Annotated in this window: 292 protein-coding genes, 2 tRNA genes, 1 rRNA gene and 1 pseudogene; 149 read left to right on the forward strand and 147 right to left on the reverse strand. The window is 73.2% G+C overall.

Annotation, left to right across the window (positions count from 1 at the left end):
• Nucleotides 1-308: 308 nt before the first annotated feature.
• The 3 genes from KLI87_RS32310 to KLI87_RS32320 all read left to right on the forward strand — a co-directional run bounded on the left by KLI87_RS32310 (nucleotide 309) and on the right by KLI87_RS32320 (nucleotide 5667).
• On the forward strand, nucleotides 309-2663 hold the full coding sequence (locus KLI87_RS32310; RefSeq protein WP_250904491.1) for a phosphoketolase family protein: 2355 nt from the start codon (nucleotides 309-311) through the stop codon (nucleotides 2661-2663).
• Nucleotides 2664-2693: 30 nt separating this feature from the next.
• A complete protein-coding gene (locus tag KLI87_RS32315; RefSeq protein WP_214620088.1) occupies nucleotides 2694-3761 on the forward strand; it encodes an acetate/propionate family kinase in 1068 nt (355 codons plus the stop codon).
• Nucleotides 3762-4167: 406 nt separating this feature from the next.
• Entirely contained in the window at nucleotides 4168-5667 is a 1500-nt protein-coding gene (locus tag KLI87_RS32320) for an HNH endonuclease signature motif containing protein (RefSeq protein WP_214620089.1), read from the forward strand.
• Between the two features lie 578 nt (nucleotides 5668-6245).
• Here the strand turns inward: KLI87_RS32320 and KLI87_RS32325 are convergent.
• On the reverse strand, nucleotides 6246-6755 hold the full coding sequence (locus tag KLI87_RS32325) for an Lrp/AsnC family transcriptional regulator (protein ID WP_308166357.1): 510 nt from the start codon (nucleotides 6753-6755) through the stop codon (nucleotides 6246-6248).
• A 94-nt stretch (nucleotides 6756-6849) separates the two neighbouring features.
• On the opposite strand from KLI87_RS32325, the gene KLI87_RS32330 reads away from it, so the two are divergent.
• On the forward strand, nucleotides 6850-10359 hold the full coding sequence (locus KLI87_RS32330) for an indolepyruvate ferredoxin oxidoreductase family protein (protein WP_214620090.1): 3510 nt from the start codon (nucleotides 6850-6852) through the stop codon (nucleotides 10357-10359).
• Here KLI87_RS32330 and KLI87_RS32335 read toward each other — a convergent pair.
• Nucleotides 10338-11168 (reverse strand): transporter substrate-binding domain-containing protein, encoded by an 831-nt coding sequence (locus tag KLI87_RS32335; RefSeq protein ID WP_214620091.1) that lies wholly within the window; start codon nucleotides 11166-11168, stop codon nucleotides 10338-10340. The genes KLI87_RS32330 and KLI87_RS32335 overlap by 22 nt on opposite strands.
• A gap of 176 nt (nucleotides 11169-11344) precedes the next feature.
• On the opposite strand from KLI87_RS32335, the gene KLI87_RS32340 reads away from it, so the two are divergent.
• A complete protein-coding gene (locus tag KLI87_RS32340) occupies nucleotides 11345-11878 on the forward strand; it encodes a peptidoglycan-binding protein (protein WP_156222886.1) in 534 nt (177 codons plus the stop codon).
• Between the two features lie 105 nt (nucleotides 11879-11983).
• Entirely contained in the window at nucleotides 11984-13060 is a 1077-nt protein-coding gene (locus tag KLI87_RS32345; RefSeq protein ID WP_214620092.1) for a hypothetical protein, read from the forward strand.
• A gap of 374 nt (nucleotides 13061-13434) precedes the next feature.
• On the opposite strand, the gene KLI87_RS32350 is transcribed toward KLI87_RS32345, so the two are convergent.
• Nucleotides 13435-14403, reverse strand: a complete 969-nt coding sequence (locus KLI87_RS32350) for an NADP-dependent oxidoreductase (protein ID WP_214620093.1) — start codon at nucleotides 14401-14403, stop codon at nucleotides 13435-13437.
• Nucleotides 14404-14506: 103 nt separating this feature from the next.
• On the opposite strand from KLI87_RS32350, the gene KLI87_RS32355 reads away from it, so the two are divergent.
• Nucleotides 14507-15112 carry a TetR/AcrR family transcriptional regulator gene (locus KLI87_RS32355; protein ID WP_214620094.1) on the forward strand — a complete coding sequence of 202 codons (606 nt, stop codon included), beginning with the start codon at nucleotides 14507-14509 and terminating at the stop codon, nucleotides 15110-15112.
• A gap of 75 nt (nucleotides 15113-15187) precedes the next feature.
• Here KLI87_RS32355 and KLI87_RS32360 read toward each other — a convergent pair whose 3' ends face one another.
• Nucleotides 15188-16024 carry a hypothetical protein gene (locus KLI87_RS32360; protein WP_214620095.1) on the reverse strand — a complete coding sequence of 279 codons (837 nt, stop codon included), beginning with the start codon at nucleotides 16022-16024 and terminating at the stop codon, nucleotides 15188-15190.
• A gap of 295 nt (nucleotides 16025-16319) precedes the next feature.
• Here KLI87_RS32360 and KLI87_RS32365 point away from each other — a divergent pair, with 295 nt between their 5' ends.
• On the forward strand, nucleotides 16320-17714 hold the full coding sequence (locus tag KLI87_RS32365) for an NAD(P)/FAD-dependent oxidoreductase (RefSeq protein WP_156222894.1): 1395 nt from the start codon (nucleotides 16320-16322) through the stop codon (nucleotides 17712-17714).
• A gap of 72 nt (nucleotides 17715-17786) precedes the next feature.
• Here KLI87_RS32365 and KLI87_RS32370 read toward each other — a convergent pair whose 3' ends face one another.
• The 6 genes from KLI87_RS32370 to KLI87_RS32395 all read right to left on the reverse strand — a co-directional run bounded on the left by KLI87_RS32370 (nucleotide 17787) and on the right by KLI87_RS32395 (nucleotide 24156).
• Nucleotides 17787-19391, reverse strand: coding sequence for an MFS transporter (locus KLI87_RS32370; RefSeq protein ID WP_308166358.1), 1605 nt, complete (start codon nucleotides 19389-19391; stop codon nucleotides 17787-17789).
• Between the two features lie 34 nt (nucleotides 19392-19425).
• Nucleotides 19426-20061, reverse strand: a complete 636-nt coding sequence (locus tag KLI87_RS32375; RefSeq protein WP_308166359.1) for an NUDIX hydrolase — start codon at nucleotides 20059-20061, stop codon at nucleotides 19426-19428.
• A complete protein-coding gene (locus tag KLI87_RS32380) occupies nucleotides 20058-21206 on the reverse strand; it encodes a glucose-1-phosphate thymidylyltransferase (RefSeq protein WP_284734253.1) in 1149 nt (382 codons plus the stop codon). The genes KLI87_RS32375 and KLI87_RS32380 overlap by 4 nt, the downstream gene beginning before the upstream one ends.
• A gap of 113 nt (nucleotides 21207-21319) precedes the next feature.
• Nucleotides 21320-21871: a dihydrofolate reductase family protein gene (locus tag KLI87_RS32385; RefSeq protein WP_214620098.1), complete on the reverse strand. Its 552-nt coding sequence runs from the start codon at nucleotides 21869-21871 to the stop codon at nucleotides 21320-21322.
• Nucleotides 21868-22890 (reverse strand): sigma-70 family RNA polymerase sigma factor, encoded by a 1023-nt coding sequence (locus tag KLI87_RS32390; RefSeq protein ID WP_156222900.1) that lies wholly within the window; start codon nucleotides 22888-22890, stop codon nucleotides 21868-21870. The genes KLI87_RS32385 and KLI87_RS32390 overlap by 4 nt, the downstream gene beginning before the upstream one ends.
• Nucleotides 22891-22983: 93 nt before the next feature.
• Nucleotides 22984-24156 (reverse strand): acyl-CoA dehydrogenase family protein, encoded by a 1173-nt coding sequence (locus tag KLI87_RS32395; RefSeq protein WP_214620099.1) that lies wholly within the window; start codon nucleotides 24154-24156, stop codon nucleotides 22984-22986.
• Between the two features lie 189 nt (nucleotides 24157-24345).
• Between KLI87_RS32395 and KLI87_RS32400 the strand changes: the two genes are divergently transcribed.
• The 3 genes from KLI87_RS32400 (at nucleotide 24346) to KLI87_RS32410 (ending at nucleotide 28088) form a co-directional block, all read left to right on the forward strand.
• Complete coding sequence (locus KLI87_RS32400) at nucleotides 24346-25725, forward strand: aspartate aminotransferase family protein (RefSeq protein WP_214620100.1); 1380 nt, start codon at nucleotides 24346-24348, stop codon at nucleotides 25723-25725.
• Nucleotides 25726-25822: 97 nt separating this feature from the next.
• The gene (locus KLI87_RS32405) at nucleotides 25823-26845 is read left to right on the forward strand and encodes an alcohol dehydrogenase catalytic domain-containing protein (RefSeq protein ID WP_156220130.1); all 1023 of its coding nucleotides are present in this window, start codon (nucleotides 25823-25825) and stop codon (nucleotides 26843-26845) included.
• A 22-nt stretch (nucleotides 26846-26867) separates the two neighbouring features.
• A complete protein-coding gene (locus tag KLI87_RS32410; protein ID WP_214620101.1) occupies nucleotides 26868-28088 on the forward strand; it encodes a class I SAM-dependent methyltransferase in 1221 nt (406 codons plus the stop codon).
• A gap of 53 nt (nucleotides 28089-28141) precedes the next feature.
• On the opposite strand, the gene KLI87_RS32415 is transcribed toward KLI87_RS32410, so the two are convergent.
• Nucleotides 28142-29407 carry an aminotransferase class V-fold PLP-dependent enzyme gene (locus tag KLI87_RS32415; protein ID WP_214620102.1) on the reverse strand — a complete coding sequence of 422 codons (1266 nt, stop codon included), beginning with the start codon at nucleotides 29405-29407 and terminating at the stop codon, nucleotides 28142-28144.
• 230 nt (nucleotides 29408-29637) lie between these two features.
• Here KLI87_RS32415 and KLI87_RS32420 point away from each other — a divergent pair, with 230 nt between their 5' ends.
• The 7 genes from KLI87_RS32420 (at nucleotide 29638) to KLI87_RS32445 (ending at nucleotide 40183) form a co-directional block, all read left to right on the forward strand.
• Nucleotides 29638-30456 (forward strand): alpha/beta fold hydrolase, encoded by an 819-nt coding sequence (locus KLI87_RS32420; protein WP_156220128.1) that lies wholly within the window; start codon nucleotides 29638-29640, stop codon nucleotides 30454-30456.
• 169 nt (nucleotides 30457-30625) lie between these two features.
• Nucleotides 30626-30760: a hypothetical protein gene (locus tag KLI87_RS41230; RefSeq protein WP_272499698.1), complete on the forward strand. Its 135-nt coding sequence runs from the start codon at nucleotides 30626-30628 to the stop codon at nucleotides 30758-30760.
• Nucleotides 30761-31011: 251 nt separating this feature from the next.
• On the forward strand, nucleotides 31012-31995 hold the full coding sequence (locus KLI87_RS32425) for a DUF1702 family protein (protein ID WP_156220127.1): 984 nt from the start codon (nucleotides 31012-31014) through the stop codon (nucleotides 31993-31995).
• Nucleotides 31992-37826, forward strand: coding sequence for a type I polyketide synthase (locus KLI87_RS32430; RefSeq protein ID WP_214620104.1), 5835 nt, complete (start codon nucleotides 31992-31994; stop codon nucleotides 37824-37826). Before KLI87_RS32425 ends, KLI87_RS32430 begins: the two co-directional genes overlap by 4 nt.
• A gap of 1 nt (nucleotide 37827) precedes the next feature.
• Nucleotides 37828-38280 (forward strand): thioesterase family protein, encoded by a 453-nt coding sequence (locus tag KLI87_RS32435; protein ID WP_156220126.1) that lies wholly within the window; start codon nucleotides 37828-37830, stop codon nucleotides 38278-38280.
• Entirely contained in the window at nucleotides 38277-38807 is a 531-nt protein-coding gene (locus KLI87_RS32440; protein ID WP_156220125.1) for a flavin reductase family protein, read from the forward strand. The genes KLI87_RS32435 and KLI87_RS32440 overlap by 4 nt, the downstream gene beginning before the upstream one ends.
• Entirely contained in the window at nucleotides 38804-40183 is a 1380-nt protein-coding gene (locus KLI87_RS32445; RefSeq protein ID WP_214620105.1) for a cytochrome P450, read from the forward strand. The genes KLI87_RS32440 and KLI87_RS32445 overlap by 4 nt, the downstream gene beginning before the upstream one ends.
• A 134-nt stretch (nucleotides 40184-40317) precedes the next feature.
• Here the strand turns inward: KLI87_RS32445 and KLI87_RS32450 are convergent, their stop codons facing one another.
• Nucleotides 40318-41253: an AraC family transcriptional regulator gene (locus tag KLI87_RS32450; protein ID WP_308166361.1), complete on the reverse strand. Its 936-nt coding sequence runs from the start codon at nucleotides 41251-41253 to the stop codon at nucleotides 40318-40320.
• A gap of 880 nt (nucleotides 41254-42133) precedes the next feature.
• Between KLI87_RS32450 and KLI87_RS32455 the strand changes: the two genes are divergently transcribed.
• On the forward strand, nucleotides 42134-42400 hold the full coding sequence (locus tag KLI87_RS32455; protein ID WP_156220124.1) for a MoaD/ThiS family protein: 267 nt from the start codon (nucleotides 42134-42136) through the stop codon (nucleotides 42398-42400).
• A gap of 3 nt (nucleotides 42401-42403) precedes the next feature.
• Complete coding sequence (locus KLI87_RS32460; protein WP_214620106.1) at nucleotides 42404-43366, forward strand: quinone oxidoreductase; 963 nt, start codon at nucleotides 42404-42406, stop codon at nucleotides 43364-43366.
• Between the two features lie 49 nt (nucleotides 43367-43415).
• Here KLI87_RS32460 and KLI87_RS32465 read toward each other — a convergent pair whose 3' ends face one another.
• Entirely contained in the window at nucleotides 43416-44966 is a 1551-nt protein-coding gene (locus KLI87_RS32465; protein ID WP_214620107.1) for an FAD-dependent monooxygenase, read from the reverse strand.
• Nucleotides 44967-45107: 141 nt separating this feature from the next.
• Between KLI87_RS32465 and KLI87_RS32470 the strand changes: the two genes are divergently transcribed.
• Together KLI87_RS32470 and KLI87_RS32475 are read left to right on the forward strand one after the other, a co-directional pair.
• Nucleotides 45108-50258, forward strand: a complete 5151-nt coding sequence (locus KLI87_RS32470) for a type I polyketide synthase (RefSeq protein ID WP_214620108.1) — start codon at nucleotides 45108-45110, stop codon at nucleotides 50256-50258.
• Nucleotides 50255-51931, forward strand: coding sequence for a (2,3-dihydroxybenzoyl)adenylate synthase (locus KLI87_RS32475; protein ID WP_250904493.1), 1677 nt, complete (start codon nucleotides 50255-50257; stop codon nucleotides 51929-51931). The genes KLI87_RS32470 and KLI87_RS32475 overlap by 4 nt, the downstream gene beginning before the upstream one ends.
• Before the next feature lie 58 nt (nucleotides 51932-51989).
• Here the strand turns inward: KLI87_RS32475 and KLI87_RS32480 are convergent, their stop codons facing one another.
• From KLI87_RS32480 to KLI87_RS32490, 3 genes are read right to left on the reverse strand one after another with little or no spacing between them, the layout of a single operon-like run.
• Nucleotides 51990-53240 carry a cation:proton antiporter gene (locus tag KLI87_RS32480; RefSeq protein ID WP_214620109.1) on the reverse strand — a complete coding sequence of 417 codons (1251 nt, stop codon included), beginning with the start codon at nucleotides 53238-53240 and terminating at the stop codon, nucleotides 51990-51992.
• A gap of 57 nt (nucleotides 53241-53297) precedes the next feature.
• A complete protein-coding gene (locus KLI87_RS32485; protein ID WP_214620110.1) occupies nucleotides 53298-54605 on the reverse strand; it encodes an RCC1 domain-containing protein in 1308 nt (435 codons plus the stop codon).
• Nucleotides 54602-55354: a hypothetical protein gene (locus KLI87_RS32490; RefSeq protein ID WP_214620111.1), complete on the reverse strand. Its 753-nt coding sequence runs from the start codon at nucleotides 55352-55354 to the stop codon at nucleotides 54602-54604. Before KLI87_RS32490 ends, KLI87_RS32485 begins: the two co-directional genes overlap by 4 nt.
• Nucleotides 55355-55716: 362 nt before the next feature.
• On the opposite strand from KLI87_RS32490, the gene KLI87_RS32495 reads away from it, so the two are divergent.
• Nucleotides 55717-56103 carry a VOC family protein gene (locus KLI87_RS32495; RefSeq protein WP_156220118.1) on the forward strand — a complete coding sequence of 129 codons (387 nt, stop codon included), beginning with the start codon at nucleotides 55717-55719 and terminating at the stop codon, nucleotides 56101-56103.
• An 84-nt stretch (nucleotides 56104-56187) separates the two neighbouring features.
• Here the strand turns inward: KLI87_RS32495 and KLI87_RS32500 are convergent, their stop codons facing one another.
• On the reverse strand, nucleotides 56188-56970 hold the full coding sequence (locus KLI87_RS32500; RefSeq protein ID WP_214620112.1) for an SDR family NAD(P)-dependent oxidoreductase: 783 nt from the start codon (nucleotides 56968-56970) through the stop codon (nucleotides 56188-56190).
• Between the two features lie 174 nt (nucleotides 56971-57144).
• On the opposite strand from KLI87_RS32500, the gene KLI87_RS32505 reads away from it, so the two are divergent.
• Both KLI87_RS32505 and KLI87_RS32510 read left to right on the forward strand, forming a co-directional pair.
• Nucleotides 57145-59265 carry an MMPL family transporter gene (locus KLI87_RS32505; protein WP_214620113.1) on the forward strand — a complete coding sequence of 707 codons (2121 nt, stop codon included), beginning with the start codon at nucleotides 57145-57147 and terminating at the stop codon, nucleotides 59263-59265.
• A 153-nt stretch (nucleotides 59266-59418) separates the two neighbouring features.
• Complete coding sequence (locus KLI87_RS32510; RefSeq protein ID WP_156220115.1) at nucleotides 59419-60837, forward strand: nucleotide disphospho-sugar-binding domain-containing protein; 1419 nt, start codon at nucleotides 59419-59421, stop codon at nucleotides 60835-60837.
• Nucleotides 60838-60865: 28 nt separating this feature from the next.
• Here KLI87_RS32510 and KLI87_RS32515 read toward each other — a convergent pair whose 3' ends face one another.
• From KLI87_RS32515 to KLI87_RS32530, 4 genes are all read right to left on the reverse strand, one after another.
• Nucleotides 60866-61543, reverse strand: a complete 678-nt coding sequence (locus tag KLI87_RS32515; RefSeq protein ID WP_156220114.1) for a DUF6084 family protein — start codon at nucleotides 61541-61543, stop codon at nucleotides 60866-60868.
• Nucleotides 61540-62004 (reverse strand): hypothetical protein, encoded by a 465-nt coding sequence (locus KLI87_RS32520; protein ID WP_214620114.1) that lies wholly within the window; start codon nucleotides 62002-62004, stop codon nucleotides 61540-61542. The genes KLI87_RS32515 and KLI87_RS32520 overlap by 4 nt, the downstream gene beginning before the upstream one ends.
• Complete coding sequence (locus KLI87_RS32525) at nucleotides 62001-62204, reverse strand: hypothetical protein (RefSeq protein ID WP_214620115.1); 204 nt, start codon at nucleotides 62202-62204, stop codon at nucleotides 62001-62003. Before KLI87_RS32525 ends, KLI87_RS32520 begins: the two co-directional genes overlap by 4 nt.
• 93 nt (nucleotides 62205-62297) lie before the next feature.
• Nucleotides 62298-63236 (reverse strand): SDR family NAD(P)-dependent oxidoreductase, encoded by a 939-nt coding sequence (locus KLI87_RS32530; RefSeq protein WP_214620116.1) that lies wholly within the window; start codon nucleotides 63234-63236, stop codon nucleotides 62298-62300.
• Nucleotides 63237-63338: 102 nt separating this feature from the next.
• On the opposite strand from KLI87_RS32530, the gene KLI87_RS32535 reads away from it, so the two are divergent.
• Entirely contained in the window at nucleotides 63339-64187 is an 849-nt protein-coding gene (locus KLI87_RS32535; protein ID WP_214620117.1) for a helix-turn-helix domain-containing protein, read from the forward strand.
• On the opposite strand, the gene KLI87_RS32540 is transcribed toward KLI87_RS32535, so the two are convergent.
• On the reverse strand, nucleotides 64184-64633 hold the full coding sequence (locus KLI87_RS32540; RefSeq protein ID WP_308166365.1) for a lamin tail domain-containing protein: 450 nt from the start codon (nucleotides 64631-64633) through the stop codon (nucleotides 64184-64186). The genes KLI87_RS32535 and KLI87_RS32540 overlap by 4 nt on opposite strands.
• A 251-nt stretch (nucleotides 64634-64884) precedes the next feature.
• Between KLI87_RS32540 and KLI87_RS32545 the strand changes: the two genes are divergently transcribed.
• The 5 genes from KLI87_RS32545 to KLI87_RS32565 all read left to right on the forward strand — a co-directional run bounded on the left by KLI87_RS32545 (nucleotide 64885) and on the right by KLI87_RS32565 (nucleotide 69527).
• Nucleotides 64885-65418, forward strand: a complete 534-nt coding sequence (locus KLI87_RS32545; protein ID WP_156220110.1) for a 2,4'-dihydroxyacetophenone dioxygenase family protein — start codon at nucleotides 64885-64887, stop codon at nucleotides 65416-65418.
• Nucleotides 65419-65491: 73 nt separating this feature from the next.
• Nucleotides 65492-66763: an MFS transporter gene (locus KLI87_RS32550; protein WP_214620118.1), complete on the forward strand. Its 1272-nt coding sequence runs from the start codon at nucleotides 65492-65494 to the stop codon at nucleotides 66761-66763.
• Nucleotides 66760-67782, forward strand: a complete 1023-nt coding sequence (locus tag KLI87_RS41690) for a 2,3-butanediol dehydrogenase (protein WP_173390916.1) — start codon at nucleotides 66760-66762, stop codon at nucleotides 67780-67782. The genes KLI87_RS32550 and KLI87_RS41690 overlap by 4 nt, the downstream gene beginning before the upstream one ends.
• Nucleotides 67779-68528, forward strand: coding sequence for an SDR family NAD(P)-dependent oxidoreductase (locus KLI87_RS32560; RefSeq protein WP_214620119.1), 750 nt, complete (start codon nucleotides 67779-67781; stop codon nucleotides 68526-68528). The genes KLI87_RS41690 and KLI87_RS32560 overlap by 4 nt, the downstream gene beginning before the upstream one ends.
• 57 nt (nucleotides 68529-68585) lie before the next feature.
• Complete coding sequence (locus KLI87_RS32565; RefSeq protein ID WP_214620120.1) at nucleotides 68586-69527, forward strand: helix-turn-helix domain-containing protein; 942 nt, start codon at nucleotides 68586-68588, stop codon at nucleotides 69525-69527.
• On the opposite strand, the gene KLI87_RS32570 is transcribed toward KLI87_RS32565, so the two are convergent.
• The 5 genes from KLI87_RS32570 to KLI87_RS32590 all read right to left on the reverse strand — a co-directional run bounded on the left by KLI87_RS32570 (nucleotide 69524) and on the right by KLI87_RS32590 (nucleotide 76056).
• Nucleotides 69524-71179: a sulfatase-like hydrolase/transferase gene (locus tag KLI87_RS32570; protein WP_214620121.1), complete on the reverse strand. Its 1656-nt coding sequence runs from the start codon at nucleotides 71177-71179 to the stop codon at nucleotides 69524-69526. The two genes, KLI87_RS32565 and KLI87_RS32570, sit on opposite strands and share 4 nt — an antisense overlap.
• 88 nt (nucleotides 71180-71267) lie before the next feature.
• The gene (locus tag KLI87_RS32575; RefSeq protein ID WP_214620122.1) at nucleotides 71268-72872 is read right to left on the reverse strand and encodes an ABC transporter permease; all 1605 of its coding nucleotides are present in this window, start codon (nucleotides 72870-72872) and stop codon (nucleotides 71268-71270) included.
• Nucleotides 72869-73822, reverse strand: a complete 954-nt coding sequence (locus KLI87_RS32580; RefSeq protein WP_214620123.1) for an ABC transporter ATP-binding protein — start codon at nucleotides 73820-73822, stop codon at nucleotides 72869-72871. The genes KLI87_RS32575 and KLI87_RS32580 overlap by 4 nt, the downstream gene beginning before the upstream one ends.
• Before the next feature lie 190 nt (nucleotides 73823-74012).
• The gene (locus KLI87_RS32585) at nucleotides 74013-74669 is read right to left on the reverse strand and encodes a TetR/AcrR family transcriptional regulator (RefSeq protein WP_214620124.1); all 657 of its coding nucleotides are present in this window, start codon (nucleotides 74667-74669) and stop codon (nucleotides 74013-74015) included.
• Between the two features lie 106 nt (nucleotides 74670-74775).
• A complete protein-coding gene (locus tag KLI87_RS32590) occupies nucleotides 74776-76056 on the reverse strand; it encodes an ArsB/NhaD family transporter (RefSeq protein WP_156220106.1) in 1281 nt (426 codons plus the stop codon).
• 146 nt (nucleotides 76057-76202) lie between these two features.
• Here KLI87_RS32590 and KLI87_RS41695 point away from each other — a divergent pair, with 146 nt between their 5' ends.
• The 3 genes from KLI87_RS41695 to KLI87_RS32605 all read left to right on the forward strand — a co-directional run bounded on the left by KLI87_RS41695 (nucleotide 76203) and on the right by KLI87_RS32605 (nucleotide 78792).
• A complete protein-coding gene (locus tag KLI87_RS41695) occupies nucleotides 76203-76664 on the forward strand; it encodes a CBS domain-containing protein (RefSeq protein WP_214620125.1) in 462 nt (153 codons plus the stop codon).
• 100 nt (nucleotides 76665-76764) lie between these two features.
• Entirely contained in the window at nucleotides 76765-77832 is a 1068-nt protein-coding gene (locus tag KLI87_RS32600; RefSeq protein WP_214620126.1) for an amidohydrolase family protein, read from the forward strand.
• A gap of 24 nt (nucleotides 77833-77856) precedes the next feature.
• Nucleotides 77857-78792 carry a hypothetical protein gene (locus KLI87_RS32605; protein ID WP_214620127.1) on the forward strand — a complete coding sequence of 312 codons (936 nt, stop codon included), beginning with the start codon at nucleotides 77857-77859 and terminating at the stop codon, nucleotides 78790-78792.
• An 83-nt stretch (nucleotides 78793-78875) separates the two neighbouring features.
• On the opposite strand, the gene KLI87_RS32610 is transcribed toward KLI87_RS32605, so the two are convergent.
• From KLI87_RS32610 to KLI87_RS32620, 3 genes are all read right to left on the reverse strand, one after another.
• Nucleotides 78876-79862, reverse strand: a complete 987-nt coding sequence (locus KLI87_RS32610) for an enediyne biosynthesis protein (RefSeq protein ID WP_156220103.1) — start codon at nucleotides 79860-79862, stop codon at nucleotides 78876-78878.
• The gene (locus KLI87_RS32615; protein WP_214620128.1) at nucleotides 79859-81841 is read right to left on the reverse strand and encodes an FG-GAP-like repeat-containing protein; all 1983 of its coding nucleotides are present in this window, start codon (nucleotides 81839-81841) and stop codon (nucleotides 79859-79861) included. Before KLI87_RS32615 ends, KLI87_RS32610 begins: the two co-directional genes overlap by 4 nt.
• Before the next feature lie 240 nt (nucleotides 81842-82081).
• Nucleotides 82082-83074 (reverse strand): DUF1702 family protein, encoded by a 993-nt coding sequence (locus KLI87_RS32620; RefSeq protein WP_214620129.1) that lies wholly within the window; start codon nucleotides 83072-83074, stop codon nucleotides 82082-82084.
• Between the two features lie 248 nt (nucleotides 83075-83322).
• Between KLI87_RS32620 and KLI87_RS32625 the strand changes: the two genes are divergently transcribed.
• The 5 genes from KLI87_RS32625 to KLI87_RS32645 all read left to right on the forward strand — a co-directional run bounded on the left by KLI87_RS32625 (nucleotide 83323) and on the right by KLI87_RS32645 (nucleotide 88175).
• Nucleotides 83323-83895: a DUF5987 family protein gene (locus tag KLI87_RS32625; protein ID WP_214620130.1), complete on the forward strand. Its 573-nt coding sequence runs from the start codon at nucleotides 83323-83325 to the stop codon at nucleotides 83893-83895.
• Nucleotides 83892-85547, forward strand: a complete 1656-nt coding sequence (locus KLI87_RS32630; RefSeq protein ID WP_214620131.1) for an FAD-dependent oxidoreductase — start codon at nucleotides 83892-83894, stop codon at nucleotides 85545-85547. Before KLI87_RS32625 ends, KLI87_RS32630 begins: the two co-directional genes overlap by 4 nt.
• A 2-nt stretch (nucleotides 85548-85549) precedes the next feature.
• A complete protein-coding gene (locus KLI87_RS32635) occupies nucleotides 85550-86554 on the forward strand; it encodes a carboxymuconolactone decarboxylase family protein (RefSeq protein ID WP_214620132.1) in 1005 nt (334 codons plus the stop codon).
• The gene (locus tag KLI87_RS32640; protein WP_214620133.1) at nucleotides 86551-87333 is read left to right on the forward strand and encodes a TIGR03084 family metal-binding protein; all 783 of its coding nucleotides are present in this window, start codon (nucleotides 86551-86553) and stop codon (nucleotides 87331-87333) included. Before KLI87_RS32635 ends, KLI87_RS32640 begins: the two co-directional genes overlap by 4 nt.
• Before the next feature lie 329 nt (nucleotides 87334-87662).
• Entirely contained in the window at nucleotides 87663-88175 is a 513-nt protein-coding gene (locus KLI87_RS32645) for a GNAT family N-acetyltransferase (protein WP_214620134.1), read from the forward strand.
• Between the two features lie 27 nt (nucleotides 88176-88202).
• Here KLI87_RS32645 and KLI87_RS32650 read toward each other — a convergent pair whose 3' ends face one another.
• Both KLI87_RS32650 and KLI87_RS32655 read right to left on the reverse strand, forming a co-directional pair.
• Nucleotides 88203-89078, reverse strand: coding sequence for an SDR family oxidoreductase (locus tag KLI87_RS32650; RefSeq protein WP_156220096.1), 876 nt, complete (start codon nucleotides 89076-89078; stop codon nucleotides 88203-88205).
• A complete protein-coding gene (locus tag KLI87_RS32655) occupies nucleotides 88981-90273 on the reverse strand; it encodes an MFS transporter (RefSeq protein WP_214620135.1) in 1293 nt (430 codons plus the stop codon). The genes KLI87_RS32650 and KLI87_RS32655 overlap by 98 nt, the downstream gene beginning before the upstream one ends.
• A gap of 79 nt (nucleotides 90274-90352) precedes the next feature.
• Between KLI87_RS32655 and KLI87_RS32660 the strand changes: the two genes are divergently transcribed.
• Nucleotides 90353-91234, forward strand: a complete 882-nt coding sequence (locus tag KLI87_RS32660; protein ID WP_214620136.1) for a LysR family transcriptional regulator — start codon at nucleotides 90353-90355, stop codon at nucleotides 91232-91234.
• Nucleotides 91235-91248: 14 nt separating this feature from the next.
• On the opposite strand, the gene KLI87_RS32665 is transcribed toward KLI87_RS32660, so the two are convergent.
• From KLI87_RS32665 to KLI87_RS32730, 14 genes are all read right to left on the reverse strand, one after another.
• Complete coding sequence (locus tag KLI87_RS32665) at nucleotides 91249-91674, reverse strand: VOC family protein (RefSeq protein ID WP_156220094.1); 426 nt, start codon at nucleotides 91672-91674, stop codon at nucleotides 91249-91251.
• Nucleotides 91675-91730: 56 nt separating this feature from the next.
• Nucleotides 91731-92573 (reverse strand): sugar phosphate isomerase/epimerase, encoded by an 843-nt coding sequence (locus KLI87_RS32670; RefSeq protein ID WP_214620137.1) that lies wholly within the window; start codon nucleotides 92571-92573, stop codon nucleotides 91731-91733.
• The gene (locus tag KLI87_RS32675) at nucleotides 92564-93247 is read right to left on the reverse strand and encodes a hypothetical protein (protein ID WP_214620138.1); all 684 of its coding nucleotides are present in this window, start codon (nucleotides 93245-93247) and stop codon (nucleotides 92564-92566) included. The genes KLI87_RS32670 and KLI87_RS32675 overlap by 10 nt, the downstream gene beginning before the upstream one ends.
• On the reverse strand, nucleotides 93241-94128 hold the full coding sequence (locus KLI87_RS32680) for a Gfo/Idh/MocA family protein (protein ID WP_214620139.1): 888 nt from the start codon (nucleotides 94126-94128) through the stop codon (nucleotides 93241-93243). The genes KLI87_RS32675 and KLI87_RS32680 overlap by 7 nt, the downstream gene beginning before the upstream one ends.
• Nucleotides 94125-94964 carry a sulfotransferase gene (locus KLI87_RS32685; RefSeq protein WP_214620140.1) on the reverse strand — a complete coding sequence of 280 codons (840 nt, stop codon included), beginning with the start codon at nucleotides 94962-94964 and terminating at the stop codon, nucleotides 94125-94127. The genes KLI87_RS32680 and KLI87_RS32685 overlap by 4 nt, the downstream gene beginning before the upstream one ends.
• The gene (locus KLI87_RS32690; protein WP_173390928.1) at nucleotides 94961-95827 is read right to left on the reverse strand and encodes a glycosyltransferase family 2 protein; all 867 of its coding nucleotides are present in this window, start codon (nucleotides 95825-95827) and stop codon (nucleotides 94961-94963) included. Before KLI87_RS32690 ends, KLI87_RS32685 begins: the two co-directional genes overlap by 4 nt.
• A complete protein-coding gene (locus KLI87_RS32695) occupies nucleotides 95803-96513 on the reverse strand; it encodes a polysaccharide deacetylase family protein (protein WP_214620141.1) in 711 nt (236 codons plus the stop codon). The genes KLI87_RS32690 and KLI87_RS32695 overlap by 25 nt, the downstream gene beginning before the upstream one ends.
• A 77-nt stretch (nucleotides 96514-96590) precedes the next feature.
• Nucleotides 96591-97742, reverse strand: a complete 1152-nt coding sequence (locus tag KLI87_RS32700; protein ID WP_214620142.1) for an alpha-hydroxy acid oxidase — start codon at nucleotides 97740-97742, stop codon at nucleotides 96591-96593.
• A 2-nt stretch (nucleotides 97743-97744) separates the two neighbouring features.
• Nucleotides 97745-98797: a cytochrome P450 gene (locus KLI87_RS32705; protein ID WP_214620143.1), complete on the reverse strand. Its 1053-nt coding sequence runs from the start codon at nucleotides 98795-98797 to the stop codon at nucleotides 97745-97747.
• Nucleotides 98797-99600 (reverse strand): ABC transporter permease, encoded by an 804-nt coding sequence (locus tag KLI87_RS32710; RefSeq protein WP_214620144.1) that lies wholly within the window; start codon nucleotides 99598-99600, stop codon nucleotides 98797-98799. Before KLI87_RS32710 ends, KLI87_RS32705 begins: the two co-directional genes overlap by 1 nt.
• On the reverse strand, nucleotides 99597-100604 hold the full coding sequence (locus KLI87_RS32715) for an ABC transporter ATP-binding protein (RefSeq protein WP_214620145.1): 1008 nt from the start codon (nucleotides 100602-100604) through the stop codon (nucleotides 99597-99599). Before KLI87_RS32715 ends, KLI87_RS32710 begins: the two co-directional genes overlap by 4 nt.
• Complete coding sequence (locus tag KLI87_RS32720; protein ID WP_214620146.1) at nucleotides 100594-100887, reverse strand: acyl carrier protein; 294 nt, start codon at nucleotides 100885-100887, stop codon at nucleotides 100594-100596. The genes KLI87_RS32715 and KLI87_RS32720 overlap by 11 nt, the downstream gene beginning before the upstream one ends.
• Nucleotides 100888-100907: 20 nt before the next feature.
• Complete coding sequence (locus KLI87_RS32725; protein WP_214620147.1) at nucleotides 100908-101828, reverse strand: hypothetical protein; 921 nt, start codon at nucleotides 101826-101828, stop codon at nucleotides 100908-100910.
• Entirely contained in the window at nucleotides 101825-103399 is a 1575-nt protein-coding gene (locus tag KLI87_RS32730; RefSeq protein ID WP_308166366.1) for an AMP-binding protein, read from the reverse strand. Before KLI87_RS32730 ends, KLI87_RS32725 begins: the two co-directional genes overlap by 4 nt.
• Nucleotides 103400-104905: 1506 nt before the next feature.
• Here KLI87_RS32730 and KLI87_RS32735 point away from each other — a divergent pair.
• From KLI87_RS32735 to KLI87_RS32745, 3 genes are all read left to right on the forward strand, one after another.
• Nucleotides 104906-106477, forward strand: a complete 1572-nt coding sequence (locus KLI87_RS32735; protein ID WP_214620149.1) for an ABC transporter substrate-binding protein — start codon at nucleotides 104906-104908, stop codon at nucleotides 106475-106477.
• Between the two features lie 128 nt (nucleotides 106478-106605).
• On the forward strand, nucleotides 106606-106995 hold the full coding sequence (locus KLI87_RS32740) for a hypothetical protein (protein ID WP_214620150.1): 390 nt from the start codon (nucleotides 106606-106608) through the stop codon (nucleotides 106993-106995).
• On the forward strand, nucleotides 106992-107162 hold the full coding sequence (locus tag KLI87_RS32745) for a hypothetical protein (RefSeq protein WP_214620151.1): 171 nt from the start codon (nucleotides 106992-106994) through the stop codon (nucleotides 107160-107162). The genes KLI87_RS32740 and KLI87_RS32745 overlap by 4 nt, the downstream gene beginning before the upstream one ends.
• Nucleotides 107163-107327: 165 nt before the next feature.
• Here KLI87_RS32745 and KLI87_RS32750 read toward each other — a convergent pair whose 3' ends face one another.
• Nucleotides 107328-108092 (reverse strand): DUF4286 family protein, encoded by a 765-nt coding sequence (locus tag KLI87_RS32750; protein WP_214620152.1) that lies wholly within the window; start codon nucleotides 108090-108092, stop codon nucleotides 107328-107330.
• A gap of 610 nt (nucleotides 108093-108702) precedes the next feature.
• On the opposite strand from KLI87_RS32750, the gene KLI87_RS32755 reads away from it, so the two are divergent.
• The 4 genes from KLI87_RS32755 to KLI87_RS41705 all read left to right on the forward strand — a co-directional run bounded on the left by KLI87_RS32755 (nucleotide 108703) and on the right by KLI87_RS41705 (nucleotide 113380).
• A complete protein-coding gene (locus KLI87_RS32755; protein WP_214620153.1) occupies nucleotides 108703-110247 on the forward strand; it encodes an ABC transporter substrate-binding protein in 1545 nt (514 codons plus the stop codon).
• A 288-nt stretch (nucleotides 110248-110535) separates the two neighbouring features.
• Nucleotides 110536-111972: a pentapeptide repeat-containing protein gene (locus KLI87_RS41700; protein ID WP_214620154.1), complete on the forward strand. Its 1437-nt coding sequence runs from the start codon at nucleotides 110536-110538 to the stop codon at nucleotides 111970-111972.
• A gap of 357 nt (nucleotides 111973-112329) precedes the next feature.
• Nucleotides 112330-112644 carry a hypothetical protein gene (locus KLI87_RS32765; protein WP_214620155.1) on the forward strand — a complete coding sequence of 105 codons (315 nt, stop codon included), beginning with the start codon at nucleotides 112330-112332 and terminating at the stop codon, nucleotides 112642-112644.
• A gap of 340 nt (nucleotides 112645-112984) precedes the next feature.
• A complete protein-coding gene (locus KLI87_RS41705; RefSeq protein ID WP_308166367.1) occupies nucleotides 112985-113380 on the forward strand; it encodes a hypothetical protein in 396 nt (131 codons plus the stop codon).
• Between the two features lie 907 nt (nucleotides 113381-114287).
• Here KLI87_RS41705 and KLI87_RS32775 read toward each other — a convergent pair.
• From KLI87_RS32775 to KLI87_RS32805, 7 genes are all read right to left on the reverse strand, one after another.
• A tRNA-Ala gene (locus tag KLI87_RS32775) sits at nucleotides 114288-114361 on the reverse strand.
• A 47-nt stretch (nucleotides 114362-114408) separates the two neighbouring features.
• Nucleotides 114409-114957 (reverse strand): hypothetical protein, encoded by a 549-nt coding sequence (locus tag KLI87_RS32780; protein ID WP_214620157.1) that lies wholly within the window; start codon nucleotides 114955-114957, stop codon nucleotides 114409-114411.
• A gap of 218 nt (nucleotides 114958-115175) precedes the next feature.
• On the reverse strand, nucleotides 115176-115817 hold the full coding sequence (locus KLI87_RS32785; RefSeq protein WP_156220059.1) for a GNAT family N-acetyltransferase: 642 nt from the start codon (nucleotides 115815-115817) through the stop codon (nucleotides 115176-115178).
• 28 nt (nucleotides 115818-115845) lie between these two features.
• Nucleotides 115846-116685 (reverse strand): class II fructose-bisphosphate aldolase, encoded by an 840-nt coding sequence (locus KLI87_RS32790; RefSeq protein ID WP_214620158.1) that lies wholly within the window; start codon nucleotides 116683-116685, stop codon nucleotides 115846-115848.
• Nucleotides 116673-117584 carry a 1-phosphofructokinase family hexose kinase gene (locus KLI87_RS32795; protein WP_214620159.1) on the reverse strand — a complete coding sequence of 304 codons (912 nt, stop codon included), beginning with the start codon at nucleotides 117582-117584 and terminating at the stop codon, nucleotides 116673-116675. The genes KLI87_RS32790 and KLI87_RS32795 overlap by 13 nt, the downstream gene beginning before the upstream one ends.
• A complete protein-coding gene (gene nagA, locus KLI87_RS32800) occupies nucleotides 117581-118726 on the reverse strand; it encodes an N-acetylglucosamine-6-phosphate deacetylase (protein WP_308166368.1) in 1146 nt (381 codons plus the stop codon). Before nagA ends, KLI87_RS32795 begins: the two co-directional genes overlap by 4 nt.
• Nucleotides 118723-119634 carry an SIS domain-containing protein gene (locus tag KLI87_RS32805; protein WP_250904496.1) on the reverse strand — a complete coding sequence of 304 codons (912 nt, stop codon included), beginning with the start codon at nucleotides 119632-119634 and terminating at the stop codon, nucleotides 118723-118725. The genes nagA and KLI87_RS32805 overlap by 4 nt, the downstream gene beginning before the upstream one ends.
• 137 nt (nucleotides 119635-119771) lie before the next feature.
• Between KLI87_RS32805 and KLI87_RS32810 the strand changes: the two genes are divergently transcribed.
• A complete protein-coding gene (locus KLI87_RS32810) occupies nucleotides 119772-120557 on the forward strand; it encodes a DeoR/GlpR family DNA-binding transcription regulator (RefSeq protein WP_214620160.1) in 786 nt (261 codons plus the stop codon).
• On the opposite strand, the gene KLI87_RS32815 is transcribed toward KLI87_RS32810, so the two are convergent.
• From KLI87_RS32815 to galU, 4 genes are all read right to left on the reverse strand, one after another.
• Entirely contained in the window at nucleotides 120554-121024 is a 471-nt protein-coding gene (locus tag KLI87_RS32815) for a molybdenum cofactor biosynthesis protein B (protein WP_214620161.1), read from the reverse strand. The genes KLI87_RS32810 and KLI87_RS32815 overlap by 4 nt on opposite strands.
• Before the next feature lie 23 nt (nucleotides 121025-121047).
• Entirely contained in the window at nucleotides 121048-121533 is a 486-nt protein-coding gene (moaC, locus tag KLI87_RS32820; protein ID WP_156220178.1) for a cyclic pyranopterin monophosphate synthase MoaC, read from the reverse strand.
• Between the two features lie 5 nt (nucleotides 121534-121538).
• Entirely contained in the window at nucleotides 121539-122747 is a 1209-nt protein-coding gene (gene glp / locus KLI87_RS32825; RefSeq protein ID WP_214620162.1) for a gephyrin-like molybdotransferase Glp, read from the reverse strand.
• An 84-nt stretch (nucleotides 122748-122831) separates the two neighbouring features.
• A complete protein-coding gene (gene galU, locus KLI87_RS32830) occupies nucleotides 122832-123737 on the reverse strand; it encodes a UTP--glucose-1-phosphate uridylyltransferase GalU (protein WP_214620163.1) in 906 nt (301 codons plus the stop codon).
• A 15-nt stretch (nucleotides 123738-123752) separates the two neighbouring features.
• Here galU and KLI87_RS32835 point away from each other — a divergent pair, with 15 nt between their 5' ends.
• From KLI87_RS32835 to KLI87_RS41965, 7 genes are all read left to right on the forward strand, one after another.
• Complete coding sequence (locus KLI87_RS32835; RefSeq protein ID WP_156220054.1) at nucleotides 123753-124352, forward strand: 5-formyltetrahydrofolate cyclo-ligase; 600 nt, start codon at nucleotides 123753-123755, stop codon at nucleotides 124350-124352.
• Between the two features lie 207 nt (nucleotides 124353-124559).
• Nucleotides 124560-125552 carry a 2-hydroxyacid dehydrogenase gene (locus KLI87_RS32840; RefSeq protein ID WP_214620164.1) on the forward strand — a complete coding sequence of 331 codons (993 nt, stop codon included), beginning with the start codon at nucleotides 124560-124562 and terminating at the stop codon, nucleotides 125550-125552.
• 103 nt (nucleotides 125553-125655) lie between these two features.
• Nucleotides 125656-127140, forward strand: coding sequence for a potassium/proton antiporter (locus tag KLI87_RS32845; protein WP_214620165.1), 1485 nt, complete (start codon nucleotides 125656-125658; stop codon nucleotides 127138-127140).
• Between the two features lie 153 nt (nucleotides 127141-127293).
• Nucleotides 127294-127668 carry an FmdB family zinc ribbon protein gene (locus tag KLI87_RS32850; protein WP_214620166.1) on the forward strand — a complete coding sequence of 125 codons (375 nt, stop codon included), beginning with the start codon at nucleotides 127294-127296 and terminating at the stop codon, nucleotides 127666-127668.
• A 677-nt stretch (nucleotides 127669-128345) separates the two neighbouring features.
• Nucleotides 128346-130475 (forward strand): MMPL family transporter, encoded by a 2130-nt coding sequence (locus KLI87_RS32855; protein WP_214620167.1) that lies wholly within the window; start codon nucleotides 128346-128348, stop codon nucleotides 130473-130475.
• Nucleotides 130476-130627: 152 nt separating this feature from the next.
• Nucleotides 130628-131452, forward strand: coding sequence for an S-methyl-5'-thioadenosine phosphorylase (locus tag KLI87_RS32860; RefSeq protein WP_214620168.1), 825 nt, complete (start codon nucleotides 130628-130630; stop codon nucleotides 131450-131452).
• Nucleotides 131453-131523: 71 nt separating this feature from the next.
• Nucleotides 131524-132336, forward strand: coding sequence for an SAF domain-containing protein (locus KLI87_RS41965; protein WP_374225494.1), 813 nt, complete (start codon nucleotides 131524-131526; stop codon nucleotides 132334-132336).
• A gap of 556 nt (nucleotides 132337-132892) precedes the next feature.
• On the opposite strand, the gene KLI87_RS32870 is transcribed toward KLI87_RS41965, so the two are convergent.
• From KLI87_RS32870 to KLI87_RS32880, 3 genes are all read right to left on the reverse strand, one after another.
• The gene (locus KLI87_RS32870; RefSeq protein WP_214620170.1) at nucleotides 132893-133567 is read right to left on the reverse strand and encodes a cysteine hydrolase family protein; all 675 of its coding nucleotides are present in this window, start codon (nucleotides 133565-133567) and stop codon (nucleotides 132893-132895) included.
• 153 nt (nucleotides 133568-133720) lie between these two features.
• A complete protein-coding gene (locus tag KLI87_RS32875) occupies nucleotides 133721-134149 on the reverse strand; it encodes a nuclear transport factor 2 family protein (protein WP_156220048.1) in 429 nt (142 codons plus the stop codon).
• A gap of 58 nt (nucleotides 134150-134207) precedes the next feature.
• Nucleotides 134208-134648, reverse strand: coding sequence for a MarR family winged helix-turn-helix transcriptional regulator (locus KLI87_RS32880; RefSeq protein WP_214620171.1), 441 nt, complete (start codon nucleotides 134646-134648; stop codon nucleotides 134208-134210).
• Nucleotides 134649-134740: 92 nt separating this feature from the next.
• On the opposite strand from KLI87_RS32880, the gene KLI87_RS32885 reads away from it, so the two are divergent.
• Both KLI87_RS32885 and KLI87_RS32890 read left to right on the forward strand, forming a co-directional pair.
• Nucleotides 134741-135238, forward strand: a complete 498-nt coding sequence (locus KLI87_RS32885) for a MarR family winged helix-turn-helix transcriptional regulator (protein ID WP_250904498.1) — start codon at nucleotides 134741-134743, stop codon at nucleotides 135236-135238.
• A gap of 707 nt (nucleotides 135239-135945) precedes the next feature.
• Complete coding sequence (locus KLI87_RS32890) at nucleotides 135946-136359, forward strand: MscL family protein (protein ID WP_156220045.1); 414 nt, start codon at nucleotides 135946-135948, stop codon at nucleotides 136357-136359.
• A gap of 1 nt (nucleotide 136360) precedes the next feature.
• On the opposite strand, the gene KLI87_RS32895 is transcribed toward KLI87_RS32890, so the two are convergent.
• A complete protein-coding gene (locus KLI87_RS32895; RefSeq protein WP_214620172.1) occupies nucleotides 136361-137395 on the reverse strand; it encodes a D-alanyl-D-alanine carboxypeptidase family protein in 1035 nt (344 codons plus the stop codon).
• 82 nt (nucleotides 137396-137477) lie between these two features.
• Nucleotides 137478-137927, reverse strand: a complete 450-nt coding sequence (locus KLI87_RS32900) for a hypothetical protein (RefSeq protein WP_156220044.1) — start codon at nucleotides 137925-137927, stop codon at nucleotides 137478-137480.
• A gap of 135 nt (nucleotides 137928-138062) precedes the next feature.
• Between KLI87_RS32900 and KLI87_RS32905 the strand changes: the two genes are divergently transcribed.
• Nucleotides 138063-138138 (forward strand) — tRNA-Arg (locus KLI87_RS32905).
• Nucleotides 138139-138909: 771 nt separating this feature from the next.
• On the opposite strand, the gene KLI87_RS32910 is transcribed toward KLI87_RS32905, so the two are convergent.
• From KLI87_RS32910 to KLI87_RS32930, 5 genes are all read right to left on the reverse strand, one after another.
• Nucleotides 138910-140076: a hypothetical protein gene (locus tag KLI87_RS32910; RefSeq protein WP_214620173.1), complete on the reverse strand. Its 1167-nt coding sequence runs from the start codon at nucleotides 140074-140076 to the stop codon at nucleotides 138910-138912.
• Nucleotides 140077-140960: 884 nt separating this feature from the next.
• A complete protein-coding gene (locus tag KLI87_RS32915) occupies nucleotides 140961-141134 on the reverse strand; it encodes a hypothetical protein (protein WP_156220034.1) in 174 nt (57 codons plus the stop codon).
• A gap of 3 nt (nucleotides 141135-141137) precedes the next feature.
• The gene (locus tag KLI87_RS32920) at nucleotides 141138-142292 is read right to left on the reverse strand and encodes a glycosyltransferase family 2 protein (protein ID WP_214620174.1); all 1155 of its coding nucleotides are present in this window, start codon (nucleotides 142290-142292) and stop codon (nucleotides 141138-141140) included.
• Between the two features lie 91 nt (nucleotides 142293-142383).
• A complete protein-coding gene (locus KLI87_RS32925; RefSeq protein ID WP_214620175.1) occupies nucleotides 142384-142905 on the reverse strand; it encodes a class F sortase in 522 nt (173 codons plus the stop codon).
• Nucleotides 142906-143818: 913 nt separating this feature from the next.
• Nucleotides 143819-144013: a CsbD family protein gene (locus KLI87_RS32930; protein WP_156220031.1), complete on the reverse strand. Its 195-nt coding sequence runs from the start codon at nucleotides 144011-144013 to the stop codon at nucleotides 143819-143821.
• Nucleotides 144014-144545: 532 nt separating this feature from the next.
• On the opposite strand from KLI87_RS32930, the gene KLI87_RS32940 reads away from it, so the two are divergent.
• Complete coding sequence (locus KLI87_RS32940; RefSeq protein WP_214620176.1) at nucleotides 144546-146879, forward strand: tetratricopeptide repeat protein; 2334 nt, start codon at nucleotides 144546-144548, stop codon at nucleotides 146877-146879.
• Between the two features lie 126 nt (nucleotides 146880-147005).
• On the opposite strand, the gene KLI87_RS32945 is transcribed toward KLI87_RS32940, so the two are convergent.
• Nucleotides 147006-147446, reverse strand: coding sequence for a nuclear transport factor 2 family protein (locus KLI87_RS32945; protein ID WP_214620177.1), 441 nt, complete (start codon nucleotides 147444-147446; stop codon nucleotides 147006-147008).
• Nucleotides 147447-147506: 60 nt separating this feature from the next.
• Here KLI87_RS32945 and KLI87_RS32950 point away from each other — a divergent pair, with 60 nt between their 5' ends.
• The 12 genes from KLI87_RS32950 to KLI87_RS33005 all read left to right on the forward strand — a co-directional run bounded on the left by KLI87_RS32950 (nucleotide 147507) and on the right by KLI87_RS33005 (nucleotide 160420).
• The gene (locus KLI87_RS32950; RefSeq protein ID WP_250904499.1) at nucleotides 147507-148370 is read left to right on the forward strand and encodes a hypothetical protein; all 864 of its coding nucleotides are present in this window, start codon (nucleotides 147507-147509) and stop codon (nucleotides 148368-148370) included.
• A 116-nt stretch (nucleotides 148371-148486) separates the two neighbouring features.
• Nucleotides 148487-148912: a ChaB family protein gene (locus KLI87_RS32955; protein ID WP_156220028.1), complete on the forward strand. Its 426-nt coding sequence runs from the start codon at nucleotides 148487-148489 to the stop codon at nucleotides 148910-148912.
• Between the two features lie 469 nt (nucleotides 148913-149381).
• Complete coding sequence (locus tag KLI87_RS32960) at nucleotides 149382-151022, forward strand: carbamoyltransferase C-terminal domain-containing protein (protein WP_214620178.1); 1641 nt, start codon at nucleotides 149382-149384, stop codon at nucleotides 151020-151022.
• Nucleotides 151019-152584, forward strand: coding sequence for an HAD-IIIA family hydrolase (locus KLI87_RS32965; protein ID WP_214620179.1), 1566 nt, complete (start codon nucleotides 151019-151021; stop codon nucleotides 152582-152584). Before KLI87_RS32960 ends, KLI87_RS32965 begins: the two co-directional genes overlap by 4 nt.
• Nucleotides 152581-153585, forward strand: a complete 1005-nt coding sequence (locus tag KLI87_RS32970) for a glycosyltransferase family 9 protein (RefSeq protein ID WP_214620180.1) — start codon at nucleotides 152581-152583, stop codon at nucleotides 153583-153585. Before KLI87_RS32965 ends, KLI87_RS32970 begins: the two co-directional genes overlap by 4 nt.
• Nucleotides 153582-154577, forward strand: a complete 996-nt coding sequence (locus KLI87_RS32975; protein ID WP_308166372.1) for a glycosyltransferase — start codon at nucleotides 153582-153584, stop codon at nucleotides 154575-154577. The genes KLI87_RS32970 and KLI87_RS32975 overlap by 4 nt, the downstream gene beginning before the upstream one ends.
• Nucleotides 154574-155806, forward strand: coding sequence for a glycosyltransferase (locus tag KLI87_RS32980; RefSeq protein ID WP_214620181.1), 1233 nt, complete (start codon nucleotides 154574-154576; stop codon nucleotides 155804-155806). Before KLI87_RS32975 ends, KLI87_RS32980 begins: the two co-directional genes overlap by 4 nt.
• Complete coding sequence (locus KLI87_RS32985) at nucleotides 155803-156423, forward strand: SIS domain-containing protein (RefSeq protein ID WP_214620182.1); 621 nt, start codon at nucleotides 155803-155805, stop codon at nucleotides 156421-156423. Before KLI87_RS32980 ends, KLI87_RS32985 begins: the two co-directional genes overlap by 4 nt.
• The gene (gene rfaE2 / locus KLI87_RS32990; protein ID WP_214620183.1) at nucleotides 156420-157817 is read left to right on the forward strand and encodes a D-glycero-beta-D-manno-heptose 1-phosphate adenylyltransferase; all 1398 of its coding nucleotides are present in this window, start codon (nucleotides 156420-156422) and stop codon (nucleotides 157815-157817) included. The genes KLI87_RS32985 and rfaE2 overlap by 4 nt, the downstream gene beginning before the upstream one ends.
• Nucleotides 157814-158491, forward strand: coding sequence for an SDR family oxidoreductase (locus tag KLI87_RS32995; protein WP_156220022.1), 678 nt, complete (start codon nucleotides 157814-157816; stop codon nucleotides 158489-158491). Before rfaE2 ends, KLI87_RS32995 begins: the two co-directional genes overlap by 4 nt.
• Entirely contained in the window at nucleotides 158482-159453 is a 972-nt protein-coding gene (locus tag KLI87_RS33000; protein WP_308166374.1) for a glycosyltransferase family 9 protein, read from the forward strand. Before KLI87_RS32995 ends, KLI87_RS33000 begins: the two co-directional genes overlap by 10 nt.
• A 10-nt stretch (nucleotides 159454-159463) precedes the next feature.
• Complete coding sequence (locus tag KLI87_RS33005) at nucleotides 159464-160420, forward strand: NAD-dependent epimerase/dehydratase family protein (protein ID WP_214620184.1); 957 nt, start codon at nucleotides 159464-159466, stop codon at nucleotides 160418-160420.
• A gap of 36 nt (nucleotides 160421-160456) precedes the next feature.
• Here the strand turns inward: KLI87_RS33005 and KLI87_RS33010 are convergent, their stop codons facing one another.
• Complete coding sequence (locus KLI87_RS33010) at nucleotides 160457-160870, reverse strand: DUF2267 domain-containing protein (protein ID WP_156220019.1); 414 nt, start codon at nucleotides 160868-160870, stop codon at nucleotides 160457-160459.
• 67 nt (nucleotides 160871-160937) lie between these two features.
• Entirely contained in the window at nucleotides 160938-161423 is a 486-nt protein-coding gene (locus KLI87_RS33015) for a carboxymuconolactone decarboxylase family protein (protein ID WP_156220018.1), read from the reverse strand.
• A gap of 181 nt (nucleotides 161424-161604) precedes the next feature.
• On the opposite strand from KLI87_RS33015, the gene KLI87_RS33020 reads away from it, so the two are divergent.
• Nucleotides 161605-162519: an RNA polymerase sigma-70 factor gene (locus KLI87_RS33020; RefSeq protein ID WP_156220017.1), complete on the forward strand. Its 915-nt coding sequence runs from the start codon at nucleotides 161605-161607 to the stop codon at nucleotides 162517-162519.
• On the opposite strand, the gene KLI87_RS33025 is transcribed toward KLI87_RS33020, so the two are convergent.
• Nucleotides 162516-163379, reverse strand: a complete 864-nt coding sequence (locus KLI87_RS33025) for a LysR family transcriptional regulator (protein WP_214620185.1) — start codon at nucleotides 163377-163379, stop codon at nucleotides 162516-162518. The two genes, KLI87_RS33020 and KLI87_RS33025, sit on opposite strands and share 4 nt — an antisense overlap.
• Nucleotides 163380-163450: 71 nt before the next feature.
• On the opposite strand from KLI87_RS33025, the gene KLI87_RS33030 reads away from it, so the two are divergent.
• Complete coding sequence (locus KLI87_RS33030; RefSeq protein WP_214620186.1) at nucleotides 163451-164194, forward strand: SDR family oxidoreductase; 744 nt, start codon at nucleotides 163451-163453, stop codon at nucleotides 164192-164194.
• Between the two features lie 69 nt (nucleotides 164195-164263).
• On the opposite strand, the gene KLI87_RS33035 is transcribed toward KLI87_RS33030, so the two are convergent.
• The 3 genes from KLI87_RS33035 to KLI87_RS33045 are packed head-to-tail and all read right to left on the reverse strand — an operon-like array spanning nucleotide 164264 to nucleotide 165480.
• A complete protein-coding gene (locus KLI87_RS33035) occupies nucleotides 164264-164593 on the reverse strand; it encodes a helix-turn-helix domain-containing protein (protein WP_156220014.1) in 330 nt (109 codons plus the stop codon).
• Nucleotides 164590-164964 carry a type II toxin-antitoxin system RelE/ParE family toxin gene (locus KLI87_RS33040; RefSeq protein WP_214620187.1) on the reverse strand — a complete coding sequence of 125 codons (375 nt, stop codon included), beginning with the start codon at nucleotides 164962-164964 and terminating at the stop codon, nucleotides 164590-164592. The genes KLI87_RS33035 and KLI87_RS33040 overlap by 4 nt, the downstream gene beginning before the upstream one ends.
• A 60-nt stretch (nucleotides 164965-165024) precedes the next feature.
• A complete protein-coding gene (locus KLI87_RS33045; protein WP_214620188.1) occupies nucleotides 165025-165480 on the reverse strand; it encodes a MarR family winged helix-turn-helix transcriptional regulator in 456 nt (151 codons plus the stop codon).
• A gap of 133 nt (nucleotides 165481-165613) precedes the next feature.
• On the opposite strand from KLI87_RS33045, the gene KLI87_RS33050 reads away from it, so the two are divergent.
• The 3 genes from KLI87_RS33050 (at nucleotide 165614) to KLI87_RS33060 (ending at nucleotide 167988) form a co-directional block, all read left to right on the forward strand.
• Nucleotides 165614-167026, forward strand: a complete 1413-nt coding sequence (locus tag KLI87_RS33050; RefSeq protein ID WP_156220013.1) for an MFS transporter — start codon at nucleotides 165614-165616, stop codon at nucleotides 167024-167026.
• 51 nt (nucleotides 167027-167077) lie between these two features.
• Nucleotides 167078-167731, forward strand: coding sequence for a hypothetical protein (locus KLI87_RS33055; RefSeq protein ID WP_214620189.1), 654 nt, complete (start codon nucleotides 167078-167080; stop codon nucleotides 167729-167731).
• Between the two features lie 65 nt (nucleotides 167732-167796).
• Nucleotides 167797-167988, forward strand: coding sequence for a ferredoxin (locus KLI87_RS33060; protein WP_156220011.1), 192 nt, complete (start codon nucleotides 167797-167799; stop codon nucleotides 167986-167988).
• Here the strand turns inward: KLI87_RS33060 and KLI87_RS33065 are convergent.
• The 7 genes from KLI87_RS33065 to KLI87_RS40620 form a co-directional block, all read right to left on the reverse strand.
• The gene (locus KLI87_RS33065) at nucleotides 167972-169438 is read right to left on the reverse strand and encodes a cell wall metabolism sensor histidine kinase WalK (protein ID WP_214620190.1); all 1467 of its coding nucleotides are present in this window, start codon (nucleotides 169436-169438) and stop codon (nucleotides 167972-167974) included. The genes KLI87_RS33060 and KLI87_RS33065 overlap by 17 nt on opposite strands.
• Nucleotides 169435-170121 (reverse strand): response regulator transcription factor, encoded by a 687-nt coding sequence (locus KLI87_RS33070; protein ID WP_156220010.1) that lies wholly within the window; start codon nucleotides 170119-170121, stop codon nucleotides 169435-169437. Before KLI87_RS33070 ends, KLI87_RS33065 begins: the two co-directional genes overlap by 4 nt.
• 30 nt (nucleotides 170122-170151) lie before the next feature.
• Nucleotides 170152-170937, reverse strand: coding sequence for an ABC transporter permease (locus KLI87_RS33075; RefSeq protein WP_214620191.1), 786 nt, complete (start codon nucleotides 170935-170937; stop codon nucleotides 170152-170154).
• Nucleotides 170934-171848: an ABC transporter ATP-binding protein gene (locus KLI87_RS33080; RefSeq protein ID WP_156220009.1), complete on the reverse strand. Its 915-nt coding sequence runs from the start codon at nucleotides 171846-171848 to the stop codon at nucleotides 170934-170936. The genes KLI87_RS33075 and KLI87_RS33080 overlap by 4 nt, the downstream gene beginning before the upstream one ends.
• A gap of 176 nt (nucleotides 171849-172024) precedes the next feature.
• Complete coding sequence (locus KLI87_RS33085; RefSeq protein WP_214620192.1) at nucleotides 172025-173359, reverse strand: cytochrome P450; 1335 nt, start codon at nucleotides 173357-173359, stop codon at nucleotides 172025-172027.
• A 95-nt stretch (nucleotides 173360-173454) separates the two neighbouring features.
• Nucleotides 173455-173562, reverse strand: coding sequence for a helix-turn-helix domain-containing protein (locus KLI87_RS41710; RefSeq protein WP_308166375.1), 108 nt, complete (start codon nucleotides 173560-173562; stop codon nucleotides 173455-173457).
• Nucleotides 173563-173585: 23 nt separating this feature from the next.
• Nucleotides 173586-173828: a hypothetical protein gene (locus KLI87_RS40620; RefSeq protein ID WP_250904553.1), complete on the reverse strand. Its 243-nt coding sequence runs from the start codon at nucleotides 173826-173828 to the stop codon at nucleotides 173586-173588.
• Between the two features lie 147 nt (nucleotides 173829-173975).
• Here KLI87_RS40620 and KLI87_RS33095 point away from each other — a divergent pair, with 147 nt between their 5' ends.
• From KLI87_RS33095 to KLI87_RS33110, 4 genes are all read left to right on the forward strand, one after another.
• Nucleotides 173976-174836, forward strand: coding sequence for a DUF192 domain-containing protein (locus KLI87_RS33095; protein ID WP_156220007.1), 861 nt, complete (start codon nucleotides 173976-173978; stop codon nucleotides 174834-174836).
• 185 nt (nucleotides 174837-175021) lie between these two features.
• Entirely contained in the window at nucleotides 175022-176395 is a 1374-nt protein-coding gene (locus KLI87_RS33100) for a hypothetical protein (protein ID WP_214620193.1), read from the forward strand.
• Between the two features lie 24 nt (nucleotides 176396-176419).
• Nucleotides 176420-176812 (forward strand): YchJ family metal-binding protein, encoded by a 393-nt coding sequence (locus tag KLI87_RS33105; protein WP_308166377.1) that lies wholly within the window; start codon nucleotides 176420-176422, stop codon nucleotides 176810-176812.
• 128 nt (nucleotides 176813-176940) lie between these two features.
• A complete protein-coding gene (locus tag KLI87_RS33110) occupies nucleotides 176941-177585 on the forward strand; it encodes a hypothetical protein (protein WP_214620194.1) in 645 nt (214 codons plus the stop codon).
• Here the strand turns inward: KLI87_RS33110 and KLI87_RS33115 are convergent.
• The 4 genes from KLI87_RS33115 to KLI87_RS33130 all read right to left on the reverse strand — a co-directional run bounded on the left by KLI87_RS33115 (nucleotide 177575) and on the right by KLI87_RS33130 (nucleotide 181831).
• Nucleotides 177575-178684: a glycosyltransferase gene (locus KLI87_RS33115; protein ID WP_214620195.1), complete on the reverse strand. Its 1110-nt coding sequence runs from the start codon at nucleotides 178682-178684 to the stop codon at nucleotides 177575-177577. The two genes, KLI87_RS33110 and KLI87_RS33115, sit on opposite strands and share 11 nt — an antisense overlap.
• The gene (locus KLI87_RS33120; protein WP_156220003.1) at nucleotides 178681-179415 is read right to left on the reverse strand and encodes a DUF2334 domain-containing protein; all 735 of its coding nucleotides are present in this window, start codon (nucleotides 179413-179415) and stop codon (nucleotides 178681-178683) included. The genes KLI87_RS33115 and KLI87_RS33120 overlap by 4 nt, the downstream gene beginning before the upstream one ends.
• Nucleotides 179415-180542, reverse strand: a complete 1128-nt coding sequence (locus KLI87_RS33125) for a glycosyltransferase family 1 protein (protein WP_214620196.1) — start codon at nucleotides 180540-180542, stop codon at nucleotides 179415-179417. Before KLI87_RS33125 ends, KLI87_RS33120 begins: the two co-directional genes overlap by 1 nt.
• 92 nt (nucleotides 180543-180634) lie before the next feature.
• Nucleotides 180635-181831: a sugar MFS transporter gene (locus tag KLI87_RS33130; protein WP_156220001.1), complete on the reverse strand. Its 1197-nt coding sequence runs from the start codon at nucleotides 181829-181831 to the stop codon at nucleotides 180635-180637.
• Between the two features lie 161 nt (nucleotides 181832-181992).
• Between KLI87_RS33130 and KLI87_RS33135 the strand changes: the two genes are divergently transcribed.
• Nucleotides 181993-183258 carry an ROK family transcriptional regulator gene (locus KLI87_RS33135; RefSeq protein WP_156220000.1) on the forward strand — a complete coding sequence of 422 codons (1266 nt, stop codon included), beginning with the start codon at nucleotides 181993-181995 and terminating at the stop codon, nucleotides 183256-183258.
• 14 nt (nucleotides 183259-183272) lie between these two features.
• Here the strand turns inward: KLI87_RS33135 and KLI87_RS33140 are convergent, their stop codons facing one another.
• The 8 genes from KLI87_RS33140 to KLI87_RS33175 all read right to left on the reverse strand — a co-directional run bounded on the left by KLI87_RS33140 (nucleotide 183273) and on the right by KLI87_RS33175 (nucleotide 196781).
• Entirely contained in the window at nucleotides 183273-183680 is a 408-nt protein-coding gene (locus KLI87_RS33140; RefSeq protein WP_156219999.1) for a cupin domain-containing protein, read from the reverse strand.
• Nucleotides 183680-184519, reverse strand: coding sequence for a phosphoenolpyruvate hydrolase family protein (locus KLI87_RS33145; protein WP_214620197.1), 840 nt, complete (start codon nucleotides 184517-184519; stop codon nucleotides 183680-183682). Before KLI87_RS33145 ends, KLI87_RS33140 begins: the two co-directional genes overlap by 1 nt.
• The gene (locus tag KLI87_RS33150; protein WP_214620198.1) at nucleotides 184516-185718 is read right to left on the reverse strand and encodes a Tm-1-like ATP-binding domain-containing protein; all 1203 of its coding nucleotides are present in this window, start codon (nucleotides 185716-185718) and stop codon (nucleotides 184516-184518) included. The genes KLI87_RS33145 and KLI87_RS33150 overlap by 4 nt, the downstream gene beginning before the upstream one ends.
• A 43-nt stretch (nucleotides 185719-185761) precedes the next feature.
• On the reverse strand, nucleotides 185762-186457 hold the full coding sequence (locus tag KLI87_RS33155) for an ABC transporter ATP-binding protein (RefSeq protein WP_246250657.1): 696 nt from the start codon (nucleotides 186455-186457) through the stop codon (nucleotides 185762-185764).
• On the reverse strand, nucleotides 186454-187437 hold the full coding sequence (locus KLI87_RS33160) for an ABC transporter ATP-binding protein (RefSeq protein WP_214620199.1): 984 nt from the start codon (nucleotides 187435-187437) through the stop codon (nucleotides 186454-186456). The genes KLI87_RS33155 and KLI87_RS33160 overlap by 4 nt, the downstream gene beginning before the upstream one ends.
• A 19-nt stretch (nucleotides 187438-187456) precedes the next feature.
• Nucleotides 187457-190078: an FtsX-like permease family protein gene (locus tag KLI87_RS33165; RefSeq protein WP_214620200.1), complete on the reverse strand. Its 2622-nt coding sequence runs from the start codon at nucleotides 190076-190078 to the stop codon at nucleotides 187457-187459.
• Nucleotides 190075-193392, reverse strand: a complete 3318-nt coding sequence (locus tag KLI87_RS33170; RefSeq protein WP_214620201.1) for an ABC transporter permease — start codon at nucleotides 193390-193392, stop codon at nucleotides 190075-190077. Before KLI87_RS33170 ends, KLI87_RS33165 begins: the two co-directional genes overlap by 4 nt.
• A gap of 182 nt (nucleotides 193393-193574) precedes the next feature.
• Complete coding sequence (locus tag KLI87_RS33175) at nucleotides 193575-196781, reverse strand: BTAD domain-containing putative transcriptional regulator (RefSeq protein ID WP_214620202.1); 3207 nt, start codon at nucleotides 196779-196781, stop codon at nucleotides 193575-193577.
• Nucleotides 196782-196918: 137 nt separating this feature from the next.
• Here KLI87_RS33175 and KLI87_RS33180 point away from each other — a divergent pair, with 137 nt between their 5' ends.
• Nucleotides 196919-197479: a dihydrofolate reductase family protein gene (locus KLI87_RS33180; RefSeq protein WP_214620203.1), complete on the forward strand. Its 561-nt coding sequence runs from the start codon at nucleotides 196919-196921 to the stop codon at nucleotides 197477-197479.
• Nucleotides 197480-197513: 34 nt separating this feature from the next.
• Here KLI87_RS33180 and KLI87_RS33185 read toward each other — a convergent pair whose 3' ends face one another.
• Nucleotides 197514-198407, reverse strand: coding sequence for a helix-turn-helix domain-containing protein (locus KLI87_RS33185; RefSeq protein ID WP_374225493.1), 894 nt, complete (start codon nucleotides 198405-198407; stop codon nucleotides 197514-197516).
• 277 nt (nucleotides 198408-198684) lie between these two features.
• Here KLI87_RS33185 and KLI87_RS33190 point away from each other — a divergent pair, with 277 nt between their 5' ends.
• Both KLI87_RS33190 and KLI87_RS33195 read left to right on the forward strand, forming a co-directional pair.
• Nucleotides 198685-199032: a YciI family protein gene (locus tag KLI87_RS33190; RefSeq protein ID WP_250904500.1), complete on the forward strand. Its 348-nt coding sequence runs from the start codon at nucleotides 198685-198687 to the stop codon at nucleotides 199030-199032.
• Between the two features lie 153 nt (nucleotides 199033-199185).
• On the forward strand, nucleotides 199186-200409 hold the full coding sequence (locus tag KLI87_RS33195) for an RNA polymerase sigma factor (RefSeq protein WP_156220165.1): 1224 nt from the start codon (nucleotides 199186-199188) through the stop codon (nucleotides 200407-200409).
• 9 nt (nucleotides 200410-200418) lie between these two features.
• Here the strand turns inward: KLI87_RS33195 and KLI87_RS33200 are convergent, their stop codons facing one another.
• Nucleotides 200419-201627 (reverse strand): FAD-dependent monooxygenase, encoded by a 1209-nt coding sequence (locus KLI87_RS33200; protein WP_156219977.1) that lies wholly within the window; start codon nucleotides 201625-201627, stop codon nucleotides 200419-200421.
• A gap of 136 nt (nucleotides 201628-201763) precedes the next feature.
• Nucleotides 201764-202351, reverse strand: a complete 588-nt coding sequence (locus KLI87_RS40625; protein WP_308166379.1) for a helix-turn-helix domain-containing protein — start codon at nucleotides 202349-202351, stop codon at nucleotides 201764-201766.
• A 133-nt stretch (nucleotides 202352-202484) separates the two neighbouring features.
• On the opposite strand from KLI87_RS40625, the gene KLI87_RS33210 reads away from it, so the two are divergent.
• Nucleotides 202485-204035, forward strand: a complete 1551-nt coding sequence (locus KLI87_RS33210; RefSeq protein WP_214620205.1) for an MDR family MFS transporter — start codon at nucleotides 202485-202487, stop codon at nucleotides 204033-204035.
• Nucleotides 204036-204133: 98 nt separating this feature from the next.
• The gene (locus KLI87_RS33215) at nucleotides 204134-205114 is read left to right on the forward strand and encodes a threonine/serine dehydratase (protein WP_308166381.1); all 981 of its coding nucleotides are present in this window, start codon (nucleotides 204134-204136) and stop codon (nucleotides 205112-205114) included.
• Between the two features lie 4 nt (nucleotides 205115-205118).
• Here KLI87_RS33215 and KLI87_RS33220 read toward each other — a convergent pair whose 3' ends face one another.
• Nucleotides 205119-206420: a serine hydrolase domain-containing protein gene (locus KLI87_RS33220; RefSeq protein ID WP_308166383.1), complete on the reverse strand. Its 1302-nt coding sequence runs from the start codon at nucleotides 206418-206420 to the stop codon at nucleotides 205119-205121.
• A gap of 287 nt (nucleotides 206421-206707) precedes the next feature.
• Nucleotides 206708-207610 (reverse strand): annotated as a pseudogene (locus KLI87_RS33225) (RNA polymerase sigma factor); the annotation flags it as partial.
• A 217-nt stretch (nucleotides 207611-207827) separates the two neighbouring features.
• On the opposite strand from KLI87_RS33225, the gene KLI87_RS33230 reads away from it, so the two are divergent.
• Complete coding sequence (locus tag KLI87_RS33230; RefSeq protein WP_156219973.1) at nucleotides 207828-208454, forward strand: TetR family transcriptional regulator; 627 nt, start codon at nucleotides 207828-207830, stop codon at nucleotides 208452-208454.
• Nucleotides 208455-208518: 64 nt separating this feature from the next.
• Here KLI87_RS33230 and KLI87_RS33235 read toward each other — a convergent pair whose 3' ends face one another.
• Entirely contained in the window at nucleotides 208519-211890 is a 3372-nt protein-coding gene (locus tag KLI87_RS33235; RefSeq protein ID WP_214620206.1) for a pyruvate carboxylase, read from the reverse strand.
• Nucleotides 211891-212158: 268 nt separating this feature from the next.
• Between KLI87_RS33235 and KLI87_RS33240 the strand changes: the two genes are divergently transcribed.
• The 4 genes from KLI87_RS33240 (at nucleotide 212159) to KLI87_RS33255 (ending at nucleotide 218100) form a co-directional block, all read left to right on the forward strand.
• Nucleotides 212159-215632, forward strand: a complete 3474-nt coding sequence (locus KLI87_RS33240) for an AAA family ATPase (RefSeq protein WP_214620207.1) — start codon at nucleotides 212159-212161, stop codon at nucleotides 215630-215632.
• A gap of 97 nt (nucleotides 215633-215729) precedes the next feature.
• Nucleotides 215730-216872: a MinD/ParA family protein gene (locus tag KLI87_RS33245; protein WP_214620208.1), complete on the forward strand. Its 1143-nt coding sequence runs from the start codon at nucleotides 215730-215732 to the stop codon at nucleotides 216870-216872.
• Complete coding sequence (locus KLI87_RS33250; protein WP_214620209.1) at nucleotides 216869-217195, forward strand: hypothetical protein; 327 nt, start codon at nucleotides 216869-216871, stop codon at nucleotides 217193-217195. The genes KLI87_RS33245 and KLI87_RS33250 overlap by 4 nt, the downstream gene beginning before the upstream one ends.
• Nucleotides 217192-218100: a DUF6177 family protein gene (locus KLI87_RS33255; protein ID WP_308166385.1), complete on the forward strand. Its 909-nt coding sequence runs from the start codon at nucleotides 217192-217194 to the stop codon at nucleotides 218098-218100. Before KLI87_RS33250 ends, KLI87_RS33255 begins: the two co-directional genes overlap by 4 nt.
• Here KLI87_RS33255 and KLI87_RS33260 read toward each other — a convergent pair.
• The 10 genes from KLI87_RS33260 to eccD all read right to left on the reverse strand — a co-directional run bounded on the left by KLI87_RS33260 (nucleotide 218077) and on the right by eccD (nucleotide 226811).
• Nucleotides 218077-218580 (reverse strand): hypothetical protein, encoded by a 504-nt coding sequence (locus KLI87_RS33260; RefSeq protein ID WP_156219968.1) that lies wholly within the window; start codon nucleotides 218578-218580, stop codon nucleotides 218077-218079. The two genes, KLI87_RS33255 and KLI87_RS33260, sit on opposite strands and share 24 nt — an antisense overlap.
• Before the next feature lie 110 nt (nucleotides 218581-218690).
• Nucleotides 218691-219053: a YbaB/EbfC family nucleoid-associated protein gene (locus KLI87_RS33265; RefSeq protein ID WP_214620211.1), complete on the reverse strand. Its 363-nt coding sequence runs from the start codon at nucleotides 219051-219053 to the stop codon at nucleotides 218691-218693.
• 45 nt (nucleotides 219054-219098) lie between these two features.
• Nucleotides 219099-219779, reverse strand: coding sequence for a hypothetical protein (locus KLI87_RS33270; RefSeq protein WP_214620212.1), 681 nt, complete (start codon nucleotides 219777-219779; stop codon nucleotides 219099-219101).
• Nucleotides 219780-219815: 36 nt separating this feature from the next.
• On the reverse strand, nucleotides 219816-220118 hold the full coding sequence (locus KLI87_RS33275) for a hypothetical protein (RefSeq protein ID WP_156219965.1): 303 nt from the start codon (nucleotides 220116-220118) through the stop codon (nucleotides 219816-219818).
• Nucleotides 220119-220157: 39 nt separating this feature from the next.
• Nucleotides 220158-221336, reverse strand: a complete 1179-nt coding sequence (locus tag KLI87_RS33280) for a S8 family serine peptidase (protein ID WP_214620213.1) — start codon at nucleotides 221334-221336, stop codon at nucleotides 220158-220160.
• Between the two features lie 1439 nt (nucleotides 221337-222775).
• Nucleotides 222776-223228: a hypothetical protein gene (locus KLI87_RS33285; RefSeq protein ID WP_214620214.1), complete on the reverse strand. Its 453-nt coding sequence runs from the start codon at nucleotides 223226-223228 to the stop codon at nucleotides 222776-222778.
• 29 nt (nucleotides 223229-223257) lie between these two features.
• Nucleotides 223258-223551 (reverse strand): WXG100 family type VII secretion target, encoded by a 294-nt coding sequence (locus KLI87_RS33290; RefSeq protein WP_214620215.1) that lies wholly within the window; start codon nucleotides 223549-223551, stop codon nucleotides 223258-223260.
• Between the two features lie 34 nt (nucleotides 223552-223585).
• A complete protein-coding gene (locus KLI87_RS33295) occupies nucleotides 223586-223900 on the reverse strand; it encodes a WXG100 family type VII secretion target (RefSeq protein ID WP_173390921.1) in 315 nt (104 codons plus the stop codon).
• Nucleotides 223901-224118: 218 nt separating this feature from the next.
• A complete protein-coding gene (gene eccB, locus KLI87_RS33300; RefSeq protein ID WP_214620216.1) occupies nucleotides 224119-225480 on the reverse strand; it encodes a type VII secretion protein EccB in 1362 nt (453 codons plus the stop codon).
• Entirely contained in the window at nucleotides 225456-226811 is a 1356-nt protein-coding gene (gene eccD, locus KLI87_RS33305) for a type VII secretion integral membrane protein EccD (RefSeq protein ID WP_308166387.1), read from the reverse strand. The genes eccB and eccD overlap by 25 nt, the downstream gene beginning before the upstream one ends.
• Nucleotides 226812-227065: 254 nt before the next feature.
• On the opposite strand from eccD, the gene eccCa reads away from it, so the two are divergent.
• Nucleotides 227066-230992 carry a type VII secretion protein EccCa gene (eccCa, locus tag KLI87_RS33310; protein WP_308166407.1) on the forward strand — a complete coding sequence of 1309 codons (3927 nt, stop codon included), beginning with the start codon at nucleotides 227066-227068 and terminating at the stop codon, nucleotides 230990-230992.
• Nucleotides 230993-231007: 15 nt separating this feature from the next.
• Here eccCa and KLI87_RS33315 read toward each other — a convergent pair whose 3' ends face one another.
• Together KLI87_RS33315 and KLI87_RS33320 are read right to left on the reverse strand one after the other, a co-directional pair.
• The gene (locus KLI87_RS33315; protein WP_214620219.1) at nucleotides 231008-232267 is read right to left on the reverse strand and encodes a S8 family serine peptidase; all 1260 of its coding nucleotides are present in this window, start codon (nucleotides 232265-232267) and stop codon (nucleotides 231008-231010) included.
• Nucleotides 232268-232335: 68 nt separating this feature from the next.
• The gene (locus KLI87_RS33320) at nucleotides 232336-232644 is read right to left on the reverse strand and encodes a hypothetical protein (RefSeq protein WP_214620220.1); all 309 of its coding nucleotides are present in this window, start codon (nucleotides 232642-232644) and stop codon (nucleotides 232336-232338) included.
• A 178-nt stretch (nucleotides 232645-232822) separates the two neighbouring features.
• On the opposite strand from KLI87_RS33320, the gene KLI87_RS33325 reads away from it, so the two are divergent.
• Nucleotides 232823-233005 (forward strand): hypothetical protein, encoded by a 183-nt coding sequence (locus tag KLI87_RS33325; RefSeq protein ID WP_156219957.1) that lies wholly within the window; start codon nucleotides 232823-232825, stop codon nucleotides 233003-233005.
• A gap of 46 nt (nucleotides 233006-233051) precedes the next feature.
• Here the strand turns inward: KLI87_RS33325 and KLI87_RS33330 are convergent, their stop codons facing one another.
• Nucleotides 233052-233663, reverse strand: coding sequence for a TetR/AcrR family transcriptional regulator (locus KLI87_RS33330; RefSeq protein WP_214620221.1), 612 nt, complete (start codon nucleotides 233661-233663; stop codon nucleotides 233052-233054).
• 56 nt (nucleotides 233664-233719) lie between these two features.
• Here KLI87_RS33330 and KLI87_RS33335 point away from each other — a divergent pair, with 56 nt between their 5' ends.
• Both KLI87_RS33335 and KLI87_RS33340 read left to right on the forward strand, forming a co-directional pair.
• Nucleotides 233720-234046 (forward strand): rhodanese-like domain-containing protein, encoded by a 327-nt coding sequence (locus KLI87_RS33335; RefSeq protein ID WP_156219955.1) that lies wholly within the window; start codon nucleotides 233720-233722, stop codon nucleotides 234044-234046.
• Nucleotides 234047-234216: 170 nt separating this feature from the next.
• Nucleotides 234217-235923 carry a serine/threonine-protein kinase gene (locus KLI87_RS33340; protein WP_214620222.1) on the forward strand — a complete coding sequence of 569 codons (1707 nt, stop codon included), beginning with the start codon at nucleotides 234217-234219 and terminating at the stop codon, nucleotides 235921-235923.
• Between the two features lie 148 nt (nucleotides 235924-236071).
• Here the strand turns inward: KLI87_RS33340 and KLI87_RS33345 are convergent, their stop codons facing one another.
• Together KLI87_RS33345 and KLI87_RS33350 are read right to left on the reverse strand one after the other, a co-directional pair.
• On the reverse strand, nucleotides 236072-236356 hold the full coding sequence (locus KLI87_RS33345) for a DUF397 domain-containing protein (RefSeq protein WP_242891589.1): 285 nt from the start codon (nucleotides 236354-236356) through the stop codon (nucleotides 236072-236074).
• Nucleotides 236353-237174: a helix-turn-helix transcriptional regulator gene (locus tag KLI87_RS33350; protein WP_156220158.1), complete on the reverse strand. Its 822-nt coding sequence runs from the start codon at nucleotides 237172-237174 to the stop codon at nucleotides 236353-236355. The genes KLI87_RS33345 and KLI87_RS33350 overlap by 4 nt, the downstream gene beginning before the upstream one ends.
• Nucleotides 237175-237525: 351 nt before the next feature.
• On the opposite strand from KLI87_RS33350, the gene KLI87_RS33355 reads away from it, so the two are divergent.
• The 6 genes from KLI87_RS33355 (at nucleotide 237526) to KLI87_RS33380 (ending at nucleotide 244423) form a co-directional block, all read left to right on the forward strand.
• Entirely contained in the window at nucleotides 237526-238062 is a 537-nt protein-coding gene (locus tag KLI87_RS33355) for an ATP-binding protein (protein ID WP_214620223.1), read from the forward strand.
• Nucleotides 238063-238171: 109 nt separating this feature from the next.
• Entirely contained in the window at nucleotides 238172-238525 is a 354-nt protein-coding gene (locus KLI87_RS33360) for an STAS domain-containing protein (protein WP_214620224.1), read from the forward strand.
• Nucleotides 238526-238716: 191 nt separating this feature from the next.
• On the forward strand, nucleotides 238717-239976 hold the full coding sequence (locus tag KLI87_RS33365; RefSeq protein WP_214620225.1) for a pitrilysin family protein: 1260 nt from the start codon (nucleotides 238717-238719) through the stop codon (nucleotides 239974-239976).
• Nucleotides 239973-241334, forward strand: coding sequence for a pitrilysin family protein (locus KLI87_RS33370; RefSeq protein WP_214620226.1), 1362 nt, complete (start codon nucleotides 239973-239975; stop codon nucleotides 241332-241334). The genes KLI87_RS33365 and KLI87_RS33370 overlap by 4 nt, the downstream gene beginning before the upstream one ends.
• Nucleotides 241335-241603: 269 nt before the next feature.
• On the forward strand, nucleotides 241604-243355 hold the full coding sequence (locus tag KLI87_RS41250; protein WP_214620227.1) for a sporulation protein: 1752 nt from the start codon (nucleotides 241604-241606) through the stop codon (nucleotides 243353-243355).
• Nucleotides 243356-243535: 180 nt separating this feature from the next.
• Nucleotides 243536-244423, forward strand: coding sequence for a hypothetical protein (locus KLI87_RS33380; protein WP_214620228.1), 888 nt, complete (start codon nucleotides 243536-243538; stop codon nucleotides 244421-244423).
• An 11-nt stretch (nucleotides 244424-244434) separates the two neighbouring features.
• Here KLI87_RS33380 and KLI87_RS33385 read toward each other — a convergent pair whose 3' ends face one another.
• The 3 genes from KLI87_RS33385 to KLI87_RS40640 form a co-directional block, all read right to left on the reverse strand.
• A complete protein-coding gene (locus KLI87_RS33385) occupies nucleotides 244435-245436 on the reverse strand; it encodes a hypothetical protein (RefSeq protein ID WP_214620229.1) in 1002 nt (333 codons plus the stop codon).
• Nucleotides 245437-246123: 687 nt separating this feature from the next.
• Entirely contained in the window at nucleotides 246124-246954 is an 831-nt protein-coding gene (locus KLI87_RS33390) for a hypothetical protein (protein WP_156219949.1), read from the reverse strand.
• 95 nt (nucleotides 246955-247049) lie between these two features.
• Nucleotides 247050-249557 carry a SpoIIE family protein phosphatase gene (locus KLI87_RS40640; RefSeq protein WP_214620230.1) on the reverse strand — a complete coding sequence of 836 codons (2508 nt, stop codon included), beginning with the start codon at nucleotides 249555-249557 and terminating at the stop codon, nucleotides 247050-247052.
• Nucleotides 249558-249727: 170 nt separating this feature from the next.
• On the opposite strand from KLI87_RS40640, the gene KLI87_RS33400 reads away from it, so the two are divergent.
• From KLI87_RS33400 to KLI87_RS33435, 8 genes are all read left to right on the forward strand, one after another.
• The gene (locus KLI87_RS33400) at nucleotides 249728-250477 is read left to right on the forward strand and encodes a TetR/AcrR family transcriptional regulator (RefSeq protein WP_214620231.1); all 750 of its coding nucleotides are present in this window, start codon (nucleotides 249728-249730) and stop codon (nucleotides 250475-250477) included.
• Between the two features lie 204 nt (nucleotides 250478-250681).
• Entirely contained in the window at nucleotides 250682-253855 is a 3174-nt protein-coding gene (locus KLI87_RS33405) for a M14 family metallopeptidase (RefSeq protein ID WP_214620232.1), read from the forward strand.
• 524 nt (nucleotides 253856-254379) lie between these two features.
• Complete coding sequence (locus KLI87_RS33410) at nucleotides 254380-255036, forward strand: sigma-70 family RNA polymerase sigma factor (protein WP_214620233.1); 657 nt, start codon at nucleotides 254380-254382, stop codon at nucleotides 255034-255036.
• A gap of 154 nt (nucleotides 255037-255190) precedes the next feature.
• A complete protein-coding gene (locus KLI87_RS33415) occupies nucleotides 255191-255601 on the forward strand; it encodes an SSI family serine proteinase inhibitor (RefSeq protein ID WP_214620234.1) in 411 nt (136 codons plus the stop codon).
• 158 nt (nucleotides 255602-255759) lie between these two features.
• Nucleotides 255760-256194 carry a CBS domain-containing protein gene (locus KLI87_RS33420; RefSeq protein ID WP_308166409.1) on the forward strand — a complete coding sequence of 145 codons (435 nt, stop codon included), beginning with the start codon at nucleotides 255760-255762 and terminating at the stop codon, nucleotides 256192-256194.
• Nucleotides 256195-256258: 64 nt separating this feature from the next.
• Complete coding sequence (locus KLI87_RS33425) at nucleotides 256259-257158, forward strand: ANTAR domain-containing protein (RefSeq protein ID WP_308166389.1); 900 nt, start codon at nucleotides 256259-256261, stop codon at nucleotides 257156-257158.
• A gap of 129 nt (nucleotides 257159-257287) precedes the next feature.
• Nucleotides 257288-259294: a SpoIIE family protein phosphatase gene (locus tag KLI87_RS33430; RefSeq protein ID WP_156219943.1), complete on the forward strand. Its 2007-nt coding sequence runs from the start codon at nucleotides 257288-257290 to the stop codon at nucleotides 259292-259294.
• A 40-nt stretch (nucleotides 259295-259334) separates the two neighbouring features.
• A complete protein-coding gene (locus KLI87_RS33435; RefSeq protein WP_156219942.1) occupies nucleotides 259335-259829 on the forward strand; it encodes a DUF6328 family protein in 495 nt (164 codons plus the stop codon).
• 22 nt (nucleotides 259830-259851) lie between these two features.
• Here the strand turns inward: KLI87_RS33435 and proS are convergent, their stop codons facing one another.
• Nucleotides 259852-261300 carry a proline--tRNA ligase gene (gene proS / locus KLI87_RS33440; RefSeq protein ID WP_308166390.1) on the reverse strand — a complete coding sequence of 483 codons (1449 nt, stop codon included), beginning with the start codon at nucleotides 261298-261300 and terminating at the stop codon, nucleotides 259852-259854.
• Nucleotides 261301-261459: 159 nt separating this feature from the next.
• Here proS and KLI87_RS33445 point away from each other — a divergent pair, with 159 nt between their 5' ends.
• The 7 genes from KLI87_RS33445 to KLI87_RS33475 all read left to right on the forward strand — a co-directional run bounded on the left by KLI87_RS33445 (nucleotide 261460) and on the right by KLI87_RS33475 (nucleotide 268489).
• Nucleotides 261460-263103, forward strand: a complete 1644-nt coding sequence (locus KLI87_RS33445; protein ID WP_214620235.1) for an ABC-F family ATP-binding cassette domain-containing protein — start codon at nucleotides 261460-261462, stop codon at nucleotides 263101-263103.
• Nucleotides 263104-263209: 106 nt separating this feature from the next.
• A complete protein-coding gene (locus KLI87_RS33450; protein WP_308166392.1) occupies nucleotides 263210-264256 on the forward strand; it encodes an NAD-dependent epimerase/dehydratase family protein in 1047 nt (348 codons plus the stop codon).
• A complete protein-coding gene (locus KLI87_RS33455; RefSeq protein WP_214620236.1) occupies nucleotides 264253-265425 on the forward strand; it encodes a glycosyltransferase in 1173 nt (390 codons plus the stop codon). Before KLI87_RS33450 ends, KLI87_RS33455 begins: the two co-directional genes overlap by 4 nt.
• 10 nt (nucleotides 265426-265435) lie before the next feature.
• Complete coding sequence (locus tag KLI87_RS33460) at nucleotides 265436-266164, forward strand: hypothetical protein (RefSeq protein WP_214620237.1); 729 nt, start codon at nucleotides 265436-265438, stop codon at nucleotides 266162-266164.
• Nucleotides 266161-266523, forward strand: coding sequence for a hypothetical protein (locus KLI87_RS33465; protein ID WP_156219939.1), 363 nt, complete (start codon nucleotides 266161-266163; stop codon nucleotides 266521-266523). Before KLI87_RS33460 ends, KLI87_RS33465 begins: the two co-directional genes overlap by 4 nt.
• Complete coding sequence (locus KLI87_RS33470; RefSeq protein WP_250904503.1) at nucleotides 266523-267671, forward strand: glycosyltransferase family 4 protein; 1149 nt, start codon at nucleotides 266523-266525, stop codon at nucleotides 267669-267671. Before KLI87_RS33465 ends, KLI87_RS33470 begins: the two co-directional genes overlap by 1 nt.
• Nucleotides 267668-268489 (forward strand): hypothetical protein, encoded by an 822-nt coding sequence (locus tag KLI87_RS33475; RefSeq protein ID WP_214620238.1) that lies wholly within the window; start codon nucleotides 267668-267670, stop codon nucleotides 268487-268489. The genes KLI87_RS33470 and KLI87_RS33475 overlap by 4 nt, the downstream gene beginning before the upstream one ends.
• On the opposite strand, the gene KLI87_RS33480 is transcribed toward KLI87_RS33475, so the two are convergent.
• Entirely contained in the window at nucleotides 268463-268687 is a 225-nt protein-coding gene (locus KLI87_RS33480) for a DUF6158 family protein (protein WP_156219936.1), read from the reverse strand. The genes KLI87_RS33475 and KLI87_RS33480 overlap by 27 nt on opposite strands.
• A 158-nt stretch (nucleotides 268688-268845) precedes the next feature.
• Nucleotides 268846-270393 carry a phosphatase PAP2 family protein gene (locus KLI87_RS33485; protein WP_308166393.1) on the reverse strand — a complete coding sequence of 516 codons (1548 nt, stop codon included), beginning with the start codon at nucleotides 270391-270393 and terminating at the stop codon, nucleotides 268846-268848.
• Between the two features lie 152 nt (nucleotides 270394-270545).
• On the opposite strand from KLI87_RS33485, the gene KLI87_RS33490 reads away from it, so the two are divergent.
• The 3 genes from KLI87_RS33490 to KLI87_RS33500 all read left to right on the forward strand — a co-directional run bounded on the left by KLI87_RS33490 (nucleotide 270546) and on the right by KLI87_RS33500 (nucleotide 272933).
• Nucleotides 270546-271514 (forward strand): ABC transporter permease, encoded by a 969-nt coding sequence (locus KLI87_RS33490; RefSeq protein ID WP_156219935.1) that lies wholly within the window; start codon nucleotides 270546-270548, stop codon nucleotides 271512-271514.
• Nucleotides 271507-272298, forward strand: a complete 792-nt coding sequence (locus tag KLI87_RS33495; RefSeq protein ID WP_242891624.1) for an ABC transporter ATP-binding protein — start codon at nucleotides 271507-271509, stop codon at nucleotides 272296-272298. Before KLI87_RS33490 ends, KLI87_RS33495 begins: the two co-directional genes overlap by 8 nt.
• Nucleotides 272299-272426: 128 nt before the next feature.
• The gene (locus KLI87_RS33500) at nucleotides 272427-272933 is read left to right on the forward strand and encodes a YbhB/YbcL family Raf kinase inhibitor-like protein (protein WP_156219934.1); all 507 of its coding nucleotides are present in this window, start codon (nucleotides 272427-272429) and stop codon (nucleotides 272931-272933) included.
• A 174-nt stretch (nucleotides 272934-273107) separates the two neighbouring features.
• On the opposite strand, the gene KLI87_RS33505 is transcribed toward KLI87_RS33500, so the two are convergent.
• Entirely contained in the window at nucleotides 273108-274424 is a 1317-nt protein-coding gene (locus KLI87_RS33505; protein ID WP_214620240.1) for a KamA family radical SAM protein, read from the reverse strand.
• A gap of 394 nt (nucleotides 274425-274818) precedes the next feature.
• On the opposite strand from KLI87_RS33505, the gene KLI87_RS33510 reads away from it, so the two are divergent.
• The 6 genes from KLI87_RS33510 (at nucleotide 274819) to argS (ending at nucleotide 280393) form a co-directional block, all read left to right on the forward strand.
• Complete coding sequence (locus KLI87_RS33510) at nucleotides 274819-275553, forward strand: DUF998 domain-containing protein (protein ID WP_214620241.1); 735 nt, start codon at nucleotides 274819-274821, stop codon at nucleotides 275551-275553.
• Nucleotides 275550-276416 (forward strand): alpha/beta hydrolase, encoded by an 867-nt coding sequence (locus tag KLI87_RS33515; protein ID WP_308166396.1) that lies wholly within the window; start codon nucleotides 275550-275552, stop codon nucleotides 276414-276416. Before KLI87_RS33510 ends, KLI87_RS33515 begins: the two co-directional genes overlap by 4 nt.
• Nucleotides 276413-276799, forward strand: a complete 387-nt coding sequence (locus KLI87_RS33520; protein WP_308166397.1) for a hypothetical protein — start codon at nucleotides 276413-276415, stop codon at nucleotides 276797-276799. The genes KLI87_RS33515 and KLI87_RS33520 overlap by 4 nt, the downstream gene beginning before the upstream one ends.
• 69 nt (nucleotides 276800-276868) lie before the next feature.
• Nucleotides 276869-277276 (forward strand): hypothetical protein, encoded by a 408-nt coding sequence (locus tag KLI87_RS33525; RefSeq protein ID WP_308166398.1) that lies wholly within the window; start codon nucleotides 276869-276871, stop codon nucleotides 277274-277276.
• A gap of 119 nt (nucleotides 277277-277395) precedes the next feature.
• Complete coding sequence (gene plsX, locus KLI87_RS33530; RefSeq protein WP_214620242.1) at nucleotides 277396-278601, forward strand: phosphate acyltransferase PlsX; 1206 nt, start codon at nucleotides 277396-277398, stop codon at nucleotides 278599-278601.
• A 46-nt stretch (nucleotides 278602-278647) separates the two neighbouring features.
• Nucleotides 278648-280393, forward strand: coding sequence for an arginine--tRNA ligase (gene argS, locus KLI87_RS33535; RefSeq protein ID WP_214620243.1), 1746 nt, complete (start codon nucleotides 278648-278650; stop codon nucleotides 280391-280393).
• 29 nt (nucleotides 280394-280422) lie between these two features.
• Here argS and KLI87_RS33540 read toward each other — a convergent pair whose 3' ends face one another.
• Together KLI87_RS33540 and KLI87_RS33545 are read right to left on the reverse strand one after the other, a co-directional pair.
• Nucleotides 280423-281325 carry an LLM class flavin-dependent oxidoreductase gene (locus KLI87_RS33540; protein WP_214620244.1) on the reverse strand — a complete coding sequence of 301 codons (903 nt, stop codon included), beginning with the start codon at nucleotides 281323-281325 and terminating at the stop codon, nucleotides 280423-280425.
• A gap of 13 nt (nucleotides 281326-281338) precedes the next feature.
• Nucleotides 281339-281590, reverse strand: a complete 252-nt coding sequence (locus tag KLI87_RS33545; protein WP_156219930.1) for a DUF2630 family protein — start codon at nucleotides 281588-281590, stop codon at nucleotides 281339-281341.
• Nucleotides 281591-281792: 202 nt separating this feature from the next.
• Between KLI87_RS33545 and KLI87_RS33550 the strand changes: the two genes are divergently transcribed.
• Complete coding sequence (locus KLI87_RS33550; protein WP_156219929.1) at nucleotides 281793-282833, forward strand: hypothetical protein; 1041 nt, start codon at nucleotides 281793-281795, stop codon at nucleotides 282831-282833.
• On the opposite strand, the gene KLI87_RS33555 is transcribed toward KLI87_RS33550, so the two are convergent.
• From KLI87_RS33555 to deoC, 3 genes are read right to left on the reverse strand one after another with little or no spacing between them, the layout of a single operon-like run.
• The gene (locus tag KLI87_RS33555; protein WP_156219928.1) at nucleotides 282802-283656 is read right to left on the reverse strand and encodes an aldehyde dehydrogenase; all 855 of its coding nucleotides are present in this window, start codon (nucleotides 283654-283656) and stop codon (nucleotides 282802-282804) included. The two genes, KLI87_RS33550 and KLI87_RS33555, sit on opposite strands and share 32 nt — an antisense overlap.
• Entirely contained in the window at nucleotides 283649-285079 is a 1431-nt protein-coding gene (locus KLI87_RS33560) for an aldehyde dehydrogenase family protein (protein ID WP_214620245.1), read from the reverse strand. Before KLI87_RS33560 ends, KLI87_RS33555 begins: the two co-directional genes overlap by 8 nt.
• A 2-nt stretch (nucleotides 285080-285081) precedes the next feature.
• Nucleotides 285082-286011 carry a deoxyribose-phosphate aldolase gene (gene deoC, locus KLI87_RS33565; RefSeq protein ID WP_214620246.1) on the reverse strand — a complete coding sequence of 310 codons (930 nt, stop codon included), beginning with the start codon at nucleotides 286009-286011 and terminating at the stop codon, nucleotides 285082-285084.
• Nucleotides 286012-286108: 97 nt separating this feature from the next.
• Here deoC and KLI87_RS33570 point away from each other — a divergent pair, with 97 nt between their 5' ends.
• From KLI87_RS33570 to KLI87_RS33580, 3 genes are read left to right on the forward strand one after another with little or no spacing between them, the layout of a single operon-like run.
• Nucleotides 286109-286513, forward strand: a complete 405-nt coding sequence (locus tag KLI87_RS33570) for a GntR family transcriptional regulator (protein ID WP_156219926.1) — start codon at nucleotides 286109-286111, stop codon at nucleotides 286511-286513.
• Nucleotides 286510-287394, forward strand: a complete 885-nt coding sequence (locus KLI87_RS33575) for an ABC transporter ATP-binding protein (RefSeq protein ID WP_156219925.1) — start codon at nucleotides 286510-286512, stop codon at nucleotides 287392-287394. The genes KLI87_RS33570 and KLI87_RS33575 overlap by 4 nt, the downstream gene beginning before the upstream one ends.
• Nucleotides 287391-288449 carry an ABC transporter permease subunit gene (locus tag KLI87_RS33580; RefSeq protein ID WP_214620247.1) on the forward strand — a complete coding sequence of 353 codons (1059 nt, stop codon included), beginning with the start codon at nucleotides 287391-287393 and terminating at the stop codon, nucleotides 288447-288449. Before KLI87_RS33575 ends, KLI87_RS33580 begins: the two co-directional genes overlap by 4 nt.
• A 150-nt stretch (nucleotides 288450-288599) precedes the next feature.
• On the opposite strand, the gene KLI87_RS33585 is transcribed toward KLI87_RS33580, so the two are convergent.
• A complete protein-coding gene (locus KLI87_RS33585; protein WP_156219923.1) occupies nucleotides 288600-289304 on the reverse strand; it encodes a TetR/AcrR family transcriptional regulator C-terminal domain-containing protein in 705 nt (234 codons plus the stop codon).
• 114 nt (nucleotides 289305-289418) lie between these two features.
• Between KLI87_RS33585 and KLI87_RS33590 the strand changes: the two genes are divergently transcribed.
• On the forward strand, nucleotides 289419-290873 hold the full coding sequence (locus tag KLI87_RS33590) for an MFS transporter (RefSeq protein WP_214620248.1): 1455 nt from the start codon (nucleotides 289419-289421) through the stop codon (nucleotides 290871-290873).
• Nucleotides 290874-290915: 42 nt separating this feature from the next.
• Nucleotides 290916-293873, forward strand: a complete 2958-nt coding sequence (locus KLI87_RS41255) for an AAA family ATPase (protein WP_308166400.1) — start codon at nucleotides 290916-290918, stop codon at nucleotides 293871-293873.
• A 341-nt stretch (nucleotides 293874-294214) separates the two neighbouring features.
• On the opposite strand, the gene KLI87_RS33600 is transcribed toward KLI87_RS41255, so the two are convergent.
• Nucleotides 294215-294934 carry an IclR family transcriptional regulator C-terminal domain-containing protein gene (locus KLI87_RS33600; RefSeq protein WP_308166402.1) on the reverse strand — a complete coding sequence of 240 codons (720 nt, stop codon included), beginning with the start codon at nucleotides 294932-294934 and terminating at the stop codon, nucleotides 294215-294217.
• 216 nt (nucleotides 294935-295150) lie between these two features.
• Here KLI87_RS33600 and KLI87_RS33605 point away from each other — a divergent pair, with 216 nt between their 5' ends.
• The 3 genes from KLI87_RS33605 to KLI87_RS33615 all read left to right on the forward strand — a co-directional run bounded on the left by KLI87_RS33605 (nucleotide 295151) and on the right by KLI87_RS33615 (nucleotide 299078).
• Nucleotides 295151-297121: an acyl-CoA dehydrogenase family protein gene (locus KLI87_RS33605; protein ID WP_214620249.1), complete on the forward strand. Its 1971-nt coding sequence runs from the start codon at nucleotides 295151-295153 to the stop codon at nucleotides 297119-297121.
• A gap of 168 nt (nucleotides 297122-297289) precedes the next feature.
• Nucleotides 297290-298156 carry a hypothetical protein gene (locus KLI87_RS33610; RefSeq protein ID WP_156219919.1) on the forward strand — a complete coding sequence of 289 codons (867 nt, stop codon included), beginning with the start codon at nucleotides 297290-297292 and terminating at the stop codon, nucleotides 298154-298156.
• Nucleotides 298157-298262: 106 nt separating this feature from the next.
• Nucleotides 298263-299078: a bifunctional 2-polyprenyl-6-hydroxyphenol methylase/3-demethylubiquinol 3-O-methyltransferase UbiG gene (locus KLI87_RS33615; RefSeq protein ID WP_156219918.1), complete on the forward strand. Its 816-nt coding sequence runs from the start codon at nucleotides 298263-298265 to the stop codon at nucleotides 299076-299078.
• A 390-nt stretch (nucleotides 299079-299468) separates the two neighbouring features.
• Here KLI87_RS33615 and KLI87_RS33620 read toward each other — a convergent pair whose 3' ends face one another.
• From KLI87_RS33620 to KLI87_RS33630, 3 genes are all read right to left on the reverse strand, one after another.
• Complete coding sequence (locus tag KLI87_RS33620; protein WP_214620250.1) at nucleotides 299469-300602, reverse strand: acetyl-CoA C-acetyltransferase; 1134 nt, start codon at nucleotides 300600-300602, stop codon at nucleotides 299469-299471.
• A 66-nt stretch (nucleotides 300603-300668) separates the two neighbouring features.
• Complete coding sequence (locus tag KLI87_RS33625; RefSeq protein WP_214620251.1) at nucleotides 300669-302735, reverse strand: MFS transporter; 2067 nt, start codon at nucleotides 302733-302735, stop codon at nucleotides 300669-300671.
• Nucleotides 302736-302805: 70 nt separating this feature from the next.
• On the reverse strand, nucleotides 302806-303201 hold the full coding sequence (locus tag KLI87_RS33630; RefSeq protein WP_242891657.1) for a hypothetical protein: 396 nt from the start codon (nucleotides 303199-303201) through the stop codon (nucleotides 302806-302808).
• Nucleotides 303202-303307: 106 nt separating this feature from the next.
• Here KLI87_RS33630 and KLI87_RS33635 point away from each other — a divergent pair, with 106 nt between their 5' ends.
• Both KLI87_RS33635 and KLI87_RS33640 read left to right on the forward strand, forming a co-directional pair.
• On the forward strand, nucleotides 303308-303469 hold the full coding sequence (locus KLI87_RS33635) for a hypothetical protein (protein WP_173390917.1): 162 nt from the start codon (nucleotides 303308-303310) through the stop codon (nucleotides 303467-303469).
• A gap of 218 nt (nucleotides 303470-303687) precedes the next feature.
• Nucleotides 303688-304500 (forward strand): class I SAM-dependent methyltransferase, encoded by an 813-nt coding sequence (locus KLI87_RS33640; RefSeq protein WP_214620252.1) that lies wholly within the window; start codon nucleotides 303688-303690, stop codon nucleotides 304498-304500.
• On the opposite strand, the gene KLI87_RS33645 is transcribed toward KLI87_RS33640, so the two are convergent.
• The 3 genes from KLI87_RS33645 to KLI87_RS33655 all read right to left on the reverse strand — a co-directional run bounded on the left by KLI87_RS33645 (nucleotide 304501) and on the right by KLI87_RS33655 (nucleotide 308867).
• Nucleotides 304501-305496 (reverse strand): zinc-binding alcohol dehydrogenase family protein, encoded by a 996-nt coding sequence (locus KLI87_RS33645; RefSeq protein WP_214620253.1) that lies wholly within the window; start codon nucleotides 305494-305496, stop codon nucleotides 304501-304503. It abuts the gene before it with no gap.
• 2 nt (nucleotides 305497-305498) lie between these two features.
• Complete coding sequence (locus KLI87_RS33650; protein WP_156219915.1) at nucleotides 305499-307892, reverse strand: SpoIIE family protein phosphatase; 2394 nt, start codon at nucleotides 307890-307892, stop codon at nucleotides 305499-305501.
• A gap of 234 nt (nucleotides 307893-308126) precedes the next feature.
• Nucleotides 308127-308867, reverse strand: a complete 741-nt coding sequence (locus tag KLI87_RS33655; RefSeq protein ID WP_214620254.1) for a metal-dependent transcriptional regulator — start codon at nucleotides 308865-308867, stop codon at nucleotides 308127-308129.
• Nucleotides 308868-308965: 98 nt separating this feature from the next.
• Between KLI87_RS33655 and KLI87_RS33660 the strand changes: the two genes are divergently transcribed.
• Nucleotides 308966-309673, forward strand: coding sequence for a UdgX family uracil-DNA binding protein (locus KLI87_RS33660; protein ID WP_250904505.1), 708 nt, complete (start codon nucleotides 308966-308968; stop codon nucleotides 309671-309673).
• Between the two features lie 13 nt (nucleotides 309674-309686).
• On the opposite strand, the gene KLI87_RS33665 is transcribed toward KLI87_RS33660, so the two are convergent.
• Nucleotides 309687-311078, reverse strand: a complete 1392-nt coding sequence (locus KLI87_RS33665) for an MFS transporter (RefSeq protein ID WP_308166404.1) — start codon at nucleotides 311076-311078, stop codon at nucleotides 309687-309689.
• A complete protein-coding gene (pdxH, locus tag KLI87_RS33670; protein ID WP_214620285.1) occupies nucleotides 311075-311791 on the reverse strand; it encodes a pyridoxamine 5'-phosphate oxidase in 717 nt (238 codons plus the stop codon). Before pdxH ends, KLI87_RS33665 begins: the two co-directional genes overlap by 4 nt.
• Nucleotides 311792-311927: 136 nt before the next feature.
• On the opposite strand from pdxH, the gene KLI87_RS33675 reads away from it, so the two are divergent.
• Entirely contained in the window at nucleotides 311928-313037 is a 1110-nt protein-coding gene (locus KLI87_RS33675; RefSeq protein WP_214620256.1) for a citrate synthase 2, read from the forward strand.
• A gap of 163 nt (nucleotides 313038-313200) precedes the next feature.
• On the opposite strand, the gene KLI87_RS33680 is transcribed toward KLI87_RS33675, so the two are convergent.
• Complete coding sequence (locus tag KLI87_RS33680) at nucleotides 313201-316098, reverse strand: ABC transporter substrate-binding protein (protein WP_214620257.1); 2898 nt, start codon at nucleotides 316096-316098, stop codon at nucleotides 313201-313203.
• A gap of 257 nt (nucleotides 316099-316355) precedes the next feature.
• Here KLI87_RS33680 and serC point away from each other — a divergent pair, with 257 nt between their 5' ends.
• The 3 genes from serC to KLI87_RS33695 all read left to right on the forward strand — a co-directional run bounded on the left by serC (nucleotide 316356) and on the right by KLI87_RS33695 (nucleotide 320982).
• The gene (gene serC / locus KLI87_RS33685; protein ID WP_374225495.1) at nucleotides 316356-317501 is read left to right on the forward strand and encodes a phosphoserine transaminase; all 1146 of its coding nucleotides are present in this window, start codon (nucleotides 316356-316358) and stop codon (nucleotides 317499-317501) included.
• 227 nt (nucleotides 317502-317728) lie between these two features.
• Nucleotides 317729-318796 carry a hypothetical protein gene (locus KLI87_RS33690; RefSeq protein ID WP_250904506.1) on the forward strand — a complete coding sequence of 356 codons (1068 nt, stop codon included), beginning with the start codon at nucleotides 317729-317731 and terminating at the stop codon, nucleotides 318794-318796.
• 62 nt (nucleotides 318797-318858) lie between these two features.
• The gene (locus KLI87_RS33695) at nucleotides 318859-320982 is read left to right on the forward strand and encodes a hypothetical protein (protein ID WP_156219910.1); all 2124 of its coding nucleotides are present in this window, start codon (nucleotides 318859-318861) and stop codon (nucleotides 320980-320982) included.
• Here the strand turns inward: KLI87_RS33695 and thpR are convergent.
• The 3 genes from thpR to KLI87_RS33710 all read right to left on the reverse strand — a co-directional run bounded on the left by thpR (nucleotide 320979) and on the right by KLI87_RS33710 (nucleotide 323736).
• Nucleotides 320979-321545 carry an RNA 2',3'-cyclic phosphodiesterase gene (gene thpR, locus KLI87_RS33700; protein ID WP_156219909.1) on the reverse strand — a complete coding sequence of 189 codons (567 nt, stop codon included), beginning with the start codon at nucleotides 321543-321545 and terminating at the stop codon, nucleotides 320979-320981. The two genes, KLI87_RS33695 and thpR, sit on opposite strands and share 4 nt — an antisense overlap.
• Nucleotides 321546-321651: 106 nt before the next feature.
• Nucleotides 321652-322938: an MFS transporter gene (locus KLI87_RS33705; RefSeq protein WP_156220134.1), complete on the reverse strand. Its 1287-nt coding sequence runs from the start codon at nucleotides 322936-322938 to the stop codon at nucleotides 321652-321654.
• Between the two features lie 330 nt (nucleotides 322939-323268).
• Nucleotides 323269-323736: a MarR family winged helix-turn-helix transcriptional regulator gene (locus KLI87_RS33710; protein ID WP_214620260.1), complete on the reverse strand. Its 468-nt coding sequence runs from the start codon at nucleotides 323734-323736 to the stop codon at nucleotides 323269-323271.
• 99 nt (nucleotides 323737-323835) lie between these two features.
• Between KLI87_RS33710 and KLI87_RS33715 the strand changes: the two genes are divergently transcribed.
• Together KLI87_RS33715 and KLI87_RS33720 are read left to right on the forward strand one after the other, a co-directional pair.
• Nucleotides 323836-324408, forward strand: a complete 573-nt coding sequence (locus KLI87_RS33715; protein ID WP_156219907.1) for a TetR/AcrR family transcriptional regulator — start codon at nucleotides 323836-323838, stop codon at nucleotides 324406-324408.
• Between the two features lie 5 nt (nucleotides 324409-324413).
• Nucleotides 324414-324695 carry a DUF2530 domain-containing protein gene (locus KLI87_RS33720; protein ID WP_214620261.1) on the forward strand — a complete coding sequence of 94 codons (282 nt, stop codon included), beginning with the start codon at nucleotides 324414-324416 and terminating at the stop codon, nucleotides 324693-324695.
• On the opposite strand, the gene KLI87_RS33725 is transcribed toward KLI87_RS33720, so the two are convergent.
• Entirely contained in the window at nucleotides 324692-327661 is a 2970-nt protein-coding gene (locus KLI87_RS33725; protein ID WP_214620262.1) for a sacsin N-terminal ATP-binding-like domain-containing protein, read from the reverse strand. The genes KLI87_RS33720 and KLI87_RS33725 overlap by 4 nt on opposite strands.
• A 34-nt stretch (nucleotides 327662-327695) precedes the next feature.
• Nucleotides 327696-328553, reverse strand: coding sequence for a DUF3027 domain-containing protein (locus KLI87_RS33730; protein WP_156220132.1), 858 nt, complete (start codon nucleotides 328551-328553; stop codon nucleotides 327696-327698).
• Nucleotides 328554-328791: 238 nt separating this feature from the next.
• Here KLI87_RS33730 and KLI87_RS33735 point away from each other — a divergent pair, with 238 nt between their 5' ends.
• Nucleotides 328792-330240, forward strand: coding sequence for an MFS transporter (locus KLI87_RS33735; protein WP_156219905.1), 1449 nt, complete (start codon nucleotides 328792-328794; stop codon nucleotides 330238-330240).
• A gap of 15 nt (nucleotides 330241-330255) precedes the next feature.
• On the opposite strand, the gene KLI87_RS33740 is transcribed toward KLI87_RS33735, so the two are convergent.
• Nucleotides 330256-330651 carry a cold-shock protein gene (locus tag KLI87_RS33740; RefSeq protein ID WP_214620263.1) on the reverse strand — a complete coding sequence of 132 codons (396 nt, stop codon included), beginning with the start codon at nucleotides 330649-330651 and terminating at the stop codon, nucleotides 330256-330258.
• Between the two features lie 87 nt (nucleotides 330652-330738).
• Nucleotides 330739-331395 (reverse strand): HAD hydrolase-like protein, encoded by a 657-nt coding sequence (locus KLI87_RS33745; RefSeq protein ID WP_308166406.1) that lies wholly within the window; start codon nucleotides 331393-331395, stop codon nucleotides 330739-330741.
• Nucleotides 331396-331732: 337 nt separating this feature from the next.
• On the opposite strand from KLI87_RS33745, the gene KLI87_RS33750 reads away from it, so the two are divergent.
• Nucleotides 331733-332308 (forward strand): hypothetical protein, encoded by a 576-nt coding sequence (locus tag KLI87_RS33750; RefSeq protein WP_214620264.1) that lies wholly within the window; start codon nucleotides 331733-331735, stop codon nucleotides 332306-332308.
• Between the two features lie 72 nt (nucleotides 332309-332380).
• Here the strand turns inward: KLI87_RS33750 and KLI87_RS33755 are convergent, their stop codons facing one another.
• The gene (locus KLI87_RS33755) at nucleotides 332381-332869 is read right to left on the reverse strand and encodes a GNAT family N-acetyltransferase (protein WP_156219902.1); all 489 of its coding nucleotides are present in this window, start codon (nucleotides 332867-332869) and stop codon (nucleotides 332381-332383) included.
• Nucleotides 332870-333036: 167 nt separating this feature from the next.
• Here KLI87_RS33755 and KLI87_RS33760 point away from each other — a divergent pair, with 167 nt between their 5' ends.
• The 4 genes from KLI87_RS33760 (at nucleotide 333037) to KLI87_RS33775 (ending at nucleotide 338586) form a co-directional block, all read left to right on the forward strand.
• Entirely contained in the window at nucleotides 333037-333654 is a 618-nt protein-coding gene (locus KLI87_RS33760) for a TetR/AcrR family transcriptional regulator (RefSeq protein ID WP_156219901.1), read from the forward strand.
• 147 nt (nucleotides 333655-333801) lie between these two features.
• A complete protein-coding gene (locus KLI87_RS33765; RefSeq protein ID WP_214620265.1) occupies nucleotides 333802-336192 on the forward strand; it encodes a helicase-associated domain-containing protein in 2391 nt (796 codons plus the stop codon).
• A 148-nt stretch (nucleotides 336193-336340) separates the two neighbouring features.
• Nucleotides 336341-336784, forward strand: coding sequence for a DUF4190 domain-containing protein (locus KLI87_RS33770; RefSeq protein ID WP_156219899.1), 444 nt, complete (start codon nucleotides 336341-336343; stop codon nucleotides 336782-336784).
• A gap of 149 nt (nucleotides 336785-336933) precedes the next feature.
• Nucleotides 336934-338586: a DNA repair helicase XPB gene (locus KLI87_RS33775; RefSeq protein WP_214620266.1), complete on the forward strand. Its 1653-nt coding sequence runs from the start codon at nucleotides 336934-336936 to the stop codon at nucleotides 338584-338586.
• Nucleotides 338587-338653: 67 nt separating this feature from the next.
• Here KLI87_RS33775 and rrf read toward each other — a convergent pair.
• Nucleotides 338654-338770, reverse strand: a 5S ribosomal RNA gene (gene rrf / locus KLI87_RS33780).
• Nucleotides 338771-338998: the final 228 nt, after the last annotated feature.

A 338998-nucleotide genomic window follows, 5' to 3' on the forward strand; every position in this document is an offset into this window, starting at 1 on the left:
GAGACGCTCCCACCGGTTCGTATTGGGGGGCGGGGCGGCGGCCCTTCGACCGCCGCCCCACGGCCGGTGACGTCCACAGCCGGGGTGGGGGGACGAGGCCACGGCGGCGCGGTAGACGGCGCGCACCCGCCGCCGTGGCCTCCTCGGCCCCCGGTTAGGGCGCATGGATCGCGGGGACGTGATCCTGCGGCGGCACACCGACCCGGAGGGACGCGCCCATGACCGACGACCTCGCGACGGCCCGTGGTTCGACTGATCGTGGTTCGACTGACCGCGGTTCGGCGGCCCGTGGTTCGTCAGAACGTGGTTTGACGGACGACGAGGCGCGGCGGGTCGACGCGTACTGGCGGGCGGCGAACTATCTGTCGGCGGGTCAGATCTATCTGCTGGGCAATCCGCTGTTGCGGGAGCCGCTGCGGCCGGAGCACATCAAGCCCCGGTTGCTGGGGCACTGGGGTACCTCGCCGGGGCTGAACTTCTGCTACGTCCATCTGAACCGGACGATCAGGGCCCGCGACCTCGACATGATCTACATCATGGGCCCGGGGCACGGCGGTCCGGCGGCGGTGGCGAACGCGTGGCTGGAGGGGACCTACAGCGAGGTCTATCCGCATGTGTCGCAGGATGGGCCGGGTATGGCGCGGTTGTTCCGGCAGTTCTCCTTCCCCGGCGGTATTCCGAGTCATGTGGCGCCGGAGACGCCCGGGTCCATTCACGAGGGCGGTGAGCTGGGGTATTCGCTGGCGCACGCTTACGGCGCCGCCTTCGACAATCCGGATCTGGTGGTGGCGTGCATCGTCGGGGACGGGGAGGCCGAGACGGGGCCGCTGGCGGCGAGCTGGCATTCCAACAAGTTCCTCGACCCGGTGCACGACGGCGCCGTGCTGCCGATCCTGCACCTGAACGGCTACAAGATCGCGAATCCGGCGGTGCTGGCGCGGCTGCCGGAGGAGGAGCTGGTCCAGCTCTTCGACGGCTACGGCTACCACCCGGTGCTCGTGAGCGGCGACGAGCCCGCGTCCATGCATCGCAAGATGGCCGCCGCGCTCGACCAGGCGCTCGACGAGATCGCGGCCATCCAGTCCGCCGCGCGGGCCGCGGCGCGCGATGGGCGCGCGTTCGAACGCCGCCGCTGGCCCATGATCATCCTGCGGTCGCCGAAGGGGTGGACGGGGCCGAAGGAGGTCGACGGTCTGCCGGTGGAGGGGACGTGGCGCTCCCATCAGGTCCCGCTCTCCGGGGTTCGGAACAATCCCGAGCACCTCGCGCAACTGGAGGCGTGGCTGCGCTCCTACCGTCCGGATGAGCTGTTCGACGACGAGGGGCGTCCGGTCGCGGAGCTTCTCGCATCGGCGCCTCAGGGCGAGCGGCGGATGAGCGCGAACCCGCACGCCAACGGCGGTCTGCTGCTGCGCCCGCTGACCCTGCCCGACTTCCGCGACTACGCCGCGCCCGTCGGCGAGCCCGGCACGACGGCCACCGAGCCGACGCGCCTGCTCGGGGCGTTCCTGCGCGACGTCATGAGGGCCAACCCGTCCAACTTCCGGATCATGGGCGCGGACGAGACCGCCTCCAACCGCCTCCAGGACGTCTTCGAGGCGACCGACCGCGTGTTCCTCGGCGAGCGGTATCCGACCGACGTGCACCAGGCCGCGCACGGACGCGTGATGGAGGTGCTGAGCGAGCATCTGTGCCAGGGATGGCTGGAGGGCTACCTCCTGACCGGACGGCATGGGCTGTTCAACAGCTATGAGGCGTTCATCCACATCGTGGACGCGATGTTCAACCAGCACGCGAAATGGTTGAAGGTCACGCGCGGGCTGCCGTGGCGGCGCCCGATCGCGTCGCTGAACTATCTGCTGTCCTCGCATGTGTGGCGGCAGGACCACAACGGCTTCACCCACCAGGACCCCGGCTTCCTGGACGTGGTGATGAACAAGAAGCCCGAGATCGTCCGGGTGTACCTGCCGCCGGACGCCAACACGCTGCTTTCGGTGGGCGACCACTGCCTCCGCTCCCGCGACTACGTCAACGTCATCGTCGCCGGAAAGCAACCCGCGCTGAACTGGCTGTCGATGGACGCCGCCATCGCGCACTGCACGCGCGGCATCGGCATCTGGGAATGGGCCTCCACCGACGAGGGCGCCGACCCCGACGTCGTGCTGGCGTGCGCCGGCGACATTCCGACGCTGGAGACGCTCGCCGCGGCCGCCCTGCTCCGCGACCTGTTCCCGGAACTACGCGTCCGCGTCGTGAACGTCGTCGACCTCATGCGCCTGCAACCCGACTCCGAACACCCGCACGGCCTCCCCGACCGCGACTTCGACACGCTGTTCACCACCGACAAGCCCGTCATCTTCGCCTTCCACGGCTATCCGTATCTCGTCCACCGGCTCACCTACCGCCGCAACGGGCACCACAACCTGCACGTCCGCGGCTACAAGGAGGAAGGCACCACGACGACGCCGTTCGACATGGTCATGCTCAACGACCTGGACCGCTTCCACCTCGTCATGGACGTCATCGACCGCGTCCCCACCCTCGGCGGCCGCGTCGCCCACATCCGGCAACGGATGGCCGACGAACGGCTCCGGCTGCGTATACACACCCGCGAACACGGCGAGGACGCCCCCGAGATCCGCGACTGGACCTGGCCCCGGTGAGGACCCTGTTTCATGCGTGCTCTGAGTTCCATGCGTGTTCTGACGGTCAACCCGGGGTCCAGCAGCTTGAAACTGAGCCTGGTCGACCCCGACGGAACGGTGATCGCCGAAGAGTCCGGCGCCGGGCACGAGATGGCGCCGCTCGTCGCCGACATGCCTCGGCCCGATGCGATCGGGGTTCGGTTCGTCCACGGCGGAACTGAGTTCACCGGTCCTGTGGTGATCGATGATGGTGTGGTTGAGCGGCTGCATGCCCTTGCGGATCTGGCGCCGCTCCATCAGCCCGCCTCGCTGCATGCGTTGTCGGAGATCAGGGCCGCGCTGCCGGGAGTTCCCGCCGTGGCGTGTTTCGATACTTCCTTTCATGCCACCCTGCCGGATGCCGCCGCGACCTATGCCCTGCCGGCGCGGTGGCGCGAGCAGTTTGGCCTGCGGCGGTACGGGTTCCATGGGTTGTCCTTCTCCTATGCGGTGCGGCGGGCCGGTGAGATGCTGGGGAGCGATCCTGCCGGGTTCCGGATGGTGATCTGTCATCTGGGGTCGGGCGCTTCTCTTGCCGCGGTCGCGGACGGGGTCTCCGTCGATACGACGATGGGGTTCACTCCGCTGGAGGGGCTGGTAATGGCTTCCCGGGCGGGGAGTGTCGATCCCGGCATTCCGCTGTGGCTGATCAAGCATGGGCTGTCCGTCGGCGAGGTCAACGAGGGCCTTGAGCGCGACTCGGGGCTACGAGGACTCACCGGCACCGGGGACATGCGCGAGATTCGCTCTCGGGCCGCTTCTTATGATGTCGATGCGTTGGCCGCACTGGATGTTTATCATCATCGGCTTCGCGGGTGCGCGGCTGCCATGGTCGCCTCGCTCGGCGGGCTGGACGTTCTTGTTTTCACGGGGGGCGTGGGAGAGCACGATCCGTCCGTGCGCATGCGCCTCGCCGGGGATCTTGAGTTCTTGGGGGTTGGTATTGATCACGAGCTAAATGAGGGGGTGGACGGGGACACTGATGTTACTTCTGGGGACGCTAGGGTGCGCTCTTTGGTTGTCACCGCCCGGGAGGATCTGGAGATCGCCTCCGGGGCTCTCCAGGTTCTTGGCTAGTCATTGACGTTTGGGTTTCTTCTTTCGGGTTTGGGTTTCGGCTTTCGGCTTTCGGTTTTGGGTTTTGGGTTTTACTGTTTATTCTTCATTGGGCACTCGCGGTGGGGGCGGCGCTGCGTACGGGGCCGCCCCTCCAAAGTCAAGGGCGCTTCGCGATGGGACTTCGTCCCACCCTTGACTTCGGAGCCTCTGCGGCCCCTGGGTGCAGCTTTCGTCGGGCAGGCTCCGCCTGCCCCCCGCCCGACGCGCCGCCCCCACCGCCTCTTAACGACAGGGTGTCGTTTCCCCCTTTTTGCCTTTTGCCCCTTTCGGGTTTGTTGTGAGGGGCCTTTTGATCACCACAAGGTTCTCGAATTTCTGGCCTCAAGTGGCTCAATTAGCGGCGGGAGTGAGGTATGATATAAATATGCGTTCGATGATGATCGACCTCGACGAGGCGTCCACCGGAGAAATGGTGAACGCTCTCTCGGTCATCGTCGCCGAACTTGCGCAGCGGCCCACGCCGGATTCCTCAGCGGCATGCATGGAGCTCAGCGAAACCCTTGCGGCCGCCACCGACCAATGTGAGAGCGCGCTTGCCGGGCTCATCGCCCGTGTTGACACTCACGGCGAGGTGCAGCGCTGGGGGCTGCCGTCCACTCAGGCGTGGCTGCGGTCCCGGTTGGGAATGCGCGACTCTCGCGCCAAGGAACGACTCACACTCGCCCGCCAGCGCCACCGCCTGAACCAGGTCACCGACCGGTGGGCCAACGGCACATTGTCCTTCGGATACGCCGCCACCATCGCCGGGGCCGTCGCCCGCCTTGACGACGATGACTGCAAGGCCGCCGAAGAGCTGCTGCTCGACATGGTCGACAAGGAGTTCTCGGCCGGAAAGGTCGCCTCCTTCGGCAAGCGCATCCGCGAAGTGATCGCCGAACGCGACGGCACCGAGACGCCCGACGCCGACTCCCGGCGCGGATACGAGCGGTCGTGGATCGACTCCACCCGTTCCCTTGACGGTGGCCGGTACATCAAAGGCTGGCTCAACCCTGAGGACGCTGCCATCTGGGAGGGCACACTCGGGCCGCTGGCCAAGCCCGCCGGCACCGACGACCGCCGCGACCTGTCGGAACGGACGGCGGCGGCACTGACCGGCGTCCTGGCGGGCGGGCACACCGCGACGAAGGTCACCGTCATCTGCGACCTGGAGACCCTGACCGGCGGCGACGCTCCCGCCCGCCTCACCGACGGCACACCGATCCCCGCCGAGCAGGCCCGCCGCATCGCACTGAACGCCGGGGTGTCTCCGCTCCTACTGGGTCGCGGGAACCTACCCCTGTATCTCGGCCATCGACGACGATTCGCAAGCCCAGCACAACGCCAGGTCCTCGAAACCCTGTACTCGACGTGCGCGGTACAAGGCTGCGAGGTGCCCGGCACCCTGTGCGAGGTCGATCACGTCGACGGCTGGGCGCTCGGCGACAGCCCCACCGACATCGACAGGCTCGCGCTGTGCTGCGGCTGGCACAACCGCTTCAAGCACGCCAACCCGGCGCAGCTTCAGATCACCAAGAATGAGAGCGGGCGCTACACCTACCGCCTCCTCCCGCCCAACACGGCGACCACGTCCACGGGGGCGTCGGATGTCGCTTCCCCGCCCACCGGCTCCTCCCCCATCGGAGCCACGGCCGGTGGCACCGCCGTCCCGGCCCCCACTCGGCCGCAGGACGACAACGCTCCCTCCGCCCCGGTTCCCGCTGCGTCCCTCTCGTCGAATCCGTGGCAGGAAGCGCCCGCGACGACGGCTGCGATCTCAGTGCCACATCGGGTCCAGTTCCGCTCCCGCTCCCGCGCCCAGGCCGTCCGCTCCACCCGAACCAGCAGCCGACCCCCCGGCCAGCAACGCCAAACCGGCGCGCCGTAGCCCATCCCCCGAACATCCCCACCTCCCCGGAGCGTTCTGCCCCAGGCACCCGAGGCACATCTGCCGCGCCGCACTTCCGCCCCCATTGCCACGGCCGGTGCCGTTTCATCCCCATCGGGATATGTGGCCCCAGCGCAGCACCACCACTGCTGCTGCTGCGAGTTCAGGGAGGGCGGCTCCTGCTAGGACTCTGCGGAGCCATTAGGAGATCGTGGGTGGAAGGGGAGGGTGTGTCCGGACTGAAGGGGCGGTGGGGGCGGCGCGTCGGGCGGGGGGCAGGCGGAGCCTGCCCGACGAAAGCTGCACCCAGGGGCCGCAGAGGCTCCGAAGTCAAGGGTGGGACGAAGTCCCATCGCGAAGCGACGCGAAGCGCCCTTGACTTTGGAGGGGCGGCCCCGTACGCAGCGCCGCCCCCACCGACGATTAAGAATGCCGGTGGAGAATGCCGGTTGGAGAATGCCGGTGGAAGAACGGCGGTTGGAGAACGGCGGCTGAAGAACGGCGGTTGAAGAATGGCGATGAGGAACGGCGATTAAGAACGGCCTAGGCTCCTGAGATCTTGGCCGGAACCCACAACTTCACCGCCCGGGACGACGGTCCTCACCGCGTGCGCGGTGTTCTTCGTCCTCCAGGAGAGGTGCGATGCGGAAAGGAACCTGGTGTGTCAGGACGATCGACGTCGTGCTGCGCCGGACCCCGGGGCAGGCGAGGATGGAGTCGATCACTTCGTGCAGTTGCTTGCCGTTCGGAGCGACGGCGCGGACGAGCAGGTCGCCCTGGCCCGTGATTCCCAGGACTTCCAGGACGCGCGGGATGGCCGACAGCGCGCCGGCTGCCTCTCGTAGGCGCCCCTGCGCCACTTCCAGCGTCACGAAGGCGGTGAGTTCGAAGCCGAGGGCGCCGAGGTCGACCTCCCGGCCGCGGTGGCCGATCACGCCTTCGCGTTCCAGGCGTTCGACTCGTGCGTGGGCGGTGTTGCGGGCTATGCCTAGTCTCGCGGCGAGTTCGGTGATGCCGATGCGGGGCTGGTCGACGAGGCGGCGCAGGATCTGGATGTCGAGCAGGGTGGGGCGCGTCACATCGCTCACCTCCGACGGGTGACTCGGCTCACACTTGAGCAATCCGCTCAATCTTCTCTCTCACATCTTGCACCCTGCTCAGCGGCGGATGCTCAATGCACGCATGACCCCCATCATCACCTCAGGAAATCCGCTCCGCGACCGGCTGGAGCTGGAGCGGGGACGGATCGCCGTCGGCGGTGTGCAGGCGCTCGTCCGGCTTCTGCTCGACCAGCGGCGCGCGGACGCGCGGCGCGGGTGGGCGACGGCCGGGTTCGTGTCGGGGTATCGGGGGTCGCCGCTCGGAGGGCTCGATCAGCAGCTCGTCCGGGACGCGGCGCTCCTTGAGCGGCATGGCATCCGGTTCGTCCCCGGCGTGAACGAGGAGCTGGCGGCGACGGCGGTGTACGGGTCGCAGCTCGTGGAGCATCTGCCGGGGCCGCGGTACGAGGGCGTGTTCGGGCTCTGGTACGGCAAGGCCCCCGGCGTGGACCGCTCCATGGACGCGTTCAAGCATGCCAACTGGCTCGGGACGAGTGAGCGCGGCGGCGTCCTCGCGGTCGTGGGGGACGATCCGTCCTGCAAGTCCTCGACGCTGCCGTCGGCGACGGAGGGCGCGCTGGCCGAGGCGTTCATGCCGGTGCTGGCGCCCGCGTCGGTCGCGGACGTGCTGCGCCTCGGCCGCGCCGGGTTCGAGATGTCGCGGTTCAGCGGCGCCTGGACCGGCTTCAAGGTCGTGACGGACGTGGCGGACTCCCACGAGGTGGTGGACGTCGAGCCCGTCCCGGACTTCGCCGTTCCCGAGTGGGAGTGGCGCGGGCGGCCCTGGAAGCCGACGCGCAGGCCCGGCGTCGACCTGAAGGACACGACGTCGCTGGAAGCCGAGGTGCTGGACGGGCGTCTCCAGGCCGCGACCGAGTTCGCGCGGGCGAACGGGCTCGACGCCGTCGGCGGCGCGGTCGGGGCGACGGTCGGGCTGGTCGCGGCGGGCCGCACCTACATCGAGTTGCGGGAGGCCCTCGACCGGCTGGGGCTGGACGACGCGGCGCTCGAACGGCGCGGCGTCCGGCTGCTGCGGCTCGCGCTGATCCATCCGCTCGACCCGGCGAGGACGAGGGAGTTCGCGCGGGGGCTCCGCGAGATCGTGGTGGTGGAGGAGAAGCGCGCGTTCGTCGAGACGCAGGTCAGGGACGTCCTGTACGACCTGGCGGAGCGTCCGGCCGTGCTCGGCAAGAAGGGCCCGGACGGCGCGCCGCTGATCCCCGCCGACGGGGGCCTGGACGCCGACCGGATCGTCAAGGCGCTCGCGCGGTTCCTGGCCGACCGCGTCGGGGAGGAGCACCTCGACCTGCGCGACCCGGCGCTGACGCCGCGCAAGCCGACGCTGAACCTCATCTCCGCCGCGCGGACGCCGTTCTTCTGCTCGGGCTGCCCGCACAACCGGTCGACGGTCGTCCCGGACGGGTCGGTCGCGGCGAGCGGCATCGGCTGCCACGTCATGACCGTGTTCAACGACCGCGGCATCGGCACGACGCAGATGGGCGGCGAGGGCGCGATGTGGGTCGGCGCGGCGCCGTTCAGCGGGACCGCGCACATGTTCCAGAACCTCGGCGACGGGACGTTCTTCCACTCGGGCAGCCTCGCGGTGCGGCAGGCGGTGGCGGCGGGCACGAACATCACGTTCAAGCTGCTGTTCAACGCGGCCGTCGCGATGACGGGCGGGCAGGACGCCGACGGCGGCGCGGACCCGGCGGCCGTCACCCGCATGCTGCACGCGGAGGGCGTCGCGCGGATCGTGGTGGTCGCGGACGACCCGTCCCGCTACCCGCGCGGGACGGACTGGGCGCCGGGCGTCCGGGTCCGGCACCGCGACGACCTCGACGCCGTCCAGCGGGAGCTGCGCGAGGTCCCGGGCGTGACCGTGCTGCTGTACGACCAGGCGTGCGCGGCGGAGACGCGGCGCAAGCGCAAGCGGGGGCTCGCCCCCGACCCGGCGGCGCGCGTGCTGATCAACGAGGGGGTGTGCGAGGGCTGCGGCGACTGCGGCACCGCGTCCAACTGCCTCAGCGTCGAGCCGGTCGAGACCGAGTTCGGACGCAAGACGCAGATCAACCAGACGTCCTGCAACAAGGACTACTCGTGCCTGGACGGCGACTGCCCGTCGTTCCTCACCGTGATCCCGGGTGAGCGGAAGGCCGCCGCGCCGAAGCTCAAGCCGATCGGTGAGCTGCCGGAGCCGCCGGCGCGCCCCGAGGCGGCGGACGTCCTGCTCGTCGGCATCGGCGGGACGGGCGTCGTCACCGTCAACCAGGTGCTCGCGACCGCCGCGCTGCTCGACGGCCGGGACGCCCGCGCGCTCGACCAGACGGGGCTCAGCCAGAAGGCGGGCGCGGTCGTGTCGCACCTGCGGATCGGCGCCGGGAAGGGAAAGGGCCGCGACCGTCCGGGCATGATCGGCGCGGGCGGCGCGGACGCCTACCTGGTGTTCGACTCGCTCGCCGGGACGTCCGAGCAGAACCTCCGCCGCTGCGCGCCCGGCCGCACCGGCGCGGTGGTCTCGACCAGCGAGGTCCCGACCGGACGGATGATCACCGACACGTCGGCGGCGCTGCCGCCGGGGGCCGCGCTGGTGCGGCGGATCGCCGAGCGGACCGACGGCGACCGGCTGGTCGCGCTGGACGCGCTGGGCCTCGCCGAGCGCTGGTTCGGCGCGACGACCACGGCCAACTTCGTGGTGGTCGGCGCCGCCTACCAGTCGGGGCTGCTGCCGGTCCCGGCCGCCGCGATCGAGGAGGCGCTCGCGCTCAACGGCGTCCAGGTCGAGGCGAACGTGCAGGCGTTCCGCGCGGGCCGCCGCCTCGTCCTCGACCCGGGGTTCGCGGACGACGCGCCCGAGGCGGTGAGGCCGGTCGTCCGTCCGCTGGACGCGACCGCGCCCGCCGCGCTGAACCTGGTGGCCGCGTCGGGCGCGGACGGCGAGCTGCTGCGCGTCCTGCGGATCCGCGTCCCCGACCTCGCGGCCTACCAGGACCTCGCCCTGGCCGAGCGCTACCTGAACGCGGTGGTCCGCGTCGCGGAGGCCGAGCGCGCCGCAGGGGTGGAAGGGCAGCGGCTCGCGGTCGCCGTGGCGCGCAACCTGTACAAGCTGATGGCCTACAAGGACGAGTACGAGGTCGCCCGCCTGCACCTCGACCCCGAGCTGGCGCGGCGGGTGGAGGAGCGGTTCGGTCCCGGGTCGTCGGTCCGGTACATGCTGCACCCGCCGGTGCTGCGGGCGCTCGGCATGGACCGGAAGATCGCCCTCGGCCGGACGGCGCGTCCGGCGTTCCGGGCGCTGCGGGCGATGCGGCGGCTGCGCGGCACCCCGCTGGACCCCTTCGGCGCGACCGCGCAGCGCCGCGAGGAGCGCCGCCTGGTCACCGAGTACCTCCGCGTCATCGCCGAACTGCTCCCGCAACTGGACGGGCACCGCCACGACCTGGCCGTCCAGATCGCGGAGCTGCCGGACATGATCCGCGGCTACGAGGACGTCAAGTCCGCCAACGTCGCGCGCTACCGGGAGCGCCGCCGCGAGCTGCTCGCTTCCTGGCGCGGCGCGCGCCGGGCGACGCCTCAGGAGCAGCCCTCGAACTGAGGGATCTTCATGTAGGTCAGGTCGAGGCCGGTGCCGCTGAACCACTTGGTGATCAGCTTGGCGGCGGTGCCGTCCTGGTACATCTTCGTGATGGCCCGGTTCAGCGCCTCGCAGCCGTCGACGTCGCCGCGGCGCACGCCGATGCCGGTGTTCTGCTCGCTGATCCGCGCGTTGAGCAGCCGGTACCCGGTGCCCTCCCGCCGGATGAGCCCGGCGAGGATCACGTCGTTGGTGGTGATCGCGTCGACGGCCCCCGTGCGGATCTTCGCCATGCAGGCGTCGTAGTCCGCGGCGGGGATGACGTCCGCGGTCATCCCGTGCACGGCTTTCAGCCGCTTGACCGGGTCGGAGCCCTCCACGCCGCAGAACCGGCGTCCCTTGAGGTCGCGGACGCTCTTGGCCCGCTCGTCCGACCGGACGAGGATGTCCTGGTAGGACGCGTAGTACGGACCCGCGAACGAGATGTCCGTCTTGCGCTCGGGCGTCACCGACAGGGTCGCGAGAACCATGTCGGCCTTCCCCGCCGTCAGCACCGTGAGCCGGTCCTTCGAGAGCACCTGGATGAAGCGGACCTTGCGCTTCAGCTTGTCCGCGACGTAGCGGGCGACGTCGATGTCGAAGCCCTCGAAGGAGCCGTCGGAACGGCGCAGGCCGAGGCCGGGCAGGTCCGGGCGGACGCCCACGACCAGCGTGTCCTTGTCGAGCAGCGACTTCCCGCCGCCGACGTCGCCGACATCGGCGCAGGCCGTCAGCAGCCCACCCAGCAGCACCAGCGTCGAGAGCAGCCGCATCGGCCTTCGGTTTCGCACAGGGAAATGATCCCTGGTCCGCCGCGTCAGTCAAGACGGGTGCCTTGGATTCCGCCGCGATCGCCCCGGTTCGGTACTGGCTCAACCCGGCCATCGCCGAACATCCGCAGGTCAACACCCTTCTAATCCTGCGTAACCGGAAGATGCCCGGTACCCCACCCCCCGGAAGGAACCCCATGAAGGTCAAGCGGATCGCCGTCACCGGTCTCGTCGCGGCCGCCGTCGTCGCGGGCGGGACCGCGCTGCCCTCCCCCGCGTCGGCCGACACCGTTCCCTACGCCTCGCCGTACGGGTACTGGCCCGTCCTGAAGCAGGGGCAGGTCAGCGAGAACGTCCGCGCCCTCCAGTGGTTTCTGAGCTGCGACGGCTACGACCAGCCGGCCCCCTCGCACTTCGGTCCGAAGACCACCGCGAACGTGCGCGCCTTCCAGCAGCGCTACCTGACCTCCTTCGACGGCAATGTGGGCGCGCTCACCTGGACGGCCCTGCTCACGCATGCCGCGCCCACCGGATACGGCCAGAAGAACAACTGCGTCAAGGCGTTGCAGGTGCTGCTCAACAAGTGGCGCTACAACGACGACCTGCCGATCACCGGTTTCCACGGCCCCCGCACGAAGAAGAAGCTGGTGCGCTTCCAGTCCGAGCACGGCCTGCCCGCGACCGGCGTCCCGGACGTGCGCACCTACCACAAGCTGATCGCCGGCAAGTGACCGTCCGTCCCCGGGGGGACGCGGCACGGGGGCGTGCGGCGCGGGCGCGCCGCACCGTCGCCGGGGGTTCACCCGCTGGACGAGAACGGCTCCTACGCTGCACCGATGGACAAGATCGACAAACCACAGCCGGCACGAAGGGCGGTACTGGGCGGTGCGCTGGGCGGTCTGGCCGGGGCCGCCGTGCTGGGGCTCGACGCCGCGCCCGCCGACGCCGCCGCCCCGCATCCGTCGCACCGCCCGTCGCACCGCCTGCCGCACCGCCCGCACCACCGCCCGCTCCGGGTGCTCGTCGCGACGAACGAGCCGTGGGGCACCTACCACGTCGCGCCGCTGCTCGCCGAGGCCGCGCGGCGGGGCGTGCGGCTGACGCAGCTCGTGCCCGACCACTCCCAGATCAAGCCGGACGACCCGGTCCCGGTCGCGGTTCCCGGGCGGGCGCCGCGCGCGGACCTGCTGGTCGTCGCGGGCGCGGGCGACTGGCCGCTGGAGTGCGCGCGCCGCTTCCGGCATCTGCGGCTCGCCGCGAGCTCGCTCGCCTACCTGGGCCCGGACGAGGCGCCCGGCGCGTGGTGGCTGCGGCACCGGCTGCGCGCGATCACCTCCTCCTCCCCGGCGGAGGCCCGCGCGTTCGCGGGCTACCTCGGCACGCACCGCCGCGTCCGTGTCGTCGGGTCGCCGCAGACCGACGACCTCCCGGTGCGCGCGCCGGAGCAGGGGCTGGTCCTGGTCGTCACGAGCGTCACCCGCCCGGACGGGACGGGCGGCGCCGCCCCCGGCACCGAGCTGCTGCTCAAGGCGGCCGAGAACCTGCGGAGCGCCGGGAAGCGGATCCTGGTCGGACTGCACCCGCGCGAGGACCGCCGCCTGTGGGAGAAGTACGAGATCAGCACGGTCCCGACGCTGCGGGCCTCGGCCCGCGCGGAGGCGGCGATCGGCATCCCGGGGACGGTCTTCCCGCTGATCGCGGCGGTGGGGACGCCGCTGGTGGGCTGCACCGACCCGGCGCTCAAGGTGCCCGCCTACCTGCGGTCGGTCTGCTCGGCGACGATCGAGGACGCGGGGGCGGCGGTCAAGGCCGTCCAGGACGCGCGGCCGGCCGACCCGCGCACGCTCGCCGACGCGGTCGGCCCGATCGGCGGCTCGGCGGCCCGGCTGCTGGAGGTCTGGCGCCGCGCCTGACCGTGGGCGGAGCGGGGGAACCGGGGGAAACGGGCGCCCAGGAAGGCAGGGATCAAGCCTGGCCCGGGCGCCCGCCCCCAGCACCGGACGCCGCGTCCAAACGCCCGGTGGGCCTGTACCGGCGCGTTTCCGGCCGATGACCGGCTCACTCGTCGCCGAGGGCCGGTGGCGGTTCTTTCGCCCGCCCGAGTCGTTCCACCGTTTGCCGGATACGTGCCACGCGGGACGATATCCCACGATCGCGGGAGTATGCGCGGTGGTTGCGCAGACGGCATGCCGAAATTCCGGCACGTGCCGAATCCGCCCCGTCCGACCAGCCGTTATGCGAATTCAACTGCGCGAAACCGAAATGGTGGAGCGCGGCGTTCCGTTCCTCACATCGTGACGACGAGCTTCCCGGTCGTGTGGAGGCGGGCGAAGTCGACGCAGGCCCGCGCGGCCTCGGCCAGGCCGTACTCGCGAGTGACCGTGGCGGGCAGCACGCCGCTCGCCGCGCGTTCTCCCACCTCGCGCATTCCGCCGAGCTCGCCGTCCATGTCGAGGACGAAACTCAGCTCGACATCGTCCCGGCCGAGCCATTCCGGCTGCGGCACGGGGAAGGTGATCGTGAGGAGGCGTCCGCCCGGACGCAGCGCCGCCGCCACCCCGGTCAGATGGTCGCCGGGAAAGGCCAGGTTGAACGCCAGGTCGACGCCGGTCGGATAGTCCGGCTCGGCATAGCCGATGATCTCTTGCGCGCCCAGGTCCCGCAGCACGTCCGCGTCGTCGTCGGTGGCGGTGGCGATCACCCGCACGCCCGCCGCGGCGAGCACGGGGACCAGCGCCGTCCCGACGCCGCCGGTGGCGCCGACCACCAGCGCGGTCTCGCCCGCCGCGACCCCGGCGGTGGCCATCAGCGCCCCGGCCGTCAGGCCGGTGGTGGCGAGGGCCGCCGCGTCCCGCGCCGCAACACCGGGCGGGCGGCGCGCCAGCAGCGGGGTGTCGGCCTCGAAGACCGCGTACTCCGCCATCGTGCCGGTGCTGAGCGAGGGCCGCGTCGCCCCCGCCATCGGCCGCAGCGCCCGGGGCAGCGCCTGGCCGAAGATCTCCTCCCCCACCGCGAACGCGGTCACGCCCGCGCCCGTCTCGGTGACCGTCCCGGCGAAGTCGATGCCGAGGACGTGCGGGAACTCCAGCGGCGCGACGTCGCGGTACTCCCCGTTGGGCAGCCGGATGTCGCTGGGGTTGACGGACGCGGCGGCGATGCGGACCTGGATCTGCCCCGGCCCGGGTGACGGCACCGGCAGTTCCTCCACCGTGTACCGCTCGGGCGGTCCGTATCCGGTGGCGACGGCAGCCTTCATGAGTCCTCCCAGAGGCGGGCCCGCAATAAGCGGACCGCACGGTCATGTTAGCCGCGACGCTAGCGCTAAACGGACCGCGCGGTCAACTTGGTAGGCTCGCGGGGTGACCGAGACCCCGTCCCGCCCGCTGCGCGCCGACGCCGCGCGCAACCGGGAGGCGCTGCTGGCCGCGGCGGCGGACGAGTTCGCCGAGCACGGCATCGACGCCTCGGTCGCCGACATCGCCCGCCGGGCGGGCGTCGGGAAGGGCACGCTCTTCCGGCACTTCCCCACCAAGGACGACCTGATCTCCGCGATCGTCCTTGACCGGCTCGGCGGCCTCAACGAGGCGGGCGAGCGCCTCCTCCGGCGGCCGGACGCGGGCGACGCGCTCCTGGAGTTCCTCACCCTCGCCGCGCACCGGCGCCAGCAGCGCGACATCTCGTTCCTGCACAACGTGGGCGAGACCGGCACCGGGGTGGCGGCGGCCCGCACGCGGCTGTTCGAGATCGTGCAGGTCCTGGTCGACCGCGCGCGCGAACAGGGCGTCATCCGCGCCGACGTCACCGGCGCCGACGTCGTCCTGCTGATGTGCGCGCCGAACCATGTCGCCGAGTACCTGCCGGACGGCGCCCCCGACCTGTGGCGCCGCTACCTCGCCATCATCTTCGACGGGCTGCGCCCCGACGGCGCGCACCCGCTCCCCCACCCCGCACCGGACGTCCTCTGACACCGGCGTGACGTGCTTCGCGCCCGGCCCGGGTACGGGCGCGAGCGCGAAGGGGGTCGAGGACGGACGCGGGGGTCAGGAGGCGGGCCGCTCCGGGAAGAAGAAGCCCTGGCCGACGACCGCGTCGAAGCCGGGGATGGGCCGGCCCGGGTTGAACATGGACACCCACGGGAACGGGGTGCCGGTCAGGAACAGGTGGCTGTCCCAGAAACGGCCGTGGGACATGCCGACCTGGCAGTCGCACTCCTCGGCGGTCGGCCACGTGGCGCCCGGGTCCTCGCCCTTCCACGCCTCGTTCTTCGGCGGGACGCGGGTGTTGAACCAGGTGTCGGCCGGGTGGACGCTGCGCTCGTGGATGAAGGAGTCCTTCGGCTTCAGGCAGCGCAGGCCGGGCTCGCCCGGGAAGGAGGGCGCCTTGCCGGGGGTGTAGGGGCTGACGTAGCCCCAGCCGACGAGCCGGTAGGGGAAGTTCGGCTCGAACGCGTGCGTGGGGTCCTTCACCCGGGGGTCCGGCTTGTAGAACACCAGCGTCGGCTTGCCCGGCCCCTGGGCGCCGTCGTTGACGATGGTCAGCCCGATCCCCTTCATGCTGTTGTACATGTGGGAGAGCAGCGCGTAGTGGGTGCCGTACTGGGGGTTGACCTTGGCGAGGCGGTCCATGTCGGCCTGGTTCCGCAGCACCTCGAAGCCCTTGAACAGCTTCAGCACCCGGCGCTGCTCGACCGCCAGCGTGGACAGCCGCTCCCAGGTGGTGCACGCGGCCCCGACGTGCGGTGTCCGGGGCGGCCGCGCGGCGGTGCCCGCGGAACCGGCGGCGGCGCTGGCGGCGCTCGCCCCGGCGGGCACGGCCAGCGCCACGACGCTCGCGGCCGCCGCGATGACGTGGCGCCGCCTCAACTTGTGTAGAGCCACGGAACTTCCTCCTTTGGTGGCTGGTCCGTAGACGACGCTAGGGATCGGCGCCGGGCGGCCACATCCGCCAACGTGCGGTTCGTGATCCACTACGCGGCCCCCGCCGGTCGCGGCCTGCGCAATCGGGAGGATGTGGCGCGCTCCCGCGGATGTGAGCCTTCGGGTGTGACCGGAGGAGACGGTCGCGTGCCGCCGGCGGACCGGTTCCGCCGGCCATGGGCGAACCGGCGGTGACACGCGGTCCGCCCCACCCGAACGGGCCCTGGTGGCCCCTTTTCCTGAAGGTGGGTGGCCGATGAGCGGGAATCTCGGTGAACGGGCGGTCGTCCTCGGCGGGAGCATCGCGGGCCTGCTGGCCGCCCGGGTGCTCGCCGAGTCCTACGGGCAGGTCGTGGTCGTCGACCGGGACGAGCTGCTCGGCGTGCGGGTGTCGCGGCGGGGAGCGCCGCACACCGTCCACGCGCACGGCCTGCACGCGCGCGGGCATCTGATCATGGAGGAGCTGTTCCCCGGGTTCACCGAGGAGCTGCGCGCCGGGGGCGTGCCGACCGGCGACCTCGGCGAGATGCGGTGGTACTTCAACGCGCGGCGGCTGCGTCCGGCGCACACGGGGCTCGTGTCGGTGACGGCGCCGCGTCCGGTGCTGGAGGGCCACGTGCGGGACCGGGTGGCGGCGCTGCCGAACGTCACCTTCCTGGAGCGGCACTACATCGAGGGCCTGACGGCCGACCAGGCCGGGGGCCGGATCGTCGGTGTGCGGGTGCGGCGGCGGGTCGAGGGCGCCGAGGAGGAGCCGCTGGACGCCGACCTCGTCGTGGACGCGACCGGACGCGGCTCCCGCACCCCCGCGTGGTTCTCCGAGCTGGGCTACGACCGTCCGGCCGAGGACAAGGTCAAGATCGGTCTCGCGTACACGACCCGGCACTACCGCACGAGGCCCGAGTGGTTCGACGGGGTCCAGTCGATCAACCCGGTGGCCTCCCCCGCCCATCCGCGCGGCGCGTTCTTCGGGCAGGTGGGCCGGGACGTCTGCATCCTGTCGCTGACCGGCGTCCTCGGCGACCACCCGCCGACCGAGCACGAGGCGTTCCTGGAGTTCACCCGGACGCTGCCGGTCCCGGACGTCTACCAGGCCGTCCGCGACGCCGAGCCGCTGGACGAGGCGGTCTCGTTCCGCTTCCCCGCCAGCGTGCGGCGCCGCTACGAGAAGCTGACCCGGCTGCCCGAGCGGCTGCTCGTGATGGGCGACGCGGTGTGCAGCTTCAACCCGGTCTACGGGCAGGGCATGAGCGTGGCGTCGCTGGAGGCGATGAAGCTGCGCGAGCACCTGCGCCGCGGGTACCCGCCCGCGCCCGGCGCGTTCCTGGCCGACATCGCCAAGATCATCGACGTGCCGTGGGAGATCTCGGCGGGCGGCGACCTGGACTTCCCCGAGGTCGAGGGCGACCGCACGCTGAAGGTCAGGATGGGCAACGCCTACATGGCGCGGCTCCAGTACGCCGCGTCCAAGGACCCGAAGGTCACCGAGGGGTTCATGCGGGTGGCGGGGCTGATGGACCCGCCGCAGGCGCTCATGAGGCCCGCGATGATGGCCCGCGTGCTGCGGCACGCGATCCGGCGCCCGCCGGCGGCACCGTCCTGGCTGGCGGGCCGCCAGGAGGCCGGGGCGCGCGCCGGGCAGCGGAGCTGAGCCGAAGCCGCCTCCAGCACGGCGATGGGCCGGTCGATGACCGGCCCATCGTCGCGTCCGGGGAGGTTCGGATCAGGCGGTCGGCTGCTCCGCGGGCTCGGCCTCGGCGTCGGCGGCGGGCTCGGGGGTGCCGGTCGGGGGGAGGTCGCGCAGGCCGATGTAGGCGATCGCGGCCAGGGCGATGTAGAGGACGATCGTGGACAGCGCGACGACGTGCAGGCCGCTGGTGAACGCCTTCTCCGCCGAGTCCAGCAGGGCCGGGCCCGTGGGGGTGCCGGGGGTGCCGTAGACCGCGCCCGCGATGCTGCTGTGCGCGGCGTCGGCGACCGGGCCCGGGGTCCCGGACGGGACGTCCAGCTCGTGCCGGTAGACGCTGGTGCCGACGACGCCGAACACCGCGACGCCCAGCGCGGCGCCGAGTTCACCCGAGGTGGAGGACAGCGACCCGGCCGAGCCCGCCTTGTCGGGCGGTGCGGCCTGCATGACCAGGAAGCTGTTCATCATGCCGACCGGGGACGCGCCGATGTAGACCAGGATCAGTCCGGCCAGCAGGACGCCCATCCCGCCGTGCACGCTGACCTGGGTGAGGACCAGCAGGCCGGCGATCGCCACCACCGATCCGGCGGCCAGCACGACCGCCGGGCGGATCTTCTGCGACATCCCGAGCGCCATGTTCCCGAACACGACCATCGCGATGGACGGGGCGATCAGCCACAGCGCGACGTGCACCGGCGTGATGCCGCGGACCATCTGCATGAACAGCGTCACGGTCAGCCCGGTGCCGCCGGTGATCATCGCGACCAGCAGGCCGAGCGCCAGGCCGGTGGACAGCGACCGGATGCCGAACAGGTTCAGGTCCAGCAGCGGGTTGCTGATGCTGCGCTGCCGCCGCACGAAGACCGTGCCGAGCACGAGCCCGACCACGATCGCGACCACCGGCAGGACGGCCCAGCCGTCGCGGCTCAGCTCCTTGATCCCGTACACCACCGGCATGATCATCCCCAGCGAGAGGACCACGCTGACGAGGTCGAGGCGGCGGGCGTCGGGGTTGCGGGACTCGGGGATCAGGAACGGCCCGGTGATCAGCAGCACCGCCATCACCGGGATCGCGATCAGGAACACCGACCCCCAGTAGAACGGGCCGAGCAGCAGGCCGCCGACGATGGGGCCGCCGATCAGGCCCAGCATGATCGAGGAGCCCCAGGCGCCCATCGCGATCGAGAGCTGCTTGGGGTCGCGGAACATGTCGGTGATGATCGCCAGCACCGACGGCATCAGCGTCGCCCCGGCCAGCCCGATCACCGCCCGCGACGCGATCAGCGCGCCGGTCGACCCGGCCGTGGCGGCCAGGACCGAGGCGACGATGAACAGCGCGGCGCCCGCCAGCAGCACCCTGCGGCGCCCGATCCGGTCGCCCAGGGTGCCCATCGTGATCAGGAAGCTCGCGATCACGAACCCGTAAACATCGGTGATCCACAACTGCTGGATGTCACTGGACCCGAGGTCCTTGGCGATGTGCGGCAACGCCAGCAGGGTCACGTTGATGTCGACCGTCGCCAACATCGTCGGCAGGCACAACATCACCAGCCCGGCCCACTCGCGCCGCCCCGCCCGCGGCGCCGTCCCGGCCACTGCGCTCATCCTCGTCCTCTCGTCGAACGACCGCGCCACCTCCACGGCTCGGTTATGTGACGACGGCGCGGAACGAAACTCACCGCGGACGATCGGCCCGACCGGTCGCGGGAGCCTGCATCAGGCATCGCCCACGAGCCTCGCAGCGGCCGCCGGCCCCTACATCTCCCCGAATGCGCAGCCGGGCCGCCGCTCGGGCGCCGCCATCAGGTACAGGAGCGCGGCCATGGTGGTCCCGCTGACGATCTCCCCGGCCGCGATGAGGCCGGGGACGTCGGCGAGCGGCACCCACCCGCTCCGACTCCGACGGGTCCGAGGGCGGCCCGGCGGGCGTCGCGCCGTCGGCGCGGAAGACCTCCTGGCGGGCGTCGGTGATCCCGTTGTTCGGTTGCAGGCGCAGCAGCGGGCGCAGCGGCGCGGCGCGCCAGCCGGTCTCCTCCCGGAACTCGCGGGCGGCGGCGTCGATCGCGTGCTCGCCGCGCTCGACCCGCCCGCCGGGGATCTCCCAGCCCCACGAGTCGGTGATGAACCGGTGCCGCCACAGCAGCAGGACGCGGCGCCCGGGGCCGAGCGCGACGACCCCCGCGTACGGCGGGGTCTTGATGATCCGGTGGCGGAGCCGGTTCCCGTCGGGGAGCTCGACGTCGGCGACCCGGATGTCGAGCCAGTCGTCGCGGTACAGCTCGGCCTCGGAGGTGACCCGCCAGCGCGTCACCCGGCGCCGTCCGGACGGGCCGCGACCTCGACCCCGGCGTGGTCGCCCACGACGAGCCGGTGGGCGGCGCGCCCCCCGGCGCGGGCCCCGGCGGGGCCGACCGTGGCGGACCGGCCGATCACCGAGCGGGCGAACGGGCCCGCGAAGGAGATCGACGCGCCGTCCAGCACGACCGAGTCCGCCAGGGACGTCGAGCGCAGCAGGCAGCCGCGCCCCACGGCGGTGCCGGGGCCGATCTCGGCGTCCTCGACCAGCGTGCCCGCGCCGATGACCGCCGGGCCGGTGACGCGGGACCGCACCACCCGCGCACCGTCCTCGACGACGACCGGGCCGCGCAGCTCGGCGCCGCCCTCGACCGTCCCGGTGACGCGGTGGCGGAGGTCCTCCAGCAGGCGGCGGTTGCAGTCCAGCACGTGCTCGATCTCGCCGACGTCCCGCCAGAAGCCGGTGTACTCGCGCGCCCGCACCGGCGCCCCGTCCGCCACGAGCCGCTGGATCGCGTCGGTGATCTCCAGCTCGCCCCGGGCGCTGGGCTCGATCGCGGCGACGGACGCGTGGATGGCCGAGGTGAAGAAGTAGACCCCGACCACCGCGAGGTCGCTGCGCGGCCGCTCGGGCTTCTCCACCAGCCGCAGGACCCTGCCGTCCGCGTCCACCTCGGCGACGCCGTAGGCGCGGGTGTCGGCGACCTTGTGCACGACGAGCTGCGCCGCCGGACGCGTCCGGCGGAACTCCTCGGCGATCTCGGCGACGCCCTCGCGCAGGACGTTGTCGCCGAGGTACATCACGAAGTCGTCGTCGCCGAGGAAGGGCCCGGCCCTGCGCAGGGCGTCGGCCAGGCCGAGCGGCAGATCCTGCCGCAGGTAGGTGAGGTGCACGCCGAAGCGGGATCCGTCGCCGAGCGCCTGCTGGATCTGCGTCGCCCAGGAACCCACGACGATGGCGATGTCGGTGACGCCGAGGCGCCGGATATCGTCGATCACATATTCCAGTACCGGGCGGTTGGCGACGGGAATGAGCTGCTTGGGCATGGAATGGCTGATGGGCCGGAGACGGGCGCCGGACCCACCCGACAGCACCAGAGCCTTCACGGCGGACCCTTTCGATAGCGGACGGGCGTTAGTGGCGAACCCGCTGAAATCCATCGTCGATCTCGCGCGCCGCGTCCCGCCACTCATGAATTGCCGTGCGGCCATTCATGAAAAGGCGGGCGCCGCCGACCCGGAGCGGATCGGCGGCGCCCGGTGGACCCGGGTGCTCAGCCCGGCGGTCTCCCGTCCGGACGGTAGGTGAGGGCGACGGTGCCGTTGCCGAACGTCCTGGACGCGACGCACCGCAGCGGGAGCCGCGTGGTGAACAGCGGGACCCCGGCGCCGAGCGCCACCGGATAGACCATGAACCGGTAGAGGTCGACGAGCCCCAGCTCGACGACCTGCCGGGCGAAGCCCACGCCGCCCGGCACGAGGATGTCCCGGCCGGGGCGCTTGCGGAGCAGCTCGACCTCGGTGGCGATGTCGTGCTCCGCGATCCGCGCGTTACCCCAGGTCACCTCGGTCAGCGTCGAGGTGAAGACGACCTTCTCCGCGTCGTGCAGCAGCGGGGCCTGCGGGTCGGCCACGGTCGGCCAGTACGCCGCCTGCTCCTCGTAGTTCACGCGGCCGATGAGCTGGGTGTCGGCCTCCCCCACGTACTCCATGATCCACTGCTCGACCTCGGCGTCCAGGTAGGGGAAGAGCCAGTGGACGGCGCCGTCCTCGGCCGACACGAACCCGTCGACGGAGGTGGCCATCGCCAGCACGACCCGCCTCACCGGCCCTCCTCCAGCGTCAGCGACAGCCCGAACCGGGGGAACAGCCGCCCCTCGAACGCGGTGATCTCCTTGATCGTGCCCTCCTCGACCCGCAGCACGTCCAGCACCTGCGCCCGGAACACCTCGCCGCCCGGCGGCCTGATGTAGTGCGCGACGGCGGGCTGGAGGTTCGCGTGCACGGGCACGCTGCGCCACTGCCCGGCGTAGGTGGGCGAGTCCGGGTCGAGGTAGGCGCTGACGCCGAGGTAGAAGTCGTGGCGGCTGCCGTAGTACAGCGGCTGAGGCGGCATGGACACCCGGATGTCCTCGGCCATCAGCTCCGCCATCGCCTGCGCGACCGTGCTCAGATCGCCGCGTTCCATGACCGCGATGTAGCGCTGGACGAGCCGGCGCTCGGCCGCGTTCGGGTCGTCCCCGGCCCCCCACTCCGCGCGGCGCGGGGGCAGCCGCTCCTTCAGCGTCGCCCGCGCCCGCTGGAGCGCGCTGTTCACCGAGATGACGCTGGTGCCGAGAATGCCGGAGGTGTCCCGGGCCGGATATCCCAGCACGTCGCGCAGCAGCAGCACGGCGCGCTGCTTGGGCGACAGGTGCTGGATGGCGGCGATGAACGCCAGCTCGATGGTCTCCTTGGCGACCACCACCGCGTCCGGCTCCGCCGTCCCCGGCATCAGCGGCTCCAGCAGGCCGTCGGGGAAGGGCTGGAGCCAGGGGATCTCGTCGCCGGCCTTCACGGCCTCCGGCTTGGCGGTGCGGCGCGGCAGCGGGGCGCGGGGATGGGCGGAGAGGAAGTCCAGGCAGGCGTTGGTGGCGATGCGGTACAGCCAGGCGCGGAAAGTGGCCCGGCCCTGGAAGGTGTCGCGCTTCTTCCAGGCGCGCAGGAACGTCTCCTGCACCAGGTCCTCGGCGTCCTCTATGGAGCCCAGCATCCGGTAGCAGTGCACCTGCAACTCGTGCCGGTGCTTCTCGGCCAGTGCCGTGAACGCGGTCTCGTCGACGACGGGGGACTCGTCTTCTCGCATAGCTCAGATTGTCACCACACAGCCGCGCGGATGGCGAGGTCCCGACAGGTCACGACATGCAGGATTTTTCCAGATGGCCACCGGTGGACGGCATCAGATGTAGAGGGTGTTGGGTTCCTGGTCGCACAGGATCCGCCCATGCAACTCGGCGTTGGTCTCGGGGTTCATCAACGCGTGCAGGTTCACCGCCTGCACATCGGCCAGGATCTGCCCCATCGACACCCCCCGATACACCGACGACCCCCCACTGGCCTGAGCGAACGTCTCCACCACCTCACGCGCCCGACCACACGCCGCACCCAACATCCCCCGCGCCGCCACCCGATCGGCCACCGACCACGCCGCACCCGAAGCCGCACCCCCATCCACCAGATCCGCCAGACGACGGGCGTGGAAAGACGCCTCCTGCAACAACTGCTCACCCCGCGCCGCCCGCAGATGCGTCACCGGCGCCTCCCCCTGCCGGTCATACCCCGTGTAGGTGATCTTCCGGTTCGGCAACCGCTCCCCGAACAGATCCCGCGCCGCCCGCGCCAACCCCACCACCACCCCCACCGACGACGCCGAAGCCACCGGCACCAACGGCGCCCGATACATCGCCGCGCCCTCCGTGCCGGTGCGTCCCTCCAACACCGCCCCCAACGGGACCACGCGCTCGGAGGGGATGAACAGATCGGTCGCCGAGGTACTCACACTCCCCGTCCCCCGCAGACCGTAGGTGTCCCAGTCATCGGCCACCTGCAAATCCGACATCGGCACCAACGCCATCACCGGCTGCGGCTCGGCCTCCGCACTCACCACCACCGCGATGATCTCCTGCCACTGCGCATGATGCGCCCCCGTGATGAACCCCCACCGCCCATTCACCACGATCCCGCCATCCACCCGCGTGGCCATCCCCGAAGGGCTCAACGTCCCGCACACCCGCACATCCGGGGTCGAGAACACCTCCTCCTGCACCTTCTCCGGGAACAACCCCACCATCCACGTCGGAATCCAATACACCTGCGCCGTCCACCCCAACGACCCATCCACCGCCCCCAACTCCGCACCCACCCGCACCAACGTCGAGGTATCCGCCTCGAAACCCCCGAACCGGGCCGGGACACGCAGCCTGAACACCCCCGCCTCCGCCAGCAACCCGATCTGCTCATCGGCCAGCCGGCCATGCCGATCCGACCACCCCACGAACGCACCCGCCGCACGCGCCGCCTCCCCGGCACGCCCGACCAGCTCCTCCTGACCCACCACATCCCTGGCCAACATCGCATCCTCCTCGCACGACCCCGACGAACGACGACGCCCCGACGCTGCCAGCCGCCGGCCGGGCCCGGCATCCTCCCGAATGCGCTCGGGCGCGCCGTCCAGCCGGAAAGGGCAGCGCACCCTGGAAGATGGTCCGCCCCGCGCGCCGCTGCGATCGTCTGGGAAAACCCACCGAGACTAGGAGCGAAGGTGACGATCTCCTCGACCCGTTCGACGCGCTCGGCGGCCATCCTCGAAGACCTCGACCGGCGCCATGTCCTGCATTCGCACGAGCGGGGGCACCGCCGGGAGCGGCGCGTCATGGTCCGCGGCGAGGGCAGCACGGTGTGGGACGCGGCGGGCCGCGAGTTCCTGGATGCCCTCGGGGGCGGCATCTGGGTCGCGCAGGTCGGCCACGGCCGCCGGGAGCTGGCCGAAGCGGCGGCCCGGCAGATCTCCGAGCTGGCGCACTTCACCAGCTTCTTCGAGTACGGCAGCGACCAGGCCGCGCTGCTCGCCGAGCGCCTCGCCGCGCTCGCGCCGGGCGACATCAACCGCGCGTACTTCACCTGCGGCGGGTCGGAGGGCGTCGACACGGCGCTGAAGCTGGCCCGCCTCTACCACCACCACCGGGGCGAGACCGACCGCAACTGGATCATCGCGCGGCACTACGGCTACCACGGCGCGACCTACGGCAGCGGCACCGCCACCGGCATCCCGGACATGCAGGTCGCCGTCGGCCCGAACCTGCCGCATGTGGAGAAGGTGCTGCCGCCCTACCCATACCGGGCGGAGTTCTACGGCGGCCAGGACCCGACCGACTTCCTGCTGAACGAGCTGTCGGAGACGATCGAGCGGCTCGGCGCGCGCAACATCGCGGCGATGGTCGGCGAGCCGGTGCTGGGCGGCGGCGGCGTCATCGCCCCGCCCGCCGACTACTGGCCGCGCGTGCGGGAGCTGCTGCGCTCGCACGGCATCCTGCTGATCGCCGACGAGGTCATCACCGGCTACGGCCGGATCGGCACCTGGTTCGACTCGGCGCCGCGCGGCATGGACCCCGACATCATCACGACCGCGAAGGGGCTGACCAGCGGCTACGTCCCGATGGGCGCGGTGCTGATGCGGGACGAGATCGCCGAGGCCGTCGCCGGCGGGGACCGCAACTTCTTCCACGGCTACACCTATTCGGGGCACCCGGTCAGCGCGGCCGTCGCGCTGGCCAACCTGGAGGTCATCGAGAAGGAGGGGCTGCTCGCGCGGTCCCTGGAGATCGGCGAGTGGTTCCGCGGCGGGCTCGTCACCGCCGCCGGGCTGCCGTCGGTCGGCGACGTCCGGGTCGAGGGCGCGATGGCCGGGATCGAGCTGGTGGTGAACAAGGAGACGCGCGAGCCGCTGTCGATGGAGCTGGCCCTTGAGGTCGCCGACGACATCTATGAGACGCACGGCGTGATCACCCGCAACTACGGGCCCACGCTGGTGCTGTCGCCGCCGCTGGTGTTCACGCGCGCCGAGGCCGAGCGGACGACCGCCGCGATCACCGAGGTGCTCGGCCGCCTCGACGTCGAGGCCGGACGCCTCGACTCCCGCTGACCGCATCTCCGTGACGGTGGAGCCGCGCCCGTGACGGCGGGCCGGCTCCCCGTCCGTCGTTCCGCCCGCCCACTCCTACCTCTAGGTGGTCGATCTCATGAAGGCAGCCGTCATTCCCGAAGTCAACGCCGCGTGGCGGATCCAGGACGTTCCCACGCCGGAGCCGGGGCCCGGCGAGGTGCTGGTCAGGGTGCACGCCTCGGGCATCTGCTTCAACGATGTGCTCGCGACGCGCGGCATCATCCCCTTCCCCCCGTTCTCCCCCGCGATCGCCGGGCACGAGGCGGTCGGCGAGGTCGTCCAGGCCGGCGCCGGGGTCGTCTCGCACGACGCCGGTGACCGCGTGGGCATCCCCTGGATCCAGGGGACGTGCGGGCGCTGCGCCTACTGCGTCCAGAACAGGCCGCTCTCGGGGCACGCGGCGTTCGCGTGCCCGGCGCCCCGGATGACGGGGATCACCGTCCCCGGCGGGCACGCCGAGTACGTGGTGGCGCCCGCCGCGAGCGCCGTCATGCTGCCGGACGGGCTGGACTACGAGCTGGCCGCGCCGGTGCTGTGCGCGGGGTACACCGCGTGGGGCGCGCTGAGCAAGGCCGCGCCGAAGCCCTACGAGCGGGTCGCGGTGCTCGGCATCGGCGGGCTCGGGCACCTGGCGCTCCAGTTCGCCGCCGCCGCGGGGCACGAGACGATCGCGGTGACGCGGTCCCCCGACAAGCACGCGGTCGTCCGGGAACTCGGCGCCGACCTGATCGTCGCCGGCGGCGAGCAGCTGGAGGCGGCGGGCGGCGCCGACGTGATCGTGGTGACCGCGCCGTCCTCGACCGCCGCGTCCGAGGCGATGCGGGGGCTGCGGCCGGGCGGGCGGATCGTGATGGCGGGCATCGACGGGCTCGCGCCCTTCACCATCGCCCCCGACATGGCCCGGCCGTTCTTCGCGCTCGGGCAGCAGGTGCTCGGCGCCACCCACGAGGGGCCCGACGTCCTGCGCGAGGCGCTGTCGATCGTCGCGTCGGGCAGGGTCACGCCGCGCGTCGAGGTCTACGACAACGCGCGCGTCGCGGACGCGTTCGACCGTGTCGCCAAGGGCGAGGTGCGGTTCCGCGCCGTCGTCACCTACTGACCGCCCGCTGGAGGCCCGGATCATGAACGGCGAATGCAGAGTGTGCGGTGGCGTGGTCGAGGAGTTCATCGACCTCGGACGGCAGCCGTCGGCCAACGCCTTCCCGCTGCCCGAGCAGGTCGGCGGGGAGTTCCTGTTCCGGCTCGCCGCGGGGGCGTGCGGGCGGTGCTCGATGGTGCAGTTGCTGGAGGAGGTGCCGCAGACCGTCCGGTACCACGAGGGGTACCGGTACCGGGCGTCGGGTTCGAAGGGGCACCGGCGGCATTTCGAGGAGGACGCGCGCCGTTTCCTGCGCGACGAGCTGACCGGACCCGGCGCGTTCATCGTCGAGATCGGCTGCAACGACGGCGTGATGCTCTCGACCGTGGCGGACGCGGGCGTCGCGCACCTCGGCGTCGAGCCGTCGGCGAACGTCGCGGACGAGGCGCGCGCGAAGGGCGTCAGCGTCCTCAACGCGTTCTTCGACGAGGAGACGGCGACGGCGGTCCGCGCCGAGCACGGCCCGGCGAAGGTCGTGTTCGGCGCCAACACGATCTGCCACATCGCGCACATCCGCTCGGTGTTCCGCGGCGTCGGCGCGCTGCTGGCGCCGGGCGGGGTGTTCGTGTTCGAGGAGCCCTACCTCGGGACCGTGCTTGAGCAGGGCGCCTTCGACCAGATCTACGACGAGCACGTCTTCTACTTCAGCGTGACCTCGGTCGCCGCGATGGCGGAGCGGTTCGGGTTCGAGCTGGTCGAGGCCGAGCCGATCCCGCTGCACGGCGGGGAGATCAGGTACACGGTGGCGCGGGCCGGCGAGCGGCCGGTCGGCGGGTCCGTGCGGCGATTCCTCGCCGAGGAGCGCGAGCGCGGCCTGTCCTCGCCGGAGGCGCTGCGCCGGTTCGGCGACAGCGTCCGGCAGGTGCGGGACGACCTGCTGGCGCTGCTGCGGGAGCTGCGCGCGGACGGCAGGCGGGTCGTCGGGTACGGCGCGCCCGGCAAGGCCACGACGATCACGAACTTCTGCGGGATCGGCACCGACCTCGTCCCGTTCGTGTGCGACTCGACACCGGACAAGCAGGGCAGGCTCGTGCCCGGCTCGCATCTGCCGGTGCGGCCGCCCGAGGCGTTCAGCGACCCCTACCCCGACTACGCGCTGCTGTTCGCCTGGAACCACGCCGAGGAGATCATGGCGAAGGAGCAGGGGTTCCGGCACTCGGGCGGGCGCTGGATCCGGTACGTCCCGACGGTCACCGTCGACTGAGCGGGAGATGAGGGACGGGTACCCGGGGCCGAGAGAACCGGGTACCCGTCGGCTCATGCGGTGCCGCGCGCCTTGTCCACGGCGGCGGCGAGCGCGTCCACCTCGGCGGTGGTCGTGTAGATATGAAACGAGGCTCGGGCCATCGAGGGCACGCCGTAGCGGGTGCAGGCCGGGGCGCAGCAGTGCCGGCCCACCCGCACCTGGACGCCCTCGCCGTCCAGCACCTCGCCGACGTCGTCGGGTTTCACGCCGTCGAGCGCGAACGACACGAGGCCGCCCCGCAGCGCCGCGTCGGCCGGGCCGAACACGCGCACGCCGGGGATCGCCGACAGCGCCTCCAGCGCGTAGGCGGTGAGGGCCTGGCCGTGCGCGCGGACGGTGTCCATGCCGAGGGCCGACAGGTAGTCCACGGCGGCGCCGAGGCCCACGGCCTGCACGATCGGCGGCGTCCCGGCCTCGAAGCGCGCGGGCGGCGGCGCGTAGGTCGCGCCGGTCATCTCCACCGCGTCGATCATCGAGCCGCCGCCGAGGAACGGCGGCATCGCCTCCAGCAGCTCCCGCCGCGCCCACAGCGCCCCGATCCCGGTCGGCCCGCACATCTTGTGGCCGGTGAAGGCGAGGAAGTCGACGCCGAGCGCCGCCGCGTCCACCGGCATGTGCGGGACGGACTGCGAGGCGTCCAGCATCACCAGCGCCCCGACCTCCCGGGCCCGGCGCAGGATCGGCTCGACCGGGTTCACCGTGCCGAGGATGTTCGACACGTGGACGAACGACACCAGCCTCGTGCGCTCGTTGAGGTGGCGGTCCAGGTCGCTCAGGTCGAGGAGGCCGTCGGCGGTGAGCGGGAGCCAGCGCAGCTCCGCGCCCGTGCGGTCGCTGAGGAGCTGCCACGGGATCAGGTTGGAGTGGTGCTCCATCTCCGTGACCAGGATCTCGTCGCCCGGTCCGAGCCGGAAGCGCGGGTCGTCGTACCCCGCGACGGGCCGGCTCGCGAACGCGTGCGCGACCAGGTTGATCGCCTCGGTGGAGTTCTTGGTGAACACCACCTCGCCCGGCGCGGCGGCGCCGACGAACGCGGCCACCTTCGCGCGGGCGCCCTCGTAGGCCGCGGTCGCCTCCAGCGCGAGCGTGTGCACCGAGCGGCCCACGTTCGAGGTGTGCCGCTCGTGGTGCCGCCGCATCGCCTCCAGGACGGGCAGGGGTGTCTGGGAGGTGTTCGCCGAGTCGAGGTAGACGAGGCGGCGCCCGTTCACGCGCCGCCGCAGGATCGGGAAGTCGGCGCGCAGCCGTTCCACGTCGAAACCGGTCGCTCGTGCCACGAAGTCCTCGCAATGAAAGAGGGGGGCCACGGTGTGGCGCCCGTGATCGAACGTTTCCACGGCGCCGGGCGCGCGGCATCTCCGCGAATGCCCTGCTCGATATGGCGCCGAAAACCCCGCTCGACGCGGCACATCCGAAGATGCCGGGGCGGTGCCCCCCGCCTTTACCCTGCGACTGAATCCCTCAGGAAGGGCGGGCTGACGTGCGCACGCACACTCCTACCAGCGGCATGCTGGGCGTTACCGGCGCCCATCTTTACTACGAAGTCAGGGGCGCCGGGCCGGCCCTTCTGGTGATCTCGACGGGGAACGGCGACGCGGCCCCGTTCGGGCCCATGGCCGACCTTCTCGCCGAGCGCTGCACGGTCATCACCTACGACCGGCGCGGCTTCTCCCGCAGCCCGCAGCACGAGGACGTGCCCGACGGGGAGCGCGTCGAGGTGGACGCGCGGGACGCCCGCGCCCTGATCGACCATCTCGTCGGCGGGCCCGCGCACGTGCTCGGCACCTGCTCGGGCGCCATCACCGGGCTCGCGCTGCTCGCGCGGTATCCGGACCGGGTGCGGACGCTCGTGTCGCACGAACCGCCGCTGACCAGCCTCCTCCCCGACGCCGACGAGCTGACCGCCTTCTACGACGAGCTGTACGACCTTTACCGGAACTCGGGCGTGGACGAGGCGAAGACCCTCTTCAAGGACCGGATGGGGCTCGGCGAGACCCGTCCGCCGAAGGGCATGGAACTGCCGCCCGACAAGCTCAAGGAAATGCTGGACCGGCTCCGCGTGAACCAGGTCTTCTGGTTCGAGCACGAGCTGCGCAGCTATCCCAACTACACGCTGGACGTGGAGGCGCTGCGGCCGGTCGCCGACCGCCTCGTCCTGGCCGGGGGCACCGCTTCGCGCGAGGACGTCAACTACCGCCCCAATGTCGCGCTGGCCGAGCGGTTGGGCCTTGAGGTGGTGGACTTCCCTGGCGGGCACCTCGGTTACGTGACGCAGCCGCACGCGTTCGCCGACACGCTCGCCACCGCCGTGTTCGGCGCCGAATGACACCCTTCTCACCACCTGCTCCGCACTATGAGAGTGGGCCGCGGCGGCGCCCCGCTGATTAGGCTCGTCGCAGATTGTCACCAAAGTGCGGCGGCGGAATCCAGAGCGGGTCACAACTGCTTCGTCGTGCCCGATTCCGTGCGCCGCATCCGAGAAGGGACCGATCGCCATGAGCGCTGCGCTCTCCGACGCCTCGTCCACCACGAAGACCACCAAGCGGCGCCGCCGCGCGGTGCTGATCCTGCTCGTGCTCGGCGGTCTGACGGCGGCCTACCAGGCGCGCCGGCGGCAGGCGCGGCACTGACGCGGCAGTGACGCGGCAGTGACGCGGCAGTGACGCGGCACTGACGCAACACCGACGCGGGGCGTTTCCGGCGGCCGGTGGTGAACATCCACCACCGGCCGCCGGCGCCTTTCTCCGGACGCGCGCTGCGGGCCGCGGAAATGACCGGGCGAGCCGGTAGCACGCTGGAAGTTGGCGCCGCCCGCGCCCGCCGGAAACGATGACCCTTAATTGCGCTGACGCACCACACTCGGTGGAACCGGGAGGACAAATTGGCGGGTAACCTGCGGTCACTCAGACGTCGCGTTCTCACCCCGAACGTCTCGGAGACCAAGCTGCGCACCCGCGGATTCCATGAGAAAGACGCGGAGTCCCGGGATCTGCTGGAGAACGTCGGGGCGAGCTTCCTCACGGGATACGGCCACGCGGTCGAGGCGCGCACCGTCGCCGAGGCCGAGGAGCGGCTGGAGGAGGTACCGGTGCGGTTCCGCGGTTTCGCCTACGAGGGCGCCGCGATGGGCCTGACCGTCCTGGACGCGCTCCCGGGCGGCGGCAGCCGCCGGCTCGCGGGGTTCCTCGCGGGACGCGGCAACGCCCACATCTACATGGCCTACATCGGCGCCGGCTGGGCGATGGCCCGCGTGCCCCGGTTCCGCTGGTCGAAGATCTCGCTTCCGGACCCGGTGCTGCGCTGGCTCGCGCTGGACGGCTACGGCTTCCACCAGGCCTACTTCAAGACGGACCGCTACGTCCACCAGCACCACGAGGAGCCCGGGTTCCCCTGGCCCGCCGACGACCCGCACGGGTACGCCCGGCACGCGATCGACCAGGGCATCGGGCGGGCGCTGTGGTTCGTGGGCGGCACCGACGTCCGGGTGGTGTGCGACCTGATCGACGGGTTCGCCGAGTCGCGGCAGGCCGACCTGTGGGCGGGCGCGGGCCTCGCGGCGACCTACGCGGGCGGCTCGCGGGAGCAGGAGCTGCGCGAGTTCGCGCGGCGCGCCGGGCCCTACCGCGTCAACGTCGCCCAGGGGTCGGCGTTCGCGGCGAAGGCGCGGCTGCGCGCCGGCCTCTCGGTGGAGCACACCGCCGTCGGCACCGGGGTGCTGTGCGGGGTGTCGCCGGAGGAGGCGGCCCAGATCTGCGACGACACGAGGAAGGCCGCGGCCGACGCGGGTGACGGCGAGATGCCCGCCTTCGAGCGGTGGCGCCGCGACATCGCGCTCGGCCTGGTGGCACGTGGGGGTGTGCGATGACGGAGACGAAGGCCGCCGGGACGAACACGGGCGAGACGATCACGGGCGAGACGAACACGGGCGGCCGGAACACGGGTGTCGCGGTCGTCGGGATGGCGTGCCGCTATCCCGACGCCGCCTCGCCGGAGGAGCTGTGGGAGAACGCCGTCGCCGGGCGGCGGGCGTTCCGCCGGCTGCCCGACGAGCGCATGCGGCTGGAGGACTACTGGGACGCCGACCCCGCCGCCCCCGACCGGTTCTACGCCCGGATGGCCGCGGTCATCGAGGGCTATGAGTTCGACCGGATCGGCTACAAGATCGCCGGGAGCACGTACCGGTCGACGGACCTGACGCACTGGCTCGCGCTCGACACCGCGACCCGCGCGCTCGCCGACGCCGGGTTCCCCGAGGGCGAGGGGCTGCCGCGCGAGCGGACCGGCGTCGTCGTCGGCAACACCCTGACCGGGGAGTTCACCAGGGCCAACACGATGCGGCTGCGCTGGCCCTATGTCCGGCGGACGCTCGCCGACGCGCTGTCGGGCGAGGGCTGGCCGGACGAGCGGATCGGGGAGTTCCTGCGCGAGGTCGAGGGGCGCTACAAGGCGCCGTTCCCCGCGATCGACGAGGACACGCTCGCGGGCGGGCTGTCGAACACGATCGCCGGGCGGGTCTGCAACTTCTTCGACTTCAAGGGCGGCGGGTACACCGTCGACGGCGCCTGCTCGTCGTCGCTGCTGTCGGTGACGACGGCGTGCCGCGCGCTGGTGGACGGCGAGCTCGACGTCGCGGTCGCGGGCGGCGTGGACCTGTCGATCGACCCGTTCGAGATCATCGGGTTCGCCAAGACCGGCGCGCTCGCCCGCGGCGAGATGCGCGTCTACGACCAGGGGTCCAACGGGTTCTGGCCCGGCGAGGGCTGCGGCATGGTCGTGCTGATGCGCGAGGAGGACGCCGCCGCGCTGGGCCGCCGCCCCTACGCCCGGATCGCCGGGTGGGGCATCTCCTCCGACGGGAAGGGCAGCATCACCCGTCCCGAGGTCAGCGGCTACCGGCTGGCGCTGCGGCGCGCCTACGAGCGCGCCGGGTTCGGGATCGAGACCGTCCCGCTGTTCGAGGGGCACGGCACCGGCACGGCGGTCGGCGACGCGACCGAGCTGTCCGCGCTGTCGCAGGCCCGGGTCGCGGCCGACCCGGCGGCGCCGTCCGCCGTGATCGGCACGGTCAAGGGCATGATCGGGCACACCAAGGCGGCGGCGGGCGTGGCCGGGCTGATCAAGGCGGTCATGGCGCTGCACCACCAGGTGCTGCCGCCCACCGTCGGCTGCTTCGACCCCCACCCGGTGATCACCGAGGAGGGCTCGGGGCTGCGGGCGCTGCGCAAGGCCGAGTCCTGGCCGCGGGACGCGGCCGTCCGCGCCGGCGTCACCGCGATGGGCTTCGGCGGGATCAACAGCCACATCGTCCTGGAGGGCACCGGCCCCCGGACCCCGGCGTTCCCCGCCGCCGAGCCGCTCGCGTCGTCCGTGCAGGACGCGGAGCTGATCCTGCTGGACGCGGCGTCCTGGCCGAAGCTCCGCGAGCGCCTCGCCGAACTCGCCGACTGGGTGCCCGCGCTGTCCTACGCGCAGCTCGGCGACCTCGCGGCCACCGCGCAGCGGTCCCTCCAGGGCCTCCCCTACCGGGCCGCCGTCGTGGTGTCCTCGCCGGAGGAGGCCGAGCGGCGGCTGCGGCAGCTCGTCGAGGCGGTGGACGCGGGGACGACCAGCGTCCTCGCCCCCGACGGCCGCGCGTTCCTCGGCCACGCGGCCAAGGCGCCGAGGATCGGCTACCTGTTCCCCGGCCAGGGGTCGGGCCGCGGCACCAGCGGCGGCGCGCTGCGGCGGCGCTTCCCCGAGGTCGCGCAGGTCTACGACCGGGCGGCGCTGCCCGGCACCGGCGACATGACGGCGACGGCGCTCGCGCAGCCCCGCATCGTCACCGGCTCGATGGCGGGGCTGCGGGCGATGGCGCTGCTCGGGCTGGAGGCGGGCGTCGCCGTCGGCCACAGCCTCGGCGAGATCTCCGCGCTGCACTGGGCCGAGGTCATGGACGAGCCGACGCTGCTGAAGGTGGCGGCGACGCGCGGGCGGACGATGACCGAGCACAGCGCGTCGGGGACGATGGCGGGGATCGCCGCGTCATCCGAGATCGTCGCGGGCCTCCTGGACCGCACCGAGGTGGTCATCGCGGGGTTCAACGGCCCCGCGCAGACGGTGGTGGCGGGCCCGGTCGCGGCGGTCGAGGCCGTGCGGGAGCGCGCCGCCGCCGCCGGGATCGGCTCGACGGCACTGGCGGTCTCGCACGCGTTCCACTCGCCGCTTGTCGCTCCAGCCGCTGATGCGTTCGTCAACAAGCTCACAGACGAACATTTCAGCGATGTCGGGCGCCGGGTCGTGTCCACGGTGACCGGGGAGGCGCTGCCGCCCGGCACCGACGTGAACGGGCTGCTGCGCGAGCAGATCACCCGTCCGGTACTGTTCGCGCAGGCGCTCCAGCTCGCCGCGAAGGAGACCGACCTGTTCATCGAGGTCGGCCCCGGGCGGGTGCTGAGCGGCCTGACCCAGGACATCGCCGACGTCCCCGCCGTCGCGCTGGACACCGACGAGGAGTCGCTGGCCGGGCTGCTGCGGGTCGCGGCCGCCGCGTTCGTCGCGGGCGCGCCCGTCCGGCACGACGCGCTGTTCCGCGGCCGGTTCACCCGTCCGCTGGAGATCGGCGCCGGGTTCTCCTTCTTCGCCAGCCCGTGCGAGCAGGCCCCGGAGTCGGCGATCGGCGCGGAGGTCAGGCCGGAGGCGCCGCCGGCCGCGTCCGAGACCGCGGCCGTGGGCGCGTCCGAGGCGGCCTCCAGCGTGGAGCTGCTGCGCAGGCTCGCGGCCGAGCGCGCCGAGCTGCCGCTGGAGATGGTCCACGAGGACAGCCAGCTCCTCGACAGCCTGCACCTCAGCTCGATCTCCGTCGGCCAGGTGCTCAACCAGGCGGCGCAGGCGCTCGGCCTGTCGGTCGCGCAGGCGCCGACCAACTTCGCCAACGCCACGATCCGCGAGCTGGCCGAGGTGCTGGACGCGCTCGCCGACGGGCGCGGCGGGCAGCGGCCCGAGCCGGTGGTGGAGGGCGCCGCGTCCTGGGCGCGGGCCTACGCCGTCGACCGCGACGAGATCCCGGTGGCCGCCGCGCCCCGCGACGAGGGGAACGGCGGGTGGAGCCTCACCGGCACCGGTTCGGAGCTGGCGAGGCCGCTGCGCGACGCCCTGGAGAGCGGCGGCGTCGGGTCCGGTGTCCTGGTGTGCGTCCCGGCGGACGTCGCGGAGGCGTCACTCGGCCCGGTTCTGGACGCGGTCAAGGCGGCGGCGACGGCGCCCTCCGGTCAGCGGTTCGTGCTCGTCCAGCACGGCGACCGGGGCGCGGCGGGCATGGTCAGGACGCTGCGGCAGGAGGCGCCGCAGCTCAGGGTGACGATCGCGCACGTCCCGGACACGCCCGAGGCCATCGGCTGGGTGCTGGACGAGGTCGCGGCGACCACCGGGTTCAGCGAGGCCCACTACGACGCCGCCGGGGCGCGGCGCGTGCCGACGCTGCGGGTGCTGCCGGTCGAACCGGCCGCGCGCCGGGAGCCGCTCGGGCCGGACGACGTGATCCTCGTGACCGGGGGCGGCAAGGGCATCACCGCCGAGTGCGCGCTGACGATGGCGCTCGACGGCGGCGCCCGGCTCGCCGTCCTCGGCCGCTCCGACCCGGAGCGCGACGAGGAGCTGGCCGAGAACCTGCGGCGGATGGAGGAGCGCGGCGTCACCGTCCGGTACGCGCGCGCCGACGTGACCGACTCGGAGCAGGTCCGCCGCGCGGTGGAGGAGACGACGGCGGCGCTCGGGCCGGTGACGGCCGTGCTGCACGGCGCGGGCCGCAACGAGCCCGCGTCCCTGGCCGGGCTCGACACCGCCGAGCTGGCGCGGACGTTCGCGCCCAAGATCGGCGGCCTGGCGACGGTGCTCGACGCGCTCGACACCGGCGGGCTGAAGCTGCTGGTCACCTTCGGCAGCATCATCGGCCGGGCGGGGCTGCGCGGCGAGGCCCACTACGCGACCGCCAACGAGTGGCTCGCGGCGTTCACCGAGGAGTTCGCCGGGCGCCACCCCGACTGCCGCTGCCTGTGCATGGAGTGGTCGGTCTGGTCGGGCGTCGGGATGGGCGAGCGGCTGTCGGTGGTCGAGGAGCTGGCCCGCGACGGGATCACCGCGATCCACCCCGACGAGGGCGTCCAGATCATGCGGCGGCTGCTCGCCGACCCGGAGGCGCCGGTCACCGTCGTGATCAGCGGGCGCACCGGGACGATCGACACCGTCCGCTACGACGAGCCCGAGCTGCCGCTGCTGCGGTTCGTGGACCGGCCGCTCGTCCGCTACCACGGCGTCGAGCTGGTCGCCGAGACCACGCTGAGCGCGGGCACCGACCCCTACCTCGCCGACCACCTGCTCGACGGCAACCTGCTGCTGCCCGCCGTGCTCGGCATGGAGGCGATGGCGCAGGTCGCGGCGGCGGTCACCGGCCGCGCCGGGGCGCCGCTCATCGAGGACGCCCGGTTCCCGCGCCCGATCGTCGTCCCGCCCGAGGGCAGCACGGCGATCCGGGTCGCGGCGGTCGTCACCGGCGCGGACACCGTCGAGGTCGTCATCCGCAGCGCCGAGACGGGGTTCGCCGCCGACCACTTCCACGCCCGGCTGCGCTACGCGGGCCCCGCCGCGCCGGACGGACCGCCCGAGCAGGTCGGGGACGGCCTGCCCGCGGTGCCGATCGACCCCGCCCGCAGCCTCTACGGCGACGTGCTGTTCCAGGGCGCGCGGTTCCACCGGCTGCGCCGCTACCACCACCTCGCCGCACGGCGGGTCGACGCCGACCTGGCGGTCGCGGGCGAGGCCGGCTGGTTCGCGGCCTACCTCCCCCAGCGGCTGCTGCTCGGCGACCCCGGGATGCGGGACGCGCTGATGCACGGCAACCAGGTCTGCGTCCCGCACGCGACGCTGCTGCCGACCGGGATCGACCGGATCCACCCGGCGGGCGAGGCGCTGCGGGGGCTGGAGCAGGTCCGGTACTGCGCCACCGAGCGCTCGCAGGACGGTGACGGCTATGTCTACGACGTCGCCGTCCGCAACGCGGACGGGCGGGTCGTCGAACGCTGGGAGGGGCTGCGGCTCCAGGCCGTCCGCAAGCACGACGGCCCCGGGCCGTGGGCGCCGTCCCTGCTCGGCCCCTTCCTCGAACGCACCGCGGAGGAGCTGCTCGGCGGTCCGGTCGCGGTCGCGGTCGAGCCGCACGCGCGTCCGGCGGACGTCCGCGAACGGCGGGAGTGGACGGCGGTCGCGCTGGGCCGCGCGCTCGGCCGGACCGTCGCCCTGCGCCACCGGGCGGACGGGCGCCCCGAGATCGACGGCGGGCGTCCGGTGTCGTGCTCGCACGGCGCGGGCCTGACCATGGCCGTCACCGCGGACGGCCCGGTCGCCTGCGACCTGGAGCCGGTCGTCGCGCGCGCGGCCGCCGACTGGGACGCCCTCCTCGGCCGCCACCGGGTGCTGTGCGACCTGATCGCGGCGGAGACCGGCGAGGACCCGCAGGCCGCGGCCACCCGCGTGTGGGTGGCGATGGAGTGCCTCGCCAAGAACGGGCTGCCCGCGACGGCCCCGCTGACGCTCGGCGCGGCGCGGCGCCCCGGCTGGGTCGTCCTCGCCTCGGGCGAGCTGGCGGTCGCGACGTTCGTCACCACGCTGCACGGCGCGCCTGGGCCGGTGGCATTCGCACTTCTCGCCGAAGGGCGGTCCTGAATTGTCGAACTACTACGAGTACCTGCACACGGTCGGTTTCGAGGAGACCAACCTCGTCGGCAACGTCTATTACGTCAACTACCTGTCCTGGCAGGGCCGGTGCAGGGAGCTGTTCCTCAAGAGCAAGGCGCCGGATGTCCTGGCCGACCTCCAGGACGACCTGAAGCTGTTCACGCTGAAGGTCGACTGCGAGTTCTTCGCCGAGCTGACCGCGTTCGACGAATTGTCGATCCGGATGCGGCTGATCGAACTCGCGCAGACGCAACTGGAATTCGGTTTCGACTACTACCGGCTCGACCCGCACGGCGAGTCGCTGGTGGCGCGGGGGCGGCAGCGGGTGGCGTGCATGCGCGGCCCGAACACCCGCACCGAGCCGTCCCGCGTCCCGGAGGCGCTGCTCAGGGCCCTGGAGCCGTACTCGCTCGGGACCGCAGAGGTGGGGAGGGTCGCATGACCGCCGCACCGGACGGAGCGGGGACCGAGGCGAAGGCGCTGCGGGAGGCGTTCGGGACGTTCGCGACCGGCGTCACCATCGTGACCGTCGGCGGCGCGATGCCGCACGGGATGACCGCCAACTCCTTCTCCTCGGTCTCGCTCGACCCGCCGCTCGTCCTGGTCTGCGTCGACCGGACCGCCGTCATGCACGGGGTCCTCGGCGCCGCCGAGCACTTCGGGGTCTCGGTGCTGGCCGGCGACCAGGAGGGCGTCGCCCGCCACTTCGCCACCCGGCGCCGCGGCCTCGGCGCCTCGCAGTTCGAGTCCGTGGACTGGTGGCCGGGGCCGCTCACCGGCGTCCCGCTGATCAGCGGCGCGCTCGCGAGCCTGGAGTGCGAGCTGTGGCGCGGCTACGACGGCGGCGACCACACGATCTTCGTCGGACGGGTCACCGCGCTGCGGCGCGGCGCGGGCGCCGACGCGCTGCTGTTCCACGGCGGGAAGCTCCGCCGGATGGCCCCCCTGATCAGTGAGGTGCGGACGTGAGCGTGCTCGGTCGCCGAACCAACCCGCGGGGAGCGCCCGCGCACGGGCGGCGCGTCCCGCCGGGGCCGCCGCGCAGCCGGACGCCGGTGCTGTTCGCCAAGCTGATCCGCGACCGGCTCGGCCTGATGTCGCAGGCCGCCGAGGAGTACGGGGACGCGGCGCGGGTCCGCATCGGCCCGAAGACCCTCTACATCTTCAACCACCCCGACCACGCCAAGCACGTCCTCGCCGACAACAGCGCCAACTACCACAAGGGCATCGGCCTCATCCAGGCCAAGCGCGCCCTCGGCGACGGGCTGCTGACCAGCGAGGGCGAGCTGTGGCGCAAGCAGCGCGACGCGATCCAGCCGGTCTTCCAGCACAAGCGGATCGCGCGGCAGGCCGGGGTGGTCGCCGAGGAGGCGGGGCGGCTCGTCGACCGGCTCCGCGACCAGGCCGGCGGCGCGCCGGTCGACGTCGTGCACGAGATGACGGCGCTGACCCTCGGCGTGCTCGGCCGGACGCTGCTGGACGCCGACCTCGGCGGCTTCGGCTCGGCCGGCGGGGCGTTCGAGGCCGTCCAGGACCAGGCGATGTTCGAGATGGTCACGCTCAACATGGTCCCGACCTGGGTGCCGCTGCCCAAGCAGCTCCGCTTCCGGTGGGCGCGCCGCTACCTGCACCACGTCGCCGACGACCTGGTGATGCTCGACCGCGCGCAGGGCGGCGACGACGTCGTGTCCCGGCTGATGGGCTCGACGCTCCAGGAGAGCGACGGGCGCGTCCGGCGGCAGCGGATGGACGACGAGCTGATCACCCTGCTGCTGGCCGGGCACGAGACGACCGCGTCCACCCTGAGCTGGGCGTTCTACCTCCTCGACCGGCACCCGCAGGTGTGGGAGCGGCTGCACGCCGAGGCCGTCGAGGTGCTCGGCGACCGGCCGCCGCAGTTGGAGGACCTCCGGCGGCTCACCTACACCGACATGGTGATCCAGGAGGTCATGCGCCTCTACCCGCCGGTCTGGATCCTGACGCGGCAGGCGCAGCGCGACGACGAGGTCGGCGGCTACCACGTCCCGGCCGGCTCCGACGTCCTGATCTGCCCCTACACCCTGCACCGCAACCCCGCCTTCTGGGACGCGCCGGACGCCTTCCGGCCCGAGCGGTTCGAGCCCGAGGCGACCACCGAGCGGCCCCGCTACGCCTACATCCCGTTCGGCGCGGGGCCCCGGTTCTGCGTCGGCAACCACCTGGGGCTGATGGAGGCCACGTTCGCGCTCGCCCTCGCCTGCCGCGACCTGCGGCTCCGCCTCACCCCGGGGCGGCAGGTCGTGCCCGAGCCGATGCTGTCGCTGCGCGTCCGCGGCGGCCTGCCGATGACGGTCCACCCGGTATAGCAGACCTTCCGCCACGGGTGTGGCCGAACCTGGTCGAAGGGCCACACACGTACAGAACAAGCACGCACGTACAGAACAAGCAGGTACGGAACAAGAAGGGCCGGGCCGCTCACGCGGCCCGGCCCTCATCCGTCTCAGGCTCTCGCCTGCTCCACCTGCCCGGTCTCCGCGCGCCGCGCGGCGGCACGGTCCGCCGACGCCCGCGCGCGGTCCTGCTGCGGCGCGCCGCCCAGCGCCTCCATGCGCACCTCGAACAGCGCCAGCAGGACCGGCGGGTCGAGCACCCGCATCGGACGCAGGCAGAGGTCGGCGCGGCGCTGCCCGGCCCCCGACCGGATCGTGATGGGGCCGTTCGCCCCGACGATCAGGGGTTCGTCGCCGGGATGCTGGTAACGCTCCAGGCCGGGCGGCATCGCGTGGGCGAGCACGTGCCAGGTGCCCGGGGGGACCTTGTCGAGCTGGTAGGGCCCGGGGCGCCGCAGGACCGTGCAGCTCACCGGTGAGCCCTGCGGGATCCAGTCGGGGAACAGGCCGACGAAGACCGGTCCGACGGCCCCGGTGTCGGGCGGCCTGACCTGCCCGCTGACGGTGGTCGTGGCGACCCCGAGGCCCCGGCGGCGGCAGTCCCGGGAGATCGTGTCGGTGAAACCGCCGAGCCGGCGGTAGTCGGTCGGGGGCAGCCCGACCGCCTCCTTGAACCGGGTGCTGAACGTGCCGACGCTGGAGTAACCGACCAGATAGGTGATCTCCGTGATGGTGAGAGAAGTGGTCAACAGCAGCCGTTTCGCCTCCTGTAGGCGCATGGCGGAAAGAAATCTTCCCGGTGATACCCCGGTAATCCGCTGAAAGATTCGGGAGAAGTGGAATTTGCTGAACATCGCCGCACGTGCCATGTCATCGACGGTGATGCGCTCCCCCAGATTCTCCCGCATCGTCTCGATCACTCGCACGACGGCCTGCTCCATGGCGGCGTTGGCGGGATCCCCGGCCCCTCGGGCCCGGTAGGGATCCCTCATGTCTTCCAGCGTGTCGTCCAACTTCTTTCCCCTCCTTGACAGGCCACTCCACATCTTCCTGAAACAAAATGGGTCAATGCCCAGGGCGGCTGTCCGCCGGGAAACGAACGCGCGTCGGCCCGCGCTCGGCCGGGCCCCGGCGAGGGGCCGGCCGGTCGGCGGGCACCGGCCGACGGCGTCAGGGAGCGATCAGGCGGCACGACCTCTGGGTGGGAGCGCCGGGGCCCGTGGCGCACGGACCCCTCCTGGCAGGGAGCGTGTGGGCCGCGTCCGCCGCGGGGCGCCCCTCCCGGGGCGCCCGCCGGCCGCCGCGACCGCGTCCTCGCGCGGCGTGCAACACAGACCACACATGGTTCAAATCCCCCCGTGCTTACGCACCAGATCTTCGGGAGAAGTGGCATTCATTCGCGCGGACATGACATCTGCAATCGCCACCTCACCATTCGTAACATCACATCGTAATATTACGTTGTAATGCTTCCTCGCAAGGCCCCGTCCAGGCCCTGACGGGCGCAGACATGTCCGCCTGCCCCGTTTTCTCCCACAAGATACATCCATACATCGGCGCTTCCGCAACCATGGATCTGAGCAATTCACAACAAAACAAAACGCTTCTATCGCCGAGGTCACAGTCCCATAACCGAGACTTGACGGTGGCATGCGGCTATGCGGTTATGCGGCTTTCACGCACTGTTCCCGATCGCATCCGCCGGGCTCTCACGGACGGACCGATTCCCGTTACCGGGCGGCCCGATTCTCGGGTGCGCCCGGGTGCGGCCCCGGGCGGCGACCGGACGACGGCCAGGTCGGGCCCGCACGGGGGCCCCGCGCACTCTGGAGGATGAAGGCGGCCACGGGCCGGACCGACGATGAACGGGGGCGACCGCGCGCCTGCGGCGCGACCCCCGCATCCGCCCGTCGAAGTGAGGCATTGATGATCAAGATCATGGTTCCCTCGGTGTGGAGCCCGGACGGCGACACCGCCTTCGAGGGCACCGAGGGCCCGCTGCCGGAGGTCATCCGGCGGTTCGCCGACGACCACCCGTGGATCGGCGGACGCCTGTTCGGCCCGGACGGCGAGCCGCTCGGCTACGTCAACCTGTGCGTGGACGACGAGATGATCCCCCGGCGGCGCAGGGACGCCACCGTGGTGGAGGCCGGGAGCACGGTCACGATCCTCGCGCCGATGGCGGGGGGCTGAGCGGTGCGGCGCGTCGTCCTGGGCCGGCAGGGGCCGCCCGACGTCATGCGCGTCGTCGAGGCCGCCGAGCCCGAACCCGCCGGCGGCGAGGTGCTGGTGCGGGTGGCGGTCGCCGGGGTCAACGTGGTGGACCTCTTCCAGCGGTCGGGCGCCTACCGTGTGGCGCTCCCGTTCACGCCCGGGATGGAGGGCGCGGGCGAGGTGCTGCGCACCGGCGACGGCGTCGAGGGCGTCCGTCCGGGCGACCGGGTCGCGTGGATGGGGCCGTCGGCCTCCTACGCCACGCACTGCGTCGTCGCCGCCGACCACCTCGTCCCGGTTCCGGACGGCGTCTCCGACGAGGACGCCGCCGCCGTGCTCGTGCACGGGATGACCGCGCACATGCTCGCCACCGACGTGGTGCCCCTGGGCGGCGGGGACACCTGCCTCGTGCACGCGGCGGGCGGCGGGGTCGGCGGGCTGCTGTGCCGCCTCGCGTCGCTGCGGGGCGCGAGGGTGATCGGCACGGCCTCCACCCCCGCCAAGGCGAAGGCCGCACGGGAGTCGGGCGCCGACGAGGTGGTCGACTACTCCGGCGGGCACTTCGCCGACCGCGTCCTGGAGCTGACCGGCGGGCGCGGCGTCGACGTCGTCTACGACGCGGTGGGCCGGGACACCTTCGCGGAGGGGCTGACCTGCCTGCGTCCGCGCGGGACGTTCGTCTCCTACGGCCAGACCGGCGGCCCGGTCGGCGCCGTCGACCTCAACGCGCTGGGCGGCACGCTGTTCCTCACCAAGCCGTCGCTCGGACGCTACGACCCCACGCCCGAGCTGACGCGGCGGCGCGCCGCGGCCGTGCTCGGGATGGTGGGGGAGCTGCGGCCGCGCGTCCATGCCGCGCATCCGCTGGCCGAGGCGCCCGCCGCGCACCGCGCGATCGAGTCGCGCGAGGCGGCGGGCAAGGTGCTGATCCGCCCCGCCGGCTGACCCTCGCCCCGCTGATCCTCCGCCCCCCGGCCGTCGAGGCCGGGGGGGTTCAGCGGGCGGCGACCAGGTCGATCCGCCCCGACAGCAGCGCCAGGTGGACGCGGGCCTGCCAGGAGTCGCCGTCGGCGTCCAGGCCGGGGCCGTCCCTCCAGTCCGCGGGCACCCGCACCGCGACCGGGCGGCCGGTCCCGGCCCGGACCGCCCCCGCGTACCGGACGGTCTCGTGCCACCGCTCCCATTCCCGCCCCTCTTCCGCCCGGACCAGGACGGCGCACCCGTCCTCCACCTTGGGCAGCGGGGGGTCGAGTTCGCTCCAGTCCGGGTCCGCGGGGCAGGGGACCTCCACGAGGCGCGGCACCGCCTCGGAGACGACGCGGTGCGGCAACCGGATCGAGCCGTGCTCGAACGGTGCCTCGGCCGCGTGGCGGTCGGCGCGGCCGCCGAACAGGACCGCGGCCTCCGCGAGGCGCTCCGGGCACCGGCGGCGGAGCGCGGCGTAGGTCATCGCGGGGGTGCGGGTCAGGAAGTGCAGGCCGAACTCCTCCGGCGGCAGGTGCAGGCGCCGGCCGTAGCTCTCCCACCAGCGCATGCTCGGGGCGGCGAGCCGCTGGGTCCGGGTGACCGGCCCGCGCCGGGCCTCCTCGTAGGCGCGGAACGCCTCGGCGCGGTCCGGGTGGGCGGCGAGCGCCGTCGCCAGCGCCATCGCGTCCTCCAGCGCCAGCTTCGTGCCCGACCCGACGGTGAAGTGCGCGGTGTGCGCGGCGTCGCCGAGCAGCACCGCGTTCCCCGCCGACCAGCTCCGGTTCGCCACGACCGTGAAGCGCCCCCACCGGCTGCGGGCGCCGACCAGGCCCGCGCCGCCGAGGTGGTCGGCGAAGACGTCGCCGAGCCGGGCGAGCGCGGCCTCGCCGACCGTCTCGGCGCCCGTCGCGCCGACCGTCTCGGCGCCCGCGAGGCCCGCGGCGCGCCAGGTCGCCTCGTCGGTCTCGACCACGACCGTCCCGCCCGCGTCGGCGTGCGGGTAGCAGTGCGCCGCCATCGGCCCGTGCGGGGTGCGGACGAACGCGAACGACGTCCGGCCGCCGAGGTCGGCGGGCGTCCCGAGCCACACGAACCGCGCCGCCCCGGCCCGCGCCGTCGTGCCGAACCCGGCGGCGCGGGCGCCGCGGTGCGCGGACGCGGCGCCGTCGGCGAACACGGCGACGTCCGCCGCGGGCACCGCCCCGGGCGGGACGGCCGCGCGGTACCGGACGCGCGCGCCGACCGCCTCGGCCTGCTCGCGCAGGATCGCCAGCAGCGTGCTCCGGGAGATGCTCGCGACCTCGAACCCGTCGTAGCGGAGCGTGGCGGAGGGCAGCGCGATCTCGATCCCCGACAGGGGCAGGCTCGCCGCCGCGATCCGCCGATGCGTGTCCGGGTCGGCCTCGGCGATCCCGCCGAGCGTCCGCGCGGACAGCGTCACGCCGAACCCCGACACCTCGTCCGGGCCCGCGCGCTCGAACACCTCGACCGCCGCGGCCGGCAGCAGCAGCCGCACCATGCGCGCCGCGAACAGCCCCGCGGGCCCGGCTCCGACGATCACCACGTGCCTCACGTCCATGGCGCCTCCCGCTCCCATGATCGGTGCCGGACGCGGCGCCCGGTACCGCCGGGGCTCCGCACTTCTCAAGGTGCCGGGGGCCGGGCGGCGAACCGACGATGGGGACCATCCCGGGTCCGCTGTGAAGGAAAGGTGGGCGCGATGCACTCGCCCGAACCCGTCGCCATCGTCGGGATGGCCTGCCGCTTCGCCGGAGGGGTGAACTCGCCGGACGGGTTCTGGACGCTCCTGCGCGAGGGCCGGACCACCGCCGGCGAACTCCCCGAAGGACGCTGGGACTGGTACGCCGAGCGCGGCCCCGACCACGCCTCCGCCGTCCGCGACGCGCCCCGCACGGGGTCGTTCCTGGACGACGTCGAGGGCTTCGACGCCGACTTCTTCGGCATCACCCCGCGCGAGGCCGCGCTGATGGACCCGCAGCAGCGGATCATCCTGGAGCTGTCGTGGGAGGCGCTGGAGCACGCGGGCATCCCGCCGCACTCGCTGGCCGGGACCGACGCCGGGGTGTTCATGGGCGTCGGCTCCGACGACTACGGCCGCCGGCTGCTGGAGGACCTGCCGAGGATCGAGGCGTGGTCGGGCATCGGCGGCGCGTACTGCGCGGTGGCGAACCGCGTCTCGCACGTCCTCGACCTGCGGGGGTCGAGCATGGCGATCGACACGGCCTGCTCGTCCTCGCTGGTCGCGGTGCACCTGGCGGCGCAGGCGCTGCGCGCGGGCGAGTGCCCGGTCGCGCTCGCGGGCGGCGTGCTGGTCGTCGCGGCGCCGGGCCTGTCGATGGTGCTGGACGCGGCGGGCGCGATCGCGCCGGACGGCCGCAGCAAGTCCTTCCAGGCCGACGCGGACGGCTACGGCCGGGGCGAGGGCGGCGGCGTCGTCGTCCTGAAGCTGCTGAGCGACGCGCGCCGCGACGGCGACCGGGTCCTCGCGGTCATCCGCGGCAGCGCCGTCCACCAGGACGGCAGGACCAGCGGGATCATGGCGCCCAACGCCGACGCGCAGGCCCACCTGCTGCGCCGGACGTACGAGGGCGCGGGCATCGACCCGGCCTCGGTCGGCTTCGTCGAGACCCACGGCACCGGCACGCGGGTCGGCGACCCGCTGGAGGCGGCGGCGCTCACCGAGGTGCTCGGCGCGGCCAGGCCCGCCGAGGACCCGCTGCTCATCGGGTCGGTCAAGCCGAACGTCGGCCACCTGGAGGCGGGCGCGGGCATGGCGGGGCTGATCAAAGCCGTCCTCGCGCTGCGGCACGGCGAGATCCCGCCCAATCCCGGGTTCACCGAGCCCAATCCGGCGATCCCGTGGGAGACCTCCGGGCTGCGGGTCGTCGCCGAGGCGTCGCCCTGGCCGTCCGGGGACGGGCCGAGGCGCGCGGGCGTCTCCGGCTACGGGTACGGCGGCACGATCGCGCACGTCATCCTGGAGGAGGCCGACGCGCCCGGCGGCGCGGGCGACGACGGCACCGCGCGCGTGTTCCCCCTGTCGGCCGCGTCGCCCGAGGCGCTGGCCGAGCGGGCGGCCGCGCTCGCCGACCACGTCGAGAACGCGCCGGACGTCCCGCTCCGCGACATCGGCCACACGCTCGCGCTCGGCCGCACCCACCTCGCCCACCGGGCCGCCGCGGTCGCCTCCGACCGGGCCGAACTCGCGGCCGCGCTGCGCGGGGTCGCGGCGACCGAGGCGCTCGCGCCCGGCGCGGGGCTGGTGTGGGTGTTCTCCGGGCACGGCACGCAGTGGCGGGGCATGGCCAAGGAGTCCCTCGCGGAGGACCTGGAGTTCGCCGCCGTCATGCGGGAGATCGACCCCGTGTTCCGGGAGGAGATCGGCTTCTCCCCCATCGAGGTCATCCGGCGGGACGCCCCGCTCCCGGTGGACGTCGCGCAGCCGATGATCTACGCGGCGCAGGTCGCGCTGTCGGCGTCGTGGCGGGCCGCCGGGGTGCGGCCGGACGCGGTGATCGGGCACTCGGTGGGCGAGATCGCCGCCGCCGTCGCCGCCGGGGTGCTCACCGTCGAGCAGGGCGCACGGCTGGTCTGCCGCCGGTCGCTGCTGCTGCGGCGGGTGGTCGGGCAGGGCGCGATGCTGATGGTCGCGATGCCGCCCGAGGCGGTCGCGGAGATGCTCGGCGACCGGACCGGCGTCGCGGTCGCGGTCGCCGCGGCGACGAGGTCGACCGTGGTGTCGGGCGACCCGGCGGCGGTGGAGGCGTTCGGCGGGCGGCTGAAGGCCGAGGGCGTCGCCGTGCGGAGGGTCGACTCCGACGTCGCCTTCCACAGCCCGGCCATGGACCCCCTGCTGGACGGGCTGGAGGCGGCGGCCGCCGACCTGGCGCCGCGCCCGCCCGAGGTGCCCCTCTACACGACGGCGCTGGAGGACCCGCGCGACGGCGCGGCGCGCGACGGCGCCTACTGGGCCGCCAACCTGCGGCGCACGGTCCGGTTCATGCACGCGGTGACCGCCGCGCGCGAGGACGGGTACCGGATGTTCCTGGAGGTCTCCCCGCACCCCGTCGTGGAGCACTCGATCATCGAGACCCTCGACGACCTGGGCGGCTCCGCCGACAGCTGCGTGGCGCACTCGATGCGGCGCAACCGCCCCGAGCGGCGGACGCTGCTGGAGAACCTCGCCGTCCTGCACTGCCACGGCGCTCCGGTGGACTGGTCGGCGCTGTGGCCCGAGGGCGGCCCCGCCGACCTCCCCCCGGCACCGTGGCGGCACCGCCCGCACTGGATCGAGGAGTCGGCCGCCCGGCCGCAGGTGCTGGAGCGGCACGACCCCCGCGGCCACACCCTGCTCGGCGGGCGGACGAGCGTGAACGGCTCCACCCCCGCCACGGTCTGGCTGACCTCGCTCGACCGCGAGACGCGCCCCTACCCGGGCCACCACCCCGTCCGCGAGGTCGAGATCGTGCCCGCCGCCGTGCTGCTCAACACCTTCCTCACCGCCGCCTCGTCCGGGGGCGAGCGGCCCGACCTCACCGGCGTCGGCCTGCACGTCCCCGTGACGGTCACCCGTCCGCGCGAGGTGCAGATCGTCCTCCAGGACGCGATGCTCCGCCTGTCGTCGCGGATCGCCGACAGCACCCCCGACGACCGGGCCTGGGTCACCCACACGACGGGCACCCGCGAGGTCCGCACCGAGCCCCTTCCGCCGGGCGGGCCGCTCCCCGAGACCGGCACCGACCTGCCGCCCGGGTACGTGGTCGACCGGCTCGCGACGCTGGGCGTCGCCGCGATGGGCTTCGCGTGGGAGCTGCCGCGGGTGCGGGCCGGCGGGGGCGCGCTGGCCGTGGACGTCCAGGTCGGCGACGGCGCGGAGCCGCCGCACACCTGGGCGCCGCTGCTGGACGCGGCGCTGTCGGCGGCGTCGGTCGCCTTCGCCGGGGACCCCGTCCTGCGGATGCCCGCGCACGTCCACCGCGTCGCGCTCGACGGCCCGAGCCCCGCGCGGGCGCTGGTCCTCGTGCGGGTGGTCGGCGAGGACACGGTCGACGTGGAGATCCGCGACACCGGCGGCGCGGTGGTCGGCAGGCTCGACCGGCTCCGCTACGGGGTGCTGGAGGGCGACACGGCCGTGCTGACCAGCCCGCGCCGGCTGGTGCACGAGCTGGTCTGGCGCCCGCTGCCCGAGATCCCCGCCGCCACCCGGACCTCGGTGGTGCTCGTCGGGCCCGACACCGCGCTGCTCGGCCGGCTCACCGAGCGGCTCGGCGCGGCCGACGTCCCGTTCCGGGTCGCGGCGGCGCCCGAGGACCTGGCGGAGTCCGAGCTGGCCGGGGGGCACACGATCGTGGTCGTCCCGCCGCTCGGCCCGTCCGTCGACACCGGCGAGGCGGCCGTGGACGCCGCCTGGCTGCTCGCCCGGACCGCGCGGCGCCTCGCCGACTCCGGGCTCGCCGCGCCCGCCCGGCTGTGGTGCGCGACCCAGGGCGTGCGGGAGTGCGCCGAGGAGGGCTCGCTCGCGCACAGCGCGCTGTGGGGGCTCGGCCGGATCATCGGCGGCGAGCACCCCGAGTTCTGGGGCGGGGTCGTCGACGTCGGCTCCTCGCCCAAGGACGCGCCGAGCCTGGTCGAGATCGTCGGGTCGGCGCTGGAGGACGACGTGGTCGTCGTCCGCGACGGCGAGGCGTCGGTCGCGCGGCTGCGCCCGCTGGAGGGCGAGCCGGTCCGCGAGCCGCTGAGTTGCAGCCCCGACGGCACCTACCTGATCACCGGCGGGCTCGGCACGCTCGGCCTGGAGGTCGCGCGCTGGCTGGCCGACCGGGGCGGGCGGCGCCTCGTCCTGGTCGGCCGGCGCTCGCTGCCGCCCCGCGACACCTGGGACGACCTGACCGACCCGGCGGAGGCCGCGCGGGTGGAGGAGATCCGCTCGCTGGAGCGGCTCGGCGTCACGGTCACGACCGTCGCGCTCGACATCGCCGACGCCGAGGCCGCGCGCAAGCTGCTCTCGCTCGCCGCGCTCGGGCTGCCGCCGATCCGGGGCGTCGTGCACGCCGCCGGGGTCCTGGACGACCACACGCTCCGCACGCTCGACGAGGAGTCGCTGCGCACCGTCATGCGGCCCAAGGTGAACGGCGCGCTCGTCCTGCACGAGATGTTCCCGCCGGGGACGCTGGACTTCTTCGTGCTCTTCTCCTCCTGCGGGCAGCTCCTCGGCCTGCCGGGGCAGGCGAGCTACGCGGCGGGCAACGCCTTCCTCGACGCGCTCGCCGCGCACCGCCGCGCCGCCGGCGACACCGCGACGACCAGCTTCGGCTGGACGTCCTGGCGGGGGCTCGGCATGTCCACGTCCTCGGCCGTCATCGACGCCGAACTCGCGGCGCGGGGCACCTCCGACATCAGCGCCACCGAGGCGTTCAGCGCGTGGTGGCTCGCCGACCGGCACGCGCTGCCCTACGCCGCCGTGCTCCGCACGATCCCGCCCGGCCCCGGCGACCGCAGGCCGCCCCTTCTCAGCGACCTCGCCGACGCGCCTCCCGAGTCCCAGCGGGACACGGCGGACGCCCCCTGGCAGGGCCTCGATCCCGAGAGCCTCCGCGACTTCCTGCTGACGGAGGTCAGGGACCAGGTGTCGGCGGAGACCCGGCTGTCGCCGGACGAGGTCGAGGCCGCCCGCCCGGTCGCGGAGATGGGCGTCGACTCGGTCATGACCGTACGCATCAGACGCGGGCTCGAACGGCGGTTCCGCCTCCAGCTCCCGGCGACGCTGTTCTGGGACCGTCCCACGGTCGAGGCCGTCGCCGGGCTGCTGGCCGAGCTCCTCACCCCCGACCCGGACGGAGTGCCCGGATGAGTGCCCCGACACACCACCGCATGGTCCGCTGGCCCGACGACAGGGCCGCCTTCTACCGGGAGGCGGGGTGCTGGCGGGGCCGCCCCCTCGGCGCCTACCTGTGGGAGTCCGCCGACCGCGGGCCCGACCGCACCGCCGTCGTGGACGGCGGGACCCGGCTGACCTACCGGGCCCTCGCCGAGCGCGCGGACCTGCTCGCCGAGCGCCTCGCCGAACGCGGCCTCGCGCGCGGCGACCGCGTGCTCGTGCAGCTCCCCAACTCGTGGGAGTTCGTCGTCGTCACGATGGCGTGCCTGCGGCTCGGGGCCGCGCCGGTCATGATGCTGCTGCCGCACCGCGAGTACGAGCTGACCTCGATCGCCGAGCACGTCGGGGCGCGGGCGCTGTTCGTCCCCGCCGACTGGCGGGGGTACGACCACGAGGCCCTCGCGCACCGTGTCGCGGACCGCGTCGCGGACCGGCTGGACGCGCGCCCGCTGGTGCTGGTGTCGGGCGAACCGTCGGCGCGCGGGAGCGTCGCCCTCGCGGACCTGTGGGAGGGGCGCGGCGGGGAGGCGGAGCGGCGCGCCCGGCTGGACGCGAACGCCCCGTCCCCGTCGGACCCCGCGCTGTTCCTGCTGTCCGGCGGGACGACCGGGATGCCCAAGCTCATCAGCCGCACGCACGACGACTACGAGTACAACATCCGCCGCATCACCGAGATCTGCCGCGTCGGGCCGGACAGCGTGTACCTCGCCGTCCTGCCCGCCGGGCACAACTTCCCGCTGGCCAACCCCGGCATCCTCGGCACGCTGATCGCGGGCGGACGGGTGGTGCTGCTGCCCTCGCCGCGTCCCGCGCCGGTGTTCGCCGCGATCGAGGCGGAGGGGGTGACGGTCACCTCGGCCACGCCCGCGATCGCGCTGCGCTGGATGGAGGAGGCCGAGGGCTGCGGGCGCGACCTGTCCAGCCTCCGCTTCGTCCAGGTGGGCGGGTCGATGCTGTCGCCCGAGGTCGCCGCCCGCATCGGGCCCGCGCTCGGCTGCCGCCTCCAGCAGATGTACGGGATGGCGGAGGGCCTCATCTGCTGCATGCCGGTCGACGCCCCCGACGAGGTCGCGCACTCCGCGCAGGGCGCGCCGATCAGCCCCTACGACGAGCTGCTCATCGTGGACCGCGACGGGGCGCCCGTCCCGCCGGGCGGCATCGGCGAGCTGCTGACCCGCGGCCCCTACACGCCGCGCGGCTACTTCGGCGCGCCGGAGCAGAACGCCGCCTCGTTCACCCGCGACGGCTGGTACCGCACCGGCGACCTCGTCGAGATCACCCCCGAGGGCATGGTCGTCGTCCGCGGCCGGGTCAAGGACCTCATCAACCGGGGAGGCGAGAAGGTCGCGCCGGGCGAGGTCGAGGTGCTCGTCCAGGAGCTTCCCGCCGTGGCCGAGGCCGCCGTGCTCGGGCTCGCCGACCCCGCCCTCGGCGAGCGGGTGTGCCTGGTCGTCCGGCTCCACCCCGGCCGGCGGCTGACGCTCGACGGCGTCCGCGCGGCGCTGACCGTCCGGGGCATCGCCGCGTTCAAGCTCCCCGAGCGGCTGGAGGTCCTCGCCGACCTCCCCCACACCCCGCTGGGCAAGCCCGACAAGAACGCGCTGCGCGACCTCCTCCAGACCGGCGACCGCGGAACCGCCGCCTAGCCGGCCGGGAACACCTCAGCCGCCGCGCTTCCCGCGCGGCGGCTGAGGCGTTCCGCGCTCAGGGGGCCGAGGTCGCCTTCAGCGGCGGGGCCGTCCGGACGCTGTGCTCCGGCGTCAGGACGGCCAGCAGCGGCCCGGTGATGAACGTCGTCACCAGCGCCATCAGCACGAGGACCGTGAACAGCTCCGCGTTGATGATCCCCGCCTCCAGCGCGACGTTGAGCGCGATCAGCTCGGTCAGCCCCCGCGCGTTCACCAGCGCGGCGACGACCGCCGACTCGCGCGGCCGCAGCCCGTTGAGGCGGGCGCCGAGGTAGCCGGGGACGAGCTTGCCGCCGATCGCGACGACCAGGATCACCGCCAGCAGCGCGAGGCCGCCGCCGTCCACCGTGCCGATGTCGAACGACAGGCCGGTCGTGACGAAGAACAGCGGCAGCAGCAGGCCCGCGCTCTGCTCCATCGGCTCCAGGATCTCGGCGTCGGGCACCCCGTCGCGGCGCGGCATCGCCAGCCCCGCGACGAAGCCGCCGAAGACCGGGTGCAGGCCGAGCCGCGAGGTCGCCCACGCGGCCGTGAGCGCGAGGACGAGCGCGAGCGGCAGATGGTTCGCGGCCAGCGCGCGCGGCCGGTCCATCCAGCGCGCCACCAGCGGCCGCACCACCCCGAACATGACCGCGAGGAACACGATCAGCATCGCCAGCGTGACCTGCCACGGCCGGTCGGAGGCGTGGCCGGTCCCGGCGAGCGCGGCCGCGAGCAGCAGCCAGGCGGCCGCGTCCATGAGCCCCGCGGCGGCCATCGACACCGTCCCCGGGGCGGTGGCCGCGATGCCCCGTTCCCGGACGATCGCGGCGAGCACGGGAAGCGCGGTGATCGACGTCGCGACCGCCAGGAACAGCGTGAAGGCACGCGTCCCGGCGTGGTCCGGGTCGACGTTCGCGAACGTGCCGTCGAACAGCGACAGCGCGCCCAGCGTCAGCGCCATCGGCGCCACCAGCGCGAGCACCCCGACCGTGAGGGCGCTGCGCCCCTCCCGCCGCAGCAGTCGAAAGTCGATCTCATATCCCGCCACGAACATGAAAACGACGATGGCGATCTGCGAGAGCACAGTGAGGAATGGCTGCACCTCCCCGGGGAAGAAGCGGGACGTCGGGTCGCCGGGAAATCGTCCGAGCAAGGTGGGCCCGAGCGCGATCCCGGCGAGGATCTGCCCGAACACGGTCGGCTGCCCCAGCCGGCGCGCGACCGCGCCCAGCAGGGTGGACGCCGCCACGATCAGGGCGACGTCGCCGACCACGATGGTGGTCACCGTTTCCGTCCGCACGGTCAGTTCCGTCCGGTCATCTCTGGGAATCCCTTCGGAGCGCTAGTTCGGGCGTCGCCGCGTCGCCAGAAAGGCGGCGAATACAGCGGCGGTGAGAATGAGAAGGCCGATCTCCGCGGCCCTTCCGGCGAGGATCCCGTCATCGGGATCGGACGTCGCGGCGGCCGCGGCCTCGTGCCGGTGCACACCATGGTGCGCCGGTGCGGCGGCCAGGCCAACGACCGAGCCCGGTGTCCGGTTGAGGGGTTTCACCGTCCCGTCGCCGAGCTGACCGGCGGTGTTGAGCCCCCAGCAGTCGATGGAGGAGTCCCGGTAGGCGAGGCAGGTGTGCCGGCCGCCGCCGACGAGGAGCGCGGGGTCGAGCCGCACGTTGCGCACCCGCACGGGCCTGGAGGCGTCCGCGGTCGTCCCGTCGCCGAGCTGCCCGAAGTCGTTGCGACCCCAGCACCACAGCGTGCTGTCGCCGAACACCGCGCAGGTGTGGTCGCCGCCCGCCGCGAGCTGCGTGGGTCCGCGTTGCAGGCCGACGACCCGCCTGGGCACCGGCGAGGGCTTCGTGGACCCGGTGCCGAGCTGCCCGTGCCTCCCCTCGCCCCAGCACCAGGCCGAGCCGTCCTTCACCAGCGCGCAGGTGTGGGAGTCCCCGGCGGTGAGCCGGACGGGCGCCGAGGGCAGCCCCTTCACCTCGACCGGCGCGCCGGAGGACGGCCCGCCGCCCCCGTTCCGCCCCCAGCACCAGGTGGACCCGTCCCTGAGCACGGCGCAGGTGTGCGCCGCCCCCGCGACGAGCTGCGCGGGCGGCGACGGCAGCCCCCTGACCTCGGCCGGACCGGACGGCCCGCCGCCCCCGTCCCGCCCCCAGCACCAGGTGGCGCCGCTCTCGTAGGCGACGCAGGTGCGGTCGTCCCCGACCGCCAGCAGGCGGACCTTGCCGGTCAGCCCCCTGACCGGAACGGGACGGGTGGAGTCGGCGCGCGTGCCGTCCCCGAGCTGCCCGTACCCGTTGCTCCCCCAGCACCGGACGGTCCCGTCCCCGAGCAGCGAGCACGTGTGCCCGCCGCGCGAGAGCGTGGTGGTGGGCGCCGCCACCGGCCCCTTGACCTCGACGGGTCTCGCCGAGGAGACCGTGGTCCCGTCGCCCAGCTCCCCGTGCCGGTTCCCGCCCCAGCACCGCATCGTCCTGCCGCCGAACAGCGCGCAGGTGTGGTCGGCCCCCGCGACCATCGCGGTGACCTCCTCCCCCGCCGGGACCGCGCCGGGTGCCGCGGCCGCCTGGGCGGGGGCGCACGACATCGAGGCCACCAGGAGCCCCAGCCACGCCAGAAGCGGGATCGACCGCGGCCCTCTCACTTGTCCTCCGCGGATGCGCGGCGGCCGAGGCGGGCGCCGGTCACGCCGAGGGCGGCCAGCACCAGGAGCCCGGCGGCGGCGATCACGAACCAGCCCTTCCCGCCCGAACCACCCGAAGCGCCGTGCTGCGTATGCACGGAGGCGGCTCGCGGCGCGGGCGCGGAGGCGGATGCGGAGGTGCCGGGCTGCTCGAAGCGGAAGGTCCCCGCTTCCGGATTGCCGTCCGCCCAGGTGAGCGTCACGACATTCCACTCGCCGATCAGGTCGCCGTTCGCGTCGAGCGGGAAGGTGTACCGGCCCCCGCCGGGCTTCGCGCACAGCGCGCCCAACAGGTAGGTGCCCGACCGCAGCGCCGCCGTGATCGGGACGCCGGCCCGGCCGTCGCGCGTCCACCGCGCGTCGAGCCTCATCGCACCGCCGGACCGCAGGTCGCCGAGCGAGCGGTACCACAGGGACGAGCCGTCCGGCATGTTCGCGGCCTGGCGCGGGTCGAGGCTCCCGTTCGGCGCCCCCCGCGCGATCGCCACCTCGGCCGGCACGATCATCGGCGACCACGTCGTCACCCCCCGGGGGCAGCGCAGCGCCGCCCCGTCCGCGACCGTGAGGCCGATCTCCGGAACGCTCCCGGAGACCACCGTCGGCCGCACCCCCGGCGACGCCGACGCCGGCGGCGCCCCCGCCACCAGCGCCGCGGCCACCACCCCGGCGCCGCACGCGGCCCACCCCCACTCGCGAAGGCGCACCCTCATGGACACAACCCCTCAGTTCGGGGCCGCCGGTGACCGGACGCCACGCCCGCGGCCGACGGCGCATACGGTCCTCATCCAGGACTCATGCTCGTGGCCCGAGGTCAGTGCCGCTTCTTCCCGAATGCGACCTCCGTTCCGGCCGCCCCGGGACGCGGGAACACCGGGACACCGCGAGGAGAACGTCCGGCCACCGCGCGCCGAACACCGGCCATTCCCCCCGACTGGCACGAGTCAGACGGGGTCCGCGTTCGCATGACAGTGCTGGGCACGACGTGGTTTGCTGAGCCGGCGCCGATCCGACCGACCGGATCGGCGCGTCCGTGTAAGGAAAACAATCGCGTTGGCGAAAGGACGTCCGGCCCATGGACCTCAGACTCGAACTGCTCCCGATCCCCGTATCCGACACCGATCGGGCGATCGCTTTCTACTCCGAGAAAGTCGGATTCAAGCTCGACCACGACATCACGCCCGGCGGCGGCATGCGGATCGTGCAGATGACCCCGCCCGGCTCGTCCTGCTCGATCGGCTTCGGCGACGGCTGGGTCGGCACCCCGCCCGGCTCGATCCAGAACCTGCACCTCGTCGTCGACGACATCCGCGCCGTGCACGCCGAACTCTCCGGCCGCGGCCTGGAGATCAGCGAGATCAACGACATGTCCGCCCCCGGCAAGCCCACGGTCTCCTACGCCTACTTCGCGGACCCCGACGGCAACAGCTGGGCCCTCCAGCAGATGGCCCGCCGCACCTGAGGCCCCCGCCGGCACGCGGCGCCGGCCAGGGTCCACGAGACGCCGCTCCCCGTCTCGTGGACCCTGGAACCACCGCACGGTCGGCTAGCCGGCGAACATCTGGGTGGCGTTGACGAAGGTGCCGGTGATCGCGGACGCGCGGTCGGAGGCCAGGAAGACCGCGACCTCGGCGACCTCGGCCAGGGACGGGGAGCGCTTGAGGATGCGCATGCCGTCCAGGTTGTCGAGGATGCCCCGGAGCGCCGCGCTGTCGACCCGCATCTCGCTGTTCACCGAGCCGAGCAGTTCCGGTGTCAGGGTCTCGGGGATGCCCGCCGCCCACAGGCCGAGGACGCGGACGCCGCTCGCCCCCACCTCCTGGGCCAGGTTGCGGATGTAGGCGTCGATCGCCGCGTCCGCGGGGCCTGTGCTGCCCATCATCGGGCTGCCGTGGGCCGAGCCGCTGTTGAAGGCGAGGATCACGCCGGAGCCCTGCTCGGCCATGTGCCGGACGGCGGCGCGCGAGGTGATGAACGTCGTGGTGATCCCCTTGGTGATGGCCCGGGTGAAGTCGGCCGTCGCCATCGTGGCGAGGGGCATGCCCTGGGCGTCGCCCCGGTTGACCAGGTTCAGCGAGATGTGCAGGCCGCCCCGGCCCGCGACGGAGCGGGCGTGCGCGTCGACGGCGTCCTCGTCGAGGGCGTCGACGACCGCCGCGTCGGCCCGGCCGCCCTCGGCGGCGATCTCCTTGGCGAGCCGGTCGAGCCTGTCCCGCGTCCGTCCGGTGAGGAAGACGTGGGCGCCCTCGCGCGCGAACGCCTTCGCGATGCCCGTGCCGACCGCGCCACCGGCCCCGTAGATGACCGCGTTCTTGCCGTTGAGCATCATGTTCTCCTCCAGCGGTTGTGTGCCGTCTGTTGAGACGGGTGGTGGCCGTGAACCTCATCGCGCTGTTTCCGCCGTGCTGACCTGCGGTATCCGGGGACGCGGTGAGTTTTCCGCGGGGGTGCCGTCATACAGGTACCGCCGACCGCGGAGCCCACTCGACCGTCAGGAGCACGGATGGACAGCACGCTTGGAATCACCCGGTTCGTCAGCGGGCGACGAAGCAAGTGGGTCGTCCTCGTGGTCTGGCTGCTGCTGACGATCACGGTGGCCGGGCCGCTGGCCGGCAGGCTCACGGGCGCCGAGGACAACGACTACACCCAGTGGCTCCCGGGGAACGCCGAGGCCACGAAGGTCCTGGAATTGCAGAAGAAGTTCCAGCCGGGTGACAACGTGCCGGTGGTGGTGGTCTACGAGCGCGCGTCCGGGATCACGGCGGCCGACCGGGCCAAGGCCGCCGCGGACGTGCAGGCGTTCGCCAAGGACGAGGGCGTCCTCAACCGGATCGTGGGGCCGATGCCGTCCGCCGACGGCAAGGCGCTCCAGACCGTGGTGCCGATCCAGATGGGCTCGGACGGCACCACCAAGATCGTCAAACGGGTGGACGGGGTGCGCGACACGGCGGGCCCCGGCGCGAACGGGCTCGCGGTCCACATCACCGGGCAGGGCGGCTACCTGGCCGACACCACCGACGCGTTCTCGGGGCTCAACTCGACGCAGCTGCTGTTCACGGTGCTCGCGGTCGTGATCATCCTGCTGTTCGCCTACCGGAGCCCCGTCCTGTGGATCCTGCCGTTCCTGTGCGCGATGCTCGCGCTGACCAGCTCGCAGGCGTTCATCTACCTGCTGGCCGAGCACGCCGGGCTGACCGTGAACGCGCAGGACACCGGGTTCCTGCTGGTGCTGGTGTTCGGCGCCGGCACCGACTACGCGCTGCTGCTGCTCTCGCGCTACCGGGAGGAGCTGGCGCGGCACGAGGACCGGCACGAGGCGATGGCGATCGCGCTGCGCCGGGCCGCGCCGGCGATCATCGCGAGCGCGGCCACGGTCTCGGTCGGGCTGCTGTGCCTCCAGTTCGCGCAGATGAACAACACCAAGGGGCTCGGCCCGGTGCTGGCGATCGGCATCGCGGTCGGCCTGGTCGTGACGCTGACGCTGATGCCCGCCCTGCTGGTGATCTTCGGACGGTGGATCTTCTGGCCGGTCAAGCCCCGGGTGGACGCCTCGGAGGCCACCAGCGCCCGGCTGTGGGCGCGGATCGGGACGCGCATCGCGGCGCGCCCGCGCATGGTCTGGATCGGCACCGCGCTCATCCTCGGCGTCCTCGCCCTCGGGAACCTCCAGCTCCACAACACCGGCCTTGAGTCGCAGGACGCGTTCACCAACGACCAGCCGTCGGTGACCGGCCAGGAGGCCCTCGCCCGGCACTACCAGGCGGGGCAGCAGGGCCTGCCCGTCGTGGTGATCGGCAACGCCGCGGCGGCGCAGGAGCTGCGGCAGACGCTGAGCTCCTCGGACGGGATCGCCTCGGTCAACACCCCGGTGACCAAGGACGGCCTGGTCTACATGGAGGGCACGCTCAAGGCGCAGCCCGACAGCGACGCCGCGCTGACGACGGTCTCGCGCCTGCGCACCGCGCTGCACGCGGTCGACGGCGCGGACGCGCGGGTCGGCGGCCAGACCGCGCTGACCAAGGACACCAACAGCGCCTACGACCACGACACCAAGCTGCTGATCCCGCTCGTCCTGGCGGCGGTCCTGCTGATCCTCGTCGTGCTGCTGCGGGCGCTGGTGGCGCCGCTGGTGCTGATCGCCACCGTTGTCCTGTCGTACGCGGCGGCGATCGGGGTGAGCGCGGTGCTGTTCCACAGCGTGTTCGGGTTCGCGGGGACCGACACCTCGTTCCCGATGCTGGTGTTCGTGTTCCTCGTGTCGCTCGGCGTGGACTACAACATCTTCCTCATGACGCGCGTGCGCGAGGAGGCGCGCGAGCACGGCACCCGGCAGGCCACGCTGACCGGGCTGACCGCGACCGGCGGCGTGATCACCTCGGCCGGGCTCGTGCTGGCCGCCACGTTCGCCGTCCTCACGACCGTGCCCGTCGTCTCGTTCGTCGAGATGGGCACGGCGGTGGCGCTCGGCATCCTGCTCGACACCTTCGTCGTGCGGTCGGTGCTCGTGACGTCGCTGACGATGGACATGGGCCGCCGCATCTGGCTGCCGAGCGCGCTCGCGAAACGCGAGGACGCCCCCGTCCGCGACGCCGAGGCGAGCCTGGAGCCCGCGCCGCGGACCTAAAACCACTCCTCACCCCCTGTGCTCCGGGGCGGCCTCGACGACGAGGCCGCCCCGGAGCGATGTCCAGGGGGTCCGCTGAGCAATCCACGAGGTGCCCGGGGCGCGCGCCGCGGCGGACGATGCTCGTGACCGCCAGTGTCCGAAGGAGATCCGATGCGCGTTCTGTTCACCATCTACCCCAACTCGCTCGCGCACCTCTACCCGGTCGTGCCGCTCGCGTGGGCCCTCCAGAGCGCCGGGCACGAGGTCCGGGTCGCCTCGCACCACAGCGCCGCCGAGCAGATCATCAGCACCGGCCTGTCCCCCGTCCAGCTCGGTGACACCGACGTCCCCGAGGTGCGCCTCACCGACGAGGCCAACCCGCCGAAGACCCCGGAGGAGGTCGACCGCTACACCCGCGCGCTCGGCCTGGACGACCGGGAGCGCGAGTTCTGGATCACCTTCTACCAGTACCTGTTCGTGCCGATGTCGGACTACGTCCGGGTCGACCGGTCCGAGGCGGAGCACCTCGTCGACTTCGCCCGCGCGTGGAAGCCGGACCTGGTGCTGTGGGACGTGACGGTCCCGGCCGGCGCGGTGGCGGCGCGGGCCTGCGGCGCGGCGCACGCCCGGCTCGGCAACGGCGAGGACGTCCTGTCCTTCAGCCTGGAGAAGCTCGCCGAGCGCGAGGCGCAGGTCAGGGCCGCCGGGCTCGACCCGAACCCGCTCGCGACCCTGATGGCGCCGCTGGCGGCGGAATACGGCATGGAGGTCGACAGGGAGCTGCTCCTCGGCCAGTTCACGGTGGACTCGATCCCCGAGGGCATGCAGCTCCCCACCAACATCACGCGGGTGCACATGCGGCACGTCCCGTACGCGGGCGCGCAGGAGTTCCCGGAGTGGCTGCGCGAGCGGCCGGAGCGCCCCCGGGTGGCGATGTCGCTGGGCGAGTCGACCCGCCGGTTCATCCGCGGCGACTGGGACCGCACCCCCAAGATCATGAAGGCGCTGGACGGCCTGGACGTCGAGGTCGTGGCCACGCTGAACGACCTCCAGCTCGACGGCGTGGAGAAGATCCCCGAGAACGTCCGGCAGATCGAGTGGGTGAACCTGACCCACCTGCTGCCGACCTGCTCGGCGATGATCCACCACGGCGGCATCGGGACCTACTCGGCGGCGGTCCCCGCGAAGGTCCCGCACCTGGTGTGCGACATCGAGGGCGAGTCGCTGATGCTGAAGCCCGTCCAGGAGAAGGACGCCTCGCGCACCGGCACGCTGCTGCCCGGCCTGGAGATCGGCAAGCGGGAGGACCGGGAGGCCGACGGCCCGCCGCCGGTGTTCGAGCTGCCCGCCAAGAAGGTCGAGGCGACGCCCGTCTCGAACTTCGTCATCGCGCAGGGCTCGGGCGCCCGGCTGGACCACCGGGCCCAGTCGGTCGAGGAGATGCGGGAGCTGATCCGCGCGGTCGCGACCGACGAGTCCTACCGGCGGGGCGCCGAGGCGGTCTACGACCAGTGGCTGGCGACCCCCAGCCCCGCCGACGTCGTGCCCGTCCTGGAGCGGATGGCCGCCGAGCGCCGCGGACGCGCCTGACGAGGGCCCGGCCGGCCGGTGGACGGGGTCACCGCGTCCACCGGCGCCGGCCCCCGCTCCCGCGCTCGGGTTCGGCGACGCGCAGCAGCTCGTCCACGGCGTCGTCGAAGGAGGCGAGCGCCCGCCGCGCCCGGTAGGCGGCGAGCCGGTCGAAGCGGTCCTCGTCCAGGCGCAGCCAGCGGGCCGAGCCGTAGTAGCGGTCCATGAGGTCGCGCCACAGGCCGATCGTCAGCTCGCCCGTCGCCTGGTAGTGCCAGGAGATCTGGCCGGTGCGCAGCGCGCCGTCCGCGTCGGGGTAGAAGACCGTGCCGCTGAAGGACAGGTCGATCGGCACGTCCCCGTCCCGCAGCGCGTTCAGGTACTGGTCGGCGGCGACCTGCATGTCGTGGCCGCACGGCAGCCCGAGCGTCAGCTCCGTCGCCCCCCGGAACGCCGGGACGGTCGCGGTGATCCGCGCCCAGGTCAGCCCGTGCAGCGACCGGTCCCACAGCTCCGGCGCGCCGAACACGCCCGCGAGCCGGTCCTGGTCCTCCCCGTCGTAGCCGCGCCGGGCCGCCGCGATGCTCACCACCGTCGTTAGCAGGACGCACTGGACGGGCCCGCCGTCCGCGCGCCGCAGCCCGACCAGCAGGTTCAGCGTCGGCGTCGCCGCGCACCGCTCGGGCTCGATGCCGAGCAGGTCCAGGGCCAGGTCGGGAGCGCTCACGGCCGCGGCCCGGCCGAGCGCACCTCGACCCGCTCCAGCTCGGGCGCCGCCGCCCGCACCGCCCGCACGACCGCGGCGGCGACCGGCGCGGGCACCTCCCCGCCGGCGGCCCCCTCGCCGGCCACGACCAGCTCCACCGCGGCGCCGTCGATGCCCGCGACCTCGGCGCGGGCGCGGTGCCCGGCGAGGAAGGCCTCCATCGCGCCGAGCGCCCGCCCGACCCGCACCTCCGGCGGGTCGGGATGCAGGCCGTGCGCCATCAGCAGGTGGCGGATCAGCTCGTCGCCGGTCAGCGCGGCGTCCGCGCCCGCGTTCGCCGCGATGCGCTGCACCCGCTCCAGCGCCTCCCCGTACAGCTCCACGAGGGCCCGGACGGTCCGCGCGGCCTGCGCGTCCAGCCGTCCGAGCAGCCCCTCAAGGTCCTGTACGTGCTCGCGGACCCGCGCGTCGTCCCAGCTCATCGCGTGATCGAACGCATCGCGCGGACGAACGGCCCGTAGGAGAGCAGGACGCCCGGCGGGTCGCCCCCGGCGCGCTCAGCGCGCGGCGCCGGGCCCGGCGGGGCGTCCGCGGCCGCCTCCCCGTCGTGCCTCGTTCGCTCGGACGTCCACAGGGTGCTCCCCTCGTCCACCCCGGACGCCGTCGGCGCGGCGCTCGCCATCGATCCCCTCCCACCGGACAGGTCGGCGTCTCCGTCTTCGGGGGGGTCGATCTCCCCCTGCCCAGCGGAAACCCCGTAAAACACCCCGCGATCTCAGGTGAGGCGCTCGGAGAGGGCCCAGAGGCGGTCGGCGGTGCCCGGGTCCAGGGCGTAGGGGAGGTAGTGGCCGGTCGGGGGGTCGCCGGGGCCGGTCCAGGGGGTGCCGATGGCGCAGTCTTCGAGGTATCTGCCGCCGACGCCGTCCAGCTCGGGGGCCACGGCGGCCCAGACCGAGGTGGCCGCGCCCTGCTCCGGGGTCTTCCAGCCGCGCGGGTCGAGCACGCCCGACCAGCCCATGTCCGCCAGCTCCTGGCGGGGGATGTGCCGCTGGAGGCCCGTCATGATCGCGCCGGGCATCACCGCGTTGGCGGTGATCCCCTCGGCCGCTTGGCGGGCGGTGAGGCCGACGGCGAACAGGGCGTTGGCGGTCTTGGACCGGCCGTAGGCCTGCCAGGGGTCGTAGGGGCCGCGCTCGTAGTTGGGGTCGTCGAGGTCGACGTCGCCGCGGCGGTGCGCGCGCGAGGACAGCACCACCACGCGCGCTCCCCCGGCGGCGCGGAGGGCGGGCAGCAGGCCGGCCGTGAACGCGAAGTGGCCGAGGTGGTTGACGCCGAACTGGGACTCGAACCCGTCGGCGGTCCTGGTCAGGGGCGTGGCCATGATCCCCGCGTTGGCGACCAGGAGGTGCAGCGGCCTGCCGGTCTCGACGTGGCGGCGGGCCCAGCCGGTGACGGAGGCGAGGGAGCCGAGGTCCAGCGGGCGGAACACCACCTCGCCGCCGGTCTCCGCGCGCAGCCTCGCCGCGGCGGCCTCGCCCGCGCCGGGGTTGCGGGCCGCGAGCACGACGCGGGCGCCGGCGGTGGCGAGGGCGCGGGCCGTCTCCAGGCCGAGGCCGGACGCCCCGCCCGTCACGACCGCCTCCTTGCCGGACAGGTCGTGCCCGGCGATCACGTCCATGGCGGTGGAGTCCGCCCCGAAGGTCGTAAAGGTCATGCCGCCGAGGCTGGCCCACCCGGCGCCGGGGTGTGAGCACCCCCGCGTTCCTGGCAGTGACAGGGTCACCCGCGCGCGGGGCGGTGCTGGGACACTGGTGCGGTGTCGAGTGAGCTCGGCGTGTTCCTGCGCGCCCGCCGTGCCCGTGTCCGGCCGTCCGAGGTGGGGCTGCCGCCGGGTCCAGGCGCGCGGCGGACGCCCGGCCTGCGCCGCGAGGAGCTGGCGGCGCTCTCCGGGGTGAGCATCGACTACTACATCCGGCTCGAACAGGGCAAGGAGACCAATCCGAGCGGGGCCGTCCTGGACGCGCTGGCCCGCGCGCTGCGGCTGGACGAGGAGGAGCACGCCCACCTCTACGCGCTGGCCGACCACGCGGCCCGCCGGACGCCGCCCGGACGCGGCGCCGCCGACCCGGCCGTCCGCCCGGCGGTGCGGCTGCTGCTGGAGAACCTCCGCCCGTGCCCCGCCTACGCGCTGTCGCGGACCGGCGACGTCCTGGCGGCCAACCCGGAGGCCCTCGCGCTCTACGCGGGCCTGGCCGACTGGCCGGAGGAGCGGCGCAACACCGTCAGGTACGTCTTCCTGCATCCGGCGGCGCGCCGCCTCCTCGCCGACTGGGACCGCTCGGCCGCCGGGTGCGTGGCGAACCTGCGCGGGGTCGCCGCGGCCGACCCCGACGCCCCCGACCTGGCCGCCCTAGTGGACGAGTTGGACGGGCGGAGCCCGGAGTTCGCGGCCCTGTGGCGGCGCTACGACGTCCGGCACCGGCGCGGCGAGGAGAAGACCTTCCGCCATCCCGAGGTGGGAGAGCTGACCCTCCAGGTGGAGTCCCTCCGCCTCACCGGTACCGGACAGCGCGTCACGGTCTACCAGGCGTGGCCCGGCACCCCGTCCCACGACGCCCTGGCGCTGCTGTCCATGGCCGCGGGGACGGGGCGCACCGCCCGCTAGCAGTACTTGCTGGACCCCTTGCTCCCCCACGAGCACGAGTCGGCCGTGCTGCCGTTCGGGTAGCGGAGGTAGGCGGTGTCACCGTTGTTGTTCCAGACGTAGCTCGTCCGGCCCCAGTAGCGGTGGGTCGCGCTGTTGCGGCCCTTGCCCGTGTGGATGTAGACCGACTTGCGGCCGCCGAGGGTGAACGTCCCGAAGGTGTAGGTGTAGCCGGTCTTGTCCCGCAGCTTGTAGCCCCTGAGCTGACGCGACGACCTGGAGGTGTTGGAGAGCTGCACCCACTCCCCGTTCAGCGAGGAGTTCGAGCGGTTGTCCTTGCCCGGCGAGTCGAAGTAGACGCGGTGGATCCGCACCGCGCTCGCGGCCTCGGCCGGCGCGGCGGCCAGCAGCGCCGCTCCGGTCGCTCCGGCGATGGCGACCGCCCCCATGACGACGATTCTCTTCACCCCGTGGGTCCCTTCTGTAGTGGATCCCCAGATGTACCGGTAAGTGGGGATCGGTACCTGGGTTATCGCGGGTCATGGCCATGTGCGGGCCTCGTGGCAACCGGAGCGGGCGGTGGGGCGTCGCCGCTGATCATGCGGCGTCCGGTCAGGGGCGGGTCATGTCTTGGATGTGCAAACCGTGGCGTCTGCCACACGAAAGACGGGGACCGGCAGAACGGGGTTCACTCGCCGCAACGAGAGGAGCCGTTCACATGCCCGAAACCCCTGGTTCTGAGTTCTGGAAGAACCTCAAGCCGATCGAGAACTCGTTCAAGCCCGACGCGCTGCCCGAGGTGTACCTGTCCAACGTCGCGACCGACGACGACCGGTACTACGTGCCGTTCACCGACACGGTCGGGTCCCGGCCGCTGTGGATCAACGTCAAGGACAACACCTGGTCCGACATCCTGCGGTCCAAGGAGGCCGGGCTCGTCAACCGGCACTACCACCCGCACGAGGTGTTCGCCTACACGATCTCCGGCAAGTGGGGCTACCTGGAGCGGCCCTGGACCGCCACCGCGGGCGACTTCGTCTACGAGGCCCCGGGCGAGGGCCACACGCTCGTCGCCTACGAGCACGAGGAGCCGATGAAGACGCTGTTCATCGTCAAGGGCCCGCTGATCTGGCTGGACGAGAACGGCGAGACCGAGGGCTTCTTCGACGTCCACGACTACATCGACATGTGCCGCAAGCACTACGAGAAGGTCGGGCTGGGCGCGGACTACGTCAACTCGCTGTTCCGCTGACGACCGTCCGCTGAACATGGGCCCTGGGGCGCCGGCCCAGGCCGGGCCCCCCGAGAAAAACCTGGACCCTGACATGACCCAGATCCTGACGCGCACGGCGCGTGGGGCGGCCGACCGGTACGAGAACCGGCTGCTGCTCATCCTGTTCCTGGCGTTCGGCTTCGTGTTCTTCGACCGGCAGGCGCTGGCGTTCCTCGCGCCCTACATGGACGACGACTTCGGACTGTCCAACTCCCAGCTCGGCATCCTGTCCGGCGTGCTGGCGCTGACCTGGGCGCTGGCCGGGATGTTCGCCGGGAGCCTGTCGGACCGGCTGGGACGGCGCAAGCCGATCCTCGTCGGGGCCGTGCTGCTGTTCTCGGTGTTCTCCTCCGCTTCCGGGCTGATGACCGGGTTCATCGGGCTGCTTGCCGCGCGGGCGTTGATGGGCACCGCCGAGGGCGCGGTGCTCCCGATGTCGCAGTCGCTGATGGTGGAGGCGTCCCGCGAGTCGCGGCGCGGCCTGAACATGGGGCTGCTCCAGGGGTCCTCGGCGGGCCTGCTCGGCGGGATCGTCGCGCCGGTCGTGGTGGTCTGGATGGCCGACACGTTCGGCTGGCGGACGGCGTTCTTCGTCACGATCATCCCGGGGCTTATCGTGGCCGGGCTGATCGCGAAGTTCGTCCTGGAGAAGCCCCCGGCGGGCCGGGAGCCCGAGGAGGCGGTCGAGGCCGCCAAGGCCGCGCCGAAGGTGCCGGTCAAGGAGGTCCTGAAGCTGCGCAACGTGGTGATCTGCATGCTGATCGCCCCGTGCTACCTCACCTGGTTCGTCACCCTGATCACCTTCACGCCCAAGTACCTCACGGACGAGAAGGACTGGAGCTCGGGCACGATGAGCGCGGTCATGACCTGCCTCGGCGTCGCCTGGGTGGTCTGGGGCTTCGCGACCCCGGGGATCTCCGACCGGATCGGGCGCCGGCCCGCGCTGATCGGGTTCACCGCGCTCGCGGTGTGCTGCCCGATCGCGGTCGTGTACGTGAGCAGCCCGGTGCTGCTGGGCGCCCTGATGATCCTCACCTACACCGGCCTCGGCTGCTTCACGCTGTTCATGGCGACGATCCCGGCCGAGACCGTCCCGCGGGCGGCGCTGGCCACCGCGCTCGGCGTGATCATGGGCGTGGGAGAGCTGGCGGGCGGGTTCCTCGGCCCGCTGGTGGCGGGCTGGGCGTCCGACACCTGGGGATTCCAGGCCGCGATGTTCATCGCGGCGGGCGGCGCCGCGCTGGTGGTCGCGCTGTCGTTCGGGCTCCGCGAGACCGCGCCCGCGGTGCTGCGCCGCTCAGGGAAGACGGAGGTGACCGCGTGAAGGCGGCCGTCTGGTACAAGGCCCGGGACGTGCGGGTGGAGGACGTCCCGTCCGCTCCCCCGGGGCCCGGCGAGGTCGCGATCACGGTCGCGTACTGCGGGATCTGCGGCAGCGACCTGCACGAGTACGCCGACGGGCCGCACGCGATCCCGGTCGGTGAACCGCACCCCGAATCCGGACGGCGCGCCCCGCTGACCCTCGGGCACGAGTTCAGCGGGACGGTGGCGGAGGTCGGCCCCGGCGTGGAGGGCCTCTCCCCCGGCGACCGGGTCGCGGTCGAGCCGCACTACCGGTGCGGCGAGTGCGCCCGCTGCCTGGCGGGCGAGTACAACCTGTGCCGCCACTTCGGGTTCGCCGGGCTGATGGGCGACGGCGGGCTCGCCGAGCGGGCCGTCGTGCCGTCCTACATGCTGCACCGGCTCCCGGACTCCGTCTCGCTGGAGCAGGCGGCGGTCTTCGAGCCCGCCGCGGTCGCGCTGCACGCCGTCCGGCGGTCGGGGCTGGTCCCCGGCGAGAGCGTCGCCGTCGTCGGGCTCGGGCCGATCGGGCTGCTGATCGTCCAGCTCGCCGCCCGGTACGGGGCGGGGCGGATCACCGCCTCCGACCCGTCGGAGAAGCGGCGCGCGCTGGCGGCGCGGCTCGGCGCGTCCGAGACCGTCGGCATCGGGGCCCTGCCGCCCGGGGACGCCGACGTGGCCTTCGAGGCCGTCGGCACCGAGGGGACGCTGCGCGACGGCCTCGCCGCCACCCGGCGCGGCGGCCGGGTGGTCCTCGCCGGGCTCGGCGGGATCTTCGAGTTCGACGCGTTCGCGCTGGTCAACAACGAGCAGTCGATCATCGGGACGGTCGGCTACCGGGACGCCCACCCCGAGCTGATCCGCCTCGTCGCCGAGGAGGGGATGGACTTCACCCCGATCGTGACCTCGACCGTCCCGCTCGCCGACGTCGTCGGCGGCGGATTCGAGACCCTGCTGGGCGCGGGCTCCAAGGAGGAGATCAAGGTGCTGGTGCGGCCATGACCAACGACACCGAGGGGCTCGCCCCGGGCCTGTTCGCCGGGCGGCGGGCGTTCGTGACCGGCGGGACGTCGGGGATCGGCGCGGCGACCGCCGTGCTGTTCGCCGAGCTGGGCGCCGAGGTGACCGCGCTCGGCCTGCGCCCCGCCGACGAGGGCGAGCTGCCGGGGCATCCGGCGGTCCGCGTCGTCGAGCACGACGTGCTGGACGGCGGCGGCCTGACCGGGCTGATCTCCGAGGCGGGACGGCTGGACGTCCTGGTCAACTGCGCGGGCGTCAGCCACGACCGCGACGAGTACGACCTGGAGCGCTGGCGGCGCGTCCTGGAGATCAACCTGACCGCCACGATGATCGCCTGCCAGGCCGCGCGGCCCGCGCTCGCGCGCGCCGAGGGCGGCGGCTCGATCGTGAACGTCTCCTCGATGTTCTCCTTCACCGGCAGCCGCGACCGGCCCGCCTACAGCGCCAGCAAGGGCGCGGTCTCCCAGCTCACCAAGTCGCTGGCCGCCGAGTACGCGGCCGACGGCGTGCGGGTGAACGCGGTCGCGCCCGGGTTCGTGGTCACGCCGCTGGCCCGGGGCCTGCTGGACGACCCGCCCGCCGCCGAGGCCGTCCGCGCCCGAATCCCGTTCGGACGCTACGGGCGCCCCCGCGAGATCGCCGCCGTGAACGCGTTCCTGTGCTCGCCCGCCGCGTCCTACATGACCGGCGCGGTCCTTCCGGTGGACGGAGGTTACCTGGCCGTATAGCGGCGAACACGACATAGGCTCCTATTTCAGGACCGCCCGCGCCCGGGAAGGAGCCCCATGCCGGCACCCGCACTGATGACCAGCCACGCGACCACCGAGGACATCGATCCGCGCGAGCGGATCGGGTTCTGGGAGGAGTACAACCGCAGGGCTCTGGTCGGGCTGTCCTGCACCTCCTATTCCGAGCGCGGGCTGCTCGCCCGGCAGGCCAACTTCCAGCTCGACGACGTGCGGCTGGCCGAGATCAGCGGCAACGCGCACGCCGTCGAGCGGACCCCGGAGGTCGCGCGGTCCGCCCCGAAGGACTCGGTGTTCGCGACGCTGCTGGTCAAGGGCGAGGCGGTGTTCCTGCACGAGCACGGCTGCCTGTCGGCCACCGCGGGCGACCTCGTCGTCTACGACACGCGGCGGCCCTACCTGTTCGGGTTCTCCTCGTCCATGCGGCAGTTCCTGGTCGACATCCCGCGCGAGCTGTTCGTCGAGGCGTGCATGGCGGGCGGGGTGCCCGCGCCGATGCTGTTCGGCCGGGGGACGGCCCGCGAGGGCGAGCTGGTCGTGGCGCTGCGGTCGGTCCTGGAGAACCCGGGCGAGCGGGCGCGCGGCACGGTCCTGGACCTGATCAAGCTGCTGGCCGCCGGGCGCTCGGGCGACCGCCCCGCCCCCGCCGCCTACCAGACCCAGCTGATCATCGCCAAGGACTACATCGAGCGGCACCTGCACGACGCCTGCCTCACCCCCGGCCAGGTCGCGGGCGTGATGGGGGTGTCGGTCCGGCACCTCGGCCGGATCTTCGAGTCCGCCGGGACCACCCCCGCCCGGCACATCCTGGAGCGCCGCCTCCAGCGCGCCCACGACGACCTCACCGCCCCGGGCGCCGCCGCGACGACGATCGCGGACGTCGCCTACCGCTGGGGCTTCTCCAGCCAGGCCCACTTCGCCCGCCACTTCCGCGCCCGCTTCGACCGCACCCCCACCGAGGCCCGCGCCGCCGGCTCCTAACCGCCGAAGGCCGTGAGGAAGCGGTCGCGGAAGGCGTTCATCGGCCAGACCGGGGCGTTCGGGCCGGGGCGCAGGCCGTCCTGCCAGCCCCATCCGGAGATCCTGTCCAGGACGCGGGGGTCGCGGGCGACGATCGTGATCGGCACGTCCCGTCCGGCGCCCGGCCCGGTGATCGTGGAGGCGGGCTGGTGGTCGCCGAGGAAGACCATCACCAGGTTCTCGTCGCCGTAGGTCTTCGCGTAGGAGATCAGGCTGTTCAGCGAGTACTCGATCGACCTGCGGTACTCGGTGCGGATGTGCGCGGGCCACGGCGGGTTCTCGTCGGTGACCATGGGCCGGTAGACCGACCCGTCGCCGACGGCGCTCCAGTCGACCATCCTCGGGATCGACGCCCACGGCGCGTGGCTCGACACCAGCGCCGTCTCGACCATCACCGGCTCCGGCCGCGTCCGCTCCGACCGCTGGATCGCCGAGAGCGTGAACTGGTCGGGCATGGTCGCGTAGCTGAACCGGGGGCCCCGGTAGCCGATGTTGCGCGAGTCGTAGACCTTGTCGTAGCCGAAGAAGCGGCCCTCCGGCCAGGCGCGGACGTTCGCGGGCATCGCGGCGGCCGTCCGCCACCGCGCCCGCCGGAACGCCCGGTTCAGCGTCAGCCGGTCGCCGCCGACGAGCGTCCGGTAGCGCTGCTGGTTGTCGATCCACAGCCCCGACAGCAGCGTCGCGTGCGCGAGCCAGCTCCCGCCGCCCGCCGTCGGCGAGGTCAGGAAGCCGCTGCGGGACGAGAGCCCCGCGGCGCGGAGCTGCCTGGTCCCGGCGTCGAGGACCGCGTCGACCTGCGGGGCGAACTGGGGGTCCTCGATCGCGTCGCGACCGTAGCTCTCGACGAAGGCGAGCACGACGTCCTTGCCGCGCAGGCCGGTCAGCAGCCGGTCGCCCGGGGTGTCGCGGAAGGCGTCCACGGCCGCCTGCGCGGCGAAGACCCGCTCGTCGCGGAGGCTCGTCCGGACCTCGCGGGCGTGGTCGTAGGCGAGGGCGGCCGCGCCGCCGGAGGCCACCGGCAGGCCCGGGACGACCTGCGCGCCGAGCGCCGCGCAGGCCAGCCACGCCGTCCCGGCGACCCCGGCGCCCGCCAGCGCCTCCCGCCGGTGCGCGGCGGCCAGCCGCGCCAGCCGCAGCACCGACAGCGTCATGAGCACCGGCACCGCGACCGCGAGGGCGACCACGCCGATCACCGCCGCGACGGCCCCGGCGCGGCCGAGCGAGGCGTCCAGGAACTCGACGGCGGGCCTGAGCAGCACCCAGTCGAGGACGAGGTCGAACGGCCGGACGAGCACGGCGTCGAACCCCACGTCCAGGACCTTCACGATCGTCAGCAGCCCGAGCGCGGCCCCGGCGGCCGCCGCCGTCGCCGTCCGCACCCGACCGGGCAGGACGGCGAGGACGGCGGCGCCGACGACCGCCTCCGCGGGGACGCGTAGGAGCGCCCCGGGCGCCAGCCGCGCGAACTCGTCCGGGACGACCAGGGCGAGGTGGACCAGCGCGCACGCCAGACCGGTGACGACCCACCCGAGGACGCGGCGCGCCTGTCCATGTGCGGGGGCGACCTCCGCCGTCTCCGGCCCGGCGTCCAGGCCGTCGTCCGTCGTCGTCACCGAGCCCCCCGCCGCGCCGCGCCGCCCTCCTTACCCTCTCTTGAACGTGCGGAGCCCGCATCCGGTTCACCCGGATATGCCGGGAGCGTCAGCCGAGCGCGAGGTCCCGGCGGCGGAAGCCGGCCAGCCCGGCCGCCCCGAGCGCCGCCGTGACCGCGAGCAGCCACAGCAGCGGCGTCGCGCTGAAGTCGTGCCCCGGCAGCTTCGGGACGTGCGTGAACGGCGAGACGTCCAGCACGATCTGGGCGAGGTCGAGGCTCGTCCCGAACAGCGTGATCACCCCGGCCACCGCGACGACCGCCCAGCCCGCCGCGCTGTAGCGGGGCGCCAGCCCGTAGATCGCCATCGCGACCGCCGCGACCAGCCACACCGCCGGGAGCTGCGCCATCGCCGCGCCGAGCACGCGCGGCACCTCGCGGCCGGGGTCGCCGTCGTCCACGCCGTGCGCGAAGCCCGCCATCAGGCCGCCCGCGGCCAGCACGGCCGCCGACCCGAGCAGCGTGAACACCAGGTGGCTCGCGGCCCAGCGCAGCCGCCCGACCGGGGTGGCCAGCAGCGGCTCGGCGCGCTGCCCCGACTCCTCGGCGCGCAGCCGCAGCGTCGCCGACACCGCGTAGGCCGCGGCGAACAGCCCGAGCATGCTCATCACCGAGGCGAAGTAGGCGTCCACGATCGCCGACTCCCCGCCCAGCTTCGTGAAGATCTCCCTCAGGTCCGGGTTGTCGTTGACGAGCTGCTCGACGCTGCCCGCCACCCCGCCGTAGACGAGCCCGAGCGCCGCGAACCCCGCGAGCCACCCGTACAGCGCGCGGCTCTGCAACCGCCAGCCCAGCCCGAACGCGCCGTTCAGCCGGGGCGAGGCGTCGGGCGGGCCGAGCCTCGGCGCCATGATCCCGGCGCCGACGTCCCGCCGCGCCGACAGCGCCGCCGCGGCCGCGACCAGCGCCGCCGACAGCGCGACCACCATGGCGAGCACCCACCAGCGCTCGCCGGCGTAGGGCCGGATCCGCTGGAGCCAGCCGAGCGGCGACAGCCAGCCGAGCCACGACAGCCCGTTCCCGGCGCCGCCGACGTCGGCGGCGAGCCGGACCGTGAACGCGGCGCCGAGCGCGGCGACCGACAGGCCCCGCGCCGCCCCGGCGCCCTCGGTGAGCTGCGCGGCCACGCCCGCGACCGCCGCGAACACGCACACCGCGAGGCCCAGCTCCAGCCCGAACGCCAGCGACCCGGCCAGCGGCAGACCCTGCGCGGCCATCCCGGCGGTGAGCAGCGCCGCGATCACCAGGCCCGCGGCGCAGGTGACCGCGAGCGCGGCGGCGAGCGCGGCGCCGCGTCCCATGATCGTCGCGCCGAGCAGCTCGCGCCGCCCGGCCTCCTCCTCGGTCCGGGTGTGCCGGACGACGGTCAGCGACGCGATCAGGCCCAGGACGACCGGGATGAACCCGGAGCGCTGCGCGACGATGCTGCCGAGCCCCGAGTCGAACAGCGGCCCGTAGAGCGCGAGGAAGGTCGCGTTCGTCCCGCTCGTGTTGGCGTACTTCAGCCGTTCGGCGGCCGTCGGGTACAGCTTGTCGGTCGCCGCCACGAAGTTGACCGGGATGAGCACCGCGACCAGCATCCAGGCCGGCATGAGGAACCGGTCGCGCCGCAGGATGAGCCGGATCATCCCGCCGGTGCCGGCGAGCGCGGTCATGACGCGCGGCCTTCCCGGTCGGCGGACGCGGCGGCGTGCGCCGCCTCCTCCGCGGCGAGATCGTCCTTGTAGTGGCGCAGGAACAGCTCCTCCAGCGTCGGCGGGCGGATCGACAGGCTCTGGACGCCGCCGTCGGCGAGCAGCCGGAGCACGCCGTCCAGCCGCGTCGTGTCGATCTCGCAGCGCACCCGTCCGCCGTCCACCCGCAGGTCGTGGACGCCGGGCAGGTCCGCGAGGCCGCCGGGCGAGCGCGTCAGCTCCGCGTCGATGGAGGTGCGGGTGAGGTGGCGCAGGTCGGCGAGCGTGCCGGTCTCGACCGCCGCGCCGTTCCGGATGATCGTCACCCGGTCGCACAGCGCCTCGACCTCCGACAGGATGTGGCTGGAGAGCAGGACGGTGCGCCCCCGGTCCCGCTCCTCCCGCACGCACTCCTGGAAGACCTCCTCCATCAGCGGGTCGAGGCCGGACGTCGGCTCGTCCAGGATCAGCAGCTCGGCGCCCGACGACAGCGCCGCGACCAGCCCGACCTTCTGCCGGTTGCCCTTGCTGTAGGCGCGGCCCTTCTTGCGCGGGTCCAGCTCGAAACGCTCCAGCAGCTCCGCCTTGCGCCGCTGGTCGGTGCCGCCGCGCATGCGGCCGAGCAGGTCGATCACCTCGCCGCCCGACAGGTTCGGCCACAGCGTCACGTCCCCGGGGACGTAGGCGAGGCGGCGGTGCAGCTCGGTCGCGTCGTGCCAGGGGTCGCCGCCGAGGAGCCGGGCGGTGCCCTCGTCCGCGCGGAGCATGCCGAGCAGGACGCGGATCGTCGTCGACTTCCCGGCCCCGTTCGGGCCGAGGAAGCCGTGGACCTCGCCTTCCCGGACGGTCAGGTCGAGGCCGTCCAGCGCGCGGGTCCGCCCGAAGGTCTTGACCAGGCCGCGGACGGATATGGGGATCGAATCTGTGGTCACTCGTGGCTCCTTGTGGGGGGTCGGAAGGCATGCGGCGGCCGACCCCTGCACTGTTCAGCGGCACTGTTCAGCGGGGCCGGAAGGCGGGTTCCCTCATTCGCGCGGCGGGTCGGGATCGGTTTCGCGCGCGGCCGCGTCCGAGGTGGGGATCCGCCGCGGCGAGGCACGGCGGGCACCGGCGGCGGGAGCGTCACGCATCGTCGTCGGGGTCCTCTTGGGCGGCGGCCATCTGCCGCAGCGCGGCGCGGGCCTGTTCGAGCAGTTCCGGCGAGAGCAGGACGTCGGAATGGACGTCGAGCGCGGCCATGACGAGCCGCGGATATCCCTCCCGGGTCAGGGTGTTGGCGCCGAGGGCCCGCGAGAGGTGGTGGTGCATCACGACCAGCGAGAAACTGATCGCGGTCATGACGGCCGCGTATCCGTGCAGGTCGTCGGTGTTCGGCTTGGCCAGGCCCGGCAGATCGCGCTGGAGCAGTTCCTCGCTGAGCGCGACCGCGTCGTCGAAGAACCTGTCGGCCGCCTCCGAGCCGTCCACCAGCGCCCGCGCCAGGTACCGCTGGACGGGCATGCCCGCCCGGAACGCCACCTCCATGAACCCCGGCTCGGCGAGCCCGCCGCTCATCGCGTCCTGCTTGGTGGTGCGGAACAGCTCGATGGCGTACTCGTCGCACGCCCGGCGGAGCCCCTCCTTCGTCCCGAAGTAGTGCTGGACCAGCGCGGGCGACACCTCGGCCGCCCGCGCGATCCCCCGGATCGTGGCGCCCCGCTCGCCGTGCTCGGCGAACTGCTCCAGCGCCGCGTCCCTGATCCGGATCCGCGCGGTCTCCTCGGACTCGTCCGTGCCCACGTCCACCAGCCTGTACAAGCGTTCAATAACTTAGCGACGGCGCTATCGTACGCTTGTACAGTGGGGCCGACAAGGCGTCCCCTGAAAAGGCTCGGAAGAGGGTCGCTCAGAGGTAGCGAAGCCACAGGTAGGGCACGCAGAGCGCGACCGTGACGAGCGTGACGACCAGCCCGTACCTGGTGAAGTACCAGAAGCTGATCGGGGTGCCGTTGCGCGCGGCGATGCCGAGCACCACGACGTTCGCGCTCGCGCCGATCGCGGTGGCGTTGCCGCCGAGGTCGGCGCCCAGGGCCAGCGCCCACCACAGCACGTGCCCCTCGGTGCCCGGCTGCCGCTGCACCAGGTCCGACACGATCGGGCTCATCGTGGCGACGTAGGGGATGTTGTCCACGATCGCCGACAGCCCGGCCGAGGCCCACAGCAGCAGCATGGCCGCGAAGGCGGGGCGCCCCTCGGTGGCGTCGGCGGCGGCACGGGAGACGTCGGCGATCACCCCGGTCTCGACCAGGCCGCCGACCATCACGAACAGCCCGGCGAAGAAGACCAGCGTGGGCCATTCGACCTCGTCCAGCGCCTGCTGGGTGGTGACGCTGGTCGCGGCGACCAGCAGCCCGGCGCCGAGCAGCGCCACGACCGACGGCTCGTAGTGCAGCACCGGGTGCAGGACGAACGCGACGACCACGAGCGCCAGCACCGACAGGCCCTGCCAGAGCAGCCGCCGGTCGGTGATCGCCTCCCGCTCCTCCAACTCCATGATCTCGGCGGCGAGCTCGGGGTCGTAGTGGAAGTGGGCGCGGAACAGCCACCGGCACAGCACGCAGAACACGACCATCAGCAGGACGATGAGCGGCGCGAGGTTCAGCAGGAAGTCGTTGAACGACAGCCCGCCCCGGCTGGCGATGATGATGTTGGGCGGGTCGCCGACGAGCGTCGCCGTCCCGCCGATGTTGGACGCCATGACCTCGGCGACCAGGAACGGCTCCACCCGCAGCGCGAGCCGCTCGCAGACGAGGAAGGTGACCGGCGCGACCAGCAGCACGGTCGTGACGTTGTCCAGCAGCGCCGACGCCGCCGCGGTCAGCACGACCAGCATCACCATCAGCCGGTAGGGCCGTCCGCGCGCGCGTTTGGCGGCCCAGATCGCGACGTACTCGAAGACCCCGGTCCGGCGCAGCACCGAGACGATCACCATCATGCCGAGCAGCAGGAAGACGACGTTCCAGTCGACGCCGGTCTCCTCGGAGAAGAACGCCCCGTGGCCGTCGGTGATGTGCAGCAGCAGCATCAGCCCCGCGCCGCCGAGCGCGACCGCCGTCCGGTGCACCTTCTCCGACGCGATCAGCAGATAGGCGCCGACGAAGATCGTGATCGCGGCCACGGCGGTCAAAGGGCTCCCCTTCCCGAGGGGTCGCTGAACAGAACCGCCGACCAGCCTTCCCGGCACACCAGCACCCGACCCTAACCGGAACCGGCCGTGTTTCGCACGCGAGAAGCCCCAGGTCGGCGGGTTCGCCCGGCTGCTACCGTCGAGGGGTGCGCGCCCGAGACCTCGCCGTCGACCACCCCACCGTCACACCCGGGACCAGCGCGCTGGACGCGGCGCGGCTGCTGGCCGCCGGCCGCCTGCCGGGGCTGATCGTGGTGGACGCCGAGCGCCGCCCGACCGCCGTGCTGCCCGGGTCGCGGCTGCTCGGATCGATGATCCCGCGCTACGTCCAGGACGACCCGGCGCTCGCCCGCACCTACGACGAGCGGCACGCCGACCAGTTGTGCCGGCGGCTGGAGGGCAGGCGCGTCGCCGACCTCCTGCCCACCGACGGGACGCCGCCGCCGGTCGTGGACGCGCGGGCGACCGTCATGGAGATCGCCAGCGTCATGGCGGGCGCCCGCAGCCCGGTCGTCGCCGTCGCCGACGACCCGCGCGGCACCGACGCCCCCATGCTCGGCGTGATCACCGTCGCCGACCTTCTGAGCCGCCTCCTGCCGCCGGAATAACCCGGGGGTATTCAACCCGGGCGTGGCTTTTCTGGCTGCGCACGACCATTCGCCGCGCTACCCTGATGATCAACTTGTACCGATCCATACAGGGAGTCCCATGCTGCGAAACGCCGCGTTGACCACCGCGTTCGGGGCCGCTCTCGCGGTCACCCTACTAGCTCCCGCGGCCGACGCCGCGCCGTCACCGGACTGCTTCGACCGGCACAAGAGCCCCTATACCTCCGTCGTCGACAGCCATCTGCACTTCCAGCCCTTCGGCGGGCCCGCCGTCCCGTTCACCGAAATGCTGGGCTACCTCGACAGGACCGGCGTCCGCTACGCCAACATGTACGGCATCGGCCAGACGCTTCCGGCTGCCTCGACCTGCACGTACTACCTGAACTGCCCCGGCACCCCGGTCACCCCGAGCCTGCGCAACGACTTCGTCAACGCCGCCAACTACGCCGCGTTCAAGCCGAAGACGCCCCGCCTCACCCTCTCGATGACCTTCCCCGACCTGGCCAACCCCGAGGGCATCGTCGACCGGATCAAGCTCCTCGACCAGGAGTACCCCGGCATGTTCACCTGGATGGGCGAGGTGAACCTGATCAAGCAGGCGCTGCTGCCGAACAAGCACGACCCGGCCGACATGAAGGACATCGGCCGCTGGGCGCCGTTCATGAAGATCCTGCGGGAGCGCTCGATCCCGCTCACCCTCCACTCCGACCTCGGCAGCGACGCCGAGCCGACGAAGTACCTCCCGCTGATGCGCGAGGTCCTGCGCCGCTACCCGAACAACAAGATCGTCTGGGCGCACATGGGGCTGTCCAAGGAACTGAAGACGATGCCCGCCGAACAGCACATCGAGACCGTGGAGCAACTGGTCGAGGCGCACCCGAACCTGACCCTCGACATCAGCTGGCGCGTCCTCTACGACCAGTACTTCAAGGACCCCGCCAACCGCAAGCTCTACGTCGAGTTCTTCAACCGGCACCCGACCCGCGTCATCCCCGGCACCGACTTCGTGGCCTCGCGCGACAAGAACTTCGAGGTCTACAAGGAGGAGCTGGAGATCACCAGCGACGTCAACAAGGACCTCGACGACGAGGCCTTCCGCGACATCGCCCTCGGCCAGAACTACTTCCGCCTGCTGTCCATCAAGGACGAGGCCCCGGAGATCTGCTGATCGAAGTCCCTTTGGAGGCGAGCCATGTCCAGTCCCGCGCTTCCCCCGACGGAGGCCGGCGAGGTGCTGCTGCTCTGCACGTACTACGAGGACGGGCAGGCGGACTGGGGCGGTGTGCTCGGTGACGTCGGCGGCCGCCGGGAGGGCGACGTGCTCGTCCTCGGCGAGGGCGGGGCGCGGCTGCGCGTGGTCGAAGGGGCCGGCTGGGACTACCTGCACGGCGGCAACGTTCCGGCGCTCGTCCCGGACGGTGGTCGGGCCGCGCCGGTCGCCGTCCTGGTCGACATTCCGGTGGTGGCCGGCGGAGGGGATCCGCTGCTGGTGGACCTGGTCGCGGTCCCCGGACGCGGCGTCCGGGTGCCGGTGTCCCGGCTCGGCGAGATCCTGGCCGGTCTGCTGCGCGGCGAGGTCCGGTTCGAGGATCTGGTGCGCGAGATGGACGTGTTCGGCGTGTACCGGGGAGAGGGAGGCCGTCCGGCGTTCCCCGCGCCCGAGCCGTCGGAACGGCGGAGCCATCCGCCGCTTCCCGCCTCGTCCGGCGCCCTGCTCGTCCGCACCTGCTTCGACGACGAGGAGGGCTGGCGCGCCCTGCTCGACGACTTCGGCGGTATCGACGAGGACGGCTGGGTCGGCGCCGATCTGGACTGGGACGAGATCGACGTGGACGACTATCCGCTGACGGCGGAGGTCGTCGAGGACCGGCGGTACGAGGGGCTCCTGCCCGGTGAGGTCCCGGCGCTGGTCCCGCCCGAGGAGCACGCCACGCTGGTCGCGCTCGCCGACGCCCGGACCTTCGCCGAGGCCGACCGGCCGCTCACCGCCGTCGACCTGTACGACACCCCGGGGCAGCCCGCCGTCGTCCCCCGCCGGGTGGTCGGCTCGATGGCGGCCAACCTGGAGATCAGCAACATGGACTTCCACGATTTCGTCCTCGAAGAGGGCTGCGACCCGTGGTGGTAGGCGACCCGTGGTAGGCGACCCGTGGTGGTAGGCCATGCCGAAGGGGGCGGAGCCGCGTCGGCGGTTCCGCCCCCTCGGACGTGTCAGGCGATCGCGTTCGCTGCCCCGGGGGCGGGGACGCTCTCGTACTGGCGGTTCCTGCGCTCGGCCCGCCAGTGGGCCACCCACCAGCCGAGGCCGCGCAGGCCGCAGACGATGGCGGTCGCGAAGAACAGCGTGTAGACGACGTTCGCCACCATCAGGACGCCGTACACGGTGGCGACCGAGCTGCCGAAGATGAACTGGGCGCGGCCGCCGTGCGGGGTCGTGCCCGGGTCGGTGATCATGTAGTTGGTGAACAGGACGAACGCGACGCCGGCCATCACGCCGAGGGCCGAGACGAGCGCGACGTCCCAGATCCAGTGGCGGATGAGCGCCTGGATCGCGAAGCCGCCCATCCAGCCCATGATCAGCATGACGCGCTTGGTGAGCATCGCGTTGATGACGGTGCCCGCGGTCGCGATCACGAGCGGGATCAGCACCCGGAACAGGCCGTTCGCGTACTCGGTGAACTGGTAGGGCGGCGCGATGCTGACCCACGAGCCGAAGGCCAGGAGCGTGACCGCGATGCCGAGGTTCGAGGGGTTCATGTAGTGGCGCATCCGGCCGTTGATCGGCGCCCGCAGGACGTGCTTCTGCCCGACGGCGACGACGACGCCGAACATGACCGGCCACCACTGGTTGTTGGCGTACAGGAGCATGTTCACGGCGAGGCTGGTGATGTGCGACGGGAGCATGAACTCAAGGACGCCGCGCCAGCCGCCGCCGCGGAAGCGGACCCGCCTGCGCTCGGCCCAGGCGCTGATGTACTCGAAGACGATCTCGGTGGTGTAGCCGGTCGCGAGCGCGAGGAACGGCCACAGCCACGGCTGCTCGAAGCCGAGGATCGTGTATCCGAGGATGTTGAAGACGGTGAGCGAGATCGCGAAGTTGCGCAGCGCCAGATACCGGACGTTCGGCGCCGCCGGCGGCGCGCCGCGCGGCGGTTCCGCCGCGGGCGGTGTGTTGACCGTTTCGACCGTCGTGCTCATGACGTCGGGACCTCCGTGGCAGTGTTGGTCAGGAGCAGGGTGTGGGCGCCCGGCGCCAGGTTGAGGTCCTGCTGCCGCATCGATCCGGTGCCGTCGGGCCAGCGCACCCGGGCCTTGACCGGCGCCTGCGAGGAGCCGAGCCCGAAGCGGACCTCGAAGCTGCGCTTGCCGGTGCCGCCCCCGCCGCCGTCCAGCCGGGAGATCTGCGTGCGGCCGTCGGCGGTCCAGATCTGCACGGTCGCGCCGTAGGCGGGCGTGCCCGCGCCGGACAGGCCCTGGCCGGGCTTGGCGCCGTTGACCGGGCGGAACAGGTGCAGGCTGAGCGCCTTGCCGAGCTTGGGCGAGCTGTTGGCGTAGAACGCCGGCGGGCCCCACTGCCGCGCCACCGCGAGGTCGAGCGCGCCGGTGCCGCGCGTGTCGGCGGTGGCGATGCCCCGGGTCGGGATCGGCACCGCGAGGCCGAGCTGCTCGCTGACGTTGCTGTACTTGCCGTCGGGCTTGGCCGCGTAGAACGCGAGCTTCTCGCCGCCGGACAGGTCGTCACCGGGCTGGACGTGCGGCCACAGCTTCGGGTTGCTGAACACCGAGTCGTTGTTCATGGCCATCTCCTGCAGCCACGGCCAGCGCTGGATGTCGCCCTTGATGAAGCCGTCGGCCTGGACGACGTCCATCCGCCCGCTGTTGCTGAAGTCGCCCATCTTCACGTCCCAGCACCAGCCCGTCCAGGCGAGGCCGAGCTGCTGGGCGCGCTGCTCGAACGGCGCGTGGCCGTCGGCCATCTCCCGCGCCATCTCCGCCTCGCTCTTGGCCTTGTTGAGGAACACGAAGTTGCTCTCCTCAAGGCCCCACGCGGCGGTGATGTTGCTGACGGCGAGGTCGAAGCGGCCCTTGCCCTGGAGGTCGCCGAAGTCGACGCCCATCCCCTTGTTGGAGTCGTGGCCGATCGCGAACGACTTCGGCGTGATCGCCGAGCGCTTGCCCGTGACGTTCTTGAACTTGATGTGCCCCGGCGTGGAGACGTTGTAGAAGATGCGGTCCTTGCCGAAGTCGTTGGCGACGTACACCTCGGGCTTGCCGTCGCCGGTCAGGTCGGCGCTGGAGATCGCGAGGGTCCAGCCGGTGGCCTGCTTGTAGGGGACGGCGCCGGTCTGCTCCTCGTAGGCGGCCGAGGGGCGCGCGCCGGACGTCCCGCCCGTCCAGCGGTACACGTGCGTGCCGCCGCCGTTCTTGGCGTCGGAGAACGAGCTGGGCATCACGACGTTCGGCTGGCCCTTGGGGTCGAGCACGTCGGAGTCGGGGAAGTAGTTGGAGATGAAGATGTCGGGGTGGCCGGTGCCGTCGAACGAGCCGACGTCGAGCGCGTCGGTGTTCCAGCGCGGCCCGGTGTAGCGGCCGGTGGTGGAGACGCCGGGCAGGAGTTCGACGGGCTGGTAGGCGGTCGGCGAGAGCGTCTTCGCGTCCGACCTGGCGAGGAACAGGATGGGCGTCCGGCCCCAGAAGTGGACGAGGAGGTCGGCGCGCCCGTCGACGTTGAAGTCGCCGGGGGTGCAGCCCATGGGCGCCATCCGGTGGTCCATCGGCAGCGGCGCGGGGTTCAGCGCGAACGGCGTGAAACGGTCGGCCGCGGGGGCGGTCGGCGCGTAGGTCACGACGATGTCGTCGGTGCGCGGGTCGACGATGCAGATCCCGTCGTCCCTGCCGTGGCCGGTGAGGTCGGCGGTGGCGACGCCCGCGCCGACCGAGGAGATCCAGGAGCGGATCTTGTAGTAGGCGGGGTTGACCTGCCGGATCGTCTGCGTCTGGCGGTAGCCGGGCGGCATCGCGAGCGGCATCTCGGTGAACTTGTAGGGCGCCGCGACGGTGGACAGCTCCGATCCCGACGACCCCGGGATCCGCGCGACGAAGAACAGCGCCAGCGCCAGCACCACCGCCAGGGCAGCCGGAACAGATCTTCGGACGCGCTCATGCGAATTGGGCATCGCTCCCCCTTGAAAGGTTGCGTGGACGGTCGCGCATACTTCGCTCCATGAGTTTCCGCTCACATTTGCTCGGCACGCGCGGGTCGCGGCCTGCCGACTCAGCGAAAGTCTAGGCAGTGTTATGCCATGGACTTACTTCCTGGTTGCTTAGTTGGCGACGCTTTATCACATGCCCGAATCCCGGGATCGCCGCCATTTTGGCGAGCGAATTCCCGGGTTTCGGGTGGCGGCCGGGCCGCCTTATGCGGCGGGGCGGTTGCGCGTCCCGGTGAAATGGTGGCGGATGGCGGCGCGCCACAGTTCGTAGGCGGGCGCCGGGCCGGAGGCGGCGGCGGCGCCGCCGGTGTCGTCGGCGAGCCGGACGGCCGCGCCGGCCGGAAGGCCGGTCAGCGCCGTCAGCGAGGCCCGGCTGTGCTCGGGCAGGTGGCCCGAGTAGTCGCGGGCCTTGGCGGCGAACACCGCGCCCTGCGCGAGGTCGGGCGCGCTCGTCCCGGCCGCCGCGCGCAGCGCCGCGAGGCCCTCGTGGTCGCAGCCGCCCGCGAACGTCGCCGCCAGCCCGACCCCGCTCCACAGGTCGGCATGGCGCCGCTCGGCGAACGCCTCGACGGCGGAGGCGACCGCCTCGGGGCGCGCGCCGTGCACGAACCACAGCGCGCGGCCGATCCCCTGGTCGACGGCACGCGGGAAGTAGTCGGGCGCGCCCTGCCAGGGGTAGGGCTTGAGCGGCTCCTGGCGTCCGATGTGGCGCGGGGTGTCGAAGTAGGCCTTGTCGAAGCCGTAGCCGTCCACGGCGAGCCAGCTCATCGTCGGGTGGTAGGGGGAGCCGGTGAGGTCGGGCAGCACCTTCTTCCACAGCGGCCGGGGCAGCCGCGCCATCGCGAACCCGATGCCGATGTAGGCGAGGAAGATGTGGGGTTGGCCGGGGCCCATGAGCAGGTCGCGGGTGCGGGTGCCGCGCGGCCCCATCGCGTCCAGCACGGTGAACGCCATCGTCGCGCCCTCGTAGGCGAACCCGCGCAGTTCCGGCTCGACCATCGCGAGTTTGCGCTCGACCTCCCATTGGCCGCGCGCGTCGATTCCCCATTCGAAACCGCAGACGACCGCCTGCGGTACCGCCTCCAGCCGTTCGGTGACGGGGGACGGCGTGACCGGGAACCCCCTTTTCTCGAAGCCGACGTCGGCCAGCTTCGGGGTCAGCACGAGCCTGCGCAGCGAGCCGAGGACGGTCGGCATGGAGGTCCCCTCCCTCGTTCTCCCACCGGCACACCGCCGGTGCGTCAACCGTCGCCCCGCAACGGCGGGCGCGCATCTTTCGGAGTGCGCTCCGGGCCGCCCGGAGAAAAACCCGATGGCAATCGGAGAGATGCGCGCGCCCACCGGTCGGCGCAAGCCTGGAAGCACGAGTCACCGCGTTTCCCAGGAGGTCCCGGCGGCGCATGCCCGGACCTCATTCCCCGCCGTTCTCGTGAAAGGGACGGAACATGACCGATGACGCCGCACCCGACGGCGACGACACCACGACCCTGACCCTGGAGGCGTTCGCCGACACGATCGTGCCGGGCGAGAAGCGCGGCCCGGACGACGTCGCCATCGCGGGCGCGGCGCCCGGCCCCGGCGCCGTCCAGGCGGGGGCGATGGAACTGCTCGGCATGTTCGCGCCCGGCATCTCCGAGGCGCTGGACGGCTACGCGCAGGGCGTCAACGAGCACGCCCTCGGGTACGCCCGCGAGCGGGGCCTGGACCTCGACGCCGCGCTGCCGCCGTTCGTCGCGCTCACCTACGCCGACCGGGCCGCGCTGGTGCGGACGCTGACGACGCCCGGCCACCCGGAGAAGGACTTCTGGGTGCTGCTCGCCCTGTTCTGCAACATGGCCTACGACACCGCCGCGCACATGCACACGACCGACGCCCTCGCGACGGGCCATCCCGGGCTCACGGCCATGGGGTTCATGCCGCCCGACGCGGACGGCCTGTGGCGGTTCGGCGCCTTCTCCTACGGCCGCGAGCTGGCCTCGATCCACCCCGACACGACCTCGACAGGGAGCCCGTCATGAGCAGCCCCGAGCGCGCCGACGTCATCGTCATCGGCAGCGGATTCGGCGGCGCGATCGCCGCCTACCACCTCGCCGCGGGCGGGGCGAAGGTCGTCGTGCTGGAGCGCGGCCCCTGGGTGAAGACCGACGAGTTCGAGCACGACTTCCTGCTCGGCTCGTCCTACACCCGCGTGTTCGACTTCGTCGTGGGCGACGGGATGAGCCTGCTCGGCGGCAACTGCGTCGGCGGCGGGAGCGTCGTGTACTTCGCGACGATGCCGCGCGCGCCCCGGTTCGTGTTCGAGCGCAAGGGCTCGATCGGCCGCCGGATGTGGCCGGCGGCGATCGACCGGGACTCCCTGGAGCCCTGGTACGACCGGGTCGCCGAGGCGCTGCCCGTCCGCCGGCAGGGGTGGGACGTCGTCACCTACTCGGGCGGGGTGTTCGCCGCCGCGTGCGACCACGCGGGCCGCACCGCCAACCCCGCGCCGACCGCCATCGACAACGACCTGTGCACCAACTGCAACTGGATGATGTCGGGCTGCCGGTTCGACGCCAAGCGGTCGCTGCTGCTGAACTACCTGCCCGCCGCCGTCGCGCACGGCGCGCGGATCCGCCCGCTGCACGAGGTGCAGTACCTCTCGCGGACCGACGACGGCGGCTACCAGGTGCACTACAACGTCATCGACGAGGAGGACTACCGGGTCACCGCGGGCTCCGGCACGCTGGAGGCCAAGATCGTCGTGATGGCGGCCGGGGCGGGCGCCACCCCGGTGATCCTCCAGCGCTCCGAGCCGCACCTCGGCGAGATGCCGCACGCGGTCGGCCGCTACTTCTCCGGCAACGGCGAGCGGCTGAACACGGCGGTGCTGAACGAGGACAAGGTCGCGGAGGTGCTCGGGCTGTCGCGGCCGGACGGCCCGGCGTACGGCGCGTCCCAGATCGGCAAGGGCCCGTGCGTCGCGAGCTGGGACAACCTCGACGGGTCGCTGCCGGAGTACGACCGCTTCTCGCTGGAGCAGCTCTACTTCCCGCCGGGGCTCGGCACGATCCTCGCGCAGACGCCCACGGCCGACGGCAGGACGTGGTTCGGGCCGGAGAAGAAGGAGATGCTCCGGCGCTGGCAGTCCTGGCTGACGATCTTCACGATGAGCGAGGACGACAACGAGGGCGTGTTCGGCCCGCCGCCCGCGACCGGCAACTCCGTCCGGATCTCGCAGCAGATGCTCGGCCGCGGCAACCTCGGCTACGTCCCGACCGCGAACACGCTGCACGGCTGGGAGATCTCCGACGCCGAGGCCAAGCGGGTCATGGAGAAGGACGGGCTCGCCACCGTGCTGCCGTGGACCAACGACCTCGTCGGCGCCTACACCGTCCACCCGCTCGCGTCCTGCCGGATCGGCGACGACCCCGGCACGTCCGCGCTGGACGACCGGCACGAGCTGCGCGGCCACCCCGGCGTGTTCGTGACCGACGGGTCGGCGGTGCCGGGCGCGCTCACCGTGAACCCGGCGCTCACCATCGCCGCGCTCGCCGAGCGGTCGATCCCCGGCATCGTCCGCGCGCTGCGCGACCGCGGCGTGGACGTGGGCTACGGGGCACCGGCGCCGGACGGGGACACCGCCGCCCGCGACGCCGTCCTGCCGCTGGTCCGCGACCTCGTCCGGGAGTAGCGGTGGCCCCGCTGCGTCAGCCGCTCAGCCGCCCGCTGCGCCGGGCGCTGGCCAGGGTCGAGCATGTCAGCCCGGTCGCGCCCGGCGCGGCGACCGGGCTGGTCGCCGCCGTGTACGGCCAGGTCGAGCGCGACTTCGGCATGCTCGCCCCGCCGGTCGCGCTGCACTCGCCGCTGCCGGACGTGCTCGCCGCGTCCTGGACGATCCTGCGCGAGAGCCTCGTCGTGCCGGGCCTGGCCGGGCGGGCGGCCAAGGAGGCCGTCGCCGCCGAGGTCTCCCGCCGCAACACCTGCCCGTACTGCGTCGCCGTGCACGCCGCGGCGGCCCCGGCGGCGACGCCGCTCACCGGCTGGGTCCAGCGCGGCGGAGCGGGCGAGTCGCCGTTCCCGGACGAGCACGCCCCCGAGTACATCGGCGTGCTGGTCACGTTCGAGTACCTGAACCGCATGGTCAACCTGTTCCTGGACGACTCGCCGCTGCCCCCGTCGGTCCCCGGCGCCGCGCGGGACCCGATGATGCGGCTGCTCGGCCGGATGACGCGGCGCAGGATCCGCTCCCCCGGCGTCTCGGCGGCGCTGCTGCCCGCCGCGCCGCTGCCGGGCGACCTCGCCTGGGCCGCGCGCACCCCGCACGTGGCGGAGGCGTTCGCGCGCGCGGCCGCGGCGTTCGCGCGGGCGGGCGCGGCGGTGCCGCCGCCGGTGCGCGACCTCGTCCGCGCGCAGGTCGCGGCCTGGGACGGCTCCCCCAAGGGCCTGTCCAAGGGGTGGGCCGAGGAGGCCGCCGCCGCGCTGCACCCGGTGGACCGTCCCGCCGGGCGGCTCGCCCTGCTCACGGCGTTCGCCTCGCACCAGGTGGGCGCGCGCGACGTGGCGGCGTTCCGCGCCGTCCGCCCCGATGACGGGACGCTCGTCGGCCTCGCCGCGTGGGCGTCCTTCACCGCCGCCCGCGCCGCCGGAGCGCGCGTCCACGCGGCCGGACCATCCGCTGAGAGAGGAACACAGACATGACCGACCCAGTGGTCACCGCCCTGATCGCCGAGGGCGACGCCCTCGACCGGATGGTGACGGGCATCGCCCCCGACCAGTGGAAGACCCCGACCCCGGCCCCCGGCTGGTCGGTCTCCGACCAGATCGCGCACCTGACCTTCGTCTACGGCCTCGCGGGCATGGCCGCGTCCGACCCGGACGCGTTCAAGTCCGTCACCGAGGCCGCCGCGAAGGACTTCCAGGGCGCCGTCAACGCCGCCGTGAAGCAGCACACCGGCGCGCCCGACGACATGCTGGCCGCCTTCCGCGCCCAGCGGACGGCGACGGAGAAGGCGCTGGCCGCGCTGCCGGGCGACAGGCTGGTGCCCTGGCTCGTCCGCCCGATCCCGGCGGCCGTGCTCGCGGCGGCGGGCATGATGGAGCTGTTCGCCCACGGCCAGGACATCGCCGACGCCGTCGGCGTCCGCCGCGAGGCGACCGACCGGCTGATGCACGTGGTCGTGTTCGCGATCCTCGTGCAGGAGTTCGGCTACCAGGCGCGCGGCGAGACCCAGCCCGACACCCCGTTCCGCTTCGAGATCACCGCCCCGTCCGGCGCGGTGCACGCCTACGGCCCGGCGGACGCCGAGCAGCGCGTCTCCGGCCCCGCCGAGGACTTCTGCCTGCTGGTCACCCGCCGCCGCCACCGCGACGACCTGAAGGTCGTCGCGGTGGGCGCCGAGGCCGACCACTGGCTCGACATCGCCCAGGCGTACCGGGGCCCGGCGGGCGAGGGCCGCCGCCCCGGCCAGTTCGCCTGACCCCGCGTCCGGCACGTGGCCCGGCCGAAGATCTTTTCGGTCGGGCCACGCGCCGTTGTTTGTTAGCATGTCGATCGTTCGGTGTCGGTTCCGGTCGGATGGGAGGTGGGGTTCGGTGGTCGCGGTGATTCACGCTGCCCTGGGCAGCGTCCCGGCAATCCCCACGTCCTGGGCTTCGGCCTGACCCACCGCTTGCGGCCCGGGTCGGGCATCCGCCCTCGATGAGCGCGGCGCCCACGGCACGGGCAGTGATCTCTCAACGGTCCCCTCGTTCCGTTCGCCCGTGGCGTCGCGTCCCCACCGAACACAGAACGGACTTCACCACCGTCATGATCAATTCCTGGATCGCCCGCGCCGAGACGACCGCCGATCTCACCGGGATCCGCGACGTCAACCTCGCGGCCTTCCCCACCCCGCACGAGGCCGACCTGGTCGAGGCCCTGCGCGCCGACCGCGGCGCGTGGATCCCCGGCCTGTCCTGGGTCACCGAGACCCTGGAGGGCACCATCGCCGGGTTCGCGCTGCTCACGCGCTGCCACGTCGACGGCGCCCCGGCGCTCACGCTCGGCCCGTGCGCCGTGCGGCCCGAGTTCCAGCGGCACGGCGCCGGTTCCGCCGCGATCCGCGCGGCGCTCGACGCCGCCCGCGAGATGGGCGAGAACCTCGTGCTCGTCCTCGGCCACGCCGAGTACTACCCGAGGTTCGGCTTCGCCCCGGCCTCGCGGCACTCCATCCGCCCGCCCTTCGACGTCGAGGACCGCTACATGATGGCGCTGGCCCTCGACCCCGACCGACCCGTCCCGTCCGGGACGATCCGCTACCCCGAGGCGTTCGGGGTCTGACCCTCTGAGGCGCCCCGGCCGCCGGCCTCAGCCGGCGGCCGGGGTGAACGCGGAGGCGTGGTCGCGGACGAAGTCGGCGATGTCGCGCGGCGGCCGCCCGAGCAGTTCGGCGACGGTGCCGGTGGTGAGGTCGCCCCAACCGGACGCGTAGGCCCGCGCGTACTCCTCCAGCATGTCGACCATCCATTCCGGGACGCCGTGGCCGAGGAGCTCCTTGCGCTTGGCGGCGTCCCCGACCGGCAGGTACGCGACGGAGCGGCCGAGGACGTGGCCCAGGTGCCGCGCGACCTCGGCGAACGACACCGAGCGCGGGCCGGTGAGGGTGTAGGTCGCGCCGTGGTGGCGGTCGGGGTGATCGAGCAGGACGCGGGCGGCGCAGTCCGCGATGTCGCGCGCGTCGATCATGCCGACCCGCGCCGAGGCCATGTTCAGCGAGAACGTGCCGGTGGCGGAGATGTCGCCCGCCTCGTTCAGCAGGTTCTGCATGAACCAGTGCGGGCGCAGGATCGTCCAGCGCATGCCGCACAGCTCGGTCTCCCGGTCGGACAGCGCGTGCAGCCTGCCGCCGCGGTTCGGCGCGTCGTGCGCCGCGCCGACGACCGAGAGGCGCACGACGCGCTCCACGCCCGCTTCGCGCGCGGCCCACACGGCGTTCATGCTGTGCTCCGGAGCGCGCGGGCCGTTCGGCGTGAGCAGCCACACGTCGTGGACGCCCTCGAACGCGGCGGGCAGCGACCGGGCGTCCCCGAGGTCGCCGGCGACGACCTCGGCGCCCCGCTCGCGCAGGCGCTCCGCCCTCGACTCGTCACGGACGAGGGCTCGGATGCTCCTCCCTTTCAGGGAGTCCATCAGCGCGGTGGACACGGTTCCGGTGGCGCCCGTGATCAGAACGGTGCGTGGCATGCTCATTCTCCTTGTTCATCGAAAGGCGTTCCAGGCCCCAGAGGACGAAGGTCGCGACCGAGAGGGCGGCGCCCAGGACGCACACCCCCGTCCAGCCGCCCCGCGCCCAGACCAGCGAGGTCAGCGCGGAGCCGGCCGCGCCGCCGGCGAAGAAGGCCGTCATGAACGCGGAGTTGATCCGGTTGCGGGCCTCGGGCCGGAGCGCGTAGACGACGTGCTGGTTGCCGTTGAGCACCATCTTGTGCGCGAGGTCCAGCACGATGACGCCGACCAGCAGCCAGAGCAGCGAGGTCGATCCGGCGGCGAGCGCGATCCAGGACGCCGCGAGCGCGAGCGCCCCGGCGGCGGTCAGCAGCTGCGCGTGCCCGCGGTCGGCGAGCCGTCCCGTCAGCGAGGCGGTCAGCGCGCCCGCGGCGCCGACCAGGCCGAACAGGCCGATCGTCGACTCCGACCAGCCGTAGGGCGAGCGCACCAGCAGGAACGTGAGCGCCGTCCACAGCACGCTGAACGCGGCCATGCTCAGGGCGGCGATGCCCGAGCGCCACCGCAGCAGCGGCTCGTCCCGGAGCAGCAGCGCCGTCGAGCGCAGCAGGCCCGGGTAGGACAGCCGCCGCCCCTCGCCGCCGAGCCGGGGCAGGTAGATCCGCAGCAGCACGGCCATCGCCGCCATCAGCGCCGCGTTCACCCAGTAGACCGTCCGCCAGCCGCCCACCTCGGCCAGCGCGCCCGCCGCCGTCCGCGCCAGCAGCGCGCCGAGCAGCAGGCCGGTCATCACGGTGCCGACCACCCGGCCGCGCTCGGCCGGGGCCGCCAGCGTCACCGCGAACGGCACCAGCACCTGCGCGCCCACCGAGGTCAGCGCGGTCAGGCCGGTGGCGGCCAGCAGGATCGTGCCGCCCGGCGCGGTGGCCGACACCAGCAGGAGCAGCGCGGTCACCGCGTAGAGCGACACGGCGAGCCGCCGCCGCTCCACCAGGTCGCCGAGCGGCACCAGCAAGATCAGCCCCAGCGCGTAGCCGCCCTGGGCCGCCGTCACCGTCAGCGCCGCGAGCGAGGGGCCGAGCCCCAGCTCGCGGCCGATCAGGTCGAGGAGCGGCTGCGTGAAGTAGTTGCCCGCGACCGCCAGCCCGGTCGCCACCGACATGAGCAGGAACAGCCCGCGCGGCGCGGCGCCGTCCGGATGAGGTCTCGTCATGCGCCCACCCTCGGTGATGGGCGATCAATGAGTCCAACACATGTTTGTCATCGGATCGATCGTGCATCACGATGGACGCGTGGAGCTTCAGCAGATGCGCTACGTCGTCGCCGTCGCGGAGACGAGCAACTTCACCCGCGCCGCCGAGCGCTGCCTGGTCGTCCAGTCGGCGCTGAGCCACCAGATCGCCCGGCTGGAGCGCGAACTCGGCGCGCGGCTCTTCGAGCGGACGAGCCGCCGCGTCCGGCTGACCGCGGCGGGCGAGGCGTTCCTCCCCGCCGCCCGCCAGGCGCTGGAGGCCGCCGAGCGCGCCCGCGCCGAGGTCGCGGCCGCGGGCGGGGTGATCCGGGGACGGCTCGCGATCGGCGCCATCTCCACGGTCGCCGCGGTCGACCTCCCGGCCGTGCTGAAGAGGTTCCGCCAGGGCCACCGGGAGGTGCGGATCAGCCTCCGGACGAGCCCCAGCGAGGAACTGGTCGAACGGGTGCGGCAGGGCACCCTGGACGTCGCCTTCCTGGGCCTGCCGCTGGGCGTCCGCCCCACGGGCGTCCACGGCCGGGAGATCGCGCGCGACGACCTCGTCGCCGTGGTCGCGCCCGACCATCCGCTCGCGGACCAGGAGGACGTGGACGTGCGCCGGCTGGCGGAGGAGACGTTCGTCGACTTCCCGGCGGGCACCGCCGGGCGCGCCCACTCGGACGCGGCGTTCGCGGCGGCCGGCATACGGCGCGAGGTCGCCTTCGAGGTGACGGCCGCCGCCCTCATGGCCCGCCTGATCAGGCAGGGCCTGGGCATCGGCATGCTGCCGTCGGCGTTCGTCCCCGAACTGCCCGACCTGCGCGTCGTCCGCCTCCGCGACGCGCCCGCCCGGATCGAGCACGTCGTCTGGAGCCGTTCCCAGCCCTCGCCCGCCGCGACGGCCTTCCTGTCCGCCCTGGACATCTCCCCGGCGGAGAGGTGAACCGCGCGGCTACCTCACCATTGCGGGGTGGTCCCGTCGCGCTGGATGAATTCGATGCGGTTGCCGAGGTTGTCGGCCACGTAGAAGCGGCGGTGGCCGGGGAAGTTGTCGTCCCAGGTGACGGCGACGCCGTGCTCGGTCAGGCGCTTTTCCAGGGCGTCCAGATCCGCCACGCGGATGCCCGGGTGGGCTTTGCGGGCGGGCCTGAAATCCTTTTCCACACCCAGGTGGATTTCGAGGCCGTCGGCGCGCACCCACAGGCCGCCGCGGGCCGCGAGCACCGGCGGCTTCTGGATCTCCAGCATGCCGAGCGCGCCGACGTAGAAGGCGCGGCAGTCGTCCTCGCTGCCCGGTGGGATGGCGATCTGCACATGGTGCAGGCCGTAGCCGAATTCCGACTCGTGGTCAGGGCCGTAGCCCTGGGACGAGATCTCCGTCATGAGCGCGCGCACTCCATTCCGTTCGTCTCCCCTTCAACCTTGGCACAGTTCCGCTCTTAGCGGCCCACCAGTTCGGCGAGGCGCTTCATGCATTCGACGCTCGCCTCGTAACCGCCGTCGGTGAAGTCGTCGCACCAGGGATTGTCCCGCTGGCTCTGGTCCAGCACCCGGCCGATCCGCCAGTGGGTCTCCAGCGAGAGCCAGCCCGCGTAGCCGTCCGCGCGGAGGGTGTCGACGATGTCGCCCCAGGGCAGGTCGCCGTCGCCCAGCCTGACGTAGGCGGTGCTCCCGGCCGGGTCCTTGACGTGGACGTGCCGGATCAGCTCCTTGCCCATCTCGTACTCGGCGGGGAACGGCTCGGGGTTCATTCCGGCGAAGACCGAGTTGCCCGGGTCCCACAGGATGCCGAGGCCCGGGATGTCGACGGCCTCCAGGAAGCGCAGGACGAGCGCGATCGTGGGCGTGTTCGTCCGCATGCCGGTCTCGACGAGCAGGTCGACGCCGTCGAGCGGCACCCCGTCCAGGACGCGTCTGGCCTGCTCGGCGGCGGCGAGCGGGGCCGGGCCGCCGTCGCGGTAGAAGGTGAAGATCCGGATGTGCGGGGCGCCGAGGATCCGCGCCTGCTCGACGGCGCGGACCACGATCGCGCGGGCGGCCGCCACGTCCTGCTCGGTGCGCGGCATCGGCACCTTGAGCGCGGGCGGGCAGAACCCGGCGACGGCGAGGCCGCGGGCCGAGAGTTCGGCGGCGATCGTCTCCAGCCGCCCGTCGGTCAGCTCGTGGGGCGGGACGTTGCCCACGGACCTGACCTCGATGCCGCCGAACCCGCAGGACGCGGCGGCGTCGGCGGCCCGGCCGAGGTCCTGGTCGACCTCGTCGTTGATGATGGCTAGGCGCATGCGATGGCCTCCCAGACCGTGCGCAGGGTGGTCAGGTCCTCGTGCGGGGTCCCGGAGCGGGACTCCACGGTGATGTCGGTCCCCGGCGCCGCGACCGCGCCGAGCCAGCCGAGGTCGGTCGCCCTCAGGGGGCGGTGCGGCGGTCTGCCCCCGCCTTCCGGGCGGTCGTACCCCTTGACCTGGACGGCCGCCGTCCACGGCGCCAGCGGCGGGACCGCCGAGGCGAAGTCGTCGGCGATGTCGTCCAGGCCGAGGTTGTCCAGCACCAGGCGGCAGCCGTGGCGCCGGCACAGCGCCACCAGCTCGTCGGGCGAGGCACCGCCCCGGTGGGTTTCGACCAGCACCCGCTCGGGCGCCCGCTGCTTCGTGAGCGCCGCCATCTGCTCGGCGGTGGCCGGGGCGTCTGCGCACCCGGGCGCGGCGAACACCTTCACGCGGCGGTCGGGGTAGCGCTCGGCGGCCGACAGGTCCTGGCCGTCCGCGCCGAGCACGGCCGAGATCCCGACGAAGGAGACCGCGAGGCCGTCCAGCCCGGCGATGCCCTGCTCCTCCCAGCGGTGGCCCTTGCCCGCCCGCAGGTCGGCCACCGTGCCTCCGGCGGCGCGCACCAGCGCGGCCAGCTCGCCGGCCGCGAGCCCCGGCACCGATCCCGAGGACAGCCCGACCCTCACCATCCGGTCCCCGCCTTCCGCACCTCGTCCAGGATCCGGGTGACCGGCCTGGTCCGCTCCAGCGACGACAGCCCGGGGCCGCGCGCGAAGTCCTCGTACACCTTCGTCCGCATCTCGCTGGTCGATCCGGCCGGGAACGTCCGTTCCGCCCGTCCCTCCCGCAGCGTGACGGCGCCGTCGGTGACGGTCACGCAGCGCTCGTCCCCGGCGATGACCAGCTGCTCGATCCGCGCCGGGACGTCGGCGGCGACGGTCAGCGCCAGCGTGGAGCCCGAGGCGAACCGGACCAGCCCGCTGACCCGGGTGTCGATGCCGGGCGCGCACGACCGGTAGTCGTGGACGTCCACGGACTCGACCGCGCCGAGCAGCTGGCAGGCCATGTCCAGGTAGTGGACGCCGAGATGGGCGGTGATGCCGCCGAGCGCCTGCCCCGAGTCGGCCCGCCAGCCGGTGTAGTGCGTGGCCGGGTCGCGGAACCGGCTCACCAGCAGCGTGCCGGCGGCCGCGGTGAACGGCGCCGCCAGCACCTCGGCGGGCAGCCGGAACCGGTGCTGGAGCATGACCCCGACGGTGCCGCCCGCCCCGGTCAGCCGGTCCAGCTCCTCGACCGACATGCACGGCGGCTTCTCCAGCAGCACGGCCTTGCCCGCCGCGATCGCCTCGGCCGCCAGCTCCGCGCGCCCGCCCGGCGGCAGGCACAGCGCGACCGCGTCGATGTCGCGGTCCTCCAGCACCGCGCGCCATCCCACCGACCTGGTGAAGGACCCGGTCGTAACGGCCGTGTCCGGATCCAGCACCGAGTGGACGGCCACGCCCGGCAGCCGCTCGATCGCCTCGGCGTGCTGCCGCCCGGCGGAGCCGAACCCGCAGATGGTCACCCTCATCGCTCTCCCGATCTCAACGCGTCGCGGGCCCCGCCGAGGATCCGCAGTCTCTTCAGGGCGTCGCGGACGGCCAGCGCCTCCGAGCCCAGCTCCGGCACCGGACGCTCCGCCGGCGACCGCCGGAAGTCCTTCAGGAACGGTTCGGTGTCCGCGCCGAGGAGCTCCGACAGCGCCTCGGCCCGCGCGCCGGACGGGTCGTCGCACAGGCCGCCGTAGTCGAGTTCGCAGCGGCGCTCGGGCGGGACGGCGTTCCGGAAGGCGAGCCAGCGCGCCGTCCAGTACGCCCATTTCGCCGAGGCCGCCGCCACCTCGCGCGGGTTCCACGGCTTGTCGTGCCGCCAGGCGAGCATCGAGGCCACCGCCTCGGCGGGCTCCCTGGTCAGGAACACCCAGCGGGCCCGGGGGAACACCGCGTGCAGCCAGGGCAGGTCGAGGAGGTACTCGTTGTACTTGTCGCCCCACGGGCGCCCGTCCCCGCACAGGCCGTACGCCTCGGCGCACACCCGCCCGACCTCGTCCTCGACCCGCTCGGCGGCCGTGCCCGACGCGGCCCTGCGCGCACCGGCGAGCAGCGCCGCGTCCGCGCCGGCGAGCCAGGCGTCCGCGCCCGGCCCGTACGGCGGGACGCGGCGCAGCGCGTGCGACACCTCGTCGGAGCGCAGGTGGCCGGCCGTCACGTCGGGCCCCGTCCACCAGCGCCGCAGCAGGTAGGGCAGCTTCCCGTTGACGGTGAAGCAGCCCCCGGCGGCGGCGGCCGCCCGCGCCATCGCCGCGCCGAGCGCCGTGGTGCCCGACCGCTGCGCGCCGACGAGCAGCACGGGATCGGCGCGGGTCATCGCTTCGCCGTGGACGCCCTGGGCACGACGCGCGCGCCGCGGGCGCGCCACTGCGAGCGCCGCGCCCGCTCCCGGCCGCCGAGGTAGACGGCGTCGAGCGCGACGTTGAGCAGCGCCGCCGGGGCGTGCTCACCGGCGACCGCCGCCCTCATGCCGCCGCTCAGCCGCTCGGACGCCGTGCCGGTCAGCGGCGTGTCGTCCAGCAGACCGGCGCGCCACGCCTCCCGCACCGCGACCCGCAGCCCCTTGGAGTTGCGGTGCAGCACCACCATGTCGGGGACGAAGTGGGTCATCCCGCCCGCCGCCTCCAGCCGCCGGACGAGGAACCGGTCGCTCATCGTCCGCGTGTCGGGGAACCCGCCCGCCTTGACCAGCAGGTCCCGCCAGACCATCGCGTTGCCGCCCGCGAGGAACGGGACCGCCTGGCCCGGCTCCAGCGGCGCGTAGCGGTCGTTGTACCGGAGCTGCCTGGCACGTGACACGATCCCGCGGTCGAACCGCAGGACGGGCCCGGTCACCGCGCCCCGCGCGCGGGTCAGCTCCCTGCGCGCCGCCTCCAGCCAGCCGGGGGTCAGCCGGGCGTCGTCGTCGAGGAAGCCGACGGCGTCCACCTCGTCCGCGAGCACCTGGAGGGCCAGGTTCCGGCTGTAGGCGGCGCCCCGGCGGACGGCGTTGCGCCGCTTCACCACCGGTACGCCGCCGACCTCGGGCGGCACGACCACCAGCTCGTCGGCGCCGTCGTCGATCACGATCACCTGCGCCACCGAGCCGTCGGCCTCGCCGGCGATGGAGCGCAGGCAGGCCGCGAGGTCGTCGGGCCGCCCGCAGGTCGGAATGATCAGTGCGATGTGCTGGGCGTCCACGCCCGCCTCCATTCGGTCATGCAGCTTTCCCACTGGCCCTGCTCGTCCGCCGGAAGGTAGGTCCGGCGGATCTCCCGCGGCGCCGCGTCCCAGGCCAGGGCGGGCGCCTTGACCGATCCGAAGCACAGCGGCGGCAGCCCGGCGACGGGGTCGCGCGGCGGCTCGCCGAAGGGGTAGGCGAGCCAGTCGCGGGCGCCGGGGAGGCGCTCGGCCAGCACGCTCCGGGCCCGGTCGACCTCGCGGCGGACCTCCTGCGCGCCGAGCCCGCTGAAGGGCCGGTGCGTGCTGGCGTGGCTGGCGACCACGTGCCCGCGCCGCTGGAGTTCGGCGAGGTCGTCCCAGGTCATGTGCCGCAGCGGGCCGCGCACGGGATGCTCCTCGACGGTGCCGACGAGGTCCACGCTGACGAAGTGGACGGCCCGCCACCCCCGCCGCTCCATGATCGGCAGCGCGTGCTCGAAGACGTCGGCGTACCCGTCGTCGAAGGTCACCAGGCAGGCGGGGCCGGGATGCCCGCCCCCGCCGAGGACGCCGTCCACCGCCTCCGGCGCGAGCGCCGCGAAGCGCTCGCCGAGCCGGGCCAGCGCCGCGTCGAAGGCCGCCGGGGTGACGGAGGTGTAGTGCCTGATGTCCGGGTCGACATGGTGGAAGTACAGGACGACGGGCCACCCGGGAGCGGAACCCACCTGGGGTGGTGGAAATAACGATGCTCGGGAAGGTTCGCTCACCATCGAGAAGGCCCTTTCGCTGGGTGCCGGGGTGGTTACTTCGATTCCGTCCAGGGATGCATGGCCTGGGTCATGCCGGTGTCGAGTTCCGCTGGGGACGCGCAGCCGACGAGCCGCATCACGCGGACGAGCTCGGTCTGGAAGACGGACAGGACCTGCTCGACCCCCGGCTGCCCGGCGGCCGCGAGGCCGTAGACGAACGGGCGCCCGATCAGCACCGCCCGCGCGCCGAGGCACAGCGCCTTGACGACGTCGGCGGCCCGCCGGACGCCGCCGTCCAGCAGCACCTCGGTCGTGTCGCCGACGGCGGCGACGATCTCGGGCAGGACGGTCAGCGTGGCCGGAGCCCCGTCGAGCGCGCGGCCGCCGTGGTTGGAGACGATGACGGCGTCGGCGCCCGCGTCGCGCGCGGCGATCGCGTCCGCGCCGACGAGGACGCCCTTGACCAGCAGCGAGCCGTCCCACTCCGCGCGCATCCACGCGATGTCGGCCCAGGTGAACCGGGCCGAGCGGTGCAGCCCGCCCGAGCCAAGCACCCGCGTCGCGCCCTGGACCGTCGCCTTCTGCTTTCGGGCGGCCAGCGCCATCGCGGCCGCCCAGCGCGGGCTGGCCAGCAGTTGCCCGGCGAACCGCGCGGCCAGCGCCGGGCGCGGCCGCACCGGCGGGACGACGCCGTGCCGCAGGTCGCGCTCGTGGTTGCCGGGCGGCGGGCCGTCCATCGTGACGACGAGGCCGTCGAAGCCCGCGTCCCGCGCCCGGGTGATCAGCCGTTTGACCTCCTCGCGGCCGCCGGCGGAGTTGAGCTGGAACCAGTGCGGGCCCGGCGCGTTCGCGGCCAGCTCCTCGGGCGAGCACAGCGCGATCTTGCTCAGCACCGCGAGCGTGCCCGCCGCCGCGGCGGCGCGGGCCACCCCGACCGCCCCGTCCGGGTGGACGAGCTGCACCATCCCGGCGGGCGCGAGCAGCACCGGCATGGCCAGCTCGCGGCCGAGGACCGTCGTGGTGAGGTCCACCTCGGGATCGACGCCCATCCGCGGACGCAGCGCGACCTCGCGGAACGCCCGCTCGTTGGCGGCGAGCGTCACCTCGCCGTCGGCGCCGCCGTCGATGTAGTCGAACAGCGCCCTGGGCAGGACCCCCCGGGCCCGCTTCCTGGCGTCGGCGACGGTCAGGATCGGCGATGGCATGGCTACCTCCTCGCAATCGTGAGCGGGCCCCTGGCGACGACCCCGTCCCGCCAGGTGGTGGTGAACCCGCCGAGCACGTCGGGCGGGATCCGCCGCAGGGCGGCGATCAGGGCCCGGCCCTCCAGGCGGGCCAGGGCCGCGCCGGGGCAGACGTGCCGGCCGTGCCCGAAGCTCATGTGTCCGCGCTTCCGGGAGAAGTCCAGGTCATGGGGCTGGGCGAAGCGGTCCCCGTCGAGGTTGGCGCTCTCCAGGTCGACCCAGGCGAACTGCCCGCGCCGGAACCCCTCGCCGTCGGCGGCGGCCCAGCGCGCGACGAGCCGCACGGGCGAGTACACCCGCAGGACCTCCTCGACGAGCACCGCCGGAGCCTCCTCCGCCACCCCGGCGAACCGCTCCGGGTTCTCCACCGCCCACGCGACCAGGCAGCCGAGCTGGTTGAGCGGGTTCTCGTAGCCGCCGTGTAGCATGACCACCGGCGTCGACCTGGCGGTCTTGACCGGGATCTCCCCGGCCTCCGCCGCCGCCTCCAGGGCGGCGTGGAATCCGGCGGCCCGCCCCGCCTTGGCGTCCCGCTCGAACAGCAGCGTCGCGCGCATCCCGGCGTTCACCGCCACCCGCCGCCGGTCGGGCGGCAGATCGGGTTCGAGCAGGCCGAGCATCTTCCTGGTCAGCTCGCCCAGGCGTGCGCGCCGGTCCGCGGGGATCCCCAGCACCGACATGATCGCTTCGAGCACCAGCGGCTCGGCGAGGCCGGTGACGAGGTCGGCGTCCGGATCCGTCAGGACGCTTTGGAGCAGTTCGTCCGCCACCGCCTCCAGCCGGACCAGCACCGCGTCCAGATGCGCCTTCGTCAGGTGGGACCGGACGAGGCGCCGCAGCGTCTGGTGCGGCTCGCCTTCCATGAGCAGCAGGTTGTTGCTCTCCGCCTGCCCGAGGCCGGCGAGTGAACCGTCCGACACCAGCGCGTCCTCGGCCAGCTCGCTCCTGCACCGCTCCCAGCCCCGGACGTACGCGGAGCCGGTGAGCAGCGCCGCGCCGTCGCCGACGAACTCCATCAGGTCACCCGCACCTTCCGCTCCGCCCTGATCACCAGGATCTGGGTCAGCGCGCCGAGCACCGCGATCTCCACCGCGCTGCGGAGCACGGCCGACCCCTCGAAGTGCCCGGCGGCCGCGCCGCGGATCGCGTCGCAGACGGCCGACAGGGGGTTCCACTCCACGGTCGTCCGCAGCCATTCCGGGATGAGCTGGAGCGGGACGAACGCCGTGGACAGCAGGAGGAACGGCAGGAACAGCGGCGTCACCGCCTGCGCCGCCTCCGCGCTGCCCGAGCGCAGGCACAGCGCGAACGCGAGCCCGCCGTAGGCCATGCCCAGCCCGGCGGCCAGCGGGATCGTCACCGCCAGCGCCAGCGGCCAGTTCGCGATGTGCGCGCCCGACCCCCAGGCCACGAAGGTGAGGATCAGTACGAACAGCGCGATCCGGGTGCCGTCCCCGAGCCTGCGGCCGAACTGGCTCTGCGAGGGGCCGAGCGGCGACAGCTCCATCCGGTCGTAGAAGCCGAGCTGGCGCTCGACCGCGACGCCGATCCCGGCCGAGGCCGTGCCGAGCATCGCCGACATGACCATCGGCCCGGCCAGCACGTACTGCGCGTAGTTGACGTCCCCGTCGAACCCCGGCGTGCCGGGGATGCGCGTGCCCAGCGTCTCGAAGACCTCCGAGAACAGCACCGAGTAGACGACCAGCACGAACGCCGGCACCACCAGCGGCGCGACCAGCGTCTGCGGGCCGAGCGCCACCAGCTCGCGGATCGACCTGCGGTAGAGCACCCAGGTCGCGCGGAGCCTGACCGCGATCATTTGCGTCCTCCCCGGCGGGCGAGCGCGCGGTGCTCCTTCGTCACCGGGGAGAGCTGGCTCTCCCCGGTGGTCGACTCCAGCTGAGCGAACACGTCGTCGAGCGTCCCGTGGCCCCAGTGCAGGTCCACGACCTCGACGTCGAACTCCGCCAGGAACGGGGCGAGCGCGTCCAGCGAGGCGTCGCCGAGCTTGGAGGGGATCTCGACGAGCTGCCCCTCCACGGTGGCGTTAGCGCCGATCAGGCCGCGCGCCGCCGCCGCCGCGACCGCCTCCTCCGCGCGGCCCGCGTCGTCGCGGACGCGCAGCCGCAGCACACCGCCCGCCATCGCGGCCTTCAGCTCGTCGGGCGTGCCGGACACCACGATCCGGCCCTTGGCCATCAGCTCGATCCGCTGGCAGAGCCGGTCGGCCTCGTCCATGTAGTGCGTGCTGAACAGGACGGCCAGGCCCTGCGCCCGCAGGTCCTCCAGGAGTTCCCAGACCGTCCTGCGCAGGTTGGGGTCGAGGGCGACCGTGGGCTCGTCGAACACGATCGCCTTCGGGCCGTGCAGCAGCGAGAGCGCGAGCCCGAGCCGCCGCTGGGTGCCGCCCGACAGGTCACCGACCCGGCGCCCGCGCATCGAGCCGAGTTCGAAGACCTCCAGCAGCTCGGCCTGCTTGGCCGCCACGTCCCTGGACCGCATGCGGTACAGGGCGCCGTGCACGGCGAAGTGGTCGGCGACGGTCATCAGCGGGTCGAGCCCGGTGGCCTGCAACGCGACGCCCAGCAGCGGCCGGACCGCGGCCCGCCTGCGCACCGGGACGCCGTACACGTAGGCGTCTCCGCCGGTCGGCGCGATGAGCGTCGCCAGCATGTTGAGCGTCGTGCTCTTCCCGGCGCCGTTCGGCCCGACCAGCCCGACGATCTCCCCGGCCGCGACCGTGAACGACACGTCGGTGACCGCGTAGGTGCCGTCGGCGTACCGCTTGGCCAGCGAGTCGACGACGATGGCCTCAGCCGCCATGTGTCCCGCACGCCTTCACGATCAGGTTGGCGAGGTCGGCGACCGTCTGGCACTCCTCGAAGTCCAGCATGTCCTCGGGGACGTACCACTCGTTGTGGTCCTCCAGGTAGACCACGAGTTCGAGGAAGTCCAGCGAGTCGAACGCCAGGCTGTGCTGCCCCGGATCGGCGGTCGGCCAGAAGCAGGTCGACTCCAGGACGGTCTCACCGGCCCGCGCGCCGCCCTTGACGTTGCGGACCGCCACCCGGATCCCGTCCACCACGGCGTCGTAGGTCATCAGCACCGGCTTGCACCCCTTCCCGTTCAGTCCAGCGCCTTGGCGAGACGCGCCCAGACCTGGTCGTTGCCTTGTTTGACCTCGGCCCGCAGCCGCGGGGATTCTCCGAGGACCGCGTACCACTCCAGCCAGTGCGCCGGGTTCGCGGTGATGAAGCCGGACTGCGTGTCGACGAAGTCCTGGATGAGCCGCTCCTCGGCCTTCTCGGCGTCCGTGTCGGCCGCGATGGGGATCGGGTCGCCCGCGTGGAGGGTCACGGCGGGGCCGGTCATCCTCCAGAACAGCGGCGTGCACGGTCTGCCGGACAGCCTCGCGATCGCGCCCAGCCCCGCGCCGACCCGCATCCGCTGCCCGAGGAACGCCGCGTGCGTGACCCGCACCGAGGGCAGGACGACGTCGAGCATCACCCAGACCGAGCGCCCCTTCTTCAGCGCGCGGGTCATCCGGATCGCCGCCGACCGGTCGGACATGTAGACGACGTGCTCGCTGTGCTTCTCGCCGCCGGCTCCTTCGAGGACGTCCACCCTTGCCTTGGAGATGAGCGGCGCGATCGGCGACATCGCCACCGCGAGCGCCATCAGCGGATAGCCGGTGTAGTGGAAGCCGGACAGGATCGCCGCGCCGCCGCCCTCGACCGAGGCCGTCAGCTCGGAGAGGTCGATGTGGGCGAGGGCGTGGTCGATGACCGCGCCGGGGTCGGCCGTCATGAGCAGCTTGCAGACGAAGTGCGTCCAGACGAAGTTGCCGTAGACCTCGTCGGCCACGTCCTCGGGGATCCCGCACGCGGTGAGCGCCTCGGCGGTGGCCTTGACGTAGAGGTCGCGGGACGGGTGCTCGCGGCCGACCTCGGCCGCGAACTCCTCCATGCCGGGCCCGGAGAGGCCGTCCGGGCCGAGCCTGACGAGCGCGCGGGCCGCCTCGGCGAGCGGGTCGGTGCCCACGCTCACACCTGCGATCCGTCGAGGATCTTCAGATCGTCGGACTCCAGCGCGGCGACCAGCGGCCTGCGCCGGATCTTGCCGCTGGAGGTCAGCGGCAGGATCCCGCGCCGCGCGAGCAGCACCCGCCGCGGCGCGACCCCGACCCGCGTGACGATCTGGTTGCTGAGCTCCCGGACCAGCCGCTGGACCTCGCCCTCGCCGGTGAAGCCCGGTTCGCACTCGGCGACGACGGTCAGCTCGCCCCGCTCGGGCACGGCCACCACCCGGCCGGTGCGGATCCCGTCGACCTCGCTCGCGTAGGCCTCGACGTCGATGGCGTAGATGTTGCGTCCGGCGACCTGGAAGACGTCGTCGGTCCGTCCGAAGACGTAAAGCTCACCCTCGTGGACGGCGCCGATGTCACGGGTGTGGAACCAGCCCTCGACATCGGGAAGCCGCGCGCCATCGGCATAGGAGTCGGCGATCGAAGGGCCCCTGACCAGGATCTCCCCGACCCCCTCGCCCTCGATGCGCACCTCGTACCCGGGCAGCGGACGCCCCGAGGACACGATCCGGTGCCCTTGCGCGGCGGCGAACTCCGCGCCGCCGGGGATCGCGTCGAGCTCGGCCGTCCGCCAGCGCTCGTCCTGCGGCGTCCCGGTGACGGCCAGCACCGCCTCGGCCATCCCGTAGGCGGGCGCGAAGGCCGCCGGATCGAAGCGCATCCCGGCCATGACCTCGGTGAACCGTTCCAGCGAGGCCGCCCTGATCGGCTCCCCGCCGGCGATGCAGCACCGCAGGCGGCTCAGGTCCGACACCGTCCCGCGCTTGCGGGCGACCATGTCGAAGGCGTAGTTGGGCGCGGCGGTGAACGTGGAGCCGAACTCCTCGCACGTCGCCAGCCAGCGTCCCGGGCCCCGCAGGAACCCCTGCGGCGTCATCATGACCAGGTCGAAGTCGCGGACGAGCCGCCGCCCGACCGCGGTGAGCGAGCCGAGGAACATCCCGATGAGGCCCATGTCGTGCGACAGCGGCAGCCACGTGCAGGTCCCGTCGCCCTGCTCCGGCCCCAGCCACTCCATCAGCGCCAGCAGGTTGGCGGTGATCTTGTGCCCCGGCAGCACGACGCCCTTGGGGTCGGCCGTGCTGCCCGAGGTGAACTGGGTGAGCGTGAACGACTCCGGGCTGAGGTCGCGCGGGCCGGTCAGCGCCACCGCGTCCTCGTAGGACAGGAACTCGATGCCGTCCATCGGCGGGATCATCGGCAGGAACGCCGCGTCCACGACCAGGGTCGCCGCCCCCGAGACGGCGCAGATCCGCCGGATGAATCCCGCGTACCAGTCGAGATCGGATCCGCGGGGCGGCATCGGCACCGAGACGAGCGGCACCCCGGCCGCGATGGCGCCGACGAGAACGGTCACGCACGCGCGGGTGTTGGACAACGCGACCGCCACCGGGCGGCCATCGGACCGCGCGCGCAGACACCCCATGGCCTCGCCGCTTTTCCACAGCTCACCGTAGGGAACCGAGACTTTCTCGCTCGGGAAATGAAGCCGTACCCCACCCGGCCCCGGTGCGATCGTTTCCGCCAGCGTCATGAGCCGCCTCCCGATTCTCGACAAAAACGATGGGTTTTATTCTCTTCGGTATCCGGGCGCACGCGTCGCGTATTTCCCATCGAGACACGGCGACCGAATGAAGTGGTGCGAAGATCACGCGACAAGCCGGCACACGGCCTGCGAGGCGCCCCGACCAGACCAGGTCGACACACCTGTGACCTGCGCAAATGAGTTCAGAACGGGAGCCGCGAGGGGCGCGTCAGCGTGGGATCCCGAGGACCCGCACGACGGAACCCTGCGAAAACAACCTGGAAAGAAAAACTTTCATGTTTGCCCCCTTCACGTACGCAGGCCGCGGAGTGCGAGCCGACCACCGGGCTTTCCCCGAACCGCGCCAGTGATCGTCTTTGCGAGCGCTCCGTAACTTTATAGGCCGCTTCTAAATTGGCAAGGGCTACGTTGCGCGCCGAATCATGCACCGGACGCGATGGGCGCTGGTTGCCATACTCGAACTGTCGAAAGTTCATGATCCACACTGTCCGCATGCGGACATTGGGGCGCCCAATGTGATTAACATCACATCAATCAATCGCCGGGCCCGTAACCTTTTGAGGACCCATGAGTTAGATGACCTAATCTCTTGCCCTCCGGGCCCACTCACCCGGCGCCACCGCTGCCGGCAGACCCATCAGCCACCGGTGCGGGGCACCCCCACACCGCACCCCGACGAACGAGGGTGCGCCGCGCCCCCCGTGGCACGGCCCCGCCCCCTCCCGACCGTCCCGGGCGGGCAGGTCCCCGCACGAGTGGGCGCAGGCGCCGAACTACGCTCCGACGCCTTCCAGCACCTGTCGGTAGAGCCAGGCTGCTGCTGGAGCGCGACTACCGGAAGCCGGGGAGGCACGCCCATCTGCCCCCCTTGATTCTTTTGTGCGCTTTGGCCACCCCGCACAATTGATCTTGCATCACCCTTAGCCGGCGGTGCGCCGAGCAGAAGGATCTTTCTCGAACCGGCGGGTGGTGCCGCGACTTTTGCACGTGTACTTGATGACCATGAAAGGGCGATCGGATGCGATATTCCACTCGCTCCCTTAATCTAAGCGGTGCAGGATGCCCGCCGTTGGGCGAAGATCTAGGACATTGACGTTCCTGACGGAACCCGGGGAGCACATCCGATGTGGGATCTTGTGCGGCGGCACGGCGAATTACGGCTGCCACAGAGGGGGATATGCCGGGTATCGGGGATTCTGCTACCGACACCTGGGGAGGTAGTGCTGGTCGAGGCCGCCGGGGGCGCGAACGGCGCCGGACCGGCGTCCGATGAGGCCGAGCAACTATGGGCACTCGGACAGACCCACAAACCCGGCCGCCCCCATCGGAGGCGTCCCTACCGGAGAGGTCCATCACGATCCTCGCCAGTACCAACAACCTCACCGAGGAGGAGAGCCGGTGCCTTCCACACCAGCCCGTTCCCGCCACCCCGGAGATCACCCAGGTCAACACCCGAACGCGGCGGGCAGCCCTCCGCGCGTCCTGATCCTCGTCGTGCTGCTGGGTCTGGGCCTCTCGTCGTGCGCGAGTTCGGATTCCGAAACTGGCAGATCATTTTCCTACGCCATTCTGGAGCCGACCCACCTGACTCCCGGCCGCGAAACCAGCATCCAGGGGCTCTATGTTCTGGACGCGCTGTTCGACACCCTGACCCGGACCGACCCGAAGGGCCGCGTGGCGAACGACGAGGCGGAGTCGATCACCAGTCCCGACCGGCGCACCTGGACGATCAGAATCAAGCCGGGGCTGTCGTTCCACAACGGTGAACCCGTCACCGCCGCCAGCTACGTCGACGCGTGGAACACTGCGGCTTACGGCCCCAACGGATGGGTGAACGGCTTCTACTTCGCCCATATCGACGGCTTCGAGGCGATGAACCCGCCCGACCCTGACGGCGGCGGCCCCAAATCAGTGCCCCCGCCCAGTGCCGACCGGCTCGCCGGCCTGAAAGTGCTCGACCGGCGGACCTTCCGGGTGAGTCTCACCGCGCCGTTCAGCCAGTTCCCCACGACACTGGCGTTCGTCGGATTCGCGCCGCTACCGCGAGCGGCGTTGGCTAACATCCGGCAATTCGACCGCGCACCCATCGGGAACGGGCCGTTTCGGATAGAAGGGCAGTGGGAGAACAACCGGCAGATCAAACTCAGGCGATACCCCGGCTACCGCGGAATCCGGCCCGCACGCAGCGACGGGCTCACCTTCAAGATCTACGCCACCTGGGAGACCGGCTTCACCGACCTGCGCGCAGGCAGGGTCGACGTCATGCGGTCCATCCCGGCGCCGCTGATCCCCCAGGCACGCCGGGTGTTGGGCGGCAGGATCCGCTCCATACCCAGCAGCACCATGGAGTACCTGGAGTTCCCGCTCTACGACAAGCGGTTCCAGAACCCGGACCTGCGCAAGGCGATCTCCATGGCGATCGACCGGCAGGGCATCGTCAACGGCGTCTACGACGGGGCCTACCGGCCGACCGGAACGATCCTCGCGCCCATCATCCCGGGATTTCGCCCGAACGCCTGCGGGCAGACCTGTACCTACCAGCCGGACAAGGCCAGAGAACTGCTCCGCCGCGCCGGCGGCTGGCAGGGGCCGCTGCAACTCAGCGTCGCCGGCAACGACTCCACCGACCGGCAGTGGATGATCGATGTGGCCAACCAGTTGCGGCAGAACCTCGGCATCACCGACGTCCGCGTACGGGCGATCCCCCAAGCCTCCTATCTGGGCCTTCTAGGAGACCGCAAAATGTCCGGGCCCTACCGGGCCACCTGGATCATGGACTATCCCAGCGCGGAGAACTACCTGACCTTCCGATGCACCCCGGACAACCGGCAGGGCTACAACGGCGCCGCCTGCCGCGACCTGCTCGCCCAGGGCAACCGGGCCCCGTCCCCGAACAAGGCGGTCCCCTATTACCAGCGGGCCGAAGACATTCTGCTCACCGACCTGCCGGTCCTGCCGCTGTGGAACCAGCAGGACACCATCGCCTATTCCAAACGCCTCAGCAACGTCAACACCGACCCCTACGTCGCCCCCCACGTCCGCCTGGACGAGGTGACCGTCAAATAGACCGGCGCATCCAGCGACGGCTGACCGGATGGTTCGGGCTGTCGATGTGGGGCGGCCTGTCCGCCGGCCCCGTGCTGGCCGTCCTGGCCCACCGGTTCGGCGGCGCCGACGCCGTCTGATGGACGGTCGTGGCATTGCCGCTCGTGTCGAGCGCCCTGGTCGCCACCACCCGTTCGCGGCAGGAGCGGAGGCCGGGCTCCTGGCACGACATCCTGCCCGGCGGCGCCGGGCTGCCAGGGGTGTGCCTCGGCCTGGCCGCCTACGGCTACGGCACCCTGACCGCCCTCCTCGTCCTCTACCTCGGCGGCTGGCAGATGGGGCCGGCGATGTTCGCGGTGCCGTTCCTGCTGTCGCGCTCGGCGGGCAGCCCTCTGGTGGACCGGTACGGTGGCGCCGCCGTCGTCCGGGTCCCTCTCGCTCACCGGCGTCGCTGTCACCGGCGCGGGGCTCGGCCTCGTCTACCCTGCACGACCACGATCACCCTCGGCCGCGTCGGGCCGCTGCGGTCGGCACGATGACGTCCTTCTGGGACCTCGGCATCCTCGCCGCCGGACCGCTCGGCGCCCAGATCGCCGCGAACCTCAGATACAGAGCCGCCTTCGCCACCGCCATCGCCGCGGCCCTCGGGGCCCTCGCCACGGCCGCGGTCCTGGGCCCCCGCCGGACGCTCAACCCGGCGGCCTAGCCTGGTCCGGCAGGGGCCGTGCGGCCCGGCGCCCACGATCGCGCTGTGCTCCCTCATCGTCCGCGTCGACGACCCTGACCTGATACGGCCAGGCGGCGCGCGGTTATGGTCCGTGCAGGTCAGTCCCGGGGCCGACGCGGCACCGTGTCCGGCCGCCGCCCCTTCTCAAGAGCGCCGGATGGTCGCCTTGCTCGGCGACGTCGGCCGTGGAAGGAACGAGATGTGCCGGTACCAGAGTCGCCACGGCGTCGTGTGCCCGGTCCAGGAGGCGGGGCCCGGGGTCCACCAGGGGCCCTCCCTCCCCAGTTTGCGCTGCGTTTCGGCGACCAGTTCGTCGGTATCGCCCGCGAGCTCGTAGACGACGAGGAAACGCGGGCAGCCGGGGGCCGGGTGAGCGAGTTCACGCCGCACCTTGTATCTCGTCCCGCGGCTGAAGCCGGCGTTGGCCACGGCCTCAGGCATATGGGTATCGGTGTAGAAGGCGTCGAACTCGGCCAGTTCGCCATCGCCGATGCCGGCGGGCGGGTCGATCCCGATGATGTAGATCAGATCCGGCGTGCCCGTCGAGGGAGAGGTCTCCGCGATCTTCTCGTAGACCACCCGCCACCGGTACGTCAGCAGGTCCGGCCAGAGCGGCGGGTCGGCGGAGTAGCGGGGTCGGCGGCTCTCGTCGGCGAGGTAGGCGTTGACCGCCCGCTCGTCCTCGACCTCGTAGGCCGCCAGGTACCCACCGCCGAAGTCGCCCCGCGGGTCCGGCCGGTGGAGGGCGTAGCGGTGCGCGGCCGCGAAGCCCGGATATCTCGCGAGGACCTCGGGGATGTGCGTCTCGTCGAAGAACCGGTCGAACCGTTCGACGTCCGCCGGGGCCGAGCCGCCGAAGTCGAGAGCGACCCAGTAGAGGAACTCGCTTGAGAAGGGTGTCGCGGTCATTGCGCTCCGTTCGTGCGAACAGCCCGGCGGTCGGGGCGTCGCCGGGAGCCTCGTGGGGACGAGCGGTTCGCCAGCGCGCCTGCTCATACGACACATGTACTGGACGGTCGTACGCCCGGTCCACCAGCCGGGCACCCGCGTCGCACTCCATCAGCTCACGCTCGGTGAACCTGCGCCCCGGCGGCACGCCTTCGAGGATGGCCCGAACCTACGCACGACCGACCGCGGCACGGTCTCAGCGAGGCGAACGATCCGCAGGTCTGGTCCCGTCTCCGACAAGCCGCCTCCTCGCTTTTGTATGACATAACATAGTCATACGCTAACTTCAAGGCCAGCCTCACAACGAATGTGCCCATACCGTGGCCGCTCGGCAAAATCAATGGTCACAAGCGACGATGTAACCTTCCCGACCATCCACGTCCAGTCTCGTCATTGACGTGGCATAGTACGTCTGCTTTCGTACGTCATACAAACTAGCCTCATCCGGCCGGACAGGACGATCTTCTGTTCGCGCACGTTCGCGGAGCACGGCACCAACGGACACCCCCCGTCCCCGTTCCGAGCGAAAGCTCCCATCCCACCCCCACCAGCGTCTTTCTAAGGAGGAAGGATGTTGAGTCGATCGGTCGGCAAGGGGCACAGGGGACGTCCCCGGATGCTCGCGCCCATGGTGGCCGCCGCCATGGCCGCCGGTCTCGCGACCGCATGTTCCACGGGCTCGTCGGGAGGAGAGGGGGGCGGGTCCGGGGGCACGCTCCGCGTCGGCGTGGTCGCCAGCACGATCTCCACTCTCGGCGCCTACTCCAACCTGAGGTCGCAGGACTTCTACGTGCGCAACGCCGCGATGTTCGAGCCGCTCGCGCACCGGACGAAGGGCGGCGGCTACCAGTGGGCCCTCGCCACCGGCATGACGCACAACAAGGAGAACACCGAATGGACGGTGAAGCTCCGCCCGAACGTCAAGTTCCATGACGGGAGCCCGTTCAGCGCCGACGACGTTGTCGCGGTCTTCAAACGGGTCCTCGACAAGAAGAACGCGCTCATCGAGCGCAACTACATCGACGAAATCGACCCGAAGGGCATCGAGAAGGTCGACGACCTGACGGTGAGGTTCAAGCTGCCCGAACCGTACGGGGCGTTCCAGTTCGCCGTCACCAACAGCAACATCATCTTCGACAAGAAGGGCTCCAAGCCCGAGCAGGCGATCGGGACGGGTCCGTTCATGCTCTCCAAATTCACCCCCGGGCGGGAGACGGAGGTCAAGAGGTTCGACGGCTACTGGGGGGCGAAGCCCAAGGTCGACAAGGTCAGGGTCATCAGCTTCAAGAGCGTGGAGGCGACGACCAACGCACTGGTCGGCCACCAGATCGACGCGAGCTCCAACATCCTCCAGACCTCGCTTCCGACGATCGAGAAGACGCCGAGCCTGAAGATCATGAAGGGCGACAACGTCCTGAAGGTCAGCATCAACATGCGCGTCGACGTTCCGCCGTTCAACGACGTGCGCGTCCGCCAGGCGATGCAACTGATCATGAACCGCAAGCTCGCGCTCACCAACGCCTTCGACGGCCTCGGGGTCCTGGCGAACGACCACATGGGCATCGACGCCTGCCTGCCGGACGTCCCCCAGCGAGAACAGAACCTCCCCCAGGCCAAGAAGCTGCTCGCGGACGCGGGCAAGTCCAATCTCAGCGTCGATCTGGAGACCGCAGCGAACAAGCCCGGCATGCTCCAGCTCACCCAGATCCTCGCCGAGGACGCCAAGAAGATCGGCGTCACCATCAACGTGAAGAAGATGGAGCTGGGCGCCTACCTGGAGAGATGGGGCAAGCGGACGTTCTACACCGGCTATGACACCCGTCCCTACCTGGAGGCCGTAGACGAAACGACCAGCACGGACGACGTGTTCAACCACCAGCACTGGCACGACCCTGAGTTCGAATCGCTGGCCAAGAAGCTCTATGCCACCGCCGACGCGCAGGAACAGTGCGGGATCCAGAAGAAGATGAAGCAGATCGAGTACGAACGGGGCGGGAGCCTCCTCGCCGCGTCGAACCCCACGGTGAGCGTGTACTCCTCCAAGGTGCACGGCCTCGTCCCGGAATACCCCTCCGGCAACCTGTACGACTTCACCAAGGTCACCATCGACCAGTGAGCAGGCAGGACGACGGCACACGAACCGGAGCCGCTTCCCACCGACCTGGACGGACGAGAGGACACCTCCGCACTCCGGCGAACACGGAGTCGGCTCTCAGGGTCCGGGTGGACGTCGGCTATCGCGCACGCCCGAACCTGACCGCAAGCGCGTGACCTTCATAAAGACCGCCCGAAGCTGACAGCAACAGCAGGCCCCAGAGCCAGCCACGGGCGCACGCCGAGAGTGGGCAATTCGCTGGTTCCGGATGGCCTCTGATACTTGAGCGACGTTTCTAACATTGAGGTTGTGGACGAGGACGAGACGGCGCCGGAGCATCGGCCGGTCAAGGACGCACACAAGACGCTAGGGCTCTGGTCGATTCGTCGCGCGCTGACGTTCGCCTTCGCCGCCGCGGTTGTGTTGCTGGTCGCTGCGTGGTTCTTACTGTTGTGGCTCCTGGGCTCACCGCCGCACGCCAAGCCCAAGCCATTGGAAACCAGAGACCTTCTGGAACTGCTCAAGCTCGTCTTCGCCCTGGTCGCCGGCGTTGGCGCGTTGGTTGCTCTGGTGACCGCCTATCGCCGGCAACGCGTTGACGAGGCCGCCGGGGAGCGCGCCGAACGCGTCCAAGCCCACGTCGAGCAAGTAGCGCGGGACGCAGCACACGACGCAACCGAGCGTCTGGTCACCGATCTGTACGGTCAAGCCGTCGGGTTGCTCGGCCACGACAAGGCCGCCGTCCGGCTAGGCGGCCTGTACTCCTTGGAACGTCTTGCCCAAAACCACCCTCAGCACCGCCAGACTGTCACCGATGTCGTGTGCGCCTATCTACGCATGCCCTTCCGGCCCCCGTTGCCCAACACCTCCCAGCAGGAGCCCGAGTCCAACACTCACCAGGATCCCGCTGATGACGATGCCCGGCAGGAACTCCAGGTCCGGCTCACCGCGCAACGACTCCTACAGCGCCACCTGACCATCATTCAGCTGGCCAGCAACCCTGCCATGTACTGGGAAAATATCGACATCGACCTCACCGGCGCCCATCTCATCGACTTCGACTTCACCAACTGCTGCCCGGCAGGCGCCACGTTCACCAACGCCTACTTCATCGGAGACACCAGATTCGGCGCAGCGCGGTTCGCCGGGCGCACCGTGTTTGGCGGGGCAAGGTTCAACGGAACCTCCTACTTCAGCGCGGCGCAGTTCAGCGCGAACGCCGATTTCCGCGGAACGCGGTTCGACGGGTACATGAGGTTTCGCACCGTAGAGTTCGACGGGGATGCCGACTTCGGCGCGGCGCAGTTCAGTGGAGGCGCCGACTTCCGCGCGGCGCAGTTCCGCGGGGACGCCCTATTTGAGGGGGGACGGTTCGGCGGGGACGCCATGTTCAACGAGGCGAATATCGGGGGGCTCACCGTGTTCTGCGGAACACGGTTCGACAGGCGCGCCGAGTTCTGCTGGGCGCAGTTCAAAGGGCGCGTCAGGTTCGATGGGAACGCCGTGTTCGGCGCGGCGCAGTTCGGCGGGGATGCCGACTTCCACGCGGCCAAGTTCGGCGAGGAGGCCGACTTCCGTGGGGCGCGGTTCGGCGGGAAAACCAAGTTCAACGCGGCGCGGTTCGTGCATGCTCCCACCTTCCGCGGAGCCACGGTGAAATATCCGAACGATGCGCACGAATGGCCGAGCCCCTGGCACGCGGAGGCCAGTGGTGCCGGTACGGCTCGGCTCATCGATGGGAACTGACAGCGGGCCGCAACACCAACACCAGCGGAGGTCGCCACGCGTGATCAGCCCCCCACGGCCTAAGCGCGATGAAGCAACTGATCGCCTTGGTCATGACCAAACCGCAAAAATACGGTCAGCCGGGCTCAGTTCCTGGCCCCGGGAGCCGCGCGGCCAAACGATCTTTGAGAGTGCCGAACGAATGCGGACGACCAGAGGCAGCGCCCCCCGAGCGTGCGGACCAGTCTGAACAGGGTGCGGTGATTGCTTGGGGGTCTACGGATCAGAAATTTGAGCGCTTATAGCAGTTTGGGTGGCATGCGGCCTAGTAGTGGGTGATGCTGGACCGCAACCAAGCTTCGGACAGGGAGACGGTGCATGGACGAGGGTGAGCGCGAGTTCCATCAGGCCATGGTCGCGATCTACCAGACGGCCAAGCGAGAGCTGGGCTATAACGCGACCCGGTTTCTACAGATGGTCAGCCACGAGGGCGGCGTTGCCACAGCCAAACGGCTTCTCTGGTCCGACGCGCCCTCAGACGGGTTCACAACGCTGCGGGACCACGGTCGGCTGGATCTCACTGTGGAGGCTCACGTCCTGCGTCCAGAGTATGAACGACTCTTCACCGACGAGGACCGCCAGAAGGCGCGTGAACGGCTCGAACAGTACGGCTGGGTCGAGCGATCGACCTGACGGCAACCGTGACAGCGACGTCGGCTCACGACCACCACCACGCGCACATGGCGAGCACCGTCTCACCTCGGTCGGCGAGGTGATCGCAGGGTGGTTGCTACTTCTGAAAAGCAGCCGGTCACTGGTCAGCCGATCTTGGGCCCGGGGGAGCAGGCGGTCCGCGGACGGGGGCAGGGCCATGCTTCTGCACTGCTGACAAAGTGTTTGGCGCGTACGGTCGGCATGTCTACTCTGTCGGTTCATGAGGTACGTACGGCGACACTCGCTGCTGGGCAAACGGTCGTCGTCGCGAATCTGGTCGGGTCGCTCCCCCGGCCGTGCGCCAAGATGCCCCCAGAACGTGCTCAGCGGAAGCGGCGTTCTTGTCGCCGGGCTCTTTTCGGCGAAGCAGAAGGACTATGCCGAGACCATGAGCGTTCTGGTGGGCGAGGTAGAGCGGTTGGGCGGTCGGGTCATGGGGCAGTTCGTACAGCGTCGAGGGGTCTCGGGCGGTAAGAAGGGCCATGCGCCTGGGGGCAGGACGAACATGGACCGGCCCTATTCCTCACGGACGCTGATGAGCACAGGCAAGGTGCGTGAGATAGCCGCCGTGCGGGTCGAGACGGACGCCAAGGCGGTGGTTTTCGCTAATGAGTTGACCACCAGACAGCGAACAGTCCTGGCAGAGCTGCTCGGCTGCCCGGTCCTCAGCTACGGTGACCTCGCCAACGGCCGTGCTAACGACGGGGGTCGATGATCTCGGGCCAAGGCGGCGTCCGGAACCATTCGGAACCCCTTGGTGCTATAGGTACGCGAGTGGACGGCATGCAATCGGCCGCGATCAGCCAGGGTGATCAAGGGGCGGTCGCGGTCACACCTGTGGTACGAGCGGAGGGCAGCTCAGCCGCCATGACGGCCGTGATCGGTTTTACTCCCGAGCTGACAGCGCGCATCTATCCCCCTCATCCGTTCAGGTCATTGAATTGACACCAGTCATCTGATTTTCGAGCAAGATCTTGCTCATATATCACTCGGAACTCCATGCAAGGAGTGCGTTTGGTCCGTCCATGCGGGTTAGGTCGTGTCGGCTGGGATGGTGGAGGCGAGTTGTCACGGACGTTCGGTTCCGCGCTCACGGCAGCCTCATGCGATGCCGAGTTATCGGGTCGTGGCGATCTCTCCCTGTTACTCATCGTGGCTCAACTCAGCCCGGATGTTGCCCCTGGGCCCCAAGACTGGGCGGCGAGGCCACACCTTCCGTGGCAGGGTCAGGCGTCTTTTCAACCGGTCCACCACGCCACGATCCTCACGTGACCGTCGATCGCCTTGGCCGCCGCTGAGTCGGTAGGGAGCGGCCCGGTTGGAACGCTGGACCCTCCGGAGTACGTCCCGAGGAGCATGATCGGCGGGTCGTGACGGCGGGGAGTTCGCTCGTGCCGTTCACCGCCGAGTCCGCGCTGTATGCGACGGTCGCGGAGTGCCCGGCGGTGGAGATCGCTGCTGTCAGCTGAGGTGATGGCGCGGGGTGTGCCTTGAAGGTGTGGCTTCGGGACCCCGGGTCGGGCCGGTTGGTGTCGCCTGGTCTTGGTGGCGACGGGGTGGCACATGATCAGAGGCCGGTCTGGGATTTCTCCTGAACCGGCCTCTGACCTGCGAATCCTGGGTGGAGCTGAGGGGATTTGAACCCCTGACCCCCTCGATGCGAACGAGGTGCGCTACCGGACTGCGCTACAGCCCCAAGGACTCCGTAAGGTTAGCAAACATCGGGACATGCTCGCGCACGGGTTATTCGCCTACGGCGCGGCGGTCGTCGGCGTACTGGTCGAAGACCTCGTCGGCGGGGACGAGTTCGATGACCTCGGCGGGTTCGGCGGTCTCGGCCGGTTCGGTGGGCTGTTCGGCCTGGCGGGCCTTGGCGCGGGCCTCGGCGGCGGCCTGGGCGCGGGCGGCGTCCATGCCGACGGCGACGCGGAGCAGCGCGAGGTGGCCGGCCAGCAGGGCGACCGGGGGCAGGACGGCCCACCACGGCGCGACGCCCGTCGCGGTCAGGACGATGGTGGTCATCGCCAGCAGGGACAGGCCGGCGGTGCGGCGGCGGCGCCGGGCGATGACGGCGGCGCGGCCGGGACGGGCCGGGCGGGCCCCGTGTTCGGGCTGGGGGGGTTCCGGGGCCTCCTCCAGGGTGTCGGGAGGGGTCGTGTCCGCGGTGGGCTCCTCGGCGCGTTTGTGGAGGAGGCGGGTGATCCCGGCCTCGGTGTCGCGGCGCAGCCACATGGGGACGAGGACGACGGCCCAGACCGCGACGATCGCGAGGTACAGGACGGCGCTGCTCACCGGCTCACCGCCGTTCCCAGGGCACGCTTGACCGGCGAGCCGACTTTCGGCGCGCGAACGTGCAATGGGAGCAGGGTCACGCCCCGCACGGTACGAGCCGGTGTCAGAGGTTGACGAGCATAAGGGGCGGTGTGTCGCGAGATCGATGCCGCCGTTACTCTCCGTTTGCCGAGCCTTCTCGATCGCAGGATTCTTACGGGCGGAAAGTCAGCCCGGCGTCATGAGGTCGAGCGGGGAAAGGCCTGCTTGCGTCCGGCGAGCCAGCGGGCGCGCAGGCCACCGGGCACGTCCTCGACGGTGAGGGCGTAGCAGATGTGGTCGCGCCACGCGCCGTCGATGTGCAGATGGCGGCGCCGAATTCCCTCTTCCCGGAATCCGAGTTTCTCGACGACGCGGCGGCTGGCGGTGTTCTCCGGGCGGATATTCGCCTCGACCCGGTGGAGCCCGACGGTGAAGAAACAGTGGTCGACGGCGAGGGCGACGGCGGTGGGAATGACCCCGCGCCCGGCGACCTGGCGGTCGACCCAGTAGCCGATCTGGGCGGAGCGGGCCGAGCCCCAGACGATCGCGCCGATCGTGAGCTGGCCCGCGAAGTGGTCCTCGTGGGTGACGACCCAGGGGAGGGCGAGGCCCTGGCGGGCCTCGCGGCGCATGGTGTGGACCATGCTGACGTAGGGGCCGAGGCCGCTGCGGAACAGCGGAGTCTCGGGGTTGGTGGGCTCCCAGGGGCGGAGCCAGTCGGCGTTGCGGACCCGCAGGTCGCGCCAGGTGGCGGCGTCGCGGTGCCGCAGCGGGCGCAGCCCGACAGGGCCCTCGGTCAGGGTGACCGGCCATCCCCGCAAGCGTTCCACGGTTCCCATGATTCCCTGGTAGCGGGGGTGGACGCCATCAATTGTCACCGAGAATTCCGCCGCCCAGCACGTCGAGGAGCCGGGTCACCTCAGCGGAGACGGCGTTTCGGGCGGGTTTCAGGTATTTGCGGGGGTCGACGAGCGCCGGGGCGGCGTCCAGTGCCCGTCTGACCTCGGCGGTGAGGACCGCGTTGAGGTGGGTGGCGATATTGATCTTCGCCATGCCGTGCCGGACGGCGGCGGCGAGCGTCGCGTCCGGCACCCCCGAGGAGCCGTGCAGGACGAGCGGGACGGGCACGGCGGCACGCAGTTCGGCGATCAGGTCCAGGTCGAGGACGGCGTCGCGGGTGAGCATGGCGTGCGAGGTGCCGACGGCGACGGCGAGCGCGTCCACGTCGGTGGCGGACACGTAGGCGGCGGCTTCGGCGGGGTCGGTGCGGGCCCCCGGGGCGTGCACGCCGTCCTTGCCGCCCACCTCGCCGAGTTCGGCCTCCACGAAGACCCCGCGGGCGTGGCACCAGGCGGCGACCCCGGCGGTGGCGGCGACGTTGTCGGCGTAGGGAAGGGTGGACGCGTCGAACATCACCGACCCGACGCCCAGCCCGACCGCCTCGTGGACGAGGTCGACGGACGTCGCGTGGTCGAGATGGACCGCCACGGGCACGGCGGCGGCGCGGGCGGTCGCGAGTGCGGCGGCGATGATCGGGGCCGCGGCGCCGTGGTACCGCACGCAGTTCTCGCTGATCTGGAGGACGACGGGCGTCCCGGCGGCCTCCGCCCCCGCGACGATGGCGGTGGCATGCTCCAGCATGACGACGTTGAACGCGCCCGTGCCGCGCTCGGCCTTCAGGATGTCGCCGGTTCCTACGAGGGGCATGGGAGTCCTTCTATGGCGATCTCGGGGAGGAGGCGGGCGTAGGCGGCGGCGTCGAAGTCGCCCGCGACGGGTGCGCGCACCGCGGCGGCCGACAGCGCGACCGCGTCCCGCAGGAGGGAGGGCCAGGGGGTGGAGGAGATCAGGGCGCGTGCGGTGGCGGCCACCGCCGCGTCCCCGGCGCCGGTGGGGTTGCCCGCCATGGGCGCCGGCGGTCTCGCCTGCCAGGCACCGTCCGGGGTCACGGCCAGGAGACCTTCATGGCCGAGTGACACCAGTACGGCGTTCGCGCCCGCGTTCCGTAGCGCGCGGGCGCCGGGGACGGGCCCGCGCCCGGTGGCGCGGCGGAGTTCGTCCGCGTTGGGTTTCACGACCGCGGGACCCGCTGAGACGCCCAGGGAGAGCGCGTCGCCGTCCGCGTCGAGGATCACCGGACGGCCCGCCGCCAGGGCCGTCAGCGTGGCGTAGGCGTCGCGGGGGACGCCGGGCGGGAGGCTGCCCGAGAGGACGATCACCTCCGCTCGGCGGAGACGTTCCCTGTAGTGCTCTTGGAACGCCTCCCACTCCCCTAGGGAGATTTCCGGGCCCGTCTCGTTGAAGACCGTTGTCTCCTCGGGGGTGACGACCGTCAGGGTGCGCCGGGACGTCCCCTGGACGGGGCGGAACGCATGCGGAAGGCCAACCGCGTCCAGGTCCGCGCGGACGAGGTCGCCCGTCACTCCCCCGGCGAGACCGATGGCCAGGACGTCCTCGCCGAGCGCGGCGGCCACCCGGGCGACGTTGACGCCCTTGCCGCCCGCCCGCTCCCGCACCGCGCCCACGCGGTTGGACCCGCCCCACGTCACGGACGGCACCTCGTAGGTGACGTCCCATGCGAGATTCAGCGTGACCGTGAGGATCACAGCCAGCGGCCGCCCTTCATCACCCTGGCCACGGTCAGGTCGTCGTCCAGGACGAGGAGGTCCGCGTCCTTGCCGGGCTCCAGGGACCCGACGCGCGCGTCGATGCCGAGGGCCCGCGCCGGGGTCAGCGCGGCGGCCTCGGCGGCCCGCTCGATCGGCAGGCCGACCTCGGTGACCGCGCGGCGGAAGCCGTCCGCCATCGTGATCGTGCTGCCCGCGATCGACGACCCGCCCGCGAGCGTCGCGCGGCCGCCGCGGACCTGGACGTCCATCACGCCGAGCCGGTAGTCGCCGTCGCCCATCCCGGCCGCCGCCATCGCGTCGGTGATCAGCGCGACCCGGCCGGGGCCCGCCGCGTCGAAGGCGAGCCGCGCGACGGCGGGCTCCACGTGCACGCCGTCGTTGATCAGCTCGACGGTGACCCGGGGGTCGGTCAGCGCGGCGGCGATCGGGCCGCCCTCGCGGTGGTGCAGCGGGCGCATGGCGTTGAACAGGTGCGTCGCCACGCGGGCGCCCGCGTCGAACGCCGCGCGGGCGATCGCGCCCGGCGCCTCGGTGTGCCCGACGGCGGCGATCACGCCCGCGTCCCCCGCCGCGCGGACGAGGTCGAGCGCGCCCGGCAGCTCCGGCGCCACCGTGATCATGCGGAGGTGGCCGCGTCCGAGTTCGGCCAGCCTCCGGAACTCGTCGAGGTCGGGGGGCCTGAGCAGCGCGGGGTCGTGCGCGCCGCACCGCTCCCGCGCGAGGTAGGGGCCTTCGAGGTGGACGCCCGCGAGCACCCCGTCGGCGGCGAGGTCGGCCAGCGCCGCGACCGCGTCGGCGAGTTCGCGCGGGTCGCCGGTGACCAGGCTCGCGATCGTGGTGGTCGTCCCGGCGGCGAGGTGGAAGGCCGCCGCCCGGCGCGCGTCCTCCGCCGTCCCGGCCTGGTAGGACGCGCCCGCGCCGCCGTGGACGTGCATGTCGACGAACCCGGGCACGACGTACCGCCCGCCCAGGTCGATCACTTCGGACGGTGCGGTGTCGGAGCCGCCCGCTACGCTCGGCGACGAGGGTCCCGGGACGATGCGGGCGTCCCGGATGTGCAGGTCACCGCGCCGGACACCGCCGGGCAGCACGAGGCGCGCGTCGCGCAGGACGGTCACGACGCGTCCAGGATGACCGAGCGGGTCAGGTTGCGGGGCGCGTCCGGGTCGGCGCCCTGGGCGCGGGCGAGCCGCACGGCCAGCCGCTGGACGCGGACGAGGTCGGCGAGCGGGTCCAGCCCGCTCGTGATCATCGTGCCGCCGACGCCGTCCACCTGGGCGGCCAGCCCGGCGGGCGGGTCGCCGAGCATCCAGGCGACGCGTCCGGGGCCGGTGATGCTGATCGGGCCGTGCCGGTACTCCATGGCGGGGTACGACTCGGTCCAGACCCGGGCGGCCTCGCGCATCTTGAGCGCCGCCTCGTGCGCGAGGCCGACGCTCCAGCCGCGTCCGAGGAAGGTGAACTGCTCGGCCTGGGCGGCGGCCTCCGGGAGCGGCTCGGCGAGGGCCCGCTCGACGTCCGCGAGCGCGTCCGCGACGCCCTGCCCGAGGTGGGCGCGCAGCAGCATGAGCTGGGTGGTGGCGAAGCGCGTCTGCACCACCGACCGCTCGTCGGCGTAGTCGAGCACGACGACCTCGTCGGCGAGGGTCATGACGGGCGTCGCCGGGTCGGCGGTGATCGCGACGGTCGGCACGGCGCCCCGCACGCGTCCGAGGACGTCCAGGACCTCGGTCGTCGTCCCCGACCTGGTCAGGGCCAGCAGGCGGTCGTAGGGGCGCCCGTCCGGCATCTCGGACGCGGCGAACGCGTCGGTCTCGCCCTGCCCGGCGGCCTCGCGCAGCGCCGCGTACGCCTGCGCGATGAACCACGACGTCCCGCAGCCCACCACCGCGACGCGCTCGCCCGGACGGGGCAGGACGGGGGCCAGGCCCGGCGCGGACTCGGCGGCCCGGCGCCACAGCGCGGGCTGGGAGCCGATCTCGGCCTCGGTATGGGCACCGGCCGTGTTGTCCGGCATGTCCGCCATTGGCGACCTCCTTGCACACTCATGCTTGTTAGTGCTTGTTTTATAGCAAAACAGAGCAAAAAGGACCATGTCCGCGCATCGCTAGAATCCTGGGATGACCTCGTCACGCCTGCTGGCACGCGCGAACGGGGGCCGCCGTGTCCCGTCATGAGCGCTGGAACGCCTTGCTGGGTCTGCTCGCGGAGGAGGGGCGGCTCACGGTCGAGGAGGCCGCCGCGCGGATGGAGGTCTCCGCCGCGACGATCCGCCGCGACTTCGACCAGCTCGCCCAGCAGCAGATGCTCACCCGCACCCGGGGCGGCGCCGTCGCGCAGAGCGTGAGCTATGACCTGCCGCTGCGCTACAAGAGCGCGCGGCACGCCCCGGAGAAGCAGCGCATCGCGGCGGCGACCGCCGAACTCGCCCGGCCCGACTCGATCATCGGGCTGAACGGCGGCACGACGACCTCGGAGGTCGCCCGGGTGCTGGCCACCCGCGCCGACCTGCACGCCGAGGGCCCCTCACCCACGATCACGATCGTGACGAACGCGCTCAACATCGGCAGCGAGCTGGCCGTCCGCCCGCATGTGAAGATCGTCCTGACCGGCGGGGTGCCGCGCCCGCAGTCCTATGAGCTCACCGGCCCGCTCGCCACCGGGATCTTCGACCAGGTGACGCTGGACGTCGCGATCCTCGGCGTGAACGGCGTGACCGTCGAGCACGGCGCCACCTGCCGCAACGAGGGCGAGGCCGACGTCGGGCGGCTGATGGCCGAGCGCGCCGACCAGATCATCGTCGTCGCGGACGGCTCCAAGATCGGCCGCCGCGCGTTCGCCAAGATCTGCGAGACGTCCAGGATCGATGTCCTGGTGACCGACGCCAGCGTGCCCGACGCGGACCTCGACGCCTTCAGGGAGGCCGGCGTCCGGGTGATCCGCGCCTAGTGGTCGCCGCCGGCGATCTGGTCGACGGCGTGCGCCAGCACGCGCCCGAGGACGGTCATCCCGTCGCGGACGCCGCCGGTCGAGCCCGGCAGGTTGACGATCAGGGTGCGGCCCGCGACACCGGCGAGGCCGCGGGACAGGATCGCCGCGGGCACCGCCTCCCGCCCCTCCAGCCGGATCGCCTCGGCGATGCCCGGGATCTCGCGCTCGATCACCAGGCGCGTCATCTCCGGCGTCCGGTCGGTCGGGGTGAGGCCGGTTCCGCCGGAGGTCACGACGACGTCGTAGCCGCCCTCGACCGCGTCCCGCAGGACGCCGGCGACGGGCTCCCCGTCGGGGACGACCACCGGCCCGTCCACCTGGCAGCCGAGGTCCTCCAGCATCTCGACCAGCACCGGCCCGGACTTGTCGGCGTACACCCCCGCCGAGGCCCGGTTGGACACCGTGACCGCCATCGCCCGGATCATCGCGCCTCCCCCGTGCCGGTCCCTCATGCCCGTCCTGCGGGGCGGCGCCAGACGCCGGTCTTGCCGCCGGTCTTCTCCTCGACCCGGACGTCGGTGATCACGGCCGCCGGGTCGACGGCCTTCACCATGTCGACCAGCGCCAGCGCGGCGACGGTGACGGAGGTCAGCGCCTCCATCTCCACGCCGGTGCGGTCGGCGGTCCGGGTGGTGGCGGTGATCGCGACACCCGCGTCCTGGACGGTCAGCTCGACCGTCACGCCGTGCAGCGCGATCGGGTGGCACAGCGGGACGAGGTCGGGGACGCGCTTGGCGCCCATGATCCCGGCGATGCGCGCCACCGAGACGGCGTCGCCCTTCGGTATGTCGCCCGCGCGCAGCAGCGCCACGCACTCGGCGGACAGCCGGACGAAGCCCGTCGCGGTGGCCGTGCGGGAGGAGACGTCCTTGGACGAGACGTCGACCATGCGGGCCGCGCCCTTCTCGTCCAGGTGGGTGAACTCGGTGCCCATTGCGCTCATGCCGGCAACCTCATGACATCGACGTGGGAGCCGGCGGGCATGGCCTCGGCCTCCTCCGGAAGCGTGATCAACGCGTCCGCGGAGGAGAGCGAGCCGAGCTGGTGGGAGCCCTGCACGTCGGCCGGGGTGACGGTGTAGAAACCGCGGTTGTAGGACAGCCTGCCACGCACGAAGTGGCGCATCCCCGCCGGGGACCGCACGTCCTGCCCGAGGACGGCGCTGACCGTCGGCAGCGGTTCGGGATCCAGCCCCTGCATGGCGCGCAGCGCGGGCCGGACGAAGACCTGGAAGGAGATGTAGGCGCTGACGGGGTTGCCGGGGAGCGTGAACACCGGCGTCCCCTCGAACAGCCCGAAGCCCTGAGGCTTGCCGGGGCGCATCCGGACCTTGTGGAACTCCACGGTCCCGACCCCGGTCAGCACCTCCTTGACGACGTCCCGGGTGCCCATCGAGACGCCGCCGGAGGTGACGATCGCGTCGGCGCGGACGAGCTGGTCGCGCAGGGCCTCCAGCACCTTCACCGGCTCGTCCTCGACGGTCGCCTGCCGGAAGCCGACGCCGCCGGCCTCGACGACGGCGGCGGTGAGCATGAACGAGTTGGACTCCCAGATCTGCCCGTCGCCGAGGCGTTCGCCGGGTTCGCGCAGTTCGGTGCCGGTCGAGAGCACGACGACGCGGGGCCTCGGCCGGACGACCACGCGCGCCCGCCCGACGGCCGCGAGCATGCCGATCTGCGCCGCGCCCAAGCGGGTGCCCTCGTCGGCGACGATCTGGCCGGCGAGGACGTCCTCACCGGCGCGGCGAATGTAGTTGCCGGCGGGCGCCGGGCGCGAGATCCGCACCGTGGCGGCGCCGCCGTCGGTCCACTCCACCGGGATCACCGCGTCGGCCCCGGCGGGCAGCGGCGCGCCCGTCATGATCCGGGCGGTCAGCCCCGGCCGGATCGCCGACACCCCGGGATCGCCCGCCAGGATGTCGCCGACCACCGGCAGGACGACCGGCTCCGCCTCCGAGGCCCCCGCGATGTCCGCAGCGACCACGGCGTAGCCGTCCATCGCGGAGTTGTCGAACGGGGGCAGCGGCACGGGCGCGGAGACGGGCTCGGCGAGCACCGTCCCCTGCGCCTCCAGCAGCGCCAGGTCGAGCGGCGGCAGCACGGGAACGCTGCCGAGGATGTCGGTCAGATGCTCGTCGACTGATCTCATGCCCACATCCCCAGTGTGACGCGTACCCGCGCGTCGCAGGCGCTCCCCACGCCGACCGCCGCGGCGCCGTCCGTCACCGCGCGGTCAGGAGTCGTGCTTCTGGACGAACTCGCGGAGCCACGGCATGAACTCCGGGGCCAGGTCGGGCCGCTCGGAGGCGAACTGGACGACCGTCCGCAGGTACTCCAGCTTGTTGCCCGTGTCGTAGCGGCGGCCGCGGAACTTGACGCCGTAGACGGTGCCGCCCTGGTCGGCGGGCATGTCGGCGAGGGTGCGCAGCGCGTCGGTGAGCTGGATCTCGCCGCCGCGCCCCGGAGGCGTCTTCTCCAGGACGTCGAAGACCGCCGGGTCGCAGACGTAGCGGCCGATGATGATCCAGTTGCTCGGCGCCTCCTCGGCGGCGGGCTTCTCGACCAGGTCGCTGATGCGGACGACGTCGTCCTCGTCGGTGGCCTCGATCGCGGCGCAGCCGTAGGCCGAGACCTGGTCGGGCTCCACCTCCATGAGCGCCACGACGCTGCCGCCGTACTGCCCGCGCACCTCGATCATGCGCCTGAGCAGCCGGTCCCGGGCGTCGATCATGTCGTCGCCGAGCAGGATCGCGAACGGCTCGTCGCCGACGTGCTGGCGCGCGCAGTGCACGGCGTGCCCGAGCCCGCGCGGCTCGCCCTGCCGGACGTAGTGCATGATCGCCAGCTCGCTGGACTCCCGGACGGCCCCGAGCCGCTCGTCGTCGCCCTTCGCGCGCAGTGCCTCCTCCAGCTCGTACGCGCGGTCGAAGTGGTCCTCGATGGAGCGTTTGCTGCGCCCGGTGATCATCAGCACATCGTTGAGGCCGGCATCGACCGCCTCCTCGACGACGTACTGGATCGCCGGTTTGTCGACGATCGGCAGCATTTCCTTTGGCGTCGCCTTGGTGGCGGGCAAGAATCGGGTACCGAGACCGGCCGCCGGGACGACCGCCTTGAGCACAGGTGCAATGTCGGCCATGTAGAGACCCTAGTCATGCGTGAGGACCACAGCGTGCACGACATAGTGACGAAGACCCGCCTACGCGCGGAACTACTGGGAAAGCGTGCGACCATGTCGTCTGACGTGCGCTCCGACGCGGCACGGTCCATCCGGGACGCGCTGCTGTCGGAACCCGAGATCGAGATGGCCGGGACCGTCGCGGCGCACGTGTCGCTGGACTCCGAGCCCGACACGCGCGGCCTGCTGTTCGCGCTGTGGAAGCGCGGCACCTACGTCCTGCTGCCCAGGCTGCTGCCGGACGGCGACCTGGACTGGGCGTCCTACGAGGGGCCGGACTCCCTGGCCCCCGGCCCCCATGGCATCCTCGAACCGACCGAGCCTCCACGCGGTCCCGGGGCCGTGGCCAGCGCGGATGTGGTGCTGGCACCGGCGGTGGCCGTCGACCGCGCGGGCATGCGCCTGGGACGCGGCGGCGGGTCATACGACCGCGCGCTGGCGCGTGTCGGGCCCGCGATCTTGACCGTGGCCGTGCTGTACGACGGGGAACTGCTGCCGGAGGTGCCCGCGGAGCCCCACGACCAGCGGGTGCGCGCCGCGGTGACCCCGTCCGGCGGGCTGCTGCGCCTGGGCTGACCCCTCGCGCGGGGGCGCCCAGGGGTGACCGCGTGGCGATTGTGGCCGCAATGGGCCATTTGTTGCCGTGTGGTGCCTGGTGCCGGTCTCGGCGCCGCCGGGGGCGGCGCCTAGGGTGTGGGACGGCAAGATCGAAACCGGGAGGAAGCGGCGCCCCGGCCGCCGGGGTGGCGCGCCTCCCGGCAACGCGGACCTGGGAGGTTCGAGATGACGGACCCGTGGCGGATCCTGTCCCTGCCCCCGCTCGGCGAGGACCTCGTGCGCGGCCTGTTCGCACCCCTGGGCGACGCCGTCGATGTGACATTTCCCCGGAGCAGGAGCCAGGACGGCCTGCACTCGGCTCTCGCGGACGGCGCCGAGGTGGTGATCGGCGACTTCACCGGCGAGATGGTGCTGGACGCCGCCGCCGTCGCCGCCGGGCCGCGGCTGGCGTTCGTCCAGATGCCGTCGGTCGGGACGGACAGCATCGACGTCGCGGCGCTCACCTCCAGGGACGTCCCGGTGGCCAACACGGCGGGCGCCAACGCGCGCGGCGTGGCCGAGTGGGCCGTCGGCGCCGCGTTCGCCCTGTGCCGCCACCTCGTGTGGGGCGACCGGCGGGTGCGCGCCGGGGAGTGGCCGCAGATGGAACTCGCCGCGCGGCAACCCCGCGAACTGCATGCGCAGCGGGTCGGGATCGTGGGTTTCGGTGCGATCGGCTCCGAGGCGGCGCGTCTCTTCGCGGCGCTCGGCTGCGCCGTCTCGTACTGGACGCGGCGTCCGCGCCCCGAGGCGTCCGCCACCTACAGGGAACTCGACGATCTGTTGGCGACGTCCGACATCGTCGTGCTCGCGCTGCCGCTGGCCGACGGGACGCGGGGGCTGATCGGCCCGGAGCGCCTCACGCTGCTTCCGGACGGCGCGCTGCTGGTGAACGTGGCGCGCGGGAGCATCGCGCCCGATGACGCCGTCCTCGCCGCCCTGGAATCGGGACGGCTCGCCGGAGCGGCGCTGGACGTGTTCGACGAGGAGCCCCTCCGGGCGGGGCATCCGCTGCGCTCCCACGAGAACGTCCTGCTGTCCCCGCACGCGGCGGGAGGGTCCTCGCAGTCGCAGCTCAACCTCGTCGCGATCGTGCGGGACAACGTCACGGCGGCCGTCCTGGGACGCGAAGTGCAGAATATTGTGAACGGGGTAAATCCGCAGGTCAGACGTCGATAGCGGGCACCTGCGACATCACGTCCCTCAACCACAAGTGTGCGATACGGCCATGAATATGTAGAATTCCTAAACGTTCAACTTTGACGACCCCGAAGGGTGGGATGTGCACCTCGACATCTGGCTACTCCTCGGGGCCGTGCTCGTACTCAGCGCAATCGTGGCAGTCAGGCTGTCACACCAGGCGGGGCTTCCCACCCTCCTGGCGTACATGGGCCTCGGCCTGCTCGTTGGCGAGTCCGGTCCCCTCCACATCAACTTCGACAACGCCGAGCTCGCCGAGACGCTCGGCCTCGCCGCCCTCGTCCTGATCCTGGCCGAAGGCGGCGTCACCACGAACTGGCGGCAGGTCCGCCCGTCGGTGCCCGCGGCGCTCAGCGTGTCCACGATCGGCACGCTGATCAGCATCCTCGTCGTCGCGCTCGCCGCCATGTGGCTCATCGACCTCGACTGGCGCCCCGCGTTCCTGCTGGCCGCGGTGCTCGCCCCGACCGACGCGGCCGCCGTGTTCTCGGTGCTGCGCCGCCTCCCGCTGCCCGCCAGGCTGAGCGGCCTGCTGGAGGCCGAGTCCGGCTTCAACGACGCACCCGTCGTGATCATCGTGGTCACGCTCAGCGCGCACGCGAGCGTCCCGAACCCCGCCGAACTGCTCGCCGTGATGGTCTACGAGCTGATCGCCGGCGGGGTGATCGGCCTGATCATCGGCTGGCTCGGCGCCCAGGCGCTGCGCCGCATCGCGCTGCCCGCGTCCGGCCTCTACCCCATCGCCGTCCTGTCGCTCTCCGTCGGCAGCTACGGCGCGGCCACGCTGCTGCACTCCAGCGGGTTCCTCGCGGTGTACGTCAGCGCGCTCGTCCTGGGGAACGCCAGGCTTCCGCACCGTCCCGCCACGCGCGGCTTCGCGGAGGGCATCGGCTGGCTCGCCCAGATCGGCCTGTTCGTCATGCTCGGCCTGCTCGCCTCACCCGGCGACCTCCCCGGCCAGATCGCCCCGGCGCTCGTCATCGGGTTCGTCCTGCTGCTCATCGCGCGGCCGGTATCGGTCTTCCTGTCGACGATCGGGTTCCGGCTCTCCTGGGGGGAGAAGGTCTTCGCGTCCTGGGCCGGGCTCCGGGGCGCGGTCCCGATCGTCCTGGCCACGATCCCCATGGTGCAGGACGTCCCGGACGCCGACCGCCTCTTCTCCATCGTCTTCACCATCGTCGTCGTGTTCACGCTCCTCCAGGGCCCGACGCTGCCCCTGGTCGCGCGCTGGTGCGGGCTCAAGAGCGACGAACAGACACGCGAACTGGACGTGGAAGCGGCGCCCCTGGAAGAACTCCACGCGGACCTGCTGGAGGTCCGGATCCCCCCCGACTCCCGGCTGAGCGGCGTGGAGATATTCGAGCTCCGGCTGCCCGCCGGCGCGTCCGTCACCCTGGTCGTCCGGAACGGGGCGAGTTTCGTCCCCGAACCCACGACGCGCCTGGAAGCAGGGGACACGCTCCTGGTCGTGACCACCGACACCGTGCGGGACACCACCGAACGCCGCCTGCGCGCCGTCAGCCGCCAGGGCAGGCTGGCCGGCTGGTTCGGCGAGACGGGCGTGTGATCCGGTCTCGGCCGCGGGACGCGAGGAGGGCCTCCGGCCGGAGGCGGGAACAGGCCGGGGGCGAATCCCGTTCCATGCATGGGTACCATTAGCAGTCGTTCAAAGTGAGTGCCAGCCCGGCTCTCCCCCGGGCTGAGTCAGCGAGGAGGAACCGTGCCGACGTATCAGTACGTTTGCACCGAGTGCGGCGAGCCTCTTGAGGTCGTGCAGAAGTTCAGCGACGACGCGCTGACCGAATGCCCGGCCTGCGACGGCAAGCTGCGCAAGGTCTTCTCCGCCGCGGGGATCATCTTCAAGGGTTCGGGCTTCTACCGGACGGACAGCCGCGGCTCCGGCAAGACCGCCACCGTGGGCTCCTCGTCCGGAGGGTCCTCCTCGAACGGCGCCTCGGACGGGTCGAACGGCTCGGGCGGCTCCGGCGATTCGGCCAAGTCCGACTCGTCGTCGAAGTCGTCGAGCGACTCCTCGTCCTCGGGCACGTCGTCGAAGCCGGCCGCGAAGTCCTCCTCGTCCGAGAAGGTCGCCTGACCCGCCAGGCCGCGAGACCTGGGCACCAGCCGCGCCACCCGCTCCCGGGCGGCGCGGCTTGACGGCGTCGCCGACGTCCCCGCGCCTGCGGGACACCCCCGGCGGCGGCCCGGAAGCTCCCTCAGCCCCTTCTGAACACCGCCGCTGAATCGCGACCCTACGGCGACCGATTCGGCGGCCTACGCGCGTCCCTGCGACCGCTCGGCGTGCCCTGTACCCGAGAACGAGGACCCGCCCCGGCTCCTCCTCCATGCGGGCAGGCGCCTCCCGGACGACATACATCTCAAGGGGTAGGTCCCCCTAACCTCCTGCCCCGCGTGAGGTAGAGCGGTTCCCGTCTTCTGCCCGACGCGCAACCGCACCCTTTGCATCGAACATTGATGCGAAGGACGGGACGGACCTTGGGGGCGGACGGCATGGAACCGGACGGCGCGACGAGCAGCACATCCTGTCGGTTGACCTGGACGGCATCCGCGGAGCCGGTCCCCACCCCCGCACACCGCGACCGCGTCGCGGTTTGACAAAGCTCTATTTTCGAGAGACTCTTAACACGAGAAGCTCGCCATCGACGGACTTCCCCTAATTCGCGATACTACTTGACATCTCTCTCCAGGCGAGACATCGTTTCCGTTGCGACGCGATATATCTCGTTACCCCCCGGACGGAATGAGAAAAACATGAGCGCACAGAGCCCGGCTCCCCCCAGATCCCTGGGCCACCGCCTGGCCGGAATGATCGCCGGACGGCGCAGCAAGTGGGCCGTCCTCGGCCTGTGGGTCGTGCTGCTGGCCGCCCTCGGGCCCCTGGCGGGCAAGCTGGCCGACGTCCAGGAGAACGACGCGGCGTCCTGGCTGCCCGGTGGCGCCGAGTCCACGCAGGTCATCGAACTGCAAGAGCAGTTCCGCAAGGACGAGACGATCCTCGCCGTCGTCGTCTACGAGCGTCCCGCGGGCATCACCGCCGCGGACAAGGCGAAGGCCGCCTCCGACCTGGCCGGGCTTGAGCATCTGCCGGGAGCGCAGAAGGCGCAGGGACCGTTCCCGTCCAAGGACGGCAAGGCCCTGCAGACCCTCGTGCCCCTCACCGACGAGGACCTGACCGGCGCCGTCGACGGCGCGCGCGACATCGCCAAGCGGGGACCGCCCGGACTGGAGGCGCACGTCACCGGCCCCGGGGGCAGCGGCGCCGACATGTTCGAGGTCTTCAAGAGCCTGGACGGCTTCCTGCTCATGGCCGCCGGGATCGTCGTGATCGTCCTGCTGCTGATCATCTACCGCAGCCCGATGCTGTGGTTCGTCCCCGTGCTGAGCGCGGTGTTCGCGCTGGGGCTCGCCCAGTCGGTCGTCTACCTGCTGGCCAAGAACGCGGGCCTGACCGTGAACGGCCAGAGCGCGGGCGTCCTCACCGTCCTGGTCTTCGGCGTCGCCACCGACTACGCGCTCCTGCTCGTCGCCCGCTACCGCGAGGAACTGCACCGCCACGAGGACCGGCACGAGGCCATGGCCTACGCGCTGCACCGCGCCGCCCCGGCCATCATCGCCTCCGCCGCGACCGTCGCGGTCGGGCTGCTGTGCCTGCTGCTCGCCGACATGAACTCCACCGCGGGCATGGGCCCGGTCGCCGCCGCCGGCGTCCTCACGGCGCTCGCCGCCATGGTGACCCTGCTGCCGGCCCTCCTGGTCATCTTCGGACGCTGGCTGTTCTGGCCCCTCGTCCCCCGCTACGACGAGAAGTACCTCCGGCCCGAGGCGTACGAGTCGGAGCACGGCATCTGGAACCGGGTCTCCGGGCTGGTCGGCAAGCACCCGCGCGCGCTCTGGGCCGTCACCGCCGTGGGCCTGTTCGCCCTCACCTTCGGCCTGGGCTCGCTCAACGCGAACGGGCTCTCGGACGCGGGCCAGTTCACCGGACGCCCCGACTCCATCGTCGGCGCGGAGGTCGTCTCCCGCCACTACCCGGCGGGCTCCGGCGCCCCGGCCGTCGTCATCGGCAAGGCGTCCGCCGCGGCCCCGCTCGGCGCCGCCATCCAGAAGACCCAGGGCATCGCCGAACTGGGCCGCCCCGTCACCGCGAACGGCCTCGTCCAGTACGAGGCGACCATGCGCCACTCCGCCGACAGCCAGGCCGCGAAGGACACGATCGACCGGCTGCGGGAAGCGGTCCACTCCGTCCCGTCCGCGGACGGGAAGGTCGGCGGCACCACCGCCACCTCCCTGGACATCAGCCGGGCCTCCACCCGGGACAACAAGGTCATCATCCCGATCGTCCTGGCCGTGGTGTTCCTGATCCTCATCCTGCTGCTGCGCGCGCTGGTCGCGCCGCTGCTGATGATGGCCACCGTCGTCCTGTCGTTCCTCGCCTCGCTCGGCGCGTGCGCCCTGATCTTCCAGCACGGCTTCGGCTACGAGGGCACCGACTCCGGCTTCCCCCTGCTGGCCTTCATCTTCCTGGTCGCGCTGGGGGTCGACTACAACATCTTCCTCATGCACCGCGTCCGTGAGGAGTCCGAGGCGCTCGGCACGCGCCGCGGCATCCAGCGCGGGCTGGCCGTCACCGGCGGCGTCATCACCTCCGCCGGGCTGGTCCTGGCCGCGACCTTCGCCGCCCTGGCCACGCTGCCGCTGGTGTCCATGGCCGAGATGGGCTTCGTGGTCGCCTTCGGCGTCCTGCTCGACACGCTGATCGTCCGGTCCCTGCTGCTGCCCGCCCTGTCCTACGACATCGGACGGCGCATCTGGACCCCGGGCCGCCTCGCCAAGCACGACCCCGCCCACGCGGAGTCGAAGGTCCTGGACCCGGTCGGCTGACCGTAGAACAACCTGGAAGGGCCCGGCCGCATGGCTGGGCCCTTCTGCGATCCCGGCGTGCCCGACCCTTGATCCTTTTCGCCGCGGCGCGGGTTATCCACAATCGGCGGCGGGGCTGTCGAGCGGTGAAGAGGGCTGGCTAGGGTCGCGTCATGTCCACTTCGCGAGAAGACGCAGCGTCCGCCGACATCGGGGTGATCGGCGGTTCCGGTTTCTACTCCTTCCTCGACGACATCGAGGAGGTCCGGGTCGAGACCCCCTACGGCACGCCGAGCGACGTGATCGCGCTCGGCGAGCTCGCCGGCCGGCGCGTCGCCTTCCTCCCCCGCCACGGCCGCGACCACCGCTACCCGCCCCACAAGATCCCCTACCGCGCCAACCTGTGGGCGCTGCGCTCCCTCGGCGTCCGCCAGGTCCTCGCGCCGAGCGCCGTCGGCTCCCTCACCCCCGAGTACGGCCCCGGGACGCTGGCCGTCCCCGACCAGCTCGCCGACCGCACCCACGGCCGCCCCCAGACCTTCTACGACGAGGGCGGCGCCGTCCACCTGTCGTTCTCCGACCCGTACTGCCCGGCGGGCCGCCGCGCCGCCGCCGACTCCGCGAAGGCCGCGGGCTGGCGCCCGGTCGAGGGCGGCACCCTGGTCGTCATCGAGGGCCCCCGCTTCTCCACCCGCGCCGAGTCCCAGTGGTTCGCCGCCCAGGGCTGGACGCTGGTCGGCATGACCGGCCACCCGGAGGCCGTCCTCGCCCGCGAGCTGGCGCTCTGCTACACCCCCCTCTGCCTGGTCACCGACCTCGACGCCGGCATCGAGGAGGGCGACGGCGTCACGATGGAGGAGGTCCTCCGCGTCTTCGGCGAGAACATCGACCGCCTCCGCACCCTCGTGGCGGACGTGGTCGGCGCCCTGCCCGCCGAGCGCGGCTGCCCCTGCCCCCGGGTCCTGGACGGCATCAAGCTCCCTCTGGAACTGCCGTGAACACCCGCTTAGCCCGCCTGCGGCGGCCCCTGGCGGCACTGCTCGCCGCGGCCGCCGCCGGCACCGCCCTCATGGCCCTGGGCCCGGGGCCGCCACCGTCCGTCCACGTCCTCGGAGCGGCCCGGGACCTCCCCGCCGGAACGACCCTGCGCCCGTCCGACCTCCGCGCCCTGGCCCTGCCGCGCGGTGCCGTCCCGTCCGGCGCCCTCCGCACCAGCGCCACCGGCCGCGTCCTGGCCGCCCCCATGCGCCGCGGCGAACCCCTCACCGACGCCCGCCTGATCGGCGGCTCCCTCCTTGAGGGCTACGCCCCCGGCACGGTGGCGGCCCCGGTCCGCATCGCCGACGCCGCGTCCGTCCGCCTGCTCCACCCGGGCAACCGCATAGACATCCTCACAACCCGAACAACACCAATCCCAGACCCACTGACCGCGCCCTCGCCCGACACCCCACCTGAAGAAGCCTCCCCAACCACCGACCAACCCCGCACAACACCCCCACCCCACACGACCAACCAGCAAAACCACACCACCCCCTCCGCACGTACCGCCTACACCAAGCTCAGCAACACACCTGCATACCTCACGACCGGGCACCGCCCAGGAAGCTCCTCAATAGGAATCGCAGCGCTCTCACCGCCTGACACCGGAAGTTCCGCCCTCGACCGCTCCGACCAGACAGCCTCTTCGCGCCCCGATGATCCGGGCGGCTGGGGCGGCGCCCGCCTCGTGGTGTCAGAGGTCCCGGTACTGGCCGTCCCGCCACCGGACAAAGAAGGAGGCCAAGACGGAGCACTCATAGTGGTCGCGACCAACCGCACCCAGGCCGCAGCCCTGGCGGGCGCCGGAGCCCCCCTCGCCATATCAATCACTGGAGGCCAGTAGACCACCCCGTCCACACTTCCAGAGCAACCCCAAGCAACCCCCCACAATCAGGGGCCAGCGCCCGGATCACAGCTCGCCCGCCTCACCGAACTCGCCCGCGTCACTGGGGTGCCGGGGTCGACGGGGGTGCCCGGGTCTCCGGAGTCGGCGGGGCCGCCCCGCGGTTCCGGGGCCGAGGGGGCCGCCCGGTCTCCGGGGTCGGCGGGGCCGCCCGCGCTTCCGGGGTCGACGGGGGTGCCCGGGTCTCCGGAGTCGGCGGGGCCGCCCCGCGGTTCCGGAGCCGAGGGGGCCGCCCGGTCTCCGGGGTCGGCGGGGCCGCCCGCGCTTCCGGGGCCGACGGGGGTGCCCGGGTCTCCGGAGTCGACGGGGCCGCCCCGCGGTTCCGGAGCCGAGGGGGCCGCCCGGTCTCCGGGGTCGGCGGGGCCGCCCGCGCTTCCGGGGCCGACGGGGGTGCCCGGGTCTCCGGAGTCGACGGGGCTGCCCGCGCCTCCGGGGCCGACGGGGTCGAGGGAGCGCCGGGGGCCGACGGAGATGACATAGCCGACATAGCCGAGCCTCACGAGTTGCGGGCCAGGTCGAGGACGTCGGTCGTGGGGCGTACGTCGCCGAAGGTGCGGTAGATCGCGTGGAGGGTGGCGTTGTGGTCCTGGTCGGTCCGCGCGGCGTTGGCGTCGGCCACCATGATGACCCGGTAGCCGAGGGTGCCGGCGTCGCGGGCGGAGGACTCGCAGCACACGTTGGTGACCGTGCCAGTGATCAACACGGTGTCGATACCGCGCTGGTCAAGGAGGTGCGGGAGTCGGCAGCGGCCGGGGAAGAAGGCACTGGCGGCGGTCTTGTCGACGACGATGTCCTGATCGTCGACGCGAAACCGGGGCCAGAGCCGGTCCCGCAGCGGAGCGCCCTCCGCGCGATGGTCGAACAATTCGGCGACGCGCGGCCCGTAGAACTCGCTGCGCGCGGGTGGGCCCGTCGGGAGGATCCACGCCACCGTGCCCCCGGCGGCCCGCAAGCCGGCGGCAAGACGCGCGATGTTGGGGACCACACCCAGAGCGTAGGGCGACTGAGACACGAAGAACGGCACCATGTCGATGACGACCAGCGCGGTCGTCGCCGGTGCGATGTGCTCGTAGGCGTGCCGACGTCCCCGCCGCTCCTCCTGACGGGCGTACTCCCGCTCCTGGATGTGCCAGGCATGCACCTTCGGCCGCCGGTCCAGCGCCTGGTTCATCGACCCTCCATCGGAGATTGACGCACTTCCGTAGCGTCGCACCCTCCCGGACGGTGATCAGCATGGAAGGCGCCGCGGGTCGGCAGCGCGAGGAGTGCCGGTGGCCGCCCCACCCGAAGACCCGGCGCTCCCCCGACCTGATCGGCCCCGCGATCAGGTTTCCGATCGTGTGCTGTCGCGGCTCCATGCCGGGGTGATCCGTACCTCGCGGAGGCGCCAGCCTCCCGGCGTCCGGGCCACGGTGAAATGCTGGCGAAGCCCGCCGGTGAAGTGGGGTGCCTGGCCGTCGCGGTAGAAGTACACGGTCGAGTTCGCCGACGCGGTCGCCTGGTCGCCGCCGACGTCCACCAGCAGGTCGGTGGTCGTGTGCTGGGTATGCTCCCCCTCGACCTCACTCCGCCGCATGAAGTCGACGACCTTGTCGATGCCGCGGAGTTCGCCGCCGCGCGGCGAGTGCACCGTCACGTCTTCGGCGAAGACCGTGGACGCGTCCTCCCACCGCTTCTCGTCGAGCAGGAGCGCGAAGCGGGCGACCAGGTCGCCGATCTCGATGCGGTCGGCGATCCGAGTGTCCGTGGGCATGGCGTCTTCCTTCTTTGTCCGGGCTGGGGCGATGTGCCGTCCTGTTGGGTGCGGAGTCTCAGGGGGCTGCCAGCACCGTGTTCGCCCTGTCCAGGACGATGTTCAGGACGCGTCCGGCGACGGCCAGGTCCTCCTCCGGCAGGTCGCCCCACAGGGTTTGGGTGATCGGGCCGATCGCGGCGCGGACCCGCGTCCAGCACGCCCGCCCTTCGGCGGTGACCTGGACGCGGCCATCGTCGTCGGCCTGGAGGAGTCCCGCGCCGGTCAGCTCGGTGACGCGTTCGTCCACCGACGCCTCACCGACATGGATGGCACCGCTCACCCGGCGGATGAATTCGGCCCGGTCGACGACTCCGCCGCCGACCACGGCCAGCGTGAGGGTCACCCACTGATGCTCGGTGATGCCGGTCCCTGCGAGCTGCCGGTCCAGGATCGCGTTCAACGCCTTCTCGGTCTGACCGATGAGCGCGGTGCCGAAGGTCTGGTCTGCGGTGGCCACGACGCCTCCCAATCGTTTGTATGACTAACGTTTGTGCCACGAACGAAGCTACATCGTTAGTCCGACTAACGCAACGGGGTAGGATCTGCCTCATGCCGAGCAGAGCCGAAGCCGCGGACATGCCCGCCGACGGCGAGATCGAGGCGCCGGAGCGGCTGCGGCGACGGGCCAGTCGCCTGCTCTCACAGATGTCCGTGCGGTCGGACCGCCTGATCACCGACGGGCTCGCCCGGGTCGACGCCCGCAAGTGGCACTACGCCGTGCTCGCCTCGTTGCAGGAGTACGGCCCGGGCAGCCAGGCGACGCTGAGCCGGAACACCGGCATCTACCGCAGCGACATGGTCGGCGTCCTCAACGAGTTGGCGGAGCGCGGCGACGTCGAGCGGACGCCCGATCCCGGCGACCGCCGCCGCAACGTCATCACGATCACCGAGCAGGGCCGCCGGCACCTGCGCCGCCTCGACGACGTCCTGGACGACCTCCACGAAGAGCTGCTCGCCCCACTGCTCCCCGAAGAACGCGACCAGTTCGTGGGAATGCTCAGGCGGCTGCTGGACCACCACACGCAGCGGACGCCCCCAGCCCCCTGACCTGGTCCCCGCACCACGCGGTGGGCGACGAGCGCCCGAACAGGGCGGCGTCGAAGATCGCTCATCGGGGCCGGAGGCGCGAGCCGGATCCGCATCACCCCCGCCGACTTGGCAAACAGTAGAACTGTTCATTACCATCCGTGGCCGTTCGGGTTCATCTCGTCCGCATCCCGGGCCAGGAGTGTCGCCACATGGCTTCTGATCAGCAGAACCCACTCGGCAGCGGCCGGTGGCGACGTCCGGTGATCTGATGCTCCGCACCCAGCGGCGCTCGTTCCCCGCACCTCGGCAGCCCCCCGGACGCTCCCGCCCACCACAACTCCAACACGACGATCTCCGCCATGCCTCAACGCCGTGGCACAGCGGACCGCCTTCTGGCACCGGCGGTCGGCGGCAGGCAGGACGGCATCCGCCGAACCCGTTCGCAGGACCACCAGCACGACGGTCCTGCCGGGGGGCGACACCGACAGGTAGCGCAATGCGGCTCTCAAATCGGTGGATGTTCGGGGCTCAGAGGGCGCTCGTCGGCCGGAGAATTGCCGGGCGGCGGCTGTCCGAGAGCGCCGCGGGGGATGTGGCCGCTCCCGTGAGCCGTGTCCCGGAGACGGCCGGCAGGCGGCAAGGGGCTCGAAGAAGCGGACACACAAACCGGCTAGTACAGCGCCTCCCGGGGAACCGGGAGGCGGTCGCAATTCATGGAAGGCACTATGAGCGGTTTCAAGAAGTTCCTGTTTCGCGGCAACCTCATTGACCTCGCGGTCGCGTTCGTCGTCGGGGCGGCGTTCGCGGGCCTGGTGAAGGACTTCGCGAACTCCTTCATCACGCCGTTGATCGCGCTGCTCGGCGGCAAGCCCGACTACACGCGGCTCGCCGTGACGATCGACGGGACGAGGTTCCCCTACGGCATCTTCGTCACGTCCGCGATCGCGTTCGTGATCACGGCGGCGATCGTCTACTTCCTGGTCGTCCTGCCGACCGCCAAGCTGATCGAGCGCATGGACCGGGGCAAGGAGGCCACCGAGCGGGAGTGCCCGCAGTGCCTGAGCGACATTCCGGTCAAGGCGGTGCGTTGCAGGTACTGCACCTCGGAGATCGCACCGGCCGCCGAGGTGCCGGCCTGACCTACTGGTCGTCCTCGGTGCCGTACTCCCAGTGCCACGGCTCGAACGGGTTGCTGTAGGCCCACGCGGGATGCAGCCACCCGTAGGTCTTGGCGTTGGCCTCCATCCAGTTGAACTGGACGGAACCCGAGTTCTGCACCCCGCCGCACAGGTCGAGGGCCTGGCCCTTGCCGTGATTGCTCGTCCCGGGGACGGCTGCGAATCCGGGACGTTCCGCATACACCCGATGCTGCTCGGAAAGACTTCGGTAGGAGTCGGTCACGCACATGTCACGGCCGAAGCGGCGCTTGTACGCGGCGTTCAGTTTGTAAAAGGCGAGCGCCGCGTCCGCGCGCAGTTCCTTGCCCTTCTGCGGCAGCGGACACAGATACTTCGCCGGGATCAGCCCGTTCGGGAACTTCTTCGCGTCACCGGCCAGCCGCTTGTCGCATCCGAGTTCCAGCCGCTTCGCCGGGCTCAGCTTGTTCAGCATGACGTTGAGCTGCTTGGTGAGCCGCGCCGACTTGTCCTTGAGGCCATCGATCTGCTGCTGGACGCGGGTCTGCGCGATCGCGTTGCGCGACTGGAGGTCCTGCGCGGTGGACGCGAGTTCCCTGCGGCGCCGCTGCAGCTCATCGGCACGGTCCACAAGGGCCTGCTGCGACTTGGCGAGCAGCGTCACGTCCGCCGTCGAGCGCAGCGCCGAGTCGGGAGACCCGCCGCCGAAGATCGCCATCGACCCGACGGCGCCGCTCTGCTGGTAGGACGTGTTCGCCAGCCGTGCCAGCGGCTGCCGGATCCGGTTCAGCTCGGCCTCGGCCCCCGCCAGGTCCTTCAGCGTGCCGCGCAGCTTCACCTGGGAGGACGCCAACTCCTTCTGGCGCCCCTCCATCTCCGTCGTCGCCTTCTCCAGTTCGGAGCGGGCCTTCGACGCCTGCCGGCGCAGCGCCTCGACCGAGTCGTCCGGCCCGTCGGCCGCCCTGCCGACGTCCTGCGGAGCGAACACGGCCGTCACCAGGAAGACCGCGATCAACGCCGCCGACCGGGGGTTAGGCACGGTGGTTTTCCTCCTGATGCCCGAATACGGAACAGCGGCAGAACGCTACTACAGGTTCACCTGTGACCAGGCTGTAACCGGCTCAGCGAGTGCGGTAACCATGCTGACGGCACCACTCACGCCACCACGGCACGCTGCCCCACCCGTTCGGGCAGGGAGGTCGCAGGCGGGTCGGACGCGGCGAACGCGTCGTGCGCGACGGCTTGGGCGTCACCTTCCTGCGCGGTGTCGCCACGGGCACGGGCGGACGGTTCGGCGCGCGCGTCTCCGCCTGGGGCTGCGGTTTCGGCACCACATACTGCCCGTAGGTGGGCTCGGTCCTCGGCGCGACGGGCGCCACCGGCAACGACGTCGCGGCGCCCTCGGGCCGCTCGGCCGCCGGCTCGTCCCGCAGCCCGAAGGCGATCACGGTGGCGAGCAGGACGGGGACGGCGAACGCCGCGGCGATCACCGCGACCCGCCGCCCGCGAGGCACGCCTTCCGCCTCGTCGGAGCCCTTGTCACTCGGCTGCTCACGATGCCGACCCGTCACGGCACCGAAGCGTACCCACAGCGGCCCCACGGAGCCTAGAGGTCAGAGCGGTCACCATAAGGACGAGCGCACGACTCGCCCCGTCCCCTACCCTGTAGGTGCCGTCCGCTACGCTCTAGCCGCGAGCGACGACACGCCTCCGTAGCTCAGGGGATAGAGCACCGCTCTCCTAAAGCGGGTGCCGCAGGTTCGAATCCTGCCGGAGGCGCCACGACCACCAGCGCGAACGAGCCCTGGCCGGCACCAAGACCGGCCAGAACCCTCCCGCTGTCGGCGGTTGAGTACGCAGCAGGCTGCGGTAGGTCCGTCCCAATACAGTCCCGCGCGGTAGCCGTGTGGAAGGTTGCTCGTGGTCGGGCTACACCCCAGGAGCCCTGTCGCTCCATAGGACGCCAGAACGCTGCCCAGGGCTCTGCAAACCACCGGAGAGTTGAGCATGGCGATGGCCGAGCCGCCCCACCGCTGGATGCGGGTCGGAGCGGGGTCATCGTCGCCGACCTTCCGCTCCAAGCGGTCGGCCGCCTCCAAGAGTTCCTCGGCCGCCGGCTCGGGCAGGCCCAGCGCTGGAGCCGCCTGGCGCACCACTCGCGCGAACATCACGACGCTTGCAGGGTTTATACCTTCGACGGTTGTGGCGTTCATCGCGAAGGCGTGACTGTTCGCCGCGCTATTGCCGGTTCAGGATGGATCCCCACGGCCCGCGCTATTGATACGCGCCCGGTCGGCGACGCTTCTGGGTGAACACCTGGTGAGCGGACTGTTAGGTGATGGCCGCCGGAGCAGTGTGCGCGGTTCGATTTCTCCGCAACCTGGAAAAGAGGATACCACCGTTGGGCTGGGGCGTGGCGAGACCCTGGTGTGCCGCAGGTCGCGCGGACTCCAAACAATTCGGACGGCGGTGAGGCTGATCTCGACAGGCGGGCGTTGATGCGGACCCGGCCGCGTCCATGACCGATGCCGCCAGAGGACAGACGGAAACCGGCTAGCTCAACCTAAGACTTCGGTCGATCGCTTTGATATCCCGAAAAAGATCATGGTCGTAGTTGGCGAAGTTCTCGGACCTCGGCACTTTGGTGGGGCTCATCCGGACCTCCGAAAAATGAATCGGAGTAGAGGGTAGTGCGCCGGCCCCGCTCACGACCAGGCACACCGCTTGTTGCTTTTCCGTTCGAGTGGCCATCTGGAAGAGGCGGTGCATGCCATCGACGATTACCAGCTTGCCGTCGACCTGCTGTTCGATTATAGGGGGCAGCAGAGTCCCCTTCTGGCCGTCGGTCTCCACTTTGCAGGGCTCGAAGAAGTCGATGCCGAACTTCTGGTAGGCATCGAGGAGACCCCAAACTCGGTCGAGCTTCTTGGCCTTCACCGTGCGACAGCAGGAGTACAGGGAGTCCACAGAGAGTTTCTTGAGTTTTATGTCGCCGACACCGAGCCGTTCGTACTGCTCGACCTGGCCGATGATTTTCCGAAGCTCATCAATACTGGGCACCGTCTTGTTCAAAATGATCCCCTGGGGAAAGCTCTTCCATGCTGATTCGAACAGCTGATGCAGCATATCGATCTGAGTCGCGTCGTTCGCGGGCAGGTGACGAAGCGCACTATAGTCAAACATACTGCTCTGGTCGGTAACACTGATACTCGACTTTGGACTCTTGGTCACGGTGAGAGCAGTCCCTCTGCCTGCGCCGATCCCCGCATCCACTACCAGCCCACGGACCTTGATCAGGTCTTCCGGGTAGAATTTCACGTAGACGCCGGCGCCGATCAGTGTGCGTACCTGCTTGAGTTGTCCCGACGTCCTCGGCCACCGACAGAGTACGCGAACGACCACACCGGCTCCGATTCTCTGCGAGATCGATGTCTTGTTGTCCTGAACCCAGGAGACATCCCCAGCGAAGACGTCAACTGAGTGGTCGGCGCGAGTGAGCAGTGCACGCCAAGCCGAGTCAACCGCCTTCTTCCCCCTGAAGTGGTTCGGATTCCGACGAAAAATCTGGATGCACAGAAATATCGCCAAGGCAACGAACGCGAGACCGATCGCCCACTTTGTGATGACGGGATGGCCGTTTAACGCCTTGATGAGCGTCAGTCCAGTAACTCCGACGACAAAGCTCGTCCATTGGACGATACTGGCCACCCTCTTCGACATGGGTCTTCACTCTCACAAAGCTTGAATTCTATGTTTCATGGGCATCTGGCGGTTCGTTTGTACCGGTCCCACGAATATAGAAGACTATGGGCAGGCATGTACCCGGTGCGTGGATTACTGGAAGATGGCCTGTGCCGGTCATTGTCGCCGGCGCCGGAGGGACGCCTGGTAGCGAGCGAGGCTCGCTCGCAGGTGGGGAAGCGGGAACCTACGGCTGGTCATGCCCCGTTCCGCGGACGCCCCGTGGGCCGGCACAGGCGAGTTGGCACTCTACGGCTCGCGCAGCGGCGCGGCAGGGAGAGGGGTCACGGTCGTACCACGAACGGCCTGTTTTTGAGGCGGCCCCGACAGGCCAATTCGCGGGGCAGGATGATCGTTTAAAGTCCTGGCGGCGCTTTTGGGCACCTTCGCGGGGTTTCTTTGCGGCGCCTCGCCGCCGCGGCCCGAGGACGGCGTGCTTCTGGGCTGCGGGGGCGTGGCTGGGTTTCTCTGAGACGGCTTCTGCGCCCGCGACCGTCGGGAGCGGCATCGCGACCGGGCCGTGGCCGCGCGGGCGGGAGCGGCGGTCCCGCCCGCGCGGTCAGTGCGTCGCTTGCCGATGATCTTCGGACGTGTCCGGCCGGTCGCGCGGCGGCCCCTTTTCGGGGCCTGCCGTGCACAGATCGCCGGGCGTGGTGCGTGAGCGTCCCGCGGTATCCGTATTTCATAAGGCGATCGGTGCGGTACGCCGGGGGCGCGCGTCACGGCGGATCGCGAGTCTCAAGAGGCGCGAGGCTCGCTGAGCGCCGACCGCATGATTTCCGATCTATGGTCTTGCTTACCGGCCTCGGCGGAACTGATCGTCTGAAGGCGCTCCGCGCCGCCGGTGCATCGGACGCCCGTCATCAGCCGTCGTTGGCCCGTCGGGCGGGGAGGGTCCGCTTCAGCGCCAGTGCCGCGGAGATCAGGGTGAAGATGGCCAGGCCGACCCAGAGGGCCTGGAGGCCCAGCCACGGGGACGCGGCGGCGGTGCCGCCGAAACCGGCGGCCACACCGCCGACGGGGGGATGGTTGTACATGACCTACCATTTCCTTTCTTTGCGCCAGGCGGCCTGCCAGAACGCGCGCGCCTGGACGGTCTGGAGGAAGACGTCGAAGATCATTTCGACGACGATGGTGGAGGCGAGTGCCATCTGGACGGCGCCGCGCCGCCGGACGCTCACCACCCGCTCGACCATGAAGATGACGGTGACGCCGGCCCAGAGGGGGTTGAGCTTCACCCCGCCGAGCCAGATCACCGAGTAGGCGAGCGAGCCCAGGTAGGCGGTGATCACGATGATGCCGATCAGGGACAGCAGTTGGCGGCCCCAGTAGGGGCGGGTGATCGGCGTCCAGCCGTAGTCGACGAGGTTCTCCAGCGCGCCCCGCTTCCAGCGGAGCCGCTGCCGGGCGAGTTCGCGCCAGGTCGGCATGACCTCGGTGGTCAGGGTGCACTCGGCGGGGCAGAGGATGCGGAAGCCGAGGTGGAGGATGGCGAGGGTGAGCTCGTTGTCCTCGGTCAGCACGCGGACGTCGTAGACGTGCGGCAGACCGGGGAGGCGGCGGTCGCGGCGGGCGGCGACCACCTCCTGGAGGGTGGTGGCGCGGAAGATCGTCGCGGTGCCGGTGAGGACGAGCGCCTTACCGTGCAGGCGCCGGACGTCACGGGCGTAGCGGGCGTACTCGTTGCGCTGGAACATGCCGACCGCGCCGCCGCCCGGCTTGCCGGTGAAGGTGCCGCCGACGGCCGCGTACCGGCCGGTGGCGAGGTAGCCGACGCCGTGCCGGATGAAGCCCGGGTCGAGCGCCGAATCGGCGTCCATCACCATGACCGCGTCGTTCGGGCCCAGGATCGGGAGGAGGCGGTCGAGGACCTGGTTCAGCGCGCCGGCCTTCTTGTGCCGGTTGGCCCGGGTGCCGACGATCTCGACACCGCAGAGCTGCGCGAACGCGGCGGTGCCGTCGGTGCAGTTGTCCGCGATCACCACGATCTGGTCCGGCGGACGTTCCTGGCGGCGGAGCGAGGCGATCGTCTCGGTGATCTGGCCGACCTCGTTGTGCGCCGGGATCAGGACCGTGACCCACATCGCGTCCGCGCGGACGGGCGGGAGGCTCCGCCTGCCGTCCCGGTGTTTGGGGGCGGCGCGCGGGCGCGGGGCGGACGTGATCACCGAGGCGAGCCGGTCGGACGTGGTCACGATGGGCGCCGCGCGGTGTCGCCCGGCGGGCGATCCGGGCCGCGCGAACCTCGGTGGGACGGCCGTGCCGCCCCCGGACACTGGACGCATGTCAGCGCGCCCGCCCGGAGCCCAGCAGGTGGCCGAAGGCGATGACGTTGTCGAGGTAGTGGCCGGCGTCGCGGTCGAAGCGTCCCCCGCAGGTGATGAGGCGGATCGCCGCGTAGCCGGGGTCGCCGTAGACGCGGTTCGTGGGGAAGCGGTCCTTGGCGAAGCGCTCGACGGAGTCGATCCCGAAGACGGCGGTGCGTCCGTCGGCGCGCAGCACGCTCGCCCGGTCGCCCGGTCGCAGGCGGCCGAGCCGGTAGAACACGGCCGGGCCGTCCGCCGTGTCCACATGCCCGATGATCACGGCGGCGCCGCGGCTGCCGGGCGCGGCGCCGAGCCGGTACCAGCCGGCCTCCTGGGCGCGGCTCGGCGGCGGCACCTCGACGGTCTGGTCCGGGTTCTTGGCGAGCTTCATCAGCGGGGTCCGGACATCGATGCGCGGCACCTCGATGCGGACGGGCGGTGAGGGCGGCAGGTCCGGCGTGGTGGCGGGCCCGATCGGACGGGACGCGTCGGGCCGCGGCATGGGCGGAGCCGATTTCGCCGGGTCGTTCCGCGCCGCCTGGAGAGCCGCTAACGCGGTCAGTACGGCGGAAAGGCCCCCCACGACGATGAGCGCACGCCTGCGCCGACCGCTATTCCTCACAGATCGCACTCCTTCGACCACCTGGAAACCAGACCCGTATCGCACCCGCCACTCGTGAGCCGCGGGAACCAAGATTTAACGGCTGCGACTGGAGGCGAGGAAAGGGGTAGGTGAATAGTAGGTGACGCAAGAGGCGTGACGTGCGCGTTCAGCGGCCATTGGATTTTCAATCCCCTGACCGCTCTTGTTAAGGGTCGACCTCAAGAAGGCTTTCCGGCCACCGCGCCTCCGGTTGGCACAGGTCAATTCGACTGCGCGGGGGCATCGACTAGCTTGAGCTACATGCGGGTGGCCGCTACAGGCCAGGGTGAGATGGGTGTCCGGAAGGGGGCTCAACAACGCGAGGAAGTTGCCGTGCCATTTCAGGCTGCGCCGCCCGATTCACCCGGAAAGCAAATGTGGAGCGGGCCAAGAAGCGCGGAACGCTTGCCTGCCGAGGGGGTCGCGGTCGGCGGTGACCTCGTGCTGCGGACCGCTCCGGCGTCGCGCGGCTAAGTGGGTGAGATGACGGTGAACGTTATCGGACCGTACTCACCTGAACGGCGCGTCCGGCTTATGCGACCGGCGTCCGTGCGTTCGACCGATGCCCACCCGGAGCCGGAACTCCTCGGCGCCGCTCGCGCCCTGCAACCGCTGAGTAATTTCCAGGTGCATACGATTCAGCACCCACCGGCCCCGGGGTCTTCGCCGGGGCCGGTGAGTCTGACTGTGGAGAATATCGTCCAACGACCGCCCGGTCATTCACGTCGGCGCCGAGCACCGGCTCGTGCTACCGGGATAAGGAGGAGGGGCGTCACCGCTCCGTGGTGCGCCGGACCTCCCGGGCCGCGTCCTTGGCCTTTTCGCCGACCTGCTTGGCGCCGCCCGCCAGGCGGTCCTTGCGGCCTTCCGCCTCCAGGTACGGGTCACCGGACTCGCGCCCCGCGTTCTCCTTGGCGCGGCCCTTGGCGCGCTGCGTCTTGTTCTTCAGCTTGTCGAACAGCCCCATGGGGTCCTCCTTCAGGTCGGCCCGCCGTCCACGGCTTCGCCCGACGGCTCAGCCGCTGCGGCGGAGGCCGCGGCGGTACCGCGCCGCTTCCTGGTGGATCTTCGCCTCGGTCGCCATGAGGGTGGCCTCGGCGCGCTCGGTGCGCATCCTCGCGTGCATTTCCCGGAAGGTCGGCACGCGGTGCCGCTCCCGCGACGCCCGCGCCCGGCCCCGCGGTCTCGTTCCCCGTCGCCAGAGACGTTCCAGCATTCCCATGCCCTACTCCCTTCCGACCTACGGGCGACCCTGTGCCCCGCCCGAGGCGTTCCATGCGCGCGAGGCGGCTGACGTGGGCTTTCGGAAGAACCGCGACCGCGCCGCCCGGTCGGGAGGCCGCCGGTGGGAGGTGCTTCGCCCCGGTAAGGCCCCTGCCGCCGAAGGTCGCGAGGACCCATGCGTTTTTTGTACTGGCCCGTGCGGTGGGGCGGTGCCCTGCCTAGCTTGGTTTCGAAGAGTTTCGAGTCGGCTACGGATCGTTAGTGGAGGGCTTCGGATGCGACCGGTCGGGGACGGGTGGGACGGGTCGGAGCACGTGCTCGCGGAACTCGACGGGCCCGGGATCGAACGGGACGCCCTGCTCCTGGCCCAGCGGTTCGACGAGGCGCTGGCGGCCGGCGCGGAGACGCGGGCCGTGGTGCTGGCCGCCACGGACTGGTGGCAGGCGGCGGGCGTCGGGATTCCGGTGTCCCTGCTCTACCGGCAGGCCGTCCGCCGGATGGCCGCGCTGACGCCGAGGGGGTTCGAGGCCGGGCTCGCGTTGGCGACCGCTGATCCGGCCCTGCTGGTCGTGGACGGCGCCGGACGCTATGAACTCGCCGACGGCGTCCTGCTCTGGGTCTCGCAGCCGCGGGAGAGCCTGGTGGACGAGGCGGGCAGGGCGGTGACCCCGATGGCGGCGGTCGCCCTGGCGACCAGGGCCCTGGCCGGGCGTCCTGGGGGCCGTGAGGCCGCACGGGCGCACCTGGCCCACGCCGTCGAGGGCGACGACCCCGACGCGGCGGCGCTGGCCCGGTGGTACCTCACCGAGATCGACCTGGACGAGGGCGGTCACGGCGCGGCGCGGATCGCGTTCGAGCGGATGGTCGAGGAGGGGCATTTCGCGATCGCGCCGCGGGCGATCCTCGCCCTGGCCGAACTGGAGAGCGACGCCGGGCGCCCGGCGGCCGAGGCCCTGCTCCGGCGGGCGATCGACTGCCGCCACCGGCTGGTGACGCATCCCGCCGCCCGCCTCCTGCGGGACCTGCGCCTCCAGGCCGAGGACGAGGCCGGGGCGATCAACGCCGGGCGGATCGCCTTCGACTGCATGGTCCCCTTCCTGGCGGCCTTCGACGGACGGGTCCTGGCGGCCCTGCTGGTCCGGTCGGGGGACGCCGCCGCGGCCGAGCGGGTGCTGCGTCAGGTCATCGATCTGGACGACCTGTTCGAGTCCGGACGCGCGGTCGCCGATCTCGCGCGGATCCTCGCCGAACGCGGTGAGTACGCCGAAGCCGAGCGGCGGATCAACGAGGCGCTCGAATGGGACTTCCTGCACCGCGCGGACCTTCAGATCACCATGGCCGGAGTGTTCCTGGCTCGGGGCGACCTCACCGCCGCGCGGGAATTACTCGACAAGGCGGAGGCGTCCGACGTGCCGCCCGGCGAGGAGGAGATGGCGCGGCTGGGTTTCATGCGAGCCCATATCGCCATCGCCCTCGAAGACGATCGGACGGCGGCGGCCATCTACACCGACCTCCTCGGCCACCTGGACCCGAGGACCCGGCGGGCCGCGCACGAGCTCGCCGTGCACGCCGCCGAACTGCTGATGCGCGGCGGCCCCTGCTCGATCCCGGGCGTCGCGCCGATGCTGCGCCATCTGATGATCGAGGCCGACACGCCCGTGCGGGAGTGGGCCGCCTACGGCGTGGGCCGGATCGCCGAGGGCGACGGCGACACGCGACTGTCCGGCCAGGCCTACCGGATCGCGGTCTGCGGCGCCGATCCCGACTACGCCGTGCGCGCCGCGCACAGGCTCGCCGAGGCCGAGCGCGCCGAACACGACCGTGGTCTGGACTCCCTGTTCTCCGTGCTTGAGGGCGAGGCCGTGGAGAACGTCCTCGGCGCCATCGTTCCGGTCGGCGTGCTGGTCATGAACAGCCGCCATCTGGACGTCCTCGACCAGCTCCGCCTGGTCCTGCGCGTTCACGACGCGTGCCTGCGCCGCATCGAGGCGGGCGACCCGCGGGCCGGTCATATCGCCTTCACCCTGGGCATGCTGCATTTCGAAGTGGTGGGCAGCCCCGCCATGGCGATCGAACCATGGGAGATCGCCGCCGAATACGACGACCCGGACATCAAGGCGGCCGCCGCCTTCAAACTCGGCATCGCCCACGCCTGTATGTCGTGTCCCATCTCGGCCGCGCAGGCGTTCCGTCGCGCGATCGCGACCGAGAACCTGGACTACGCGCCCCGGGCCGCGTACCTGCTGGGGCAGCTGGCCGAAGACCTCGACGACCTCCCCACCGCCATCGACGCATACCTCCGGGCACTGGCGACCGAGAATCCCGACATCGCCCATCGCGCGGCCTTCCAACTCGCCTGCCTGGTCCACCTGGACCAACCCGACGACGCGGAGCTCGCCCTCCAGCAGATCATCAATGACCCGGAGGCACCGCCGGAGACCACCGGCGCGGCCTACGCCCAACTCGGCCGGGTGTACGCCGAGCACGGCAACCGCAGACTCGCGCAACGGTTCTGGCGGAAGGGCAAGCGGCACACCGACAGCGCCGTCGCCAACGCCTATGCCGAAGAACGCCAGAAGATCGGCCGAGTGACCAAGGCAGCCTACTGAGTTCCCGGAGACGCCTGCCGCACTTCGCCGTCCGCGCCGACTCTACGCTCGTCCCCGTCCAGAGCGGCCGGCGCGCCAGGTGGAGCAGGGCGGCCCGGAGCGCTCCGGGCCGCCCTGCGGTCGTTCTCAGGGTTCCAGGCCGGTCACTCCCTGGCCGCTCCGGATGTCGAGCGGTACCGATGCCTGATCATGGACGATCAGCCAGGTGCCCTCGACCCTCTGGAAGCAGAAGGTGGCCCTGACCCATATGCCGCTCGTCGCCGTCCCGTCCTCCAGCGTGCCGCCGAGCCGGCCGAAGCAGTGGCCGAACGCCACCTCGTCGCCTGCGGTGACGGTCAGGTCGCGGACCTCGTAGGTCACATCGCGGAAGACGGTGAACACCCTCTCCCAGTTGCTCATCTTCGCCGCGACGCCCACATGCCGCAGGGGCGGCTCGACGTCGAAGGACACCACGTCCGCCGCGTAGAGCCGCTCCAGGCCGTCAAGGTCCTTGGCCCGGACCCCCGTGACGATCTCGTCGATCCGCCGCCTGATCTCGGTTTCGTGCACCTCGTGTCGCGCAGGCATCGCCACCCCGTCCCTTCGGTCATCCGTCCTCAGCCCTTCGACAAGACACCGCGTCGGAATGTGAGGTCGGACGCCGGGGACGGGCGCCGGTCAGTCCTTGTCGCGGGCGTCGTTGACTTCGACCACCTGTACCGGTGCGCGAACCTGTACGAGATGATCGAGCACCGCAAGGCCGAGAAGATCGTCGATCAGCTCACCGAGGTGATGCCGGGACGGCCCGGCTTCCTGCGGCACCGCGACGCGGTCGACAACGTCCGCGAGCCCTACGACAAGGACGCGGCGGCGCCGATCTCCAAGCTGCACGCGCTGACCATCATGTCGGCCGAGCAGCAGACGATGAACTTCTACTTCAACGTCGGCCCGATGTACATGGAGCCGATCGCCCGGCAGCTCTACCAGGAGATCGGCCTGGTGGAGGAGGAGCACGTCACGCACTACGAGTCGCTGGTCGACCCGGGCGAGACCTGGTGGGAGCGCCTGGTCACCCACGAGTACAACGAGTGCTACCTGTACCACTCGTTCATGGAGACCGAGACCGACCCGCGGGTCAAGAACATCTGGGAGCTCCACCTCAACATGGAGCTGGAGCACCTGCGGATCGCCTGCGACCTGATGCGCCGCCACGACGGCCGCGACCCCGAGTCGGTCCTGGCGCCCGAGCTGCCGAAGCCGGTCACGTTCGAGCCGAACAAGCAGCTCGTCCGCGACCTGCTGGGCACGCAGATCGACTGGACCACCCTCGGCACCGGCTACGTCCAGGAGGCGCACCGCCGGTTCGAGGAGTACCAGGACAAGATCAACGCCGAGCGGCCGCCGCAGGAGCGCGTCATCGACGAGCACCGCGACAAGTTCGGCGAGGAGTACCGCCTCGCCACCGACGGCCCGCACCCCGTCGCCCGCCTGCGCGACGCGTCGGAGGCGTAGCCCCCGCGGGCCGCCCGGCACGTCGGGACCAGGGACTTCGGCCGCCGAGCGGGGTGGATTCCGTCCGATCGCGGGTATCGGCGGCCGGACAGCCACGAGCGGAAAGGTGCGGCACGATGCCGATGATGACGAGCGGACGCCAGGTAAGGACGGGTGAGCTCCCGGAGACGATCAGGCGGTCGGACGCCAAGGCGCAGCGGACCTTCGCCAAGGCGCACGACTCGGCGGTCGAGGAGTACGGGGAGGGGCAGCGGGCCCATCGCGTCGCCTACGCGGCCCTCAAGCACACCCACGAGAAGATCGGCGACCACTGGGAGCCGAAGGCCGGCGGTGCCCGGGGGCCCTCCGACAGGCAGGCCGAGGGGGGCCGGAGCACGCGGCGCAGGACCGCGGGCGGGGTGGACGCCAACGCCTCGAAGGAGCACCTCTACAACGTCGCCAAGCGGCTGCACGTCCCCGGCCGGTCGAGGATGTCCAAGCGCGAGCTGGTCAAGGCGATCGGGAAGGCCAACGACCGCGGTTCCGCCAGAGCGAGATCCTGACGGAGGGGCGGGCGAGCACGAGCGCGGGCCGCGTCGGCGCGGCCCGCGCGGCCGTCGCGGCGGTGCGCGCGACACCGGGAGGGGGTGCCGCAGCCGCGCGGTCAGCAGCCGGTTCCGGGCCTGCCGCCTGGGCGCGGCCCGCCCTCGACGGACGGTGGTGGACGACCGGCTCCGGCACGTAGGCGTGGCCCCACTTGTGGGCGGCGAGGTCGAGCGCGAGGCGCTCCTTCTCGCCGACGAGGACCCGGGCGGCGAGCAGCGCCGACCGGGGACGGGCGTTGAGGATCCGCGCGGATCATGCGGCCTACCTGGCGCTATTTAATCCTCTTGTTGGTTTAGTCCCCTGCTTCTCGGCTATGTCCGAAATCACCTATAGGGGATTTGCAGGTCCAGTGAGACCGCCCGGAGGCCGGTGCCCGCGACGAGGGCAGCGCCCCGCCGCCGAACGCTGAGCCGAGATGGGGCTCTCATGCGCGTGCTCGGAATCAATGCGATCTTCCACGACCCGGCCGCCGCCCTCGTGATCGACGGGGCCGTCGTCGCGGCGGCGGAGGAGGAGCGCTTCAGCCGCCGCAAGCACGGGAAGCGGCCGGTGCCCTTCGCGGGCTGGGAGCTTCCGGAGAAGGCGGCGCGGTGGTGTCTGGAGGAGGCCGGGCTGGAGCCCGGCGACCTCGACGCCGTCGCCTACTCCTACGACCCGTCCCTGGTCGAGACCGGGCTCGACGGCCACGACGCGCAGTGGGAGGGGTTGCGGACGCTGTACGCGCGCCGCGCGCCGAACTTCCTGGCGACGGCACTGCCGGGACTCGACCCGGGCATCGTCCGGTTCGTCCCGCACCATGTCGCGCACGCCGCGTCGGCGGGGCTCGCGGCGCCCGCGCCCGGGGACGGCGACGTCCTGGTCCTGGACGGCAGGGGCGAGTCCCATTCGCAACTGGCCGGGACGTACGAGGGCGGCGTCCTGACGACGCTGCATGCGCAGCGCCTTCCCCACTCCCTGGGGCTGATGTACGAGGATCTCACCGAACATTTGGGCTTTTTGCGCTCCAGTGACGAGTACAAGGTCATGGCGCTCGCCTCTTATGGGGAACCGCGTTTTCTGGACGAGTTGCGCGAGCACGTCACCGCCACCGGAGACGGCGGATTCACCGTCGCCCCGATCGACTGGGGCTCGCTGACCAAGGCCCGCGCGCCGGACGGCGAATGGACCCGCGACCACGCCGACCTCGCCGCCGGCGTCCAGGCGCGGCTCGAAGAGGTGCTGCTCGACCTCGCGGCCTGGCTGCACGGCCGCACCGGCTCCCGGCGGCTGATGCTCGCCGGGGGCGTGGCCCTGAACTGCGTCGCGAACTCCCGGCTGGCCGAGGCGGGGCCCTACGCCGACATCTGGGCGCAGCCCGCGGCGGGCGACGCCGGGACGGCGCTGGGCGCCGCGCTGCACGTGGCCCGGGACGGCGGCGACGCCCCGGCGGCCATGCCGGGCGCGGACCTCGGCCGCCGGTGGGACGACCACGAGATCGCCGCGCGGCTCGACACCGCCAGGATCCCCTACGAGCGGCCGCGCGACCTGGCCGCGGCGGTCGCCGACGCGCTCGCGCGCGACGAGATCGTGGCATGGTTCCAGGGCCGGTCGGAGTTCGGCCCCCGCGCTCTGGGGCACAGATCGCTGCTCGCCCATCCCGGACACGCCGGCAACATCGAGCGGCTCAACGACGTGAAGGGGCGCGAGCAGTTCCGTCCCATCGCGCCGATGGTCGCCCTCGACCACGCCGCCGAGGTCTTCGACGGCCCGCTGCCGAGCCCGTACATGCTGTTCGTGCACCGCGTGAGGCCGGGGTGGCGGGAGCGGATCCCCGCCGTCGTGCACGTGGACGGCACCGCCCGCGTGCAGACGGTCGCCGCCGCGGACGAGCCGCTCGTGGCCCGGCTGCTGGCGGAGTTCCGCGAGCGCACGGGGCTGCCCGTCCTGGTCAACACCAGCCTGAACACCGCCGGGCGTCCGATGGCGGACGACCCGCGCGACGCGCTGGAGTGCTTCGGCTCCGCGCCCGTCGACCTGCTCGCCATCGGGCCGTACGTGGTGCGCCGCCGGGAGGTGCACGCCCGATGAGCTGCACCGTGGTGATCCCCACGATCGGCAGGGCGAGCCTGCGCGTCACCCTGGACGCGCTGCTCACGGCGCTGGAGCACGGGCCGGGACCGGCGCCGCACGAGATCATCGTGGTGGACGACCGCCCCGGGCCGGGCGCGCCGCTGCCGCTGCCGCCGTCGGCCGGGCACGGGGTCCGGGTGATCCGCTCCGGGGGCCGGGGGCCCGCCGCCGCGCGCAACGCCGGCTGGCGCGCGGCCACGACCGAGTGGGTCGCCTTCCTGGACGACGACGTGGTACCCGAGCCGGCGTGGCCCGCCAGGCTGGCCGCCGACCTCGCCGGGCTGCCGCCGCGGGTCGCCGGGTCGCAGGGGCGGCTGACCGTCCCGCTGCCGGAGGACCGGCGGCCGACGGACTGGGAGCGCTGCACCGCCGCGCTCGCGGGCGCCGAGTGGATCACCGCCGACATGGCCTACCGGCGCGGCGTGCTCGCCGCGCTCGGCGGCTTCGACGAGCGGTTCCGCCGCGCCTACCGCGAGGACGCCGACCTCGCGCTCCGCGTGCTGGACGCCGGGCACGGCCTCGTCGCGGGCGACCGGCGGCTGCGGCACCCGGTGCGCCCGGCGGGGTTCTGGGCGTCGGTGCGGGCGCAGGCCGGGAACGCCGACGACGTGCTCATGCGGCGCGTGCACGGGCCGGGCTGGCGCGAGCGGGCGGGCGAGGGCCGGGGGCTGCTCCGCCGCCACGCCGCGACCACGGCGGCCGGGCTGCTCGCGCTGGCCGCCGCGCCCGCGGCGCTGCGCGGGGGACGCGGCGGACGCGGCGGACGCGGCGGACGCGGCGCGGCCCTCTTCCTCCTCGCCGCCGGAGGCACCTGGACGGCGCTGACCGCGCGGTTCGCCTACGAGCGCATCCGGCCGGGCCCCCGGACGCCCGGGGAGACGGCGAAGATGCTGGTCACCAGCGCCGCCATCCCGCCCGCGGCGATCCGGCACCGGGTGCGGGGGCTGGCCGTCCACCGGCGGGCCCGGGCCCGGGGCGGGCCGCGCGTGGTGCTGTTCGACCGCGACGACACGCTGATCAGGGACGTCCCCTACAACGGCGACCCGGCGCGCGTCGAGCCCATGCCGGGCGCCCGGCGCGCCCTCGACCGGCTCCGGCGGCACGGCGTGCGGATCGGCGTCGTGTCCAACCAGTCGGGGATCGCCAAGGGCCGCGTCACCGCCGGGGACGTGCGGCGCGTCAACGCCCGCGTCGAGGAGCTCCTCGGCCGCTTCGACGTGTGGGAGCTCTGCCCGCACGACGGCGCCGACGCGTGCGGGTGCCGCAAGCCGCGCCCGGGGATGATCGAGCGGGCCGCCGAGCGGCTCGGGGCGCTGCCGTCCGACTGCGCCGTCATCGGCGACATCGGCGGCGACGTCGAGGCCGCCGCGGCGGCGGGGGCGCGCGGCATCCTCGTCCCCACCGGGCGGACCCGGCCGGCGGAGATCGCGCGGGCGGCGGAGACGGCGCCGACGCTGGAGGCCGCCGTCGACCTGCTCCTCGGCGGGCGGCCCGCCGTCGTCGGAAGGCGGCGCCGGTGAGGGTCCTTCTCGCACGCCAGGACAACGTCGGCGACGTGCTGCTCGCGGGGCCCGCCGTGCGCGCGGTGGCCGCCCGCGCCGACGAGGTCGTGCTGCTGTGCGGGCCGCGCGGACGCGCCGCCGCCGACCTGCTGCCGGGCGTCGACCGCGTCGTCGAGTGGTGCGCCCCGTGGATCGACCCCGACCACGTCGCCGTGGACCCGGTCGACATCGGCCGGGTCACCCGCGAGCTGCGCGGGTTCGACCGGGCGCTGATCCTGACCTCGTTCCACCAGTCGCCGCTGCCGCTGGCGCTGCTGCTGCGGCTCGCCGGGACGCCCTGGATCGGCGGCATCAGCGAGGACTACCCGGGGTCGCTGCTCGACCTGCGGCACCGGCCCGACACCGACGTCCCCGAGCCGCTGCGGATGCTCGCGCTCGCCGCCGACGCCGGGTTCCCGGCCCCGGCCGACACCCGGCTGCGGGTCCGCGAGCCGCTGCCGCGCACCGACCACCTCACCGGCGGCCCCGGATACGTCGTGGTGCACCCCGGGACGTCGGTCCCGGCGCGCGCCTGGCCGCCCGAGAACTGCGCCGAGGCGGTGCGGCTGCTGGCCGCGGCCGGGAACCGGGTGGTCGTCACCGGCCACGGCGACGAGAAGGAGCTGACCGCGCTCGTCGCCGGGGAGGACGGCCTCGACCTCGGCGGCCGCACCACGCTGCCGGAGCTGGCGGCGGTGCTGGCGGGCGCGCGCGCCGCCGTGGCGGGCAACACCGGGCCCGCGCACCTCGCGGCGGCCGTGGGCACCCCGGTCGTGTCGCTGTTCGCGCCGACCGTCCCGGCGGCGCGCTGGGCGCCGTTCGGCGTCCCGGTGGCGCTGCTCGGCGACCAGGCGGCGGCGTGCCGGGACAGCCGCGCCCGCGCGTGCCCCGTGGAGGGCCACCCGTGCCTCGCGGGCGTGGAGGCGGGCGAGGTCGCGGCTGCCGTCGAGTCCGTCGCCGGGGAGGTGGACGCGCGGTGAGGGTGCTGATGTGGCATGTCCACGGGTCGTGGGCGACGTCGTTCGTCCACGGGCCGCACACCACGCTCGTCCCCGCCGTCCCCGGCCGGGGACCGGACGGCCGGGGGCGCCCCGACACCTTCCACTGGCCGGACCGCGCGATCGAGGTGACGCCGGAGCGGCTCCGCGCCGAGGACGTCGACGTCGTCGTCCTCCAGCGGCCGCGCGAGCTGCGGCTGGCCGAGGAATGGCTCGGGCGCCGCCCCGGACGCGACGTCCCCGCCGTCTACGTCGAGCACGACACGCCCCGCCGGACCCCGTCCGACGTGGGCCCGCCCGAGGAAGTCGTGCCCGACAGCCGGCACTTCCTGCACGACCGCTCCGACATCACGGTCGTCCACGTCACCCATTTCAACCAGGTGTTCTGGAACTGCGGCCGGGCCCCGACCCGCGTCATCGAGCACGGGATCGCCGACCCCGGCCACCGCTACACCGGCGACATGCCGCGCGGCGGCGTGGTCATCAACGACCCGCTGCGGCGGGGGCGCGTCTGCGGCACCGACCTGCTCGCGGGGCTGGCCGCCGCGCTGCCGCTCGACCTGTTCGGCATGAACGTCACCGGCGCGCCCGGACGGCTCGGCATCGCGCCGGAGTCGCTCTGGACGTTCGAGGACCTGCCGCAGGCGCGGATGCACGAGGAGCTCGCCCGCCGCCGCGTCTACGTCCACCCCTACCGGTGGACCTCGCTCGGCCTCGCGCTGATCGAGGCCATGATGCTCGGCCTGCCGGTGGTGGCGCTCGCCACCACCGAGGCGGTCGAGGCGGTACCGCCCGAGGCCGGGGTGCTGTCCACCCGCGTCGCCGCGCTGGCGGAGGCGGCGCGGGCCCTGGCCGCCGACCCGCCGCGCGCCCGCCAGATGGGCAAGGAGGCGCGGGCGCACGCCGTCGACCGGTACGGCCTGCCGCGCTTCCTGCGCGACTGGCGGCGCACTCTCCAGGAGGCAACGCGATGAGGATAGCCATGATCTCCGAGCACGCCAGCCCGCTGGCCGCCCGCCCCGAGCCGGCGGCGCGGGGGCTCGGCGGGGCGGACGGCGGCGGGCAGAACGTGTTCGTCGCGGAGCTGGCCGGAGAGCTGGGCCGCCAGGGCCACCAGGTCACCGTCTACACGCGGCGGGACGCGCCGGACCAGCCCCGCCGCGTCCCGTTCGGGCCCGGCGTGACCGTGGAGCACGTCCCGGCCGGCCCGGCCGAACCCGTCCCCAAGGACGGCCTGCTGCCCTGGATGCACGACTTCGGGACGTGCCTGGAGCGGCGCTGGGCGGCGGATCCGCCCGACATCGCGCACGCCCACTTCTGGATGAGCGGGCTCGCCGCGCTCCAGGCGGCGCGGGCGTCCGGGGCGCGGCGCGTGCCGGTGGTGCAGACCTTCCACGCGCTCGGCACCGTCAAGCGCCGCCACCAGGGCGGCGCGGACTCCAGCCCCGCCGCGCGCCCGCGGCTGGAGCGCATGCTCGGCCGCGCCGCCGACGCCGTGATCGCCACCTGCTCCGACGAGGTCGCCGAGCTGGCCGCCATGGGCGTCCCGCGCGAGCACGTCCGGGTGGTGCCGTGCGGGGTCGACCTGGACCTGCTCACGCCAGGCGGCCGCGTCGGCGGCGGGCGCGACCGGCACCGGCTGGTGGTGCTGTCGCGGCTCGTCGAGCGCAAGGGCGTCGACACCGCGATCCGCGCCCTGGCGTCCCTTCCCGGCGCCGCGCTGACGGTCGCGGGCGGGCCGCCGCGCGGCGGCCTGGACGCCGACCCCGAGGTGGCCAGGCTGCGGGGCGTCGCGCGCGAGGCGGGCGTCGCCGACCGGGTGGAGTTCCTCGGCCGGCTCGGCCGCGCGGAGGTGCCGCCACTGCTGCGCTCGGCGAGCGTCGTCGTCACGCTGCCCTGGTACGAGCCGTTCGGCATGGTGCCGCTGGAGGCCATGGCTTGCGGCGTCCCGGTCGTGGCGACCGCCGTCGGCGGGCACCTCGACACGGTCGTGGACGGCGGCACCGGCCTGCTCGTCCGGCCCCGCGACCCGGCGGAGGCGGCCGGGGCGATCCGGACGCTGCTGGACGAGCCGGTGCGGCGCGCCGCGCTGGGGTTCGCGGGCCGCGACCGGGCCCGCGAACGCTACTCCTGGACGCGCGTCGCCGCCGGCACCCTCGCCGCCTACGAGCACGCCGCCGCGCTGAGCGGGGTGGCGGCATGACGACGACGCGCACGAACACGCCGGGGGCGGGCGCGAGGGGCGAGGCGTCCGCCGGGCACGACCGGCGGCTGGAGGCGCTCGCCGAGGCCGCGCTGCGGTTCCGCGAGCAGATCCCCACGATCGAGGGCTGGGGCCACCGGCTGGCCGGGGTGCTGCGCTCCGGCGGACGGCTGCTGGCCTGCGGCAACGGCGGCAGCGCCGCCGAGGCCCAGCATCTGACCGCCGAACTCGTCGGCCGCTTCGAGGCCGGCCGGCCGCCGCTGTCGGCGATCGCGCTGCACGCCGACACCTCCTCGGTCACCGCCATCGCCAACGACTACGGCCCGGTCACGGTGTTCGAGCGGCAGGTGCAGGCGCACGGCCGCCCCGGGGACGTGCTGATCTGCCTGTCCACCAGCGGGCGCAGCCCCAACGTGATCGCGGCGGCGCACCGGGCGCGGCGGCTCGGGATGTCCGCCTGGGCGATCACCGGGCCGGGGCCGAACCCCCTTGCGCGGGCGTGCGACGGCGCGGTCACCGTCCGGGCGGGCGCGACCTCGACCGTCCAGGAGATCCACCTCGCCGCGATCCACGTGCTGTGCGGGGTGGTCGACGAGGCGCTCGGGGCGGCGCCGTGACCGCCCCGCTCGTCGTGGTCGGCGACGTCCTGCTCGACATCGACATCGTCGGCGGCAGCAGCAGGCTCTGCCCGGACGCGCCCGTGCCCGTCGTCGAGCAGGCCGAGGAGCGCGCCCGTCCCGGCGGCGCGGGCCTCGCCGCGCTGCTGGCGGCGGCCGCCGGGCGCGAGGTCGTGCTCGTCACCGCGCTCGCCGACGACGAACCCGGCCGCCGGTTGCGGGCGATGCTGGAGGAGCACGTGGAGGTCGCGGCGTTCCACCTGCACGGCGGGACGCCCCGCAAGATGCGCATCCGGTCGGGCGGCCAGTCGATCGCGCGCCTGGACACCGGGGAGGGCCGCGCGCTGGACGGGCCCGTCGGCCCGCGCGTGGCCGACGCGGTCTCCGGGGCCGGGGCCGTGCTGGTCTCCGACTACGGGCGCGGCGTCCCGCGGCACCGCGCCGTCCGGTCGCTGCTGGAGGCGCTGCCCCCGCGGGTGCCCGTCGTGTGGGACCCGCATCCGCGCGGCGAGGCGCCGGTGCCGGGCGTCCGGCTGCTCACCCCGAACTCCGAGGAGGCCGCGCGGCTCGCCGCCGCCGACGGCGCCGACATCACCGGGGCCGGGCTGTCGGCGGTCGGCCGCCGCGGCCGGCACCTCGGCCGCGCCTGGGGCGTCGAGGGCGTCGCGGTCACGCTCGGCTCCGAGGGCGCGCTGCTGTGCGACGGGTCGAGGACGCCGTTCCTCGCGCCCGCCCGCCCGGCGCGCGGCGACGCGTGCGGCGCGGGCGACAGCTTCGCCGCCGGGGCCGTCGGCGCGCTCGCCGACGGGGCCTCGCTCGCCGCGGCGGTCACCGAGGGCGTCCACCGCGCGTCGGAGTTCGTCCGGGCCGGGGCCGCGACCGCCGTCGCCGCGCGGCTCGCCGACCACGGCACCCCCCGGCTCGTCCCCGAGCGGGGCGAGGACGCGTGGGACGTCGTCGAGCGCACCCGGCGGGCGGGCGGCACCGTCGTCGCGACCGGCGGCTGCTTCGACCTGCTGCACGCGGGCCACGTCAGCATGCTGCACCAGGCGCGGCGGCTCGGCGACTGCCTGGTCGTCTGCGTCAACTCCGACGCCTCCGTCCGGCGGCGCAAGGGGCCGTCCCGGCCGGTGACGCCCGCCGCCGACCGCGTCCGCGTGCTGGAGGCGCTCAGCGACGTCGACGCGGCGGTCGTGTTCGAGGACGACACCCCCGCGCCGCTGCTGGAGCGGCTGCGCCCCGACGTCTGGGTCAAGGGCGCCGACTACGCCGGGACCACGCTGCCCGAGGCCGGGACGGTCCGGGCCCACGGCGGCGAGGTGGTCCTGCTGCCCCTGCTGGAAGGGCGCTCCACCACGCGCCTGCTGTCGACCACGAAGGGAGACGCGCCATGAAGGTCCTCATCACCGGGGGCGCCTCGGGGCTCGGCGCCGCCGTCGCACGCGCGGTCGCGGGCGGCGGGGGGCGGCCGCTCGTCCTCGACCTGCATCCCCCCAAGGACGACATCGAGCACGCGCAGGCCGACCTCGCCGACCGCGCCGCCACCGAACGCGCCGTGCACGGCCTCGCGCAGGACGCGGGCGGCCTGGACGCCGTCGTCACCGCGGCGGGCATCGACGCGTGCGGGACGCTCGGCGACGTCCCCGCCGAGGACTGGGAGCGGGTGGTCAGGGTGAACCTGCTCGGCACGGTCGCCGCCGTCCGCTCCGCGCTCCCCTACCTGGAGCACGGGCCGGGCGGGCGGGTCGTCACCGTCGCCTCCACGCTGGGGCTGAAGGCGCTGAGCGACGCGACCGCCTACTGCGCGTCCAAGTTCGGCGTCGTCGGGTTCACCCGGGCGCTGGCCGCGGAGCTGTCCGGGCGGATCGGCGTCACGATGGTCGTGCCCGGCGGCATGGACACCGCGTTCTTCGACGACCGCACCGACCAGTACAAGCCGGGCCCGGACGCCAAGCTCAACCGTCCCGAGGACGTGGCCGCGACGGTCCTGTTCGCGCTCTCCCAGCCCGCCGGATGCGAGGTGCGGGAGATGGTCGTCTGCCCGTCCGAAGAGCCGTCGTGGCCGTGACCGCCCGCGGTGACCACATGGTCGTCCTGCGGGCGCTGGGCCTCGGCGACCTGCTGACCGCCGTGCCCGCGCTGCGGGCGCTGCGGCGGGGTGCGCCGGGGACGCGGATCACGCTCGCCGCGCCGCCCGTCCTCGCCCCGATCGCCCGCGCGACCGGCGCGGTCGACGGCGTCCTCCCGCTCGACGGCCTGGACGGCCCGGACGGCCCGGACGCCGCGCCGCCGCCCGCCGGGCCGGTGGACACCGCCGTCAACCTGCACGGGCGGGGCCCGGAGAGCCACCGGCTCCTCGCCGGGCTCGGGCCGGGCCGCCTGCTGGCGTTCGCCCGCGCCGACGCCCCGCACACCGGCGGGCCCGGCTGGGATCCGGACGAGCACGAGGTGGACCGCTGGTGCCGCCTCGTCACCGCCTACGGGTTCGACGCCGACCGCGCGGACCTGCTCCTGCCCGCGCCGGAGGCGGCGTCGCCCGCGCCGGGCGCGGTCGTGGTCCATCCGGGCGCCGCGTTCCCGGCGCGCCGCTGGCCCGCCGAGCGGTTCGCGGCCGTCGCGGCGGCGCTGGCGGACGGCGGCGCCCGGGTCGTCGTCACCGGCGGCCCGGACGAGACGTCCCTCGCCCGCCGCGTCGTCCGGCTCGCCGGGCTGCCCGAGGCCGCCGACCTCTCCGGCCGCACCCCGCTGCCGGAGCTGGCGGCGCTCGTCGCGGGCGCCCGCCTGGTGGTCTGCGGCGACACCGGCGTCGCGCACCTCGCGACCGCCCACCGCACACCGTCGGTGCTGCTGTTCGGCCCGGCGCCGCCGAGCCGGTGGGGGCCGCCGCCCGACCGGGCCGAGCACCGCGTCCTGTGGGCGGGGCGCACCGGCGACCCGCGCGGGCGCGAGCCCTGCCCCGGCCTGCTGGAGATATCCGCCGCCGAGGCCGTCGAGGCCGCCGAGAAGGCCCTGGCCCACCACGAGCCGTGAGAGGGACACCATGAGACATCCACGCGCCGTCGTCACCGGGGGATCGGGATTCCTCGGCTCGCACCTGTGCGAGGCGCTGCTCGCCCAGGGCATCTCCGTGGTGTGCCTGGACAACCTGCTGACCGGCACGTCCCGCAACGTCGCGCACCTGGCCGCGCGGCGGGACTTCCGCTTCCTCAGGCACGACCTCACCGAGCCCGTGCACGTCCCCGGCAGGGTCGGCTACGTCCTGCACCTGGCCTCGGCCGCCTCCCCCGCCGACTACCTCCGCTACCCGATCCAGACCCTGGAGGTCGGCAGCCGCGGCACCCGCAACGCCCTGGACCTCGCCGAGGCCAAGGGCGCCCGGTTCGTCCTCGCCTCCACCTCCGAGGTGTACGGGGACCCGCTGGTGCACCCGCAGCCCGAGACCTACTGGGGCAACGTGAACCCGGTCGGGCCGCGCAGCGTGTACGACGAGGCGAAGCGGTTCGGCGAGGCGCTGACGTCGGCGTTCCGGCACTCCCGGGGCCTGGACGCCGCGATCGTCCGGATCTTCAACACCTACGGGCCGCGGATGCGCCCCGACGACGGCCGCGCCATCCCCACGTTCCTGCGGCAGGCCCTCACCGGCGAGGACCTCACCGTCACCGGGGACGGCTCGCAGACCCGCTCGATCTGCCACGTGGACGACACCGTCCGCGGCATCGTCGCGCTCGCGACCTCGGGCCACCCGGGGCCGGTCAACATCGGCAGCCCGTACGAGATCTCCATGGCCGACCTCGCGCGGCTGGTCATCGACCTGACCGGGTCGCGCTCGCGCGTCCGCTTCGTGGACCGCCCCGAGGACGACCCGCGCGTCCGGCGGCCCGACACGGCGCTGGCCGAGGCCGAGTTCGGCTGGCGCCCCCGCATCCAGGTCAAGGACGGCCTGCGCGGCACCATCGAGTGGTTCGCGCGGGAACTGCTGATCGCCCGTCCCGCCTGAGGGCACCGGGCCGGCGCGCCGGCCCGGTGCGGGCGGTCAGGCCGGTGGTCGGCCGTGGTGCCCGGCGGGCATCAGCTCGCGGACGTCGGGCGGGAGGGCGCCGCGCACCTTCGCGGTGATCGACCCCTGGGTGGCGTCGCCGACCACGCCGAGGACGCTCCGCGCGAGGAACGCGGCGCGCGCCTCGCTGGTGCCCGCCCGCATCGCCACGCGCTCGACGAAGTCGTGCTTGCCGAACCGCTCCCCGGTCCCCAGGCCGCCGTAGACCTCGGTGCGGCGCAGATGCTCGCCGATCTCGTGCGGCAACTGCGCCGCCAAGTGGTCGGCGAGGCCCTCGGGGACCCGCTCCCCCAGCGTCTCCAGCGTCGCGCGGGACGCCCGTTCGGCGTCGCCCCACCCCGGGAGGCGCGCGCGGTCCTGGACCTGTCCGATGAACTCCTCGTGCCGCATGTCAGACGCTCCTTCCTGGCTAAACGCAGGGCTGCCCGGGATATCGGGCCGCTAACCCGGGCCGGGGTCAGGGGGCCATGGACGCGAACATCCCCGGCTCGTAGGAGCCCCCGGGGTTGCGGACGATCACGCCCAGCCGGTTGGCGGCGTTGATCATGGCCACCAGCGAGACCAGGGCGACGGTCTGGTCGTCGTCGTAGTGCTCGCGCACCTCGGCCCAGGTGCCGTCGGACACGCCGAGGTGGGCGTCCGCGAGGCGGGTGCCCTCCTCGGCCAGGGCGAGCGCGGCGCGCTCGGCGGCGGTGAAGACCGTGGACTCGCGCCAGGCGGCCACGAGGTTCAGCCGGACGGCGGTCTCGCCCGCGGCCGCCGCGTCCTTGGAGTGGTAGTCGACGCAGAAGCCGCAGCCGTTGATCTGGCTGGCGCGGAGCATCACGAGGTCCTGGACGGTCCGGGGCAGCGGCGACTGCTGGATGGCCAGGCTCACGTTGTAGATCCGCTTGGAGATCTTCGCGCCGAGTTCGTTGGCGAGCAGGTTGATCCGGGGTTCCATGGTTCTCGTCCTCACTGGTCGTGTGCGCCGGACGCGGCGTCCGGCATGCACAGGAGATGCCGGCGGCCCCCCGCCTGTGACGGCCGAGGGATGTGACCTGCGCCACCGGCTGCGGGTGTCACACAGCGGCGGGGACCGGCGTCTTGTGCGTGTTGTGCGGGCGACGGGATAGGAGCCGGATATGGACGGGCGAGCAGAGGGCGGGCCGGGCGAGGGCCGGATGGACTCCGCCACCGAGGGGTTCGTCGCCCATCGCAACCTGCTGTTCACCGTCGCCTACGAGCTGCTCGGATCGGCGGCCGACGCCGAGGACGTGCTTCAGGAGACCTGGCTGCGGTGGATGAACGTCGACCACGGTGCCGTCCGCGACCAGCGCGCCTACCTGGTCCGGATCACGACGCGGCAGGCGCTGACGCGGTTGCGGACGCTCGTCCGGCGCAAGGAGTCCTATGTCGGGCCGTGGCTGCCCGAGCCGCTGCTGACGGCGCCCGACGTGGCGGAGGACGTCGCGCTGGCCGACAGCGTCTCGATGGCGATGCTGCTGGTGCTGGAGACGCTCGCGCCGACCGAGCGGGCGGTGTTCGTGCTGCGCGAGGTGTTCGCGCTGGACTACGCGGAGATCGCCGAGGCCGTCGGGAAGAACCAGGCGGCGGTGCGGCAGATCGCACACCGGGCGCGGGCGCACGTCTCCGCGCGCAGGCCGCGCGAGGTGGTCTCGGCGGACCAGACGCGGGAGGCGCTGGCGGCGTTCCGGCGGGCGGTCGAGACCGGCGACCTGGGGCGGCTGCTGGACGTCCTCGCGCCCGACGTCGTCCTGCTGACCGATGGCGGCGGGGTCGTGCGGGCGGCGCTCGCGCCCATCGTCGGGGCGGAGACGGTGGGCGGCGTGCTGGGCGGGATCGCGGGCACGGCGATGGAGCCCGCGCAGGTCAACGGCTATCCGGCGTTGATCCTGCGGGTGGAGGGCGAGATCGACACGGTCATCGCGGTGCGGATCGAGGGGGGACGGATCTCCGGCCTGTACGCCGTCCGCAATCCGGAGAAGCTGTCATATCTGGAGCGGGAGACGGCGCTCAGCCGCGCCGACGGGGACTAGTCGGAGCATTCCAGGGCCGTCCGCACGAACCTCGCGATCGACGGCGACCGGCTGCCCGCGCGCCAGAGGGCGAGGGTCTCGTAGGGCGCCGCGTCGGGCACCGGGCGGTAGGCCACGTCCGGGCGGACGTTCCGCTCGGCCAGCGAGGACGGCACCAGCGCGACCGCCTCGCCCAGCGCGACCACCTCCAGCAGTTGCGCGCTGTCGTGCACGACGGGGCCGCTCAGCGGCCGGTCCGGGTCGCCGAGCCGGTAGCCGATGTCGACGCCCGCGGCCCATCGGGGGGCCGGTTCCGCCGCCAGGTCGGCGGTGCTGAGGACGTCGCGGGAGGCCAGCCGGTGGTGCGGGGTGAGCGCGGCGACGCGCGGCTCGCTCGCCAGCGGCTCGACGTCGAGGCCGCGGCCGTCGAAGCAGGCGGCGATCGCCACGTCCGCGCGCCCGTCGCGGACCATGGCGGCCTGCTCGCCGAACCCGCTGACGACGACGTGGAGTTCGGGCGCCTCCGGCTCCGCGCGAAACCTTTCGCGGACCCGGCGCAGCAGCGCCGTGGCCACCCCCGGTTTCGCGGTCACCACCAGGCCGCGCTCGGGGAGGGCGGCGCGCCGCGTCCGGCGGACGGCGAGGGCCAGGGCGTCCAGGACCGAGCGCGCCTCCTTCGCGAGGACCTCGCCGGCCGGGGTCAGCGCCAGCCGGTTCCCGGCGCGGTCGAACAGGGCGACGCCGAGGCGGCGCTCCAACTGGCGCATGGCCCGCGACAGCGGCGGCTGGGCGATGCCGAGCCGCCGGGCCGCGCGGGTGAGGTTCAACTCCTCGGCGACGGCGCTGAAGTAGCGCAGCTCGCGCAGGTCCGGCTCCGGCATACCGCCAGGGTAGGGCGCCGCACCCGACGGGTCTTTCCCTTCCGGAGGGCGGGGCCGCTGAGATGGACGGCATGAGCGACAACGACGTGGCGCTGGTCACCGGCGGCAACAAGGGCATCGGCAGGGAGATCGTCCGGGGCCTCGCGGAGCGGGGCCTCACCGTGTACCTGGGCGCCCGCGACCCGGAGCGCGGGCGGCGGGCCGTCGCGGAGATGCGGGCGGGCGATGTCCGGTTCGTCCAACTGGACGTGACCGACCCACGCTCCGTCGAGGCGGCCGCCGCGACCGTCGGCGCCGAGACCGGACGGCTGGACGCCCTCGTCAACAACGCCGGGATCACGACCGAGTGGGACGTCGGGCCCGCCGAGTCCGACGCCGCGCGGCTCCGCGACACCTACGAGGTCAACGTCTTCGGCGTCGTCACGGTGACGTCCGCCTTCCTGCCGCTGCTCCGCCGCTCCGGGGCGGCGCGGATCGTCAACGTCTCCAGCGGGCTCGGCTCGCTCACGATGCTGAGCGACCCCGCGAGCCCGGTCGCGGGCCGGGCGGCGCTCGGGTACTCCTCGTCCAAGGCGGCGCTCAACGCGCTGACGCTGGTCTACGCCGCCGCCCTGCGCGCCGACGGGATCAAGGTCAACGCGGTCAGCCCCGGCATGGTGCCGACGGACCAGAACGCCGCCGCTCCCTTCCCGCGCGGCGACCGCACGACGGCCGAGGGCGCCGCCGTCCCGATCCTGCTGGCCACGCTCCCCGAAGACGGCCCCACCGGCACCTTCCGAGGCCCGGACACCCTGACCGAGACCATCCCCTGGTAACCCCGTCCCTCAGGCGCGGCAATCACCCAGCGGCCGCACCATCGACCGGGGTAAGGCGGGTCGGTGCTGTCAGGCGACCTTGATCGAGTGAGGGCCGACGCTGACGGTGACGTCCACGTGTCCGCCGAGGGCGGTGGCGTAGGCGCGGAGCGTCTCCAGCTCCATGGCTTCGAGGTCGCCGTTCTCGATCTGGGAGACGCGTGACTGCGAGACGCCGAGAATCTGGGCGACCTCGGCCTGCGTCTTGCCGATGGCCTTGCGGAGTTCCTTGAGGTGGTGGCCGGCGACATAGGCGTCCAGCTCAGCGCGGGCCCGCGCCTGGCGTTCGGGGTCGGCCAGTTCGGGGTTGCGGCGGTGCGCTTCGGCCTTGATGTCCTGCCAGCGGCGTCCGGTGCTCATCGTTGGGCCTCCTTGTGCTTGGCGGCCCGGTACTCGGCGTAGCGGGCTTCGGCCAGTGGGATCGCCTCGTCATACCAGCGTGACCACTGCCCCGCCTTGTCACCGGCCACCAGGAAGATCGCGGCACGGTCCGGATCGAAGACGAAGAGCATCCGGATCTCCGACCGGCCTCGGCTGCCGGGTCGCAGTTCCTTCAGGTTACGCAGCTCGCTGTGCTCCAGGGTGTCGACGAGCGGCCGGCCGAGCGTCGGCCCGACCTCGGCCAGCCTGTCGATGGCCTGCTCGATCAAGGCCGCGGTGTCCACCTCGGACTCACACAGCTTGAGGAACCAGCTCTCGACCGGTTCGAGGAGGATGATGTTCCAGGCCACCTGACCAATATAACCTCTAGCTCATATTGGCGCGGGGTCGAACCGCCGGGCGTCCGTCCCTCAGGCGTGGGGGTCGGTCGAGACTGTGGACAGGGCTTGGACCAGGGGGGCCAGGTTTCGTTCCTCCGCCGCGATTCGCAGGCCCTCGGCCAGGGCCGCGTCGTGGACCGGGCGCGCGGCTTCCAGGGTCGCGGCGCCCTTGGCGGTCAGCTCCGTGTAGATGCCCCGGCGGTCGTCCGGGGAGAGGCAGCGTTCGAGCAGTTCCTGCTTCTCCAGGCGGGAGACGAGGCGGGTCGTGGCCGAGCGGCTCAGCGTCAGGGCCTCGGCGAGGCGGTTCATCCGCAGGCAGTGGTCGTCCTGGCGGAACAGGACGTCGAGCACGCTGTACTCGCTCACCGACAGGCCGTGCTCGCGTTGCAGCGCCCGTTCGAGCACGTCGGCGACGCACGCGTGCAGCGCGGCCAGGGTCCGCCAGCCCCGCGCGCGGGCCCGCGCGCCCTCGTCATCGACCGGCACGGTCACCCCACCCCTTGCCACAAAGTCGTTGCATGCGACACTATACGGCTAGTGCAATATGAAGCGTCTGCAATTATTTGCGACGCCTACTAGCGCTGTCCGAACGAGTCTAGTGCGAGGGGGCCGTACCGCCATGGCGAAGCAGGATCTACGGGAGGCCGCCGCGCCGCCCGGGCCGGTGCGCTGGACGGTGCGGTCGTGGGTCGCGTTGCTGGTGTTCAGCGGGGTGATCCTGCTCGACGGGCTGGAGAACTCGATGATCGCCGTGGCGATCCCCGAGATCCAGCGCGAGTTCGGCATGGACGCCTCCACCGCGCAGTGGCTCACCGGCGGCTACTTCCTGACCTTCGGCGGGTTCCTGCTGCTCGGCGGGCGCTCCGCCGACCTGTTCGGACGGCGCCGGACGCTGGTGGTCGCGATGGCCGTGTTCGCCGCGCTGTCGCTGGTCGGGGCGGTCGTCGACGACGGCGCCCTGGTGATCGCCTCGCGGTTCCTCAAGGGGCTGGCCGCCGCGTTCACGGCCCCGGCGGCGATGTCGCTGCTGACGACCACCTTTCCCGAGGGGCCGCAGCGCAACCGGGCGTTCGGGATCTTCAACGTGTTCGAGGCGTCCGGCTACTCCTCCGGCCTGCTGGTCGGCGGGCTGATCGCGGCGGTGAGCTGGCGGGCCACGTTCGTGCTGCCGATCCCGCTCGCGGTGCTGATCGCGATCGGTGCGGTCCTGGTCGTCCCGAAGGACCCGCCGCGCCGCGAGCGGGTACGGCTCGACCCCGGCGGCACGCTCACCCTGGTCGGCGGGACGATGCTGCTGGTGTTCACCGTGGTCTCGGTCCCCGAGGCCGGCTGGTCCTCGCTGCCCACGCTCGCCGGTTTCGCCGTGGCGGCCGCGCTGCTGGCGGCCTTCGTCGGGGTCGAGCGCGTCGTGAAGGCGCCGCTGATCCGGCTCGGCCTCCTGCGCGACCGCTCGCTGCTGGCCGCCAACCTCAGCATCGCCCTGCTCTACGGCGCCGCGATGGGCTTCCAGTTCCTGCTCACCCAGTACCTCCAGACGCTCAACGGGTGGGAGCCGTGGCAGTTCGCGCTGGTGCTGCTGCCCGCGGGCTTGATGGTGGTCGTCATCGGCCCGAAGCTCGGCGCGATGATGGACCGGTTCGGCGTCACCACCGTCGCGATGGTCGGTCTCGTGTCGTTCGTCCCGTGCTACCTGCTGATGCTCCGCATCGGCGAGGACCCGGACCTGTGGACGGTCCTCATGCCGGTGTCGCTGCTGTGGGGCGTCGGCTTCGCGCTCACGTTCGCGTCGCTGATGGTCGCCGGGACCAGCGGCGTCCCTGACGAGGAGCAGGGCGTCGCCGCCGGGCTGCTCAACAGCTCGCTCCAGATCGGCGGCGCGTTCGGCCTGGCGATCGTCACCGCGACGATCGCGCCCGCCACCGACCTGGCGACCTACAGGCCGGGGGTGTGGGTCATCCTCGGCATCGCGGTGCTCGCGATCGCGGCGCAGGCCGTCCGCCGGGCCGCACCCGGCGGGATCTTCAACCGGTGATGACGTCCGGTTTGCCCCCCGATGGGTAGCGTCCAACCAGGGAGGTGGACGGTGTTCGGCCAGTGGAGGGCGAAGCACGCGATGTGCGTCCAGGTCGCCAAGGGCCGGGCGCGGGACGCGGCGGCCCTGCACGAGGCGACCGACCGCTGGTACCAGGAGGTCTCGCCCGGCGCGCGGGGCTGGCTCGGCAGCACCTGCGGGGTGACCGACGACGGCGTCTACCTCGGCCTGACGCGGTTCGCGTCGCCGAAGGCGGCCCGGCGCAACGACGGGCGGCGCGAGCAGGCGCACTGGTGGGACCAGACCCGCGGCCTGTTCGAGGGCGTGGTCACGGTCGTGGAGTGCACCGACGTGGAGACGTTCGGACCCGGCGCGTCCGACGGCGAGGGATTCGACCGCGCCGGGTTCGTCCAGATCCTCCAGACGCGCGTCCGCGACCGGGAGGCGGTGCGCCCGTTCGTGCCCGAGGAGGCCGAGCGGACGCTGGCGAAGCTGCGGCCCGACATGCTCGGCGGCATGTTCTGCGTCCACCCGGACGGCATCTGCACCGGCGTCGCCTACTTCACCTCCAGGGAGGCGGCGCGGGAGGGCGAGCGCACCAAGATGCCGCCGGACTACATGGCCTGGCGCGACGAGCAGATGGCACACTTCGACGAGGACGCCGTCTTCTACGACCTGCGGGACTGCTGGCTGCTGTCGCCCTGACCGGCCGGTTCTCGCGGGCGCCGCCGGGTGTGTCCCGTGCCACCGCTTGGGCGCATAATGTGGCCATGAAGATTTCCGTGAACTTTGACCTCTGCGAGAGCAACGCGCTGTGCATGGCCGCGGCGCCGGAGGTCTTCGAAGTGCGCGATGACGACTTCCTCTACGTGCTGGACGAGAACCCGCCGGAGGCCCTGTGGGCCCAGGTCGAGGAGGCCGCGCGGGCCTGCCCGAAGGCCGCGATCACGCTGGAGGACTGACCTCCTCCTGGTCCAGTAGCGGCAGCGTCAGCCGGAAGCGGGCGCCCTCCCCCAGAGCCGTGGTCAACTCGACGTCCCCCTCGTGCGCGCGTGCGAGGGAGCGGGCGATGGCGAGGCCGAGTCCCGCGCTGGCGCCGCCGGAGTGGTTGCGGGACCGGTCGGCCCGGTAGAAGCGGTCGAAGACGCGGGCCGCCTGGTCGGACGCGATTCCCGGGCCCTCGTCCGCGACCTCCAGGACGGCGCGCCCGTCCACCGTTCCCACGCCGATGCGCACGGGCGTGCCCGGCGGCGTGTGCGCGGCGGCGTTGCCGACGAGGTTGGTGACGACCTGCCGCAGCCGGTCCTCGTCGGCGTGGACGGGCGCGGGCCCCGGCGGTCCGCCGTCCGGCCCGGTCAGCTCGATCGGGCGGGACGGGTCGAGCGCCCGCAGCCCGTGCCGGGCGTCGGTGGCGAGCGTCCGCAGGTCCATCGGGGCCGGGTCGAGCTGGGCGCGCGGCGCCTCGTCCAGCCGGGCGAGCAGCAGCAGGTCCTCGGTGAGGGCGGAGAGCCGGGTGGCCTCGTGGCCGATGCGGCGCATCGCCTCGTCGACGTCCTCGCGGGAGGCCAGCCCGCCCATCCGGTACAGCTCGGTCGTGCCCTTGATGCCGAACAGCGGCGTGCGCAGCTCGTGCCCGACGTCGGAGAGGAACGTGCGCATCCGCGCCTCGGACGCGGCGCGGTCGGCGAAGGCCCGTTCGAGCTGGCCGAGCATGGTGTTCAGCGACGCCGCGAGGTGCCCGATCTCGGTGCCGGGCGGCGCGATGCCGGGCACGCGGCGGCTCAGGTCGCCGCCCGCGATCGCGGCGGCCGTGTGCTCGATGCGGCGCAGCGGGCGCAGCCCGCGGCCGAGCGCGAACCAGCCGACCGCCGTCAGCAGGGCGAGCAGCGCGCTGCCGGTGACGAGGCTGCTCGTCCGGAGCCGGGAGATCGTGGCGTCGGCATCGGCGAGCGGCGCGGCGGCGATCACCGTCCCGCGCCAGCCGACCCCCGGGCGGGCGACGGCCCGCCAGCGGCCCGAGCCGTTCGCGGAGCGCACGCCGCGCGGCCTGCCGTCGGCCGGGACCGCGCGCAGCTCGCCGGTGGACGGCGGGGGCTCCTTGGTGAGCCGGCTGGACTGGAGCGTGCCCCTCACCCGGCCGTTCGTGTCCAGGTACAGCAGGTAGGGCGCGCCGAGGAGGTCGAGGCCGGGGTTGATCAGCGCGGTCTGCGCGGAGGGGTGCTGCGCCGTCGGCGGCTCGCCGCCCGGCACCTGCGACATCAGCGAGGTGAGCGAGCGCAGCCGCCCGTCGACCCGGCCGAGCTGGTAGCGCTGGAGGTGCTCGGACACGAGCGCGCTGATCAGGGTCAGTCCGGTCAGCAGCAGGCCGGTGGTGAGCAGCAGCAGCCGCGTCCGCAGCGAGAACCGGCTCACCGGCGCGGCTCCCGCAGCACGTACCCGACGCCGTGGACGGTGTGGATCAGCCTCGGCTCCCCGGTGTCGACCTTGCGGCGCAGGTAGGAGATGTAGGTGTCGACGATCCCGGCGTCGCCGCCGAAGTCGTAGCGCCACACGCCGTCGAGGATCTGCGCCTTGGACACCACGAGACCCGCGTTCTCCATCAGGTAGCGCAGCAGCTGGAACTCGGTGGGCGAGACGCGGACCGGGCGTCCCGCCCGCGTCACCTGGTGGCCCTCGGCGTCGAGGGCGAGCGGCCCCACCGTCAGCGCGCCGGTCCGGCGGCCGGTGGTGCGGCGCAGGATCGCGCGGATCCGGGCGATCAGCTCCTCCAGCGCGAACGGCTTGGTCACGTAGTCGTCGGCGCCCAGGGACAGCCCGGTGATCTTGTCTTCGCGCCGGTCGCGGGCGGTGAGGAACAGCACGGGCACCTGCCGGCCGAGTCTCCGGACGACCTCGAAGCCGTCCATGTCGGGGAGCATGACGTCCAGCAGGAGGAGGTCGGGGGGCTCCCCGGTGGCCGCGGCGACCGCCTCGGCGCCGGTCGCCGCGGAGGCCACCTGGAACCCGGCGAACCGCAGCGTCGCGGAGAGCAGTTCGCGGACGGTGTCCTCGTCGTCCACCACCAGCAGCCGCTCGCCGCCCTCACGGGAGGTCATCGCGTTCCACGCCGTCCAGGATACGGAGCCTCATACGTCGCGGCGCCGCAGCAGCACGAACGCGGTGGCCAGCACGGCGGCGACCGCCAGCCACAGCCCGCCGAGGTTCAGCCACGGGTGCGGGAACTCGGGGTCCGGGACGGTCGTCAGGACGGCGGCCGCGCCCCTGGTCGGCCAGATGTCGACGAGGCCGTGCATCCACGAGGGGAACGTCCCGGACAGGGCCGGGACCAGGAACACGATCGCCACCAGCGTCGCCAGCGCCCCCGCCGTGGCCCGCGTGATGACCCCGAGCCCGACCGCGAGCAGCGCGATCGCCGACAGGTAGAGCCCGCCGCCCGCCAGCGCCGCGAACACCCCGTCGTCGCCGAGCGCCGCGTGCGGGACGTCCTGCGCGGCCATCATCGCCTGCCCGAGGAGGAAGGCGGCGACCATGAGCGTCTGCCCCGCCACCAGCGCCAGCCCGGTGGCGATGACCGCCTTGGCCGCCAGCACCCGGTGCCTGCGCGGCGTGGCGCCGAGCGAGGTCGCGATGAGCCCGGTCGCGTACTCGGAGGTGACGATCAGGATGCCCAGCACCCCGATGATCAACTGGCCGATGATGTAGGTCGTCAGGCTGAGGCTGGTCGGGTCCCACGCCTGGCGGTCGGCGGCGGACGCCTCCGCGTAGTCCTGCCCCACCGTGCTCAGCGCCAGGCTCGTGACGCCGATCCCGACCGCCATCAGCGCGGACAGCGTGTACCAGGTGGAGCGCAGGCTGCGCAGCTTGATCCACTCCGCCTGGAGCGTGCGGGTGAAGGGCACGTCCGCGCTCACGCGGCGGCCCCCTGGTACTCGACGGCGTCCTTGGTGAGCTCCATGAAGGCGTCCTCCAGCGAGGGCTGCTGCGGGCTGAGTTCGCTGAGCACCACGCCGTGGTAGGCGGCCAGCCGGCCGATCTCCTCGCCCGACATGCCGGAGACGACGAGCGAGGACTCCGACCCGTCCCGGACGGTGGCGCCCGCCGCGGTCAGCCGGAGCGCGAACGCCCCCGGCTCCGGCGTCCGGACCAGGACGGTCCCCTCACCGTTGGCGCGCAGGAACTCGCCCATGCCGGTGTCGGCGATCAGCCGCCCGCGCCCGATGACGACCAGGTGGTCGGCGGTCCGCGCCATCTCGCTCATGAGGTGGCTGGAGACCAGCACCGCCCGCCCCTCGCCCGCCAGCGAGCGCATGAAGTCGCGGATCCAGCGGATGCCCTCCGGGTCGAGCCCGTTGACCGGCTCGTCGAAGATCAGCACCCCGGGGTCGCCGAGCAGCGCCGCCGAGATGCCGAGCCGCTGCCGCATGCCGAGCGAGAACCCCCCGGGCCGCTTGCCCGCCACGCTCTCCAGGCCCGTCCGGGCGAGGACCTCGTCCACCCTGCGCGCCGGGAGCCCGTTGCTGACGGCGAGCGCCAGCAGGTGGTCGCGCGCCTTCCTGCTGCCGTGGACGGCCCCGGCGTCCAGCAGCGCCCCGACCTCCGCCAACGGCATGCGAAGGTCGCGGTAGCGGCGCCCCCCGATCGTCGCCGTCCCCCGCGTCGGCTCCGCCAACCCCATGATCATCTTCATCGTGGTGGACTTCCCGGACCCGTTCGGCCCGAGGAAACCGGTCACCTGACCGGGCTCGACGGTGAACGACAGATCGTCCACCACGGTGTCGGGCCCGTAACGCTTGGTCAGCCCGCGTACAGCGATCCTCGTCATGCCCCCGAGCGTGACCGACCCACCTAGCCGCCCCCTGGGAGAACCTGTGAGAACGCTGGGAATCCAGACCCGCCCTTCAGGCCCCCGCCCACCTGAGCCCACGTTTCAACAGCCCACTCCCAGCGAACACAAGGCTCCCTGCCAGGAAACACGAGGGCGGTCCGGCCGTCCTGGTGTCAGCGCGGGTCGCGTTCGGCCAGGCGCAGCGTGAGGCCGTGGGGTTCCAGGTGGAGCCGCGGGCGCGGACGGACAGGTGTGGGACAGGGCAGCGGGCGCCAGGACCGGACGATGTCGGCGAGCGACAGGGTCAGGTCCATGAAGGCGAGTTCGTAGCCGATGCACTTGGACTCCCCCGCGCCGAAGGGCAGCCAGCCCTTGGTCCGGTGCGGGTCGCGTCCGTCCCATCTGTGCGGGTCGAAGTTGTCCGGGGTGGCGAACAGGTCGGGCCGGTGGTGCAGGACGTAGGGGCTGAGCAGCACCTGCGCACCGGCGGGGACGCGCCGGGAGCCGATGGTGGTGTCGGTGACGGCCACGCGCGGGAAGATCCAGCCCGCGGTGCGGTGCCGCAGCACCTCGGCGACGACGCCCCGGGTGAGGGGGAGCCGGTCCACCGCGTCGGGGGTGTCGAGCGGGGCGGCGGCGCGGGCCTCGGCGGCGACCTCGGCGTCCAGCGCGGCGTCCAGGGAGAGTTGGTGCAGGGCCCACGCGTGGCTCACGGCCGTCGTGGTGATCCCGCCGAGGAGGACGGTCATGACCGTGTCGCGCACCTCGGCGTCGGTCAGCGGGTCGCCGTCCGGGGACGTGGTGAACATGGACATCAGGTCGCCGTGGTCGGTGCCGTCGGCGCGGTAGGCGGCGATCTCCCCGTCCAGGAAGCGCAGCAGCCTCGCCTCGCTCGCGCGGTAGCGGTGGTTGCGGGCGGTGGGCAGGCGGTTGACGATGGGCGCGACCATCCGCAAAACGGTCTGGTGCTCGACGAAGTCGGTGACGGCCCGGCGCAGCCCGTCGATCTCGGGGCCGAGTTCGCGGCGGCGGAACATGGTCGCGAAGGTGGTCCGGGTGGCGAGCGAGCGCATCTCCGGGAGCGCGTCCAGGACCTGCCCGTGCCGCCAGGTCGAGGTGGCCGCCTCGACCTGGGCGTGGATGGTGCGGGCGTAGCCGGACATCCGGTCGGTCCGGAAGGCGGGCTGGGCGAGGCGGCGCAGCCGTTTGTGCTCGGCCAGGGGGCAGGTGGCCATGCCGTCGCCGACCAAGGACCGCACGTTCTCGTAGAACGTGCCGCCCTTGTCGAAGGCGCGGTCGGGGTTGCGGAGGACCTGCTGGGCCGCCTCCGGGGAGCACACCACGTAGGTCGGCGTCCGGCCGAACCGCAGCTCGACGACGTCGCCGAGGTGCGGCAGCGCCGCCAGCAGGCCGAGCGGGTCGAGGAGCAGCGGCTTGAGATGTCCGAACAGGGGGTGGGCGCCCGGTGCTCTGGGCGGTGCGTCGACACGTGGCCCCGCGGCGGTCATGGTTCGAGGGATATCAGGCCCTCGCCCACCCGCGGGATACCCGGTAAGCCGAACCGCGCCTGCCGGTGAGCAACCTCGCACCGCGGGCGGCGGTTTCAGGGGCGGGCGGCGAAGCGGCCCGGGGTCGTGCCGAAGGCGTTGCGGAACGCCTCGATGAACGCGCTCGGCCCGGCGTAGCCGCAGGCGGCGGCGACGCTGGTCACCGACGCGCCGGTCGCGAGGAGGATCAGGGCGTGGTGCAGGCGGACCTGCGTCCGCCATCGGTCGTGCCGTGCGCCTGGTGGGCGGGCGCGATCCCGGCGGGGAGCCAGACCGCGCGGTGCGGCGGGACGACCCAGCGGCCCTCGTCCGTGGAGACCTGGAGGATGCCGTGGCTCGGGTAGACGAGCTGGTGGTGCGGATGATCGTGCCGGTCCACGCGCTCGTGGTGGACGAGCGGCCTCAGAGCACCATGGCGGGTTTCCGACATATCGCATCAGAATACCGAGAGGGGCGAACGCCGGTTTGTACAGAGGGTTCGCCGATGGTGGCCCATGGTGGTCACGGGTGAACTCGTGCGCGGACGGCGCGCGTCGCAGTTCTGACGTCCCCCGCCTCCGACTCGCGCGGGGTGGACATGATTCTTCTCAGCAGGCTGGTTCCGCTGCTGCTCTTGCTGGGCGGGTGCGGTTTCGTCGGCGGGGCGACCTATCAGCCGCCGATGCTGCCGCTGGTGTTCAGCATCGACCAGGACGGGCTGTTCGCCGTGAAGGTGGGCGGCAGCATCGCGACGCCGATCGGCCGGTTCGGCATCGAAGGGGGGCTCAAGGAGAAGAGCGAGGACACGATGGTCATCGGGCTGTCGCGGGACGGGCAGCTCGGCGAGCAGAGGTTCCTCGTCAAGGGCCGGGCGAGCGTCGCCGTCTGCTCGGACGGCCCGTCTGTCACCTACGTGACGGCGGGGGCGGTGCGGGTGACCGTGCGGCGCGGCGCGTCCACGGTGCGGGTCGTGCGGGCGGACCGGGTCGCGCAGGACTGCGCGGGAAGCCCGCAGGCGGAGACCGTGCGGGGCGGCGGCGCGAGGATCGCGCCGAAGGACGAGACGCCCTCGGGACGGCTCGACCCCTCCGAGGCCGCCACGGTCGCGGTCGGGGTCGGGGGCCGCGCCTACCGCATGGCGCTCGCGGACACGCCCCGGAAGACGTCCCTGGGAATGATCGGCTGGACGAGGGGCGACCTCGGCGGGCGGGACGGGATGCTGTACCGATACGCGGTCCCGAATTATGGATTCCACATCATCGCGGGCTACACGTTCACCACGGACCTGCTGTTCTTCGATTCCGCCGGGAGGCTCCTGCACGGGTTCACGGGACAGCCGTGCATGCTGGAGCCGGCCTCCTGCCAGCGCTACGACCCTGGTTTCCCGTTCTCCTACGTCATCGAGGCGCCCAACGGGAATCTGCCGATCCTCCCCCTGGGAACCCTGCTCCAGTTCTAGGTCGCGAGGCGGTTTGGCGGGTTACCGCTGGTCCGGACGGTGGGCGCTCGGGCTGGTTCCTGCGCTCCCCCGGAATCGGCCAAGAACAGGGCAAGAACGCCTGAAGGCGGGCGCAGCGGCGGGGCGCCCGCGGCGTGTGAACCGTAGGTTTCCCTCGCAGGATCCGCGGCGGTGGGAGGGGCGTCTTGAGGAGACACGGGAAGGTCGCGCTGGCGATCGCGGGGACCGCCGTCGCGGCAGCCGCCTCGACCGCCTGGCCTGTCACCGCGGGAAGGGCCTCGTCCGGCGGCTGGGTGCTGGTCGACCAGGAGGGCTTCGACCGCCCGCTGAGGATCGACGGCGCCCCCTGGCGCCTGGACCCGCAGGGGCGGCGCAGCCCGTGGAACGTCGACGCCTTCGACGACGACGGCGAGGCGTGGCGGAAGATCAGCGGGCCATTGTTCGCGCGGCAACTCGCGACGCTGAACGTGTTCCGCAAGCGGGTCGCGTTCGGACGCGGCGGATGGCTCACCGCCGAGATCGCCGCCGTCGACAAGGACCGCGACGGCCGCCCCGACTCGCGCCCGGGGCTGTCGACCGCGCGCCTCCCGGGCGGGCAGCGGGTCGGCCGGATCTCCGAGCCGAGCTGGGACGCGGGGGTGCTGATCCGCCCGACGCGTCCGCTGCCGCCGCGCTACCGCGTGGAGATGACGCTGCGCGGCCTCGGGTTCGGCGGGAAGCGGCACGGCACCTTCGACTACGGCGGCAGGCACAACGGCTACACCAAGGAGCCCTGCAAGACCCGCTATCCCTGGACGTTCCAGGGGGCGCTGCCCGGCAAGGAGCGCTGCGACTATCCCGACGTCACCCGTGAGAACGGGTTCTACTACCTGACGATCCTCGACTACGCGACGCCCGCGCCGCACGGCAATCCCGGCATCCACTTCCGGCGCAAGGTCATCATGGACGGCTACTACAGCGACGACGCCCGCTGGAAGAACGCCGGGACGTGCGATCCGAAGACCTGGCGGATCTACCGGACGTTCGAGGGCACCTTCAACGGCGTCAACGCCCTCTTCCCGCGCGGCGACCTGTTCCGCGAGACGGCCAACAACAACATCAGCAACGAGTACTACATCAAGACCCGCTGCGGAAACGTCTCGATGGACAAGCCCTACGGGCCCGGGAACCGGTTCGAGGGCCATCTGACCAGCGCGGAACTCCAGCCGCGACTGATGCCGAAGGCCGCCTACCGGTTCGCCGTGGAACGCGACCGCACCGGCTACACCCTTGAGATGAGCGGTCCCTTCCTGCACATCGGGCAGGCGACGCTGCGCGTCCACCACGACTTCGTGGAGGACGGGCGGCCGATCTGGCACTACAACCAGACGCCCGGCGAGTACGACGGCCGGTTCGACCGCAGGCTCGTCCACCGGGGCCCGGCCGGGACGTACACGACCGAGCACTCCTGGCCCAAGGGGTCGGCCTACCCCGACTCCTTCATCATCGGCGACCCGCACCTGAACTACTACGAGGGGACGGCCGACGTCGACGACGTCCGCCTCTACGTCCCCCGGTAGCCGGCGGCGGGGCAGAATCGTCGGGTGGCTCATTGTTTCTGCGGACGCGGCGTCCGTTACCGGGAGTGCTGCGGGCGGCTGCATCGGGGCGAGGCGCGGGCCGGGACCGCCGAGGAGCTGATGCGGTCGCGGTTCAGCGCGTTCGCCCGGCAGGACGAGGCGTACCTGCTGCGGAGCTGGCATCCGGCCACGCGGCCGGAGCGGGTCGAGTTCGCGACCGGGACGCGGTGGGTGCGGCTGGAGATCGTCCGGACCGAGGACGGCGGGGCCGAAGACGAGCGGGGGACGGTCGAGTTCCGCGCCCATTACGCGGCCGGGTTCGAGACCGGGGAACTGCACGAGGTCAGCCGGTTCGTGCGGCATGACGGCGAATGGGTCTATGTCCGGGGAAAGGTCACCCGGTCTGGGGACGGCTGAGAACCGGCTCTCCCCCGCGCGGGGCATCGGGTTCGGTCACGCGGGGGAAGAACGCGAGGGGTGCTCGCTGCGAGGTTGTGGGGGCGGGTGGAAACCGCCCGCTTCCCCAGTTCTCAAGGAGACCCAGAATGGCGCACGGACGACGCGTTCTCGTGGCCGGGGCGGCGGTGCTCGCCGCCGCCGGGCTGGCCGGCACCGGAAGCGCGATGGCTCAGGACAAGGGCCGGGAGCCGGTCAGGGAATCGCATGTCACCGGCGACGCGTGGCTGAAGTTCCCCGCCGACCCGGAGTACCCGTACCGGCGGTTCACGGTGGACGCGCACGGCGGGCCGTGGAAGATGGTCGGCGGGAAGATGGTGCTCGGGGCCGCGCGCGGAACCGTGAAGTACGACCATTACTCCCCGGACGTCCCCGGCGGGCCGGACAAGCACCACTACGGGACCATCAAGGTCGACTATCTGATGGCGACGGGGCCCATCGCGATCGTCTCGGGGATCCGGCAGGACAATGTTCCCGCGAACGAGAGGCGCGCGAACTTCACCTTCTACCAGTCGCCGCTCGGCCACAAGTACGACCGGATGGGGTTCTCGTGGGGCGTCACCCTGCCGCAGTGCCTCCAGATGGGCAGCGGTCCCGCGCCGCACAGCGCGAACAGCTCCGGGCCTTTCGGGAAATGGCTGAAGGGCTACACGGTGAAGGACGCGCCGCTGGAGCTGCCCAAGGGCGACTTCCAGCCGCCGGACCTGCCGCAGGACTGCTCGTTCAAGGAGTAGCCGCGGGCTCTCGGGCGGCCGCGAGCACGTCCAGCATGCCCGCGACCGTGGTCGTCCACGGGTAGCGCTCGGCACGGGCGCGGGCGGCGGCGCGGCGGCGGGCGGGGTCCAGGCGCAGTACCGACTGGACCCCGTCGGCGATCGCCGGGGCGTGCGGGGCGGCGCGGGCGCCCGCGCCCGGGGCGAGCAGTTCGTGCGCGGCGCCCCGGTCGGCGGCGACGACCGGCGTCCCGCAGGCCATCGCCTCCAGGACGGCCAGCCCGAACGACTCGATCGGGCAGGTGGCGAGCGCGACGTCGGCCGCCGCGAGGAGGCGGGCGACGGCGGCGCGGCCGTCGACGTGGCCGTGGAAGGCGACCGGGAGCCGCTCGCGGCGGGCCCAGGCGCGCAGCCGGGATCGGCACGGTCCATCGCCGACGACGTCGAGGCGCACGGGGACGCCGCGCCGCACCAGCTCGGCCACGGCGCCGATCGCCAGGTCCGGGCGCTTCTCCGAGGAGAGCCGCCCCAGATGGACCAGCCGCACCGGGCGTCCGGTGAAGGCGTGCGGGACGGGCCGGAACGTCGTCAGGTCCACGCCCAGCGGGACGCGGTGCAGCGCCGGGGCGCCGACCCGGGCGAACTCGGCGGCGGCGAACGCCGAGGTCACCACGATCGCGTCGAAGGAGGCCGCGAGCCGCCGGTTCCAGCGGTCGGTGGCGGCGGCCAGCGGGAACCGGGCCGGGACGCGCGGCGCGAGGATCGCGTCGAGGCGCTCGTGGGAGAACAGGACGGTCCGGACGCCGCGCTTCCGCGCCCAGCGGGCCGCGACCGTCAGCGTCGCCTTGTCGGACACCTCGATGACGTCCGGGCGCAGGCGGCCGAGGACGCGCAGCACCGGGCGCGGGTCGAGCACGAGCCGGTAGCCGGGCGCGACCGACGGCCCCGGCACGGTGACGACCTGCCCGTTCGCGGTCTCGCGGCGCGTGTAGGCGGGGCCGGGGACGACGAGGGCGCGCTCGTGCCCGGCCGCCGCGTAGCCCGCGCCGAGCATGTCGACGGCCGTGCGGAGGCCGCCGGAGACGGGGCTGTAGAGGTTGGCGAGCTGGACGATCCTCAACGGCCCACCAGCGTCTCGTAGGTGACGGCGCGGCCGCCCGCCGCGACCGCCGCGTCGACGGCGGCGAGCGTGGCGCGGCGCAGGCCGGGCCGGGTGAGGTCGGCCGGGTGGAGCGCGATGCGGAACGGCGTCCGCGTCCGGGCGAACGCGCGGGCCGCGCCGGTCATGACGCGCGCGCCCGTCCGCTCCCCCCTCCCACCCGGGCGGTGCGACAGCGCGGGCATGCGCCGCACCGGTCCGCCGGGCAGGTGGTGGACGCCGAGCTGGCTCGTCCAGTAGGTGAACCCGAGCGCGGCCAGCGCGCGGCGGGTGCCGGGGGACGCGAGCCAGCCGGGCGGCGTGAACCCGGTGACCTCGATCCCGGCCTCGGCGAGCAGGGCGCGTCCGGCGCGGAGCCGTCCGGCGGCCTGGTGCGCGGTCAGCGACCAGAACTCCCCGGCGCCCCGGGCGAGGGCCTGGTTGACGCCGCGCCGCCAGAGCGGCCCGCCGGGGACGCCCTCGTGCGCGTAGCCGTGCAGGGCGAGCTCGTGCCCGCGCAGCGCGGCGGCGTGCAGGAACGCGACGAGCGGGCCGTCGTGCGGCAGCGCCGCGCCGCCGCCGAACGGCCCGGGGATCACCAGGAGCGTGCACGGGACGCCGCGCTCGTCCAGGTCGGCGAGCCACCGGGCGGTGGGCTCGGCGGTGGACGGCGCGACGTCGTGGATCGACACGACGAACGGGAACGCGCCCATCAGGCGGCGCTCTCGGCCGGGCGGTCGGCGGCGCCGTGGACGAGGTCCCGGTAGTGGCCCATCAGCTCCCCGCACACGGTCTCCCAGTCGCGTCCGCGCACCGACTCCGCCGCCTGGACGGACATGCGCCGCCGCGTCCGGACGTCGTCCACGAGCGTGGCGACGGCCGCGCGCAGCTCCCCGCCGTCGTCCGGCGCGTACAGCAGGCCGTTCACCCCCGGCCGGACGAGGTCCAGCGGACCGCCGGCCGCCGCGGCGACCACCGGCACGCCCGAGGCCAGGCCCTCCTGGACGGCCTGGCAGAACGTGTCGTCGGCGCCGGTGTGCACGAACACGTCGAGCGAGGCGACCAGCTCCGACAGCTCCGTCCCGGTGCGGAACCCGGTGAAGACCGCGTCGGGCATGAGGCGGCGCAGGCGCCCCTCCTCCGGGCCGTCCCCGACCACGACCAGCCGGGCGCCGGGGATGCCGACGAGCCGGGTGAGCAGGCCGGGGCGCTTCTCGGCGGCGAGGCGTCCGACGTAGCCGACGAGCGCGACGCCGTCGGGCGCCAGGCGGGCCCGCACCTCCGCCGAGCGGTGCGAGGGGTGGAAGCGGGCGCGGTCCACGCCCCGCCCCCAGCGGGCCAGGCGCGGGACGCCCCGCCGCTCCAGCTCCGCGAGGACGGGCGTGGACGGCGCGAGCGTCAGCGCGGCGCGGCCGTGCAGGCGGCGCAGCCACCACCAGATGACGGGATCGGCGCCGCGCAGCCCGTACCGGCGGGCGAACCCGGCGACATCGGTCTGGAAGACCGCGGCGGCGGGCACGCCGAGCCGGTTCGCGGCGGCGAGCCCGGACGCGCCGAGTACGAGCGGCGAGGCGAGATGGACGACGTCGGGCCCGAAGTCGCGCAGGATCGCGGTGACGCGCCTGGTCGGCACCCCCACGGCGAACGTCGGGTAGCAGGGCAGGGCCATGCCCCGCACGGGCGCGACGCGCGCGCCCGCGTAGGAGCTCGGGGCAGGCCCGGGAGCGACCACGAGGGCCTCGTGGCCATGGGCGGCGAGGTGTTCGAGAACGCGGCAGACCGAACCCGTCACCCCGTTGACTCGGGGCAGGAACGACTCGGTCACGATGGCGACCTTCACGGCCGGAAGGCTCTCTTCGGAGCGCGTCCTCCCGGCCGCCGTCCGACACCGCCGAGGCGAACATTCCGCGAACGAAAATGTCGTCTCGGTGATCAATCCGTCGCGCTGAGCCGCCGCCCGCAACGCGAGAGCAGGATCAGCAGCAGCGCGGGCGCCACGAACACGGCGGTGCGGAGCGTGGTGGCGTCGGCGAGCGCGCCGAGGAACAGCGGCGCCGTCCCGATCGCGACGCCGGAGGCCAGCGCGCACCGTCCCGCCGCCTGGACGGGACGCGTCGGCCACGCCGCCAGCGCCTCGGACAGGATCACCGGGTAGAGCAGCGCCACGCCGAGCCCCATCACGAGCAGGCCCGCGACGGCGAACGGCGCGGGAACGGTCCACAGCGCGGCGAACCCGGCCAGCGCGAGCAGCGCGGCCAGCGCGAGGATCCGGTCGGGCCGCCGGACGGCGCGGACGACGGGCCCGGAGGCCACGCGTCCGGAGGCCATGCCGAGCACGAACGCCGCCGACAGCGTGGTCGCGGTGCCGGAGCCGAGCCCCTTGACGTGGTGCAGGAAGTCCGCGGCCCAGAAGACCATGCAGAACTCCACCCCCACGGCGAGGACGAGATCGCACCAGCGGCCGAAGAACGACACCCCCTGGGGGCGACGCTCCGGTTCGTCCGCCGCCTCTGTCGGGGCCTTCGCCTCCTCGGTGGGCGTCGCGGGCTGGGCCGGGATCACGACCGAGCGGGTCAGCAGCAGCGCCGCGCCGAGCGCCAGCGGCGGGATCGCGAACGCGGCGCGCCAGCCGAGGCCGTGCGCGAGCGCCATCCCGATGATCGGCGGCGCGAGCACCGAACCGGCGCTGGACACCGCGTTCGCCTCGCCGATCGGCACCGTCGCCTCGCCGCCGTGGACGGCGCGCAGCGCGGACGGCACCACCTGCACGAGCCCGGCGCCGCCGAGGCCGGTCAGCAGCGCGCCGAAGCCGACGCCGAGGCGTCCGCCGCTGACCGCCATCACGGTGGCGCCGCTGACGAGCGCCGCCAGCGCGGTCGGGATCGCGTGCCGGCCGAGCCGGACCGCGAGCCGGTGCCCGACCAGCCCGACCACGACGAGCCCGAGCGCGAAGGCCGAGGAGTAGAGCGCGGCCTCGGCGCGTGGCAGCCCGCGTTCGGCGCGCAGTTCCGGAAGGATGGCCCCGATGCCGGTGAGCAGGTAGCCGAGGCAGCCGAAGGCCGCGTAGAGGCCGAGGGTCCCGGCCGTGCGCGCCGTGCCCCGCGCGGTGGGGGTCGCGGTGGGCGTCATGACCGGGGGCTCATGACGCGGGCCTTCCGTCGTGGCGGGCGGTTCGGGTCCGAGTTCGCGTCTTGGTTCGGGTCTCGATCCGGATACGCATGGCTCTCCCTCGTGGGTCGGAGAATATCCTCGGACCGCGAGGATAAGCCCTGACCAGCAAGGATGTCACTATGCAGACGAAGGACGCGTGGCGCGGAGGTGATGATCCGGCGTGGGCGCCGCACCCCGACCAGGGGGCGCGGCCGGCCCGCGCGCCCTCCGCGCACGCGAACTCCGCCCACGCGCACTCAGCCCGCGCGTTGCGGAACCAGGGGGCGCTGGCGGTGCTGCGGCACGTCCACGTCCACCCCTCGGTGACGCGGGCGGACGCGGCGCGCGCGCTCGGTCTGAGCAGCGGGTCGGCCACCGAGATCACCGCGCGGCTCAAGGCGGCGCGGCTGCTGGAGGAGGCCGCCCCCGCGCGGACCGGCGGGCGCGGCCGCCCCTCCCCCGCGCTGCGGGCGCATCCGGGCGGGCCGCTGGTGTGCGCGGTCGACATCAGCCACGAGCGGTGGTGGGTCGCGTGCGTCGAACTCGGCGGCGTCGTCGTCGAGTCGTCCTCGGGCACGCACACCCGGCGGGTGGACGTGCTCGACCTGGTCGCCGAGCGGGTGCGGGACGTGCACGACCGCTACGGGCGGCGGGTCCGCGCGGTGTCGGTGTCGGTCGCGGGGATCGTGCAGGGGACGACGGTCGTCCAGGCGTCGGGGCTCGGGTGGCGCGACGTCGACCTCGCGCGGCTGGCGCCGCCGGGCGTCGCGGTGCTGGTCGGCAACGACGCCTCGCTCGCCGGGCTGGCCGAGGCGCGGCGCGGGGCGGGCGCAGGCGCGCGCGTCGTGCTGCACCTGTCGGTCGAGGTCGGGGTGGGCGGCGTCCTCGTCGTGGACGGGCGCCCGATGGACGGCGCGACCGGCGCGGGCGGCGAGTTCGGCCACATGCCCTTCGGCGATCCAGCGCTGGAGTGCCCGTGCGGGGCGCGCGGCTGCTGGGACCTGGAGGTCGACGGGCGGGCCATGGCGCGCGCACTCGGCCGCCGCCCGCCGCGCGACCCGCGCGCGGCGGCCGACCAGATCATCAAGGCGGCGCGGACCGACCCGGCCGCGCGGGAGGCCGTCACCGCCGCCGCGCGGGCCCTCGGACGCGGCGCCGGAGCCCTCGTCAACGCGCTGGACCCCGGCATGGTGACGCTGTCCGGCCTGGCCGTCGACCTCGCGGTGACGGTGCCGAACGCGCTCGCGGACGGCTACGCGGCGGCCCTGATGCGGCACCGGCGGAGCGACCCGCCGCCCCTGGTGACCTCGGCGCTCGGGCCGCTGAGCCCGCTGACCGGCGCCGCCGACGCCGCGTTCGACGTGCTGCTGACCGGCGAGGGGCTCGACGGCTGGTCACACGCCTAGACACGGCCGGCGGGTCACGCGCGGCGCCACCGGGGGGTCGTTCCGGCGTCGTGGCGGCGGTGGTCCGGCGCCGCTTCGAGCGCCTTCTCCTCACCGCCCGGCGTGTAGGTGACGATCAGCCGGAGCGGGCGCCAGGTCTCGTTGTAGGTCGAGTGCCAGGCGCCCTTCGGGATGTGGACGGCGTCGCCCTCCCTGATCGTGAACGGCTCCCCGTCGTCCACCATCTGGGTCGCCTCGCCGGACACCACGTAGATGATCTCCTCGGCGGCCGGGTGGCGGTGCCGCGCGTGCCCTTCGCCCGGGTTGACGATCACCTCGCCGAACGTGCTGGACGCGCCGGGCACGCCGGTCGGGGTGACGAACCATTTGATCGACCCCCAGTCGAAGGTCATCGTGGCCACGTCGCCGGGCGTCAGCAGCATCAGGACTCCTCGTCGCCGGAGAGGGGGAGGTTCTTGAACGCGGCCGCCTGCGCGGTGATCGCGCGCTCGGTCGGCAGCCGCTCGACCGAGGAGGCGCCGAAGAACCCGACGACGCCCTCGGTGCGCTCCAGCACGTAGGCGGCGTCCTCGGGTTCGGCGATGGGGCCGCCGTGGCACAGCACCAGCACGTCCGGGCGGACGGCGTGCGCCGCGTCCCGCATGGCCTGCACCCGCGCGACCGCCTCGTCCAGCGTGAGCGCGGTGCCCGCGCCGATGCTGCCCTTGGCGGTCAGCCCGACGTGCGGGACGAGGACGTCGGCGCCCGCCTCCGCCATCGCCCGCGCCTGGTCCTCGTCGAACACGTAGGGCGCGGTGACCAGGTCGCGCTCGCGGGCGAGGCGGACCATCTCGACCTCCAGGCCGTAGCCCATCCCGGTCTCTTCGAGGTTCTGCCGGAACACCCCGTCGTAGAGGCCGACGGTCGGGAAGTTCTGCACGCCCGCGAAGCCCATCGCCTTCAACTGGTCGAGGAAGACGGGCATGAGGCGGAACGGGTCCGTGCCGCAGACACCGGCGAGGACGGGCGTGTCCCGCACGACCGGCAGCACCTCCGCGGCCATGTCCACGACGATCTGGTTCGCGTCGCCGTAGGGCAGCAGCCCGGCGAGCGACCCGCGCCCCGCCATCCGGTACCGGCCCGAGTTGTAGATGATGATCAGGTCGACGCCGCCGGACTCGGCGCACTTGGCCGACAGGCCCGTGCCCGCGCCCGCGCCGACGACCGGCTCGCCCGCCGCGACGGCGGCGCGCAGCCGCGCCAGGACGCTCTCGCGCTTCATGCCGCTCCCCCCGAGATCATCGCGTGCAGCCGCTCGGCCGCCGCCCGGCCGAACTCCGGATCGTTGACGTGCAGGTCGAGCGGCTCCCCGCCGAGCGCGGCGAAGCACGCCGCGTCGGCCGCCGCGTCCTCGAACGGCATGCCCGGCGCGTCCAGCGCCGACACCCCGCGCAGCGGGACCAGCAGCGCGGCGGGGCCGGTCGCGGCCGCGACCTTGGCGGCGACCCGGCCGCCGAGCTCCGCCATCTCCTCGGCCGTGGTCCGCATCAGCGTGACGGTCGGGTTGTGGACGTAGAGGTTGCGCCCCGCGAACCGCTCCGGGACGGTGTCGCGCGGCCCGAAGTTGACCATGTCGAGCGCGCCCGGCGCCACGACCTGCGGGATCCCGCGCCGCCCGGCCGCCGTCAGCCGGTCGGGGCCCGCCGACAGGACCCCGCCGACCAGGTCGTCGGCCAGCTCCGTCGTGGTCAGGTCGAGGACGCCCGCGAGGAGCCCGCTCGCGGCGAGGCCCTCCAGCGCCCGTCCGCCCGCGCCGGTCGCGTGGAAGACCAGCACCTCGTAGCCGAGCCGCTCCAGGCGCTCGCGCGCCGCGTCCACGGCCGGGGTCGTGACGCCGAACATCGAGGCGGCGACCAGCGGCCGCCCGTCCTCCTCCGGCTCGGCCCCCGACCCGGCCTGGGCGTGCGCCATCCCGGCCGCCGCGGCGGCGGCGTTGCCGAGGATGAGCCGCGACACCCGGTTGACGCCCGCGATGTCCACGACGCTGTAGGTGAGCGTCACGTCCTTGGCGCCCACGTACGGGGTGACGTCCCCGGACGCCATCGTGGACACGATCAGCTTGGGCAGCCCGATCGGCAGGTCCCGGACGGCGCGCGCCGCGATCGAGGACCCGCCGCTGCCGCCCACCGCGAGGACGGCGTCGACCCGTCCGGCGGCGTGCAGTTCGGCGAGCACGGCGGCCGCCCCCTCGCCCATCGCCGTCACGGCCGCGCCGCGGTCGCCCGCCTCGCGCAGCGCCTCCAGGGACGCGCCGCCCTCCCGCGCGACCCGCTCGGCGGGCACGTCCGGAACGATCCCCGGCGGCCCGGTGCCCGCGTCGACCACGACGGCCTCGCAGCCGAGGCCGCGCAGCCGCCCGCGCAGCCACCCGTACTCGGCGCCCTTGGTGTCGAGCGTCCCCACCAGCACGACCGTCGGCATCGGCTCCCCCTCCTCGCGGCGACGTCCCGGGTCCTACCCAAGATCAGCCGGTCGGGACCGGGGTCTCGGTGATCGCGCCGTCCGCCAGGTTCAGGACGCGGTCGGCCTCCGACAGCAGCGCCGGGTCGTGGGTGGCGACCAGCACGGTCACGCCCTCGCTGGCGACCAGCGCGTGCAGCAGCGGCATGATCGCGGCGGCGGTCTCGGAGTCGAGCTGGCCGGTGGGCTCGTCGGCGAGGACGAGCCGGGGCCGGTTGGCGAGCGCGCGGGCGATGGCGACGCGCTGGCGCTGCCCGCCCGACAGCTCGTAGGGGCGCTGCGCGGCGTGGTCGGCGAGCCCGACGAGGCCGAGCAGCACGCGGACCCGCTCGTCGCGCTCGGCGGGCGGTGTGCGCGCCAGCCGCAGCGGCACCTCGACGTTCTCGGCCGCCGACAGCACGGGGATCAGCCCGTGCGACTGGAACACGAACCCGATCGCGTCGCGGCGCAGCGCGAGCAGGGCGTCCTCGGAGAGCGCGGCGACCTCCCTCCCGTCCACGCGGACGGTGCCGCCGTCGGGCGTGTCGAGGCCGCCGATCAGGTTGAGCAGGGTCGTCTTGCCGGACCCGGAGCGCCCCTTGATCGCGACCAGCTCGCCGGGCGAGGCGGTGAAGCTCGCCCCGCGCAGCGCGTGGACCTCGTTCCTCCCCGTGCGGTAGGTCTTGCTCAGGTCCTCGACGACGACCATCGGGTCGGTCATTCGCCCTCCTCCGTCCGCTCGGTGCTCCGGCCGCCCGTGCTCCGGCCCGTGCTCCGGTCCGGCCAGACGCCGACGTGGTCGCTCTCCAGCGCGAGGCGGACGCGGTCGCGCATGTCGAGGGCCTGCGTGAACGCGCGCGGGAGCTGGACGCGCCCGGCGCGGTCGAGGACGGCGTACTCCTCGCTGACCCGCGTCCCGTCGGCCTCGTCGCGGCGGCGGACCTCGCTGCTGGTGCGGCCGTCGCGGATCCCGACCGTGCGGTCGACGCGCTCGGAGACCTGGGCGTCGTGGGTCACGACGATCGTGGTGGTGCCGAGCTCGCGGTTGACGCGGCGCAGCGCCCCGAACACCTCCTCGGCGGTGGTGCTGTCCAGCTCGCCGGTCGGCTCGTCGGCGAGCACGACGTGCGGCTCGTTCGCCACGGCGACCGCGATCGCGATGCGCTGCTGCTGCCCCCCCGACAGCTCGGCGGGACGCCGTCCGGCGCAGTCGCCGACGCCGAGCATGCCGAGCAGCTCCGACGCGCGGGAGACGCGGGCGCGCCGGGCCCGTCCGGCGAACCGCATCGGCAGCTCGACGTTCTGCGCGGCGGTCAGGTAGGGCAGCAGGTTCCGCTCGGTCTGCTGCCAGATGAACCCGACCTGCTCGCGGCGGAACCGCAGCCGCTCCTTGGACGCCATCGTCAGCAGGTCCGACCCGGCGACGCGGGCGACCCCGGCGGTCGGCACGTCCAGCCCCGACAGGATGTTGAGCAGCGTGGACTTGCCCGACCCGGACGCGCCGACGATGGCGACCAGCTCCCCGGGGTCGACGAGCAGGTCCAGGCCCTGCAACGCGACGACCTCGACGCCGTCGGTCTTGTAGATGCGCACCAGGTTGTCGCAGACGATGTGGGCGCCCTCGCCGAACGCGGGCCCGCGTTCGGCGGCGCGGCGCTCCAGCTCGGCGAGGTCGGGCGCGGCGGCCCTTCCAGGGCTCATGATCGGGTGCCCCTCCTCATCAGTCGCCCGTCCGCAGGACGGCGGCGAGGTCGTGCCGGGTGTCGAAGGCGCGGTCGATCGCCACCGCCGCCGCGGCGGCCAGCAGCAGCGCGGCCAGCAGGGCGGGCAGCGCCGCCGGGTCCACCGCGTGGTTGGAGACGGCGAAGCCGCCGGTGTAGGGGCGCAGGTCGACGACGGGTCCGGTGACGCCGGGCAGCACCAGCCCGAGCGCCCACCCGGCGCCGACCGCGCACAGCAGCACGGGACCGATCTCGACCAGCGCCAGCCGCCTGCTCTGCCGCCGGGTCAGCCCGAGCACCTGGAGGTGCGCGAGGCCCCGGCCCCGGGCGCGGGCCTCCACGACCAGCACCAGCAGGACGGCGAGCAGCCCGTAGGCGCCGCCGATGAGCGCGGCGTCCCGGAAGGAGTCCTGGACGACGCGGACCATCGGCGCCCGCGTCATGCCGCGCAGCACGTCCCGCCGGATCTCGACCTTCTTGTACGGGTCGCCGCCCATGGTGCCCGGCGGCAGCGACGCCTCCAGCGCGCCGCGCAGCGCGGCCTCCCCGGGCTCGCCGCGCACGAACACCGTGCTCGGCACCTTCTCGGTGCCGGTCAGCGACCGGAACGGGACGACGACGAACGAGCCGCCGTGCTGCTCGCCGGGGAAGTCCTCGATCCGGCCGGACGGCTCGACGCGGATCTCCGGGAAGTTGGGGCTGCTCAGCGTCATCGGCCTCATGCCGAGCTCGCGGGCGGCGGCCGGGGACAGCAGCGCGCCGCGCGGGTGCGCCGGGAGGCGGCCGGGCGAGATCCGCTGGTAGGCGTCCAGGTCGACGGCGATGAGCGTGACCCGGGCGGGTCCGGAGGCGGGCCGCACCGCCCGGACCACCCGCGCCGGGACCGCGTCCTTCACGCCGGGCACCTCGCGGACGCGGTCGACGGCCTTCTGGTCGAGCAGCTCGGCGGAGATCCGGGCGTCGGCGCCGACCGCCGCCCACGCGGCGCGGTCGTGGCCGCGGTCCAGCGCGGCCTCGACGCTCCCGGCGAACCCGGCGACGGCGGCGGCGAGCAGCAGCACGACCATCGGCAGCGCGCTGACGACGTTCTGCCGGGACGCGCGGGCGACGCCGATGAAGGCGACCGCGCCCGAGCCGCGCCGCAGCGCCCGTCCGAGCCCGGCCAGCAGGTAGGGGTAGACGCGCAGCACGACCACCCCGCAGGCCGCCCCGAGCAGCACCGGGACGGCGGCGATCAGCGGGTCGCCGCCCGCGCCCGCGCCGCGCTCGCGCAGCAGCACGACCCCGGTCACCGCGAGGACGATCAGCAGCCCCTCCAGCACGAGCCGCCGCCGCGACGGGCGCGCGCCGACGAGGTCGTCGCGCCCGGCGGTGATCTGGGTGGCGCCGCCGAACTCGCGCACGATCACGGCGACCGGCAGCACGAGGACGAGGACGACCAGCCCGCCCGCCGCGTAGGCCGACAGCGCCTGCGGCGGGCCGGTGCCGAGGAGGAGGCCGAGTCCGGCGCCGAGCGCGGCGGCGGGCAGCACCGCGAGCGCGAGCAGCCCGCACGCGGGCCCGGCGAGCTGCCGGAGCGACGCTCCGCGCGCCCGCATCGTGACCAGCGCGGGCCTCAGCCTGCGTCCGAGCAGACCGGCGCCGAGCAGCAGCACGCCCGCCGCGATCGCGGCGACGCCGCTGAGCGTCAGCCCGTTCACCGCCTTCGCCGATCGGAGCTGGCCCCCGTAGGCCTTGAGCGGGGCGTCCAGCTCGGTGGCGACCGCGCATTCGAACAGGTCGGTGCGGCCCTTGACGGCCACGTGGTACGCCTCGATGTCGGCGGCCAGCCCGGACACGCGCGCGGAGTCGATACCGTCCGGTTTGAGGGGGAACCGCCAGGTGACGAACAGCCGCCGGTCGGGCGCGCCGTGCGCGATCCGCCAGTACCCGCCGCCGCTGAGCAGCGCCGCGCCGGTGTGGACGCGGACGCCCTCGCCGCGCAGCTCCGTCCGGACGCGGAGCAGGTCGGCGCGCGACGCCCAGTACGGGTCGGCGGCGTCGCGCGGCACGTAGATCCCGCTGACCGTCGCCCGGAGGTCGCCGAGCGGCAGCGCCGTCCCGACCCGGTAGCCGAACTTGTCCGCGTACGGCTTGGGCAGGGCGATCTGGACGGCGCGTCCGTGGTCGGGGGTGGAGTCGGAGGGCATGTCCTGCGGCGGCACGCCGGCGACGAACCGGACGCGCCTGGTCGCGCCCGGATCCCACGCCAGCGTCACCAGGCGCGGTTCGAGGAACTCCCCGCCGATCCGGTTCTCGGTGGTGGTGACGTAGGGCTCCGGCGGGCCGACGGCGTCGCTCAGGTGCTGCGGGAGGATCCCGTACCAGGTCGCCGACCGCACGGACACATCGTCCGACAGCGGGAGGTAGCGGGCGACGGTGGCGGCGTCCTGGCGTCCCTCGACCCGGATGTCGGCGCCCGCCACCGTCGCCCGCGCGGCGCGGTCGTAGCCGCCCGCCACCCGGGCCGGGACGGTCACGGCGAGCAGCGCGGTGACCAGCGTCAGCACGGCCACGGCGGCGATCGGCGGCCACTGCGCGCGGGCGAGCCGCAGCCAGGGCCGGTTCAGGGGACGGTTCATCGGTCCTCCCCGGCGCGCAGCCCGGCCCCGGGGTCGCGGCGCCGCAGCATCCGGATCACCAGCGGCAGCACCAGGCCGAACACGGCGGCGACCCCGGCGAGCATCGCCAGCACCACGGGCCACTGGACGATCAGCTCGGCGGGCGGGTACGGCGGCGCCGCCTGCACGCTGAGCACGATGTGCGGGATCACCAGCCGCGCGACGACCAGGCCGAGCGCCAGCCCGCCGGCCAGCCCGATCGCGACCAGGAACGCCTGCTCGACGGCCAGCATCCCGGTCATCTGCCGGGGATGGACGCCGAGCACCCGCAGGACGGCGAACTCGCGCGCCCGCTCCCGCACCGACACCGCCGCGTTCACCGCGAACGCGATCACGGCGAAGACCAGCGCGGCGCCGAAGCCGAGCACGAGCGCGCCCTGGAGCGCGGCGCCGAGCGGCGCGTCCCGCAGCCGGGAGCGCAGCGCGGCGCGGTCGCCGCTGACCGTGCCCCAGGCGGGATGGTCGGTCATCGCCCGCGCGGCGGGCGCGGTGCGGGCGCCGCGCACGCTCGCCCACCACTCGCCCGGGTCGGTGCTGCCCGGCGCGGCGCTCGCGGCGGCGAGCCGCGACTCGGTCAGCGTCGGCAGGTCCACCAGCACGCCGGGGCGGTCGGGCGGCGTGCCCGGCAGCGCCCGGACGATCCCGACCACCTTGACGGGCTGGGCGCCGTCGGCGGTGTCGAGCGTCAGCGTGCCGCCGACCCCGACCCGCGCGCGCCGCGCGGCCTCGCTCGTGACGACGCCCGGCACCGCGGGCTGGAGGTGCTCGTCGCCGCGCGGGCGCATACCCGGCGGCGCCGCCGTGGCGACCATGGCGTGCAGGGTCTCGCCGGTGCCGATGTCCCAGCCGCCGAGCGGCGAGCTCGCCGCGATCGGCAGCGTCAGCGCCGCGCCCTTGGCGGTCAGCCGCGGCGTCTCGGCTCCGAGGACGGGGTCCCGCATCAGGTTCCAGCGGACCCCGGCGGGGGCGGTCGCCGCGCCCGTGCCCTCGCCCCGCAGGCCCAGCAGGGACAGTTCGAGCGGCCCCGACCTGTCGTTGTCGTCGTAGACGTAGTGCAGGCCGCGCAGCGACAGCGGGTAGGCCGGCGCGCCGTCCGGACCGGCGAGTGCGGCGGCGTCCACGGCGACGGTCCGGGCGCGTCCGTCGGGGCGCAGCCCGGCGAGCGTGACCCGCTGGGTCAGCCCGTGCGCGTCCTCGATGGTCGCCTCCGCCTGGTAGACCCCCGTGGGCGCCGGGGGCGCCTGCTGGCCGTCCTCAAGCGGCGGGGGCTTGCCGGGGCGCTTGCGGAGCCGCAGGTCGAAGAGCAGCCGCGCGGGGCGGCCCGGGACGGTGAGCGCGGGCACGGCCGGGCGGGCCCGCGCCAGCTCACCGAGCCGCATGTCCTTCCGCAGTGCCGGTTGGACCCGCAGGACCGGCTCCAGCGCGCGCGTGTCGGCGGCGAGGAGGGTCGAGGCCGTCGTGCCGATGTTGACCTCCCTGCGCAGCACCGCCGTGGAGGCCGTGACGCCGGGCAGCGACGCGAACCGTCCGCCCTGGCCCAGCACGGACGGGCCGCCCGGCTTGTCCGTCCGCTCCAGCCGCAGGTCGGCACCGGTCTGGAAGTCGGCCTGGTCGGTCTGGGACCGCCGCCACGTCGCGATCGTCGTCACCGACAGCACCCCGACCGCCATCGCCATGACCAGCAGCAGCGCCGGGCCCGCGTACCGCAGCGGGCGGCGGCTGACCTGCCGCGCGCCGAGCGCGGGCGCGAGGCCCCGCCCGCCGGCGGTGGCGCGCTCGGCCACCCGCGAGGCGACCGGCACGAGCTTCAGCAGCAGGACGCCGCCGGCGAGCAGCGCCAGCGCGGGCCCGGACACGATGACCGGGTCGATGCCCGAGGCGTCGCCGCCCGCGCCGTCCGCCCCGTACTTCGACAGCTGCCAGACCGACAGCGCGGCGACCAGCAGCAGCGCGAGGTCGATGCCCGAGCCGCGCAGGCGGCCCCGGGCCGTCCGACCGATCCCGGCCTGGACCTCCACGAACGTGGCGTTCGCGCCGCGCAGCGTCGGGACCGCCAGGGCGATCGCGCCGGCCAGCGACGCCAGCACGGCCACGCCCCACAGCGGCGCGAGCGGCCCGGCGTCCAGGTCGAGCCCGGACGCGCGGACGGCCGGCGCCCTGCCCGCGAGCCGCAGCAGCGGACCGGCCAGCAGCGGGCCCAGCACGGCGGCGGGCAGCACGATCAGCAGGCCCTCGGTCAGGGTGAGCCGGGCGAGCTGGCGCATCCCGATGCCCCGGGTGCGCAGCAGCGCGACCTCGCCGCGCCGGTGCTCGGCGAGCAGCCGCGCCACCAGCACCCACGCGTACCCGGCGAGCAGGACGAGCTGGATCACCGGGATCAGCATCGTGGACCGCGCCACCATCACCGCGCCGTGCAGCTGCCCGGTCAGCACCGGCAGGCTCGTCACGGTCGTGAACTGGCCGCCGCCCGCCTTCTCGATGGTGGCGCGGGTGCCCTCCACCCGGTCGCCGAGGCCGCCGAGCGACCCCGCCTCCAGGCTTCGCAGGTCGGGCATGACCGTCCAGCGGGCGTCCGCGCCGGTGCCGGTGAAGCGGGCCGCGAACACCGGCGGCGGCACCACGAACGGCCCGTAGGTGGTGTAGTCGAGCCGCTCGGTCCCGGTCGTGACCAGCCGGTCGCCCTGCCAGAAGTAGTCGTCCCGGTGGTTGACCTCGAACAATCCGACGATCTTCACCTTGACCACCGACGCCGTGTCGACGCGGCCGCGCAGCGTCAGCGCGTCGCCGACCCCGACCCGCATCGCCCGCGCCGCCGCGGCCGGCAGAACGGCCTCGACCTCGGCGTTCGGCGCCGTGTTCGCATTCGACCACCGCCCGCCCGCCAGCCGCGCGTGCCCTTCGATGCCGGAATAGGTCTCGAAAGCGGTGAGCTCCGGATGCTCGCTTTTCTCCTGACCGGGCAGCGTGTAGGAATCGCTGCGCACCCCGACCGAAACCGTCAGCGGGACGTCGCGGTAGATCTGGCGCAGCGCGGCGTCCACCTGCTTCTGCGCCGCGTCGAGCCCGCCGCCCGGGACGTGCCCGGCGATCCGCGTCCCGGCCGTGTCGAAGGTCGCCTCGGCGAGCGTGCGCCGCAGCCCCTCGCGCGTCACCGACCCCGTGTAGCCGAACAGCGCGGCGAGCACGGTCGTCGCGAACAGCGCCGTCGCGCACGCGGCCAGGACCAGGGTCCGGTCACCGGCCATCCGCCTGATCACCAGCTCCGGATGCCGCATAGACGCCGATGATCAATGACCCGCACAGGGGCCGACAAGGCCGCAGTCTCTTTCTTTTACGTTTCGCAACATTTCATCGTTCTGCGGAAACCATTTCCGTGACCACTTCCTCACTGTTCGAGTTGGCCACGGAATTTCCGGGGCGGATGGGGCGCACGGCACGGCAATTACCGGCTCGGGCGTCAGCCGAACCGGGAGGGCCCCGCGTCCTTCTCGGCGCGGCGCAGGAAGGCGGCCGGCTCCGCGGAGGCGCCCTCGGCGCGGCACGCGGCGAACCGCGCCTCGCCCAGCGCCGCGCGCGCCGCCCCGGCGACGCGGTCGATGTCCTCGCGTTCGGCCGGGCCCGGACGCAGCCCGGCCGCCGCGCGGACCTCCGCCGCCCTGCCGAGCAGCTCCGCCGCCTCCGCGTGCCCGCCGGCCATGCTCCGCGCGCCCGCCAGCCCTTCGAGCGCGAACGCCAGGTCCCGGGGCGCCTCCAGGCGGATCGCGACGGCCAGCGCGTCGCGCTGGAACGCCAGCGCCGCCGCCGCGTCGCCGCGCGCCTGCGCGACATGCCCGAGCCCGGTCTGGACGAGCGGCAGGAACAGCGGCGGGAAGCCGTCCTCGGGGACGGCGTCCAGCAGCCGGGTCAGCCGCTCCTCGGCGTCGTCGAGCTGACCGTCGCGGCGCGCCGCCAGCCCGAGCCCGATCTCGGCGAACGTCACCGCCTGCGCGTGCCCCTGCTCGCCCGCGATCCGCAGCGCCCGCCCGAACAGCCGCCGCGCGTCCCCCTGCTCGCCGCGCAGGTGCGCGACCCAGCCGCGCCACGCCAGCCGGGCGGCGGCGTCCGGCCACAGGTGCAGCTCCTCCGCCATCCGCTGCGCGTCGCCCAGCAGCCGGTCGGCCCGGTCGTAGTCGCCGGTCAGCTCCGCCGTCGCGCCCAGCCACTCCAGCGCGAGCGAGCGCCCCCAGTCGTCGCCGAGGTCGCCGAACAGCGCGGCGGCGCGCTCGGTGTCGCGCGCCAGCCGGGCCGGGTCGGCGTGGGCGTGCGCCTGCTTGGCGCGCAGCAGCAGCGCGGCCGCCTCGCCCCACCGGTCGCCGGACGCCCGGAACGCGGCGAGCGCCTCGTCCAGCACCCCGGCCGCCGCGGCGACGTCGTCGACCTCGAACCCGGCGAAGGTGAGGAACCAGCGGGCCCACGCGCCGAGCGCGGCGTCGCCGGTCGCGTCGGCGGCCTCCAGCGCCGCCGCGCGCCGCGCCGGCCAGCCGGGGCCGGGCCGGGCGAGCGTGCCGAGCCCGGCCCGCCACGTCAGCGCCCGCGCCCGCGCGGCGGGCGGGCCGCCCTCCAGCGCGAGCGCCGCGTCCAGCGACCGCAGCGCCTCCGACAGCCTGCCGCGCAGGAACCAGTACCACGACAGCGCGCTCGCCAGCCGCAGCGCCGCCTCGGCGTCACCGCCCGCGACGGCGGTGTCGAGCGCGGCGCGCAGGTTGGCGGTCTCGACGTCCAGGACGCGCAGCCACCGCGCCTGCCCCCCGCCGCGCAGCCGGGCCTCGGCCCGCTCGGCGAGCCCGAGGTGGTACCGGACGTGCCGCTCCCGGGCCCGCCCGTCCTCGCCCGCCTCCCGCAGCCGGTCGGCGGCGTAGGCGGCGACGGACTCCAGCAGCCGGTACCGGGGCCCCTCCCCCGGCCGCTCCGACATGATCACCAGTGACCGGTCCACCAGCCGGGCGAGCAGGTCCAGCACGTCCTCGGCGGCGACGTCCGCGCCCGCGCACACGGCCTCGGCGGACTCGACCGCGCAGCCGTCCGCGTGCACCGACAGCCGTCGCAGCACGGCCCGCTCCAGCCCGGTGAGCAGGTCCCAGCTCCAGCCGATCATCGCGGTCAGCGTCCGCTGCCTCTCCGGGACGTCGCGGTGGCCGCCCGCCAGCAGCCGGAACCGGTCGTCCAGCCGCGCCACGAGCCCCTCGACACCGAGCGTCCGCACCCGGGTCGCGGCCAGCTCCAGCGCCAGCGGGATCCCGTCGAGCCTGCGGCACAGCACCGCGACCGCCGGGGCCGTGCCCGCGTCCAGCCGGAACTCCCGCGAGGCCGCGCTCGCCCGCGCCGCGAAGAACCGCACGGCGCCGGCCCGCGCCGCCGCGTCCGCCGCGTCGTCAGGACCCGGCACCTCCAGCGGCGGCACGGCCCACACCACCTCGCCCGGCAGCCCGAGCGGCTCCCGGCTCGTGGCGAGGATCCGCACGCCCGGCACCCGCCGCAGCAGCCGCCCGGCCAGCTCCGCCGCCTGCTCCACGACGTGCTCGCAGTTGTCCAGGACGAGCAGCAGCCGGCGCGCCCCGAGCGCCGCCGCGAGCCGGTCCAGCGGCGCCGCCGGTGCGCCGGGCCGGTCCCGCACGTCCAGGATCGCCGTGACCGCCTCCGCGACCGTCGACCCGTCGAACCCGGCCAGCTCCGCCATCCACACCCCGTCGGCGAACTCCTCCACGAGCCCCGCCGCCGTCTCCACCGCCAGCCGCGTCTTGCCGACCCCGCCCGGCCCGGTCAGCGTGACCAACCGGTCGGTCCCGAGCCGGGCGCGGACCTCGGCGACCGCCGCGTCCCGCCCGATCAGCTCCCCCGGCGGGACGGGCAGGTTCGACCGGGGCCCCTCCGGCACGTCCAGCGCCGGGTCCTGCGTGAGGATCGCCCGCTGGAGGCCCGCGATCCCGGCCCCCGGATCGAGTCCCAGCTCCTCGGCGAGCAGTACGCGCAGCCGCTCGTAGCTCTCCAGCGCCTCGTTCTGCCGCCCCGCCCGGTACAGCGCCCGCATGTGCACGGCCCGCAACCGCTCCCGCAGCGGACGGGCCTCGACGGCCTCCCCCAGCTCCCCGGCCAGCGCACCGTGCTCCCCCAGCGCGAGCCGCGCCTCGGCGTGCTCCTCCAGGGCCGTCCACCGCAACTCGTCCAACCGCGCGACGGCCGCATGCATGAACGGCTCGTCGGCGAGGTCGGCGTAGGCGTCGCCCCGCCACAACGCCAGCGCCTCACCCAGCAACCGCGCCCTGGCCCTCACATCCTCGACACCGCGCGCGTCGTCGACGAGCCGTTGGAACCGCCGCGCGTCCACCCGCTCCTCGGCCACCTCCAGCAGGTGCCCCGCCGGGCGCGACACCACCAGCGCCCGCGCGCCGGGCTCCGCGTCCTCCAGCACCCGCCGCAACTGCGACACCTTCGCCGACAGCGCCCCCGCCGGATTGCCGGGCGGCGCGTCCCCCCACAGGTCGTCGATCAACCGGTCCGCCGGGACGGGCCGCCCCTCGTGCGCGAGCAGGTCCGCCAGCAGCGCCCTCACCTTGATCCCGGGCACCGCGACGAGCCGCCCGTCATCGGCCCACACCGCGAGCGGCCCCAGCACCCCGAAACGCATGAGCCGCACCCTAACCCCCAGGTCCCGCGAACAGGACCGTAAGAATCCCGTAAAACGGTCCGGGCAGTGTGGGGTCCATCGGCACCGCGGAGGGGCCGGTCGGACGGCCCCTCCCACCACGCAGCTGGGAGCAGACCATGCGCAAGATCATCAACTCGACGTACATCTCGCTCGACGGGGTCATCGAGAACCCGCAGAACTGGACGTCGGCCTACTTCCAGGACGAGGCCGCCGCCTACGCCAGCGAGCTGCTGTTCTCCTGCGACGCCATGGTGATGGGCCGGACCACCTACGACGGGTTCTCGGAGGTGTGGCCCGCGATGGAGGAGGCGACCGGCGACTTCGGCGTGCGGATGAACACCATCGAGCACGTCGTCGTCTCCGACACGCTCGACAAGCCCACCTGGAGCAACACCACCGTCGTCAGGCGCGCCGACGCGGTCGCGGAGATCGGGGCGCTCAAGGAGCGCGACGGCCAGGACATCCTGCAGTACGGGTTCGGCGCGGTGACGCGGACGCTGATCGAGGGCGGGCTGCTGGACGAGCTGCGCCTGTGGATCCACCCGGTCATCGTGGGCGCCGGCGACCCGGCCGAGCTGCTCGCCCGCAAGGACTTCGCCGCCGCGTTCGAGCTGGCCGGCACCACCGCGTTCAAGAGCGGCGTGCTGATCGCGACCTACGTGCCCACCGGGAGGTAGGTCCGGAGCGGGCGGCCCGCGGGCCGCCCGCCGGTCAGACGTACTGGTCGAGCAGGGTCCGGAGGATGTCGGGCGTGCGGGACGGGGGCTCGGCCTGGACGCCCAGCCGGTTCATCACGTCGCGGTAGCGGACGACCTCGGCGTTGCGGTCGGGGTAGAGGGCCCCGGCGAGCTGCTCCAGGTAGACGACGTCGGGCAGTTCCGGCTCGGCGAAGCGCAGTATCGTCACCGGGCCGCCCTCGGCGGCGTGGCCGCCGGAGGCGAACGGCAGCACCTGGACGGTGATGTTCGGCTCGGCCGACACCTTGATCAGGTGCTGGAGCTGGAGCCGCATCGTCAGGGCGCCGCCCACCAGGCGGCGGACGACGGCCTCGTCGAGCACCGCCCAGAACTTCACCGGGGACGGGCGGGTCAGGATGCGCTGGCGGAGCATGCACAGCTCGACGCGGCGCTCGATCTCGGTCTCGGAGGCGTCGATGTGCCGGGCGCGCAGCAGGGCGCGGGCGTAGTCCTCGGTCTGGAGCAGCTCGGGGACGGCCTGGATCTCGTAGGCGCGGATGACCTCGGCGCCCTGCTCCAGCCCGAGGCACGGCTCGAACCAGCTCGACACGACGTCGCTGTAGGGCTGCCACCAGCCGGGCGCGTTGGCCTGCTCGGCCAGTTGCAGCAGCGGGTCGCGGCGGGCGGCGTCGGTCACGCCGTAGAGCGTGAGGAGGTCGGCGACGTCGCGCTCCTTGAAGCCGACCCGGCCCAGCTCCATCCGGCTGATCTTGGAGTGGGAGCCGCGGATCTCATAGCCGGCGGCCTCGGTGGAGATGCCGGCCCGCTCGCGCAGCCGGCGGAGCTGCGCGCCGACCAGCATCCGCAGGACGGTGGGCCCGGCCAGCTCACGTCCCTGCGCGGCGGGGACGTCAGGGATGGCGGGCACGCCGGGTCCAGATGGCGGGTCTCCCACGGGGGACGCCTCCTCAGGGGCGCGAGAAATTCCTGCCTTCACGGCAAAGTTACTCGCCGCCGGGGGCGACGACCAAGACCCAGAACACCGCTCGGTGTACCGTTTCGGCCCTGACCTGGCACGATGCGTCCCAGAGAAAAAATCCGAAAAGGGTCGTCCGCGATGTCGATCCGGCCGCCCGCCCTTCGACGCGTCCGTGAAGGCCGGGGAGAGCCCGGACACGGGACCAGGAGGCATCACGATGCGGTTCATGCTGATGACGACGGACGGCGGCGGCGGCGAGGAGGTCCCGCAGGACGAGAGGCTCCAGGCGGAGATGGGCGCGTTCATCGCGGAGATGTCCAGGTCGGGCGTGCTGCTGGCGACCGGCGGGCTGGAGCCGCACGGCACCCGGATCACCTCCTCGGGCGGGAAGGTGACCGTGACCGACGGGCCGTTCGCCGAGTCCAAGGAGGGCGTCGTCGGCTTCGCGCTGATCGAGGTGCGGACGCGGGAGGAGGCGGTCGAGCTGTCCCGCCGCTTCTACCGGATCGTCGGCGACGGTGAGGGCGTCATCAAGCAGGTCTTCGGCCCGGAGGACGCCGCCCCCGGCGCGTGACCCCGGCGCGGGCGGCGGCCCGCGCCGCCCAGGGCCGCGCCGCCGCCCCGGGGCCGCGCCGCCGCCCGGACTTGCGCGCGGGCCCGTGCGGGTGCTGTCATCGGCGGCGTGACGGCCTCTGACGTGCACGCGAGCATCGACGCGGTGTGGCGGATGGAGTCCGCGCGGATCATCGCCGGGCTCGCGCGCCTGCTGCGCGATGTCGGGCTCGCCGAGGAGATCGCGCAGGACGCGCTGGTCGCCGCCCTCGAACAGTGGCCCGGGTCGGGCGTCCCGGACAACCCGGGCGCCTGGCTCATGGCCGTCGGCAAGCGCCGCGCCATCGACCGGATCCGCCGCGAGCAGCGGCTGGAGGCCAAGCTCACCGAGATCGGGCACGGGCTGGAGCCCGAGGCGCGGGAGGCGCCGGCCGAGTTCGACCTCGCCGAGGACGCCGAGCCCATCGAGGACGACGTGCTCCGGCTGGTGTTCACCGCCTGCCATCCGGTGCTGTCCACGCAGGCCAGGGTCGCGCTGACGCTGCGGATGCTGGGCGGGCTGACCACCGAGGAGATCGCGCGGGCGTTCCTTGTCCCCGAGCCGACGGTGGCGCAGCGGATCGTCCGGGCGAAGCGGACGCTGGCGGAGGCCCGCGTGCCGTTCGAGGTGCCGGAGGGGCCCGAGCGCGCGGCGCGGCTGTCCTCGGTGCTGGAGGTCATCTACCTGATCTTCAACGAGGGGTACGCGGCGACCGCGGGCGAGGCGTGGGTCCGGACGGACCTGTGCCAGGAGGCGCTGCGCCTCGGCCGCGTCCTCGCCGGGCTGGTCCCCGGCGAGCCGGAGGCGCACGGGCTCGCCGCGCTGATGGAGATCCAGGCGTCCCGGACGCGGGCGCGGACCGGGCCGTCCGGCGAGCCCGTCCCGCTGCGCGACCAGGACCGCGCGCTCTGGGATCGGCTGCTCATCCGCCGCGGGTTCGCCGCGCTGCTGCGCGCGCGGGAGATCGGCGAGCCGCCGGGCCCGTACGTGCTCCAGGCCGCGATCGCCGCGTCCCACGCGCAGGCCCCCACCGCCGCCGAGACCGACTGGGCGCAGATCGCCGCGCTCTACGAGGTGCTCGCGCGGGTCGCGCCGTCCCCGGTCGTGGAGCTGAACCGGGCGGTCGCGGTCGGCATGGCCGAGGGCCCCGAGCGTGGCCTCGCGCTCGTGGACGCGGTCGCCGCCGAGCCGTCGCTGCGCGGCTACCACCTGCTGCCGAGCGTCCGCGGCGACCTGCTCGCCCGGCTCGGACGGCCGGAGGAGGCCAGGACGGAGTTCGAGCGCGCCGCGGAACTGACCCGCAACGCGCCCGAACGGAAGGTGCTGCTCGCCCGCGCCGCCTCCCTCGGCGCCCCCTGAGACCCCGCCTCAGTAGTCGCGGACGGTGAAGGAGTCGACGATCTCGCCGAAGTCCTGGAAGTCGATCCGAGCCGTGCCCGCGGCCGTGTCCTCGGCCGTCCCGCCCATGGCCGCGCTCCGCTGCGCGTCGACCCGCGCCATGTTGGTCAGCGCGAGCCCCTGGTTGGCGGCGACGTATCCGCGCAGCGCCGACTCGTAGGCGGCGAACGCGGCGCGGTGGTCGCCGCCCGCCGCCTTCAGCTCCCCCGCCAGGACGTACGCCCCGACCATCGCCATGCTCGTGCCCTGCCCGGACAGCGGCGACCCGCAGTACCCGGCGTCCCCCAGCAGGACGACCCGGCCCCGCGACCAGCGGTCCATGTGGATCTGCGCCATCGAGTCGAAGTGGAAGTCCGCCGCGTCCCACATGCTGTCGAGGAGCTGCGGGACGACCCAGCCGCCGCCCGCCATCGCGTCCTCCATCAGCTTCTTCTGCGCCGCCGTGTCGCGGTGGTCGTAGGCGACCGGCTCGTCGCACTCGAAGCCCATGTAGACGCGGATCTCGGCGTTGCCGCGCACGCTCATGACGCCGCCGCCCCAGGCGCTGCCCGGCATCTGGTGGAACACCTGCCAGCGGTCCAGGCCGAGGAAGTTCGGGGCCGTCCACACCGACAGGTACTTGCCGAGGTGGGTGATGTGGTCGCGCTCGGGTCCGAAGACCAGCGAGCGGGTGGTGGAGTGCAGGCCGTCGGCGCCGACGACCAGGTCGAACGTCCGGGTGAGGCCGCTGCGGAAGGTCACCCGGACGGCGTCCTCGTCCTGGTCGAGCGCGGCGATCGAGTCGCCGAACAGGTACTCGACGCCGTCGCCCGCCGCGTCCGCGAGGATCCGCGACAGGTCGTCGCGGAGGATCTCGATGTCGGGGCCGCCCAGGTCGCCGCCGGTGATCGTGTACTCCTCGCTGCGGAACAGCTCGTCGCCGTTCGCGTCCACCATGGACATGCCGCGCATCTGGACGCGGCGCGCGCGGATCTCCTCCAGCACGCCCATCCGCCCGGCGACCTCCAGCGCCGGGCCCCGCACGTCGACCGCCTGGCCGCCCGCGCGCAGCCCCCGGGCCAGCTCGACGACCGTGACGTCGAAGCCGTGGCGGTCCAGCCAGTAGGCGAGCGCGGGCCCGCCGACGCCGGCACCGGAGATCAGGACGGTCTTGCTGGTCGTGGCGTCGGCGTTCCGCATCGTCTGCTCCCGTTGCTCCGGGCGGGATCGGTCTCCCGCTCGCACGACCGAAGCCTCGGCGGGGGCGCTGACGGGCCGCGCACCGTCCACGCACCGCCGCTGACCACCGCTGACCGGGCTCTGAACAGGCGCTGCCCTACTCGCCGTCCTCGCCGGTGTAGCCGTGGGCGGCGTCGAGCTGCTCCCAGGCGACCTGGAGGAGGGCGGCGCGCTTCTCGTCGGGGTCGCCCTCCATGTGGCTGGCGGCGAACGTGCCGAAGTAGACGGTGAACAGGGCGCTGAGGGTGCGGACCTGCTCGACCATGCCCGCGTCGGGGACGGTGAGGAGCGCGCCCAGCGCCCGCATGCGGTCGCGGAAGCCGTCGGCGCTCCCCCGGGACCGCAGCGCGGCCTGGTTCTCCTGGAGGAACCGGAACACCGGCGCGCCGGTGTCGAGCGCCTCGTTCAGGCGGCGCAGCACCTCGCGGCGGGTCGCGCGGGTGGCGGGCTGGCCCTGGCCCCAGGCGATCAGGTCGTCGACCGGGCGGCCGATGTCCTCGATCAGGCTGGTGACGATGTCCTCCTTGGTGCGGAAGTGGTAGTAGAGCGCCGCCTTGGTGACCTCCAGCCGCTCGGCGATCTCGCGCAGCGAGGTCTGGTCGTAGCCGCGTTCGAGGAACAGCTCCAGCGCGACGTGCTGGATCCGCTCGCGGGTGTCCTTGCGGCGCGTCTGGGGGCGGGTCACGGTCGTCTCCTCCGCTCGTCCTAGGACCAAGATACCGCCTCAACTTACTTGACGCCCGGCTAGTTAGCGCCGACACTCGAACCGTTAACTTGCCGGGCGGCAAGTAAGTATCGAGAGCGAGGAGCGACCGACCATGACCCCCCAGGCACCCCCTCAGGACGGGCCGGGCCAGGGCCGCAACCTGTACGTCGTCATCGGCGCCGTGCTGATCGCGATGCTGCTGGCCTCGCTCGACAACCTGATCCTCGGCACCGCGATGCCGGGCATCGTCAGCGACCTCGGCGGCCTCGGCCACCTGTCCTGGGTCGTGACCGCGTACACGCTCGCGACCGCCGTCTCCACGCCCGTCTGGGGCAAGCTCGGCGACATGTACGGGCGCAAGGGCGCCTTCCTCACCGCGATCGTGATCTTCCTGACCGGGTCGGCGCTGGCCGGGATGTCGCAGGACATGACCCAGCTCATCGGCTTCCGGGCGATCCAGGGGCTCGGCGCGGGCGGGCTGATGGTCGGCGCGCTGGCGATCATCAGCAGCCTGGTCCCGCCCCGCGACCAGGGCCGCTACCAGGGCATGATCTCCGGCGTGATGGGGCTGGCGATGATCGCGGGGCCGCTGGTCGGCGGCGCGATCACCGACCACCTCGGCTGGCGCTGGTGCTTCTATGTGAACCTGCCGCTCGGCCTGCTCGCGCTGTTCATGATCTCGACCGTCCTGCACCTGCCGAAGCAGCGCTCGCAGGCCCGGATCGACTACCTCGGCGTCGCGCTGCTGGCCACCACGATCTCCTCGGTCGTGCTGGTCACCACGTGGGGCGGCGCCGAGTACGCGTGGACGTCGGGCGTGATCATCGGTCTCGGCGCGCTCGCGGTGGCCGCCGGCGTCGCGTTCGTGGTCGCCGAGCGGCGCGCCGCCGAGCCCGTCCTGCCGCTGAAGCTGTTCCGCAACGCCAACTTCACCGTCGTCACGGTCATCGGGTTCCTGCTCGGCTTCGCGATGTTCGGCGCGATGACCTACCTGCCGCTGTTCCAGCAGGCCGTGCAGGGCTCGTCCGCGACGAACGCGGGCCTGCTCGGCATGCCGCTGTTCCTCGCGATGGTCGCCGTCAACATGGTCGCCGGGCCCGTCATCTCCCGGACGGGCCGCTACAAGGCGTTCATCGTCACGGGCGGTGCGCTGCTGACCACCGGTCTCGCGCTGCTGGCGACCATGGACACCGCGACCTCGCGGCTCACCACCGGCGCGTTCATGGCGCTGGTCGGCGCCGGGATCGGCTGCCTCATGCAGACGACGCTGCTGGTCTCGCTGCACAGCGTCGAGCGCGCCGACCTCGGGGTCGGCTCGTCCACCGCCACGCTCGCCCGGACGATCGGCGGCTCGGTCGGCGTCTCGATCGTCGGCGCGCTGTTCGCCGGGCGCGTCCGCGACATCATGGCCGAGCGCGGCTACGCCGCCGCCACCGAGGGCTCCGCGCAACTGGACGCGGCGGGCCTGCGGACGCTGCCCGCCGGGGTCCGCGACGCCTACCGGCACGCGGTGGCGGGCGGCGTCCACCAGGGGTTCCTGGTCGCGACGGGCGTGGGCGTGCTGGCGTTCGCGCTGGCGTGGCTGGTCAGGCAGGTGCCGCTCGACAAGGAGGCGGCACGGGACGGCGAGGGCGCGGACGCCGCCGAGCACGCCCGCACCTGACGGGCATCCCGCGGAACGCGCCGGGCCCGCCCTCCGTGCCGCCGAAGCCTGGTAGGGATGGAATCCGAGCCCGGCACACGCGGGAAGGGGAACGCAGGGTGATCTTTCGTTCGGACGTCGAGGCCGCCGCGGAGCGGATCGCGGGACGGGTCCGCAGGACGCCGCTGCCGGCCGTCGCGCCCGGCCCGCTCCTCCCCGGGTCGCCGGGGGCACCCGGGGAGGCGGCGCGGATCTGGCTGAAGCTGGAGCTCATCCAGCACACCGGATCGTTCAAGGCGCGGGGCGCGTTCAACCACATCCTCGCCGCGCGGGAGGCGGGACGGCTGCCCGCCGCCGGCGTCGTCGCGGCCTCGGGCGGCAACGCGGGCCTCGCGTTCGCGCACGCGGCGGCGCGGGTGGGGGTGCCCGCCGAGGTGTTCGTGCCGGAGACGGCGCCGCCGGTGAAGGTCGCGGGGCTGCGGGCGCTCGGCGCGCGCGTCGTGCGGGTCGGCACCCGCTACGCCGAGGCGCAGGAGGCCGCCGCCAAGCGCGCCGCCGACACCGGCGCGCTGGCCTGCCACGCCTACGACCAGCCCGCCGTCTGCGCCGGCCAGGGCACGCTCGGCCTGGAGATCGCGGAGCAGACCGGCGGCGAGGTCGACACCGTCCTGCTGGCGGTCGGCGGCGGCGGGCTGATGGCGGGCGTCGCGGCGGCGCTGGAGGGCCGCGCGCGGGTCGTCGGCGTCGAGCCCGAGAACTGCCCGACGCTCGACCGGGCCCTGGCCGCCGGGGAGCCCGTGGACGTGGCGGTCTCCGGCGTCGCCGCCGACTCCCTCGGCGCCACCCGGCTCGGCGGCATCGCCCACGGCGTGGCCGCGCGGACGGGCGCCGGATCGGTCCTCGTCACCGACGCGGCGATCGTCGAGGCCCGCCGCCTCCTGTGGCGCGAGTACCGGCTGGCCGTCGAGCACGGCACCGCCGCGGCCGTGGCCGCGCTGCGCACCGGCGCCTACCGTCCGGCGCCCGGCGAGCGCGTGGTGGTCGTGCTGTGCGGGGCCAACACCGACCCCTCGGACCTGGCCCCGCAGGCGTCCTCGTAGGCGGTCAGGGGCCGGTGCGGGCGAACCGGAGCGGCAGCGGGCGCAGCGGCGGGCCCGGCTCGGCGGGGCCCGTCGGCGACTGCGTCCCGCAGAGCGCCTGGATCACGTGCGCGCCGAGCGCGCTGTCGATCGGGTCGGGCAGCGGGGCGCCGTCGGCGTCCAGCCGCTGGTACTTCATGAGGTTGAAGCCGAACGCGACCTGGCGGCCGCCGTCGGCGCTGGACAGCGCCTGCGTCCCGGCGCCGAAGACCGCGCCGTCGTGGCCCCAGAACGTGCCGCACGGCAGGTTCACGGAGTAGATGCCGAGGCCGTACTTCATCAGCACGTCGCCGTCGGGGTCCTTGACCGGGACGGTCTGCTGCATCTGCGCCAGCGACAGCCGGTTGACGAGGCCGCCGGTGAGGAGCGTCCGGTAGAAGCGGTTGAGGTCGTCCGTGGTGGAGACCAGCGCGCCCGCCGTCCAGGCCCAGCTCATGTCGAACACGCTGTAGTCGCGCGGCGGGTTCACGTGCTGGTACAGCGACTCGTACATCCGCGGGTGCGCCCCGTGGACGTAGGGCCCGGTCGGGAAGTAGGTGTGCTTCAGCCCGGCCTTCCGGATGACCTCGCGGGTGATGTACTCCTCCGCCTTGGTCCCCGTGACCTTCTCCAGGAGCAGCCCGGCGATGACGTAGTTGGTGTTGGAGTAGGACCAGCGCTCGCCCGGGTCGCCGGTGGGAGGCGCCGCCAGGCCCCAGGCGACGAGCTGCTCGGGACGGACCTTCCTGAAGCGCTCCCTGTCGAGGTCGGCGGGCGAGAGGTCGGCCAGGGAGGGGAACGCGTTGACGACGTAGTCGCCGATGCCGCTGGTGTGGTTCAGCAGCATCCGCACGGTGACCTGCCGCCCGCGCTGGCCGGGGAACAGGTCGGGCAGGTAGGTGCCGATCGGCGCGTCCAGGACGACGCGCCCCCGCTCCACCTGCTGGAGGATCGCCGTGGCGACGAACGTCTTGGTGATGCTGCCGACGCGCGTCCGCATGCCGGAGGCGGCGGGACGTCCCGTCGCGGTGTCGGCGACCCCCGACGCGCCGCTCCAGCGCCGGTCGCCGTCCCGGACGGAGGAGAAGATCCCGTACATGCCCGCCGCGTGGACGGCGTCCAGCGTGGCGCGCAGGTTCGCGGGGGCGACCCCGGTCGCGGAGGCGGGCGGGGTGGCCGCGGGCGGCGCCGCGGCCGCCAGCGGGACGCCCGTCATGTCCGCGGGCCCGGGTGAGGGGGAGGGCAGCATCGCCGTCGCCGGCCCCTGGAGCAGTCCGAGCGTGAGCACCGCGGTGACCCCCACCGCGATCGCGCGCCTGGACCCGGCTGCCGTGCGCCGCCCGCGCCGCCCCGTCGACCACCCCGTCGACCGCCTCGCCGTCATCCTCGTCTCTCTCCAGTTCGCGCCGAACGCCCATTGCAGTCTTGTCGGACATCACCCAGACTGTCATCCCACCGCGGGAGGAGATCGACCTACCGCTGAAGTCGTCGTGACATTCCGACGATGTCGCCGACGAGCCGGGCCGCGCGTGGACTGGACCGGTCCCGGCCGGGCGGGCCGGGACCCGGGACGGCTCAGCCCAGCAGGTCGGCCAGCGTCTCGCGGCGGGACGGGTGGCGCAGCTTGTGCATGCCCTTGGACTCGATCTGCCGGATGCGCTCGCGCGTCACCCCGTAGACCTTGCCGACCTCCTCCAGCGTCTTCGGCTCGCCCCCCGCCAGCCCGAACCGCATCGAGATGACGCCCGCCTCGCGCTCGGTCAGCGTCTCCAGGACGGCGTCGAGGCGGCCGCGCAGCATCGAGGTCGCGACCACGTCGGCGGGGTCGCCGCCGTCGGGGTCCTCGATGACGTCGCCGAGTTCGCCGTCGCCGTCCTCGCCGAGCGGGGTGTGCAGGGACAGCGGCTCGCGGGACTGGCGCCGCAGCCACTCGACCTTCTCGGTGGTGACGTCCAGCTCGACGGCGAGTTCGGCCGAGGTCGGCTCCCGGCCGAGGTCCTGCGCCATCGTGCGGCGCAGCCGGGTCATCCGGTTGAGGACCTCGACGACGTGCACGGGGATGCGGATCGTGCGGCTCTGGTCGGCGAGCGCCCGGCTGATCGCCTGCTTGATCCACCAGACGGCGTAGGTGGAGAACTTCAGGCCGCGCCGGTACTCGAACTTCTCGACCGCGCGGATCAGGCCGAGGTTGCCCTCCTGGACCAGGTCGTTCAGCGGCAGGCCGTGGCCCATGTAGCGCTTGGCGAGCGAGACGACCAGGCGCAGGTTGGCCTCGACCATGTGCTCCTTGGCGCGGCGGCCGTCGGCGGCGATCCAGGCCAGGTCGTCGCGGTCCTGCTCGCTGAGCAGCGGGCCGCGGGTCTCCAGCCGCTCGCGCGCGAACAGCCCCGCCTCGATGCGCTTGGCCAGGTCGACCTCCTGCTCGGCGGTCAGCAGCGCGGTGCGTCCGATGCGGGACAGGTAGTCCTTCATCGGGTCGATGAGATCGCGGGTCACGGCCGCGCCACGGGGGGACGGCACGCGGGGGGACGCGCTGGGGGCGTGGCTGGCGTTCAGGGTGGTGTCCTTTGCTCGTCCGGCCGGGAGGGAACGGGTCACCCCGTTCGGGTACCCGGGACCCTCAAGACCTAAACTTAGATCCGACCTAGAAATATGTCAAGAACAAACTTAGGTCGAAGTATGCGATGATGGCGGGATGGGACTCCGGGAGCTGAAGAAGCAGCAGACGCGGCAGAACATCTCGCACCAGGCGACCCGCCTGTTCCTGCGGCACGGTTTCGACCAGGTGACGATCGCGGACGTCGCGGCGGCGGCGCAGGTGGCGAAGATGACCGTCACCAACTACTTCCCGCGCAAGGAGGACCTGGCCCTCGACCTGCACGAGGTGTTCGTCGGGCTGCCGGCGCGGACGGTCGCCGAGCGGGCGCCCGGCGAGTCGGCGCTGGCCGCGCTGCGGCGCGCGTTCCTGGCGGCGGTGTCCCGGCACGACGCCGTCATCGGCTTCTCCGGCCCGGAGTTCGCCCGGATGATCACCGGGAGCCCGGCGCTGGTCGCGCGGATCCGCGAGTTCCACGAGGAGCGCGAGGACGCGCTGGCCGACGTCCTCGCCCGCGAGACCGGCGCCGCGCCGGGCGACCTGCTCCCCCGCCTGGTCGCGGCGCAGTTCGGCGGCGTCCACCGCGTGCTGTTCCAGGAGACCCTGCGCCGCACGATCGACGGCCAGGGCCACGAGGAGATCGCGGCGGCGCTGGCCGAGAGCGGACGCGCCGCCTTCGACCTGCTCGAACCGGCCCTCGCGGGCTACGCCGTCCGCGCGGCGTGACCCGCGCGGACGGCGCGGACGGCGCGGCCCGCTCCGTCCGCTGAGCTCGCCGGGCCCGCCGCGCTCAGGTGATGACGAGCAGCAGGTCGCCCGCCTGGACGGGGGTCGCGACGGGGACGGCGAGGCGCGCGACCCGCCCCGCGACCGGCGCGGTGATCGCGGCCTCCATCTTCATCGCCTCGATGGTCGCGACCACGTCCCCGGCAGCGACCTCCGCGCCCGCGGCCACCCGCAGCGTCACCGAGCCGTCGAACGGCGCGGCGACGTGGCCGGGCTCGGCCGGGTCGGCGCGCTCGACGGGCGGGGCGTCCGAGGCCACCGACCTGTCGCGCACCGACAGCGTCCGCAACTGGCCGTTCACGTTGCAGATGACCTGCCGGAAGCCGGCCTCGTCGATGCCGCCGACGGCTTCGAGGCAGGCCAGCACCCGCACGCCGGGTTCGAGGTCGAACGCGATCTCGTGCCCGGTGCGCAGGCCGTACAGGAACGCGCTCGTCGGGAGCGCGGACAGGTCGCCGTACGCGGCGCGGGCCTCGCGGTACTCCTTGGCCGGGCCGGGGAACAGCAGCCGGTCGAGCGTGTCGCGGACCTCCGGACCGGCGAGGGCCTTCTCCTCCGCCTCGTCCAGTTCCGCGCGGGCGGGCGTGTACTGGCGTCCGGCCAGGGCCTTGGTGCGGAACGGCTCGGGCCAGCCCCCGGGCGGGTCGCCCAGCTCGCCGTTCAGGAACCCGATGACGCTGTCGGGGATGTCGTAGCGCTCGGGGTTCTCGGCGAAGTCGCCCGGGTCGGCGCCCGCGGCGACCAGGTGCAGGGCCAGGTCGCCGACGACCTTGCTGGACGGGGTGACCTTCACGAGCCGTCCGAGGATCGCGTCGGCCGCCTCGTAGCACCGCTCGATCTCCTCGAACCGGTCGCCGAGCCCGAGCGCGACGGCCTGCTGCCGCAGGTTCGAGAGCTGCCCGCCGGGGATCTCGTGCCGGTAGACGCGCCCGGTGGGCGAGGGCAGGCCCATCTCGAACGGCGCGTACAGCCTGCGGACGGCCTCCCAGTACGGCTCCATCGCGGTGAGCGCGTCCAGGTCGAGGCCGGTGGCGCGGCCGGTGAAGTCGGTCGCGGCGACGATCGCCTGGAGCGGGGGCTGGCTGGTGGTGCCCGACAGCGGCGCGGCGGCGCCGTCCACCGCGTCCACCCCGGCCTCGATCGCGGCGATGTAGGTGCCGAGCTGTCCGCCCGCGGTGTCGTGCGTGTGCAGGTGGACGGGCAGGTCGAACCGCTCGCGCAGCGCGGTCACCAGCGTGCGGGCGGCGGGCGCGCGCAGCAGGCCCGCCATGTCCTTGACGCACAGGATGTGGACGCCCGAGTCGACGAGCCGCTCCGCGAGCCGCAGGTAGTAGTCGAGCGTGTAGAGGCGCTCCTCCGGGGACGACAGGTCGCCGGTGTAGCAGAGCGTCCCTTCGACCAGCGCGTGGGTCTGGAGCGCGGCGTCGATAGCCGGGCGCATGCGCTCCACGTCGTTCAGGGCGTCGAACACCCGGAAGATGTCCACGCCGGTGTCGGCGGCCTCCTTGACGAAGGCCCGCGCGACCGAGTCGGGGTAGGGCGTGTATCCGACGGTGTTCCGGCCGCGCAGGAGCATCTGGACGCACAGGTTCGGAGCCGCCTCCCGGATCGCGGCCAGCCGGTCCCAGGGCGACTCGCCCAGGAAGCGGAGCGCGACGTCGTAGGTGGCGCCGCCCCAAGCCTCCACGGACAGGAGCTGCGGCGTCATCCGCGCGAGGTAGGGCGCGGCCGAGAGCAGGTCGTAGGTCCGCACGCGGGTGGCCAGCAGCGACTGGTGCGCGTCCCGGAACGTGGTGTCGGTGACGGCCAGGGCGTCCTGGGCGCGGAGCCGCTCCGCGAACGCCCGCGCGCCGAGGGCGAGCAACCGGTCGCGGGAGCCCTCGGGGAAGGGGCCCTCAAGCAGGAGCGGCGGCAGCTTCTCCGCCGGGTCCAGGGGGGTGGGCGCCTCGCCGTTGGGCTTGTTGACCGTCACGTCGGCCAGGTACCGGACCAGGCGCGTCGCGCGGTCGCCGCTCGACCGGGCCGTGAGCAGCTCCGGATGGTCGGCGATGTAGGACGTGGTGACCCCGCCCGCGCAGAAGTCCTCCTCTTCCAGGAGCGCCTGGAGGAACGGGATGTTGCTCGCCACGCCCCGGATGCGGAACTCCGCGACCGCCCTGCGCGCGCGCCGGACGGCGTCCTCGAACGTCCGCCCGCGGCAGGTCAGCTTGACCAGCAGTGAATCGAAGTGGGGGGTGACGACGGCGCCCGCGTGCGTCGTCCCGGTGTCGAGGCGGACCCCGGCGCCGCCCGGGGACCGGTACGCGGAGATCTTGCCGGTGTCGGGGCGGAACCCGTTCGCGGGGTCCTCGGTGGTGATGCGGCACTGCACGGCGTACCCCGAGACGGTGACCTCGTCCTGGGCGATGCCGAGGTCGGCGAGCGTCTCGCCGCCCGCGACGCGGAGCTGGCTCTGCACCAGGTCGACGCCGGTGACCTCCTCGGTCACGGTGTGCTCGACCTGGATGCGCGGGTTCATCTCGATGAAGACGTGCTCGCCCCGGTCGTTCACGAGGAACTCGACCGTGCCCGCGTTGACGTAGCCGATCTCCTCGGCGAACCGCACCGCGTCCGCGCACAGCCGCTCGGCGACCAGCGGGTCCAGCCGGGGCGCCGGGGCGATCTCCACGACCTTCTGGTGGCGGCGCTGCACCGAGCAGTCGCGCTCGCGCAGGTGGACGGTGTGCCCGGCGGCGTCCGCGAGCACCTGCACCTCGATGTGGCGCGGCCGGTCCACGGCCTGCTCCAGGAACACGGTCGCGTCGCCGAACGCGCTGAGCGCCTCGCGGCGCGCGGTGTCGACGGCGGCCTCCAGGTCCTCGCGGTTGTCGACGCGGCGCAGCCCGCGCCCGCCGCCGCCCGCCGCCGCCTTCACGAACAGCGGGAACCCGACCTCGTCGGCCGCCGCGAGCTCGCGGCCGGGCTCGGGCGTCGCCGAGCGCAGCACCGGCAGGCCCGCCCGGCGCGCCGCCGCGACCGCCTCGATCTTGTTGCCCGCCAGCCTCAGCGCGGCCGAGGGCGGCCCGACGAACGTCAGCCCGTTGCGCTCGCACGCCTCGGCCAGCTCGGGGCTCTCCGACAGGAACCCGTAGCCGGGGTAGACGGCGTCGGCGCCGACCCGCAGCGCCGTCGCGACGATGCCGTCCACGTCCAGGTAGGCGCGGACGGGATGGCCGTGCTCGCCGATCTCGTACGCCTCGTCCGCCTTCTGGCGGTGCAGGGACAGCCGGTCCTCGTGGGCGTAGACGGCGACGCTGGCGATGCCGAGCTCGTAGGCGGCGCGGAACGCCCGCACGGCGATCTCGCCCCGGTTGGCGACGAGCAGCTTAGTGATCACGTGGGTCTCCCAGGGTGCGGGCGGCCGGGTCATCGGTTACCTACCCAGTGGACCGGCCTGGAACGGTCGCCCGAGCGCCCGGGAACCGTGAACAAAGTGACAGATGACAGCCACGGGAAAAACACGCGAAGGTTTCCGCCTTCCGGCCCTGTCCCGGCGGCGTTCGCGCACCGTCACCTCCGATGCCCTCCTCCGCAAGCGCCGCCCCCGAGCCCGGTGGACGCTCTAGTCTGTTCGCACCGGGTTGTGTGCTTTAGAGGGGAAAGCGGTGCGGCTGCCGGAGAATCTGGAACTGCTCGTCACCGATGAGCCCATCCTGGACCTGTACTCCTTCGGGCCCTGGCGGGTGCCGGACGGGCTCTACGACGACATCCGCGCCCGCATCGACAAGCTCGTCGCCGACCCGCGCTGCGCCGAGCTGACCACCGACCAGCACTCGGTGCTGAGCACGCCCGCGCCGCTCGTCGTCGCCGAGCTGGTGCTGGACGTCGACTTCCTGTGCGGCGCGGCGGCGGTCAACTCCGGCACGCACTCGCGCCTCCAGTACCAGTTCTTCGGCCGCTACCACCGCGAGCCCCGCGAGCCGCTGCGGACGGTCAGCGACTGGGGCGTCACCAAGGGCGGGTTCCGCCCGCTGGAATGGCTGGAGGAGGCCCCCGACAAGGACCTCGCGCTCGGCCTGGCCCGCGACGCGCTCGACGTCCTGGAGGGGCTGGAGCCCGTCGAGCAGCGCCGCCAGGCCATGATCCGGCTCTACGAGGACCCGCCGCCCGGACTGGACATCAACGCGCCCCTGCCCGACCAGCGCGCGCTCTGGACGGCCCACGCCCCCGACGACGTCGTCGCCGTCCTGCCGGAGCTCGCGGGCCCCATCGGCTATCTGGAATGGGTGTGCTCGGGGCTCCTGGCCGTGCACGAGCACCTCCTGGAGGTCGCCCCGCACGAGGAGTCGGTGGAGGAGATGCTCGTCCACCTCCTGCTCCAGGGCGGCCTGGAGCAGGTGCCCGTCGAGCTGGCCGCCGCCGTCACCGAGGACCGCTACGGCGAGCTGCTCGAACGGTTCGCGGCCGAACGCGCCGGGTTCAAGCCGCACCCCTGGTACACCTCCACCCGCGCCTGGCTCGGCCGGGCGCTCGGCGCGGGCGCCATCGAGGCGTGCCGGGGCTGGCTGGACATGGCGATGCGGTTCACCGGCGCGGCCCAGGGCTTCCCGGACGAGGCGCAGATCCCCGAGCCCGAGTGGATCCCGGTCGGGGAGTTCGAGGAGGACGTCCGGCGCCTGTTCACCCCGCGCCGCCGCATGGTGAATCCGCTCGCCGCCGGTGTGGGCAAGGGGCCCTCCACGCGGGCGCGCCGCGTCCGCAAGGCCGACGTCGGCTCCGAGCTGGTCGGGCAGCCCGACGTGCTCGCCGCCCTGGAGGACGTCGCGGGCGGGGACGCGCCCGTCCGGCTGATGCTGGTCGGCCCGGACGGCACCGGCAAGCGCGACGCCGCCCAGGAGATCGCCCGGCTGCTGCGCGAACGCCAGGTCACCGAGCCGCCGCTCTGGCTGGCGGGCGACTTCTTCGCCGCCAAGGAGGTGTCCGCCGCGACCACGCACCTCTACAACGACGCCCGCGACTCCGCCGGGCACCGCCTCATGGTCATCGACGGGCTGGACGACATGTCCCGCGACGTCCGCAGCGGCGAGGCCATCCTGGAGGAGCTGCACCGGGCCCTCGACGTCCACGACGACCTGCATGTGGTCGCGCTCTGCGAACCCGGCGGGGACGAGCGGATCCGCGAGGTCAACCCCGGGCTCGCGCTGCGGCTCCAGGTCGTCCCGACGCACCCGTTCACCGCCGACGGGTACACCGAGCTGTTCAACCGGGCGCTGCAACAGCGCGGGGCGCGCGCGCACAAACGCGCGCTGACCGCCGCGGGGGAACTGCTCGTCCGCACCCCGCCCGTCCGGAACCTGCGCAACGCGCGCCTCGCGCAGCGCCTCGCCGACGTCGTCGTCGAGGGCGTCCGGGAGCGCACCGAGCCCGGCGAAGAGCTGGTGGTGAAACGGCCCGACGTCCCCGCCGCCTTCGACGCGTCCGGATCCCCGGGCGACCCGCTCGCCGAACTCGCCGCGCTGACCGGCCTCGACACCGTCAAGCAGGAGATCGAGCTGCTCGTCGCGGGCGCCGAGGCCGCCAAGATGCGCCGCGAGGCCGGGCTGCCCGCGCCCGTCCCGCCCGCGCGGCACATGGTCTTCACCGGCAACCCCGGCACCGGCAAGACCGTCGTCGCGCGGCTGCTGGCCCGCATCTTCAAGGACCTCGGCCTGCTGTCGTCGGGGCACCTCGTCGAGGCGTCCCGCTCCCGGCTCGTCGGCCAGTACCTCGGCGAGACCGCCGTGAAGACCCGCGCCGTCGCCCGGCAGGCCGTCGGCGGCGTCCTGTTCATCGACGAGGCGTACGCGCTCACGCAGAGCGGCATGTCCGAGGACTACGGGCCCGAGGCCATCGCCGAGCTGCTCAAGGTCATGGAGGACAACCGCGACGACCTCGTCGTCATCGCCGCCGGTTACGAGCGCGAGATGCAGCGGTTCGTCTCCTCCGACCCCGGGCTCGCCTCCCGCTTCCCGCACACGATCCGCTTCCCCGACTTCACCCACGACGAGCTGCTGGAGATCTTCACCGGCCAGGCCCTCGCCACCGGCCTCGAACCCACCCCCGCCGCCCGCGCCAAGATCTCCGGCCTGCTCCGCAAGGCCCCGCGCGGCCGCTCGTTCGGCAACGCCCGCGTCATGCGCAACCTGTCCGAGCGCGCCACCGTGCTCCAGGCGCGCCGCGTCACCGCCAAGAAGCGCGCCACCCCCCAGGACCTCGCCACCCTCCTCCCGGACGACATCCCCGACAGCCTCAGCGGCACCTCGCGGGTCCTGCCCGCCACCGACCCGCTCACCGAGCTGGACGCCCTGGTCGGCCTCGCCGACGTCAAGCAGGAGGTGCACCGCCTCGTCGCCGAGGCCCGGGGCGCCGAGCTGCGGCGCGGCGCCGGGCAGCCCGTCGTCACCCCGACCCGGCACATGGTCTTCACCGGCAACCCCGGCACCGCCAAGACCACCGTCGCCCGCCTCGTCGCGTCCGTCTACGGGCGGCTCGGGCTGCTGTCCTCCGGCCACCTCGTCGAGGTCTCCCGCGCCGACCTCGTCGGCCCCTACCTCGGCCAGACCGCGCCCCGCGTCCGCGCCGCCGTCGAACAGGCGCTCGGCGGCGTCCTGTTCATCGACGAGGCGTACGCGCTGGCCGGCGACATCTACGGGCAGGAGGCCGTCGCCACCCTCGTCCAGCTCATGGAGGAGTACCGGGGCGACCTCGTCGTCATCGCCGCCGGATACGAGCGCGAGATGACCGCGTTCCTCACCGGCAACTCCGGCCTGGAGTCCCGCTTCCCCAAGCGGCTGGCGTTCCCCGACTACTCCGACACCGAACTCGTCGCGATCTTCGAGCGGCTCGCCGCCGCCGAGGGCCTCACGCTCGCCCCGGACGTCCCCGGACGCCTGCGGACGCTGCTCCACGCGGTGCCGCGCGGGCCGTCCTTCGGCAACGGCCGCCTCATGCGCAACCTCCTGGACGCCGCCATCGCGGCGCAGGGGCAGCGCCTCACCACCGGCGACCGCCCGGACGACATCGAGATCATCACCCTGCGCGCCGCCGACCTCCAGCCCGCCGCCCCCGCCTCGGCCGAGGCCGTCGGACTCTACCTCTGACCCCGCCTCACACGTCCGGTCGAAACCGCTCTCCCTTTTTCCTGACTTGTCTAGACTCGTCTCGGCCGACTGATCTCGCGGCGCTGGAAGGGGACCGGTGACCGATCGCGACTGGCAGCGGGCCGTCCTCCACGACCTCGGCGGTCTGGAGTCCGGCCTCGTCGCGCCGTCCCCGCGTCCCGCCGCGCTCCCTGCGGCGCCCCAGGTAGAGAGCCCATGGACGGCCGCCCTCGCGGCCTCCCAGCCCCCGGTGCCGCACCCGGCACCGGCGGTCCCCCAGCCGCCCGTCCCCGCACCGGCACCGCATCCCGCACCGGCGTCCCCCCGCGTCCCGGCCCCCGCCCCGCATCCCACACCGGACCCCCGCCCCCGGGAGCCGTCGGAGAACACCCCCGCCCAGGAGAGCGCCCCCCGTCGGACACCGGGCCCGCGCAGGCCCGTCGGGCCGTCCTCGGCGGCCGGCGAACTGGAGTGGGTCGGCGCCCGGCTGGGCGCGCCCGTGCCGTCCTGCCGCCGGATCGCGGTGACGAGCGTCCGGGGCGGCGCGGGCAAGTCCACGGTCGCGGCGCTCGTCGCCGGGATCATCCGCCGGCACCGCGCCGACCGGGTCGTCGCGGTCGACGCCGACCCGGGCCTCGGCTCGCTCCCCCTGCGCGCGGGGGCGACCTCGCCCAGCTCCCTCCGCCACCTCGCCGCCGCGCGGCCACGCTCCTGGGAGGAGACCGCCGCCCACCTCGGACGCACCGACGAGGGCCTCTACGTACTCCCCGCCGCGCCCGGAGGAGCCGTCGCGGGAACGCTGGACCACGCCCTCTTCCAGCGGGGCGTGGGCAACCTCAGCCGCTACTTCTCCACCGCCGTCATCGACTGCGGCGCCGGCCTGTCCGAGGACCTCCAGCGCGGGATCCTCGCCGAAGCGCACGCCCAGGTCTTCGTCACCCCCGGAACCGTGGACGGAGCCCTCAGCGCCCGCGCCGCCGTCAACTGGCTCGCCCAGAACACCGGCCTTCTCCCCCGGACGGTCATCGCCCTGGTGGCGCACGCGCCCAACCCGGGCACGGACGTGAAACGCGCGGTCCAGATGCTGAGCGCGGGCGGACTCCCCGTGGTCTACATCCCCTTCGACCGCCACCTCGCCGCCGGGGTCTCGATCACCCCCGAGCGCGTCGGCGCCGCGGCGCACACCGCCGCCGCGCGGATGACGGCCGCCGCCTTCGCCCGCGCCCTGGCCGTCCGATGAGCCGCGAGCTGGTCGTCCTGTCCCAGGAGGAACCGGACCTGGACGCACTGCCCGCGCTGGTCGCCTCGTCCGGCATCCAGGGCCTCGCAGTAGGCGGCCCCTACGTCTTCGACTCCCACGACCGCCTCCTCCTACGCGTCCAGGACGCGACGCTGATCACCGTCCCGGGCGAGGTGGAACGGCTCCTCTCCGCCCCCGCCCGGGAACCGGTCTGGTGGGTCGAACTCCACGCCGCCGCGTCACCTCCCGAGGCATTCCACCTCGCGCGGCACTGCGCCCGCGAACTCGCGACCCGCCACAACGGCACGGTATGGGGCCAGTGAACGAAACCCGGGGCGGCGCCGACGCCCTCACACCGCACTCCATGGTCGTCCTCCGGGACCGACCGGTGGTCGCGCTGAGCCCCGCCCTGGCCGAGGCCCTGGCGGAATGCGGCCCCCGCGTCCTCCAGATCGTCACAAGCCCCGCCAGCCGCCTGACCATTCCCCTCCGCGCCCTGGCGGGGACCCCGAAAGCGACCTGGGTGGTCGCCCCAGGCGACGGCTACTACGAGGGCCTCACCGGCCGCCCGATGCGCTGGGACGGCACCGCCTTCACCCACGTCCCCGACGCGACCGACTACGCCCCCACCTACAAAACCCGCCCGTCGGCACCCCTCGGCTCCCACCTGACCCTGACCTTCCAGGCCCGCCCCGCAGAAAACCCAGGCGCACAGATCGAGCACCTCCTCCACCTGATAACCGGCCACCCACCCCTGGGCTGGGGCCCCACCGAACCCCTGAAACACCCCTGGAATGGCCCCGACCTACCCCGGGCCCCACACCTCATCCTCACCGGAAAAAACGCGATAGCCACCTTGAATTTCTCCGGCGAAACCGAAACGACAACGCTGGTGGTCGCCTACCCTCCGTCCACCCGTCCCCCCATAACCGACCTCCCACCGCTGATCGACGCCCTCACCACCAAAACCCCGATCACGGCCCTCATGGCCCAACTCTCCCCGGGCCGCCCCGACCTCACCACCGAACCCCGCTGGTCAGGCGCCGCGTCCCCGATCGGCCTGGCCGCCGCCGGCGCCCGCACGGGCCCCCCGGGCTTCACCCGCCAACGCCTTGGCCCCCCGTCCGCCCCCCTGACCTGGTTCCCCCTAGGCGACGGCCGCTCCCCCGACTACTGGCACCGCCACCACCAACTCCTCACTCACCTAAACAACCCCACCCACACCTGAATCTTCAGCCATCTGCCGCAACCGAGCGGCGACCGACGCCTCAGGCGTCTCGGCTCCCCGCCCGGTGCCGATAGCCGCAGCAAGCGCGAGCAACTGCTCCCCCGGCAACACCTTGTACCGGAAATCCCTGTTGCACAACAACAAGTTGACCGAACGCCCCTCCCCGCCCGCAGTTATTTTCAACCGAGGAACCACCGGCCCGGCCAACCCAACACCCGAGAACTCCAAACCGATCCGAGCAACCGAGAGATCATATTCGCGGTCACGTACGATCCCACGCCGCCACAAGCATCTGCCATCCAGCCAGAACGATCTACGATAGGCAAAATAGAGCATACCGGCAATGAAAACGAAAAATACCACGAGCGTTAGAATCAGAAGGGCAGCGATAGCATATTTGTCGTCGCCGATGAGATCAGCTGCAAGATAGAAGCCGGCGACCTCGACCGCAACAGTACAAACGGAATTGAAAATCCACACGACCCACCCACGAGCCCCTGGGCCCGTTGAAAGCCTTACGACTCCTGATCGAACTTCCGACATTCCTTCTCCATCGAAATTTTATATGGGGAACTTGAAGGGCGCCCTCTCTAGGCGCCGTGCGACCCGCGCCTAAAATCGTCCGCCTCGTCGATAAGCTCACTCACGAGATCGGTCGCACCCTGCATCAATTGCCCAAAAGAGTCGTTTCCAGTGATCTGCTGGAGGCTTTCCAGATGCATGCCGGCCGCACCACTGATGGCTCGGTTCAAAGTTTCGAGAATGTTGCGCGCCAGTCCGGCACTGTTCGGGTTTCGATAGATTTTCGGATCTATCTCCAACCCCACGACCTGTCCACTGGCGACCGCAGTCACCTTGATCATCTTATCGGCGGAGGTGGCGACGAATGGACGTTGAACGACTTCCAGGATCAATTCCCGGAGGCGGTGTGCCTGCTCAGACTCATCGTACATTGTTCATCCGTTCATCGCTGGCCGGTCCGAACCGAACGCCGAGACCTAGACTCCGTCGGGCTCGTGGATCGAGGAAAAGCCCTTCACCCGACTGAGGTTCGGCGGGTCCGGCGGCGTCACCTTCGCCAGGCTCTCTCGACTGACAAGTTTTTTCAAGTTTTCAAGCTGCCCATTTTGCGCGCTCAGCAGCGACTTCTGAATATTCGCGCGGTTGACCAACCATGTGAGGAAGCCGGCAATGAAGGCAATGAGGAATCCGAGGCCGATCGCCGACGCCGCACCAAGCGAGAACGCAGATCCCACCACCGCGCCAATAATCCCGGCGGCGATGCCGGCGGCAACCTCGCTTATCTTCTCCTCCGTGTCGTCCTTCGCCTTCTGGAGAGCCTCGCCAACCGCATCCAGGTGCCACGAGACACCCCGAACTGCCGCCTGCTGGTCCTGGAGAAGCTGAATCATTTTATTCATGTAGGTCTCGAACCCAGCCGGGACATCCCAGTTGGCGAGAACGACGCTCACATGCGTTCTCACCTCCTCGATGTGCGCGGTAAGGTGATCACTGGCCCGCCACCATTCATCCTGGGTAGGCCTGAGAAGTTTTGGATCAGGCGTGGTCATAGGCCTACTCATTTGCGACGGAGGCGCCTGTCCAACCATTTGAGCAGCCGCATCTATGAGTTCAATACCATGCATGCCGAGAAGTTTCTTGACATCGCCGACCCCCATGAACTCTTCCTTTCTGTTTCGATAACGGCGATGCAGTCAGCTCGCCAACTTCTTCTCTATTTCTCGATAATGATCGGCTGCCTTCGCGATGGCGTTGCCGGAGTCACGAAGGCCGGCGTAGGCGGCTTGAAGTTGTTTGCTGAACTGCGCTCTCGCATCCTCGTAAGCCCGTTCCATCTCCACCCTTATCGGATTCTCCCCGAAGGCCGCCGGGTTCAAATTCAGAGAATCTATTCCGAACTTCGTCTTATTCACGTCGTTGGCCAGGTCGGGTAGCGCGGTCCGTCCCAACGCCTGCAGACGATTGATGTCCCTGACCCAAAGGCGATGCTCACTCACAGTGCGCTCCCATGCTGTGAAACCTCCAACTACCGCAACTCACAGCTCTCCGCCGCCCCTAAAACGACGACGCCGAACAAGAATCGCCCCGGCTATTATTAGGGCGACTCCCAGAACCATGACCATCAAGGACCACCAGGGCAGGCCGCCGCCTCCCGATTTACGATAGTCCGTAGCTGTCGTCCTAATCGATTGTTTCGATGGTGAAGGATTTGTACCCTCTTTCATCTGTGCCGGAGGAAGCCTGCTGTAGACCGGATTAGGGGCGTCGGACGCCACGTTCGCGGTGAGGGCCAGGTAGGGGATGATCGCGCCGTAGCCGGACCTCTTGTCCCAGCCCTTGGGGCCGACGTCTTTCGCCGTGGCGAGGATGCGTTGGACGATCTGGCGTCCCGGCATCCGCGGGTACCGGGCGCGCATGAGCGCCACCACGCCCGATGTGAGAGCCGTGGCCTGGCTGGTGCCATTGCGATCCCAGTCGAAGGTTCCGCGTTTGCTGATCGATCCCACCGTTACGCCGGGAGCCGCGATCATCACATTGTCGCCAGGGGTGCTCTTCGTCCAGATCTTCAAGTAGGCGTCCACGGCGCCCGCGGTGAGCACACCTGCGCAGTTGGCGGGATAGAACCCCGATTCGGCCACGAAACCATCGTTGCCTGCGCCTGCGACGATCACGACATCGTGCTGTGCTGCATATTCAACGGCCTGCTGGAGGTCATCTGGGCAGGACGATCCATCACTTACTGCCGAAATATTGATGACCTGAGCGCCGTGATCGACCGCGTAGCGTATGGAACGCGCGTAGGCGAGCCCCCCGGCTGTAATGGGAAGGATCCGGCTCTCCGGGGCGATCCCCATCATTCCGGTTCCGCGTCCCTGCCCGGCGATCAAGGCGGCCATGGCGGTCCCATGGCCGCCGAGTTCACTGTCTCCATCCTTGCGGCCGTCTCCGCCGCCGGGACCGTTGTAGGTGGTGCCCTTGAGGACCACCCCGTCGAGGTCAGGCAGTCGGGCTTCCACGCCGGTGTCCACGACGGCGACGACGACTCCTTTTCCGCGCGTCACGGGCCAGACCTTCTCTTCGATCTCCCACGCGTCGAACCACCATTCCTCTGAACGCGCTACCGAGGACGCGGCCCTGACAGGCGCCGCATGAGTTGAGACCAGGGCGATCACGCCCGTCAGCGCAATCGCCGAGCGAATCGTTCTCGTGTGCACGATCTGACAGCCCCTCAGCGACCGTTGCCGGTCGGTTCTCCGATCACCCTCGGAGCGACCCCCTCGTGCTCGCTCCACACGTCCTCGTCCTCGGTCAGAGGGATGCTGCGCTCGCGCGAAGCGGCGGTGCGGCCAGTACCGGCTCCCATCGGCATTCCGAGTCCGGTGCGTGTCCCTCCCGGCTCGCCGACACCTGCCGTTCCCGGCCGCGATGCCGTCCGACCACCGCCGGATGGGCCGGCGCCGATCACTCCGCCGGGTGCGATCGCCCTGGTTCCGAGCCCTTCGCCCAACGCGCTGTTCAGACCGGGCAGGCGACTCGACGTCCCGGTGGCTCCGAGCACCCCACCTGCCCGTGGAACTCCTCCACCGCCCATACCGGCAACCGGCAGATTGCCGCGTCCACCGGCCGGGGACTCACCGACGGTGGGGCTGGTGCCCCGACCATTGGGCGCTGTCACTGGATTGGTGGGGATCGTCGGAAGCGCTCTCGGCGGGAGCGGAACGCCGAGCCCTCCAGGAAGGGGCGGCCCGGCTCCTCCACTGGGCGGGGAGCCCGGCGACGCGACCGTTGGGGGTGGTACGCCCGGACTTCCCGGGCCGCCGCCGGTGCCGGATGGTGACGGCTGGATTCCCTGGAGATCTGAGGGACCGGCGCCCACCTGGCCACCCGGCGCTGGCTCGCCGCCGGGTCCCACGCCTTCCAACGTCGGGAGTCCTCCCGGCGTCCAGCCGGCCTGACCCGGAGACTGAGCGGCACCTCCCGCAGCTTCGGGTCCATCGCCTCCCATATGTCTCGCAGGAGCGCCACCTGCGGAAGACCCGGGAACTCCGGCGCCGGAGGTCGCCCCCGGTGCTGAGCCGCCACCGATCGGGTCTTCGATGGGGCTCATCAGATCGAGTGGGATGTTCGGTGGGATCTGGGCGAAGGCGGAGGCCAGGCCGGAGTTTGTTCTGGCCAGGTGCTCCTGTGCCTGTTTGTCGGCGGCGTGGCTCATCATCGGGCCGGCCGAGGCTCCGGACTGCGGTAGCACTCCCAGGGGGCCGGGGGCGGGAATGTTGGTCTGTGCGTTCCGGATGGTGCCTTCGGCGCTCGCCATCGCCGTCTCGAACCGGCTGCTCGCCTTTTCGAGCGCGCTCGCCGAGTCGGTGAGGGCGCGTAACTCCTTGGCGCTGAGCACCTGCGCTTCGCTCGTCCACACCGCGTTGAGGCGGTTCGCGTGGGCGCCGAGCGCCTGCTGGACACGCTGGAACACCGGACGCGCCTGGGCGTGGGCTCTTCCGAGTTCCTGGAGCGGCGCCACGTTCGCGCCCTGGAGGTAGGCGACGATCGTGTCGTGGTCGTACTGCGCCGGGTTCCCGTGCCCGAGGGCGCCCTGCCGGAGTTCCTGCTCCTCTTTTCTACGCCCCATGATCCCTTCCAGTCACGCGTCGTGGTGTCACTGCTGCTGCCACGGCTTCACGCCGGAGGGCGGACGGGGGCGGCGGACGGTGTGCGTCGCCTCTTCCTCAGCCTTGTCGAGGTTGGTCGCGGTGCGCTCAAGCCGCTTGATCACCTGGTCGTAGGCCGCGCAGTAGGCGTTGACGGCGGCGACCATGTTCTCGTGCGCGGTGTCCAGTCCCGAGCCGAGTTCGCAGGCGACGTCCCAGCCGCCCACGCGCCCGGCGACGCGGGAGCCGCCCTGGAGCAGGCTCAGTGTGTTCTTGAGGTCGGCGAGGTCCTTGCCCATCTCCCGCGCCACCTGGCGGATCTGCTCGCGGCGATGGGCGATGGTCCCGGCGCCGGGCGGCGTCCGGTTCAGCGAGCCGGGAGCGATGGCGCCTGCGGGTCCGGAGTCCGGCCTTGGGAGTGGTGGGGACGTCGGGTCGTCGGGCTGATCCCGGGGGGCCATGGTGGTCTTCTTCCCTGTGCGCGGACCGGCTATGTCCACATGGCGGTGTTGGAGCGTTCGGCGCCCAGGTGGATGTCGTGGGAGTCGCCGACGGCCGTGCCCATGCCGGACACGGCGGCGGCCATCCGCTGGGCGGCCTGCTTCCACTCGCGTGACTTCTGCTCGTAGGCGGCGCGGGCGTCGCCGTCCCATTCGGCCAGGTTGGCGCGGACCTGGGCGTCGAGCGTGTCGAGGGTGGCCTGGTAGCTCCTCAGCGCCGTCATGAAGTTCGCCTGCGCGTTCTGCATGCCGCCGAAGTTGACGTAGGTGTATTCGGTGCTCACGGCATCCTCCAGTTCTAGCGGTCGGGTGGGCCGGTCAGCCGTTGACGAGGCCCTTGAGGCTGCTGACCCGGGCGGTCTTCTCCTGCTCGGCGCTCTCGTACTTGGCCTTCGTTCCCACGAGCTTCTCGTGGATCACGCCCAGGTCCTTGAGGACCTTGGTGAACTCGGTTTCGAACATGTTGTAGACCTGCGTGAACGCGGCGGCGGACTCGCCCTTCCACGCGCCCTGGAGCTCGGCGTGGTGGGCGTTCAGCTGGCCCTTGATCTGACCGATCCGGCCGTGGGCGTCCTGGACCTTTCCGGCCGCCTGCTGCATGTGTTGCCGGTTGACCGATGAGTGGTTGGTCATCTGTGGCTCTCCTCGCGCGTCGGTCGCTGTGCGCGTCACGACGAGCGCTCGCGCGTGCCGATCGAATTCCTTGATCGATACGCGACACACCCCGTGACTGCGAGCAAAGTACAGCGTAGGGAAGGCGTGGTTGGCATGTCTATGCAATACCTTCGGGAGCGCCATTGCGGCTCGTCTTATATGCGGGCTTGCTCAGTGTTTGTTTCTCCATGTGCTGATCATCTGGCCGGAACCGGACGCAGGGCGTTCGCGCCGGTCAAGGTCGGCCCTTTTTTGAACAGTTGTAGGAGATTTGTCGGAATTGGAGTGGCCTTGGCCGGGGAGTAGCCCAGTTTCGCGATGTCCTCCGACGTGGGCACGGGATAGCGGATCCCCTGGTCGGTTAGCAGGGCGAAGGACTGCGGGGGCCGTCCCCTGGCGGTCAGGACGCCCACGAAGGAGCCGCCGCCCGGAAGCAGGACCTGGTCCAGGTTCGAGGAGGTGACACTCGGGGCGGGGAGGGCGCCGCCGACGGTGAAACGGGCCTCTGTGGACAGCCTCGCCGCGTCCTTGTAGATGGCACAGAGCGGCTGCTGAGCCTCGTACGCCGCTATACGCGGCGGAGACTCCGGCAACGCGCGGTTGTGGAGGTTGGTCCGGGACGGCCTGGACGCGGCGGCGGCCGGGGTGAGATCGCGGGGCGCGGCGGCGCCGGGCACGTCCAGCAGGAGCCGGGCCTGGGTGGCAGAGATATCCGAAAGGCCGTCTGGGAGTTGCGCGTACCAGCGTTCGGGGGTGCCCGCCACGGAAGGCACCCGGAAGATCTGCCCCGCGGGCGTCAGGGCGCCGTCCGGCCCGGGGAAGCGCTGTCCCCGTCGGGGGATCGACGGGGCCGTGAGGTCGAGCCCCTGCGGGAGGCCGTTCAGCCAGCGCTCGCTGACGGGCACCGGCGGGTCGGCGCTGAGGACGCGGGCCGTCTCCGGCGTCAGCCGCATGCGGGTGTTGTACCAGACCAGCCAGTTCTGGGTGCCGCCTCGCACGACCACGCCCTGCGTGTCGTCCAGGGGGCGTCCGCCCACGTCGTGGCCGCCGACGAGGGAAACGGTCCCGCCGCGGACGCAGAGGGACCAGGTCTTCGGCCGTTTCCCGGGGTCGGGCAGTGACTCCGGGGCATCCGGTATGCCGGCGAGCGGCCCCCTCGCGTATTCGGCGAGTGACCGGGAGGAGACGAGCTTGCGATGGATCTCCGTGGTGGGCATGGCGAGGCGGGCGGAGGCGTAGTTGAGGAACGGGACGAGTTTGCGCGTCTCGGGGTTGTAGGCGTAGGTCGCCCCGGTCTCCTTCTCGATGATGAGGACGCCCGGCCGTTCCAGGTTGCGGGCCCCGCCCTTGAACAGGAGCCCCGCGATGCCGAACCCGGCCGCGACGAGGACGACGACCATGACGCCGCAGAGCGCGCCCACGCCGGTGCGGCGGAGCGGGGACTCGGCGGCGCTCGGGCTGCCCTGCAGGAGCGCCAGCGCGACGCGCTGGGTCATCAGGCGGTGGGCCTGGTAGAGGTCCTTGCGGGTCTGCATCAGCCGGCCAGCCCGCGCAGCCACGCGTAGAGGCCGAGCTCCCCCATGGCCAGGGGGAGCAGGCTGATGATCAGCATCATGTCGGTGATGTCGGCCGCGCGCCCCCAGAACGGCGACGGCTTGCGGACGGGAAGCCGGAGCGCCATCACGATGATGACCGTCGCCGCCAGGGCGATCGGCACGATCACCGTCAGGAGCGTCCTGGCCGGTGACGCCGCGCCGGCCTCGCGGAGGGCGAGGACCGCGAGGCCCGCCAGCCCCGACCCGAGCATCCACAGGCGCTGCGGAAGGCTGTGGAAGACCCGGGCGCGCAGGAGGAGCACGAGCGAGACGCAGAGGCCCGTCGTCCTCGGGAGCCATCCGCCGGTGGTGAGCAGGAGCTGGGAGGCGATGCCGACGATCGCCACGGCGGCGACCAGGGCCGTGGTGAACCGGTCGGCCTCGCGGGTCCGGCGGAGGAGGGAGGGGCCGTCGAACGTCTGGGCGTTGCGCAGCTCGTCGGCGTTCTCCGGGACGGGCGGGAGCGGGAGCCGGGCCAGCCGGAAGGCGAGCGACGGGATGAAGGCGGTCATCACGAGGCAGAGGGACGAGGCCAGGGCGGCCATCCCGGACGGGGCCAGGCCGGCGCCTTCGACGAGGGCGGCGGAGACCAGCCCTAAGAGCGCGGTGAGGGCCACGCCCAGGAACAGGGGAAGGCCCTCGATGATGCCGAAGGCGGCGAGGACGGCGGTGAGGGTCACCGCGCCGAAGGCCGAGAGGAGATGCGGGGCCCCCAGGGCCGCGAGGTCCACAGGGCGGGCCGGTGCCAGCAGCCCGCCCAGAAACGCATACGGAAGGGCGCTGTAGCCGAGTGCGGCGCCTGCGGACGAGTCGCCCATGGCACGTGACAGGACCACCCCCGAGACGACGAGCACCACGGCGATGACGCCGGACGCCGCGGCCGGCAGCCCCCACGGCGGGCCCGCGAGGGTGAGGGCCGCCGCGCCGACGAGGAGCACGCCCGCGCCCGCCGGCAGGCCGAAGGCGCGGGTGGTCTCGGGGCGCCAGCGGTCGGGGCGCTCGTTGATGCCGGTCGCGACGACGTCGGCCACGTCGTCGAAGGTGACCTCGGGCAACTGGGCCAGCCCTGGCCGCAGATAGAGGATCTCGCCGTCACGGACGGTCTGGGCCGCCAGGGACTGCGACTCGTCGAGGGGCGCCTCCTCCAGCCGCTGGAGCACCCAACCGGAGTGGGCGACCCCGGCGTCGGCCAGCCGCTGCCCCGCGACCTGCAACAACGTGGGGAGCATGTGCGAGAGCGGGACGTCGGCGGGCAGGGACAGATCCAGGCGCCGGTGCGGCGCGATGATGATCACGCGGCATAGGTCGGCCCCCGTCGTGTTATTCACGCGACCTCCGATCGTTCGTTGACCGATCACTCACTACCAGTAAGAAGCGTTGTCCGCCACTCGCCAGAGGACAATTGATCCGCGCCGCCTCCGGGCCTCCGCACTAGGATGGCCCGTCGTTGACCCGTGGTCGTGAGGGACGAAGGGAAGCGGTGGTGGGAACCGTTCTCGTGCGGCGGCCGGAAAGGCGGCCGCCGCCGCGGATACCCGAGGGCGAGATCATGTTGGAGCCGCCGCCCGAAGTTCCGGAAACCATTAACCAGGGTTTTATGAACGCCCTGATGTACCTGCCAATGGCGGCCGGCGGCGGCGCCATGGGCCTCATGTTCATGGGAGGCGCCGGTGGGACCGGTGGCGGCAACCCGCTCATGTGGGTGGCCGGCGGGCTGTTCGTCCTGTCGATGGTCGGCATGGGTTTCGGGCATGCCGGGCAGGGCGCGGGTGAGCGCAGGCAGCGGCTGAACGGCGCGCGGCGCGACTACTACCGCTACCTCGACCATGTGCGGGGGCGGGTGCGCAGGGCGGCCGCCCAGCAGCGGGAGGCGCTGGAGTGGAGCGGGCCCGACCCCCGGTCGCTGTGGTCGCTGGCGATGAGCCACCGGCTGTGGGAGCGCCGCCCGGCGGACGAGGACTTCGGGCAGGTCCGGATCGGGCGCGGCCGGCAGCGGCTGGCGCTGGAGCTCGTCGCCCCCGACACCAAGCCCGTCGAGGACCTGGAGCCGATGTGCGCGGGCGCCTTGCGGCGTTTCCTGCGGGCGCACTCGACCGTTCCCGACCTGCCGGTGGCCGTGTCCCTTCCGGCGTTCGCGAGGGTGGTGGTGACCGGTGGGCAGGAGGCCGCGCGGGCGATGGCGCGGGCGGCCGTCGCGCAACTCGTCACGCTGCACACCCCGGACGACGTACGCCTCGTCATCTGCGCCTCACGCGAGCGGATGCCGCAATGGGAATGGACGAAATGGCTGCCGCATTGCCTGCATCCGAGCATGCAGGACGCGGCGGGCCCGGTGCGGTTGGCCGGTCACTCGCTCGGGGCGCTGGAATCACTGCTGCAGGAGGATCTCAAGGACCGTCCGCGCTTCTCCCCCGGCGCCGACACACAGCACATGCCGTTCTACGTGGTGGTCATCGACGACGGGACCGTCACGGGCGACTCGCAGATCGGCGCGGACGGCATCAAGGGCTTGTGCGTCATGGACCTGAGCGGTTCGGTCGCGCCCACGTCCAGCGCGACGATGCTCCGCCTGCATGTGACGGACAACGGGCTGGAAATGCTGGAGCGGGACCACACCGGAAAGGACGTGCCCAGCGTTCTCGGTGAAGCCGACCGGTTCGATCCCGTCCAGGCCGAAGGGCTCGCGTTGAGGCTCGCGCCGCTGCGGGTCGGGGCGGCGGAAGAGCCCGAGCAGAACGCGCTGGCGGGAAATCTCACGCTCACCTCGCTGCTCGGGCTGGGCGGCCCCGACGACGTCGATCCGCGGTTCACCTGGCAGCCGCGGGCGCCGCGCAACCGGCTCCGCGTTCCGATCGGCGTCGACTCCGCCGGCCACCCCGTCGAACTGGACATCAAGGAGTCGGCCCAGGGCGGAATGGGACCGCACGGGCTGCTGATCGGCGCCACCGGTTCCGGAAAGTCGGAACTGCTGCGCACGCTGGTGCTGGCGCTGGCGGTGACCCATTCGCCGGAGACGCTCAACTTCGTGCTGGTCGACTTCAAGGGCGGCGCCACCTTCCTCGGACTGGAGCGCTTGCGGCACGTGTCCGCCGTGATCACGAATCTGGAGGAGGAGCTCCCGCTCGTCGACCGGATGTACGACGCGCTGCACGGCGAAATGGTGCGGAGGCAGGAGCTGCTGCGTTCGGCGGGCAATCACGCGTCGCTGCGCGATTACGAGCGGGCGCGGGAACAGGGTGCCGCGCTGGAGCCGCTTCCGACCTTGTTCGTGGTGCTGGACGAGTTCTCCGAGCTGCTCGCGGCCAAGCCGGAGTTCGCCGAGCTGTTCGTCATGATGGGACGGCTGGGCCGGTCGTTGGGGGTGCACCTGCTCCTGGCGTCCCAGCGGCTGGAGGAGGGGAAGCTGCGCGGACTCGACTCGCACCTGTCGTACCGGATCGGCCTGCGCACGTTCTCCGCGATGGAGTCCCGGGCGGTGCTGGGCGCCCCGAACGCCTACGAGCTGCCTCCCCAGCCGGGGAACGGCTATCTGAAAGTGGACGTCAACGAGATGGTCCGGTTCAAGGCCGCCTATGTCTCGGGGGCGGTGGAAGAGGAAAGCGAATCGCGGTTCCATGGGAACGCCCATGGGGCGCCCCGGCGGATCCTTCCGTACAGCACCGCCTTCATCCCTTCACCAGGCCCCGCCCACGCGGGCCCGAGGGAGACCCGCGTCGAGCGGGATTCCGGCGAGACCCTTTTCAAGGCGGTCATCGACCGGCTCGCCGACCACGGCCCCGCGGCGCGGCGGATCTGGCTGCCCCCGTTGGACGTGCCCCCGACGCTCGACCGACTGCTGCCCGCGTTGGCGCCGACGCCCGAACACGGCCTGACACCGCCCGGGTGGACGGGGCGGCGGCGCCTCGCCGCCGTGGTCGGGGTCATCGACCGGCCGTTCGACCAGCAGCGCGATCCGTTCTGGGTCGATCTGTCGGCCGCGGCCGGGCATGTCGCCATCACGGGCGCGCCGCAGACCGGCAAGTCGACGATGCTGCGTTCGCTCATCGCGTCCCTGGCCTTGTTGCACACGCCGGAGGACGTGCAGTTCTACTGCCTGGACTTCGGCGGGGGGACGCTGGGCGGCCTCGCCGGTCTGCCCCATGTGGGCGGGGTGACCAACCGGCTCGACGGCGACCGGGTGCGCCGGACCGTCGCCGAGGTGACCGCGCTTCTCGAACGGCGGGAGCGCGAGTTCGGCGACCAGGGGATCGACTCCATCGCCATGTACCGGCGGCTCCGGGCGACCGAGCGGATTCGCGGGGACGGATACGGCGACGTCTTCCTCGTGGTGGACGGCTGGATGACGCTGCGCCAGGAATACGAGGCGCTTGAGGACGTCGTCACCGACCTCGCGGCGCGGGGGCTCGGATTCGGCGTGCACGTCGTGGCGACCGCCGGGAAGTGGTCGGAGTTCCGGATGGGCATCCGGGATGTGTTCGGCACCCGGTTGGAACTGCGGCTCGGCGATTCCTACGAGTCCGAGATCGACCGGCGGCTGGCCGAGAACGTGCCGGAGGGACGGCCGGGGCGCGGCCTGACCCGCGACGGCCTGCATTTCCTGGCGGCGCTGCCGAGGCTGGACGGCCGCGGCGGCGCCGACGACCTCGCCGAGGGCGTCGCGGGGATGGTGAGGGCCGTCGACGCCGCCTGGCAGGGGCCGCCCGCGCCCCCGGTGCGGCTGCTGCCCGCCGTCCTGGCGGCGGAAGATCTCGCGAGTATGCCGGGTGTCGGCGGGGAGCCGCGGGCCGGATGGCGCGTCCCGATCGGCATCGACGAGGCGGCCCTCGCCCCGGTGTGGCTCGACTTCGCCGCGGACCCGCACTTCGCGGTCGTCGGCGACACCGAGTGCGGGAAGTCCAACCTGCTGCGGCTGGTGGCCGAGGGGATCGTCGCGGGCCACCCGCCCGCGGAGGCCAAGCTGATCTTCATCGACTACCGGCGGACGCTGCTGGACACGGCCGACACCGCGCACCGGGTCGGCTACGCGGCGTCCGCCTCGGCGGCGTCCGACCTGGTGGAGGATCTGGTCGACGCGCTGAACGACCGGCTTCCGCCGCCCGATCTCGCCCCCGAGCAGCTCCGGGCCCGGTCGTGGTGGAAGGGCTCGGACATCTTCCTGATCGTCGACGACTACGAGCTCGTCGCCACGGCCGGGAACCCCGTCCTACCGCTGCTGGACCTGCTCCCCCAGGCGCGGGACATCGGCCTCCACCTCATCTTGGCCCGGACCATGGGCGGCATGGGCCGCGCCCTCTACGAGCCGGTCATCCAGCGGCTGAAGGACATGGCGGCGCCCGCGCTCGTCATGTCGGGGAGCAAGGAGGAGGGGCCGCTGTTCGGTGAGGTCCGGCCCGCGCCCCTGCCACCGGGGCGGGGCACGCTGGCCGACAGGCGCAATGGCGCTCGCCTCGTCCAGACGGCCGCGCTGGACTCCTGACGGCCGGCCGCCCGGTCAGGACGCGCCGATGCCGCCGCGCCCGGAGGGTGGGGGAACGGGCTCGTCCTCGTCTCGCGGGACGGAGATGACGGCCTTCCCCGGCCGCCAGCCGCGGCGCCGCCCGAGCGGGAGGACCACGCCGCAGAGCGCCGCCAGCGCGGCCAGGCCCAGTGCGCCCGCCGCGAGCACGACGGCCCGGTCATGCGTCCTGCCGTCCTCGGGTGGGGACGCCACGAGCCTGGCCGGGCGCGGGGAGGGCTGCCGGAGCGCGGCGCCGGCCGCCTCTTCAGGGATGAGCGCGGTCACCGCCTGCACGGGGTTCACCATTCCGCTGCCGGTGGCCGTTCCCGTGTTCCCGTCCGCCGTCGTGAGGATCCGGTGGACGACCTGGTCCTGGCGGAGCAGCGGATGGCGTGCGCGCACCAGCGCCGCGGTGCCCGACACATATGCGGCGGCATAGCTGGTGCCCTGGGCCTGCGGGTTGAAGCCGCCGTTCGGCCAGGGAACGGTGATCCCCTCGCCGGGCGCGCCGACGTCCACGCGGGATCGGAGGCCGGAGCTCTCCACCCTCTGACCGTCCTCGCCGAGCGAGGCCACGGAGACCACGCCCGGGTAACTCGCCGGATAGGAAGGGCCTTCGGCGCCGTCCGGGGCCGTTGTGTTGCCCGCGGCGGCGACGATCACGGCGTTTCTTCCCTGCGCGTAGCGGACGGCCTGTTCGAGCGCCGGTGAGTCGCCCGCCGCTATCGAGATGTTGATGACGTCCGCTCCCGCGTCGGCCGCCTCACGGATCGCCCTGGGGAGCCGTTCGCCGCCCTTCTCCTCATGGTCGCCGTTCTGCTGTTTGTAGACGAGGAGCCGGGACGCCGGGGCCACGCCGGTGAGCGGGAATCCGCGCGCGGAGAGGTCCCGGCCCGCGATCAGCGCGGCCACACCGGTGCCGTGGCCCGCGCAGTCGCGGTCGCCGGTGCCGGTGAGGTCGGTGGAGCGGGCGACGCGTCCCGCGAGCATCGGATGGGTCGCGTCCGCGCCGCTGTCGATCACGGCGACGGTCACGCCCTCGCCGCGCGTGAACGGCCAGGCCCGCTGGAAGGCCAGGCGCCTCTGCGCCCACGGCTCGGAGAAGGGGGCCCGGTTCCCGCGCGGCGGATCGCAGGGGGCCTGCGTCACGGGGGACGGCGACGGGGGGCGCGGGGTGCCGGACGGAGAGGGGGGCGGTGCGAGCAAGGGCATCGCGAGGAGTAATCCGGTGGCCTTCAGTTCGATCGCGCGCATCGTCCGCTCCCCGGGCACTCGTGGACCCGACCGACTGTAGGGGAGCTTTACAGGGGGCGCACCGATTGTCAGGGGCGGGGGCGGCGGGTTTGCCACAGGCGGAATGCCAGGAGGGCTGTCGCGAGGGTCGCGCCTACCAGGAAGCCGGTCAGGAAGTTGGATGGGGAGTGGCCGGGGGAATGGATGATCCAGCCTGTGCAGACGGCGATGACGAACAGGGTGTAGCAGGTCGCGAAGACGTAGAGGCGTTTGCTTGAGGGGAAGCGGCGGGGCGGGCGGTCGGCGGGGTCGTCGTGGTCCTCGTCGGGGAGGGACGTGATGAGGCCGGGGGGCGCCTCGTCCTCGGGGGCGGGGTGGCGCGCGAGGTCGTCGGTCATCGGTCTCTCCTTGGCGGGCACGGGGGCATTGAAGGCGAGTCCCGGGGTAGGCGCAAACCAGCGCTAAACGGAACGATCACTCGGAATACCGGGGCAACCTTTGCGGTTGCAACTAGTTGTACCGTCCAGTGTGATGGGCGGCACATCACGTCCACCCACGACCCCCGCGGAGGCGACCATGCCCAGCAGCATCCTCAGGCCCCGAGCCGGCAACGGGCGCGCACACGTGAAGACGACGTCGCTGCGCGCACTCGCGGTCGCCGCACGGCTGGAACGCGAGCACGCCCCGGAGGGCCCGCCGGGCCACCGGAGCGGCCGGGCGGACGGCGGCCCCGAGCGGCTGACGCCCGACCCGGCCTGACGACCCGCGAGCCCCCGTGTGCTTCCAGGAGCGCACGGGGGCTCCGCTATGCGCGCAGGGCGAAGAGGGTGTGGACGGCGGCACGCGTGCGGTCCACGCCCAGCGCCTCGACCATGGCGGTGAGGTGTTCCGCGCCGAGCGCGGCCATGAGGGTGTGCGCCACGGCCTCGCCGTCCGAGGCGTCCAGGAGGATGGTCAGGTGGCGGTGCCAGAACCGGTAGGCGCCGATGCGGTAGCGCGCCCCGGGTGACGCGGTCTCCGACATGCGCACCAGGGACAGGTGGTCCAGGACGTAGTCCAGGTAGGCGTCGACGAAGGCGCGTATGCGCGCGGACGGTTCGGCGGTCTCGCCGGGCTTGCCCGGCCCCAGGGGGGACGGTCCGGCGAGGATCGCGTCCTGGAGTTCGCGCTCGCGTTCGTCGAGGAGGGCCGCGGCCAGGCCCGCCTTGTCGCCGAAGCGGCGGAAGAGGGTCCCCTTGCCGACCCCCGCGGCGGCCGCCACCGCGTCCATCGACACCGACTCCACCCCCTGGCGGGCGAAGAGGTCGGCGGCGGCGGCGAGCACCTTCGCGCGGTTCCTGGCGGCGTCCGCGCGCTCCCGGGGCGGCGGCGTGCGCGCGAGTTCGAGATCCGCCTTGCCAACCGGACCGTGGTCCATTACCGTTCCTCTCGATGGATCAAACGGACTATAGTCCATTTCAGTCGGGAGGATCAATGTCCGCCGTGATCGACCGCGCCGGCCTGCGTACCGCCATCGAGGATGGCACCGCCACCGTCGTCGACGCCCTGCCCGCGTCCTACTACGCCAAGCAGCACCTGCCCGGCGCCCTCAACCTCGTGGAGGACGAGGTCGCGGAACGAGCCGGGAGCCTGCTCCCCGACAAGGACGCGGCGATCGTCACCTACTGCTCCAACCTCGCATGCAACAACAGCAAGGCCGTGGCGGCGCGCCTGGAGAAGCTGGGCTACACCGACGTGCGCGTATACCGGGAGGGCATCGAGGACTGGACGGAGGCGGGCCTGCCCACCGAGAGCGCCTGAAACAACCGGTCCGACGACCGCCCCAAGGGGCGGTCGTCATGCCGTGCGTCCCAACGCCGCAGGTCCCGCTATTGATCATCCGGTTCGCCCAGCGCGTACCCTCGTGTGGCCAATAGTCTTGCTGGACGGATCTGGAGCGACGGGGAGCGAGTGGTGTGACGGACAGGACGATGCCGGATTCCCACCCGCTGCGGTCGGGTGACCCGGCCCGGCTGGGCGGCTACGAGATCCTGGGCCGACTCGGCGAGGGCGGGCAGGGGGCGGTCTTCCTCGGCCGTCCCGCCGGCGGGGACGGGCCGGCCCCCACCACCGACCACGTCGCGATCAAGCTCCTGCACGGCGGGCTCTCCGGGGACGAGTCCGCGCGGGCCCGGTTCGTCCGCGAGCTGGAGGTCGCCAAGCGGGTGGCGCGGTTCTGCACCGCGCAGGTCCTGGACGCCGACGTCGCGGGCGACCAGCCCTACATCGTCAGCGAGTACGTTCCGGGCCAGTCCCTGCACAACGTGGTGCGCGTGGAGGGCCCGCGCACCGGCGGGACGCTGGAACGGCTCGCCATCAGCACCCTGACGGCGCTCACGGCGATCCACCAGGCCGGGATCATCCACCGCGACTTCAAGCCCCACAACGTGATGCTGGGTCCGGACGGCCCCCGCGTCATCGACTTCGGGGTGGCGCGCGCGCTGGGCGCGGCCGGGGAGACGCAGAACGTCGGCACACCCGCCTACATGGCCCCCGAGCACTTCACCGGCGGCGCCGTGGGCCCGGCGTCGGACATGTTCGCGTGGGGCACGACGATGGTGTTCGCCGCGACCGGGCGGCCCGCGTTCGGGAACGACGAGATGGCCATGGTCATGCACCGGATCCTGACCGCCGAGCCCGAGCTCGGCGACCTGCCCAGCCCGCTGCGGGAGCTGGTGGTGGCGTGCCTGGACAAGGACCCCTCGCGGCGGCCCACCGCGCGCGAGGCGCAGGAGCGCTTCGTCGGCGCCGCCAGCGGGACCTCCCCCGCGGCGCCGTCCCCCGTACCGCCGCTCCCCGCCGTCCCCGCCGCGTCGCCCGACCAGGTGACCGATCCGTCCGGGCGACGGCACACGACGGCGCCGCAGCCGCCGCCGTTCGGCGACGCGACGCCGCCCCGGCCCGCCCCCGCGCCCGAGCCGTCCGGCCTCGGCGCCCCGCAGGGGCCTCCCCCGCCGCCGGGACGGCGGGGCGGCCGGAAGCGCGGCCTCATGATCCCGATCGCGGCGGCGGCGGCCGTCGCGGTGGTCGTCGCGGGCGGCGCGGTCTGGGCCGCGACCCGGTCGGACGGCGGCGCGCCCGCCGAGGACCGCCCCGCCGCCGCGCCCGCCCAGGAGCACGGCGCCCAGGACGGCGCCGCGGGGACGAGCGGCGCGGGCGGCGCGTCCAAGGGCCCGAAGGACAAGCGCGGCCGTCCAGCGGGTTCTGAGAGCCCCGGGGCGGCGAGCCCGAACGGGTCGAAGAAGCCGGGCGGCCGGCCCGGCAGCCCCGACCCCACCAAGGGCGGCGGCGGGTCCGGGCCCGTCCGCGAGCCCGCGAACAAGTACACGCCGCAGGCCGTGTGCAACAGCGGCGGGCACGGCGGCGGCTACTACGTGCAGCGCTCCATCGCCGCGTCCGGCGGGACCGTCTACCTGCTCTACAACAGCTCGCACTACAACTGCGCCGTCACGATGAAGACCCGGAGCGTCGGCAAGGCGTCCTCGGTGTCGGTCTGGATCCAGCGCAGCGGAGGCGGCCGGGTCGCCGACGGCGGGTCCTTCGAGTGGTACGCGGGCCCGGTGTTCGTGTCGGCGGCCGGGAAGTGCGTCCGGTTCGGCGGCAACGGCGGCACCGCCCCCTACGGCAACTGCGGCTGACTCGGAGGGAACGGAAAAAGGCCACCCTCGCGCCGGGGTGGCCTCTGTTTCTGCGGAGCGGACGGGTCGACGTTCGGTGGACCGGAGTCGACCCGCCGCGTGCGACGAGCCGCGCTGTGGCGGCGTTCCGTTGGCGGTTTTCCGGGTGTCAGTTACGGGAGGCGATGAGATGGTCGAAGTCGCCGTCCTTGGCTCCAAGGATGAGCGCCTCTATCTCAGGGCGGGTGTAGATGAGGGCGGGGCCCTCGGGATGGCGGGAGTTGCGCATCGCGACCTGCCCGCCGGGCAGCTCCGCTATCTCGACGCAGTTCCCCTGGGAGTTGCTTCGCCGGGACTTCAGCCACCGCGCGCCTTGGAGCTTGGTGGCGGGCATCCCGTTGTCGTAGTCGTCGTGACCGGCCCTGGTCTGGCCGTGCTGGGTCTGGAGCATCATGTCTCTCTGAGAAGATCACCGAGAAGCTCGACCGTGCGCTCCGGGGTCGCACTGTCGACACAGAGGCGTTCCATCGCCTGCAGGTAGGTGTCGACGTCGTCGCGCTTGTCCAGGTACATCGCGCCGGTGAGGTTCTCGACGTAAACCACGTCCGGCAGGTCCTGCTCGGGGAAGCGCAGGATCGTGAAGGCCCCTCCCTCGGCGGCGTGCCCACCGAACCTGAACGGCATGATCTGGATGGTGACGTTGGGCAGCTTGGACATCTCGATGAGGTGCTCGAACTGACCGCGCATCACCTCCGGTCCGCCGATGGGACGCCGGAGCGCCCCTTCGTCCAGTACCGCCCACAGGCGCGGAGCGTCCGGGCCCGTGAGGCGTTCCTGGCGTTGCAGGCGCAACTCGACGCGCTGGTCTATCTCGTGTTCGGCGGCCCCGGCGTTGCCCAGGCGGATCACCGCCCGCGCGTACCCCTCCGACTGCAGCAGTCCTGGGACGAACTGAAGCTCGTACGTGCGGATCAGTGCCGCCGACTCCTCCAGACCGACGTAGGTCTGGAACCAGTTGGGCAGAACGTCGTTGTACCGGTGCCACCAGCCGGGGGTGTTGGCCTCCCGCGCCAGCTGCAGCAGCGCCTCGCGCTCGGTCTTGTCGCCGACGCCGTACAGCGTGAGCAGGTCGTCCACGTCTCGTTCTTTGAAGCTGACCCGCCCGAGCTCCAGACGGCTGATCTTCGACTCCGACGCGCGGATGACGTAGCCGGCGTCCTGACGGGTCACGCCCTTCTCCTCGCGCAAACGGCGAAGCTGCGACCCGAGCAGGATCCGACGGACCGTCGACCCGCTTCCCGGCGTCTCTGGAGTCACGCCCAACCTCCCGGCTATTCGGCGGACAGCGAACCTAGTGTGCCACTGGCCTCCGTGTCCTGCGGTTACCTCCGATCGCCCGCGTGCATCCGCGCCGCCCCACACCCTTCCGAACTCAGATGCACGTGCATTGGGCCTTGCATTCGCACGCTACGATGCGCAGGATAACGCACGAGACTTCCGAGCCACGGCTGCACAACGAGATCACTCTGCGGGGTCCGGGGAATGACGTCACGTCACGCGCACGACGACACGCGGTGGGAGCTCGGCCCCCTCGTGGGGCCGGCCGAGCCACGGGACATCGCCGTGCGCTCGACACCCGTGCCGGAGTCGAGCGACCTGCCTCCCGAACTGGACAAAGCGCTCACGACGCTGACGGAATTGGCACGTCCCACGGTCTCCTTCACCGTCCAGCCCGACCCGGAGTCGGTCACCGAAGCACGTCATTTCGCCGTCTCCCGGCTCGTCGAGTGGGGAGCGCGCGTCCTGTCGGACGACGTGGGGCTCGTCGTCTCGGAGCTCGTCACCAACGCGCTCAGGCACAGCGGCAGGACGGCCTGCGGGCGGCCGGGCGACGACGTACACCGCGAGGGCGTGTGCGACGACCCGGCCGACCCGCTGGGCTCGGCGCCGCCGGCCATCCGGCTGCGCCTCCGCCACGAGCGCCCCTGGCTGCTGTGCGGGATCATGGACTCCAGCCAGGCCGCGCCCCGGCGCAAGGAGCCCGACTACATCGCCGAGACCGGACGCGGCCTCCACCTGGTCGAGTCCTTCAGCGTCCGCTGGGGCTGGCGGACGCTGCCCCAGGGGAAGGTGGTCTGGGCGCTGTTCCGCTGTCCCTGAGGCATCGAGGCGGCGCCCGCCGTCCTTGGGGCAGGAGCCACGCGGGAGTAACCAGGGGCCCATCGGGTATGGGGGCCTTCCCCCGGACGACCGCAGAGAAGGAGCAACGGTGGACTTCGCCGTCGGACACCGCGTCGAGAAGGGCGTCACGGTCGTGAAGATCAGCGGCGAGATCGACGTCTTCACGAGCCCCCGGCTGCGGGAGGCGCTGCTCGGGATCATCGACGACGGCGGGGTGCACCTGGTCGTCGACCTCGGCGAGGTGACGTTCCTCGACTCCACCGGCCTCGGCGTGCTCGTGGGCGTGTACCACCGGTTGCGGGCGCGTGACGGCTCGATGTCGTTCATGGGGGTGAACGACCGGGTGCGCCGGGTCTTCCACGTCACCCAGCTCACCAAGATCTTCGTTCTGCACAACTCGCTGGACGAGGCGATCGCGGCGCACGAGTCCGCCGCGCACTGATCTTCCCTCCGGGGCGCGCGCCGAGCCGTTCCGAGCCCTCCCGAGCCGCCCCTCCCCGCCCCGTCGAGGGCCGCGCACCCGGTACGGTGAGACAGAGATCAAGCCCGCCGCCTGGGGCCCTGCCACCCAAGTCCCACCGAAGCGCGCGGAGCTGTGCACCAGCCGACCCATCGATTGGACGGGAGCGCTCCGTGGCAGAACAGCCGCTGCATGAGCACACGCTCGGCAATGGCATGCGCGTGGTGGTCTGCGAGGACCATGTCGTACCGCTGGCCGCCGTGAACCTCTGGTACGGCGTCGGCTCACGGCATGAACACGCCGGCCGGACCGGGCTCGCCCACCTCTTCGAGCACCTGATGTTCCAGGGCTCGGCGAACGTCGCCGAGGGCGAGCACGCCGCGCTGCTGGAGAGCGCGGGTGCGGCGTTCAACGCCAGCACCTCCTTCGAGCGCACCAACTACTACGAGACCGTCCCCGTCAGCCACCTGGAACTGGCCCTGTGGCTGGAGGCCGACCGCATGGGCACGCTGCCCGCCGCGCTCACCCAGGCCAACCTCGACAACCAGCGCGACGTGGTGAAGAACGAGCGGCGCCAGCGCTACGACAACCAGCCCTACGGAACCGCGTTCGAGCGGCTCTGCGCGCTGACCTTCCCCGAGGGCCACCCCTACGCGCACACCCCCATCGGCTCCATGGACGACCTGGACGCGACCACGCTGCAGGACTGCACCGACTTCTTCACCACCTGGTACGCGCCGGGGAACGCCGTGCTGTCGGTCGTCGGGGACGTCGACGCCGACGCGACGCTGGCGGCGGTGGAGCGGTACTTCGGCGGCATCCCGGCGGGGCCGGAGAAGCCGTCCGCGCGTCCGGGGACGCTCGGGCCGCTGACGGGCATCCGCGGGGAGGCGCTCGACGAGGAGGTCCCCTCCCCCGCCTACTTCGCGATGTTCACGCTCCCCACCGACGGCGGGGACGAGATCGAGGCGGCGGAGCTCGCGGTGGAGATCCTGGGCGGCGGCTCCGGGTCGCGCCTCTACGACCGCATGGTGCGCCGCGACCAGATCGCCACCGAGGTGTGGGCGGGGGTGACCCGGCTGGCGTCCGGGCAGTCCCTCGCGATCGTCGACGCGGTCGGGCCGGAACCGGACAAGATCGCCGCCGTGCTGGACGAGGAGCTGGAGCGGTTCGCCGCGTCCGGCCCCGACGCCGACGAGACCGCGCGGGCGACCGCGCAGGCCGAGCGCGGCTTCCTGGAGCAGACCGAGACCGTCACCGGGCTCGCCAACGCGCTCTCCCAGAACGCCACCCAGTTCGGCGACCCGGCCCGGGTCTTCACCGCCCCCGGACGCGCCGCCGCCGTCAGGGGCGAGGCCATCCAGGAGATGGCGTCCCGCTGGCTCGCGCCCGGCGCCCGCACCGCCCTGACCTACGGAGGTACGTCGTCGTGAGCGCTCTGTTCTTGCAGCCCCGCCCCGTCCCGGGGCCGGTCCCCGCGTGGGCGTTCCCGGCCGGCGAGGCGGGACGGGTGCCCGCGGGTCCGGCGACCCTCCGCGTCGACCTGCCCGGACGCCGGCTGGCGGCGGTCCGGCTCGTCCTGCACTCGGGTGCGGGACGCGAGCCGGAGGGCTCCGACGGCGTCGCGACGCTCGCCGCGCGCGCCCTGCTGGAGGGCACCGAGCCGGGCGGCGGCACCGCGCTGACCGCGGCGTTCGAGCGCCTCGGCGCGAGCCTGTACGCCGCCGCCGACCTCACGGCCCTGCGGATCGCGCTGGACGTCCCGGTGACGCGGCTGGCCGAGGCGCTGGAGCTGTTCTCCTCGGTCGTGCGGCGGCCCGCGCTGGACGACGCCGACGTCCGCCGCCTCGTCCGCGAGCGGCTGGAGGAGATCGCGCAGGAGGACGCCGACCCCGGTTCGCGGGCGGCCCGCGAGCTGCGCGCGGTCATGTTCCCGGCGGAGGCCCGCGCGTCCCGCCCGACCGGCGGCTCGCGCGAGTCCGTCGGCCGGATCGAGGGCGCCGACGTCCGGGCGTTCTACGAGGCCGTGGTGCCCGCCGAGGCCACCGCCGTCGTCGCCGGGGACCTGGCCGGGGTCGACGCCGACGCGGCGCTCTCCGGCGCGCTCACGGGCTGGACGGGCACCGGCGGCCCGCTCCGCACCGCCGACAGGATCATGCCCGAGTCGGCCGCCCGGATCGTCGTGGTCGACCGCCCCGGTTCCGTGCAGACCTACCTGAGCATCGGCCACGGCGTCCCCGACCGCTCCCACCACGACTGGCCGTCGCTGATGGTCGCCTCGCACGTGCTGGGCGGCGGCCTCACCTCGCGCCTCAACGCGGTGCTGCGCGAGGAGAAGGGCTACACCTACGGGATGCGGGCCGGGCTGCTGCGCATGCGGCACTGCGGGCTGTTCATCGCGCAGGGCGCCGTCCACACCGAGGTGACCGCCGACGCCGTCACCGACGCGCTCACCGAGCTGCGCGGCGTGGTGTCGCGCGGCATCGACGCCGAGGAGCACGGCGCGTCCGTGCGCGCCCTGGCCGACCGCGCGCCCGCCGAGTACGAGACCTCGCGCGCCGTCGCGGCCGAACTCGCCGACGCGGCCGCCAACGGGCTCGGCCAGGAGTACCCCAGCGCCTACCTGGCCGCCGTCCGCGCCTCCACCCCCGACGGCGTGGCCCGCGCCTACCGCAAGCATGTCGACACCGACGCGCTGACCGTCATCGCCGTGGGCGACGCCGCGCAGATCCGCGAGCCGCTGGAGAAGCTCGGATACGCGCCGGTCACCGTCACCGCCAAGGAGGAGTGACCGCCGCGCGTCCGCCGTGCTCGGGGTGTCCTCCGCGGCGGCCTCGACCGCCGCGCGGGCGCGTGCCCTGACCGGTGGGGCGGCGCCGGAGGCGAGCCCCGCCGGAAGAGCGGCGGGGCGACGCCGCACCCGCCGGGCGGGCGCGAGACGCGAGCCGCCGGGAAGTGCCTTGGCCCGGATGGTGAAACACCATGCGAACCGATGGCATGGTGGATTCCGTCTGACATGTGCGGGGGACGGCCCCCGCGGTTCGGAGAGAGGAACAGCCGGTGTCCTACGGGCGGATGGCAGGCGGGTACGGAGCCGGGGGACCCTCCGTCGACACGATCCTCTCCGAGCCGAACTGCCGGCCCGGCGGTGTCGTGGCGGGGAAGGTGCACCTGCGCGGCGGCGACCGTCCCGTGGAGATCCGCCACGTGACGCTGGCGCTGATGCCGCGCATGCAGAACGGCTACGGCGGCGAGACCGCCGGGCCCGAGGTCTACCGGGGCGCGCTCACCCGCGGCTTCACCCTGGAGGCCGGGCGGCAGCGCGACATGGCGTTCTCGATCCCGCTGCCCTACGAACTGCCGTTCACGACCGTCCTCGGGCACGAGCTGCCTGGGTTCACCATCGGGATGTGCACCGAGGTGGACGCCAAGGGCCAGCCCGACCCGGGGGACGTCGACCCGATCTCGGTGGAGCCGCTGGAGTCCCAGCAGTGGGTGCTCGCCTCCATCGCGCGGCTCGGGTTCCAGATCTCGAACGTGACGTTCGAGTCGTCCAAGCTGCGCGGGGTCTCCCAGCAGCTGCCGTTCCACCAGGAGATCCACCTCGCGCCGCCGCCCGCCTACCAGGGGCGGCTCGACAGCGTCGGGCTGAGCTTCGTCGCCAGCCCGCGCAGCATGGCCTTCGTGCTGCGCGCGGAGGAGCGCTCCGCCCCCTCGGACGAGTCGTTCGGCGTGTTCCAGGTGGGGCACGCCGAGGCCGCCGAGACGGACTGGAACGCCAAGATAGGCCGGTGGCTAGAGGCCGCCGCCGCTCTGCCGCGCGCCGCGTCGTCGCATGCCCCCAGAGGGGCGGGTGGCGCATACGGCGGGCCGCCTCCGGGGCAGGCCGCCCATGGGCAGGCTCCTCTTCCGCCCCCCGGAGGCCATTTCCCGCCTCCCCCTGGGCAGCCTGGACGGCAGCAGCCCGCGGCGGCCTATGGCGGCCCGGCCGAGTACGGGCAGCCGGGCAACGCCCAGTTCCCGCCTCCCGCGCCCGCCCCCGGGCAGTCCCCGGCCCCCATGCACACGCCCGGCCACGCTCCTCCGCCCGGCCCGACACCGGGGCACGCCCCTCCCCCAGGACTCGCGCCCCCGCCGGGGCACGCGCCGCCGCACGGTGCCCCGCCGGCTCCCGGGCCCGGTTTCGGGAACGCGCCCGGATATCCGCCCGCCCCTGGGCACGCTCCGTCCGGCCCCGGCTTTCCGCCTCCCGCCGCGCCAGGGCATGCGCCGATGCCGGGGGCCGTTCCGCCGCCGGCGCCGGGCGGCGCGGTTCCGTACGCGCCTCCGGGGCCGCCCCCGCCCGCTCCTCCGGGCCCCGGCGCGGCGCCCTATCCGCCCGCGCATGGCCATCCGGGGCCGCCTCCCGTCCCCCTGCACCACGGCCCGCCCGGCCACCACGGGTACCGGGGCCACCACGGCCGTGGTGTCGCGGCGGCGGGGCTGGTCGGAGGCGCCGCGGCGGCGGGCATCGCGGGAGGCATGGCGGTCGGCGCCATGGGGGACGCCGCGATAGGCGCCGCGGGCTTCGCGCAGAACGTGGCGGGGTACGCGGCCGGCGTCCCCGTGGACGCGTTCGGGAACGCCATCGGCGGCTACGCCGGGCAGGTGGCCGGCCATGTCGCGGGCCAGGTCGCGGGCAACGTCGCGGGCAACGTCATGGGGGACGTCGCGGGCGGCGTCGTCGGGGACGTCGCGGGCGATGTCGCCGGTGAGATCGCGGGCGGCGTCGGCGAGATCCTCGGCGGGCTCCTCGGCGGTCTGTTCGGCTGATCCCGCGTGATCCCGCGTGATCCCCCCTGATCCAGGGGGCCCGGCGGGCTCCTGGAACCCCACGGGGCACGGCCGTTCCACAGAAATGCCGGGCCTTTCGGACGAGATCTGCCGCACCCAGGGCCAACGGGCCGCCCGCTGGTTAAGGTCGGAAGCGCAGACCGCCTCCCGAGGAGCCACATGACCACCGTGATCCTGGTCCTGCTGTGCCTTGCGATCGCCGGACGCGAGTTCTACATCGCCTCCGACAAGCGGCTCCCCCGCGCGCAAGCGGACCTGCGCGACCTGCGCACGCAGGTGGCCGAGCTGTCCAAGCGCCACGAGGCGCTGCGGAGCGAGGTCGCCGCGAGTGCCGGGCCGTCCGGCATCCCGATCCCGCAGCCGGCCGCCGAGGTGTCCGAGGCGGTGGAGTCCCGGGTGGAGTCCGTCGCCGCCCGCGTGGAGCGCCTGGAGAAGGACGTGGGCGAGATCTCCGCCGAGCTGGCGGGCCTCGACCTCGACCGTGACGCGCAGCGCGCGCTCGCCCGCTCGCTGGACGCCGTGGAGCAGGACATCACCGAGCTGCACCGGGAGATGCTCGACCGCCTCGACCACGAGGAGGGCGTCGTCACCGGCATCGTCCTCAGCGAGGAGGGCGAGGCGGAGGCGCTGCTGGCGGAGGCCTACGAGCGCTGCGCCGCCGAGTACGGGCTGCGCGTCCGCATCCGCGACCAGCGGTCCGGGCAGGCCGCGAGCGGCTCCTACTGGGGCACGGTGTACTACCTGTCCGGCCGCCGCGCCGACCCGCTCGCCGAGGAGCTGCTCGCCTACGCGCGCGGCCTGTACGACCCGCAGGACCCGTCCGGCGTCAGCGCGCTGCTGACCGAGCTCGCCCATCTGAGCGGTGGCGGCGTCGCGCGGCTCGGCGCGTTCACGGTCGTCCGCACGACGAGCGCGCTCGTCTGCGGCCTGCTCAGGGACGCGGGCGAGCGCCCGGTGCCGTCCGAGCCGTGGGAGCTCGCGGGCTACATCCGCGAACTCCCCGACGACCTCCAGTGCGACCTGTCCTGGCTCCGCCCCCAGACCTGAGCCCTACCTGATCAGGGGCGGACGAAGCGGGGCGCCGCCGCCGCGTCGTCCACCCGGAAGGCCAGCAGGCACCGGGGCGTCCGCGCGGCGTCGATCCGCAACGCCAGCCCGAGGCCGAGGTCGGGGTCGACGAACACGACGCGCCGCAGCGCCCGCAGCGCCCGCCGCGTCCGCGCGCCCGAGTCCGCCCGCCCGCCCTCGCGGAGCGTGCCGGTGACCACGCGGCCCGCGTAGCGCCACAGCGCCACCGAGTCCAGCACCCGCACCCCGGCGGACGTCAGGTTCGCCACGATCACGACACCCGTGTCGTCGTCCTCCCGCGCGTCCGGCGGCGGGAGCGTCCCCTCGCCCGGCGCCAGGGGACCGCCGACGGCGCGGTGGTAGCGCAGCGGATCCAGCGTGTCGATGACGAACGCGCCGACATAGGGCCGGGACGCCCGGGGCGGCCCGGAACCCCCCCTGGACTTCCTCCGCTCGCCCAGGTGCGCGCTGAGGTCGAACACCATTCCCGAGTCGTCCAGCCATGCGGGCAGGCCGAGGCGCGCCGCGGCGGGACGGTCGAGCCCCTCCATCGTCTGCCAGATCTCGTCGGTGCGGCGCGTCAGCGTCGCCGCCATGCCGAGCCCGGGGAACGCGCCCTCCAGCACGGCGAGCATCGCCCGCCACGTGGAGCTCCCGGCGAACTCCGCCACGAACGCGTCGGCGAGCGCCTCGCGCCGCGCCGGGTCGGCCATGGGCCCCTGCGGGCCGGCCGGCGGCTCCGCCGGGGGTTCGGGCGGCCTCGGGGCCCACTGGACCTCGCGTCCCGCGGGCGGCTCGGCCGACAGCCCCTTCGGAGGCAGGGACGGGACGTCCGGGACGGTGCGCCCCGACCCGCCGCCCCGCTCCTCGCTGGAATCGCCGGTCCGCTCGTGCCGTCCGCCCTTCCACTCCGTGTAGGGCTCGTCCTCCAGGGGGCCTCCGCTCAGCGGGGACGGCTCCTCCCGGGTGGCCGACGGCTCAGCGAACGGCACCGCGTCCCCCGGGCCCCTGGGGGGAGGCACGGCGGCGCTGGAGGGGGCCCACCGGGGCTTGTCGGTGTCCGTGGCCGGCGGCTCGGCGGGACGCGACGTCCATGGGGAGGGCGACGGCGGCGGGTCCTCACGCGGAGGCCCGCCGGGCGGCTCCTCCCGCGAGGAGGCCGGGTACGGGACGTCCTGCCAGAGGGGGTCCTCGCGCTCCTCGGAGGAGGCCGGCGGACTCGGCGTCCAGGGCGCGCTCGTGGGCGTGGACCACGGCTCGGGCTGGGACGGAGGCGGAGGCGGAGGGCCGGGCGGAGGCGGCTGGGGGAGGTAGTCCTCGCGGGTGACCGACGCGCCCTCCGGGGGCGGCGCCGTACCGAAAGGCGGTGTGACAGGCGGTCGCGGGGACTCCGATGCGGGGGGCGGTCCGGTCGGGGGCGGCGTTTCCTGCGGTGACGGTTCCTGCTGTGACGGTTCCTGCGGAGAGGTGTCCTGGGGAGATGTGTAGGGCGTCCAGGGGTCTTCCGGTTCGCGTCCGCCCGCCGGCCGCCCGCGCTCGCCCGCCGGTTCGCGGCCGCCCGCCACGTGGACGTCGCCGGGATAGGGGCCGGGGCGAGGGGCCGGGTGCTCGGGTTCGTCCTCGGGGTCGATTGTCACGGTCACGATCCTGCGCCGATAACAAGATCATCGGCAAGCGGATCACGGGCCGAACAGCGCGGCGCACAGGGGTTCGGCGGCGTCCACGACGGTGAGGGCCGCCGGGTCGAGGCGGAGCCGGACGGGGACCTCGCGGTGCATCGGCTCGCGGCCGCCCTGCGCGGCGGCGATGTCCCGCAGGCCGACGGAGACGGTGTCGGGGAGGTCCACGGCGGCGGGGTGCTCGCCGGTGCGCAGCTGGTCGACCCACAGGTCGAGGACGTTGCGGGCCAGGCCGTTCAGCAGCCGCCCCCACGGTTCGACGAGCCGGGCGGGGACGTTGTCCGCCTCGACCTCGGGGAGCCCGAACCGGGCCAGGCCCAGGGTGGAGAACCAGAAGCCGCCGGGCCCGGACGTATGCGGAAGGAGCATCCAGTCGACGAGCCGGATGGTGCCGTCGGGCCCGGGCAGGGACCGCTGGAGGGCCTCCTGGGAGAGGATCCGGGGAGTGAACACGTCCACCACCGGCGCCGCGGCGGAGGCGGCGACGGCACCGGCCACGGCGCGCGCCGACCACTCGTGGGCGGGCGGCCAGCCGGGGCGGTACGCGGCGCGCACGGCGAGCAGGTGGGACGCGGCGCCGATCGCCCCGAGGTCGCCCGGGGCGGCGTGGTAGGGGGCGGGCAGCGGCGGGAAGTCGCCGGCGGGACGCTGGTCGAGGGTGAGCATCGGGCTGTCGAGCATGCCGAGCACGAGGTCGCGGAGGGGCGGGTCGACGCGGCGGGTGACCTGCTCGTGCGCCAGCGCGGCAGGGTCGGGGACGGGTCGGGCGAGCGCGACGGCGTAGGTGGCGTAGAGGGTCTCCGGCACGGGCAGCGTCAGCGTGTCACCCAACTCGTCCCCCGGTGGGTCCTCGGGTCGTCCCCCTCGATCAGAGCCGACGGGGGCGCGCGAGAGTAGGTGTCGCCGGGGGGACAGTTACCTCCCGGCTACCTCCCGGCCTCCTGGGGGTCGGCCGCGCGCGGGAGGTGGTGCTCGAACCAGACCACCTTGCCCTGGTCGGTGCGGTGCGTCCCCCAGCGTTCGGCCAGGTGGCTGACGAGCTGGAGGCCGCGCCCGGACTCGTCGGTGGCCTCGGCGTGGCAGAGCTGGGGCATCTCCTGGCCGTCGTCGTGGACCTCGCCGAGCAGGGTCCTGCCCTTGATGAGCCGCAGCCCGATCGACCCGGCCCCGTGGACGAGCGCGTTGGTGACGAGTTCGCTGACGAGCAGCTGGACGTTGTCGGTGATCTGCTCCATCCGCCAGTCGGCCAGGCGGCCCGCGACCCGCGCGCGCGCCAGCGGCACCATGCCGGCCTCGGGCTTCAGCTCCCAGGTCGCGACGTCGGCGCCGGGGATGCCGTCCAGCCCGACGGCGACGATGGCGATGTCGTCGGCGGGCGTGGCGGCGCCCAGGGTGGCCAGGAGGGCGTCGCAGGCGCCGTCGAGCGGGCGGGTGTCGCCCGCGAGTTCGGCGCGCATCTCCTCCAGCCCCTGGTCGATGTCGCGGTCGCGGCGTTCGAGCAGCCCGTCGGTGCACAGGACGAGCCGCGACCCGTCCTCGACGTGGATCTCGACGGTCTCGAACGGCTCGCCGCCGACGCCGATCGGGACGCCGGGCGGCACCGGCAGCACCCGCGCGTCGCCGCCCGGCGCCACCAGCACCGGCGGGACGTGCCCGGCGTTGGCGAGGCGGCAGCACCGCGCGATCGGGTCGTACACGGCGTACAGGCAGGTGGCGAGGTAGTCCTCGCCGAGCCGCCGGGCGAGGACGTCGAGCTGGCGCAGCAGGATGTCGGGCCGCATGTCCTGGGCGGCGAGGGTGCGGACGGTCGTCCGCAGCTGGCCCATGATCGCGGCGGAGGTGAGCCCGTGCCCCATCACGTCGCCGACCACGATGCCGAGCCGGCAGCCGGGCAGCGGGATGGCGTCGAACCAGTCGCCGCCGACCTGCGCGGCCTGCCCGGCGGGGCGGTAGCGGTAGCACACGCGCGCGCCCGCGACCTCCGGCGGGTCGTCCGGGAGCATGCTGCGCTGGAGTTCCTGCGCGACCTGGACCTCGCGGCGGTAGAGCCGCCCGCTGTCGATGCAGAGCGCGGCCCTGCGGGACAGCTCGTCGACCATCGCGAGGTCGAGGTCGTCGAAGCCGGGGCGGTCGGGCTTGCGGAGCAGCTCGCACGTGCCGAGGACGCGCCCGCGCGCGATGAGCGGGGCGATCAGCAGCGCGCGGTCGGCGTACAGGGCCCGCAGGTCGAGGCCGAGCGAGGCGCAGATCCGCGCGGAGCTCTCCGGGCCGACCCGGGGGATGTGCACGGGTTGTCCGGTGCGCATGGCCTGGACGAACGGCGAGCGCAGCTGGAAGGACAGCTTCGCGTCGGGGGGCACGGTGCCCTCCCAGCGGCCGGGATCGTCGTTGTGGGCGACGGCGACGCGGCGCATCCGCGTGGTCTCGCCGATCTCGCCGGCGGGCGGCGCCGAGTCGGCGACGACGCCTTCGAGGAGGTCGACGGCGGCGAAGTCGGCGAGCCGGGGCACCAGCACCTCCGCGAGCGCGCGGGCGGCCTGCAGATGGTCCAGCGAGCTGCCGATCTGCTGCCCGGCCTCGCTGAGGAAGGTCAGTGGCTCCATCACGGCCATCGCCTCCATTCCCTGTTCGGGGCGCGGATCGGGGAGGGGCGGCCCCGCGGCGGCGGCGCGGGGTCGGACCCGGAGCGCGCGCGGCACGTCGCCCCGGTAGGGGGCGACGGGGAGCCGGACGTGCACGCTGAGGTTGACGGCGGGGCCGCCGAGGCCGAGCACGCGGGAGGTGATCGGCTCGGCGGCGGTCCCCGTCACGGGGAGCAGTTCGACGAGGTGGCGCGTGAACGGCGCCGCCCGGGGCCCGCCCCTGGACGGGGGCGACAGGGCCGGTTCGACGCGCAGGAGCCGCGCTCCCGCGGCGCGGTGGGCGGACCCGTCGGGCTGGGCGACGAGGACGTCGTCCATCATCAGGCCGGTGCCGTCGGCGCGCAGCCGGCGCAGGTCGGCGGCGAGCGCGAGGACGCGGATGCCGGGGTCGCCCTCGACCGAGCCCGGACGGTCGATGGGGTAGACCCACCACCCCACCTCCGCCAGCTCCCCGTTGTCGACGCGGGGGACCGAGCACGCGCCGCACCAGACGTAGCCGTACACGTCCGGTTCGAAGGCGGCGCGGTGCTCCTGCGGCAGTCTCAGCACCGTGGTGAGCGGACGGCCGAGCGCCTGGCCGCGCCCCAGGCCGAACAGCTCGGCGGCGGTGCGGTCCCAGTGGGTGACGCGGCCGCGCCCGTCCAGCGTGACGGCGGACATGTGGGCGACGCCGAGCAGGCTCCGCTCCAGGAAGCGGGGCGCGTGGGCGTCCCGCGCGTCCGGATCGGGCGGTTCGTCCAGGGGCGCGCCGCCTCCGGCCTGCGGGGGCGACTGACTTCCGATGAGGCTCACGCGGACCCCTCCCTGCGCGAGGGCGCGGCACATTCGGCCACCAATGGTGAACGAGAGATTACCCCGGGTGAAGATCCAGCATCGCCGTTCCGCTAAACTGGCTCGGGTGAGCACTCACTCAGATCGAGGGCCGTGCTAGTGTCCAGCGGCACGCGGGAGGTGGCGACGGAGTGGCAGCGGTGACGGAGCCGATGCGGGACAGGATCCTCGCGGCGGCGATCGAGGTGATCCGCGGCCGCGGGATCACGGCCGCGACGACCAAGGAGATCGCGCGCAACGCGGGCGTCTCCGAGGGCAGCCTCTACAACCACTTCGCCAACAAGACGGCGCTGTTCGCGGCGGCGTTGGGCGAGGTCACGGCCACCGCGCGCACCGCGATGGCGGCGCTCATGGGGGCGACCGGGCAGGGCAGCGTCGAGGGCAACCTCGTCCGGCTCGCGGCCGAGATGATCCGCTTCTACGGCGAGCTGCTGCCGATGACCGGGCCCGTCCTCGCCGACCCCGAGCTGATCGCCTGGCTGCGGGCCGACGGCCCCGCGAGGGCGCAGGAGGCCGCGCAGGCCAAACCCCGCGGGCGGGCCAGGAGTGGCCAGGGCGCGGCCCAGCCCGGAACGGGACTTCCGGGCGCGCCCGGCGGCCCTCCGGCCGGCCCGCCCGGCGGCGCCACGGCCGGGCCCGTCCTCGGCCACGCGGCCCTCATCGGCTACCTGGAGGCCGAGCAGCGGGCCGGGCGCATCCGGGACGGCGCCCCCCTCCCCTACCTCGCCGCGGCCCTGCTGGGCGGCTGCCAGCAGCACGCCTTCCTGATCCGGCTCGCCGGCCCCGAGACGGTGGAGGCCGGCGCGCGGCTCCCGGAGAGCCCGGAGGAGTTCGCCGCGAGCCTGGTTCCGGCGATCCTCAGCGGTCACGTCCCGTCCTGAACCGCTCACCCCTGAAGCACATCTCCTGGACCACTCCTTTTTGTCGCGTTCCAACAAGCGCGGGGACGTTCCAACAGGACGTCAGGTGCACAGATCGCACAAACTGACCGAATGCGGCAAATGGCACTGATGTCACATTGACACCCTTCGTGCCTCGGCAGACGATCACGCAACCCCCGTTGTGATCCATGCCAGGGAGACGCGATGACGCGCACGGTTGTCCGGCACGCCCGATATAGGCGCGGAAGACTCACGCCCCTCCTGGCCGCGGCGGCGCTCCTGATCGGAACGCTCGCGGCGGCCCCGGCCCAAGCGGCCCCCGCGAACCCCTCGCCCGCCGCCCGCGCGGCGGGCCCCGTGGACGTCTACACCGGCGAGCTGACCGCCGACCAGGTCAAGCTGCTGGACAGGTCGGGCGTCGACCGGGAGGACGTCACGATCGGCCAGGGCCAGGGCGGCCGCCTGCACGTGGAGGCCGTCATGAACGGCGTCCAGGCGACCGCGCTCGCCAGGCAGGGCCTGCCCCTCACGGTGAAGAAGGTGCAGGGCAAGGACGTCGCGCAGCGCCTCAAGGCCGCCCCGCCGAAGGTGTTCCGCCCCTACAGCGGCGCGGGGAACATCCACGACGAGCTGGTGAAGGTCGCCGCCGACCACCCCTCCATCGCGAAAGCGGTGGACCTCGGGACGAGCGTCCAGGGCAAGCCCATCACCGCCGTCCGCGTCAGCAAGGGCGTCGCGACGCTCAAGGACCACACGCGCCCCGTGGTCGTCTACCAGGGGACGCAGCACGCGCGCGAGTGGATAACCCCGGAAATGGTCCGCCGCCTTCTGCACCACTACGTCGAGGGCTACGGCAAGGACCCGGAACTCACCAAGATCGTCGATACGACGGAGCTGTGGTTCCTGCCCGTCGTCAACGTGGACGGGTACGACCTGACCTTCACCGACGGTTTCCGGCTCTGGCGCAAGAACGCCCGGGACAACAACGGCGACGGCAAGATAACGACCGGTGACGGAATCGACCTGAACCGCAACTTCTCCTACCACTGGGGCTACGACAACGAGGGTTCGTCCCCGCAGCCGACCAGCGAGACCTTCCGCGGGCCCTCCGCCGCGTCCGAGCCGGAGACGAGGGCGCAGACGGGCCTCTACGAGCGCGTCCGCCCGACCTACCTCGTCAACTACCACTCGGCCGCGGAACTGCTCCTGCACGGCGTCGGCTGGCAGGCGCTCACCCGCAGCCCCGACGACGTGATCCACGACGCCCTGCTGGGCGACATCGACCACCCGGCCGTCCCCGGGTACACCCCGGAGCTCGGCGCGCAGCTCTACACCACCAACGGCGACACCGACGGCGAGGCCGACAACAGGTACGGCTCGCTGTCGATCACCCCGGAGATGGCGACGTGCCGGACGGCCGCCAACACCTTCCCCGACGACCAGTGGACGCCCGACAAGTGCGGCAGCATCTTCGAGTTCCCCGACGACGAACGGCTGATCGCGCACGAGTTCCAGAAGAACCTGCCGTTCGCCCTCTCCGTGGGCAAGTCCGCGCAGACGCCCGACAACCCCGTGTCCTCCGTCGGACGCGTCGCCCCCGACTTCGAGACCAGCCCGTTCTCCACGTCCCTCGGCTCCACCCAGGAGGTCTCGTCCTACATCCGCCGGTCCGTGCGGAACCGGGACCTCAACTACCGGATCAACGACGGACGCGTCCGGCAGGACGGCGCCCGCGAATGGCGCGGCGGTGAGCGGTTCGGGGACGAGAACGACAACTACTACGCCGAGTACCGGGGCAAGGTCACCGGGCAGAGGCCGGGCGACAAGGTCGAGGTGTGGTTCACCGGCGAGAAGGCCGGGAAGCGCGTCGAGAGCAAGCACTTCACCTACACGGTCCAGGCCCGGCACGGCGCCGACGTCCTGGTGATCGCGGACGAGGACTACCGGGGCGTCAACCCGACCTACCCGGCCGGGACGAACGCGCCGCTCTACGCGCGGCAGTACGCCGAGCTGGTGAGGTCCGCCGAGCACAAGCCGCTCGTCTGGGACATCGACAAGCAGGGCGCGCCGAGCAGTCTCGGCGTCCTGAAGCACTTCAAGGCGGTCGTCTGGTACCTCGGCGACAACCGCCTGACGCAGGACGCGGCCGACGACCCGGTCAGGACCCACCAGGGCGACGCCCACGACGCCCAGGTGGCCGACCGCGCGAAGGATCTGGTGCTGTCGGTCCGCTCCTACCTCAACGAGGGCGGAAAGCTGCTCCACACCGGTGAGACGAGCGGCTACTTCGGGCAGCTCAGCAAGGTGAACGGCGGCGGCATCTACTACGGCCTGAAGGGCCACCCCGAGAAGCCGTGCGTCGTCACCGGCAACTACCGCGACGACTGCGAACTGCTGTCGGACGACTTCTTCCAGTACTACCTCGGCGCCTACGACCGGCAGCTGGTGGGAGCGCCGAAGCAGTTCACCGGCACCAAGCGCCCGTTCGACGGCCTCACGACCGGCCTGAGCGGGACCCCGACGAACCCCCTCAACGAGGCGGGCGGATTCCAGGTCACCTCGACGGTCCTGCCGGAGAAGGACTTCCCGCAGTTCAGGAGCTGGAAGGCCGGGGACTACCTGGGCGCCGCCGCGCCCAGCGAGCCGGTCGAGGGCCAGTGGTACGTGGCGGGCGCGCACCAGGACTCGCTCTACCGGCGCCTCACCCGCACGGTGGACCTGACGTCCGTCACGGCGGCGCAGGCCCCCGCCCTCCAGGCCCAGCTCTCCTACAGCACCGAGACGGGCTTCGACAACATCGTGCTGGAGGCGCACACCGTCGGCGCCGACGACTGGACCACGCTGCCCGACCGCAACGGCCGGACGCGCGCCACCGTCCCCGCCGAGTGCGAACAGGGTTACCTGCTCACCCTGCATCCGTTCCTGAAGCACTACATCACGGGAGGGACGCCTTGCAGCGCCGCGGGGACCTCCGGTAGCTGGAACGCCATCACGGGCAACTCCAACGGCTGGGTGCCGACCTCGTTCGACCTGTCCGCCTACGCGGGCAAGAAGGTCGAGGTCTCCCTCAGCTACGTGAGCGACCCCGGCACCGGCGGCGCCGGGCTGTTCGTGGACGACACCAAGGTCACCACGGTGGGCGGCCAGCTCGACGCGGAGGGCTTCGAGACCGGGCTCGGCCCCTGGACCGTCCAGGGCGCCCCGGCCGGGAGCCCCGGCAACGCGTCGGAGTTCAGGCGGTCGCAGGCGCTGATCGACTCGGTCGCGGCGGTCGCGACCAGGGACTCCGTCCTGCTCGGCTTCGGCGCCGAGCAGGCCGGGACTCCGGAGGAGCAGCGGGCCCTCGTGCGCCGGGCCCTGGATCACCTGCTCGGCTGATCCGGAGAGACCGAGGGCCCCGGCCGGGAACCACCCCACCGGCCGGGGCCCTCGCCTTCCCATCCCACGCCGCCCTATATCGCCGGTTGGGAGCGCTTTTACCATCCGGTGGGGCGGTGTGATGGACGACACGCAACCCTTGAGCCCTCCCCGGGCGTCTTACAAGACGGGAACCACCACTGACGAGTGGAAGCGCCTGACCGGCCAAGCCCGCGACATCCCGGACTCCGGGGTCGCCTGGCGGCACCGGCCCGCGCGAACACCCGGCCCGCTCACGCGGGGCCGGTCCCCACACGATGCCGGCCCTCCCAGGAGGCCCCAGGAGAACGGCACGGCGCCGCGAGGAAGAGTTCGTCGCTGCACCGCGTCCGCAGGCCGGTTCCGAACCCGTCGGGAACGGTGGCACGTACCACCCAGCACGGGGGGCGGCTCGTCCGCCCGGACCGCGCGCGCCCCCGAACGCGCGCCAGCAACCGGCCCTCACGGGTCACGACCAACGGGGAGTGATGATGACCGCCGTCACCATGCCTGTCCGCCGGCCGGCCGAGCACGGCGCGAAGACCGAGCACCGCGGGACCGAGCACCACAGGACAGAGCACCGCGGGACCCACAACCACAAGACCCAGAGCCACGAGAAGACCGAGCGCTACGAGCGCGACGTCCTGCCGCTGGCCGACCCCCTCTACGCGAGCGCCGTGCGGATGACCCGCAACAGCGCCGACGCCGAGGACCTGGTCCAGGAGACGCTGGCCAAGGCCTACGTCAACTTCCACCAGTTCCAGGAGGGCACGAACCTCAAGGCGTGGCTGCACCGCATCCTCACCAACAACTTCATCAACACCTACCGCAAGAAGCAGCGCGAGCCCCAGCGCGCCGGCTCCGAGGAGCTGGAGGAGTGGCAGATCGCCCAGGCGCAGGCCGACGCGTCGGGCTTCCGCTCGGCCGAGAGCGAGGCGCTCGACCACATCCCCGACTCCGGGGTCGTGGCCGCCCTGCGCGCCCTCCCGAAGGACTTCCGGGACGCGGTGTACCTGGCCGACGTCGAGGGCTACCCCTACAAGGAGATCGCCGAGATGATGGGCACCCCCATCGGCACGGTGATGTCCCGCCTGCACCGGGGCCGCAAGCAGCTCCGCGAGGCCCTCGCCGACCACCGCAGGGCCCACATCCTCGCCGCCTGACCAGCCCCGCCCCCTACACCCCGCCTCTTCGCCCCTCCCCCTGGACGCGATCCCGCAGTTCCCCCGTGACTGCGGGGTCGCCCATTTTCCGGCACACCGGGTGTCGTGACGAATACAGTGAGTGATAGTTCGTCCGACACCCGGGAGTGCCGATATGCCGCGCATCGCCATCCTCGCCACCCTGTCCGCCGCCCTGTCCGCCGCCGTGGCCGCCGCCGTGGCGCTCGCCCCCGCCGTCCCGGCGGACGCGTCCGAGGCGCCGCGGACGTCGCTGAGGCTCACGCTGACGTATCCGGGGCACGACGCGTCCGGCACCAGGAGCGTGACGCTGCGCTGCGACCCGGCGGGCGGCAGCCACCCCCGCGCGGCGCCGGCCTGCGCCGAACTGCGCCGCGCGGGCGGCCGCCTCGTCCACGACCCGGACGGGCGCGTCTGCACCGCGCAGTACTCCCCCGTCGTCGCGCAGGCGCGCGGAAGCTGGCGGGGCACACCGGTGAGCTTCCGCTCCCAGTTCGGCAACGACTGCGTCATGCACTCCCGTACCGGGACGGTCTTCAGCTTCTGACCAGCGGCGACGCGCAGCCGCCCCGGGGCGCGACCCGGTCGCCGCCGCATCGGTCCGCATAGGCGTGCCGACCGTGGGTACACGGGCGGCACGGGCCAACGCGAGCCGCCGGCTACCGGGAGGATGAGCACGCGATGCCACGACGAGTGAGCGACGTCATGACCGTGGCTCCCATGGCTCTACCCCTCGACGCGACACTCGACGAGGCCGCCCGCGTCATGCGGGACGAGGCGATCGGCGACGTCCTGGTCACCTACGCCGGACGGCTCTGCGGCGTCGTCACCGACCGCGACATCGTGGTGCGCGCGGTCGCGGAGCACCGCGACACCGCGCTGACGCCGCTCGGTGACGTGTGCACCGCCGAACTGGCCATCCTGCACCCCGAGGACGACACCGCGACCGCGGTCCGCCTCATGCGGGAGCGCGCGGTCAGGCGGCTGCCGGTCGTGGACACCTTCCACCGCCCGATCGGGATCGTCTCCATCGGCGACCTGGCCCTCGTGGACGGCGACTGGGGGGTGGACGGGGCGGGGGGAGTCGACGGGGCCGGCGGGCCGCTGCCCGCGATCTGCAAGGCCCCACCGAACAACTGAGGCGATCATGGAGTGTGGAGAGCGGCGGCGCGGTAGGACGATCGGGCAGGATACGGTCGAGAGTGTGAGAGCGACCGAGACCGTCCTGACCGACCAGCTCGCGCTGGAGATCGCCCGGCTGGGCATGGTCGGGGAGTCCTCGGACGTGGGCACCCTGCACCGCGTCACCGAGCTGGCGTCCCGGGCCGTCCCGGGGTGCGCGGGCGCCGCGAGCGTGCGCTGGGCCCTGCCGAACGCCCCCGGAGCCGGGCCGTCCCCGGCCCCCGACCTGCCGTTCGAGGCCGCCGGACTCCCACCGGACGCGGCCGTGGCCGTCCCGCCGCCCGGCCTGCCCGGACCGGCGGGCGTCGACCTGGCCGTGCCGCACGTCCCGCCGCCCGCGCCGGACGCGGAGACCGCGGCTCCCGGGCCGTTCGAGCTGCTGGAGCCGCTGGCCGCCGCCGCCAGCCATCCCGACCTCGCCGAGGTCACCGACCGGCAGCTCGCGCGCGGCCGCGGCCCGATCTTCGACGTGGCGCTCGGCCGCCGCACGGCCAGCTCCGACGACATCCTCGCCGAGACCCGCTGGCCCGAGGCGATGGCCGACATGCTGCGCCGCGGCGTCCGCTGCTTCACCACCACCCCGCATCTGAACCCGCCCGTCCTGGTCACGCTCACGCTGTACGGGGTGGCGCCGGGCGCGCTCGGCCCGGGGCGGCACGCCCTGGCGGCGCTGCTGATGGCGCAGGGCAGCGCGGCGGTGACCAACACCCTCCAGTACGAGGACGCGCACCGCACGGCGGCTCAGCTGCAGGAGGCGGTCCATGCCCGCGCGGTCGTCGACCAGGCCAAGGGCATCCTCATGCACGCGCTCGGCTGCGACGCCGACGAGGCGTTCGCCGAGATGAGGCGCATCTCCCAGACCCGCCACGTGAAGCTCACCGCGCTCGCGCAGCGGATCGTCGGCGACCAGGGCCTCTCTTAGCACGTCGCTAGGACGCATACGCTGGACGGGAATAAGCTGCGCACAACGGCCCGCAAGATCGTGGGGTCGCCACGACCAGAGCACGTGCCGATCTGGTTTCACCGTGCCTCGCGGACTAGAGGGAGCCAGATGCAGGACCAGCCCGACCAGTTGGAACCGGAGACCCTGTTGAGGGAGATCTCCGACCTGGAGGGGCGCATCGGCGAGCTGCGCCAAGCCGCCGGAATGCCCAAGCCCGATCTGCGGGCCACGCTCGACGCCGCCTTGGTGGAACTGGAGCTGGCGCTGACCGCGCTGCGCACGATGGGCGCGGAGCAGGGCGCCGAGCAGAGCGGCTCGGCGGCCGCCGAGAACGAGCGGCGGGTGCTGCGGACGGTCTTCCAGGACGCGCCCGTCCCGCTGTTCCTGCTCGACCGCAACACCAGCGTGCGGCGCGTCAACCGGCAGGCGGCGGCGCTGCTCGGCACCTCCTCCGGCTACGTGTCCGGAAAGCAGTTCACGGCGTTCTGCGACCTGGCGACCCGGGCGGCGGTGCGCTCGCAGCTCGCGGCCGTGGTCCGGACGGGGCGCCGCAGCCGCGTCCCGGTCCGCTTCCTCGGCCGCGACCGCCCGATCGACGCGGTCGTGACGCTGGCGCGGGTGTGGATCCGCGGCGAGCCCGACCCGATGGTCGTGGTCGCCGCGGGCCCGACGAACACCCCCGCCGAGGGCGCGTCCGGCACCCGGGACGCCTCGCAGCAGTCGGCCCTGGGCGCCCCCAAGCAGCCGAAGACGCCCCGGGCGGCGATGGCGGGGCCGGGCGACGACGAGGCCGTCGCGACGATCGTCCACCGGATGGACGTCCTCGCCACCGCCAGCGAGCTGCTGCTCGACGAGCCGGTCTTCAACGAGACCGTCGCCGTGCGGCGCTGCGCCCGGCTGCTGGCGACCGAGCTGGCCGACTGGGCGTTCATCGACCTGACCGGCCCCAACGGCGCCGGCCAGGCCGCGGGCCCGCCGGGCGGCGTGCAGCCCTCCGGCGCCACCGCCGTGCTGCGCCGCCAGGTCGTGATGGGCCCGGCTGACGAGCGGTCGACGGAGGCCCTGCAGATGCTGGGCGACATCGAACCGGCGGCCGGGACGCTTCCCCAGACCGTGTTCACGACCCGGCAGAGCGCGTTGCGCCCGCACATCGAGAACCTCGACCTGCTCGGCTCCTCCCCCGACGGCACGCCCGTCTGCGCCATGATCGGCGCGACGTCGCTGCTGTGCGTCCCGATCGAGGACGGCGACCGCTGCATCGGCGCGATCACGCTCGCGGCGAGCGGCGAGTACGGGCCGTTCGACCTGATGGACCTCGGCGTCGTCCAGCGGCTCGGCCGGTACCTGGCGCTGGTGATCCGGGCGGCGCGGCTGTACCGGCGCCGCGCCGAGGTCGCCGAGACGCTCCAGGCCGGGCTGCTGCCGAAGGCGCTGCCGGCGATCCCCGGCGTGAGCGTGGCGGCCCGCTACATGACCGCGACGCGCGGCGCCGAGGTCGGCGGCGACTTCTACGACGTGTTCCGCACCGAGGGCGGCGGCTGGGGCCTCGTCCTCGGCGACGTGTGCGGCAAGGGCGAGGAGGCCGCGGCCGTGACCTCGGCGGCGCGGCACTGCGTGCGGCTCGCGGCGCGGTGGAAGACCGGGCCGGGCGAGATCCTCGCCATGGTGAACGAGGCGCTGCTGGACGAGGACCGCTTCGTCACCGCGATCATGGCCGGGCTGGAGGTGCGCACCGAGCACGTCGGCGTCTCGATCGGCACCGCCGGGCACCCCCCGGCGGTCGTCGTGCGCGCGGACGGGGTGATCAGGACGACGGCGCAGGGCGGCGTGCCGCTCGGCCTGTTCGAGGACTTCGACGCCGGGCTCGACACGCTCGACCTCGGCGTCGGCGACACCATCGTCCTGCACTCCGACGGGGTGCTGGAGGCGTGCGACCTCATGCGGACGGAGTTCGGCCAGGAGCGGCTCCTGGAGGCGCTGGCGGCGCACGCCGCCGCCCCGCTGGAGACGATGCTCGGCGCGGTCGAGCAGGCGCTGCTGGAGTTCTGCGACGGCGACCTTCGCGACGACGTCTCGATCCTCGCCCTGCGTGTGGAGCCGCCCACACTCGCCTGACCGGCGACTGACCGGCGTTCCGCCGGGTAAAGGGATCTTCATGAGCGATGATCCCGAGTCCAAGCCCCGGCGCGAGACCCGGCACGAACGGCTCGACCGGCAGCTGATGGAACTGCTCCAGGGCTTCCGGGTCGCGGTCACCGGTGTCCAGGTGCTGTTCGCGTTCCTGCTGACGGTCCCGTTCGCGGCGGGGTTCGACAAGGTGGACCGCACCGGCAGGACACTGTTCTACGTCGCGCTGTTCGGGGCGGCGCTCGCGTCCATCTGCTTCATCGCCCCGGTGTTCCAGCACCGGATCCTGTTCCAGCTGGGGCAGAAGGACCTGCTGATCCGGCGCGCCAACCGGTTCGGGATCCTCGGCGGGTTCGCGCTGGCGGTGTCGATCACCGCCTCCACCACGTTGATCGTGTGGACCCTCGCGGCGGAGGCGGCGGCGGTGGTCACGGCCGCGGCGGTGCTGGCGCTGTGCGCGTGGGCGTGGTTCGTCCAGCCCTACCTGACCCGGCTGTCAGCGGACCGCGAGACGGACCAGTAGGCCCTGATCAGTAGGGCCCTGATCAGTAGGCCTTGCCGAAGATGACGCGCTTGCCGTAGGCGGACGGCTCGCCGCACCGCACGCACGCGCCCGTCTCCTCAGGGGCGTTCGCCGGGATCACGCGGGGCGTCGCGGCCGTCTCGGCCTTGATGTCATCCTCGCAGGCGGTGCGGCCGCAGTGGAACGCGCGGGCCCAGCCGCCCTCGACCTGCGCGCCGAACTCCTCCCAGGCCCCGACCTCGGCGGTGTGCTCCTCGCGGAACGCCTCCGCCCGCGCGACCAGGAACGACTGGAACTCGGCGAGGATGCCGGGCAGCACCTCGGGCACCTTCTCCAGCGGGACCTGCTCCTTGCCCTGCCCCTCGACGGTCGGCAGCCGCCGGGCGAGCGTCGCGACGCCGGCCTCGATGTCGCGCTTGCCCAGCTCGATCCGGACGGGGACGCCGCGCATCTCCCACTCGTTGAACTTGAACCCGGGCGAGAGCTGCGGGCGGTTGTCGTCCACGTGGACGCGGATGCCCATCGACTTGATCGCCGCGCCCAGCCGGCGCGCCTCGGCGGCGGCCTGCTCGCCCTGCTCCTTGCGCCCGATCGGGACGATCACGACCTGGTAGGGGGCCAGCCGGGGCGGCAGCACGAGCCCCTTCTCGTCGCCGTGCGTCATGACGACGGCGCCGATCATGCGGGTGGTCATGCCCCAGGAGGTGGTGTGGGCGAGCTGGACCCGGCCGTCCTCGTCCTGGTAGGAGATGTCGAACGCCTTGGCGAAGTTCGTGCCGAGGTAGTGGGAGGTGCCGCACTGGAGGGCCCGCCCGTCCCGCATCATGCCCTCGATCGTGTAGGTGCGGACGGCCCCGGCGAACCGCTCGCCGGGCGTCTTCTCCCCCACGACCACGGGGATCGCGGCCAGCTCGCGCGACACCCCGGCGTAGGCGTCCAGCGCCCACATCGTCTCGCGCATCGCGTCGTCCTCGCCGTTGTGCGCGGTGTGCCCCTCCTGCCAGAGGAACTCGGTGGTGCGCAGGAACATGCGGGGGCGCATCTCCCAGCGGACGACGTTCGCCCACTGGTTGAGCAGCAGCGGAAGGTCGCGGTGCGAGTCGATCCACTTGGCCATGTACTCGCCGATGACGGTCTCGGAGGTGGGCCGCACGACCAGCGGCTCCTCCAGCTCCTTGCCGCCCGCGACGGTCACGACCGCGAGCTCCGGGGAGAAGCCCTCGACGTGCTCGGCCTCGCGCTTGAGGTAGGACTCCGGGATGAACAGCGGGAAGGACGCGTTGTCGTGCCCGGCGTCCTTGATCCGCCGGTCCAGGTCGGCCTGGAGCAGCTCCCAGACCCGGTACCCGTACGGTCGGATGACCATCGTGCCGCGAACCGGGCCGCGGTCGACGAGCTGGGCGCGCACGACCAGCTCGTTGTACCAGGCGGAGAAATCCTCGCTCTGCGGTGTCACACCTTCTCGACTCACGGAAGTCAGGGTACTGACTGGCGGCACCCCGTAATAACGCATTGGCCCTATGGCCGCCCGGCACGGGGCGAAACTCGTTTGACGGGGTCACGCCGCGTTGCCGAGACTCGATGGCCGGCGTCGGTCGGTTCAGGTCGGTCCAAGGCGGCAGGAGGAAACGTGGGGCACGTGGAGGTCGGCCATGTCGGCCATGCGCTGCCGGACGGCCGCGTCCTGCTGGACGACGTGTCGTTCCGGGTGGGCGAGGGCGTCACGGCGGCGCTCGTCGGCCCTAACGGCGCCGGGAAGACGACTCTCCTCCGGCTGATCGCCGGTGACCTCGCGCCCCAGGAGGGGACGGTCGCGCACAGCGGCGGCCTCGGCGTGATGCGGCAGTTCGTGGGGAACGTGCGGGACGGGTCGTCCGTGCACGACCTGCTGCTGTCGACGGCGCCGCCCCGCGTCCGGGAGGCCGCGGCGGCGGTGGAGGCGGCCGAGCTGGCGATGATGGAGCGCGACGACGAGCCCACCCAGCTCCGCTACGCGACGGCGCTCGCCGGGTGGGGCGACGCGGGCGGCTACGAGGCCGAGGTGCTGTGGGACGCGTGCTGCGTCGCGGCCCTCGGCGTCCCCTACGACGGGTGCCGCTGGCGGGAGGTGCGGACGCTGTCGGGCGGCGAGCAGAAGCGGGTCGTCCTGGAGGCCCTGCTGCGCGGCCCCGACGAGGTGCTGCTGCTGGACGAGCCCGACAACTACCTCGACGTCCCGGGCAAGCAGTGGCTGGAGGAGCGGCTGCGCGAGACGTCCAAGACCGTGCTGCTGGTCTCGCACGACCGCGAGCTGCTCGACCGCGCCGCCGAGCGCATCGTGACGGTGGAGGCCGGGCGGGTCTGGGTGCACGGCGGCCGGTTCGCGACCTACGCCGAGGCGCGCCGCGACCGCAACGAGCGCCTGGAGGAGCTGCGCCGCCGCTGGGACGAGGAGCACGCGAAGCTGAAGCAGCTCGTGCTGACGCTGAAGAACAAGGCGTCCTACAACGACGGCCTCGCGTCCCGCTACCAGGCGGCCCAGACCCGGCTGCGCAAGTTCGAGGAGGCCGGGCCGCCCGAGGTCCCGCCGCGCGACCAGAGCATCAAGATGCGGCTGCGCGGCGGCCGCACCGGCAAGCGCGCGGTGATCTGCGAGGACATGGAGCTGACCGGGCTGATGAGGCCGCTGTCGGCCGAGGTCTGGTACGGCGAGCGCGTCGCGGTCCTCGGCTCCAACGGCTCGGGCAAGTCGCACTTCCTGCGCCTGCTGGCGGCCGTCGCCGACACCCTCCCCCGGGGCGCGGTACCGGTGGACCCGGTCGCGCACACCGGCGTGGCCCGCCTGGGCGCCCGCGTCGTCCCGGGCCTGTTCGCGCAGACCCACGCCCGGCCGGACCTGGCCGGACGCACCCCGTGCGAGATCGTCATGACCGAGCACGCGCGGCTGCGCAACGACGCCATGAACGCGCTCGCCCGCTACGAGCTCCAGTACTGCGCCGAGCAGCCGTTCGAGACCCTGTCGGGCGGCCAGCAGGCCCGCCTCCAGATCCTCCTGCTGGAGCTGGGCGGCGCCACCCTCCTGCTGCTGGACGAGCCGACCGACAACCTGGACCTGGCCAGCGCCGAAGCCCTCCAGGAGGGCCTGGAGTCCTACGAGGGCACCGTTCTCGCGGTGACCCACGACCGCTGGTTCGCCCGCGCCTTCGACCGCTTCCTGGTCTTCGGCGCCGACGGCTCCGTCCGCGAGTCCCCCGACCCCGTCTGGACCGAGGCCCGGGTGGCGCGCCCCCGCTGACCCACGCACGGCGCACGGGTGCGGACGGTCGGTAAGGGCGTCGGCGGCGGGATTGGGTCTGATCTGCGGGTATTCAAGGGTTGCGCGGGATGTGTAAGGTGCCCGGGTGCGGGTCGTGGTGACGGGGGCTGCGGGGTTCGTCGGCAGCCATGTGGCGGAGGCGTTCGCGGACGCGGGGCACGAGGTGCTCGCCGTGGACGCGCTCGCGCGCTCGCCCGCGCCCGAGCTCGCGCGGCGCACGTGGGAGCAGGTCACCGCGCGTCCCGGGGTCACCGGGCTGGAGGTCGACCTCGCGGCGGACGGCCTGGACGCGGTGGCCGCCGCCGACGTCGTCGTCCACCTGGCGGGGCGGCCCGGGGTGCGCAGCTCGTGGGGCGCCGGGCGGGCCGCCGCCGAGCGCGACAACGTCCTCGCGACCGGGCGGCTGCTCGCGGCGTGCATGGAACGGTCTGTTCCGGGGGGCGTGGGGGGTCCTCCCCCCACAGGGAAATTGTCTGGTCCGAGGGGTGTGGGGGGTCGTACCCCCACCAGGAAGCGGCCGGCGCGGCCGCTCGTGATCGTGGCGTCGAGCTCGTCGGTGTACGGGTCGGCGGGGCACCGGCCCCACCGGGAGGACGACCCGCTGAACCCGGCGAGCCCGTACGCGGTGAGCAAGGTGGAGGTCGAGCGGCTCGCGGGGCTCGCGGCGCGGGACGGGCTGCGGACCGTCCTGCTCAGGTACTTCTCGGTGTACGGGCCCCGGCAGCGGCCCGACATGGCCTTCCACCGGTTCGTGGAGGCGGCGCTGGACGGGCGCCCGCTGCCGGTGTTCGGCGACGGCCGCCGGTCGCGGTCGTTCACGCACGTCGAGGACGTGGTGGCGGCGACGCTCGCGGCGGCCGGGGCCGACCTGCCGCCGGGGATCGCGGTGAACGTCGGGCACCCCGAGGCCGTCGCGGTGCGGTCGGCGATCGGGATGCTGACCGGGGTGCTCGGGGTGCGCCCGGAGATCCGGCGGGAGGCGCCGGTGGCCGGGGACGCGGCGCGCACGTGGGCCGATCCCGGGCGGGCCGAGCGGCTGCTCGGCTGGACGGCCCGGACCGGGCTGGCGGAAGGGCTCGCCGACCAGATCGCCTGGCACCGGGCGCTGCGGGCGCGGGAGGTGCGGGTGTGAGGCACCGCGCGGCGTACTTCGCCTTCGACCGCTTCCCGTCGAGCAAGGGCTCGGCGGTGCACATCGCGCAGATGGCCGAGGAGCTGTTCGGCTGCTTCGGCGGCGGGCTGCTCGGCGTCCTCGGCGGCCCCGGGCTGCCCCGCTACCAGCGGGAGGGTGACCGGGAGATCGCGCGGTTCGACGCGGCGGTGCCGAACCTCATCGACCGGGCCGAGGCGTACTCGGCGTGGGTGGCCGACCATCTGGAGCCGCACCGGGAGACGCTGGAGGTCTGCCACGTCCGGGACCCGTGGAGCGCGCTGCCCGCCGTCGCGGACGGGCGGCGCCACCGCGTCGTCTACGAGGTCAACGGGCTCCCGTCGATCGAGATGGCGCACACCTGGCCGTGGGCGTCGCGGGAGACGCTCGGCAAGGTCCGCGAGCTGGAGCGGTACTGCCTGGCGCGCTGCGACGCGGTGGTGGTCCCGTCGCGGATCATCGGCGCGGCCGTGCGGGGTCTCGGGATACCGGAGGGCAGGATCCGGCTCGTGCCGAACGGCGCCGAGGTGCCCGAGCCGGCGGCGAGGCCGGCGGACGCCCCCGGGCGCTACATCGTCTACGTGGGCGCGCTCCAGCCGTGGCAGGGCCTGGACGTGCTGATGCGCGCGTTCGCCCGGCTCGCCGACCTGGAGGACCTGCGGCTGGTGGTGTGCGCGTCCGTGCCGGAGCGGCGGGCGAAACCGGTGCGGCGGATGGCGGAGCGGCTCGGCGTCGCCGGACGGACCGAGTGGCGGTTCGAGCTGCCGCACCGCGAGGTGGCGGCGTGGCTCGCGCACGCGGCGGCGTCGGTGGCGCCGCTGACCGGGTGCGCGCGCAACCTCGACCAGGGCTGCGCGCCGCTGAAGGTGATCGAGTCGATGGCGGCGGGCGTGCCGGTCGTCGCCTCGGACCTCCCGGCGGTGCGCGAGCTGATGGCGGACGGGGAGCACGGGCGGCTCGTCCCGGCGGACCGTCCGGCCGAGCTGGCCCGGGCCGTCCGGATCCTGCTGGAGTACCCGGAGGAGGCCGCCGCGATGGGCCGGCGGGGCCGGGCGCGGGTCGGGGAGGGGCTGACCTGGGCGCGGTCGCGCGCCCTGCTGGCCGAGGTCTACCGCGAGATCGCGGCGCCGGATCGGCGAGGGGAACGGTAGGTGGTTCGTCATGTTCTGGCGTAAGCAGCGCGCGGCGATCGAGCGGTTCCATCCGCTGCACCGGGCGCTCGTGCTGGAGCGGGGCTTCGCGGTCTCGCTGCGGCGGGACGAGTGGGAGCCGCTGATCGCGAGCCTCGCCACCCACCACGAGCACGTCAGGCGGCGCAGGTGGGCGCCGCCCGAGCGGACCCGCGAGGTCGTGGTGCCGCTGCTGCGGATCATGGTGGCGGACATGCGTCCGGACGGCGTGCTGTCGGTCGCCGCCGACCTGCGCGGCACGGACGCCAAGGACAAGCACGGGCCCACCGTGGACCTGCCCGCACAGCGCCCGGTCCTGTCGGTCAAGCAGACGTGGGTCACCGACCCGTGGCTGCGGATGCGGGCCGAGCTGCGGGACGGCAGCGTCCTGGAGCTGGCCGCCACCGAGCGGGTCCGCAAGCGGCTGGTCAGGAAGCGCAACCCGCGCGGCAAGGTCAAGATGAAGGGGAAGACGCGGTCGACGCACCTGGTCCGGGTGGTGCGGCGGCTGCCCAAGGGCGCGGCCGTGTACCGCCCGGCGACGCCGCCGCCCGGCTGGATCCGGGTGCGGGTCAAGCAGGGCGGGGCGCGGGTGGTGATCCGCGCCGACGCCAAGATCGTCGGCGAGCGGACCGGCGCCGAGCTGACCGAGGGGCTCCTGCTGCTGTCGACCGAGCCGTTCCGGTGGACGGCACCGGCCGCCCAGAGGAGGACCTCATGACCCCCTGCACCGTCACGACGGGGTTCTTCGTGCTGGCCCACTGCGGGCGCGCGGCCGTCGCGTCCTGCCCGCGGTGCTCGCGGCCGGTGTGCGACCGGCACGCGGCGCGGCAGAGCGGGCACTGCCCCGAATGCGTGGCGGCGCAGGAGTACGGCGGGGAGGCCGGGCCCTACGACCCGTCCTGGACGAGCGGGTACCGGCGCCGCTACTACGAGAGCAGCTCGCGCGCCTACAGCGACCCTGCTTGGTACTCCTCGTTCAACGAGTACGACCGCGGCGCGTTCAACCCCGGCGACGGGTACTCCTACGGCGAGGGCGACTTCGACCCGGGCCATGACACCGGCTTCGTGGACAGCTGATGGCGGACGAGCGAATGGCGGCGGCGGCGCGCGTCCTGTGGGTCACCGAGCACTACCCGCCGAGCCAGGGCGGCATGGCGCAGTCCTGCGACCGGATCGTCCGGGGGCTGCGCGCCGCGGGGGTCGAGGTGGACGTGGCCTGCCTGACGCGGCGCGAGCGCCCCTGGGCGGTGGCGCGGGAGAACGGCGGGCGGCTGCTGACCGCGCCGCTCGGCGAGGACCCCGAGCACGCGCTCCGCCGCCTCTGGACGACGCTCACGGCCGAGGGCCTCACCGGCGCCTACACCCACGTCGCCGGGTTCGGCGGCACGTACTCGATGCTCGCGGCGCCCGTCCTCGCCCGGCTGCTGGACGCGCCGCTGATCACGCTGCTGCGCGGCAACGACATCGACGTCGGGGTGTTCTCGCTGCGGCGGCGCGGGGTGCTCGCCGACGCGCTGCGCTCCTCGGCCCGCGTGTGCGTCGTCGCCCGCTCGCACGCGCCGCTGGTGGCGGCGCTGGCGCCGGACGCGCCGGTCACGTTCGTGGCCAACAGCGTGGACACCGCGCAGTGGCGGGTGCTGCCGTCCGAGCGGGCGCGCGGCATCGCCTGGCGCGCCGAGAACGTCGAGCGGGGGCGCCGCACGATCGGCGTCATCGGCCAGCTCAAGAACAAGAAGGGCGTGGGTTTCCTGCTGGACGCGCTCGCCGCGTCCGGCCATTCGGGTGCCTTCCACCTGCTGCTGGTCGGCGAGGTCGAGGACGTCGTCACGCGGTGGCTGACCGAGCGCAAGGACACCGTCCCGCACTCGTTCCTGCCCTTCCTCGAACGCTACGACCTGCCCGGCGTGTACGCGAGCTGCGACCTGGTGGCGCTGCCGTCCTTCTACGACGGGATGCCGAACGTGGCGCTGGAGGCGGCGGCGCTCGGCATCCCGCTGCTGGCCTCGGACGCGGGCGGCCTCGCCGACGTCGCCGACGACGCGATCGGCTACACGTTCCCGGCGGGCGACGCGCACGCCTGCCGCGCGGCGATCGACCGCGCCGCGCGGGCCGACACCGGGGAGCTGGCGAGGCTCGGCGCGGCGGGCGCGGAGCGGATCCGCCGCGACTTCACCCCCGCCAAGGAGACCGCCGGGTACCTGGCGGTGCTCCGGGAGGTTCGTTGATCGTCTGCTACGCGCGGGGGGACGGGCTCGGCCACCTGACGCGGTTGCGCGCCGCCGCGCACACGCTGGCGTGGGACGGCGAGATCACCGTGGTGACGGACTCGCCGCATGCCGCCGACCCCCGGATCGCGGGCGGCTGGACGGTGCGCGGGTCACTCGACGGGCTCGACGGGCTCGCCGCGGGCGAGCTGGTCGTCGACGCTTTCCCGGCCGGCCTCAAGGGCGAGCTGCGGCTCCCGGAGGGGGTCCGTGCCACGCACCTCGCGCGCCGGCTCCGCTGGGACGCCTACCGGGAGCGGCTGCCCGCCGCACCGCCCCGCTTCCACCGGACCTACGTGCTGGAGCCGCTGGAGGCGGAGCACGAGGCCCACCTTCGGGCCGTCTCGGACGAGGTCGCGCCGCTGACGCTGACCGACCCGCCGTCCGAGCCGGTGGACGTGGAGGGCTGGCTGATCGTCCACGGCGGGCCGGAGGCGGAGATCCAGGACCTCGTCTCCTACGCGCGGGAGATGGCCGGGCTGGAGAACCGGCGTCCGGCGATGACGCTGGTCTCGCCGCGCCGTCCGCGCCGCCTGCCGCCCGGCGTCGCGCACCTGGACATCTACCCGGCCTGCCCGCCCGGCCCGCTCGTCTCGCGGATCGTCACGGCGGCCGGGTTCAACGCCGTCCGGCAGTTCGCGCCCTGGCGGGACCTGCACCGGCTGGTGCCGTTCCCCCGCAGCCTCGACGACCAGTTCGCCCGCGCCGCGCACGCGCGGCGCTCCCCTGAGCCGCGTCCCGAACCACGAGGGTCAGCGGGCGCGGGCGCCTTCACGTAGGCGCTCGGGGTCGATCTCGCGGGCCGGATACCGGCGCAGGTACTCGGCCTCCAGCTCGTTCATCCGGCGGGTGTGCTCCCCGTAGGCCTGGTCGGCGGCGTGCCTGAGGGCGTCCAGGCGCGTCTGGTACAGGCTGCTCAACTCGCGGAACAGGTCGTCGTCGCTGAGCGCGCCAGGGTCGATTCCCGTCGTGGTCATGAAAGGGCGCCCCTTCCCGGCGGAGCGGTCCGTACTGCTCCGCGTCGTGTCGATACAAGGCTGGTCGATACGGTCCAGCACTTACCCGGAGCGGGAGGGCTGAATCCGCCGTCGCCCCCGGCGGGCGAGGTGACGGCGGCCTGAACTCTGCGCGAACGTCACGGGCCGGCGACCGGGCGCAGGACGCGCAGCGCCCGCGCGTGCTTGCCGAGGCGGACGGCTCCGGGGAGTGACGAGACCTCGCCGTCCCGGGCCAGGCGGAGCACGCCGTCCGGCGAGGTCAGCTCCAGGCCGCCCGCCCGCCACGCACGGTAGCCGGGGATCAGCGGCAGGTGCCCGACCAGCACGGCCACGACCGCGCGGACCCTCGGGACGCGCCGTCCGGTGGCGACCACGCGGACGTCCAGCCGCCCGTCGTCGAGCCGCTTCCGCCAGCTCGGCGCGGCGCCGCGCGAGCCGTAGGCGCAGTTGCCGATGAACGCCAGCCAGACGCGGCGCTCGCGCCCGTCCATGACGACCTCGACCGGCTCGGAGTGCCGCAGGGTGCGGACGGCCGCGACCGCCGTCGCGGGCCACTTGCCGAGCCGCCGCTCCAGCCGCTCCCGGCGGTCGACCAGCTCGGTGTAGGCGCCGAAGCTCGCGGTGTTGAGGAAGATCTGCTCCTCGTCGGGGGCGGACGCGGGCACCACGTAGGCGACGTCGACCCGTCCGACCCGGCCGCCCCGGTAGGCGGCGACCGCCTCCCGTGGGTTCATGACCCCGTGCGCCTTGGCGAAGTGGTTGAACGTCCCGCCCGGGACGACCAGGAGCGGGATGTCGTGCTTCAGCGCCGCCCGCGCGCCCACGTTGACCGTCCCGTCCCCGCCGACGACGCCCAGCACCGCCGCCCGCTCCGCCGCCCGCTCGACGACCTTGTCGACGTCCTCGTCGGGCCCGATCCGGACGATCTCCGCCGCGGGCAGTTCGAGCTCCAGCATCGAGACCGCCATCTCGGCGTTGCTGGGCAGGAGGCCGGCCGAGCCGTCGCCCGACCCCGGGTTGACGACCGCGACGAGCCCCCGCCCGTCCTCGCTGACCTGGGCCCGCTCGCTCCCGAACCGGCTCACCCGCGCCACCGGGGGGCGGGCGGGCCACACCAGCCGCGTCCCGAACCCGGCCAGGACGCCGATCCCCACCCCGGCCAGCACGTCGCCCGGATAGTGCGCCCCCGTGTAGACGCGGGAGAACGCCACCGCCGCCGCCAGCACCGCCACCGGCGCGGCGACCAGGGGCGACGCCTCCAGCGCGATCCCGGTCGCGAACGCGGCGGCCGACGCCGAGTGCCCGGAGGGGAACGCGTGCGAGGTCGGCGGCTTCCAGCGGATCCGGATCGGCGGCACCAGGTCGACGACCGGGCGCTTGCGGCGGAACGCCTGCTTGCCGACGATGTTCACGGCGGGGCTCGCCACCGCGATCGCGAGCGCCCCGCGCAGCGCCGCCCGCCGGTGCGGCGCCCGGCGGCCGAGGCCGAGCGCACCGGCCGTGCCGAACCACAACACTCCGTGATCGGCGAGCCGGGACAGCCGGGGCAGCACGTACTCCAGCCCGGGCAGCCGCGCGGAGGCCACCCGGTCGAAGGCCTGCCGGTCGGCGCGCCCGAGGCGGTCCAGCAGGCTCCGCGCTGACGGGCGGCGCCGCGCGGCGCGCGGGGCCCGCCTGTTCGACACGGACGGTGACCGGCGGGGGGAGCCATGATGGTTGACGCGCATGACCGGGGTATCCCCCGTGAGGACGACATGATTCCGTAAAGATCTCAAATCGGGGGTCACATGCGGGCGAACGTCACTCACACATCGTCGACTGCAATAGGCTTCCCGGCATGAGTCACCCGGAACGGCTCGGTTCCCTGGGTGGCGAGTCGGTCGGCACGATCGCGGAGCCTCCTCACGTGAACGACACGCTGGCCGCCTACGCCGCACGGTATGGGCTGAAGCAGAGCGCGGCGCGCCCCACGTTGCGCAAGTACATCCAGGATGTGTGGGCCCGGCGCAACTTCATCTGGGCCTTCGCGTCGGCCAAGAACATCTCGATGTACACCGAATCGCGGCTCGGGCAGCTATGGCAGCTGCTGACCCCGATTCTGAACGTCGCCGTGTACTTCCTGATCTTCGGCGTCCTGCTGAGCGGGCGCGGCGCCATCCCGGACTACCTTCCGTTCCTGGTGACGGGCGTGTTCATGTTCGGGTTCACGCAGCGCTCGATCACCTCGGGCTCCAAGTCGGTCGGCACCAACCTGTCGCTGATCCGCGCGCTGCACTTCCCGCGCGCGACGCTGCCGCTGGCGATCGCGGTCGTCGAGCTCCAGCAGCTGCTGCTGTCGCTGGTGGTGCTGCTCGCCATCGTGGTGTGCTTCGGCGAGCCGTTCACCCTCAACATGCTGCTGTTCGTGCCCGTGCTCATGCTCCAGCTGATGTTCAACATCGGGGCGAGCCTGGTCGTGGCGCGGATCGGCGCGTTCAACCGCGACATCACCCAGCTGCTGCCGTTCATCATGCGGACCTGGCTGTACCTGTCCGGCGTGATCTTCAGCCTGCCGTCGCTGATGAAGCCCGGCTCCAAGCTCTCCCACCACCCGTGGGCGGCGGAGCTGCTGAAGGCCAACCCCGGCTACGTGTACGTCGAGCTGAGCCGGAACGCGCTGCTCGGCAAGTACCGCCACCACGTCCAGGGGCTGAACCTTGAGGCGACGTCGCAGATGTGGCTCTACGGGGTCGCCTGGGCCGTGATCGCGCTGGTCGGCGGGTTCCTGTACTTCTACCGTGCCGAGGAGCGTTACGGCCGTGGCTGACACGAAGGTCCGCGATGCCGTCCGGATCGACCCGAACCGCGAGCCGATCGTGGTGGTGGACGACCTGCACATCATCTACCGGGTGTTCGGCGCGGGCGGCAAGGGCAACGCCGCCAGCGCGTTCTCCCGCATCCTGCGGCGCGAGAGCCGCCCCTCGATGACCGAGGTGCACGCGATCAAGGGCCTGTCGTTCGTGGTCTACCGGGGCGAGGCCGTCGGGATCATCGGCACCAACGGGTCGGGCAAGTCCACGCTGCTGAAGGCCATCGCCGGGCTGCTGCCGCCGCACAGCGGCGGCGTCTACACCGACGGCCAGCCCTCGCTGCTCGGCGTCAACGCCGCCCTGATGAAGGACCTCACCGGCGAGCGCAACATCGTGCTCGGCTGCCTGGCGATGGGCATGTCCCCCCAGGAGACCCGCGCCAAGTACAAGGAGATCGTCGACTTCGCCGGGCTCAAGGAGGGCTTCATCCAGTACCCCATGCGGACGTACTCCTCCGGCATGGGCGCCCGGCTCCGGTTCGCGATCGCCGCCGCCAAGACCCACGACGTGCTGCTGATCGACGAGGCGCTCGCCACCGGCGACGCCAAGTTCAAGGTCAAGAGCAAGCGCCGGATCGAGGAGCTGCGCCGCGAGGCGGGCGCGGTGTTCCTGGTCGCCCACCAGCTCGACGTGGTGAAGGAGACCTGCGACCGCGTCATCTGGATCGACGAGGGCCGCATGCACATGGACGGCGAGCCCAACGAGGTCATCGCCGCCTACACCGCCGCCACCGGCAAGTAGACCCGCCGCGCCCGACCCCGGCCGTCCACCCCTGCGGGAGGACGGCCCGGCCGTCGTCAATAGACTCGGCCGCTGAAACCACGCCAGCCGTCGGGGCGGCGCGCCGTCCCGCCCACCAGGAGGTCGCCATGGCCGCGAAGCCGCCGCTGCCGCACGAGTACCTGCCCGAGGTCCCGTCGTTCACCGTCGCCAGCGACGACGTGACCGACGGGGAGCGCCTCCCCGACGCGCAGGTCTACGCCGGCGGGAACACCTCCCCGCACCTGCGCTGGACGGGCTTCCCGCCCGGGACCAAGAGCTTCGCGGTGACCTGCTTCGACCCCGACGCGCCCACCGGCAGCGGGTTCTGGCACTGGTCGCTGTTCGACATCCCCGCGAGCGTCACCGAACTGCCCGCGGGCGCGGGCGCGGCGGACTCCGCGGTCGGCGTGCACGCCCGCAACGACTACGGCGCCAAGGCGTTCGGCGGGGCCGCCCCGCCGCCCGGCGACCCGCACCGCTACGTGTTCACCGTCCACGCGCTGGACGTGGAGTCGCTCGGCGTCGACTCCGACACCTCCCCCGCCGCCGTGGGCTTCAACATCACCGGGCACACGCTCGCCCGCGCGACGATCGTCCCCGAGTACGGCGTCTAGGACAGGCCCCGGCGACCTCGGCCGCCGCGCGGGCGCGTAGCCGACCGGTGGGGCCGACGCCGGAGGCGAGGCCCCACCGGGAACATCGCGAAGCGATGCCGCGCCCGCCAGGGCCCGGTCACGCCCCGAGCCGCCAGGCGAGGGGCGTGGGCCGGGACTCAAAGGGACACGGGGTCACCGCTCGAAGGGGAAGCGGTCGGCGAACGCGGGTTTGAGGTCGTCCAGCCAGACGGCGTCCGGGTCGTACTGGGCGAAGAACGGCTTGCCGACCAGCTCGGAGTCCCGCGCCTGGATGAAGTGCAGCGCGAACACCTTCTCGCCGAACAGGTCCACGACGCCGTCCACGCAGACCTTGCCGGGCGTGGCGGACATGGACGGGCCCCGGACGGTGCGGGCCAGCCCCGAGACGTTCTTGTAGGCGTCCCGGTAGATCTCGTAGGCGCGGGCGAGCGGCACGGCGAAGTAGTCCTGCGGGCCGGTGTCGCGCTCCACGAACAGGTAGTAGGGCACGAGGCCCATGCGGGTCTGCGTTCGCCACATGGTCTCCCAGACCCCGGGATCGTCGTTGATCGTCCGGATGAGGGGGGCCTGGGTGCGGATGACCGCGCCGGTGTCGCGGATGCGGCGGCACGCCTCGGCGACCATCAGCGGCTCCAGCTCGCGCGGGTGGGTGAAGTGCGCCATGAACGCGAGGTTCTTGCCCGACTCGACGACCTGCTCGAACAGCCGCAGCATGTCGTCGGCGTCGGGGTCGGTGACGAACTTCTGGGGCCAGTACGCGAGCGACTTGGTCCCGATCCGGATGGATTCGAGCTGCTCCAGGTCCAGCAGCGGCTCGATGTAGCGGCGCAGCACCGGCTCGCCCATGATCATGGCGTCGCCGCCGGTGAACAGGACGCTCGTCACCTCGGGATGCGAGACCAGGTAGTTGCGCAGGGCGGTGACGTCGTCGCCCGCCATCTTCAGGTCGGCCTCGCCGACGAACTGCGCCCAGCGGAAGCAGTAGGTGCAGTAAGCGTGGCAGGTCTGGCCCTGCTTGGGGAAGTACAGGACGGTCTCGTCGTACTTGTGCTGCATCCCGGGGATCTTGCCGTCCCCGAAGCTCGGGATGTTGAGCTCCATCTGCCCGGCCGGATGGGGGTTGAGCCGCATCCGTACGGCGTGCGCGGCGGCCTCGACCTCGGCCTTCGGGGCCTCCCGGCGCAGCAGGTCGGACAGGTGCGCGACGTCCTCGGCGGGCAGCATGTCCTCCTGGGGGAAGACCAGCCGGTACATCGGATCGTCGGGCGCGGCCGACCAGTCGATGAGCTCCTCAATGACGTACGCGTTCGTCCGGAACGGCAGGACCGTGGCCACCGCCCGGGTCGCGAGCTGCTGTGCGGGCGACAGCCCCGCGCGAGCGGTGAGCTCGTCGAGGTGCTTCGCCGTGAAGGCGCGGAACTTGCGACCTGTGGATCGCACTGCGGGAGCCGCGTCGTTCACCAGTGTCACGTGTTGGTACTCCTTGAAGTCAGCGGGGGAAGACGCACCCCCGGGGCGTGTCGTCACGGACGGTGATCCCAAGACCGACGGGCACCCCGTTTGATCGGATTTGGATTGTTTCGTTCCGAGTTGATACCCCCTCCAGAGTACGAAGAAGCTGGTCACGACGATCCCGACAAATCGCCTCGACATCATCGTGGACGGCGCGCCGGTTGTTCAACGACTACGGGACGTCAACCTCGCGGCCCCCGACCGTGCTCGGTTCACCTCGCGGTTCTGGTACGGCTGTTGCGGGGCCACGTCCAGGGGATACTCCGGAAAGCTCGCCTCGGGTCACCGGCCCTGCGTGGTTTCGGATTTACTGGTAGGGGGCGGGCGGAGCCAGGCGGCGTGAGGGGGCTGGATGGACGACGCTGACAAGGCCGCGGGCCGCGGGCCGGGAACCGTCCCGATGTGGGTGATCGTCCTCGCCGTGATCGCCGCCGTGTCCTACGGGACGTTCCTGCTGGAGCACCTGCTCAGCCCGAAGCTCGACGTCGTGAACGGCTATGTGAGCGAACTCTCGGCGTCCGACCAGCCCTTCCACCTGGTCTACGGCGGCGGCGACCTCGTCACCGGAATACTGACGATCATGGTGTCGATCGGGTCGCTGCGCAAGCTGCGCGGCCCGAGGCTCGCCACGACCGGCTGGGTGTTCCTCGGGCTGTTCGGCGTGTGCGCGATCGGCGACGCGGCGTTCCCGCTCGACTGCGCGCCCAGCCTCCAGACGTGGTGCGCGCTCAAGGAGCGCTCGGAGAACGTGTCGTTCTCGCACGAGTTCCATTCGGTGACGAGCAGCGCGGTGATCATCTGCGGTGTGATCGCGCTGTTCACGCTGTCGATGGCCGCCCGCCGGTACGGGTGGTGGCCCGCCCTCGCCCGCTGGGGGTGGCCGCTCGCCCTCGCCGAGGCCGTGTTCGCGCTGGGCACGCTGCTGGCGATGTACCTCGGGCAGTGGCTCGGGATCATCCAGCGCATCCAGATCGGCATCCTGTGCCTGGGCCTGCTGGCCATCGCCTGGGCCCTGTACACCGACCGGCGGGACGCGGCGAGCGCCGCGTCCTCCGCCGCGTCCGAACGAGAGAAGACGGTGCTGTGACCGAGATCGTCAATGCCGGACGGGAGCAGGTCCACGTGGTGGAGGAGGGCCCGCCCGGCGGCCCGCCGCTGCTGGTCGGCTCCGGGCTCGGCGGGGCCTGGTTCGACTGGCGGCCCTCGACCGACCTGCTGCGCGACCGGCACCGGGTGGTCGTCTTCGACCGGCCGGGGCTCGGGCTGAGCCCGGCCGCGCAGGCGCCGCCCTCGCTGCGCCGCGACACCGGCGTGCTCGCCGCGCTCGCCGAGCGGGAGCGGCGGCCGGTGACGCTGGTCGCCCACTCGATGGCCGCCTTCCACGCCGAGGCGCTGGCCCGGCTGCGCCCGGAACTCGTCCAGGGGCTGGTGCTGGTCGACCCGAGCTGCGAGCACGAGCCCCGCGTCCCGGTGCGGATCTCACCGCTGGTGACACCGGTCGCGACCGCGGCGGGCGCGCTGCTCGGCGTGACGCGGCTCGCCCGGGTCGTCGGGCCGCTCGGGCGGCGGCTGGTGCTGAAGCGCACCAGCGTCCGGGACGAGCCGGTCTCCGGCGACGTCGTCCGCTCGGTCTACGGGCGCGGGACGGTCCTCGGCACGGTCGTGGCGGAGGAGGCAGCCTACCGGGAGATGGCCGCCGACCTGGAGGACGTGCGGAAGCGGCGGCCGTTCCCGCCCGTCCCGATGGTCGTGCTGACCGCGCTCGGCGACGTCGAGGGCGGCAAGGCCCGCGAGTGGGCGGAGGGGCACCGGCGGCTCGCCGAGATGAGCCCGCACGGCAGCCAGGTCGAGCTGCCGGACGCGCGGCACATGGTGCAGCTCGACCGTCCCGACGCGGTCGCGGACGCCGTCGCGGCGGTGCTGGGCCACCCGGCGGAGGCGGCCGGGTGAGCGGTGGGGCGCGGCGGCCGCCGCCGGTCGCGGTGCTGCCGCTGGTCGCGGTGCTGGTGCTGGCCCTGCCCGGCTGCAAGGTCATGCAGCGCATCTCCGACGGCTCGTACAACAACGCCGTCACCGACGGGGTCGCCACCGAGCTGCGGGACCGGGGCATCGAGCTGAGGGCGCGGCCGCACTGCGAGACGCGCGACTCGGGCTCCTCGGTGGTGCACGTCGAGTGCACGGCCGAGACGAGCACGGGCGAGCCGGTGGCGGTGAGGGGCGTCGCGGCCGGCGCCGACACCGCCCGTCCGCGCGAGAACTACGTCGTCACCGTCGCCGGGCGGCAGGTGCTGAACCAGCACTGCCTCGGCGACGGCTGCGGCCGATCCCCATGAGAGCGCATGATCCGGGAAAAGATCGACACTCCGCGCATATGAGTCCGTACGCAGGGTGACTTACTGCGTGTGGAGATCAGTCGCAAGAGAGTCCTGACGCTGGGCCCGGCCGCGCTGCTCGTCCTCGCCCTGGTGGGCGCGGGCATCGCCTACCTGGTGCTCGCCGGCGGGGACGAGCTGAAGTACAAGACGCAGGCGGCGCTGCGCGAGGCGCTGCCCACCACGGCCGCCGCCGAGCTCCGGTCGCACGGCGTCACGCTGCGGTCCCCGCTGAAGTGCGGGGACCTGCCCGGCTGGACGAAGAGCAGGCTGCGCGCGGCCTGCACCGGCACCACCACCGACGCCCGGGACGTGCGGGTGCTGGGCAGCGGCGACAGCGGCAACGGCAAGGCGTACTACACGATCCTCGTGGGCGGCAGGCCGCTGGTGCAGAACGCGCCGTGCCTGGGCGCCGACTGCGCGCACGAGTCCGGCTGAGGACCGCGGTCGGCCCGCGGACGCCGCGGATGATGGCGGGCCGGGTGCCAGGACGTCCTACCATTCGATGAGCTGCGTTCTTGCGGCCCATCACGTCCTTTCACCCTCCTGGAGCGGCCATGACCGGCAAGGGCGGGCCGTCGCGCCCGGAGGCGGCCCGCCGGGCGGCGGTCCGGCCGCTGCCCGTCGCGGTCGACACGATGGGCGGCGACCACGCCCCCGGCGAGATCGTCGCGGGGGCGGTCGAGGCCGTCCGCGCGCACGGCGTCCGGCTGGTGCTGGTGGGGCAGGCGCCGGGGATCCGCCGCGAGCTGGAGCGGCACGGCTTCGTCGGGCGGATCCCGATCGTGCACGCCGACGAGGCGCTCGACATGGACGAGGGCGCGCTCGCGAGCTGGCGCAAGCCCCGCTCGTCCGTCGCGATCGCCTGCCACCTGGTCAGGCAGGGGCGCGCGTCGGCGCTGGTGTCGGCGGGCAGCACCGCCGGGGTCGTGGCGACCTCGCGGCTGCGGCTGAAGGGCCAGCAGGGCGTGCTGCGGCCCGCGATCGCGGTGACGCTGCCGACCCGCCCGCGCCCGACGATCCTGCTGGACGCGGGCGCCACCGTGGACGTCAAGCCCGAGGGCCTCGTGCAGTTCGCGGCGCTCGGCACCGCCTACGCGCGGATCCTGCTGGAGGTGGAGCGCCCCCGGGTCGGGCTGCTGACCATCGGCGTCGAGCCCGGCAAGGGCGACAAGGTCGCCAAGCGGGCGCACGAGCTGCTCGCGGGCGGCCACCACGGCGTCGAGTTCGCCGGGAACGTGGAGGGCCACGACCTGCTGGCCGGCGAGGTCGAGGTGATCGTGACCGACGGCTTCACCGGCAACGTCGCGCTGAAGACGATGGAGGGCACGATCCGGACGGCGTTCACCGAGATCCGCGCCGCGATGGGCGCCTCGCCCGCCGCGCGGATGGGTGCGCTGCTCCAGCGGCGCAGGCTCCAGGAGCTGCGCGACCGGCTCGACCCCGACAGCTACGGCGGCGGCGTCCTGCTCGGCCTGAACGGGACCGTGGTGATCGCGCACGGCGGGTCGCACGCCCGCGCGATCACCTCGGCGTGCGAGCTGGCGCACCGGCTCGCGGCCGGGCACATCGTCGAGCGGATCCGCGAGCAGGTCGCCGCGACCCGCACGTCCCGCTTCGGGCGCTGGACGCACGGCGAGCGCGACACCGGCGAGACCCCCGCCCTCGCCGATCCGCCGCTGGACGGGGGCGCCGCCGAGGAGCCCTCCCCCGGGGCCGCCGACGGGGAGGCCCCGTCCGAGCAGCGACGCCCGGGTGAATGAGCGAATGCGTTCCTGGTCGGGGGCGCGGCGCCGATAGCCTTGGGGCATGTCCGTTCCGCAACTCGTCATCGCCGCCCGGGTCCAGGCCGCGCTCAGCGCCGCCTTCGGACCGTCGTACGCGGACGCCGACCCGGTCATCCGGCCGTCGCAGTTCGCCGACCTTCAGGCCAACGTGGCGCTGCCGCTGGCCAAGAAGCTGGGCCGCAAGCCGCGAGAGGTGGCCGAGGAGATCGTCACCAACCTCGACACCGCGGACGTGATCTCCGAGGTCCAGGTCAGCGGCCCCGGGTTCATCAACCTGACGCTCAGCGACGGGTGGATCGCCGCGCGGACGCAGCAGGCCCTCGGCGACGAGCGGCTCGGCGTCCCCGCCGCGGACAAGCCGCAGAAGGTCGTCGTGGAGTACTCCTCGCCCAACGTGGCCAAGGAGATGCACGTCGGGCACCTGCGGACCACGATCGTCGGCGACGCGATCGCCCGGATCCTCGCCTTCCTCGGCCACGACGTGATCCGCGACAACCACGTCGGCGACTGGGGCACGCCGTTCGGCATGCTGATCGAGCACCTGCTCGACCTCGGCGAGGACGCCGCCGCGCGGGACGACTCCTCCGTCAGCGACCTGACCGCGTTCTACCAGGCGGCGCGGGGCAAGTTCGAGGCGGACGCCGCGTTCGCCGACCGGGCGCGGGCCCGGGTCGTCGCGCTCCAGGCGGGCGACCCCGAGACGCTGCGGCTGTGGGGCATCCTCGTGGAGGTCTCCAAGCGCTACTTCAACCACGTCTACAGGCGGCTCGGCGTCACGCTCACCGACGACGACATCAGGGGCGAGAGCTTCTACAACGACCTGCTCGCGACGACCGTGGCGGAACTGGAGTCCAAGGGCATCGCGGTGGTCAGCGACGGGGCGCTGTGCGCGTTCCCGCCCGGGTTCACCGGCCGCGAGGGCGAGCCGCTCCCGGTGATCATCCGCAAGAGCGACGGCGGCTACAACTACTCCACCACCGACCTCGCGACCATCCGGTACCGGGTCGACACCGAGCACGTCGACCGGATGGTCTACGTCGTCGGCGCGCCGCAGTCGCTGCACTTCCAGATGGTCTTCGCGGTCGCGCGGATGGCGGGCTGGCTCGGCGACGACGTCGCGGCCGTGCACGCCCAGATCGGCAACGTCCTCGGCACCGACGGCAAGATCCTGCGGACCCGGGCGGGCGGCACGGTCAAGCTGTCGGAGCTGGTCGACGAGGCCGTCGAGCGGGCGGGCGCCGCCTTCGACGAGATCCCGCACGACGAGTCCTTCGACGCGGCGACCCGCGCCGCGATCGTCGAGGCGGTCGGGGTCGGCGCGGTCAAGTACGCCGACCTGTCGGTGGCGCTCGACAGCGAGTACGTCTTCGACTTCGACCGGATGATCTCCTTCCACGGCAAGACCGGGCCCTACCTCCAGTACGCGACGGTCCGGATCCGGTCGATCTTCCGGAAGGGCGGCGTCGACCCCGAGTCGGCCACGGGCCCCATCGTGATCGGGCACGAGGCCGAGCGGGCGCTGGCGCTGAAGCTGCTGGACTTCGGGGCGGTCGTCGCGCAGGCGGGCGAGACCTGCGAGCCGCACCGGCTCGCGGGCTACCTGTTCGAGCTGGCCCAGGCCTACACCGGGTTCTTCGAGAACTGCCCGGTGCTGAAGGCGCCGGACGAGCCGACCCGGGCGTCGCGGCTGGCGCTGTGCGCGGCGACGCTGCGCACGCTGGCCACCGGCCTCGACCTGCTCGGCGTCCCGACCCCGGAGCGCATGTAGCGGGTCAGCGGGTCAGCGGGGTCAGCGGGTCAGGGGTGCGCGGGGGCGGCCGTCGCCGTCCGCTCCTGCGCGACCTTCTCCCGGACGGCCGGGACGATCTCCAGCGCGAACGGGCCGAGCTGGTCGGGGTCCCCGGCGTACAGGAACGCGTCCACGCCGTGCCCGACGGCGAGCTCGGTCAGCTCGTACACCCACTGGCGGGGCGGGCCGTGCAGGAACCCGCGTGCGCCGCGCCCGTCGATCGCCCCCTCCAGGACGTAGACGCGCCGGATCTCGGCGGGGTCGCGGCCCGCGGCGGCGGCGGCCTCGTCGAGGCGGCGCCGCCCGTCGGCCAGCCGCTTGGGCGGCACGAGCGAGGACGGCGCGATCCAGCCGTCGGCGACGCGTCCGGCGAGGGCGAGGCCGTGCGGCCCGGTGACGCCGAGCCAGATCGGGATCTGGTTCCCGGGCGCGGGCCCGGACTGCCCGGCGGCGAAGCGGTAGTGCTCGCCCTGGAACCGCAGGCCCTGCTGGTCGCTCCAGTGCAGCCGGATGACCTGGACGGCCTCCTCCAGCGCCTGACGGGCCGCGGCGGCGGACAGCCGCGCGCCCCCGTAGGACTCGATGCCGTCCCAGTGCCCTCCGGCGCCGAGGCCGAGCAGGACCCGGCCGCCGCTGGTGCGGTCCATCGTGGCGACGGCCTTGGCGAGCGCGGCGGGCGGGCGCAGCGGCAGGCACGCCACCGCCGGGAGCACCCGGATCCGTGACGTGGCGGCCAGCACGGTCGCCATCAGCGCGGGCGCGTCGGCGGTGCCGCGCCGGTACGGCTGGTCGCCGACCCCGAGGAGGTCGAGCCCGTACCGGTCGGCGTCCTGCGCGATCCGCAGCAGCGGGCGGGACGCGTCGGGCGTGAGCGACAGGCCGAAGCGCAGCCGCCTCCCCGCGCCCGTCACCGGAGGCGGCCCGTCACTGCAGGTAGCCTTCGACCTCGTCGGGCGGGCGGGGCCCGGCGTCCTCGGTGCCCGGGTCCAGCCCCGCCTCCAGCCGCGCGCGGCGGCGGCGCAGCAGGTCCCAGCACTGGTCGAGGGCGACCTCCAGCCGCTCCAGCCGCGCGTGCTCCTCCTCGCGCCCGAGCTCGTCGCGCTGGTAGCGGTCGCGGAGCCGCTGCTCCTCGCCGACGTACTCGGTGATGCGCTCCAGGATCTCCTTCTCCTCCATCGGCCCCCCTCCGGGCGTGGCCGGGCTCCGGCAGAGCCCCGTCCCGCGATCCCCTGCTCGGGGCCGGGGCGGGGGCTCGGCTCAGCGGCTCCGGTCGGCGGCGCTGGTCAGGCCGGTCAGGAACCCGCCGTCGCTGCTCGTCGAGTGCTGGAGCGACCCCGGGCTCGGCCTCGGCTCGGCCGCGGGCGCCGTCGCGGACGCGGTGGCGGATGAGGACGTGCGGCGGGCCGGTGTCCGGCGCGCCGTGGACCTCGGCTTGGCGGCGCTCGTCCGCGCGGTCGCCGTGCTCGCGCGGGACGTGCCGGAGCGGGCCGCCGCCGTCCGCGACCTGGTGGTCCCCGACCGGCTGGTGCTCGCCCGCGAGGACGCCTTGGCGGTGGACGACTTCGCGGTGGACGACTTCGGCTTGGCCGCCGCCGTCGTCGTCTTGCGCGCCGTGGACGCCTTCGCCCGTGACGAGGCCGGCTTGCGCGCGGTCGTCGACTTCGACGCGCCCACCCGGCTGGACGTCGTGGACCGGGACCGGCTCGCGGCCGAGGTCCGGGACGAGGTGCTCTTGCGGGACGTGGACGACTTCGCCGCCGTGCCGCTCCTGCGCGCCGTCGTGCCGGACCTCGTGCCGGACCTCGTGCCGGCCGACCGCGTGGTCGACTTGGCCGTGGTCGTGATGACCTTGGCCGCCGAGTCCATCGCCTTGGCGGCGTCGGTCATCGCCTTGGTCGCGGTCGTCATGGCCTTGGTCATGGCGGTCATGGCCTTGGCCGACGTGGACGCCTTGGTCGCCACCGACTTCATCTGCGTCGCGGCGGCCTTGGCCTGGCTCGCGGCCTTGGTGACCCGCGTCGCCGCCGTCGAGGACGTGCGGCTCGTGGTGCGGCCGGTGGTACGGCTCGTGGTGCCACTCGACGTGGCGCTGGTCCGCCTGGCGGCCGGCTTGCGCGCCGTGGAACGGCTCGCGGTCGTCCGCGCGGTGGTCCTCGATGTCGACGACCTCGCGGCCGCCGTCCGCTTGGTGGCCGGCTTCTTGGCGGCCGTGGACTTGTTCGCTGATGCGCTCTTCGCACGACTAGCCGTACCTCGGCTCGACGTCGTGCGCGATGCGGTCTTGGTAGGCACTGATCTCCCCCCAGTGATGATCAGTTACGGGGAGATCTATTCCACACTTCGTGACGCTCTACACACTCGCCGCAATGTCAGCGTCCCACCGCCGGTCAGATCCCCATCGGATGCCACACCGTCTTGACCTCCAGAAACGCGGTCATGCGCTCGGTTCCGGGGACGGCGTCCCAGCCGCCCGGGGCGGTGCGCAGCACGCGCTTCAGGTTCTCCGCCGCCGCCTCCCGCAGCGCCTTCTCCTGGTCGTCGGCGACACCGGTGAGGTCGATCGCGTTGACGTCCAGATGGGACGCGAGCCAGGGCGCCAGCTCGGCGCGGCGCCCGGTCAGGATGTTGACGACGCCGCCCGGCAGGTCGGAGGTCGCCAGCACCTCGGCGAGCGTGACCGCCGCGAGCGGCGCGGGCTCGGAGGCGACCACGACGGCGGTGTTGCCGGACACGATCGCGGGCGCGACCGTCGAGACGAGCCCGAGCAGCGGCGAGTCGGGGGCGAGGACCGCGACGACGCCCGTCGGCTCCGGCGTCGAGAAGTTGAAGAAGGGCCCGGAGACGGGGTTGGCGGACCCGGTGACGGCGGCGAGCTTGTCGGCCCATCCCGCGTACCAGACCCACCGGTCGACGGCCGCGTCCGTCTCGGCGGCGGCCTGGGACTTGCTCGCCCCCGCCTGGCGCAGCTCGTCGACGAACTGGGCCCGGCGCCCCTCCAGCATCTCGGCGACGCGGTAGAGGATCTGGGCGCGGTTGTAGGCCGTCCGCGCCGACCAGCCGCCGAACGCCTTGCGCGCGGCGACGACCGCGTCCCGCACGTCCTTGCGGGACGCCTGGGACGCGTTCGCCACGAAGTTCCCCTTGGGGTCGGCCACCGGGTACGAGCGGCCCGACTCCGAACGCGGGAACGCGCCGCCGATGTAGAGCTTGTAGGTCTTGCGGACGCTGAGCCGGTCAGGCATCGAGGTAGCCCTCCAGTCCGTGGCGTCCGCCCTCGCGGCCGAACCCCGATTCCTTGTAGCCGCCGAACGGGGAGGCCGGGTCGAACTTGTTGAAGGTGTTGGCCCACACGACCCCGGCGCGCAGGCGCTGCGCCGTCCACAGGATGCGGGAGCCCTTCTCCGTCCAGATCCCGGCCGACAGCCCGTAGGGGGTGTTGTTGGCCTTGGTGACGGCCTCCTCGGGCGTGCGGAACGTCAGCACCGACAGGACGGGCCCGAAGATCTCCTCGCGCGCGATCCGGTGCGACTGCGCGACGCCGGTGAACACCGTCGGCGCGAACCAGAACCCCTGCGGGGGCAGCTCGCAGGGCGGCGACCAGCGCTCCGCGCCCTCGGCCTCCCCCGCGTCGGCCAGCTCCCTGATCCGGGCGAGCTGGGCGGCGGAGTTGATCGCGCCGACGTCGGTGTTCTTGTCGAGCGGGTCGCCGACGCGCAGCGTGGCCATGCGCGCCTTGAGCCGCTCCAGCAGCTCCTCGGCGACCGACTCCTGGACGAGCAGCCGCGACCCGGCGCAGCACACGTGGCCCTGGTTGAAGAAGATCCCGTTCACGACGCCCTCGACGGCCTGGTCGAGCGCGGCGTCCTCGAACACGATGTTGGCGGCCTTGCCGCCCAGCTCCAGCGTCAGCCGCTTGGCGGTGCCCGCCGCCGAGCGGGCGATCTGCCGTCCGACGTCGGTGGAGCCGGTGAAGGCGACCTTGTCGACGCCCGGGTGCTCGGCCAGCGCGCGGCCGGTGTCCCCGGCGCCGGTGACGATGTTGACGACGCCGGGCGGCAGGTCGGCCTGCCGGCAGATGTCGGCGAACAGCAGCGCGGTCAGCGGGGTCGTCTCGGCGGGCTTGAGCACGACCGTGTTGCCGCAGGCCAGCGCGGGCGCGATCTTCCAGGCCAGCATCAGCAGCGGGAAGTTCCACGGGATGATCTGCCCCGCGACGCCGAGCGGGCGCGGATCGGGGCCGAACCCGGCGTGGCCGAGCTTGTCGGCCCATCCGGCGTAGTAGAAGAAGTGCGCCGCGACGAGCGGCACGTCCACGTCGCGCGACTCCCGGATCGGCTTGCCGTTGTCGATCGACTCCAGCACGGCCAGCTCCCGCGACCGCTCCTGCACGATCCGCGCGATCCGGTACAGGTACTTGGCGCGCTCGGCGCCGGGCATCGGCCCCCAGACCCGCTCGAACGCGGTGCGGGCGGCGGCGACGGCGCGGTCGACATCGCCCTCGTCGGCGCGGGCGATCTCGGCCAGCACGGTCTCGTCGGCCGGGTTGACGGACTTGAACGGCTCGCCGTGCCCGTCGGTGAACTCCCCGCCGACGAACAGCCCGTAGGACGGGCGGACGTCGACGATCGCGGCCGACTCGGGCGCGGGCGCGTACTCGAAAACCATGATCAGTCCAGCGTGAAGTAGTCGGGGCCGGGGTAGGCGCCGGTGGCCAGCTTGCGGCGCTGCATGAGCAGGTCGTTCAGCACGCTGGAGGCGCCCAGCCGGAACCACTCCGGCGACAGCCAGTCGGACCCGGCGGTCTCGTTCACGAGCACCAGGTACTTGACGGCGTCCTTGGTCGTCCGGATGCCGCCCGCCGGTTTCACGCCGACCTGGCGGCCGGTCGCGGCGCGGTGGTCGCGGACCGCCTCCAGCATGACCAGCGTGACCGGCAGCGTCGCCGCCGGGGCGACCTTGCCGGTCGAGGTCTTGATGAAGTCGGCGCCCGCGCGCATCGCCAGCCAGGAGGCGCGGCGGACGTTGTCGAGCGTCGCCAGCTCCCCGGTCTCCAGGATCACCTTCAGGTGCGCGGCGCCGCACGCGTCCTTGACCGCCGCGATCTCGTCGAAGACCTTGCCGAGGTCGCCGGACAGGAACGCGCCCCGGTCGATGACCATGTCGATCTCGGCGGCGCCCGCCTCGACCGCCGCGCGCGTGTCGGCGAGCTTGGCCGCGAGCGGCGCCCGCCCGGACGGGAACGCCGTCGCCACGCTCGCGACGCCGATGCCCGTGCCGTCCAGGGCGCGGACCGCGACGTCCACCATGTCGGGGTAGACGCACACGGCCGCGACGCGCGGCACCGACGCGTCCGCCGGGTCGGGGTGCGCGGCCTTGGCGCACAGCGCCCTGACCTTCCCCGCCGTGTCGGCGCCCTCCAGGGTGGTCAGGTCGACCATCGAGATGGCCAGGCCGATCGCCTCCGCCTTGGCCGAGGTCTTGATCGACCGCGTCGCGAGCCGCGCGGCCCGCTCGCTCGCGCCGACCTCGTCGACGCCGGGCAGCCCGCGCAGGAACGCGCGCAGCTCGGCCACGCCGTTCAGAGTCTCCGTTGACACCACCCCAGCATCGCCGAAGTCCGCCACCGGCACAAAGTGACCGGTTCGCTTGACAGGCGATCACTCTAGACATCTAAAGTACTAGCATCCTAATTAAATGGAGGTGCTGGTGATCGAGTTCCATCTGGACGCCGGCTCGGGGGTCTCCCCGTACATGCAGCTCGTCCGGCAGGTCCGGCACGCGCTCCGGCTCGACCTGCTGCGCGAGGGCGACCAGCTCCCGACGGTCAAGGACGTCGTGGCGCAGCTCGCGATCAACCCCAACACCGTGCTGAAGGCGTACCGCGAGCTGGAGCACGAGGGGCTCGTCGCGGCGCGGCCGGGGGTCGGGACGTTCGTGACCCGCTCGCTCGCGGGCGGCTCGCTCGCCGCGCACGGGCCGCTGCGGCAGGACCTGCGGCGCTGGCTGGCCAAGGCGCGGCTCGCCGGGCTGGACGACGAGAGCATCGAGGCGCTGTTCATGACGACCTTTCGGGCCGCCGCTCAGGAGGACATAGCATGACCGCCGTCGTGAGGACCGAGGGCCTCGGCAGGAAGTACGGGCGGCGCTGGGCGCTGCGCGACTGCGACCTCGCCATCCCCGCCGGACGCGTCGTCGGGCTCGTCGGCCCGAACGGCGCGGGCAAGACGACGCTGCTGAACATGGTGGTCGGGCAGCTCGCGCCGTCGGCGGGCACGATCGAGGTGCTCGGCGGACGTCCCGCGAGCGGGCCCGCGCAGCTCGCCAAGGTCGGCTTCGTCGCGCAGGACACCCCGACCTACGCGAGCCTGACCGTCGCCGACCACCTGCGGCTCGGCGCCCGCCTCAACCCGGGCTGGGACGCGGCGCTCGCCCGCGACCGGATCGAGCGCCTCGGCCTGGACCCGGCGCGGCGGGCCGGGCGGCTGTCGGGCGGCCAGCGGGCGCAGCTCGCGCTCACGCTCGGCATCGCCAAGCGCCCCGAACTGCTGATCCTGGACGAGCCGGTCGCCGCGCTCGACCCGCTCGCGCGGCGCGAGTTCCTCGCCTCGCTGATGGAGGCGGTCGCGGAGCACTCGATCAGCGTCGTGCTCTCCTCGCACCTCATGTCGGACCTGGAGCGCGTCTGCGACCACCTCGTCGTGGTCGTGGACTCCCGCGTCCGGGTGGCGGGCGACGTCGACGACCTGCTCACCGCCCACCACCGGCTCACCGGCCCGCGCCGCGACGCCGCGCGGCTCCCCTCCGGCCAGCACGTCGTCTCGGCCAGCCACACCGACCGGCAGAGCACGTTCGTCGTGCGGACCGACGGACCGATCCACGACCCCGCCTGGACGGTCGGCGAGGTCGGCCTGGAGGACCTCGTGCTCGCGTACATGACCCCGAAGACCGAGGACCGTCCGGCCCTGGAGGCGCTCCGATGATCTGGCTCACGCTGCGGCAGTTCCGGCTCCAGGCCACGGTGGCGCTCGCCACCCTCGTCGCCGTCACCGCCCTCCTGGCGCTCACCCGCATCGACCTGGTCGACGACTACGCCGACGGCATCGCGTCCTGCACCGCGACCGGCGGCTGCGAGCGCTTCAAGCTCCAGTTCTTCGACGACCACCAGAGCTGGTTCACCGGGCTGGTCACGGTGGTGGTCGGCCTCCCCGGCCTGATCGGGGCCTTCTGGGGGGCGCCGCTCATCACCCGGGAGATCGAGGCGGGCACGCACCGGCTCGCCTGGAACCAGAGCGTGTCCCGGAGCCGCTGGCTGGCCGTCAAGCTCGGCGTCATCGGGCTGGCCTCGATGGCCGCCGCCGGGCTAGCGGTCGCCATCGCGACCTGGTGGTCGGACCCGCTGGACAAGGCCGGCGCCGACCGGTTCCCGCGGCTGTCGCCGGTGATGTTCGACGCGCGCGGCATCGCGCCGATCGGCTACGCGGCGTTCGCGTTCGCGCTCGGCGTCACCGCCGGGGTCCTGATCCGCCGGACGCTGCCCGCGATGGCGGTCACGCTCGCCGTCTTCGCCGGGCTCCAGCTCGCCGTCCCGCAGTACGTCAGGCCGAACCTCATCACGCCCGTGGAGAGGACGGTCACGGTCACCCCCGAGAACATGCAGGGCATCTCCCTGGCCGAGACGACCCTGACCGTGCGGGCGAGGGTGGACGAGCCGGGCGCCTGGGTGCTGTCCGACTACACGGTCGACGCGTCCGGGCGGAAGGTGAAGAGCCTGCCCGTCAGCCTCGCCGCGGGCGCCTGCGCGCCCCCGCCGCCGACGACCGTGCCCGACGGGAAGGAGGCCGTCGACGGTTCCGGCCGCGGCCCGGCCGAGAAGTGCTACGCCGAGATCGCCCGGCTCGGCTACCGGCAGCACGTGACCTACCAGCCCGGAGACCGGTTCTGGCCCCTCCAGTGGGCGGAGACCGGCCTGTTCGCCCTCCTCGCCCTGGGGCTCTCCGGGTTCTGCTTCTACTGGGTCCGCCGCCGCATCTCCTGACCCGGCCCCCCGGCCGGGACGGAGAAGAGCCGTATGTGCGGAGGACGCGCCTCGGGGGCCGCGTCCTCCGCGCTCAGCGCGTGCCGGGAGCCGGACGTCGCGGGCGCCTGGGCACGCGCGCCCCCGGCGCTCCCACCCGGCGGGGGCGGTCTACCGGGGGCCGCTGCCCTGAGTCGCGGCCAACTGGGCCTGGAGGCCGTCCAGGAGATAGTCGAGGCCGGTGCTGAAGCTGCCGTCCCAGTCGTCGTCGTACAGGTAGCCGTTGGCGGCGAGCGTCGGGTACCGGCCGTCCGCGCGGAGCTGCCGCTGGCCGAGGTCGCGCTCCGCGTCGGTGATCCGCAGGGCGGCCTCGGTGGACGCGGAGCCCATCACGTGGTTGTAGAGCGCCCAGGTCGCCGCCGCGAGCCCCTTCCCGGAGAAACCGGCGCGGGCCAGCGTCGACTGGAGGATCTCCATCCAGGCGAGGAAGTTGGGGCCGATCGTCGGCCGCTGCCGGGCCGGGACGGCGGCGGCCCACGGGTGCCGCAGCAGCGCGGCCCGCCAGGCGGCCAGGACGGACGCGACGTCCTCCCGCCATCCCCCGCCGGGCGCGGTCCCGGGCGGCACCTCGCCGAAGATCGCGTCCACGGCCAGGTCGATCACGTCGTCCTTGGTGTCGACGTGCCAGTACAGCGAGGGCGCGACGACCGCCAGCCGCTCGGCGAGGCGGCGCATGGTGAGCCGGTCGATGCCCTCCTCGTCCAGCAGCGCGACGGCCGCCTCGACGATGCGGGCGAGCGTCAGCGGCGGCTCGCCCTTCCGCGTGCGGCGCGGGCGCAGCCAGACGCTCCGTACCCCGTCCTTCGGCTCGCTCATCGCGCCTCTTCTCTCCACATTCAGCGCCCGGACCGGCACGGCGAGTGTAGTACCGTGTTCGCCGTCCCTAACAACGTTAGGGAGTCTCAAACGACGTTAGACGAGGAGATGGCCGTGGAGACCGAGACGGTGGAGCCCGGCACCGGGGAGCCGGTGGCCGGACGGCGGTGGTGGACGCTGGCGGCGGTGAGCGCGGCCCAGCTCCTCGTCGTCCTGGACGGGACGATCGTGAACATCGCGCTGCCCTCGGCGCAGGAGTCGCTCGGCATGTCCGACGCGAGCCGGCAGTGGGCCGTCACCGCCTACGCGCTGGCCTTCGGCGGGCTGCTGCTGATCGGCGGCCGGGTCAGCGGCGCGCTCGGCCACCGGCGGACGTTCGTCGCCGGGCTCGTGGGCTTCGCCGCCGCGTCCGCGCTCGGCGGGGCCGCCACCGAGCCGGGCCTGCTGTTCGGCGCCCGCGCCGCGCAGGGGGTGTTCGCCGCCGCGCTCGCGCCCGCCGGGCTGTCGCTGCTGACGACGACGTTCACCGAGCCGGGCGAGCGCGGCCGGGCGTTCGGGGTGTTCGCCGCCGTCGGCGCGGCCGGGTCGGCGGTCGGGCTGATCGCGGGCGGGCTGCTGACCGAGTACGCCGACTGGCGCTGGTGCCTGTTCATCAACGTCCCGATGGCGCTGCTGGCCGTCCTCGGCACCGTGTTCGTGCCCCGCGACCGGCCCCTCCGCGAGGGGCGGCTGGACGTGCCCGGCGCCCTGCTCAGCGCCGCCGGCTTCGCCTGCGTCGTCTACGCCTTCAACGAGGCCGAGCCGCACGGCTGGGGATCGGTCAAGGTCATCACGCTGCTGAACTGCGGCGTCGTGCTGCTGGTGGTGTTCACGGCGGTCGAGGTCCGCGCGTCCCACCCGCTGCTGCCGATGCGGGTGCTGCTGCACCGCGCCCGCGCCGGGGCGTTCGTGTCGATCACGCTGATGTTCCTGGCGATGTTCGGGTTCTACCTGTTCATGAGCTACTACACCCAGGGCGTCCTCGGGTACTCACCGGTCCAGGCGGGGCTCGTGCTGATCATCAACGCCGCCGCCGCGCTGGTCGGCTCGACGCTCATCGCCGGACGGCTGCTCGGACGCGTCGCCCCCGGCCTGCTGATCGTGCCGGGCCTGATCGCCGCGGCCGCCGGGATGCTCGTCCTGACCCGCCTGACCGAGCACAGCGGCCACGTCCTGCCGGTCTACCTCCTCCCGGCGCTGGTGCTCACCGGCCTCGGTCTCGGCTGCGTCATGCCGCCGACCGCGAGCCTCGCCACGGCGGGCATGAGATGGCACGACATCGGGGCCGCGTCGGCCGCCTACCACGCCTCCCAGCAGCTCGGGGCCGCGCTCGGCACCGCCCTGCTGAACACGATCGCCGCCACCGCGACCGCGTCCTACCTGGCCTCGGGCGGGCACACCGCGAAGGCCGCCACCGTGCACGGCTACACCACCGCGCTGACCATCGGTTTCGGCATTCTCGTGGTCGCCGCGTGCCTGACCGCGGCGCTGGTCGTCCCGTGGGGCCGCCGGGAACGTCTCACGGAGTGAAACCCGGGTGGGAATGTCGGATCCGTTTGGCATGCTTGTGACGTGAACGTACGTGCGATGGGTCCGGTGCTGGTCGGCAGGTCGGCCGAGCTGGCCGAGCTGGAGGGCGCCCTCGCCGCCGCCCCGGGCGCCGTCCTGCTCGGCGGCGAGGCCGGCCTGGGCAAGACCCGGTTGATCCGCGAGTTCGCCGCCCGGCTGCACGAGCCCGCCGGCGCGGGGCCGCGCGCCCGGCTGCTGATCGGCGGCTGCCTGGAGCTCGGCTCCGACGGCCTGCCGTTCGCGCCGTTCACCACCGTGCTGCGCGGCCTGGTCCGCGACATCGGCATCGACGGCGTCGCCGGGCTCGTCCCGCGCGGCGACACCGGCGGCCTCGCCCGGCTGCTGCCCGAGTTCGGCGAGCCCGAGAGCGACGCCGCCTCCGGTGAAGAGCGGGCCCGCCTGTTCGAGGTCGTGCTGGTCCTGCTGGAGCGGCTGGCCGAGCGCGGCCCGGTCGTGCTCGTGATCGAGGACGCGCACTGGGCCGACCGCTCCACCCGCGACCTGCTCGCCTTCCTCGTCCGCAACATGGGCGCGGTGCCGCTGCTGATCGTGGTGACCTACCGCACCGACGAGCTGCACCGCACGCATCCGCTCCGGCCGCTGCTGGGCGCGCTGGAGCGCACCGACCGCGTCCGCCGCCTCGACCTCACCCGCCTGTCGCGCACCGACGTCGGCGCGCTCGTCGCCGACGCCCTCGGCAGCGCCCCGGCGCCCGGCCTCGTCGAGCGGATCGCCGCGCGCAGCGAGGGGAACCCGCTGTTCGTCGAGGCGCTGCTGGACGACGACGGCACGCTCGCCTGCGAGCTGCCCGAGTCCCTGCGCGACCTGCTGCTCGCGGGCGTCCAGCGGCTCCCCGAGGAGACGCAGGACGTCCTGCGCGACGCCAGCGGCGGCGGCACCCGCATCGAGCACGCGCTGCTGGCCGCCGTGTCCGGGCTCGACGACACCGCGCTGACCCGGGTGCTGCGCCCCGCCGTCGCCGCGAACGTGCTGGTCGTCGACGGCGACGGCTACGCCTTCCGGCACGCGCTGATCCGCGAGGCCGTGCACGACGACCTGCTGCCCGGCGAGTACACGCGCCTGCACACCCGGTACGCGCAGGCGCTGGAGAACGACCCGGGGCTCGTCCCGTCCGGGCGGCTCTGGGTCGAGCTGAGCCACCACTGGCTCGCCGCGCACGACGCCACCTGGGCGCTGGTCGCCTCCTGGCGCGCCGCCGCCGACGCCCGCAAGGCCCTCGCCTACGCCGAGTGCCTCACGATGCTCTCCCGCGTCCTCGAACTGTGGGACCGCGTCCCCGACGCCGCGACGCGGATCGGCGCCGACCACGTCAAGGTGCTGGAGGAGGCCACCTCCGCCGCCGACCAGGCCGGCGAGTACGACCGGGGCGTCAAGCTCGCCACCGCCGCGCTCCGCGAGATCGAGGAGGCCGAGGGCATCGGCGTCCGCGCCGCGTCCATGCTGGAGTGGCGGGCCCGCATGCGCTACCAGCTCGCGCGGCCCGGCTTCGTCGAGGACCTCCGCACCGCGGTGACGGCGCTGGACGGCGCGCCGCCGACCGCGCTGCGCGCCCGGGTGCTGTCCACGCTCGCGACCTACGTCCGGCTCACCACCGACATCGGCCAGGCCCGCGCGGCCGCCGAGGAGTCCCTCGCGATCGCCCGCGAGATGAACGACGTGGTCACCGAGGCCGAGGCGCTGATGACGCTGTTCTGCGCCGACATCGACTACGGCAACGACCCGATCCAGATCCACGAGGTCGAGGAGGCGGCGCTGCGCAGCGGCAACCACCGGGTCGCGCTGCGCTACGCGGTGATCAAGTCCCACTACCTGGAGGGCGCGGGCCGCCACGAGGAGGCCGAGGGCGTCGCCAGGCGCGGCAAGGAGCAGGCCCGCGAGTACGGGGTCAGCCGCACCCAGGGCACGTTCCTGTGCATCAACCAGGCCGAGCCGCTGGTGTCCCTCGGCCGCTGGGACGAGGCCCTCGCCGTCCTCGGGCACGCGATCGAGCAGGACCCGGCCATCACGATCCGCACCTCGCTGCTCGTCCTGCACGGGGAGATCGCGCTCGCGCGCGGCGACCTCGACACCGCCCGCAACCGGCTCGCGGGCGCCCGCGAGGTCATGAACCTCAAGATGAAGTGGCTGAAGACGCAGGACTACTTCGCGACGCTCCGGCTGGAGGCGCGGATGGCCCTCGCCGAGGGCCGGCACGACGCCGTGATCGCCGCGGCCCGCCAGGTCGTCGACCAGGCGGGGCTGCCCGACGACGCCCGCTACGCGTGGCCGGTGCTCAGCCTCGGCGCGCGGGCCTGCGGCGAACTCGGCGACGCCGCGGCCGCCGATCTGGAGGCGATCGTCGGGCGCACCGCCACGCTGCACACCGGCGGCCCGCTGCTGGAGGCCATGCGCCTCACGTTCGTCGCCGAGGCCGCGCGCGGGCGCGGCGTCCTCGACCTGGCCGCGTGGGACGCGGCCGCCGCCGCGTGGGAGAGGCTCGGCAACCCCTACCCCCGGGCCGAGGCGCTGACCGCCGCCGCCGAGGCCGCGCTGGCGGGCGGCGACCACGACGGCGCCGCCGTCCGGCTCCAGACGGCCACCGGGCTCGCCGCCGGACTCGGCGCGGCCCCGCTCGGCTCCCGGATCGACGAGCTGCGCCGCCGCGTCCGCGCCCCGCGCCGGGCGGGCGCCGAGGCCACCGCGCCGCTCGGCCTGACGCCCCGCGAGTACGAGGTGCTGCGCCTGGTGTCGGAGGGCCGCAGCAACCGCGACATCGCCGAGGCGCTGTTCATCTCGGTGAAGACGGCCAGCGTCCACGTCTCCAACATCCTCGGCAAGCTGGGCGTCGCCAACCGGGGCGAGGCCGCCGCGACCGCGCACCGGCAGCGGCTCTTCGCGACGGCGGCTGTGTTGACTGAAGCCTCGGCCCAAGGGGGCTCGCCTGGCGGCTGTGTTCATTAAGTCACGGCCCAAGACACTCGCCTGGCGGCTCGTGCCTTGACCGCGCCTTGGCGGGCGCGGCATCGCTTCGCGATCTTCCCGGTGGGGGCTCGCCTCCGGCTTCGCCCCCACCGGTCAGCTAACGCGCCCGCGTGACGGCTGAAGTCGCTGCGCGGCACTTCTCAGCGCGGCACTTCTCAGCGCGGCACCTCTCAGCGCGGCACCTCTGGGCGCGGCACCCTCCAGCGCGGCACCTCCCAGCGCGGCACCCCCCAGCGCGGGCACTTCTCGGCGCGGCACCTCCCAGCGTGGCACTTCTCAGCGCGGCACCAATCAGCGCGGTCTCTTGTCCGGATTGCGGGTCAGGGGGTGAGGGTCAGGGTGCGCTGGATCTTGGCGGCGGTCGCGCGCAGCCGGTGGGCCGAGGACTCGATCCGCGGCAGCCGGCGCGGGCGGCAGGAGACCGCGAGCGCGCCGATCATGCCGTTGCCGTCGGCGACCGCGACGGCGGCGCAGGAGGTGCCGAGCGCGTACTCCTCGCGGTCCAGCGACAGGCCGGCGGGGCCGCTGAGCCCGCGCAGCAGCCGGCGCGGCTCGGTGACCGTGTGCGGGGTGAGGTCGACGAGCGGGTGCCGGGACAGGTAGTCGCGGCGCTGCCCGTCGTCGAGCTGGGCCAGCACGCACTTGCCGATCGCGGTGGCGTGCGCCGCGTCCTCGAAGCCGACCCACAGGTCCACGCGCGGGGCGCGCGGGCCGTCGGCGACGTCGACCAGCCGAATCTCGCCGTCCACGTGCAGGCCGAAGTAGGCGGCGGCGCCCAGCTCGTCGCGCAGGCCCGCGAGGGACGGGCGGACGGCGGTGAGGAGCTGCTGCATCCGGGTCCGGCCGTGCAGCGTCTGGACGCGGTGGCCGAGCACCCACACGCCGTCCGACAGGCGGGTCGCGTAGCCCTCGTGGGCGAGGGTGCGCAGCAGGTGGTAGGTCGTGGCGAGGGGGAGGTCGGTCTCGCGGGCGAGCTGCTTGGCGGGAGCGCCGCTCGGGTGCGAGGCGACCGCCTCCATGAGACGCAGAGCACGTTGCACAGAGGCGATAAGAGTGGGTCTGCGTGTCTCTTCCATTACGCACAGCGAACCCCTCCCGCGCGGGCCGGTCAAGGGATTTGCCGACACCGGCCCGGTGGACGCGGAGAATCTCACAGACACGCCGGTCCGGCCGCGGGACCGTGACCTCGCTCGACCGGAGAGTAACTTCGGCGGGGAGGGAAGACGGCGGGACGACGCTTTCGCGAAGGAGCCGGCATGAGCAAGCCGAGCCACGCCCCCGACAAACACGCCCCCGACCACGTGGACGAGCGGACCGCGCGGAAGGTCGCCGAAGAGGCCCGCGAAACGCGGTGGCGACTGCCCAGTTTCGGAAAACAGCTTTTCCTGGGCGATTTCCGTCTCGATCTCGTTCATCCGCATCCGCGCCCGACGGACGAGGCGCGGCGGCGCGGCGAGGAGTTCCTCGCGCGGCTGACCGCGTTCTGCGCGACGAAGATCGACCCGGCGCTGATCGAGCGGGAGTCGCGGATCCCCGACGAGGTGGTCCGCGGACTGCGCTCGCTCGGCGCGCTCGGCATGAAGATCCCGGAGCGCTACGGCGGGCTCGGGCTCGGGCAGTACCACTACGGCCGCGCGCTGATGGTCGTCGGCTCGGTCAGCCCGGCGCTCGGCGCGCTGCTGTCGGCGCACCAGTCCATCGGCGTCCCGCAGCCGGTGCGGCTGTTCGGCACGCAGGCGCAGCAGGACGCCTGGCTGCCGCGCTGCGTGCACGAGATCAGCGCGTTCCTGCTGACCGAGCCCGACGTCGGCTCGGACCCGGCGCGGCTGCGCGCCACCGCCGTCCCGGACGGCGACGGCTCCTACGTGCTCAACGGCGTGAAGCTGTGGACGACCAACGGCGTCGTCGCCGACCTCGTCGTCGTGATGGCGCGGGTCCCGAGGTCGGCCGGGCACCCCGGCGGCATCTCCGCGTTCATCGTCGACATGGCCGCCGAGGGCGTCACGGTCGAGCACCGCAACGCGTTCATGGGGCTGCGCGGTATCGAGAACGGGGTCACGCGGTTCCACGACGTCCGCGTCCCGGCGGAGAACCTGATCGGCGCGGAGGGCGCCGGGCTGAGGATCGCGCTCACCACGCTCAACACCGGGCGGCTGTCGCTGCCCGCGGGCTGCGCGGCGGCGGCCAAGTGGGCCGCGCGGATCGCGCGGGAGTGGTCGCGCGAGCGCGTCCAGTGGGGACGGCCGGTCGGCGAGCACGAGGCGGTGTCGCGGAAGGTCGCGTTCATCGCCGCGACCGCGTACGCGCTGGAGGCCGTGCTCGACCTGTCCGCCCTGCTCGCCGACGACGAGCGCGCCGACATCCGGATCGAGGCGGCGCTGGCGAAGCTGTGGTCCTCGGAGATGGCCTGCCGGGTCGCCGACGAGCTGGTGCAGCTGCGCGGCGGGCGCGGCTATGAGACCGCCGAGTCGCTCGCGGCGCGGGGCGAGCGCGGCGTGCCCGCCGAGCAGGTGCTGCGCGACCTGCGGATCAACCGGATCTTCGAGGGCTCCACCGAGATCATGCACCTGCTGATCGCCCGCGAGGCGGTGGACGCGCACCTGTCGGTGGCCGGCGACATCATCGACCCCGGCGCGTCCGCCGGGCGGAAGGCGCGGGCGGCGGCCCGCGCGGGCGGCTTCTACGCGCGCTGGCTGCCGACGCTGGTCACCGGCGCCGGGCAGCGCCCGAACGCCTACGGCGAGTTCGGGCCGCTGGCGCGGCACCTGCGCTACGTCGAGCGCGCGTCCCGCAAGCTGGCGAGGTCGATCTTCTATGCGGCCGGACGCTGGCAGGGCGGCCTCGAATACCGGCAGGGCTTCCTCGGCCGGATGGTCGACATCGGCGCCGAGCTGTATGCGATGAGCGCCGTGTGCGTCCGCGCGCGGGCCGACACCTCCGCCGACGGGCCGCTCACCGGCGCCATGTCCGGGCTCACGCCGGGCCCGTCCGCGACCCTGCTCGCGGACGCGTTCTGCCGGCAGTCGCGTATCCGCGTCGAGGAACTGTTCGACGGGCTGTGGCGCAACACCGACACGATGGACGTGAAGCTGGCGCGCGCCGTCCTCGCCGGGGACTTCGCCTGGGTGGAGGAGGGCGTTCTCGACCCGTCCATTCCCGGGCCCTGGATCGCGCCGTCCGACCCCGGTCCGAGCGGCGTGGAGACCGTTCACCGCACCATTGAGTAACTCCTCGTCGCCAATCGGAAACTATCCGCATGCAATCGGCGCGCAAAGGGGATAGCTTTCCTCCGGTGGCCGAGCACAGCGCACCGCCCGTTCCCGGATCGGGCGGTGCGCTGCGCTTTCCGGATGTCCGGCGGTACCCGGATGTCAGGCGGAAGGAGCGGCGGGGCGATGCTCAGCGTCATTCTCGACGACACACGCGATCCCGCACGCAACCTCGCCCTCGACGAGGCCCTCGCCCGTGCCGCCGCGTACCGCTCCGCCGTCGGGCACGGGCCGCGGACGCTCGTCCGCCGGTCCCCCTCCGGCCGCCCGGTCGCCGGGCGCTTCGCCTCCGCCCGGCCCCGTCCCGCGCACTCGGCCCTCGGCGGCGCCGTCGCGGGGCTGCCCGTCCTGCGAGTGTGGCAGTGCTCCCCCAGCGTCATGGTCGGCCGGTTCCAGGACGTCGCGCGGGCCGCCGACCTGGCGGCCTGCGCGCGCGACGGCGTCGAGGTCGTGCGGCGCGCCACCGGCGGCGGGGCGGTGTGCTTCGGCCCCGGCACGCTCGCGTTCACGCTCGTCCAGCGGCCGGGGCGGCGCGTCCCGCTGGAGGAGCTGGTGTTCGCGGCGGTCGAGGGCCTCGGCGTCCCGCGCGGCCCGCTGCGGGCGGGGCGCGCCGTCCAGGCGGCGCGGCTGCTCACCAGGACCGCCTGCCTGGTGCATGTCGCCGTCCAGGTCGGGCCCGGCGGCGCCTGCCCGGCCGGAGACGCGGCCGGGGACGCGGCCGGGCGGCCGACACTGGCCGATTTCGGCCCGGCGATGACGATGGACGCGGTCCGCGCGGCGGTCCTCGGCGCCGTCGTGGACGCGTTCGGGGCCGCGCGGACCCGCCGTCCGGACGCGCTGGAGAGTTCGGTCCGTGACCATCTCCATGCGGTGCGCTACGGTGACCTCGCCTGGCATCTCACCGGCGCACCGGGGGACGGCGCGAGCATGTCCGGTTCGCGGGCCGCGGGCGAGGGCGAACACTCGGCGTCGGCTGCCCGTACGGATGGGTAGACTGTCCGACCTTGCGCCCGAGATCGGACCATTCGCGGGGATCTGGTCCCTCGATCCGGCGATACAAGAAGCGAAACACCCAACGCAGCCAAGCGAGCGGGAAGTAATGCAGCCACCAGCTCAGAACAAGTCCATCGCAGCTACCCTCCTCAACCTCCTCGGCAGTAAGCCCAAGACCCGACCGGCCAAGAGCGCGGGCGGCGGCGACGTCGTCCAGCCCGCCGCGGGGGATGGCGCCCTGGAGAACCACCTCGGCGGGGACGAGGCCCGCAACTACCGCAAGTACGAGTACGAGACGGTCGCGCCGCACGTCGGACGCTCCCTGCTGGAGATCGGGTCGGGTCTCGGCCACTTCTCCGAGCAGTTCGCGGGACGGCTCGACTACCTGGTCGTCAGCGACAACGACCCCTACTGCGTCGGCGAGCTGCGCAAGCGCTACGACGGCGACGACGACGTCGAGGTCATCGACCTGGAGCTCCCGGCGGATGTGAAGATCCGCCAGAAGGTCGACACCGTCGTGATGATGAACGTCCTGGAGCACATCAAGGACGACGCCCAGGCCCTGCGCGACCTCGCGGCCGTGACGCTTCCCGGCGGCCGGATCGTCATCTGGGTCCCCGGCTACATGCAGCTCTACGGCGACTTCGACCGCAAGGTCGGGCACGTGACCCGCTACACCCCGCAGACGCTGGAGGCCACGGTCCGCGCCGCCGGCCTCGTCCCCGAGGTGCTCAAGCCGATCAACTTCCTCGGCGGCATCGCCTGGTGGTTCGCGGTCCGCCGCGGCGGCGCGGGCTACCCCGACCCGAAGCTCGTCAAGATCTACGACCGGACCGTCGTGCCGCTGACGCGCGGCATCGAGCGGCTCGTCCGCCCGCCGTTCGGGCAGACGGTGTTCTGCGTGGCGCGCGTCCCGCGCTAGCCGTTCCGCTCGGCACGCCGCACCCCGCGATCGGCGTGGCCGTGACTCCGCACAGGGGCGGACCACCTCGGGTGGTCCGCCCCTTTGCCTTGCCGGGGCGAGGGTTCCGGGACCAATACGCAGGTTCCAGGACGGAATCCGTCCGATGGACGTTCTAGGTATACCGATTCATGACGTCCCGTGCTGCGTGCGGGCCGTCCGACCAGGAGACTGGTCAGTGGTCGGACGGGTCACGAGCCGCCTCTCCCGGCGGAGAAGCACCGTCTGCTTCCGCGGACCGTGACCCCGAGGGCCAGCCACTGAAGTTCCCGTGTGGTCCGACGGTCCGGTGGCGAGGGCCCGGGAGGGGAGGCCCTCGCCGTCGGGCCCCCACCCGGAGGGCGCCGGCGGTCAGAGCCTCTCGATGATCGTCGCGTTCGCCTGGCCGCCGCCCTCGCACATCGTCTGGAGGCCGTAGCGGCCGCCGGTGCGCTCCAGCTCGTGGAGCAGCTTGGTCATCAGCACGCCGCCGGTCGCGCCGAGCGGGTGGCCGAGCGCGATGGCGCCGCCGTTGGGGTTGGTCCGCGCGAGCGGGGCCCCGGTGTCGGCGGCCCAGGCGAGCGGGACGGGCGCGAACGCCTCGTTGACCTCGAACACGTCGATGTCGCCGATCTTCAGCCCGGCGCGGTCGAGGGCCCGCTCGGTCGCCGGGATCGGGCCGGTCAGCATGTAGACCGGGTCGGACCCGCACACCGCCAGCGTGTGGACGCGCGCCCGCGGCGTGAGGTTGTGCCGCCGGACGGCGTCCTCGGAGGCGATCATCAGCGCGGACGCGCCGATGGAGATCTGCGAGGCCGCCGCCGCGGTGATCGCGCCGCCCTCGCGCAGCGGCTTGAGCGCCGCCATCTTCTCCAGGCTGGTGTCGGGGCGGGCGCCCTCGTCCTTGGTCAGCCCGGCGACGGGCGCGATCTCCCGGTCGAAGTACCCCGCCTCGATGGCCCGGCCGGCGCGCCGGTGGCTCTCCAGCGCGAACTCCTCCAGGTCCTCGCGGGTGAGGCCCCACTTGTCGGCCATCATCTCGGCGCCGCGGAACTGGGAGATCTCCTGCATGCCGTACCGCTCGGCCCAGCCCTCGCCGTAGGGGAAGTCGAGCCCCTGGACGATGCTCGCGCCCATCGGCACCTTGGCCATCTGCTCGACGCCCGCCGCGACCACGAGGTCCTGCGTGCCCGACAGGACGCCCTGCGCGGCGAAGTGGATCGCCTGCTGCGAGGACCCGCACTGCCGGTCGATGGTGACGCCGGGCACGCTCTCGGGCAGGCCCGCCGACAGCCACGCCGTCCGCGCGATGTCGAGGGTCTGCGGGCCGACCTGCATGACGCAGCCCATGATCACGTCCTCGACCGCGGACGGGTCGGCGCCGGTGCGGTCGACGAGCTCCTTGAGCACATGGGCCCCGAGGTCGGCGGGGTGGACGTCCTTCAGCGCGCCCTTCCTCGTGCCGACGGGAGTCCGGACCGCGCCGACGATGTACGCCTCGGCCACTACGCCTCCAAAGCGGGATCGGGGTTCGCCCCGAAACCGAGTGAGATTCGGTGAGTCGCTACGAGGTTACCTCGCGCCGGTCGCCCCGGGAGGGCGGCGCGGCGGGCCTCCGGGAGGCACGGCGTGGATCTCGCGCCCGTCGGCGTCGTCGCCGAGGCTCGCCTGCGCGAGGTCGGACAGCACCTCCGACAGCTCGGGGTGCTCCTCGGGCGACCAGCCGTCCAGCAGCCGGGCCAGCCCGTCGCGGCGCGCGGCGAACAGGCGCTCGGCGGCGGCCAGCCCGGTCGGGGTGATCGCGAGGACGCCGTCGCGCCGCTCGACGTAGCCCGCCTCGACGATCCGGTCGACGTAGGGGCGGCCGTGCTCGACCGGGACCCCGGCGCGCTCGGCGAGGTCGGGCCCGGCGACCGTGCCGTCCTTGGCGATGCGGCACAGCGCCCACATGCTCCCGGCGGGCAGGTCGACGCCCGCGAGCCGCCCCAGCCGGTTGTAGACCTCCAGCGCCCGCGCGTCGCCGCGCATCAACTCGCTCAGCGCGCGCTCGATCTCGTGCCGGGACGAGCGGACGGTCGGCGCCGCCCCGAACCCCTCGCCGTAGTCGCGCGTCTGCGAGGTCGCCCGCAGCGGCACCTCGCGAAGGAACAGGGTCAGCACGAACGCGGCCGCCGCGACCGGGACCGCCCACAGGAACACCGAGTCGATCGACTGCGCGTAGGCGTGCAGCACGCCGTCCTTCACCGGGGCGGGGTAGCGGTCCAGCAGCTTGGGGTTCCCCTGGACGGCGGCGGGGTCGAAGCCCGGCGGGAGCATCCGGTCCTTGGCGAGGTCCTCGACATGGTCCGCGAGCCGGCTGCTGAACACCGACCCGAACACCGCGACGCCGAACGAGCCGCCGATCTGCCGGAAGAACGTCACCCCCGACGTCGCGGCCCCGAGGTCCTCGTACGACACCGCGTTCTGCACGGCGATGACCAGCACCTGGAGCACCAGCCCGAGCCCGAACCCGAGCAGCGCGAACCGCAGGCTCATCGACAGCGTCGAGGAGTCCTCGTCCAGCCGGGAGCACAGGTAGAGCGCCACCGCGATGATCGGCGTCCCCGCGACCGGGAACGCCTTGTACCGGCCGAACTTGCTGATCAGCTGCCCGGACCCGATCGAGCTGCACAGCATGCCGAGCATCATCGGCAGCAGGTGGACGCCCGACAGCGTCGGCGACACCCCGTGCACGACCTGGAGGAAGATCGGCAGGAACGTCAGCGCGCCGAACATCGCGAACCCCACCGCGAAGCTGATCGCCGACCCCAGCGCGAACACCGGCTCGGTGAGCAGCCGCGGCGGCATCACCGGCTCGGCCGCGCGCCGCTCGACCAGCAGCCACACCCCGATCAGCGCGACCGACCCGGCGCCCAGCGCGATGATCGGCGCCGAGGTCCAGCCGTAGCGGGTGCCGCCCCAGGTCGTCATCAGCACCAGCCCGACCGACCAGCCGACGATCAGCAGCGTGCCGAGGTAGTCGATGCGGTGCCGCCGCCGCTCCCCGCCCGCGTGCAGCACGGCCGCGATCACCAGCAGCGCGACGACGCCGATCGGCAGGTTGATGTAGAACACCCAGCGCCACGACAGGTTGTCGACGAACCAGCCGCCGAGCAGCGGCCCGCACACGCTCGCGACGCCGAACACGGCCCCGAACATGCCCTGGTAGCGGCCCCGCTCGCGGGGCGGCACCACGTCCCCGACGATCGCGACGACGAGCACCATCAGCCCGCCGCCGCCGAGGCCCTGCAGCGCCCGGAACCCGATCAGCTCCGTCATGTCCTGCGCGAGCCCGCACAGCGCCGACCCGGCCAGGAAGATGACGATGGACGTCTGGAACAGCCGCTTGCGCCCGTACTGGTCGCCGAGCTTGCCCCACAGCGGCGTGGAGGCCGTCGAGGCCAGCAGGTAGGCGGTGACGACCCACGACAGGTGGTTGAGGCCGCCGAGGTCGCTGACGATCGTGGGCAGCGCGGTCGAGACGATCGTCTGGTCCAGCGCGGCGAGCAGCATGGCCAGCATGAGCGCGCCGAGGACGACGTACAGGTCCCGGCCGCGCGGCATGGCGCGCCCGTCCCGTGGCACCGTCCCCGCCGTCATGAGCGACCCCCTCCGACGCAAGGGCACCCCTACCCGCCCTCGACCGGAGATCACCGCCGCGCCGGGAGGGTCAGCCGAAGAGGTCCTTCGCGATCTTGGCGGCGCCGAGCGTGGCGGCGACGGCGGCGATCCCGGTGCCGGCGGCGGTCGACCACAGCGGCAGGCCGGGACGGGTGCGCAGCCCGCTCATGATGTCGACGGTGTCGACCGCGCAGCCGACCCGCGTCCACATCCGGCGCCCGGAGCGGTCGCTGAGCAGGTAGCCCGCGCCGAGCGCGATCTCCCGGGCGCCGAACATGCGGGCCAGGTAGTCGCGGCCCGGGTCGCTCGCGCCCAGCCCCAGGACCTTGGCGGTCAGCCCCGGCGCCGCCAGCGCCGCGACCCCGAGGGTGACGCGCGCGGTCGCCAGGTTGACCATGAGGCCCTCGATGCGGTCACGGCCCTCTGTTTCCTTCGTCTCTGCCACACCGCCGAGATTATCGGCAGGGGCGCGTCTCCCGGGGCCCGGGTAACCCCCGGCTTACACGTCTATGGTTCTAGGAGGCGGCTGTCCCTCCGGAACGAAGGTGGCCATGGAAGGCATCCTGAGCCTCGGCGTCATAGCCCTGCTCGCCACGTTCTGCGTGCGCTGGGTCGCGGTGAAGATCCGCGTTCCCATGCCGACCCGCGTCGCGGTGATCACGGTGTTCCTGCTGTCCGTCGGAGCCTGGTACGGGCACGACATGGGCGGCTGAGCGGCGCGTTCCGCGCCGCGGCACGGGTGGAGTGCGCATTCGGCGACGGTACGCGGCGAACTTCCGGCCTCCATCGGGAGTCATAACTGGCGAAACCGGCTGTACGCCCGTCCGCCCCACTCCCGGCGTCCGCGCCCCCGCGGACCAGCGGACGTGCCGCCGGGCGGTCCCGCCACACCCCGTCCGGCGCAGCCGGCCCGAGCCGAGGGAGAGCACCCGTGCCGCATCCGGCCACCGCGATCCAGGAGTCCGGCGGCGCGATCGCCCCGCATCTGCGTCGGCTGCTGGAGTTCGTCGAGCCGAGGCCCGGCGACGTCTGCCTGGACGTCGCGCGCGGGCACGGGCCGATGCCGGCGGCGCTGCGCCCCCGCGTCCGGCACGTGACCGCCGTGGAGGCGCTCCCCGCCTCCACGGAGGGGCGCGGGACCCGGATGGCCACGGTGACGTTCGGGACTGGACCGGTCCGCATCGCCGACGGCGACCCGCCGCCCACGCCCGCGCCGGTGGAACGTCCCACAATCGCCGGTGGCCCCGACGGCACGCGGGTCCGCGCCGACGCCGCCGCACTCCCCTACCAGGACAACGCCTTCTCCCTCGTGACGGCCCGGTTCTCGCTCTACAACCTGGGCGACCCGCAGGACGTGCTGCGCGAGCTGCTGCGGGTGTGCGCCCCGGCCGGGCGGCTGGTGATCGCCGACCTCGTCCGGGGGAACCTGGCCGGGCCCGACCGGGACCGCATCGAGCGGCTGCGCGACCCCGACCACCCGGGCACCCCGTCCATCGCCCGGCTGACCGAGATGGTCACCTCGGCGGGCGGCAGCATCCGCCGGCTGGACGTGTTCACCGTCGAGCGTCCCGTCGAGCCGTGGCTGGACGGCGCGCGCGACGGCGCCGCCGCCGACCGCATCCGCGAGGCGCTCACCGCCGAGGTCGACGGCGGCCCCCGCACCGGCGCCAAGCCGCGGATCATCGGCGGCGAGCTGTGGTTCACCCAGTCCTGGGCGCACGTCGCCGCCGAGCCGATCCCCTGATCAGGGGACGAGCACGGCCGCCCCGGTGAACCGGTCGGCGGCGAGGTCGGCGAGGGCGCGGTCCGCCTCGTCCAGCGGGTAGGGGCGGGTGGTGACCGCCACGTCGAGGCGGGAGGCGAGCGCGAGGAACTCCTCGCCGTCCGCGCGGGTGTTGGAGGTCACCGACCGCACCTGCCGCTCCTGGAACAGGTGCCGCTGGTAGTCCAGGGACGGGACGTCGCTCAGGTGGATCCCGGCGATCGCGAGCGTGCCGCCGCGGTCCAGCCGCTCCAGCGCGGCGGGAACAAGGGCGCCCGCGGGCGCGAAGATGATCGCCGCGTCCAGCGGGGCCGGGCCGGTGTCGAAGGAGTCGCCCGCGAACGAGGCGCCGAGGTCGCGGGCCAGCTCGCGCGCGGCGGCGCCGCGCGTGAACACGTGCACCTCGGCGCCCTCGGCGAGGGCGATCTGCGCGGCGAGGTGCGCGGACCCGCCGAAGCCCCAGATGCCGAGGCGGCCGCCGGGCGGCGGCGCGGCCCGGCGCAGCGCGCGGTAGCCGATGATGCCCGCGCACAGCAGCGGCGCGGCGCGGACGTCGTCCAGCCCCTCCGGCAGCCGGTAGGCGTAGGCGTCGACCGCGAGCGCGAACTCCGCGTAGCCGCCGTGCGCGTCCCAGCCCGTGTAGACCGAGCCGGGGCAGAGGTTCTCGGCGCCGCGGCGGCAGAAGCGGCAGGCGCCGCACGTCCCGCGGAGCCAGGCCACCCCCACCCGCTCCCCCACCGCGTGCGCGGCGCCGGGACCGGCGGCGACCACGGCCCCGACGATCTCGTGGCCCGGGGTCACGCCCGGTAGGTGGACGGGCAGGTCGCCCTCCGCGACGTGCAGGTCGGTCCGGCACACGCCGCACGCGAGCACGCGCACCAGCAGCTCGCCCGGACCGGGCGCGGGCACGTCGCGGTCGGCGCGGCGCAGCGGCCCCGACGCGATCGGGGCCGGGGACGCCACCGCCCAGGCGCGCATCGCTACGGGGTGAGCGGCAGCTCGAACCAGACGGCCTTGCCGCTCGCGGTCGGCCGGGCGCCCCAGCGGGTCGCGAGCTGGTCGACCAGGTAGAGGCCGCGGCCGCCCTCGTCGGTCTCGCCCGCGCTGCGGATGCGCGGCAGCCGCATGTCGGAGTCGAACACCTCGACCCAGATCGCGTCGGCGCCGCGCCGCAGCCGCAGCCGGAACTCCTTGGTGGGCGGCTCGCGGCGGCCGAGGTCGGCGCCGAGGTCCCAGTCGTCCTCGTCGAACGCGCCGGGCCCGAACTGGTCGCCCCCGAACCGGCCGAACCGCTCGTCGAACTGGTCGGCGTTGAACTGCTCCGTGTTGAACTGCTCCGTATTGAACTGCTCGGCGTTGAACTGCACGGGCGGCGGCGCTCCCAGCGGCTCGCCGCCGCGTCCGGGCTGGCCCGCGGGCACCGGGACGACCATCTCGCGGCGCGGCTGCGGCGTCGCGGTGGCGTGCAGGACGACGTTGGTGACGACCTCCGACACCAGCAGGCAGGCCAGCTCGGCCTGCTCGTCCAGCATGCCCCAGGACGCGAACGCGTCGGCGGCCATCCGGCGCGCCTCCGACACCATGATCGGCTCGGCGGAGAACGTGCGCTCCTGCACGGCCAGCTCGTCGCCCGCGGTGCGGATCACCACGATCGCGACGTCGTCGTCGATGTCGCCCGGCACGGCCTCGTAGGCGGCGTTGGCGATGGCCTCGACCCCGCCGCGCGCCACCTCGGCCACGGCCGAGCGGACCAGCTCGCGGGACTCCTCGCGGGTGTAGTACTCGCCGTCGTCGCCGTCGCCCTTCGGACGCCGGTCGATGAGCCCGTCGGTGTACAGCACGAGCGTCGAGCCCGGCTTCAGCTCCGAGGTCTCCTCGTTGTAGAGGATCTCGCCGCCCATGCCCGGCGCGCGGACGCCGAGCATGGCGCCCTCGCTCTCGAACGACAGCTCGCCGACCTGGCCGTCGACGATCAGCAGCGGCGGGTCGTGCCCGGCGTTGGCGAACTCCAGCACCCGCGACCACGCGTCGTAGACGAAGTAGGTGCACGACACCAGCGGCGGGCGGACGAGGTCGTCGCTGTTCCAGCCGGAGCGCATCCGCTCGGGCCGGGTCATCGTGCGGACCCACTCGTCCAGCTTGCGCAGGATGTCGGCGGGCGGCTTGTCGTCCTGGGCGAAGGCGCGCAGCGCGGCGCGGAGCTGGCCCATCACGGCCGCGGCGCGGGCGCCGCGGCCCTCCACGTCGCCGATGACGAGGCCGACGCGGCCGGCCGACAGCGGGATGACGTCGTACCAGTCGCCGCCGACCTGGGTCTGGATGCCGTGCCCGTGCGCCTCCAGCGGCCGGGCGGGCTCGTACCGCCAGGCGATCTGGAGGCCGTCCAGCCGGGGCGGCCGGTCGCCGGGCAGCAGGTGCTTCTGGAAGGCGAGCGCGGTCTCGCGCTCCTCCTCGAACAGCAGCGCGTTGTCGACGGCGAGCGCGACCCGGCTGGCGATCGCGCCCAGCAGGTCGCGGTCGAAGGCGTCGTAGTGCGGGTCGGGGCGCTTGGACAGGTTCGACAGCGCCAGGCTCATCACGCCGAGCAGCTCGCCGCGCACCAGCAGCGGCGCGGAGATCGCCGAGGTGATGCCCATCGCCTCGGCCAGCCGCCGGGACGGCTCACTCGGCGCGGTGTAGCGGTACTGGACCATGTCCTCGACCAGGACGGCGTCGCGGCGCGTCATCGCCTTGGCGCTGAAGTGGCCGGACGGGTAGGAGACGGGCTCGCCGACCTCGGCCCAGGTGCCCGGCGGCGGCTCCCAGCCGCCCGCGTGCCGCGACACCCGCCGCATCAGCCGGTCGCCGCTGAACAGGTCGATGAAGCAGTGGTCGGCGAACTGCGGGACGAGCGTGTCGGCGACGCTGCGCAGCGTGCTCTCCAGCTCCAGCGACCCGGCGAGCCGCTCGCCGATGCGCTCCATCAGGCCGTAGCGCTCCTGGTCGCGCTGGTTGGAGCGGAGCGCCTCGCGCGCGAAGATCACGACCCCGTCGACCGCGCCGGAGGGGTGCCGCAGCGGGACTGCGTGCGCCCGCGTGTACACGGTCGTGCCGTCACCGCGCAGGTTGCAGAACGTGCCCTCCCAGACGCCGCCCTTGAGGACGTGCCTGGCCAGCTCGGTGGCCTGCTCGTGGTCCTCCTCGGCGATGCCGAGCGACAGGATGGAGTGGCCGATGACCTCGTCCCCGCCGAAGCCGAACAGCTGCCGCGCGAACGCGTTGCCGTAGATGACGTTGCTGAAGCGGTCGCAGACGATGACCGCCATCTCCATCTGGTTGAGGACGGTCTCGGGTGGCAGATGCGCCTCGAACGAGGCTTCCCCCCAACGGTTCATCTCCCCATCCCGGTCCCAGTCACGGCCCCGCCGGTGCGCGCCTCACGTTCCCGCGGCCGCCCGCCGGCGTCCGGCGCCCGCAGGGCCGGACGTCGCGGCGCCGATACCGCGCGTACCTCTTCCGTCGTATTGAACGACGAACCCGCCGCCGGGATACGCCCGAAAGGCGCGATCGCAAGGAGATCTTCGGTATAGACCGGCTGAGCGGGGACGGGGGGACGCACGCGCCGAGCGTCAGCGCCTGCTGACGAACACGTGCTCGGCGATGTCGCGCGGCAGTTCGGTGTCCGGACTGTCGGCCTCGTCGTCACAGGTCACCCGCACCCCGTCATCCGTCGCCCGAAGAGTCACCTCTCGTCCCGGTTGTATCCCTATCTGCTTGAGTTTAAGCATCAGGTCGCTGTCGCTCTGCACCTGCTCGCTGATCCGCCTGATCACCGCGCTCGTGCCGGCCGGGCTCGCCACCGCCGTCATCACCGCGAGCGGGGCGCCCCCGGACGCTCCGTCGCCGTTCACGTGGCCGTGCCCGTCCGAGGTCCCCTCACCGGGCCCGCCCAGCTCGTCCATGCCGGGGATCGGGTTGCCGTGCGGGCAGGTGGTCGGGTGGTCCAGCAGCGCGACCAGCCTGCGCTCGACCTCCTCCGACATGACGTGCTCCCAGCGGCACGCCTCGATGTGGACGTCCTCCCAGGGCAGCCCGATCACGTTCACCAGCAGGCATTCGGCGAGGCGGTGCTTGCGCATCACGCGGGTCGCGAGCCCCCGGCCGTTGTCGGTCAGCTCAAGGTGCCGGTCCCCCTCGACCCGCAGGAGCCCGTCGCGCTCCATGCGCGCGACCGTCTGGCTCACCGTCGGGCCGCTCTGCGAGAGCCGCTCGGCGATACGCGCGCGAAGGGGGATGATTCCCTCCTCTTCGAGCTCGAAAACCGTCCGGAGGTACATCTCCGTGGTATCGATCAGGCCGTGTGAGGTCACAGCTCCCTCCAGTCTTATGGCAGAAGTCTACTTGCTCGGCCCCCTCGCCCGCGGGTTCGATGGATAACCTCCGCACGACGGGTACAGGGAAACGCGAGATGAACGCCGAATCTTCCCGGACCGCCGAGCCCTTCCTGCCGGACGACCCGGAGAGCCGCCTCGACCTCGGCGCCCTGCGGAGCGCGGCGGACGGGTGCCGGGGCTGCGATCTCTACCGCGACGCCACCCGGACGGTGTTCGGGGAAGGCTCCCCGGGCGCGCGGGCCGTGCTCGTCGGCGAGCAGCCCGGCGACCGGGAGGACCGCGAGGGCGCGCCGTTCGTGGGCCCCGCGGGCCGCCTCCTGGACCGAGCGCTGGCGGAGGCGGGGATCGAGCGCGGCGACGTGTACGTCACCAACGCCGTGAAGCACTTCAAGTTCAAGCACCAGGAGGGCGGCGGCAGGCGGCGGATCCACGAGCCGCCGAACGCGGGCGAGATGCGCGCGTGCCGCCCGTGGCTGCTGGCGGAGCTGCGGATCCTGGAGCCGGACGTGGTGGTCGTCCTCGGCGCGACGGCGGGCCGGGCGCTGCTCGGCTCGTCCTTCCGCGTCACCCGGCTGCGCGGCCGTCTGCTCGCCTGCCCCGACCTGGAGGAGCTCGGCACGCCCGCCGCCGGAAAGGAGCTGCCGGACGCGCCGCCGGAGGGGCCGGGCGCCCGGCTGCTGGCCACGATCCACCCGTCCGCCGTGCTGCGCGCCGAGGACCGCGACGGGGCCTACCGGGGCCTGGTCGAGGACCTCGGGATCGCCGCCCGCGCCCTCCGGTGATCGTGGTGCCGGTTCAGGTGGTCCGGGTGTCGTAGCGGAGGAGGGCGGGGACGGCGAACCCGGCCACGACCACGAGGACGGCGCAGGCGAGCCCGCCCCCCACCCAGGACGCGGTGGCCCCCGCGACGCTGGCGGTCGCGCCCGCCCGCATGTCGCCGAGCCTCGGCCCGCCCGCGACGACGACGGTGAACACGCCCTGGAGGCGGCCGCGCATCTCGTCCGGCGCGTAGGTGAGGAGCATCGTCTGCCGGAACACGGCCGAGACGAGGTCGGCGCCGCCGCCGACGGCCAGCAGCGCGACGGCCAGCCACAGCTGGTGGGCGAGCCCGGCGGCGGCGACCGCGAGCCCCCAGACGACGATCGAGACCACGAGCGCGATGCCCTGCCGGTGCACCCGCCCGATCCAGCCGGAGATCAGCCCGCCGACCACCGCGCCGATCGCGATCGAGGCGAACAGCCACCCGACCGCGTCGCCGCCGCCGAACCGGGTCTCGGCCAGCTCGGGGAACAGCGCGCGCGGCATCGCGACGCCCATCGCGATGATGTCCACGACGAACGACATCATCAGCACCGGCTGGGTGGCCAGGTAGCGCAGCCCGTCCAGCACCGAGCGCAGGCCGGGCGACCCGGCGATGTCGCCGAGCGGCGGGATCGCGGGCAGCCGCACCGCCGCGTACAGGCCGACGCTGAACAGGGCGGCGTCGAGCCCGTAGGCGACGGCGTAGCCGCCGTGGGCGAGCACCACCCCGGCGAACAGCGGCCCGGTCAGCCCGCCGACGGTGGCGGCGGTGAAGTTCAGCGTGTTGGCGGCCGGGACGAGCGGCTCGTCCACCAGCCGGGGGATGATCGCGCTGCGGGTCGGCGAGGACACCGCGAACCCGACCGCCTGGAGCGCCACCACCGCCATGATCAGCGCGAGGCTCTCCGCGCCGATCAGCGCCTGGACGAGCAGCACCAGCGTCGAGGACCACGTGACGCAGGAGGAGGCGAGCAGCAGCTTCCGCCGGTCCATGTGGTCGGCGACGGCGCCGCCCCACAGCCCGAACACGATCAGCGGGACGAGGTTGACCAGCCCGATCATGCCGACCCAGAACGAGGAGCCGGTCATGTCGTACACCTGGACGGGCACGGCGACCGCGGTGACCTGGAACCCGATGAACGACACGCCCTGCCCGAGCCAGAGCCGCCGGTAGGCGTCGTGCTTCAGCGGGCGCGTGTCGATGGCCACGCGGCGGAGCATCCCGCCGCGCCGCCCGGTGGAACGCTCCCCGTCCTCGGGCACGTAGTCCTCCGGCACGTCGTCCTGGGGCACGTCGTCCGTGGGGACGCCGTCCGTGGGGATGTCGTCCTCGGGACCTTCGCCGTCAGGAGTGTCGGTGGGGGGTGGCTGCTGTTCCGATGTCACGGAGACAGTCTGGCAATCTCCCATTCGCCGGAGGCGTCCGGGGCCGTCCCGGTCTCCCCGGTCTGCCCGGTCGCCCCGGTCCCGCCGGTCGCGGTGCGCCGGTAGCGGATGCGGTCGTGGAGCCGGTCGCGGCGCCCCTGCCAGAACTCGACCGTCTCGGGGACGACGCGGTAGCCGCCCCAGAAGCCGGGCAGCGGGACGTCGTCCTCGCCGTCCGCCGTCTCGGGCCAGCGCTCGGCCAGTTCCGCGTAGCGGCGCTCCAGGACGTCCCGGTCCGCGATCACCGCCGACTGGTGCTCGCTGGCCCACGCCCCGATCCGCGAGCCATAAGGGCGCGTCCGGAAATAGGCGGCCGATTCGTCCCGCGACAATTCCAGGACGACCCCGGAGACGCGCACCTGCCGGTACATCGGATGCCACGGGAACACGAGCGCCGCGCGGGGGTTCTCCGCGAGTTCGCGGCCCTTGTCGGAGGTGAGGTTGGTGAAGAACCGGAAACCCCGCGGCCCGTACCCCTTCAGCAGGACGGTCCGGGCGCTCGGCACCCCGCCGGCCGAGGCCGTCGCGAGCACCATCGCGTTGGGTTCGGCCAGGCCGGAGGCGTGCACGTCGGCGAACCACGCGGCGAACAGCGCCAGCGGATCGCCGGGCAGCGCGTCCTCCGCCAGCTCACCGCCCTCGTAGGACCTGCGGAGCCGCGCGGGGTCGGGCATCGGGGAACTCACAGCGTCTGAGCCTCTCACCTCGGCATTGTGCATCTCACACGGACCTGGGTACTGCACGGTAAGCCGGACGCGGTTCAATGGCACGGCACCGCCTTATCACTATGGGGACGAAAGGCAGGACGACATGTCCGACTTCAAACCCGGCCTTGAGGGGGTCGTGGCCTTCGAGACCGAGATCGCCGAACCGGACAAGGAGGGCGGCGCCCTCCGGTACCGGGGCGTCGACATCGAGGAGCTCGTCGGCCGGGCCTCCTTCGGTGACGCGTGGGGCCTCCTCGTGGACGACAGCTTCGACCCGGGCCTGGCCCCGGCCGACCCCCACGTCCTCCCGGTCACCTCCGGCGACGTCCGCGTGGACGTGCAGAGCGCGCTCCCGACCCTCGCTCCCGCCTACGGGATGCGCCCCCTCCTCGACATCTCCGACGAGCAGGCCCGCGCCGACCTCGCCCGCGTCTCGGCGACCGCGCTGTCGTTCGTCGCGCAGTCGGCGCGCGGCATCGGCGTCCCGATGGTCCCGCAGGAGCGGATCGACGCGGCATCGACGATCACCGAGCGGTTCATGGTCCGCTGGCGCGGTGAGCCTGACCCCAAGCACGTCCAGGCCATCGACGCGTACTGGGTCTCGGCCGCCGAGCACGGCCTGAACGCCTCCACCTTCACCGCCCGGGTCATCGCCTCCACCGGCGCGGACGTCGCGGCCAGCGTCTCCGGCGCGATCGGCGCCATGTCGGGCCCCCTGCACGGCGGCGCCCCCGCCCGCGTGCTGCCGATGATCGAGCGGGTCGAGCAGATCGGCGACGCCCGCAAGGTCGTCACCGACATCCTCGACTCCGGCGACCGGCTGATGGGCTTCGGCCACCGCGTCTACCGCGCCGAGGACCCGCGCGCCCGCGTGCTGCGGCGCACCGCCAAGGAGCTGAACGCGCCGCGCTTCGAGGCCGCCGAGGCGCTGGAGGACGCCGCGCTCGCCGAGCTGCGCGAGCGCCGTCCGGACCGTCCGATCGAGACCAACGTCGAGTTCTGGGCGGCGGTGATCCTCGACTTCGCCGAGGTCCCGACCGCGATGATGCCCGCCATGTTCACCTGCGGCCGCACCGCCGGGTGGGCCGCGCACATCCTGGAGCAGAAGCGCACCGGGCGCCTCGTCCGCCCGAGCGCCCGCTACACCGGCCCCGGCTCCCGCTCCATCGACGAGGTGGCCGGTTCATCGAAGCTCCCCCGGCATCGGGCGTAGAACGCCCTCCTCCAACGGGAGGCCGCGGCGATCGCCGGCATCGCTCCGCACCCGCCTGACGGCTCGCTCCGCGATCAGGTTCTCGCTCCGCTCGAACCCGGCTTCGCACACGATCGCCGAGAGGTGCCGCCGGACGGTTCAGACCGTCCGGCGGCACCCCGCGTCACGACGGAGACGCGGGCGGGGGCGCGGTGGCGGCGGGCGGGCAGTGGCCGCTCTTCTGGCCGGAGGCGACGAGCCGCCCGCACACCTCCGTGACCTCGACCGCCCCGTCCGGGCGGACGGTCGCGAGCAGGACGGGCTTGCCGGTCACCTGGTGGCCCTGGGCGCGCCCGGTGAACTGGAGGACGCCGCTCGCCCCCTGCCACAGCGGGCCCTTGCCCGGGTCGTCCAGCGCCGCGAAGACGCCGCCCGCCGTGGGCGCGGCGGCCTGCTCGGTGAAGACCTGGTTCGCCAGGTAGGCGATCATCGAGGCGGCGTCGTAGCTGACGGCGGCCCGCACCTCCGACGGCGTCCGGTCGCGGGAGGGGGCCGCGCCGAACATCGACGCGACGGCGCCGGGGTAGCTGTTGAAGAACACGTTCCGGCGGTCGCCGACCCAGGTGTCCGTCCACGCCTCGTGGGCCGCGAGCGGCATGTAGTAGAGCCGGAACGTGGCGACGCGTCCGAGCTCGGGGGCGTTGTCGGCGACGTACTTGGCGATCTCGTCGTCGGCGAGGACGGCCTGCCCGCTCGGGCAGGTGTGCTGGAGGACGTTGGCGAAGGAGCGGAACTCGTCCGAGCGGCCCGCGTAGTAGAACAGGTCGGGCGGGTGCTCGCACAGCTCGTGGACGGTCCGGTCGAGGTCGCCGGGGTTCTCGTACCGGCGGGCGAGGACCTTCCCGCCGCCGGGCGCGCGGGTGAAGGCGCGGGTGAAGGACTCGGCGAGGTCCCTGCTGTAGAGGTCGTGGGGGTCGGCGCTGGAGATGACGTCCACGGTCCTGGCGGGCCTGCCGCCGACGCGTCCGGTGCGGGCCCAGTAGGCGGCGTGCTCGGCGAGCCGCGTGTTGGGCGGGGCCAGCCGGAAGTAGTACGGGGAGAAGCCCGCGCCGCGGTCGAGCCGGCCGGTCTCGTTGTAGCTGTTGGCGGTGCCGACCATGGGCAGCGTCGCCTTCGACAGCACCTTGATCGCGTCCTGCGTCTCCACCCTGCTCTGCTCGAACCCGACGACGGCGACGATCGAGCGGTCCCTCAGCGCGAGGTCGCGGACCTGCTCGGCGACCTGCCTGGCGTGCTGGAACCGCGCGCCCGCGTTCGCGACGAGCACGCGCAGCCGCAGGTACGGGCTGGCGTTGTTGAACTCGGCCTGCGCCATCGTGAGGCCGAGCAGTTCGCCCTGCGCCCCGGCGAGCAGGTCGAGCTGCCGGTTCTTGATCGCGGGGTCGGCGGTGACCGGGCCGAGGTAGACGATCGTCGCGTGCGGCTTGCCCGACCGCGCGACCGCGCGGTTCTGCCGCTCCAGCCGCGCGAGCACGGGCGAGAGCCGGTTGTCGTTGTTCTCGCCCTCGCTGACCTCGCCGAACTTGAACCCGCCGTCGGTGATCCCGATGCACTCGCCGGACGAGGTGCGCCTGATCTGGAACGCCGAGCAGTACCGGACGGCGACCACGCTGACGACCGTGACCGACGACGCCGCGATCGCGACCATCGCGATCCACGGCAGCGCGGGATGGGCGAACCGGGGGCGGCGCCGCGCCGGGCGCACCGGGGGCAGGTTCACGCCCGAGTCGCGGGTGACGTCGACGCGCAGCACCCGGCGGGCGCCGAGCGCGTTGACACGGGCCTCCTCCTCGCGGTGGCGGTCCCACAGCTCCCGCGCGCCCGGGGCGTCGGCGGGGTCGTCGCCGCCCAGGTCGAGGCGGAACGCCGCCGCGATCCGGTCGACGAGCCGGCCCCCGGACGGGTCGGACGGGTCGGACGGGTCGGCGGGCTCGGCCGGGTCCGCCCCGGCGGTGACGACCAGCGGGTCGACGGCGGGCCGGCCGCGCCGGTCCCGGCCGTCGCGGCGGACCCGTGCCAGCAGTTCCAGGAACCGGACCCCGGCGTGCCCCGGCGGGAGGTGCTCGAAGATCAGCACCGGGTAGCGGACCCGCGCCCACGCGGCGCGCCGCACGTCCCGGTGGTAGTTGCGGCGCAGGTCCTCCAGGAACGCGGCGATCAGCAGCAGGTCGAGCTTCTCCCGGTGCTCGGCGTCCTCGACCGGGCGCGGGTCGAAGACGCCGAGCGCGAAGCCGAGGAAGCCGGGCGGATCGTCGGCGAGGTAGGGCTGGCGCAGGAACCACCCGAACCGGCGCACCCCGTACCAGCCGCGCGTCCGCGCGACGATCTGCAGGGTCACGAACACGAGCCCGACGACGGCCGCGAGGACGGCGTAGGCCAGGTCGAGGGTCGCGGCGGTCCCGGCGCTGACCAGCGCCACGATCGCGACGCCGATCGGCGCGATCTGCTCCAGGAACCCGAGGAAGGTGGCGGGCCGTCCGCGCGGCCCCGTCTCCAGGTCGCCCAGCAGGTCCCTGCCCCGGCGGCGGATGACCCGGTTCAGCTCGCGGCGGCGCGCGTTCTCGTCGTCGACGATCGGCGGGTGCGTGACCTTGCGGACGAGCTGGTGGTTCTCGCGTTCGGCGGCGGTGGCGCCGCTCGGCGGCCGGTGCTCGTCCCCGGCGAGCCGGATGTCGCGCAGGTCGTTCAGCCACAGCGCCATGTCCAGCAGCGGGAACCGCAGCGCCGGCTCGCCCGGCCGGTGGCCGCCCGGCTGCGACAGCTCCCGCTTCGCCTGGCGCAGGACGCCGGGCACGTCGGCGGGCGGATGCTCCTCGGCGATGTGCGAGTAGGGGGCCTTCTCGTTCTTGCACCGCGTCCCGAACATCTTCGCCACGGGCGAGGTGCCGGCCTTGGGCCCGAGGAGCAGGAGCAGGGGTCTCAGCCGGTCGCCGTGCCGCCGGGGCGGCCGCTCCCTGAGCCGTTCGAACAGGTCGAGCACTCCGCGCAGTCGATCCTCGCCCAGGATCCTGTCGCCCGCCATGCGTCACGCCTCGCCTTCGCTCGCCGTCCCCCCGGGGCTCTCCTCTGTCACTTCGGGGCCGCACCTTCCTGACCCTCTTGGGTGTTGGATGCGTCACAGCGAGAAATGGATCGAAACTTTCCGAGATCGCCGCTCCGGACGCGGAAAATCGGCCACTCCGCCATCACCGGCACCGTGGACGACGCGCGTTTCGGGCCCTCTGCCGGGGCGTCTCGGCATGTGACCCGGCCCGCGATCTTCAGGGCAGGTCAAGTAGCCTGCTGCGAGTGACCGACAGCGCGAATCCAGCCATTGTCATTCCCGCCGACACCAAGCCCGCCGACGGGCGCTTCGGCTGCGGACCGTCCAAGGTCCGGCCCGAGCAGCTCGCCGCGCTCGCCGCGTCCGGCTCGACCTATATGGGCACCTCGCACCGGCAGAAGCCGGTGAAGTCCGTGGTCGGCCGCGTCCGCGAGGGCCTGGCCCAGCTCTTCTCCCTCCCCGAGGGGTACGAGGTCCTGCTCAGCAACGGCGGCACCACCGCGTTCTGGGACGCGGCCGCGTTCGGGCTCGTCCGGCAGCGGTCGCAGCACCTCACCTTCGGTGAGTTCTCCAGCAAGTTCGCGAAGGTCACCACGGGCGCGCCGTGGCTCGGGTCGCCGACCGTCATCTCCAGCGAGCCCGGCACGCACCCGGAGGCGTCCGCCGAGGAGGACGTGGACGTCTACGCCCTCACCCACAACGAGACCTCGACCGGCGTCGCGATGCCGATCAGGCGGCCGGCGGGCACCACCGCCCGCGACGGGCTGGTGCTGGTCGACGCGACGTCCGGGGCGGGCGGCCTGCCGGTGGACGTCACCGAGACCGACGTCTACTACTTCGCGCCGCAGAAGAGCTTCGCCGCCGACGGCGGGCTGTGGGTGGCGCTCGCCTCGCCCGCCGCGCTGGAGCGGATCGACGAGATCGCCTCGTCCGACCGGTACGTCCCGGAGTTCCTCAACCTGAAGACGGTCGTGGACAACTCCGCCAAGGACCAGACCTACAACACCCCGGCCGTGGCGACGCTGCTGCTGCTCGCCGACCAGATCGAGTGGATGAACGGGCAGGGCGGCCTCGACTGGACGACGGCCCGCACGGCCGAGTCGTCCCAGCGGCTCTACACCTGGGCCGAGAAGACGTCCTACACCTCGCCGTTCGTCGCCGACCCGGCGCAGCGCTCGCGGGTCGTCGGCACGATCGACTTCGCCGACGCGGTGGACGCGGCGGCCGTCGCCAAGGTGCTGCGCGCCAACGGCATCGTCGACACCGAGCCCTACCGCAAGCTCGGCCGCAACCAGCTGCGCATCGGCATGTTCCCGGCGATCGACCCGGCCGACGTCGAGGCGCTCACGGCCTGCGTCGACTACGTGGTCGAGCGCCTCTAGCGCGCACCCGCGAGGGGGCGCGCGGTTCGGGGCGCGCGGCGGGCCGAATAAGCTCGATGCCGTGAACCGCGCGCCCCAATGGCTGCTTCCCACCGTGCTGACCGCGCTCGTCCTGGCCGTGGTCGTCGGCGCGTTGCTGAGGTGACCCCCGGGCCGTTCCGGGCGTCCCCCGGCGGCGCGGGGCACATATGATCAAGGTGGGCGCGGAACCGGGGGAAGGGCGGGACATGGCAGTGCGTCCGACCCGGCGGGCGGGGGCCGCCCGCACGGCCCGAGCCGCCGCCGCGACCGCCCTTCTGTGCGGCGCCGCGGCCCTCCCCCAAACGGCCTCGGCGGCCTCGACGGCAACCTCGGCCGCGGCACGGCCCAAGGTCGCCTTCACGATCGCCGACCCGCGGATCACCGAGTCCAGCGGGCTGGCGGCCAGCGCCCGGCATCCGGGCATCGTCTACACCCACAACGACTCCGGCGGCGTCCCGAGGGTCTACGCGCTCGGCCCGGACGGGCGGGTCCGCGCCGTCCTGACGCTGGCCGGGGCGGGGGCGCGCGACTGGGAGGCCATGGCCCTCGGCAAGGACGACCGGGGCCGTCCCGCGATCTACGTGGCCGACATCGGCGACAACCTCGGCGGAGCGTGGCCGTACGTGACGCTCTACCGGATCCCCGAGCCCGAGCGGATGCGCACGCAGAGCATCCGGGCGACGCGGTTCCGGATCAAGTACGCCGACGGCCCCCGCAACGCCGAGACCATGATGATCAACCCGAGGACGAACCGGGTCTACATCGCGAGCAAGCTGTTCTCCGGCAAGCTCTACGAGGGCCCGGCCCGGTTGCGGACCGGCGGCGACAACGTCATGCGCAAGGTCGGGGGCGCGCCCGCGATGGCGACCGACGGCGCGTTCTCCCCCGACGGCCGGACCTGCGTCATCCGCACCTACTTCGGTGCGCGGATGTACTCCGTCGACGCCGGCGGCAGGCCCGGGAAGTCGCTCGGGTCGGTGTCGATCCCGTTCCAGGGGCAGGGCGAGTCGATCACCTACACGCCCGACGGGCGGTCGTTCCTCGCCGGGTCCGAGGGGCGGAACCAGCCGGTGTTCCAGGTGGCGGTGCCGGACAAGGCGAATCCGCAGGCGTCTCCGGGCGGCAAGCCCGGCAACAACGGCAGGTCCGGGGACTCCAACGCCGACGAGGGCCACAAGGACCCCCGCGACGTCCGGGTCGGGCTGTTCCTCGCGCTCGCCATCGCCGGGGCCGTCTGCTACGGCCTGTTGCGCAAGCACCGCGAAGGCCGATGAGCCGATGACGGGGACGACGGATCACCGGAGGAGGGGACGGTCCCGCCGGGACACATGTGAGGATGCGGACTGTGGAGCATGAGCTGGTGGGCCTCGCGGGTCCCGGCGGGCGGTGGCGTCCCGTCGCGGCCGGACCGTTCGCCCTGCTGGCGGTGGCGCTCGCGCTGCTGCCGATCCGCCCGGTGTGGCTGTGGGCGGCGCTGATCGGCGCCGTCGCGGCGATCCCGTGGCTGCTGGGCGCGGCGCCCGAGGCGCGGCGCCGCCGCCCCCGCCCGTACTGGCGGCTGTCGGCGGACGGGCTGGAGCGGATCGGCCCCGGCGGGCTGAGCATGATCGGCTACGAGCGGTCCCGGATCGACGGGCTGGCGATCACCACCGGCGACGGCGTGCTGACCGTGTTCCACCGGTTCGGGCGCACGGCGGTCGGCGGGCTGACCACGATGGGGCTGGAGCCGCTCACGGTGTTCGTGACCGCCCGGCGGATCGGCATCCCGATGCACGTCCTGGACGGGGAGGCGTCCGACCTGCTCGACCCGGCGCTGGACGAGGCGCTGCGCGCGGGCGGCCTCGCGGGCGACATCCCGCCCGGCGGGCCGCTGCCGCGCGACCACGCCGCCGAGAAGCGCCTGCTGGACCAGGAGGCCGCGCTGCTGGCCGCCGCGCACGAGCCGCCGCGTCCGGCGGTCCCCGGCACCGACGCGCCAGGGGCGACCGGGCTGCGGCTCGACGCCGCGGCCGCGCCGCCGAGCAGGCGCCGGATCGCCGTGCTCGGATCGCTGGCGGGGCTGCTGGGCGCGTTCATGGTCGCGCGGATCGCGGTGGAGGGCGCGGCCGGGTTCGGGGCGCGGCTCGCGGCGGCGTGCTGGGCGCTGGCCGCGATCGCGGGCGTCCTGGGCGCCCGGCGGCGGCTGCTGCGGGCCGCGCCGGTCCGCTGGAGGATCACCGTCGACCGGCTGGTCGTGCGGGGCCGTCCGGGCCGCCGCGAGGTCGTGGAGCTGCCGTCGGCCGCCGTCGCGGCCGTCGTGGTCGGCCCCGGGCTGCGGCTCGACCCGCTGACCGGCGAGCCGCGCCGCGCCGACCTCGCCGCGCTGGTGTTCGGGCACCGCCTCGAACTGCTCGCGCGGCTGCCCGCCCACGGCCTGGACGGCTTCCAGCTCGCGCACGCCCTCGACGACCACGGCTACCGGGTGGTCACGCCGGGGGCGCGGCCTCCGCGCCGTCCCGAGTACGGGCTCGACGGGCTGCCGGAGATCTTCGCGCAGGTGCCCGGCGGGCGCCTCGTCGTCGAGGGCGGCGGGCTCGGCTGGGCGGACGCGGCGGGCGACGTCGTCCTGCGGATGCCCGAGGACCGCATCGGCGGCATCGAGCTGCTGACGATCGGCGGGCACGCCTGGGTGCGGCTCTACGACTCCGACGGCGACGAGTTCTTCGCGGCGCCGCTGTCGGCGCTGCGGATCTCGCGGACCGACCTGCGGGAGTCGGCGCGGCGGGCGGGCCTGCCGGTCAACGACGCCGAGTACGACGCCTACCTGAGCGCCGCGTTCCACTCGGCGGTGTCGCCGTTCGCCGTCCCGGCGCCGGAGAGCGAGGTCGCCGGGGCGACGGCGGCGCTGCCGTCCGGGGGCGAGGGCGGCGGGCTGCCCGCCGACGCGCGGACGACCGACGAGTTCGCGATCGCGATCCCCGCGCCGCCCGGACCGGTGACCGCGCCGGGCACGCTGCTGGACGCGACCCGCAAGTCCCGCGCCGGGACCTACGGGATGAGCGTCCTGCTGTGCGAGGCGGTCGCGCTGATCGGCGCCGCCTGGCTCGGCCCCGAGCTGGGCGGGTTCAGCGCGACCGCGAGCTGGTCGGTGCCGGTGGGGCTGCTGGTCGGCCTCGCGGGCTACTGGCTCTACGACCGGAACCGGTCGCAGCTGCGGGTGTCGTCGGCCGGGCTGGCCGTCGTCACCCGGCGCGGCCGGGTGGAGTGGGACCTCGGCCGCGACCGCATCGGCGGCGTCGGCATCGACGAGGCGGCCGAGCGGATGCCCCGGCTGGTGGTGTGGAACCCCTCCGGGCGGGTGCTGCGGCAGGTGACGTTCCCGCCCGACCTGGACGAGCTGCGCCGCGCCTGCGAGCGCTACGGCGTCCCCTGGGGCCCGCCGGACGAGGACCGCCCCGCGCCGCCGCCTCCCGAGCTCTAGGTCCGCAGCGACCAGGTCTTGAGGGTCTCGTAGGTCACCTGGCTGTACTGCTTGCCGGGCAGGTGGCTGCGGACGAGGTGGACGGCGTCGGCCGTCCACGCCCCGGACGCGAAGGCCGACAGCGACTCCATGAGCGGCCGCACGTCCACGGGCCGGCGCGAGCGGGCCAGCGTGACGTGCGGGCGGAACGAGCGGTGCTTGTCGGGCGGCGTCCCGGCGCGGCGTCCGGCGGCGGCGGTGGAGGCGGCGAGCCGGGCGAGGGCGCGCCGGTCGCCGTAGAGGCCCGTCCACAGGACGCGGGCGTGCGTGCCGCTCCCCGGGAACGCGCCCGCGCCCGCGAGCGACAGCGACAGCCGCTCGTGGCGCCCTACGGCACGTTCCAGTCTGGGCAGCAGGCGGTCCAATGTGCGGTCGTCGACGTCGCCGAGGAACGCCAGCGTCACGTGGACCAGCTCGCGGCGGATCCACCTCAGCTCGGGGATGTCGCCCAGGTGGGGACGGACCGCCTCCTCAAGCTCGTCGAGGACGTCCGGTGGCGGTACGAGCGCCACGAAAAGCCTCATGGGAGCGTCCGGTGAGCCACCCGAACAGCCTTTCAGCCGACGGGCCCCGTTGTCACGCGGACGGGCGGCGCCACGCGGGCGGGCGGGGCGGGCGGGGCGGGTGCGGTCACCCCTCGGACACCGTGCCCGCCTCGGCCGCCGCCTCCGTCCTTCGCTCCGTCCGGGGGCGGGCCAGGCGCACCCGTGCGAGCGCCGGGCGGATCGACCCGCGCGGCGCGGCGAAGAGCCCGACGACGAGCGCGGTGGCGACGCCCACCATGCCGCCGAGGACGATGCTCGCGCGCGCCCCGAACTCCTCGGCCATCCAGCCGACGGCCGGCGCGCCCAGCGGGTTCGTCCCGAGGAACACGAACATGTACAGGCCCATGACGCGGCCGCGCATCTCCGGCGCGACGCTGAGCTGGATCGTCGAGTTGGCCGCCGTGGTGATCGTCATCATCGCGATGCCGGTCGGCACGAGCAGCAGCAGGAACGACCAGAACGTCGGCATCAGCCCGGTCACGACCTCCAGCACGCTGAAGACCAGCGCCGAGCCGACCAGCAGCCGCATCCGGGGCTGGGACGCGCGGCGCGCCGCCAGCAGCGCGCCGGTCAGTGCGCCCAGGGCGAGCATGCTGGAGGCGAGCCCGAACGAGGACGCGTCGCTGTGGAAGGTCTGCTTGGCGACCAGCGCCGTCGTCGTCGGGAAGTTCATGCCGAACGTGGCGATGAACCCGACGAGGACCAGCACGAGCATCAGGTCGCGGCGGCCGCGCACGTAGCGCAGGCCCTCGCGGAGCTGGCCCTTGGCGCGCTTCACGGGGGCGGCGGCGCGCAGCTCGTCGGTCCGCATGGCGTAGAGGCCGAACAGGACGGCGCCGAACGAGGCCGCGTTCAGCAGGAACACCGGCCCGGTGCCGAGCAGCGCGATCAGCACCCCGGCGACCGCCGGGCCGAGCAGCCGCGCGCCGTTGAAGCTGGCGCTGTTGAGCGCGATCGCGTTGGGCAGGTCGCGGCGGCCGACCATCTCGACCACGAACGCCTGCCGGGTCGGGTTGTCGACGACGGTCGCGACGCCGAGCCCGAACGCCAGCACGTAGACGTGCCAGACCTGCGCGCTGCCGGTGACCGCGAGGACGCCGAGGACGAGCGCGAGCGCGCCCATCGACACCTGCGTGAGCATCAGCACGCGGCGCTTGGAGTAGCGGTCGGCGATCACCCCGCCCCACAGGCCGAACAGCAGCATCGGCAGGAACTGGAGGCCGGTGGTGATGCCGAGCGCGGTGCCGCTGCCGTGCGCGAGGTCGAGGACGAGCCAGTCCTGCGCGACGCGCTGCATCCAGGTGCCGGTGTTGGAGACGACCTGCCCGGCGCTGAACAGCCGGTAGTTGCGGTTGCTGAGGGACCGGAACATGCCTCCGGTCTCGGCCGCCGGCGGCTCGGCGGTGGAAGCCTCGGTGGCGGGAGGCCCGGTGGTGGGAGGCTCAGTGGTGGGCCGCTCGGTGGCGGAAGGCTCGGTCTCGTGATCGGGGGCGGGGGGTTCTTGTGGGGGAACGGGCCCGGTGTCGATCCGTTGGAGCGTTCCCGGCGTCACGCCGGGAGCCCGGCTTCGGAGCGTGACGCCTCCGGGGCCGCCCGCGGCGGCCCCGGTCGTGCTCCCTGGATCATCGTTAGCCAAAGTCATTATCAAGGCTAACGATAATCACGGCACGGCTATTCCGGCAAGAGAGACATGTATGACATGTCAGGACCTGCTGAGTTTGTCGATGATCGGGGCGGCCTGGCGGAGGATCTCGCGCTCGGCCTCGGTCAGCTCGCCGAGCCGCCGCGACAGCCACGCCTCCTTGCGGCGCCGCTCCTCGCGCAGCAGGGTCGCGCCGGCCTCGGTCGCGCTCAGCACGGCCTGGCGGCCGTCGGTCGGGTGCGGGCTGCGCACCACGAGCCCGCGCTCCTCCAGGAACGCGATGACGCGGGTCATCGAGGGCGGCTGGACCTTCTCGTGGTCGGCCAGCTCGCGCGGGGTCATCGAGCCGTGCCGCTCGATCGCGGCGAGCGCGGCGAACTGGGTGAGCGACAGCGGGCCGGGGACGTGGTCCCCCGGCGCGGAGCGCAGCGTGCGCAGCCGCCGGGACAGCCGCGCGATCGAGATGCGCAGCTGCTCGGCCAGCCCGGGGACGGACGCCGCGGGTCCGCCGGTCGTCGGCGTGGTCATCGTCATCGCTCTCCAAGGTCCATGCTCGCCCCTCCAGCATCCTTGACAGTTCAGGCTAACTTTATTAGCTTTATAGCTATCGCTATTAAGGAGGTTGGATTGCCGCGCGCAGGTCTGTCACCGGACGCGGTCGTGGACGCCGCCATCGCCATCGTGGACGCCGAGGGCCCCGGTGCCCTCACGCTGGCCGCGGTGGCGGGGAGGGCCGGGGTCGCGACGCCCTCCCTCTATAAGCATGTCCGTAACCTGGCCGAGTTGCGACTTCTGATGACGGTCCGGGTGATGGAAGAGCTTACGGAACGTCTCGGCGAGGCCGCCCTGGGACGCTCCGGAGACGACGCCGTACGCGCCGTGATGCGCGCCTACCGCTCCTACGTCGTGGAGCACCCGGGCCGCTACGCCTCCATGGAGCAGTCCGCCGAGCCCCTGGGGAAGGTGGACGCCGCCGGGGAGCGGCTCCTGGGTGTCATCCTCGCCGTCCTGCGCGGTTACGACCTGGAGGGGTCCGCGCTCGTCCACGCGGCCCGGTGCCTGCGCTCGTCCGTGCACGGTTTCGCCGTCCTTGAGGCGGCGGGCGGATTCGGCCTGCCCGAGGACCTGGAGGCGAGCTACGAACTGCTCATCACCATGGTCACCGGAGGGCTCCCCCACCGCACCGCCCGCGTAACCTGATCCCCATGACCCGACCGCGCCTCCCGGACCCGCCGCCGATGCGGACCAACGACGTCCGCATCGCCGCCGCGGGCACCGCCGCCTGGGCGGTGGCGCTGGTCGTGCTGCTGATCGTCCGGCTGCCGTCCGGCGACCGCTGGTGGCTGTGGGTGTGCGTCGCCGGGATCGCGATCGGCCTGTTCGGCATGTGGTACACCCCCCGCCTCCAGGCGGGCCGCGCCCGGCAGGAGGAACGGGCCGCCGCCGAACGCGGGACCGCCCCCGAACGCGGGACGAAGGCCGGCTAGGGCTCCAGCTCGGACTCGGCCAGCAGGACGGGCAGGGCCGCGGGGTCGCGCAGGACGGCCTCGGCCAGCAGGCGGTCCTCCCAGGCGCCGCTCGTCCAGGCGAGGGCGCGGGCGAGCCCGGACAGGCCGCTCGCGTGCACGCCGCCGTCCGCCGTCCACCAGGGGACGTCCACACCGTCCACGACGAGGCGTTCGTGCGCCACGTACACCGGCGGCGCGTCCGGCAGGACGGCGAGGACCTCCGGCGGCACGTCCCGCTCCTCCCCCGCCGACCCGACGTCGCCCGCGACCTCGGCGCTCGCCGGGGGCAGGTCCAGGAGGTCGGCGAGCCTGGCGTCGCGTCCGTGCGCGGCGATGACCAGGGGCGATCCGGTCAGCAGCGGCAGGACGTCGGGCCGGTCCAGCACGAACGTGTCCAGGGCGTCCGCGACCACGACCTCGTCGCCGACCACGGCGCGGACGCGGCCCGGCGGTTCCACGGTGACCTCTGGCGCGTCGGCCAGGGCGGTCCAGAGGCCGCCCAACTGGGCGCGGCCGACGTGCCGCTCGGGATCGGAGAGCCTGTCGAGAAGCTCCTGCGCGCCCCCGGGTTCGTCCAGCAGATCCAGCAGGGACGTGCGGACGCCCAACGCCAGGAGCAGCCGCTCGTCCAGTCCCTCCGGCGCGGCGTCGTACAGCCCCGCGAGCGCGTCGTCGTCCCCCGGGAGGCGGTACCGGCCCGGCCTGCGTCCGCCCAGGACGGGGTGGCGGCTCAGCCACCACGCCGTATAGGACGGGACGGAGACGCGGCGCCCGTCGTAGGACATCGCATGCGCGGGCTCGACGATCGCGGCCCGCCACGGCGGCCGCGCCAGGAGGCGCAGGGCGGCGGGCCAGTCCTCGACCAGCTCCAGGTCGCGGACGGCCTGGAACTCCGGGACGACCGGCGGCAGGTCCTGCGGGCCGATGCGGGCGAGCACGTCCTCGGCCCACCGGTCCTCGTCGTCGAGGTGCAGGGTCTCGGCCTCGTCGGCGAGGCCCGGCAGGTTCACGTCCTCCTCGCGCGCCAGGGCGAACCCGTCCAGGACGCCCACCGCGACGAGCGTCTCGGCGCCCCAGCGCTCCAGGGTCGCGCCGTCCACGACGCCGAACGGCGCGTCGCCGGCCATGAGGGCGCGCAGCGGGCTCTCCGGGAGCAGCAGCTCCCCCGCGGGGTCGTGCTCGCCGTCCTCGGCCGGGAGCGCGAGGGCGGAGAGCCAGGGCTCCTCACCCGGGTCCAGGCGCGCGGCGCCGACGAGCCCCAGCACCGCCTCGGCGACCGCGTCGGGATCCTCGGCGTCGAGCGAGTCCTCCACGGCCGCCCGCACCGCCGGATCGGCCAGCACGGCGCGGGGCCCCGCCTCGACCGCGCCGAGCCTCGGCAGCAGCGGATGGACGGCCTCGGGGTGGACGAACCGCAGGCCCAGCGCGCCCAGGCCCGCCGGGTCGACCCCGTCGGCGATCAGCAGCCCGCGCGGGCCGCGGACCGTCCGCGCCGCCGCCGCGTCGCCCTTCGCGGTCGCCAGCGGCACCGGGAGGGCCCCCAGAGCGTCCGTGGCGGCCCCGGCGAGCGCCTCGTACACCCGGCGCCACCACGCCGGTTCGCGCTCCACAGCGGCCAGCTCGTCGACGACGTCCGCCAACTCGACCCGCCGGACGCCGAGCGCCGCCAGCGCCGGGCTCCGCGCGGGCCACTCCGGCGGCAGCAGTCCGGCGAGCACGCCGTCCTCCGACAGCAGCTCCACGAACGGGGACGGCGCGTCCACCGCGACCATGTCGCGGCCCCGCGCGCGGTGCGGCAGCAGCGGCGCGTCGGGCAGCCGCCCGAGGACGGCCCGCCTGATCCGCCCGTCCAGCTCCCCCGCCCCGATCGGCGTGGGGACGAGCTCCAGCAGGCGCGGCGTCGCCGCGCGCCCCTCCATGAGCCGCTCGTAGGTCTCCGCCGCGCGCTCCACGAGGAAGTCGGTCAGCCCACCGGGCGCGACATGGCGCCGGTCGGGGGCGAGCGGGAACGACGCTATGAGGAGCGCGGGCAGGTCGAGGCGTTCGTCACTGGGCGTCGGCGCATGCACCACCGCGGGCGTCCCCTGGGGCAGACCTCCCTCGGGGAGGGCCCACCGCACCTGCCATACGCCCCGGGCCCGCTCCTCCGTGGGACGGTCAGCGAGAAGCTCCGGCGGGACGGCCCCGTGCGCCTCGGCCGTATGCCAGACGGCGCCGTCGATGGTGACGGTGCCCCGGGGGCCGTGCTCGGCGGTGACCGTCCGGACGTCCCCGTCGGCGTCGACCTCCACCCTCTCCAGCGCGGGCAGGGCCAGCATCAGCGCGGGACCGACCTGCTCCAACTGCCGCCGCACGCCGTCCACGGCCTCCGCCCGCAACAGCAGCCGGACGACGGTGTCGAACCCCTCCGGGATCTGCGGGGACCCGGTCAGCGCGAACGGCAACCGCAGCAGCGGCACGTGCCCGGACCGCCGCCCGAGCTCCGCCGCCAGCGACGGGACCCCGGCCACCAGCTCCCGCGCCCGCTCCGCCGACCACTCCACCCCGCCCCCGGCGGAGGTGATCAGGGGATTGTCGGTGACCGCCACGACGGCCGCGAACCCGACGCCGAACCGGCCGACCGCGCCCGCCTCGCCCCGCTTGGCGGACGCGCGGAGCGTCGACAGCGCCTCGACGCCCGCCGCGTCCAGCGGCGCCCCGGCGTTCGCCGCCTCCAGCACCCCGCCGCGCAGCGTCAGCCGCAGCCGCCCGGGCACCGACGCGCGCGCGGCGGCGTCGGCGGCGTTCTGGGCCAGCTCCACCACGACGCGGTCGCGGTAGCCGCCGAGGGCGTGGTCCTCCTCGGTGTTGGCGTCCTCGCGGAACCGCGCGGGCGACTCCGCCCAGGCCCGCAGCACCCGCTCCCGCAGTCCCCGCGCGCCGAACGGATCCGGAACCTCGCCCACCGGCCTCTCCCTCACCCCTGTGCCGGCCACAGACTCAGCTGTGGCCGAGGGCCTCCTCGTCCTGGAGTTCGGCCTCCTCGGCCGCCGGGGCGCCCGCCGGGACGACGTCGTAGCCCAGCTCGTCGATGATCGGGGGGCCGTGCTCGGAGGCGGCCGGGATCGACACCGCCTCGGAGTGGGCGCCGCAGCCGTGGTCGGCCGAGACCACGCGGCCGTCGTCGGGGGCGTACTCGTTGGCGCACACGCCGAAGACCTGCCGCAGCTCACCGGCCAGCGCCACGAAGAACCCGCAGGTGGAGCACTGCGCGGGCGCGGAGGCGGCGATCGAGGCGCGGGGGCCGGCGACGCCGTCGTACCAGCGTGCGGCGGCCTCGTCGCGGCCCTCGCGCGAGAGCACCCGCACGCGGCCGAGGCCCAGCTCCCAGGCCGCCTCCCGCTCGACCGCGTCGTCGACCTCGGTGTACCCGGGGACGAGCCGGACGTCGTCCGGCGCGGTCGGCAGCAGGTCGCCGGGGCCGAGGTCGCCCGGCCGCAGCCGCTCCAGCCACGGCACCCACGGCGGCGCGAGCAGCGCGTCGTCGCCGGGCAGCAGGACGCACTCGCTCACGGTCACGTTCTTCGCGCGGGACGCGCGGGTCACGGTGACCGCCCAGCGCCATCCCGCGTAGGCCGGGTCGAGCGCCTCGAAGTAGTGCGTGACCACGCGGTCGCCCTCGGGGCGCAGGCCGAGGTGCTCCCCGACCGGCGCCGGATGGGAGGTCTCCTCGGCGGCCTCGCGGGCGAGGTCCACGGCCTCGGCGCAGGCGGCGTCGACGGCGGGGGTCCGGGCACGGCGGGCGGGCCCGGCGGCGGTGCGCGCGGCGGCGGATCGCGCGGGGCTGGTCTGGCGCAGTGGGCTCACACGTCAATTCTCGCGCATCCCGGGACGTGGCCGGGCACGACACGGTCCGTGACCGGCCCGAACGGCCTCCGTAAGCACCACCCGAAAGGTTCGCAGCGCCCGATCCTGCGGAGGTGAGCCGGGCGCGAAGAAGGGAACGTACCCTCAATTGAGCCACTCCGACGGCCCACCTCGACGAAGACCGCGGGCAGCGGGCCCGCGCACGAGCACCTGGGGAGATCAAGCCGCAATGGGAGACCGGTCCCACCCGATCGGGCGGTCGGCGCGCGCCGGTGCCGGCGGCGCGGCGCGGGCACTGCGCGGCGTGCGCTCGGCGGCGCTGCGGACGGGCGGCCTCACCCGCCGCGTCACCCACGCGCACGGCGCCGGGCGCAGCGGCCTCGGCAGCCTGGTCGAGGCGGCGGCGGTGAACTCCGCCGGCGACGCGCTGGTGGCGGTCGCGCTCGCCGGGTCCCTGTTCTTCGGGCTGGACGTCCACCAGGCGCGCGGCCAGGTCGCCCTCTACCTGCTGGTGACGATGGCGCCGTTCGCCCTCGTGGCGCCGCTGATCGGACCGGCTCTCGACCGGACGCGGCACGTCCGCCGGTACGCGATCGCCAGCTCGTTCGTCATCCGGGGCCTGCTGTGCTGGGCGATGGCGGGCGCCGTCCTGCACAGCGACGAGGTCACGTTCCTGCCCGCCGCGTTCGGCGTGCTGGTGCTGTCCAAGGCGTTCGGGGTGCTGCGGGCGGCGGTGACGCCCCGCGTCCTGCCCGACCAGATCACGCTCGTGACCGCCAACGCGCGCGCCTCGTTCACCGGGCTGATCGCCGCGACCGTCACCGCGCCGATCGCGGCCGGGATCACCGCGTTCGCCGGGGCCGACTGGACGCTGCGCATCGCGACGCTGGTGTTCCTGCTCGGCGTCGTGTTCACGATGCGGCTGCCGGGCCACGTCGACACCCCCGAGAGCGAGCTGGCGGCGGAGTCGGCGTCCGGCCGTCCGGGCGGGGAGGCCCCGGGCGGGCGCCCCGCCGCCGACGAGGACAAACCGCAGTGGCGGGTGTTCCCGCGCCTCGGCCCGGCGGTCGTCGAGGCGATGCTGGCGAACTCCGTGCTGCGCGCGTTCTCCGGCTTCCTGATCCTCTACCTGGCGTTCCTGCTGCGCCAGGAGCGGTTCGACCCCGTCTCCCACAACCTCGCGCTGGGGATGCTGGCGGCGTTCGCGGGCGCGGGCGGCCTCGCCGGGACGGCGCTCGGCGCCTACATGAAGGCCCGCGCGCCCCGGCTGATCGTCTCGGCGACGCTCGGCGCCGTCACCGTGGTCACCGCCGTCTCCGCCGCGTTCTTCGGGCTGTGGGCGGCGCTCGCGGTGGCGCTGGCGGCCGGTCTCGGCCAGGTCCTCGGCAAGCTGTCGATGGACGCGGTCGTCCAGCGCGAGATCGGCGAGGAGATGCGCTCGTCCACGTTCGCGGTCTCCGAGACCCTGCACCAGCTCGCCTGGGTGATCGGCGGCATGCTCGGCCTCGGCATGTCGATCATCGCGGACGGCCGGGTCGCGATGGCCGTCGTCGCCGCCGCCCTCGCGCTGGCGTTCGCGCTGCTGGTCTCGCGCCGCGCCGACGGCCGCCGCCGCCGGGAGCACCACCAGGGGCACCCCCCGCTCGACGGCGCGCATCCCCCGGAGGTCCGCACCTGAGCGCGGACCCCGGGGTCAGGGGTGCAGGTCGTCGGCGACCGCGCGGAGCACCGTCGCGATCTTCTTCGCCTCGGCCGGGGCCGGGTGCTTGCCCCGCCGGTAGGTGGTGGAGATCCCGTCCAGCAGCTTGATCAGGTCCTCGGTGATCAGGACCATCTCGTCGGGTTTCTTGCGGCGCTGCTTGGCGATGGTCTTCTCGACCGACGGCAGGGTGTCCAGGACCCGCACCGACAGCGCCTGCTGCCCGCGCCGCCCCTCGACCACCCCGAACTCGATGCGCTGGCCGGGCTTGAGCGTCGTCACCCCGCCCGGCAGGGCCGAGGAGTGCACGAAGACCTCACCGCCGTCGTCGCGGGTGAGGAAGCCGAAACCCTTGTCGGGGTCGTACCACTTGACCTTGCCAGTCGGCACCGGAGACCTCGTCTGGTAATCGTCATGAATTGGCCCCAAGATTAGTGCCTCGCCACGACCCGGTGAACACGAATATCCGCCGGTGGATCAGCCGAGCCGGAAGCCGTCCAGCCAGCCGGGGAAGGGGCGCAGGTCCGGCAGGACGACGTCGGCCCCGTAGGCGCTCAGGGCGGCGGAGTCGAACGAGCCGGTCGCGACCGCGACCGACACCGCCGACGCCGCCCGCGCGGCGTCCACGTCACCCGTGTGGTCGCCGATGTAGGCGCGGGCGCCGTGCTCGCGGAGCGCGACCCCCTTGTCGGCGCCGAACAGGCCGCCGACCACGGCGTCCACCTCCAGCCCGAGGTAGCGGACGGTCCGCTCGGTGTCGGCCTGGTTCTTCCCGGACACCACGACGATCCGCCCGCCGCGCGCCCGGACCGCCTCCAGCGCCGCGACCGCGCCCGGCATGACCACGGTCGCCGGAACGGCCACATCGGCGTACATCGCCCGGTACCGTGCCGCCATCGCCGGGACGTCGCCGGGCGGGAACCAGTACGCGAGCTCCACCTCCAGCGGCGGCCCGATCCGCCGGACGACCTGCGCGGTGTCGATGGCGACGCCGGTCTCGGCGGCGAGCGCCGCGTACACCGCGCTGATCCCCGCGCGGGTGTCGGCCAGCGTCAGGTCGAGGTCGAAGCCGACGGCGGGCACGCCGCCGGTCGGCACGGACGGGCGGATTCGCGAAGAGGACAGTTCCGGCACGCCACACAGGGTAAAGGTCGGTCATGATGGAAAAGCCGCGCACCCGCGCCGAAGGCGCCGGGGCGGGCCGGAGGGGCCCGAACGCGAGGACCCGCGCCCTCCCGGTAGTGGCGATGCGACGGGATCCGAGTAGGAGAGCGCGGGGACCTTCTCACGCAGGCGCCGCCGTTTTTCCCGCCGACCGGAACTGGCCTGCCCGATCGGCGAGGACGGCCACCCGTATGGCCGATATACCCGACCTCCCCCGCACAAACCGCCTGACCAGGGAAAACAGAGGGCTGGAACACCCCACCGGAGACCCAAGGGCGGCCCGACCGGCCCCGTCCAGGAGAGCCCCATGACCGAACCCCGACCCGCCCCCGAACCGGCGCCCGCCACCGATCCGGTGCCCGGCCCCGAACCGGCGCCCGAACCGGGCACGGCGCCCGCCGCGCGGGCGACCTCCCTCGGCCCCCGGCCGCCGCTCGGCCGCCCCTCGCCCGCCGAGACCGCGCCGTCCGCCGAGCGCGAGCCGCCGGCCGGACGCGAACCCTCCGCCGGGCGCGAGCCGCCGGCCGGGCGCGAACCCTCGGCCAAGCGCGAGCCGTCCGCGCGGCGCGCGCGGTTCAGGATCCGGGGGGCCGCCGTCCGGCGGCGCGCCGTGGACCTGGTCGCGGCCGCCGTCTCGCTCGCCACGACGGTCGTCGTGGCGATCCTCGCCGCCCACATCGTGTTCACGGCGTTCGAGGCCAACCCCGGCAACGAGATCGTCCGCTGGGCCGGGGCCCGCGCGCACGGCCTGGCCTGGGAGTTCAAGGACGTCTTCCAGCCCTCGAACGCCAAGGCGGAGATCGCGGTCAACTACGGGCTCGCCGGCCTGGTCTACCTGCTCGCCGGCCGGGCCGCCGTCGGCGCCCTCCGCCGCCTCCGCTGACCCGCCACCGGGAGCACCGAAACGGACACCCCCTACCGGAAGGTCAGGAAACCCTCACCTGGCCGCCGCCGGTCAGTCGCCTTCGCGTCCCGGGAAACGGACGGTCTCGAAGGGCCATGCCGTCGTGACCCATTCGCGGACGAACACGTCGAGCTCCTTCTCCAGCGCGGAGTTCTCCTCGTCGGCGCGGACCCAGAACACGACGACCGCGTCGGCGTCGGGGGTGTCGGAGGGGGCGACGTGGATCCGGCCGAGCTGGCGCTCCCCGTCCGGTGTGATCACGACATAGCTGAAGGACCGCCTGAGCTGGCCTTCCTTCTGCAGCCAGGCGACGTCGATGAGCGCCTGCTCGAAGGTGAACTCATCGCCGGGCCAGCCCCACTCGGGGCCGAACCGCCCGGCCAGCCGTCCGAGGCTGCCGATCACCGCGCCGTAGTCCTTGACCACGTCCGACACCGTGATCGGGCGGATCTGGAAGCGTGCCCCGGCGACGAGCGTGGGGACCACGAACTCCTCGGGGAGGAAGACCCCGGGGCCCGCCTTCCGTGGAGAAACGAACATCCGTCGACCCTTCCGGCGACGCCCCTTCGGCTACGGGGCGCAGAGCACAGAACTCTAGTCGCCCCAGGCCCGGAGCGAGACAGATCACCGATTCGGGCGCGCCGGGCGGCGGGCAGGGACTCGCAGGTCGGCGATGCCTTACTGTTCTCGCGGAGGAATTCATCACCATGACGACGTCTACCCGCGAGCGGATCGTGGTCGAGTCGCTGCGGCTGTTCGCCGACCGGGGCTACGCGGCCACCTCGGTCGCCGAGATCGAGGCCGCCGCGGGGCTCTCCCCGGGCGCGGGCGGCCTCTACCGGCACTTCCGGTCCAAGGAGGAGGTGCTCACCGCCGCCGTCCGCGAGCACATCGAGCGGACGCGGCGGCAGGTCGGCGACGCGCTCGCGCACGCGACCGCCTTCGCCGACCGACCGCTGGAGACCCGGCTGCGGATGACGTGCCAGGCCGGGCTGGCGAAGATGCGCGAGGAGCAGGACCTGATCCGGGTGCTGTTCCGCGACCTCGACCAGTTCCCGAACCTCGTCGCGGAGATGCGCGAGGGCATCGTCAACCCGCTCTACGACGGCATCGCGGCCTGGCTGTCCGCCCAGCCGGAACTTCTCGGCGCCGACGAGGACTGGCCCGCGGTCGCGGCCGTCCTCGGCGGCGCGGTCGTCAACTACTGGCTGGCGACCGAGTCGATGTACGAGCCGCCGGCGCGCGTCGACGAGCAGCGGTTCGTGCGGAGCTGGGCGCGGCTGGGGCTCGGGCTGGTGACCGCGGCGCGCACGCCCGCGTCCTGACCCCCGCCCGGCGATTCCCCGACCGGCGGACGGACGCGCGTAACACCCAGCACGTTCGTACTCCTACGCTGATGGGGCCCGGTGTCGGATGCGCGGTGACGCGCGGCGCACGGCACGGGCCGCACGGCACCTAAGGTTGGGGAACGCATGGAGACCTACGCGGACTGGCTGCGCGCGCGAGGGGACGACGACCTTCGCGCGCTGCTGTCCGCGCGCCCGGAACTCCTCGCGCCCGTCCCCGCCGACCTGACCGCGCTCGCCGCCCGCGCCGCCACGCCCGCCGCGATCTCCCGGGCGCTCGACCGGCTCGACCGCTTCAACCTCGCGCTGCTGGAGGCGCTGCTCGTCCTGCCGCCGCCCGTGGAGCCGGACGCGCTCGCCGCCGCGCTGGAGGCCACCTCCGGCGAGGTCGAGGCGGCGCTCGGCACGCTCCGCCGGTTCGGGCTGGTGTGGGGCGAGGACCGCCCGGCCACCGCCCCGGGCCTCCGGCAGGGCCTGCCGCATCCGGCGGGGCTCGGGCCGCCCGTCCAGGAGGTCTTCGCGGGCTATTCGGCCGAGCGGCTCGGCGCGCTGGTCACCGACCTGGAGGGCGAGGCGCCGCGCGGCTTCGCCGACTCCGGCCGGCTGCTGCGCCGCCTCGCCGAACTGCTGGACGACCCCGGCCCCCTGATCGAGGACGCCGGCCCGGACGCCCGCGCCGCCCTCGAACAGCTCATGTGGGGGCCGCCCGTCGGACGCGTCGCCGACGCGCGCCGTCCCGTCCGGATCGGCACCGCCACCACCCCGATCGAGGCGCTGCTCGCGCGCGGCCTGCTCGCCGCCGAGGACGACCGCACGGTCACCCTCCCCCGCGAGATCGCCCTCCACCTGCGCGGCGGACGCCTCTTCCAGGACGTGTCCGCCACCCCGCCGCCGCTGACCTCGGGCGCGGGCGGAGCGCAGCCCGCGCCGCGCCGCGAGGACATGGTGGTGCGGGCCGCCGCGGGGGAGGCGTTCAACGCCGTCCGGCTCACCGAGGAGCTGCTGGAGCGGTGGGGGCTCGACCCGCCGCCCGTGCTGCGCAGCGGCGGCCTCGCCGTCCGCGACCTGCGCGCCGCCGCGACGCTGCTGGACGTCCCGGAGTGGAAGGCCGCGCTGCTCGCCGAGGTCGCCTACGCGGCGGGCCTGCTCACCCGCAGCGGCGACCTGGACGGCGAGTGGCTGCCGACCCCCGCCTACGACCTGTGGCTGATGCGCGACACCCCCGGCCGCTGGACCGAGCTGGCGCGCGGCTGGCTGAAGTCCGACCGCGCCGCCGGGCTCGCCGGGGAGCGCGACGACCGCGACCGGCTGATCAACGCGCTGAGCGAGGCGATGGTGCGCGGCAGCGCCCCCGCCGTCCGCCGGACGACCCTGGAGGTGCTCGCCGGAGCGGACCCGGGCGTGGCCGTCGACGCCGACACGCTGCGCGCCCGGGTGGCGTGGCTGCGCCCCCGCCGGGGCGGCCCCGCCAGGGACCGGCTGCTCGGCTGGACGCTGCGCGAGGCCGCCGTGCTCGGCCTCACCGGGTTCGGCGAGCTGGCCCCCTTCGCCCGCGACCTGCTCGCCGGCGACGACCCCGAACCCGTCCTGGAGAAGTACCTCCCCGCGCCCATCGACAAGATCGTCATCCAGGCCGACCTGACCGCGATCGCGCCCGGCCCGCTGGTCACCGAGCTGTCGCGGGAGCTGGCGCTCGCCGCCGACGTGGAGTCCACCGGCGGCGCGACCGTCTACCGGTTCACGCCCGAGTCGCTCCGGCGGGCGCTGGACGCGGGCCGCACCGCCGCCGACGTCACCGACCTGCTCGCCCGGCACTCCGCGACGCCGCTGCCGCAGCCGCTCACCTACCTGATCGACGACGTCGCCCGCCGCCACGGGCACCTACGCGTGGGGACCCTCGCGTCCTACGTCAGGACCGACTCCTCCGCCACACTCGACGAGATCCTCGCCGACCGCCGCTCCGACCCGCTGCGCCTGCACCGGCTCGCGCCCACCGTCCTCGCGTCGAGCCTGCACCGCGCCGACCTGCTCGACGGCTTCCGCGCGATGGGCCTCGCGCCGGTCGCCGAGTCCCCCGGCGGCGGCGTGATCGTGACCCGGCCGGACGCGCAGCGCTCCGAGCCGCCGCCCACCGCCGAGATCGTCCGGGTCCGTCCGGGCGAGACCGCGGACGACACGATGATCTCCGCGGCCGTGCGGGCGCTGCGCGCGGGCGACGAGGCGTCCCGGCACGGCGCCGAACAGGCCAGGCTCCGCGCGGACACGCCCGCCGGCGACCCGCCGCGCTCCCCCGCGATCGCGACCATCGAGCGGCTCCGCGCCGCCGTCGAACGCGGCGGCCGCGTCTGGATCGGCTACCTCGACCAGCAGGGCCAGGCGTCCAGCCGCATCGTGGAACCCGTCCGCGTCGAGGGCGGGTTCCTCACCGGCTTCGACGCCACCCGCGCCGCCGTGCACCGGTTCGCGCTGCACCGCATCACCGGCGTCTCCGAACTGGACGACGACCCCGCCGCCTGACGCCCCGGACATGCGGGGCACGGCCGACTTCGGCCGGATGGAACCGGCGAAGCACCCGGAGTGTCAAACGGGGTGACGTACCGGACCGGTAACGTGCCACCCTCGACTCGGCATCGGCCGACGATCGCGGAATGAGGGGAGGCCGCCTGTGAGCGGCTACGGAGGGAATCCGCCGCCTGGCTGGGAGGACCCCTACGGCGGGACTGCCGGCTGGGACGCCGGCGGATACGGGGCGTCCGGCAACCCCTACGGCCAGCCCCCGCCCGGATACGGCTACGGTTACGGACAGCCCGGCTACGGACCACCCGGCGTCCCCCACGCGCCGAGCAGCAGCGGCTCCACCATCGCGGCGCTGATCTGCAACATCATCGGGGTCGTGACCTGCTGCAACGTCCTCGCGATCCCCGGCGTCGTCCTCGCCGCGGTCGCGATGGGGCGCGTCCAGACCGACCCCGAGTCGGCCCGCAGACTGACGATGTGGAGCTGGATCCTGTTCGCCGCGTCCATCGTCCTGGGGATCATCGGTGTGATCCTCTACATCCTCCTCATCGCCAGCGCCGAACCCGACTACGGCTCCACCACCGGCGTCTGACACCCGGCCGAACACGCAGGTCGGGCGGGGCGCCCGGGAAGATTCGCCGGGCGGCGGCGGTTGACGAAGAGGCCGCCGCGCCGGCACGCCTCGGGTAGCGTGCAGCGGCGGGTATCCACCACCGATCCCTGACGGGGGGCTGCTTCCACGTGTCCGACGGTCCGCTCATCGTCCAGTCCGACAAAACCCTCCTGCTTGAGGTCGACCACGAGCAGGCCGACGCGTGCCGCAAGGAGATCGCGCCGTTCGCCGAACTCGAACGGGCGCCCGAACACGTCCACACCTACCGCGTGACGCCGCTCGCCCTCTGGAACGCCCGAGCCGCCGGACACGACGCCGAACAGGTCGTCGACACCCTGCTGCGCTTCTCCCGCTACCCCGTCCCGCACGCCCTCCTCGTGGACGTCGCCGACACCATGGCCCGGTACGGGCGGCTGCGGCTGGAGAAGCACCCGACGTCCGGGCTCGTGCTGTCCTCCTCCGACCGCGCCGTCCTGGAGGAGGTGCTGCGCGCCAAGAAGATCAAGGGCATGATCGGCGACCGGATCGGGGCGGACGCCGTCGCCGTCCACCCGAGCGAGCGCGGCGCCCTCAAGCAGGCCCTGCTCAAGCTCGGCTGGCCCGCCGAGGACCTCGCCGGATACGTCGACGGCGAGGCCCACCCGATCTCCCTCGCCGAGGACGGCTGGGAGCTGCGCTCCTACCAGCGCGACGCCGCCGACGCGTTCTGGCACGGCGGCTCCGGCGTCGTCGTCCTGCCCTGCGGCGCCGGCAAGACCATCGTCGGCGCCACCGCCATGGCCCGCGCCCAGGCCACCACGCTGATCCTCGTCACCAACACCGTCTCCGCCCACCAGTGGAAGCAGGAGCTCCTCCGCCGCACCTCCCTCACCGAGGACGAGATCGGCGAGTACACCGGCACGAAGAAGGAGATCCGCCCGGTCACGATCGCCACCTACCAGATCATGACCACGCGCCGGAAGGGCGCCTACGCCCACCTGGAACTCTTCGACGCCCGCGACTGGGGCCTGGTCGTCTACGACGAGGTCCACCTCCTGCCCGCCCCCATCTTCCGGATGACCGCCGACCTCCAGGCCCGCCGCCGCCTCGGCCTCACCGCCACCCTCGTCCGCGAGGACGGGCGCGAGGGCGACGTCTTCTCCCTCATCGGCCCCAAGCGCTACGACGCGCCCTGGAAGGACATGGAGACGCAGGGCTGGATCGCGCCGGCCGACTGCGTCGAGGTCCGCGTCACCCTCACCGACTCCGAGCGCCTCGCCTACGCGACCGCCGAGCCCGAGGAGCGCTACCGCTTCTGCGCGACCACCGACACCAAGACCAAGCTCGTCCAGGCCCTCGTCGACCGGCACCGCGGCGAGCAGACCCTCGTCATCGGCCAGTACATCGACCAGCTCGACGAACTCGGCGCGCTGCTGGACGCCCCCGTCATCAAGGGCGAGACCCGCGTCCGCGAACGCGAACGGCTCTTCGACGCCTTCCGCTCCGGCGAGCTCAGCGTCCTGGTGGTCTCGAAGGTCGCGAACTTCTCCATCGACCTTCCCGAGGCGACGGTCGCCGTCCAGGTGTCGGGGGCCTACGGCTCCCGCCAGGAGGAGGCCCAGCGCCTCGGACGGCTGCTGCGGCCCAAGGCGTCCGGCCAGGGAGCGCGGTTCTACGCCGTCGTGGCCCGCGACACCCTGGACCAGGACTACGCCGCCCACCGGCAGCGCTTCCTCGCCGAACAGGGCTACGCGTACCGGATCGTGGACGCGAACACCGTGCTGTCGGGCGACGAGATCTGAGCCCCACGCGAATACCGCAGAAATGAGAAAGGGCCCCGCCATAAGGCGGGGCCCTTCCCTACAATGAGTCCGGCGGCGTCCTACTCTCCCACACAGTCCCCCATGCAGTACCATCGGCGCTGAGAGGCTTAACTTCCGGGTTCGGGATGGGACCGGGTGTTTCCCTCTCGCCAAAACCACCGAACGTTCACACGCACAACCCCCAAACCTCCAGGGGCAGGCAAACCCAAACGTTCGAGACCAGGCTCGAAATTCACTTGTAAAGACCAACAGGTTCCCGTTTGCTTTCCGGGAACCACACAGGGACGCGAACACCACACAGCGACATGCCTTGAACGTATTGTGTGGTCAAGCCACTCGGCCTATTAGTACCGGTCGACTCCACACGTTACCGCGCTTCCATCTCCGACCT

Origin of the sequence: Actinomadura sp. NEAU-AAG7 (assembly GCF_018603865.1) — a bacterium.
In the GTDB taxonomy this organism is placed as follows: Bacteria; Actinomycetota; Actinomycetes; order Streptosporangiales; family Streptosporangiaceae; genus Spirillospora; species Spirillospora litoris.

Excerpts from the sequence above, each read along its gene's own strand:
- KLI87_RS32315 (WP_214620088.1), top strand. The coding sequence starts at position 2,694 with ATGCGTGTTCTGACGGTCAACCCGGGGTCCAGCAGCTTGAAACTGAGC.
- KLI87_RS32320 (WP_214620089.1), top strand. The coding sequence starts at position 4,168 with ATGCGTTCGATGATGATCGACCTCGACGAGGCGTCCACCGGAGAAATG.
- KLI87_RS32330 (WP_214620090.1), top strand. The coding sequence starts at position 6,850 with ATGACCCCCATCATCACCTCAGGAAATCCGCTCCGCGACCGGCTGGAG.
- KLI87_RS32340 (WP_156222886.1), top strand. The coding sequence starts at position 11,345 with ATGAAGGTCAAGCGGATCGCCGTCACCGGTCTCGTCGCGGCCGCCGTC.
- KLI87_RS32345 (WP_214620092.1), top strand. The coding sequence starts at position 11,984 with ATGGACAAGATCGACAAACCACAGCCGGCACGAAGGGCGGTACTGGGC.
- KLI87_RS32350 (WP_214620093.1), bottom strand. The coding sequence starts at position 14,403 with ATGAAGGCTGCCGTCGCCACCGGATACGGACCGCCCGAGCGGTACACG.
- KLI87_RS32365 (WP_156222894.1), top strand. The coding sequence starts at position 16,320 with ATGAGCGGGAATCTCGGTGAACGGGCGGTCGTCCTCGGCGGGAGCATC.
- KLI87_RS32380 (WP_284734253.1), bottom strand. The coding sequence starts at position 21,206 with ATGGATTTCAGCGGGTTCGCCACTAACGCCCGTCCGCTATCGAAAGGG.
- KLI87_RS32390 (WP_156222900.1), bottom strand. The coding sequence starts at position 22,890 with ATGCGAGAAGACGAGTCCCCCGTCGTCGACGAGACCGCGTTCACGGCA.
- KLI87_RS32395 (WP_214620099.1), bottom strand. The coding sequence starts at position 24,156 with ATGTTGGCCAGGGATGTGGTGGGTCAGGAGGAGCTGGTCGGGCGTGCC.
- KLI87_RS32405 (WP_156220130.1), top strand. The coding sequence starts at position 25,823 with ATGAAGGCAGCCGTCATTCCCGAAGTCAACGCCGCGTGGCGGATCCAG.
- KLI87_RS32410 (WP_214620101.1), top strand. The coding sequence starts at position 26,868 with ATGAACGGCGAATGCAGAGTGTGCGGTGGCGTGGTCGAGGAGTTCATC.
- KLI87_RS32420 (WP_156220128.1), top strand. The coding sequence starts at position 29,638 with ATGCTGGGCGTTACCGGCGCCCATCTTTACTACGAAGTCAGGGGCGCC.
- KLI87_RS41230 (WP_272499698.1), top strand. The coding sequence starts at position 30,626 with ATGAGCGCTGCGCTCTCCGACGCCTCGTCCACCACGAAGACCACCAAG.
- KLI87_RS32430 (WP_214620104.1), top strand. The coding sequence starts at position 31,992 with ATGACGGAGACGAAGGCCGCCGGGACGAACACGGGCGAGACGATCACG.
- KLI87_RS32440 (WP_156220125.1), top strand. The coding sequence starts at position 38,277 with ATGACCGCCGCACCGGACGGAGCGGGGACCGAGGCGAAGGCGCTGCGG.
- KLI87_RS32450 (WP_308166361.1), bottom strand. The coding sequence starts at position 41,253 with ATGTGGAGTGGCCTGTCAAGGAGGGGAAAGAAGTTGGACGACACGCTG.
- KLI87_RS32455 (WP_156220124.1), top strand. The coding sequence starts at position 42,134 with ATGATCAAGATCATGGTTCCCTCGGTGTGGAGCCCGGACGGCGACACC.
- KLI87_RS32465 (WP_214620107.1), bottom strand. The coding sequence starts at position 44,966 with ATGGACGTGAGGCACGTGGTGATCGTCGGAGCCGGGCCCGCGGGGCTG.
- KLI87_RS32470 (WP_214620108.1), top strand. The coding sequence starts at position 45,108 with ATGCACTCGCCCGAACCCGTCGCCATCGTCGGGATGGCCTGCCGCTTC.
- KLI87_RS32475 (WP_250904493.1), top strand. The coding sequence starts at position 50,255 with ATGAGTGCCCCGACACACCACCGCATGGTCCGCTGGCCCGACGACAGG.
- KLI87_RS32490 (WP_214620111.1), bottom strand. The coding sequence starts at position 55,354 with ATGAGGGTGCGCCTTCGCGAGTGGGGGTGGGCCGCGTGCGGCGCCGGG.
- KLI87_RS32495 (WP_156220118.1), top strand. The coding sequence starts at position 55,717 with ATGGACCTCAGACTCGAACTGCTCCCGATCCCCGTATCCGACACCGAT.
- KLI87_RS32500 (WP_214620112.1), bottom strand. The coding sequence starts at position 56,970 with ATGATGCTCAACGGCAAGAACGCGGTCATCTACGGGGCCGGTGGCGCG.
- KLI87_RS32505 (WP_214620113.1), top strand. The coding sequence starts at position 57,145 with ATGGACAGCACGCTTGGAATCACCCGGTTCGTCAGCGGGCGACGAAGC.
- KLI87_RS32510 (WP_156220115.1), top strand. The coding sequence starts at position 59,419 with ATGCGCGTTCTGTTCACCATCTACCCCAACTCGCTCGCGCACCTCTAC.
- KLI87_RS32520 (WP_214620114.1), bottom strand. The coding sequence starts at position 62,004 with ATGAGCTGGGACGACGCGCGGGTCCGCGAGCACGTACAGGACCTTGAG.
- KLI87_RS32525 (WP_214620115.1), bottom strand. The coding sequence starts at position 62,204 with ATGGCGAGCGCCGCGCCGACGGCGTCCGGGGTGGACGAGGGGAGCACC.
- KLI87_RS32530 (WP_214620116.1), bottom strand. The coding sequence starts at position 63,236 with ATGACCTTTACGACCTTCGGGGCGGACTCCACCGCCATGGACGTGATC.
- KLI87_RS32545 (WP_156220110.1), top strand. The coding sequence starts at position 64,885 with ATGCCCGAAACCCCTGGTTCTGAGTTCTGGAAGAACCTCAAGCCGATC.
- KLI87_RS32550 (WP_214620118.1), top strand. The coding sequence starts at position 65,492 with ATGACCCAGATCCTGACGCGCACGGCGCGTGGGGCGGCCGACCGGTAC.
- KLI87_RS32560 (WP_214620119.1), top strand. The coding sequence starts at position 67,779 with ATGACCAACGACACCGAGGGGCTCGCCCCGGGCCTGTTCGCCGGGCGG.
- KLI87_RS32565 (WP_214620120.1), top strand. The coding sequence starts at position 68,586 with ATGCCGGCACCCGCACTGATGACCAGCCACGCGACCACCGAGGACATC.
- KLI87_RS32575 (WP_214620122.1), bottom strand. The coding sequence starts at position 72,872 with ATGACCGCGCTCGCCGGCACCGGCGGGATGATCCGGCTCATCCTGCGG.
- KLI87_RS32600 (WP_214620126.1), top strand. The coding sequence starts at position 76,765 with ATGCTGCGAAACGCCGCGTTGACCACCGCGTTCGGGGCCGCTCTCGCG.
- KLI87_RS32605 (WP_214620127.1), top strand. The coding sequence starts at position 77,857 with ATGTCCAGTCCCGCGCTTCCCCCGACGGAGGCCGGCGAGGTGCTGCTG.
- KLI87_RS32610 (WP_156220103.1), bottom strand. The coding sequence starts at position 79,862 with ATGAGCACGACGGTCGAAACGGTCAACACACCGCCCGCGGCGGAACCG.
- KLI87_RS32615 (WP_214620128.1), bottom strand. The coding sequence starts at position 81,841 with ATGCCCAATTCGCATGAGCGCGTCCGAAGATCTGTTCCGGCTGCCCTG.
- KLI87_RS32620 (WP_214620129.1), bottom strand. The coding sequence starts at position 83,074 with ATGCCGACCGTCCTCGGCTCGCTGCGCAGGCTCGTGCTGACCCCGAAG.
- KLI87_RS32625 (WP_214620130.1), top strand. The coding sequence starts at position 83,323 with ATGACCGATGACGCCGCACCCGACGGCGACGACACCACGACCCTGACC.
- KLI87_RS32630 (WP_214620131.1), top strand. The coding sequence starts at position 83,892 with ATGAGCAGCCCCGAGCGCGCCGACGTCATCGTCATCGGCAGCGGATTC.
- KLI87_RS32640 (WP_214620133.1), top strand. The coding sequence starts at position 86,551 with ATGACCGACCCAGTGGTCACCGCCCTGATCGCCGAGGGCGACGCCCTC.
- KLI87_RS32645 (WP_214620134.1), top strand. The coding sequence starts at position 87,663 with ATGATCAATTCCTGGATCGCCCGCGCCGAGACGACCGCCGATCTCACC.
- KLI87_RS32650 (WP_156220096.1), bottom strand. The coding sequence starts at position 89,078 with ATGCCACGCACCGTTCTGATCACGGGCGCCACCGGAACCGTGTCCACC.
- KLI87_RS32655 (WP_214620135.1), bottom strand. The coding sequence starts at position 90,273 with ATGACGAGACCTCATCCGGACGGCGCCGCGCCGCGCGGGCTGTTCCTG.
- KLI87_RS32665 (WP_156220094.1), bottom strand. The coding sequence starts at position 91,674 with ATGACGGAGATCTCGTCCCAGGGCTACGGCCCTGACCACGAGTCGGAA.
- KLI87_RS32670 (WP_214620137.1), bottom strand. The coding sequence starts at position 92,573 with ATGCGCCTAGCCATCATCAACGACGAGGTCGACCAGGACCTCGGCCGG.
- KLI87_RS32675 (WP_214620138.1), bottom strand. The coding sequence starts at position 93,247 with ATGGTGAGGGTCGGGCTGTCCTCGGGATCGGTGCCGGGGCTCGCGGCC.
- KLI87_RS32680 (WP_214620139.1), bottom strand. The coding sequence starts at position 94,128 with ATGAGGGTGACCATCTGCGGGTTCGGCTCCGCCGGGCGGCAGCACGCC.
- KLI87_RS32685 (WP_214620140.1), bottom strand. The coding sequence starts at position 94,964 with ATGACCCGCGCCGATCCCGTGCTGCTCGTCGGCGCGCAGCGGTCGGGC.
- KLI87_RS32700 (WP_214620142.1), bottom strand. The coding sequence starts at position 97,742 with ATGCCATCGCCGATCCTGACCGTCGCCGACGCCAGGAAGCGGGCCCGG.
- KLI87_RS32705 (WP_214620143.1), bottom strand. The coding sequence starts at position 98,797 with ATGGAGTTCGTCGGCGACGGCGCGGCGCTGCTCACCGGCTCCGCGTAC.
- KLI87_RS32710 (WP_214620144.1), bottom strand. The coding sequence starts at position 99,600 with ATGATCGCGGTCAGGCTCCGCGCGACCTGGGTGCTCTACCGCAGGTCG.
- KLI87_RS32715 (WP_214620145.1), bottom strand. The coding sequence starts at position 100,604 with ATGGCGGCTGAGGCCATCGTCGTCGACTCGCTGGCCAAGCGGTACGCC.
- KLI87_RS32730 (WP_308166366.1), bottom strand. The coding sequence starts at position 103,399 with ATGACGCTGGCGGAAACGATCGCACCGGGGCCGGGTGGGGTACGGCTT.
- KLI87_RS32745 (WP_214620151.1), top strand. The coding sequence starts at position 106,992 with ATGACGTCCTTCTGGGACCTCGGCATCCTCGCCGCCGGACCGCTCGGC.
- KLI87_RS32750 (WP_214620152.1), bottom strand. The coding sequence starts at position 108,092 with ATGACCGCGACACCCTTCTCAAGCGAGTTCCTCTACTGGGTCGCTCTC.
- KLI87_RS32755 (WP_214620153.1), top strand. The coding sequence starts at position 108,703 with ATGTTGAGTCGATCGGTCGGCAAGGGGCACAGGGGACGTCCCCGGATG.
- KLI87_RS32765 (WP_214620155.1), top strand. The coding sequence starts at position 112,330 with ATGGACGAGGGTGAGCGCGAGTTCCATCAGGCCATGGTCGCGATCTAC.
- KLI87_RS32785 (WP_156220059.1), bottom strand. The coding sequence starts at position 115,817 with ATGGGAACCGTGGAACGCTTGCGGGGATGGCCGGTCACCCTGACCGAG.
- KLI87_RS32790 (WP_214620158.1), bottom strand. The coding sequence starts at position 116,685 with ATGCCCCTCGTAGGAACCGGCGACATCCTGAAGGCCGAGCGCGGCACG.
- KLI87_RS32805 (WP_250904496.1), bottom strand. The coding sequence starts at position 119,634 with ATGGCGGACATGCCGGACAACACGGCCGGTGCCCATACCGAGGCCGAG.
- KLI87_RS32815 (WP_214620161.1), bottom strand. The coding sequence starts at position 121,024 with ATGATCCGGGCGATGGCGGTCACGGTGTCCAACCGGGCCTCGGCGGGG.
- moaC (WP_156220178.1), bottom strand. The coding sequence starts at position 121,533 with ATGGGCACCGAGTTCACCCACCTGGACGAGAAGGGCGCGGCCCGCATG.
- glp (WP_214620162.1), bottom strand. The coding sequence starts at position 122,747 with ATGAGATCAGTCGACGAGCATCTGACCGACATCCTCGGCAGCGTTCCC.
- galU (WP_214620163.1), bottom strand. The coding sequence starts at position 123,737 with ATGGCCGACATTGCACCTGTGCTCAAGGCGGTCGTCCCGGCGGCCGGT.
- KLI87_RS32835 (WP_156220054.1), top strand. The coding sequence starts at position 123,753 with ATGCGTGAGGACCACAGCGTGCACGACATAGTGACGAAGACCCGCCTA.
- KLI87_RS32840 (WP_214620164.1), top strand. The coding sequence starts at position 124,560 with ATGACGGACCCGTGGCGGATCCTGTCCCTGCCCCCGCTCGGCGAGGAC.
- KLI87_RS32855 (WP_214620167.1), top strand. The coding sequence starts at position 128,346 with ATGAGCGCACAGAGCCCGGCTCCCCCCAGATCCCTGGGCCACCGCCTG.
- KLI87_RS32860 (WP_214620168.1), top strand. The coding sequence starts at position 130,628 with ATGTCCACTTCGCGAGAAGACGCAGCGTCCGCCGACATCGGGGTGATC.
- KLI87_RS41965 (WP_374225494.1), top strand. The coding sequence starts at position 131,524 with ATGGCCCTGGGCCCGGGGCCGCCACCGTCCGTCCACGTCCTCGGAGCG.
- KLI87_RS32870 (WP_214620170.1), bottom strand. The coding sequence starts at position 133,567 with ATGAACCAGGCGCTGGACCGGCGGCCGAAGGTGCATGCCTGGCACATC.
- KLI87_RS32875 (WP_156220048.1), bottom strand. The coding sequence starts at position 134,149 with ATGCCCACGGACACTCGGATCGCCGACCGCATCGAGATCGGCGACCTG.
- KLI87_RS32885 (WP_250904498.1), top strand. The coding sequence starts at position 134,741 with ATGCCGAGCAGAGCCGAAGCCGCGGACATGCCCGCCGACGGCGAGATC.
- KLI87_RS32890 (WP_156220045.1), top strand. The coding sequence starts at position 135,946 with ATGAGCGGTTTCAAGAAGTTCCTGTTTCGCGGCAACCTCATTGACCTC.
- KLI87_RS32910 (WP_214620173.1), bottom strand. The coding sequence starts at position 140,076 with ATGTCGAAGAGGGTGGCCAGTATCGTCCAATGGACGAGCTTTGTCGTC.
- KLI87_RS32915 (WP_156220034.1), bottom strand. The coding sequence starts at position 141,134 with ATGTACAACCATCCCCCCGTCGGCGGTGTGGCCGCCGGTTTCGGCGGC.
- KLI87_RS32925 (WP_214620175.1), bottom strand. The coding sequence starts at position 142,905 with ATGCCGCGGCCCGACGCGTCCCGTCCGATCGGGCCCGCCACCACGCCG.
- KLI87_RS32930 (WP_156220031.1), bottom strand. The coding sequence starts at position 144,013 with ATGGGGCTGTTCGACAAGCTGAAGAACAAGACGCAGCGCGCCAAGGGC.
- KLI87_RS32940 (WP_214620176.1), top strand. The coding sequence starts at position 144,546 with ATGCGACCGGTCGGGGACGGGTGGGACGGGTCGGAGCACGTGCTCGCG.
- KLI87_RS32945 (WP_214620177.1), bottom strand. The coding sequence starts at position 147,446 with ATGCCTGCGCGACACGAGGTGCACGAAACCGAGATCAGGCGGCGGATC.
- KLI87_RS32955 (WP_156220028.1), top strand. The coding sequence starts at position 148,487 with ATGCCGATGATGACGAGCGGACGCCAGGTAAGGACGGGTGAGCTCCCG.
- KLI87_RS32960 (WP_214620178.1), top strand. The coding sequence starts at position 149,382 with ATGCGCGTGCTCGGAATCAATGCGATCTTCCACGACCCGGCCGCCGCC.
- KLI87_RS32965 (WP_214620179.1), top strand. The coding sequence starts at position 151,019 with ATGAGCTGCACCGTGGTGATCCCCACGATCGGCAGGGCGAGCCTGCGC.
- KLI87_RS32980 (WP_214620181.1), top strand. The coding sequence starts at position 154,574 with ATGAGGATAGCCATGATCTCCGAGCACGCCAGCCCGCTGGCCGCCCGC.
- KLI87_RS32985 (WP_214620182.1), top strand. The coding sequence starts at position 155,803 with ATGACGACGACGCGCACGAACACGCCGGGGGCGGGCGCGAGGGGCGAG.
- KLI87_RS32995 (WP_156220022.1), top strand. The coding sequence starts at position 157,814 with ATGAAGGTCCTCATCACCGGGGGCGCCTCGGGGCTCGGCGCCGCCGTC.
- KLI87_RS33005 (WP_214620184.1), top strand. The coding sequence starts at position 159,464 with ATGAGACATCCACGCGCCGTCGTCACCGGGGGATCGGGATTCCTCGGC.
- KLI87_RS33010 (WP_156220019.1), bottom strand. The coding sequence starts at position 160,870 with ATGCGGCACGAGGAGTTCATCGGACAGGTCCAGGACCGCGCGCGCCTC.
- KLI87_RS33015 (WP_156220018.1), bottom strand. The coding sequence starts at position 161,423 with ATGGAACCCCGGATCAACCTGCTCGCCAACGAACTCGGCGCGAAGATC.
- KLI87_RS33020 (WP_156220017.1), top strand. The coding sequence starts at position 161,605 with ATGGACGGGCGAGCAGAGGGCGGGCCGGGCGAGGGCCGGATGGACTCC.
- KLI87_RS33025 (WP_214620185.1), bottom strand. The coding sequence starts at position 163,379 with ATGCCGGAGCCGGACCTGCGCGAGCTGCGCTACTTCAGCGCCGTCGCC.
- KLI87_RS33030 (WP_214620186.1), top strand. The coding sequence starts at position 163,451 with ATGAGCGACAACGACGTGGCGCTGGTCACCGGCGGCAACAAGGGCATC.
- KLI87_RS33035 (WP_156220014.1), bottom strand. The coding sequence starts at position 164,593 with ATGAGCACCGGACGCCGCTGGCAGGACATCAAGGCCGAAGCGCACCGC.
- KLI87_RS33050 (WP_156220013.1), top strand. The coding sequence starts at position 165,614 with ATGGCGAAGCAGGATCTACGGGAGGCCGCCGCGCCGCCCGGGCCGGTG.
- KLI87_RS33060 (WP_156220011.1), top strand. The coding sequence starts at position 167,797 with ATGAAGATTTCCGTGAACTTTGACCTCTGCGAGAGCAACGCGCTGTGC.
- KLI87_RS33070 (WP_156220010.1), bottom strand. The coding sequence starts at position 170,121 with ATGACCTCCCGTGAGGGCGGCGAGCGGCTGCTGGTGGTGGACGACGAG.
- KLI87_RS33080 (WP_156220009.1), bottom strand. The coding sequence starts at position 171,848 with ATGACGAGGATCGCTGTACGCGGGCTGACCAAGCGTTACGGGCCCGAC.
- KLI87_RS33085 (WP_214620192.1), bottom strand. The coding sequence starts at position 173,359 with ATGACCGCCGCGGGGCCACGTGTCGACGCACCGCCCAGAGCACCGGGC.
- KLI87_RS40620 (WP_250904553.1), bottom strand. The coding sequence starts at position 173,828 with ATGTCGGAAACCCGCCATGGTGCTCTGAGGCCGCTCGTCCACCACGAG.
- KLI87_RS33095 (WP_156220007.1), top strand. The coding sequence starts at position 173,976 with ATGATTCTTCTCAGCAGGCTGGTTCCGCTGCTGCTCTTGCTGGGCGGG.
- KLI87_RS33110 (WP_214620194.1), top strand. The coding sequence starts at position 176,941 with ATGGCGCACGGACGACGCGTTCTCGTGGCCGGGGCGGCGGTGCTCGCC.
- KLI87_RS33120 (WP_156220003.1), bottom strand. The coding sequence starts at position 179,415 with ATGGGCGCGTTCCCGTTCGTCGTGTCGATCCACGACGTCGCGCCGTCC.
- KLI87_RS33130 (WP_156220001.1), bottom strand. The coding sequence starts at position 181,831 with ATGACGCCCACCGCGACCCCCACCGCGCGGGGCACGGCGCGCACGGCC.
- KLI87_RS33135 (WP_156220000.1), top strand. The coding sequence starts at position 181,993 with ATGCAGACGAAGGACGCGTGGCGCGGAGGTGATGATCCGGCGTGGGCG.
- KLI87_RS33140 (WP_156219999.1), bottom strand. The coding sequence starts at position 183,680 with ATGCTGCTGACGCCCGGCGACGTGGCCACGATGACCTTCGACTGGGGG.
- KLI87_RS33145 (WP_214620197.1), bottom strand. The coding sequence starts at position 184,519 with ATGAAGCGCGAGAGCGTCCTGGCGCGGCTGCGCGCCGCCGTCGCGGCG.
- KLI87_RS33150 (WP_214620198.1), bottom strand. The coding sequence starts at position 185,718 with ATGCCGACGGTCGTGCTGGTGGGGACGCTCGACACCAAGGGCGCCGAG.
- KLI87_RS33155 (WP_246250657.1), bottom strand. The coding sequence starts at position 186,457 with ATGACCGACCCGATGGTCGTCGTCGAGGACCTGAGCAAGACCTACCGC.
- KLI87_RS33160 (WP_214620199.1), bottom strand. The coding sequence starts at position 187,437 with ATGAGCCCTGGAAGGGCCGCCGCGCCCGACCTCGCCGAGCTGGAGCGC.
- KLI87_RS33165 (WP_214620200.1), bottom strand. The coding sequence starts at position 190,078 with ATGAACCGTCCCCTGAACCGGCCCTGGCTGCGGCTCGCCCGCGCGCAG.
- KLI87_RS33170 (WP_214620201.1), bottom strand. The coding sequence starts at position 193,392 with ATGCGGCATCCGGAGCTGGTGATCAGGCGGATGGCCGGTGACCGGACC.
- KLI87_RS33175 (WP_214620202.1), bottom strand. The coding sequence starts at position 196,781 with ATGCGTTTCGGGGTGCTGGGGCCGCTCGCGGTGTGGGCCGATGACGGG.
- KLI87_RS33180 (WP_214620203.1), top strand. The coding sequence starts at position 196,919 with ATGCGCAAGATCATCAACTCGACGTACATCTCGCTCGACGGGGTCATC.
- KLI87_RS33190 (WP_250904500.1), top strand. The coding sequence starts at position 198,685 with ATGCTGATGACGACGGACGGCGGCGGCGGCGAGGAGGTCCCGCAGGAC.
- KLI87_RS33195 (WP_156220165.1), top strand. The coding sequence starts at position 199,186 with ATGGAGTCCGCGCGGATCATCGCCGGGCTCGCGCGCCTGCTGCGCGAT.
- KLI87_RS33200 (WP_156219977.1), bottom strand. The coding sequence starts at position 201,627 with ATGCGGAACGCCGACGCCACGACCAGCAAGACCGTCCTGATCTCCGGT.
- KLI87_RS33210 (WP_214620205.1), top strand. The coding sequence starts at position 202,485 with ATGACCCCCCAGGCACCCCCTCAGGACGGGCCGGGCCAGGGCCGCAAC.
- KLI87_RS33230 (WP_156219973.1), top strand. The coding sequence starts at position 207,828 with ATGGGACTCCGGGAGCTGAAGAAGCAGCAGACGCGGCAGAACATCTCG.
- KLI87_RS33250 (WP_214620209.1), top strand. The coding sequence starts at position 216,869 with ATGAGCCGCGAGCTGGTCGTCCTGTCCCAGGAGGAACCGGACCTGGAC.
- KLI87_RS33265 (WP_214620211.1), bottom strand. The coding sequence starts at position 219,053 with ATGTACGATGAGTCTGAGCAGGCACACCGCCTCCGGGAATTGATCCTG.
- KLI87_RS33270 (WP_214620212.1), bottom strand. The coding sequence starts at position 219,779 with ATGGGGGTCGGCGATGTCAAGAAACTTCTCGGCATGCATGGTATTGAA.
- KLI87_RS33285 (WP_214620214.1), bottom strand. The coding sequence starts at position 223,228 with ATGGCCCCCCGGGATCAGCCCGACGACCCGACGTCCCCACCACTCCCA.
- KLI87_RS33295 (WP_173390921.1), bottom strand. The coding sequence starts at position 223,900 with ATGACCAACCACTCATCGGTCAACCGGCAACACATGCAGCAGGCGGCC.
- eccCa (WP_308166407.1), top strand. The coding sequence starts at position 227,066 with ATGTTGGAGCCGCCGCCCGAAGTTCCGGAAACCATTAACCAGGGTTTT.
- KLI87_RS33315 (WP_214620219.1), bottom strand. The coding sequence starts at position 232,267 with ATGCGCGCGATCGAACTGAAGGCCACCGGATTACTCCTCGCGATGCCC.
- KLI87_RS33320 (WP_214620220.1), bottom strand. The coding sequence starts at position 232,644 with ATGACCGACGACCTCGCGCGCCACCCCGCCCCCGAGGACGAGGCGCCC.
- KLI87_RS33325 (WP_156219957.1), top strand. The coding sequence starts at position 232,823 with ATGCCCAGCAGCATCCTCAGGCCCCGAGCCGGCAACGGGCGCGCACAC.
- KLI87_RS33330 (WP_214620221.1), bottom strand. The coding sequence starts at position 233,663 with ATGGACCACGGTCCGGTTGGCAAGGCGGATCTCGAACTCGCGCGCACG.
- KLI87_RS33335 (WP_156219955.1), top strand. The coding sequence starts at position 233,720 with ATGTCCGCCGTGATCGACCGCGCCGGCCTGCGTACCGCCATCGAGGAT.
- KLI87_RS33340 (WP_214620222.1), top strand. The coding sequence starts at position 234,217 with ATGCCGGATTCCCACCCGCTGCGGTCGGGTGACCCGGCCCGGCTGGGC.
- KLI87_RS33345 (WP_242891589.1), bottom strand. The coding sequence starts at position 236,356 with ATGATGCTCCAGACCCAGCACGGCCAGACCAGGGCCGGTCACGACGAC.
- KLI87_RS33380 (WP_214620228.1), top strand. The coding sequence starts at position 243,536 with ATGACCACCGTGATCCTGGTCCTGCTGTGCCTTGCGATCGCCGGACGC.
- KLI87_RS33405 (WP_214620232.1), top strand. The coding sequence starts at position 250,682 with ATGACGCGCACGGTTGTCCGGCACGCCCGATATAGGCGCGGAAGACTC.
- KLI87_RS33410 (WP_214620233.1), top strand. The coding sequence starts at position 254,380 with ATGCCTGTCCGCCGGCCGGCCGAGCACGGCGCGAAGACCGAGCACCGC.
- KLI87_RS33415 (WP_214620234.1), top strand. The coding sequence starts at position 255,191 with ATGCCGCGCATCGCCATCCTCGCCACCCTGTCCGCCGCCCTGTCCGCC.
- KLI87_RS33420 (WP_308166409.1), top strand. The coding sequence starts at position 255,760 with ATGACCGTGGCTCCCATGGCTCTACCCCTCGACGCGACACTCGACGAG.
- KLI87_RS33430 (WP_156219943.1), top strand. The coding sequence starts at position 257,288 with ATGCAGGACCAGCCCGACCAGTTGGAACCGGAGACCCTGTTGAGGGAG.
- KLI87_RS33435 (WP_156219942.1), top strand. The coding sequence starts at position 259,335 with ATGAGCGATGATCCCGAGTCCAAGCCCCGGCGCGAGACCCGGCACGAA.
- KLI87_RS33460 (WP_214620237.1), top strand. The coding sequence starts at position 265,436 with ATGTTCTGGCGTAAGCAGCGCGCGGCGATCGAGCGGTTCCATCCGCTG.
- KLI87_RS33465 (WP_156219939.1), top strand. The coding sequence starts at position 266,161 with ATGACCCCCTGCACCGTCACGACGGGGTTCTTCGTGCTGGCCCACTGC.
- KLI87_RS33470 (WP_250904503.1), top strand. The coding sequence starts at position 266,523 with ATGGCGGACGAGCGAATGGCGGCGGCGGCGCGCGTCCTGTGGGTCACC.
- KLI87_RS33480 (WP_156219936.1), bottom strand. The coding sequence starts at position 268,687 with ATGACCACGACGGGAATCGACCCTGGCGCGCTCAGCGACGACGACCTG.
- KLI87_RS33490 (WP_156219935.1), top strand. The coding sequence starts at position 270,546 with ATGAGTCACCCGGAACGGCTCGGTTCCCTGGGTGGCGAGTCGGTCGGC.
- KLI87_RS33500 (WP_156219934.1), top strand. The coding sequence starts at position 272,427 with ATGGCCGCGAAGCCGCCGCTGCCGCACGAGTACCTGCCCGAGGTCCCG.
- KLI87_RS33510 (WP_214620241.1), top strand. The coding sequence starts at position 274,819 with ATGGACGACGCTGACAAGGCCGCGGGCCGCGGGCCGGGAACCGTCCCG.
- plsX (WP_214620242.1), top strand. The coding sequence starts at position 277,396 with ATGACCGGCAAGGGCGGGCCGTCGCGCCCGGAGGCGGCCCGCCGGGCG.
- argS (WP_214620243.1), top strand. The coding sequence starts at position 278,648 with ATGTCCGTTCCGCAACTCGTCATCGCCGCCCGGGTCCAGGCCGCGCTC.
- KLI87_RS33545 (WP_156219930.1), bottom strand. The coding sequence starts at position 281,590 with ATGGAGGAGAAGGAGATCCTGGAGCGCATCACCGAGTACGTCGGCGAG.
- KLI87_RS33555 (WP_156219928.1), bottom strand. The coding sequence starts at position 283,656 with ATGCCTGACCGGCTCAGCGTCCGCAAGACCTACAAGCTCTACATCGGC.
- KLI87_RS33560 (WP_214620245.1), bottom strand. The coding sequence starts at position 285,079 with ATGGTTTTCGAGTACGCGCCCGCGCCCGAGTCGGCCGCGATCGTCGAC.
- KLI87_RS33570 (WP_156219926.1), top strand. The coding sequence starts at position 286,109 with ATGGAGGTGCTGGTGATCGAGTTCCATCTGGACGCCGGCTCGGGGGTC.
- KLI87_RS33575 (WP_156219925.1), top strand. The coding sequence starts at position 286,510 with ATGACCGCCGTCGTGAGGACCGAGGGCCTCGGCAGGAAGTACGGGCGG.
- KLI87_RS33580 (WP_214620247.1), top strand. The coding sequence starts at position 287,391 with ATGATCTGGCTCACGCTGCGGCAGTTCCGGCTCCAGGCCACGGTGGCG.
- KLI87_RS33585 (WP_156219923.1), bottom strand. The coding sequence starts at position 289,304 with ATGAGCGAGCCGAAGGACGGGGTACGGAGCGTCTGGCTGCGCCCGCGC.
- KLI87_RS33605 (WP_214620249.1), top strand. The coding sequence starts at position 295,151 with ATGAGCAAGCCGAGCCACGCCCCCGACAAACACGCCCCCGACCACGTG.
- KLI87_RS33610 (WP_156219919.1), top strand. The coding sequence starts at position 297,290 with ATGCTCAGCGTCATTCTCGACGACACACGCGATCCCGCACGCAACCTC.
- KLI87_RS33615 (WP_156219918.1), top strand. The coding sequence starts at position 298,263 with ATGCAGCCACCAGCTCAGAACAAGTCCATCGCAGCTACCCTCCTCAAC.
- KLI87_RS33625 (WP_214620251.1), bottom strand. The coding sequence starts at position 302,735 with ATGACGGCGGGGACGGTGCCACGGGACGGGCGCGCCATGCCGCGCGGC.
- KLI87_RS33635 (WP_173390917.1), top strand. The coding sequence starts at position 303,308 with ATGGAAGGCATCCTGAGCCTCGGCGTCATAGCCCTGCTCGCCACGTTC.
- KLI87_RS33645 (WP_214620253.1), bottom strand. The coding sequence starts at position 305,496 with ATGCGCGCCTGGGCGGTGGCGTCCCCGGCCCCGATCGCGTCGGGGCCG.
- KLI87_RS33650 (WP_156219915.1), bottom strand. The coding sequence starts at position 307,892 with ATGAACCGTTGGGGGGAAGCCTCGTTCGAGGCGCATCTGCCACCCGAG.
- KLI87_RS33660 (WP_250904505.1), top strand. The coding sequence starts at position 308,966 with ATGAACGCCGAATCTTCCCGGACCGCCGAGCCCTTCCTGCCGGACGAC.
- pdxH (WP_214620285.1), bottom strand. The coding sequence starts at position 311,791 with ATGCCCGACCCCGCGCGGCTCCGCAGGTCCTACGAGGGCGGTGAGCTG.
- KLI87_RS33675 (WP_214620256.1), top strand. The coding sequence starts at position 311,928 with ATGTCCGACTTCAAACCCGGCCTTGAGGGGGTCGTGGCCTTCGAGACC.
- KLI87_RS33680 (WP_214620257.1), bottom strand. The coding sequence starts at position 316,098 with ATGGCGGGCGACAGGATCCTGGGCGAGGATCGACTGCGCGGAGTGCTC.
- KLI87_RS33690 (WP_250904506.1), top strand. The coding sequence starts at position 317,729 with ATGGCAGTGCGTCCGACCCGGCGGGCGGGGGCCGCCCGCACGGCCCGA.
- KLI87_RS33695 (WP_156219910.1), top strand. The coding sequence starts at position 318,859 with ATGCGGACTGTGGAGCATGAGCTGGTGGGCCTCGCGGGTCCCGGCGGG.
- thpR (WP_156219909.1), bottom strand. The coding sequence starts at position 321,545 with ATGAGGCTTTTCGTGGCGCTCGTACCGCCACCGGACGTCCTCGACGAG.
- KLI87_RS33705 (WP_156220134.1), bottom strand. The coding sequence starts at position 322,938 with ATGTTCCGGTCCCTCAGCAACCGCAACTACCGGCTGTTCAGCGCCGGG.
- KLI87_RS33710 (WP_214620260.1), bottom strand. The coding sequence starts at position 323,736 with ATGACCACGCCGACGACCGGCGGACCCGCGGCGTCCGTCCCCGGGCTG.
- KLI87_RS33720 (WP_214620261.1), top strand. The coding sequence starts at position 324,414 with ATGACCCGACCGCGCCTCCCGGACCCGCCGCCGATGCGGACCAACGAC.
- KLI87_RS33735 (WP_156219905.1), top strand. The coding sequence starts at position 328,792 with ATGGGAGACCGGTCCCACCCGATCGGGCGGTCGGCGCGCGCCGGTGCC.
- KLI87_RS33750 (WP_214620264.1), top strand. The coding sequence starts at position 331,733 with ATGACCGAACCCCGACCCGCCCCCGAACCGGCGCCCGCCACCGATCCG.
- KLI87_RS33755 (WP_156219902.1), bottom strand. The coding sequence starts at position 332,869 with ATGTTCGTTTCTCCACGGAAGGCGGGCCCCGGGGTCTTCCTCCCCGAG.
- KLI87_RS33760 (WP_156219901.1), top strand. The coding sequence starts at position 333,037 with ATGACGACGTCTACCCGCGAGCGGATCGTGGTCGAGTCGCTGCGGCTG.
- KLI87_RS33765 (WP_214620265.1), top strand. The coding sequence starts at position 333,802 with ATGGAGACCTACGCGGACTGGCTGCGCGCGCGAGGGGACGACGACCTT.